Origin of the sequence: Methylobacterium fujisawaense (genome assembly GCF_039619325.1) — a bacterium.
Taxonomy (GTDB): Bacteria; Pseudomonadota; Alphaproteobacteria; order Rhizobiales; family Beijerinckiaceae; genus Methylobacterium; species Methylobacterium fujisawaense.
Genome location: NZ_CP155000.1, coordinates 869,265 through 1,315,688, shown reverse-complemented (window position 1 = coordinate 1,315,688; position 446,424 = coordinate 869,265). Strand labels below are relative to the sequence as shown.

Here is a 446,424-nt window from a genome sequence, read left to right as displayed (position 1 = left end):
GGCCAGCTTCTCGATATCAGCGCCTGAGGGCGGGCAGGGCGAGGCAGGCCAGGATCGCGGCCGCCGCGAACAGCAGCGCCACGCCGACGAGCCGATACGCGACCACACCCACCAAGCCGCCGCCCAGGAAGGCGCCGACGGTCAGCAGATACAGCCGCAGCCGCGCCGGATCATGCGGCTTCAGCCGATCGGACGCGGATGCGTCGCGGTCCAGCCAACGCGCGAGCTCGATCCCGATATCGGTGATCATGCCGGTCACGTGCGTGGTCCGCACCCGCGCCTCGGAGATCTTGGTCACCGCCGCATTCTGCAGGCCCAGGATGAAGCTCAGGCCGAGGACCAGGGTGTGGCTCCGGACCGGCTCGGCAAGCGGCAGGACGAGCAGGCCCACGGCGACGAGGAGGAGCGCCTCCGCGCAGACGCTGTAGGCATATGCGCCGGGACCGGCTTTCCGGCGGCGGCGCCGGATCATCAACGTCGAGGTCGTTGCCCCGAGCACGAACAGGACCACGAGCAGGCAGGCCTGCGCGGCGAGGACGAGATCGCCCGTGCCTGTGCGGTCGGAGATCGCCGAGACGTTCCCGGTCATGTTCGAGGCGTAGAGGCCGACCGCGTAGAACCCGGCGGTGTTCAGCGCGCCGGCCACCCCCGCGAGCGAAAGGGCGAGCGCCCTGTCGGCCGCCGGGCTGCGCGTCTCGCCTTCGTGGACCAGCATGGATGCGTCGGTTGAGTGTCGGAGGCCGAATCGGCCCGATGCCGCCGCCGTCTTAAGCCACGCGCCCGGGCGCCGTCACGGCACCCGGAGCGCCCCTGGGCTCACTAAAACTCACCAGCCGCGATAACCGTAGCCGCCATCCCAGTCACCGTGCCAGTGGCGGGCGGGGCCGTAGCCGACAGGAACCCGCTCGTACGTCACGGTCCGGCGTGTGGCGTAGACCGGCGCATCCTCCTCGTAGACGCGGTAGACCGGGGCCGGCCGTACCGCCACCGGGGCGGGGGCGTAGCCGTAATCGGCATAGCCATAGCCGTAACCAGGCGCCGCATGGGCCTGGGTTGCGGCGCCGATCAGCGCGCCGGCCGCGAGGCCGCCGATGATGCCCGCCGCGATGGCACCGCCGCCGCGGGCTTCGGCGGTCGTGGAGGCCAGGGAGCCCGCGCCGATCAGCGCGGCGGCCGAGAGCAGAGCGATGCGTGTCATGACCTGTCTCCAGAAAACCGGGGACCGCCTGCGGCGTCCCGGATCACGAGAGAGACAGTGCCAAACCCGCGCTGCACCGAAGCTGAAGCCGCCCTGCAGCAACTGTTCAGCTTGTCGGCGCGCCCTCCGGATCGGGGGCGGTCCGGATGTACCCGCGGGAGATCAGGCGGCTGCGCTCACGGGTGCGCCGCTCGGCCTCCATCAGGTCGGACAGAGCGTCGGCGATCGCGCAACGCAGGGCGATGCCGGCGTCGCCGCCGGCGAAGCCGAGATACGCGGTGCTGATCGCCTCGACGGGGCACACGTGATCATCGCGCTGGGCCAGGACCTGGGTCAGCATCGGGTTCTCCTTCGTTGCGTCCGGGAACGAAAAGAGAACAAGCCATAAGGGTTAACGTTCCGTCAACGTCGCCCCGGCCGTTCGCGCAACGCCCTTCGAACCCTGTGGAAAACACCGATTTCCCAGCTGACGGGCTGTGGATAAGCCGGCTCACTCGGGCAGGCGCGGCAGGGGCTTGCCGTCCGCGGGAATCGCATAGCGCGCCGCGTTCAGCTCCATGGCCAGAAACGTGTAGTAGCCCGAGATCGCCGCCAGATCGACGACACCGGGCTTGCCGAACCGGGCCTCGGCCCGCGCGAAGGTCGCGTCGGAGACGCGCTTGGTGTCCTGCAGTTCCGCGGTGAAGTCGTAGACGATGGTCTCGTCGTCGCTCATCTTCGCAGGCCGGCGGCCGTCGCGGATCGCCGCGATGATCTCGGGGGCGATACCGGCCTTCTCGGCGATCGGCGCGTGGACGTACCATTCGTAATCCTGCGTCCAGCGGCGGGCGGTCATCAGGATCACCAGTTCCGAGAGCGTGGTGCCGATCTTCGGCTTGAAGCGCAGGTAGTCGCCCATCGACCGGGCCAGCGTCATCACCTCCGGGGAATACATGAGCGGCTCGAACGGCCCGAAGGGCGGCTTGCCCCGGGCCTGCGCGAAGGCCTCGGCCGCCTGCTTCTGCTCGGGGCTGTAGTCCTTCGGCGGGATGGTCGGCAGCCGGTCCTGCGCCTGCGCGGCGGCCGTCGCCAGCGGCAGGGCCAGGGAGAGGGCGGCGAGCGTCAGCGCGCGGCGGAAGGGGTTCATCGGTTCTCTCATTCTGGGTGTTGAGCCGTCAGGCCGCACGATCGCGGCAGCGCCGTCCATATGCCAGGGTCCGCACGGCGAAGACCGTGTCGAAACCCGCGCGGCGTCACGGGCCCGCCAAGCCGGTTGCGCTCGACGCCGCGCCGCGCCATCAGCGGCCGCGATGGCCGGCTCCGCATCCATGCTGCCGATCGAGGCGGCGCTCCCCGATCTGCGTCGCGCGCTCGCCGCGCGGAATGCCGCCGTCCTGGTAGCCCCTCCCGGAGCCGGCAAGACGACCCGCGTGCCCCTGGACCTGCTGGGGGCGCCGTGGCTCGACGGGCGCAGGATCATCCTGCTCGAGCCGCGCCGCCTCGCCGCCCGGGCAGCGGCCGCCCGCATGGCGCAGACGCTCGGCGAGCCGGTCGGCGGGACCGTCGGCCTTCGGGTCCGCCTCGGCTCGAAGATCTCGGCGCGGACGCGGATCGAGGTGGTCACCGAGGGCGTCTTCACCCGCATGATCCTGGACGATCCGGAACTCTCCGGGATCGGCGCGGTCCTGTTCGACGAGTTCCACGAGCGCTCCCTGGACGCCGACCTGGGCCTCGCGCTGGCGCTCGACGCGCAGGGCGGCCTTCGGGAGGATCTGCGGATCCTCGTCATGTCGGCGACCCTCGACGGCGCCCGGGTCGCGCGGCTGCTGGACGACGCGCCCGTGGTCGCCTCCGAGGGGCGCGCCTTTCCGGTGGAGACCCGATACGCGGAGCGCGATCCGAACCGGCGGATCGAGGATTCGATCGCCGAGGTGACGCTGCGGGCCCTGCGGGCGGATCCCGGTTCGATCCTGGTGTTCCTGCCCGGACAGGCGGAGATCCGCCGGACCGTCGAACTGCTGGCCGAGAAGGTCGGACCGGACGTGCAGCTCGCCCCCCTCTACGGGGCGCTGACACCCGCCGAGCAGGACCGCGCCGTCGCCCCGGCGGCCGCCGGAACCCGGAAGGTCGTTCTCGCGACCAGTATCGCCGAGACCTCGCTGACCATCGAGGGCGTCCGGATCGTGGTCGATTCGGGACTGGCTCGGGTTCCGGTCTACGAGCCGGGCCTGGGCCTGACCCGTCTTGTCACGGCCCGTGCCTCCCGCGCCTCGGTGGACCAACGCCGCGGCCGCGCCGGCCGCACCGAGCCGGGCCTGTGCTGGCGCCTCTGGTCCGAGGCCGGCACCAACGCCCTCGAACCGTTCACGCGGCCGGAGATCCTGTCCGCCGACCTCGCCGGGCTGCTCCTCGACTGCGCCGCCTGGGGCGTGACCGATCCGGGCACGCTCGCCTTCCTCGACCCGCCCCCCGCGCCGGCCCTGACGGAGGCCCGCGCCCTGCTGACCGAACTGGGGGCGCTCGATGCCGATGGGCGCCTGACGCCGGTCGGCGCGCGCCTGCGAGCCCTGCCGCTTCCGCCGCGGCTCGCCCGTATGGTGACGGTCGCGGCCGGAAACGGCCACGCACGGGCCGCCGCCGACCTCGCCGCCGTGCTGGTGGAGCGCGGCCTCGGGGGGGACAGCCTCGACCTCGACGAGCGGGTCGAGCGGTTCCGCCGCGACCGCGGCGGACGCGCCGCCGACATGCGCCGGCTCGCCGACGGCTGGGCCCGGATCGCCGGGGCAGGCAATTCCGCGCTCCCGGATGCCGGCCCGGTCGCCGCCGGCCCGCTCCTGGCGCTCGCCTATCCCGACCGGGTGGCCCGGGCGCGCGGCCGCGACGGCGAGTTCGTGATGGCGAGCGGACGGGCCGGTCGCCTCGACCCGGCGAGCCCGCTCGCCCGCGAAACCTATCTGGTGATCGCCGATCTGGCGGGATCGGCCGCGAGCGCCCGGATCCTGGCTGCGGCGGCGATCGGGGCCGAGGCGATCGAGCGCCTCTTCGCCGACCGGATCGAGTCGCGCACCGAGATTGCCTTCGACCCGCAGGCCGCCGCCCTGCGGGCGCGGACGGTCCGGCGACTCGGCGCGGTCAGTCTCGGGTCACGGCCGCTGCCGGTGCCGTCCGATCCGGAGAGCGCCGAGATCCTGGCGCGGGGCATCGCCGATCTCGGGATCGAGCGACTGCCGTGGACGCCGGCCCTGGCGCAATGGCGCGCCCGGGTGATTTTCCTCCACGCCGCCGAGGGCGACACCTGGCCGGACCTGTCGGACGCGGTGCTGGCCGGAACCGCGGAGACGTGGCTGGCGCCGTCCCTCGTGGGGCGCGCCACCCTCGCGTCGGTCACCGCGGACGATCTCGCCGGCGCCCTCCAGAGCCTGGTGCCATGGGCGCTGCGCGCCCGGCTGGACGCGGAGGCGCCGACCCACGTGGAGGTCCCGACCGGCTCGCGCATCCCGGTGGATTACACGGCCGAGGAACCGGCCCTGGCCGTCCGGGTCCAGGAGCTCTTCGGCCTCGACCGGCATCCCCGCGCCGGTGGACGCCCGCTCGTCCTGCACCTGCTGTCGCCGGCCCAGCGGCCGATCCAGATCACCCGCGATCTGCCCGGATTCTGGCGCGGATCCTGGGCGGCGGTGCGGTCCGAGATGCGCGGCCGCTATCCGCGCCATCCCTGGCCGGAGGATCCGCTCAGCGAGGCGCCGACGCGCCGGGCCAAGCCGCGCGGAACCTGACGGCCGCAACGCCCTTCCTCCGGATCGACACCAACGGATCGGACGCGATGACCACGGACACGACCGCTTTCGACCCCGCAGCCGCCGGCTGGGCGCTGGTGGAGGACAAGGGCTTCATCGCCCATGTCGGTCCGCTTCATGTCCGCGGCACCGACGGCGCCTACGCGTTTCGGGCCGAGCAGAAGCACGCCAACCTGATCGGCGTGGTCCATGGCGGCATGCTCATGAGCTTCGCCGACCGCGCGCTGGGCGAGACCGCGATGCAGGCCGCGGGCGGCGCCAATTGCGTGACGATCCAGCTGGAAATGAAGTTCATCGATGTCGGCCGCCTCGGCGACTGGATCGAGATCCGGCCGCAGGTGGTCAAGCGCACCGGCTCCCTCGTGTTCATGCGTGGCGACGTCCGCGACGACACGCGCCTCCTGGCCTCGGCGGACGGCGTGTGGAAGATCCTGCGCCGCCGCCCTGATTGACCGTCTCAGGACATCTGTCCTAGCTTGCCGCCGCGCGTCACGGCGTTGCGACCGGATGCGCAATGGAGGATCGCATGCGATCGTCGCAGACCGATACATCCGGCGTCGAGGCGAAGCGCAGTCCGGCTCGACCCTCCCGACGCGCGATCCTCGCGGGCGTGGCGGCCTTCGCCGCAACGCCCGACGGAGCGGCGGCGCAACCTGAGCCGCCCAGCACGGTGACCAATCCGCCGCGCGACTTCCGGCCCGGCGCGGCCCCCACCACCTACTTCACCGATCCGGACATCGTCGCGGTCGACCCGGCCTTCGAACCCTACATCGTGCCGAACAGCGCCATCCGCCGGCTCTGGACCGGCGCCCTCTGGGCGGAGGGGCCGGCCTGGAACGCCGTCGGCCGCTACCTCGTCTGGAGCGACATCCCCAACAACCGGCAGATGCGCTGGCTGGAGGAGGACGGGCACGTCTCCGTCTTCCGGATGCCGAGCAACAATTCGAACGGCAACAGCTTCGATCATCAGGGGCGGCAGATCAGCTGCGAGCACGCCACCGGTCGGGTCGTGCGCTACGAACTCGACGGGGCGGCGACGATCCTGGCCGATGCGTTCGACGGCAAGCCGCTCAACTCGCCCAACGATGTGGTCCAGCATCCGGACGGCGCCTACTGGTTCACCGATCCGCCCTACGGCGCGCTGCTCTACGAGGGACTGCCGGACGCGGCGGGCGGCCCGAGCAATCCGCAGGGCCATCTCGACCCGCGGCTCGGCCAGCCGGCCGGGACAGCGCCCCGGCGGCGAGTGCTGCCCAACGCGGTCTACCGCATCGACCCGTCGGGGCGGATCGACCGGGTGATCACCGACGATGAGGTGCCCGATCCGAACGGCTTGTGCTTCTCGCCCGATCACCGGACGCTCTACGTCTGCTCCACGGGGAAGGGACCGGGGGATACGGGGCCCGGCGGCAAGGGCGAGATCTACGCCTTCGATGTCGGAGGCGGGGCCTTACTCTCGAACAAGCGCCTGTTCTCGGATTGCATCGTGGACGGCGTGAAATGCGGCCCCGACGGCCTGCGGGCCGATGTCGACGGCAATCTCTGGGTCTCGAGCAATGCCGGCCGGGCCGTAGGCTACAACGGCGTCACCGTCTGGTCGCCGAAGGGCAAGCTCATCGGACGGATCCGCCTGCCGGAGGTGTGCGGGAACCTCACCTTCGGCGGCCCGAAGCGCAACCGCCTGTTCATGGCGGCCAGCCAGTCGCTCTACGCGCTGACGGTGAACACGCAGGGTGCAGGGCCGGCCTGAGGATTCGGTCGCGCCCCGCAGCGCTCCTCCGCGGCAGCCGACCCACCGCCCACGCCCTCTCGCTGGGGTGCCCGCGGCAGTGGGCCTCGAACGAACAGCCCGCGTGTGATCCCAGAAGCCCTCCGTCGAGGCATCCCCGCCGGGGCCTCAGGACGAGGGCGCGGATCGGTGATCCGGCCTTCGCGCATGCGTGCGTCGGGCCGGACAACGCGGCCCTGCGATCGGGACCGGATCCGGCTGGATCCTTCGGCCGGCCATGGCTGACGGCGCACCGGCACGCTATCTGTCATGGGTATGAGCGTGGATCCCGCCCCCGACCCGACCTTGAGCCGCCTCAGCGCGGCCCTCGGGGACCTTCCCAGGCGCGGCCTGCCGCCCGTGGAACGCTGGGACCCGCCCTATTGCGGCGCCATCGACATCCGCATCGCCGCCGATGGGACGTGGCACCACAACGGTTCGCCGATCCGGCGGGACAAGCTGGTCAAGCTGTTCGCCAGCATCCTGCGGCGCGAGCCGGATGGCCGGACTGTCCTGGTCACGCCGGTGGAAAGCGTCGGGATCACCGTCGAGGATGCGGCCTTCGTGGCCGTCGAGATGGCCGTCGACGGCACGGGAGCGGACCGGCGCCTCTCCTTCCGCACCAATGTCGACGATCTGGTGAGCGTCGACGCGGAGCACGCCCTGCGCTTCGAGGAGGGGCCGGACGGGGCCCTGAAGCCCTACCTCCATGTCCGCCGCGGGCTGTGGGCGCTCGTGACCCGGGCGCTCACCTACGACCTCGTGGATCTCGCCGAGGAACGCCTCGTCGACGGGAGGCCCTGGCTCGGCCTGTGGGCCGGCGGCACCTTCCACACCATCGCACCGGTCGCCGCCGCGTGAGCGACCCGCTCGCCGAGTTTCTCGCCCGCGCTGCGGCCGGCCTGTCGCCGGATCCGCCGGGACCGGACGATCCGACCTCCAATCCCCGCGGCGACCACAGCCTCGATCCGGATGGCACGGCCGTGATGCCGCCGCCGCCCCATCGCCGGGCCGCAGTCCTCGTCCCGGTCGTGCGCCGCGCGGACGGTCCGAGCCTCATCCTCACCATGCGGGCGGCCAACCTGCGCGACCATTCCGGACAGGTCGCGCTGCCGGGGGGCAAGATCGATCCCACCGATCCCGGCCCCGCGGATGCGGCCCTGCGGGAGGCCTTCGAGGAGATCGGGCTGCTGCCCGCGGCCGTGCGGCTGCTCGGCTATCTCGACCCGTACCTCTCGGGCACCGGATTTCTCGTGACCCCGGTGATCGGCTTGGTCGATTCCGAGGTAACCCTGACGCCGAACCCTGCCGAAGTGGCCGACGTCTTCGAGGTGCCATTCCCGATTCTCATGGATCCGGAACGCTATCGCCTGCGCTCCCGCGCCTGGCAGGGCCGCGAGCGCTGGTTCTACGCCTTGACCTACGGCGAGCGGCTGATCTGGGGTGTCACCGCCGGGATCCTGAACAATCTCCGGGAACGGCTCTATCCGGAAACGGAGTCGGGCGACGTCGGTCGCCCGGCGCGATAGGCTGCCAAGCATGCTGCGCCGCGTCCTCGAAGAGTTTGGCCTCTTCCTCGTCCCCTTCGCCCTCTTCCTGGTCTACCTGCTGCTGTCCGGCCGCAACCCTCTGCGCCGGGTGCACTGGGACCCGCACCTGTTCCGCCTCGTCCTGGCCGGGCTGGCGGTGGTGATCGGCACGCTCGTCTACGAGGGGTTGTTCTCCGAGCGTCGCCCGGCGGGCTACGTGCCCACCCACATGGAGAACGGCCGCCTCGTGCCCGGTGGATTCCGGTGAACCGCGCGCTCGACCGAGCCGGTCTCATGGCCCTGCTCGACCGCCCGGGCGTGCGCCGCGTGCTCGCGGCCCTGGATGCCCCCGGTGCCGAGACCCGCCTGGTCGGCGGCTGCGTGCGAGACGCGCTGCTCGGCGTGCAGACCGCCGACATCGATATGGCGACCACCCTGCTGCCCGAGGCGGTGATGCATGCGGCGCAGCGGACGCGCGGCCTCAAGGCGGTGCCGACCGGGATCGAGCACGGGACGATCACCCTGGTGACCGAAGATGGGCCCATCGAGGTCACAACCCTGCGCGAGGACGTCGAGACCGACGGACGGTACGCCGTCGTCCGCTTCGGCACGGACTTCCTCCGCGATGCCGAGCGCCGGGACTTCACGATCAACGCGCTCTCGCTCGGTGCGGACGGAACGCCGCACGATCCGGTGGGCGGGCTGCCCGATCTCGAAGCCGGGTGGGTGCGCTTCATCGGCGATCCGGCGACCCGCATTCGCGAGGACGCCCTGCGGATCCTGCGCTTCTTCCGGTTCCAGGCGCGTTTCGGCGCCGGGGCGCCCGATGCGGCGGCGCTCGCCGCCTGTGTGGCCGCGCGGGACAGTCTGGACCGGCTCTCCCGCGAGCGCGTGCGCGCGGAGTTCCTGAAGCTGCTGGCGGCCTCCGGCGGTCCGGCCATGGTGGCGACGCTGAGTGCGACCGGCCTGCTGCAGCGGATCACCGGCGGCGTCGGTGAACTCGGGCGGCTGGAGCGCGCCGCCGCTGCGGGATTGTCTCCGGTGGTGCGCCTCGCGGCCCTCTCGGTCGGGGCTCGGCACGACGCGGATCGGCTGCGCGAGCGGTTGCGTCTCTCGAAGAGCGAGCACGGACAGCTCATCGGCTACGCGGAAGCGCTGGCTGATCTCCACGGACGTGCGGTGCTGGATGGGGTCGCGGCGCGGGCGCTTGCGGCCGGGCACGGCCTGTCGCGGCTGGCAGACGTGCTGGCGATCCTGGCGGGAGAGCCGAGGCCTGCCGTAACGGAGACGGCGATCAGCGCCTTTGAAACCCTCAAGGGGGAGGGGGCGTCGCCGGCCTTTCCCCTGGCGGGGGCGGATCTGGTCGCGGCCGGTGTGGCGCCGGGTCCCGGGATCGGGCGTGGGCTGGCCACCGCGCGGAAAGTCTGGCTCGAGTTGGGCTGCCCGACGGATGCCGAGGCGCGGGCCGACCTCCTGGCGCGGGCGCTGGAGGGCGCCCGCTGAACGAGGCTCAGAGCTTCAGGAGCGCCTTGGTCTCCTGGAGCTGGACGATCTGGCCGTTCAGCTCCTCGCGCTTCTGCAGGTCCTCGGTGGCGTCACGCTGCATCTCGATGGCCTCGATGTCGCGGTCGAGGGATTCGTGCGTCAGCTCCTCGATCGGCGCAGCACGCTCGGCGAGCACGGTCACGGCCGTCGGGCCGATATCGGCGAAGCCGCCGCGAACGTAGATCCGCTTGCCGCTGCCCTGGCTCTCGGTGACCACGATGACGCCGACCCGCAGGGAGGTCAGCACGGGCGCGTGGCCCGGCAGCACCGTCATCTCGCCCTCGACGCCGGGCAACTGTACGGCGCTCACCTCGCCGGAATACAGCGTCCGCTCGGGGCCGACGAAATCGAAGTGGAAGGTGGCCATCTCAGGACGATCCCGGATCCGCAACAAGCTCTCCTCCCCGTACGGGGAGGAGTTGGAGGTGGGGGTGGTTCAGGATGGAGCGCAGCGGCTTCGCCTGCACCATCCCCACCCCCAAACCCTCCCCGCGAGGGGGAGGGGAGGGCGTCGTCTTACGCGGCCTTCATCTTCTTGGCCTTCTCCTGGGCCTCCTCGATGGTGCCGACCATGTAGAAGGCCGCCTCCGGGAGGTCGTCGTAGTCGCCGTTCACAAGGCCCTTGAAGCCCTTGATGGTGTCCTCGAGGGCGACCTGCTTGCCCGGCGAGCCGGTGAACACCTCGGCCACCGAGAAGGGCTGCGAGAAGAAGCGCTCGATCTTGCGGGCGCGGGCCACGGTCAGCTTGTCCTCCTCGGACAGCTCGTCCATGCCCAGGATCGCGATGATGTCCTGGAGGGCCTTGTAGCGCTGCAGGGTCTGCTGCACCCGGCGGGCGACGTCATAATGCTCCTCGCCGAGGATGGTCGGCGACAGCATGCGCGAGGTCGAGTCCAGCGGGTCCACCGCCGGATAGATGCCCTTCTCGGCGATCGAGCGCGACAGCACGGTCGTGGCGTCGAGGTGGGCGAACGAGGCGGCCGGCGCCGGGTCGGTCAGATCGTCGGCCGGCACGTAGATGGCCTGCACCGAGGTGATCGAGCCCTTGGTCGTGGTGGTGATGCGCTCCTGCAGGGCGCCCATGTCGGTGGCCAGCGTCGGCTGGTAGCCCACCGCCGACGGGATGCGGCCGAGAAGCGCCGACACCTCGGAGCCCGCCTGCGTGAAGCGGAAGATGTTGTCGACGAAGAACAGCACGTCCTGGCCGTCGTCGCGGAACTGCTCGGCGATGGTCAGGCCGGTCAGGGCGACGCGCGACCGGGCGCCGGGCGACTCGTTCATCTGGCCATAGACCAGGGCGCACTTGGAGCCCTCGGCGGAGCCATGCTCCTTCGGGTCCACGTTCACCTTGGACTCGATCATCTCGTGATAGAGATCGTTGCCCTCGCGGGTGCGCTCACCCACGCCGGCGAACACCGAGTAGCCCGAGTGCACCTTGGCGATGTTGTTGATCAGCTCCATGATCAGCACGGTCTTGCCGACGCCGGCGCCGCCGAACAGGCCGATCTTGCCGCCCTTCGCGTAGGGGGCGAGCAGGTCCACCACCTTGATGCCGGTGACGAGGATCTGCGCCTCGGTCGACTGCTCGGCATAGGAGGGGGCCGGCTGGTGGATGGCGCGGTAGGTGTCGGCCTGGACCGGACCGGCCTCGTCGATCGGCTCGCCGATGACGTTCATGATGCGGCCGAGCGTGTTCATGCCCACCGGAACCTTAATCGGCTCGCCGGTGTCCGTGCATTCCTGACCGCGGGTCAGGCCCTCGGACGTGTCCATGGCGATGCAGCGGACAGTGTGCTCGCCGAGCTGCTGGGCGACCTCGAGGACGAGGCGGGCGCCGTTGTTCTTGGTCTCCAGCGCGTTCAGGATCTCGGGCAGGTGGCCCTCGAACTGCACGTCGACCACGGGGCCGATAACCTGGGTGATCTTGCCGACCTTGTTGGAGCCGGCGCCGGGGAGTGCGGTGTTCGCCATCGTTAACCTACCCTTCAAGCTGTGCGTTCAGGTGGCGGCGCCTCAGAGGGCTTCCGCACCCGAGATGATCTCGATGAGTTCCTTGGTGATCATGGCCTGACGCGTCCGGTTGTAGATCAGCGTCTGCTTCTTGATCATCTCGCCCGCGTTGCGGGTGGCCGAATCCATGGCGCTCATGCGCGCGCCCTGCTCGGAGGCGGCGTTCTCCAGGAGCGCCCGGTAGATCTGCACCGTCAGGTTCTTCGGCAGCAGCGTCTCGAGGATCGCCTCCTCGGAGGGCTCGAATTCCAGCGCGGCGTTGCCGCCCGCCGCCTTCGCGGTCGTGTCGACCGCGGGCAGCTCCGCGGGGATCAGGCGCTGCGCGGTCGGGATCTGCGAGATGACCGAGCGGAACTCGGAGTAGAACAGGGTCGCGACGTCGAACTCGCCGTTCTCGAAGCGGGTCAGGATCTTGTCGGCGATCCCGGCCGCGAACTCGTAATCCACCGGGCGGTTGCCGCGGATGTCCATGCTCTCGACGATCTGGTCGCGGTACTGCCGCCGCAGCGCGTCGAGGCCCTTCTTGCCGACCGTCATAATCTTGACGGTCTTGCCCTCGGCGGCGAGCTTCTGCGCGTATTCGCGCACCGCGAGGCGGACGATCGACGAGTTGAAGGCGCCGGCGAGGCCGCGGTCGCCCGTGCACACGACGAGCAGGTGCGTCTGCTCGGAGCCGGTCCCGGACAGGAGCCGCGGGGCGCCGACGCCGCCGACGAGATTACCCGCGAGATTGCCGAGCACGGCCGACATCTTCTCGGCATAGGGACGGCCCGCCTCGGCGGCCATCTGCGCACGGCGCAGCTTGGCGGCGGCGACCATCTGCATGGCCTTGGTGATCTTCTGCGTCGCCTTCACCGAGGTGATGCGGTTGCGCAGGTCCTTCAAACTCGCCATCGGGTGAGGTCCAGGTCCGTTCTATGGGCCTCTCCTTCCCTCGGCGGGAAGGAGCCGGAAGTTCGGGCGGTGCAGCGCGGATCGCAATCCCCCTGCACCACCCAAGATCCCTCCCCGCGGGGAGGGGCCTCACATCAGCCGATCGACTTGGCGACGCTCTCGACGACGCTCTTCAGCTTGCCGGCGTTCTCGTCCGACAGGTCCTTGGAGGCGGCGATCGAATCCAGCAGGTCCTTGTGCTTCGAGCGGAGCGTGCTGAGCAGCGCGTCCTCGAACGGGCGGACCTTGCTGACCGGCATCTTGTCCAGGTAGCCGTTCACGCCGGCGTAGATCACCGCGACCTGCTCTTCCATCTTCAGCGGCGAGAACTGCGGCTGCTTCAGGAGCTCGGTGAGCCGCGAGCCGCGGTTCAGGAGCGCCTGGGTGGACGCGTCGAGATCCGAGCCGAACTGCGCGAAGGCAGCCATCTCGCGGTACTGCGCGAGCTCGCCCTTGATCTTGCCGGCGACCTTCTTCATCGCCTTGGTCTGAGCCGAGGAGCCCACCCGCGACACCGAGAGGCCCACGTTCACCGCCGGGCGGATGCCCTGGTAGAACAGGTCGGTCTCGAGGAAGATCTGGCCGTCGGTGATCGAGATCACGTTGGTCGGGATGTAGGCCGACACGTCGTTGGCCTGGGTCTCGATGACCGGCAGCGCGGTCAGCGAGCCGTTGCCGGCGGCGTCGCCCATCTTGGCGGCGCGCTCCAGCAGGCGGCTGTGGAGGTAGAACACGTCGCCCGGATAGGCCTCGCGGCCCGGCGGGCGGCGGAGCAGCAGCGACATCTGGCGGTAGGCCACGGCCTGCTTGGAGAGATCGTCATACACGATCACGGCGTGCATGCCGTTGTCGCGGAAGTACTCGCCCATGGCGCAGCCGGCGAACGGCGCGATGAACTGCATCGGGGCCGCATCGGACGCCGTGGCTGCGATGACGATGGAGTATTCCAGGGCACCCTGGTCCTCCAGCACCTTCACGAACTGGGCCACCGTCGAGCGCTTCTGGCCGATGGCGACGTAGATGCAGAAGAGCTTGGCCTTCTCGTCGCCGCCGGCGGCATGGCCGGGCTTCTGGTTCAGGATCGTGTCCAGGGCGATGGCGGTCTTGCCGGTCTGGCGGTCGCCGATGATCAGCTCGCGCTGGCCGCGGCCCACCGGGATCAGGGCGTCGATCGCCTTCAGGCCCGTGGCCATCGGCTCGTGCACCGACTTGCGCGGGATGATGCCCGGAGCCTTCACGTCCACGCGGCGACGCTCGGTGGAGACGATCGGGCCCTTGCCGTCGATCGGGTTACCGAGGGCGTCGACCACTCGGCCGAGCAGGCCCTTGCCCACCGGCACGTCCACGATGGCGCCAGTCCGCTTGACGGTCTGGCCTTCCTTGATCTCGCGGTCGGAGCCGAAGATCACGATGCCGACGTTGTCCTGCTCGAGGTTCAGGGCCATGCCGCGCACGCCCGACTCGAACTCGACCATCTCGCCGGCCTGGACGTTGTCGAGACCGTAGGCGCGGGCGATGCCGTCGCCGACGGACAGGACCTGCCCGACCTCGGAGACCTCGGCTTCCTCGCCGAAGTTCTTGATCTGCTCTTTCAGGATCGCGGAGATCTCGGCGGCGCGGATGTCCATACTCGGGCCTCTGTCGCTGATGCGTCTATGCGTGTTCGGATCGGATGGGGGCGCTTAGCGCGCGGCCCGCATCGCGAGGCGGATACCGTTGAGCTTGGTCTTGAGGGAGGCGTCGACCATGCGCGAGCCCATCTTCACGACGAGGCCGCCGATCAGGCTGGGATCGACCACGAGATCGACGTCGACGTCGGCCTTCGCGATGTCGCGCAGCGACGCCTTGATCTCCTCGATCACCGCGTCGGAGGGCTTCTCGGCCACCCGCACCTGAGCGCGGACGATCCCCTTCGAATCCTGAACCAGGCTCCGGAAGGCGCTGATCATGTCCGGGAGGGCGAAGAGCCGCCGGTTCGCGGCCGCGAGGCGGATGAAGTTGCCGGCGAGACCGCCGATTTCCGCCTTTTCGAGCACGGCGCCGATGGCGGCTGCCTGCTCCTCGGCGCTGAAGACCGGGCTGCGGATGAGGCGGCGGAGATCCGCGCTCTCCTTCAGCAGCGTGTCGAATTGATTGAGGGATTGGGCGACCGCGTCGACCTGGCGCTCGTCGCGCGCGAGTTCGAACAGGGCGGAAGCGTACCGGCCCGCCACGCCTGCGACCAGGGGACCAGCCTCGGAACCGTTCTGCGCCACCCGTCGCTCTCTTCTCTGGTTGCCCGCCCGCTCCGCGCGCTCCGGCAGGAGCGCGGTGCGTGACCGTTCGGGACGTGGGATCGTGCCGGCAACGGACAGGGTCAAGACCTGTCCTCGCGGCGCGGCGACCGCCTAGCATGCCAGCATGGCCGCACGCAACACGGCAGGCGCACCGCGCAGCGCGTGACGACGGCGGAAGTGTGACGCCGGAGCTGCCTCAGCAGGCAAGCCGGTCGCAGCGCCGGACGCTCGCGATCATCTGCGCCATGGCGCGCGCGCCCGGATGGCCGAGGATGCCGTTGTTACCGAGCACGTAGGAGGGCGTCGCGTAGAGGCCGAGATCCGCCGCCATGCGCATCTGGCTCTTGAGCGCCGCGCGCACCTCCTCGCTGTCGGCGATCGCCTCGACCTCCGCCTGCGGGATCCCCAGCGCGGCCGCGGCGGCGAGCGCCCCGGGCCCGTCGATGCGGCCGGGCTTGCCGAGCAGCGTCTGATAGAAGCGCCAGGCGGCGTCCGAGCCGAGCTTGCGCTGCACGGCCAGCATCACCTTGGCGGCCTGAGCCGATTGCGGCGACAGGATCGGGTTGTGGACAAGCCCGATGCGCAGGTCCGCGTCGCCGGCATGCAGAGCGACCACGTCGGCGGCGGCCTTCCGGCAATACGGGCAGTTGAAGTCGAAGAATTCGTAGAGCGTGGTCGCGGCGTCCCGCGGTCCGACATAGGTGACCCCGCGCAAGGCCGGAATCTGCCCGGTGATCTCGCCCGGCAGGATCGAGTTCGCCACCGCCTTGCCGTCATCGCCCGTGACCGCGACGCGCTGGCCATAGGATTGCGCAGCCGCCCGTCCGAAACCCGAACCCAGCAGGATGCCGGCAGCGGCGAGGATCAGGCGACGGGAAACAGGCATGGGACACGTCCAGTGCATCGGGGTTCCGCTCCGGTCGCGCCGAAGCGGAGCCGGACCAGAACCAGGGAGGCGAGTCGGTTTGATGGCGTATCGGCGTGACGGTGGCGCTACCGCAGCCCCTTCGGCCGGTCGCCGGTCGCCCAGGCCAGCGCCTGCTCCAGGCGGTCATTGCCCCAGAACAACTCGCCATCATCGGCCAGGAACGTGGGCGCCCCGTAGATCCCACGGGACCGCGCCTCCTCGACGCTGACCCGCAGCTTCGTCTTGTTGGCCTCCGCGGCAGCGGCGCGCACGGTCTGGGTCCCGTCGAGCCCGAGCGAATCGACGATCTGGGCCACGGCCGCGGGCTCCGCGATCGAGCGGCCCTCGGCGAAACTCGCGGTGAACACCGCCTTCGAGAACGGCACGAGCCAGTCCTGGTCCTGGCCCAGGATCGCCACCCGCACGGCACTGAGGCTGTTCTGCGGAAACTGCGCGGGGCGCGTCACCGGCGGCAGGCCGAGCCGTGCAGCTTCGCGCTCGACGTCCCGCCACATGTTCTTGCCCTTGGCCGGGTAGAGATTGAAGGGCGAGGTCGTCCAGCCCTGCGCCGCGAAGAGCGGCCCGACCAGGAACGGGCGCCACCGGATCGCCACGCCCGCCTCGGACGCCGCCGCCTCGACGCGCATCGCGGCGAGGTAGGAGTAGGTGGAGGCGAATTCGTACCAGAACTCCAAAATTGGCTGGCGCGCCATAGACTTCGCTTCTCCGATGCACTCTTGCGGCGATGACGACTGGCAACGCCCGCGCCATTTTTCGCACGGCCGCAAGGCCACCGTGAGGCGAAACGCGGCCGATCTCTCGCCATCAGAGCTACGCGCGAGACGGCGCGCCGGTTGCAGGCCGGTGACACCCGCGATAAGCCGCTGACGCCCCGCCTCAGTCCCGGAAGTCGCATGTCCGTTCCCGCGAAGAGCCCCGTGAAGAAGGTCGTGCTGGCCTATTCCGGCGGCCTCGACACATCGATCATCCTGAAGTGGCTGCAGACCACCTACGGCTGCGAGGTCGTGACCTTCACGGCCGATCTCGGCCAGGGGGAGGAGCTGGAGCCGGCCCGCCGCAAGGCGGAGCTGCTGGGCATCAAGCCCGAGAACATCTTCATCGAGGATCTGCGCGAGGAGTTCGTCCGCGATTACGTCTTCCCGATGTTCCGGGCGAACGCCGTCTACGAGGGCGTCTACCTGCTCGGCACTTCGATCGCCCGGCCGCTGATCGCCAAGAAGCAGATCGAGATCGCCGAGAGGGTCGGGGCCGACGCGGTCTGCCACGGAGCGACCGGGAAGGGGAACGATCAGGTCCGCTTCGAACTCGGCTATTACGCCCTGAAGCCGGATGTCACGGTGATCGCGCCCTGGCGCGAGTGGGACCTGCGCTCCCGTGAGCAGCTCATCGCTTTCGCCGAGCAGCACCAGATCCCGATTGCCAAGGACAAGCGCGGCGAGAGCCCCTTCTCGGTGGACGCGAACCTCCTGCACGCCTCATCCGAAGGCAAGGTGCTGGAGGATCCGGCGATCGAGGTGCCGGACTACGTCTACTCGCGCACTCTCTCCCCCGAGGAGGCCCCCGACCAGCCGACCGTCGTCACGATCGGCTTCGAGCGCGGCGACGCGGTCTCGATCGACGGGGAGGCGCTGTCGCCCGCGAACCTGCTGGCGAAGCTCAACGAACTCGGCCGCGCCAACGGCATCGGCCGGCTCGACCTCGTGGAGAACCGCTTCGTCGGCATGAAGAGCCGCGGCATGTACGAGACACCGGGCGGTACGATCCTGCTGCCGGCGCACCGCGCCATCGAATCGATCACCCTCGATCGCGGCGCCGCGCACCTGAAGGACCAGCTCATGCCGCAATACGCGGAGCTGATCTACAACGGCTTCTGGTTCTCGCCGGAGCGCGAGATGCTCCAGGCGCTGATCGACAAGAGCCAGGAGAAGGTCACCGGTACGGTGCGGCTGAAGCTCTACAAGGGCGGCGTCCACGTGATCGGCCGCGAGAGCCCGCACTCGCTCTACGACCAGGATCTCGTGACCTTCGAGGAAGGCGCCGTCGCCTACGACCACCGCGACGCGGCGGGCTTCATCAAGCTCAACGCGCTCCGGCTGCGCACCCTGGCACAGCGCAAGAAGCGCGAGGGCTGAGGCTCGCCGGGGCCCGCCGACGCCGCAGCGCGTCAGGCGGGCTGCCAGCCCGCAGCCGACCGCCGGAAGGCGCCGGGCCCGAGATCGGCGTAGCGCAGGAAGATCTGCAGGGCCGGCTGCAGCTCGCGATGGAGGCGCACCAGCCGCGCCTCCGAATCATCGTCGTCGTTCGCGGCCGCCCCGGGCACCGCGGCGAGATGGCGTGTCATGGCGGCGGTGTAGGAGGCGTCTTCGCCGTAGGGCCGCTGCGGGTCGACGTGCGGAACACCCTGCGCCGCGTTCCAGCCGACGTTGAGCCGGGGGATCAAGGCCAGGTGCTCCGGAGTCACCGCGAAGGTGATGACGTCCGGCGTCTCGCCGGTCGCCGCATCCCGGAAGACGTCGCCGACCGCGCCCGGATCGAGCTTCGCCAAGCCATTGTGGTACTGGTATCGACCCGGCTTCAGCTGCGCGTTCTGAACGAAGACGGAGAGGCCGTCCTCGAGCGACCGGTGCTCCTCTTCGGCGCCCTCGTCGTCCCCGGTGACGTTGGCGATGTCGCCGTCGCGATCCAGGCTGCCGTAGGGCGCTGCAGGGTGAATGGTCGGCGCCCCTGGCTCGGCGCCATCCCAGGCAACGACCATCCGGCGGATCAGGGCGATGCGCTCCAGGCTCAGGTCGTAAACGGCATCGCTCATCGTGGGTCGGTCCCGGGTCTCACGCTTTGAAGGCCCGTCTTACAGACGCGAACCGCCCCCTGCTACCGCCTCAGGCAGCCCGTCAGCCCGTCGATCTGACCCATCATGGCCTGGATCCGCGCGGCGCGGCGGCGCACGCCCGGAGAGGGGCGACCGGCGCTGCGGGCGATCGGATTGGGCAGGACGGCGGCGAGGAGAGCGGCCTCGTTCCGGGTCAGCCGGCTCGCGTCCTTGCCGAACCAGTGCCGGCTCGCCGCCTGCACCCCGTAGATACCGTCGCCCCACTCGGCGACGTTGAGGTAGATCTCCATCATCCTGCGCTTGCCCCAGAGCGTGTCGAGCGCCAGCGCCAGCGGGATCTCGACCGCCTTGCGGATGTAGGACCGGCCCGGCCACAGGAAGACGTTCTTGACCGTCTGCATGGCGATGGTCGAGGCGCCGCGGCTCGGCGAATCCTCATCGTCGACCACGTCGCGGATCGCCCCGAAATCGACGCCATGATCGAGGCAGAAGCGCTGATCCTCGGAGGCGATCACCGCCAACGGCAGGACGGGCGCGATGCCCGAGAGCGGGACCGGATCGCGGCTCACCGGTTGAAGCGTCAACCACCGCCCGAGCATCAGGGTCGACGGCGGCATCACCGCGCTATAGACGAGCGCCAACGTCAGCGTGAGGACGAATCCGATCGCGGGGAGCAGGAGCAGCATCCCGACGATCCGGCGGACCGGGCGGGAGCGCCGCGGGCGCGCGAGCGGAAGGTCACGACCTGCCGCCTCTCGCCTGCGTCCCGCCCCATCCACCGTGAGTTCGTTCCCGCTCAACTGACGCTCGATTGGTTTCTAAGGCCAGGACCGGACGTAGCGCCCGATGACCCCGACCCCCTCAACGCAGGCACCGACCGGTTCGGTCAAGGCAGGCACGCCAGCCGTCGATTTTACCCACAGGTTGACGGAGGTCGCCGGGAAGGTCGAGACCTTCCTGGTCGAGCGCCTCGGACCGGACGTCGGCCCCGGCGAGATCGCACGGCCGTCCCGCCTGATGGAGGCCATGCGCCACGCGGTGCTCGGCGGCGGCAAGCGGCTGCGGCCGTTCCTCGCCATCGAGACGGCGCGGATGCTGGGCGGATCCGAAGCTGCGGCCCTCGCCGCCGGTGCGGGGGTCGAGCTGATCCATTGCTACAGCCTCGTCCACGACGATCTGCCGGCCATGGACGATGACGACATGCGCCGCGGTAAACCGACGGTGCACAAGGCCTATGACGAAGCCACCGCCATCCTGGTCGGCGACGCTCTGCAGACTTTGGCCTTCGAGATCGTGGCCGATCCGACCTGGCAGCCGGAGGCGCGGATCCGCGCCGACCTCGTCCTCGGACTTGCCCGTGCCTCGGGCCTGGGCGGCATGGTCGGCGGCCAGCTTCTCGACCTCACCGCCGAGGGCCGGTTCGGCGTTGCCAACATGGACGTGGACGACACCCTGCGGATGCAGGCGATGAAGACCGGGGCGATCCTGGCCTTCTCGGTCGAGGCCGGCGCAATCGTCGGCGGCGCCGACGAGAGCCAGCGGGCCGCCCTGCTGCGCTACGGCCTCGCCCTGGGCCAGGCCTTCCAGATCGCCGACGACATCCTCGACCGAGAGGCCTCGCCGGAGGCCATGGGCAAGGCCACCGGCAAGGACAAGGATGCCGGCAAGGCGACGCTGGTCGATCGTCTCGGCATCGACGGCGCGCGCGCCGAATGCGACCGCCTCGTCGGTGTCTGCGAGGACGCTGTCTCATCCTGGGGCGAGGGCGCGCGCATCCTGCGGGACGCCGCTCGCTTCACGGTGGCGCGCAAGACCTGAGCGTTTCGGCAGGGCCGCCCCCTGTCGGTGTCGATCCGGTAGGGGGCCGAGCAAGGCCGGACGGGTGAAGCCCCCCCGGCTCAGGCTCGGCGGCTTCGTGGGTCCGGTGCGCCGCCGCGAGAGCTGCAGGGCGGCGCTGGCCTGCGGGACATGGGCGCCCGCGGGGCTGCGGGCCTTGCGCCTGCAGCGCGCCGGCACAGATCGGCACCGTTCCATTCGGATCCGGGGGAAGCGGACCCGCGCGGGCTGATCGCCGCTTGCGCGGACGTGGTCCGGTCTCGGTCTGGCACGGCGCGGACCGGCTGTTCAGAGCCGGTTGTTCTTGTTGTGGACATCCAGGCACACGGCGGCGAGCAGTACGACGCCCTTGATCACCTGCTGCCAGTCGACGCCGATTCCCAGGATCGACATGCCGTTGTTCATGATGCCGATGATGAACGCGCCGATCACCACGCCCGACACCTTGCCGATGCCGCCGGCCGCGGAGGCGCCGCCGATGAAGCAAGCCGCGATCACGTCGAGCTCCAAGCCGACGCCGGCCTTCGAGTTCGCGGTGTTGAGCCGGGCGACGAAGATCATGCCGGCGAGGCCGGCGAGCGCACCCATATTGGCAAAGGTCAGGAAGGTGAGGCGCTCGGTCTTGATGCCGGAGAGGCGGGCCGCCTTGATATTGCCGCCCAGCGCATAGATCCGGCGCCCGATCGTCGTCCGCGTGGTGACGAAGCCGTAGAGCATCACCAGCGCCAGCAGGACGAGCAGGACGTTGGGCAGGCCCCGATAGGCACTCATCTGCCACGCGAAGGCAAGGATGAGGACAGCGGTGACACCGTTGCGGCCGATGAAGCTCGCCACGCTCTGGGCCGCCTCTCCGGTCCTCATCTGCGCCTGCCGCCGCCGCCAGTTCAAACCGACCAGCGAGGCGACGAAGACAAGCGCGATCAGAAGAGACGTCGAGGGTCCGGCGAAGTTGGAGAGGAAGCCCTTGGCCAGCAGCTGGAACACTTCCGGGAAGGGGCCGATGGAGGTGCCCTGCAGCAGCACCTGGGTCAGGCCTCGAAACACCATCATTCCGGACAGGGTGACGATGAAGCTCGGTATGGCGAGATAGGCCACGAAGTAGCCCTGCAATCCGCCGATGACCGCGCCGACCGCGAGGCACAGCACGGAGGCGGAGAGCGGGTCGAAACCGAAGCGGACCATCAGCAGCGCCGCGAGCGCGCCGACGAAGCCGACCACGGATCCGATCGACAGATCGATGTGGCCGGCCACGATGACGAGCAGCATCCCGAGCGCCATCACGACGACGTAGCTGTTCTGCAGGATGAGGTTGGTCAGGTTCAGCGGCTGGAACAGGACGCCGCCGGTGGCGACTTCGAAGAACACCGTGATCGCCGCCAGCGCGAACAGCAGCCCGTAGGTCCGCAACTGCGCCATCGGCAGCCGGCCGCGTCGGCCCCGCGGCTCGCTTGCGGCCGTGTCGCCGCCAACGTCGCCGCCGGGAAGCATGGACTTGCTCATCGTGATTTGGGTCATCCGTTCAGGCCCTTGGAGCGCATGATCGCGCGCATGATCGCTTCCTGGCTGGCCTCGGCGCGCGAGAACTCGGCGACGAAGCGTCCCTCGTTCATGACGTAGATGCGGTCGCAGAGGCCGAGCAGCTCCGGCATCTCCGAAGAGATCATCAGGACACCGCGCCCGTCTTCGGCCAGTTCGTTGATGATGCTGTAGATTTCGTACTTGGCACCGACATCGATGCCCCGGGTCGGCTCGTCGAGGATCAGCACCTTGGGCTGGGTGAACAGCCACTTGCTCAGCACGACCTTCTGCTGGTTGCCGCCGGACAGATTGACGGTCTGCTGCGTCACCCCGAAGGAGCGGATGCGCATCTTGGTGCGATAGCCGCCGGCGACCCGCTGCTCGGCCTCCTCGTCGATCACCGTCGCGGTGGAGATTCCCGGAAGGTTCGCCAAGGTCGTGTTCCGGGCGATGTCCTCGCCCAGCACGAGCCCGAGCTGCTTGCGGTCCTCGGTCACGTAGGCGATGCCCGCAGCGATCGCCCGGTCGATCGTCGAGACGTCGACTTCGGCGCCGTCGATCCGGACGGTACCGCGGACGCCCTGACCGTAGGACCGGCCGAAGAGGCTCATGGCGAGTTCCGTTCGGCCTGCGCCCATCAGGCCGGCGATCCCGACGATCTCGCCCCTGCGCAGGGTCAGGCTGACGTCGCGCACCACCGCGCGATCGCCGTGAAGCGGGTGGTGAACGGTCCAGCCGCAGACCTCCATCAGAAGGTCGCCGATCCGCGGCGTCCGCACCGGATAGCGGTTCTCCAGCGTGCGACCGACCATGGCCCGGATGATGCGGTCCTCGTCGACCGCGCCGCTGCGGCAGTCGAGAGTCTCGACGGTGGTGCCGTCGCGCAGGACGGTAATCCGGTCGGCCACCTTCGCGATCTCGTTGAGCTTGTGGGAGATCAGGATCGAGGCGATGCCCTGCGCCTTGAAGCGCAGCAGAAGCTGCAGCAGGGCTTCGCTGTCCGTCTCGCTGAGGCTCGCGGTCGGCTCATCGAGGATCAGCAGCTTGACCTCCTTGGAGAGCGCCTTGGCGATCTCCACGAGTTGCTGCTTGCCGACACCGAGATGGGTGACGAGGGTGTCGGGGCTCTCATCGAGGCCCACCATCGCCATCAGCTCACGCGCCCGGGCGGAAACCCGGCCCCGGTCGATGATCCCGAAGCGGGCCGGCTCGTTGCCGAGGAAGATGTTCTCGGCGATCGACAGATAGGGGACCAGGGCCAGTTCCTGGTGGATGATGACGATTCCGAGGCGCTCGCTGTCGGAGATGTTCCGGAACTGGCCGGGCCGGCCCTCATAGGTGATGCAGCCCGCGTAGGATCCGTGGGGATAGACGCCGCTCAGAACCTTCATCAGCGTCGATTTCCCGGCACCGTTCTCGCCGACGAGGGCGAGGATCTCGGCGGGCTCGACGGTGAGGTTGACGTCGTCGAGGGCCTTCACGCCGGGGAAGGTCTTGGAGATCCCCCGCATTTCGAGGACGGGCTGCATGCGACGCCTACCAGCTCGGACTGCACCTTCGGCCCCCGCGCCGGCTCGTGCGGCGCGAGGATGGGAATCGCCGGAGCCGGCGGGCTCCGGCCAGGCTTCGATCACTTGAGCTGGTCGAGGGTGTAGTAGCCCGTATCGACGAGGGCCGATTTCCAGTTGGCCTTGGTGACGATCACCGGCGTCAGCAGGTGGGACGGGACGATCTTCTTGCCGTTGTTGTAGGTCTTCACGTCGTTGACCTCGGGCTGCTGGCCAGCCTCGATGGCGTCGATCATCGCCACCGTCACTTTCGCCAGATCCCGGGTGTCCTTGAAGATCGTGGCCGTCTGTTCGCCCGCGATGATCGACTTGACCGATTGCAGCTCGGCATCCTGGCCGCTGACCACCGGCAACGTCACACCGCCGGTCCCGTAGCCCACGCTCTTCACCGAGGAGAGGATGGCCGTGGAGATGCCGTCATAGGGCGACAGCACGGCATCGAGATGCGCGGTGCCGTAATAGGCCGAGAGCAGGTTATCCATCCGGGCCTGGGCAGTCGCCGGATCCCACCGGAGGATCGAGACCTTGTCCATTCCGAACTGGCCCGAGCGGACCACGAGCTTCTTCGAATCCAGGTAGGGTTTCAGCACCGACAGGGCGCCGTCGTAGAAAAAGTATGCGTTATTGTCGTCGGGCGAACCGCCGAACAGCTCGATGTTGAAGGGCCCCTTGCCCTCCCTCAGCCCGAGGGCGTCGACAATCGACGTGGCCTGCTGAACGCCTACCTTATAGTTGTCGAAAGTCGCATAGTAATCAACGTTCGGCGTTCCCTTGATCAGCCGGTCATAGGCGATGACCTTGACACCCCGTTCATGCGCCTTGGTCAGGACATCACTCAGGGTCGTGCCGTCGATGGAGGCGATTACCAAGATCTTTGCCCCCTTGGTGAGCATGTTCTCGATCTGGGCGAGCTGCGTCGGGATGTCGTCGTCCGCGTATTGCAGGTCTGGTTTGTAGCCTTTGGACTTCAGCAATCGAACGATGTTGTTGCCGTCGTCGATCCAGCGCTGGGAGGATTTCGTCGGCATGGCGACACCGATGGGATCGCTGCCCGCGGCCTGTGTTGATGTCACGGCGAGCGCCCCCAGAAGCGCAGCACTCAGGATTGACGGTCCGGAGCGCAATTTCTTCTTCGCTATCCCGGAAATCCACTGCTTGACGATCATGATTTTCCCCCTTCTTATCGTTATATTTATCCGATCAAATTGACGATCTCGCTTTTCCGAGATCGCGAAATACAAACTCAACGAACCGTTTTATTGGTACAAACGCCGATTTAACCGGACGTCCACTGAGATACAGCCGAGATGTGGCGCGAGAAAAGGCCGCACATATCTATTCGCCGGGCCCATTGAGACTTTCCAACTGGACATCGGGCTCTTCAAAAGGTCGCCTCCCGGAACCGCCGACGTCAGCGCGCAAGACGCGCGATCTCCTCTCCTATGGGGTTGGCTGCACCCAACCCGTTTTTCGCGACCGATTTGTATGAGTTATGAATTAGGCCGTCAATCGGCCCGCCTGGCCTTGCGCGTCAAAAATACGTGGCTGTGCCGGGCGCGAGAGCCTTGCGCGGCAGGTCGAGTATCAGGGCGCTGACGGCCGCCTCTCGGCCACGATCGGGCGACCATCGGACACGACGAGGTCGCCTGTCGGGGTCACCGCTTCGCTGTCGCCGTGCTGGGCGGCATCCCGACCGGACAGGGCGAAGATTGCGACGACGTGATCGGCGCGGCCGCCTCGCCGGATCGATTCAGGGTTCGCCTTTATGCGCAACGCGCTGTGCGTGCTTCGCGTGATCAGCGAAGTTCCGGCGGCCGCGATCGCGATCCGCCCCTGGAACGAGGCTCGACCATGGGGCCGCGGAGCGACCGGCGCGACCATGTCGGGTCGGTTCTGGGCGTAGCGCTGCAAACGCACCGCAGGAGGCGTACCTGGACAACACCGGGCTGACCCCGGGGGCCGCCCTTCGACGGCGGCCGACCGTCGCGAATCCGGGGCGGCTCAGCCGCGCCCGACGAACGGCATCTTGGTGGCCATGATCGTCATGAACTGCACGTTCGCCTCCAGCGGCAGGCTCGCCATCGAGAGCACCGCCTGACCCACATGGTCGGGATCCATCACCGCCTCGGCACGCAGGGAGCCGTCCGCCTGCGGGACACCGGCCTTCATCTTTCCGCCCATGGGCGTGTCGGCATTGCCGATGTCGATCTGTCCGCAGGCGATGTCATAGGCGCGCCCATCGAGGGAAGTCGCCTTGGTCAGCCCCGTCACGGCGTGCTTGGTCGCCGTGTAGGCGATGGAATTCGGCCGGGGCGCGTGCGCCGAGATCGAGCCGTTGTTGATGATCCGGCCGCCCCGGGGATTCTGATCGCGCATGATCCGAAAGGCATGCTGCGTGCACAGGAACAGGGCGGTGAGGTTGGTATCGACCACCTGCCGCCAAGTCTCGAGCGGCAGATCCTCCAACGGAACCGCCGGGGCGCCGATGCCGGCATTGTTGAACAGCAGGTCGAGGCGGCCGAATTCCGCCCGCGTGCGTGCGAACAGGGCGGCGATCGAGTCGGGATCGGTCACGTCGGTGGGCACCGCGAGAGCCCCGTCGCCGATCTGCGCCGCTACGTCGTCCAGGGGCTCCCGACGCCGCCCCGAAAGCACGACGCGCCATCCGGCGCCAGCGAGGGCCAGGGCGGCAGCCTTGCCGACCCCCGTCCCAGCCCCGGTCACGATCGCGATTCGCTCAGCCGTCGACATGCGTTCCTCCCGGTTCCGGCGTTGCTCCGCCTGTAGCGGATGGCCGGCGCGGCGCGAAGAGATCAGCGTTTCAGATGCGCGCCGCGGTCACGGTGCGGAGCGACGGGACGCCTGCTCTATGGTGGCGCGTCGCGCGCCGGACGGGGAGGGGGACGGAACGATGGGGCTTAGTGTGTCGCCAGGGCTGCGCCAGACGATCGCCGCGGCGGTGGCAGGGTGAGCGCCCCCGAGATCCCGTTCCTGGCCGGGCTCGACGCGGCGGCGGTCGCGGCCGTTCGGGCCCGCATGGTGCCGGTGGCGGTACCGGGTGGCCGGATCCTGTTCGAGCAGGGCGAGACCGGAAACGCCCTCTACACGCTCGTCTCCGGCGTGGTCGGCGTCTCCACCCGCGACCACGCCGGTCGGCCGACCCGGATCGCGCGCCTGCGCCCACCCGAAACCTTCGGCGAGATGGCCCTGCTGTCGGACGCTCCGCGGGCGGCCACCGTGGTGGCCCTGCGCGATTCGCACCTCCTGCGTCTCACCCGGGATGCCTTCGAGGCGGTCATCGCCGAGCATCCGCACACGCTCCTCTACTTCGCCCGGATGCTCGCCGACCGCCTGCGGGCGATCTACGACGGCCATTCGGTCCACCATGCGCCGCGAATCTTCACGATCCTGGCCGTGACGGAGGGGCCCGATCCGGCTCATGTTGCGCGGCAACTCGCCGGCGCCTTCGACGCCCTGCTGCCCGGCGCAACCGGCTGTCTCACCGACTGGCCGGAGGGGGCTGACGAGGCCTGGTTCCAGGCCTTCGAGGGCGGCCATGCGCGCACGATCTTCGCAGCGCACGACATCGACTGCCCCTGGTGCCGGCAGAGCCAGCGGCGCGGCGACCACGTCCTGCTCCTGGCCGAGCCCGGCGCGCCGCCGCGGCCCGGCGCGGCAGCCTATCTCGACCGGGTCCGCTCCGATTGGATCCGGATGGATCTCGTCGTCCGCCAGGATCCGGCGGCCCAGCGCCCGAAGCCCCTGCATCCGGAGGTCGCCGCCCTGCCTGCGGCGATGCGAATCCAGCTTCGAGACGGCAATCGGGGCGATCTGCATCGCCTCGCCCGGCTCGCCAGCGGCGCCGCACGGGGCCTCGTCCTCGGCGGGGGCGGAGCGCGCGGGCTGGCCCATCTCGGGGTGCTGAAGGCCCTCGACGAGGTCGGCTGCACGCCGGATTTCGTCGGCGGGACCAGCATGGGCGCGATCATCGCGGCGAGCCTCGCCATGGGCTGGAACGTCGCGGAGATCCAGGCGCAGATCGAGGCGTTCTTCGCCACCAGCAATCCGATCAACGACTACACGCTGCCGCTGCACGCCCTGACCCGCGGCGCCAAGGTCGATACCGGTCTCGCGGCGCGTTACGGAGGGGTGTGCATCGAGGATCTCTGGCTGCCGTTCTTCTGCGTCTCGTCGAACCTGACCACCGGCAGCACCATGGTGCATCGCTCGGGCGACCTGCCGAAAGCCCTGCGGGCCAGCATCGCGATTCCCGGCCTCCTGCCGCCGGTGCTCTGCGACGAGGGCGTCCTGGTCGATGGCGGCATGATGAACAACCTGCCGGCGGATGTCGCCGCCGGGCTGGAGCGCGGACCGGTTCTGGCCGTCGATGTCGGGACCGACCGGGCGTTCCAGGACATGCCGCAGCGCGGCTGGAGCGGCCGGCTCGTACGCAAGCTGATCGGCTCGCCGCTGGCGATGCCGGGTCTGGCACCGCTGCTGCTGCGCGCCGCCACCGTGTCGAGCGACGCCCAGAGCCTGATGGCGGCGGCGCACGCGACCGCCGTGCTCAAGCCCCAGCTCTCCGGCATCGATCTGCGCGCCTGGTCGCGCTTCCGCGAATCGGCGGAACTCGGCTACCGGGAAACCCGCGCCGGCCTTGCGACCGGGAGGCTCGCGCGCTGGCTGGACCCGGTGCGCTGAGATGTCCGCGTGCGGCGGCGCACGCGCGGGCCCCTCGGCCCTGTAACTCCGGGCATTCGGTGACGATGTCTCCTGCAGGATGTCCTTTGGAGATCAGAGCCATGCCCCACACTGCGACGCCTCCGACCGACACCGTGACCGGTTCCGAGCGGGACCGGACCGCTCCGGACGATCGCTCCGCACCGCACGCCCTGCTGCACGGGGCCGCCTTCGTTCTCCTGTGCCTCTGGACCCGGACTGCGCCGGAGCGCCTGCGCGACCAGCTCTCGCCGGAGGCGGAAACCTGCGGCGCGCTCGGCTTCTGAGCGGATCGGATCTGGACGCGGAGGCGTTTTCCGCCGCCGGGAAGGCGGGCAGGACGGAGCGCACGAGAACATGACCGTCGCGGGTGTGAGGTTGCGCCGGGTCGAGTTGCCGGAGGTGGGCCTGAACGTGGCCGAGGCGGGTCCCGAGACAGGACCGCCGACCATCCTGCTGCACGGTTTTCCCGAATTCTGGTTCGGCTGGCGCCATCAGATCGGGCCTCTCGCCGAGGCGGGTCTTCGGGTGATCGCGCCGGACCAGCGCGGCTACGGCCTCAGCGACAAGCCTGCGGGGATCGCCGCCTATCACCTGGATCGTCTGGCAGGCGACGTCCTGGCCCTGGCTGACGCCTATGGTGCTCCCACGGTCCGCCTGGTCGGCCATGATTGGGGCGGCCTCGTCGCGTGGTGGGTGGCGAGCCGCCATCCCGAGCGGATCGACCGGCTGGCGATCCTCAACGCGCCGCATCCCGCCGTGGTCGGCACCTACATGCGGCGCCATCCGGGCCAATGGCTGCGCAGCACCTATGTCGGCCTGTTCCAGATCCCGCACCTGCCCGAACGGCTGCTCACGGCCGATCGCTGCCGGGCCCTGCGCCGCGCGCTGACGACCACAAGCCGCCCCGGCGCCTTCGCGCAGGCCGACCTCGACCGCTACGTCGAGGCGTGGCTGCAGCCGGACGCGATGACCGGCATGCTGAACTGGTACCGGGCCCTGGTGCGACTTCCCCGGGAGCGGCCGCCCCGGGTCCGCGTCCCGGCGTTGATCCTCTGGGGGCGACGGGACACCGCGCTGCAATCCGGCTTGGCGGAAGCCAGTCTCGCTCTCTGCGACGCGGGGCGCATCCAATGGTACGCGCAGGCCAGCCACTGGCTGGCGCATGAGGAACCCGCTTCGGTCAGCGCCGACCTCCGCACCTTCCTGTGCTGAACCCCTGTGCTGAACCCGTGTTCTGAACCACCGAGCGAACACGGCTTCTCGCCCGCCGCCCGGGCTGAGGTGAGAGCCGAAATCAATGCACGGACGGGTATCGCCGATCCCGGCACCGTCCCGCCCGGAGACGCGACGGCTGCCGCATCGGTCCGCACGCCGTCCAAAGAACGGGTATTATTTTTAATGCCGTGATCCGGAACATTACGATCACTTGTTTCTTAGCTGGTGGCTCATAGAAGCTGATCGGAGCTACTCCACGATGTCTATTCGTTCTTTTCTAACCGCGGGTGTGGTCTTCGGTGGCCTTCTGGCCGGAACCGTCGCGTCCCAGGCCGCGCCGGCGATGGCGCAGCCCAGTCTGGCGGGATCCGATATGGTCGAGACCGTTGCGATGCATCGGCATTACCGCATGCACCGCCATCACTCGGCCCGGCACCACCGCCGGATGCGGCGCATGAACACGATGCGCCACGGCGATCCGAACGCCCGCAATCCGTCGCGCCCCGGCTACCAGCAGCAGCTCGGCAACACCACGGGCGGCCCGCGCTACTGAGTTTTTAACCGCGCTCGGACCCGCGCTGCGTGCGTCGGATCCGGGCGCCATCCACCGGGGATACGCCTTCTCCCCAGCTGCGTCGGCCTGGCGGCCTGATTCGCCGTCGACGCTCTGCTAAGAGGCGGCATGGCCCGAACCGCCGTCCGCCCCGCCGCCGATACGACGCCCACGCCCGGTCTGGACCCGGCCGGCGCCACGCCGATGATGGCGCAATACATCGAGATCAAGGCTGCGAATCCGGACTGTCTCCTGTTCTACAGGATGGGCGACTTCTACGAGCTTTTCTTCGAGGATGCGGAGATCGCGTCCCGGGCGCTCGGCATCGTCCTGACCAAGCGCGGCAAGCACGCGGGCAGCGAGATCCCGATGTGCGGCGTGCCGGTCGACCGGTCCGACGACTATCTGAATCGCCTCATCGCCCTCGGTCACCGGGTGGCAGTCTGCGAGCAGACCGAGGATCCGGCCGAGGCCAAGAGGCGCGGGCCGAAATCCGTGGTTCGCCGGGAGGTCGTGCGGCTCGTCACCCCCGGCACGATCACCGAGGATCGACTCCTCGATCCGGCCCGGGCGAACCTGCTCCTGGCGATCGGCCGCCGGAAGACCGGGGAGGGTGCCGTCGCCTACGGCCTCGCCGCGGTGGACATCTCCACCGGCCGCTTCTCCCTGAGCGAGGTCGCGGGCGGCGACCTGTCCGGGGCCATCGCCCGGCACGACCCGCGGGAGATCGTCCTGTCGGAGGCGATCCACGCCGATCCCGCTCTCGCGCGAATCTGGCAGGAGAGCCGCGCCGCGATCGTGCCCCTGGCCCAGGCCGAGCTTGAGCCCGCGGCCGCCGAGCGGCGCCTGCGCGAGCAGTACGGGGTCTCGACCCTGGAAGGGTTCGGCCAGTTCACCCGGGCCGAGATCGCCGCGGCCGGGGCCGCGCTGCTCTACATCGCCCGCACGCAGCTCGCCGCGCGACCACCGCTCACGGTTCCGACCCGCGAGGATGGCGGCGCGACCCTGGCGATCGATGCGGCGACGCGCGCCAATCTCGAACTCACCCGCACCCTGTCGGGCGAGCGGACGGGAAGCCTGCTCGCCACGATCGACCGGACCGTGACGGCAAATGGTGCCCGGCTGCTGGCCGAGCACTTGGCCGGCCCGCTCACCCATCTCGACGCCATTGCCCGGCGGCACGCGGCGGTGGCCCATCTGGTGGAGGACGGCCGCCTGCGCGGCAGCCTGCGCGACGCCCTTGCGCGGGCCCCCGACCTCGCCCGGGCGCTGTCGCGAACCGGCCTCGGCCGTGCGGGACCGCGCGACCTCGCGGCCATCCGCGACGGCCTCGCCGTGGCGGCGGATCTCGGCGCCCGACTCGCTGCGATTCCCGACCTCCCGGAGGATCTCGCCCGGCTGGCCGAGCATTTGGCGGAGGCCAACCCGGACCTCATCGCCACCCTGGCGGCGGCGCTGGCCGACGATCTGCCGCTGAGCCGGCGCGACGGCGGCTTCGTGCGGGCGGGGTATCATCCGGAGATCGACGAGGCGCGGACCCTGGGTCAGGATTCCCGCAAGGTGATCGCCGCCTTGCAGGCGCGCTACGCCGAGCAGACCGGCTGCCGCACCCTGCGGATCAAGCACAACAACCTCCTGGGCTTTTTCATCGAGGTTCCGCAATCCGTCGGCGAGGCCTGCCTGAAGGGTCTCCAGAGCGAGTTCGTCCACCGCCAGACCATGGTGGACGCCATGCGCTTCACCAGCGTCGAACTGGGCGAACTCGAGTCGAAGATCTCGGGCGCCTCCGACCGAGCGCTCGCCCTGGAAGCGGCCGTCTTCGACGACCTCGCGGCCCGCGTCTTGGCTCAGGCCGAGGCCATCGCCGAGGTGGCCGAGGCCCTCGCGGGTCTCGATGTGGCGGCGAGCCAAGCCGAACTCGCCGTCGAACTCGACTGGCGCCGGCCCGTCGTCGACGAGTCCTTGAGCTTCGTCGTGGTCGGCGGGCGCCATCCGGTGGTCGAGGCGGCTCTACGCCGGGCGGGCGAGCCGTTCATCGCCAATGATTGCGACCTGTCGGGCGATACCCGCGGGCGGATCCGCCTGATCACCGGCCCGAACATGGGCGGCAAATCGACCTTCCTGCGCCAAAACGCGCTGATCGCCGTGCTCGCCCAGATGGGCGCCTTCGTGCCGGCTGCGGACGCGCGCATCGGCCGGGTCGACCGGCTGTTCTCCCGGGTCGGCGCCGCGGACGACCTCGCCCGTGGCCAGTCGACGTTCATGGTCGAGATGGTCGAGACCGCCGCGATCCTGAATCAGGCGACCCGGCGCTCCCTGGTGATCCTGGACGAGATCGGCCGCGGCACCGCGACCTTCGACGGGCTGTCGATCGCCTGGGCGTGCCTGGAGCATCTCCACGAGGTGAATGCCTGTCGGGCGCTCTTCGCGACGCATTTCCACGAGTTGACCGCCCTCGGTGACCGGTTGGCGCGGCTGGACAATGCGACCTTGAAGGTGGCCGAGCATCGGGACGGCGTCGTGTTTCTGCACGAGGTCGTGCCCGGCGTCGCCGAGCGCAGCTACGGCCTGCAGGTGGCGCGGCTCGCAGGTCTGCCCGGCAGCGTCGTGACCCGGGCCGGGGCGATCCTCAAGAGTCTCGAGAAGGCCGAGATGGGCCGCCCCGCCCGCGCGCGGATCGACGACCTGCCGCTCTTTGCCGCCCTCGCGCCACCACCGCCGCCGGAGCCGCCGCAGGAGGACCCGCTGGGTGCGCTCCTCGACGCCATCGACCCGGACGCCCTGACGCCGCGGGAAGCGCTGGATGCGCTCTACCGGTTGAAGCGCGAGCGAGCGACGCGAAGCTGAGACGGCGAAGCCCCGCAGCGACGCGCCTCGACGCGCGTCAGACGGGCGCGGGCGAGAACCCGTCCGGACAGGCCGGCCCGTGGCGACCGGCCCGGCGATCGGCCACGTAGTCGAGGGTGCTGGCCACGACGCGCTCGGAATAGGGTTTCGCGATCACGCCGATCGCCCCGGCGAAATCCGCCGGAATGCGCTTGGCGTTGGCGGTCATGAACACCACCGTGGTGCGTCGGTCGGCCGAGAGCGCCCTGGCGACGTCGATTCCGGTCGGACCGTCGACGAGGTGGATGTCCACGAGCGCAACGTCGGGCGCGGTGGAGCGGCCCATGGCGATCGCCTCGGTGGCGTTGCCTGCGACACCGACCGTGACATGCCCGAGATCGTCCAGCAGGCATTCCAGCTCGAGGGCGATCAGGGCCTCGTCCTCCACCACGAGGATGCGGAGCGCGGCGGCGTTCCCGGTCCCCATGCGTTCATCGTCCTCCGGCCCCGTGGCCGCCGAGCTTGAAGCCTGCACGTCGATTTCTCAAGCCGGCTGCTGGAGCGGGATATCGATGTCGACGGTCGTGCCCGGACCGGCATCCGCCCAGGCGATGGTCCCGCGCATCTGCCGGACCACCATCTCCACCAGATTGCGCCCGAAGCCGGCCGGATTCGGAGCCGCCGCGGCGACACCGACGCCGTCGTCGCGGATCGTCATATGCATCCCTCTCTCGGTGCGGCGGGCGACGATCGACACACGTCCCTCCCGCTCGCCCGGGAAGGCGTGGCGCAGGGCGTTTGCCGTGAGTTCGTGGATCATCAGGGCCAGGGGCGCCGCCATCGCGGCGGCCACGGCGATCGACTCGACGTCGGCCTCGACCCGGCGCCGCTCCGGATCCAGGCCGGCATTCATGTCGGCCAGGAACTCGGCCGCGAAGTCGCCGAGGTTGAAATGCGTGCAGTCGCCCTCGGAATACAGCATCCGATGGGCTGTCGAGAGCGCGCCGATCCGCTCGGCCATGCCCTGGAGCGCGTCCCGCGCCTCGCCCTCGGGCGTTCGCCGGGCCTTCAGCAGCATCAGCGACGAAATCACCTGAAGATTGTTCTTAACCCGGTGATCAACCTCGTGCAGCAGGGCCGTCTTCTGCTCCAGGGCGGTGGTCAGATCCTGGGTCCGCGCGTTGACGAGGCGCTCCAGCTCGTCGTTGGTGCCGCGCATCGACACTTCCATCTGGTGGACATAGGTCATGTCCGCCTGGGCGGCATAGAAGAAGGCGAGACCCTCGGCGTCGTTCACCGGCGTGATGGTCATCGCGTTCCAGAAGGTCGTCCCGTCCTTCCGGTAGTTGAGCAGCTCGACGGAGATCGGCTCCGCGGCCTGTACGGCCGAGCGGATTCGCTCGACCGTGAACCGGTCGGTGGCCGGCCCCTGCAGCATCCGGCAGTTGCGCCCGACGATCTCGTCAGCGGTGTAGCCTGTCACCTGCAGGAACGCGTCGTTCGCCCAGGCGATCGGGTTGTCCGGAGCGCGGGCATCGGTGATCACCATGGGCGACGGACTGCGCGCGAACGCGTCGACGAGCGTCGCCAACGGCGGAGCGGACTCGGATCGGAGACTCAACGCATCATTCCACGATTGGGCGGCGTGCCCGTTCGTCCGGCGGCGCCTCCAACACGCCGCGATCCGTGGGACGTGGACACCGCGTTAAGCAAGCTTCTACCAAGGTTGGGGCGCAACACATCACGATCCAGCGAAAACCGGTGCGGCGTAAGGCTGCCACGATTTCGCGAGATCAAGGCCACGAAGGCTCAGGAGTTCCATGCCATGGCGAACCAGCCACAGGCGATGCGTCGCTTCCGGCTCCGCGACATCGTCGAGGACCGGCGGATCGTGCTCATGCTGGCGCTCGGATTCTCCTCGGGCCTGCCGCTGCTCCTGGTCCTCGGCACCTTCACGCTCCGCCTCGCCTTCTCGGACATCGACGTGCGGGCGATCGGCCTGTTCAGCTACGTGGCGCTGCCTTACTCGCTGAAGTTCCTCTGGGCGCCCGCGATCGACAGGCTGAACGTTCCGGTGCTGAGCGCCCGCCTCGGGCGCCGCCGAGCCTGGATGGTGACCACGCAGGCCGCGGTCGCCCTGTGCCTGACCCTGATGGCCTTCTCGGATCCGAAGACCAACCTCGCGCTCCTGGGACTCGGGGCCTTCCTGGTGGCCTTCTGCGCGGCGAGCCAGGATGTGGTGATCGACGGCTGGCGCATCGACGCCGCCGGCAGCGACTTCCAGGGTATCCTGGCGGCGACCTCGAACCTCGGTTACCGCCTCGGCTTGATCACCGCCGGCGCGGGCGCGCTGTTCATCGCCTCGGCGGGGGGCTGGACGCTGGCCTACCTGATCATGGCGGCGCTCATGCTGGTCGGGATGATCGCTGCCCTGCTGGCCCCGGCCTTCGACAGGCCTCGCACGGTTCAGGCGGAGACGCCCGGCCGCTCCCGGTTCTGGTCGATGCGCCGCGCCGTGCTGGAGCCGCTCACCGAGCTGCACGGCCGGTTCGGCGGCGCGCTCTGGGGCATCCTCCTGCTGGTGGCCTTGTTCCGGCTCCCCGATTTCCTGTCCGGCGTGATGGCGAGCCCGCTCTACCGGACGCTGGGCTTCGACCTGAAGGAGATCGCCACCGTCACCAAGCTCTACGGCATCTGGGTCGGCATCGCGGGCGGGTTCGCGGGCGGATGGGCCCTGGCCCGGCTCGGCCTGTTCCCCACGCTGCTGCTGGGCGCATTCCTGGCCGCGTCCTCGCACCTCGCCTTCGCGTGGCTGGCGGCCGGCGCGCCCGAGATCTGGCGCCTGACGGTCGCCATCTCGATCGAGAATTTCTGCGGCTCCTTCGCCGGCATCGTGCTCATCGCCTACATGTCGAGCCTCACCAGCCCGGCCTACGCGGCGACACAGTATGCGCTGTTCTCCTCGCTCTACGCGCTGCCAGGCAAGCTGATCGCGGGCTCGTCGGGTTTCGTGGTCGCGGCGATCGGCTATCCGGCCTTCTTCGTCATGACCTCCCTCGTGGGTATCCCGGTCCTGGTGCTCTGCGTCGCGGTCGGGCGTAGGACCGGGCAGGCGGAGGCCGCGGCGGCACCGGCGCGGGATGCGCAGGAGGCGGGGAACCGCATCCCGGGGCCCGAGCTTCCTACCACGGCGCGCGCGCCAGGGGCGGCGTGAGCACGACAGATCCAGGGATTCACGGATGAGCACGAGCGACCTCACCTTAGCCGGCGAGACGCTGCCGGCGGCGACTCCAGAAAAGACGCTGAGCGACGCGGACCTCGCCGCCCTGCGCCGCGCCGTGCAGGTGCTGGAGCGTCCGAGCCTCGCGGGGCGGCTCTCCGCGGCGGCCGGCGCGCCCCTCGACATCATCGGCCGATCGTTGCCGGCTCCGGTCACCGAAGCCGTCAGCCGCAGCACCGAAGCGGCCATGCGGGGGGCGCTGCGCGTCGCCCTGGCGACGCTGCCGCGCCGGGAACTCGTTCCGGCCGAAGGGGAGGGCCTCGCTTCCGTCGCCGCCAAGGCCGAGAGCCGGTTCGCGCAGCTCCTCGGCTCGGGCGACGCCAAGCACAAGGCGATGGCGGCACTGTCCGGCGCGGTCGGAGGCGCGTTCGGCCTCGCGACGCTGGCCGTCGAGCTTCCGGTCTCGACCACGCTGATGCTGCGCTCCATCGCCGAGATCGCCCGGGAGGAAGGCGAGGATCTCGAGACCCCCGAGGGGGCGCTCGCCTGCGTCCAGGTCTTCGCCCTCGGCGGTCGGGCCACGGCCGAGACCGAGGCGGGCGCGGCGCTCACCGAGAGCGGCTATTTCGCCGTCCGCGCGGCCCTGGCCAAGACGCTGTCGGAGGCGGCCCGCTATGCCGGCAGCAAGACGCTCCTCGACCAGTCGGCCCCGGCGCTGATCCGCTTCACCGCACAGATCGCCGCGCGCTTCGGTCTGGTCGTGTCCCAGAAGGTCGCCGCGCAGGCGGTGCCGATCCTCGGCGCCTTCGGCGGGGCGGCGGTCAACACGGCCTTCATGAACCATTTCCAGTCGACCGCCCGCGCGCATTTCACGGTGCGGCGCCTGGAGCGGTCCTACGGGGCGGCCACGGTGCGGGCCGCTTACGAAGTCGAGAAGGCGGCCCTCGGGATCGCTTGATCCGCCCACGGCAAAGCCGCAAGGATCCGCGCCATCCACACGGGGCGGAGAAACGGAGGCGGCTCTGATCGGCAACGGCGAGATGGTGGCCCGGCTGGCGCTGGCGGCCCTGTTCGGCAGCGTGACCGGCCTGGAGCGCGAGCGCCTGCTCTGGGCCGCAGGCCTGCGGACCCACATGCTGGTCTGCGTCGGCTCCTGCCTGATCATGCTGGTCTCGGCCTTCGGATTCGCCGACGTGCTGGGCACCGCCCACGTGGTGCTCGACCCCTCCCGAATCGCCGCGCAGGTGGTCTCCGGCATCGGCTTCCTCGGAGCGGGGACGATCCTGCTGCGCGGCGAGGTGGTGAAGGGTCTCACCACGGCGGCCAGTCTCTGGGGCGTGGCGGCGATCGGGCTGGCGATCGGCAGCGGCCTCTACGTGCCGGCCCTGGCCGCGACGGCGCTCATCGTCGGCATCCTGGCGGGTGTGAAGCCCTTCGAGCAGCGCTGGCGCGACCGGATGCGCGCCCAGACCCTTCGGCTGACCGCCCGAAAAGGCGCGATGTCGCTCGACACCGTTCAGGCGGCGACGGGCGAGCGGGCCTCACGGGTCCGGACCTTCACGGTCCATCCGGGTCCTGATTCGGACCACGAGGAGGTGACGATCACGTTCGTGCGTCTGTCCCGGACGAGCTTCGAGGCCATCGCGGCAAAGCTTCGGGCGATGCCCGATGTCGCCTCGGTGGAGGTGGCCGAGGACTGACCGCGCCCGACGCTGCCCCTCGATCATGAGAACAGCGACGTGACTCGAAGGAGCGCGACGAGAGCCCCCAGGGACAGCCTGGGCTGAGGGGGCTCAGGCCGCCCCGGCGCCCTCGCCGTCGAGGAACAGGCGGTAGGCCGGGTTCTCGGTCTCGTCGGTGGCCGGGTAACCGAGGGCGTCGATGGCGGCGTCGAACCGGGCGCGCTCGGGCGGCGGCACTGCGATCCCGGCGAGCACCCGGCCGTAATCGGCGCCGTGGTTGCGGTAGTGGAACAGCGTGATGTCGAAATCCGGCCCGAGGGCGTCGAGGAACTTCATCAGCGCACCCGGCCGCTCCGGGAATTGGAAGCGGAACAGCCGCTCGTGCGCGACCCCGACGGCACGGCCGCCGACCATGTAGCGGACATGGACCTTGGCCATCTCGTTGTCGCTCATGTCGAGGACGCGATAGCCGGCCTCGCGCAGCGAAGCGATCAGCGCCTGCTTCTCGCGCTTGCCGCCGCTGACGTTGATGCCGACGAAGATCTGCGCCTCCGAGCCCGGCGCATGGCGATAGTTGAATTCCGTGATCGCCCGCGGTCCGAGGGCGTTGATGAAGGCGCGGTAGGCGCCGGGGCGCTCGGGGATCGTCACGCCGATCAGGACCTCGCGCTGCTCGCCGATCTCGGCGCGCTCGGCGATGTGGCGCAGGCGGTCGAAATTCAGGTTCGCCCCCGAGGAGATGGCGATCAGCGTGCCGTCACCGCCCTCGCGCTCGGCATACAGCTTGGCGCCGGCGAGGCTCAGCGCCCCGGAGGGTTCAGACACCGCGCGGGTGTCGTCGAAGATGTCCTTGATCGCCGCGCACATGGCGTCGGTGTCGACGGTGATGACCTCGTCGAGATGCGCGCGGCAGAGCCGGAAGGTCTCCTCGCCGGCCTGACGCACGGCGACGCCGTCGGCGAACAGGCCGACACTGGGCAGGCTGACCCGCGTGTCGGCCGCCAGTGCCGCGGCCATGCAGGCGGCGTCCTCCGGCTCGACACCGATCACCTTGGTGCCCGGCCGCAGATACTTCACGAAGGTGGCGACGCCGGCAGCGAGCCCGCCGCCGCCCACCGGCACGAAGATCGCCTCGATCGCGCCGGTATGCTGCTCCAGGATCTCCTTGCCGATAGTGCCCTGGCCGGCGATCACGTCGGGATCGTCGAAGGGGTGCAGGAAGGTCAGGCCCTGCTCGGCCTCGAGGGTCTTGGCCTGCGCGAGCGCCTCGTCGAAGGCGTCGCCGTGCAGCACGACCTCGGCCCCCCGGGCCCGGCAGGCATCGACCTTGATCGACGGGGTGGTGCGCGGCATCACGATCACGGCGCGCGCGCCGAGCTTGGCGGCGGCCAGCGCCACGCCCTGCGCGTGGTTGCCCGCCGAGGCGCAGACGACGCCGCGGGCGATCTGGTCCGGACTGAGGCCGGACATCTTGTTGTAGGCGCCGCGCAGCTTGAACGAGAAGACCGGCTGGAGATCCTCGCGCTTCAGCAGGACCGGCCGCCCGAGCCGCTGCGTCAGCCGGGGCATCGGGTCGAGTGGGCTCTCGATCGCCACGTCGTAGACGCGGGCGGTGAGGATCTTGCGGATGTAGTCCGTCACGGTGTGGAGTCTCGGCCGATGCGCGGGGCTGTGCCGGCCAGATAGACCCTCCGGCCCGCGGATGCGAGCGCGCCCACGCGCGGCAGGTCAGCCCAGCCGCTCGACCAGCGCCGCCACCCACACGAGCAGCGCCGCCATCTGGGCCATGAAGGTGCCGGCGGAGGCGAGGTCCTTCACCGTGCCGATCATCGGGTGATGCCCCGGATGGACGTGGTCGCAGAGCTTCTCGACGGCGGTGTTGAGGAATTCGGCGGCCAGCATCAGCAGCAGGCTGACCATCAGGGCGACCCGCACCCAGAGTGTCGCGCCGAGGAACAGGGCGACCGGCACGCCGAGAGCCAGGAGCAGGAGTTCCTGCCGCACGGCCCGCTCGGTGCGCGCGCCGTGGCGCAGGCCGCGCCAGGAATTCAGAAAGGCGAGAACCAGGGCATTCATCGGATGGCGGTCTCCGGCACGGACCGGCTGATCCACTTGGCGAGCAGCGGACCGGTGAGCAGCACCACGAACAGGCGCAGGGTCTGGACCGCCAGCACGAAGGAGACGTCCGCCTTCGAGCCGACGGCGATGATCGCCACCGAATCGAGGCCGCCGGGACTCGTGGCGAGGACTGCGGTGAGCAGGTCGATGGGCAGCAGCAGCGTCAGCCCCCAGCCCCAGGCCGCGCAGAGGGCGATGACCGAGAAGGTCGCCGCCAAGATGCCGGGCAGGGCGGTGAATGTCAGGCGCAGCGTCTCCCGGGTGAAGCGCAGGCCGACATAGATGCCGATGCAGGCATAGGCGAGTTCGAGGAGGGGCACCGGCAGCGCCATGCGCACGAGCCCGGTGGCGTGGAGGAGGCTGCCGAGCACCATCGGGCCGATCTGCGCGCCGGCCGGCACCCGCAGGGCGAGCGCCGCGCCCGCGCCCACGATGGCGACGGCCAGCGTCGCGAAGACGGAGAGTGGCCCGGTCACCTCGGCGACGCCAGCCGAGGCCCCGGGAACCGGCGTCTCCATCAGGAAGCGGGCGGCCAGCGAGGCCGAGAACACCACGGCGGCGACGCGCACGTATTGCATGAAGGCCACGAGGCGCGGATCGGCACCGAAATCCTCGGCCATGGCGACCATGGCGGAAGCGCCGCCGGGGGACGATCCCCAAGCCGCGGTGGTCCCGGGCAGCACGCGCAGGCGGGTCAGGATCCAGCCGACCAAGCCGCTGACCGCGACGGTGACCAGCACGACCGCGACGATGAGCGGCCCGTCCTCCACCAGGGTCTGGGCGATCTGCCCGGTGACCGCATGCGCCACGAGGCAGCCGATCGCCGCCTGGGAGGCCTGGAAGGCGGCCCGGGGTACGCGGAGGCGCGAACCGCCGACCCCGAACGCGATGGCCGCGATCATCGGCCCTAGCAGCAACGCGGCCGGGAACTGCGCCTGCATCAGGCCGTATGAGACGGCCGCGGACGCGGCGGCGAGGGCGGCCCAGAGGCCGAGGATGCGGAGAGAAAGCAAGGCGACCGATCGGGAGAGGCCCGCTTCAGACGGCAGGCGTCAGGCGCGCGCTATAGCGCAATATTGGCCCTGTCACGGCAGAGTTTCGACACAGCCGCCCCGCGCAATCGTCAGGGCTCGTGGGTCAGGGCGGCGAAGGCAGTGTCGAGGCGTGCCCGGGCGTCGGCCAGGCCCTTGCGGCGGTCATCGCGCCATGCCCGATCGGCCTCAAGCCGCTCCCGGGCGCGGGCCAGCATGCGCCGGACCTCCGCGGGCTGCGGGCCGCCGAGGCCCGCAGCCGCGTCGATCATGCCCCGGGCCGACAAGGCCGCCCGGAAACGCGCCTCGTCGAGGGGCAGGTCCGGCTTCAGGCCCGTCCCGGCGGCGGCCTCGGCGTAGATCCGCCGCACCTCCGCGAACGGGAGATCGGCGGGCCGCAGATCGTGGCTGCGGCCGTAGCTCACCAGCTCGGAGGCGAAGTGGTGGCCGAGCCGGAACGGCACGTCCGCCTCGCGCTGAAGCGTGTCGGCGAGTTCCGTGGTGGTCGAATAGTCGGCGGCGACCTCGTCGGCGGCCCGCGCCCGGTCCACGACCAGCCCGTCGAGCACGCGGGTCCAGCGCCGGCACATCTCGGCGGCCTCGGCGAGCGTCCGGCCCGGCGGCTCGGCCTGGTTGCGCTTGTAGTCCGGCATCCCGGAATCGACGTTGTGCGCCATGATGACGAAGGCCTGCGCGGCCCCGACCACGTCGCTCGCCTTCATGCGCAGGCCGTAGAGGGCGACGGGATTGCGCTTCTGCGGCATGATGCTGCTCGGCCCGGTCAGCGCCCCCTCCCGCAGCAGGATCCACGGCCGGGTCTGGTGATACTGGGCGTAGAGGTCCTGCGCGAAGCTGCCGGCCGTGGTGGCGAGTGTCGCGGAAAGCCCGGTCAATTCCAGGCCCATATCCATCGGCGCGAGCTGACCGGCATCGTAGCTGTTCTCCACGGGTGCATCGAACCCGAGCAGCTTGGCCAGGCGCTTGCGGTCCACCGGGAAGCTCGACGTCCCGAGGGCGGCCGCGCCCAGGGGCGATAGGTTGAGCCGCGCCCAGGCCTCGCGGAGGCGCTGCGCATCGCGGGCAAGGACGGCCGCGTAGCCGAGATAGAGGTGGCCGAGCGTCGTCGGCTGGGCCTGCACGCCGTTTGTATAGGCCGGGACGATCGTGTCGGCCTCGCGGTCGGCCACGGCCAGCAGGGCCCCCCGGGTCTCGTCCAGGGCTTGGGCGAGGGCGAGGAGGCGGTCGCGCTGCTCAAGCTTCAGCACCGTCGGGATGATGTCCTGGCGGCTGCGCCCCGAATGCATCCGGGTGGCCTCCGGGCCGGCAATGGCGGTGATCAGCGGCTCGATCCGGAGATAGTCGTCCGGCCGTTCCGCACCGGGCTTGGCGGCGTCGGCGGCGACCTGATCGAGCGCGCGGGCGATGGTCGCGGCCAGGGGGCGCGGGACGATACCGGTCTCGGCTGTCATCACCAGGGAGGCCCGGTTGATCTGATCGATCCGGGCGAAGCTGTCAGTCGGCGCGGCGTGGGCGCCGAGGGGGGCGAGCAGCGCCAGAATTGCCCCGATCATCCTGCGCCGCATCGGCCCGTTCCCCATGCCCTGATCAGTCCTGATAGACGCGCCAAGCGCGACCGTCTTCATCACCGCGGGGCCAGCTGCCCGCGACACCGCCGCTCACGCCACCGCGTCGTCGCCCCGGCAGGCCGCGGTTCCGGGCGGCGCGTGCGCCCGGAAGAAGGCGGCGAGGTTCGCCAGTCCCGCGGCGCGGGGATCGCTCGCCCGCCAGACCAGCGCGATGGTCCGGCCGGGACCGTCGACATCGAAGGCCCGGGTGACCGTCAAGCCGCTGGGATCGGGGCTGGCGGGCACCGCGAGGGCCGGAAGCAGCGTGTAGCCGGCGCCGGCGGCCACCATCGAGCGAAGCGTCTCCAGGCTGGTGGCATGGCGGCCGACCGACGAGCCCGCGCCGCAGGCCGCGATCGTCTGGTCGCGCAGGCAGTTGCCCTCATCGAGCAGCAGCAGGTCCGGCCCTGCGATCTCGGTCGCCGAGAGCGCGCCGCCCCGGGCCAGGGCGTGCTCGGCCGGGCAGGCGAGCCAGAACGGCTCGACGAACAGCGGCGAGACCGCGAGACCGTTGGAGGGTAGCGGAAGCGAGACCAGGGCCGCGTCGATGCGGCCGTCGCGCAGGCCCTCGACGATGTCGGCGGTCCGCGATTCCGAAAGAGAGAGCGTCAGCAGCGGGTACTGCTCGCGCAGCGGTCGCAGCACCAGCGGGAAGAAATAGGGACCGAGCGTCTGGATCGCCGCCAGGATGAGGCGCCCGGTGAGCGGCGAGCCGCGGCCCTCCCTGGCGAGCGCCAGCAGCCGCTGCGCCTCCGCCAGGACGACGCGTGCCTGCCGGATGATGGCTTGGCCCGCTTCGGTCAGCAGGATCCGCCGGTTCGACCGCTCGAACAAAGTCAGGCCGAGCGCGGTTTCCAGCTTGCGGACCTGCACGCTCAGCGTCGGCTGGCTGACATTGCAGCGTTCGGCGGCCCGGCCGAAATGCCCCTCGTCGGCCACCGCGACGACATATTCGAGATCCCGGAGGGAGAGGCCAGACAGATTCATAGGCTGTATCTATCAGAACCTTTGTGACGATGCATTTGCCTCGGGGTCACGCCGGGGTCATAACCTTTTTCCAGAACGGTTCCAGGCTGGCCTCGGCCCTCGAGAGCCTTCGCTGAACGGAGAGACGATACGCATGAGCGATCAACGCCCGATCCTGACCACCCGCCAGGGCCATCCGGTCCGGGACAACCAGAGCACCCGGACGGTCGGTGAGCGCGGCCCGGCGACGCTCGAGAACTACCAGTTCATCGAGAAGATCACGCACTTCGACCGCGAGCGTATCCCCGAGCGCGTCGTCCACGCCCGCGGCGCCGGCGCCCACGGCTGGTTCGAGGCCTACGGCAAGATCGGCGACGAGCCGGCCTCCAAGTACACCCGCGCCCGCGTGCTCACCGAGACCGGCGTGAAGACGCCGATGTTCGTGCGCTTCTCCACCGTCGCCGGCGCCAAGGAGAGCCCGGAGACCGAGCGCGACCCGCGCGGCTTCGCGGTGAAGTTCAAGACCGTCGACGGCAACTGGGACCTCGTGGGCAACAACCTCAAGGTCTTCTTCATCCGCGACGCGATCAAGTTCCCCGACATGATCCACGCGTTCAAGCCGGATCCGGTGACGAACCGCCAGGAGGCGTGGCGCTTCTTCGACTTCGTGGCCCAGCACCCCGAGTCGATCCACATGGTGACGCACCTGAAGTCGCCCTGGGGCATCCCGGCCAATTACCGCGAGATGGAAGGCTCGGGCGTCAACACCTACAAGCTGGTCAACGACCAGGGCGAGGCGGTGCTCTGCAAGTTCCACTGGATCCCCAAGCAGGGCGTCCGGAACCTGACCTCGCAGCAGGCCTCCGAGATCCAGGCCAAGGATGTCGGCCACGCGACCCGCGACCTGTACGACAACATCAAGGCCGGCAACTTCCCGGAGTGGGAATTCGCCGTGCAGATCATGCCGGACGGCCCGAACGACCACCTGTCGTTCGACCCGCTGGACGACACGAAGCTGTGGCCGGTGGACCAGTTCCCGCTGCTGCCCTGCGGCCGGATGGTGCTCGACCGCGTGCCGGACAACTTCTTCGCTGAGGTCGAGCAGTCCGCCTTCGGCACCGGCGTTCTCGTCGACGGCGTCGACTTCTCGGACGACAAGATGCTGCAGGGCCGGACGCTGTCCTACTCCGACACGCAGCGCTACCGAGTCGGGGCCAACTACCTCCAGTTGCCGATCAACGCGCCGCAGCCCGGCGTGAAGGTCTACTCGAACCAGCGCGACGGCCAGATGGCCTACACGGTGGACGGGACGGGCCCGAACAAGCACATCAACTACGAGCCCTCGACCCTGGCCGAGGGCCTGCGCGAGGCGCCGAAGCCCGCGAAGGACTATCACCAGCCGGTCCAGGGCAATCTCGGCCGCTACCAGACCTCGCGCACAGAGGACGACTACACGCAGGCCGGCGTGCGCTACCGCTCCTTCGCGGATTGGGAGCGCGACGACCTGATCGCCAACCTCGTCGCCGACATGAAGCAGTGCCCGGAGCCGATCCAGCTGCGGATGGTCTGGCACTTCTGGCACGCCGACGAGGATTACGGCCGCCGCGTCGCCGAGGGCGCCGGGATCGACCTGGAGAAGGCCAAGGCGCTTCCGCCGCTGCCGGGGCGTGCTGCTCCCGGCAAGCGCCTGCAGTCCGAGACCTACACGGACGGGTCGCAGGCCCACCGGGTCGCCGCGGAGTAAGCGTCGCGGGTCCGCCGCCCATCGAAGCCCCGCGCGGTCATCCGGCCGCGCGGGGTTCTTGTTTGAACCTCCGGCGGGGACGGCGATGGCGAGTGTCGTGCACCGAGGGCTTGGCCCGAACGCCGTCATCGGCGGCATGCGGATCTTCTATCTGGCGCGCAGCGACGAGACGGCCGACGCCATGGGTGTCTATCGGGTCGAGATGGATCCACGGACGCCGGGAGCCGGGCTGCACCGCCACGCCCGGTTGACCGAGACCTTCTCGGTCGAGGCGGGCCGGCTCGCCCTTCATGTCGACGGCGCGGATCACGACCTCGGGCCGGGCGACTTCGCGCTGATCCCGCCCGGCATTGCCCACGCCTTCGCCAATCGCAGCGACCGACCGGTGCGCTTCACGCTGAGCTTCGCGCCGGCGCTGGGCCGCGAAGGCTTCTTCGAGGGGCTGGCCCGGCTGGCCGCGGCGGGGCGTCTCTCGGATCGGGCGGCAATGGCCGACCTGATGGCGCGCTACGATCAGGAACCGCTGGCCGGTTTCGCGGCCTGGAGCGAGGTCAGCGGCTGAGCCGCAATGTTCCGCGCCTGGGGTTCGCCCGCGCAGACCTTGCGGTCGCGGCCGGCGGCTTGACCGATCAGGATCGCCGCGACGGCGATGGCGACGAACAGGGCACCCGGCACGCCCCAGCCGCCCGTGGCCTCATGGGCCAGGCCGAAGACCAGCGGCCCCAGGCAGGCGCCCGTATAGCCGATGCCCTGCGCCATGGCCGAGAGTCCTGCGGCGCTCGCCGCGTCGGCGGCGCGCAGGACGATCAGGGTGAGACCCAGGCCGAAGCAGCCCCCGATCCCGAAGCCGAGTGCGCCGGCGGCGGGAATGCGCAAGGATTCCGCGCCGAAGGCCAAGACCAGGAACGCCACGACGGTGAGGCCCGGGATGGCGACGATCCAGGCCCGCTGATCGCGGGCGCGGGCGGCCAGCATGGCGGTCAGGAGAGCGCCGGGCGCCTGAACCAAGGTTGTCAGCGAGGCGTAAAGCCCTGCATCCAGCGGCGTGAGACCACGGCCCTGCAGCAGCAGCGGCAGCCAGCCGAACAGGATGTAGGCGAGCGACGATTGCAGGCCCATGAAGCCCGTCACCCACCAAGCCAGCGGGTCGCGGAGCAACCGCCCGGCGGAGGGCGCGGCGGTCGAGGTCGTCCGGCGGGCGAAGGGGATCCACACGAAGGCGGCAGCGAGCGCCGGCAGGGACCAGATCGCCAGGGCGGAAGGCCAGCCGCCCCCGAGGGCGTGCTCCACCGGCACCGCCGCCCCGGCGCCCGCGGCCGCGCCGAGGCACAGGGTCATCGTGTAGAGGCCGGTCATCAGGCCACCGCTGGCAGCGAAATCACGCTTCACCAGGGCCGGCAGCAGGACGTTGTCGAGGCCGATCCCGATGGCGGCCAGCGCCGTTCCGGCGAAGAGCGGCACGAGACCGCCAAGGCCGCGAAGCGCCAAGCCGGCGACCAGGATCGTCGAGCCCGCGAGCACGGCGAGGTCGGGCCCGATCCGGCGGATCAGCGGCGCGGCCAGCGCACAGGCGATGCCCAGGCACAGGACCGGCAGCGTGGTGAGGATGGCGGCGCCCCCGGCACCGAGGCCCGTCCCGTCCCGGATCGTCGCCAGCAGGGGGCCGACCGTGCTGAGCGCCGGACGCAGGTTGAACGCCACCAGCATCAGCGCGAGACCGAGCAGGAACCGGTTCGCGGTGGCGCGCTCCGCGCTCACGGCCGCCGCCGCGCGACCACGGCACCGCCGAGGCAGGCGGCGAGCATCAGCGCGAAGGCGGCATCGCCGAACCGACCGTAGAGCGTGCCGCCGACGATGCGGGCGGGCAGATCTGCGTCGAGCCACGTCTCCTCGTCCAGCCGGGTGCGGGCGACGATGCGGCCATGCGGATCGATCACGGCGGAAATCCCAGTGTTGGCATCCCGCACGAGGGGCATTCCCTCCTCGACGGCGCGCAGGCGCGCCTGGGCGAGGTGCTGGCGCGGACCGGGCGTGTCGCCGAACCACGCGTCGTTGGTGACGTTCAGGATCAGCCCCGGCGGCTGCGGCGACGGCGCAGCACGCCCGGCCGGTAGGATCGCGCCCGGGAAGATCGCTTCGTAGCAGATGGTCGCCGCCACCGGCGGCAGACCCGGAACCGTCAGGATGCGCTGCCCGGCGAGCGTCCCGGCCGAGAACCCGCCGGGTATCGCCACGAACTGGCGCAACCCCACGGCCCGCAGGGCGGCGTCGAGGGGCGCCGGAAGGTACTCACCGAAGGGGACGAGGTGGACCTTGTCGTAGCTGTCGGAGATCTTGCCGTCGGAGCCGATCACCATGACGGCGTTGAAGTAGCGCAGGCGCTCGCCCGGCAGCGGCTCCTCGGCGCGGGCCGCGCCGGTGATCAGCTCCTGCCCAGGCTTCAGCCCCGCCGCGACCTTGGCCAGGGCGTCGGGATCGCGCTGGATGAGGAACGGGAAGGCGGATTCCGGCCAGACGATGTGGGTCGGCTCCGGCGCTCCGGCCTCCGTCGGCCGCTGGCTCAGCTCGATGTAGCGGTCGACGATGTCGGTCCGGTTCTCCGGCCTGAACTTGGCATCCTGGGGCAGGTTGGGCTGGACGAGTCGCAGTCGGACACCGGCCACCACCGGATCGGGCGGGCCGAGTCGCTCGGCCCCGTAGAGCGCCAGGCCGGCGAGCAGGACGGCGGCCACGGCGCTCGGCCCCAACCGGCCGCGGAGCCCCCCGCCGTTGGCAAGGGTCGCGGGTGCGGCGCAGACGAGCACGGCCAGGATGCACAGGCCGTAGAGCCCGATCACGGCGGCCCATTGCATCAGCCAGAGATTCTGGGCCAGCGCCATCCCGAGGGTGTTCCAGGGAAAGCCCGTGAACACGTGGCCGCGCAGCCAGTCGGCGGCGCCGAGCCCGAAGGCGAGGGCGGCGATCCGCGCCGCGCCCCGGCTCCACAGCAGGCCCGCGGCGCCGAACCCGGCGCCGTAGAACAGGCCGAGGGCGAAGGGCAGACCGACAACGCCCAAGGGCAGGGCCCAGAGGAACTCGTCGGCCTCCACCAGGAAGGCCTGGCCCAGCCACCAGAGTCCGGCGGTGAGGTAGCCGAAGCCCCAGGCCCATCCGACCAGGAAGCAGGGCCAGAACCGCCGGAGGGTGGTCCGCCCGGAGGCGGCCCCGTCCTGCAGCCAGACCGCGACCGTCAGGGACAGGGCAAGGGCCGGCAGGATCCCGTAGGGCGGCATGGCCAGCGCGCCGAGCGCGCCCGCGAACCACGCCAGCCCGAGGCGGCGCCAGCCGGTCAGATGCGTGATCGCCAGCACGGCGCCCGGCACATGTGCGCGCTCCGGATCGGGCAGGGGATCCCGCATCGGCCCGCGCATGGATGCACCGGCCGCTGCAGGCGACCGGGCGAAACCGTCCGCCAGACCCGTCACGCCACGACCGTCACGGGTGCGGCGTCTCGGCGACCGGGGGGCTCGATGGCGGGGGCAGGGCGAGCGGGACGACGGTCCCGATCCGCGCCGCGCCCTTGTGGAACCGCAGGCGCTTCAGACGCCGCGGATCGGCGTCGAGCACCTCGAATTCGAGATCGCCCGGACCGGCGATCAGCTCGCCCCGCGACGGGACGCGGCCCGCCAGCGTCACGATCATGCCGCCCAGCGTATCGATCTCCTCGGCCATCTCGCCGACCGCCGCCACGAGGTCGACGCCCGTCACCTCGGAGACCTCGGCCAGCGGCGTGCGCGCGTCGGCCACGAAGACCTCGCCCTCGCCGTCGACGCGCTGGACGAAACTGTCCTCCGCGACGTCGTGCTCGTCCTCGATGTCGCCGACCACGACCTCGATCAGGTCCTCGATGGAGATCAGCCCGTCGGTGCCGCCATACTCGTCGATGACGAGCGCCATGTGGGTGCGGGTCGCCTGCATGCGCACCAGCAGGTCGATCGCCGGCATGGAGGGCGGGACGAACAGGACCGGCCGCTGGATGCGCGTCGCCGCCAGGGTCGTCGTCAGGTCGACCTTTCCGAGGTCCAGGCCCCGCGGCACCCGCGGAGCCGGCCGGCGCGGCCGCGGTGCGGCCGCCGCATCAGCGGCACCGTCGACCACGGTCTCCGCGGGCTTCACGACAGCGGCGGCACTGCGCCGGGCCGGCTCGGCCTTGGCGGCGATGTGATCGACGAGATCGCGGATGTGGACCATGCCGCGGGGGTCGTCGAGGGTCTCGCCATAGACCGGCAGCCGGGAATGACCGGCCGTGCGGAACAGTTTGAGCAAGTCGCCGAGACTCGTGTCGTTCGACACGGCGACGATGTCGGCCCGGGGGACCATCACGTCGTCGACGCGCACCTTATGCAGGCCGAGGACATTCTTGAGCATGACACGCTCAAGCGGCGTGAGGCCGCTCTCGCCGGCATCCGGCTCCGCCAGCGCCTCCTCAAGACCCTCGCGCAGCGAATCGCGCGGCTTGAGATGAAGTGCCTGGAGCAGGCGGTCGTACCAGGGCTCCCGATGCGGGGATTCACCCTCGGTGGAACTGGGCGCGGCCAGGGCCGCGCCGCGACTTCGATCGTTGCTCATGTCTCTCGGGTCTGGGGTCGATCGGGCGTCGCGCGCTCAGGCATAGGGATCCGGGATGCCCAGCGTCGCGAGAGCCGCGACCTCGAGGGCTTCCATGGCATCGGCCTCGGCCTCGCCGATCTCGTGGTCCTGACCGAGACAATGCAGGATGCCATGGACGAGCAGATGGGCGAGGTGATTCTGGAGCGGCTTCGACTGCTCCGCACTTTCGCGCACCAGGGTCTCGTAAGCAAGGACCACGTCGCCGAGGGGCGTCGGAACGCCGGGATGCACCGGCTGCGGGGCGGCGGGGAAGGACAGGACGTTGGTCGGCTTGTCCTTGCCGCGCCAGGTCCGGTTGATGTCCTGCACCGCGGCATCGTCGGCCAGCAGGATGCTGACCTCGACAGGTCCGTCCGGCCGGTCGGGGGCGATGGCGAGGCCGGCTTCCACGGCGCGCGTGACCCGGGCTTCGAGGTCCGGGATCGCCGTCTCCCAGCGCGCGTCCTCGACGGCGAGATCGATCGCGTGCGGCATGCTCACGCCAGCGGCCGTCGGCGGGGATTGGGATTGCGGTCGGCCTCGGCGCTGCCGTGGGCGGCGCGCTCGTAGGCGGTGACGATCCGGCGCACGAGGTCGTGGCGGACCACGTCGACGTCCTTAAACCGCACGCGCCCGATCCCCTCGACGCCGTCCAGGACGCCGACCGCTTCCACGAGGCCGGATTTCTGGCCCGGCGGCAAGTCGATCTGGCTGGGATCGCCCGTGATGATCATGCGGGACCCCTCGCCCAGGCGGGTGAGGAACATCTTCATCTGCATGGAGGTCGTGTTCTGCGCCTCGTCGAGGAGCACCACGGCGTTGGTGAGGGTGCGGCCACGCATGAAGGCCAGCGGCGCGATCTCGATCGTGCCGGTCTGCAGGCCGCGGTCGACGTGACGCGCCTCCATGAAGTCGTAGAGGGCGTCATAGATCGGCCGCAGGTAGGGATCGACCTTCTCGCGCATGTCGCCGGGCAGGAAGCCCAGGCGCTCCCCGGCCTCGACCGCCGGACGCGACAGGATCAGCCGCTCGGCATGGCCCTGCTCCAGGAGCGATACGGCGTGGCCGACCGCGAGCCAGGTCTTGCCGGTCCCGGCGGGCCCCTCGGCGAAGACCAGCTCATTGGTGCGCAGGAGCTTGATGTACTCGTCCTGTGCAGGATTGCGGGCCCGCACGGCGCCGCGCTTGCGGGTTGCGATCTGCTCGAAATGCGGCGTGTCGGCCTCGGCGGCGATCGCCGCCGCCGGGAACAGGGTCGCCTGGGCGGTGGCTTCGCGGATGGCGCCGTCGACGTCGCCGAGGCTGAGGGTGCTGCCGCCGGTCCGCACCCGGGCGTAGAGTTTCTGGAAAACCCGCCGCGCCGTCTCGACGGCGTCTGCGGGGCCCTTGATGACGAGATGGTTGCCGAGCGCCGTGGCGGTCACATCCAGCCGGCGCTCGATATGGGCGACGTTCTGATCGTATTGGCCGAAGACGAGGCTCGCGAGGCGGTTGTCGTCGAAAGTCAGCGGCACCTCGACCGCCTCGTCCGATCCGGCCGGCAGCGCCGCCGGGCCGCGACCCCGGAGCGCGCCGCGCGCGCCCCCACCGTCCGACGCGCTCAATCCGTCATCCTCGCCATCCGTCCGACCGTTCCGATCCTCACGCCGCCGCAGCCTCCGAGACGAGTTCCCCGAACAGGCTGTTGGCGCCCGCCTCGGTGATCCGCACCGGCACCACCTGTCCGATATGGTGCGGCGCGGCGTCGAACTGGACGGCCAGCAGGTGCGGCGTCTTGCCCGCGACCTGACCCGGGTGACGTCCCGGCTTCTCCACCAGCACGTCGAAGACCCGGCCCTCGGCCGCCCGCTGATAGGCGTGCCGCTGGCTGTCGAGGAGCGCCTGCAGCTCGGCGAGCCGCGCGGCCATCACGGCCTCAGACACCTGATCGGTGCGGTCTGCGGCCGGCGTCCCGGGACGGGGGCTGTACTTGAACGAGAATGCGCTCTCGAACCCGACGTCGCGCACGAGCCGCAAAGTCTCGGCGAAATCCGCATCGGTCTCGCCGGGGAAGCCGACGATGAAATCGGAGGACAGGGCGATGTCCGGCCGCACGGTCCGGATCCGGTCGATCAACCGGCGATAAGCATCGCCGGTGTGCTTCCGGTTCATGGCGGCGAGGATCCGGTCCGACCCCGACTGCACCGGCAGGTGCAGGTAGGGCATCAGGGCCGGCACCTCGGCATGGGCCCGGATCAGGGCCTCGTCGAAGTCGTTCGGATGGCTCGTCGTGTAGCGGATCCGCGCGATGCCGGGGATGCTGGCCACCGCCCGCACCAGCGCGGCAAGACCCACGGGCGCGCCGTCGGGCCCGTCGCCGTGATAGGCGTTGACGTTCTGACCGATGAGGGTGATCTCGCGCACGCCCCCTTCGGCGAGCTTCTCGGCCTCGGCGAGCACGGCCGCCACGGACCGCGAGACCTCCGCACCCCGGGTGTAGGGCACCACGCAGAAAGCGCAGAATTTGTCGCAGCCCTCCTGCACGGTCAGGAAGGCCGAGGCCCCGAGGGTCCGCCGGCGGGGCAGGTGGTCGAACTTGTCCTCGACGGGAAATTCGGTGTCGACGACGCGGCGCTCGCGGGACCGTGTCAGGAGATCGGGCAGGCGGTGATAGCTCTGTGGCCCGACCACCACGTCGACAGCGGGCTGCCGCGCCTGGATCTCGGCGCCCTCGGCCTGGGCGACGCAGCCGGCTACGACGATGCGGGTGTCGAGGCCTTTCGCCTTCCGTTCACCCTTCAGGACGCGCAGCCGCCCGAGTTCGGAATAGACCTTCTCGGCAGCCTTCTCGCGGATATGGCAGGTGTTGAGGACCACGACATCGGCGTCCTCGACCGAGTCGGTCGCCGTGTAGCCCTCGGCGCCCAGGACGTCGGCCATGCGGGCCGCATCGTAGGCGTTCATCTGGCAACCGTAGGATTTGACGTAGGCCTTCTTCAACGCGCGCCGTCCTGAACCAATCCGCTTCAATCCCCACGCCCGTCCCGCGACGCGGGCCGGCGCGTGGCCTGTAGCACGGATCGCGCGGCCCGTCGCGGCGCCAAAACGCGACCGGCCGCCCGAAGGCGGCCGGTGCAACGGTGCGGCGGAGGATTCTTCCGCCGGCCTCAGTGGGCCGCCGGCGCGGCGGCGGGCAGGTCGATGACCATCTGCTGGAAGAAGGGCACGTAGGCCTGCAGCATCACGAACAGGCCGACCAGGCAGGCGAGCGCGATCGAGTGCCAGAACACGAAGCGCAGGATCTTGCCTTCCTGGCCGAAATAGCCCGTGGCCGTGGAGGCGACGACGATCGACTGGGCGTCGATCATCTTGCCCATGACGCCGCCGGACGAGTTCGCCGCCGCCATCAGCACGCCGGACAGGCCGAGCTGCTCGGCCGTGATCCTCTGGAGGCCGCCGAACAGCACGTTCGAGGCCGTGTCCGACCCGGTGAGCGCCACGCCGAGCCAGCCGAGGAGCGTCCCGAAGAACGGGTAGAGGATGCCGGTTCCGGCGAAAGCGAGGCCGAGGGTCGCATCGACGCCCGCGTAGCGGGTGAGGACGCCGAGCGCGAGCATCGCCGAGATCGTGATCAGCGAGTACCGCAAGGCCCAGATGGTCTCGAAATACGCCGTCACGAGGCGCACCGGCGAGAACCGCATGATCAGGCCGGAGATGATCGCGGCGATCAGCACGCCCGTGCCGGTGTAGGACATGTAGGTGAACAGGAAGACCGCGCCCTCGGGCACCGGCTTGGCCACCACCGGGGGCACCTTCATGATCACGTTGTGCAGGCCCGGCACCTCGTACTTCCAGGTGAAGATCGGGTTGACGATGCCCTTGAACCAGCCGGTTCCCCAGATGGCGACGACCACGGACAGGATGACCCACGGAACCCAGGCCCAGAGGATATCGCCCTGAGAAGCCGTGCGTGCGCCGATATGGACCGGGGGCGTGCCGGGCACGCCGGCGCCGAGCGCCACGGGGCGCGGACCGGCCACGGCGAGCGACGGATCGTGCCCGCGCAGCGCCGGCGACGTCCAGATCTCGCGGGGCTGCCAGACCTTCAGGAACAGGACCAGGGCCAGCATCGAGGCGATCGAGGCGCCGATATCGACGATCCAGGGATTAACGTAGTTCGAGATCAGGAACTGCGCGACCGCGAAGGAGGCGCCGCAGACCAGGATCGGCGGCCACACCCGGATCATGCCGCGGAAGCCCGCGAACACCCAGATCAGCCAGAACGGCACGATCAGCGAGAACAGCGGCAGCTGCCGGCCGATCATCGCGCCGAGGATTTCCGGCGGGTAGCCGGTCACCGAGGCGAGTCCCTGGATCGGCGCGCCGAGCGCCCCGAAGGCCACCGGCGCGGTGTTGGCGATGAGCGACAGGCCCGAAGCGGCGAGCGGCGAGAAGCCGAGGCCGATCAGGATCGCGCCGGTGACGGCGACCGGGGTGCCGAAGCCGCCCGCGCCCTCGAAGAAGGCGCCGAACGCGAAGGCCACCAGCAAGAGCTGCAGGCGCCGGTCGGCCGTGATGCCGGCCACCGATTGCTGCAGGATCGCGAACCAGCCCTTCTCCACCGTCAGGCGGTAGAGGAAGATGACGTTGAGGATGATCCAGCCGATCGGGAAGAAGCCCGTGACCATCCCGAGGATGGCCGCCCGGCTGGCGAGATCGGTCGGCATGCCGAAGCCGACGATGGCCACCAGCATGGCGAGGCCGAGGGCGATGACGGCCGCGATATGGGCCTTCACGCGCCCGCTGGCGATCATGGCGAGCAGTGCGATGACCGGCACTGAAGCGGCGAGCGTCGAGAGCCAAGCGCTCCCGAACGGATCGTAAACCTGATTCCAGGTTTGCAACGGGCGTCCTCCACAAATCCCGACTGTTCCGGGTTGCGGCCTAGCTAGCAGACGGGTTCGACCCGCTCAATGCGCTGCATCATGTATTCCAGGGTCGTGCCTCTCGATCTTCGGAGATCTGCGGCCCCAAGATCTCGCATCCAGCCTGACGTCGGCGCGCGTCCGACGCCGGAACGGGCCTGTTCGGGCGCTAACACACTCGCTCGACGAACGTTTTCTGCAGGCCCGTAACCGCGGGCCGAAGACGGCCGAACGTCCGGATGTGCTGCACGATCAGCACAGTTCGCGAGGTTTCGACATGCGCAACGGGTTACAGCTCTCCGCCGCCTTCTTCGCCGCCGCACTGGCCGCGGCTCCGGCCGTAGCGGAGACCATGAACAAGGATGCGATGAGCAAGAATTCCACGGCCAAGGACAGCATGGCCAAGGACAGCATGGCCAAGGACTCCATGCATAAGGGAGCCATGGAAAAGTCGGCTCCCATGGGAAAGACCGATGCCATGGACAAGGGTCCGATGAGCCGGGGTGACGCACCGAAGCGGTAGAGCACGGCAGACGCGCGGCGGAGACCGGCCGGGATCGGCAGATCCGTCGCGCGTCTCGAACCGCGCTGTCCGCGACCGCGGCGCCGGGGACCACCTGCCGAGCCCGCGGTCGAACGGCTCCGCTCAGACCGTCGCAATCTCCTGACCCTGGAGGCCGAGGTCGCTGGCCGCTGGCCGGACATTCGGCGCGGGCGCGACCCCGTCGCCGCCCGCGCCGATGCCCCGCAGGGCCGCGCGCACCTCGGCCTCCGCGGCGGCCGTGGCGGCCTTCCGGTCGGTTGTCGCCTCGAAGACGATCGGCGCCCCCCAGACGACGTGCACGTCGATGGGGCCGCTCTGCACAAAGGCGGCGAGGTGGGGGGCCAACTCCATGTCCCCGTACCAGGCGATCTCAGCGCGCTCGGCCCGCGTCACCGGCAGGCCGTTGCGACGGGGATAGGTGATGGCCAGCGGCTGGAGGCGCACCCGGCCGCGCCCGGCCTCGGCTTGCAATGCCGCCCGGGCTGCGCCGACCAGGGAGGAGCGGAACGGCAGGAGCCGGGTTCCGTCGCCGGTGGTCCCCTCCGCGAACAGAACGACGAGCTCACCTTCGGCCAGCCGATGACCCATGGCGGTGCTGACGGTGGCGGTTGCCCCGCGCCGCTGCCGGTCGATGTAGATCGTCCGCTGCAGCCCCGCGAGGGCGCCGATCAGCGGCCAGCCGGCGATCTCGGACTTCGCCACGAAGGAGAGCGGCCGCAGCGAGCCCACCGCGATGATATCCAGCCACGAGACGTGATTGGCGAGCACCAGGGCCGCCTCGCCGGGGGCAGGGGGTGTTCCGCTCTGCATGACCCGCACCCCGAACAGGCGCAGGAAAGCGCGGTGGAACAGGACCGGCGCCAGGGCCGCGCGGCGACGCAGCAGCCGCAGGGCGATCCAGTGCGGCGGCCCCAGCACCGCGAAGGCGAGGCCGAGAGCCGCGACGCGCCAAGCGATACCGAGGCGGCTCACGGCGTCACAGATCGGCGCTCATCGTCAGCGCAGTCGCACGGCTGCCGTCGGCCTTGAGATAGTAGCCGGTGCGCGAGCCCACCTGTCGGAAGCCGTGGCGCGCGTAGAGCCGCAGGGCGGGGGCGTTGCCCTCGTCGACCTCCAGATGCACCCGGGCGACCCCGGCGAGGGCGAGGCTCGACAGGTGCTCGCGGAGCAGCTTGCGGCTGTGGCCGCCGCCGCGCAGCGCCGGGGACAGGACCACCGTCAGGATCTCCGCCTCGTCGGCCGCCCGGCGCGAGAGCACGAAGCCGTGGAGCGTGCCCGCACGCCACAGGGCGTGCGCCTGGGTCGAACGCTCGCAGAGCATGCGCTCGAATTCGTGGGCCTCCCAGGGGCGCGCGAAGGCGGTCGCGTGGAGCCGGGCGAGGGCAGGGGCCTGCGCCGCGTCGCGGAGCGGGGCGACGTAAGGCTCCGGGGTCAGCGCGTCCCACCACGCGAACCACCAGTCGAAGGGCCAGAAAGGCAGCGGGCGGGTCATCGCCGTGCGATCCGCGCATGATCCTGCGGCCGGGCATCCGGCCCGCGCAGGTAGAGAGGCCGTGCCAGCGCCTGCGCCGGGTCTGCGACGAGACCGAGGGAGGCTACCGACGCGATATCAGGGCCGGATACGTTGGCGACGCGCGCCGCGACGCCGCGTTCGGCGAGCGCCGTGGCCAGCATCGGTGCACCGGAGCCCGTGAGCACCACCGGGCCGGAACCCAGCTGCTCGGCCGCCGCCTCGACGGCGAGGTGCGCGGGGGCGAGGCCGTCGCCGGGACCGAGGGCCTGGACGTAGACGGCGCCGTGGCGGGCATCGATCACCGCCGCGATCGTGCCCTCGACGGTCTCCGCCAGGAGGGGAGCGAGGAGAGCCGAGAGGGTGCCGACGCCGACGACCGGCTTTCCGGTGGCGAGTCCGATGGCCCGGGCCGCCGACAGGCCGACCCGCAGCCCGGTGTAGCTGCCCGGCCCGACCGTCACGGCGACGCGGTCGATCGCCTCAAATCCGCCCTCGACCCGGGCGATTACCCGCTCGATCAGCGGCAGCAGGGATTCCGCGTGGCCGCGCGCCATCGGCAGCGCCTCGGCGGCGAGGGGCGCCTCGGACTCCTCCGCCATGACGCAGGCGGCGCAGGTGTCCAGCGCTGTGTCGATGGCCAGGATACGCACGCTCACTCCCACAGGACGGTCCGAACCGGCCGCTTCCTCCTGCGTCACGACGGACGCGAAGAGTCTCAAGCGTTAGAGCAAAACCGCCGCTTCGTCAGCGGCGGGGGAGACCGAGCCGGCTCTTCGGCGGTCGAGTGTTGCCGGCTTGCGCCGCTCGGCCTGCACACTGGGAGGCCCCGAGGCCGCACCAAGGTCGGACGCCTTCGCTCGGTGCGCGGCCGCGGCAGGGATCACGCCCTCTGGCGCCGGCGACGACGCGCGTCACCCGCTTGAAACGCGGCGTCGACGGCCTTGGGAAAGCTCGAGGGCGATGCCGGCCGGCAGGATCCTCGAGCTATACCGCGGAAACGGATCGTCAGATCGCCTGGACTTCGCGGATCTCCGGCAGGAAGTGCCGGAACAGGTTCTGCACGCCGTGCCGCAGGGTCGCCGTGGAGGACGGACAGCCCGAGCAGGCGCCCTTCATTTCCAAGTAGACCACGCCCTCCTTGTAGCCGCGGAAGGTGATGTCGCCGCCGTCGCCCGCCACCGCCGGGCGCACCCGGGTCTCGAGCAGGTCCTTGATGGTCACGACGGTGTCGTGGTCGGCCTCGTCGTAGAACTCGTCGCTGGGCTCGATCTCGCCGTGGCTGCCCTCGGCCATCACGGGCACGCCGGACTGGAAGTGCTCCATGATCGCACCGAGCACCGCCGGCTTCACCTGCGCCCATTCCGAGCCGTCCTCGGCCTTGGTCACGGAGATGAAGTCGTGCCCGAAATAGACGCCCGCCACACCCGGGACGGTGAACAGCGCCGCAGCCAGGGGCGACCGGGCGGCGGCCTCGGGATCCCGCGCCTCGAAGGTCGATTCCGGAAGGACGACACGGCCGGGCAGGAACTTCAGGGTGGCCGGGTTCGGCGTGGCTTCGGTCTGGATGAACATGGTGGGATCACTCCGCTGCGCCGGTTCAAGGCCGGCCGGGACAGGCGCCGCGAGGCACCGCCTCCCATGTGGACCGGCAAGCGGATTTTCTCAACCGGTCGTGGTGTCCGCGCCCATCGACGAGAGTGGACATTCCTGCTGCGGCGCGACAGGACGGGCGGAATCGGGATGCCAGAGGAGCCGGCAGTGGACGTGACCGCGGACCAGACCCTCGCGCAGGAATTGCTGAAGGATCTGCGCGAGACACAGATCAAGCTGGAAGCCGCGCGGACGGAGGCGGCGTCGCTCAAGGTGCTGCTCGCGTTGCGCACCCATCAGCACGACCAGGCCTGGCAGGACGGGCGGCGCCTGGCGGCCGCGCTCGAAGACGCGGAGGCGCGCACGAAGGCGGCCACCGAGCACGACGCGGCGCGGGAGAACACCGCGTCGGCCGAAGCCGTGGCGATGGCCGACGAGCGCACCGAGGCGGTCCGGACCGTGCTGTCGGCCGTCCTCGCGAGCATCGGCCAGCGCGCCCTCGACCGGCGCCGGTTCCAGGAGATGATCGCCCGGGCCGGACGCGAGGCGCCGGATCAGGGACCGGGTGCGGCTCGCCACGCGGTACTCCTGACCGAGGCGCGGCGGGTGCTCGGGATCGCCGAATAGGCCGCGCGCACGTTCGCTCGGAGCGGGCCGCGTCCGGCTCCCGGCCCCGGCGGGCAGGGTTAACCGACGCTTAACCCGGCTCTCCCATCGTCGATCCCGGGACGGACAGGAGATCGACTGCATGCTGATCAGCGAGCACCAGGTGCGCGAATGCGCCTACTACATCTGGGAGAACGAGGGCCGGATTCACGGCCATGCGGCCGCCCACTGGATCCGCGCCGAAGCCGAGCTGCGCGCCAACGCGATGCTGGCGGCCGGCGTCGCCTCCAAGACGGTCGAAGCTCCGAAGGCCACCAAGGCCGCCGCTGCGAAGACCGCTTCAGCCAAGCCCGCGGCCGCCAAGTCTGCGGACGCCAAGTCTGCGACCACGAAGTCGGCCTCCGCTAAGCCGACCGCCGCCAAGCCGACCGCTGCCAAGCCCGCGGCCGTGAAGGCCGCCGCGAAGCCGGTGGCCCCGAAGACCGTTCGCGCGTCCAAGGCGGCGGTGACCGCGGGCCTCGCCGCCAAGGCGAAGCCTGCCCGGACCGCAGCCTCGATGCACTGACTGGCCGGCGCCGCCGCGCCGATGACGTTTCAGGAGCCCGCTTCCCGAGGGGAGGCGGGCTTCCGTCGTTCCAGCATCGGGGTCCGCGGGTCCGGTCTCAAGGAACAGGCTGGCCTCGGCCCGGTTGTCCGGCCGAACGCGGGCGCCGGGCACCGCGAGGGGGCTCGCGATGCGCGCGGCGATTTTCGACATCGACGGAACGCTGCTCGACAGCGTCGATCTGCATGCCCGCGCCTGGGTCGAGGCCTTCGCGCATTTCGGCGTGACGACAGACCCGGCGGAAGTGCGCCGACAGATCGGCAAGGGCGGCGACGAGTTGATGCCCGTCTTCCTGTCGCAAGAGCGGATCAAGCGAGAGGGCGAAGCGATCGAGGCGTACCGCTCGGACCTGTTCAAGCGGCGCTACCTGCCGGATGTGCGGCCCTTCCCCGGTGTCCGCCAGCTGTTCGAGCGCATCCACGAGGCTGGCCTGACCATCGCCCTGGCCTCGTCCGGCAAGCGTACCGAGGTGGATCGCTACACCGAGATCCTCGGGATCGGCGATCTCGTGGACGTCGCCACCAGTGCGGACGATGCCGACCGCTCGAAGCCGCATCCTGACATCTTCCAGGCCGCCTTGCGGAAGCTCGACGGCGTGGCGCCGGACGCGGCGCACGTCGTCGGCGACACGCCCTACGATGCCGAGGCCGCTGCAAAGGCGGGACTGCCCACGATCGGCCTGCTTTGCGGCGGCTTCCCGGAAGCGGATCTGACCGCTGCGGGCTGCGTGGCGATCTATCGAGATCCCCAGGACCTGCTCGCCGGGTTCGCGTCCTCGCCGCTGGCCGGCACCTGAAATCGCGATCGGGCAAGCCGATTCGGACTCTCAGCCCGAGTCGTCCACACTTTACCGCCGCGCTGTTGCCCCACGGTGACGGAGACTGATGCCGGCTACGTAATCGCGCGAAAGGGGCTGGTGTCCGTCGATCGAAAGGCGTAGCGACCCGCCCGCCAATCTGGACTCTTTCGAAGGACGAGCGCCTCGCATGCCCCAGACTCATCAGGCCGGCCCGGCACCGCGCTACGTTCCGGCCGCCAAGTCCCTGCCGGAGCAGATCGCCGACGCCGTCGCGTGTCGTTCGACCCCGCTCAGCCAATTGCTGCGCCTGATGGCCGCGCTCGATGCCGAGGGTGGCAACGAAGCCCTGCGTCTCCGCCTCCGCGCGCGGATCGGCGCGCCGCTCGACGCCTGACCGCAGCACCGCCGCTCAGCGGCGTCGGCTGCGATGCCGCCGACCACCGCGCCGGGCCGCCGGCGCGGTCACCTGTGCGACGCGCTTCATGCAGGCGAAATAGATTCGCCGCCCGATCTCCTCGAGTTCCAAACCCTGAGGGTTCGGCGTGGAGAACACCTTGGCGCGGGCCTCAAGGCGGCATGCCGCATCCTCGGGGCTCCGAATCGGAGGCTCTGCGCGGGCCGTTCCACAGCTCAGCGCCGATGCGATCCAGACCGCGGCGAGTATCGACACGCGGGTGCTTTCGAGGATACGCGGCATACTGATGTTCAGGGCTCACACGCTCAAGACGTGAGAAATAGCGCGTCTTGCTGAGCCGTGAAGCTTCGTCAGAGTGCTGGCCTGACCGAAAAACGAGGGTGTGCCCGGCTTACGGGACAACCCAGAGACACCGCCCCGTATCGGCAACACTCATGCACTCGTAAGGCGCCCCGCCGATCAAGGCCCGTTGCTCGACGGCGCCGATGGCGCTGCGGGGGATGCGGCGGCAACCGGTCTCCCCAAGCGCTTGACGCTCGGTACCCGCGGCAGCATCGATCCGGCGTGCGGAGATCAGCGTCTCGCAGGCGGTCACCGTCTCCGAATCCTGCGCGTGGGCCTGTTCGGCGGCGAGGAGGATCGGCAGAGCGCCGACGATGAGGGCCAGTCTCGTCCAGGATTGCATCGCGACCTCGGCTGCGCCCGCCGAGCGAGGACGTCGCGGGTTCGACCGGCCCCAACGCGCGGGCACACGCAGCGGTTGCCGAGCGGGCATGACCCAAAACGCGAAGACGCCCGCCTGGCGGGCGGACGTCTTCGGTTTCCGTGGCGTGAAGGAGCCGTCGGTGCGCGTTCAGCGCTTGGTCTTGACCTTTGCCTTGCGGGCCGCGTAGCGCGCATCGCGCTGGGCCTTCTTGGCAGCCAGTTCGGCCGACTTGCGCTCCTGCGCCGCGGCCAACTCGGCGGCCTCGCGGGCGAGCTGGGCGGCGAGTTCCGCCTCCTCCCGCTGACGCTTCTCTTCGGCGGCCTGCCGCTCGGCGGCGATCCGGGCCGCCTCGCGCTCGCGGGAACGCTCCTCGCGGGCCTTGGCGATCTCCGCGCGGGCCTTCGCCTTGGCGATCACCTCCGGATCATCGGCCGGCGGACGGGCCTTGAACTTGGCCAGCAAGGCGGCCTTGGCGTTCTGGGAGTTCTGACGACGGTCGTCGAAATTCCTGTAGTCGAATGCGCTCATCTGACCTTTCTCAGTTGGGTACGTCTCGCGTGTCGCGGGGACATCCGGCGGGGCCGGGCACGTACGGAGTCTGCCGGTTCCAACGCCGTCCCCGCGCCCCGGAACCGCACCGATCCATCGGCTGTACCGATGGTCCGACCCGAACGCTCGGCCTGCGTCTGAACGCTCGGGTCGGACCATTGTTTCGAAGATCGCAGAGCCCTTAACCAGAGCTCCCCACACGATGCAATCGTCGGAACCTGCGCAGGCGGGCGACAAAGCGACAATCCACGCCGTCTCTGTAAGAGTTTCGTCCGGCGATGCGGAAAAACCTCAAGCCGAGGGCCGAGCCGCAAGGTCGGCACGCCCGCGTGCGGCTCCCGTCGTCCTGCAGGTCTGACTGTGCGTGATGTAGGTAGGTCGCGTGCGCGCTGAGAACAAGGATTGAACGTTCGCAATCCACCGACACATGGACAGCCGGGCCAAGGCGACGCCGTCTCAGGCTATACGTGCGCGGTCTTGCTTCCGAACGGAGCATTCTTCGATCGCAAAGCAGACCTGCAAAATCGGCAGTCTATAGGAGGTCTTGGCTAGCCGGGCACGTGCAACGGCCACCGAAGCCACCTCGACCGGAAACCGGGCTCGCCAGATCCCGGTCCTGCTTACAACGCGGCGCCCAAAGCGCGGGCAACTGACCGCGCCGCCCGCGGATGCCGCGTCACGTTCGTCGATATGCTTAAAATTTAGGCACAATCGGATGCCGATCGGCAGATCTGCCGCGGCCTGCGCGGCACAAGGCCTGCTTCCCTCGCGAGACCTGCCTGAATCGACATCACACCGAAAGCAGCGATGCCCGAGACCTGCCCGCCCTTCGATCCCGAGACCTATGCCGCCGTCACGGCAGCGCTGCTCGGCCTCCCGCTCGATCCCGCCTGGATGGGGCCGATCACGGCCAATCTCCGTGTCCTGGCCGCGGCGGCCGCGTTGGTGGAAGCGTTCCCCCTCGCCGACGAGATCGATGCGGCGCCGAGGTTCGAAGCGTGAGCGCATACGAGCTTTCGACGGCCGTCGCGGTCGCCGCGGCCATCACCGACGGCCATACGACCGCGCGGCAGGTCGTCACCGCGGCTCTGGACCGGATCGAGCGGCTGGACGGCCGGGTCGGCGCCTTCACCGACGTGGTGGCTGCCCGCGCCCTGGCCAAGGCCGACGCCCAGGATGCCGCGCTGAGTGGCGGAGCGAAGCCGGGACCGCTGACCGGCGTTCCGTTCGCGGTGAAGAACCTGATCGACATCGCGGGCCTGCCCACCCGCGCCGGATCGAAGATCAATCGCGAGCGGCCTCCGGCCGAGCGGGACGGTGCCCTGGTGCGGCGCCTGGAGGCGGCGGGAGCCATCCTGGTGGGCGCCCTCAACATGGGCGAATACGCCTACGACTTCACGGGCGAGAACGTCCACGACGGCGACGCCCACAATCCGCACGCCCTCGATCACATGACCGGCGGCTCGTCCGGCGGCTCAGGCGCGGCCCTCGCCGCCGGCATGGTGCCCCTGACGCTGGGCTCGGACACCAACGGATCGATCCGCGTCCCCGCCGCCTTCTGCGGCTGCTTCGGCCTCAAGTCGACCTACGGCCGGCTGACCCGCGCGGGCAGCTTCCCCTTCGTGGGGAGCCTCGATCATCTCGGGCCCCTGGCCCGGAGCGTGACCGACCTCGCGCTCGCCTATGACGTGATGCAGGGCCCCGATCCGGACGATCCGGTGGCGACGCTCCGGCCGGCGGAGCCGGTCCTTCCGCATCTCGATGCGGGGATCGATGGCCTGCGCATCGCGGTGGCCGGCGGCCATTTCGCGCGCGGCGGCGACCGGGACGCCTTCGCGGCGGTGGCGCGCGCCGCCGAGGTCCTGGGTGCGCGCGGCACGGTCGAGTTGCCGGAAGCGCACCGCGCCCGCGCGGCCGCCTACCTGATCACCGCCGCGGAGGGCGCGACGCTGCACCTCGACCGCCTGCGGACGCGCCCGCAGGATTTCGATCCGGCGGTGCGGGACCGGTTGATCGCCGGGGCCATGATCCCGGCCCCCCATGTGGAGCGGGCGCAGCGATTCCGCCGCTGGTACCGGGCGCGGGTGCTGGAGCTGTTCGAGACCGTCGACGTGATCCTGGCCCCGGCCACGCCCTGCCGGGCGCCGAAGGGCGGACAGACGCACTTCGTCCTCGACGGCGTCACGCTGCCGGTGCGTGCCAATATCGGCGTGTTCACGCAGCCGATCTCGTTCATCGGCCTGCCGGTGGTGGCGGCACCGATCCGGCTGGACGCCGGATTGCCCCTGGGGGTCCAGGTGATCGCCGCGCCCTGGCGCGAGGATCTCGTCCTGCGCGTGGCGCGTCACCTCGAACGAACCGGCGTCAGCACGGCGCCGATCGCGGAGCTTGCCTGATGATCATCGACGATCCCGCCGTGAAAGCCGAGGTCGAGGCCGCGTTCCGGGCCTACGAGACGGCACTGACGACCAACGACGTCCCGACCCTCGAGGCCCTGTTCCGGGACGATCCGCTGACCATCCGCTACGGCATCGGCGAGAATCTCTACGGCATGGACGCAATCCGCGCCTTCCGCCGGGCCCGCTCGCCGGTGGGCCTGGAGCGCACCCTGGCGCAGACGCAGATCACCACCTACGGGCGCGACTTCGCCACCGCGATGACGCTGTTCGCCCGCGCAAGCGCGCCGGGCAAGATCGGCCGCCAGAGCCAGACCTGGGCGCGCTTCCCCGAAGGCTGGCGGGTGGTCGCCGCCCATGTGAGCCTGATCGACGCTCAATAGTCACGACACGCTCCCTGCATGCAGGACGATCCGTCTGGCCGCAGGCTTGCATAAGGTCGAGCGTATCCCGGGCCCTCAGGCTCGGGCCAACGTGAGTACCCGACGCAAGATGCTGTCCCGTCTGAGAAAACTCGGCGCCCGTGCGGCGCTGGCCGGCGCCCTGGCGCTCTCCGCGAGCACCGCTGCCCTCGCGCAGGGGACGCTGCGGATCGGCATGACCGCCTCCGACATCCCGCTGACCACCGGCCAGACCGACAATGGCGGCGAGGGCATGCGGTTCATGGGCTACACGGTCTATGACGGCCTGATCAATTGGGACCTGTCGAGCGCCGAACTGGCCTCCGACCTCGTGCCGGGCCTCGCCACCAGCTGGGGCGTCGACGCCACCGACAAGACCAAGTGGACCTTCAAGCTCCGGCCGGGCGTGAAATTCCACGACGGCTCGGACTTCACCGCCGACGCGGTGGTCTGGAACCTCGACAAGCTCCTGAAGGCCGACGCGCCGCAATACGACCCGCGCCAATCCGCCCAGGGCAAGACCCGCATCCCGGCGGTGGCGAGCTACCGAGTAGTCGACCCGCTGACCGTCGAGATCACCACCAAGGCCCCCGACGCGACGCTGCCCTACCAGATCGCCTGGATCATGATGTCCTCGCCCGCCCAGTGGGAGAAGCTCGGCAAGTCCTGGGACGCCTTCGCCAAGCAGCCCTCGGGCACCGGCCCGTGGAAGCTGACCCTGTTCGCCCCGCGCGAGCGCGCCGAGATGGTGCCGTTCAAGGAATACTGGGACGCGAACCGCGTCCCGAAGCTCGACAAGCTCGTGCTGATCCCGCTGCCGGAGGCCAATGCCCGGACCGCAGCGCTCCGCTCCGGTCAGGTGGACTGGATCGAGGCGCCCGCTCCGGACTCGGTGGCGTCGCTGAAGAGCGCCGGCTTCACCGTCGTCACCAACGCCTACCCGCATAACTGGACGTGGCACCTCTCGCGCGTCGAGGGCTCGCCCTGGAACGACATCCGCGTGCGCAAGGCGGCGAATCTCGCCATCGATCGCGACGGCCTGAAGGAACTGCTCGGCGGCCTCGCGATCCCCGCCAAGGGCTTCATGCCGCCTGGCCATCAATGGTTCGGCCATCCGACCTTCGACGTGAAATATGACCCCGACGCCGCCAAGAAGCTGCTCGCCGAAGCCGGCTACAGCCCCGCGAAGCCGCTGAAGCTGAAGGTGGCGATCTCGGCCTCGGGCTCGGGCCAGATGCAGCCGCTGCCGATGAACGAATTCGTCCAGCAGAACCTCGCCGACGTGGGCATCCAGGTCGATTACGAGGTGGTCGAGTGGAACACGCTCATCAACATCTGGCGGGCCGGCGCCAAGGCCGACATCTCCCGCGGCGTCTCGGCGATCAACTACTCGTACTTCATCCAGGACCCGTTCACCGGGTTCATCCGCCACCTGCAGTGCAACTTCGCCCCGCCGAACGGCACGAACTGGGGCTACTACTGCGACCCCGCGATGGACAAGCTGTTCGATCAGGTCCGCAACACCTTCGACAAGGCCGAGCAGACCAAGGTCCTGGAGAAGATCCACGAGAAGTATGTCGACGACGCGCTGTTCATCATGATCACGCACGACGTCAATCCGCGGGCGATGAGTCCGAAGGTCAAGGGCTTCGTCCAGGCGCAGAACTGGTTCCAGGACTTCTCGAAGATTACGATGGCGACGGCGGGGCGGTAGCGCCGCCGTCGCGCCTGCGAGCTATCGGAGGCACGGAGCGGGTTTCCAAGGAGGGGCGGGTTCCCTCTCCTCTGCGGGAGAGGGACAGGGTGCGGGGTGCGACCTCTCCGGCTGGACCTGATCCCTCACCCCAACCCTCTCCCGCACGGGAGAGGGGGGATTGTCGCGCCTCGCAAGGACCGAAGCGTGATCTTCGAAGGCTCTCCACGGCGGGGGCGACCGGACGGCGACAAAATATCGGTGGGCCAAAAGGCGAATAATGCTGCTCTACATCCTCAAACGGCTGGTCTACGTGACGCCCGTGGCGTTCGGGGTCAGCGTCGTCTGCTTCCTCCTCGTCCATCTCGCGCCGGGCGATCCCCTGAGCGCGGTCCTGCCCGCCGACGCCACCCAGGCGACCATCGACGAGATGCGGGCCGCCTACGGGTTCGATAAGCCCCTGCCGGTCCAGTACCTGATCTGGCTTTGGCACGTGCTGCACGGCGATCTCGGCACCTCCATCGCCACGGGCCGGCCGGTGCTCGGCGAGGTCAGCCGCGCCGTGGTGAACTCGCTGATCCTCGCCTCCGTGGCGACCGTGATCGGGTTCACCTTCGGCACCCTGTTCGGCTTCGTGGCGGGCTACCACCGCAACTCGCTGGCCGACCGGGCCGCCTCCGCCGTCTCGGTCTTCGGCGTGAGCGTGCCGCATTACTGGCTCGGCATGGTCCTGGTGATCGTGTTCTCGGCCAATCTCGGCTGGCTGCCGCCCACCGGAGCCGGGCCCGACGGCTCCGGCAACTGGCGGCCCGACTTCGAGCACCTGCGCTACCTGATCCTGCCGGCGATCACGATGTCGGTGATCCCGATGGGGATCATCGCCCGCACGGTCCGGGCGCTGGTGGCCGACATCCTGTCCCAGGACTTCGTCGAGGCCCTGCGCGCCAAGGGCATGGATGAGCGCGGCGTGTTCCGGCACGTGGTGCGCAACGCCGCCCCGACGGCGCTGGCCATCATGGGCCTGCAGCTCGGCTACCTGCTGGGCGGCTCGATCCTGGTCGAGACCGTGTTCGCGTGGCCGGGCACCGGCTTCCTCCTGAACGCCGCGATCTTCCAGCGCGACCTGCCCCTGCTGCAGGGCTCGATCCTCGTGCTGGCGATGTTCTTCGTGGCCCTCAACCTGCTGGTGGACGTGATGCAGACCGCCCTCGACCCGCGCATCGAGCGCGCCTGACCCGGAGCCCGATGATGACTGCTCCCGTCACCGCGGCCTCCGTGGCCCTCGACGGCGGCGTGCTTGCCGCCGAGGACGTGACCCACGGGCCGGAGGCCGCCTTCGCCCCGTCGCGGGGCTTCTGGGGCCATGTCGGCCACCGTCTGGTGCGCGACCCCGTCGCCATGGGCGCCGGCGCCGTGATCCTGATCGTCGTGCTCATCGCGATCCTCTCTCCGTGGATCACCCCGATGGATCCCTACAAGGGCTCCATGCTGCGCCGCCTGAAGCATGTCGGCGACGCCACCTACTGGCTGGGCTCGGACGAGCTCGGCCGCGACATGATCAGCCGGCTGATGCTGGGCTCGCGGCTGTCGCTGTTCATCGGCGTCACCCCGGTGCTGATCGCCTTCGTGATCGGCTCGGGCATCGGGATCCTGGCGGGCTATGTCGGCGGCTGGACCAACACGATCCTGATGCGCACCATCGACGTCTTCTTCGCGTTTCCGTCCGTGCTCCTCGCGATCGCGCTGTCCGGGGCGCTCGGCGCCGGCATCTTCAACTCGATCGTCTCGCTGACCTGCGTTTTCGTGCCCCAGATCGCCCGGGTGGCGGAGAGCGTCACCACGGGCATCCGCAAGCGCGATTACATCGACGCCGCCAAGCTGTCGGGCGCCTCGGCCCTGACGATCATGCGCGTGCAGGTGCTGGGCAACGTCGTCGGGCCGATCTTCGTCTACGCGACCAGCCTGATCTCGGTCTCGATGATCCTGGCCTCCGGCCTGTCGTTCCTCGGCCTCGGCGTGCGCCCGCCCGAGCCCGAATGGGGCCTGATGCTGAACACCCTGCGCACCGCGATCTACGTCAACCCGGTCGTGGCCGCCCTCCCGGGCGTCTGCATCTTCATCGTCTCGATCGCCTTCAACCTGTTCTCGGACGGGCTCCGGTCCGCCATGGAGATTCGCCAGTGAGCGTCATCCCGGACGCACCCGACCCGTTCGCCCGCGACCGCGGCGGACCCGCCCAGCCGCTCCTGTCGGTCTCGGGCCTCATCAAACACTTCCCGGTCCGCAAGGCCGGCGGAAAGAAGCAGGTGGTCCGCGCCGTCGACGGCGTCGATTTCGACGTGCTCAAGGGCGAGACGCTGGGCATCGTCGGCGAATCCGGCTGCGGCAAGTCGACGACCGCCAAGCTGCTGATGGGCCTGATCGAGCGCGATTCCGGCCAGATGTTGTACGACGGTCAGGCCATCGGCGAGCGCGCCATGCCGTGGCGGGCCTACCGCCGTCAGGTCCAGATGGTCTTCCAGGACAGCTACGCCTCGCTCAATCCGCGCATGACCGTGGAGCAGTCGATCGCCTTCGGCCCGAAGGTGAACGGCGTGCCCGGCCGGGAGGCGGTGGAGCGCGCCCGCGCGCTGCTCGCCCGGGTCGGCCTGGAGCCGAAGCGCTTCGCCGGGCGCTACCCGCACGAGATCTCCGGCGGCCAGCGCCAGCGGGTCAACATCGCCCGCTCCCTCGCCCTGGAGCCGCGGCTCGTGCTGCTCGACGAGGCGGTCTCGGCGCTCGACAAGTCCGTGGAGGCGCAGGTCCTGAACCTGCTCCTCGACCTCAAGGCCGAGTTCGGCCTGACCTACATCTTCATCAGCCACGACCTGAACGTCGTGCGCTTCATCTCCGACCGGGTGATGGTGATGTATCTCGGCCGGGTTGCGGAGATCGGGCCGTCCGACACGGTGCTCGACGCGCCGGCGCATCCCTACACCGAGGCGCTGCTCGCCTCGATGCCGTCGCTCGATCCCGACAACCGCACCCAGGCCGCGTTGCTGGCCGGCGACCCGCCGAACCCGATCGACCCGCCCCCGGGCTGCCGCTTCCACCCGCGCTGCGCCCTGGCGGAGGGCGTGTGCAGCCAGAAGGAACCGCCCCTCGACGCGATCCGGCCCCTGCACCGTGTCGCCTGCCTCGCCCGTCAGCCCGGCTCGGGCCATTCCGCGGCCCGCGCAGACGCGCTCGCCGCATGAGCACGCCGATGAGCACGCCGATATCTTCCTCAGAACCCGCAGTCGTCCTCAAGGACCTGCGCGTCGCCTTCGGCAAGGTTCAGGTGGTCGACGGCGTCGACCTCACCGTGGAGCGCGGTCAGGCGATGGCGCTGATCGGCGAATCCGGTTCCGGCAAGAGCGTCACGCTCCGCGCGATCCTGCGCCTGTTCCCGGAAGGGCGCAGCCGCATCGAGGGCCGGATCCTGGCCGCCGGCAGGGACGTACAGGCGCTCACCAAGCGTCAGCTCGCCGATTTCCGCGGCGGCGACGTCTCGATGATCTTCCAGGAGCCGCTGCTCGCCTTCGACCCGGTCTACACCGTGGGCCGGCAGATCACCGAGGCGATCCTGCGCCACGAAACGATCTCCAAGGACGAAGCCCGGAAGCGGGCGCTGGCCCTGTTCGAGCGGGTGCGGATTCCGAGCCCGGAGCGGCGGCTCGACAACTACCCGCACGAGATGTCGGGCGGCATGCGCCAGAGAGCGATGATCGCGCTGGCGCTGGCCTGCCGGCCGCAGGTGCTGCTCGCCGACGAGCCGACCACGGCGCTGGACGCCACGGTGCAGATCCAGGTGCTGCTGCTCCTGCGCGAACTCCAGCGCGACCTCGGCCTGTCGATCATCATCGTCACCCACGATCTCGGCGCGGCCGTGGAAGTCGCCGACCGGATTGCCGTGATGTACGCGGGCAAGATCGTCGAGACGGGCACCGCGCATCAGGTGGTCCTGGACCCGCACCACCCCTACACGATCGGCCTTCTGCGCAGCCGGGCGGAAGGGGCGCTGGCCAAGGGCTCCCGGCTCGAGACCATCCCGGGCAGCCCGCCCGACCTCGCGAACCGCCCGCCGGGCTGCCCCTTCGCGCCGCGCTGCTTCCTGGCCGAGGAGCGCTGCCGCCGGGAGATGCCGCCAGTCGCCGAGATCGCCCCCGGCCACCGCGTCGCCTGCTGGCGGACCGAGGAGGCCTCGGCGGCCTACCGGGCCGGCCCGACGCCCGTGCGCGCCGCCGAGCCGGTCCCGGCCTGACCTCGACGCCCCCGCGCCGAGGCTTTATCCGGCTCGGCGCGGTCCCGCGGTGGCGGACCGCGTCCGATCCGGCCGCGCGGGCGTCACGATGAGCCAAGTCCTCTCCGAGCCAGTCTCGTCCGAGATCCTGCTCGTTCCCCGGGGCGAGGCCGGGCACTTCCTGACGGCGGCCCTCGGCTGGCTGGGCAAGCGGATCACCGTCACGGCCCAGCCCGGCACGGCGAATCACGTCCTCTGCCTCCCCGTCCTCGATTTCGTGCGCCTCGGCTTTCCGGAGGCGAACGGCCGCCTCGACCTCCTCGAACCGGGAGACGCCGAGAACCTCCGCGCCGGGCGCGCCGCGCTCCTCCTCGATCTCTCCAACGAGGGGCCGGGCCTGCACGCGCCGACCTTCGAGGCGCTTCACCGCAACCTCGCGGGGCTCGGCATCCCGCGCGATCGGGTGATCCTGGTCACGCAGAACCGGCTGCTGCGGCTCGATTACGAGCGGCTCTACGGCGAGGGCCTGCGGTTCTGGACCTTCGAGTTCTTCCCGCTCCAGGTTGCCCTCTGGCTGGACGCCGAGGCGGGTCCGCGGCTCTTCCCCCAGCATGCCCTCGATCGCACCGGCTACACGCCCTTCGCCCGCGCCTCCGGCCCGGCCCGCTTCCTCTGCCAGAACGCGGCTTTGCGCTGGCACCGGGTGCTGCTCTACCGGTGGTTCCAGCTCAACGGGCTGGACAGGGACGGGCTGATCTCCTTCCACGGCATCGGCGAGGACAACCCGAAAGCGGGCGGCATCAACGTCTTCCACGCCCCGCCGGAGATCGAGGCGGCTTTCGGCCCCCTGCTCGCCGATGTCGGCAGCTGGATCCCGCGCCGGGCGCGGCGGATCGATGCCGATCAGGGCACCGACATGGTCATGACCCTCGACACGGGCGCCTACGCGGAGTGCGACCTGACCGTCATCTCGGAGACCGACTTCTTCGAGCTGGGTGTCGAGCGCATCACCGAGAAATCCATCAAGGCGGCGGCGACGGGCCTGCCCTTCGTGATGGTGGGCGCGCCGCGCGCCGTCGAGCGGCTGTCCGAACTCGGCTTCCAGACCTTCGGCGGCCTGATCGACCACCAGTACGATTTCGCGGCCGACCCGGCCGAGCGCCTGCCGCTCGTGTTCCGGTCGATCGAGCGGGCCTGGGCGACGTGTCGGGGCGACCGGGCGCGCTGGCATCGTCTGGCCCGGGAGCAGGCTGAAGCCAATGTCGCCCATGCCCGAACCGGATTGCTGCCGCAGCTCGACCGGGTGATGGTCGCCCCGCTGATCGTGCGCCTGGCCCGGTTCATGGAAACGGGCGCGATCGTGCACTGACGGCACTCCGACCGTGACCGCAGCCCCTCTGTCGCCGGACCGCCATTGCACCACCTGCGGGCGCGGCCACTACATCGCCGTCCGGTTCTGCCCCTTCTGCGGCGCCGCCCAGGAGCTGCCGAGTTCTGGCCCGGATGACGGGCCCGTCCCCGCGGTCCACGTCCTGCTGGTGCCGTCACCGGAATTGGACCGACCCGCGCGCGCGACGGCGCCGTCCGCCCCGGAAGCCCTGCTTCCCCCAGCGCCTCCATTGCATCGACCGCCGCGTGCGGCGGCCCCGCCGGGTCGTGCTGGCGCTCTTCACCATCGGCGCGCTCGCGTGGCTCGCGCAGGGCAGGCGGGCGGGGCGTCCCGCGCCGGTCCGGATCACGGCTCAGGCCGGCTGGACGCCTGTGACCCTCGCGCCCTTCCGGGGCGCAAAGCTGCTGCGGGTCACGGGGGAGACCGCCTTCAGCCTGCGCATCGACGGGGAACGCATCGTGCGCGTCGCACCGGACCGCGGCGCGACCGTCCGGATGAAGGCCCTGCGGAGCCTGGACGTGCGGGCCGACCAGGGGCGCACCGTCGTCACGCTGACACCGCGACCGGAGTGATCGGGACGGCGCGCAGGGTCTCCGCCAGGCGCAGCACGGCCGGGTCGATCGCCCGCTCCGGCACAGCGGCATAGCCGAGCAGCAAGCCCGGCTCCGCCGGCCCGGCATGATAGGCCGAGAGCGCGACCGCGGAGATTCCCGCCCGGCCGAGTGCGGCTGCGGCGGCCACGTCGGTGAGGGCTGCGGCCCAGGCTGGCCCCGGCCGGGCGATGACGTGCATCCCGCCCTCCATGGGGGCGATTGCGGCGACATCCCCGGCATGGCGGCGCGCGGCCTCGATCAGCGCCTCCTGGCGCAGGGCGTAGAGGCGTCGCGTCCGGCGGAGATGGCCGGCGAGGTGTCCGTCCTCGATGAACCGGGCCAGCGCCCACTGACCGATCCCGGGCGGGGCGGGCCCCGTCTCCGCGAGGGCCTGATTCACCGGCGCCACGAGCCCGCGCGGCAGCACGAGATAGCTCAAGCCCAGTGCGGGGAGCAGCAGCTTGGAGAAGCTGCCGACATAAATCACCCGTCCACCGCGATCGAGGGCGCGCAGGGGCGCCAGCGGACGCCCGGCATAGCGATAGGCTCCGTCGTAGTCGTCCTCGACGATCCAGCCCGAGACCGCGTCGGCCCAGGCCAGGAGGTCGAGGCGGTTCTCCAGGCTCATGGCGTACCCGAGGGGGTAATGGTGGGCCGGCGTCACCACCGCGAGCCGCGCCTCCGCCGCCGGCGCGGCGGCCAGGGCCACCGACAGGCCGCCGGGACCGACCGGGACGGGCATCGGGCGCAGGCCGGCGCCGGCGAGGGCCTGCGCGATGCCGGGGAAACCCGGCTCCTCGACCAGGGCGGTCTCGCCGGGATCGAGCAGCAGCTCGGCGAGCAGGCGCAGGCTCTGGCGGATGCCCGCCGTGACGATGACGTCCTCGGGCTCGCAGGCGACGCCGCGGGCCTGCGCCAGATAGGCGGCGATGGCGCCGCGCAGGGCCGGCGATCCGCGCGGGTCGGGCTTCTCCGTCGGACCGTGGCGCCACTCGGCCTGGAGCAGGCGAGCCCAAACCTCGAACGGGAAGGCGTCCTGCGCAGGCCGGCCGAGGGCGAAGGCGTCGGGCACGCCCGGCCCCGCCATGTAGCGCCGTGCCGGAGCGGAGACGAGGCGGGCGCCCCGGCGCGACAGGTTCGGCGCCGGCTCGACGCCCGGTCGCCGGATCGGGCCTGGCGCGGGGAGCGCGTCGTCGGGAAGGGTCGCGGCGACGCGGGTCGCCGAGCCCGGCCGCGCCGTCAGGTAGCCCTCGGCGGTCAGCTGCTCCAGCGCCAGGACCACGGTTCCGCGCGCGCAGCCGAGATCGGCCGCCAGGACCCGCGAGGCCGGAAGCCGGGCCCCGCGCGGCAGGCGGCGGTCGAGGATCGCGGCGCGCAGGCCCTCCCGGAGCTGCGCGTGCAGCGGCGTCGAGACAGCGGCATCCAAGGCCAGCGTCAGCGGCAGGGGGCTTCGGGACATGGCGCAAACTGGTCCAGTCGCAGTTCGAGAATTGGACCTTTCGCCTGGACCGCCGAACGGTCAAGCACGCGTGGGCATCACCGCCGCAGGACGGACCCATGTACCAGCCGCCTCACTTCCGGGACGATTCGCGCGCCGCTCAGCACGCGCTGATCCGCGCCTATCCCCTCGGCCTGCTGATCACGGCCGGCTCGGGCGGCCTGACGGCGACCCCGATCCCGTTCCTGCTGGATGAGGCCGGGCCGCACGGCGTGCTGAGGGCGCATATCGCCCGCGCCAACCCGCAGGGCCTGGATCTCGCCGCGGTGGAGGAATGCCTGATCGTGTTCCAGGGGCCGCAGGGCTACGTCACCCCGAGCTGGTACGCGAGCAAGCGCGAGCACGGCCGCGTCGTCCCGACCTGGAACTACGCCACCGTCCATGCCTGGGGCCGGCCGCAGGTGATCGAGGATGTGGAGTGGCTCGGGCGCCAGATCGCCGACCTCACCGCCCTGCGCGAGTTGCCGCGGGCCGAGCCGTGGGCGGTGGCCGACGCGCCGGAGCCCTTCGTGGCCGCCCAGGTCCGGGGAATCATCGGCATCGAGATTCCGATCACGCGGATCGAGGGGAAGTGGAAGATGAGCCAGAACAGGCCCGAGGCCGACCGACACGGGGTCATCGCGGGGTTGCGCGCCGAGGGCGAGGCGGGTCTCGCCGGGCTGGTCGCCGAGCGGAGCGGCCTGTGAGCGCGCGCCTCAACGCCTTCGGCCAACCCATCGGCCCGGCGCTGCCGGACTGGAGCCCGCGTCCGCGCCCGCCGCGGACGCCGATGGAGGGCCGCACCTGCCGGCTCGTCCCGCTCGACGCCGCCGCCCATGGTGAGGCCCTGTTCGAGACCTACAGCGCTGCCCCCGACACGCGCGGCTGGACCTACCTCGGCGACGAGATGCCAGAGAGCGCGGCGGCCTACCGGGCGCGGCTGGAAACCCAGCAGACAAGCGAGGATCCGCTGTTCTACGCGATCCTCGATCCCGCGCGCGGCGACGCGCGCGGGATCGCCTCGTATCTCCGGATCGATCCGGGTAACGGCGTGATCGAGGTCGGCCATCTCCATTTCGGGCCGCGTCTGCAGCGCTCGCCCGCCGCCACGGAGGCGATGGCGTTGATGATGACCCGGGCCTTCGACGAACTCGGCTACCGGCGCTACGAGTGGAAGTGCGACAGCCTCAACGCCCCGTCCCGGGCGGCGGCACTGCGGCTGGGCTTCACCTTCGAGGGCATCTTCCGCAACGCCGTCGTGGTGAAGGGCCGCTCCCGCGACACGGCGTGGTTCTCGATCACCGCCGCGGAGTGGCCGCGGGTCCGCGCCGGCTTCGCCGCATGGCTGGACCCGTCGAATTTCGACGGGGAGGGCCGGCAGCGGCACGGGCTCGCGGACCTGCGCGCCGCTTCGGGCTGAGGCATCCTCAGGCCCGACCGGCCAGGAACGCCTCCGCACTGCGCAGGCTGAGCGCCATGATGGTCAGCGCCGGGTTCGCCGCGAGCGAACTCGGGAAGGTCGAGCCGTCGCAGATCCACAGGTTGTCGATGTCGAAGCTGCGGCCGTGCGGATCGACGACGGCGCTCGACCCGTCGCGGCCCATCCGGCAGGTCCCGAGCGTGTGGGCGACGCGCTCCAGCACCCAGATGTCCTCGGCCCCCGCCTCCTCCCAGAGCCCGCGCATGACCTTCGTGGCATGCGCGTTGAGGCGGTCCTCGTTGGTGCCGTAGCCGAAGCTGATATGGGCCTTGCGCATCCCGTGCGCGTCGGTCTCATCGGCGAGGGTCAGCACGTTGGCGTCGCAGGGCAGGGTCTCGCCGTTGATGCCGATGCCGGCGAGGCGGTTGTAGCGGTCGAGGTAGTCGAGGAGCGGCTTCCCCCACAGGCCGCGCCCCCGCGCTACCGCATTGCCGAAGGTCACCGGCACCACGCCGAGGCTCTGGATGAGGTAACCGCCGGCGAAGTCGGCGCCGGCGCGGATGAAATCCTCGGTGATCAGCGAGGACGGATAGCCCCGGTTCATCCGGACCTCGTTGTCGAAGGTGCCCCAGACCTGGGTCGCCACGTGCCCCATGTAGTTGCGCCCGATCTGGCCGCTGGAATTGGCGAGCCCGAGATTGAGCAGCAGGCGCGGAGTCTCGACGGCCCCGGCACAGAGGAAAACGGCGCCGCACCGCTGCCGGCGATCCTCGCCATCCTGGCGGTAGACCACGCCGGTGACCCGGCCGTCGGCAGCGCGCTCCAGGCCGTGGACGAAGGCCTCGGCCCGGATCTCGGCACCGTGGGCCACCGCGTACGGCAGGTAGGTCACGTCCATGCTCGCCTTGGCGCCCGTGCGGCAGCCCTGGTGGCAGAAGCCGCAATTGATGCAGGCGTTGCGGCGGGGTCCGTCCTCGGACTGGAAATCCTGGGAGACCACGGCGGCGGGCGCGTCCGCCCACCGGATGCCGCGGGCCTCGCAGGCCCGCGCCATGATGTCGGCCGGGCCATTCCGCGGGACCGGGGGCAAGGGATAGCGCCGGCCGGCATCCCACGGATAGCTCGGCGCGCCCGACACGCCGAGAAACCGCTCCACCCGCTCGTAGAACGGAAGCAGGTCCTCGTAGGTCATCGGCCAGTTGACGCCTTCGCCGGTCTCCGTGTGGAGCCTGAGGTCGCGGGCATCGGCCCGGGGCACGAAGGCGCCCCAGTGCAGCGTCGAGCCGCCGACACCCGTGCCGCTGTTGTTCGCCCCGAAGGCCTCCGGGGTCGCGCCGCCGCTCAGCCGCTCCTCGGTCCAGTAGATCTCGTCCGCCAGCGTCTCGTCGAAGGCGAAGCGCTCCGGCGTGAAGTTCGGTCCGGCCTCCAGAGCCACGACCCTGAGGCCCGCGGCGGCGAGGCGCGCGAGGAGCGGCGCGCCGCCCGCGCCGGTCCCCACCACGACCGCATCGACGACGTCGTCCGCGCGGTAGGTCCGCATGCCCGCGAGATTCATCGTCCTGCCTCCGTCTGCAGCGCTTGGGGCTCCCAGGGTTCCGGCGCGTCGAGCCCGACCGCGTGGAAGCCCGGCAGGCCGTCGGCGATTTCTCCCGGCCGGTCGCCGCCGGCACCGATGCCCGAGAAGCCGATCCGCGCCAGCGCCGCCGGGTGGCCGAGCCAGAGCCGCACCGCGTCGGCCCGGAGATCCTCGAACCAGAACCGCATCCGGTCGGCGTCGAGCCGGCCTCCGAGGGCGTCCGGGACGGTCAGGTCCCCACGCTGGCAGAGGGTGAGCAGCGCGTCCTGCCCTGGCGCGTCGAGGGTTGTGAACGGGCGGCCCTGCGCGGCCCGGGCTGCGGCATCCAGGGTGCGCAGGGCGGCACGGTAGGCGTCCGCGTCCGGCGGCAGGGCCGAGAAGCGCCAGCCGTCGCCGGCACCCGACGCCAGCCGCCGATCGAGGCGGGCCGCGAGATCGAGATGCGGCACCGGCATCACCCGGGCGAGGGCGGCCCGCAGGATCGCGAGTTCCACAGGGTCGAGGGCCACCGGTCGATAGGCGGGGTCGTCCGGCGCGGCGCGCTCCGCGAGCGCCTGGCGCAGGCGGCCGTTGACCCGCTCGGAGGCGATCAGCGCCGCGTAGTCCGGCGCCACCGTCGGGGCCGCCTCAACCGGTCGGCGGGGCCGGTCGTCGAAATGGGCGCGCAGCCCGTCGGCCAGGGCGGCCGGCCGCTCCAGCGGCAGGAGATGGCCGACGCCGTCGACCGTCACGAGGCGATGATGTGCGAGGTGGGGCGCCGTCAGGGCCTGCTGCGCGTCGGGTCCGAGGTCGGCGTCCTCGGATCCGGCCAGAATCAGCGCCGGGGTGCGCAGGACGCCGACGCGGCGGCACCAATCCTCGTTGGCGCCCGCCTCGAGCCAAGCCGTCCAGGCGGCCGGCGCGGCCCGCAGGACGTCGGCCACCGCCCGCTCCTCGGTCTCAGGATCCAGCCGGTCGCCGACATTCGCGCGTACGAAGGCCTGAGCCTCGCGCCGCCGCGTCTCGGGATCCGCATCGATCCAGGCGAGCATCTTGGCGCGCCGGTCCTCCGGGATCGGCTCCGGGCTCGGCGGCGAGCCGGAGACCAGGATGAGATCGGTGAGGCCGGTCAGACCCGCTTCGCCATCCTCGGCCCGGCGCGCCAAGGCCAAGGCGACCTTGGCCCCCATGCTGTGACCGGCGATCCCGAACCGGGCCGGAGCCCGCGCGCGGATGGCTTCGGCCACATGATCGGCCATCGCGGCGACGGAATAGCCCGGCGTGCCGGCGGCATCGCCGAAGCCCGGCAAATCGACCGGCACACATGTCAGCGGCGTCCCCGCGAGGGCACGCGCCAAAGGCTCCCAGCTTCGGGCGCTGCCCCCCAGGAAGTGAAGGCAGAACAGGACTTCAGGTTCGGACATTGCGGAGACATCGCGCGGTGCCAGAGTGCTTCAAGCGTACGCGACGCCGCATGGCCGACGTTTTGCCCCGGCCCGATCGGTCAAGCCGGGACGGCGTGCGATCAGGGCATACGGAGGAGACCGTGGTGACGGATCTTGAACAGGCCTGGCGCGTGGAAGAAGCCTGCCTCAACGCCTGGCCGAGCCCGCGCGAACTCCTGATCCACGGCTACCTGCTGCGCGCCGCGGGCGGGCGTTCGAAGCGGCAGAATTCCGTGACGCCCATGCGGGGGAGCGGTGCGCCCGGACCGGCCATCGAGGCCGCGCGCGCCATCTACGGGCGTCTGGGGCGGCGCGCGATCTTCCGGATTCCGGCGATCGCCCCGCTGATGGAGCCGCTCCTGTCCCGCGCGGACTTCGCCGTCGTGGACGAGACCTGCACGCTGCTCCGCGCGCTCGATGACCTGCCGGCGGCGCCTGAGCCGGCAGCTACGGTCGCCGCCGTCCCCGGTGAGGACTGGCTGGCGGTGCGCGATGCCGTGAACCACGCGGACGCCGCAGCCGCGCAGGTCTTCCGCGACACCGTCGCCGCCCTGTCCCTGCCGCGGGCCTTCGCAGCGGCCGCGGCCGAGGGCGGGATCGGCGCGATCGCCTTCGGGGTGCTCGACGGTGGTTGTCTGGTCATCGAGGCGGTGGCCACGCCCGAACCCCTGCGCGGCCGCGGCCATGCCCGGCGCGCCGTGGCCGCGCTGCTGCGCTGGGGGAGGGCGGAGGGCGCCCGGGCGGCCTGCCTGCAGGTCGTCGCGGCGAACACGCCGGCGCGGGCGCTCTACCGCGCCCTCGGCTTCGAGCGCGAACTGTACCGCTATCACTATCGGGTCGGTCCGGAGCCCGGCTGAGACGCGAGCCGGATCGCGGCCCAGTCCCGCACCCGCTCCGGCCGTCGTCTCAGGCGTCGAACAGCGAGCCCTGCCGCGTCGGGGCAGGGCGCGTACCGGTCCGCCTGCCCGACGTTGCCGGCGAGGCCGCGCCGCCGCGACGCGGGGGCTTCGCCGACGGGGATGGATCGGACGTCCCGGACGGATCGGCCGTCCCGTCGGGCACGGCCGTCACGGTCCCGTCGGCGAATTGCAGACTGAGGCGGGTGGCCGCCGCCGCATCCGCGGCGCGGCGCATCGGCAGCCCCGCGGCATCGCGCACCAGCACGTAGCCGCGGTCGAGCACGGCGCGGTAGCTGAGCGAACCGAGCAGGCCCGCCAGCCCGTCCAGACGGTCGCGGCGGCGCTCGATGTTGCGCGCCCCGGCTTGGGCGAGGCGCTCCGACAGCGCGTGCAGGCGGTCGGTATGGCGCGCCTGCAGCGCCCGGGCCCGTTCCAGGCCGGCCTCCCGCGCGACGACGAGGCGCCGCCCGAGTTGGATCAGGGCTTCGCCCTTGCGCTGGACGTCGTTGCGCAGGGCATTGAGCGGCCGGTGGTCGATCCGCGCCAGCCGCGCGCGGGCGTTGGCGAGGACCACGTCGGGCGAGCGCCGGGCCATCCGGTCGAGGAGGAGCTGGAGCCGCGCGCGATGGCGGCTGGCGCCCGCCGCCAGGGCCGGGGCGAGGCGCGCCTCGGCAAGGTCGAGCCGCTGGCGCTTGGCCGCCAGCAGGGCGTCGGCGCTGGGCAGAGCGCGCCCGAGGGCGCGCAGATCCGACCGGTCGCGGTCGATCCGGCGCCCGACCGCTCCTCTGCCGCGGGCGGAGAGGTCCGCCACCGTGGCGATCAGGTCGGCGCGGACCGGCACCGCCATCTCGGCGGCGCCCGTCGGGGTCGGCGCCCGGCGGTCGGACACGTAGTCGATCAGCGTGGTGTCGGTCTCGTGCCCGACCGCCGAGATCAGCGGGATCGCGCTCTCGAAGGCGGCGCGGACGACGCATTCCTCGTTGAAGGCCCAGAGATCCTCGATGGAGCCGCCGCCGCGGGCGACGATCAGCACGTCCGGGCGCGGGATCGCGCCGCCCGCCGGAAGCGCATTGAAGCCGCGGATCGCGGCCGCGACCTCCTCGGCCGCGCCGTCGCCCTGGACCCGCACCGGCCAGACCAGGACCGGCCGCGGGAACCGGTCCTCCAGCCTGTGGAGGATGTCGCGGATCACCGCGCCGGTCGGCGAAGTGACGACGCCGACGACCTGCGGCAGGTAGGGGATGGGCCGCTTGTGCTCGGGGGCGAACAGCCCCTCGGCGGCGAGCAGCTTCTTGCGCTCCTCCAGAAGAGCCATCCAGGCCCCGAGACCCGCCGGCTCCAGGTTCTCGATGACGATCTGATAGGAAGACTTCCCGGGAAAGGTGGTGATGCGACCGGTGGCGACGACCTCCAGCCCCTCCTGGGGGCGCTGGCGCAGGCGGCCGAACACACCCTTCCAGACCACCGCGTCGATCCGCGCCTGCCCGTCCTTCAGGGAGAAATAGGCGTGGCCCGAGCCGTGCTGGCCGCGATAGCCCGAGATCTCGCCGCGCAGGCGGACATGGCCGAAGGCGTCCTCCAGCGTGCGTTTCAGGGCACCGGCCAGTTCGCCCACCGACCATTCGGGCTGGTTGGCATTGAGCACGCGGGTCGGCGGGATATCCGCCGCGGGCTGGGCTGCGGGGCGCGGGGGCGGCACGAGGGGCATGGCCGGACGCTAGGGGGCTCCGGCAGGACAGTCAAAGGTCCGCTGTGGAGATGCGGTCGTTCGGCCGGAGCGCTGCGCCTCTACTCCACGGCGAGTTCGCGCGGACGGTCCGAGATCGCCACCCGCGGAACGAGGAGCGACAGGAGCAGCGTCAGCACCGCCACGACGAAAACCGTCCAGAACGTGCCGTGCAGCGCGTGCTGCAGCCCGTGCCGGATGGCTTCGCCGCCGGCGCCGAGGCTGCCGGGATCGTCGAGCAGGCGGCGGAGCTGGTCGGAATTCACCGCCGGGCCGCTCGACGGGTGCGCCAGCCGGTAGTTCAGCACGGCGCCCAGCACGGTGGCGCCGAGGGTCGAGCCGAGATTGCGCGAGAAGATGTTCGAGGCCGTCGCCGCCCCGCGCTGCGCCCAGGCGACGCTGTCCTGGATGATCACGATGGCGGCGGTGGACAGGAAGCCCATGCCGAGCCCCATCACCACGGAGCCGCAGGCCGCCACCACGGGGGATGTGTCCGGCCCGAGCGCCACGAAGGCGATCGCGCCGAGGGGCAGGAGGGTCGCGCCGACCAGTAGGATCGGGCGCAGGCCGAACCGCACGAAGCTGCGCGCCGCCGTGGTGGCGCCGATCGGCCAGCCGAGGACCATCAGGGTCAGCGTCAGGCCGGCGATCAGGGGCGATTGCCGCAGCACGCCCTGAACGTACATCGGCAGGAACGCCGTGAGCCCGATCACCGTCATGCCGGAGAGCAGCGTCGCGGTGTTGGCCGTCGCGATGGGGCGCTGCATCCACAGGCGGATGTCGAGCATCGGGTCCGGGGCGCGCCGCTCCTGGACGACGAACAGGATCGCGGCCACCACGAAGGCCAGCGCCGGCCACAGGGCCGCTTCGGCCGATTCGCCGGCCTCGGTCAGCGCGAGCATCAGCGCCGCGATGGCCGCGGTGAACAGGGCCGCGCCGATCACGTCGATCTGGCGGCTGCGGCGCTCGACGCCCTCGTGGAGGAAGCGCAGGAACAGGCCGGCCGCGATCACGCCGATCGGCAGGTTGATCCAGAAGATCCACGGCCAGCTCAGATGGCCGATGATCAGGCCGCCGACCAGCGGCCCGGCCACCGACGAGATCCCCCAGACACTGGCGAGGAAGCCTTGGACCCGGCCGCGCTCGCGGGCCGAATACAGGTCGCCGACGACGGTCAGGCTCACCGGCTGGATCGCCCCCGCGCCGACGCCCTGCACGAGGCGGAACAGGATCAGCGATGGCATCGACCATGCGAGCCCGCACAGCAGGGAGCCCGCGAGGAACACCGCGATGCCGAACAGCAGCACCGGCCGGCGCCCGTAGAGGTCCGACAGCTTGCCGAACACCACCGTGGTGGCCGTCTGAGTCAGCAGGAAGGAGGCGAACACCCAGGCGTAGAGGTGGAGGTCGCCGAGCTGTCCGGCGATCTGCGGCATCGCCGTCGAGACGATCGTTGCCTCGATGGCGATCATGAACATCGCCGCCATCACCGCGGCGAGGACCAGCGGGCGGCGCGTCTCGGAAGGCTTCGGCATGGCGCCGGTCTAGGCCCCACGAGCGTGCCGACCTAGCCTCGAAACCGGCGACCGGTTCTCGGGCCGCGAGAGCCGTGCGCGAGCGCACATACACCGGCACCTGGCTCCGCGGCCCATGCATGGGCATGGCGCCGCGATGCTCAGGGCGCATGCGGCCGGTCTGTTCAGGCCTCCGCGTCGGCGTCGAGGTCCCGCCCGCGCGTCTCCGGCAGCAGGAAGGCGGCAACGGTCCCGACGAGGCTGAACGCGGCGAGATAGTAGGCCGGCGCGAGCCGGTCGCCGGTCGTGGCGATCAACCAGTTCACCACGTAATTGGTGCTGCCGCCGAACACCGAGACCGAGACCGCGTAGACGATCGACAGCCCGGCGCTGCGGACGGCCCGCGGCAGCGCCTCCGGAATGCCGACGATCACCGCGGCGGCGTTGATGGAAGACAGCGCCGAGAGCAGGAAGGTGACCGCGTAGACGCTGGCGGCGCTCGGCGCCTGCACGACCCAGGCGAAGGCCGGAACCGCCAGGATCAGGATCAGCGCGCGCGGCCAGATCATCACCGGCCGCCGGCCGACCCGGTCGGCGAGCCAGCCGCCGAGCAGCGGGAAGATCACGGAGGCGAGCCCGAGCGCGATCGGCACCGCCGTGGCGGCCGTCTCGCTCAGGCCGAGCGTCGCGCCGGCGAAGACCGGCATGTTGGTGCCGACCGCGTTCGACACGGTGGAGGCGGCGATGACCAGGAAGGTCAGGCCCAGCAGCCGGCCATGCTCCCGCAGCAATCGGCCGACCACCGCCAGGGTCGAGGCGGCCGCGTCCGGATCCTCCTCGGCGCCGGCCGTCTCCGGCAGATGACTGCGGATGACGAGGCCGACCGGCACCACGCACAGGCCGAGGGCGAACATCAGCCGCCAGCCCCATTGCGCCATGGCCTGGTCGCCGAGGACGAGCGCCAGGGCGGTCGCGAAGATCCCTGCGAACAGGGCCGCACAGCCCTGGCTGGCGATCTGCCAACTCGTCACGAAGCCGCGCTTCTCCGGCGGCGCCGCCTCCAGCAGGAAGGCAGTGGACGGGCCGACCTCGCCGCCGAGGGCGAGCCCCTGCACGAGCCGTCCGGCGATGACGATCACCTGCGCCCAGCCGCCGATCGTCGCGTAGGCGGGGCAGGCGGCCAGCATCAGCATGCCGACCGCCATCAGCGCGATGGTGATCAGCATCGCGGGCTTGCGGCCGGCACGGTCCGCGAAGGCGCCGATCAGCACGCCGCCGATGGGCCGCATGACGTAGCCGATGCCGAACAGGGCCAGCGACGCCAGCAGGCTGTGGGTCGGATCGTTTGCCGGGAAGAAGGCCTCGCCGATCGGCTTGGCGAAGAAGGCGTAGACCGTGAAATCGTAGAATTCGAGAGCATTGCCCAGGACGACGGCCCCGACCGACTTGCGGTCGAGCGTAGGATGATGTGCGCCGGGATGCGGTGCGGTCCGGGCGTCCATCAGCGGGCCGACCCGTCGACCGGATGCTTGGAGAGACCGCCGGTTACGGATTCTGCGCCATCCGCCAGGGCTTCGTCATGACCGGACAGCCGGAGCGCGGGCGCTTCCGTCCCCTCCGCGCAGGCGCGGGCTTTCGCGGCCAAGCCCTTGGCGGATGCGGCTCGGCCGAGCGCGCGGGCATCGAGATCGTTCGGGGGCGAATCCATTCGGGCGCAGCTCCGTATCGGTAGGCTGCGCCGCGATGTAGGGCGCGGATCGCGCGCGTCGTCGCTCTCAGTGACGCGTCGGATCCTCCGACGGCGGAAGCACGACGGCCTCGCTGAACGGGAATTCCAGCACGACCTCGCCGTCATCGTCCATGACCACGAGGCATGCGGTCATCAGCCGGGCCTGGTTCTGCGGATTGCGCAGGGCGGCGCGGATCGTCTCCTGGGCCATCTCCCACGCCGCGTCCGGATCGCGCAGCTCGGTCCCGGTCGGGTCGGAGACGACATCCGCGCCGATATGCGTATGGAAGAAGTACCGCGGCATGGCTTTTACCGGCTCGGAGGCGTCCGCCAGGGCGGAGCGATCCGCCCTAGGTGGGGATCGCCGGTCCTTGGACCAAACCGCAGCGCAGGCCGCCCAGCCGCGCCCGTCCTCAGCCGTTCGCGGCGCGTCTGTCCGGTGCGGACGGGACCGGGCGGAGGGCCCGCACTTGGCCGGTGACGCCGGCTGCGCGGTGCTGCTTCTCCATGGCCATAAGCGGACGCAGTTCCGGCTCGGCGAAGTCGAGGAGCTTGGCGTTGCGCCAGCGCGGCTTACCGGAGCCGCGGCCGAACCAGCGGGGACGCTCTTCCTCGACCAGCAACACCAGTCGCCCCGTCCAGGTCTTTCGGAACCAGAAACGCCCCGTCAGAGACATCGCTCAATCCTTGCAGCAGAGCCGCCCCCGTCTTGGTGCCTCAATAGCGAACTCGGCGGTTCGCGTACGGTTAGAAGAAGCAGAAGGCCCGACGAAATCCCGCTATCCACAGCAGCCGGCGCAGCGGCACGGCGGGGAGCGCCTACCGCGCGATGTGCCGGAGGGAGAGTGCCAGGACGACGAGCCAGACGCCCCCCGAAACGGCGAACACGAACCCGCGGAGGATCGCTGTCTCCAGCGCCGCGTGCGCCGAGCGCCGATCCGGTGTTCGTGACACGCCGCCCCTGCGCGAAGGCTCGGGACGCGCTCCGACCGGCCGCTGCTCCGGCACGGCGAGCAGGCGCGTCAGGCTGTCCGGGAGCGGTCGCGGGTTTGTCTGCACGGCACCCGCGAACCTACAGGGCTCAGAGCCGGGGCGACAAGCCGTGCAGGGGCATCCCGGCTCGCCGCTCCCGGCGCCCGCTGCGATCCGATTTGTCGGCTTCCGGCTCCATGCTACAGCGCGCGTTCGGCGGGCTTGTCCGCCCGTCGGTCCGCGGATGTCACAGCCCCCTGTCTTGATCACCGGCGTCGCCGGCTTCATCGGGAACCAGCTCGCTTTGCGTCTCCTCGAGTGCGGCCGCCAGGTCGTCGGACTCGACAGCGTCAACGCCTATTACGACGTGCGGCTCAAGGAGGCCCGGCTTTCCCGTCTCGCGGGCTTCGAGGCCCACAGCTTCACGCGGCTCGACCTCGCGGACCGGGACGGCCTCGACGCGCTGTTCCGCCGGCACGACTTCCGGACGGTGATCCACCTCGCAGCCCAGGCGGGCGTGCGTCACTCGCTCACCGATCCCCATGCCTATGCGGCGAGCAACCTCGTCGGCTTCCTGAACATTCTGGAGGCCTGCCGCCACGGGGGTGTGGAGCATCTGCTCTACGCCTCATCGAGTTCCGTCTACGGCGGCGGCACGACCATGCCGTTCTCGGTGCATCAGAACGTCGACCATCCGCTCAGCCTCTACGCCGCGACCAAGAAGGCGAACGAGCTGATGGCGCACAGCTACAGCCATCTCTACGGGCTGCCGACCACCGGCCTGCGGTTCTTCACCGTCTACGGCCCCTGGGGGCGGCCGGACATGGCCCTGTATCTGTTCACCCGCGCCATCCTGGCGGGCGAGCCGATCCGGGTGTTCAACGAAGGGCAAATGCTCCGTGACTTCACCTACATCGACGACATCGTCGCGGGGATTCAGGCTCTGACGGAACGGCCGGCCACGCCAAACCCCGCCTGGAGCGCTGCCGAGCCGGATCCGGGGACCAGCGCCGCCCCCTACCGGATCTACAACATCGGCAACAACGAGCCGGTGGCGCTTCTGGAGATGATTGCACTCCTTGAGGCGGCCCTGGGCCGCAAGGCGGAGAAGATCCTGCTGCCTATGCAGCCGGGCGATGTTCCGGCGACCTACGCCGACATCGACGATCTCGTGCATGAGACCGGATTCCGCCCCGCCACGCCGTTGAAGACGGGCATCGGGCACTTCGTCGATTGGTATCGGACCTACCACGGCGTCTGAGACAGGCGCGGTGAGCGCGCGACCGGCCGCCGGCGGCCGGACGGGGCTTCCGGCCATCCGGGGAGCCAAACCGGCCGCACCGTGTTGAGGCAGGCGGCGCGCCGGGTCGGCCGCCGATCTGAACACGGGCGACGGCTTTGCCAGACTAGGCCGTTGCGCCCGCCGGGCAGATTCATTTAGAGCTATTCCAGGCAGGCAAGCTCTGCCCGCATCGCTGCCGCAACGGTGGCCAACAGGAGGAAATCCATGCGTTCACTCGTTTTCGGCGCCGTCCTTGCCGTTGTCATGCCGCTCGCGGCACAGGCCCAGGAGGCCGGGGATGCGGCCGCCGGCGAGAAGGCGTTCGCTCCCTGCAAGGCGTGCCACAATTTCCAGAAGAACGGCGTGGGCCCTGATCTGAAGGGTGTCGTCGGCCGCAAGGCGGGCACCTACGAGGGTTACAACTACTCCGCCGCCCTGAAGAACTCGGGCATCACCTGGGACGAGGCCAACCTGCACGAGTGGCTGAAGAACCCGAAGGCAAAGGTCCCGGGCACCAAGATGATCTTCCAGGGCTATCCCGACGACAAGAAGATCAATGACGTCATCGCCTACCTCAAGACGCAGTCCTGAGACGCGAATCCGCGCAAGCCAGAACCGGGAGCGACCGCGCGGTCGCTCCCGGGCCGGGTGCGGTCCCTAGTCGGACGCGAGACCTGCCTGAAGGCTCAACCTGAGGGTAACGAGATCGTGAAGGAGATCCTTGCGACCCTGGATGTCGAAGCCGGTCAGGCCGCCCGCCTCGTCGGGTATGCAGGCCAGTTCGTCGCGCAGGGCGAGGCCGGCCGGGGTGAGGAAGATGCTGACCTGACGCTCGTCGACCCGGTCGCGGGCACGGCGAACCCGGCCTGAGGCCTCGAGGCGCTTCAGGAGCGGCGTCAGCGTTCCTGAATCCAGGAACAGACGATTTCCGATCTCCTTCACCGAAAGGCCGTCCTGCTCCCAGAGCACCAGCAGGACGATGTATTGCGGATAGGTCAGCTCATAGCGCCCGAGAAGGTTTCTGTAGGCGCGACCGAAGGCGTGCGCGGCGGCGTAGACCGCGAAGCACAGCTGATTGTCGAGGCGCTGCCGCTCCTGCTGCGAAGGCTGATCGGCACGCGTGTGCCCCGCCTGATCCAGCTCAGCGCCGATCTGCGAGGCCGAAGGGCCTGACATAGGAAAACTCTCTCTGGTAAAGGCTGGCTCGCGTACCGGTATGGCGAAAGGCCCCTCTTAGGCATTTCGCATAACCTATACAATTGGGGCGATCGACCAGGATTGCCACGCGTTCTGTGCGGCGATCCTCAGCCATCCATCAACGGATGCAGATCGCGGACCATCGCCTTCAGGCGTTCATCGAGCACGTGCGTGTAGATCTGCGTTGTCGAGATGTCGGCATGACCGAGCAGCTCTTGGACGATGCGCAGGTCGGCCCCGTTCTGCAGGAGATGGCTGGCGAAGGCGTGACGGAGCACGTGGGGGCTGACGCGGTCCGGATGCAGGCCGGCCGCCGCGGCGAGCGTCTTCAGGTCGCGGGCGAAGGCCTGCCGGGTGAGATAGCCGCTGTCGCTGTCGGCGGGGAACAGCCACGCGGAGTCCTCCGGCACCGCCGGAAGATGGGCCGACATGGCGGCGCAGGCCGCCTCGGTCAGGGGGACCAAGCGCTCGCGGCCGCCCTTGCCCTTGATGAAGAGGTAGCGCTCGCGGCTCACGCCCGCCGCGCGCGGCAGCGCGACCAGCTCGGAGACGCGCAGGCCCGTGGCGTAGAGCAACTCGAGCAGGCACACCATCCGGAGGGCCCGGCGGGCCGGCCCCGCCGGCTGCTCGGCGGCAGCGGCCGCCTGCGCGGTGGCGAGCAACCGGTCGACCTCCGCGATGGAGAGCACCTTGGGCAGCGACCGTCCCCGGCGCGGTCCGGAGACCGCGACGCTGGGATCGCTCTCGGCGCCCCCCTCGGCGTACAGGAACTTGTGGAAACCGCGCACGCAGGACAGGCGCCGCGCCGCCGAGGAGGCCTTGAGGCCGCGGGTCTCGAGATCGATCAGGAAGGCCCGGAGCGTGCCGGCATCCACGGCGTCGAGCGCGGTCCCCGACCGGGCGAGGTAACCGAAATAATCCTCCAGATCGCGCCGGTAGGCGGTCAGGGTGTTGAGGCCGGCACCGCGCTCGGCGGCCAGCATGTCGAGATAGTCGGCGGCCTCGGGGCAAAGCGCCCGGCCGGCATCGCCGGAGACGTCCGACCCGCTCAACGGTTGCCGGGCTGGAGCTTCGAGGCGGGGATGGAAACAGTCATCTCCCGCGGCGTCGGCTGGACGAAATTCGCCAAGGCGAACATCGCCGCGAAAACCAGACCCGCCAGGATCGCGAGGGTGGCGAAGAAACGGAATAGGGTCGGCACGTCGGTCGAACCTCGGGCAGACGGGCGCTGGCGGCAGGAAGGGGGACGGGCGAGGGCTGTCTCCGAGCCGCCGCGGGTGCTCGGGTTCGACCACGCGAACGCGGCGCTGACAAGGCCCACAACGACACAGCGATGCGTTTCGCAGCCCGCTTGAATCGCGCTAAGAGCCTGCCGCAGGATGGAGGCAGCCCGGCGACAGGCGCTCGGGGGCCGGTGAGGAGGCGGGGACGCCACACGGATGCGATGCAGGAGTCGATGCAGGAGGCCATAAGCGAGGAGGCGGCGGGTGAACCGATCGAGGCGCGTCTGCGCCGCGCGCTCGGCCTGCGCTCGATCGTGCTCGTCGGCCTCATGGGGGCGGGCAAGAGCACCGTCGGCCGGCGCCTGGCGAGTCGCCTCGGGCTGATCTTCAAGGATGCCGACATCGAGATCGAAGCGGCGGCCGGCCTGACGATCCCCGACATCTTCGCCATCTATGGCGAGCCGAGCTTCCGCGACGGCGAGGAGCGGGTGATCTCGCGGCTGCTCCGGGCCGGCCCGCTGGTCCTGGCGACCGGCGGCGGCGCCTACCTTCGCGAGGCGACGCGCGCCCGCATCGCCGAATCCGCGGTCTCGGTGTGGCTGAAGGCCGATCTGGACGTGCTGATGCGGCGCGTGCGCAAGCGCGGCAACCGTCCGCTGCTGCAGACCGAGGACCCGGAGGCGACGATGCGGGACCTGATGGCCGTGCGCCACCCGGTCTACGCCGCCGCCGACGTGATGGTCATCTCCCGGGAGGTGTCGCACGACCGGGTCGTCCAGGACGTGCTGGAAGCGCTGGACGCCCATCTCAGCGGCGAAGGCTCCGTCCCCGTTGCCGCCCAGTGAGACCCGAGCGAACCGCCCCATGACCGAGCCGACGCCCCGTCAGGACCTCCTGACCGTCCACGTGCCCCTCGACGCCGGCCGCGCCTACGACATCCTGATCGGCCGCGGGCTGATCGACACGGCCGGCGCCGCCGTGGCCGCGCTCGGGGGACGCCGCGCCGCCATCGTGACGGACGCCACCGTCGGCGCTCTATACGCCGCGCGGCTTCGCACCAGCCTGGAGCGCGCCGGCCTTCAGGCGGGCGTGGTGACGGTGGCACCGGGCGAGGCGTCGAAGTCCTATGCGGGCTTTGCGGAAGTCTGCGACGGTCTGCTCGCCCTCAAGGTCGAGCGCGGCGACCTTGTCGTGGCCCTGGGCGGCGGCGTGGTCGGTGACCTCGCCGGCTTCGCGGCCGCCACCCTGCGGCGGGGCGTGCGCTTCGTGCAGGTGCCGACCAGCCTCCTTGCCCAGGTCGATTCCTCGGTGGGCGGCAAGACCGGCATCAATGCGCCGCTGGGCAAGAACCTGATCGGCGCCTTCCACCAGCCGCGTCTCGTCCTGGCCGATACGGCCGCCCTCGACACCCTCTCCGAGCGCGAGATGCGCGCCGGCTATGCCGAGGTCGCCAAGTACGGGCTGATCGCCGATCCGGGCTTCTTCGACTGGTGCGAGGCGAACTGGCGCGGGATCTTCTCCGGCGGCCCGGAGCGCGAGCAGGCGGTCGCCTCCTGCTGCCGGGCCAAGGCCGCGGTGGTCACCCGGGACGAGCGGGAGGACGGGGAGCGGGCGCTGCTCAATCTCGGCCACACCTTCGGCCACGCCCTGGAGCGCCTGACGGGCTACGATTCCGCCCGGCTGGTGCATGGCGAGGGCGTGGCGATCGGGATGGCGCTCGCCTTCCGCTTCTCGGCCCGGCTCGGGCTCTGCGGCGGGCAGGATGCCGGCCGCGTCGCCAACCATCTCGCCCTCGCCGGGCTGCCGACCCGTCTGCAGGCGGTCCCGGGCGGATGCGGCACCGTCGAGTCGATTCTCGACGCGATGACGCAGGACAAGAAAGTCCGCGACGGCGCGCTGACCTTTATCCTGGCCCGCGGGATCGGCCAGAGCTTCATCGCCCCGGGCATTGACCGGGCGGCGGTGGCGGCCTTCCTGGAAGACGAACTGGCGTCGCATCGAGACCTCTGAAGTGCTCGATAGTCGGCGGTGGCCTTGCCTAACGCAGGCCGTGCCGCTATGAGCCTGCCACGTCCGGCGCCTCACACTGCGTGCGTCGGTCACGGTTCCTTGGGACCAGGGCCGCAATAGCTCAGCTGGTAGAGCACCTCATTCGTAATGAGGGGGTCGGGGGTTCGAATCCCTCTTGCGGCACCACCACTTAGCCCTGCGCTTGCTGACCGAATGACCGGCCCGGCATGCATATGGCAAGCAGCATGGCGAACAACTCGACCATCTCAGAGCTGCGCTAGGCCGCCGTTGTCAGCGGCCAGGACATCGACGCCGCCGTCGATGCGGTGCCGGCCGAACTTGCCACCGAATCGTATTCGCTCGCGAAGGCTGGGCGCCGATCTCGTCGAGCCCCTCCGCACGCACACCTGGGCGATCAGCGAGAAGCAGCGGACCGCGATCCCGCGGCGCTTCGCGAGGGCCGCTCCCGCCTCTCGATGATGCGAGCCCCGCGACCGCATCAGGCAAGGCCGCTTTCGACCCGCTTCGGTGACATGCGGGAGAATATCAACGCTCCGCGGGCGGCAGTTGAATGGACGCCTCGCGTCACAGCGCGACCGGCGGCCGCGTAGTCGCACTCTCGCGACCGGCCGGCATCGTCGTGTCCTGGGCCAGCGCTTCTCAATGACTGGATCTGGCCACTGCAGACCGCGGTGATCTCGTCAAATTCCCGGGGATAGTTATCGAAATTTATCTCTATCCACCGCGAGCGATCGGGAAATACATGACCCGCAGCAGATGGCAGGCCGGCAGCACTACGAGAATATGAAATGGATCAACTTAAAGTAGAAAATGCGGTGCCGGATCATTCTCGAAAAATCGACACTTTAAGAAAGTTTACTGATATTTTATTGGTTTATGAAAGAATTGGCATAGAAACGTCGATATTAAAAGCAGGTTAAGATGCTGTCTCTCCGCCCCAGCCATCACGCGAAATTGAATGCGCTCGACAGCTCCCACGCACTGATCGAATTCGATCTCGACGGAAAGGTCGTCACCGCCAACGCCAACTTCCTGTCGATCCTCGGCTACCGACTGGACGACATCAAGGGGCGGCATCACTCCATCTTCGTCGACCCGGACGAGCGCGAGACCGCAGCCTACAAGGCGTTCTGGGACGCTCTGCGCAGCGGTGTACATCAGACATCTGAGTACAAGCGCATCGGCAAGGGCGGCCGCGAAGTCTGGATTCAGGGGAGCTATACCCCGCTCATCGGGCGCAACGGCAAACCCTACGGCGTCTTCAAATGTGCCACGGACATCACAGCGCAGAAATTGCGCAACGCCGATTTCGAGAGCAAGCTGAACGCCCTCGACCGCTCGCAAGGGATCATCGAATTCAACCTCGACGGGACGATCATCACCGCCAATGAGAACTTCCTCGCGGTGGTCGGCTACAGCCTCGACGAGGTGAAGGGCAAGCACCACGCGATGTTCGTCGATGCGGCAGACCGCGATACCGCGGCCTACCGGGCCTTCTGGGACCGGCTCCGGAGCGGCGAGTATCAGCAGGCGGAGTACAAGCGCATCGGCAAAGGCGGCCGCGAGGCCTGGATCCAGGCCACCTACAACCCGGTCCGCGACGCCGCGGGCCGCCTCGTGAAAGTGGTGAAGTTCGCCACCGACATCACCGAGGCCGTGGCCGAGCGGCTGCGACGGGCCGAAATCCACCGGGGCGTCGACCGCGACCTCGACGTCATCAGCGGCTCGATCTCTCATGCATCGCAGCAGGCGGTGAGCGCGGCAAGCGCGGCCGCCCAGGCCTCAGGCAACACCCAGAGTGTCGCCGCCGGGTCCGAGGAGCTTGCCGCCTCGGTCGGCGAGATCAGCGCGCAGGTGAACCGCGCGCTGCAGGTCACGGGGCGGGCCGTCGAGCAGGCGGTCGCCACCTCGACAGTGGTCGCCGGCCTCGCCTCCGCCGCCCAGCGCATCGGCGAGGTGGTCGAGATGATCAACACGATCGCAGGGCAGACAAACCTGCTGGCGCTGAACGCGACGATCGAGGCCGCCCGGGCCGGCGAGGCCGGCAAGGGTTTCGCCGTGGTGGCCACCGAGGTGAAATCCCTCGCGGCCCAGACCGCGAAGGCGACCGAGAGCATCAGCAGCCAGATCGCGCAGACGCAGGACGCTGCGAATCAGGCCGCCACCGCCATCGCGGGCATCGGGCAGACGATCGGAGAGGTCAACGAGATCTCCTCGGCCATCTCGACCGCCGTCGAGCAGCAGGCTGCGGTCGCCCAGGAGATGTCCATCAACATGCAGGCCATGACCCAGGCCGTAGGGGAGATCAGCCGCAATGTGAGCGTGATCGCCGCCTCGACCCAGGAGGTCGACTCCTCAACGCGACTGGTGCGCGAGGCGTCACGGGCCATGGTGTCATAACACCGCCCGTCGCTGCCGCTTCTGCCTTTGCGGTCGTCCGCTCCAGCGCGGGCCGCCGTAAGGCCGTCCGTCGCGGAGCGCGCGAGTCGGTTCGACCGCGGGATCGGGAGGCTCAAGACGGTGAGGCGCCGTCGACCCGTGGCGGCACCTCACGCTTCCGCACGATCCGGGCCCGGTCCCGCAGCGTGACCTCATGGGTCGGCCATTCGCGGCAGGCAGCCTCGAACGCGGCGAGCGCCATCGACAGCGGATAGATGGTGGCGAGGTGCAGCGCGACGTTGCCGCCGGCGTCGCGCCAGACCTCGATCGTGTAGGGCACCCCAGGCGGCACCGGCGGGATCTGCCTCGCCGGCGGCGGCAGCGTGATCGCGGCGAGGCAGAGGCGCTCGTATTTCCGCGCGGGTGTCGCCCCGGGCCGGCGCTGGTAGCGGCACGACGCCGTCAGGTGGCGGAGCAGATCCACCGTCGGGACGTCGGCGCCGTAGCGATCGATCAGACTGGCCACGGTGTAGCGTCCCGAGCGCTTGCAGGGCGCGCAGTCGACGTAGACCCGACCAGGCTGGACGTTGCCCAGGCGCCCCATTCTGGTGCTCCTCCGCTTGCGAACGAACGCAGAACAAGCCTGAGGCGGAGGTAAGCTTCAAGGCGTCCGCGCCTCTGATCTTCGCAACCGGTGGACGAATGTGAATGGCGGCCGATTTCGTTTGTCTCCGCATCGGCTTATGAGAGAACCGCGCTCGGATGATATCGGCCCGCGCCCAGGCCATCGCCTGTCTCGGCCTGAGGACCGCCACGAAGAAGCAGCACATGGCCGAGGATGCCGCCGACCGGCGGTCCGGCGGCCGGGGGCTCGGGGACTCTCACAGGCCAGTGCGTCCGAGAACGATGCCGCCCCTCGGTCGAAGGCAGCATCCGAGCCAGGAAACTCCATGAGGCGGGCTGCTAGCGATGAACGGCTCTCCCTCGACGCCGTGTCGGTCGAGGACCTGAACGCCGCCCTCCGCGTGGTCCGGCGGCTGCCCCTGGAACTGCTGGGCTTCCTCATCCTGTTGCCGATCGTCGGCATCGGCCTATCCTGGCTCAGTACGGCCCTCGCACCTCCCTATGGCCTCTCCATCTTCGGGCAAGGCCTCGTGACCTGGGGCCTGCTTCTGATGCTCGCCCTACTGTTCGGGCTGTTCTGGTGGCGGGGACGACAGGTCGGGCTCCTCCTGCAAGACCCGGCCATCCTGGCGTCGCCGGTGATGAGCCTGATGTCGGTGCCCGTCGTGTTGGCCGCGCGAGCGCAGGCCCTGGGCCTGGAATGGAGCGGGTTCTACGGGCCGCTCCGCCCGCGCCGGAAGTGAATCCGCGTCTAGATCAGGCCGCCTGACGATCCCGCGGTCAGCGTCTGGCCAGCCCGGTTCACGAGCTTCGCGAAGGCCAGCGCGGCCGCCGAGGCCTGGGTCTCGGACGGAAAAGTGCGGTCCGATTCCAGGACCGTCATCTGCGTTTTCAAGCGACAACCGGAACTGACCCCTTCGCGTCACGAGGATCTGACCCCCATGCCGGTTTCCTCGCCTAGACGGGCGTGGGGTTGGGGACGATAGCGGCCCTCTGTAGAAGTCCGCTGCGACGCTTCTCGCGCAGGCGGTAGCTGTCACCGCGGATGGTGACGACGTGGCTATGGTGCAGCAGCCGGTCGAGGATGGCGGTGGCCACCACCGCGTCCCCGAACACGCTGCCCCACTCGCCCACCGCCCGGTTCGAGGTCACCAGCATCGCGCCGCGCTCGTAGCGGCGACTGACGAGCTGGAAGAACAGGTGCGCGGCATCCGGCTCGAACGGCAGGTAGCCGAGCTCATCGATGATCAGCAGCTTCGGCTTGGCATAGTGCGTCAGCCGCTCCTCCAGCCGCCCCTCGGCGTGCGCCTTGGCCAACTGCGCCACGAGCGTCGTGGCTGGGGTGAACAACACGCCGTAGCCGGCCACGATCGCCGCACGCCCGATCGCCACCGCCAGATGCGTCTTGCCCACCCCGGGTGGTCCGAGGAGCAGCACCGCCTCACCGTTGGCGATGAAGCGGCCGGTGGCGATCTCGCGGATCTGCGCCTTGTCCAACGAGGGCTGTGCGCCGAAGTCGAAGCCGGTCAGGTCGCGCACGAACGGGAAGCGGGCCAGCCCGAAGGCCATGTCGATGCGCCGCTGATCGCGCCGGGCGATCTCCCGCTCGCAGAACAGCGTCAGCGCCTCGCGGATCGTCAGTTCGCCCCGGCCGGCCTCGTCGATCAGGCTGTCGAGTTGGTCACGCATGGCCGTCAGCTTCAGGCGGTCGAGCAGTACGGTGAGGTGATCGTGTTCCTCGCTCATCAGAAGCCTCCCCCGGCGACAGCCTCGTACTCGGCGAGCGGACGCAGCAGTTCCGGCGTCGCCACGAGAGGAGGCGGGTCGCGCCGATGAGCCGGTCGCTCACGGCTACCCACGAGCCCGGCCAGATGAGCGTCGTCGACCGCACGGCCGTGACGTCCCTTCAGTTCGGCATGCGCGGCGACCTCCCGTCCGCCGTGGTGGACGCGCACCACCGCTCCGCTCACGGTGACCCGCACCCGCTCACCGATCAGCCGCCAGGGTACCGAGTAAGCGTTGCCGTCGACCGCAACCGCGCAGTCCGCTCCGACCCGGCGCACGAGATCGCGCGCGGCGGAAAACGGCGGCACGCCCGCGAGCGGCCGTAGCGCCCGAGCCTCGTCGCGGGCGAACCGCTCGCCCGGCGCCTCGCCGGTCGTGCCGTGCACGCGCCGGTCGGCGACGTCCCGCGTCCAGGCATCGAGATGCGCCTCCAGGGCTGCGAAGCTCGCGAAGCGGCGGCCGGCCACGGCATTGTTCTTGACGTAGCCGACGCCGCGCTCGTCCTTGCCCTTCGTGCGCGCCCGGTACGGGGCGCAGGCCCGCACCCGGAAGCCCCAGTGGCGGGAGAAGGCGTGCAGGCGCGGGTGCAGGACGACCTCGCGGCTCACAGGGTCGTGGTGCAAGACCAGGGCGCGAGCGTTGTCGAGCAACACCTCGTGTGGCACGCCGCCGAAAGCCCGGAAAGCGCTCTCCAGCCCGGCGAACCAGTCCTCCTGCCGTTCGTGGCCGAAGGCACGCACGTGCAGGCGGCGCGAGTAGCCGAGCGTCGCTACGAACAGGGAGACCCGAGTCGGCACGCCGCCGATCTCGACGCGCCGTTCGCCAAAGTCGATTTGCATCTGCTCGCCCGGCCGCGTCTCGAACCGCACGCTCGCCCGCGCGGCGATCACCAGATCCCGCCGCAACGGCGCGACCGCCCGCTCCACCGTGCGCAGGCTGACGTGGATGCCCTTCTCGGTCGCCAGATCCTGGCGCACGACGTCGGCGTTGCCCGCATGCTGCCGGAAGCGTTCGACCAGCCAGTCCGCCAAGCCGTCGAGCTGCTTCGAGCGCGAGGGCGTCGCGCAGGGGCGCCAATCCCCCCGTCGCAGCCACTGCTTCACCGTGTTCTTCGAACAGCCAAGCTCGGCTGCGATCCGCTTCGCGCCCCAGCCGAGCGCCTGCAGCCGCATCATCGCCGACACGTCGTCCGGCGTCTTCATCTCGGCCCTCCACGGATCGTCCATCCGCGTCAGAGCCTGAGCCTCGTTCCTGATCATCTCGACCTCCTCGCTCATCGAGGGGGTCAGATCCTCATGGCGTCAGGGGGTCAGTTTGCCGTGTCGCCTGACATGCGTCGCGTCGAGCAACACCCAGGTCCAGAGGTGGCGGCCGGTGGCGCGGATCTCGAAGTGCATGGCAGGCTCGTGGCGCAATGGGACATGCCCGCACCATGCGCCGCGAAAAGGCCTGACGCGTTAATGGCTTGGCCGGCGCAACAACCTGCGTCGGCTAACCGCGCGGTTGCCCCCGACATCCTCGCAGATCACAGGCGGGATCAGCCGCGCCCCTTGGCCGCGAACTCCCAGACCGGCGGCCCCCAGGTCTGACCCGGCTTGGTCCGGTAGCCGGAGAAGCGGTCGAAGACGACCCGGTCGGGCTCGACGCCGGTGACCCGGCTGTCGTTGACCATCAGGGCGCCGGCATATTCCACGCGCAGGAATCCGTGCTCCGGATGGACCCCGAACAATTGCGGCGCGGTCCAGCCGAGCCGATGCGCCTCGGCGCCGAACTGGTCGAGGAAGGCCAGCGCGCTCGCCCGCATCGCCGCCCACTTTGCCGGCAGGAGATACCGGCACGGCGAGGCGTGCTCGGACAGGCGCTCGATCTGGTCGCGCCAGGAGGCGACGGCGGGCGGGAGGTCGGACATGACGGCCGGGGTAGAGCCGAATGGTTGCTGAACCGCAAAGATTTTGGGCTTACGCTAACCAACCTGGGGGAGCTTGCAGTGCTGTATGATCTTATGCGCCAGAAGCACGAATTTCATCGTGTATGTCTCGATAATATTTAGGCTATTATTTAGATCTCTCAAATCTCCATTTAAAAACTCCATCATGGGCTCGCCATTTATTTCGACGTATCCCTCGAACGAAATCTGATGTTTTCCGGTTTCTTGCTTCCTATCGATTAGCATGCCATGAGCCATGAAGTGGCGGATCTTTTCGAGCTGCAGAATGCCATCGACTGCAGCGTGCAGTTCTTGTCGAAATTGTTCGATCGGTCCGGGCAAATCTGCAATTGATTTCAACCTCTTGAGCTTCGTCTCAAGCTTATATGGAAATTGTCCGGAAGATGGCTGTATTCCTGCAGATGTCGTGCCCTAAAATATAGATCCGCCAGCAAAAATTCGACCTGAGAGTACGCCGTAATGATGGCACCACGGAGCAGATGAATGGCGCGGATGTCCGCTTCTTCTCGATCAGAAGCGGTCAGCGTCAGATCATACTCTTCCATAGGGTCCCCATGCGTGGTCATAGCTCAGCATAGGACGGCGCTCGACGAAGGCATACTCAGGCTCTCAAAGCCAACCTGTCATCGGTGTGCTGTAAATTCGTGAGCCATCGCATCCGCGCGGCCCCGCCTCGATCTGCTCACGGGGCGGGCGAGCGTCCGATCTCACCAGCGATGAGCCATGCCCATACGCCGAGCAGCTCGAGGCCAAGACGCTGACACCCGAGTTACAGCGCCGCCGGTGCATCGAAGCCGCGCGTGACGCTGGCGCCGGCGAGGATCAGACCGACTTCGATGCCGCCGTGGGACAGATCAGGACGCCGGTGAAGGCCAAGGGCCGAGCGAACTCGCGGCGTCGTTGAGCCGGACTCCCGCGAAGGTGAGCGTCGCCGTGTAGACGACGGTTCCAGCGTCATCGCGGACCAGGATAACGAAGGCTTGGTTATCCCCGTCGCCCGGGATCGCGAACCGCGCAATCTCGGGCAGGCTTCGCATCGCGAGAGCGCGGGCCGCCTCAAAATTAGCGCAGTCGCTGCCTTCCTCGTCGCGATGGAAGCTTCGGTTGCTGATGTCGAAGAAGTACCGCGGCATCTGGCGCTCCACAGTAAAGGGGCGGGAGCACGCTCTACTCTCGGCCACTGACGCCCGAATCAGTCTGCCAGCGATAGGCGCACCTTTACACGGTTGTCCGTGGTCGGGTTTGATCTGGATCGTCGAACACCGCCGATCTATGATGGCCACACGGCATCATCGCTGACGAATGAGCCCGCACCGGCGGACCGGGCGGCCCTTCCGGGATCCGCGCCCTGGGGGATGAAAAGCCGGGTCCGCGGGGCGAAGCGGTCGTTGCCCTGTGCCTCGGCGCAAGGTTGATCGCGTTCAGCGGCTGGAGCGCTGCCGTGAGGGCCTGCTCGATCTCGGCGATGCTCCGGATCGGCGCGGCGATACCGGCCCCGGGCCCGCGCCGCCCGTCCGGACGCCGCCGATGATGGATCGGATGTGGCGCACAGCGCGTCGATCACGGCGCTGGCTCCGATGCCCTCGGACGGTCTCCGGCGGAGACACCTGACGGTCCGATCGGTTCGTCCTGAACCGCCCGACGGCGCCAAGCCGTGAGCAGAGCGGCGAGGGCGTCGGGGTCCAATCCGTAGCTGTCCGGCAGCCCGGCTCCACGCCCGGTGAGCTGGCGGTTCAGGGCGACGAGGCGGCCTTCTCCGACGCGCGCATCGTCGAACACGACCATCCGCTGCATCGTGCCCTTCACGGTCACCACTGTGAAGCCGCTGACGTCGTGCCAGGACATGCGCCGCGACCGGCCGGCCTGCACGATCGCCAAGCCCGTCCCGTCGAGATGCAGCGACGAACCCCGGATCGCCACGAGGATCAGGACCGGCAGGCCGCCCAGGAACAGCACGACGCCCGGCCAGAGCAGCACCTGCATCGTCACCGACGGCGCCTCGTGCATCAGCATCCAGACCATGACCCCGCCGAAGACGGCCGACAGGGTGGCGAGAAATAGGATCTTCTTCACCGAGGCCCGTAGAACCACCGGACCGGGATAATGCGCGAGCACGGTCTCCGCCGAGCGGGTCTCCGATTCCAGCAACCCGGGCCGCATGTGCCAGACGGAGACCGCCGCACAGACCCCGAAGAACGCTGTCGTCGCGACGCCACCGTCCGCCCCCGTGACGATCATTCCGACGCCGCCGACGACGAGAACGAGGCTGAGGCCGAGCAGCAGCGCGTATCGGAAACGGGAACCGCTCGCTTGGTTCGACACGGACGACCTACCCCTGATGGGCGCGGCCGATCAGGTTCGTCCGCGTCCGGTTGCGCATGGTCACGCCAAGGCCAGCACGCCCGCGACCACCGCCACGCCGACCCCGAGCCACGCCACATAGTCGCCGATCAGGCCGCTGTGCAGCACCTCCAGCGCACGGGTCGGCGCCGATTGCGTCGCGCTCACCGGCCGGACCACCAGCGCCGGCAGGCGTCTCCGGAACAGCCCGTAGCCGGCACCCGCCAGCGCGGCGACCACGGAAGCCCATGGCAACCAGCCCGGTCCCTCCGCCAGGGTCTCCACCGCCGGCCGGTGCAGGAAGGCCGACGCCGCCCGCGGAAGGGCGTGCTCGATCAGGCCCGCCGGCACACCGACGTCGAGGGCGAGCAGAACGCAACAGGGCGCCAGCATCAGCCAGAGCGGCCGATTGGCCTTCTCGCGCTCGTCCTCGCTCGGTGCCCCGGCCTCGTCGCCGGGATCGGGCCCCAGACCCAGGAAGATGCGTCCTGCCGCCCGGAGCACCGCCGCCCCCGTCAGGGCCGCGCCGATAGCGCCGGCCGCCAGCGCGATCCCGTGCCCCTGCTGTGCCAGCGCGCCCTGGACCAGGCGCGTGCCCTGGTCGAGCACGCCGAGCGGGAGGCCGCAGAGCAGCAGCCCGGCCAGACCCATGGCGATCCCGGCGGGCCAGATTCCCCGTCCGAGACCCCGCAGGGCGATCTCGTCGATGCTGGCCTGGGTCGCGAGCAGGATGCCGGCGATCATGAACAGGGCCCCCTTCACCAGCCCGTGGCCCACCACGTAGACCAGCATCCCGCCGGTCCCGTCCACCGAGAGGGCCCCGAGGCCGGTGAGCATGATCCCGGCATGCGAGATCGTCGAGAAGGCGAGCATCCGCTTCAGGTGGCGCTGCAGCAGGGCCATCCAGCCGCCCAACAGGGCCGTGAAGCTGCCCAGGCCGATGAGGAGCGCCGGCAAGGCGTGCCGAACCTGATCGGAGCCGCCGAACACGACGGCGCTCACCTTCGCGAGGCCGAACAGCCCGAGCGCGACCATCGCCCCCGAGAAGATCACCGAGACCGGGCTCGGCGCCACCGCGTGGGCGTCGGCGAGCCAGAACTGGAACGGCACGATCGCGCCCTTGATCATCAGGGCGGACGCCACGAGGCAGAAGGCCCCGGCCACCACCGGATCCCGGCCGCCTCGCGCCACGGCGGCCGCGATGCCCTCGAAATCGAGCGTGCCGGTCTGGGCGTAGATCAGCCCGATGCCCCCGAGCATCAAGAAGCCCGCGAGGCTGTTGACCACGGTGAAGTTGATGGCACCCGCCAGCGACGATTCCGCCAAGTGGTAGGCCGTCAGCGCGAAGGCCGCGACGCTCATTACTTCGAACCACACGAACAGGTTGAACATATCGCGGGTGAAGCAGAACCCGACCATGGCGGCCAGGAACAGCAGCATCAGGATGTGGAAGTGGCCGTGGGTGCGATCGAAGAAGCCCCAGGCGAACACGAAGGTCAGGGCGTAGAGGAGGCCGATGAAGGCCGCGACCCAGCCGCTGGCCTCGTCCACCGAGAAGCCGATGCCGAGATGGACGCCGTCGCGCGGCTCCCAGCCGCCGAACCAGTAGACCAGGGGCCCGTCGGCGGCATGCACGGCGATGACGCCGCACAGCACCGCGACGCTCAAGGCCGCCAGCGTCGCCAGGATGTCGGGGAGGCGGCCTGGCAGGAAATGGGCGGTCGCCAGCATCGCCGCGCAGATCACGAGCGGGATGGCGACCGGTAGCGGGAGGAGGGCGGCGGGAAAAGCGGTCACGAGGCTTTCCGCTCCCCATCGCCCACACGGTTCGATCCCCGATCGCGCCCGGACTGGCCGCCCGCGCGCATCGGCCGGAGCTTCTCAGGGTCCAGGCTGCCGCCGCGCTTGTAGGCCTGGATCGTCAGGACGAGGAGAAGCGCGGTGAGCGTTGCGCCGACCACGATGTCGGTGAGCACCAGCGCCTGCATCACCGGGTCGACGGCGGGCGTTCCCGGCGGGTGGTCGTAGAAGATCGGCGCGATGCTGCCCCAGCGATAGCCGAGGCCGAGCAGGAGCACGTAGGTCGCCGATTGGCAGACGCCGAGGCAGCCCACGAGGTGGATGAAGTTGCGGCTCGTGGCGATGCCGTAGAGACCGATCCCGAACAGCCACGCGGCAACCGCGTAGGGGAGAACACTCACGCGGATTCCTCCCCCGGTTCCTCGGGCTCGCGCGCCTCGCGGGTCTCCTCCATGAATTCCAGGAAGAGCTGCGTGAAGCCGCCCGTCACCGCCAGGGCGACGCCGAGGTTCTCGACGAGCATCAGGCCGCCCGAGAACAGGTCGCGGAAGGTGCCGAGCGGCAGGATGTTCTGCATGAAGGCGGCGCCGGTGAGCATCGGCGCCAGCCCGCACAGGGCGAAGAGCAGCGCGCCCCCGCCCTCCAGAGCGTCGAGCCAGTGGCTGCGGATGGCGTCGCGCCAGCCGGCATAGCCCTCGCCGAGATAGATCAGCAGGGTCCCGGAGGCGAGGATGACGCCGCCCTGGAAGCCGCCGCCCGGCGTCACGGTCGCGTGCAGCACGACGTAGAGGCCGAACAGCGCGGTGAGCGGGCCGGCGATCCGGCAGGCGAGCACGACGGCCTCCGAGCGCGGGATCACGGCGCGGCCGGGCCGGCGCATGGCGCGCTCGGTGTTGCCCTCGCCGCGCCGCCCGCGCAGCAGCACCACCGTGCCGGTGATCGCCGCGAGCAGCATGAACTCCTCGCCGAGGGTGTCGAGGCCGCGCAGGTCGAAGTTGATGGCGCTGACCATGTTGGCGACGTGCCGCGCCTCGGGGGCGACCGCGTTGATGCGTTCGCCATACTGCGCGATCGTCGATCCGAAGGGCGGCAAGCCGGCGATCACCGCCGCCGCGCCGGGGAGCAGGACGAGGCCCGCGAGGGCCAAAAGGACGATCCGGGCGTTCGGGCTCACGAATCCTCCTCGGGCGGCTGGGTCTTCACCGCCATGAGCGCCACGAGGAAGAGGAGCGGGACGGCCGCGGTGCCCACCGCCAGTTCGGACAGGGCGACGTCGGGCGCCTGAAGGGCGTCGAACAGGATCGCCAGGACGAGCCCGTTGACCGCGATGGCGAAGACCTGCCGGGCGGGATCGCGCACGAGGACCACGGCTGTGCCCGAGATCGCGGCGAACAGGAACAGCAGCGGCAGGATCGCCGTCATGCCGAGCGCCCCTCGCGCATCAGCACGGCCCGGCCGGAGACGTGCGACAGCACCGCCGCCCAGGCGAGGAACACCACCATCATCACCAGGATCTTGAGCGAGCGCCCGGAGATGCCGTCGGCGAGGAACGCCGCCATGGTGACGAGGACTGAGGCCGCGACGTTGAGGAAGGCCAGCGCGTGCAGCCGGTCGAGGGCCCGCGGCAGGCGCCACAGGGCGAGCGCGGCGAGCCACGTCACCGCCACCGCGAGGGCCAGCAGGACACCGATGACGACGCTCATATCCAGCGCTCCAGGAAGACGGCGAGCAGCATCGTGCCGGGCAGGTTGAGCAGAACCAGGGTGAGGGCGAGGTCGGTGATCGAAGCCTGGTCCGTGGCGAAGGCCATGAGCGTCAGGATCAGGACCGTGACGCTGCCGGCGAGCTGGTAGGCGGCGAAGCGCTGGCCGGGCCGGCCCCGCCACGCCAAAGCCGCCGCGACGGCGAGCGGCGGCAGCAGCGCCAGGATGGCGGCCGTCCAGACGGTCATCGCGCTTCCTCCAGCCCGTGCGTCACCACCGTTCCGTGATCGCGGTCGAGGGTGAGGACGTAGCTGTCGGGAGCGAGCGAGGCGGCGAGCAGTCCGACGGCCCGCGCGGCCGGCGCCGTCGCACCGTCGGGCGTCGCCCAGGCGAAGTCGGAGGCGCTCCGCTCGCGGGTCGTCCCGCCGCCGGCGCCGCCGCGCAGGGCCCTCACCAGCTGGCCGCCCACCTGAACGGTCTCGCGGGGCAAGCCGCGCAGGGCCCGCCAGATCGGCCGCAACGTCCCCCGGTCGAAGCGGAACCGCACGCCGCCGCGCCGGCCGACGCCCCACCACCACAGCGTCCCGAGGCTGGCGCAGACGAGGGCGGCGAGTCCCTCGTTCACGCTCACCGAGCCGGCAAAGACCATGTAGGTCAGTGCTAGGGCGACCCAGATCGCGAGGCCATCACGCCCCGAGCGCCTTCTGAGTCCGCTGATCGGTCCTGCCCGCATCGATCCTGACCGGAGCGCGCCCCGCGGAAGCGTGGCCATGCGCATGCCCGACCGAACGTCACGGCGGGCGCCCGCGTTCCCGGAACCCGAAGACACGCTTCCGTGTAGGGCGATCAGAGATGGGAGTGCGCATGAAGGCCGAGATCCTGAACATCCGCTTCCTCCACGAGGGCTGGAGCCGGTTCGGCATCGCGCAGGTGCGCCTCGCCGACGGCGCCGTGGTCGAGCGGGAAATCGAAGATCACGGCAACTCGGTGGGGATCCTGCCCTACGACCCGGAGCGGCGGGTCGCGACGCTCGTGCGCGAGTTGCGGGTCCCGCCGCTGTTCGCGGCCGGCGAGCAGGTCCAGCTGGAAGCCCCGGCCGGCCTGATCGATGACGGCAGCCCTGAGGAGAATGCCCGCCGGGAGGCGATGGAGGAGGTGGGCCTGCGCCTGCACGCCCTGGAATTCGTCGGCGCCACCTATTCCTGCGCGAGCCTCACCACCGAGAAGATCCACCTGTACCTCGCGATCTACGGCTTGGCGGATCGGGCCGAGCCGGGCGGCGGGGCCGAGGGCGAGCACGAGAACATCCGGGTCGTCGAGATCCCGCTGGCCGAGCTCGCCGCCCGGGCCGACCGCGCCGAGATCACCGACCTGAAAACGCTCACCCTGATCCTCGCGCTCCGGGCACGCCATCCGGAGCTGTTCCACCGGTGAGGAACCGCCAGCGCGCATTCGCCCAGGGTCTGCTGACCGCGCTGGTGCTGGCCGGGGTCGCGTGGATCGCGTTCCACCTGCGCTGAAAGCGACCTGCGTGAAGGACACTCATGCGGGCAGTAAGCTCCGAAGAGCCGTCGGCACGTCTTGATCGCCGGCCACGGCGGGCCCATCGTCCGCGCAAGACTCGGGAGGTCACCGGATGACGCGCGCCTGCATCGTGGGCTGGGCCCACACACCCTTCGGCAAGCTGGAGGAGCCGGATGTCGAAGGGCTGATCGCCCGGGTCTCGGGCGAGGCGCTGGCCCATGCCGGCGTCGAGGAATCCCAGGTCGACGGCATCTATGTGGGCTCGATGAACACCGGCTTCTCGAAGCAGGGCTTCGAGGGCGCGCTGGTGGCGGTGAATCGGCCCGGCCTCGCCCACGCCCCGGCGACCCATCTGGAGAACGCCTGCGCCACCGGGTCGGCGGCCCTCTACGCGGCCCTCGACTTCGTCGACAGCGGCCGCGGCCGCGTGGCCCTTGTGATCGGCGCCGAGAAGATGACGGCCAAGACCGTCGCCGAGACCGGCGACATCCTTCTGGGCGCCTCCTACCGGAAGGAGGAGGCCGACATCGAGGGCGGCTTCGCCGGCGTGTTCGGGCGCATCGCGGCGGGCTATTTCCAGCGCTACGGCGACCGCAGCGAGGAGCTGGCCCGGATCGCCGCTAAGAACCACCGCAACGGCGTCGGCAATCCCTACGCGCAGCTGCGCAAGGATCTCGGCTTCGACTTCTGCAACCGGGTCTCGGAGAAGAACCCCTACGTGGCCGCACCCCTGCGGCGCACCGACTGCTCGCTGATCTCGGACGGCGCGGCGGCCCTGGTGGTGGCGGATGCCGAGACGGCGGAGGGTCTGGAGCGGGCGATCGGCTTCCGCGCCCGGGCCCACGTCAACGACATCCTGCCGCTGTCCCGCCGCGACCCGGCGGAGTTCAAGGGCGCGCGGATGGCCTGGGAGAAGGCCCGCGCGCAGGCCGGGATCGCCAACGAGGACCTCTCCTTCGTGGAGACCCACGATTGCTTCACCATCGCCGAGCTGATCGAGTACGAGGCGATGGGCCTCGCAGCCCCCGGCGAGGGCTACCGCGTGGTGCGCGAGGGCCTGGCCGAGAAGGGCGGGCGGCTGCCGATCAACCCGTCCGGCGGCCTGAAGGCCAAGGGCCATCCGGTCGGCGCAACCGGCGTGTCGATGCACGTGATGGCCTGCCTCCAGCTCATGGGCGAGGCCGGCGAGATGCAGGTGACCGGTGCGGAACTCGCCGGGATCTTCAACATGGGCGGCGCGGCGGTCGCCAACTACGTGTCGATCCTGGAACGGCGGCGCTGAGCGGAGGCTCGACGGCCCGGCGACGATCCAGAGGGGCGGGCTTCCTCTCTGGACCGGACGAGGATCGAACGCGAGAGGTCAGGTCCTTCGGGAGGTCTCGCCGTCGCCGTCTTCGCGACCGGAGCGCGGCAATCCAGCAGGGCGATGACGGCCAGCGCGCATTGCCGTGGTTCGCTGCGGTCGCGGCGGATGAGAAGAGGGGCAGCACGCCCCTCGGACGCGAGCGTCTCGCTCAGCCCAGCCGGTCCAAGGCCTGCGTGAGATCGGCGATCAGGTCGGCCTCGTCCTCAAGTCCGATGGAGAGGCGAACGGTTTCGGGCCCGACCTGCGCGGCGGCCTTCTCGTGTTCCGGCAACTGCCGGTGGGTGGTCGAGGACGGGTGGATCGCCAGCGACTTGATCTCGCCGATGTTCACGAGGTGCGAGATCAGCTCCAGGGCGGCGATGAACGTCAGGGCCGCCGGCTCGCCGCCCTTCAGGGCGAAGGTAAAGATCGAGCCCGGCCCGTTCGGCGTGTAGCGCCGGGCGAGGTCCTCCCCGGGCTGTCCCGGCAGCATCGGATAGCTCACCCAATCCACCGCCGGATGGTCCTTGAGGAAGGCCGCGACCGCCCGCGCATTGGCGCAGTGCCGCTCCATGCGCAACGGCAGGGTCTCGATGCCCATGAGCGTCAGGAACGCGTTCATCGGCGACAGGCCGGGCCCGAGGTCGCGCAGGCCGAAGAACCGGCAGGCGGCCGCGAACGGGGTTTCGGGGAAGGCCTTGGTCAGGACGAGGCCGTCATAGTCCGGCCAGGGCTCGGTGATCAGGTTGTAGCCGCCGGCCTTTTCCCAGTCGAAGCGGCCGGCGTCGCAGATCACGCCGCCGATGGTCTGGCCGGAGCCGCTCAGGAACTTCGAGGTCGAGTGCCAGACGATGTCGGCGCCGTGCTCGATCGGTCGGATCAGGGCCGGCGAGGCCAGGGTATTGTCCACGACGAGCGGGAGATTGTGGCGCCGCGCCACCGCGGCGATCCCATCGAGGTCCACCACCGACGCGCAGGGATTCACGATCGATTCGCAGAAGATGGCCCGGCAGTCCGGGGTGATGGCCGCCTCGAAATCCTCCGGGGCCATGCCGCGTGCGAAGCGGGGCTTCAGGTCGTAGCGCCCATCGAGGCGGCGCATCAGACCGAGTGACCCGCCGAACAGGCGCGGCGATGCGACATAGGCGTCGCCGCTCTTCATCAGCGTCATCAGGACCAGCTGCATGGCGGACTGTCCTGAAGACACCGCCACGCCGGCCTTCGCGCCCTCGAGATCGGCGATGCGACGTTCCAGCGCGGCGACGGTGGGGTTCGAGCCGCGGGAATACGAAAAGCCGGTCCGCCGGCCGGCGAAGATGTCCGCCGCCTGCTCGGTCGAGTCGAACACGAAGCCGTTGGTGAAGTAGATCGGCTGGACCCGCGCGCCCGTGGCGGGGTCCGGCGCCGCGCCGGCATGGATGGCCCGGGTCGCGAAACGGTGCGGTCGGTTCTGATCCGTCATGGCTCTCGGTCGGGTGTTCGATGCCCGGACCGGGGCGTCAGCCCGAGCGGATCCGTGCGTCACGCCGCGCGGCGGAGGAAGGCCTGCAGGGTTCGGACCAGGGTGGTCGGCTCGTAGGGCTTCGGAATGAACCGAGCGCCCTCCGGCATGTCGTTGGGACCGGGCGTGCCCATGCCCGAAACCACCAGAACGGGGATCGACGGCCAGCGATACGCCACGAGGCGGGCGAGGGCGAAACCGTCCATCGAGCCCTGCGGCATGTCGACGTCGGTCATCAGGACGCCGACATCGTCACGGTTCTCCAGGACCTTCAGCGCCTTGTCGGCGTGCGTCGCCTCGACGACGGTGAAGCCCGCATCCGCAAGGGTGTCAGAGGCCTCCATCAGCAGGAGGCCGTCATCCTCCACCAGGAGCACCACGGGTTGATCGGACGGGCTATCTGACATCAGACCTGCGAAGGTGAGTCTCAATTCCGAAGTCCGCGCCCTATTCCTCCGGGGCTCCCCCCGTCAAGGCGCGGGACCGGTTCGGTCAGGCCGCCTCCTCGCGCTTGCCCAGGCGCTTGTCGAGATAGGTGTCCACCGTCTGTGTCAGTTCCTCGACCTTGCCGTCGAAGAAGTGGTTCGCGCCATCGACCATCTGGTGCTCGATGATGACGCCCTTCTGGGTCTTCACCTTCTCGATCACCGGCATGACCTCGCGGGCGGGCGCCACCCGGTCCTCGGAGCCGTGCACGAACAGGCCGGAGGAGGGGCAGGGGGCCAGGAAGGTGAAGTCGTAGCGGTTCGCCATCGCGGCGATGGAGATGAAGCCCTCGATCTCGGGGCGGCGCATCAGGAGCTGCATGCCGATCCACGAGCCAAACGACACGCCGGCGATCCAGCAGGACTTCGCCTCGGGGTTGACCGACTGCACCCAGTCGAGGGCGGCGGCGGCATCCGACAGCTCGCCCGAGCCGTGATCGAAGGAGCCCTGGCTGCGGCCGACCCCACGGAAATTGAAACGCAGGGCTGCGAAACCGCGATTGGCGAAGGTGTAAAAAAGGTTGTACACAATTTGATTGTTCATCGTACCCCCGAACTGGGGGTGCGGGTGCAGGATGATGGCGATCGGCGCACCGCGCTTCTTGGGGGCTTGATAACGGCCTTCCAGGCGGCCGGCCGGGCCGGTGAAGATGACTTCGGGCATCGCTCGTCTCTCACTCTCGAGATCGCCCGCCGGGCGATCGGCACAGCGACGCGGCAGCCTTGACTCGTCGCGCGCGCCCCATAAAAGCAGTCTTAGAATGGTTCTAGATGATTAGAACTATTCTAAAGAAGCCGCCTGAAGCTTCGCGCCGGCTGCCACGCCGACCGGATTGGGGCGGCGGGATCTCATTCTCTCGGCGCGCCTTAGCACGGCGAGCCGGTGCGCGGGCAAGGAATTGTGACGCGCCGCAGCAGGGGACTTAACGGAACGCGGATGAGCCGGGGACGCGCCTATCTCGACTACAATGCGACAGCTCCGGTCCGTCCGGCCGTCGCCGAGGCGGTGGCGCGCGCGCTGATGCTCCCCGGTAACCCGTCCTCGATCCACGCGGAGGGTCGGGCCGCCCGGGCCGCTCTTGAAGCGGCCCGCGCCGAAGTCGCGGCCCTGGTGACGGCACGGCCCGAACAGGTCGTCTTCACCAGCGGCGGCACCGAAGCCGCCAACGCCGCCCTGTCGGGCGCCCTGCGTCGCCGCAGCACGCCGGCTCCGACCCGGCTCCTCTACTCGGCGACGGAGCACCCCTGCGTCGCGGCGGGTCACCGGTTCCCGGAAACGGCCGCGGAGGCGCTGCCGGTCACGGCCGACGGCGTGGTCGACCTCGCCGCCCTGGGGACACGGCTCGCCGCGCTGTCCGACGAGTCCGTGCTCGTCTCGGTCCATGCCGCCAACAACGAGACCGGCGCCGTGCAGCCGCTGGCCGACATCGTCGGGTTGGCTCGCGAGCACGGCCGGACCTTGGTCCACAGCGACGCGGTGCAGGCGGCCGGGAAGATCCCCCTCGACATGCCTGGCCTCGGCCTCGACGCGCTGACCCTATCGGGCCACAAGTTCGCGGCGCCGAAGGGTGTCGGCGCGCTGGTGCTGGCCGACGGCGTCACCCTGGAGACCGCCTTTTTGCGGGGCGGCGGGCAGGAGCGCCGGCAGCGCTGCGGCACCGAGTGCCTGCCGGCCATCGTCGGCATGGGCGAGGCCGCCCGGATCGCCCGCGAGTCGCTCGACCGGGAGAGCGCGCGCCTCGGGGCGCTGCGCGACCGGATCGAGGCTGGCATCCGGGCCCTCGCGCCCGACGCGGTGGTGTTCGCCGCCGGGGCCCAGCGCCTGCCCAACACCCTCAGTTTCTCGGTCCCGGGCCTCGATGCGCCCTCGGCCCTGATTGCCCTCGACCTCGCCGGCGTGGCGGTGTCGTCGGGCTCGGCCTGCTCTTCGGGCAAGGTCGCGCGCTCGGCGACGCTCGCCGCGATGGGCGTCGGTCCTGACCTCGCCGGGGGGGCGCTGCGCGTCAGCCTCGGCTGGAACACGGTGGACGAGGAGGTGGCATGCTTCCTCGACGCCTTCGAACGGGCCTTGCAGCCCCTATATAGACGGCGAGGACAGGCGGCCTGAGGGCCGCGCCCCCGCTATCCGACAGACGCTTCCCGGCCCTTGACGCCGGAGATGCCCAGGAGACGCTGATGCCTGCCGTGCAGGAAACCATCGACCGGGTCCGCTCGATCGACCTCGACCAGTACAAGTACGGGTTTGAGACCACCATCGAGATGGAGAAGTCCGCGAAGGGCATCTCCGAGGACGTCGTGCGCTTCATCTCGGCCAAGAAGAACGAGCCCGCGTGGCTGCTGGAGTGGCGCCTCGACGCCTACAAGCGCTGGCTGACCATGAAGGAGCCGGAGTGGGCGCGGGTCTCCTACGACAAGGTCGATTACAACGACATCTACTACTATGCGGCGCCCAAGCGTCCGGCAGCGATGTCGCTCGACGAGATCGATCCTGAGATCCTGAAGACCTACGAGAAGCTCGGCATCCCGCTCCGCGAGGTCGAGGTGCTGGAGGGCATCGCGCCGGAGCGCCGCGTCGCAGTCGACGCCGTGTTCGACTCGGTCTCGGTGGCCACCACCTTCAAGAAGGAGCTGGAGAAGGCCGGCGTGATCTTCATGCCGATCTCCGAGGCCGTGCGCGAGCATCCCGAGCTGGTGAAGAAGTACCTCGGCTCGGTCGTGCCGGTGACCGACAACTTCTTCGCCACGCTCAACTCGGCCGTGTTCTCGGACGGGTCGTTCGTCTACATTCCGCCGGGCGTGCGCTGCCCGATGGAGCTGTCGACCTATTTCCGCATCAACGAGCGCGACACCGGCCAGTTCGAGCGCACGCTGATCATCGCCGACAAGGGCTCCTACGTCTCGTATCTCGAGGGCTGCACCGCCCCGAAGCGCGACGACAACCAGCTCCACGCCGCGGTGGTCGAGCTCGTCGCCCTGGACGATGCCGAGATCAAGTACTCGACGGTCCAGAACTGGTACCCGGGTGACAACGAGGGCAAGGGCGGCATCTACAACTTCGTGACCAAGCGCGGCGATTGCCGTGGCGCCCGCTCGAAGATCTCGTGGACGCAGGTCGAGACCGGCTCGGCGATCACCTGGAAGTACCCGTCCTGCATCCTGCGCGGCGACGATTCCCGCGGCGAGTTCTACTCGATCGCGGTGTCGAACGGCATGCAGCAGGTCGATTCCGGCACCAAGATGATCCATCTCGGCAAGAACACGACGAGCCGGATCATCTCGAAGGGCATCTCGGCCGGCCGGTCGCAGAACACCTACCGGGGGCTCGTCTCGGCCCACAGGAAGGCTTCCAACGCCCGGAACTTCACGAACTGCGACTCCCTGCTGATCGGCGACCAGTGCGGCGCGCACACCGTGCCCTATATCGAGTCGAAGAACGCCTCGGCGGTGTTCGAACACGAGGCGACAACCTCGAAGATCTCCGAGGACCAGAAGTTCTACTGCCAGCAGCGCGGCCTCTCCGAGGAGGAGGCGACCGCACTCATCGTCAACGGCTTCGTCCGGGACGTGCTGCAGCAGCTGCCGATGGAGTTCGCCGTCGAGGCGCAGAAGCTGATCTCGATCAGCCTGGAAGGCTCGGTGGGCTGACCGCCTGGGCGGTTTCGACGACGACGTGCTGCGGGCCGCGCATCGGCACAGCGCGCGGCACGCCGACGAGGTCAGGAGCAGCGTCCTGTGCGGATGCTTCTTCTGCCTCGAAATTTTCGCGCCGGACGAGATCGCGGGGTGGATCGCCGATGATGGCACCGCCCTCTGTCCCCGGTGTGGCATCGACGCGGTGATCGGCGATCTCTCCGGCTACCCGGCCGGGAACCTCGCGTTTCTGCGGGCGATGCGAGACGAATGGTTTTGAAGGACTTGGACTGACATGCTGGAAATCAAGAACCTCGTCGTGCAGATCGAGGACAACCGCATCCTGAACGGCCTGAACCTGACCGTGAACGACGGCGAGGTCGCGGCGATCATGGGGCCGAACGGCTCGGGCAAGTCGACCCTGTCGTACGTCATCGCCGGCAAGGAGGACTACGAGGTCCTCGACGGTGAGATCCTGCTCGACGGGCAGAACGTGCTGGAGATGGCCGCCGACGAGCGCGCCGCGGCCGGTATCTTCCTGGCCTTCCAGTACCCGCTGGAGATCCCCGGCGTCGGCACTATGACCTTCCTCAAGGCCTGCCTCAACGCGCAGCGCAAGGCGCGCGGCGAGGCGGAGCTGTCGACCCCCGACTTCATCCGGGCGGTGAACGGCGCCGCCGACAAGCTCGAGATCAACAAGGAGATGCTCAAGCGCGCCCTCAACGTCGGTTTCTCCGGCGGCGAGAAGAAGCGCATGGAGATCCTCCAGATGGCGCTGCTGCAGCCGAAGTTCTGCGTGCTCGACGAGACCGATTCAGGCCTCGACATCGACGCCCTGCGCATCGTGTCCGAGGGCGTGAACGCGCTGCGCGACAAGAACCGCTCGTTCCTGGTCATCACTCACTACCAGCGGCTGCTCAACCACATCGTGCCCGACACCGTGCACGTCATGTCGAAGGGTCAGATCGTGAAGACCGGCGGCAAGGAGCTCGCCCTCGAACTCGAGGCCTCCGGCTACGCCGAGTATCGCACCAACGAGGCGGCCTGAACCATGGCCGGCGTCACCAACCTCCGCTCCCCCGCCGAGGCCGGCCTGTCGAAGCTGTTCGAATCGGCCCGCCAGAGCTTCGCCAGCGAGACGGCGATCGCCCGCGAGGAGGCGTTCCGCTTCTTCGAGGCGACCGGCCTGCCCAGCCGCCGGGTCGAGGCCTTCAAGTACACGGATCTGCGCGCCGCCATCACCGAGGCCGCGCCGCCGGCCGATGCGCCGAGCCTCGAGGTCGCCAAGGCGGCCGTCGCGCAGGCGAAGGGCTTCTCCGGCATCGAGGCCGCGCGCCTGACCTTCGTGAACGGGCACCTCATCGGCGAACTGTCGGATCTCGATGCGATCCCCGAGGGTGTCACGGTCGTGCCGATGTCGGAGGCCCTCGCCCAGGGCCATGCCGGCCTGAAGCAGCTCGCCCCGGTCGCACAGGCCCGGGAGAACCCGGTCTACCAGCTCAACACCGCCTTCCTGGCCGATGGCGCGGTGATCACGGTCGCTGCCGGTGCGAAGCCGGTGCGGCCGCTGCATCTCCGCTTCGTGGGCACCGGCGACGCGCCGTTCTCCACGGCGACCCGCGTGCTCGTCCAGCTGGGCGAGGGCGCGGAGTTCAGCCTGCTGGAGAGCCATGAGGGAACGGACGGCCTCACCTGCCAGCCGAACGACGCCCTCGACGTGGTGGTCGGCCCGAAGGCTGCCTTCCGGCACACCCGCCTGAACATCGAGGGCGATGCCACCATCGCGCTTTCGACCCTGTCGTTGAAGGTCGAGGCCGAGGGGCAGGTGGAAACCGTGAACCTCGTGACCGGAGCAGTGCTGTCGCGCCACCAGATCTTCGTCCACATCGCGGGCGAGGACACGAACGTGGTCGTCAACGGCGCGGCCATGCTGCGCAGGGGACAGCTCGCCGACTCGACGCTGCTCGCCGACCATGCCGCCGTGGGCGGTGTCGGCCGCGAGCAGTTCAAGTGGATCATCGACGGTGACGCCACCGGCGTGTTCCAGGGCAAGATCATCGTCCGTCAGGCCGCCCAGAAGACCGACGGCAAGATGAAGTCCGACTGCCTCCTCCTCACGGACGAGGGGCAGATGATGAACAAGCCGGAGCTGGAGATCTTCGCCGACGACGTCGCCTGCGGCCACGGGGCCACCTGCGGTGCGCCGGACGACGATCTGCTGTTCTACCTGATGGCCCGCGGCCTGCCGCGCGCGATCGCCGAGAGCCTGCTCGTGCAGGCCTTCGTGGGCGAGGCGGTCGAAGCGGTCACGCACGAGGGCGCCCGCGCGGCGCTGGTCGGCGAGATCGAGGCCTGGCTGAAGGCACGGGTGTAGCATCCGCAATCCGCTCCGTCCTGCACGCGATGCGCTCTCCTCCCCCATGCGGGGAGGAGCCTGAGGTGGGAGCGGCGCCGGTCGAAGCTGGGCGGCGCCTCATGACCCACCCGCACCCCTACCCCTCCCCGCATGGGGGAGGGGGCCCGTCCTCTTCGAAGGGTGGGCGCTCAGTGAGTGAGAAGCGATGAACGCACCCGTCCTCACCCCCGCCTACGACGTCGAGGCGATCCGCAAGGATTTCCCGATCCTAGGCCAGCAGGTCTACGGCAAGAAGCTGGTCTACCTCGACAACGCCGCTTCGGCGCAGAAGCCCCGTCAGGTGATCGACGCGATGGTCTCCTGCATGGAGACCGGCTACGCCAACGTCCACCGCGGCCTGCACTACATGGCGAACGCCGCCACGGAGGGCTTCGAGGGCGCCCGTGAGACCACGCGGCAGTTCCTCAACGCCGCCTCCACGGACGAGATCATCTTCACCCGCAACGCCACCGAGGCCTACAACCTCGTGGCCTCGTCGATGGGCTGGTCCGGCCTGATCGGGGAGGGGGACGAGATCATCCTCTCGATCATGGAGCACCACTCCAACATCGTGCCCTGGCACTTCCTGCGCGAGCGCCGGGGCGCCGTGATCAAGTGGGCACCGGTGGACGACCAGGGCAACTTCCTGGTGGAGGAATACGAGAAGCTGTTCTCGCCCCGCACCAAGATGGTGGCGATCACCCACATGTCGAACGTGCTGGGCACGGTGACGCCCGCCGCGGAGATCGTGCGGATCGCCCACGCCCACGGCGTCCCGGTCCTGCTCGACGGCGCACAGAGCGCGGTCCATCAGCCCGTCGATGTGCAGGCGCTCGATTGCGACTTCTTCGTCTTCACCGGCCACAAGGTCTACGGGCCGACCGGGATCGGCGTGCTCTACGGCAAGAAGGAATGGCTGGAGCGCCTGCCGCCCTACCAGGGCGGCGGCGAGATGATCCGGACGGTGAGCGAGGACGCGGTCACCTACAACGAGCCGCCGCACAAATTCGAGGCGGGCACCCCGGCCATCATCGAGGCTGTCGGCCTCGGCGCGGCGCTGGAATACATGATGACGCTGGGACGCGACGCGATCGCCGCCCACGAGGCGAAGCTGACGGCTTACGCGCAGGAGCGGCTCGGCGCGATGAACGCCCTGCGCCTGATCGGCACGGCTGCCGGCAAGGGCGGTGTGATCGCCTTCGAGATGAAGGGCGCTCATGCCCACGATATCGCCACGGTCATCGACCGCCAGGGCGTGGCGGTCCGGGCCGGAACCCACTGCGCCATGCCGCTGCTCCAGCGGTTCGGCGTGACCTCGACCTGCCGCGCGTCCTTCGGGCTCTACAACACGACCGCCGAGATCGATGCCCTTGCCGAAGCCCTCGGCAGGGCGGAGATGCTGTTTACCTGATATCTGGATCCGAGGCTGGTCCCGTCCGCGCGGGTCCGGGGAGAGTGAAGCGATGACCACCGACGCCACCATCACGGGGGGCATGAACGCCCCCGCCGTCGAAGGCGATTCCGCGATCCCGCAGGCGGAGCTCGATCGCCTGACCGACGACATCGTCGCGGCCCTGAAGACCGTCTACGATCCCGAGATTCCGGCCGACATCTACGAACTCGGCCTGATCTACAAGGTCGATATCGGCGACGATCGGAAGGTCGCCATCGACATGACGTTGACCGCCCCGGGCTGCCCGGTGGCCGGTGAGATGCCGGGCTGGGTGGAGAATGCGGTGAGCGCCGTGCCGGGCGTCCAGTCCTGTTCGGTGACCATGGTGTTCGATCCGCCGTGGGATCAGAGCCGCATGTCGGACGAGGCGCGCGTCGCCCTCGACATGTGGTAGGGCGGACCGGCGTTCACAGGCTCCTGAACACGCATGGGCGCGTGCCGCCAGGCGCGTGACCGTGCTGGAGTTTCGCTGCTGCGACAAGGGCATAAGCCGAAACGTTGGCGTTGCGAAGGACTGGACGGCACCGGCGAACCTGCGGCGATCTACGTAGCCGTTAAGGTCTCGCTAACCATCGCGGCGCAGAGCGGAGACGGCCGCAGCAACAGCGGCAACTCCCTCGATACGGTTGGTGGAAACGGATGGCTTCGGGCTACGTGGTCGCGGCGTTCCTGGAGGCGGCCGGGCTGGTCGGCCTCGTGATCGCGGTGCTCCGGATACGGACGGAACGCCAGGCAAAGGCCGCCGAATTGCGGAGCTTTCTCCGCTCCGGGCAGATCCCGTCCGCCACCGCCGGAACGCCCCGCCGCGTGGACTTCGCGTCGCACGCGGTCGCCGTCCCGTTCACACCGGGACGCGGCAGCGGATTGCAGGGCCGCCCTTCGGCAGCCCGCTCGGCGCTCGGACGCGCCATCGTGCGCGGCGGCCCGGCCCTGCCGGCCCACCTGACCGGTGCCATCAGCGCAGGATGATGTCGAAGCCGCTGCCGAACAGAACGACGGCGCTGAGCGTCAGCATGAACTTCAGATCTTCCAGGCGCGCGCTCATGATCGATCCTCGTTGTTCGGCTGACGGGACGCCGCTGCGATGTCCGATCATCATCCAAAGCGTGGGATTCTCGCGAGTCCTTTCAGGTTCCGTTAGGGATTTACCGGCGGTTTCTGTTTACTAACGTTACCGCTGCGTTAATTCGGGATCCGCAGGCGGCGGTTCATCTTGGTCCGATCCGATGCGGCGCTACGCACCTGCTGGAAGCAGGAAGGTTCGAGCCATGGTCCCATCACCGCCCACGACCGTCCGGCGGGCGCTCGATTGGCTGTTCCGCGACAGGAACACCGGCGCCATGACGGTGGCCCAGTGGCCCAATCTGCCGCTCTGGCTGTTTGCTGGCTTCACTCTGGCCGCTTGGTCGGCGCAGGAGCACGGGCCGCTCGCATCCTGGCTGTCCCTTGGGGCGGATCTTGCGCTGGCTTGGTGGGCTGCCGATGAGCTGCTGCGCGGCGTGAATCCCTGGCGTCGATTTCTCGGCGGTGCGACGATCCTGGGATTGGCCGCGCTGTTCACCCTGCGCCACGCGGCCTAGGGCGGCATTGCCGCCACCTATAGTTGTATTTTTTGATGATGTTCCAGCGTGGAGGTTGCTTCACGCTTGCCGAATTTGGAGGCAGGCCCGCCGATCTGCCTCTACGTGCCAGCCATCCGGCCTTAAGTCGCAGCCCTCTTCCGAGGTAGAGCCATAACGGTAGGTTGCACCCGCCGCGAGAGTGTGAATGGTAGAGCCGCGCCGCGCGAACGGCGCGTGTGTGGGACCCCGTGCATTCGCGCTCGGCTGAAGGATTGGTTTCGAAGAGATCATGACGGACGCGGGCGGATTCGATCTCGACGGCGCGGCCCAGTCGGCTCGTGAGCGGGACAAGCTGCTTCGAGACATCGCCCGCATGTTGAACGTTCCGGAATCCACATTCCGGAGGCCGCCAGCCTCCGGGGGAACCCGCGGCCCGAGCGCCGCGGAATGTGCCGCGCTGCTGACGGCCTTCTCGCGCATCGAAGACCCGGATCTCCGGAAGGAGTGCGTGGCGCTGGCGGAGCGCTACGGCCGCACGTGAGGGACGCGGCGTCCTCGCGGTGCGGTGGCACACACGGGGTCTGTCAGCACCGTGATTGCCGCGTGCTATAGGGGCGCCCGCTACCGAAGACGGTCCGATCGGTCGGCCCACCGCGTTTCCGGTGCCGGCCTCATGGCTGCCGGCACCGCGCATGCCCCAGCTCGTTCCAGGCCCCGATGCCGATCATCTCCATCTCGAAGCTGTCTAAGACCTACACGTCCGGCTTCACCGCCCTGCGCGACATCGACCTCGCCATCGAGCGGGGGGAGATCTTCGCGTTGCTGGGTCCGAACGGTGCCGGCAAGTCGACGCTCATCAACATCGTCTGCGGCATCGTCACCGCCAGTTCGGGAAGCGTTCTGGTCGACGGCCACGACATCGTGGCGGATTACCGCGCCGCGCGCCGGGCGATCGGCCTCGTGCCGCAGGAACTGACCACCGACGCCTTCGAGACGGTGCTGAACACCGTGAGCTTCTCCCGCGGCCTGTTCGGGATGAAGCCCGATGCCGGGCATATCGAGCGGATCTTGCGGGCGCTGTCCCTCTGGGACAAGCGCGACAGCCGGCTGATGACCCTGTCGGGCGGGATGAAGCGGCGGGTGCTCATCGCCAAGGCGCTGTCGCACGAGCCCCGGGTGCTGTTCCTCGACGAGCCCACCGCAGGCGTCGACGTGGAGCTGCGCCAGGATATGTGGCGCCTCGTGCGCGACCTGCGCCAGCAGGGCGTCACCGTCATTCTCACCACCCATTACATCGAAGAGGCCGAGGAGATGGCCGACCGCATCGGCGTGATCCGCCGGGGCGAGATCATCCTGGTCGAGGAGAAGGCCGCGCTGATGCACAAGCTCGGGCGCAAGCGGCTGACCCTGCATCTCCAGCAGCCGATCACCGCGGTGCCGCCGGAACTCGCCGATTACGGCCTGGCGCTCTCCGGGGAGGGGAGCGAGCTGGTCTATACCTATGACACCCGCGCCGAGCGGACCGGCATCACGGGGCTTCTCACCGGCCTGGCGGCGGCGGGAATCCGCTTCAAGGACCTTCACACCGAACAGAGTTCGCTGGAGGACATCTTCGTGGGCCTCGTGCGCGAGGAGAGGGCACAGGCATGAGCGCGGCGTTCACCCTGAACTGGCCGGCGGTCCGGGCCATCTACCGGTTCGAGATGGGCCGCTTCTGGCGCACCGCCGGGCAGAGCATCCTGGCTCCGGTCATCTCGACCACCCTGTACTTCGTGGTCTTCGGCGCCGCGATCGGCTCCCGGGTTTCGGCGGTCGACGGCGTGCCCTACGGGCTGTTCATCGTGCCCGGCCTGATCATGCTCTCGCTGCTCACGCAGAGCATCTCGAACGCCTCCTTCGGCATCTACTTCCCGCGCTTCGCCGGTACGATCTACGAGATCCTGTCGGCGCCGATCTCGCCGCTCGAGGTGGTGCTGGGCTTCGTCGGCGCGGCGGCCTCCAAATCGATCCTGATCGGGCTGATCATCCTGGCGACGTCGGCCCTGTTCGTGCCGCTGCGGATCGATCACCCGCTCTGGATGCTCGGCTTCCTGCTCCTCACCGCGGTGACCTTCAGCCTGTTCGGCTTCGTCATCGGCCTGTGGGCGGACGGCTTCGAGAAGCTGCAGCTGGTGCCGCTCCTCGTCGTGACCCCGCTCACCTTCCTGGGCGGCAGCTTCTACGCGATCTCCATGCTGCCGCCCTTCTGGCACGCCGTGAGCCTGCTCAACCCGGTCGTGTACCTGATCAGCGGTTTCCGCTGGGCGTTCTTCGGCAAGGCGGACGTGAACATCGCGATCAGCCTCGGCATGACCGCTCTGTTCCTGGTGATCTGCCTCGGCCTCGTCACCTACATCTTCCGGACGGGCTACCGGCTGAAGAGCTGAGGCTTCAGGGCTGCGCGGCCAGGAAGGCCAGCACCCCGTCCCGGTGCGGCTTGGCACCGACCGCGGTGGAGTGGTCCTTGCCCTCGATCTCGAGGGCCCGGGCGTCCGGGATCAGGGCGGCGAGCCCCGGGCCGGAGCCCGCGACCGTATCGAGGGTCCCGACCGAGACCAGAACCGGGACCTCGATCTGCGCGAGTTCCCCCCGGCTCAGCGTCTGACGTGAGCCGCGCATGCACGCGGCCAGCGCCCGCAGGTCGCTGCGGGTCTGCTCGGCGAAGGTGCGGAAGGCTGCGGCCGTCGGGTTGGGCGCCGGCGTCCCGGCGGGCGCCTCCAGGGCCTCGGCGATCCCCGAGGGCAAACCCTTGCCTTCGATGAGGTGCATTCCGAGGCCGCCGATCAGGGCCGAGCGAACCCGGTCCGCATGGTCCAGGGCAATATGGGCGGTGATCCGCCCGCCCATCGAGTAGCCCATGACGTGAGCGCGCTCGATGCCGAGATGGTCGAGAAGCCGGATCGCGTCGTTGGCCATCGCGTCGGAGCTGTAGGCGGCCGGATCGTAGAGCTTCTCGCTCTCGCCGTGACCGCGGTTGTCGAGCGCGATCGCGCGGTAGCCGGCCTGGGTCAGGGCGCGCACCCACTGGGTGTTGACCCAATTGACCGCATGGTTTGACGCGAAACCATGGATCAGAAGGATCGGCTTCCCGGCCCCGTCCGCGGGCGGGACGTCGATATAGGCGATCCGCACGCCGTCGGAATTGAAGGACTCCATGCCGCGCAACCCGTGTTCATCAAGCTCGGCCACGGCTTAGACCACCGGAGCGCGCCGGAGCAACGTGGATCGATCCGCTTGCGGCTCGGGGCGCCGGCTGGCAAACCGCCCCGGTCATGACCGACATCCAGCCCTACGGCACCTATGAACCGTCCGGTCTCGTCGCGGCGATCACCCGCCGCACGAACCGGATCCCGGCCGAATCCTGGTACGGGCGGCGCCTCGCGCTGTTCCTGCGCCGGATCGCCATCGCGCGGCTCGGGGGCAAGCCCCTCGACGTGACCCGCTACGGCGCGCGGATGCGGCTGCACCCCTACAACAACAACTGCGAGAAGAAGGTGCTCTTCACCCCGCAGTTCTTCGATCCGGAGGAGCGCGCGCTGCTCCAGGAGCACTTGCCGAGGGACTGTGTGTTCCTCGACATCGGAGCCAATGTCGGCGCCTACGCCCTGTGCGTGGCCGCCTTCTCGGGCCCGGGCGCACGGATCGTCGCGGTCGAACCGCAGCCCGACGTGTTCGACCGCCTGACCTACAACATCGCCCAGAACCCGTTCCACACCGTGAAGGCGGTCGCCTGCGCGGTAGCCGACAAGGCGGGCGAGCTGACCCTGTTCATCGATCCGCGCAACCGCGGCGAGTCGAGCCTGCGCATCGTCGGCACCAACGAGGGTGCGCGGATCACCGTCCCGGCGGTGACCCTCCTCGATCTCCTGCGGAGCGAGGGCCTCACCCGGGTCGATGCGGTCAAGCTCGACGTCGAGGGCGCCGAGGACCTCATCCTGGAGCCGTTCCTGCGCGAGGCGCCGGACGCGCTCCTGCCGCGGATCCTGCTGATCGAGAACGGCACCGGTCAGTGGCAGCTCGACCTGCTGCAGCATCTGGCGCGCTACGGCTATCGCGAGATCGCCCGCTCCCGGCTGAACCTGATGTTCGAGCGCAGCACCGTCAGGGCGGCGTGACCACCGGAATCTCCCCGGCGAGGACGACGCCCTCCGGCCCGACGGCGCATCGGTAGGCCCGGACCGCCACACCCGCCGCTCGCGCCTCCCGGAACGCCCGGTCGAAGGTGGGGTCGATGTCCCGGGCGACGTCGAACGCCTCGGCCTTCATCTGCACGACGATGATCACCAGCGCCCGGCCCCCCTCGGCCACGACCTGAGCCAGGTCGCGCATGTGCCGGGCGCTGCGGGCGGCTTTGCAATCCGGGAATTCCGCGAGGCCCGCCCGACGCATCATGTGACAGTTCTTCACCTCGACGTGGCAGGAGCCGGCCACCGCGCCGCTCGCCAGGAAATCGACCCGGCTGGCCTCGGCATAGCGGACCTCCGGCTTCAGCGTGTCGTGGCCGGCGAGCGCCGTGATCGCGCCGGCGCGAAAGGCCTCGGCCACGAGGGCGTTCGGGCGCAGGGTGTTGATGCCGACCCATTGCAGCCCCCCGGGCAGGTCGGCCTCCACCAGCTCCCAGGTCAGCGGCAGCTTGCGTGCCGGATTGGTCGAGCGCGACAGCAGCACCCGGGCGCCGGGCGTGTTCAGCCCGAGCATCGCTCCGGGATTGGGACAGTGCACCGTGACCCGTCCCTCATCGGTATCGATGTCGGCCAGGAAGCGCTTGTAGCGTTGCACGAGCCGTCCCGGCACGAGCGGCGCGGCGAACTGCATCGGATCCTCGGGGTTCACGTAGTCGCGGGCAGCGGTTGCGCTATCTGCCTGCAGGCCCCGCCCGACGCCAGAGTTCCATGCCCCAGCCTTCCGAATCCGTCACCGCCGCGATCCTCGTCATCGGCGATGAGATCCTCTCGGGTCGCACCAAGGACAAGAACATCGGCACGATCGCCGACTTCCTCACCGCCGCCGGCATCGACCTGCGCGAGGTGCGGATCGTGCCTGACGAGGCCGCCATGATCGTCGAGGCGGTCAACGCCCTGCGTGCCCGCTACACCTATCTGTTCACCACCGGCGGGATCGGCCCGACCCACGACGACATCACCGCCGATTGCGTGGCCGAGGCCTTCGGGGTCGGCATCGATGTCGATGAGCGGGCGCGTGCGATGCTGCTGGAGCGGCACAAGCCCGAGGACCTGAACGCGGCGCGCCTGCGCATGGCGCGGATTCCGTTCGGAGCCGACCTGATCGCCAACCCGGTCTCGAAGGCGCCGGGCTTCCGCCTCGGCAATGTCCACGTGATGGCCGGCGTGCCCGGCATCATGCAGGCCATGCTGGATTCGATCGCCCCGACGCTGACAGGCGGCGCCGCGATGCTGTCCGAGACGATCGAGGCGGCCGGCCTGCCGGAGGGCAACTACGCGGGCGACCTCGGCGAGATCGCCAAGGCGCGGCCGGCCGTCTCCATCGGCTCGTATCCCGCGATGACTCCGGACGGTTTTCGCAACCGGATCGTCGTGCGCAGCCGGGACGCGCAGGCGCTCGCGGAGGCGCGGAGCGCGGTCGAGGCGCTGGTGGCGCGTCTCTCGGCCTGACGGACTATCCTGCATCCGATCGGATCGAGTTGCGTTGCGGAGCTGGGCGGATGGTTCGGGACAAGAATAAGCGCGGCGATCCGGAGGCTCGGCGCGACGCGTTGCTGAAGGAGGTCTCCGAGATCGTCCGGCCCGATGCCTACGTCCTGCACGAGGTCATCCGGCTCGGCGGCGACGAGGAGCTGCGGCGCCACGGCCTCGCCCTGTTCCTCTCGGCCTTCGCCGCCGGCCTGAGCATCGCGCTGTCCCTGATCGTGCCGGGGGTCCTGCGGAGCCACCTGCCCGAGACCGATTGGGCCAAGATCGTGAGTTCGATGGGCTATGCGGTGGGATTTCTGGTCGTCGTCCTCGGGCGCCAGCAGCTCTTCACCGAGAACACGATCACGCCGATCCTGCCGCTGCTGCACGACCGCTCGGTGAAGACGGGCCTCCGGGTCATCCGGCTCTGGACCATCGTGCTGTCGGGCAACATCCTGGGAACGCTGGCGATCGCGACGCTGCTCGCCCATTCGGGCGCCTTCGAGCCGCCGGTCCTCAAGGCTTTCGCGGAGATCAGCCACGATGCCATAGCGCACGGCTTCTGGGCGACGTTCATCAAGGCGGTCTTCGCCGGCTGGATGATCGCCCTGATGGTCTGGTTCCTCCCCGCCACGGCCAGCGCGGCGCCGTTCGTGATCCTGCTGATGACGTGGCTCGTGGCGCTCTGCAGCCTCGCCCACATCGTCGCCGGCTCCGTGGAGGCCTTCTACCTGGTCGTTACGGGGGCGGCCTCAATGGGCGATTACGGGCTGAAGTTCTTTCTCCCCACGCTCCTCGGCAACACCTTCGGCGGCGTGGCGCTGGTGGCGGTGCTGAATTACGGGCAGGTCGCCCCGGAGGTGGAGGAGACCAAGGCCGTCGAGGGCGAGCGGGCGGATTAGACCCGGACGCCCGGTCCAGAACCGGTCCTGCCACCGCGCGGATCGAGCGCGGTCCGCCCCAACGCGGCCCTGAGCCGATGCGGCGACGGCCGGACGGCTGGCGCCGACCGAGACGACGCCCGGCGTCGCCGTGCAGAGGCCTCGCAGTTCCCGAAACGAAAAAAGCCGCCCGAAGGCGGCTTCTCCCTGCGGCGATGCCGGTGCGGTCAGGACCGCATGCGGGTCCGGACCTCGCCGAGGCTCGCACGGATCAGGCCCTGCGCCGCCTCGCCCTGCATCCGCTCGCGCAGGATGGTCTCCGATACCTTCACCGCAGCCTCCGCGGCAGCGGCGCGGACCTGGGCCTCGGCCTGCGCCTCGGCCTGGGCGATCTTCGTCTCGGCAGCCTTGGTGCGGCGGGCAAGGAAGTCATCGAGCTTGCGGTGACCCTCCTCGGCGGCGCGCGCGGCCTCCTCGCGGGCACCGGCGACGATCGACTCGGCCTCCTTCTCGGCCTCGGCGCGACGGCGCTTATAGTCGGCGAGTACGGCGGCCGCCTCCTCGCGCAGGCGCTTGGCCTCGTCGAGTTCGTGGCGGACGCGGTTGGCGCGGCCGTCCAGACCCTTGGTCATCGTCGAGAAGGCACCGGCCTTCCAGGCGATGCCCATGAAGATGACGAACGCGACGGCGACCCAGAATTCGGCTTCGAGCAGCATCGTGGGATCCCGTTCAGTGTGCGGTGGCGTCGAGGGCGCGGTCGAGGGTGGCCCGGTCGGGGGCCTGACCCGTCAGACGCTCGACGATCGCCGAAGCGGCCTCGCCCGCGATGGAGCGGACATTGCCCATGGCGGCTTCAGTCCGCGTGCGGATCGTCGCCTCGGCAGCGACGAGCTTGGCGTTCAGCTCCGCCTCCAGCGTCTTTCGCTTGGTCTCGGCCTCGGCGGCCAGCGTGTTCCGGGTGGTCTGCGCGATGTCGCGCGCCTTGCCCTGGGCATCCCGGAGGGCGGTCTCGAAGGCCACGCCGGCGGCATCCGCCTCGGCCTTCATCGCCTGCGCCTGGTCCAGGTCGGCACGCAGGCGCTCGGCGCGGGCGTGCAGGATCGACTGGATCCGCGGCAGCGCGATCTTGTCCATCAGGTAGTAGAGGAGCCCGAAGGCCAGGGCGAGCCAGATCAGCTGCGCCAGGAAGCCCGACGTCTCGAAGGGCGGGAAGGCGCCCGAATGCGCTTCCGTATGCTCGACATGGCCCGGCACGAGCTTCGTGTCGGCGCCCGGGGGCGGCGTGGTGAGGGGATTGGGCTGCGCCATGAGACCGCTACACTGACACCGTTCGGTGAGGCCACCGCCGGCGCGGTGACGGACGAAGGCGGACGCCCCGTCGCGGGAGCGTCCACCCGTTCATCGGGCCGGAGCCCGGGAGGAGACCGCGGGGACCGCGGCCTCCGGGACGCCGATCAGACGGCGAAGAGCAGCAGCAGGGCGATCAGCAGCGAGAAGATGCCGAGCGCCTCGGTGAGGGCGAAGCCCAGGAGCAGGGTGGCGCGCTGGCCGTCGGCCGCAGACGGGTTGCGAAGGGCGCCGGCGAGGAACTGACCGAACAGGTTGCCGAGGCCGATGCCCGCACCCGCCATGCCGAGGCAGGCGAGGCCGGCGCCGATGTACTTCGCAGCGACGGGATCCATGGTAACTCCTGAGGTCTCTTCAGATCGAAACGTGCAGTGACGTTTGCGGCGGGTGGAGCCGGCCAGGTCTGACGACTAGTGGCCGGGGTGAAGGGCGTCGTTGAGGTAGATCGCCGTCAGCGTCGCGAAGACGTATGCCTGAAGCGCCGCAACGAGGAACTCGAGAGCGGTCAGCGCGATCGTCAGGAACAGCGGGAGCGGCGATAGCACGCTCCAGGCGCCTGCGAGAAGAAGCTGGACCACGAAGAAGGCGAAGATCTTCATCGCGATGTGGCCGGCCAGCATGTTGGCGAACAGACGGACCGACAGGCTGATCGGGCGCGAGATGAACGAGATCACCTCGATCGGCACCAGGATCGCGAGAAGCGGCTTCGGCACGCCCGACGGCACGAACAGGCCGAAGAAATGGGTGCCGTGCTTCATCACACCGAAGATCACCACGGTGGAGATCACCAGCGCCGCGAGGCCGAAGGTGATGATCAGGTGGCTGGTCACCGCGAAGGCGTAGGGGATCATCCCGAAGAGGTTCAGGACGAGCACGAACATGAACAGCGAGAACACCAGCGGCAGGAACCGCTTGCCGCCGTCGCCGGTCGCCTGATGCACGGTATCGGCGATGAATTCGTAGAAGATCTCGGCCAGCGCCTGCATGCGGCCCGGCACGACCGAGCGCGACGCCGTCGCCACGATGGTGATCAGCGCGATCACCCCGACAGCCGCGAACATGTAGAGGGCGGACTGTGTGAACGCGAGCTGCTGATGGCCGATATGGCCCAGCGAAACGAGCGGCTTCAGCTCGAACTGATGAATCGGGTCGATCGTGACCGCCATTCCCGCTTCCGCCCTTCTTGTCCGGCGCGCCGACGGGTGTCGGCCGCCCCACATTCCCTACCGATCGGCGCGCCTTATGGCTCCTGCCGATCGCGCCGTCCCGGACGCGCGCCGGCGAAACCCGACACCCGCATCACGTTGTAGATCCCCGCGACGAACCCCAGCATCAGGAGGACGATCAGGCCCCAGGGCTTCGTCCCGAAGACATGATCGACGATCCAGCCGAGTATGCCCCCTGCGATCACGCCCGCGACGAACTCCGTGGAGATCGTCATGGCCTGGCCCAGCGAGGATGGCCCGCCGTTCCGAGGGCGCGTCGATGGATCGGGAGCAGCCTGCGGCCGCTTCCGTTCGATCTGCGTCTCGAGACGTCTGAGCCTCGCGGAGAGTTCGCTGTCCGTCGGCGTCTGCTGGGTCCCTTTCCCGTCCCTCTGGTCGTCGCCGTTCACGGCTCAAAACTCATCGGGCAGGAGGATCTGGAACCCGCTGGACACCCCCAGCAAGCGGGGCGCACCATAGTTTCGCCTATCTTGAGTGTCAAGGCGAACCCCATACACAGTAAGTCTTTGATTTTGAGTTGGAATTCCAGCTTCAAGCGACGCGCCGGAGCCGCGTTGCGCACAAGGCTCCGGCAGGGCTCTCAGGCCCCGATCAGCGGCTTGATCACCTTCTCCATCCCCTCGACGGTCATCTCGCCGGTATAGCGCTCGCCGTTGATGAAGAAGGTCGGGGTCGAATCGACCTTGAACACGTCGAGGCCGCGCTGCTTCACGGCGTTGACCGCACTGTAGATCTTCTGGTCCTTCAGGCAGGCCTCGAAGGTCTGCTTGTTGTAGCCGGCCTGCCGGAGCATTTGCTCCAGGGCGTCCACAGGCTTGGGCGTGAAGGCCCAGGCCGGCTGCTGGTCGAACAGCAGGTCGGTGATCGGGTAATACTTGGAATCGCCCTGGCAGCGCGCCAGCATGAAAGCCGCCGTCGCCAGCGGGTCGAGGGGGAACTCACGGAGCGTGAACCGCACCTTGCCGGTGTCGATGTAGCGCTCCTTGAGGGTCGGCCAGGTGTTCCGGTGGAAGGCCGCGCAGTGCGAGCAGGTCATCGACGCGTATTCGATGATCGTGCACTTGGCGTCCGCCGGGCCGAGCCAGACATCGCCGAGGGGACCCGGCTGCAGCAGCGCGGCCATCTCGGAATTCTGTGCCCGGGCGGGCCGCGCGAGGTAGGGCAGGGCGAGACCGGCGCCGAGGGCGAGGCCGGAGAATTTGAGAGCGTCGCGTCGCGTCGTCATCGGGCAGGCTCCGCCGGATTGAACAGTCGTGGCGTTCCGAAGCCGGTACTCGGGCGCGACCGTCCTGGCAAGGTGACCGAATCGACCGCTCACCGGTCCGGGCGCGTCGCCACCGCGGCGATGCCGAGGCGATCGAGGGCGGCGCGCAGGCCGTCATCGGCGATCCCCGCTACGGCGCGCTGCACCTCAACGGCGGCGGCCGGATCGATGCGGGCGGGGGAGGGCGCTCGGGCGCCGCGCCCGACCCGGTCCTGCTGCAGAACGATCCGCGAGACGCAGGCCCAGCCGTAATGGGCGTTGATCCGCTGGATCACCACCGGCGCGAGATGCTGCAGCTCGAGGGCGAAGACGCCCTCGACGCGCACCACCAGCGTCCCGGATTCGGGCGTGCCGGCATCCTTCCGGCGACGCTTGGGCCATTCGAGCTTGGAAGGCCGGCAATATCGCGCGAGCCGTTCGCCGACGATCTCCGGCCAGGCGGCCAGGATGTCGGTCGACGCGAAGCCCTGCGCCGCGAAGGCAGGTCCGATGCAGCTCTCGATCAGCTCGGCCAGCGGTTTGACGCGCGCCATGGTGGTTCCGGCCCTGTGGATCCGCGAAGGTTAGCGCAGGATGGTTGACGAAGGGAGCACGGGGCCGCGCTGTCATCGCCCTATGATCGCCGCCGACCTGCGGCTATGCAGCCTGAACGCATGCCGACCCGCACCGCCACGGATCCCAAGCCCGGCCCCGAACCGCGCGCCGACGAGCTGCTCGCCTGGTACGACCGGCATCGGCGGGTGCTGCCCTGGCGGGCGCTCGCCGGCGAGGTGCCCGATCCCTACCGGGTCTGGCTCTCCGAGGTGATGCTGCAGCAGACCACGATCGCGGCGGTCCGGCCGTATTTCGAGCGGTTCCTCACCCGCTTCCCCGACGTGTTCGCCCTGGCCGACGCCCCCGAGGAGGCGGTGATGTCGGCCTGGGCCGGGCTCGGCTACTATTCCCGCGCGCGCAACCTGCACGCCTGCGCGAAGGCGGTCGCGGCGGCCGGCGGGCGCTTCCCCGACACGGCCGAGGGCCTGCGCAAGCTCCCGGGGATCGGCGCCTATACGGCGGGCGCGATCGCGGCGATCGCCTTCGACCGGCCGGAGGCCGCCGTCGACGGCAATGTCGAGCGGGTCCTGAGCCGGGCCTACGCGGTGGAGACGCCACTGCCGGGCAGCCGGCCGGAGATCCGCCGCCTGACGCAGGCGCTGGTCCCGGAGGACCGGCCCGGCGACTTCGCCCAGGCGCTCATGGATCTCGGCGCGACGATCTGCACGCCCAAGCGCCCCGCCTGCGCCCTCTGCCCGTGGATGCTGCCCTGCCGCGCCCGGTCGCTCGGCACCCAGCAGACGTTCCCGCGCAAGATCAAGGTCGCCAAGGGCGCGCTCCGCCGCGGTGCGGCCTTCGTGGTCATCCGCAGCGGCGACGAGGCGGTGCTGCTGCGGACGCGCGCGCCGGAGGGGCTGCTCGGCAACATGGCCGAGCCGCCGGGCAGCGCCTGGGAGCCGGACTACGACGTCGCCGCCGCCCTCCTGGACGCGCCGCTGGATGCCCGGTGGAAGCGGCTTCCGGGGCTCGTGCGCCACGGCTTTACGCATTTTCCCCTGGAGCTGACGGTCTTCGTGGCCCGTGTCGCGCTCGCGACACCGGTTCCGGCCGGCATGCGCTTCACCCCGCGCAGCGCCCTCGACGACGAGCCGCTCCCCGGCCTGATGCGCAAGGTCCTGGCCCACGCCTTCGATCCGAAGCCGGAGCCCGAGGCGAAGCCGCGCGGACGCCCCCGGAAGGAGCCGCCGCCGATGCCGCTCCTCGCGGCGATGGAGGCGCCGGTATCAATGCCGGATCCGGACCCGCGCCCGCGCGTGCGGGCCGTTCCGAAGCCCCAGCCGAGGCCGGCGCCCGCGCCACCGCCCGAAACGGACGATCTGCATGAGGGCGAGGTGGAGCCGCCCGCGACACCGACCTCGCCGCGGCGCCGGGGTCCGGCCCGAAGACGGCCCTGACCCGGTCGCACCGCACGTCCGGGGCTGCCAGCAGGCGCGAGCCCCGGAATCCAGCGACCCTGCCGGTCCGGGACGGTGCGTTCAAGCTCAGTGCCGGCGCGGTTCCGGATTCCGGGCGCAGCGACGGGGCCCAGAGCAGGGCGACATCCGACAGCGTCATGCCAGCCTGGATGGCGTCGCTCCGCCCGCGTGGACGGCCGCGACGTTCGTCAGCCGTTCGCCATCGCCTGCCGCAGGCCCGCCCGGTAGGTGTCGATCACCACCGGCTTGCCGCCGCGCTCCACGTGCCAGAAGGTCCAGCCATTGCAGGCCGGCAGGCCCTGGACCAGGGCGCCGATCTTATGGATCGAGCCGATGACGAGGCCGTTGTCGAGCTGGCCGTCGGGGCGGACCGTGGCGCGGAAGCGGCGGCGCTCGTCCGTGACGGTCTCGCCGGGGCGGATATGGCCCGCCTCGATCACCGACAGGAACGGCACCCGCGGCTCGGCGCGCTTGGTCGGCGCCACCATGAGGGCGGCCTTCGACAGGGTCTCGACGGCGGCGATCCGCTCACGGGCGGCCGCCGCGTAGGTCTCCTCGCGCTCGATGCCGATGAAGCGGCGGCCGAGGCGCTTGGCGACGGCGCCGGTGGTGCCGGTGCCGAAGAACGGGTCGAGGACCACGTCGCCGGGATTGGTCGCCGCCAACAGCGTCCGGGCGAGCAGGGCCTCGGGCTTCTGGGTCGGATGAACCTTGCGCCCGTCCGCATCCTTCAGCCGCTCCTCGCCGGTGCAGAGGGGGATGAACCAGTCGGAGCGCATCTGGAGGTCCTCGTTGCCTCCTTTCAGCGCCTCGTAGTGGAAGGTGTAGCCCTTCGAGTCCGCCGAGCGCGAGGCCCAGATCAGGGTCTCGTGCGCATTGGTGAAGCGCTTGCCGCGGAAGTTCGGCATCGGGTTGGCCTTGCGCCAGACGATGTCGTTGAGGATCCAGTAACCGAGATCCTGCAACGCGCTCCCGACCCGGAAGATGTTGTGGTACGAACCGATCACCCAGAGGGTCGCGTTCGGCTTCATCACGCGGCGGCAGGCGGCGAGCCAGTCCCGGGTGAAGGCGTCGTAGGCCTCGAAGGTGGCGAACTTGTCCCAATCGTCGTCGACGGCGTCGACGCGGCTCTGGTCCGGACGCAGCAGCCCGGCCTCGCCGAGCTGGAGGTTGTAGGGCGGATCGGCGAACACGCAGTCGACGCTGGACGCCGGCAGAGCGTTCATGGCCGCGATACAATCCCCGACGAGAACTTGGTCGAGGGGTAGGGAACGCTGGGCGGGTACGAGACCCATCCGTGGCGCCGACGCGGGCCGCCCGGCACGCGAGACCTGTTTCCGGGCGACGGCGTCGGCAGCCACGGTACGCGGGGAAGCCATGGCAAACACCGGTTACGCGACTGACCGGCAGACCATGCCTCCGGTACGGTAAAGGTCACGTTGTCGAATTCGGCGGCGCCGCGTCCCGTTCTGGGGCTGCAGATTTTGCCGACCCCGCTCTCGGACAATCCTGCGACAGATTAAGCAATGGTTACCCGGCATTCGCGGGCGCCGTTTACGCCGCGATGACCCGTCACATCTGCGGGCGTCCGGCCCAAGCGCAAGGCCTGGACTGTCCGAACCGCCGGGCATGCCGGGCGGCCGCCATGAGGTCTGGATGAGGTCTGGTTTCCGCGTCCGCTTCCAGCTCAGCGGGATGCAGGGTCACAGCCGATGCAGGGCTTAGGAAAATCAGCCCATTTCGGCGCGCCGCAGGGTGACCTGGACAGTACTCTCCGAATACACGAAAGATCCAAACAATGCATTCTCCGCGAAACAAACGGAAACAAACCGTAATAAACCTCCATGTAATAATCATGATCAGGACGAAATCGGCCAAAATGTGACAGAATCGGTCCGCAAATGCCTGCCATAATCCGGCCGATTTCGGACACGACTGGCGCCGCCCCGACAACAACAAAGGGAATGCGTCGAGAATGTCGTTTGGTTTCGGTAAGCTCGTTGTCTCACTTGGAATGCTGTCCACCGTCGTCGGAACAAGCCTCCCGGCCGCCGCGCAGAGCGGAGCGGCCTCCTGGTATGGAAGCGGCCATCGCACCGCGAACGGCGAGCGTTTCAACCCCAACGGACTGACCGCCGCCCATCGCAGCCTGCCGTTCGGCACCCGGGTCCGCGTCGAGAACAGGCGGACCGGCCGCTCGGTGGTCGTTCGCATCAACGATCGCGGTCCCTTCGTGCGCGGCCGCATCATCGATCTGTCGCGTGGCTCCGCCCGCGCTCTGGGCATGGGCGGCACGACCTACGTGTCGCTGCAAGTCGTGCACTGATCCCTCACGGGCGCCGCACGCGCCGGGCCGCCGCCCGTCCGAGAGGGCGGGGCGGCTCCCCGGGCGTTGTCTGCCGCGCCCGGACGCCCCATCTGCAGCCGGGTTCAGCTCGGATCAGTGCCCATGCCCAAGCCCCTCATCGTCGACATCCCGCACGACCTCGGCCGCGATGAGGCCAAGCGTCGCCTGGAGCACGGCACGGATCAGGCGCGGGCCTTCCTGGCCAAGAGCGGCATCACCGTGGATCAGCTCGCCTGGACGGGGGACCGACTCGATTTCGGCGTGTCGGCGATGACCCAGAAAGTCGCCGGGACGATCGACGTGGGCGCCGAGAGCGTCCGCCTGGAGGTGAAGCTGCCGTTCCTGCTCGCCCTGTTCGCCGAGAAGATCCAGAAGGTCGCGAGCAAGGAGGGCAATCTCCTGCTGACGAAGAAGTAGCGCTCCGGAACCGGATCGGCCGGTCTCTGTTTCCGCGGGACCGGTGCCGAAGTGCGCCGTCGGTCTCGTGGAGGATTACGGTGCCCGATTACACCCTCGCCGATCCGGGGCAGGTCCCCGAGGTCCCGCCGCAGCCGGCTCCGGTGCCGGACCGGCCCTACGATCCGCCGCAGGCCCCGACGCAGCCGCCCGGACCGGAGATCCCGGGGAACACCCCGGCCGAGGCGCCGGGCGTCCATCCGCCGGAGATCCCGGTCAACGATCCGGGCGCGCCCGAGATCAGCCCGCCGACGGGACCGGCCAATCCAATCGCCTGACCGGCCGACGAGGTCGCGGGGCGGCGCCGTTTGAACAGGCCGCCCCACACTGCCATAAGCCGGCCCATGGCCGCTCCCCCGCTCCTCACCCTCCAGGACGTCGCCCTGACTTTCGGCGGCACGCCCCTGATCACCCGTGCCGACATCGCCATCGCGCCGGGTGAGCGCACCTGCCTCGTCGGTCGGAACGGGTCGGGCAAGTCGACGCTCATGAAGATCGCCGCGGGACTCGTCGATCCCGACAAGGGGCGCCGTTTCGTCCAACCCGGCACGACGATCCGCTACCTCGCCCAGGAACCCGACTTCACGGGCTTCGACACCACCCTCGATTTCGTCGAGGCCGGGCTGCCGCCTGGCGAATCGACCCACCGCGCCCGTTACCTGCTGGAGAGCCTCGGCCTCACGGGTGCCGAGGATCCCACCAAGCTCTCCGGCGGCGAGGGGCGGCGCACCGCACTGGCGCAGGCGCTCGCCCCCGAGCCCGACGTGCTGCTTCTCGACGAGCCCACCAACCACCTCGACCTGCCGGCGATCGAGTGGCTCGAGGCCGAGCTGAAGGGCACCCGCGCGGCCCTCGTGCTGATCAGCCACGACCGGCGCTTCCTCTCGGCCCTGTCGCGGGCCACGATCTGGCTCGACCGGGGCGAGACGCGCCGAATCGACCAGGGCTTCTCCAGCTTCGAGGCGTGGCGCGACGCCTTCTTCGAGGAGGAGGAGCGGGACCAGCACAAGCTCGACCGCAAGATCGCCGCCGAGGAGCACTGGCTGCGCTACGGGGTCACCGCCCGGCGCAAGCGCAACGTCCGCCGCCTCGGCAACCTGCACGAGCTGCGCCAGAACCGGCGCGAGGTGCGCCGCCCGGTGGGCAGCGTCAGCATGCAGGCCTCCGACGCGGAATCCTCGGGGAGCCTCGTGGTCGAGGCCCGCGACATCGCCAAGAGCTACGGGGAGCGCAAGATCGTCGACGGGCTGTCCCTTCGGGTGATGCGCGGGGACCGGCTCGGCATCGTCGGGGCGAACGGCGCCGGCAAGAGTACCCTGATCAACCTGCTCATGGGCCGGCTCGCGCCGGATTCCGGGCAGGTCGTCCTCGGGACCAACCTGCTGCCGGTGGTGCTCGATCAGGCCCGCGCCGTGCTGGAGCCCGGGATGACCGTCACCGACGTGCTCACCGGCGGCCGCGGCGACAGCGTCGTGGTGAACGGCCAGAGCCGCCACGTGATCGGCTACCTGAAGGACTTCCTGTTCACCCCCGAGCAGGCCCGCACGCCCGTTTCGGTCCTGTCTGGCGGCGAGCGCAACCGCTTGCTGATCGCCCGGGCCCTGGCCCAGCCGGCGAATCTCCTCGTCCTCGATGAGCCCACGAACGACCTCGACCTCGAGACCCTCGACCTGCTCCAGGAGATGCTGGGCGACTACCAGGGGACGCTGATCCTGGTGAGCCACGACCGCGACTTCCTCGACCGCGTGGCGGGCAGCGTGCTGGTGTCCGAGGGCGCCGGCCGCTGGGTCGAGTATGCCGGCGGCTACAGCGACATGCTGGTCCAGCGGGGCCAGGGCGTCGAGGCGCGGACCGTCGCGCCGAAGGCGAAGGAGCCGCGCGAGCGCAACGCCGCACCGGCGGCCCAGCCCGCGGGCAAGCCCAAGCTCGGCTTCAAGGACCAGCACGAGTTGAAGACGCTGCCGGCCCGCATCGAAAAGCTGGAGGCGGCGATCGCCCAGCTCAAGACGATCCTGGCCGACCCCGAACTCTACGCCCGCGATCCGGCCCGGTTCGACAAGGCTTCGACCATGCTGGCGCAGGCCGAGACCGAGCTGTCGCAGGCGGAGGATCGCTGGCTGGAGCTGGAGATGCTTCAGGCGGGGTGACCACCGCAGCATCAGGCCGCGAGACGTACCGGACCGGAGACCGCATGACCGCCTACCAGATTCTCGAACAGCGCTTCGCCCGGCTCGCGGCCCTCGAGGGCGCGGCCGGGATCCTCGGCTGGGACGCGCAGACCCTGATGCCGGACGGCGCCGCCGAGGCCCGCGGGGACCAGCTCGCGATTCTGCGCGGGCTCGCCCACGGGATGCTCACCGCTCCCGAGGCCGCCGAGGAACTGGCGGCGGCCGAGCAGGGCGGCGACCTCGAACCCTGGGCCGCCGCCAACCTGCGGGAGATGCGCCGCACCCAGGCCCATGCCACGGCCGTCCCCCGCGACCTCGTCGAGGCCAGCTCCCGCGCCGTGTCCCGCTCGGAGATGGTGTGGCGCGAGGCGCGGCGCGACGCCGACTTCGCCCGCCTCGAGCCCCACCTCGCCGAGGTGCTGCGGCTCCAGCGGGAGATCGGCCAGGCGAAGGGCGCGGCCCTCGGGCTCGACCCCTACGACGCGCTCCTCGACGGCTACGATCCCGGCATGCGCCGGGCGACGATCGATCCGCTCTTCGCGGATCTGACCGGCTGGCTGCCGGACCTGATCGCCCGCGCGCGCGAGATCCAGGCGTCCCGTCCGGCGCCGCTCCCGCTCGCCGGCCCGTTCGACGTGGCGGTGCAGCGCGATCTCGGCCTCAGGCTGATGGAGGCGGTGGGATTCGACTTCACCCGCGGCCGGCTCGACATCAGTCTGCATCCGTTCTGCGGCGGCGCCACCGACGACGTCCGGATCACCACCCGCTACGACGCGGCCGATTTCGGGCGGGCCCTGATGGGCGTTCTCCACGAGACCGGACACGCCCTCTACGAGCAGGGCCGGCCGGCCGCGTGGCGGAACCAGCCGGTGGGCGCGGCGCGGGGGATGAGCCTGCACGAGAGCCAGTCGCTCATCGTCGAGATGCAGGCCTGCCGGAGCCGGGACTTCTTCACCTTCCTGGCGCCGCTCCTGCAGGCGGCCTTCGGGCGCTCCGGACCGGAATGGTCGCCGGAGAACCTGCACGCGCTCAACATCCGGGTGGCGCCGGGCTTCATCCGGGTGGATGCCGACGAGGCGACCTACCCGGCCCATATCCTCCTGCGCTACCGTCTGGAGACCGCGATGATCGCGGGCGACCTCGCGGTGCGCGATCTGCCGGGGGCGTTCAACGACGGCCTGCGCGATCTCCTCGGCCTCACCGTGCCGGACGACCGGGTCGGTTGCCTCCAGGATATCCACTGGCCGAGTGGCGCCTTCGGCTATTTCCCGACCTACACCCTTGGCGCCCTGGCCGCCGCGCAGCTGTTCCGCGCCGCCCGGTCGGCCGAGCCGGCCTTACCGGACCGCCTCGCGCAGGGCGATTTCGGCCCCTTGCGGGACTGGCTCCGGACGAACGTCCATGCGGTCGGAAGCCTGCTGGACACCGACGCGCTGCTCACCCGCGCCACCGGGACGCCACTCGGCACGGAAGCGTTCCGGGCGCATCTGGAGGCACGCTATCTCGGGGGCTCGGGCGCCTGAGAAGGGCCGCGCGCCGGAACGGGGCGCTTCCAGCCCCTTCTACAGCGCCACCACGTCCACCGCTTCGCCGAGCCTGTCACGGGCGATGTCCGCCACGTGGCGGTGGTGCGTGAACAGGATCGGCTGGACCCGTTCCCCGATCGCCGCCAGGGCGTCCAGACCGTAGCCGGTCCGGGTCTCGTCGAAGGTCGAGAACAGGTCGTCGCCGATGAAGGGCGCCGGCTCGGCGCGTTCGGCGTAGTCTTCCAGGTAGGCCAGCCGCAGGCCGAGGTAGAGCTGGTCGCGGGTGCCCTCGCTCATGCCCTCGATCGCCACCGTGCCGCCCCCGGCGCGCTGCCCCGCGAGCTTCGGGGTGTCGGCCTCGTCGTAGATCTGGGCAAGGCCGGAGAACGCGCCGCCGGTGAGGGCCCGGAACAGCGCGCCCGCCCGGGCGACGAGGGGATCCTGCTGCCCCGCGCGATGGCGGGCCACCGCCTGCCCCAGCATCAGACCGGCGAGCCGCAGCACGGCCCAGGAGCGCGCCGCCGCCTGGAGATCCGCCTCCGCCGCCTTGCGCTCGGCGAGGGCCAGTTCGGCGCCGGTGCCGCCCTCCAGTTCCGCCCGGCGCCGCTCGGCGCGGTCGCGGTCGGCGAAGATCACCTGCCCGCGTTCGGCCTGCTCTTCGGCCTCGAGCGCCAGACGTGCCAGTTCGGCCTCGATGGCCTCTGGGGGCAGGGTCTCGAGACCGGCGCGCAGCTCGGCCTCGGGAAGCCCGTCGGCTGCGCCCGCGAGGCTGCCGCGGAGCCGCAGACGCTCGGCGCGCAGCAGCTCCCGGGCACTCAAGCGGCCGAACAGACGATCGATCTCCGCAGTCGGGGCCGCGGCGAGGTCCGGCATCGCCTCGGCCACCAGCCGGACGAGGGTCGCCCGGGCCGCCTCGTGCGATTCCGCGGCGTTGCGATGCGCCAATTCGGCCTCCTCCCGGCGGCGGTCGAGCTCGGCACGCCGCGCTTCCCGGGCCTGTGCGGCGACGAGGCGGCTGTGGAGGGTCCGGATCGCACCGGCGGGCGGCGCCTGCGCGAGATCGGGCGCCAGGGCCTCGACCAGGGTGGCCACCGTGACCCGGAACGCCTCCATGTCCCGCCGGATGCCGGTGGACCGGCGCTGCAGGGCGGCCCGCTCCGCCAACCGGTCCGGCACGCTCCGCCATGCCTCCAGCGCGCCCTCGGCCTCTTCGGGCCCAGCCGCACCGTCGAGCCCGAGGGGCAGCAATGCCGCCGCCCAATCGGCCTGCCACGCGGCGCGCCGAGCGGCGGTCTCGGCGAGGGCCCGCTCCAGCCGCTCAACCGAAAGTCCGGCGGCGCGCACCAGACCGGCAGTCTGAAGATTGGCTTCCCAGCGGCTTGCCAGGGTGGCGACCCGCGCTTCCAGACCGTCCAGCGCGGCAGCGATCTCGAGGTCCGGTGCGGCGTCGAGCCCGGCGCGGTTGCGCAGATCGGTCAGCGGCGCCCGGGCGGCCTCGATCCGCACCCGGAGGCGATCCGCCTCGATCCGCTGCGCGGCGAGCCGCTGCTCCGCTTCGATCAGGCTCTCCACCTCGGCGAGCCACGCCGCCATCTCGGCCGGCGGGCCGGGCACGAGGGCGGCGGGCCGCCAGGCCTCCTGCCAGGTCGCCTCGCCCGCGGCGAGCTCGGCGGCGAGGGCGGCGAGGACCTCATCGGCCTGCGTGGCCTCCGCCTCCTCGGTGGCGAGGCGCTCCAGGTCGGCGGCGTGGGCCGCGACCCGGGCCGCATCGGAGGCCCGCTCGTCGGCGACGCGGTCGGCCGACAGGAGCGCGCGCTCGAAGGCTGCGATCTCGGCGATCCCGGCCGGGCGCCCTTCCGCCAGGGCATCGCGGAGAAACGCGAAGGCGGCATCGCGGGTCGCCCGCAGCGCGTCGAGCCGCTCCCGGGTGGCGACGGGCCGGCCGGCCTCGCGCTCACGCAGCCGCGCCTGGGTGGCGGCGACCTGCCGGCGGGCGGTGTCGCGACGGTCGGCGGCCCGCTCGTGCTCGCGGGTCTTGGTCTCCAGACGCTGACGGTAGCGCGCCACCGTATCGGGAGCGGGCAGAGGCGTCCGGACGAGGACGGCGAGGTCGGCCACCGGAGGCGACAGCCGCCCCGCCTGGTTGTGCAGCAGCGCCGCCTCTCGGCAAATGGCGGCGTCGAGGGTCTCGCGGGCGGCGATCCATTCGTGCAGGCGGGCGAGGGGCTTCAACGCCTCCCGCAGGGGGGTCGGATCCCGGGCCGCATCCGCCGCCTCCATCTCCCGGGCGAGGCGCTCCCGCTCGGCGCGGGCGGCGGCGAGGTCACGGGCGAGTTGATCCTCCGCGGCCGCGAAGGTCCGGCCCTCGCGGATCAGGCGCTCGATGCGCGCGCGCGCGGCGTCCGGAGGCTGCCCAGCCTCGAGCGCGGCGAGATCGGGGGCGCCGATCCGGCCGCGCAGCCGCTCAAGCTCCAGCCCGACCTTGTAGGCGTCGCCCTCGATCCGGGGCAGGTCGGTGCCGCCCTTCTCGAACTCCTTGGTGCCGCTGAACGCCGCCAGGATCTCGTCGGCCCGGTGGGTCAGCGCCGGCTCGACCGGTACCGCCTCGGCCTCGCTCCGGGCCCGGTCGCGCGTGGCTTCGGCCCGCACCGCCTCGGCTTCCGCGGCGCGGCACGCGTCAAGGGCGGCCCCGAAACGGGCGATCCAGGCGGGATCCGCATCGGCGAGGTCGGTCTCGGCGGCGATGCGCTCCTCCAGCGCGTCGATCTCGGCGATGATCGGCCGGACGCGCTTGAGCCGCTCCAGCCGGGCGCGCGCCACCGCGATGGCCTTCTGCTCAGCCCGCAACGCCTCGAGCTGCGCGGCCGCCGCCGCGATCTCGTCGTTCAGCGCCCGCCAGTCGCCGGCGCGCAGGCCCCGCTCGCGGATCGCCCGCCGTGCCGTCTCGTGACGCTCCAGGGCTTGGTAGAAGGTCCGGTGCTTGGCTTGGCGCGGGGCGAAGATGGCGTCGGCCTCCGCGTCGAGTGTCGTCTGCAGCTCCGTGAGTCCGCGCAGGCCCGAACCCGCCGCGAACAGGCTTGCGCCAACCTCGCCCTCCACGTCGACCATCTCGCGCCCGCCGGCCCGGAGGCTCGCCGCGTCGAGGCCGAAGGCCCGGCAGAAGACCGGCCGGGACAGTCCGCCGAGGAACGGCGCCAGCGCGTCGTCGGGGAGCGGCGCCTCGGCGGCGTCGATGAGGGTCCGGCTGTTGCCCTTCCGGCGCCGGAAGGACAGACGGCGGCCGTCGGCGGCGGCGATCTCCGCGCCGAGGCGCAGCTGCGGCATGTCGTGCAGGAAGGCGTAGGGGGTGGATTTCCCGAAGCCGAACAGCAGGTCGGTGACCGCCGCCAGCGCGGTGCTCTTGCCGGCCTCATTGGCGCCCAGCACCACGTGAAGGCGCGCATCCGGCCGGAATTCGACCGTGCGGTCCGTGAAGGCGCCGTAGCGCTCCAGGGCGAGGCGGATCAGGCGCATCGGGCCTCCATGGGCGATCGCCTCAGCAGTGCCGGCCGCCGAGGCGCCCGAGGACCAGCGCCTCCGCCTCGGCACAGAGGGCGTCGAATTCCGCGTCGAAGTCGGCTTCCGCTGCGGCGGTCACCGGGATCCGGCCACCGATCTCGGCCAGGGCCGCCTTGGCCTTTGTGCGGAAATCGGGGTCGCGGTCGAGCTCGGCCAGCAGCGCGGCGGGGTCGATGGCGGCACCGGAGGGCTCCACCGCGGCGCGCGGGCGGCACGTCTCGATCTTCAGGCGCTCCAGCCAGATATCTTCGTGCAGCCGGTGCGCGGCCGCCTGGATCTCGGCCGTCAGGGTCTCCCGGTCGGCCGCCAGGGCGTCGTGGGCGCGGGTGGTGCCGACGAGGTGGACGCGGACCAGGAGCAGCCGGCGGGCCGCGACGGCGGCGAGCGGCCTCAGGGCCGCCTCGACGGCCTCCACGGCGCCGCGCGGGTCGGCCGCCGCCGCGAGGTCGACCGCGATCCGCTCGAACCGGGCCCGGTCGAGGGGCAGGCGGCTGACGCCCGTCACCCGCCCGTCGGCGACGTCCACCACGACCGCCCCCTTCTCGCCGCACTCGCGCACGCTCCGGCCCTGAAGATTGCCGGGGAACACGATCCAGGGATCCCGGGACAGCTCCGCGTATTCGTGGATGTGGCCGAGCGCCCAGTACTCGTAGCCCCGGGCCGCGAGGTCGGCGACCGAGCAGGGGGCATAGGTTTCGTGGGCGGCGTGGCCGGTGCAGGAGGTGTGCAGGACCCCGAGATTGAACCAGCCCGGCACAGCCGCCGGATAGGTGAGCGACAGATTCTCTTCGACGGCCCGACCCTGGAAGCTGCGGCCGTGGATCGCGACCCGCAGCGCGTCGAGGCGCAGGGTGCCGGCGCGGGCCGCCGGGAACACATGCACGGAGTCCGGCAGCGTGATCGAGCGCGTGATGACGCTCTCGGCGTCGTGGTTGCCGCGCACCAGGATCGTCGGGATGCCGGCACGGTCGAGGCGCGCCACCTGCCGGGCGAAGAACAGGCCGATCGTGGTGTCGGCCCAGTCGCCGTCGTAGACGTCGCCGGCCACCACCACGAAGGCGACCGACCGCTCGATCGCTTGGCTCACCAGGTCCTCGAAGGCCTGCCGCCCGGCCGAGGCGAGGCGTCGGGCGAGATCCGCGTCACGCGTGGCGAGGCCCGAGAGCGGGCTGCCGAGATGCAGATCCGCCGCGTGGATGAAGCTGAACGCGGTCATCGGTCTCCGGGAGGGATCGGTGGCGAGCCGGGGCGCGCGATCGCGCGCAGCCGTCGGCATCACAATGCGGGCTCTTAGGCCGCCGACAGGGGTCGCCTCAAGCGGCGGCATGCGACGAGCTGTGGGGCACGTCGCCGGGGACGGCCTCTGTTGCTCGTCGATCGGGCCCTTCCGCGGCGTCGGTGCGAATCCGGTCGAACGTCCCGGCCCCGGGCGCGTTAGAGCGTGGCGGTGACGGGAGAGCCGCGCGATGAGGTACGAGACCGGCCCGATGAATCCTGCTGCACGCCCGGCCCGCCTCACCGCCGCACCGTCGCACGCCCTGCCGATTTACCCCGCCGATCGGCCGCATCAGCCCTTCAAGATCGTGAGCTGGAACCTGCTGCGGCGCACCGGCGCGGCGGTTGACGACGTGGCCGCCCTCGTCGCCCAGGAGAAGCCCGACCTGCTGCTGATGCAGGAGGCGACTCGGGCCATCGGCTTCCTGCTGGACCGGATCGGCGGCCACTACGCCTGGGCACCCCTGCCGGGCCGGATCCACGGGCTGGCCATGTGGAGCCCCAGGCCCTGGCCGGCGCCGCCCCGGGTCATCGCGCTGCCCTCGGGGGCGCTGGTGCACCGGGTCTGCCAGATCCTGGACCTCGGCGAGTTCGGCGTGGCCAACGTCCACCTGTCGCATGGGCAGATGCTCAACCGCCGCCAGCTGCGCCGCATCGTCAGCGAGCTGCCGCCCCGGGCCGCGGTTCTCGGCGATTACAACATCGTCGGCCCCGCGATGATCCCGGGTTTTCGCGACGTCGGACCGCGTCAGTCGACGCACGCGATGGTCGAGGTGCTGCCCCTGCGGCTCGACCGCTGCCTCGCCCGCGGCCTCGTCTGCCACGCCCATGCGGTGCTGCCGCGGGGGCCCTCCGATCACCGGCCGATCATCGTCCATCTCGGCCCGGCCCCCGAGGCGCATGCCCCGGGACGCTTCAAAGGTATGGCAGCAGCAGTCGCACGCCTGCGTCGCGCAAACGGACCGGCAGGCCGCGCGCGGCGAGATCCTCCCGCCTGAGCTGCGTCTCCATCTTGCCGCGCATGAACCGGTCGAGCGCGGCCGCGCAATCCGCGTCGATGATCTCGACGTTCAGCTCGAAGTTGAGCCGGAAGCTGCGCATGTCCCAGTTGGCGCTGCCGACGAAGCACCAGATGTCGTCAACCACCATCGCCTTGGAATGGTCGAAGGGCGGCTCGTCGAGCCACACCTGCACCCCGGCCCGCAGCAGCGGCTCGAGATGCGCCCGGGTCGCCCAGTCGATGAACGGATGGTCGCTGACCCGCGGGATGATCACGTCGACGGTGATGCCCCGCATCGCGGCCTGCGCCAGAGCGCCGGTCACCAGTTCGTCGGGCAGGAAGTAAGGCGTTACGAACCGGACCTTCCGGCGCGCGCAGGCGAGCGTCTGAAGGATGACCTGCTCGATCTTCTCGACGTCCGCATCCGGGCCGGAGGTGACGGCCCGGGCGACGCTGGGCCCGCACGGCGCGAGATCGACGAACCACGGTTCGCCGTCGAGGATCTCGCCGTCCACGAAGGCCCAATCCGCCGCGAAGGCGGCGGCGAGTTGCTCGACCACGGGCCCGGTCATACGGAAATGCGTGTCCCGGATCGGATGCTCGGGCTTCAGCGCGACGCGATTCGCGTGCGAGATGTTGAGACCGCCCGTGAAGGCGATGCGCCCGTCGAGGATCAGCAGCTTCTTGTGGGAGCGCAGGTTGAGGAACGGCATCCGCCAGGGAAGGGCCGAGTGCATGAACAGGGCCACCGGCACCCCGGCCGCCGTCAGCCGGCGGTAGACGGGCGTCCGGAAGTAGCCGCCGCCGATCCCGTCGATGATGACGCGCACCTTCACGCCGCGGTTCTGCGCCTCGACGAGGGCGTCGCAGAATTCGCGGCCGGTGGCATCGTCCCGGAAGATGTAGCTCGACAGGCCGATGCTGGCCTGCGCCTCGCGGATCGCCGCCAGCATCACCGGATAGGCCGCGTCGCCGTTTCGGAACATCTCCACCGCATTGCCCGCGAAGGCCGGCAGGCTGGTAATCCGCCGGATCGCCCGGTCGAGGGGCCAGAGCGTCTCCGGCACCACGGCGTCGTCGGTGTCGGGCAGTTGCGTCGCATCGGAGGGCTTGGTCCGCAGCCGCCGGGCGCGGCGCGAGACCCGGTTGATGCCGAAAGTCAGGTACAGGGCGGTCCCGAAGATCGGCGACAGCCACGCGAGACCAATCCAGCCGACCGCCACGCTCACCCGGCGCTTGCGCAGCAGGGCATGCAGGGTGACGCCGATCGCCAGCGCGACGCCGATCAAGGCCTCGACGTCCGCCCGCATCAATGCGGTCGACTGAACCCAGCGGAAGAGCGCGTTTTCCAAGGTCTCGGTATCCGGGTTCGCGTCGGGAGGCACCGGATTGGCCCAAGGCCCGTGCGGCGGGCGGGATTAATCCGCCGGCTTGGCCGGATGCGCAATGGCGGCGGTCCCGGCGGGCCGCTCGCAGCGATAGGGGCCGCTGCCGTCCAGCGCCCCATACAGGACCCGGCCGCCGGAGGCGATGCAGCGCGCCTTGGCTTCGGCGTAGGGCCGGTGGAAGCTCCAGATGGTGATCATGGGACCGATCGTGGCGAGGCAGATGCCCCCGAAGATCACGGCGGCGGCCCAGGTCGCGCCGTTGCGATCCGGCCGCGGCGGTCGCGGCGGCGGCATCGCCCCGTAGAAGGCCGCCGTCAGTCCGAACAGGTCGATGGTGCTCATCAGCCGTTCCGCGTTGCGGCGCCGCGTCCGACAGGATCGGGTGTGCCGACCCACCTAGGGCAGGGCGCGTCGTTACCTATAAGCGCGGCGCCGACCGGCCTGCGTCGTATCGCGCCACCGCGCGCGATCTCGCGGCCTCACGGCTCCCAGCGCGGCGGCCTCTTGCCCAGGAAGGCGTCGATGCCCTCCTGGGCGTCGGCCATCATCATGTTCCGCGTCATCACCTCGGCGGCGTAGCCGTAGGCGTCCTCGAGACCCATCTCGAGCTGGCGACCGAACGCCTCCTTGCCGATCGCCAGGACACGCCGGGCCTTCCCGGCGATCCGCGTCGCCAGGGCGCCGACCGCCGCGTCGAGTTCCGCCTCCGGGACCACCCGGTTGACGAGGCCGATCCGCAGGGCCTCCGCGGCGTCGATCGGCTCGCCCACCAGAAGCATCTCCAGCGCGGCCTTGCGCGAGACGGCGCGCGACAGGGCGACCATCGGGGTCGAGCAGAACAAGCCGATCTGCACCCCCGGCGTGGCGAAACGGGCCGTCTCGGTGCAGACGGCGAGGTCGCAGGTGGCGACGAGCTGGCAGCCGGCGGCGGTGGCGATCCCGTGAACCCGGGCGATCACCGGCTGCGGCAGGCGCGTCAGGCTCAGCATCAGCCGGGCGCAGGTGCGGAACACCGCCTCTGTCGCCGCGCGGGAGGGATCGGTCCGCATCTCCTTGAGATCGTGCCCGGCGCAGAAGGCGGGCCCCGCCCCCTGGAGAATCACGACCCGGACCGCCGGATCCGCGCGGATGGCGTCGAGCTGATCCTGGAGGGCGCCCATGAGGGCCATCGACAGGGCGTTGCGCGCCTGGGGCCGGTTGAGCGTCAGGGTCGCGACCCCGTCGGCGTCGCTGCGCAGCAGTACCGGCGCTTCCGGAGCTGTCGCGGCGTGGGCCGTGGCTGAGGTCATCGCGGCGTCTCCCGGTGCCGGCCTCCCTGGCACGGGGCCGATCTCGTCCACCGAGGTTAGCACGCCGGCTCCGGCTCCGCGATCCGGCGCGGCGAGCCGCGCCGTCGAATGTGCTTGAACCAAACCGGCGGCACGCGCGGGGACCGATCCCGGACCGGGTGGGCTGCCCGTCAGGCCTGCTCGGCGAGGGCGAGGTCGAGGCTGGCGTAGTCGGCGCCCGGGCCGTTCCACCAGACGGCGGGATAGCTGGCGAGCCGACCCATCAGCCCGGCATAGACATCGGCGAGGTTTGTATCGACGACGACCAGCGCGGCATCCGACTGGGACAGGCTATCGGCGAGGGCCTGGCCGCGGCCGGCGCAGTCCAGGCAAACCACGCGCAGTCCGAGGCGGACGAGGCCGAGCCGCATGGCCTCGGCCTGACCGAGATCCTGCACCAGGAGCGCCACGGTCTGACCGGCGCGCAGGCCCTCGCTCCAGGCCCAGCGGGAAAATCGGTGCGGGCAGATCGCGGCGGCGGGTCCGGACGGTGCCACGCGACGATCCGCGTTGGCCCCTCCCGCATCGCCTGTCCGGACGCGCCGGTCGGCGTCCCGCGCCGGGACTGGAAGGAATGCCGCAGGAGGATGGACGCCGTACATGCGATGCGGACCGCCTGAATCTGGACAAATTGCAGGCTCTGGCGTGACGCGAGCAGGTTAACACTCTCTCACGCGCCGGCGTTCCACCGAAAAACGACGCCGTTTTCGTCGGCGTGCCGGTCAGGGACTGCCCCTATGGCCAACAGGCCGTGAAAGCAGATGCGCGGATTGCCGGCAAATTCCGTCGCATTGGCGTGCGCACCGGACCGGCCTATGTCCCGGTGCCAGACGTGGCCCGCAAGAGGCCCCGCTCGATCGAGGAAACCGCCGCGCATGCGCCCGACCACGACCCGGATCGCCCTCCTCGCCGCCGCCGCGCTGACGGCATTGCCGGCACAGGCACAGATCCGCAACGCGCCGTCGCCGCGCGCCTTGGAATTCGCCTCCTACATCTTCGCCGCCTCCAATGTCTGCGGCTACCGGATCGGCAGCGCGCAGTTCGAGGCCCTCCTGGCGAAGCAGAATGTTCAGATCGCCGACGTTCAGCCGCGGGGGCCGTTCGGCAACCGTGTGCAAACCATGTTCACGCTGATGTCGAACCAGATGGCGCAGAACCGCGACCAAGCCTGTCTCGCCGTCGCTGGCGAGTACGGGCCAGAGGGCACGGTGGCCAAGAACGTGCTCCTGCCGGCGGGCCAGGAGCCGGGCGCCCCGACCAAGACGCCTGCGGAGCCGGCCGAACCCGCCAAGCCGCAATAGGGATCGGCGACGGCGTCAGCCGAGGCGCCAGTCGATCGGGCGGCGCCCCTGCGCGGCGAGCCAGCGGTTGGCCCGGCCGAACGGGTCGGAACCGGGGAAGTCCCGGGCGCGGTTGAGCGGGGAGGGGTGACCGCTCTCGAACACGCCGTGGCGGTCCGCGTCGATCAGCGCGGCCCTGGCCCGCGCCTGCGCGCCCCAGAGCAGGAACACCGCCGGCTCCGGGCGGTCCGAGACGGCGCGCACCGCCTCGTCGGTGAGTGCGGCCCAGCCATAGCGCAGATGCGCTCCGGCCTTGCCGGCCTCGACGGTGAGGGCGCTGTTGAGCAGGAAGACGCCCTGCCGTGCCCAGGGCGTCAGGTCGCCGCCGGCGGCGCGGTCGGATCCGGCCTCCGCCAGGATCACCCGCAACGACGCGGGCAGGCGCCCCGCCCCGACGAACGAGAAGGCGAGGCCGTTGGCGTCGCCCGGGGTCGGGTAGGGATCCTGTCCGAGAATCACCGCCTTGACGTCCTGCAGCGGCGTCTCCTTCAAGGCGCGGAAGATCCGGTCCGGCGCCGGCAGCACCTGGGCCCCCGCGGCGATTCGTCCGTCGACACGGGCCGCCACGACGTCGGCCTGACCATCGGCGAAGAACGGCAGCGTCAGCCAAGACGAGCCGGAGGCGCGGAAGGCTTCGAGGGCATCGGCCACAGGCGTATCGGTCATGGTCTCTCGCGGGTCGGATCGGGGCCGAGATAGCGGGCAGCCGGGCGCCGTCATCCGGGCAGCGGTTGCGGCCCGAGGCCCCGCGTGTTTAGGGACATGGGTCGAGCGTGCCGCATATCGCGGTGCGGCATGTGGCGTCCGGTCTTCGCCGGGCGGCTTCGCACCCTACATGGAAGCACACCCCACGGGGAATTGAGCCCCCGGCCAGGTTCAGGCGTCCGCGCCGGCGGCCGGGTATCGGAAACCAGAAGAAGGATCTCGGCGCGCGGCGCCGGAACGCTGCCATGAACGAACGCGTCGAACCCGCCGCGCTGGCGAATGGCCGGCCCCTCGCACCGCTCAAGCCCGCGGCCGACACCCTGCCGGCGGATCACCCGAAGGTGGCCTGGGGTCGCGTGGGCGTGCTCCTGATGAATCTCGGGACGCCTGAGGGCACGTCCTACTGGCCGATGCGCCGGTACCTCAAGGAATTCCTGTCGGACCGGCGCGTGATCGAGGTGCCGCGGCTGATCTGGTGGCCGCTCCTCAACCTCATCATCCTGACGAAGCGCCCCGGGCCGAAGGGCCGCGACTATGCCAGCGTGTGGAACAACGCCCTGAACGAGGGGCCGTTGAAGACCATCACCCGCGGCCAGAGCGAGCGCCTCCAGGCCGCCATGGGCGAGTCGGTGGTGGTCGACTGGGCGATGCGCTACGGCAAGCCCGAGGTCGCCGGGCGGATCCAGGCGCTCCTCGACCAGGGCTGCGACCGCATCCTCCTGGTCCCGCTCTATCCGCAATACGCGGCGGCGACCTCGGCCACCGCCTGCGATCAGGCCTTCCGGGCGCTGATGGACATGCGCTGGCAGCCCACGGTGCGCGTCTCGCCGCCCTATCACGACGACCCGGTCTACATCGCCGCCATGGCCGATTCGATCCGCGAGGGCCTCGCGAAGCTCGATTTCGAACCGGAGGTGATCCTCACCTCGTTCCACGGGGTGCCGCGGAGCTACCTGCTCAAGGGCGACCCCTACCATTGCCAGTGCCACAAGACCGGGCGGCTGATCCGCGAGGCCCTGGGCCTGTCGCCGGACAAGATGCGCGTGACCTTCCAGTCGCGCTTCGGCAACGAGGAGTGGCTGAAGCCCTACACCGACGAGACGGTGATGGACCTCGCGAAGTCGGGCGTGAAGCGGATGGCGATCGTCGCCCCGGGCTTCACGGCGGACTGCCTCGAAACCCTCGAAGAGCTCGACGGCGAGAACCGCCATTACTTCGAAGAGAATGGCGGCGAGCGCTTCGCCTACATTCCCTGCCTGAACGACAGCGACCTCGGCATGCGGGTGATCGAGCACGTGGTACGCCGCGAGCTTCAGGGCTGGCTCTGAGATCGGCGCCGGGTTGCCGCTTGCGGCGCGGCCCGGCCCCCCTATTATTTTCCTAAGCTGAACGGGCGCATCGGTTCGGCACGGGAGGATCTCATGGCGTTCTTCATCGGCATCGCGTGTCCGTGGCTCCTGATCGCGGTGCTCGACAGGATCGCCGAGGGGCGCCGGAGCGCCGAACTCGCGGCCCTCGGGCTCACGCCACAGCCGGCCCCGGCTCAATCCAGCTACCTCGTCCCCGACCGGCCGTATTGAGGCCCGGCTGGGGCGTGAAGCAGCCGGAACCTCGCCCCACATCGGGCGGGCCCCGCATCGCCGTCACAGGCCGAGCGACGTGACCCAGGACAGCGCTGCTCTAGGACAGCGCGACGCCCGGAAGCGTGCCGTCACACGGATCGCTTCCTTGCAGTCGGAAAGACGGCGGCGTTTCCGGTCCGTAGAACCGGACGACCGTTTCGCTGCGGGCCCGGCGCCGCGCGGACCGACCCATCATCTCTTCAGAGGGCTGGACCGAATCAGAACCCGGCCCGGCCCTCTGTCGCATCCCGCTTACGGCTTCTTCGGCTCCGACTCCGGCTGAGCGGCCGGCGGCGCGTCGGTGCGCTCGATCTTGGCCTCCGAGCGGAGCTTCAGGATCATGTCCTGCTGCGCCTTGCGGATCAGGTGCTGGTCGATCTGCTCCTTCAGCTCGTCGAAGGTCGGCTGCGGCTTCGTCCGCTTCTCCTCCACCTTGATCACGTGCCAGCCGAACTGGGTCTTGATCGGGTCAGAGACCTGTCCGGGCTTCATCGCGAACGCGGCGTTGGCGAAATCCGGGACCATCCGTTCCTTCGTGAACCAGCCGAGATCGCCGCCCTCGGTCTTCGAGCCCGGATCCTTGGAGGCCTCGGCGGCGACCTTGGCGAAATCCTCGCCGCCCTTGATGCGCGCGGCGATCTTCTTGGCCTCGGCCTCGTTGTCCACGAGGATGTGGCGCGCGTGCACCTCCTCCTCGGGCTTCATCAGCTTGACGGTCTGGTCGTAGATCGCGTGCTCCGCCTCAGGCGTGACCGCGCGCTTGGCCTCCTGCTCCAGGTAGTCGTCGAGAAGCAGCTTGTCGCGGAAATAGGCGAGCTTGCGCTTGAATTCCGGCGTGTCGCCGATCTTGGCGGACTCGGCGGCCTGCGCACCGACGCGGAGATCGACCATGTAGTCGACGAGCAGGTTCTTCTTCTGCGCCTCGTCGACGCCCGGCAGCGACAGGGCGGGATCGTCCGCCGCGATGGCGAGGTCGCCCTGCGTGATCGGCTTGCCGTTCACGCTCGCCACGACCGAATCCGCGCTCGGCGCGGCGGCCGGCGCGGCGGCCGGCGTGTTAGCGGCCGGTGTGTTAGCCGCCGGTGTCGGAGCCTTCTGGGGGGCCTGGGCCAGCGCCAGTCCCGGCATCGCGATCATGACGGCGAGCGCGCTGGCGCGCCGGAGAAGGGCGGTGTTCGGCATACGGGCGAAGTCCTCGGCTCACATCTTGGCGCCGCACCGGATCGGCCGGGCGGCAGGCCGCGGCACAGGTGGGCCGCGTCGGGCGAGAAGGCAAGCGCGGCCATTTCACCGGTGCCGGAACCGTGACCGTACCGGCATGCGTTGAGGGCTGCCCCTTCCAGGTGCGCCGGGCGATGTTTACCTCTATAAGCCCGGCCAACTCCGTCCAGGCCGGCCCGCCACGCTCACCCGTGTGCGGGCTCGCGCGTCCGCAGGTCAACGATGCTCGGCTCCTTCGCCAAGAAGATTTTCGGCTCCTCGAACGACCGCCGCGTCAAGGGCTATCGCCCGCGCGTGGCACAGATCAATGCGCTGGAACCGGAGATCCAGGCCCTCTCCGACGAGGCCCTGCGCGCCCGCACCGATATGCTGAAGGCGGAACTCGCCAACGGCAAGAGCCTCGACGACATCCTCGTGCCGGCCTTCGCCACGGTGCGCGAGGCGGCCAAGCGCGTCTTCGGCCAGCGCCACTTCGACGTGCAGCTCATCGGCGGCATGGTGCTCCACGAGGGCGGCATCGCCGAGATGAAGACCGGCGAGGGCAAGACCCTGGTGGCGACGCTTCCGGTTTACCTGAACGCCCTGGAAGGCAAGGGCGTCCACGTCGTCACGGTGAACGACTACCTCGCCTCGCGCGATGCCGAGTGGATGGGGCAGGTCTACCGATTCCTGGGCCTCAGCGTCGGCACCATCGTGCACGGGCTCGACGATGCGCAGCGCAAGGAGGCGTATGCCTGCGACATCACCTACGGCACCAACAACGAGTACGGGTTTGACTACCTGCGCGACAACATGAAGTACGAGATGTCCCAGCTGGCGCAGCGGGGCCACAATTTCGCGATCGTCGACGAGGTGGATTCGATCCTGATCGACGAGGCGCGGACGCCGCTGATCATCTCGGGCCCGGTGGACGACCGTTCGGAACTCTACGTGGCGGTGGACACGCTGATGCCGCGCCTGCGCAAGGAGTTCTACGACCTCGACGAGAAGCAGCGCACCGTCTCGCTCACCGAGGAGGGGAACGAGTTCATCGAGGAGGCGATGCGGGAGGCGGGCCTCCTCAAGGAGGGCGACCTCTACGACGCCCACAACGTCACGCTGGTCCACCACGTGAACCAGGCCCTGCGCGCCCACACGCTGTTCACCCGCGACAAGGACTATATCGTCAAGAACGACGAGGTGGTGATCATCGACGAGTTCACCGGCCGCATGATGCAGGGCCGGCGCTACTCGGAGGGGCTCCACCAGGCGCTGGAGGCGAAGGAGCGGGTCACGATCCAGCCCGAGAACCAGACGCTGGCCTCGATCACCTTCCAGAACTACTTCCGCCTGTACAAGAAGCTCGCCGGCATGACCGGCACCGCCTCCACCGAGGCCGACGAGTTCGCCGAGATCTACAAGCTCGACGTGGTCGACATCCCGACCAACAAGGAGGTCGAGCGCGTCGACGAGGACGACGAAGTCTACCGCACCGTCGCCGAGAAGTACGAAGGCATCATCGCCGAGATCGACAAGGCGCATACCCGCCACCAGCCGATCCTGGTCGGCACCGGCTCGATCGAGAAGTCGGAGCACCTCGCCGAGATGCTCAAGAAGGCCGGCTACACCCTGCTCGACTATTCCGACCCGAACGCGCTCACCGACGTCTACGCCGCCGCCCGTGAGGGCCGGGTGACCAAGCGGTTTGCCGTGTTGAATGCCCGCTTCCACGAGCAGGAAGCCTACATCGTGGCCGAGGCGGGTGTCCCCGGCGCGATCACCATCGCCACCAACATGGCGGGCCGCGGCACCGACATCAAACTCGGCGGCAATCTCGAGATGCGCATCGAGAAGGAGCTGGGCCACCTCGCGGACGGTCCGGAACGCGCGTCCGCCATCGAGGCGATCAAGGCGGAGATCGCCGAGAACCGCGCCAAGGTGCTGGCCTCGGGCGAGCCGGCCGATCCCGCGGCAGGGCGCAAGAAGGACCTGCCGGGCGGCCTCTACATCATCGGCACCGAGCGCCACGAATCGCGGCGCATCGACAACCAGCTCCGCGGCCGCTCCGGCCGCCAGGGCGATCCCGGCCGCTCGAAGTTCTACCTGTCGCTTCAGGACGACCTGATGCGCATCTTCGGCTCCGACCGCATGGACGGGATGCTGCAGAAGCTCGGCCTGGAGCAGGGCGAGGCGATCATCCATCCCTGGATCAACAAGGCCATCGAGAAGGCGCAGCAGAAGGTCGAGGCGCGCAACTTCGACATGCGCAAGAACGTGCTCAAGTACGACAACGTCATGAACGACCAGCGCAAGGTCGTCTTCGAGCAGCGCCGCGACTTCATGGGGCAGGAGAGCGTCCGCGAGACCGTGGACGAGATGCGTGAGGGCGTGATCGACGACCTCGTCGCCCGCCACATCCCGGAAAACGCCTATGCCGAACAGTGGGACGTCGCCGGCCTGCGCGAGCAGGTGAAGGAGATCCTGAATCTCGACGTGCCGGTCGAGGACTGGGCCAAGGAAGAGGGCATCGCCGACGAGGAGATGCGCGAGCGGCTGATGAAGGCCGCCGAGACCGCCTATGCCGAGCGGACCGAGAAGAACGGCGCCGAGGTCACCGCCTATATCGAGAAGCAGGTCCTGCTCCAGACCCTGGACCACCTGTGGCGCGAGCACCTCGTGACCCTGGACCACCTCCGGCAGGTGATCGGCTGGCGCGGCTTCGCCCAGCGCGACCCGCTCAACGAATACAAGTCCGAGGCCTTCGATCTGTTCGGCGGTCTCGTGACCGCCCTCCGCGAGCAGGTGACCGCCCAGCTGTCGCGGGTGGAGATCATGTTCCAGGAACAGCAGGAGGGTGAATTCCCGACGGCGCCTCCGGAACTGCCGCCGATGTTCGCCCAGCATCTCGACCCGGTCACCGGCGAGAACGAGATGGACCATGCCGGCTTCGGCTCGGGCAGCGACGGCGGCGGGGGGCCGGCCTACGGCTACGCGGCGCAAGGCCTGGCGGCGGACGGAGCCGTGCTGGAGCGCGACCCGAACGACGCGAGCACCTGGGGCCGCGTCGGCCGCAACGAGCCCTGCCCCTGCGGTTCGGGCAAGAAATACAAACACTGCCACGGCAGCCTCCAGGCCTGAGGCCGGAATGCCCGCGCGGGCGCTCTTCATCGCCGGGGCCGGAACCGAGATCGGCAAGACCTACGTCACCGCCGCCCTGACCCGCCGCCTGCGGGCGCAGGGCCGGGCGGTGCGGACCGTGAAGCCGCTCGCGAGCGGCGTCCCGTCCCTCGGCGATCCCGGCTTCATCGAGAGCGACACCGCCCGTCTTCTGGACGCGCAAGGCATCGCCCTCGACGCGGAGGCCGTGGAGTCCTGCTCGCCCTGGCGGTTCTCGGCGCCGCTCTCGCCCGATCAGGCGGCCGTGCTGGAGGGGCGGTCCCTGGACCTCACCGACCTCGTCGGCTGGTGCCGCGCAGAGATCGCCCGCACGGAGGGCACGCTGCTCATCGAGGGCGTCGGCGGCCTCATGAGTCCGGTCACCGCGGTTGCCACCGGCCTCGACTGGCTCCGGGCGCTCGGCGTGCCGGCGCTGCTCGTCTCCGGGAGCTATCTCGGGGCGATCAGCCACGCGCTCACCGCCTGCGAGACCCTCCGCCTCCACGATGTGCCGTTGCGCGCCGTGGCGGTCAGCGAGAGCCCGGGTGCACCAGCCCCCGCCGCGACCGTCGCCGCCGCGATCGCCCGGCATGCCGGCGCCCCCGTGTTCTGCCTGCGCCGCGGCGAGACCTGCCCGGAGGATCTGGGCGGCCTGATCTGATCGCGGCCTGTCCGTTGCTGGACGGCGCGGCCGCAGCCGCTAGCTTTATCGTTGCGGCATCACACCCGGCGCCGGAACGCGATGTCCGGACGTCGAGACCGGGTAGCCCTCGGGGAATCCTGCATTGAGCCAGACCCTTGCCCCGGCGGCGAAGACCCGGCCCGAGACCGGCACGACCGACGCGGATGCGGCGCGCGGCCGGCTCCGACCCGCCCTCGTCCTGGGCGCGCTGGGCGTCGTGTACGGCGACATCGGCACGAGCCCGCTCTACGCGTTCAAGGAGGCCGTGAAGGCGGCGACCGCCGGCGGGGCCGCGGTGCCGGCGGCGGCCACGGGGGCGGTGTCGCTGATCCTGTGGTCGCTGATCCTGATCGTGTCGCTGAAATACGCGGTGCTGATCCTGCGCGCCGACAACCGCGGCGAGGGCGGCATCGTCGCCATGCTGGCGCTGCTCGGCGCCCGGCAGGCCCGGCCGGGCACGGGGAAGGCGCTGCTTCTGGTGGTCGGTCTGGTGGGGGCGGCGCTGCTCTACGGCGACGGCGCGATCACCCCGGCGATCTCGGTCCTGTCGGCGATCGAGGGCGTGAAGGTCGATGCGCCGGCGCTCGGCCCGTACGTCGTGCCGATCACGCTCGTCATCCTGGTCGGGCTGTTCCTGGTCCAGCACAAAGGCGTGGCCGCCATCGGCCGCGTGTTCGGGCCCGTGATGCTCGTCTGGTTCCTGGTGCTGGGGCTGCTCGGGATCGCCGGCATCATCGCCAAGCCCGAGATCCTGGCGGCAGCCAACCCGTTACGGGCGGTGGACTTCCTGGTCCATGCCGGCTGGCATGTCAGCTTCCTGATGCTGGGCGCGGCCTTCCTGGCGGTGACCGGCGGCGAGGCGATGTATGCCGATCTCGGCCATTTCGGCGCCCTGCCGATCCGCATCGCATGGTTCGCGCTGGTGCTCCCGGCGCTCATGCTCAATTACTTCGGCCAGGGCGCCCTGCTGATCGCCGCGCCCGACGCCCTTGAGAACCCGTTCTTCCGCCTCTGCCCGGATTGGGGACACCTGCCGCTGGTCGCCCTGGCCACGATGGCGACCATCATCGCCTCGCAGGCGATCATCTCGGGCGTGTTCTCGCTGACACAGCAATCGATCCAGCTCGGCTTCCTGCCGGCGATGCGCATCGTGCAGACGGCGCACGAGGAGCGCGGCCAGATCTACGTGCCGGCGGTGAACTGGCTCCTGGCCGCAGCGACCCTCACGGCGGTGGTGGTGTTCGGCTCCTCCGACGCCCTCGCCGGGGCCTACGGGATCGCGGTGTCGATGCTGATGGGCATCACCACGCTGCTCGCCGCGCTCATCGCGCTGCGCTGGGGCTACAATCCGATCCTGGTCTTCGCGGTCAACGGCGCCTTCCTCGCCCTCGACGCCGTGTTCTTCGCCGCCAACAGCGTGAAGCTGTTCGAGGGCGGCTGGTTTCCCCTCGTGCTCGCCGGTCTCGTCGCCCTGATGATGCTGACCTGGAAGAAGGGCAACGAGCTGGTCGAGGAGGCGCGGGCCGCCCTGCGCCTGCCGGAAGACGTATTCCTGACCGGCCTCCAGCACCGCGATCTTCTGCGCCTGCCGGGCACGGCCGCGTTCCTCTCGGCCGCGGAGCACGGGATCCCGCTGCACCTCTCGCGCTTCGTGGAGCGCAACCGCGCCCTGATGGAGCGGATCCTGATCATCACGGCGCTTTATGAGGAGACGCCCACCGTCCCACGGGATCAGCGGGCCCATGTGACGATCCTGGCGCCGGACTTCTACCGGGTGATCCTGCGCTACGGCTTCATGGAGGAGGCCTCGATCCCGGAAGGCCTCGCATGCGCAGTCGAATCCCGCCATCTGCCGCCGCACATCCTCGACGACATGACCATCTTCGTCGGACACGAGACGATCATCCCGCGGAACGACAAGCGGGGCATGGCGCCCTGGCGGGAGAACCTGTTCGCCTTCATGCAGCGCAATGCCGAGCGCACCGGCGCGTTCTTCGGCGTGCCGACCCGGCAGGTCGTGGAGGTCGGCACCGAGATCGAGATCTAGCCCGGCGCCCGAGACGTTCCCGCCGCCCGGACAGTCACCGGCGCGACGCGCGGCAGCAGAGGCCGAGTCGTACCGAGAGATCGACGGCCCGGCGGCCCGTCGATATCCACCGATCGGGCCCCGGGGATTGGCGCGACCGCCGTCCTGTGCTCCGCGCCGATCCGAACCTGCTTCCGGCGTGCGTGCGCCGAAGCACGGAAACTTGAAGCCGCTCCGCCCCACCGCGGGGAACCGGAGCCGTCCGCCGTCGTTCCGCCCCGACACAGGCGACGCGCCCCCTTTGGGCGCGCCCGATCGGAGAGACAGCATGAACAGGGATCATCTCGAAGGCGGCGTCCGCCATCTGCGCGGTCGGGTCAAGACGGCCGCGGGCGCGGTTCGCGGCCGGGCCGGCGACCAGTTCGAGGGCGCTTACGATCAGGCGGCCGGCGCCGCTCAGTACGCCTACGGCGAGGCCCGGGACACGGTGCGCGACCTGCGCCACGGGGGCGAGCACCTCGTCGAGGAGGGGCGCGCCCGGTTCCGTGAGGTCAGCGATCGCGGGCACGCCCTGGCCGACGAGGCGATCGAACGCGGTCATCACTACCGCGATCGCGCGGTGCACCACGGCCGCAGCCTCGCGGCGCGTGCGGACGAGAACCGCGGCGCGACCCTCGCCCTCGTGGCCGCCGTGGCTTTCGGCCTCGGATGGCTGGCGCGGCCGAGCCGCTGAGCGGCCGCATCGACCCTGATCCGGAGCGGGGCGGGCACACGCGTGGCCGCCCCGCTGATCAGAACGCATAAAGACATCTTTATGTCTTGATTGCTTCGTAGGTCGCGGGATGGTAGGGGATTGCCCCGACCCGCAACGCGAACACGGAGCCATCGACTCATGGCCAAGGATTACATCGTCAAGGATATCGGGCTGGCCGATTACGGCCGGAAGGAAATCTCGATCGCCGAGACGGAGATGCCGGGCCTGATGGCGGTCCGCGAGGAGTACGGCGCGGCGCAGCCCCTGAAGGGCGCGAAGATCGCCGGCTCGCTCCACATGACGATCCAGACCGCCGTGCTGATCGAGACCCTGAAGGCGCTCGGCGCCGACATCCGCTGGGTCTCCTGCAACATCTACTCGACCCAGGATCACGCCGCCGCCGCGATCGCCGCCGCCGGCATCCCGGTCTTCGCCGTCAAGGGCGAGACCCTGGAGGAGTACTGGGACTACACCTCGCGCCTGTTCGACTGGCATGACGGCGGCATGCCGAACATGATCCTCGATGACGGCGGCGACGCGACCATGTTCGTCCATCTCGGCCTGCGCGCCGAGAACGGCGATACCGCCTTCCTCGACAAGCCGGAGAGCGAGGAGGAGGAGGTCTTCTTCGCGCTCCTCAAGCGGAAGCTCGCCGAGAAGCCGAAGGGCTGGTTCGCGGGCCTCGCCGACAGCATCAAGGGCGTCTCCGAGGAGACCACCACGGGCGTGCATCGCCTCTACGTGCTCGCCAAGGAAGGCAAGCTGCTCTTCCCGGCGATCAACGTGAACGACTCGGTCACCAAGTCGAAGTTCGACAACCTCTACGGCTGCAAGGAGTCGCTGGTCGACGGCATCCGTCGCGGCACCGACGTGATGATGGCCGGCAAGGTGGCCATGGTCGCGGGCTTCGGCGACGTGGGCAAGGGCTCGGCCGCCTCCCTGCGCAACGCCGGCTGCCGCGTGCTCGTGTCGGAGATCGACCCGATCTGCGCGCTTCAGGCCGCCATGGAGGGCTACGAGGTCGTGACCATGGAGGATGCGGCCCCGCGCGCCGACATCTTCGTCACCGCCACGGGCAACAAGGACATCATCACCATCGAGCACATGCGGGCGATGAAGGACCGCGCCATCGTCTGCAACATCGGCCACTTCGACAATGAGATCCAGGTCGCCGGCCTGAAGAACCTCAAGTGGTCGAACATCAAGCCGCAGGTGGACGAGATCACCTTCGCGGACGGCCACCGCATCATCCTCCTGTCGGAGGGGCGCCTGGTGAACCTCGGCAACGCCACCGGTCACCCGTCCTTCGTGATGTCGGCCTCGTTCACCAACCAGACGCTGGCCCAGATCGAGCTGTGGTCCAACCCGGGCAAGTACCAGAAGCAGGTCTACACCCTGCCGAAGACGCTCGACGAGAAGGTGGCGGCCCTGCACCTGGAGAAGATCGGCGTGAAGCTCTCGAAGCTCCGCCCCGATCAGGCGGCCTATATCGGCGTCGCCGAGAACGGCCCCTTCAAGTCCGAGCACTACCGCTACTGAGCCCGGCGTTCCGGGCGGCGCGCACGGCCCCGATCGCGGGCCGAGCGGCGCGCCGTCCGGTCCCGGCACGCGGCCAGTTCGGCAGGAATCCTGGAGGCCCGGCGCGCTGCGCCGGGCCTTCTCGTTTGTCAAGCACTCGATGCCGATTCGAACTGTGTCTTCTGTGTGTCGTTAACGAGTGATTATGCCGACATCGTCAAAGGCCACGCTTCGTTCCCCTTCCGGGTCGAATCCGCCCCACTGTAGAGTGTGGGCGAATCTTAGATCGGCGGGGCTGCGGCGGTTCGGGAGAATCACTGCAGGAACGGTGCGTTCCGCGCCGCGCGGTGACGCGCGCCGGCCGGACCGCCATCGGGCGCGAGGGCGGGGCGAAGCATGGGTGTCGGTCGTGCGACGCACGTTCGGATCGGCGTGGGCGCACTTGCCCTGATGACGGCGAGCGCGGCGCTCGCCGAGCTGCCGGAGGCCGCCGCGGCGCATCCTGCGCGGGAGATCCACAGCGTGGCCGCCCTGGCGATCCTGGGCGGCCTCGTAGCCTTCGCGGTGATCCTGTCGCTCCTCCACCTGTACGAGCGCGGGCGGTGGACCCGTCGCGAGCGCGAACTCGCCGCGACCCTCGATGTCCTGCGCGGCGCCCACGACCGGGCCGAGATGCTCCTCAACGCCGAGCGCCAGATCATCGTGACCTGGGATCAGCGCAGCGAACCGGTGGTGGAGGGCGACATCAGCCTTGCGATCCACGGCGAACGGCCGGCCTCGGGCTATGCCCGCCGGGTGCTGGCCTTCGGGACCTGGCTCGTCGCCGCCGACGCGACCGCAGTCGAGGCCGCCGTGGAAACCCTGCGGACGCGGGGCACGAGCTTCGCGCTGAGCCTGCGCAGTCAGACCGGCCGGAACATCGAGGCTCACGGGCAGGCCGTGGCGGGACGGGCGCTCCTGCGCCTGCGCGAGACGAGCCAGGAGCGCTGCGAGATCGCCGACCTGCGGGCGACCCTGGACGAGACCCGCCGGGGGCTGTCGGCCCTGTCGGGTCTCCTCGACGCGATCCCGCAGCCGGTCTGGCGGCGCAACCGGGACGGCGGCCTGAGCTGGGTCAACGCCGCCTACGTGGCGGCGGTCGAGGCGGAGAGCCGCGAGGCGGCCCTCGATGCCGGCCTGGAGCTGTTCGACCGGCCGGCGCGGGAGACCATCGCCCGCGAGGAGGCGGCCCGGTTCGCCGGCCTGACCCGAAGCGTTCCGCGCCTCTCGGCCATCGTGGCCGGCAACCGGCGCATGCTCGACGTGTTCGAGACGGGCCTCGAGACCGGCCGGGTCGGCATCGCCATCGACGTGTCGGAACTCGAGAGCGTGCGCGCCGACCTGCAGCGGCAGATGAACGCCAACGTCCGCACCCTCGACCAGCTGCCGACCGCCGTGGCGATGTTCGACGTCTCGCAGCGCCTGATCTTCCACAACGCCGCCTACCGTCAGCTCTGGGGCCTCGATCAGGCCTTCCTGGACGGCCGCCCATCGGACGGCGAGATCCTCGATCACCTCAGGGCAGAGCGGAAGCTCGAAGAGCATGCGGATTTCCGCGGCTGGAAGCAGGGCGTGCTGTCCGCCTACCGGGCCGCGGAGGCGAACCAGACGTGGTGGTACCTGCCCGACGGCCGGACGCTGCGCGTCGTCGCAGATCCCAACCCGCAGGGCGGCCTGACCTACCTGTTCGACGACGTCTCGGATCGCCTGAACGCCGAGTCGCGCTACAACGCCCTCCGGCGGCTGCAGGCCGAGACCCTGGACACGCTGGCCGAGCCGGTGGCCGTGTTCGGCGCGGACGGGCGCCTGACCCTCGCCAACCGGGCCTTCTGCACCGTGTGGCGGCTCGACCCGGCCATGGTCGAGGACCGCCCGCACGTGGACGCCGTCATCGCCGCCTGCCGCACCCTGGCGCCCGCCGAGGAGCCGTGGCTCGATATCCGGGATGCGGTGGTCGGCCTCGAGTCGCGCACCGCCCGCGCGTGCCGGCTTGAGGTGGTGGACGGCACCGTCCTCGACTGCGCGGCGCAGCCGCTCCCGGAGGGCGCGACGCTCCTCACCCTGATCGACGTCACGGCGAGCGTGAACGTCGAGCGGGCCCTCACCGAGAAGAACGACGCCCTGGAGAAGGCCGCGCAGCTGCGCGACACCTTCGTGCACCACGTCTCCTACGAGTTGCGCTCGCCGCTCACCAACATCATCGGCTTCACCCAGCTCCTGGGCGACGAGACCGTGGGCGCGCTCAACGAGCGGCAGCGCGAATATGCCGACCACATCATGCGCTCCTCGGCGGCGCTGCTCGTCATCATCAACGACATCCTCGACCTCGCCTCGATCGATGCCGGCTCGCTGGAGCTGCAGCGGGAAGAGGTCGACGTCCAGGCGACGATCGAGGCCGCCGTGCGCGGCATCGAGGATCGGCTGGCGGAATCGCACATCACCCTGGCACTCGACGTGCCGGAGGATATCGGCAGCGTCCATGCGGACGGGAAGCGGGTCCGGCAGATCCTGTTCAACCTGCTGTCCAACGCCGTCGGCTTCTCGGATGCGGGCCAGCGCGTCGAGGTCCATGCCCGCCGCACCGCGCAGGAACTTCTCCTCAGCGTCCGGGACCACGGCCGCGGCATGCCGCCCGAGATCGCCGATTCGGTGTTCAACCGCTTCGAGAGCCACACCCTCGGCACCCGTCATCGCGGTGTCGGTCTCGGCCTGTCGATCGTCCGGTCCTTCGTCGAGCTGCATGGCGGCCGGGTCCTGCTGGAGACCGCTCCGGGGAACGGCACCCGCGTGACCTGCACCTTCCCCACCGATCTCGCGGGGCACCCCCGGCGCGAGCCGATCCCCGAATCGCGCCCCCCGGTCCCGCCACAGGCGCCGCCGCGCAAGCCCGGTCTGAGCGTGGCCTCGAGCCGGCTCGAGGCTGCGACATCCGACCGACGCACGTCGCCGTAGCGCTTGCTTCTTCCGGCGGTCCCGCGCAGCAGGAAGCATGTCCGCACACGATCGTTCCGGCTGGTCCGTCTTCGGCATCGGTGATTTCCGCCTGTTCGGCGCGGCCCGTTTCCTGACGGGCCTCGCCTATCAGATGCAGGCCGTGGCGATCGGCTGGTTCGTCTACGATGTGACCCATTCCGCCCTGGCGCTGGGCCTCGTGGGTCTCGCGGGTTTCCTTCCGGCGGTGCTCTGCGCGCTGATCACCGGCCATGTCGCGGATGCCTACGATCGCCGCCTCGTTGGCGCCGCCGCCTTCGCCCTCCAAAGTCTGGCGAGCTTCGGCCTTCTCGCCTGCGCTCTCTCAGGCGTGCACGCCATCTGGCCCATCTACGCCCTCGTCATCCTCGTGGGCACCGCCAGGGCCTTCGCCAACCCGGCCCTCCAGGCGCTGCTGCCGACCCTGGTGCCGGGACCGCTTTTCAGCTCGGCCATCGCGTGGAACGCGTCCCTGTGGCAGAGCGCCTCCGTGATGGGACCGGCGCTCGGCGGCTTCCTCTACGCCCTCGGGCCCGCCGTGGTGTTCGGCGGAGCCGGGGCCAGCTTTGCCGTGGCCAGCATCCTGATCCTGCTGATCCGCTTCCGGCCGGCGGCGGTGAGCGAGCGGCCACCGATCACCTGGGCGGCCCTCTCGGCCGGCATCGCCTACATCCGCTCGCAGCCCGTTGTGCTCGGGGCGATCAGCCTCGACCTGTTCACCGTGCTGCTCGGCGGCGCCACGGCGCTGCTGCCGATCTATGCCGACGAGGTGCTGCATGTCGGCCCACTCGGGCTCGGGGCGCTCCGGAGCATGCCGGCCTTCGGCGCGGTCGCCATGGCGGTGCTGCTGGCGAATTACCCCCTGCGGCGCCATGCCGGGCTGCGCATGCTCCGGGCCGCCGCCGTGTTCGGCGCCGCCACGGTCGCCTTCGGGCTCTCGACGTCGCTGCCGCTTTCGATGGCCTGCCTGTTCGTCACGGGCGCCGCCGACATGATCTCGGTCTACGTGCGCCAGACCTTCGTGCAGGGGGAGACGCCGGACGCCATGCGCGGCCGCGTCTCGGCGGTGAACACGGTCTTCATCGGGGCTTCGAACGAACTTGGCGAGTTCGAATCCGGGCTGCTGGCCGCCGCCATCGGGGCGGTCCCGGCGGTGGTGGTCGGGGGCGCCGCGACGATCGGCGTGGCGCTGCTCTGGGGCCGGCTGTTCCCGGCCCTCAAGGCGCGCGACCGGCTGATGGTGCAGGGGTGACGAGATCGGGACGCGGCCGGAGATGCCTCGGCGTCGTCCGCGATGGCCCGCGTCGCCGCCGTGTTCGCGCGCCGAGCGCAGCGATCCAGGCCGGCGCCACGCATGCGAACCTGACGCGGCCCTGGGTCACCGCACGGCACGCGCGATGACGGGCGGAGCCGCGGCGTCCGACAACACCGGACGCCGCGGATCGGGAGAGGTGGCTGCCGCTCAGCGGCCCGCCAGCAGCGGCGACCATGTGGGATCCGACGCGTAGGCGGGCGTCGGGACCGGCTGCTCGACCTTGCCGGTGATGTCGACCATGAACAGCTTGCCGCCGCCCTGACCGCCCGGATCGCGGAAGAACAGCACGTACTGGCCGTTCGGCGCGAAGGTCGGGCCCTCGTTGTGGAAGCCCTCGGTGAGGACGCGCTCGCCGGACCCGTCGGGCTTCGCCACGCAGATGGCGAACCCGCCGTTGCGCTGCCGGGTATAGGCGATCAGGTCGCCCCGGGGCGACCAGGCCGGCTGGGAGGCCGAGCCGGCGCCGAAGGTGATGCGGTGCGGGTTCGAGCCGTCCGCCCCCATCACGTAGACCTGCTGCGAGCCGCCGCGGTCGGACTCGAAGGCGATCTGCGCGCCATCCGGCGAGTAGGTCGGCGAGGTATCGATCGCCATGCCGTTGGTGATCGACCGCTGGGCCTTCGAGGCGATGTCCATGGTCACGATGTCGGCGTTGCCGCCCTGCTGGACGCTCATCACGATCTTGCGCCCGTCCGGGGAGAAGCGCGGGCTCGCGCTCATCGAGTCGACATTGCCGAGCGCCTGGCGCGATCCAGTCTCCAGGTTGATGACCTGGACCCGCGGCTGGTGGCCGGTGGCCTGCGCCATGAAGGCGATGTCCTGCGTGGCCGGCGAGTAGCGCGGCGCCACGATCGACATCTCGCCGGTGGTGATGGCCCGGACGTTGGCGCCGTCCTGGTCCATGACCATCAGGCGCTTCCGGCGGTTCTCCTTCGGACCGGTCTCGTCCACGAAGGCGATGCGGCTGTCGAACCAGGGGCCGAGGCCGGTGATCTTGGTGTAGACCGCATCGGAGATCAGGTGGCCGGTGCGCCGGACGTTGGCGGCGTCCGTGCCGTATTGCTGGCCGGTCATCTGCTGGCCGGAGGTCACGTCCCAGAGCCGGAACTCGACCTTGACCCGGCCGGCCTCTCGGACGACGCGGCCGGTGACGAGCCCCTGGACGCCGGTGGCGCGCCACTTCTCGAAATTCGGAGCGGCATCGAAGTTGGGCTGCTCCGGGAAGCGGGCGTGTTCGAGGGGCGTGAAATAGCCGGAGCGGCGCAGGTTGTTGGTGACCACGCCGGAGACGAGGCCGCCGAGGCTCGGGTCGCCGCCGAAATCCGCGATGGCGATGGGCATCGGCTGGAAGTTGCCGCCGCCGATGCGCAGCTGCAGCTGCGCCTGGGCGGGCCCCGCCAGGAAGCCCGTCAGCATCACGAGAAGCGCGATCAGGCGCGCGGCATAGGACGTCGGGAGACGCCCGACGAATGGGAGGTGCAGCATGATGGGTCGGATCCGAGTGACGATCAGACGAGGACGCGGGGACGGCGGTACGCGGGCTGGAAGACCTCAGGTCGCCGTGAACTCGAACTCCGCGTTGATGGCCTTCCAGTCGTTGTAATACGGCGCATAGGTGGCCGGAATGTTGTACGGCGCGCAACGGCGCACCGCCCGGAGCGCGGCCTGCGCGATCGACTGATCCACCGCGCTCGACCCGCCGCGCATGATCCGCGGCTCGGTGCTGAGCGAGCCGTTCGGGTTCAGGCGGATGTCGAGCACCGGCAGGACCACGCCCTGGGCCGCGCCGGGAGGCGCCGAGTAGCAGCGCTCGATCTGCTGCTGGAGCAGGCCGACCAGGGCGTCGCGCAGCGACGGCGACAGACGCTGCGCCGTGCCGGTCGCGGCGCCCAGCGCCGCCACCTTCTGGACCGTGTGACCGGTGGCGCCGGTGGATTGCGACGGCGCCTTCGAAGCCAGCATCGAACGGATATCGCCAGCATTGAACTTGTCGGCGAGTTCGGCCTGCTTGCGCGCCTTGGCCTCGGCGTCGGCCTTCGCCTTCGCATCCGCCATGGCCTTCGCCTTCGCTTTGGCAGCAGCCTCCGCCTTGGCCTTCGCGGCGGCTTCCGCCTTCTCGCGCTCCGCTTCGGCCTTGGCCTCGGCGATCTCCTTCTGGCGCTCGGCCTCCGCCTCGGCCTTCGCCTTGGCGTCCGCGGCCTTCTTGGCGGCTTCCTTCGCAGCTTCCTTCGCGGCTTCCTTGGCCGCTTCGGCCTTGGCGGCGGCCTCGGCCTTGGCCTTCGCGGCGGCCTTCTGCGCGGCGGCCTCGGCTTCGGCCTCCTGCTTCTCGATCAGCTTCTCGAGCTGTTCGCGCTTCTCGGCTTCGGCCTTGGCAGCGGCGGCCTCGGACTTGGCCTTCGCCTCGGCCTTGGCGGCCTTGTCGGCCGCAGCCTTCTCCGCGGCGGCCTTCTCCGCAGCCTTCTCCGCAGCCTTGGCGGCCGCCTTCTCGGCGTCGCGCTTCTCCTGCGCCGCCTTCGCGGCCTGAGCCGCCTCCTGCGGATCCGGCTCGCCGCGGAGCGGCATCTCCTCCGCGTTGGCGAGCTTCATCTCGGCGGTGCGGGTGGGGGCGGTGGGGGCGTCGGTCTTGGCGTTCTCGGGCTCGCGATCCTCGAACTTCTCGGCCTTGCGGTCCGCCCGCGACGTCGCGTTCGGCATCGGCTTGTCGGCCTGCCGCTCACCCTTGGTGATCTCGGAGAACTGGTTCTCGGTGATCACCTCGACGGGCACGCCCTCCTGGGCCTCCGGCAGGGCCGGGGCCGCAACGCTGACGAGCGCCAGCGCGAGCAGCGCGACATGGGTGCCGGCGGAGATCCAGACACCCGGTTCCTTGCGGTCGAAGCGGAACTCCACGGGACGGCCCTACTGATGCTCAGGCTCGGTGACGAGGGCGACCTTCTTGAAGCCGCCGCCGGTCACGATCGCCATCACCTGCGCCACGCGGCCGTAATCGACCCGCTTGTCGCCGCGCACGAAGACGCGCTCCTCGGTCCCGGTCTTGGCGGTCTCCATGAGCTTCGGCACGATCGTGTCGTCCGTCAGTTCGTCCTCGCCCAGGAAGACCTGGCCGGTCTGGCGGATCGACAGGGTGATCGGCTTCACGTCGGAATTCAGCGGGGAGGCCTTGGATTGTGGTAGATCCAGGGGAACGCCCACGGTCATCATCGGCGCCGCGACCATGAAGATGATCAGGAGAACGAGCACGACGTCGATGAACGGCGTCATGTTGATCTCGTTGATGGGACCGCCGCGGCGGCCCCGGCGCCGGCGGCGCTTGCCGCCCTGCGATGCGCCCGCTGCCATGCCCATGGATCATTCTCCTCTGGATCAGCCGGGTCAGGCGGCGAGCGGCAGCCGCTCGTCGATCTGGCGGGAGAGGATGGCGGAGAACTCGTCGGCGAAGCCCTCGAGGCGCGACTGCGCCTTGGTCACCTCGGCCTGGAGCTTGTTGTAGGCGAGCACCGCCGGGATCGCGGCGAACAGGCCGATGGCGGTGGCGAACAGCGCCTCGGCGATGCCGGGGGCGACGACCGCGAGCGACGTGTTCTTCGAGGCCGCGATCGACGTGAAGGCGGTCATGATGCCCCAGACCGTGCCGAACAGGCCGATATACGGGCCGGCCGAACCGATCGAAGCGAGGAACAGGAGCCGCGACTCAAGCCGCTCGACCTCGCGGTGGATGGTGACGTCGAGCTGCTTCTCGATGCGTTGCGAGAGCGACTGGATCTGCCGGCCGGATCCCTCGAAGGAGCGCTTCCACTCCCGCATGGCGGCGACGAAGACGGCGGCGAGGCCGGTGGCCGGACGGTCGTTGAACGAGCGGAACAGCTCCTCCAGGGAGCGGCCGGACCAGAACGCGTCCTCGAACGCGTCCATCTCGGCTTTCGTCCGGCGGAACAGAAGTGTCTTGTCGACGATGATCGACCAGCACCAGATCGAGGCGCTGAGCAGCCCGATCATCACGATCTTCACGACGAAGTGGGCCTGCAGGAACAGGCCGAGCAGCGTCATGTCGGCGACAGGCGCGGCCTGCATCGCGTCGGCTGGGTTCATCCGTCGAGATCTCCTGCTCCGGATCGCGATGCGCCGGGCGAGGCCCGCGTCCGTCGGATCCGTGAGCGATATCAACGCTGTCGCCCGCGAATCTGTCGAAAGTAAGGGCCGTCGGCGGCCCCGCGCCCCGCCGTGGCATCGCCTCCGTTAAGGGCGCGGCAGGGTTAAGGATCGGTTTCGATCCAGGCGATCCTGAGGCACCGGACGCGGGCTTCCGGGCCATTCGGGCTGGACCTGCCGAAAGAGCCTCCCGTATGGTCGCCGCCAGCGGCGCCGAGTCGAGAGCCCTGAGATCCACGCAGGACGCGCATGACCCTCCCCGTTCCCAGCTTGCCCGACCTTCTGCCCACCGGCCCGGCCCGGTTCCTGGGCTGGTCCATGATCGCGGACCCGATGGTGGCCGGCTTCCTGGCGCGCGCGGGTTTCGATGCCGTGCTCTTGGATCAACAGCACGGCACCCACGATTACAAATCTTGTTGTGCGGCGATCACGGAAGTGGCGCTGGCCGGCAAATCGACGCTGGTGCGGGTGCCGGTGGGCGACTTCGCCATGGTCTCGCGGATGCTCGACGCCGGCGCCGCCGGCGTCGTGGCGCCGATGATCAACACCGTGGCGGACGCCGAGGCGTTCGCCGCCGCCGCGAAATTCCCGCCGGTGGGCCAGCGGAGTTGGGGGCCGGACCGGGCCATGTGGCTGTCGGGGCTCCGGAACGGGGCGGATTACCTCGCAGGCGCCAACGACCGGGCCCTCACGATCGCCATGTGCGAGACCCAGGCGGCGATCGCCGACTTGGAGGCGATTCTCGCCGTACCGGGCATCGACGGGATCCTGGTCGGGCCCGCCGACCTGTCGATCGCCCTGTCGCAGGGGACCGTCATCGATCCCCTGGGATCGGCGGTGACGGCAGCCCTCAGCGAGATCGCGCGCAAGACCCGGGCGGCAGGCAAGATCCCCTGCGCCTTCGCGCCATCTCCTGCGCGGGCGCGGGAAATGGTCGGGATGGGCTACCAGCTGGTCTCGATCGAGTATGACGCGATGACCATCGTCAACGCCTTCGCCCGCGTGCTGTGCGAGGCCGATCCATCCCGGGCGGGCTGAGCTCCAGACAGGCTTGCATTGGCAAGCCGACGGATGATCCGCTCAAGTCGCTGGCTGATCCGGGTATCCGCCGCAGAGCCGGCGGTCGCTTTTGCAAAATCTGGTCAGGCGGCCTCTCCCGGCGCGAGACGCCGCCGGAGCGCGTCCGGGAGGCGCACGGCGCGCCCGTCTCGCACGCAAGCGACTGTCACATCCGCGGAAACCAGAACGGCATCGCCCCGCCGGACGTCCTGGGTCAGGTGCATCGATGCGCCGCGCAGGGCGCGGGTTCGGGTGACGACGGTCAGGAGATCATCCATCCGGGCCGGCCGAATGAAATCGAGGCTCATGCGCCGGACGACGAAGACGAGACCCCGGGCGTCGCGGTGCAGATCGGACTGATCGCCGGCGAGTTCCCGCAGGAGTTCCGTGCGGCCGCGCTCCAGGAAACGCAGATAGCTCGCATGATACACGAAGCCCGAGAAATCGGTGTCCTCGTAGTAGACCCGCACGCCAAGCCGGTGGCCCTGGCCATCGACCTCGGCCGTTTCGTGCATGGGGGGCTCGATCGCGCTCATGCGCTCCTTTAGCGACGGCCTGAGCGACGGCGCAACACGACGAGGGCCGCCCGGGGGCGGCCCTCGCTCAGAGCATCGATGACGCGCGGCTCAGCCGCCGATGCGGGCCGCGAGGCTCGCCGAATGGGCGTGCTCGTCGGCGATGTAGGGCAGCGCCTCAGTGGCGAACTTGCGGCCCTGGGCGTTGTCGCCGGACTTGGCGTAGGCGTCGTAGAGCGCCAGGGTGCGGGCGTCAGAGCGGGCCTGCTGGTCGATATAGGTCCGGTCGAAGGCCCGGCCGCTGCGCGCCGCCTGGAGCTGCGCCAGACGCGCCTGGCCGCGGTCACCGAGGGCCACGCGGCGGCCCGGCTCGGCCGGGTTGTTGTCGACGAGCCCGACCGCGCCGAGAGCGCCGCCGACGATGCCGGTGCCGATGTTGGCAGCCACCGTGACCGGGGCGAGCACGAGGCCGACCGGGTTGCTCAGATCGGTGCGGATACCCTGGTTATCGGACACGACCGAGCCGCTGCGCGACAGCGAGGTGTTCGGCGGCAGCAGCGCGTCGGTGGTCGCCTTGCGCTCGACGAGGACACGGTTGGCGTAGTTGCGGACCTGCGGGTTCCGCGACCGCTGAAGGGCCATGCGGCTCGCCTCGATGCTGGCGGCATCCGAGCGGAGCGCCTCGGCCCGGAAGGCGGGCGTCTCGGTCGCAGCGGCGCCGACGCCGTCCTGATTGGCGAAGGGCAGCACGCGGATCGGAAGGGCGTCCTGCGCAAGAGCCGGCGCAGAGATGGCGGCGACGGACAGGCCGAGCACGGCGAGCGTAAGCTTCTTCATGGCGGAAGTTTATCCCTGACGTTGTTTTTGAGATCTCGAAGATCTGTCGCGATCAGAGAGACAGGGCCTCGATCCCAACAGGCTTCCCGGCGCCCAGCAGACTGAGCGCGGTCGCCTCCACAACTGTCGCGTTTGGGCGCTGTTCCATGGGATCCGGCACTTTTTTCGTGCAGATCATCGTCCAAGCCAACAACTAAGCTTAGCAATATTGCTTGAGCGTCGTCATCAAAAGGGCTTTAATTGCAGCGCCTTACTAATGGTGCGCCGCAAAACCTCTTCGCGGGAGCCTCGGTTTTCGGGGCTACCGGTGCATGAGCGGCGGGAAATGCTGATCCGAACTCCATGCATGGGCAGGTCGGCGGCGGGCCTTATGGTGCTTCGTCTCCGAAGAAGCCGAACTGTCCCGGCGTCTCGCGCTTCGGCTCCGGCAGCTGCATGTGGCGGTAGGCGTGCCGGGTGAGGACGCGGCCGCGGGGGGTGCGCTGCACGAAGCCGCGCTGGATGAGATACGGCTCGATGATGTCCTCGATCGCGTCGCGCGGCTCCGACAGGGCCGCCCCGATCGTCTCGATCCCCACGGGGCCGCCCCCGAAGGAGCGCGCGATCAGGCTCAGGTACTTGCGGTCCATCACGTCGAGCCCGGCCGCGTCCACGTCGAGCAGCTGCAGCGCCCGGTCGGCGATCGCCCGCGTCACCGTCTCGGCCTCCGCCACCACGGCGAAGTCCCGCACCCGCCGCAGGAGACGCCCGGCGATCCGCGGCGTGCCCCGCGCCCGCCGGGCGATCTCGTTGGCTCCCTCCGCCGACATCCCCAGGCCCAGGACCCGCGCCCCGCGCGCCACGATCTGCTCCAGCTCGTCGATCTCGTAGAATTCCAGCCGGATCGGGATCCCGAACCGGTCTCGCAGCGGCGTGGTCAGCAGCCCCGCCCGGGTCGTGGCGCCCACCAGCGTGAACTTCGGCAGCTCGATCTTGACCGAGCGCGCCGCCGGGCCCTCGCCGATGATCAGGTCGAGCTGGTAATCCTCCATGGCCGGGTAGAGGATCTCCTCCACCGCCGGGTTGAGCCGGTGGATCTCGTCGATGAACAGGACGTCGCGCTCCTCCAGGTTGGTGAGCTGCGCGGCCAGGTCCCCGGCCTTGGCGATCACCGGGCCGGAGGTCGAGCGGAAGTTCACGCCGAGTTCGCGCGCCACGATCTGGGCGAGCGTCGTCTTGCCCAGGCCCGGCGGGCCGACGAACAGCACGTGGTCCAGCGCCTGGCCGGTCTTCCGCGCCGCCTCGATGAACACCTGCATGTTCGCCCGCGCCGCACGCTGCCCGATGAACTCGGACAGGCTCAGAGGGCGGATCGTCTGATCCACATCTTCGGCACGCTTCTCCGGCGTCAGGAGCGCGTTGGTCGGAGGCTTCGGCTTGCTCATGAACCCTTGCTTCGTGGACCGAGCCGCGCAGCCCGCGATCAGGGACCTCGCAGGACGTCAGGACACCGGCGCGTCCGGTTTTGTTCTTCCTTACTCGCGAATGCCGGGAAATCTAAGCGCCGCGGCCGCGGATGTGAGAGGGCGCACGGCTCACCGCAACGGATGCAACCGAACCGGCGGCCCGTGCATTCCTGAAGCGAATCCCCAAGCACGGCCGCAGAGCGCGTTTCCCGCCATGAAGATCCGTTTGATTGCCGCCGGCGCAGCCGGCGCCGCATTGTTCCTCATGCCGCTCGCGGCTCAGGCCGCACCCACCCCTGTCGAAACCAAGGTCGCCGAAGCCGATCCGCAGGTTCACGGCGCGACCGTGGAGCGGGACGACGACGTCACCTGCAGCCGGGCGCGTCGCCGCCTGTGGATCGAAGGGGAGGGCTGGGTGGTCCGGCGGATCACCACCTGCCGGTGAGTGTGCCGCATCCGAGCGTCGATCGTGCCGGGATGAGGGGTTATTCAGCACTCTCCGCGGCTGGAAACGCGGAACGGCGGATGATCCGGTCTGTTGGCCCCGCATCCGGCGCGGACCGAGCGCGCCGCCCCTCATCGGAGCCGGCCTCATGACAAACCGGATGGTCCTGACGCTGATCGCCCTGGCGGCGGCTGCGCCCGCGTCGGCGCAGACCTTCCGGAGCATCGAGCCCTACGCGCCGGTCTCGTACGGTTCGGGCTATGCCGGCGATCCGAGCTTCGCCGGCGAATTCGTGCGCGGAACCTATATCGGCGCTCCGCTGACCCGCGTGCCGCGCCCGAGCCAGATCGTGCCCGCCCCGTGGAGCTACGGCACTTACGGCATCCCGACGGTGACGGGGATTCCGGCCGCTCCGGCGGCCCAGCCGACCCTGACGGTGATCAACGCCGCGCCCAAGGCTCGGCGCCACGAGCGCGCGGTCGGCGCAGACCCGGTGGCCGGGGCACGGGTCATCGCGGTTCAGGTGCCCCGGCGGTGAGCGCCGCGAACCACGGCGCGTAGGGCGTGTTGCGGACGAGGTGCCGGTTCAGGTCTGGCGCGCCGTCCGTCCACCAGACCGGCCCGCGCTCGCCGAGGGCGATCTTGGCCGCGTCGACCGCGGCCCTGGCGGCCGTCAGCGCTTCCGCGGCCCCCGCTTCGCCGGCCCGCTCAGCCTGCTTGGCGTGTTTGACGTCCCGGCGCGCCGCCATCAGGCGCTTCACCAGCGCCTCTCTGCAGGCCTCTGACAAATCCGGGTTGGCGCAGCGCCACAGGCGTTCCCGAACAACGATATAGCGCCGATCCGGAGTGGTAATCGCCACGCTCATGCTGAAATCAGCTCCGTTGGGGGGGAGTTAAGCCTTCCAGCTTAAACCGCGGATCTCAGTTGCGGGTCACGCCATGCAGATTGTCATCGTCGACTCGAGCCGCGTCGTGCTGCAGATCATCACGTCGCTGATCGAGCCTCGGGGCCACGCGGTGCACGCCTTCACGGATTCCGAGCAGGCGCTGCAATTCCTGGCGGCGACGCCCGCGGTTCGCGTCCTGATCACCAGCCTGGAGGTCCGGCCGCTCTGTGGGCTGGAACTCTGCTGGTCGGCCCGGCTCCTCGCGGAATCCCGCGGGCCGCTGCACGTCATCACCATGTCGTCGGCGCGCAACGTCCGCAGCCTGGCCGAGGCCCTCGACAGTGGCGCCGACGACTTCATCGAGAAGCCGCCGAGCGCCGAGGAACTGAACGCGCGGCTGCGCGCGGCAGAGCGCCTGACGACCCTGCAAGAGGAATTGATCCGCCTCGCCGAAACGGACCCGTTGACCGGCTCCTACAACCGGCGCGCCTTCTTCAACCGGGCGCGCATCGCCGTGGAGCAGCACCGGACCCCGCCGGTGATCTCGGCGATCCTGCTCGACATCGACCATTTCAAACGCATCAACGACGAGCACGGTCACGATGTCGGCGACGTGGCGATCAAGGCCGTGGCCGAGACGATCTCCGGGGAGGGGATCGCCGGACGCCTCGGCGGGGAAGAATTCGCCGTGATCCTGCCGGGCTGCAGCCTCCTGAGGGCGGTGGCGCATGCCGAATATCTTCGTATCGGCGTCCAGGCCCTGAAGATCCGCGGGACCAAGGGGCCGGTGGGCTTGAGCTGCAGCTTCGGCGTCAGCACGTGGCGCGACGGCGACAGCCTCGAGGCTTTGGTCAAGCGGGCCGACATCGCCCTCTACGCCGCCAAGGGAAGCGGCCGGAACCGGGTGGTGCCGGACCGGGGCGAGGGGGCCCGGGCCGTCGCAGGTTGAGACTGCGGAGCAGGCCCAAATCGGCACAGTCTGTCGAACAGTGTTCGGACGTCGTCCCAGATCGGCGCATCGATCCGCCGAGTATCCGCCAGAGCGGCGCGATTCCGCCAATATAAAGCTTAATATTCATCAACCGTTATTGGAACGGATCTTGGAACTTCGCCTTCGATCCCGGCCGCCTGTATCAAGCTGGGAGAGCGAGGTGCGAGGTCATGAGTACGGCCGTTGGCGTCCTGATCCTGGATGAGCCGGAGGACCTGAGCGCGACGGTGCGCGCCACCCTGGAACACATGCCGGAGTTTCACACCGTTGGGGAAGCCGATCTGGACCGCGCTGACGCCGGCAGCATCGTCGCCCTGGTCTTCCTCGACGAGATCCGGCTGGCCGACGGCATTGCCCGCATCGTCGCGCTGAAGGAGCGGCAGCCGAACCTCCGCACGCTGGTCGCCTTCGGCGCCCTCACGGCGGACGACCTGCGAACCCTGCTGGCCGCGGGCGCAGACGCCTTCGTGGCGCGGTCCAAGTCGCCGCGGGAACTCGGCGCCGCGTTGCTCGCTCTCGCCGAGGGCTCCGATTGCCTTGTTCCCCCGGAGCAACCGGTGGCGCTGCCGGCCGAGGCGGGGGACGGCCTCGGGCTCACCCCCCGGGAGGCCGAGGTGCTGCGCTTCCTCAGCTCCGGGTTCAGCAACAAGGAGGTCGCGCGGCGGCTGGCGCTCAGCGTCCGCACCGTGGAAACGCACCGGCTCAACCTGCGGCGCAAGACCCAGACCGGACGGCTGAAGGATCTGGTCTCTCTCGCCCGGCAGCTCGGACTTGCGCCCGTCGTCGAGAGCGGGGAGCAGGTCCGGCGCGGGACCGACAGCCGGTCATCCGGCAACGACAACCAGTCCCGGCACTGAGCGGGACTCCGGGCGGTCCCGCCGGGACCGCCCCCCTAAGCAGCCGCAGCCTTCCTGCGGACCCGGGAGGCCCGTTTGGCCTTCGGCGCGGTCTCGGCCATGCCGGACGTCTTGGAACCGGTCGTCGGCGCCGCAACCTTATCCCGCGGCTTCTTAGAGCTCCGCATGCGCGTTCCCGCCGGCTTGACCCGCGCCCCGGCCCGGACGCTATCCCCGGCCGCGGACAGCCGCGCCTGGAGCAGCCCCAGCACCGCCGCCTCCTCCGGCCGCAGCCGCGAGAGATCCTCGCTCAGCTCGGACTCGACCGCGCCCTTCACCTGCAGGAGCAGGTCACCCTCCAGATAGCAGTCGAGGATCTGCGGGTGGATGTAGCACTTGCGGCAGATCGTCGGGGTGTTTCCGAGGCGGCCGGCGACGCTCTCGATGGCCGCGCGGATGTTGCGCTTGGCCCCCGCCTCGCTGTCGAAGCTTTCGAACTCGCGCAGCGCCAGCGCCGCCAGCACCGTACCGGCCCAGGTCCGGAAGTCCTTGGCGGTGAAGTCCTCGCCGGTGATCTCCCGCAGATACGCGTTCACGTCCGAGGAGGTGACGTCGCGCTGCGTGCCGTCCGGATCGAGGTACTGGAACAGCTCCTGTCCAGGCAGGTCCTGGCAGGCCTTCACGATCCGGGCGACGCGCCGGTCCTTCAGCGACACGTCCCAGATCTTGCCGCTCTTGCCCTTGAACCGGAACGACAGGGCCGAACCCGCGATCCGCACATGGGGATCGCGCAGGGTCGTCAGGCCGTAGCTCTTGTTGGTCCGCGCGTAATCGTCGTTGCCGACGCGGATCAGCGTGGTCTCGAGCAGGTGGACCACGGTGGCCAGCACCTTCTCGCGGGGCAGGCCCGGCCGCTTCATGTCGGCATCGACCCGCCGGCGGATGCCCGGCAGGGCGTCCGCGAAGGCCATGATCCGCGAGAACTTGTTGGCCTCTCGCGCCTGCCGGAAATCCGGGTGGTAGCGGTACTGCTTGCGGCCCTTGGCATCGCGGCCGGTCGCCTGGATGTGGCCGTTGCTGCGGGGGCAGATCCAGACATCCGTGTAGGCCGGAGGGATCGCCAGCGCGCGGATGCGGGCGAGCTTCGCCTTGTCGCGCACCGGGGCGCCCTTCGCGTCGAGGTAGCGGAAGCCGGAGCCGCTGCGGCGGCGCGACAGGCCCGGCCGGCCATCATCGACGTAGACGAGGCCGGCCTCCGCCGCCGCCGCACGGAGGTCTCCGCCGTTTTCCGCCGTCTCGACACCCACCATGCGCCACCCCTCCCATCTACGCCGCCCGGCTGACCGCCCGGCGGGAAGGCCTCGATCAACTGGCATCCCCGGATCGCCGTTCCGGGGCAGCACATCCGTCGCAGGACGATCCGCGCCGACGTGCTAGAGGGATCGGATGCAGTCCGAAGCCACCCCCGGGAACAGGCCCGTTCCGATGCGCCGTCTGGTCTTCGTGGTGACCGAGGACTGGTTCTTCGCCTCGCATTTCCTGCCGATGGCCCGCGCGGCGATCGCCATGGGCCTCGCGGTCGCGGTGGTGACGCGGGTCCGGGCCCATCGCGCCGTCATCGAGGCGACCGGCGCGCAGGTCGTGCCCCTGGAAGCCGAGCGGGCGAGCCTCAACCCGATGGCCGCGGGTTACGCGGCCGGGCAGCTCGCGGCCATCCTCAAGGCCCTCAAGGCCGACATCGTCCACTGCATCGCCCTCCGCGGGATCCTGGTCGGCGGCACCGCCGCCGCCATGGCGGGCATCCCGTCCCGGGTCTACGCGCTGACCGGCCTCGGCCTCGTCGGGGCCCGGGGCGACCGGCTGGGGCGGGCGGCCCGCTTGGCCCTGCGGACACTGATCCGCGGCCCACTGGCCTCGTCCCGAACCCGCTTCCTGTTCGAGAACCCGGACGATGCCCGGGCCCTGGGTCTCGATCCGCTGGAGCAGTCCGTGACCGTGGTGGGCGGCGCCGGCGTCGATCCGGCCGCGTTCGTCCCATGCCCGCTGCCGCCCATGCCGCCGCTCCGGGTGGCCGTGGTCGCCCGCATGCTCTGGTCGAAGGGGATCGACGTCGCCGTCGAGGCGGTCCGCCTCGCCCGGGCCCAGGGCGCGCCGGTCGAGCTGGCGCTGTATGGTGCGCCGGACCCATCGAACCGGCGGGCGATCGACGAGGGGACCCTGCGTGCGTGGAGCCGCGACGGCATCGTCTGGCACGGGCCGACGACCGACGTGGCGGCGGTCTGGGCCGGCCACCATGTCGCCTGCCTGCCGTCTCGCGGCGGCGAGGGCTTGCCGCGGACGCTGCTGGAAGCGGCCTCCTGCGGCCGGGCCATGGTCGCGTCCGACGTCCCGGGCTGCCGCAGCCTCGTGCGCGATGGCGTCGAGGGCCTGCTGGTTCCTCCGAACGACGCGCCGGCCCTGGCCGCCGCCCTCGCGCGCCTGAGCGGGGATGCCGGTCTCGTCGCCGGCCTGGGCGCGGCCGCTCGAACCCGGATCGAGACCGGGGGCTTCACCGAGGCTGCGGTGACCGACCATGTCCGCGCCATATGGCGCGACCTGCTGGAGGCCTGATCGTGCGCGCACCGGACGATCCCGCCGGATTCATCCGGGCCAACACCCGTCTGCTGCCCGTGCCCCATGCACCCGAGATCCGCCTGCACGTCGCCGACGAGGCGACGGACCTCTGGCAGCGGACCGAGGAGGAGTTGCAGGAGATCGGGCTGCCGCCGCCGTTCTGGGCCTTCGCCTGGGCCGGCGGGCAAGCGCTCGCCCGGTACGTCCTCGACCACCCCGACGTCGCGGACGGGGCCCGAGTCCTGGATTTCGCCTCGGGATCCGGGTTGGTGGCGATCGCCGCCGCGCTCGCCGGAGCGGACCACGTCGTGGCCAGCGACCTCGATCCTTTCGCCATGGCGGCGATCGGCCTGAACGCCGAGGCCAACGGGGTCGGCGGACGGATCACCCCGGTCTGCGACGACCTCCTCGGCCGCGATCCGCAGGTCGACCTCGTCCTGGCCGCCGACGTCTTCTACGAGCGCGACCTCGCCGGGGCCGTGACCGCCTGGCTCTCCGGTTTGCAGGCGCGGGGCGTCACGGTGCTGATCGGCGATCCGGGCCGCACGTACCTGCCGCGGGACCACCTCGATTGCCTCGCCACCTATGCGGTGCCGGTCTCGCGTTCGCTGGAGGATGCCGAGATCAAGCGCAGCCATGTCTGGCGGCTGCGCGGATGAGGGGCTGCCAGAGACGGTCGCGTCGGACCGCCGCCCATGCGGCCCCGCCGAGGGTTTATACCGCGCGGGAATGCGCTACCGTCAAAACCACTCGTGTCGCGTGCCGCGCATGCGCCAGAGTTTGCGAAGGCCCGGATCGGGGCATGCTGCGGCGGAAGGTTTCGTGGTGAGTGTCGAGTCGAGTGTGAAGCCCAGCGTTGCCCGCATCGTCGCCTTCTCGGGGAGCGCCAAGCGGCCCTCGCGCACCCGCATCCTGGTCGAGGCGCTCGGCGCAGAACTCGGACGCCTCCGCGGGATCGATCTCGCCGTCTACGACCTGATGGATGCCGGCCCGGGCCTCGGCGCCACGCAGCGGGACGCGCTGTCGGCACCGGCCCTGCGCCTGGTCGAGGCGATCGAAGGAGCGGACGCCCTCATCGTCGGGACGCCGGTCTATCAGGGCGGCTATGCCGGGCTGTTCAAGCACGTGTTCGACTTCGTCGATCCCGCCCGGATGATCGGCATGCCGGTGGCTCTCACCGCCACGGGCGGCGGCCTTCGCCACGCCCTGGTGGTCGAGCACGGGCTCCGGCCGCTGTTCGGCTTCTTTGCCGCGCATGTCGCGCCGACCTCCGTCTATGCCGGATCCGACGACCTGGTGGATGGCCGCATCGTCGACGAGACCGTGGCGGCCCGGATCCGCGCCGCGGCTGCGGAGCTTGCCGCCCTGCTCGACGTGGCGCGGACGGCCGCACCCGGCGCATCCGACTGACGCAAGACTCCCCCGGCCTGCCGCGGGCCCTAGATCGAAGGCGGACCACGCTCACCCGCGAGGGATCATGTCAGGTTCTCCGATCACGGCCGGCAAGGCGGCGACAGCGCTGCCCGCAACCTACGTCACGGCCTCCGGCCTGCCGCGCTACCATCCGGTGTCGCAGGCGCTGCACTGGCTGAGCGCGGCCCTGGTCCTGGCGGTCCTGCCGCTCGCCTGGGTCGCGATCAGCCTGCCGCCGACACCGGCCAAGGGCAGCATGTTCGTGCTGCACAAATCGGTCGGCCTCACGATCCTGGCGATCGTGGTCCTGCGGATCGTCTGGCGGATGATCCGGCCGGCGCCGCCGGATCCGCAGGCGCCCCGGCTCCTGACGCTGATCGGCCGCGTCAATCACTATCTCCTGTACGCGATCTTCCTGATCATGCCGATCAGCGGGTACCTGCTCAGCGCGCTGTCCGGTCGCGACACGCCGTATTTCTGGCTGTTCACGGTCCCGGGACTGCCGAAGGACGACGCGGCCCAGAAGATCTTCGAGGCGATCCACGTCTTCGGCCAGTGGCTCGTCTACGCCCTGGTCCTGCTGCATGTCGCCGGGACGGTGTGGCACCTGATCATCCGGCGGGACGGACTCCTGGAGCGGATGCTGCCGGTACAGGACGGTCGCGGGTCGTCCCGCTGACGGAAACCCCGCGGCGCGCTCAGTCGACGCGGCGCAGGACGAAGGCGGTGCCGACCTCCGGTTCGCGCCGCCAGCGTCCGTCGCCACTCGGCACGAGGTCGATGCTGTGGCCGCGCTTGGCGGTCAGCGTCATCCGCCCGTTCGCGTAGCGCCAGCGGACCGGATCGAACACCTCCAGGCCGCTGTCGTGGCAGCCCGGGACGATGTGCACGCCGCCGCCGGTGCCATCGAGGGTGATCCGGCAGGTGTCGCGCTGCTGGAACCGGTCGAGGGCATAGAGACCCGGTGCGGGGGCCGCCGAAGCGGTGGCCGCCGGCTGCAGTTCGGCCGGAGCCGGGGCGGCGGCCTGGAGTGGGGCGGGGTTCGGGCTGGCTGCCGCGGCCGGCTCGGACTCGGGCGAGCCTGCGGCGCCGGCCGGACGCATGGCCACGATGTCGAGGGGGACGAGGCTGTAGCGGTTACCGTCCTCGGCCAGCGCGACGAGGCTGCGCTGGTCCGGCCGCCGGGTGAATTCGAGGACGGGGCGGACATTGCGGTCCACGAAGCGGACGTTCCCTTCGACGAACAGCCAGCCGGCGACGCCGTTCAGGACGGGCAGGGCCCGGCGGCATCCGGCCGGGAAGCGCAACTTTTGGCCCGCATCGCCGCTGTCCAGCACCAGGGTCATGACGCAGCGGCGGTTGGTGCCGTCACGGGACAGGTCCCACGTCCCCGGCGCCTGACCGAGCCTTTCGGGCAGGCTGGGCGGCGCAGACGGGACGGGCGGCGCGGCGAGCGTCTCCGCGGCCGGCGGAGCTCCCGGTTCGACGGTCGCGGCCGGCACGTCCTGCGCGGCGGCAGGCCGGGCGACCGCGCCCATTGCGATGAGGGCGGATGCGGCCAGTCGGGCGGCCTGTGCCGGTGTCACGCGTTCGGTCTCCAGGGTGTCTCGGCGACGGGCGTCAGCGGGCCCCGTCCCTCGAACCACGAGACGACGTTGTCGACGACGAGCTGGGCCATCGCCGCGCGGGTGTGCTCGGAGGCCGACCCGACATGCGGCAGCAGGACCGTATTGTCGAGGGCGGCGAGGTCCGCCGGGACGTGCGGCTCGTTCTCGAACACGTCGAGGCCGGCGCCCAGGATCGTGCCCGCCGTCAGCGCTGCGGTCAGCGCCGCCTCGTCGACGAGCGTCCCCCGGGCGACGTTGATCAGGATGCCCTCAGGGCCGAGCGCCTCCAGGACGTCGGCGTTCACGAGATTGCGCGTCTCGGGCCCGCCGGGCGCGACCACGATCAGGATATGGACCGCGTGGGCGAGGCCGATCAGGGTGTCGTGATAGGTGTAGGGAACGTCCGCCCGTCGGCTGCGGCCGTGATAGTCGATCGCGACGCCGAAGCTCTCCAGGCGGTGGGCGATCGCCCGCCCGATCCGGCCGAGACCGAGGATGCCGACCCGCCGCCCGCGCAAGGAGGCCGTGAGCGGGAAGGGGGCCTTGGGCCAGTGGCCGGCGCGCAGGTAGCGGTCGGCCTGGGGGATCTTCCGCAGTGACGCGAGGACGAGGCCGAGGGCGAGGTCGGCGACCTCGTCGGTGAGAACGTCCGGCGTGTTGGTGACGATGATTCCGCGCCGATGCGCCGCCACGGCGTCGACGGCATCGTAGCCCACCCCGAAATTCGCGATGAGTTCCAGGTTCGGCAGCCGGTCCATCAGCGCCCCGTCCACGCTGACGTGACCGCCGACGCAGAGCGCGCGGACCCGCGGGCCGATCTCGGCCAGCAGGGCCTCGGGATCCGCGGCCTCCGACAGCCTGTGGACCCTGTGCCGCCCCTCGAAGGCCGCCTCGACGAGCGGATGCATCTTCCGGAGCAACAGGATCTCGACCGGGGCCTCAGCCATCGTTCACTCCCATGTTCGGCCGTTCGTCCGCGCCGGCCCCCGCCATCGTCCCGGCATAGAGCCTGTGCGGGGTCGCGCGCCAGCGCGTCGGGCCGCCCGCGGTGACAACCGCACGGATCAGCCGGGTGGCCAATCGACCGGGACAGGGCTCGCCTCTTTCGAAAACCGCGCGCGATGCCTACTAAGGACCACGCATCATCGCGAGAGTTCTGAACCGATCCCATCTCCGAAGACGAAGACCGATGACCAGCCCGCGCACCCTCTACGACAAGATCTGGGACGACCACGTCGTCGATGTTCAGCCGGACGGCTCCAGCCTCCTCTACATCGACCGTCACCTCGTTCACGAAGTGACGAGCCCGCAGGCGTTCGAGGGTCTCCGCGTGGCCGGCCGGAAGGTGCGCCACCCGGAAAAGACGCTCGCCGTGGTGGACCACAACGTCCAGACATCGGACCGCACGCAGGGCATCGACGACCCTGAGAGCCGCACGCAGCTCGAGGCGCTCGCCGAGAACGTCCGCGATTTCGGGATCGAGTTCTACGACGCCCTCGACCGGCGCCAGGGCATCGTCCACATCATCGGCCCCGAGCAGGGCTTCACGCTGCCCGGGCAGACGATCGTCTGCGGCGATTCGCACACCTCGACGCACGGGGCCTTCGGGGCGCTGGCCCACGGCATCGGCACCTCGGAGGTCGAGCACGTGCTGGCCACCCAGACGCTGGTGCAGCGCAAGGCCCGGAACATGCGCGTCTCCGTCGACGGGACGCTGCCGCCGGGCGTGACCGCGAAGGACATCATCCTGGCGATCATCGGCGAGATCGGGACGGCTGGCGGCACCGGCCACGTCATCGAGTATGCCGGCGAGGCGATCCGCGCCCTCTCGATGGAAGGCCGGATGACGATCTGCAACATGTCGATCGAGGGCGGTGCCCGCGCCGGCATGGTGGCTCCCGACGCGACGACCTTCGCGTACGTGAAGGACAGGCCGAAGGCACCCAAGGGAGCGGCCTTCGACGCGGCGCGGCGGTACTGGGAGAGCCTCGTCACGGACGACGGCGCCCATTTCGACCGCGAGATATGCCTCGACGCGGCCGCCCTCCCGCCGCTGGTGAGCTGGGGCACGAGCCCCGAGGACGTGATCTCGATCCAGGGCCGCGTGCCGGACCCGTCCGAGATCGTCGACGAGAACAAGCGGCAGTCGAAGGAGAAGGCGCTCGCCTATATGGGCCTGACGCCGGGCACCAAGATCACCGACATCACCCTGGACCGGATCTTCATCGGATCCTGCACGAACGGCCGCATCGAGGATCTGCGCGAGGTCGCGCGGGTCGTCGGCGACCGCAAGGTGCACGAGGGCGTTTCGGCGATGATCGTGCCGGGCTCTGGCCTCGTGAAGGCGCAGGCGGAGGCGGAAGGGCTCGACAAGATCCTCAAGGCCGCGGGCTTCGACTGGCGCGAGCCGGGTTGCTCCATGTGCCTCGGGATGAACCCGGACAAGCTGCGTCCGGGCGAGCGCTGCGCGTCGACGTCGAACCGCAACTTCGAGGGCCGCCAGGGTCCGCGCGGGCGGACGCACCTCGTGTCCCCGGCCATGGCGGCGGCCGCGGCGGTGGCCGGTCGCTTCGTCGACATCCGGGAATGGCCGCAGGGCTGAAATCCCGATTGACGGCGGCGGCTCGGTTGCCTAAACGGAGCCGTCGCCGGCCGATGGCCGACGGCAAGCCCAGGTGGCGGAATTGGTAGACGCGCTGGTTTCAGGTACCAGTCTCGCGAGAGGTGAAGGTTCGAGTCCTTTCCTGGGCACCACCGCCCGCTAAGTCGTTGACGTGTTAAGATCGTTGGGGTTTTCGGGGCCGACCGTGATACAAACACGGGATAAATCGGCCGATGCTTCTCTCGATGAAACGTCACGCGAAGCGGTCTGATTCCCGATACATCCAGTTCATGATGCGCGTGCCGGAAGCGGTGCGCGAACGCGTGTCCGGTCGGGTTCTCATCGTCGACATGCCTGCCCATGACGGCGACCCGGCGGCGGTGTTCGAAGCCAAACTCGGTCGATTCGTCCGGGGCTCACTCCACACCCGCAACACCGAAACCGCCGACGCCCGGCATCTCCTGATTCGCTCCGAGCTTGCGAAGCTGTACGCATCGGCCAAGGCCGGGCCGACGCGAATCACCCAACTCGATGTCGAGGCGCTGAGCGGCGAGGTCTACCGGTTGCTGATGCGCGAGCACGGCGACAACCCCGGCACGCCACGACAATGGGAGAGCTTCAAGGCGCTGACGCGTGCGGCGCTTGAGGGCCGATTACCGGGCGCGCCGCAGGTGACCGAACGCGGCCAGAGCGACGACGAGACCATGCGTGAGGTGCTGTTCGGCTCGATCGAGGGCGATGCGCTCACCGCTGCCATCGATGGGCTACCGGCGACGGCAGGCACACGGGTTCTAGAACAACGCGTTGGGCGGCTGGCGTACTGGACCCTGCAACGCGAAGGGATCGAGGTCGACGACGAGACCCGGTTCCGGTTGCTACAGCGGGTGGCGGTGGCCGCTCTCGATGCCGGTCTCGCCCTCAAGCGTCGCGCGGGTGGCGACTACCGTCCCGATCCAGCGGCCGAACGGTTTCCCCCTGTCCAGATAGGAAAGACGGCGGGCGGCATCAGCCTGAGCGACATCTTCGATAGGTGGCGGCATGAGACCAAGCCAGCGGGCAGCACCCTCACGACGTGGAAGGGGATCGTGGCCGACTTCAAACGGCATCTCGAACATGATGATGCGGCTAGGGTGACCGACCAAGACGTGGTGGCGTGGAAGGACTCCCGCATCGCGGCGGGGCGGTCGCTCAAGACGGTGGCCGACTCCGACTTGGCCTGCATCCGCCGGCTGTACGCCTTCGCCATGGGGAACAAGCTCGTCACCAAGAACCCGGCAGAGGGAATCAAGGTCGCGGTCAAGAAAAAGGCCGGCACGGGTCGGCTGCCCTACACCAATGACGACATCGCCCGGCTGCTCAAGCACGCAGAGGGGGAGGGGGCCGAGTATCGCAGATGGCTCCCGATCCTGTTGGCTACCACGGGCGCGCGCGTCGGCGAGTTGGCACAGCTATCGGCGGATAGGGTGCGGATCGAGGACGGAGTACCACGTCCTGCGCATCGAACCTGCGGCGGATGGCGGCTCGCTCAAGAATGAGGGCAGCGAGCGTACCGTGCCCATGCACCCGGCCTTGATCGAGAGCGGCTTCCTGGCGTTCGCCCGGTCGAAGAACGGCCCCTTGTTCTACGGGTCTCGGCCGAAGCGAGGAGCGCGCGGCGAAGGCGAGGGGCGGCACACGTCCAAATCCGTGGCGAACAGGTTAGCGGACTGGATACGGTCTCTTCCAGGGTTCGATGATCCCCGGAAAGCTCCGGCGCATAGCGGCAGGCATTGGTGGAAAACGACAGCGATCCGGGCCGGTCTCGCGGACTCGGTGGCCGACCACCTGCAAGGTCACGCACTTGTCGGGGTCTCAGGCGCGTACAAGCATCATCATGACGACCTTCGGTTCCTAGCGGGTGAGGTCGCCAAGATACCGATCCCTTCCTTGGCCAGGGGAGAGGACGATGGGGCGATGCCAGCCGAAATCGTCGTGGAGCTGTCGCGCCCCGATGCGCCCTATATTTAGGGCTGCGGGTCGAAGCCGGCCTCACTGCACCCTTTTCGATCCCCTGGGGACAACGGCTTGTAATTTGAGGTTTAACACCCCTACCTCAAGCATGAGCTTTTCACGGGGAACGCGCCGTGCGGGATCTGGTTACCTACGCCAACTTCATGGGATTGGCCTCGTTCGTGGCCTCCGCCCTCGGTATTTATTTAGCATTCATGAATTACAAAGGCGCCGCCGGGACCATGGCGGCGATATGCTTGGCCACCGGCCTGTTGAGTAAGCTCGAATACGTAAAATCTTTCGAGGCTTTCACTATCAAAGCTCAGTTGCAAGACCGGATAGATAAAGCTGACGAACTAATCGCGCAGCTTAGAGAATAAGCATTTTGGTTGCAAAAGCAGGGTACGGGTCGACGGGCATCTCGATGCTGGCGCTTGTAGGCATTCAACCATCCGAGATTTTGCTCACCAAGGACTTCGATACCCTCTTAGCACGCCTCAAGCTGTCAAAGGCCGAACTTCTCGATGCCCGACGCCCACTACTTCGAGTTGTCGGACTTAAGACAGCCTCTAATATGTCGAACATATCTTCGTCGCTCATGAACTCAAAGTCAGCAGGCGATCCGAGAAGTAAAGAGTTTGAAGCTCCAAATTTTGCGATGACTGCCGAAAACTTGGAGCATCAAATATTCACGATCGACTCTCCGGATCAGCTTCGTGCCGTACTTAAGAAAATAATTCCGACGGGCCTGGCAGCAAATCAACAATCTTCGGCTGAAACTTACATAAATAAGATGGTAAAAATATTTGAAGATTGCCAAGATAGTGGTGGTCTGACCCCTGAATTTCTGGCGTTAGACAAAGGAATCATCACTCAACAAGGCGTGCCCGAGGTTGTCGAAGGCATCTTGAGCGGCAAGACGCACGGGTAGATGCTATTCATTTAGACGCTAAGAACAGGCTGTCTATCGCGACGGCGTTCGATGCCCCACTCCATCGGCCGCAGCTCGGCAGCAAATCGTCAACTGGGTCGCAGGACGAAGGGCGAGGCAACGTCATGTTCGGCCAGGGCTTTCCAGGCGCTGTCCACAACCGTTCCCAGCCGGCATCGAAAAGCGCGGCTGGCCGGTTGAACCTTAAGTCGACCTCCGCTTTGTTCTCTTTCTGTTCCAGAACGGAGACGAAGCCGATGAGCGCAACACAGGCTTCCCTAGCTGCCGATGAGGTGGGTCTCGACGAGGCTGAGACGGTGGCGCTGGCCTACTTCCAGGCCGCCCAACGGAACGGATGGTCCGCGCTCGTCGCCCTGGCTGCGGATGCTCTCGCTGAACGTGATGATCTAGAGGACCGGCTGCGCCAGCGGGGTCGTCAGATCTCACACGGCTACGTGCGCGGCCGGATAGAAGGCGAACACGTGGATAAGCCTCTGGGTACCCAAGGGAGATAAAAATTTGCAAGCTTCAGGGTAGCCTAAGCTAGTGCGGCAACCGCACACCGCAACTGATTGTTCGCCGCTAAGAGAACAACATGATAATAGCCAAACTGCTCTTTGAACGCGGCGTCAATCAACAATCGACGACAAATAACCTCCACCAGATTTACATAGGCCAAATAATGCCAGTTCGATGCTCGGGCTCAGCTCGGATCCAACATAAAGCGACAAATACAATATATGAGATGGATAGCGACAATCTTGATTGGGACACTGAAAGTGATGATGATGCAAGGAGTATGGGAGGTGAGATCCGCCATGAAAGCATTATTGAGCATCCTGAACTTGGAATTCTAGCTTGGAGAATCTGGGAGTATCCGGAAGGCATAGAGAACACCCGGGACACTGATGTCGGGGGCCACAATCTAATATCAAATCTAACATTTGAACTGCGGCAGGATGAGCCCGAACCTGATGATTGGGCCGACTGGGAAGATTTCTCGGTACCTGACGATCCTAATTCGATATTTATGGAGTCTTATACGCAGTCCATGGCATTGCTAGCTGATCATGGGAGAGGTGACGGTACTTATCTTTTGAACCGACTGATATTCTCGCAACAGGTAACATCACTTGAAGTCTATCTTGGAGACACCATATTTAATGTAGTGACGAACAATTCTAAATCACTTCTTAAGTTGATTGAGGACGACGAAGATCTCAAGAAACAGAAATACACTCTTCCAGAGATTATCAAAAACAATGATATTGTTTATCAAAACGTCAAAAAATACTTACGCTCAATCACGTACCATAACATCGCAAAGATTGATGCCATCTACTTCATTGTATTCGGATTTAGAATTATCGATCCAGCTGCCGATCGGAAGAAGCTTTTCGATACAATTGCACTTCGCCATGACTGCGTGCATCGCAATGGTCACGACAAAGATGGCCAAAAACTGGATGTGTTCGATAAATCGTTTGTGGAGGAAACCGCTGATCTTGTACGGAACTTTGTCCAAAGTATTGAGGACAAGATACGCGACAAATATGTTGAAGAGCTTTAGCTCATGCGTCAACCGGTCTTGCCGAGTTTATCCCGACAAGACCGGGTTAAAATAACGAATAGCTGCGGCATGATAGCACTACCGACAGGTCAGCATGTCCAAATGCCTGCTATGCCCGGCGGAAATTACCACGGAGAACGACTCCAACGAGCACCTGATCCTCAATGCGATCGGTGGTCGGCGGATAGTTCGAGGCTTGGTTTGCAAGTCCTGCAATAACGCCACAGGGCATCAATGGGACACGGTTCTAAGCACTCAGCTCCTGCCGCTGATCCTGATGTTTCACGTCTTCCGGCAAAGGCGCTCTGCACCGCCAACTCTCCCCGTGACGACCACGGCAGGTGAACAGGTCACCATCAATCTCGATGGCCGTCTCACTCTCACCAAGCCGAAATTCGAGACCGCTCTCACGGAGGACGGGAAAACATCCTACCAACTGGCTGCACGGACGATGGCCGAAGCGCGTCAGATGGTGATGGGACTGAAACGAAAGCATCCCGAGATCGATGTCGATGCCATTCTCGCCCAGGCAACCCTCGGCGAGAGCTATCTTGAGGGCGCTGTGCATCACGACCTTGGCGTCGGTGGCGAGCTTGCCGGCCGATCCATGATCAAGAGCTGCGTCGCTATGGCGTTCGAAAGCGGGGTCCCTCTCGCGTTCTGCGGACTGGCCATCGGCTATCTTACCCGACCAGATGGGGAGCCGTGCTTCGGCTACTACCACGAACGCGATCTCATTTCGGACCGACCCACCGGCACACCGCTGCATTGCTTGGCCGTCCGCGCAGACCCTGAGTCCGGTCTCGTACTCGCCTACGCGGAGTACTTCGGGCTCCACCGCATCGTTGCATGCATCGGCGAGCGCTACAGCGGGCCGGTCATAGAGCAGGCTTACAGCATCGATCCGAGAGACGGTCGCACCCTATCCCTGGGGGTGAATCTCGCTTTCGACCGGACAGATATCCGGGACATCTACGATTACAAGCGGACCTCATCGGCAGGGTTGATCGAGGCAGGGGACGCCATTCTCGGCCCGGCCTTCGAGCAAGCGCGCCGGGCCGAGCAAGAACGTGTAGCGGAGCGCGCAGTGCGACGCGCATTCGATACCTGCGGTGCCGAACCCGGTGAGGTACTGACGGAAGAACACGCGAAGCGCATCGCGCGCACGATGGCAGAGGGCATAGCGCCTTACGTCCTACATCGGCTGAGGCCCATTCGACGATGAAATCCGCTGTGACGATGCGGCGACGTAGCCGGAAACCCGTCGCTCGATCGCGATAGAACCGCTACCTAGACGACTTCAGCGACATTCATCCGCGGTCGCGGCAACCTGACGGGTGAGGCCACGTCTCAATGGATCTAAGACCCGTGACCATCAGCGACACGCTCATCATCATCGTCACCTTCCTGGGCCCGATTGTAGCCGTGCAGCTGCGAAAGTTCATTGAGCGGAGGTCGGAGCGCAAGAACAACAGAGAATCGGTTTTTATAACTCTTATGGCCACTCGCGCTAATAGGGCGGGATCGGTGGATCATGTTCAAGCACTCAACATGATCGATCTTTATTTTTCGGGCAATTCGAGCCGAGACAAGGCTGTCATAAACGCATAGAAGATTTATTTCGATGCTCTTCAACAGCCGATTGACCCGAATTCACCAGAGGTCCATGGTAAATTGGATCGCAACGTTGATCTTTTAGTCGATCTGCTGCAAGCAATTTCAATTTTTCTGGGATATGATTTTGACAAAGTACACATCAAACGCGGAGCGTAATATCCACAATCTCATTTTGATGATGCTATTGCTCGCCAGATCATTAGAGACGGCATGGTTCGTGTTGCTCAAGGCCAAGCTGCCTTACCCATACTTTTTGTTCAGCCATCTACAGTCTCAGATACAAACAATATCAAAGGTAGACAGCAATGACGCCGCTCCAATTATTAAATCAGGCTAGAGACTGGTTTCATCAATATCGAGGCATGGATCATGATCGACGCGAAGACGAAATATATGGGCGTTGGGGAGCTTACGCCCATGTAATCAAGATCTACGCGCAGATGTTGACAGGCGCAACTATCTGCGTACTTTTGGTGACGAAAGCAATATCTTATCTGATTGGAGTGCCCCCATGTAGCGCGCACCTAGCGGCGACGAACGAAATTTTGAATCTCTCCTCGCAGCACGTGTCTGCGCAGCCGCTATGCGGTTTTTTCGGGACCCTGGTTCAGAGAAATACTCTCGCTCTCGTTGGTGATGGGCTGATGTACTCTGCCGGGTTTGAGCTTGCTTACATGCTCTTTACGCCGGGTCCGGACGAGGCGATCGAGCCTGTGATATTAGGCATGGCCGCAACCATTCTGATCATCATTTCCGACGAAAAGACCGACTGGTTTGACGCGGTCGTGCCAGCGGCATTGACCCTCTCCATCGGCTTTCTGTTCTACCTGAAGAAGGTTTTTCTTCCGAAGCACGAGGCGGGAGCGACGAACCATCGGCGCCCTATTATCGGGATTACCGTGCAGACGGAGACACAGCCGCACTCGGCCAACCCGCCGCCGTCTCACCCTCCGGGCCCCGTCATCTCAGGGTGAGGGAGCCGGCTGCTCGCTCCGAGGTTGTGGCGGCTTTCGAACGCGAAGATCGACGGGATCGTACGCCACAACTTTTGCGTCATAAATTTACCTATGGTTAAGCATACGGCCGATAGTCCTCATTCTGGCGATCCGGAGGGGAAAGTTGTCCGCCATAACGCTCAGCGCTCCCATGCGCGCCAGCCTTCTGGCTATTCAGGACACTTATTCCTCCCTCGCCGTCACGCAAAATCGTCTGGCGACTGGGCGTTCGGTTAATTCAGCGCTCGACAATCCGACCAATTTCTTCACAGCGTCGTCGCTGAACAGTCGATCCACTTCTCTCGCTTCTTTGGTAGACGGTGTCGCTAACGGCATCCAGGCGACAAATGCTGCTACGAAAGGCATTGACGCCATGAAGCAGCTTCTGCGCCTTGCCACGAGCATGATCGACCGCGCCGCGCGATCGCCAAGCGCAGTGCAGACTCCTGCTGCTGTGAGTTCGCTGGGCAACAATTACACAAGTGCCGATGTCGTCGGCGCACAGAACGCTACCGCACCGAGAACTTCTGCACCATCGGATCCAGCTGCAAGCTCGTCATACAATATGGGTCTTACCGGGCGGGCGAACAAAGACCTATTGGATTTTTCCTCGGCGACTCTTGTTCCGGGCGACACTATAACCGTCAGTCAAGGCGGAGCGCCGCAAACGTATACTTATCGGTCTACGGGCCCGAACGCTGGAACGAACTATTTCAGCGATCCATCAGAACTTATCTTGGCTGTCACAATGGATTTTGCCATCGTCAGTCCCGGCATTATTCAATCTGACAAGGTACAGCTAGTCACTGAGGACACTACACCACTTAGCATCACATCTTCGAATAGCAATGTTCAGGTTACAACCTTCCCATCATACGGCCCGAACACTTTTACTTATACGACAGCGGGTGGGACGCCGCAAACGTTCACGTTTCACAAGCCAGCAAACCCGGCGACGGATCCTGCTAACGGCTACTTCAGCGATCGCACCTCTCTGGTTGCGGCTATAAACGCCGTCAGCGGACCGGACGCGTTGATCGCATCCATCGATCCCGTGACCAATACGGTTCGACTAACGGCCCCGCGGAAGGACTTATCGTTCAGCTTGTCAGGCACGAACTTGGCATCGATGGGATATGGCGCGCAGCCGTATGAACCGGGCCCAAGTCTCGACGACACCCAGGTGACGTATAGCATCGGGAAGGGTTCAGAGCGGAAGAGCGTGACCATTTCTTATGGTTATGCCAGCAATGAGACCACGAGCCTTCAGCAACTCAATCAGCAACTCGCAACCGCTGACATGGTTGCGGTTTTGGATTCTGGCCCCTCTGGTAAGTTGGTGGTTAAACCGATCGCCGGACGCGAAGCAGATGAGATTGAACTTACGACTCCTGCCAGCTGGGTTCCGCCTTCACCGCAAGTGGCCAACGGTGTGACGACGCTCACAGGGTCTATATCTGGTCAATACGCGGTCAATCCAGTTCTATCTGAGCCCGGCGCCTCGATGCGGCGGCAGCTAGCTAAAGAATATACCGACCTTCGCACCCAGCTAACTGGCTTAGCCAGAGATAGCCATTACAATGGCCAAAATCTTCTTATGGGTGGTGACGTCAAATTCCAGTTCAATGACACAAATTCGAGTCAATATACGATCACGGGATCGGTCCTCGATGCCGATAGTATCGGCTTTCTCTCAGCCCTCGACGGAGAGTTTCTAGACAGCCAATCAACAGACCTGGCTGCCAAAAACGTAAAGTCTGCGTTGGTCGCGTTGAACGATTTCTCTAGCCGCTTTGTTGCTGGACTGACGACAGCTAATATTCGGCAGTCGTTCAACAAGAGCATTGGCAACATTCTCCAGACTGGCGCGGACAATCTGACTCTGGCAGACCTGAACAGAGAGTCAGTGAGCGTGAACAGCCTCAATGTGCGGAACCAGCTCACCACTTCAGCGCTCGGTCTCGCGGGCCAATCGCAGAAACAAATTCTCCAGCTTCTTCAGGCGTGAAGTGGCTTCAGCTGGGCGGCGAAGGGCGCGGTCGTCGTCTCGGCCATCGTTGAGGTGATGCGTGAGATCCGCGAGCGACGGCGGCGTCACGAATGGCGGCGGCGGTTGCATCTTGATGATCGTCAAGTCTCGGACGGCCCGGGCAATTGCACGGATTCGCGTATTTCCACCGGGGTTGGCGTCCGCAGGTCGTGGTCGTCGGCCTCAGTACCGGGAAATCTGGTAGTGACAAAAATGTCAGTACACGATTTTCGTGTCTTGAGACCCATCACGCGGTCGGGGTCAAACCCTTGGCGGTGTGCTCGGCAATGAACTCGGCGATGGCCTCCTCGTCCGTCATGAGAGCGAGAGCGAACAGGATGAGGTTTCGCACCATCGCAGACCGAGACAGGGGCCTCTCATCGTTCTCGGACACCCGAAAGACATCGATGGCGTCGAGCATGTCGGGATCGATGTAGATGGATGGGTTGCGGCAGCGCTTGGCGGGAAACGGGGCTGAGACGGTCATTACGGGATCGGGGTTGGCGGCGTAGGCGGGATTGCCCTTGCCAAGAGGAGGGGTGAGGGTGACGGCGGCAGCTGCGGTGCCCACGGCAACCCGAAATGCACCACGAATTTCAGGCGACTGAATTTTCAGTCGTTTGAAATCAATGACTTAACCGGAAAGAAGCTCTCACATTTCACCATGACCAAGGACGGTTTCACCTTCCTGGCCATGGGTGCGGACCGAAAGACGCCGATTCACATGTTTGCCGGTGCTGGCCGGAAATGCGCCCGTCAGGCGTATTTGCCGGGGCGGTTCGATAATGTGGGCATTGCCCATATTTGCCCTGCAATCGCCTAGGAAGGTCGCTGACGGATTTCTGACCTTCTGAGCATGGCGACACACACCGGATCTAGGCTCGACGGCCGTCCTGAGCTAATTCTGATCCTGGACGGGGCACTATGGGATTTTCCCACACTGCCGGGTGAGCGGCGGCCTGGGCAATGGTCAAAAATTCTGACGACAAGCCGGAACCCCAATAGGGGGCGCCCGTTATGTAGGTGTTCACGGCACCGCCGCAGGGCACCCTTTGCCATGGGCGAAACGGCCGGAAACTCGGGACCATCCACCCTACAAATGGTCATCCGACCGGGAGCCTTCGAATCGAAGTAAACCCTACTCGGTTCGCATCCATCTCGGCAGCGGCATCCGTTCCAACCGGCGAAGCTCGGCCAGGATCGCAGCGTCATCCGACGACATCCGCGCGTCTTCCTGGGCATCGAGCGCCGCATCCTTGGCGGCCTGAGCGCGGCCGAACAGGTCTGTCATGAAGTCTTGGCCGAACCGTTCATCACCGTCACCGGCTTCCAGTGTCAAACGGCATCGGAACGGGACCCCGGATCGGCTTCCAATCGGGACCCCATCGGGAGCGGGGCGTGACGCCCCTGGTCAGCCCGGCGGAGCGGGTCGGGGTGGCGCAGCCGGGCTGAGCAGGGATCCAGCAGGCGTGCCGAATGTGCGGGCCTCAGGCGCGGTTTTTGAAGCGCCAGCTCTCGTTGCCGGTCTCGACGATCTCGCAATGGTGGGTGAGGCGGTCGAGCAGCGCCGTGGTCATCTTGGCGTCGCCGGCGAACACGCTCGGCCATTCCCCGAAGGCGAGGTTCGTGGTGACCACGATCGAGGTCGTCTCGTAGAGGCGGCTGATCAGGTGGAACAGCAACTGCCCACCCGACTGCGCGAACGGCAGGTATCCGAGTTCGTCCAGCACCACGAGGTCGAGCCGAGCGAGATGGTCCGCGATGCGGCCCTGCCGGCCGGCACGCGCCTCGGCTTCGAGCCGATTGACGAGGTCGACCACGTTGTAGAACCGGGCCCGTGCCCCGTCCCGGATGCAGGCCCGGGCGATTGCGATGGCGAGGTGGGTCTTACCCGTGCCGGTGCCGCCGACCAGCACGACGTTGCGTTGGTGAGCGAGGAACTCGCCGCTGGCGAGGTCGCGCACCAGGATCTCGTTGATCGGCGTGCCACTGAAGTCGAACTCGGCGATGTCCTTGGCCAGGGGCAGTTTAGCGATCGTCATCTGGTAGCGGATCGAGCGTGCCTGCTTCTCGCTGATCTCGGCCTGGAGCAGGTCGCCGACGATCTGCTGCGGCTCATGCGTGCGCTTCACGGCGACCTTGATGATCTCGTCGTAGGCAGCCTTCATCCCGAACAACTTCAACTCGCCCATGGTGGCGAGGATCTGCTGACGTTCCATCATGGGGCTCTCCTCAGGCTGTCGTAGCGGGCGCAGTCGGCGACGGGCTCGTGGCGCAGCCGCAGACCCTCGGGCGTCAGGAGGGTGATGGGTGCGATCGGCTCGCGCTGGCGAGCCAGGATGTTGAGGATGACGTCGGCTGAGTGCACGCCCTCGCGCAGCGCCTCGGCGCAGGCGGCCTCCACCGCGGGCAGGCCATCGCCGAGCACGGCGGTCAGGATCTCGACCATCTGCCGGTCACCGTCAGGACAGCCGGCGAGCTTGCGCCGGACCCGGTCGAGGGCGGCGGGCAGGACCCAGTCCTTGAACGGTGCGCCGTTGCGCAGCGCGCCGGGCTTGCGGGCCAGCACTGGGACGTAGTACCAGGGATCGAACACCGTCTGGTTGCGGCCGAAGACACGGGCGTGCTCGGCGACGATGCGGCCGCCCTGGCGGATCTCGACGCGCTCGGCATAGGCTCGCACCTCGACCGGACGGCCGATGGCTGAGGCGGCCACCGAGTAGCGATTGTTGTCGAAGCGTACGAGGCAGGTCGAGGAGACGCTGGCCGGCACGGCGTGGAAGCCGTCGAAGCGGCCGGCATAGGGCACCAGCGCCGCCCGCTCGGCCTCGAACCGCTCCCAGACGGTGCGCTCCCGCTCCTCGGGATGAGGATGGGCCTTGGCGAAGGCGATCACCCCGTCGAGCAGCAGGGCGTTCAGTTCGTCGTAGCTCTTCACCCGGATGCGCGGCGTGAACAGGCGCTCGCGCACCAGCCCGACCTGGTTCTCGACCTGGCCCTTCTCCCACCCTGACGAGGGCGTGCAGGCCACCGGCTCGACGAGGTAGTGCGAGCACATCTGCAGAAAGCGGCGGTTGTAAGCGCGCTCGCGCCCGACAAAGATCGTCTCCACCGCGGTCTTCATGTTGTCGTAGATCCCGCGCTGGCAGGTGCCGCGGAAGAAGGCGAACGCCCGGTCGTGGGCGTCGAAGACCATCTCCTGGCTCTCGCGCGGGTAGGCCCGCACGAACAGCATGCGCGAGTGGCAGAGCCGGACGTGGGCGACCTTGACCGTCGTGGTCGTGCCGCCGATCAGCACGATCTCGTGGCTCCAGTCGAACTGGTAAGCCTCGCCCGGAGCGAAGACGAGCGGCACGAAGGCGGGGGCCGTCACAGCGGTGCGCGTGCGCCTCCACCCCTTGGCGTAGCGGCGCACCGCGTCGTAGCCGCCCTCGTAGCCGAGCCCGCGCAGGGCCTCGTAGACACGGATCAGGGTGAGCCGCTCGCGGGGAGCCTTGCCGGCGTTGGCCAGAAGCATCCCGTCGAGTGCCTCACGCCACGGCCCGAGTTTGGGCGCGGGCTGGCTGGTGCGGGTGTAACGGAAGGTGGTCGCCTCGGAACGGATCACCTTCCGCACGACCTTACGGGAGACCTTCAGCTCCCGGCAAATCTGCTTGATCGGCTTCTGCTGCACAAAAAAGGCGCGGCGGATCTTGGCGATCGTCTCCACGACAAACATCCCCCGCGCTCCTCCCGTTCGAACACGAGAGGCAGTCTGGATGAGTTGTCCTGGGGTCCCGTTTGGACGCCGATCACCCCAAAAACGGGGTTCTTATTCCACGCCGAAACACACTCCCAGGATCCACTCAGCCCCGCCGGCACCGCCGCGCGGGGCTTTTTCGAGCCCCCTTGGCTTCGTCAGTATCGAACTATCTCGCGCGCGAGCGCGTTTCTCAGCCTTCAGTGCAAAGGAAGGTTCTCATGCGCCATCGCGTTCTCGCAGCCGCTGCCGTCTTCAGCCTCCTCGCAGGCGGGGCCTCTGCGCAGGCTCCCGCGGCGTCTCCCGTGGCGCCCTCCGCTCCTGGCACTTCGGGCGTAGTTGCGCCGCAGAACAGCACGACCGGTAGCAATGGCGCCGTGACGACTTCGCCGACCGGGCAGCCGGCCGACACGATGTCGAACAGCTCATCCTCCGCCGGGAATGCCAATCAGCCTGAGCGCGCCGTTCCTCAGGGCGGCGGCGGTGGCGGCAGCAGCAGGTAGCCGCCTTTCAAGCGACAACCGGAACTGACCCCTTCGCGTCACGAGGATCTGACCCCCATGCCGGTTTCCTCGCCTAGACGGGCGTGGGGTTGGGGACGATAGCGGCCCTCTGTAGAAGTCCGCTGCGACGCTTCTCGCGCAGGCGGTAGCTGTCACCGCGGATGGTGACGACGTGGCTATGGTGCAGCAGCCGGTCGAGGATGGCGGTGGCCACCACCGCGTCCCCGAACACGCTGCCCCACTCGCCCACCGCCCGGTTCGAGGTCACCAGCATCGCGCCGCGCTCGTAGCGGCGACTGACGAGCTGGAAGAACAGGTGCGCGGCATCCGGCTCGAACGGCAGGTAGCCGAGCTCATCGATGATCAGCAGCTTCGGCTTGGCATAGTGCGTCAGCCGCTCCTCCAGCCGCCCCTCGGCGTGCGCCTTGGCCAACTGCGCCACGAGCGTCGTGGCTGGGGTGAACAACACGCCGTAGCCGGCCACGATCGCCGCACGCCCGATCGCCACCGCCAGATGCGTCTTGCCCACCCCGGGTGGTCCGAGGAGCAGCACCGCCTCACCGTTGGCGATGAAGCGGCCGGTGGCGATCTCGCGGATCTGCGCCTTGTCCAACGAGGGCTGTGCGCCGAAGTCGAAGCCGGTCAGGTCGCGCACGAACGGGAAGCGGGCCAGCCCGAAGGCCATGTCGATGCGCCGCTGATCGCGCCGGGCGATCTCCCGCTCGCAGAACAGCGTCAGCGCCTCGCGGATCGTCAGTTCGCCCCGGCCGGCCTCGTCGATCAGGCTGTCGAGTTGGTCACGCATGGCCGTCAGCTTCAGGCGGTCGAGCAGTACGGTGAGGTGATCGTGTTCCTCGCTCATCAGAAGCCTCCCCCGGCGACAGCCTCGTACTCGGCGAGCGGACGCAGCAGTTCCGGCGTCGCCACGAGAGGAGGCGGGTCGCGCCGATGAGCCGGTCGCTCACGGCTACCCACGAGCCCGGCCAGATGAGCGTCGTCGACCGCACGGCCGTGACGTCCCTTCAGTTCGGCATGCGCGGCGACCTCCCGTCCGCCGTGGTGGACGCGCACCACCGCTCCGCTCACGGTGACCCGCACCCGCTCACCGATCAGCCGCCAGGGTACCGAGTAAGCGTTGCCGTCGACCGCAACCGCGCAGTCCGCTCCGACCCGGCGCACGAGATCGCGCGCGGCGGAAAACGGCGGCACGCCCGCGAGCGGCCGTAGCGCCCGAGCCTCGTCGCGGGCGAACCGCTCGCCCGGCGCCTCGCCGGTCGTGCCGTGCACGCGCCGGTCGGCGACGTCCCGCGTCCAGGCATCGAGATGCGCCTCCAGGGCTGCGAAGCTCGCGAAGCGGCGGCCGGCCACGGCATTGTTCTTGACGTAGCCGACGCCGCGCTCGTCCTTGCCCTTCGTGCGCGCCCGGTACGGGGCGCAGGCCCGCACCCGGAAGCCCCAGTGGCGGGAGAAGGCGTGCAGGCGCGGGTGCAGGACGACCTCGCGGCTCACAGGGTCGTGGTGCAAGACCAGGGCGCGAGCGTTGTCGAGCAACACCTCGTGTGGCACGCCGCCGAAAGCCCGGAAAGCGCTCTCCAGCCCGGCGAACCAGTCCTCCTGCCGTTCGTGGCCGAAGGCACGCACGTGCAGGCGGCGCGAGTAGCCGAGCGTCGCTACGAACAGGGAGACCCGAGTCGGCACGCCGCCGATCTCGACGCGCCGTTCGCCAAAGTCGATTTGCATCTGCTCGCCCGGCCGCGTCTCGAACCGCACGCTCGCCCGCGCGGCGATCACCAGATCCCGCCGCAACGGCGCGACCGCCCGCTCCACCGTGCGCAGGCTGACGTGGATGCCCTTCTCGGTCGCCAGATCCTGGCGCACGACGTCGGCGTTGCCCGCATGCTGCCGGAAGCGTTCGACCAGCCAGTCCGCCAAGCCGTCGAGCTGCTTCGAGCGCGAGGGCGTCGCGCAGGGGCGCCAATCCCCCCGTCGCAGCCACTGCTTCACCGTGTTCTTCGAACAGCCAAGCTCGGCTGCGATCCGCTTCGCGCCCCAGCCGAGCGCCTGCAGCCGCATCATCGCCGACACGTCGTCCGGCGTCTTCATCTCGGCCCTCCACGGATCGTCCATCCGCGTCAGAGCCTGAGCCTCGTTCCTGATCATCTCGACCTCCTCGCTCATCGAGGGGGTCAGATCCTCATGGCGTCAGGGGGTCAGTTTGCCGTGTCGCCTGACACCGCCAAGCGCCATCATCTGCGTCTGCCTTCGTCAGCCCCGCCGGCATTGCCGCGCGGGGCTTTCTCGCATTCTGTTCTGCTCTTCGAATGCGCTCTAATTGCAGGTCAACTTCCGTCCTTCGGCCATCCCGACCTTGCGGTAGTGTTCCAGCCCCGACTTGATCGCTCGGCCAATGACCGCTCGGCGCACGTCCGGATTGCAGCGCAGATACTCTTCCTCGTTGAAAGCGTAGTCGCCACGCCCGCCCCGGGAGCCTCGGTCGTAATCCCGATCGTAATCGCGGCGGTCACGGTCGCCGTAGCCGCGATCTCCGTAGCCTCGGTCACGGGGGCCGTAGTCGCCGCGATCGTAGCCGTAGTCGCGTCCGCCGTATGGCTGTGCGAAGGCCGGAGCGGCTCCGCTGAGTAGCGCCAGGCCAAGGACGGTCGCTGAGATCACCTTCATGTCGTGCTCTCCGTTGTTGCGGGGCGTGAACGCTTTCAACGGTGGGTGGTTCGATTTGCCTGGGCGGATGCCGCTCCCTCGCTCTCCGACTCACTGCCGTCAGCGGAGCTTTTCTTTCCCTGCGTCCGGCCTACCCTCGGTGCCAGGTTTGGCTGAGCTTCCCCCTTTCGGTGCCCCACCTGAGAAGCCCGCCTGGGCCGTCGGCGCGGGCTTTTTCGTGCGCGGAATCCCGGCGCGGGATTGGTCGGCAGCCGGCACGAGCGCGGCTCGGTAACCGGTGCTCGCCATCTTACCGCCGAGCCGCGTTGCGTATCGGCTCGGGTCACACGCTGGTGAGATCGGACGCTCCCCCGCCCCGTGAGCAGATCGGGGCGGGGCCGAGCTAACTCCGAAGACACCGCTCCCTCGCTCAAGTTCACCTAGATTCCTTGGCTTCTGCCGGGGTGGCTTTCATCGTTTTAGCGACGCCGCCTCAGCGGCCTTGTCGTGCCCGGCATCCGCAGTCCCGGCTGTCTCCCTCGGATTCGCTCAAGCTCGCCGGCCCCGCACGGCAGAGCTTTTTTGGGGCAATTGTTCCGCTCGCACATATGTTCGCAAAAGCCTTCGACCCTGCTTAAGGACTCGTTTGAGGCATATCAAAGTAGCTTTAACCATAGTGAGTAGCTTGAATTATGCAACGCACTCTACGGCTGCACCCTTCTCGTCAGGCTCGCGAGCATTCTATGCCACGCTATTTCATAAATACAAAGAATAATATTGAGGCAATCGATAGTGAAGGCACTGAATTGCCCAATCTAAGTGCTTTGCGTAGCCTGATGCGCGCCGTGCTCATTGAAATCTTGCGCGACGAAGGCGAGGAAACTGGCATAAACGAATACACTGCGAAGGCGTATGATGTTGTTGGTCGCCATATGATGAGCGCGAAGATCAACTTCTATATCTTTGATCAATAAGGGAATCGCTTCCCCGCCTGCGGCTCCGCGATCCACTTCAATGTGGCGTCGAATTCGGCGTCATCCTGCCCATGAGACCAGACGCCCCCGCTGCAGTTCCGCGCCTCCAGCGGGTCAGTCAAACATATGTTATGTTGCAATTTTATCTAAGAGGAGCGGGCGCGGCATTGTTTTTTGGGTCGCCGGCTGGCTGGGTGAGTGGTTCTCAGAATTCTGCCGCACAATCCTTTTAGAGCCCAGATTAGATATCCTAAGTAAATATTTCCCAATTTTATCGCACGAAATCAATCAAATTATGGACGCATTGGTCTGAGGTAGCTGCGAGAGACTGATCTCGCGGTAGGCGGAGGAGTTGATGCGGTACGAGGTCGTGAATATCCCGGCGGTGTCAGCAGTACCCACAGATGTCGTCTCGACAGACGAGACTGTGATGCTGCGCGCGCATATCCGCCAGATCTTGCGCAAAATCTCTCGGCCGAAAGCCGGCATTCAGTACAGCTGAAGCGAGCGCAGCACGTCGCCATCAGCGTTGTGGATCTCAATGCGCCAGCATTCGTCAGAATCAGGCAGCTCGCTCCGCATCTGCATCTCGGAGATGATCTGCGTTGCCTCGGCTACGGCCGTTTCGATCGAGGTTGCCATGATGCCCTCGGTATCCTCAACGACCTCATTCGTCCCCCTCAGGCGGAAGTAATAGCGCTCTGCCATGTCGCTCCTGATCAGGCCATCGGCGCAGTCCGCCAACAGGGGTAACATCCAACGGATTGGCCTTACGGCCAAGCTGCCATGGCAGGTCGAGCAATACCGAAGTTGGGAAGCTTGTGACCAAAGCTGATAAGACGCTGGCCGCCGGGCCGGCGGGCGGCCTGCTCTCGTCGTTGCGCCGACTCTCAGCCGTCCTGCAGGCTCTCGGCGAAGTCGTCCGGCACCTCGCCCCACTGGCCGAGGATCGTGACGCCCTCCAGTTCGCCGGTCTCGTCGTCGGCCACCACCTTCAGCGCCTCCGCACCCGGCATCCGCCTGGCCAGGGTCTCGGCCTTCTTCAGCGCGCCGCTCTCCGTCTGCGCCGGCTCCTGGCGGGCCGGGCGCAGGCGCTTGCGGTGGATCTCGAACGGCTGCACCATGGAGCTGGTCGTCATCGCCATGGTGCCGCTCCCGCCCTTACGCCGACGTGCCGCCGACCCGTACCGCAGTGAACGCGCGGAGCAGCACGGGCCGGCCTGCGGCATCGCGCACGTCCACCGACCACACGGTCCAGTCCTGGCAGCCGACCCCGTCCATCAGGCCCAACGCCACCCGGTCCGCGTGCTGCCGGATCTCGCGGATGCTCGACAGCCACCGCCCCTGCAGGTCGAACACGGCATCACCACCTCCCAGGCAGTGGAAGCGATAAAGCCTCCGCGGCATTGGCGTTTTCCCGACCTCTCCACACGTGCCCACTGCGATCTCCGCGGGATCCGACACGGCCATTGAACCACGCCCCACCATCGGGTCTTGTTCCCGATACGTTCTAGTCGAGGTTGTGATCCGGATGCATGCCCAACGGCACGAACCGCCTGTGGAGATCCGTCTGTCCGAGGCCGAGGTGATCGCCTTGGCCTATCACCGGGCCGCCTCCGGCGATGCCTGGGCCGCCCTCGTTCGGGCGGTGGAGGATGCGCTCACCGACCTGCGAGACGCCGAAGCGCGCGTGCTCGCCCAGGGCCGGCTGATCTCCCGCGGATACGCACGATGCCGCGCCGGGATGGCCTGAGCCCCGTGCCGGTCCACCCGATCGACGCGCTGCTGGTCGGGAGTCCCGACGCCGTCCGCGTGCCGCTGATCGGGCAGGCCCTGTGCGCCGGCTTCCCGTCGCCCGCCGACGACTTCCTGGAGGGCGCGCCGGAGCTGCCGCGCTGGCTCGTGCCGAACCCGCCCGCCACCTTCCTGTGGCGGATCAGTGGCTCGTCCATGGAGGGCGCCGGCATCTACGACCGCGAGCTCGCGCCACTGTCGCACTCTCCGCGTGCGTCGGCGCGCTGGACCGGACACGGTCCGATGATGGCGGCTCTGGACGCCTACAACGCGCGCTGGGGCCGCGGCAGAATGGTGCCGGCGCGGGCGGAGCTAGAAAGCCGGCGCTGAGCACAACGTTCGGGATACGGACACCGGGCTACACGACGCAGGTGGATGGAGCTGCCGGTGGCGCACGCATCTGGTGCGTGCCGTCCGTCTTCACGACGGTTTGGAGTGGATTTCTGCCGGTCCGTTTTCGGGCGGTTTGGCGATGACGCAGACATCGCCGTCCCACCCGTCCTCGACCCAAAGCAAACCCTGGAACGGTCCGCTTTGCGGTGGTTGGCGAAGAGGTGACCTGGAAATTTGACGCGTATCCTCGCATCCCTTCGCCTCAAGCGAAAAGCTGGAAGAACCAACTTTTGATGGATGCTGACGATTGATCCCTCTTATTGCGATCGAAATCGATCTTCGGATTGATGCACCCAGAAATTGAGTGCACGATGCCAGGCTCCGCGCTGAAGTCATCCACGCGCGGGCATGCAGTGCAACTCGGAGCGCCCATGACCGACCGCCCTCACGCAGATCGGTACCTTGAGGTTGCCCGTGAGCTGCGTGCGGCAGCCGAGGAGACGCGGCGGACGCTCCAGGCTTCCCGCGATCTCGTGCGGCGGGCCCGCGAACAAGACACCGCTCGACCGCAGGCATCCAATGAGAGCGACCACCCAGGCCCCTCGAAACGGTTGGTAACAAGCCTGATCGATGCCTACGAGGCCGCGGAAGACGATACCGACACCCAGACCCGCCTGCTTCTCGGGCGTGTGCTCAATCATGTCGGGCGTCGCGTCGCTGGCGTGATTGGACCGCGGTCGGCCGGGATCGCTATGCATTGATCGACGCGACGCAGGGATCGGCGGATAGGTCATGATGAGCGGTGACGATCCGCAAGATGACGCCCGCGGCGCTCTATTCCGCATCGCCCAGACCCTGGGCGTCCCGGTCGCGACCTTTCTGACGCCCGATCCTGCCGATATTCCGGACATCGAAACTGTCGGTGAGGGCGCGAATCATCTTGCCGAAGCGGTGGCGCTGATGCGGTTGTTCGTGCGGCTGAAGAGCCCCGAGGCCCGGGCACGCTGCCTCGCCTACGTCGTGCAGGAAGCCACGCACCAAAGTTGATCCGCGCGGCCATCCTCGACGTTGGGCGAGAACGCATGATGCCGGGCCCCAACGAACGGCGCGGCCTCGATCCGAAGGTTCAGAACGCGGTGATAGATCAGGACCACTTTCCGATCGTCGGCATCGGCGCATCCGCGGGCGGCATCGAGGCGATGCGGGGCTTCTTCCGCGGAGTGCCGGAGACGCTCAGGGCCGCCTTCGTCGTCGTCACGCATCTCGGCCGGGAGCACAAGAGCCTGCTCCCGGACGTGCTGGCACGGCTCACGCCGCTCAAGGTCGAGGCCGCCGCCGACGGTGTGCCGGTCGAGCCGGGCACCGTCTACGTCATGCCGCCCGGTTGCGTCATGGGCATTGCGAACGGCCGGCTGACGTTGACACCGCTCGGGGCGGCCCGCGAGACCAAGCCGATCGACATTTTCCTAACCGCCCTGGCCCTCGACCAGGGCGAGCGCGCGGTCGGCGTGATCCTGTCCGGCGGCGACGGCGACGGCGCCATCGGCGTCAAGGCGATCAAGGAGCACGGAGGCCTGACCCTGGCCCAGATTGCGGATGGCTACGGCCCCGAGACCGCCGACATGCCGCTCAGCTCGCTGCGGACCGGCTTCGTCGATTTCGGCGAGATGGCCGAGCATATGGGCGACCGGATCGCCGCGCATGTCGCTGCGCACGTCGCCGCCGCGCCGGACGCGCAGGTCGACGCGGTCCCGCGGGAGCACGACACCGAGTTCCTCACCGAGATCTACACAATCCTCCGCCGGCAGGTCGGCCACGACTTCTCGGGGTACAAGCCCAGCACCTTCGTCCGGCGCCTGCAACGGCGCATCAGCGTCGTCGGCGCGGCCGGGCCGGACGGCTACCTCAAGCTGCTGCGTGCCGACCCGGCTGAGGTCGGGGTGCTGTTCCGGGACCTGCTGATCGGCGTGACGAACTTCTTCCGCGACACCGCTGCCTTCGAGGCCCTGACCACCCAGGTCATCCCAAAACTGCTCGACGCACGCGCGGCGACCGATGTCGTACGGATCTGGGTGCCGGCCTGCTCGACCGGCGAGGAGGTCTACTCCCTGGCCATCCTCCTGCGCGAGCACATGCTCACCCTGGCGGATCCGCCGCGCGTGCAGATCTTCGCCACCGACATCGACGAGCGCGCGCTCACAGTCGCGCGGACCGGCCGCTACCCGAGCGCCTACCTGTCCGCCGTCTCTTCCGAGCGGATCGCGCAGCACTTCGTCGTCGAAGGCGACAGCGCGGTCGTCGCGAAGGCCGTACGCGACCTGTGCACCTTCGCCCCTCACAGCGTGCTGCGGGACCCGCCGTTCTCACGCCTCGATCTCGTCTCCTGCCGCAACCTGATGATCTACCTCGGCATCGAGGCCCAGCAGCAGTTGTTGCCGGTGCTGCACTACGCCCTGCGTCCACGCGGCTACCTGTTCATCGGCATGTCCGAGAACGTGACGCGGTTCGAGGACCTGTTCGAGACGATCGACAAGCAGCACCGCATTTTCCAGGCTCGCGACGCGATCCCGCCCGTCCGGTTGCGGACGATGTCCGGGGCGGAACCGCCGATCTTTGGGAGTGCGGGCCAGGCGCAGCGGCGTAACGTGACGACGCACGCGGCCCTGCGGCACGCGGTCGAGACGCAGATGCTGTCCGAGTTCACGCCGCCCCACGCGGTCGTAACGCGGACGGGCGAGGCCGTGCACTATTCGTCGCGGATCGGCGATCACCTCGAGGTCGTGCCTGGCCAGCCGACCCGGGAGCTGGCCGCGATGGCGCGCAAGGGCCTGCGGCTGGATCTCCGGACGGCCCTGCGCGAGGCGATCGAGGGCAACACCCTGGTCGTGCGGGACGGCATAGGCGTCGAGCTGCCGGACGGCCGTTTCCAATCGATCACTCTGGTGGTCAAGCCGCTGAACACGCTTGGCGCAATCGAGCCGCTGTTCCTTGTCGTGTTCAAAGAGGCCGCCGTGCCCTTGGAGAAGGAACGCCAGCAGGCGCTAGAGGCGAACGAGCGGGACACGGCGCTCCAGGGCCTGGAGCGCGAGTTGAGCGCCACGCGCGAACGGCTTCAAGCTGTGATCGAAGAGTACGAGACCTCCCTCGAGGAGCTCAAATCCTCGAATGAGGAACTCCACTCCGTCAACGAGGAGATGCAGGCCGCCAACGAGGAGCTCGAGGCTTCGAAGGAGGAGACACAGTCTCTGAACGAGGAGCTTCAGACGGTGAATTTCGAGCTCTCGTCCAAGATCGAGGCCATCGACCAGTTGATCGACGATCAGGCTACGCTGTTCGAGGGCATGAACGTCGCGAGCGTGCTATTGACGTCGGATCTCCGCATTCGCATGTTCACCAGTGCAGCGGCGCAGATCTTTGGCTTGCAGCCGAGCGACGTCGGCCGGTCCCTGCGCAACTTCTCGGCGCCGATCCCGCTGACATGGCTGCTGGACGAGATCCCGGCGGTGTTGAGTGCAAACCGGCCCTTCGAGCGGATAGTCGAGGGGGCGGACGGGGCGCGCTACAGGGTCCGGTTGATTGCCTCGTCCCGCAAGGGCAGCCAGATGCCCGGGATTGTCGCCAGCTTCACCAACTTGCTGGAGCAGGAATAACCGGCCGGTCCGCACGCCGTGCCCAGTATGTTGGCTGCCAGCACGCCGGCGTGGCCGGATACGGTCGACCGAGTGATCGCGGAGAGGGTCGGCACGGCTTTGCAGGGGCCGGCCGCCTACGGTCTTTGAGAAGAGCGGACCGTATAGCCAACCTACGCCGGAGGTGGGTTGTCCGGTTCGAAGCGAAGCGCCGGGATCCGCTTGCCGCCCCGAGCGCGAGTTACCAGATCGCCGACGAATGACCGGTTGCGGAAAAGGCCGAGGGCGATCCGGGTGGCCGAGTTAGGTCGATAGCAGCCCGTCACCGAACCGGTTACCGATGAAGAATCCCAGGCAATACGCCAAAGTCGGCACGGGACGGATCGAAGAAAAAGTTTGCGCATCAGAATCTAGGCCTGTTTCACATCTAGCCACATGAGCCTTGTTTTTACTTAGTTATTTTATGTCTTCCCTGGACACCGAATATTTGACATTAGCCCGCCAAAGCATTGACGGGCCTTATTGTTTCCGAGATGCGCCGAGCCCGAGCGTCCCGCCCGAGATCCGATCTCGATCGGTCCTGCAGACATGGCGGAGGCGACCCGGCCGTCGGCCTCGCCCGCATACCCCCCGACCGCCGCACGCTATAAAGCCCCGCTTGGGTTTTCGGCGAGGGCGATTCGCGTGCGGTCCGGTTCAAGACTCTCCGAACGCTGGTTCACGCTGGCGCTCTGGCTCGTCGCGGTGGTCTTCGCGTGGTTTCTCATCGGGCTGGGATCGCTGGTCGTCGGCGATCTGCCGCAGGTCGAGCACCGCTATACCCTCGAGCAGTTCCTCGACACCGATCAGGCCAGAGCCTCGGCCGAGGCCCTGAAGCAGATCCGTCGGGAGCAGGACGACAACCGGCGGCAGGTCGAGCAGGATCGGCTCGCCCTCGAGGCGGCCCAGTCCGCCTCGGAGGGGGCGCGCGAGACCTTCGCCAACTGGCTGAAGACCCGGGACGCCACGCAGCGGGTCGACCAGGATCCCGGCCTGATCGCGCGCACGCAGCAACTCGACGCCCTCAAGGCCGCCGAGCGCACCATCGAGGAGCGCCTCGCGGCCCGGGCGCAGGCGGGACTCGACCAGTCCGAGCGGGAGGCGACGCGGCTGCGGATGGACGACGAGCTGCGCGCGGCGGCGCAGAAGCAGCTCGACGCGGCCGAGCGCGGCCAGGAGTTGCGCGTCTTCGCCTACCGCCTCGCCCTGACGCTGCCGCTGCTGGCCCTGGCCGGATGGCTCCTGCTCAAACGGCGGCATACCCGCAACTGGCCGTTCGTCTGGGGCTTCGCCCTGGCGGCGGCCTTCGCCTTCTTCGTCGAACTCGTGCCGTACCTGCCGAGCTACGGCGGCTACGTGCAGTACGGCGTCGGCGTGATCGTGACCCTGGTCGCGGGCCGCGCCGCGATCAATGCCCTGCACGCCTACCGCGCCCGACAGGCCGTCGTGGAAGCGCGACCGGACGCCGAGCGGCGGACCGAGATCGCCACCGACCAAGCCCTGGCCCGTCTCGCCAAGAAGGTCTGCCCCGGCTGCGAGCGGCCGCTCGCCCTCGACGATGCGAGCACGAATTATTGCCCCCATTGCGGGCTCGGCATCTTCGCACAGTGCCCGTCCTGCACGCATCGCAAGAGCACCTTCGAGCGCTTCTGCCGGGCCTGCGGCACCCCGAGCCCGGATCTCGCGACCCCGGTCCCGTAGCGGGCGCGCCGCCGCCCGCCCGGACCATCGCACCGCATCGCATCGCGGATCGACGCTATGCCGCCGGCTCGTCCCCGCAGGCGCGACGCGGAACGCGGCGATCCGGCCCGGCGCCCCTCAGGCGTTGTCGCCCCGGATCGCCGCGATGACCGCGTCGGTGACCTGTCGCGTCGTCGCCCGTCCACCCAGATCGGGGGTGTGCAGGCTCGGATCCGCGGTGACGCGCTCCACCGCGCGCATCAGCCGCTCGGCCGCCGGCTTCTCGCCGAGGTGCTCCAGCATCTGACACGCCGTCCAGAAGGTCGCGACCGGATTGGCAATTCCCTGGCCGGCAATGTCGAAGGCCGAGCCGTGGATCGGCTCGAACATGGACGGGAAAGTGCGCTCCGGGTTGATGTTGGCGGTCGGCGCGATGCCGAGGGACCCGGCGAGCGCCGCCGCGAGGTCCGACAGGATGTCGGCGTGCAGGTTCGTCGCCACGATCGTGTCGAGGGTCTCAGGCTTCATCACCATGCGCATCGTCATGGCGTCGACCAGCATCTTGTCCCAGGTGACGTCGGGAAAGTCCCGGGCGACCTCGGCGGCGATCTCGTCCCACATCACCATGGCGTGGCGCTGGGCGTTGGACTTGGTGACCACCGTGAGCCGCTTGCGCGGGCGGGAGCGGGCGAGTTCGAAGGCGTAGCGGATGATCCGGTCGACGCCCGAGCGGGTCATCATCGAGACATCGGTGGCGACCTCGTTGGGATGGCCCTGGTGGACCCGGCCGCCGACGCCCGCATACTCGCCCTCCGAGTTCTCCCGGACGATCACCCAGTCGAGCTCCGGCCCCGAGACGTGACGCAGCGGGCTGGTGATGCCCGGAAGGATCCGGGTCGGGCGAACATTGGCGTACTGGTCGAAGGGCTGGCAGATCGCGAGGCGCAGCCCCCACAGGCTGATGTGATCGGGCACGTCCGGCGCGCCCACCGCCCCGAAGAAGATCGCGTCGTGGTTCCGGATCTGCGCGCGGCCGTCGGCCGGCATCATCACGCCGTGCGCCTTGTAATAGTCCGAGCCCCAATCGAAGTGGTCGAAGCGGAACCGGAACGTTCCGGCCTTCTCGGCGAGGGCGTCGAGCACCGCGATGCCGGCGGCGATGACCTCCACGCCGATGCCGTCCGCAGGAATGGCGGCGATGGTGTAGGTCTTCATGAGGGATCTCCGAACGTATCGGGGAGATCTGGCGCCGCTTCCGATCCCGTCGAGACGAGGGACCGCAGTTCGGTGATCCGCCGGGTCCGTCGCATCCTCGCGACGCGCCCACACGCGCGGCGGCCGCACCGGTCGCGTCCAGCGCCCGGCGGGCAACGCCCGGAACGGCCCGGCCACTCCCGACGGCCCATGTAACGTTTTGTGACACCGTGCAGTTTCGCGTTGCCGTCCCGCCGGCCGTCCCTATGCTCGGCCCATGCACGAGGGCACCACCATCGCCATCGTCGAGGACGATCCCGACATCCGCGCCCTCCTCGCCGGCTACCTGGAGGGCGAGGGGTTCCGCGCCGTCGCCCTCGACGGCGGCACCGCACTCGACCGGCTGCTCGCATCTGGCCCGGCGCCGGACCTCATCGTCCTCGACTGGATGCTGCCGGGCGAGGACGGCCTGTCCATCTGCCGCCGCCTGCGCGAGGCGGATGGCCCGCCCATCGTCATGCTGACCGCGAAGGACGAGGATATCGACCGGGTCCTCGGCCTGGAGATGGGCGCCGACGACTACGTCTCGAAACCGTTCAACCCACGGGTCCTGCTCGCCCGGATCCGCGCCGTCCTGCGCCGGGCCAACGGCGCCGGCGCCCCGGCCCCCCAGGCCGCGCCCGAGCGGCTGAGCGTCGCCGACCTCGTCGTCGATCTCGCGGCCCGCACGGTGATGATCGGCGACCCGGCCTCCGAGGTCCCGCTGACCAGCGCCGAGTACGACCTGCTGCACTGCTTCGTCACCCGGCCGCAGCGGGTGCTCTCGCGCGACCAGCTTCTCGACTGGACCCGCGGCCGAACCGCCGATGCCTTCGACCGGACCATCGACGTTCAGGTCAGCCGCCTGCGGCACAAGCTCGACGCCGCCGGCAGCCAGGCCGCGGCCCTGCTCAAGACCGTGCGCAACGCCGGCTACATCCTGGCCGCCCCGGTCCGCTCCGGAACGCCGTGATGGGCCGCGTCGGCCTCCTCGGACGCATCATGCTGCTCCTGCTGGGCGCGCTCTCCCTGCTCGTCCTCGCCACGGTGGCCCTCGATCACTGGCAGCGCCGGCAGGAGCGGTGGCCCTACGCCACGCGGTTTCCGCGCGTCGATCAGGCCGCCGGCATCATGACGTTGCTGCGCGACGCCGATCCGGCCCAGAGGCCGGCCATCCTGAAGGCCGTGAGCGGCGAAGCGCTGCAAACGGAAATCGTCGATGCGCAACCCGATCGGGCCGACCTGATCCGCGAGCCCCGCCTCGAAGCCCGTCTGCGCCGGATGACGGCCGAATCCGCCGACCGCGTCCAGGCCTATACCGACACCGCCCTGCTGCGCCGCGGCGTCGATCCGGCCGATATCGACAAGGCAGAGCGGGCCGGACCGATCGGGCGCCTCGCGATGGCGACCTATCGGTTGCCCGATGGCCGCGTCGCGGTGATCCATGCCACCGAACGCCGCCGCTCGCTCATGCCGTGGCTGTTCGGCCAGCCCCTGAGCCTTTGGGTCGCGGTGCTGGGCGCGGCGGCGGCCGGTCTCGTCCTGGTCGGCACGCGGCACGAGCTCGCGCCGCTGCGGCGCCTGACGGACGCGGTCTCCCGCTTCGACGGCCGCGCCCCGGAACGGATGAGCGCGCCCACGTGCGCCCCCGAGATCCGGCGTCTCGCCCAGGCGGTGCAGGGCATGCAGGAGCGGATCGCCGCTCTCATGGCCGAGCGCTCCTTGCTGATCGGAGCCATCTCGCACGACCTCAAGACCTACCTGACGCGGCTGCGCCTGCGCGCCGAGGCGGTGGCCGAGCCGGCGCTCCGGGAGAAGCTGGTGGCCGATCTCGACGCCATGACCGCGCTGATTGAGGCGTCCCTGGGATTTGCCCGGGGCACCGCCGTCGAGGCGACCCGCGCGCCGGTGGATCTCGCCGATCTCGTCGCCGTCGAGGGTCGCCGAGCACGCGGCCCAGGGCGCGCCCATCAGCCTGACCGGCGAGGAGGTGCGGGACGCCATGGTGGCCGGCGATGCGGTCGCCCTGCGCCGCGTCGTGGCCAACCTGATCGGGAACGCCGTCAAGTTCGGGCGTTCGTCGGTGTCGGTGGCGGTGAGCCGGGCCGGGACGGTCTGCCGGATCGTTGTCGAGGATGACGGGCCGGGCATCCCCGAGGCGGAGCGGACGGCGGTGTTCAGCCCCTATTACCGGGTCGAGCGGTCGCGGAGCCGGCAGACCGGCGGGACAGGCCTCGGTCTCGCCATCAGCCGCCAGATCGCGGAGGCCCATGGCGGCACGGTGGTGGCGGAAGCCGGCGCCAACGGCGGCGCACGCCTCGTCGTGACCCTGCCGGGCCTGTCCTGAGCGGCACGCGGCAACGGCCGCGCAACCGGCGGTTACACAACGTTACAGGACGGCGCATCCCGGTCACATCCGGGAAGCGCGCAGGGACGAACCTTCGCTCATACGCCGCGGCCAATACCCCGCCCCGGCGCGGGCCGTCGGCCGAGAGGCCGCGCCAGCCCGATCGAGCAGAAGGAGATCATCGATGTTGAAGAGCCTCGCACCGGCCGCCTTCCTCGCCAGCCTCGCGGTGCCCGCCTCGGCGCTGCCCCTGGTCCAGGACGCGGTCGCCACCGGCTTCGACGGCGCCCGGATCATGCAGGTCTACGGCGGCTGCGGCCCCTACGGGCATCGCGGCCCCTACGGCGGCTGCCGGACCGGCGGGCAATGGGGCGGCTATGTCCGCGGCCGCTCCTGCCCGGCCGGTTTCCACATCGGTCCCTACGGCCGCCGCTGCTGGCCGAACTGAGCCGCCGCATCGCCTGATCGCACCCTGTCCCTCGTCCGGCCTCGGGGCCGGACGCCCATGGAGTGAGTCATGATCCGTACCCTCGTCATGCCCGTGGCGCTCGCCGCGGGAGTCCTGATGGCCGGTTCGAGCGCCGAGGCGCGCGACGGCTGCGGGCCCGGTTTTCACCGCAACATCTACGGCTGGTGCCGGCCGAACCTCGGCTACGGTCCGGTGGTCTACGTCCCGGCCTATCGGCGCGTCGGCTACCGGTGGCATTACGGCTACCGCTACGGCTGGCACCGCCGGTTCGCATTGCACGGCGGCTCCCGCTGGGGCGGCTTCCGCCGTGTCGGCTGGCATGGTGGCTGGCACGGCGGTTGGCACCGCGGCTGGCATCACAGCGGCTGGCATCACCGCTGGTGACCCCGCGCCGGATCCGGCCCCGCCCGTCGCAGGGCCGCGACCGGTTCGCAGGCTGTCTTACGGCAGCACGAGGCCCGATGCCGCGTAGGTTAGGGCCGCGACCAGGGCCGCGGCCGGCATCGTGATCACCCAGGCGATCACGATGCCCTGCGCCACGTTCCAGCGGACCGCCGAGACCCGGCGCGCAGCCCCGACGCCGACGATGGCGCCGGTGATCGTGTGGGTGGTCGAGACCGGGATGCCGAAGGCTGTTGCGGCGAACAGGGTCGCGGCGCCTCCGGTCTCGGCGCAGAAGCCCTGCAGGGGCGTCAGGCGCGTGATCTTCGAGCCCATCGTGTGGACGATGCGCCAGCCGCCCAGAAGGGTGCCGAGCGCCATGGCGCCCTGACAGGACAGCACGACCCAGAGTGGCACATGAAAGGCCCCGCTCTCGCCGTGGGCGTAGAGCAGGGCGGCGATGATGCCCATGGTCTTCTGGGCGTCGTTGCCGCCGTGGCCGAGGGAGTAGAGCGAGGCCGAGACGAATTGCAGGCCTCGGAACAGCCCGTCCACCGCGTGCGGCGTCGAGCGGATGAAGATCCATGAGACCGCCAGCATCAGCACCAGGCCGAGGGCGAAGCCGAGGGCCGGCGACAGGACGATGGCGGCGCTGGTGGCGATCACGCCGGGCCAGACGATCACGCCCAACCCCGCCTTGGCGATGCCGGCGCCGAGCAGGCCGCCGATCAGGGCGTGCGAGCTCGAGGACGGGATGCCGGCATACCATGTGATCAGGTTCCAGCTGATCGCCCCGCCGAGCGCGCCGAGAATCACCCGGTCGTCCACCGCCGCGACGTCGATGATGCCCGAACCCACGGTTCCGGCGACGTGGAGCCCGAAGACCAGGAAGGCCACGAAGTTGAAGAACGCCGCCCAGAACACGGCGTAGCGGGGCGCCAGCACCCGCGTCGACACGATGGTGGCGATGGAGTTCGCGGCATCGTGCAACCCGTTCAGGAAATCGAAGACCAGCGCGAGGGCGATGAGGACGATGAGGAATGTCACGCGGCGGCCTGCAGCTTAAACGTGTTCGACGACGATGCTGCTGATCTGGTTCGCCACGTCCTCGAACCGATCCATGACCTTCTCCAGGTGGCCGTAGAGTTCCGACCCGACGATGAAGGCCATGGGGTCCTGTCCCGACGCCTTGAACAGGGCCTTCAACCCGTCATTGTGCAGGTCGTCGGCCCGCCCCTCCAGCTCGATGACGCGCTCGGTCAGGCCGTTCAGCGCGGTGGCATTCTCGCCGAGCGCCCGCAGCTTCGGCAGGGCCTCGGCGGTGACCTGCGCGGCCTCCTGAATGACCGCCCCCATCTCGCGCATGGCCGGTTCGAAGGTGGTCACCTCGAAGAGCTGGACCGCCTTGGCGGTTTTGAGCATCTGGTCGATGGCGTCGTCGAGGGACCCGACCAGGGCCTGAATATCGCTGCGGTCGAAGGGCGTGATGAAGGTCCGGCGGACCGCCAGAAGCGCCTCCCGGGTGATCGCGTCCGCGGCATCCTCATGGGCCGCGATCGCCGCGTAGGCCGCCGGTACGGCTTGCGTGCCGTCGAGGAGCGACCGAAGCGCGGCGGCGCCGTCCGTGAGCGTCGCGGCATGACGCTCGAACAGGTCGAAGAACCGGTCCTCTCGCGGCATCAGGGCACGAAACCAAGCCAGCATGTCGTGTCCGGGTCGAGAGGTCGGCGGTAACCGCCGGGCGCGAAAACGCCCGGCAGGCACAACGGGCGAAAGCGCCGGCCGATCCGGCGGCCGGGATACAATCGACCGTTGCTGATCGCCCTCCGGCCGCCCGGCTCAGCAGGCTTGTCCCGTGGAGGCGTGAAGCCAGCCGAAATCCACCGGGTAACCGAGGCCATGCAGCATCTTCACCCGCTTCCAGGACGCCGACCGCGCCAAGGCTGCGTCCTGTCCGGCCTCGATCTCGGCGCTCTCCATTTCCTGAAGCTCGCGGCTCAGCGCCTCGCGCAGGCCCGCGTCCTTCATGTTGCCGAGGGCGGCAGTGAAGGCCTGCTCGGCGATCCGAACCTGATCACAAATCTGACGCACGCTCATCAGTCCCCAACCCTCCCGCGCGGCGTGAACACTGCGATCCCGCAGTCCATCAGAGATTATCATGCGCATGGTCGCCGGGAGATGTACGTCTTTGGTGCAGCGGCCCTCACCGCATCGGGAGCGGCCCGATGCGCCGTGCCACCCGCGGCGGACGCCGCCACCGGCGCTTGCGTCCGAAGGTCCGGCGCGGATCCGGCACGCGCGGATCCACCTCGTTCCTCCGGCTAAGGCCCGGCTGGAAGCTCGCCCCGATCGCCACGATCGCGGCCGACCCGATCAGCGCGACGAGCGCCGCGCCCCAAAACATGCTCTCGAACATCAGGCACTCCCGGAGCGGAGCCCCGCCGCAGGCCGCTCGGACCCGCGGGCGATCACGAATCAAGCTAAACCATACTCTCGAATGCGATCAACGCCCAGTATCGAGCTGTATTCAGCTTTCGACATCTGATCGAAGCCCGCCATTGGCCCAAATCGTCCCTGAACGTGTCGGCGCCGTCGGCGCGCTGCGGCCGACGGACCGGCTCCTCCGTCTGTGCGGTGACGCACCGCGCATGCGCCGCGGCCGTCCACCTGTCGCCCCATTCCGGTGCGACACGGCGATCATCCGCTTTCCGGTCGAACGCACCATCATCGTCTTCACGGCGAAGACGATTCTGACCCGCGCCCCGGACCCGGCTGACGCAGCCGGCCCCGGCCTTCGGCAACGGATCGGACGCGGCGATCGAAGGCGGAATTTACGGGTCGTTCATCCTCCGGGTGTCCGATCCGGATGGTCAGAGGCGGAGAAGCGGAAGCGATGCCGAGCGAAACCAACAGGCCGCACCAGGATGCGCCCGCTCAGGAGCCGATCCTCGAACTCTGGCGGATCATCGCCCTCGCGCTGATCGTCGCCGCCGGCATGCTGTTCGTCCACCTGATCGTTCCGACCGAAGCCGATGCGTCCGCAGCCCCGTCGACGACCATGCCGCGTGACGCCGGCCTCAGCGCCTCCTGAGGGGCGCGTGGGCCGGACACGGTACTGAGGGCCGGGCCGGCGGCGCTCACGCGAGGCGGCGGGCGGATGCGCATCCCAGGGCTCAGGCGCCCGTTGTGGCGCCCGGGATCGCCGTGCCCGTCTACTGCATCGGCAACGGGATCGACTCCACGCCGACCTCACCGATTCCGCGGGCCGCGAGGGCTGTGCGCAGGGCGTCGGTCAGGCAGCTTCCGGCCGTGAAGGCGCCGAGCGCGGAGCCGTGCCGGTCCGCCTCGCGCGGGAGCGGGCCGATCAGCTGCACGACGCGCCGGGCGATGGCGGGGGCCGGGTCGATCCAGGTCACCGGCCAGGGCGCCACGGCCTGCAGGCGCGGAAGTAGCAGGGGATAGTGGGTGCAGGCGAGGCAGATCACGTCGGTGCGCCGGCCGTCCGCCTCGGTGACGAAGCAGGGGGCGATCTCCGCGGCGAGGGCGGCATCGTCCACCGGCGCGCCGGCGAGCTCGGCTTCCGCGTAGCCGGCGAGATTCTGCGAGCCGATCCGCGTGACCGCGCAGGCGCCGGCATAGGTCGCGATCAGGTCGCTCGTGTAGGAGCGCGCCACCGTGCCGGGCGTCGCCAGCAGGGTTATCATCCGGGAGCGCGTCACCTCGGCCGCGGGCTTGATCGGCGGCACCACGCCCACGAAGGGCGTCGTGAAGCGCTGCCGGAGCGCCGGAAGCACCAGCGTCGAGGCGGTGTTGCAGGCGATCACGACGAGATCAGGCCTATGGGTCGCGACGAGCCGCTCCATCACGGTGAGGACGCGGGCGACGAGGGGCGCCTCCCCGAGCCGGCCATAGGGGAAGGCGGCATCGTCGCCGACATAGACGTAACGGGCATCCGGGCGGGCGCGCCGCACGGCGTCGAGGACGGTGAGGCCGCCGAGCCCGGAATCGAAGACCAGGATGGTCGGCTCGGCGGCACTGCGCAGCGCCGCGGCGGACAGGCTGGCCCCGGCCATCAGATCGATCCGCATGAGAACCCGGACTCCTCGAAGAGCGTCCCAAAATCTCGGCCGTGAGGGTTAAGGCGATCTCACTGCGGCGAGAGAAAGATCCGCGATCCCCAATCCGTTCCGTTAACCGCCACGCGTCCGCGGCGAAGTGCCCCCAGACCGGCTGCGCCGAGCCGATGCTCGTCGAAGAGGTTGTCGGACCGCAACCGGGACATATCTTCTGCCGGCCGGCCCGGAATCGAGGAAATGGTTCTCGGTGCGGCAGGATTAAGGGGATCATCGTCATGGCAGCGACGGCCGCACTGCGTCCGGACGAGACGCACGACCCCCGGGCACCGGCCTTTCCGCCGCCGCCCGTCACCGCACGACCGATCGATCGCGCCGCGTGGATCGCGGCCTTCCGGCAGGTCCGGAACGAGACCGAGCGCCGCGCCGCACCGCTCTCGCCCGAGGACCAGCAGGTCCAGTCCATGGCGGATGCGAGCCCGACCAAGTGGCACCGGGCGCATGTCACGTGGTTCTTCGAGCAGTTCCTGCTGCGGGAGCATCTGCCGGGCTACGCCATCTACGACGCGCGGCTACACTACCTCTTCAACTCGTACTACGTGGCGGCCGGCCCGCGGCAGCCGCGCATCCAGCGGGGCATGATCACCCGCCCGACCATGGCCGAGGTCGCTGCCTACCGGGCCCATATCGACCGCGCCGTCGAGACCCTGCTGAGCCAAGCCTCCGATCGCGGCCTGGAGATGGTGCTGCCGATCCTGGAGATCGGCCTCTATCACGAGCAGCAGCACCAGGAATTGCTCCTCACCGACATCCTCCACGCCTTCGCGCAGAATCCGCTCAATCCCGCCTACGATCCGGACTGGCGCTTCCCGGACGCAGACGCGCAGCGCGGTCAGGTCGAGCTCCGCCGGGAGATCGCCTGGATCGGCCACACGGGAGAGGGGTTCTCGTTCGACAACGAATCCCCCCGCCACGAGACGCTGATCCCGGCCGGCAGCATCGACCGGGCGCTGGTGACCAACCGCCAGTGGCTCGGCTTCATGGAGGACGGCGGCTATGCCAAGCCCGAGCTGTGGCTCTCGGACGGCTGGTATGCCGGTCCGGCGGAGGGCTGGGAGGCGCCCGGCTACTGGCACCGGGACGGGGAGGGGTGGGCGACCATGACCCTCGGCGGCCAGCGGCCTGTGGATCTCGACGCGCCCGTCACCCACATCAGCTACTACGAGGCCGACGCCTATGCCCGCTGGGCCGGCCGGTTCCTGCCGACCGAGTTCGAGTGGGAGGTCGCGGCCCGGGACGGCGGTCTGCCGGATGCCTTCGGCCTCGTCTGGCAATGGACCCGCAGTGCCTACATGCCCTACCCGGGCTACCGGCCGCTCCCGGGGGCCCTCGGCGAGTACAACGGCAAGTTCATGGCCAACCAGTTCGTGTTGCGCGGCTCGTCGGTGGCGACACCCGAGGGTCATGCCCGGCTGCCGTACCGCAATTTCTTCTATCCGCACCAGCGCTGGCAGTTCACGGGCCTGCGCCTGGCCGATGCCGCCTGACGCCCTCCGGAGCTGCCCTTGACCATCAAGCCCACCTTCCCCGACGCGACGCCGGTCACGCTGGACGCGGCGCCCCTGTCGTTCCTCGACGACGTCCGGACGGGCCTGTCGAAACCCCAGAAGGCGCTCTCGCCGAAGTATTTCTACGACGCGGCCGGATCCGCTCTGTTCGAAGAGATCACCCAGCTTCCGGAATATTATCCGACCCGTACGGAGATCGGCATCCTGGAGGCCAGCGGCCCGGAGATGGCGACACTGCTGCCCGCGCATGCGGCGCTGGTCGAGTTCGGCAGCGGCTCGACCGTCAAGCTCCGTCGCCTGCTCGGCCATCTCGACACGCTCGCGGCCTATGTGCCCGTGGACGTCTCGGGCGAGTTCCTGCGGGCGCAGGCCGAGGTGCTCCGGGGCGACTTTCCGCATCTGCGGGTCGAACCGGTGGTCGCTGACTTCACCCAGGACTTCAACCTGCCGGACAGTCTCGACGGCCTCCCGCGGGCCGGCTTCTTTCCGGGCTCGACCATCGGCAATTTCGATCCGCACGAGGCCGAGGGGTTGCTGCACCGCTTCGGACGGATCCTCGGCCCGGGCGCCCACATGATCGTCGGCGTCGACCTCGTGAAGGATGCCGCGGTTCTGGAGAATGCCTACGACGACGCCCAGGGCGTCACGGCGGCCTTCAACCTCAACCTCCTGACCCGGATCAACCGGGAACTCGCGGGTCGCTTCGAGCCGGACGCGTTCAGCCACCGGGCGGTGTTCAACCCCAACGCCTCGCGGATCGAGATGCACCTCGTGGCCCGTGACGCGCAGGCCGTGCGGGTCGGCAGCGACACCTTCGCCTTTGCGGCGGGCGAGACGATCCACACGGAAAGCAGCTACAAGTACACAGTGGCCACCTTCCGCGCCCTCACCGAGCGGGCCGGCTGGACATGGCTGAAGGTCTGGACGGATCCGGACCAGCTCTTCTCGGTCCACGCCCTCCGGCTGGACTGAGGACAAGGCCGGGGCCGCCCCATGCGTATCGGGCCGCCCTGGTTCCTCCTGGTGGCGCCTGGATTGGGGGCGCTCGCGGGGCTGCTCTACGGGACGCTCTTCGACGTCGGTCCCCTGACCGGCGCGGCGATCCGCGGCGCGATCATCGGCACGCCAATCCTGCTCTACGAGCGCAGGCTGCTGGCCCCGCGCCTGCGCGACCGCATCCGCGCCCTCGCGACGCCGCTGTTCCTGATCGCCACAGTGGCCCTCTATATCGGGCTGATCGTGATCGGGAATGCGGTCGCCAGCACCGTTCTGAACAAGCTGTTCCGCTTCATGTACAGCGCGCGGAACGCGATGCTGATGACCGATACGGGCCTCCTCTACGCGCTCGGCATCTCGGCCCTCGTGGTGTTCGTGTTCCGCGTCCGCGACCTGATCGGTCCCGGCGTGTTCGCCAACCTGCTGATCGGGCGCTATCACCGGCCGATCAGCGAGGAGCGCATCTTCCTGTTCCTCGACGTGACGGGCTCGACGCACTTCGCCGATCGCTACGGCGACCGGGAGGCCCAGGCCTTTCTCGGCCAAGTGTTCAACGCCCTGGCGCTGCCGGTGTCGCGCGCCCGCGGCTCCATCGACGATTACATCGGCGATCTGGCGCTGGTGACCTGGCCGCTGGACCGGGGATTGCGCGATGCGGCCTGCCTGCGCTGCGTCTTCGACTTCGAGGCGCGTCTGGCCGCGGAGGGCGCAAGCTGGCGCAGCCGCTTCGGCCAAGTCCCGCAATTCCGCGCCGCCCTGCATTGCGGTCCGGTGGTCACCGCCGAGATCGGGCTGGAGCGGCACAAGATCGCGTATTTCGGCGACGTCGTGAACACGACCGCGCGGCTCGAGGCCCTGTCGAAGACCCTCGGGGTGCACGTGCTGGTCTCCGCCGATCTCCTCGACCGGATCGGAGAACTGCCCGACGACCTGATTGCGGACGATCTCGGTGCCCATGCCCTGCGAGGGCGCGCCGAACCCCTCGCTGTGGCGGCGATCCGGCGACGGTCCTCCCGCGCGGCACCGGTCGTGCCGCTTTCGAGCCGCGCCGCGGCGGGCTGAGGCCGGGCGGTCCCGTCCGGCCTCCAGGGCAGAGACGGCGCGCGCGCCCTCTCAGGTCGACAGCGCCTTCAGAACGTCGCGGGCGGCGCGCGCGCCGTCCAGCGTGGCCCCGCCCACCGTCATGGCCCCGCCGCCGGCCAGCGCCTCTCCGGCGAAGAACACGCGTCCCCCCACCGGGTCACGCAGGCGGTCCCGGGCCTCCGCGTGGCCGGGGGCGACGATCGCGTACGATCCGAGGGCGTACGGATCCGTCCACCAGCCGGCGAGCCGCCCCGCCACGACCGCGTCCCGGGCGTCCGCGCCGAGGATCGCGACCAGGCGCTCTGTGGCCAGCGCCACGGCCGCCGCCTCGCCGGCGCGGCACAGGTCGCGGGCGAGATCGCCCCCGAGATTGGCCACCGTCAGGGACCGGCCGAACGGCTTCATCTCGAAGTAGATCGTCGGTCCGCCCTTTGCCAGCGACACCGCATCACCCACGGTCGCCGGATCGAGCTTCGCCGGGTCGAGGCGCAGACCGATCTTGGTGTAGGCGCCCATACGCAATCCATCGAGAGCCGCCTGCGTGCTGGCCGGCAGGGCCGGGGTGAAGGCCACGCGACCGGCCTTCAGCACGCCCACCGGCACCGTCACGATCACCGCGGCTGCCGTGAGGGTGCCACACCCCGTCTCGATGCGGACGTCCTGTGCGGACCAGTCGATCGCGTGAACCGGGCAGCTGAGCCGCACCGGCAGGTCGGCGAAATGGTGCGCCACCAGGGCGCCGTAGCCGTCGACCCAGAGGTCCGTGCCGGACCAGAGCCGGTCGTAATCCACGGCCGAGACGCGCTCGGGATCCTCGCCGAGCGAGAGCCGGCTGAGGCCGGCCGCGGCCTGCACGGCCATCGGGCCGCCGATTCCGGCCGCTTCCGCCAACGAGATGTCGGCTGCCTTCGGAACGAGGAGCGCGTCGAGCCCCGAGAAGCCGGCACGCCGGTTCGCCATCTCGGCTTCGGTGGCGGGGCGACCGTCGATCACGAGCTTGCGCGCCCAGCCTTCCTCGCCGGCGAAGCGGGCCTTGGCGGCCCGGGCGATGGGCGCCCAGGGATTGCGCTCGGCCCAGTGGATATACTCGGCGCCGGCATCGAACGGATACGCCGCACCGAGCGCCGTGTCGGTGAAGGCGCGCCCGCCGATCCGGTCCCGTGCCTCGACCAGGATGAAGCTACGTCCGGCGCTCCGCAGCGCCGATGCCGCCGCCAGCCCCGCCGCCCCGGCACCGACGATGACCACCGGGCCGGTGCGGGCCCAGGCGCGCAGTGCCGGGGCCGCTACGAAGGCGGAGGTGAGGACTGTGCGTCGGGTCGGTCTCATGGCGCACCCGCTCGGAGTCATCCAGGCTCCAGTCCACGGCGCGCGGACCGAGAGCGGTGCGCTAGCCGCGCGCCCCCGGGCTGCCCGAGCGCTTCTCCATCATGGCCTTGACCTGCATCAGCTGGTCCCAGACCTGGCCGGGCGATGTGCCGAAGAAGTCGAAACCGGCGCTGATGCCCAGGTAGATGCCGACGCAGATCAGCGGCACGAGCACCCAGGCGAGCACCTCCTCGCCGCGCCGACGCCGCTGACGACGCCGCCGCCGCTCCTCGCGCCGGGTCAGCTTCTTGGGGGGCGCCGGCTGCGCGACGGGGGACAGGGGTCCCTCGTGCAGGTTGTCTGTCATCGGGCGCCTCCTCGCCGCGGCGCTTTCGCGTCGCGGCGGTCATAGACCGGCGGCCCCTAGTCCGGAAGGCCGCCAGCCGGCATGCACACCATTAGGCGCGCACGAGTGGCACCTTCGGCACGGTCCGGACGCCGCCGCCCGAGCTGCCGCCGCCGCCCTTGTTGTCCTTCGGCGTCTTCTTGCGCGTCGCGGCGCGGGGCTTGGCCCGCTTGTGGCGCTTGGCGGCGTTGGTCACGTCCTTCTCGGGCTTGGGCGTGACGGGGCCGGCCGGGAAATCGAAGCCCAGGCTGTCCTTGGCGCCCGACTTGGCCTCGGCATCCTCCGGCTTGCGCACGACCACGCGGACCGCACCGCCATCCTTCAGCTTGCCGAACAGAACCTCGTCGGCGAGGGGCGTCTTGATGGTCGACTGGATCAGCCGGGCCATCGGGCGGGCGCCCATCGCGTCGTCGTAGCCATGCTCCACCAGCCAGTCGCGGGCCTCGTCCGAGAGCTCGATCGTGACGTTGCGGTCGGCGAGCTGCGCCTCGAGCTGGAGGACGAACTTGTCGACCACCTTGGCCACCACCTCCTTCGGCAGATGGCCGAACGAGATGATCGCGTCGAGGCGGTTGCGGAATTCCGGCGCGAACAGCCGGTTGATCGCCTCCACGTCGTCGCCGGAACGCTTCGACTGGGTGAAGCCGTAGGCCGCCTTCGCCAGATCCGAGGCGCCCGCATTCGACGTCATGATGATGATGACGTTGCGGAAATCGACCTGCTTGCCGTTGTGGTCGGTCAGCTTCCCGTGGTCCATGACCTGCAACAGGATGTTGAACAGGTCCGGGTGGGCCTTCTCGATCTCGTCGAGGAGCAGCACGCAATGCGGGTGCTGGTCGATCCCGTCGGTGAGCAGGCCGCCCTGGTCGAAGCCCACGTAGCCGGGGGGCGCGCCGATCAGGCGGCTCACCGTGTGGCGCTCCATGTATTCCGACATGTCGAAGCGCAGCATCTCGACGCCCAGCGACGCGGCGAGCTGCTTGGCGGCCTCGGTCTTGCCGACGCCGGTCGGGCCCGCGAACAGATACGAGCCGATCGGCTTGTCCGGGTCGCGCAGCCCGGCCCGGGCCAGCTTGATCGCCGAGGTCAGGGCCTCGATGGCGTTCGGCTGGCCGTAGACCACGCGCTTCAAATTCTCGGTCAGGTGCTGGAGTACCACCGCGTCATCCTTCGAGACGGTCTTCGGCGGGATGCGGGCCATCGTGGCGATGGTCGCCTCGATCTCCTTGATGCCGATGGTGCGCTTGCGGCGCGCCTCCGGCACGAGCATCTGCGAGGCGCCCGTCTCGTCGATCACGTCGATCGCCTTGTCGGGCAGCTTGCGGTCGTTGATGTAGCGCGCCGACAGCTCCACCGCGGCCTTCACGGCCTCGGTCGTGTACTTGAGCTTGTGGAACTCCTCGAAATACGGGCGCAGGCCCTTCACGATCTCGATCGTGTCGGGGATCGACGGCTCGTTGACGTCGATCTTCTGGAACCGGCGCACCAGGGCGCGATCCTTCTCGAAGTACTGGCGGTACTCCTTGTAGGTGGTCGAGCCGATGCAGCGCAGCGTGCCCGAGGCCAGCGCCGGCTTGAGCAGGTTCGACGCGTCCATGGCCCCGCCCGAGGTCGCACCGGCGCCGATCACCGTGTGGATCTCGTCGATGAACATGATGGCGTTCGGGTGCGCCTCGATCTCCTTCATCACCTGCTTGAGGCGCTCCTCGAAGTCGCCCCTGTAGCGGGTGCCGGCGAGCAGCGTGCCCATGTCGAGGGAGAAGACGGTCGCGTCGGCCAGGACCTCCGGCACCTCGTGCTGGATGATCTTGCGGGCCAGCCCCTCGGCGATGGCGGTCTTGCCGACGCCCGGGTCACCCACGAGCAGCGGGTTGTTCTTCTGCCGGCGGCACAGGACCTGGATGGTCCGCTGGACCTCGGTCTCGCGGCCGATCAGCGGGTCGATCTTGCCGTCGCGGGCCTTCTTGTTGAGGTTGACGCAGTAGGCGTCGAGCGCGTCGCCCTTCTTCTTCGCGCCGCCGCGGGGATCCCCCTCGTCGCTCGGGCGCTCGGCGGCACCCTCGTCCTCGGCACCGCGCACGGGCTTCGCCTCGGAGGCGCCCGGGCGCTTGGCGATGCCGTGGCTGATGTAGTTGACCGCGTCGTAGCGGGTCATGTCCTGCTCCTGCAGGAAGTAGGCGGCGTGGCTCTCGCGCTCGGCGAAGATCGCCACGAGCACGTTGGCGCCGGTCACCTCCTCGCGACCGGAGGACTGGACGTGGATCACCGCCCGCTGGATCACGCGTTGGAAGCCCGCCGTGGGCTTGGCGTCCTGCCGTCCGTCCCCGGTGAGGTTGGAGAGTTCCGTGTCGACGTAGTCGACCAGGCTGCGCTTGAGCGTGTCGATCTCGACGTTGCAGGCACGCATGACCGCGGCCGCATCCTGATCGTCCACGAGGGCGAGCAGGAGATGCTCCAGCGTCGCGTATTCGTGCCGGCGTTCTCCGGCCAGCGCCAGGGCGCGGTGGAGAGCTTGTTCTAGGCTGCGTGAGAAGCTTGGCAAAGCTGGCCTCTGTGTGGGTGCCTACCGCGAGCGGCGCCTATTTCTTTTCCATAACGCACTGGAGAGGATGTTGGTGTTTGCGCGCGAAGTCCATGACCTGCGTCACCTTGGTCTCCGCCACCTCGTAGGTGAAGACGCCGCACTCGCCGACCCCGTTCTGATGCACGTGCATCATGATGTGGTAGGCGTCCTCGTGGCTCTTGTTGAAGAACCGCTCGACCACCAGGACCACGAACTCCATCGGCGTATAGTCGTCGTTCAGAAGGAGTACCCGGTACAGGCTCGGCCGCTTGGTCCGCGGCTTGGTGCGGGTGATGATCGCCGTGTTGGACCGGTCGTCGCCGCCAGGGGCGCGCGAACCGGACGCCGTGACCGCGGTGCGCGCCGGCCAGTGAACCTTCGTCGAACTCGCGGTGCCCTGCATGGGGACCTGTGTCATGTGCGTCGAACCGATCCCTCGTTTGGAGCGGGCGCCGCCGGCCCTGACGGCCGATCCAGTCCTGGCCTGCCGGGAGCAGCGCTCGGCTCCACGGCCGTTAATCTACAGACGGTGAGCCGACTTCGCCAGACGCCTGTGCGCACTTGTCCGCCTCGCTGATCATGCGCCAGCGGCTCACGTCTGCGCCGATCCGGGACGGGGCGCGCCTTCGAGCGCTGCCTTCGGCCGCAGAAATGCGCCGGTGAGGCCGAGGATCATGTCGCCGGCCGCGGCGGAGCGGGCCGTGGCGCGCGCCGGCCCGGTTCAGATATGCGGCCTGAACCGCCACGAGTTCGGCCGGGCCGCGGGCCGCCGCCAGCGCCCGCGAGGTAGCCCCGAGATCGTCGAACGCCGTCTTGAACGAGTCGGCATACGTGATCCCGAGGGTCTGGGCCGCCCGACTCACGATCCCGAACCGATGAAGGGGCGTTCTGAAGCCGGAGACGACCGGGCTCAACGGAAGGGCAGGGGGCCTCTGCATCGCCGATCTCCAGACCGCCGCCGAACCTGCCGGCCACCCGTGACCGACCTCTTCGGATCGGCGCGAGAGTGTGCGGCGCGACAGCCAGCGTCAAGCTCGGGCGGGTAAGACCCGTCGGCCGCAACCGGCATGGGTTGGCAGGCCGGTGACGGTCCGCGAGCGATCGACCGTAAACGATGGCCGGAACGACACGATCCGGCATTCGCCGCGATCGCATTAACGGGCCTGTAACTGCACCTGCCTAACTCTCCACTGATGCAGCGGGGCCACGCGATCGGCGGGAGGCTCTGCAGGGGATACGACCGGCCAGATCCGGTCTCGCGAGGCAATCAGGCGTGATGCGTAGCGTAGTAGGCCGCTCCCGGACGATTCCAGCGCTCCCGGCCGCGATCCTGGCCGCCGCGGTCCTGACGGCCCTGGCCTCGCCGGCCGAGGCCCGGCGCGGCCGGCACCAACACCATGCCCGGGCCACCGGCGGCTACAACCCGCCCTACGCCGCGATGGTCGTGGACGTGAAGAGCGGCAAGACCCTGCACGCGGTCAACGAGGACGCCCTGCGACACCCGGCCTCGATCACCAAGGTGATGACGCTCTACATGCTGTTCGAGCAGATGGAGCGCGGCAAGTTCGCCCTCGATTCCGAACTGACCATCTCGACCCACGCCGCCGCACAGGCGCCGTCGAAGCTCGGCCTGCGGCCGGGCCAGACCATCACGGTCGAGGATGCCATCAAGGCGATCGTGACGAAGTCGGCGAACGACGTGGCCTGCGCCATCGGCGAGAACATCGCCGGCTCCGAGGAGCGCTTCGCCCAGATGATGACCGCCAAGGCCCATGCCCTGGGCATGAGCCGGACGCGCTATGCCAACGCCTCGGGCCTGCCCGACCCGGACCAGCTCACCACCGCCCGCGACCTGACCGTCCTCGCCCAGGCGATCCAGGACCGGTTTCCGCGCTATTACCGTTACTTCCAGACCCGGTCCTTCGCGTTCCGCGGCCGGGTGATCGGCAACCACAACCACCTGCTGGGCAACGTCCAGGGCGTCGACGGGATCAAGACCGGCTACACCCGGGATTCCGGCTTCAACCTGATGACCGCCGCGAAGTCCGACGGCCGCCAGATCGTGGCGATCGTGCTCGGCGGCAAGTCCGGCGCGAGCCGCGACCGGATCATGGCCGACCTCGTCCGGTCCAGCCTGCCGCGGGCCTATGCCGGCGCCCGGGTCGCGCCCGCCGTCACCGAAGTGGCCGAGCGCGCCCGCCCGGCAGTCGTCGCCGACGCGGTCTCGCGGACCCGCACGCAGGTCGCCTCCGCCGACGACGAGGATGTCGAGACCACCGGCACCACCGGCGAGCCCCTCGACCTGTCGCCCTCCAAGACGACGACGCCGGGCGGCACCTGGAAGCCCGGGCCGCAGGGAATCCCGAAGGCGGCCCAGGCCTATGCCGGCGGCGGCAATGCCCAGCCGCCCTTCCCGGGGGCGTCCAAATCCACGGCCCGGGTGGCCTCCCTCGAGCGCGACGAGCCGCCGAAGGCGGTCTCCGGCGCCCGCGTCGTCCCCACCGCCTGGGTGATCCAGCTCGGGGCCATGGACGACGAGGGCAAGGCCCGGTCGATGCTCTCTGAGGCGCGTGCCAAGGTGGGGGGCAGCCTCTCCAAGGCCGCACCCTACACCGTCAAGGTCGAGCACGGCGGCACCACGCTGTTCCGGGCCCGCTTCTCGGGCTTCGCCGAGCAGGATTCCGCCCAGGAGGCCTGCTCGGCCCTGAAGCGCAGCGGCTTCAGTTGCTTCGCCACCCGGAGCTGAGGCTCCGGAGACCGGCCGGCGCGCCCGCGCGCCGACACGGAACGGCCGCGACCGAGTTCGTCCGCGGCCGACGATCGGTATCTCTCTGACAACGCGCGTGGAGTTCAGCGATGTCGGTTCAGAAGCCTGTCCCGGGCCGCGTTGACGCGCGCCGCCCGCTCGGCGCTGCCTCCCTGGTCGGGGTGAGCCCGCTTCATGAGAGACCGGTGGGCCGACCGGATCTCCTCAGCGGTCGCCCCGCGCTGAAGCCCCAGGACTTGGTACGCCTCCTCCTGCGTCATCGTCCCTGGGTTCGCCGGACGGCGCGGCCGCGGGTCGCGATCGCGCTCAGCGTCTACACGCCATCCGGGCGCCCGGCGGTCGAGATACGGCTCTAGCAGGGCGGCGCCCGCGGCGTCGCGAAGGCGGCAGAGCCGGAGCAGATCGACCACGGCACCGGTTGGCATGGCATCGAGCCACGTGCCGGCGCTTGGCCCGGCGATGACGCGGCCGGTGCGCAGGCTGCCGTCCGGGCGCAGGAGCGCGTCGATCAGGGTCGTGCGGAAGCGGTGATCGTCAGGATCGCGGGGTCCCTGACCGGGGTCGGGCCGGATCAGGCGACGGAGCCGCGCGGTCATCGCGGCCTGCCCCTCGATCAACCAGACGCCGCTGAGCCCGAGAAGCGCCGCCAGGACGAAGTTCCCGCGCAGGAGCAGGAACCCGGCGGCGAGCAGCGCGAAGGCGCCGAAGGTCGGCAGCCGCATCCGTCCGAGGGCTGAGCCGAGGCCCGCCCCGAGGCCGCGCCTGATCCGTCGGCCGAGGCCGCCGTTCTTGGACAGCCACCACAGGGTCAGGCAGGCGAGCAGGCCGGCAAACAGCACCATCGCTCAGCGCCGCACGCCATAGGTGGCGGAGGCGCTCCCGCCGATCTGGATGCTGGTCCCGTCGCCCAGGTCGAAGAAGCCGGGACGGCGCGGCTTCGGCGGGCGGATGTCGGCGTCGCAGCCGGGCTGCGGCGGGAGACGCACGCCCTCGGGCAGATTCTCCGGGCAGAGGCGCGCGCGCGCCGGCGGCTCGCCGGCCTGCGCCGCACCGGCGAGGAGGATGACGGGGAGGGCGATGACGGGGAGGGCCAGGCGCAGGCGCGTCATTGCCGGTTCTCCGCAACGTCCGCCGTGGTGACGCGGACCTGCCGGATCCGGCCGTCGCGCACCACCTTCAGGGTCACGCCGGTGCCGAGGCCGGCTTCCTCGATGGCCGCCGTCAGGTCCGCGAGCCGATGGACTGGGCGGCCGTTGGCCTCGACGATCACGTCGCCGATATCCCCGGTCTGCGGGTCGACGCCGCGCAGCCCGGCCTGCGCGGCGGGGGAGCCGGGCAGCACCCGCACGATCACAACGCCGTCGATGCCGAGCCGCGCGGTGGCCGCCTCCTGGGCGGCGATGATGCCGATGCCGGGATTGCGCACCCGGCCGGCCTTGATCAGCTCCGGCACGATGCGGTTGACGACATCGACGGGGATCGCGAAGCCGATCCCGGCGCTGGCGCCGGACGGCGAGACGATGGCGGTGTTGACGCCGATCAGCCGGCCCGCGGAATCGAGGAGGGGCCCGCCGGAATTGCCGGGATTGATCGCCGCGTCCGTCTGGATCACGCCGGACAATTCGCGCCCCTCGCTGGTCGGCATGCGCCGCCGCACGGCGCTGATCACGCCGGTGGTCAGGGTGTGGTCGAGGCCGAACGGGTTGCCGATGGCGAAGGCCGATTGCCCGACCTTCAGATCCGCCGAGGTGCCGATCGCCAGCGGCGGCGGCATGTGCCGCACCCGCCCGAGCTGCAGGACGGCGAGGTCGTAGGACGGCGCCAGGCCGACGAGGGTCGCGGGGACCACCTCGCCGTCGCCGAGCCGGACGGAGACCGATCCGCCGCTCTGCGCGGCGTTCTGCACGACATGGGTGTTGGTGACGATGTGGCCGGCGCCGTCCCAGACGAAGCCGGTGCCGGTCTGCGTCCCGCCCTGGTCGCCACCCTGGTCGTCGAGGTCGAGCAGGTCTCGGTTCTGCGCCGCCCCCTGCGCGAAAACGTGAACGACGGACGGGCTCGCGCGCTCGAACAGCGCGACGGTCGAGGTCTCGGCCGGCGCCAGATCGCCGCGGGCCATCACCGCCCGCGGCGTGTCGGCGGAGTAGAGCAGCGGTTGCAGGTAGGGTTGGGCGACGTAGAGCGCCAGCAGGACCAGGACCGCGGCGAGGACGATGCGCACGGTACGATCCGGCACGGGTGTCTCCGAAAGAAGCGCGAAGGCAGGCCCTCGACGGGCGAAGCCTTAAGTGCGCGTTCAGGATCGGGGCGTCAACACGGAGAGGCGCCGCCGCCGACAGGCTCCTGACGTGTTCTGGCGCACGTCGGCGACCGGTGCAGACTGGCTAACGAAATGGTCACCATTCAGGAGCCACAATTCTCGCAAGTCCAGGGCAGCTCAGCTGTGCTCAATACGGACATGGAACACCGAACCCCGCCCACGCTCGTGCCTCGGCACCGGGTGCTGGCTTCGAAAACCGCCCGAATTGATCGCAAAGCTGCCGCAGAGATGCTTGCATTGACGCTCAGACCCTCGATCGCCACCGCTCCTCGGCCCAGTCCGGCGGCGGCGATCTGAACGGTCCAAAACGGTTCGGAAGGACGAGTACCCATGGAAACCGAAGCTCTGGAACGGCCCGCGGATCTGACGATCTGGCGCACGGCCCCGGCGAGCGCCCCGCTCGCGCAGCCCGAGCGCTACGACACCCTGCGCGAGGCGATCGCGGCCGCGGCCGGTGCCCTGGCCGACCCGGCCAAGCAGCCCTGGATCATCACCGAAGAGGGCGAGATCCTCTCGCCGAACTGGATCCGCACCTACCTGAACTGACGCCCGGCGCGACGAAGAACGGGGATACCGGGGATGGCGGCGCGAGCCCCGCCCCGGCCCTGCGCGGGCTCGGTGAGCCCTCCCGGTGATGGCGTCGGCGCGGCTGTCCTGGCGCGCGGCGCGCAGCAACCGCGAGCACCACGTTTCCGAACGTCCCGAAGGCAAGGGTCGTGACGCGCGTCACGACCGTGAGGGCTCTGATCGCCCGAAGGCGCCGACCCCGGCGCCGCTCACTCCGCCGCGTCCGGCTGGCGAAACCCCTCGATCCCGATCTGGTCGGGGTTGATCGCGTGCAGCGCCCGCCGGGCGGCCTCGAGGGGATGTTCGGCCTCGATCCGCACCGAGGTGAGATCCGGGCTCTTATAGACCGTCACGATCGTATCCATCACCTCGGTCAGCGTGGTGCGCTTGTCCTCGGGGGCGGCGATCAGGAGCTGCAGCCCCCAGGCCCGGTACAGATCGACCAGCGCCTGGCTGTTGCGCACGTCGAGCTTCGAGAAGGCCTCGTCGAGCAGGCATAAGCCCAGGCCCGGATTCTCGTCGCCCGGCCGGTCGCCCGGATAATAGGCGCTGGCCAGCGAGGCGGCGATCGCCACGTAGAACGGCGCCTGGGCCTCGCCGCCAGAGCCGCGCAGCGCCCGGGCCGACATCGTGGTGCGGTTGCCCGCCCGGTCGCGCATGCCGATCTCGTAGACGAAGTAGTTGCGGTAATCGGCGAGCCGCGCCGCATCCTCCTCGCCGGCGATCAGCGCGGTGATCTCCTCGAGCGCCGCCGCCATCTGCCCCTCCGCCTCGCCGGCGAGCAGCGCCTGCGCGGCCTCGGGTGAGCGGGCGGTCTCGGTGGCGAGCGCGTGCACGGCGGCGTAGCGGCGATCCACCGCCGCCTCGAACGCGTAGGTCTGGCCGGTGAAGCTGCGCGCGGAGAGCCGCTCGTTGAGGGCGGCGAGGCGGGCATGGACCCGCTCGAACCGGTCGGCGAGGCGCGTCAGCAGATCCTCGGTCATCAGGCGGCGCATCTCGACCTCGGCCCGCTCGGCCTGCGCCCTGTAGCGGCGGAGTTCGTGCCCCTCCACGGCCTCGTATTCCCGCCGCACCCAGGCGAAGCCGTCGATCGCCGGGGCGTCCCCGGAGGCGAGGGGGTTCTCCACCCGCCAGGCGGCGCAGGCCTCCGCCAGCTCCCGCTCGGCGATCCGCCCGTGGGAGCGGGCGGCCTCGGCGGACTCCCGGGCGAGGCCGCGCTCGGCGGTCACCCGGGATCCGGCCGCCTTGGCATCGAGGCCGGCCAGCGCCCGCCGCGCCTCGGCGACCACGCCGAGGTCGAAGGGCTCGCCGCGGGCGAGGCGCACCCGCGCGGCGTCGCCGGCACTGAGCTGGCGCAGGGCCGCGCGGCGGGCCGACAGAGCGGCGCGGACGGCTTCGCGCACCGGTCCCATCCGGGCGCGCAGCGCCGCCTCGTCGGCGAGCAGGCGGTCGAGCTTGGGCTCCAGCTCCTCCGACAATTCCCGCAGGTAGCCGACCCGCTCGGTGGTCAGCGCCGCGATCTCGGCGGCGAGCCCGGCGGTATCGCGCTTCTCGATACCCTCTCGCTCGGTCTGGAGCGTGCGCCGCCGCCCGTCGAGCCCGTCGAGCTCGGCCCGGAGCGCCTCCACGTCGTCGAGGCCCCGGGCGACGCGGGCCCGGATCGCGGCCGCCGTCCGGGCGGCCTCGCGCAGGACCGCGGCCTCGCCGCGCAGGCGCCGCGCCTCGGCGACGGCGATCTCGTGGGCGCGGCGGCTGTCGGCGGTGGGCCCGCGATGGCCGCGGGTCATCAGCAGGTCGACGCTGCGGGTGACCGAATAGGCCATCCCGGCCGTGGTCCGGCCGCTCGGGGCGACCGCCCGGGCGAGGCGGGCCAGTTCGGCGTCGTCCCGGGCGAGGTCGTAGCCGCCGAGCCGCACGCCGAGGAACGCCTCCGCGTGCGGGTCGCTGGTCTCGATCACGGTGAGCGGACCGTCGTCGTAGCGGCGGGACCGCTGCTTGGCGGTGTCGGTGGTCTTCACCAGGATGCAGCGGTGGAACCGGTCGCGGCCGGATTGCAGGACGCCGAGTGCCTCGTTCAGCCGGTCCGGGGGAACCACCAGGGCCTCGCGGGCGCGCCCCAGCAGGCCTTCGAGGGCCGGCCCCCAGGTGGGGTCGACGATCTCGGCCAGTTCGCAGATCGGCACCGCGTCGATGCCGCGGCGCTCCAGCTCGCCGCGGAACGCCACCGTGTCGGAGGACAGGCGCGCGGTCGGGCCGCCGCCGGTGCGCGGCGCCGTGCGCTCGGCCTCGCTCTCCTGGGCGCGGGCCTTCAGCGCCGCGTCCTCGGCGGCCCGCTCCAGCGCCTCGTCGAAATCGGGCAGGCGCACCAGCCCGTCGGCCAATTCGGCGAGCGGCCCCTCGGGGCGCAGGATCTCCTCGGGGGAGGATTCCCGACGCAGGCCCGCCCGGGCGCAGGCCTCGGCGAGGCGGGCCGCCTGCGGGCAGCTCTTGCGCAGGATCGGGGCCACCGGCTGGAGCTTGGCCATCTGCCCGACGAGGCCGACGAGATCGCCGATCCGGCCGATCAGCTCCTTCCGGTCGCGCTCCAGCATGGAGAGGCCCAGCGTCGAGGCGGCGAGCCGGCCCTCGGCGGCGCTCGCGGTGGCCAACGCCTTCTTCTCGGCGATCTCGCCGTCGATCTCGCGGACGTAGCCGCGGCTCGCCGCGACGCGCTCGCGGGCGATGCGCAGGGTGTCGGCGCCTTCCCGGAGCCGGGACCGGACGGCGATGAGGTCGAGGCTCCGGCGGCGCAGCTCGGCGCTCGCCGCGCGCAGCTCGTGCGTCGCGGCAGCGAGGACCGCCTCACCCCAGGCTTCGTAGCGGTCGCGCAGGCGCCGCAGGCGTCCGAGGCGGCTCTCCAGCTCGGCGATGGTCTCCAGAAGCCGACGCCAGTTGGCGATGGAGTGGCGCACGCGCTCGACGTCCAGGGGCTCCGGGTCGAGCACGAAGGCGCGGACGAAGGCGCTGGTGTCGAAGATCGGCTTGAACGCCACCGCGTTGGCGAAGCTGCGCAGGAAGTGGCGCGGCTCCGGCGACGGCGCCCCCTCGCGCAGGGTGGCGAGGACATCGGCCGTGAAGCGTTCGCCGGAGGTCCGGTACTCGGTGAAGCTCGCCGCGCGGGCCCGCAGGTCCGCGGCGATCTCGCTCCAGGGCGCCGTATAGGTGCCGCCGGGGGCGGTGCGGGCGTAGTCGGAGACCTCGAACCGGTGCCCGACCGCGATGAAGCGCGAGAGCACCGTCTCCTTGGGCTCCACGGCCCGAGCGGCCAGGGCGAGGCCGACCGAGACCACGCGGCCGGAATCGGGATTCTCGAAGACCAGGACCAGCACGGTCTCGCAGGATTCCCGGGTCGGGCGGCCGCCTTCCGCCGGGTCGCTGATCCAGCCCAAGCAATAGTCGCGCACGGTTCGGGCGCTGCGCCCGGAGGCCGAGGCGTTGAGGGCGAGGCGGCTGGCGTTGTTGCCGGCCAGCACCGTGCCGACCGCATCGAAGATCGTCGATTTCCCGGCCCCCGTCGGCCCGACCAGCGCGGCGGCACCGCGCAGCCGGATCTGCTCGCGGCGGATCAGGTACCAGTTGGAGATGGCGATGTCGGTGAGGACGTACACGATGTGGGTGGGTCGGGCCGGTGGCGAGGAATGTTCGGCCCAGTTGGCCGGACTCGGCCGCGTATGCAAGCCGACACGCGCGAACCTCTGAAGCCCGATCCTACCTCAGGTTATGACACTATTAGCACAACCTGTTCATGTCCTGCCGGTCTCGTCCGCACGACCGGAACCGACCGATGCGTCTCAGTCTCAAAGCAAAGCTCAGCGGCCTCTTCGCCCTCCTGCTCCTGGCGGCGCTGGTTCAGGGCGGCGTGACTCTCTACAAGATGCAGGCGGTCGACCAGCGGCTCGCGGAGCTGATCGACAACGCCGTGCCGTCGATCAACGAGGCCCAGGCGATCAACGCCCTCGTGATGCGCTCGCGACTGTGGCAGTTCCGCTACGTGACGGCGGATACCGAATCGGAGCGCGCGACCAGCCTGAAGAGCGCGGACGAGATGATGCGGAACCGCCAGGCGAAGGCCGAGGCCTACCGCACCCTGGTGGCGTCGAAGGAGGAGCAGGCGATCTACGACGACCTGCTCGCCAAGCTCGCGGTGCAGCAGGCCGACTGGACCCGTCTGCGCGCCTTCCCGGCCGATCAGCACGATCAGGCGCTCGCCTATTTCCGCGGGCCGATGAACGCCAACTATCTCGCGGCCTCGACCGCGACCCGCGCTCTGGCCGACCTGAACATCAGGAACGGCGAGGCGGCCGGGCGCACGGCCCGCGACAGCCAAGCGGACGCGGTCCGGACCACCATCGTGAGCCTGCTCGTCAGCTTCGTCATCGCGCTGGGCGCCATGCTGTACGCCTTCACGGGCGTGTCGCGGCCGCTCGCGGGGATGACGCTGTCCATGCGGCGCCTCGCCGACGGCGACACGCAGGCCGAGATCCCCTACGCGGCGCGGCGGGACGAGATCGGCGCCATGTCGGCGACCGTCGCGGTCTTCCGGGAGAACCTGCTGCACGCCCGCGCCCTCGAGGCCGAGACCGCGCAGGCCCGGGCCGGCGCCGAGGCCCAGCGCCGGCAGGCGACGCGCGAACTCGCCGACCGGTTCGAGTCGGCCATCGGCGGCATCGTCGGCTCGGTGACGTCCGCGGCGACTCAGCTCCAATCCACGGCCCAGAGCCTCACCGCGACGGCGACGCAGACGGCCGGCCAGTCGACCAGCGCGGCGGCCGCCGCCGAGGAGGCTTCCAGCAACGTGACCACGGTCGCGGCGGCCGCCGAGGAACTGGGCTCCTCGGTCAACGAGATCGGCCGTCAGGTCGGCGCCTCGGCGGATCTGGCGCAGGCCGCCGTCCGCGAGGCGGCCGCCACGGCCGATCTCGTCCAGGCCCTGAGCACCGGCGCGCGCCGGGTCGGGGAGGTGGTGGACCTGATCTCGGCCATCGCCAGCCAGACCAACCTGCTGGCGCTGAACGCCACGATCGAGGCCGCCCGGGCCGGCGCCGCGGGACGCGGCTTCGCGGTCGTCGCCACCGAGGTGAAGGCGCTGGCCGACCAGACCGCCAAGGCCACGGCCGAGATCTCAACCCAGATCGCACAGATCCAGGGCTCGACCGGCCAGGCCGTCCTGGCCATCGACGGCATCGCGGGCCGCATCCGCGAGATCAGCGGCATGGCGACGTCGATCGCCGCGGCGGTGGAGGAGCAGGGCGCGGCCACCCAGGAGATCGTCCGCAACGTCGCCGAGGCGGCGACCGGGACCGAATCCGTCACCGCCAATGTCAGCGGCGTCGCGGGCGCCGCCGAGGAGACCGGGGCGGCCGCCGCGCAGGTCCTGGCGTCGGCCTCCGAGATGGCCCGGCAGGCGGCCCATCTCGGCAGCGAGGTGGAGCACTTCCTGGCGACCGTCCGGGCGGCCTGACCGGATACCGGCCGGCCGGCGGCGTCCGGGCGATGAGGCCGGTCGCCGCCCGTCGTCACGGGCGCCACGCCTGACCCCGGTCAGCGGGACGTCGTCGAGCGGACCGCCGCCGGGGCGCTTCGCTCCGTTCGCGAAGACGATACCCCCTCAAGGACGCACGTCGGCCTCAGGCCTCCCCGGCCTCCGACCACGCCCGAAGGCGCTCCATCCAGGCGTCGGAAGCCAGCACCGTCAGCCCCGGCAGGAGCGAGAGCGGGGTGACCCGCTCGACCCGGTCGCGCTCGCCGAGGCGCAGGCCGCCGCGCTTCGCGTAGAGGCGCAGGATGTCGGCGAGCCGCCCCTCCTCGGGAGGCTCGTTGCGCGCCACGGTGCGGATCTTCTCGACGATCTCGTCGGTGGTGCAGTCGACGATCCCGTCAGTCCCGGCCCGGTGGTCGCGCAGGCCCTCCTCGTAGAGGAGCCGGAGCGCCAGGAGCACCAGCGTCTCGTCCTTGCGCAGGCGCTCCGAGACGATGTCGTGGCGGGGCGCGTCGGCGGCCGGGCTCAGCGAGACCATCTGGTCGCGATGCGAGACCGTGAGCGCGTAGCCGAGGCAGGCGAAGTAGTCGGTGAAGAACGGGGCGTAGTGCCGGGCGAGCTCGTAGGAGCGGCCGATCCCCTGGGTCTCGGCGTAGATCACCTGCCCCTTCAGAAGCACCTGGAGGGCACGGCTCAGCTCTTCGGCATCCGGCGCCCTTGCACCGGGCGGCGGCGGCTCGTCGCCGTCGATGATCGCGCGGAAGCCCTCAAGCATAGGGGCGGCGCTCCAGAAGGAAATCCGGGCAGTCGAGCCAGCCATTGGCCACCCGCTCGGGCAGCCGGGTGACGGCGTAGCGCTCGCCGAGCTTGGCGTCGAACAGCACGTCGATCTCGCGCAGGCGCTGGAACACGATGAAGTCGTCGACGCCCGCGATCACGATCTGCGACCCGCGCAGCCGCACCGCCTTTCCGAGTCGGGCCTCCACGAAGGCGCTCATGCTTTCGGGCGTCACGGTGGTGCGGCGCCGGAACTCCGCCTTGGCGGCCGCGAAGGCGTCGACCACCGGATCGTCCTCGATGTCGGGCAGGGGCTCCATGTCGATCGCGGCCTTGCGGGCCCGCGGCGCCTGGAGATGCGCGTGCCCGATGGGCGGCCGCAGCAGCGAGACGTCGCCCGGCACGTCGGGGGCGATCTCCGACCCGCCGACGGCGCGCAGCATCGCGGCCACGCGCTCGACGCCGCTCGGATCCGGGCGGTCCATCACGTGCAGGGCGGAGGCGATCCGGCGCTCCAGACGCGCCACCACGGCGTCGACGGCATCGAGATGGTTGTCGAGCCCCTCGAACACCGCGAGAATCTGGGCGAGATCCGTCCGGACGGCCCGCTGCGCCGCGTCGAGATCGGCGCTCCGCCCCTCCCGGATGAGGCCCTCGGCCAGGGCCCGGACGGTGAGGGCGTCGCGCAGCGCCCGGCCGGCCTCGCGCACCACGCTGGCGCGGAAGCGGAACGGGTTGAAGCGGGTGTGGAGCGTCCGGTAGTCGCTGATCAGGTGGCGCTCGACGAAATCCTCGAAGAACAGCCGGAAGGTCTTGGCGCGGTCGGGCTCGCGCAGGATGCGCTCCTCGACCTTGCGCATGCCGGCCGCGAGCCCGCGCACGTGCGACAGGAAGGCGGCCGCGCCCCGGGCGGCGTTGGAGAGGGCCTCGGAGCGGTTCGCCGGATCCGACAGGGCGCTCTCGAGGCCACCCAGAACCTCCAGCACGGCCCCGCCGTAGGAGCGGGTCTCGCCCCGTTCCAGCCGGGACAGCTCCTCCAGGAGGAGCCGCGCCTCGGGGTCGAACTCCGCGACCGGGACGTAGCGCTCGCGGCGCTCGATCAGCCAGCCGGTGTCGAGGAGGCGCCGGTAAAGCGCCGTGCGGCGCTCGGTCGGATCGGCGGAGATCGGCTCGTCGCCGCTGACCTCGGGATCGCTCCAGCCGGCGGCGAAGTCGCCGATCTCGGCCAGAAGCTCGGCCTTGCGCACCGGCTCGGCCCCGAGGACGCGCCGGTGCAGGTGCAGGAGCAGGGCCGCGTTGAAGCCGCGGCTCGGCGAAGCCAGCGGCTTGAACAGCTCGTCGGACAGCTGCGCGAACAGCATGGTTCTGGAAACTCTCGCCGTCGCGCAGCCGTGCCGCTTACTTCGCGCCGAGGAGTTCGACGTCGAAGATCAGGGTGGCGTTCGGCGGGATCACGCCGCCGGCGCCCCGGGCGCCGTAGCCGAGCTGCGGCGGGATGATCAGGGTGCGCTTGCCGCCGGTCTTCATGGTGGCGACGCCCTCGTCCCAGCCCTTGATCACCTGGCCGGCGCCGAGGGGGAAGCTGAAGGGCTGGTTGCGGTCGCGGGACGAATCGAACTTCTTGCCCTTCTTGCCGCCCTCGTCGAGCCAGCCGGTGTACTGGACGGTGACCTGCTGGCCGGCCTTCGGCTCAGGCCCGGTGCCGACGACCTCGTCCTGATACTTGAGGCCGGAGGGCGTGGTCACGGTCTCGGCAGTGGCGGCTGTGGTCATGGCGATCAACGCGGCTCCGAAGAGGGGGGACAGGCGAGGCATGGTTTCTCCCTGGAGCCGGCGCCGTGCGCGCCGGCCGTCGGGAGGCCTTCTATCGCCTCGGACCCGTCCAGGCCAGGGAGCCCGGTCGCCCGAGCCTCCGGGACCGTTCAGGCGGCGCGGACACTGACCAGGAACCGGTCGACCTCGGCGGTCAGATGCGCGGACTGGGCCGACAGGGCCGCGGCCGCGGCCAGAACTTCCCCCGCCGCCGCCTCGGTCGCGCTCGAGGCTTCGGCGACGCCGGCGATATGGCCGGTGACCGCGGCCGCGCCCTGCGCCGCCTGTCCGACGTTGCGGACGATCTCCTGAGTGGCCGCGCCCTGCTGCTCCACCGCGGCGGCGATCGAGGTCGCCACGCCGTCGATCTCGCGGATCCGGGCCGTGATTGTCCCGATCGCCGCGACGGCCTCGCCCGTCGAGGCCTGAACCCGCCCGATCTGGCCCGAGATCTCGTCCGTGGCGCGGGCGGTCTGAACGGCCAGCGCCTTCACTTCGGCGGCGACGACCGCGAAGCCGCGACCGGCGGCGCCCGCCCGCGCCGCCTCGATCGTGGCGTTCAACGCCAGCAGGTTCGTCTGGCCCGCGATGGTCGCGATCAGCCCGACGACGTCGCCGATCCGCGACACGGCCTCGCTCAGGTCCCGGACCAGCGCGCCGGTCTGATCGGCCTCCGCGACGGCCGCCCGCGCGAGATTGGCCGAGCCGTCGACCTGCCGGCCGATTTCCTGCACGGAGGTGGCGAGTTCCTCGGCAGCCGCCGCCACGGTGTTGACGTTGCTCGCCGCCCGCTCGGCGGCGGCGGCGACGGTTGTCGACTGCCCGGCACTCTCGGCCGCGGTCTCCGTCATGCTCCCGGCGGTGGCCTGCAGGGCTGTGGCCGAGGCCGAGACCTGGGCGATGACGCCGCCGACCACTCGCTCGAAACGCTCGGCCATCGCGCGCACTCCGCTGCGGCGCCGCGCCTCGGCGACCTGCCGGGCCTCTTCGGCCTCGGCTTCGAGGCGACGGGACCGGATCAGGTTGTCCTTGAAGACCTGCACGGCCCGGACCATGGCGCCGATCTCGTTGCGCCGGTCCAGGCTTGGGACCGCGACGTCGGCATCCCCGGCCGCCAGGACCTCCATCGTCGCGGTGATCGCCCGGATCGGCCGCAGCACCCCGCGGAAGAGCACGATCAGGGCGAGCGCGACGAGGAGCAGGGTTGCGAGCAGGGCCGCCCCGTCGCGCAGCAGGACGCTCCGGGCCGCGCCGGACAGGGTCTCGGCCCGCGCGATCATCTCGTCGAGGCAGACGAAGGCGAGGTCGACGAGGGTGACCTGCTCGGGCGTATCGAGCTTGCGCGCCTGCGCGAGCGTCAGACCCGGCGGCGTGCCGCGGCTCAGCGCGGTCGCCACTGCGGACCGGCGGGCCAGGGACGGGCCCTCGAAATTGTTCTCCCGGGCCCGGCGGAACGCCGCGCGAACCGTCTCGGACATCTCCGAAGCGGCCTCGATGGCCGATCTCCAGGCCGCGTCGAGACGTCCCCGCTCCTCGGCGGCCGCCACGGTCTCGTCCAGCGTCCAGGCCGTCCCGGCCGCCAGGGACGTCTGCACGCGCAGGGCGACGGCTCCGTTGGCCATGCGCGTCGACCAGGCCGCCCGCTTGAGGGCGAGGTCGCGTCGGAGGATGCCGTCGGACAGCGGGATCGCGGCATCCACGGCATCGCTCGTGGCGATCAGGGTATCGAGCATCTCCTGGAAGGCGGCTTTCGCCTCGGTCGTCACCGCGCCCTCCCGCTGGGATCCCGACAGCTTCAGGGCCGCGTCGACCCGCGGCCGGAGGCGTTCGACGCGTCCGCCGGCAGCCCGCAGGGGGCCGAGGGTCGCAGTCACGGCGGAGAGACCCAGCCCGTCGAGGAGGGGCTGTGCTTCGGCCAGCCCGGCGATCACCCGCTGCCGGTCCGCGTAGAGCGACGCGCGGGTCTCGGCCTCGACGGGCTCGGCGGCGGCGAGGAATTGCAGCGTCGCCCCCCGTTCGAACCGGGCCACGTTCACGGTCTGGAGAAGGGCGCGGCTCGCCCGCACCAGGGTGATGACCTGCTCGGCCTCCGCCGCCTGCTCCTGCGCCTCCCGCACGGCGCCCGTCGCGAAGGCCAGCATGATCGTCGCCATGGCGACGAGGACGAGACACATGGTCGTCCGGATCGACAGGTCCCGCACCCGCATCATGCTTCACCTCCGACGGCCCGACAGATCGAGCGTATCGCAGGATCATAACAAGTTTTTCTCAGGCACAATCAAAAAAGCTGATGTATTTCTATGGTCATTCGACCGCGTATAAGCTCATTAGAAATGTGATTTGAGGAAATTTCCGGCTTTTACGGAATGAAACCACGAATAATCGCGAAAATCACCTCTTCCAAAATACAAATATCTCAGGACCGTCTCTCACCCGTCTGCGCGCGATCGACGTCGCCGCCGGGGCGCGCGGGCCGACAAAGCACCTTCGAAGCACCTTCGCGGGGCAGGGAGGCGGGCTTGCAGCGGCCCCGTTGCGTCAGCCGGCCAGAAGCCCCGCGACATGGGCCACGAGCCGCCGGGCGACCTCGTCCTTGCCGAGGCGCGGCCAGGTTTCCACCGCACCGTCCCGTCGGATCAGGTGAACCGTGTTGTCGGCGCCGCCCATGACGCCGCCCTCGGCCGAGACGTCGTTGGCCACGATCAGGTCGCAGCCCTTCCGGGCAATCTTCGCCCGGGCGTGCTCGACGACCGTGTCGGTCTCGGCGGCGAACCCGACCACGAGGGGCGGGCGCCCCATTGGCAGGCGCGCGATCGTGGCGAGGATGTCGGGATTCTCCACCAGCGGCATCGGCGCCGGGCCGGTGCCGTCCTTCTTGATCTTCTTGCTGCCGGCCTCCTGCTCCGGACGCCAGTCGGCGACCGCGGCGGCGAAGACCGCGATGTCGGCTGGCAGCGCCGCCTCGACGGCTTCCAGCATCTGCCGGGCGGTCTCGACCCGGACGACGGCGACGCCCGGCGGATCGGGGAGCGCCACGGGCCCGGAGACCAGGGTCACGGTGGCACCGGCCGCAGCGGCGGCCGCCGCGATGGCGTGGCCCTGGCGGCCGGAGGAGCGATTGGCAATGTAGCGGACCGGATCGATCGGCTCGTGGGTCGGGCCGGAGGTCACGAGCACGCGCCGACCGGCCAGGGGCCTCTCCCCGGCCTGCTGGCCGAGCATCCGCTCCAGCGCATCGGCGATCTCGTTGGGCTCGGCCATGCGGCCGGGGCCGGATTCGGGCTCCGCCATCCGGCCGGCATTCGGCCCGACGATCCGGACGCCGTCGCCCTCCAGGACCGCGCGGTTCCGGCGGGTGGCCGGATGCGCCCACATCTGGACGTTCATGGCCGGCGCGATCAGGATCGGAAGGGTCGTCGCCAGCAGGACGGTGGTCGCGAGGTCGGCCGCGTGACCGCCGGCCATGCGGGCCATCAGGTTGGCGGTCGCGGGCGCCACCACCACGGCATCCGCCTGACGGGCGAGCTTGATGTGGCCGATCTCGGCCTCGGAAGCCCGGTCGAACAGGTCGGTATGGGCCCGCTCACCGGCGAGCGCGGCGGCGGCAAGGGGCGTCACGAATTCCTGCGCCCCCGCGGTCAGCACCGGGCAGACGCTGGCGCCGCGCTCGCGCAGGCGCCGGATCAGGTCGAGGGCCTTGTAGGCCGCGATGCCGCCGCCGATGACGAGGAGGACACGGCGCTGGGCGAGGGTCTCGGTCATGCCGACGACCCTCTGCGCGCCGGTGCGCGCCCGTCAAGCGGCCTCAGGCCGCGGCCGAGACTGCCGGAGCCTTCAGCCCGCCGAACCGGCGCTCGCGGCGGCCGAACTCGGCGACCGCCTCGGCCAGGTCCTCGGGACCGAACTCGGGCCACATCCGCTCTGTGAAGTGCAACTCGGCATAGGCCGCCTCCCACAGCATGAAGTCGGAGAGACGGCGCTCGCCGCCGGTGCGGATCAGCAGGTCGACATCGACGGGAGAGCCGTGCATCGGGCCGGCCACCAGCTCGCCGAAGCTCTCGCGCGTCGGATCTTCGCCCTGGAGGCGCTGCGCCGCAGCGATGATCGCGTCGCGGGCCGAGTAGTCGACGCAGATCCGGAGATGCAACCGGGTCCCCGCCGCCGTGGCGGCTTCCGCCGCGGCGATCGCCTCGGGGATGCCGTCCGGCAGACGGTCGCGCCGGCCGACGACGCTGAGGCGCGTGCCGGTCCGGGCGAGGCGCTGGGTCTCGTTGCGCAGGTAGGAGCGCAGGAGCCGCATCAGGCCGCCGACCTCTTCGGCGGGGCGCTGCCAGTTATCCGCCGAGAAGGCGTAGAGCGTGAGCGTGCCGATGCCGAGATCCGGACAGGCCTCGGCGGTGCGCCGGATCGACTCCACGCCGCGGTGGTGGCCGGCCAGCCGCGGCAGGCCGCGCTGCGTGGCCCAGCGCCCGTTACCGTCCATGATGATCGCGGCGTGCAGGGGACCCGGCACCGCTTCGCTTTGCATCGTAAAGTCTCCCGGCATGGGCGTGGCGTTCAGGTCTATCGAGACGGGATTAACATTCCCGGCGGGACGGGGCGGTCTCACGCCGTTTTCGTGGCCGGATCGAGGCCGCGGACACCGGATTCGGGGCCGCGCTCGGCGGCCTGCGCGGCGTCGCGCACCACCTGCTCGAGCACGCCGAGATAGCCGATGAAGCGCTGGCGCCCGGTGACGGTGAGGCGGCAGACTGTCTGCGACCGGTTGTGCGCGAAGCCCTTCTCGAGGCTCACCAGATCGGCCTCGCTCAGCACGGCGAGGTGGCGGCTCAGGTTGCCGTCGGTGAGCCCGCACAGGCGCTTGAGATCCGGGAAGGGCAGGCCCTTCGGATGCGCCACCAGGGAGGTCAGCACGCTGAGGCGCGCCCGCTCGTGGATGATCCTGTCGAGCCCCTCGTAGGAAAAGCGCCCGTCGGAACGGTCAGCGGTCGTCATCGAAGGCCCGGGCCGCGTGATGGATGATCCCGGCCAGCCACGCTTGACCGAGCAGGAAGGGCAGGCCCATCGTCCAGGGGGACAGGGCCCGGGTCCCGGCCGAGACCGCCAGCACGGCGAGCCCGGCGAGCAGGTACCAGGCGCCGACGCCCTGGACAGCCCGCGGCAGGATCCGGGACGAGGCGAACAGGCCGAGGCCGACCAGCACCTGCCAGAGACCCGGCAGCATCCAGACCTCGTCGGGTGCGAAGCGGGCGACGACCAGGGCGAGGCAGGCCCCCGCGCCCGCGGCCGGCAGGAACACTTCGATGGCGTTCCAAACCATGGCGTCGGCGAGGCCGGAATGCAGGCGCCGGCTGCGCCGGACCGCCTCGACGCCGATCATCATGAAAGCCGCGAGGGCGGCCGCGATCCAGAGGCCGAAGAACAGGCCCGGCCGCGCCGCGGGATCGCCAAGCCAAAGGGCCTGCCCCGCCGCGCAAGCCAGCGCGAGGAAGCCGGTGCCGGCGACCGTCGCCGCCCCCAAACCCCGGAACGCCGTGTCGCGGGCGATCTGCGAGCGGATCGCCACGATGTCGGCCAGCGCCTTGTCCAGGTCCTGCATGTGCCTCAAGCCCCCGGCTGCAGCATGCTTCGCACCGCGCTTTGCATCGCAAAGTATCGACAGGATGGGCTTTCCGCAAGCCGCCTGTCCCACTCCGCGGATGCGGATCTTCTCAGCATCCGAGCCCGAGGTCGAGATCGGCACCCCGTGAATTCTACTTAATGGCTGTATTCGCTACGCCTTCTCCAGTGGAAAGGGGTCTCGCCCACCCACCGGTCCGAGGCGCGGGCGGCCTCCCACGGAAGTTGTCAAACCGCACCCGTGCAGGGTTCCTCGGAGCGGGGTCCAGGCCCATATTGTTCTCATGCCAGCACCGAAGAAACCGCGCGCCGCTTCCGTTTCGGCGTCGTCCGCCAAGGCGTCGAAGCCCGAGCTCAAGCCGCTCGACACCTATCTGGCCGAGCTCCTGAACCCGGCGCTCAACCGGAACCGGCCGGCCGCCGTCGAGCCGCCCCCCGAGCCGCCCGCGCGGCCGGGCAAGCCGAAAGGACGAGCCGGCAAGGACGGCACCAAGGCCGCCGCGCGCCGGGGCGCGATCGCCCGCGACGGCTTCGCGGAGGCTCCGCAGGCCGGCTACGCCCTCGGCGATGCGGCCGATGTCGATCCGCGCCTCGCCCAGGCGCTCGGCCTGACGCCGCCGGAGGACGGTCCGGCGCCGGAGAGCGCCGACCTGCCGGATCCCGGCGGCGATGGCGGCGCCTCCGCGACGGTGTCGGCCCTGGAGCGGCTGCTCACCGAGGGCAACCCGCTGTTCAAGGACGGCCAGACCTGGGTCCCGCACCGCCCGGAGCGACCGAAGAAATCCGAGGGTGGCGTCCGGTTCACGCTGAAATCCGAGTTCAAGCCCGCCGGTGACCAGCCGAAAGCGATCGCCGAACTCGTCGGCGGCGTGCAAGGACTCGAGCGCGATCAGGTGCTGCTCGGCGTCACCGGCTCGGGCAAGACCTTCACGATGGCCAAGATCATCGAGGAGACCCAGCGCCCGGCCCTGATCCTGGCGCCCAACAAGACGCTGGCCGCGCAACTCTACGGGGAGTTCAAGGCGTTCTTCCCGGACAACGCCGTCGAGTACTTCGTCTCCTACTACGACTATTACCAGCCCGAGGCCTACGTCCCGCGCTCCGACACGTTCATCGAGAAGGAATCCTCGATCAACGAGCAGATCGACCGGATGCGCCACGCCGCCACCCGCGCCCTGCTGGAGCGCGACGACGTCATCATCGTCGCCTCGGTCTCGTGCATCTACGGCATCGGCTCGGTCGAGACCTACACGGCGATGTCCTTCACCGTGTCGCTCGGCGAGCGGATCGAGCAGCGCCAGCTCATCGCCGACCTCGTGGCCCTGCAGTACAAGCGGATCCAGTCGGATTTCGCCCGCGGCACCTTCCGGGTGCGCGGCGATTCCATCGAGCTGTGGCCCGCCCACTTGGAAGACCGCGGCTGGCGCATCGGCCTGTTCGGCGACGAGGTCGAGAGCATCGTCGAGTTCGATCCGCTCACCGGCAAGACGATCTCCGAACTGAAGTTCGTGAAGGTCTACGCCAACTCGCACTACGTGACGCCGCGCCCGACGCTGCAGCAGGCGATCAAGGGCATCAAGAACGAGCTGAACGGCCGGATCGAGGAGCTTACCAAGATGGGCCGCCTCATCGAGGCGCAGCGCATCGACCAGCGCTGCACCTTCGACATCGAGATGATCGAGGCCACCGGCGCCTGCAACGGCATCGAGAACTATTCCCGCTACCTCACCGGCCGGAAGCCCGGCGAGCCGCCGCCGACCCTGTTCGAGTACCTGCCCGACAACGCACTGGTCTTCACCGACGAGAGCCACGTCACGGTGCCGCAGATCGGCGGCATGTACCGGGGCGACTTCCGCCGGAAGGCGACGCTCGCCGAATACGGCTTCCGGCTGCCCTCCTGCCTCGACAACCGCCCCCTGCGCTTCGAGGAATGGGACGCGATGCGCCCGCAGACGGTCCACGTCTCGGCGACGCCGGGCAAGTGGGAGATGGAGCAGACGGGGGGCGTCTTCGCCGAGCAGGTGATCCGCCCGACGGGACTCGTGGATCCGGTGATCGAGATCCGCCCGGCCCGCAGCCAGGTGGACGACCTGCTGGGCGAGGTCCGGGAAGTCGCGCAGGCCGGCTACCGGACGCTCGTGACCACGCTCACCAAGCGCATGGCCGAGGACCTCACCGAGTATCTCCACGAGAACGGCGTCCGGGTGCGCTACATGCACTCCGACATCGACACGCTGGAGCGCATCGAGATCATCCGCGACCTGCGGCTCGGCGCCTTCGACGTGCTGATCGGCATCAACCTCCTGCGCGAGGGCCTCGACATCCCGGAATGCGCCCTGGTGGCGATCCTCGACGCCGACAAGGAGGGCTTCCTCCGCTCGGAGACCTCTCTGATCCAGACCATCGGCCGCGCCGCCCGCAACGCCGACGCGCGCTGCATCCTGTACGCGGACAACATCACCGGCTCGATGGAGCGGGCGATGGCCGAGACCGAGCGGCGCCGCACCAAGCAGCTCGCCTACAACGAAGAGCACGGGATCACGCCGCAGAGCGTGAAGCGCGGCATCGCCGACATCCTGAGCAGCGTGTTCGAGCGCGACCACGTCCAGGTCGATACCGGGCTGGCCAAGGACGCGATCACGGTGGGCCACAACCTCAAGGCCGTGATGGCGGATCTGGAGAAGCGCATGCGCGCCGCCGCCGCCGATCTCGACTTCGAGGAGGCAGCCCGCCTGCGCGACGAGCTGAAGCGGCTCCAGGCCACCGAGCTTCTGGTCTCGGACGACCCGATGGCACGACAGAGCGACGTGGAGCGCGAGGCCGGGAAGTTCGGCCGGAAGGCGCCGCGCGGGGCAGGGGGCGCAGGAGGAGGCGGCAGCCGCATCGCCAAGCCCGACCTCGACAATATGGGCCCCGGCACGGACCGGGAGCTTCCGGTGGGCGGCCTCGCGCCGGCCTGGCAGGAGCGGCCGAAGCCGCGCTCGACGCAGGGGCTCGGCGGGCAGAAGCCCAAATACAAGGGCGGCGGCGGACGGCGGCGGGGCTGACCGGCCGCCGTTGGCTCAGGCGGCCTCGTGATCCCGGCCGTGCGCCGTCGCGGCCTCGCCGGCATCGACGATGGCCTGGGCGATCCGGACGGCGAGGGCGTTGCAGGCCTCGTCGTAGGCGTGGGGATCGGCCTGTACGGCCGCCTGTGCGACCGCGCCTGCACGCTCCCGGACGATGTCGCGCGCGGCGCGCAAGGCGTCGGCGAAGGGCTCGAAGGGTCGGGGCATCGGCGCGCTCCGGAAGCGTCGGGCCTTTGGCCCGGATTGGCGGCTGGAACGAGCAGCGCCCCGAAACTGTTCCCGCCGCCGCTGGACGTGGACGCCGGACCGGCCCAGATCAGCGGCCAGAAGAGACGAGCACGCGATGGCCTCAGAGACGAACACGCCCCCGACCCTCGATGACGAGACCCTGGCCTTCGCCGCCCGCGTCTTTCAGTACGCGCGGATGGGCCATGCGGAGGATCTCGCCGACCTGTTCGGGCAGGGGCTGCCGGCGAACCTGCGCAACGACAAGGGCGACAGCCTGCTGATGCTGGCCGCCTATAACGGCCAGGCGGACGCCACGCGGGTGATCCTGGAGGCCGGCGGCGACCCGGAACTCGCCAATGACCGTGGCCAGACGCCCCTCGCCGGCGCGGCCTTCAAGAACGATCTCGCGATCGCGCAGCTCCTGCTCCAACACGGGGCCAGGGTGGACGGGACCGGCGACGGCACCCGCACGGCCCTGATGACGGCGGCAATGTTCGACCGCACCGAGATGGTCGACCTGCTCCTCCGCCACGGCGCCGACCCGGACCGGCGCGACGCCTCCGGACAGAGCGCCGCCGACATGGCCCGGGCAATGGGGGCCCAGGCGACGCCGGCGCAGCTCGACGGGGCGCCCCAGAGGCAGGCTTAGGCCCACTTTCAGAAACGGATCCAGGCGGGCGCGACTGTCGCCGCACAAGGGAGCACAGCTTTGGCGCGATGGATTGGGGCGGTCCTGCTGGCCTGCTTTGCGGGACCGGCGTCCCTCGGGTCGAGCTCCGCCGCTGAATCGCCCTGGCCGGCCTTCGGACACGATCCGAGCAACCGCAACTTCTCCGACCTGACCCAGATCGACCGCGACACTGTCGGTCGGCTGCGCCCCGCCTGGATCTTCCAGACCGGAATCACCGGATACTTCCAGGCCCAGCCCGTGATGGTGGACGGCACCCTCTTCGTCTCCACGACGCAGAACAACGTCGCGGCCCTCGACGCGAAGACCGGCAAGCCCGTCTGGACCTACACCCACAAGCCGCGCACCGAGAAGATCTTCGGACCGCCCTCGAACCGCGGGGTCGCGGTGTCGGGGGGTCTCGTCTTCGAGGCGACCATGGACGGGCGGCTGATCGCCCTCGACGCGAAGACCGGCAGGATCGTCTGGGACAAGGAGGCGGTCCGCCCCGAGGAGGGCGAGAGCGAGACCGCCTCGGGCCTCGCCGCGACGCTCGGCGGCAAGCCCGTCCAGGGCTCGAGCCGCCTCGGCTTCAAGATGCCGCCGCTGGTTGCCGACGGGCTCGTGATCGTCGGCGTCACCGGCGCCGGATACGGCCTCCACATCGAGGACGAGGCGGGCGGCCTCGACGGCGGCGCCGTCGTCGGCATCGAGGGCGGGTACGGGCGACGCGGCTGGCTCGCGGCCTACGACGCGAAGACCGGCGAGGAACGCTGGCGCTGGTACGTCACGCCGTCCGAGGGTTGGGAGGGGGGCTTCGTCGCCCAGACCGCCGACGGCACGCCGCTCCACCGGGACATCGCCGCCGAGAAGGCCGCCGCTCCGGCCAACCGCGACGCTTGGCGCGTCGGCGGCGGCTCCCTCTGGATGACGCCGGCCTATGATCCGGATCTCGGCCTGATCTTCCTCGGCACCGGCAACCCGGCCCCGCAGAATTTCGGCCTCTCGCGTCCGGGCGACAACCTCTACACGATGTGCCTCGTGGCCCTCGACGTGAAGACCGGCGCGCTGCGCTGGTACTACCAGCAGGTGCCGCACGACGAATGGGGCTACGACGTCGCCGCGCCGCCCTTCCTGCTCGACATGCCCGGTGGCGCGAAGGCGGTGGCTTCGGCAAGCAAGACCGGCTGGATCTACGTCCACGACCGCGCCAAGGGGACGCTCCTGGCGCGGTCCGCGCCGCTCGTCGATCAGAAGAACCTGTTCGCGCCGCCGACGCCGCAGGGCACCGTGGTGGCGCCCGGCCCCCTCGGCGCGGTCTCGTGGCCGCCCACCGCCTATGACGGCCGGCGCGCCTACGTTCAGGTCCGCCACGGGGCGACGACCTACACGGTGAAGACCGTTCCGGCAGCTGCCGGGCGTCCGGAGATCCGCTACACGGAGACGGGCGAGGCGAAGGGCGAGGCGTCCTTCAGCACGCTGACGGCGGTCGACCTCGTGGATGGCGGCAGGATCGCCTGGTCGGTCCGCAGCGGGAGCCGTCTCTCCGGAGGGACCCTGGCGACGGCCGGCGGCCTCGTCTTCTCGGGAGAGGAGGACGGCCATCTCGACGCCCACGATGCGAAGGACGGCCGGATTCTCTGGCGCTTCCAGTGCGGGGCCGGCATCAGCGGCCCGGCCATGACCTACGCGCTGGACGGCAAGCAATACCTCGCGGTGGCGGCGGGCGGCGCCTCCTTCACCAAGGCATCCGGGTTCGGCACCGGCGACGCATTGCTGGTCTTCGCGCTGCCCGATTGACCGCGACCGAGCTTGGCCGGATGTCTCCCGTCCGTTCGGGGGACGGATGGCCATGGCGGACCTGTGCGAGGACATCGGGGGCGGGGCGACGGTCCAGCCGACGGATCGCGGTCCGCCGGTCATCCGCACCATCGCGATGCCCGCCGACACCAACCCCGCCGGCGACATCTTCGGCGGCTGGCTCATGGCACAGATGGATCTCGCGGCCGGCAACGTCGCGGCCCGTCGGGCACGGGGCCGGTGCGCCACCCTCGCGGTCGACGCGATCACCTTCCACCACCCGGTCTTCGTGGGCGACGAGGTGAGCCTCTATGCGTGGCTCCTGAAGGTCGGGCGCTCCTCCCTGCGCATCCAGGTCGAGGTCTGGCGGCGCGAACGGGCGAGCGAGGTCACCATGAAGGTGACCGAGGCGACCTTCACCTTCGTGGCGATCGGCGAGGACCGGCGCCCACGGCCGGTGCCGCCGGCCGAATCCGGGCTCTGATCCGGTTTCGAGGACGGCATTCCGCGCGCGTCCCGCGTCCGGCGGCGATACGCGTGGGATGGCCAAGCGCCGAGGGTCGGGGACGATCGGGCGGCGGATCCGCCTCAGCGCGCCAGGACGGCGTAGCGGGTGCGCAGGCGCAGGCCGAACACCGCCATCATGAACATGCAGCAGGTGGCGTTGTTACCGTTGTAGAGCACCGTCTCGAAGGAGGCCGAGACCAGCCCGAGAAACCACAGCCGCAGGAACAGCATCATCTCCGCGTCGAGGCGCATTCCGCCGGCCACGCGCTGCAGGTCGCGCACCGGGGCGAGGACGAAGGCCACCACGGTGAGCGCGAGGAACGGCAGGCCGCCGATCAGCGCGGTGTCGAGATAGGCGTTGTGGGCATGGTCGACGGTGGTGACCCAGGTCAGCTCCTCGGAGCCGGCGTACATGGTGCGTTCGGTCATCCAGAAGGCGCCGATGCCCCAGCCGCGCCAGGGCCGGATCATGATGTTGTCGATGGCGAACTGCCAGATCTCGCTGCGGCCCGTGAAGGTCGCGTCGGTGAGCAGCGCCCCCACCGCATCCTGGATCGGCGGCGCGAGCACGGAGCCGATGGAGATCAGCGAGAACCCGATCACGGGGCCGAGGAGCAGCAGGCGCCGCAGGAACCCGCCGGTGAGGCCCTGGCACAGGCCGGTGACGGCGAGGATCACCGGAAGGAGCAGGATCGCGGTCTTCGATCCGCTCGCCACCAGGAAGCCGGCCGCCAGGATCACGATCGCCCAGCCGAGCAGACGGCTCGCGACGGTGGCGACGTAGAGGCCGACGATCACCAGGATCACCATGGCTGCCCCGGCCTCGTTCTTCTGCGGGAAGATTCCGCGCCAGAGACCGGGATGGCTGGGATCGGAATTGACGTCGAAGGCCGAGTGGATCGCGAGATTGGGCACGAGGGCGACCGCGAGGTAGGAACCGAGCACGATCACCAGGGCGGATCCAGCCATGGTCAGCGCCAACTGCCGGGGGGATCGGGCCACGATCAGCACGCCTGCCGAGAGCATCGCCGCGATGGCGAACAGGACGAGCCGCCGCAGCGACAGGCTGGGCTCGATCGACAGGAGCGCCGTCGCCCCGAGCCAGAGGGCGCAGAGGACGAGGGGGCGCGTCAGCAGCGGATGGAGGTGCCGGACGCCGATCCGGTGGATCGCCGCGGCCATGGCGGCACCGGCGCCGAGAAACAGGACCTGCGTCAGCAGGCTTCCATCCTCGGAGGCCGCGAGCATCGACCGATCCGACAGATCCTTCAGCCAGACGTGGTTCCAGAGCAGGACGAAGACAAACCCGTTCAGGAGCACGCGCAGCACGTCGGGCATGTCCCGGCCCGCGACGCCGCGCTGCCGCCCGTCGGCCGGGATCCCGATCGCCGCGTCCGCAGAAGCCATGCCGTCCCACCGCGAGGCCGCGCCGTGCGGCCGAGACCATTCTAGCGGCCCGCGGGTCCGGGGCGATGGAAAATCAGACGTTCCGGCCGACGATCGCGCGATAACCTTGACGTAAGCCCGAAGCGATCAGCGCCGCATCGTGTACTGCGAGCGGCCGGCGGATTGCCGCATCAGGAACGAGGCCATCTCGGCGAGTTCCGGGGCCTTGGAGCGGAAGGTGACGGACAGCGCCAGCAATGTGTCCTTGTGATCGAGCCCCGGATAGATCCGCTCCTGGACCGGGACGTGCTCGGCCCGCAGCTTGGCGGCGAGGCTGACCGTGTGCCGCGGCTTCACCACCGTGTCGGCGTCTCCGGTCGCCAGGAAGGCGGGGGGCGAGAGCGGGCCCGCGAAGGCCACCGGCTGCGTTGCCTCCGGATCGGGAGCCTTCCCGAACACCTTCACGGTGGTGTCCTGATCGAACGGCAGGAAATCGTAGGGTCCGGACAGGCCCGCGACCGCCTTGATGACCTTGGGATCGATTCCGGCCGCGATCACGTAGCGCGGGTCGAGGCCCAGCATCACCGCGTTGTAGGCCCCGGCCGAGTGGCCGGCGAGCACGATCCGGCGCGGATCGCCGCCATAGCCCGCGATGTTGTCGCGCACCCAGGCGATGGCCGCCGCGCCATCCTCCAGGAAGCCGGGAAACGGCGCCTCCGGGTAGAGCCGATAGTCGGGCAGCACCGTGACGAAGCCCTGCGCGGCGAGCGCGTGCCCGACGAAGGCGTAATCGTCCTTGGAGCCGCTCTGCCAGGAGCCGCCGTAGAAGAACACGAGGACCGGCGCATTCTCGGCGGCCGCCGTCGGGACGTAGACATCGAGGTGCCGCCGCGGCCCTTCGCCGAAGGGCTGGTCCTTCGCGGCGAGGCGCCCCCCCGGATCGCGCGGGCCGATCGCGTCGAACAGGGCGAGCGGCGAGGCAGCGGTGAAGCCGAACGCGGCGAGCCCGAGACAGAGGAGGCTAGCAAACGCGGTGAGGAGGCGTGTCATATCCCATCCGGTTATCCCGACCGGCTCATACCGCACCGCCCTCGGGGCGGATTGATGACGGTCCCGCGGCGGATCGTGAAAAATCAGGTCCGCAGGACGATGCAGGCGCCCCCGACCTTGCGGATGCGGCCGCACAGGTCGTCGGCCGCCTGCCGGCTCTGCGCCGGGATGCGGATCCGGTAGAAGGCGCGGGTGCCGCGGTTGCGCAGGCGTGTACCGATGATCATCGGCCGGACCTCGCCGATCACCCCTGCATAGGCGCTCCGCGCCCGGTTGAAGCTCTGGAGCGCCAGCGCCTTGGAGAAGTTGCCCGCGAGCTGGATCCCCCAGGGAGCGGCCGGCCCCTCGTTGAGGCCGAGGGCGAAGCGGTCGCCGCGGGACGGGACGCGCAGGCTGGCGGTCACCTGCAGGCAGGTCTGCGGTGCCTCCGGATGGGCGTCCTTCGCGTCCTTCGCGTCCTTGCCCTCGGGCTTGGCGGGTGCGCCGCCCTCCGGGTACTCGATCGCCTTGGCGGGCCCGGTCCGCCAATCGTCCACCGGCCGGCCCGTGATGACCGCCACGTAGGTCCGGGTCTCGGCGGGCAGGCCGCCATCGCCGGCGAGCCATTTGCTGACCCGCGCGGCGCCACCGTTATAGGCTGCGGCCGCGAGACCGAGATTGCCGAACTGGGACTTCAGATCGGACAGCAGATGGGCTGCGTGCGGGATCGCCTGCTCGGGATCGAACGGGTCGAGGAGGCCGCGCTCCCGTGCCGTTCCCGGCATGAATTGTGCGATGCCCTGCGCCCCGGCCGGGCTCACGACCCCCACGCGAAAGCTGCTCTCGCGCCAGATCAGGCGCGTCAGGAACGGCACCGGCAGGCCACGGGCCTTGGCGGATTCGTCGATCAGGCGGCACAGGGCCTGCTCGACGGTCTCGGTCGCCCCCTCGGACGGGGCGGCCGCAGCCGGATGCGCGCAGACGAAGGCGAGGAGCAGCGCGCCGAGGCGCAGGGGCGGGGCAATCACGCCGCGCATGTAGCGACCTGCGGGTACGGATCAATCCAGACCGTCAACCTTCCCGTGCGGTTCGGACGGTGCACCTTTGCGCTATGGCGCTTCCGGGCCGGTCCGTCGTAGCGTCCCGACATTCGAGCGCCCCACCAAGGCGGCGCCATGGGAGATGCGCCGATGTCCGATCTGGCAACCCTGCGCGGCCTGTCCGGCCTGAGCCCCGCGCCGGCCCCGCTCACGGGTTCCGCTCTGGTGATGATCGACCTGCAGCAGACCTATCGCGAGGGCGTCATGCGGCTCGAGGGCGTCGAGCCTGCGCTCCGCGAGGCCGCGGGCCTGCTGAAGCGGGCGCGCGACGCGGGGATCCCGGTGATCCATGTCCGCCACAATGCCGGGCCGGGAACGCCCTACGATGTGACCGCGCCAATCGGCCAGATCAGCCCGGAGGTGGCGCCGCAGGGCGACGAGCCGGTGATCACCAAGGCCTATCCGAGTTCCTTCGTGGGCACGGACCTGCAGGCACGCCTCCAGGAAGCCGGCGTACAGGACGTCATCCTGGCGGGATTCATGACGCATATGTGCGTCAATTCCACCGCCCGGAGCGCCTTCAACCTCGGGTTCCGTCCCACCGTCGTGGCCGCCGCCACGGCGACGCGGGATCTTCCCGGGCCGGACGGACACGTGGTGCCGGCAGCCCAGCTCCAGGCCGCGAGCCTCGCCGCCCTCGGCGATCTGTTCGCCGTGATCGCGCGCGGGCAGGGCGACATCCCGGACTGACGCTGTGGGAACAAGGCTCCCGCTCCGCAGAGCCCGCGCGGTATCCGCCTGAAGCGGCGGCACGGCCGAATCCGACGGGATCAGGACTGAAGCCGGTCGATTTCGTCGATCACCGCGTCGAGCGCCGGCCGCCCGTCGGGATCCGGCTGCATACAGGCCTGCGCCAGAGCCCGCAGAGTCTCCGGCGGCGTCGCGCAACGATCGAGCAGCTCATCGATCAGGATGCCGACGGCGCGCACCTCGACCCGCGCCAGCACCGCGCCGCCCCGTCCGTCCGGGAGCGCCGAGGCGGCACCAAAATCGCTGAGCACGGCGGCGCCGGTTGCGGCATCCCACAGGGTGTTATGGGCATACACGTCGCCGTGGAGCAGCCCGCGCCCGTGCAGATGGGCCACCGCCTCCGCGACCGAGCGAGCGATCCGCAGGGCCTTGGCCAGCTCCAGCCGCAGGCTCGGATCGTAGACGTCGCGGCTGCAACTCGCGAGGCTCGGCGGGCCGGCGAGCACCCGCCAGTGCGACGGGAGAAGCCGGAGCAGCAGCCCTTGGACGCCGGCGGGATGATCGTGGAGCCGGCCCAGCGCACCGGTAAGCGCCGGATGCGTGCCGGCAGCGAGACAGGCCTCCATCTCCCGCTCGGGCAGGCCGTCGCTGGTCATCGCGCCCTTGAACAGCTTCAGGGCGACATCCTGCGCGGCGATGGGACCGCGCCAAGCCGCGCGGAAGACGCGGCCCGACGCGCCCTCACCGAGCTGATCGCCGACGTCCAGGTCCGCCCACGGCACGCGCGGCGCGTCCGCGGGCTCGGAGGCCGGCTCGGCGGGATTGCCCGCGTAGGCCACCCAGGCGAGGCGCGGAAGGGTGCCGAGCCAGGGCGGCAGCGCTTCGAGCCGGTTGCAGGAGAGCCGGATCAGCTCGAGACGCGCCGCGCCCGCGAAGCTGTCCGGCAGCGCCGCGATCCGGTTCCCCGACAGCATCAGCTTCTGGAGCAGCGGCCGCTCGCCGAGGGCGGCGGGCAGCTCCGCGATCGCGTTGTCGGTCAGCGTCAGCCAGCGCAGGTCGCGCGGCAGCGACTCCGCCGGGACCTCGCGGATGCCGCAGCCGCGGAAGCCCAACTGGCTGAGCGCGGGGCAGGCGCCGAGCACCGGCGGCAGGCGCGGGAACGGATTGCCGGAGCAGAACAGCACGCGCAGGCGGTGGAGGCGGCCGAAATCGTCCGGCAGGTCGGCGAGGCTGCCCCGGCCGAGATCCAGCACCTCCAGCGTGTCGGCGAGGGCGAAAACCTCGCGCGGCACCGCCGTCAGCCCGTCGGGCAGCCGCAGCTCCCGCGCGCCGCCGAGATCGCCGCGCCGCAGGGCGGCGAGGGTTTCGCTCCGGTCCAAGCTTCAGCTCCGCTTGAAGAAAGCGTCGGCCGCGCCCTGCGCCGCCTGCTTGGCGGCCCGCGCCGCCTCGAGCCGGGCGATCTCGGCGCGCAGGAGCGCGACGCGCGCGTCGAGATCCCCGAGGGAGAGCGTGTCGAGGGGCTGCCCGATCTCGTGGGCAACGGCCTTGCGCGGCCGGTCGTCGTCGTCCCGCACGTCGTGTCCTCCCTAATCCAGGAACGAAGTTCCGGCCCCGTCCCAGGCCAGCCCGAGATGGGCCGCCACGGTGGCGCCGATATCCGCGAAGGTCTCCCGCCGGCCGATCGACCGGGCGGCCACGCCCGGGCCGAAGGCCAGGACCGGGACCTGCTCGCGGGTGTGGTCGGTCCCGGTCCAGGTCGGATCGTTGCCGTGGTCGGCGGTGATCACGGCGAGGTCGCCCGGCGCCAGCGCCGCCAGGATCTCGGGGATCCGGGCGTCGAAGGCCTCCAGCTCCGCGGCATAGCCCGGTACGTCGCGGCGGTGGCCGTGCTCCGTGTCGAAATCCACCAGGTTGACGAAGATCAGGCCGCCCGCCGGCAGGGTCGCCAGCGCGGCGAGTCCCGCCGTCACGCAGGCCGCATTCGGGCCTGGCTTGATCTCGCGGCCGGTGGCGCGGTGGGCGAAGATGTCGCCGATCTTGCCGACGCTCACCACCGCGCGGCCGGCCGCCTCGGCCCGGTCGAGCAGGGTGCGCCCAGGCGGCGCGACCGCGAAATCCTTGCGGTTGCCGGTTCGGCGGAAACCCGCCTCCGCCGAACCCACGAAGGGCCGGGCGATCACCCGGCAGACGCGGTAGGGGTCGCACAGCCGGCGCGCCACGCGGCACAGGTCGTAGAGCCGCTCCAGCCCGAACGCCTCCTCGTGGGCGGCGATCTGGAACACGCTGTCGGCCGAGGTGTAGCAGATCGGCTGGCCGGTCCGGACATGCGCGGCGCCCAGCGCGTCGATGATCGCGACGCCCGGCGCGTGGCAATCGCCCAGGATGCCCGGGATGCCGCCTTCCGTGATCAGCGCGCGGGTCAGCTCCGGCGGGAAGGCCGGCCGGGTGTCGGGGAAATGCCCCCAGGGCTCGGTCAGGGGCAGCCCGGCGATCTCCCAGTGACCGGAGGGCGTGTCCTTGCCGGCGGCCTTCTCCACCGCGTGGCCGTAGGCGCCCCGCGGCGGCCCGGCCGGCGCGAGGTTCGGCGGGATGCGGCCCGAGGCGCCGCCGGCCGCCAGTCCGAGCCCGAGTTCGGCGAGATGGGGCAGACGCAGCGGACCCGCGCGCAGCCCCGCCCGATCGCCGCTTCCCTCCGCGCAGCGCTCGGCGATATGCCCCAGCGTGTCGGAGCCGGCATCGCCGTAGCTCTCCGCATCCGGGGCCCCGCCCACGCCCACGGAGTCGAGGACGATGATGAGGGCGCGCGCCATGGTCAGGCGGATTCCAGCTCGGCGGGCGCGTCGCTCTCGAGGGCGAAGGCGGCCTTGAACAGGGCGCGGGTGTAGGGGGTCTGAGGATTCGCGAAGATCGACTCCGCAGGGCCTTCCTCGACCACGTGGCCGTTCTGCATGACGATCACGTAGTTGGCGAGGGCCCGCACCACCTTCAGGTCGTGGCTGATGAACAGGTAGGCGAGGCCGCGCTCGCGCTGGAGGTCGCGAAGCAGGGTCACGATCTGCGCCTGGACCGAGCGGTCGAGGGCCGAGGTCGGCTCGTCGAGGACGACGAAGCGGGGATTGAGGACCATGGCCCGCGCGATGGCGATGCGCTGGCGCTGGCCGCCGGAGAACTCGTGCGGGTAGCGGTCCATGGCGGCCGGGTCGAGCCCGACATCGGTCAGGGCCTTGGCGACCACGGCGCGGCGCTCCGCCCGGGAACGCGCCGCGCCCTGCACCACCAGCCCCTCGGCGACGATGTCGGCCACCGACATGCGCGGCGAGAGAGAGCCGTAGGGATCCTGGAAGACCACCTGCATGTCCTTCCGCAGCGGGCGCATCTGCGCCACGCCGAAGCCGTCGATCGCCTGTCCGAGGAAGACGATCGGCCCTTCCGAGCGCGTGAGCCGCAGAAGGGCGAGGCCGAGGGTCGTCTTGCCGGAGCCGGACTCGCCGACGACGCCGACGGTCTCGCCGGTCCGGACCCGCAGGGACACGCCGTCCACGGCCCTGACATGGCCGGTGACGCGCCGGAGCAGACCCGATTTCAGCGGGAACCAGACCTTCAGGGGCCCGGCCTCCAGCAGCGGCGCGGCATCGGCCGGGACGGGGTTGGCCCGGCCCTTCGGCTCGGAGGCGATCAGGCGGCGCGTGTACTCGTGCTGCGGATCCGCGAAGACGGTCTTGGTCGCACCGGCCTCCACGATGCGGCCCTTGAGCATCACGCAGACGCGGTCGGCGATCCGCTCGACGATGCCGAGATCGTGGGTGATGAACAGCATCGCCATGCCGAGGCGCTTCTGCAGGTCGGCGAGCAGAGCCAGGATCTGCGCCTGCACGGTCACGTCCAGGGCCGTGGTCGGCTCGTCGGCGACCAGAAGGTCCGGCTCGCAGGCGAGCGCCATGGCGATCATCACGCGCTGGCGCTGGCCGCCGGAGAGTTCGTGCGGGTAGGCGCCCATGCGCCGCTCCGCGTCGCGCAGGCCCACGAGGTCCAGAAGCTCCAGGATCCGCCGGCGGGCCGCCTTGCCGGAGAGTCCGCGATGCAGGCCGAGTACCTCACCGATCTGCCGCTCGATCGTGTGGAGCGGGTTCAGCGAGGTCATCGGCTCCTGGAACACCATGGTGATGTCGGCGCCGCGGACGTCGCGCATCGCCCGCTCGGGCAGCTGCGCGAGGTCGCGGTCCTTGAACAGGATCCGGCCGTCCTGCCGGGCCGATCCATCGAGGAGGCGCAGGATCGCCAGCGCCGTCACCGACTTGCCCGATCCCGATTCGCCCACGAGGGCGAGGGTCTCGCCCCGGCGGATGGCGAAGGAGACGCCGTCGACCGCCACGGTCTCGCCCTCCCGCGCGCGGAACGCCACGGACAGGTCCTCGACGGCGAGGAGCGGCTGGGGATCGGCCTCTGACATGAGCCCCTTATAGCGCGCCCGGCCCCGGACCCTAGCCCGTGCGGGTGCCGCATGACGCCGACCCGACATGTGCGACGGCAGGCTCCGGGAAGTCGCGCGGCCGCCCGCGCTGCGCCGCGTTCCTACCGCGCCGGCGCCCCGGGATCGATCGCCGGCAACTCGTTGGCGGGCAGCCCCATCCCGGCCTGGGCCTGCGGCCCTCCGGCGCCGCGGGCGCGGTTGGCGAGGGCCACGGTCAGGCGCTCGGCGGTCTCGGGCTGCATCACCGCCAGGACCTCGGACATCTTGCGGGGATTCATGGCCAGCACGATCGGGACCAGCACGTCGAGCCCGAGCCGGTCGAACACCCGGGCGGCGTCCTTGGGCTTCATCGCCTCGTACATCGTGACGATGTTCTTCAGGCCCTGCTTCTCGGCCTCCTCCTTCGCCTTCGCGACGGCGTCGACCTTGTCCTCGGCCTTCTTGAGGTCGCCGAGGCCGGTCTCGAGCTTGCGCTCGGCCTCCCCCAGCATCTTCTCGCGCAGCTCCAGCTCCTCGCTCTTCTGGCGCAGGGCGTCGCGCCGGGCGCCGAGCTTCTCCAGGAGCAGGCGCTCGGTGGGCGAGGCCGGGTTCCCGGCTGCGGGCGGTGCGGGCCGCGCCGGGGGCGGCTCCGGCGACTTCTCGGTCGCGGCGGCCGGCGCCTCCTTGGCGCCCACCGATCCAGTCGTCACCGGGTCGTAGGGCTCGTAGCCGGTGCGCGCCCGGGCGACCGCGCGCCCGTATTCCGGAAGCTCGGCGCTCTCCGGCAGGCCGGCCTGCAGCAGGCTGAGCAGCTTGAGCACGAGCAGCCCGCCCGCCGCGAGCGCCACGGCGTCGATGAGGCGCAGCCGGAACTGCCGGACGGGCTTCCGGCGCGCGCGCCGCTGCGGCGTCGCGGCGCGGCGTATCCGCTCCTCGGGATCCGGCTTCGGCGGCGGGATCTTCGGGGCCTTTACGCCGGTCACGCGGCGCGCGCCCGGACGCGGGCGAGGGCGCGCTCGCTCATGGCGAGGGCCGCCGCGGCCGCCACCCCGAGGCGCTCCCCGTTCGGACCGGCCTGCTCCGGCCTGCGCTCGGGCGGGATCTCCGGCGCGGGCCTCGGCTCAGGGGACGGCTCGGGACGGATCGGGACAGCGCGCATCTGCGCCACGATGGCGCCGATGCGCGTGATCACGCCCTCGCCGGCCTCGACCTGCAGCTTCAGCTCGGCGGCGCGGATGGTGGCGGTTTCCAGGCTGGCGTTCAGCGTGCGGTCGCCCTCGTCGATCGTCGCCCGCAGACCGGCGATGGCCCGCTCGGCCGTGCCGGTCGCCACCATCAGGTCGCCGATGGTCTGGCGCAGGGCGGCCTCGTCGCCCTTCATCTGGCCGATGCGGCGCGAGAGACGGAGGGACGTGACGATGGTCGCCGCCAGGAGGACGGCGACCAGGATGTCGGCGGCGAGGGTGACGAAGAGACTCATGTTGGGACCCTCATCGGCCCTAATTGTCCGACCGGTTGTTCATCGAGGCCTCGTAGGCCTGGATCGTCGTGCGCGAGCGGCGCAGGGGCCGCGTGACCTGGACGGCGATGTGCCCGTCGACGCGGCCCATCCGCCCCTGGGTAAGCGCCCAGTCGCCGCAGCGCACGGTGATGAGATCCGACGGCTTGGCGTCGAACATCAGCGTCTCGCCGACCTTCAGGCTCATGACCTGTTTGAGCGGCAGCATCATCTCGTGCAGCACCGCCTCCATGGTCACGTCGGCCTGCCAGATCTCGGTGGCGAGGTGGCCTTCCCAGACGTGATCGCGGCCGAGCTTCTCACCCATGAAGCTCTGGGTCAGGAGTTCCCGGATCGGCTCGATCGTCGCGTAGGGGAACAGGATCTGCAGCATGCCGCCGCGCCCGTCGACGTCCAGGCGCAGGCTGATCAGGATCGCGGCGTTGCCCGGCCGCGTGATCGTGGCGAAGCGCGGGTTGGTCTCGATCCGGTCGATGCCGAAGGTCACGGGCGACAGCGGCTGGAACGACAGCTCCAGATCGCCCAGCACGATCTCCACGAGGCGGCGCACCAGCGTCATCTCGATGGCGGTGAACGGGCGACCGTCCAGACGGCTCGACAAGCTGCCGCGCTTGCCGCCGAGCAGCAGGTCGAAGGTCGCGTAGGCGAGGTTCGAATCGACCGTGACGAGGCCGGAATTCTCCCATTGCTCGGCCCGGAACACGCCGAGCAGGGTCGGCAGCGGGATCGCGTTGAGATAGTCGCCGAAGCGCACCGAGGTGATGTTGTCCAGCGTCACCTCGACGTTATCCTGGAACAGGTTGCGCAGGGAGGTCGACAGCAACCGGATCATCCGGTCGAAGACGATCTCCAGCATCGGCAGGCGTTCGTACTGAACGACGCCCGAATCGACGATGGCCTGAACGCCCCCGGCCCCCGAGGCCGAGAGCTCGCGCATGGAGAAGCCGAGGACGCCGTCGATCTCGTCCTGGTTCAGCACCCGGTCGTTGCCGGCGAGTTCGGGGAGGTTGTCGCTCTCCCCGTCCTCGATCATCGTCGCCCATTCGGCGGCGACGTCGCTCGCGTTGCGCGTGGTGCCCTGCTCGGCGAGGGCCGCGCCCCATTCCTCGGCGAGGGACGAGTCGCCGCCCTCGGCGCCCTGCTCCAGAAGGGCTGCCGACCAATCGTCCTCGGGGAGTTCGTCCTCGGGTTCCATCAGGCGTGCTCGATCGGGGGCCGGCCCGGCGCGGGGTTGGAGGCGATGGGGGTGGTCGCAGGCGCGCTCATTGGACGATCACGTCCTTGAAGAGCACCGCATCGACCTTGGCGGGATACAGGGCGATGTTGACCCGCCGCAGCAATTCCTCGCGCAGCCGGAACAGGCCTACCGAGTTCGTGATGTCGCTGGCGCGCAGCTCGCGCATGTAGACCTGCAGCGCGTCCTCCACCCGCGGCATCAGCGGCTTGACCTCCTCCTCGGCCTTCGCGTCCTTCAGCTCCAGGGCGATCCGGACCTTCGCGTACCGGGCCTTGTCCTGCGGCTGGTCCGGACTGAGGTTGAGGAGCATCTCGCGCACGTCCACGAAGACCACGGGCTTCTTGCCGTCCGGGCCGACACCCTTGCCGTCTGCGCCGTGCCCTCCGCCGTGGCCGCCGTCCTGTGCGGCCTCCTTGCCGCCGCCGCCCATCATCAGGAAGGCGCCCGCGCCGCCGCCCACGAGCAGGACCGCGACGGCCACCATGATCATGAGCTTCTTCTTGCCCTTCGGGGCGCTTTCGGCTCCGGCCCCGCCTTCCTCGGCGGAGGCCTTCTTCGGCTTCTTGGCCATGGAATAATGCTCTCTCGCGGGAGACTGCGCGCCAGGTACACCCGGATATCGGAGCATCACGGTTAACGTGCCGTTAAGCAGGCAATTCCTGCCGGGCCAGGTTTGCCGCAACGCAGACCCGGCGCCGACGCGACGACCGCGCAATCCCCGTCAAGTCCTTGTCAGAACGATGGAATTTTCTTCCGTTGGGTTTGGCACAGCGGATGCTGAATGGATCGTTGCCGCCTCCGCGGCCCGCGAGTCCCAGAGTCCACGATGCAGAATGCCCTCTTCGTCGGCGTGTCGAGCCAGATGGCGCTCCAGCGCGAGCTGGACGTGATCGCCAACAACATGGCGAACGTCTCGACCACCGGGTTCAAGGCTCGCAACACCCGCTTCCAGGAATACCTGATGCCGGTGGCCAGCGCGGATTCGTTCGCCCGGCCCGACCGGCGTCTCTCCTACGTCATCGACCAGGGCACCACCCTCGATCTCGGGCAGGGCCCGGTCGAGCGGACCGGCAACCCGCTCAACGTGGCGATCAAGGGCGCGGCCTTCATCGCCGTGCAGTCCCCCCAGGGCGAGCGCTACACCCGAAACGGCGCCTTCGAGATCGACCCGCAGGGTGCGCTCGTCACCAGCGACGGCTACAAGGTGGCGGGCGAGGGCGGACCCATCACCATCAACCCGCAGGAGACCGGCCTCGCCATCGGCCCCGACGGTACCGTGTCGACCAATCTCGGCATCCGCGGGCGCATCAAGCTCGTCACCTTCGCCAACCCACAGCGGCTGACCAACGAGGGGGGCAACCTCTACGCCTCGCCGGAGCCGGCACGCCCCGCCGGCATCGACGGACGCCTGGAATCCGAAGCGCTGGAACGCTCGAACGTCCGCCCGGTGATCGAGATGACCCGGCTGATGGACGTGAACCGGTCCTACGCCATGGTGTCGAGCATGATCTCGCGCCTCGACGACCTGCGGGGCACGGCGATCCGCCGCCTCGCCGACGTCGCCTAAGGGGAGCTCGGCCGATGCGCGCCCTCTACTCCGCCGCCACCGGCATGGCGGCCCAGGAACTCAACGTCCAGGTCATCTCGAACAACATCGCGAACCTGCGCACCACCGGCTACAAGCGCCAGCAGGTGCACTTCCAGGATCTGCTCTACCAGAACCTGCGACGGGCCGGCGCCTCGACCTCGCAGCAGAACACCCAGCTTCCCGCCGGCCTCGCCCTCGGCTCGGGCGTGAAGACGACCTCGACAGCCCGCGTGATGTCACAGGGCACGCTCTCGTCCACCGAGAAGGATTACGACGTCGCGATCCGCGGCGAGGGGTTCTTCCGGGTGACGCTCCCGGACGGCCGCACCGCCTATTCCCGGGACGGCTCCTTCGACCTCTCGGCCTCGGGCCAGCTCGTCACCCGCGACGGCTACCTGCTCGATCCGGCGATCACCGTGCCGCAGAACGCGACGTCGGTGACGATCAGCGCGACGGGCGTCGTGCAGGCGAGCATTCCGGGCCAGACGGCGCCGCAGGCGCTCGGCCAGTTCCAGCTCTCGCGCTTCGTCAACAAGGTCGGCCTCGAATCGATCGGCGACAACCTGTTCGTCGAGACCGCGGCCTCCGGGCAGGCGATCAGCGGCCTGCCGGGCGCCGACGGCTTCGGCAACCTCCAGCAGAGCTACCTGGAAGAGGCGAACGTGAACGCCGTCACCGAGATCTCGTCCCTGATCGCCGCGCAGCGCGCCTACGAGATGAACTCGAAGGTCGTCACCGCGGCCGACCAGATGCTCTCCACCACCACGCAGATGTTCCGCAGCTAACCGCGCGACCCGCACCCGCTTCAGGTCCCTGAACATGTATGCCGGCATGCATCCCGCTCATCCCGCCCATCCCGATCCCGACTTCGAGACCCTCGATCTGCCCCGTATCGGCATGGCGGACGGAAGTGACATCAGCCCGATCATCCGCCGTCCCCGGCCGCGGGTCTCCCCCCTGGGCTCGGCCGTGATCCTGCGCGCGGTGCTGGCCTTCCTGACCTTCGCGGTCCTCGGCGCCCTGGCGATCCCCGCCATGGCCCAGGCTGAAGGTCTGCGGCTGCGCGGCGACGTCACAGCCCGCGGAGACATCCTGACGCTGGCCGACCTGGTCGAGGGCGTGCCGGAGCGCCTGGCCGCGCGTCCGCTGTTCCGCGCACCCACCCTGGGCGCCACCGGGACGATCCAGACCCGCCGCATCCTCGACGCGGCCGCCGCCCTGGGTCTCACCAACCTGGAGACCGGGGGCCGGCTGCAGATCGCCGTGCAGCGCGCCGCCCGCCGCCTCGGGCCGCCGGAGATCGAAGCCGCGCTCAAGCGCGGCCTCGAGACCAGCTACGGGCTCGACCCCCGCAGCGTCACGATCCGCTTCGACGGCGACGGCCCGACCCTGCTCGCTCCGGTGGACCTCGAAGGGCAGGCCGCGGCCCTCGACGTCACCTACGACCTGCGCTCCCGCCGCGTCGCGGGGCTGGTCAGCCTCGGCGAGCGGCAGGCCTCCCTGCGGGTATCCGGCGTGGTCGTCGAACTGCGCGAAGTGGCGGTGCTCACCCGGACGCTCAACCGCGGCGAACCGGTGAAGGAGGGCGACGTCGTGGCGGAGCGGCGTCCGCGCGAGACCGTCGCCTCCGACGCGCAGGGAAGCGCCACGGCCGTCATCGGCGAGGTCGCCCAGAACACGCTCACCGCCGGGACCGTGCTGCGGATGACCGACACCGCCCCGCCCGAACTGGTCGCGCGCGGCGAGAACGTGACCATCGTGTACGAGACGCCGAACGTCAGCCTGTCGATGCGCGGCCTGTCGAACGATTCCGGCCGCATGGGCGCCGTCGTCAACGTCGTCAACGTCGCCTCCAAGAAGATCCTGCAGGCCACCGTGATCGGCCCCGGCCGGGTCTCGGTGAGCCCCAGCCCCGCGGCTCAGCAGGCCGCCGGCGCCGCCCCCGTCCAGGCGACCGCCTCCCTGCGCTGACCGCCCGTCCTGCACGCGTCGAAGAGTGATTGCCCGATGGCCCGCCGCATCGTCCTGAACCCGCTCGCCGCCGCTCTGATCGCCGGCGCGCTCGGTGCCTGCAACACCGCCGACCGCCTCTCGCAGGTGGGCGCGACCCCGGCCTTGTCGGCGATCGAGGATCCCACCACCCAGCCGGGCTACAAGCCGGTGCGGATGCCGATGCCCGACGTCCAGCCGGTCTCGTACGCCCCGAACTCGCTGTGGCGGACGGGCTCCCGCGCCTTCTTCAAGGATCAGCGCGCCGCCCGGCTCGGCGACCTCCTGACCGTGAAGGTCAACGTCACCGATCAGGCCAACATCAGCAACGAGACCAAGCGCTCCCGGGCCAACACCGAGAGCTTCGGCCTGCCGAACGCTCTGGGACTGGAGAACAACGCGGTCGGCAAGTCCTTCGGCGTCGGCAGCACCGCGCTGCTGTCCGCCACCTCGGCCACCGCCAATGACGGTGCCGGCTCGGTCCAGCGCGCCGAGACCGTGACGACGAACGTCGCCGCGGTGGTCACCCAGGTTCTGCCCAACGGCAACCTCGTGGTCGAAGGCAAGCAGGAGATCCGCGTCAACTTCGAAGTGCGCGAGATGGTGGTCGCGGGCGTCGTCCGGCCGGAGGATATCGAGTCGGACAACACCATCGACTCGACCAAGATCGCCCAGGCCCGGATCGCCTATGGCGGGCGGGGCCAGATCACCGACGTGCAGCAGCCGCGCTACGGCCAGCAGATCGTCGACATCCTGCTGCCGTTCTAAGGCCCTTCAGCCCAGCTCCTCCGGCTCCGGCCCACGGGTGACGTCGAGGCCGGACCCGGCGCCGGGGGGCGGCCCGACCTTGACCGGAGCGCCGGTCCGCGCGGCCTCGTAGATCGCCTCCATCAGCACCTGATCCTGCAGCCCCTCCTCGCCGGGGGTGCGGGGACGCAGATCCTCCTGGATGCAGCGCGCGAAGTGGTCGAGTTCCAGGGCGAACTGGTTCTTGGGGCTCAGGACCTTCTCGTCCCGCGCGGCGTTCTTGCCGTCGCGGTGGCCGATGATGAGCCGCTGGCCCTGGTAGGCGAAGGCGTTCTGGAGGTCGATGGCGGCGGTTCCGGTGTGCAGGGTCAGGCTTCGCGCCTCGTAGACCCCGTAGCTCGACAGGCACTGGGCGATCACGCCGGACGGGAAGTGCAGGGTGAAGCTCGCCGTCTCCTCGACCTCGCGGTATTTGGGATCGTCCGGCGGCGAGTGGATCTGGGCCTGGATCAGGTTCGGCTCCTCGCCGAGGACCGCGCGGGTGGTGTTCAGGCAGTAGAGCCCGATATCCGGCAGCGACCCGCCTCCTGCCAGCGCCTTCCGCAGGCGCCACTGCTCCGGCAGTCCCGTGGTCTGACCGTTGAAGGCCTGGATCAGCCGGGGCCGGCCGAACTCGCCCGAACGGGCGAGCTTGATTACGGCCCGGTTGTGCGGCTCGTACTGGCACCGATAGGCGATCATCAGCTTGACGCCGGCCTTGGCGCAGGCCGCGATCATCTCGCGGCACTCGTCCGAGGAGACCGCCATCGGCTTCTCGCAGAGCACCTGCTTGCCCGCCGCCGCGGCCGCCACGACGTTGTCCCGGTGCACGCCGTTCGGCGTGACGATTTAGACCGCCTGGACGTTCGGGTTGGCCTTCAGCCGATCCCACGCGTCGTAGCCGTACACGGCATCGTCCGGCAGCCCGTATTGCCGGGCCACGAGCTTCGCCTTGTCGGGGGAGCCCGACATCACCGCCGCCAGGCGGGCGCGCTTGGCCTCGCCGAAAGCCGGGAGAATCTCGTCGAGGCTCAGGCGCCCCAGACCGACGACGCAGTAGCCGACCCGCTGGCCCGGCGGCTGAGGCGCCGGGCTCGGGGCGGGCGGCCTGTCGCCGGCACCGCGCCAGTTCGGGAACATCACCCGTCCGCCCTGCACGGCACCGGTATCGGCCGGAACCGAGGGGGCCGGTGGAGTGCCCGCCGGGGCGGCCTGGGCGCCGCCGCCCATCGCGGCGCCGGCCAGGGCGCCCCCGGCCGCGAGAAGATTGCGTCGTGAGAGCCGGGTGTCGTCTGCCATGGGCCTCGCCGTGTCGCCGGGACGGAATGGAGGCGCCTTGGGCGCCGCGTGGCGTGGAAGCCGCCGAGGGCGGGACCGCGCTCTCAGTGAACGCGACCCGGCGGCGTGCCGTTTCCGTCGAGAAGCGCGGCGCGCAGACGCGCCACCTCCGCCTCGCTGGCGGCGAGCCGGCGCGCGATCGCCGCCGGCTGCGTCGCGGCCCCCGTCTCGGCGAAACCGAGACCGACGCTCTCGCCCGCCCGCCAAGCTATGAAGGCCCGCCGGGTCTCGCCACGGCCGGGGATGAACAGCTCGATGCAATCGGGCAGCGTGGCGTCGGCAGGGACCCGGATCCGTGCCCCGTCCAGGGACACGTCGCGGACCGTGCAGTCGAGATCCGGCAGAAAGGCCGCGACGCGGAGTCGGCCGCCCAGGCAGACGCGGCGTCGGGCAGTACGGCGTCGGTCGACCACGAGCGCTTCATCCTGATGGGTGCGGATGTCGGGACAACCGCCATTGAGCCCGAAGCGGACCGGCCCGTCTTCTTTAACCGTCAGTTTACCTTAATGGCGGCCTCAGGCGGGCGGCGGCGGATCGGGCGCCTCGACCTCGCCGCGACGCTGCAGCTGCAGGGCGACGAACCAGCACAGGGATGCCCAGGCCGCGCCGATGCACCAGCCGGCCAGCACGTCGCTCGGCCAGTGCACGCCGAGATAGATGCGGCTGATGCCCACCAGCAACGTCACGCTGACTCCGAGGGCCAGGACCAGTGCCTTCGCGCGGCGGTTGCGCTCGACCCGGGCGATGAGGGTCGCCAGGGTCAGATAGGCGATGGCCGACATGGTGGCGTGGCCGCTCGGAAAACTCGCCGTGAACACTTCCATGCCGTGAGGGACGAGGTCCGGTCGCGGCCGGTGGTAGAGCATCTTCAGCAAGGTCGAGACCAGCTCGCCGCTGCCCACCGCGGCCAGGACGTAGAGGCCGATGCGCCGCCGCCCGGACACGGCGAGATAGCCCGCCACCGCGCAGGTGAGGAACAGCACCGTGAAGACGCTGCCGAGCCCGGTGATGTCGCGCATCGTCTCCTCGAGCCAGGGCGGCCCGATCGGATCGGCGAGATCGGCGGGGTTGCGCAGGGCGAGCAGGATCCGGCGGTCGAGGGCCGCGGTGGAGCCCTCGCCGACCTCGTGGGCGAGGTAGAAGAACCCATAGCCGAGGGTGCTCAGGCAGAGCAGGGCGACGAGGGGACCGACTTCGTTCAGGCGCAACCGCAGCCACACCGCCAGGGCGGGCTCGATCAGGCGATTGTTGCGGATCTGGCTCGGGGCCTTCATGCGGCGGGATCCGGGTCGGGGACGTGCGTCATCAGTCGTTCTCTCCGAAGGGCAGGCGGGCCACCGCATCCCAGGGACCGCCACGGTAGCGCCAGAGCAGCGTCGCCGGCGCGGCGAAGCGGAACGGCGCGAAACCGGCCGACAGGTCGGCGTGGAGCGCCCGCGCCTTGTCCGGGGCCACCTTGTTCTGGACCGTAACGTGGGGGCGCCAGCCCTGCCGATCCTGGGCGGTGAGATGAGGCGCGAAGCCCTGCGCAAGGCGGGCCCGGAAGTTCGACAGCGCATCGGATTCGAGCACGTAGGCGACGCCCCGGCCGGTGAAGCGCAGGCCCGTCACGGCGACCTCCGGCGTCGGAACGGTGCGGGCGAGGGCGGTGATGGCCTCGATCACGCCCCGCTCCCGGTCGCCCGGCAGGTGGTGGAACAGCGTCGCATGGGCGGGAATGTGATTCAGCGCTTCGGGGAAGTAGCGACGCCGCTCGCCGTCGAACCGGGCGAAGGTCGGCTCATCGAAGGCGAGCGTCAGGATCAGGGGGGCCGCGTCCATCATGCGGGCCAGATGGCGCCCGAAGCCGCTCAGGTCCAGTACAGAATCCGCGCCGTCGGCAGGTCTCGGGCGAGGCAATCGGTGAGGTGGCTGCGCATCGCCTGCATCAGGAGCTTCGGGAAGACATACTTCACGGAGCCGAACTTGGTGCGCTTCTCGACGCGCTCGGCCTCGTCGAGGGGCAGGTCCGAGCCGGGATACCAGCCGCGCAGCACCGCCTTCGAGCCGGGGGTGAAGCGATGGGTGATGAGTTCGGCGGTGAGGTCGAGATCCGGCACATCGGCGAGGGCGTCGGCGGCGGCGCGGATCAGCCCGGCATAGGCTGCCTCCCAGTCCGGGACCGGCAGGATCGGCGCGACGGTCAGGCCGACCGGATAACCGGCCCGGGCCACCTCGGCCATGGCGGCGAGCCGGGCGGGGAGGGGATCGGTGCCGCCCTCGTAACGCGCGGCGGCCCGCGGGTTGACCGAGAAGCGGATCCGCGTGCGCCGGTTGTGCGGCAGGTCGAGGAGCGGTGCCACCGCGGCGAACTTGGTGGTGAAGCGCAACTGAACCGGCGCGTCCCAGGCGCCGAAATGCCGGATCGCCGCCGAGAGCGAGCCGGTCAGGTGCTCGATGCCGAGGGGATCGGTGTAGCAGGACGCCTCGAAGGTGGTTCCCTCGTGCGCCCGCTCCCGGGACGCCGAGGTCACGGCCCCGCGCCCGGCATAGGCCGTGAGGTTGCCGAGGATCGCCTCGAGATTGGCATAGGCGCGCGTCACCGGCGGCCCGGCGAGCGAGCCGGCGAGGTAGCAGTACTGGCAATGGGCGGGGCAACCCTCGGCAAGGTCGAAGCGCCAATCGGCCGAGGGCGGGATCGGCTGCAGCCGCAGCTTGGTCGGCGGGGCGCTCGTCAGGACGAGGGTCGCCTTCGCGGCCGCGTAGGCCCGGCGGGGATCCGCCTCGCGCGGGCTCGGCAGGCGGTTGGACGGCAGGCGCTCCACCGGCAGGCCCAGGGCCTCGGCGCGGGCCTGCATGGCCCGGCCATGGGGATGCTCCAGAGCGGACGGCATCACCAGCACCCGGCGCGGGTGCCACGGGCGCCCCGGGCGGACGGGCTCCGGGCCATCGGGGGTCTGAACGGCCGGGAGGGACGAAGGCGGCATGCCTGAGGAACGCCTCGTCCCGGCACCGGGTCCGGCCTAGTCGCCAGCTCACGGTGCGGCTAAAGCACCGTCATGTCTTCAGGCAGGGAGAGCGTCCATGTCGGCCGCGACGGCTGGTTATTTCTCACCGGAGGAACCAACCGGGTCATGGACCGGTATCGCGGCGGTCTGCGGCACTGGCTGCTGCTGCGCGGCTGGACGCGGCTGATCAAGGCCCGTGCGCGGCGGGCCGAGGACCTCGGCATTCGCTGCCTCCACGTGATCGTGCCGGAGAAGCTGTCGGTCTACGACGACAAGACCGACGGCCTGCGCTACGCGCCGGCTAAGGCTTCGACCCGGCGACTGGCCCGACGCCTCGCGCGACACCCGGCCTATCTCGACCTTCTCGCGCCGCTTCGCGCTGCCCGCAACGGAGCGACGCCGCTCTACCTGCGCACCGACACCCACTGGACCGCGCAGGGGTGCCTGCTGGCCTATCGCGAGATCATGCGGGCGCTCGGGGCGGTTCCGCCCGCCGATATCGGCGGGCGTCCCGGTACCGTCTCGGAACAGATCATGGATCTCGGCGAGAAGCTGCCCGAGCGGCCGCGCGAGCGGCTGGAGCGGTTCACGCTGCAGCGCGATGCGATGCGGGTGGAGACCGGGCCGCTACTGGCCGCCTACGAGGCGCAGGGGCGCGACCGCGAGGTGCATGTCGGCGCTCATGTCGTCTATCGAAACCCGTCCCCGGGGGCCGATCCGCGACGGCTCGTCCTGTTCGGCGATTCCTGCGCCCATTTCGACCCGTTCCTGCTGACTGGGCTGCTCGCCGAGAGTTTCAGCGAGGTTCACTTCATCTGGTCTTCGAGCCTCGACTGGCCCTACATCGAGCGCGTGCGTCCGGACATCCTGCTGTTCGAGATCGCCGAGCGCTTCCTGGCCAAGCTGCCGAAGGACGATTTCGACGTGGCCGTCGCCGGTCAGCGCGGGACGGGCGGTCGCCTCGCGCGGCTCAGGAGCGACGGCCTGGGACGTGCCGTGGCGCCTCAGTAGATGGCCGGATCCAGGCGGGCGAAGTCGGTGACGCTGGCGGCCTGATACTTGGCGACGGATTCCGGCGCGCAGGCGATCCCGATCATCAGGACGAGGAGCGTCGCGAGGCACGCGAGCGTTGCCGTGACCACGTCGGCATGGCGCCGCAGAGCATGGATCACCAAGCATCCGAACGTGAACAGGGCCGCCTCGGCGACGGGCACCAGCGCGAACGACATCACTTCACCTCCATCGATCTCCCCACGCGATCGGGCCGCTGCGGCACGTGCGCGGCGACGGGTGGGTGCCCGAGAGATGGCTCAGTTTGCTGCACCGCAACAGAAGGATCGGCGCAGCCCTGCCTTGCGCAGAACTCGCGGGCCGGCGGGAACGGGCGCACCGGTCGCGCGGTCGGCGCTCCTCGGATGCAGACCGGCATCCGTCTTCACAGACGCCGCGCGAGGCCCATCTGGGTCGGATCGCTTATGGGACCGGAGACGACGATGGGCCTCCTCGTGGACGGCATCTGGCGCGACCAGTGGTACGACACCGCCGCGACGGGCGGCCGCTTCGAGCGCAAGGCCTCCGCCTTCCGCAACTGGGTGACCGCCGACGGATCACCGGGCCCCTCCGGATCGGGCGGCTTCCGGGCCGAGCCGGGCCGCTACCATCTCTACGTCTCCCTGGCCTGTCCCTGGGCGCACCGCACGCTGATCGGGCGCGCGCTCAAAGGGCTGGAAGACGCGATCTCCGTCTCGGTGGTCGATCCGCATATGGGCGCCGATGGCTGGGTGTTCGGTGACACGCCGGGCGCGACGCCGGACCCGATCCACGGCGCACGGCGCCTCTACGAGGTCTACCTGGCGGCCGACCCGTCCTACAGCGGCCGCGTCACCGTGCCGGTGCTGTGGGACCGGGAGCGCGGCACCATCGTGTCGAACGAATCCGCCGAGATCCTGCGGATGCTGAACGCCGCCTTCGGGGGTATGGGTCCGGATCTCTACCCGGCGGACCTGCGTCCCGAGATCGACGCGGTGAACGCTCGGGTCTACGACCGGGTGAACAACGGTGTCTACAAGGCGGGCTTCGCCACCACCCAGGACGCCTATGCCCAAGCCTTCGAGGCCCTGTTCGCCGAGCTCGATGCGCTCGAAGCGCGGCTCGACCGGAGCCGTTACCTCTGCGGCGACCGCGTGACCGAGGCGGATATCCGCCTGTTCACCACCCTGGTGCGGTTCGACGCGGTCTATGTCGGGCACTTCAAGTGCAACAGGCGCCGGATCGCCGACTATCCGAACCTCTCGAACTATCTCCGCGATCTCTATGCGATGCCCGGCATCGCGCCGACCGTCGATCTGACGCATATCAAGCGGCATTATTACGAGAGCCATCCGACCATCAATCCGACGGGGATCGTGCCCCTCGGACCCAACCTGGATTTCGCCGCCCCGAACGACCGTGCCCTGCGGTTTGCGGGCTAGCCGGCTGCGGCTGGGGTTCGGCCCGTGGTGAGCCCGACGCCGGCCCGTCCCGATGCCGCCCCCTCGACGGCGGGCGCCGTGCGCCTAGTTCGGCTCTCAACCGGAGGATGCCCGACCCGCCATGACCAATCGCCTGCGCCTCGCGCTGCTCTGCGCTCTCGTCAGCCTTCCCTCCGCGGCACGCGCCCAGGCCGCGTTGCGGCTGGACGGCACCTGCGAGAAGCTCGTGATCGGCACGCAGGATCTGAGCAGCTCCTGCAGCAACGTCCTGACGAACGCGGTGAGTCGCAATCGCACCAGCTTCGACTTCACCACCTCCGACGGTCAGGCGCTCAGCTTCAGCGGTAACGGCGCCCAGCAGGAAGCCACCGAGGAGACCGATCCGCTGCAGCCGATCAACGTGGTCACCACCGGAAAGGATGGCGCCCCGATCCTGGCGATCGGCGCTTGCCGCTTCTCCACCCCGGAACCGGGCCGCACCGCGATCACCTGCGAGGCCAGCACGGCCGACGGACGCCCGTTTGCCGGAACGTTCGTGACTGCGGCCAAGGCGCCTGCCGGTGCGCCGGCCGCCGCACCGGCCCGCTGAGCGTCCCTGTCTTTGGGCTGGTCAGATCATGGCGGAAGCCCCATTTAGGGAACTCCACGAAAAAGGTTCCGAAGCCAGACCGATGCTCAACGACACCCTCGCCGGGGGCGGTGCCCCGGCCGGCGACACCGGCACCCTCATCAAGGACACGACCACTGCGAGCTTCCGGCAGGACGTGCTCGCCGAGTCGATGCACCGGCCTGTGCTGGTCGACTTCTGGGCGCCCTGGTGCGGACCCTGCAAGCAGCTCACGCCGGTGCTGGAGAAGGTGGTCCGGGAGGCCGCCGGCGCGGTCGCCCTGGTGAAGATGAACATCGACGAGCATCCCTCGATCGCAGGTCAGCTCGGCATCCAGTCGATTCCGGCGGTCATCGTCTTCCAGAAGGGCCAGCCGGTCGACGGCTTCATGGGCGCGGTCCCCGAGAGCCAGATCAAGGAGCTGATCGGGCGCGTGGCCGGTCCTCAGCAAGATCCGCTCGAGGCCGCCCTGGCGGACGCCGCCGCCCTCATCGAGGAGGGCGACCTCGCCGGTGCCGCGGAAATCTACGCGGCGGTCCTGGAGCAGCAGCCCGACAACGTCACGGCACTGGCCGGCCTCGCCAAGATGCAGCTCGACGCAGGCGAGATCGAGAACGCCAAGCGGGTTCTGGCCATGGTGCCGGAGGCGAAGGCTGGCGATCCGGCGCTCGCCGGCATCCGCGCCGCCCTCGAACTCGCCGAGCAGGCCGCCTCGCTCGGCGATCTCGCGGGCGTGCAGCGGGAAGTGGAGGCCAACCCGGACGCCCATCAGGCGCGGTTCGACCTCGCGCTGGGCCTCGCCGCCCGGGGCGAGCGCGGCCAGGCGGTCGACCACCTGATCGAACTGCGCCGGCGCGACAAGGACTGGAACGACGACGGGGCGCGCAAGCAGCTGCTGCAGTTCTTCGAGGCCTGGGGCGTGATGGATCCGGATACGATCCGCGGACGGCGCAAGCTCTCGGCGCTTTTGTTCTCGTGAGGTTCCGGCTCGCGCTTCGGACCACCAATCGGCCCCCCCGGGAGGCGCCATGAGCACCCATGCGAGCTACAAGGGCCCGGCGGATTGTCCCGCGGTCATCCCGGTCTTCCCCCTCTCCGGGGCGCTGCTGCTGCCCCGCGGGCAGATGCCGCTGAACATCTTCGAGCCGCGCTATCTCGCCATGGTCGACGATGCCATGCGCACGGACCGGATCATCGGCATGATCCAGCCGGATCCGGAAGGATCGGGCGGGGCCAATCCGAAACTCTACCGCGTCGGCTGCGCGGGGCGGGTGACCCAGTACGCGGAGACCGGCGACGGACGATACCTGATCTCGCTCACCGGCATCACGCGCTTCCGGGTCGAGAGCGAATTGGCATCGATCGGCCCCTATCGCCGCTGCCACGTCTCCTATGACGACTTCGCTGTGGACTTCGAGCCCCGGGCGGGCGAGGAGCAGGTCGACCGCGCGGGCGTGCTCAAGGCGTTGCGCGACTTCGTGGAGTCGAACGACCTCAAGGTGGACTGGGCCGGAATCGACGAGGCGCCCGACGAGGCGCTGGTCAACGCCCTCTGCATGATGAGTCCGTTCGGTGTGCGCGAGAAACAGGCGATGCTCGAGGCCCCCGACCTGAAGACGCGGGCCGAGATCCTGATCGCGGTCACGCAGATGGAACTGGTTCGCGGCTCGGGCCCCGAGTCGACGATGCAATAGGCTGCACGAACGATGACCAACGACCTCACCGCCCCCGTCGAAGCGACCCGCGTGGACCCGAAGCTTCTGGAGATCCTAGTCTGCCCGCTGACCAAAGGGACGCTGGAATACGATTCCGTCCGCCAGGAGCTGATTAGCCGTTCCGCCAAGCTCGCATATCCGATCCGCGACGGGATCCCGATCATGCTGCCGGAAGAAGCCCGGCCGCTGACGGACTGATCGCCCGGGCCGCTCGTTTGCGCGGGGGGCAGCCCGCGTCGCTTCGCATCCCGAGCGCCCCGTGCTTACGGGACCCGCCCCCTCCGGTCGGGCTCGGCGCGCCCCGTGCCGGCCGCCCCCCCTGCCAAACCTCAGGATGTCGGCGAGACTTGGCATCAGGTCTTCCGATCGGAGAGCAGATTCGGATCTATCGAGCTTGACTATTACTTCGCCCTTCGCCGACCCTGCTCTATCTTGAGCTAACGCGTGGCGGCCATACTCTTGCCGCTTCGATCGTTCAGCGTCGAGTCATCCCCGATCGATGATTCTGACCGTGCATCCCGCCTCAGGCGGCATCCACTTCGCTGAGAGATCGCCCCGCATGATCAAGCTGACCGCCGTCGCGGCCCTCGCCGCCGGCCTGTTCCTTCCCCTTTGCGCGCCCGCCAGCGCGGAGCCCGGCACGCATAACGGACGGTGGTCGGTGGAACTGGTCACGGAAACCGGTCTGTGCAGCGCCCGCTACACCTACGCGCTCGCCATTCGCGAGGGTCACGTGCAGCTGATCTCCGGCGCCGCCGGCGCGCAGGTGAACGGGCATGTCGGGGCCGATGGCAGCGTCGGGCTCACCGTCAACAACGGCACCGCGAGCGGCACGGGAACGGGGCGGCTCCGGGCCGGGAGCGGCGCGGGGACCTGGAAGGTCTCGTCCCTCTGCTCCGGCCACTGGACCGCGCGGCGCAGCGATACCCGCACCGCGCAGGCCGACTGAGACCGCTCAGACGGCGGCTGCGAGCCAGGTGCGCGCCTCGTCGATGCGGGCCCGCTCGAACACCTTGATCTGGGTCGGCGAGACGAAATTGAAGGTTTCGGCCAGCGCCTTGAGCCAGGGCGCGTCCGTCACCAGGGCGACGTGGCTGACGCTCTTCATCATCGAGAAGCCGAAGCGCGGATCCTTGAAGAAGGCGGCCGGCTCCATGCCCTCGAAGGCGCGGATGTCCTCGAGCAGCTTGATCTTGCCGCCCTTGTCGAGGTCGGCCTTCATCGCCGTCATCATGGCGTTCATCTCTTCGTCGGTGATCTTCCCGTCGACCACGATCTCGGCGACGTTGGAATCCGGCGTCTTGGTATAAGTCAGCACTGATCGCTCCTCCGGGAACCGCATGCGTCCCGGCCAATCTCCGGCCGGGATCCGCCGCCCGTCGCCCGAGTGTCCTACAAAAAGCTCTGCGGGTCGACATCGATGGCGACCCGGACGTTGCCGCGCACCTTCGGACCCCGGGCGATCCAGGCGCGCAGGTAGGCCTGCAGATCGACGTTGCGCTCGGTCTTCACGAGCAGGCGGAAGCGGTATCGGCCGCGCACCAGGGCCAGCGGCGCCTCGGCGGGACCCAGCACCATCACGCCCTCCGGCGGCTCGGCCGCGCGGGCCAGCGCCTGGCCGTGGGCCTCCGCCACCTCGCGCTCGGTCGCCGAGACGATCAGCGCGGCGAGCCGCCCGAACGGCGGAAGGCCCGCCGCCTCGCGGGCCTGGATCTCCTCCGCGTAGAAGCGCTCGGCATCCCCCGACAGGAGGGCCGCGATCACGGGATGGTCCGGCTGGTAGGTCTGGACGAGGGCGCGGCCGGGCTTCTCACCGCGGCCGGCACGGCCGGTGACCTGCTGCAGCAGCTGGAACGTCCGTTCCGCGGCCCGCGGATCGCCCGAGGTCAGGCCGATATCGGCGTCGAGCACGCCGACCAGGGTCAGGAACGGGAAATTGTGGCCCTTCGCCACGAGTTGCGTCCCAATCACGATATCGCATTCGCCGGCTGCCACGGCATCGAGTTCCTGCCGCAGGCGCTCCGCGCCGCCGGGGAAGTCGCTCGACAGGACGACGACGCGCCGGTCCGGAAACAAGGCCGTGGCCTCCTCGGCGATCCGTTCGACGCCGGGGCCGCAGGCGGTGAGATTGTCGAATGTGCCGCACTCGGTGCAGGCCTCCGGCCGGCGCTCGGCATAGCCGCATTGATGGCAGACCAGCGCCCGGCGGAACCGATGCTCCACCAGCCAGGTCGAGCAGTTCTTGCACTGGTAGCGGTGGCCGCAGGCCCGGCAGAGGGTCAGGGGCGCGTAGCCCCGGCGGTTGAGGAACAGCAGCGCCTGCTCGCCGCGCTCCAGGGTGCTCTTCACGGCGTTGACCAGCGGCGGGCTCAGGAAGCGGCCGCGCTCGGGCTGGTCGAGGCGCATGTCGATGGCCGCGATGTCGGGCAGGCGCCGCCCGCCGAAGCGCTCGGGGAGCAGGATGTGCCGGTAGCGCCCCCTTGCGGCGTTGACGCGGGTCTCGATGGCGGGCGTCGCCGAGGTCAGCACCACCGGGCAGGACTCGAGACGGCCGCGCACCACCGCCATGTCGCGGGCATGGTAATGGACGCCGTCCTCCTGCTTGTAGGCGGTCTCGTGCTCCTCATCGACCACGATCAGCCCCAGCCGTGCGAAGGGCAGGAACAGGGCCGAGCGCGCGCCGACCACCACCAGCGCCTCGCCCTCGGCCACCGCGGCCCGCAGGCGCTCGCGACGCCTGCCGCCGATTCCGGAATGCCACGCCGCCGGCCGAACCCCGAACCGGGCGGCGAAGCGGTCAAGAAACTGGGCCGTCAGCGCGATTTCCGGCATCAGGATCAGTGCTTGGCGGCCCGCCCGGATGCAGGCGGCCACGGCCTCGAAATAGACCTCGGTCTTGCCCGAGCCGGTGACCCCCTCCAGCAGGACGGGCCTGAGATCGGCCGAATCCTCCGCCGGCGGCCGGTCCCACGGAAAAGGCGCGACCAGAGCCGCCACGGCCTCGGCCTGGGCGGGCGAGAGCGGCGAGCGCGGGAAGTCCGGATCGGGCCGCGGCGCGACCGGCTCGGGCGCGACCGCCACGGTCTCCAGGGCACCGTCGTCGATGAGCCCGTCGACCACCGAGAGCGAGACCCCGGCCTCCTTGGCCAGGGCGCTCTTGCCCCGCAGACCGCCGTCGGCGGCCGCGGCGAGGACCTTGGTGCGGGCCGGGGTCGGCCGGGCCGGGGGCTTGTCGGTGATGCGCACGGCGACCCGGGCGGTCTCGCCGGCCGCCGCCTCGTCGGGCAGGCGCAACACCATGGCCAGCGCCGAGCCTTTCGGCGCCAGCGTGTAGCGGGCGATCCAGTCGACGAGGCTGCGCAGCGGGTCCGACAGGGGCGGGAAAGGCAGGCGGTCGGTCACAGGCCGCAGGTTCGAGCCGCCGGGGCTCTCGGCCACGCCCCAGACGACCCCGACGATCTCGCGTGGTCCGAGGGGCACCTGCACCACGTCGCCGGCGGCGAGGTCGAGCCCGGCCGGCGCCACGTAGCTGTAGGGTGTATCGAGGGCCAGCGGGATCAGGATCTCGGCGACGACGGGCATGCTGGGCTTTTCGGGCGGGTCCGTTCCGGGTCCGTACCACAGGCCCGGGAAAAGAACCCGCCGCTTCAGCGGTCCCGCAGCCCCGGCACCAGCGGCAGGGCCGCGAGACTCAGGGCCGCCATCGCCCAGAAGGCGGAAGCCCCGAAGGACCCATAGAGCGCCCCGGCGGCCAGGGTCGCGGCGACGCCGGACAGGCCGAGGCCCAGGGTGCCGTAGAGGGCCAGCGCGGTCGTCCGGAGGTCGGCCGGCGTGGTGGCTTCGATGAGCCCGAGGCAGGCGAGGTGCAGGAGAGCGAAGCTCACCCCGTGCAGGGCCTCGACGGCGGCGAGCCACGGGATCGCGGTCGTGGAGCCCAGCACCGCCCAGCGGACGGCCCCCGCGCAGGCCGCGGCCGCGACGCCTGCCGCAGGGCCGATCCGCGCCAGCAGGGGCGGCCCGACCAGCAGGAAGACCAGAACCTCGGCGGCCACCGACACTGACCAGAGGAGGCCCGCGGTGGCCGGCGCGATCCCGGCGGAGCGCCACAGGATCATGGCGAAGCCGTCGTGCATCGCGTGGGCGCCGATCACCAGGGCGGCGACCAGCACCGTGCGGCGGAAGCGCGGCAGCGCGATCAGGGCAGCGAAACCGTGCCACGGCGCCCCGGCCCGGGTCGTTCGGGCTCGATCCGCCGGCAGCGCCAGGGCCGACGCACCGGCGGCGAGGAACAGGCCGCCGCTCGCGACGAGGGCGGCGGCGAGGCCGAAGATCCCGATCGACCAGCCCGCGGCGGCGGTGCCCGCGATGAAAGCGGCCGAGCCCGCGCCACGGATCCAGCCGTACTGGAACGCCGCCCCGCCCCGTGCGGCCGCCAGGGCCAGCGCGTCGGCGAGCGGCGCCGGGGCCGCGGTGCCCACCGCGTAGAGCAGAGCCGGCGCGATCAACTGCGCCAACCCGACGCCCGGCAGATGCGCCAGGGTGCTGAGCCCCGCCAGCGCGAGACTCGCCGCAAGAATGGATCTGCCGGCGCGATGGCGGTCGGCGAAGGCGCCGGCCAGCGGCCCGATCCCGAGGCGCAGCGCACCCGCGGCAGCGAGAAGAAGGCCGATCTCAGCCGGCGTCAGGCCACGGGCCGCCAGGAAGCCCGGCAGGATCGGCGACAGAACGCCATAGGCACCGTAGAGCGCCGCATACAGGACGAGGAACCGGGGGAGCCCGCCACGTCGTTCCGCCCCTGGCGCCCGCTTCTGCATGGGCGGAACGTAGTCCGGCAGGCCTCCCGAAGTCAGGTCAGCAGGGGCGACGGACGGCGTAGCGGTAGCGCCGCCCTTGCGCGTCGAGCAGCTCGCTGTCGGGACCTTCCTGCCAGACGACCTCGTCCTCGGGCCCCGCCGCGTTGGTCAGGGTCGCCCCACGGACGATGTCGAGGCTGAGGCCGAACCCGTAATTGGTGGCGGTCGCGTCGGTGATCGCGGCCGTGATGTCGGCCTCGTCGGGCAGGCAGGCGAACAGGACGCCGTCGGCGATGGCGAGGGTGTAGGTTTGCACGGATGGGCTCCAACAGGCTCGAAGAGCGTGGACCGGCACGGGAGCGCCCAAACCTAGGCATCGCCACCGGGATGTGAAGGCTTCCCACCGAAATGCTGCATTGCAGCATTTCGTGAGGACAAGCCCTGCGCAAGCCCGCCGCGCCGCGTCTCACCGCCCCAGATGGCTATCGAAGAACCGCGCCATCTCGCCGAACACCTCCTTGGTCTCCGGGGCGTCCGGGGTGAAGAGGTACTGGGCGTGGGACATGCCCTCGAACACCTGGAGGGACGCCTCGATCCCGGCGGCGCGCAGCTTCCGATGGGTGCGCACGGTGTTCGACAGGAACAGGTCGCGGGTGCCGGTGATCAGGATCGCGGGCGGCAGGCCGGCGAAATCGCCATAGATCGGCGAGAGCTGCGGGTCCTTCAGGTCCCGACCGGCGGCGTAGAGCTTGGCGGCCGGCGTCAGGTAGCCGGAATAGCTGACGAGGACGTTGTCCAGCCACTCGTTGGTCCGGTAGCTGTCGCCGGTCTCGGTCATGTCGGACCAGGGCGTGCCGAGGCCGATCGCCGCCGGCAGCGCGAGTCCCTCGGACTTGGCGCGGAGCATCAGAGCCAGGGTCATGCCGCCGCCCGTGGAGGTGCCGAACACCGCCATGTTCTGAGGCTTCTGCATGGTCAGCATGGCGCGCCACACGGCGGTCGCGTCGTCCATGGCGGCGGGGTAGGGGGCATCCGGCGGCATGCGGTAATCCACCGCGATGACCTTGTAGCCGCCGAGGCCGGCCATCAGGATCGCCTCCAGCGTGCCGGACTCGCCGGGATTGTAGACGTAGCCGCCCCCGTGGATGTGCAGGAGCAGGCGGTTGCGGTTGGCCTCGGGCATCTGCCGGGGCTGGATCACGAAGGCCTTCACGCCACCGATCACGGCGGCCTCGCTGGTGACGCCGAGCTTCTCACGCAGGGCGGGGAGGGCGGCGGCGCTGGCGGCGGCCAGCCGGTCGACCAGGGCCTTCCAGGCCGCGGCGTCCGGCGGGTTCGCGTTCCAGGCCGGCACGCGGTAGGGCGCCGCCACAGCCGTGCGGAATTGCGGACTCGTCGTGTCGGCGGGCACCGGCACGACCTTGGCCGGTACCGTCCGTGGCCCCGGCGCGGCATTGGCCGCTCCGATCTCGGCCTCGAGCTGCTCGAAACGGGGAACTGGCCTCTCGGCGGGTGCGGCCTGCCCGAGGGTGGCGTGGGTTCCGCAGGCGATCATCAGCAGCGCGGACAGGCTCAGGCGCATCTCGGTTCCTCCTGGGCAGCCCGGTCTGCGGACCCGTCTCGGCGGGGGCCGGCTGCGTGGATCCATGAAGTATCCGACGGGGCGGACCGCGACAGCGGCCCCGGTTACGATCACGGCCGTGCGTTCACGCTTCGAGGCGCGGCAGCGCAGCCGGGGTGGCCGGCTCGACCACCAGGGTCGCCGGCACGGCGCCGTCACCGGCCAGCGCCTCGGCGATCGCCTCGGGGGCGATCGGGTCCTCGGCGGCAGAACCGGCGAGATCCGGCGTGATCCGGGCGGTCTCCCGCCGTGTATCGGTCTCCGCCGCGGCGTGCTCGTCGGCGACGCCGGCCACCGCCTCGGGGGCGATCAACCCGATGGCCGCCGCATGCTCGGCCATGGCGACGCTGTCGCCGGCCAGCACCAGGCTCGATCCGGCCCGGGCGACGGCGCCGGCGAGGCGGACGATCTCCTCGACCCGGGCCGAGTCGCGGGACACGTTGCGGATGTAGACTGCCAGCACCCGCCCGGGATTCTCCTCGACGATCTGCGCGTAGACCTCCGGATCGTGCTGGCCGCTGTCGCCGATCAGCACGAAGGGCAGATCCCGGTAGAGGGCGAGCATGTGGCGGATCAGCGCCTGCTTGTGGTCGGTGGCCCGGCGCGGCAGCGGATGCGTCCAGGACAGGCCCCATTCCCTCAGGAACAGCACCGGCCCCGCCGGAATGCCGTGGCGCTGGAAGAATTCCGACAGCATTTCGTAGAGGCCCCAGGGGGCCCGGGAGACGTAGAGCATTGGGTTGCCCTCGCCGCCGCCGGCGCCCGCATGCAGGGCCCGGTAGAGGGCGGCGACACCCGGGAAGGCGACCCGGCTCTCGGCATCCTCCACGAACAGGCGCCAGAGCATCGTCAGCTTGTTGGCGACACCGGTGCGCATGACCGTGTCGTCGATGTCACTGACGACGACGACACGGCACTGGTCGGACGGGATGAACACCGCGCCCTCGGCGGGGATCGGCGGGTCGGCGTCGAGAAGGAGGTCGACCGCGTGCCACTCCCCCGGCGCAGCCGGTCGCGTGCGCGGGTGCAGGTGCAGACGGAAATAACCGTCGCGGTCGGTCTCGACCCGGACGGCGTCGTCGCCGAACCGGGCGGTCACGGCGGCTCCGGCAATCGCCCGCCGGGCGATGCGGCGCCGCAGGTCGCGCCATTGCGCCCGCAGGGAATCGGGATCCTCGCCGGGGATCCCGGGCGATTGCCGGAAGACGCGACCGATCAGGAATACCTCATCGCATGAGCCGTAGCCGCGGTACGGCTCGACCACGAGGCCACCCGGTCCCTTGCCGCCCCGGCCCTGCGCACGGCGGACCGGCCGGGTGAGGACCCGCAGCGCCTTGGTGGCGCCCCTGCGCACGCGTGAGGCCATGGACCGGCCGCTCCCGGGCGCTCAGGCCTGCGGCAGTTCGGGGCTGAGCCCCATCGCGTCGAGGCCCTCCTCCAGCAGATCCCCGGCGTCGGGCGAGCCCAGCAGCTCCCGCACGGCGCCCTCGCCAGCGGCCTCGCGCTCGCGGGCGAAGCGCACGGCCTCGCTCCACTCCTCGGGCTCCATGTCGCCGCGTCCGATATAGAGAAGGGCGAGCAGCTCGGCCCGGGAATCGTCGTCGAGCCCGGCGATCAGTCCCCGGACCTCGGATTCCGTGGCGTCGTCGGTGCCGGAGGTCAGGACGTCGGTGGACCCGTCGTCGATCGGGTTCGAGCCCGAATCCGGATCGGTGTTGCCCTCCTTCACCTCGATGGCGCGCAGCCGCATGACGATGTCGGTGACGGTTTCGACGGCGATATCCATGCGCTGATCTCCGAACGCTGACAGGAGCGGCCAAGCGGGGCCCTCAAGCCGCGACAACGGACGAGCGGGCCCGGGGTTCGCCCCATCCCCATCGAAGGCGCGGTGCGTGGTCCGCGCCACTTCCCGGTTCGACCACCGTAGGATAGAGCCTGCGAGACTATTTCGATAACCGGGTCAACATCGGCGATAGACGTGGTTTCTATAGAGTCTGCTGGAACATCCTTCGCCGATACCACCGTCTCCTGCGTACGCGACTCAAGGTCTCGGCGCTCGGCCGGGCGCCACAGGCACGTCGGCGCCCTCGCGGGGCTCTGGGGAGTGGCCGGATCCGTGCTGCTTGGACCGGTCCCCGCCGAGGCCAGGCCCGCGAGCTACGAGGGCAGCGCGCCGAGTTGCTTCCTCACGGGCGGCGGCGCCCTCGAGATCTGCCGGGATGGCTCGGAGGCCGAGGGCGTCCTGATCGCGCCGGCGCCCTGCGCATTCGTACGCGGCGTTCAGCTCCTGCGGCTTGCCCGTTCCGAGGCACCGGGCCCGATCCAGGCCCTGTTCCAGGGGCAGACCCCGGTGGCATCCCGACGGGACGAGCCCTGCCCGGAGCGCCGCGCCACGGACAGCCGGGATGGCGGCGCCCTGCGCACCGGGCGGACCTTCGAGGCCTTGGTCACGACGCTGCCGCCCACGGCCGACCGGTTCTGGGTCGACCTGCCAGAGCAGAGCACGCGGGCGCGCGGCTGGTCCGAACCGACACCGACGGCCGAGGGGATCGGCCCGCGCGACCCGATCGCGGTGACGGGCCGCACCTGGGCCGGGGAGGCCTACAGCTACGTCTTCCTGCTCGGGCAGGAGCGCGTGGGCGTCAGCGGCGGGGACGATGCCGAGACCGGGCGCCGGGGCCGCCGTCGGCGCCGGCGAGCGGAGCAGGACGCGCCGGCGTCCGGCCCGGCCGATGTCCGCCGCCGCGTGCAGATCGAGGCCCGGACCCTCGATTTCCAGACCTTCGAGATCCGCACCCGCACCGCGGACGGGTACGGCCTGGCCTGGACGCCGTTCGAGGCGGGCGCGGGCCGCGGGCGGCGCAGCGACCCGCCCGCCCCCGCCGCGGTGATCGACGAGGCGGGCAAGCCGGTGACCTCGGCCTGCACGGCCCCGGCCTTCGAGACCCACGGGCTCGCCGGTTCGATCAGCGTCGTGGATCGCACCTATCACTACGTCTACACCGACGTGCTGCCCGAGGATTGCGGCCTCGCCCCCGAGAAGCGCCGCACCGGGCTCTTCCTGCGCACCGCGCAGGACCTGTCCGGTGCGAAGGTCTGGTCGACGGCCCGCAAGCTCGCCGGGCCGCTGCCGCCCGGGTCCCTCGTGCGGGTGGCCCGGGCCAAGGGCTTGCAGCGCTGGGCGGTCTCCTACACGTGCCAGCGGCCCGCCAACGCGCCGGGCGGCCCCGTGGCGGACATCTGCCTCCAGTACACCGCCGACATGAACCTCGATGGCATCGGCGCCCTCAAGCTCTACGCCGATCCGGTCGAAGCCGGCCGCTCGCCGGCCTATCTCGGACTGCGCTCGGGGGGCGACGGCAGCGGCCGGTACGATCGGAGCGCGCATTTCTGGATGACGGACGCGGAAGGCAACCTCGACACGCCGGCGATCTATCCGAACAAGGCCGGGTTCCTGACCTGGCTCGACCGGCTCGCTCCGACCGCCTCCGGCCGCGACACGTCGAGCCTCTACGGAAGGCCCGTCTACTGGGCGACGTGGACGGTGCGCCAGATCGGCGCGCAATAAGTCGCGGGAGGCGCTATATGGGCGGCCGACAAGCCGCGCGCGGCGTGCCTGACGGACCCGATGGAAACCCATATCGACCTGTGGTTCGCCGCGAGCATCGTGGCGATCTCGTTGCTCCTCTCGGCTTTCTTCGCGGGCGCGGAGACGGCCTTCACGGCCGCGTCGCGGGCGCGGATGCACGCCCTCGAACAGGCGGGCGACCCGCGGGCCGCGATCGTCAACCGCATCCTGGCGATCCGCGAGCGCTTCATCGGCGCCATGCTGATCGGCTACAACATCGTGGCGATCGGCGCCTCGGCCTTCACCACCAGCGTGCTCACCGCGCTGTTCGGCAAGAGCGGCGTGATCTACGCCACGGTCGGCATGTCGGTGCTGGTCATCGTGTTCGCCGAGGTGCTGCCGAAGACCCTCGCCATCTCCAAGCCCGACAAGGCGGCGCTGCTCACCGCCCGGCCGGTGGCCTTCGCGGTGGCGCTGATGGGCCCGCTGGCCATCGCCATCGAGCACCTCGTGCGGCTCATGCTGAAGCCGTTCGGCGTCACCATCGGCGAGCACCAGTCGATCCTCACCGCCGCCGAGGAGCTGCGCGGGCAGGTGGCGCTGATGCACCGGGAGGGGGGCGTCGCCAAGGCCGAGCGCGACATGCTGGGCGGCCTCCTCGACCTCTCGGACCTGTCGGTGTCCGACGTCATGGTCCACCGCACCAAGATGCGGGCGATCGACGCCGACCAGCCCTCCGAGGACATCGTCCGCGCCGTCCTGTCCTCGCCCTATACGCGCATGCCCCTGTGGCGCGGCACGCCGGAGAACATCGTCGGCGTGCTCCACGCCAAGGACCTTCTGCGGGCGCTCGACGCGGCGGGGGGCGACGCCTCGGGCCTCAAGGTCGAGGCGCTCGCCCTGGAGACGTGGTTCGTGCCGGGCACCACGTCCCTGCGCGCCCAGCTCAAGGCCTTCCTCACCAAGAAGACCCACTTCGCCCTGGTGGTCGACGAGTACGGCGAGGTGATGGGCCTCGTGACCCTGGAAGACATCCTGGAGGAGATCGTCGGCGACATCGCCGACGAGCACGACGTCACGGTCTCGGGGGTGCGCCCGCAGGGGGACGGGTCGGTGAACGTCGATGGCGGCGTGCCGATCCGCGACCTGAATCGCGCGATGGACTGGAAACTCCCCGACGAGGAGGCGACCACGATCGCGGGCCTCGTCATCCACGAGGCCCGGACCATTCCGGATCAGGGAACGGCCTTCAACTTCCACGGCTTCCGCTTCCAGGTGCTGCGGAAGGCCAAGAACCGGATCACCACGCTGCGCATCACGCCGCTGACGGCGACCGGGCTCCAGGCCACCGCTCAGCCGGACGCGCAGCGCGACGCGGTGTGATGCCGCGTCCGGGCGGCGGCTTCGACGCCGCTGCGTCCGCGCGCCTCAGCCCGGCATCGCCTCCAGCCCCTCGGCGCGGATCCAGTCCCGGGTGCGGTCGAGCGCCCGGCCGAGCCGGTCGAACAGGGCATCGATCTCATCCGGCGCGATGATCAGCGGCGGGCAGACCGCGACGCGGTCGCCGGCAAGCGCCCGCACGATCAGACCTTCGCCCTGCGCGAAGGCGACGCAGCGCGCAGCGACGCCGGCCTTGGGGTCGTATTGCCGCTTGGTGGCCTTGTCGGCGACGATCTCCAGGCCGCCGATCAGCCCGATGCCCCCGGCCTCGCCCACGAGGTCGTGCCCGGCCAGCGCCGAAAGGCGACGCTGGAACTGCGGTGCCTTCTCGGCCGCCCCCTCGATGATGCGGTCGCGGCGATAGATCTCGATGGCCTTCAGCGCCACGGCCGCGGCCACCGGGTGTCCGGAATAGGTGGTGCCGTGGCCGAAGGTGCCGATCTTCTCGCTCTGGCCGACAAGCGCTTCGTAGAGCGGTTCGTCGATGCTCACGCCGCCGAGCGGCATGTAGGCCGAGGTCAGGGCCTTGGCGAAGGAGATCGAATCGGGCCGGGCACCCAGCGCCTCGCTGCCGAACCACGTGCCGAGCCGTCCGAAGCCGCAGATCACCTCATCGGCGATGAAGCGGACCTCGTATTTCGCCAGCACCGCCTGGATCGCAGAAAAATAGCCCCGCGGCGGCACGATCGCGCCGCCCGCGCCCATGACCGGCTCGGCGATGAAGGCCGCCACCGTGTCCGGCCCCTCCCGCAGGATAGTCTCCTCCAGTTCGGCGGCGAGGCGGGCGGAATAGGCCTCCTCGCTCTCGCCCGGCTCGGCGCCCCGGTAATGGTGGGCGGCGGAGACGTGCAGGAAGCCCGGAAGCGGCAGGTCCCAGTCGGCGTGATTCGCGGCGAGCCCGGTCATCGACGCACTGGCGACCGTCACGCCATGGTAGCCCTTCTGCCGGGCGATGATCTTCTTTTTATTCCGGCGCCCGAGGGCGTTGTTGTAATACCACGTGAGCTTGACCTGCGTGTCGTTGGCCTCGGATCCCGAAGAGGTGAAGAAGATCTTCGAGGTCGGAACCGGCATCAGCTCCTTGAGCGTCTCGGCGAGTTCGATACCCGGATCGTGGCTGCGGCCGGAGAACAGGTGCGTGAAGGGCAGGCGCGCCATCTGCGCCCGGGCCGCCTCCACCAGCTCGGCGTTGGAATAGCCCAAGGCCGTGCACCACAGGCCGGACATGCCCTCGATATAGGGACGCCCCTCGGTGTCGTAGACATGCACACCCTCGCCGCGCTCCAGAACCAGCGGACCGACCTGTCGGTGCGTCGACAGGTTGGTGTAGGGGTGGAGAACGGTTTCGACGTCGCGGGTCGCGAGATTCGAGAGCATGGTTCGCAAGGTCCTCGTGCGAGGGTCACCGCCGCCACACTACCGACCCGATGCCCCGGCAGGTAGCCCGAAGGACCCGCGGCCGGCCGTTACCGGACGCATGCCGCCCGCGACCGCCTCTGTTGACGCCCGACCGATGCTCAATCCGGAAACGTTCGTCGCACAACCCGCCCCCGGCCGCGCCTGCGGCGCCTGCACGCTCTGCTGCAAGGTCTACGACGTGCCCGCGGTGGAGAGCGTGGCCGGACAATGGTGCCGGCACACCAGGGCCGGCCAGGGCTGCGCCATTCACGCCACCCGGCCCGACCATTGCCGGGCATTCCACTGCCTCTGGATGACGGAAGGCTGGCTCGGACCGGAATGGAAGCCGGATCGCGCCAAGATGGTGCTGAGCCTTGACCCGCTCACCCGCAACATGAACGTCCAGGTCGATCCCGGCCAAGCGGGCGCGTGGCGGCGCGAACCCTATTACGGGCAGCTCAAACGCTGGGCCGTCGCCTCGGTGCCGCTGCGGCGGCACGTGCTGGTCCACGTCAACAAGAGCACCACCGTCGTCCTGCCGGACCGCGATGTCAGTCTCGGGGTGGTCGGCGCCGACGAGCGCATCGTCACCACCGACCGCATGACCCCGCAGGGCCCGAGCTTCGACGTCCGGAAAGTCCCGGCCTGAGCCCACAGGCCCGGACCGGAGGAGCCCACTCTCAGGGGCTCATGGACACGTGACCGCTCCGTTTCAGCGCTCCGGGCCGGACGCCCGTCAGCCGGGCGGATTGCCTGTCCGGCAGTCCGGTGCCCGGCGCCTCCGGCACCGTGGATGCGCCCCGGATGGGGACGCGACAGCGCGGCATCCCCACGCCGGACTCGGCGGGGAGGCGGGCCCGACGCGCCGCCGGCGCCGCCGCGGCGCGGTCGCGATGAGATGATGCGCGCGTCTTGCGGAACCGGCCGGTTTGCTCAAGTGATCGGGCATGACGACAGTTCACGATCTCAGCGTGTCCGCGGCCGACGGCACGCCTTACCCGCTCGCGCAGCATCGCGGACAGGTGCTGCTCATCGTCAACACGGCCTCCCGCTGCGGCTTCACCCCGCAATATGAGGGCCTGGAGGCGCTGTGGCGCCGATACCGGGAGGAAGGTCTGACGATCCTGGGCTTCCCCTGCAACCAGTTCGGCGCCCAGGAGCCGGGCGACGCCACCGAAATCGCGCAGTTCTGCTCGCTGCGCTACGACGTGAGTTTCCCGGTCCTCGCCAAGATCGCGGTGAACGGGCCGGATGCCGATCCGCTCTACGCCCATCTTACCCAGGCCCGACCGGGGCTGTTCGGCACGCGGGTGGTCAAGTGGAACTTCACCAAGTTTCTGGTGGGTCGTGACGGCCGGGTCATCGCCCGTTTCGCGCCCGGGACGAAGCCCGCGGCCCTGGAGGCGAAGATCCAGGCGGCCCTGGCCGCGCCAGCCTGAGCCGCGTCGGCGAGACCCGGGCGTCAGACCGCGTCGAGATCCGCCGCCTCGGAGGCGGGAACGCGGCGTCGATCGATCCGCTCGCGAGCCCGCAGCACCGTCCGCAGGGACGCGACCGGGAAGGGGCGCACCGACTCGCGCAGGATGCCCGTCAGGAAGCGGATCTCGGCGATCTTGCGCAAGGTCAGGTCGGGGGCACCGGCGCTCTTTGCCCTGCGTTCGAGGTCCGAAAGAGCGTCGAAGAGCGCGTATCGCGCGGGTAGATCCCGGAACGATTGCTTCGAGGCAATCAGCGTCGCCAGTTCGCCTTCAAATCTGCATCGGACAGGCTGATCGGAACGCATTGTCGTCTCGAACACAATGTGCGCCGACCGTAAAACAGTGTTCGCGGCTTGTCAGCCGCTGAAGCCGACCGGGCGCCGCGAATGCCGGATTGTTGCCCAATTGCATCTGCGCGACCGACCGGATTTCCGGTCTCGGCTCAGCCTTCGACACCGACGAACGCGGCTGCCGCCTCGAACTCGATCCGGCGCACCGCGAGGCGTACTTCCGCCTCCGCGTCGCGCCCCCAGACGGCAGCCTGGTAGGTCTCGTCGACGTGAGCGGCGTCCCAGGCTTCCGCCGGGGCCAGGCGACCACGCAGCACCGCCAGCGCGATCAGAAGGGAGCCGGTCAGGGTGGTCAGGGTGTGCAGTCCGGCCAACCGGAACGGATCCGTCACCGCATTCACCGCCGTGGAGAGGGTCTGGATCGTGTCGGCGGGCTGCTCGACATGCATGACGCCCTCGCTCAGGATCACCCGCGCACCGAACTCGTCCCGCGCCCAGGCGAGGATCGGGTCCCAGGCCGCCGCCTGCGCCGCCACGAGGCGCTCCGGGTCACCAGCGCGGTAGGCCACGAGATCGGTGCCGGCATAGGCGCAGAGATCGGCCGCCACCGCAGCCAAGCGGGGCGTGACGCCGTCGATCGCCGTGTTGGCGAGCCGCGTCAGCGGCATCTGTGCCGGGTCGATCGCAGTGTCCTGGGCCGCCCATTCCGCCGCGACCCGCTCGGCCAGGGCGCGGCTTGGGAGCCGCAGCGGGTTGCGGGCCGGCGTGTTGGCCGGACGTCCGTCCAGGGTCAGCCGGAATCCGTCGGCCTCTTCGGAGAAGCCGGCCTCCGTGTAGAACCGCCGGGGCAGGGCGGGCTTGGAATGGCCCCGGGCCGCACGGATCGGGTCGGGCCGCGCGCCGTCGCCCGGTTCGCCGAGCCAGTCTGTCGTCTGATCGCTCATGGACGCGAGATAGGCGTTTCCGGCCCGGCGCGCGAGCCTTTCACCGTCAGCCGCCCGTTGCGAGGCCCTCGAGAAGCCGCACCTCCAGCGCAGCGGCCGTCGGGACGACCGTCACGGCCCCGGCCCCGTAGAGCGCGTCCGGCGGATGATACCCCCAGGCGACCCCGATGGCCGTGGCACCGGCCGCCACGCCCATGGCGATGTCGAAGGTCGTGTCGCCCACCATCACGGTCGCCTCCGGCGCGCAACCGGCCTCGCTGATCGCCTGCCGCAGCATGGTCGGGTCCGGCTTGGACGGCGCGTCGTCGGCGCTCTGGGTCGTGGCGAACCACTCCGCCCAGCCGTGATGCGCGATCAGCCGGTCGACGCCGCGCCGCGACTTCCCCGTCGCGAGGCCGATCAGCACATCCCCACGGTCATGGAGCCGGGTCAGCAGGTCGGCCATCCCGGGGAACAGGGGTTCCTCGTGGGCCGGATCGAGCCGAAGGCGGTTGTAGGCCTGCTTGTAGCTCTCCGAGAGTTCCGCAACGGGGCCGTCCTCGCCGACCAGACGCCGGAAGGCCTGCGGCAGTGACAGGCCCACCACGGACAGCGCCTCGCGCCGACCCGGGGCCGGCAGGCCATTCTCCGCGAAGGCCACCTCCTGGGCCGCCACGATCAGGTGCTGGCTGTCGACGAGGGTGCCGTCGACGTCGAAGACGACGAGCCTCATCGCCGACGACGCGCCAAAGCCCGCCCCGACGGCGCGGATGGGCGGATGTCGGCCTCGGTCACGGCTTCCGGCCCGGCTGTGCCGGCGCGGCCGCGGCGGGCTGACCGCCGGGAACCCGGGTCCGCTCGTAGCCGAGCCGGCAGCGGATCAGGAAACGCCGGCGCTTGCCACCGCGCAGGCCGCGCTGGTGCGAGGCACGATTGCAGGCCGCATAGGAACGCCGGCGGCGCTCCGCGCGGGAACTCGGGGCCGGGCGCTGCGCGGCCTGTGTGGGCGCCGCATTCGCGGCGGGAGCGGCGGGCGGATGCGGCGACGCCGCCTCGGCCGGATGGGCGCCGTTCGCGGTCGGCGCCGCCTTGGCTGCCTCGCCCGGTGCGGCGTGCGCGATCGGCCCGGTGAGGCACAGGGCGGCGAGGCAGGCCAGCATCGCGAGCTTCATATGTCAGGGTCTCGAACCGCCGGAAACTGGCCCCGCAGCGGATCGGCGGGGCGCGGGCAGCATATGAGGCGGCACGGCCGATTGCCAAGGCATGCGCGGCACGGCCCACCCCGATGACGGGTCACTTTCACCGGGGATACCGCAGCGCACATCTCCCGCGACAATGATTTGGGGGATGGAAGGGGGATCCGGCGATCAGGCTCCTGCGGCTGCCCGCTTTGATGCGCGAAACCGACCTCTCACCGGAGACCGAGACCGCCTCACGGAGCGGTCCTCTGAGCGGGGATCCCGCCATCCGGCGCGTCGCGTCGCCGCAGTGGCACCTGGGCGATCGTTTGAAGCGAGCGCAGGCGCCCATCTTTGTTGCCCCCTGCGTGCCGGCACGGCGGCGCATGCGCGACGGACCGCCGGAGCCATCATCCCTATCCGCCAGCGAAGCTTGCAGGAGACTCGACCGGACGGGCGATCCTCTCGTCGTGCATCCGGGCCGAGGTGAAGATGCCGCCTTCGTGACGCGCATTCGGCCGATGCGCGACGGGCACGGCGAAGCGGTTCTCCTGCCCGACCCGGGTCGTGGCCGCAGCCCAGGAGGTCCGGCGCGGACTCGACCAGGCGCGGGACCGTCGCGACGGCATCCCGGACGCGGCCCCGACGGCGATCGGCGGGTCGCGCCACAGGCGGCGGGCGAAAGTCCCGGACACACTGACGGACCCGGCCGTGCCCTGGCTGCCCGCTCAGACTTCCGGGGCCTCGACGATCGGGTCGTAGCGGGTGGCATCGAAGCCCAGCAGGTTCCAGCTCTGCGCCATGTGGGGCGGTAGCGGCGCGCTCACGTCCACGGGCTTGCCGGTGCGCGGATGCGGGATGACGATCCGGCGGGCGAGCAGGTGCAGGCGGTTCTGGATGCCCCCCGGCAGCTCCCAATTCTCCACGGAGAAGTATTTCGGGTCGCCGACGATCGGATGGCCGATATGGGCCGCGTGGGCGCGCAGCTGGTGCGTCCGTCCGGTCACCGGCTTGAACGACAGCCAGGACAGCTTCTGGGCGGCCTGATCGACCATCGCGTAGTAGGTCAGCGCGTGGCTCGCCCCCTCGTCGCCGTGCTTGGCGACGCGCATCCGCGCGTCGGCGTCGGTGGGCTCCTCCTTGGCCAGGTAGGTCGAGACACGCCCCTGCCGGACCCGCGGCACGCCCGCGGTCAGCGCCCAGTAGATCTTCCGCGCGGCCCGGGACCGGAAGCTCTTGGCGAGCGTCGCGGCGGCGAGCCGGGTCTTGGCGACGATCAGGCAGCCGGCCGTATCCTTGTCGAGCCGGTGGACGAGGCGCGGCTTCTGGCCATCCGGGCCGGTGAGGGCGGCGAGCAGGCCGTCCACGTGCCGGACAGTCCCCGAACCGCCCTGGACCGCGAGGCCGAAGGGCTTGTTGAGGATCATCATGTCGGCATCCTCGTAGAGGATGAGCGACCGGATGAATTCGGCATCGTCCTGCTCGCGGGCGGCGTTGCGCGGTCGCTCGGAGGGCTGGTCGAGGCGCAGCGGCGGCACGCGCACGCTCATGCCCGGCTCCAGCCGATCGTTCGGCTTGGCGCGCTTGCCGTCGACGCGCAGTTCGCCCTTGCGGACGATGGTCTGCACGCGGGTGAAGGGCAGGAGCGGGAAACGCGCGGTGAGGAAGCGGTCGATCCGCATGCCGGCCTCGTCCGGCTCGACCATCAGGGTCTGCACCCCGGAGGCGAGGGTCGCGGAGGCGGCCGCGCGCTGCTCGCGGCGGGTCGGACCCGGTGTCGGCGCGGGGGAAGGGGCCGGGGCAGGCGCAGGGGCCTCCGAGCGCTTGGAAACGGGCCGGCTGCCGGGCTTCGCCGCCAGCGGACCGCGCGGCGCGGCTGTGTCGCGCCGCGGCTTCGCGGGCCGGGCCGGGGCTGCGGCTGCGGCGCCCTGCGCACCCCAGGGATCGCGCGCACCCGCATCGTCGCCGCGATTGCGGGCCGCGCGCTCTGCAGCGTCGCGGGCGCTGGTGCGCGGGCCCGTACGGGCACGGCCGTCGGCCTGGAACTTGCCGGGCTTGAACTTGCCCGCATCGAACTTGCCGGCCTGAGGCTTGCGCCCCTTCGGCCCGCCGCTTTTGGGAGGTCGTGTCGTCATGCTTCCGCCGGCACCCGTCTCCGCTTCGGACGGAGCGTCCGGGCGCATGGGCCGCGGCGTCGCGGACGTCCGGACCGATGGGATTGCACGGCTGTAGCATCGCCCGCGCGCAGCGGCAAAGGCGGCAGCGCGATCGCGCCCGTCAGGGCTCCGCGTCCCACGCCGCGCGGAGCCAGGCCTTCAGGCCGGTCGGGAAGAGTTCCGGCCCGCCCGGGACGTCGAGCCCGTCGAGATCGCACCACCGCGCCACGCAGGCGGTGCCGCAATCCTCGTGGAAGACGAAGCGCTCCTGTCCGTCGAACCGGCCGGGCGGCAGGGCGACCGGGAACAGGAACAGCACCTCGTGCCCGACCTGCCCCTCGTGCAGGAAGATGTTCTCCACGACGCGCGGGCCGCCGAGCACCGTGACGGTGATGCCGAGCTCCTCTTCGAACTCCCGGATCAGCGCGTCCTCGGCCCTCTCACCGAATGCGACGCTGCCACCGAGGGGCCGGACACCTGTCAGCCGCCCGTCATCCGCATGGATCTCCGCCACCAGCAGGCTATCGCCGCGCCGGGGGAGCCCCAAGGCCTTCACGCGGATCTCCGCAGGGGGACGCCAGACCGTCATGCCGAAACGGCTAGATCGTTCCCGACGGCGCCGCAACGAACCGGCGGGCCGCCGCATCGATCCACGACAACTCCCGGACGTGCGGTTGACGCCCGGACGCACGACGGCCAAGCTGTTCCTCGACGGTTCCCCTCGGGGATCAAAAGGGAACGCGATGAGGGGTCCGCCCCGAAGCCGCGGCTGCCCCCGCAACTGTAAGCGGCGAGCCCTTCACCACCACGTCACTGGGTCACCCCGGGAAGACGGTGCGAGGGCGGCGACCCGCGAGCCAGGAGACCTGCCGTCAGCCGTGGTCACACGCGAAACGCGCCGGGCGGGGTGTCCTGGCGGGTGTCGAGGCGCCGTCGATCCCGAGGGGAGACGGCCGCCGAGGCCTCGTTCGCGGTGACGTGCCACAGCAAGCGCGCCCGCGACGCCGTTCCCATGTCCGTCTCCACCGTTTCACGACCTGCGATCCCTGTTCCGGGAGGCCTCCGCGCACCCGTTCAGGCTCAGGTTTCCAGATGGTCGAGGCATTGTAATGTTATTACAATGCTTATAGGACGAAGGGGCCGGCGCGCGCCGTGTACGGACCGCTTCCCCCATGCTTCTCTCGATCCATCGCGCCCGCTCCGGCGGGCCGGCTCCCCTCTGCGGCGTTCTCCTCGCGCTCCTCGCCAGTCCGACCGCCGCCCAGGAGGCCGTCACCCTGGATGAACTCTCCGTGGCCGGCGCGGGCGGAGACCCGAACCGCGCTGCGCCGAACGGCCTCAATCTGCGCACCCCCGACCGGACCGCGAGTCGCCTCGGTCTGACGCCGCTGGAGACGCCGGCCAGCCTCGACATCGTGTCGGGCGAGACCGCGCGGCTGCGCGGCCAGGATACGATCGCCGAGGCCGTGACCCAGGACGCCACCGGCATCACCACGATCGCGGCACCCGGCAACGGCAACGGCGCCTTCACGTCCCGGGGCTTCGCCGGCCCGAACTCGATCCAGCAGCTCTACGACGGCACGCGCTTCTACGTCGGCGCCAACACGGTGACCTTCCCGTTCGACACGTGGAACGTCGAGCGGATCGAAGTGCTCCGCGGCCCGTCTTCGGTGCTCTACGGCGACGGCGCCATCGGCGGCGTGATCAACGTGGTGCCGAAGAAGCCGGTCTTCGTGCCGATCAACGCCGCCCGCGCCGTTGTCGGCACGGATGGCGTCGCGCGCCTTGCGTTCGATTCGGGCGGTGGAATCGGTCAAGCGGAGTTCGGCGACACCTTCGCGTATCGCCTCAACGTCAGCGGCAATCGCGCCGACGGCTGGATCCGGCCGGAGGGCGATTTCCGCAACCTCGCGGTCTCAGCCGCCCTGCTGTTCCGGCCGAGCGCCGATCTGGCGTTCAGCCTGAGCCACGATCTCGGCTACCAGGAGCCCGCCCGCTACTGGGGCACGCCGCTCGTCGAGGGACGGATCCCGGATCTCATCCGGTTCAACAACTACAACGTCCGGGACGCGAAGATCACCTGGGCCGACAACTGGACCCAGCTCAAGACCGAATGGTCGCCCTCGGCCGACATCACGATCCGCAACACCGCCTACCGGCTCACCAGCCGGCGCCACTGGCTCGACGTCGAGCAATATTCCTACAACCGCGGCACCGGGCTGGTGGACCGGGGCGATTATCTGGAAATCTACCACAGCCAGGAACAGGTCGGGGATCGGCTCGACGCGACGTTCCGTGGCAGCCTGTTCGGCTTGCCCAACCAGTTCGTGGCCGGGTTCGACGTGAACCACATCGACTTCCGGCACACCAACAACTTCTACTTCGACCAGACCACCAGCGTGCCGCTCGTCGGCTACGATCCGGGCCTCTTCCCGCAGAACGGGCGAGCCCGTCCGGCCTACGCCACGCAGACGAGCCAAGCCTCGGTCTTCGCGGAGGACCGTCTGATCCTGTCGGACAAGCTCTCGTTCCTCACCGGCGTGCGCCTCGACGTGCCGACGCTGAATCGGGAGGACCTGCAGACGGGATCGCGGTTCGAGAAGACCTACCGGGCGCTGGGCTACCGGTTCGGCCTCGTCTACAACCCGACGCCGGACAGCGCGCTCTACGCCCAGTACAGCTTCGCCACCGACCCGGTGAACAGCCTGATCACGCTGAACCAGTCGCTGGCGGGCTTCAAGCTCGCCACAGGCGATCAGGTCGAGATCGGCGCCAAGGGTCTTGCGTTCGACGGTGCCGTGGAATGGACCATCGCGGGCTACCGGATCGTCAAGGACAACCTGATCTCGGCAATCCCCGGCCAGCCGACGCTGTCCACGCAGGTGGGGAGCCAGTCCTCGCAGGGATTCGAGCTGGCCTTGGGCTGGCGCTTCGCTCCGGGCTGGCGGCTGGACGGCAACCTCGCGCTGCTGCACGCGCAGTACGACCGGTTCGACCAGACGGTGAACGGCGCCACAGTCTCGTATGCCGGCAATCAGCCCATCGACGTGCCCGAGCGCATGGCCAACCTCTGGCTGACCTGGGACGTCTACCGCGACTGGACCGCGCGGGTCGGGCTCCAGAACGTGGGGCAGGTCTACAGCGACTTCGGCAACACGGCGCGGCGCCCGGCCTACAACCTCGTCAACGTGGTCCTCGACCATCAGGTCACGGCGGAGTCGCGCCTGTCGCTGCGGGTCTACAACCTGTTCGACAAGGTCTACGCGATCAGCGGCAATGCCGTGAACGGGGTCGGGACCAACTGGCTGCTCGGGCGGCCGCGCTCGGTCGAGGTCGCCTACACGGTGACGTGGTGAGCCTGCCGCGGCGGCTCGGCAAGGCGGGGCGGCGCTGGCTGCTGCTGTTCCACCGCTGGGCCGGGATCGCCGCGGGGCTGTTCTTCGCCCTTTGGATCGGCTCCGGACTGGTGATGCTCTACGTGCCGTTCCCGGCGCTCACCGGGGCCGAGCGCCTGGACCGACTGGCACCGATCGCCTGGGAGCGCGTCGCGGTGGCGCCCGACGACGCGCTGCGGGCCGGCGGTCTTGCCGGCGTGCCGGCGGCCTTCGCCCTGGAGATGCGCGGTGCGGAACCGGTCTACCGGATCGCCGACCGCGAGGGGCGCCGGGCCACGGTCTCGGCGCGGACCGGGGAGCGGCTCGGCCCGCTGAGGCCCGAGGATGCGTTGCGTCTCGCGGCCGAGGGGATTCCGGGCGCACATGTCGATCCGGTCGAGCGGGACCAGTGGACCGTCACGGCCCGGTACGACCCGCTCCGGCCATTCCTGAAGGTCGTCCTCGACGATGCGGCCGGGACCGAGCTCTACGTGTCTCAGGTCACCGGCGAGGTCGCCCTCGACACGACCCGCTTCGAGCGCGGCTGGAACTGGGCCGGCGCCGTGGCGCACTGGATCTACCTGACGCCGCTGCGCGCCCGGGCCGATCTGTGGCGGACGGTCCTGCTGTGGCTGTCCGGCTTCGCCGCCCTCGGGGCGCTGAGCGGCCTCGCGATCGGGATCTGGCGCCTGCGCCTCCGCCGCCGCTACGCGGGCAGGGCCGTCACGCCCTATCGCGGTCTCGCCCGCTGGCACCACCTGTTCGGCCTCGCGGGCGGAATCGGACTCAGCACCTTCATCCTCAGCGGCTGGATTTCGATGAACCCGAACCGCTGGTTCTCGTCGAACGCTGCGCCCGCCGAGATCCGCGCCGCCTATGCCGGACAGCCCGCCCCCCTCGGCCTCGACGCCGGAGCCCTGCGGGGCTTCGCAGAGGCCGGAACCCGCGCGCTGCGCTTCGCCGCTATCGGCGGGTCTTGGTGGATCGTCGCCGACACACCGGCGGGAGCCCGGAGCCGCAGGGCGGATGACGGCACGCTCCTCGATGCCGCCGTGATCGCGCGGGCCGCCGGTCCGGCCCTGCCCGGCGGATTACGGACGGCAGAGACCCTGACCGCCTACGACCTGTACTGGTATCCGCACGGGATCGACCCACGGCCGCTTCCGGTGCTGCGCCTGCGCTTCGCTGATCCGGACGCCACGTGGCTCCACGTCGATCCCCGGGACGGGACCATCCTCCAGCGCCTGGATCGCTCCGGCCGCATCAACCGCTGGCTGTTCGACGCCGCGCACCGCCTCGATCTGCCGGGGCTCAGCGGCAACCGCTCGCTCCACGATGCCGCCCAATGGGTCCTGAACCTCCTGGCGGCGGGGATCGCGGTCACCGGTCTGGTCGCGGGCTGGCGCCGCCTGCGCCGCGTTCTGTCGGCCTAGGGGGCCGGCCGAGGCTCCCGGTGCCCGACGCGGCCGAGCACGCCCGCTTGGTCGTCACGCCGAAAGCGCAGTGACCCGGTGCCCGCCGACAGCGCGACGTCCGGCGCAGCCCTGAATGGCTTCGCCGCGCGCGCAAGGACGGCGCCGCGGCGGCCGCAGCGTTCAGAACCGCGCCGTCAGGAACAGCCGCACGTTCCGCCCCGGCAGCAGGATCTCGTCCTTCTTGAACGAGGTCGAGTTGCGGATGTCGTCGTTCAGGAGGTTGCGGCCCTGGACGCCGAGGGTGATCGCGCTCGCCCCGTAGACCGCGGGATCGACCGCCTTGGTGTAGCTCAGCTCGGCCCGCAGGTCGTCGTAGCCGGGCGTGGGCGTCTCGTAGACCGCCGTGGCGTCGTGGCTGAAGGCGTGGATGAGGTTCACCCGCGCGAACCATCCGTCGGCCCGCAGGTAGACGCCGCCGCCGAGCCGGTAGGGTGGGATGCGCGGCACGTTGGTGCCGTTGTCGAACTGAGCGCGGACGAAATCGAACTGCCCCTCGATGCCGGCGAAGCCGTTGCCCACCGGCAGGAGGTCGTACTGGCCGATGATCTCGGCGCCGTAGAAGGTCGCGTTCTGCTGCTGATAGACGATCTGCCGGTTGTCGGTGCCGACACCGCAGGAGGCGAAGTCGTCGTCGCAGGTCAGCCCCGTGTAGTTGCGGTAGATGAAGCCGGTATAGCGCGTGAAGTAGCCGGTGGCGTCGAGGCGGAAGGGTCCCTCGGCCCGCCGGATGCTGGCCTCGACGGTCCGGGCGCGCTCCTTCTTGAGGTTCGGGTTGCCGATCTCGAAGGTAGCGGTGGCGTCGTGGGGCCCCTGCGAGAACAGCTCGTAGCCGGTGGGTCCGCGCTCGACATAGGAGCCGGTGAGGCTCGCCACGAAGCCGTAGGGCAGATCCTGCAGGGCGCCGATACTGGCGCTCTTCGGCGCGAAGCGGCGGGTCCGGGCGTACTGGAACGGCTCCTGCCCGTCGACCGGCACGTAATCGCTGGGGAACTGCGCGGCCGTACTCGACAGCCGATCGACCTCGTAGCGCCCGGCCGCCTGCAGACGCGTGCCCGGACGCAGCTCCAGCTCTTCGAACAGGTAGACCGCGTTGGCACGGGACTCGGTCTTGGGCAGGAACGATTCGAGCTGCGTGTTGATCACACGCCGGTCCGACTGGAAGCCGAGCGCGCCGGTGAGCTTGCCGAGATCCGTGAAGACCGGGACGTGCTGGAGTTCCAGGCGCCCTTCGGCCTCCCGGTTCTTGAAGATCGCCTGGACGCCCTCGATCCCGTCCTCGCCGATGCCGACCTCGTTGTGGCGGTAGACCGAGTAGCCCGCCCAGTAGCGGATCACCTCGAACGGACCGTCGAGGGGCCGGTACTCGCCCCGCGACAGGACGCGGTCCTGGTTTGGGGTCAGCCGGGTCCGGTCCTGCTCCGCCACGCCGCCGGGGATCGCATAGATGGCGTCGTAGTGGCTGAAGGAGATGCCGACGAAACCGCGGTCGCCGATCGCCGAGATGCCGACCGCGCCGCCCTGCGACTCGTTGTAGGAATTGCGCTGGATCCCGCCGGGGATCGCGTAGCTGTCGTTGGCCGTCTTGAAGCCGTCGGCGTGGACCGCGATGCCATCGCCGCCGGCATCCACCGTGGCGGCCCCGAGCCGACCGTTGTCCACGCTGGAGAAGCCGGTGGTCACCTGCCCCTGCACCCCGTTCGCCGGAATGAAGGTCGGCACCCGGTTGTTGTCCGCCGAGACCACGCCGCCGATGGCGCCGGAGCCGTAGCGCAAGGTCGCGGGGCCGCGGATCACCTCGATCCGGTCGGCCACCAGCGGATTCACCGGCACGGCGTGGTCCTCGCCGAGGTCGGACACGCCGCCGTTGACGATGCCGTTCTCCTGGATGCGCACCCGGGCGTTGTCGAGACCGCGGATGATCGGCCGTGAGGCCGCGCCCGGGGCGTAGGACGTGCCGGAGATGCCCGGCCTGTCGAACAGGGCGTCGCCCAAGGTCCGGGGCTGATCGCGCGCGATCTGCTCCTGGGTGACCACGGTGACGGGGGAGAAGGTGTTGGTCGCCACCGGCAGCACGCCGATCGGGACCGCCGCGTCGGCGATCGGCGTGGTGCGCGGTGCCTGGATCGGGCTCGGACTGGTGACGCTGATCTCGTCGAGGGTGACGGCCTGCTGGGCCCGGGCAACGGAGGGAGCCAGCATGCCGGTGCAGACGGTCGAGGACAGCATTGTGCCGGCAAGGAAGCGGAGGCAACGCGGGCGGGACATGGAGACTCACATAGTGTTATACTGTTTCAATGTCGCGGACCTCGGGTCCGGTGCAAGGTATAATCCCGCGCCATCCCGACACGCTTCAGAAACGTTACATCGTTGCAACAGCTTCGCCGGGTCCCGCCGCTGCGGCGCGTTTCACAGCCTTGACTTTGAAATGTTATAACATTTTGATTGCGACATGACACAGCCCGATTGCCGCCTGCCCGTCACCGTCCTGTCCGGCTTTCTCGGAGCCGGCAAAACGACGCTGCTCAATCATGTTCTGAACAACCGCGACGGCCGCCGGGTGGCGGTGATCGTGAACGACATGAGCGAGGTCAACATCGATGCCGACCTCGTTCGCGCGGGCGGAGCCGACCTGTCCCGGACGGACGAGACCCTCGTCGAGATGACCAACGGCTGCATCTGCTGCACCCTGCGCGACGATCTGCTCGCCGAGGTCCGCCGCCTGTCGGAGACCGGGCGGTTCGATTACCTGCTGATCGAGGGCACCGGCATCGCCGAACCGCTGCCGATCGCGTCGACCTTCTCGTTCCGGGACGAGGCGGGCCGCTCCCTGTCGGATCTGGCCCGGCTCGACACGATGGTGACCGTGGTCGACGCGGTGAACCTGCTGAAGGATTACGGCTCGACCGCGTTCCTGCGTGAGCGCGGCGAGACCGCGGGCGCCGAGGATACGCGCACGCTCGTGGACCTGCTCGTGGAGCAGATCGAGTTCGCCGACGTGGTGGTGATCAACAAGGCGCACGACGTCTCACCCGAGCATCTCGCGCTGGTCCGCTCGGTGGTGCGCGGCCTGAACGCCGACGCCCGCATCCTCGAGACCGATCACGGACGTGCGCCGCTCGCGGAAATCCTCGACACCGGCCTGTTCGACGAGGAGAAGGCGCAGCAACACCCGCTCTGGTTCAAGGAACTCTACAGCGCCCACGCGCACGTACCGGAGACCGAGGAGTACGGCATCGCCTCCTTCGTCTACCGGGCCCGGCGCCCCTTCGACCCCGAGCGCTTCAACGCCTTCGTCAACGCCACCTGGCCGGGCCTGATCCGGGCGAAGGGCCATTTCTGGCTGGCGACGCGACCGGATTGGGTCGGCGAGTTCTCCCTGGCGGGGGCCGTGGCCAGGGTCTCCGCGATGGGGTTCTGGTGGTCGGCGGTGCCGCGGCGGCGCTGGCCGGAGGCGCCCGAGTTCCGGGAGCGCCTGCATACGGTCTGGAGCGAGGTCTGGGGCGACCGCCGCCAGGAACTGGTCTTCATCGGATCCGGGATGGACCGCGCCGCGCTCGTCGCCGCGCTCGATGCCTGCCTCGTGGACACCGGCCCGGATCGCGCACCTTTCGATCCCGCGCCCTACCGCGAACTGCCGGATCCGTTCCCGGCTTGGCGCCGGGCCGCGGCCTGAGCCCCGCCGGTCAGGCCGGCAGGCCCTCCGTCTCGTCCTCGGCCTCGATCTCGGCATCGGCCTCCGTCACCTGACCGGAGGCACCGGCTGCCTCGGCGAGGCCGCGGGCGGCCTTGCGCAGGAGCTTGCGCAGGCGTCGGCGGTCGGTCTTGTCGAGGTGGTCGAGCAACTCGGCCTCGACCTCTTCCTGGATCCGCTCGATCGCCTCGGCCTTGGCCATGCCGGCTTCCGTGAGCTGAACCCGGACCACGCGGCCATCGCCCGACTCGGCCCGGCGCTCGACGATGCCGAGGGCCGCGAGCCGCGTCACGGTCTTGGACGCGGTGGGCGGCCGCACCCGCAGCAGCGCCGCGAGATCACCCATGGTCATGGTGCCGGCCGCGGCCAGCGCCTGCACCACCTGCTCCTGGCCGGCGAAAAGCCCCAGCTTGGCCAGCCGGTCGCCGGTGCGGGCGCGGTGCAGGCGCGCCGCCTGCACCAGCGCCCAACCGACGCTGCGGACGCCGGGCGGCCGCATCTTCTTGGACGTGTGGCCGAGCACGGCCGCAGCTTCGTCCTGATGATCGCGCTTCTGCTTGTCGCCCACCGGAGCGCCCGAATTAATGCCGGCGGCCGCCAGACGATCCTGAAACTGCACCGTCCACCCCCGTCACGCGGCCGATCCAGTCCGTGTGGCGCTGGCCGGTGACGGTGCGATGACGGGGCCGACGTGAAGGTCGGATCAGCAGTGCATGAGGCGCTGAAGACGGTCCAAGATATCCTCGCCGGTGCAGGGCCGGGCGATGAACTCGGCATGCTCGGGCATGCGGGCCGGATCCGGGGCCGCGCGCCCGGAGACGATCAGGATCGGCAGTTGCGGCCGCGCCTCGGCCACGGAACTCGCCAGATCGAACCCGTCGGTCTTTCCCGACAGCTGCACGTCCGTGACCAGGCCGCAGATGTCCGGGCGCGCCTGCAGGATGCTCAGCGCGCGCTCGGCCGAGGCGCACTGAACGGTGTCGTAGCCGCCTTCCTCCAGCACGTCCCCGAGGTCCATGATCGTCAGCGCCTCGTCCTCGACGAGGAGAATTACCGGCCGATCGCCGCTCGAACCCGTCTGCTCGCTCGCCACTGTGTACTCCCTTTGGCAGCGTCCGGCCGCGCGGGCCGCCGCACGCGTCTCCAGCCGTAGGCCCAACGGCAGAAACGGTCACGGGTTGCAGGCGCCCGCGGAGACGGATCACGGGAATGTGGAACGCCCGGTCGTCATGCCGATCCCGGCGCCAGCTCGGTCACCACCGCGGCGACCGCCTCGATCAGCAGGTCGAGATCCGCTGCATCGATCGTGAGGGCGGGGGTCAGATAGACGATGTCGCCGAACGGCCGGACCCAGACGCCGCGGGCGAGCAATCGCGCCTTGAGGACGGTCAAGTCGGGCGCACGGGCGAACTGCACCGCTCCGATAGCACCGAGTACCCGGACATCCGCCACGCCGCGCACCCGCCGCAGGGGTTCCAGCCCCTCGGCGAGACGGGCCGCGATGGCGCGGGCCTGGATCAGCCGTGGCTCCGCCTCGAACAGATCGAGGCTGGCATTGGCCGCTGCGCAGGCCAGGGGATTGGCCATGAAGGTCGGGCCGTGCATCAGCGCGGCCGCGGGGTCTTCGGACCAGAACGCCGCGAACACCTCCGTGCGGGCGACCGTGGCGGCGAGCGCCATCGTGCCGCCCGTAAGGGCCTTCGACAGGCAGACGATGTCGGGCACGATTCCCGACTGCTCGCAGGCGAACAGGCTGCCGGTGCGCCCGAAGCCGGTGAAGATCTCGTCGGCGATGAGCGGCAGTCCGTGCCGGCGCGCCAGCCCGGCGATCGCCGCGAGCACCTCAGGCCGGTGCATCCGCATCCCGCCCGCACCCTGGACCAGCGGCTCGACGATCACCGCCGCCAGGGTGTCGCGATGAGACGCGAGGGCCGCGTCGAGCGCCGCGGTCTCGGCCGCGCTTCGCGGCAGGTCGCAGAAGATCTGGCTCGGCAGGTAGGCACCGAAGCGGCGATGCATGCCCTCCTCGGGGTCGCAGACCGACATCGCCCCCATCGTGTCGCCGTGATAGCCGCCCCGGAACGCCAGGACCTTCGTCCGGCCGCCCACCCCGCGGTTGATCCACATCTGCGCCGCCATCTTGAGCGCGACCTCCACGGCGACCGAGCCCGAATCGCTGAGGAAGACGTGGTCGAGATCGCCCGGCAGCAGGGCGGCGAGCCGGCGCGCCAGCGTTTCCGCCGGCGCATGGGTGAGGCCGCCGAACATCACGTGGGGCATGCGCGCGAGCTGGTCGGCGACAGCGCCCGCTATGTGCGGGTGATTGTAGCCGTGCACCGCGGTCCACCAGGAGGCGATGCCATCCACGAGTTCGCGGCCGTCGGCGAGGCGGATGCGGGTGCCATGCGTCGCGACCGCCTCCAGCGGCGGCGGGGCGAGGCGCATCTGCGTGTAGGGCCGCCAGAGATGGCCTGCGGGCGTTTCGAGGGTCATGCGTCCGGCATGGAAGCCCCTCGGACGGGGGTCAAGAGTCCGGCACCCGCCGCTTGACTTTGCCGCCGCGGCATCGCCCATCCCCATCCCCATGGACAGCCTCGACGCCTTCGCCACCGGGAAACTCGAAGCCCTCGAGGCCGGTCGCCTGCGCCGCACGCTGGTGCCGACGGAGCGCGGCTCCGGCGCCGCGGCGGCACGACGGGGCCGGACGCTCGTCTCCTTTTCCTGCAACGATTACCTCGGCCTCTCGCATCACCCGCGGGTGATCGCCGCGGCTCAGGCGGCCGTCGCGAGCCACGGCGCGGGGTCGGGCGGGTCGCGGCTCGTGACCGGCGACCATCCGTATCTCGGCGCGCTGGAGGACGGCCTCGCGCGCCACAAGGGCACGGAGGCCGCCCTGGTCTTCGGCAGCGGCTACCTCGCCAATCTCGGCATCACCCCGGCGCTAGCCGGGCGGGGCGACCTCGTCCTGCTGGACGCGCTGTCCCATGCCTGCATGTGGGCCGGCGCGCGGCTGTCGGGCGCGCGGGTCCTGACGTTCCGCCACAACGATCCCGGCGACCTCGCGGCCCAGCTCGCGGAGCACCGCCCCCATTACGGGCGCGCCCTGGTGCTCACCGAGCGGGTCTTCAGCATGGATGGCGACCGGGCGCCGCTCGGCGACATCCTGGGCATCGCGGAGACCTTCGACGCCTGGACGCTGGTGGACGACGCCCACGGCATCGGCGTGGTCGAGGACGGGCCGCGGGCGCCGCTGGAAATGGGCACCCTGTCGAAGGCGCTCGGCTCGTATGGCGGCTATCTCTGCGCCTCGCGCCCGGTCATCGACCTGATGACGAGCCGCGCCCGCAGCTTCGTCTACACCACCGGCCTGCCTCCGGCCTCGGCCGCCGCCGCCCTGGAGGCGCTGACGATCCTGGAGGCGGAACCCGACCGGCGTGCCCGACCGCTGACCCTCGCCCGGCGCTTCACCGCCCGTCTGGGCCTGCCGGAGGCCGAGAGCGCCGTCGTGCCGGTCCTGGTCGGCGAGGCGCAGGCGGCGCTCGACATCTCGGCCGCGCTGGAGGCCTCGGGATTCCTGGTGGTGGCGATCCGCCCGCCGACCGTGCCGGCCGGGACCGCGCGGCTGCGGGTGGCCTTCTCGGCCGCCCACGACGAGGCCCAGGTCGACGCCCTCGCGGAAGCGGTGGCGGTCCTCACCGGGCGCGCCTGAGAACCGCTTCCCGTCCGCGTGGCGCGCACCTATACCGGGCGCCTGACGGAGCCGGAACGCTCCGGCCGGCCCGCCGCCGAGAAGCGGGTCAGATCCGGAATCGAGAGGACGACGCCATGGACGCCACCACGCTGCGAGCCCTCCAGGCTCCGATCAAGGACAAGTACCGCACCGCACCGGACGTGGCGGTCATCACCCTGAAGGCCAGGGGCACGCTGGACGACACCAAGATCGCCTGCAAGGTCGAGACGGGCCGCGCCATCGCGGAAGCCGGGCTCCATCCGGCGACGGGCGGCTCGGGGGCGGAGCTGTGCTCGGGCGACATGCTGCTGGAGGCGCTGGTCGCCTGCGCGGGGGTGACGCTCAAGGCGGTGGCCACGGCCCTGGAGATCCCGCTGCGCGCCGGCACGGTCAGCGCCGAGGGCGACCTCGATTTCCGCGGCACCCTCGGGGTCGACAAGGAGGCGCCGGTGGGCTTCCGCAGCATCCGCCTGTTCTTCGAACTCGATACCGACGCGCCGGAGGACAAGCTGGCGCAGCTCCTGAAGCTGACCGAGCGCTACTGCGTGGTGTTCCAGACCCTGAACCACAAGCCCGAGCTGTCCGTGGCCACGACCACGGTCTGACGGAGGGAGCATGGCGGGCGGCATCACCCAGACCGAATACTGGAACGGCGAGGTCGGCACGCGCTGGGCGCGCAATCAGGCCGTCCTCGACGCGATGTTCCTCCCGCTGACGGAGGCGCTGTTCGCCCGCACGCCCCTCGCTCCCGGCGACACGGTGCTCGATATCGGCTGTGGTGCGGGGGCCACGACCCTGGAGGCCGCCCGTCGGGTCGGGCCCGGCGGCACCGTCACGGGGGCCGACATCTCGGCGCCGCTGCTCGCCGTGGCGCGGGACCGCGCCGCCGCGGAGGTTGCACGCACCGCCCCGATCCGGTTCGTGGAGGCGGATGTCGGGACGGCCGATCTCGGTCCTTTCGACGGGATCCTGTCGCGCTTCGGCGTGATGTTCTTCCCGGATTCCGCCGGCGCTTTCGCCAACATTCGCCGGATGCTCAAGCCGGGCGGCCGGCTGACCTTCCTGTGCTGGCGGACCTTGCCCGAGAATCACTGGGTGAGCGTGCCGCGCGAGGCGGTGCTGCCGCTCCTGCCGGAGCCCCCGCCTCCGCCGCAGCCCGACACGCCAGGGCCCTTCCGCTTCGCCGACCCCGACCCGCTGGTCGCGCTCCTGCGCGCCGCCGGGTTCGCCGGCGTGACCTGCGACGCGCTCGACCGGGACATCGTCGTCGGTCAGGGCGAGACCGACACGGCGGCGACCGCGGCGGCCACCCACGTCTCCCTGAACCTCGGTCCCAGCTCCCACCTCGTCCGCGAGGCCGCACCGGATCTCCGGGCGCGGGCCGAGGCGGCCGTGGCGGCGGCCCTCGCGCGGCACGCGGCGGGTGGCGCCGTGCGCCTGCGCGCCGCCTGCTGGCTCGTTCAGGCGGGCTGAGCCGGCATCCCGCGCCGCCGGGCGGGCGGCGCGTTCTCTCAGAGTCCCAGGGCGCCGCCGTCCGAGCGCGGGTCGTGGGTCGCCTCGATCCGACCGTTCCGGGGATGGCGGACCAGCATGCCCGCGTGCCCGAGCGAGTCGATGTAGGGTCCGCCCAGTTCCTCGATCTCGTGGCCGAGTCGGCCGAGGGCCGCGATGCAGGCCGGATCGAACCGGTCCTCCACCTTCACGCTGAGCGAGGGCGCCCCCCAGGTGCGCCCGTAGAGCAGGCGCGGCGCGTCGACGGCATCGGCCACCGACATCCCGTAATCGGCGTAGCGGGTGAAGATCTGGGCCTGGAATTGCGGCTGCCCGTCGCCGCCCATGCTGCCGTAGCTCATCACACGGCCGTCATCGAAGGCGGCGAGCGCCGGGATCAGCGTGTGGAAGGGGCGCCGCCCCGGCTCCAGGGGATTCACGGCCTTCGGGTCGAGGGAGAACGACATGCCCCGGTTCTGCCAGCAGATGCCGGTGGCGGGCAGCACCGTGCCGGAGCCGTACTCCCAGTAGACCGACTGGATGTAGGAGACGGCAAGCCCGTCCTTGTCGATCGCGCCCATCCAGACCGTGTCGCCGTGACCCGGATCGGGCAGGGGCACCCGGGCTGCGCGACCCATGTCGATCAGCGCGGCCTCGCGGGCCAGCCGTTCCGGGGTCAGGAAGGCAGCGGGGTCGTGCCGCAGGCGGGTGAAATCGGTGACCACCCGGTCACGGATCGCGAAGGCCCGCTTCGTCGCCTCGATCAGCCCGTGATAATGGGCCGTGCGTTCGGGCTCAGCGACGTTCAGCCGGTCGAAGATCCCGAGGATCAGCAGGGCGGCGAGCCCCTGGGTCGGCGGCGGGAAGTTGTAGAGCGTCGCGTCGCGGCGCCGGATCGACAGGGGCGCCCGCTCCACCGCCGCGAAGGCCTCCAGATCCGCCCGGGTGACCGGCGCACCGAGGCGCTCCAGGTCGGCGGCGATCTCCCGGCCGATATCGCCGCGATAGAAGTCGCCGAGCCCCGCATGAGCGAGCTGCTCCAGGGTATCGGCGAGGCGGGGCAGCGCGCGGGTCTCTCCGGCGGGATAGGGCTTGCCGTCCTTCAAGAAGGTGGCCGCAAAGTTTGGCGCGTCGTGGAGCGTGTCGAGTTCCTGGGGCACGTAGCGTGCCTCCGAGGGCGAGACCGCCACGCCGGCTCGGGCCTGACCGATCGCGTCGGCGAAGAGCGTCTCCAGGGGCAGGCGGCCGCCGAGCGCCCGCGCCAGCTCCAGGGCGAGGCGCCAGCCGCCCACCGCGCCCGCCACCGTGACCATGGCGTCGGGTCCCCGCGCGGGGATCGCGTCGTAGCCCTTCTCGCGGTAGCGGGGGATCGTGGCGAGACGCCCGGCCGGGCCGCAGGCCTCGATGCCCCGCACCCGGCCGCCCCGCTCGCGCACCAGCCAGAACCCGTCGCCGCCGATGCCGTTCATGTGCGGATAGACCACCGCGATGGAGGCGGCCATCGCCACCATCGCCTCGATGGCGTTGCCCCCCTGGGCGAGGACGGTCTGGCCGGCCTGGGCGGCGAGGCTGTGGGGTGCGGCGACGGCGGCGGACGTGAAGACGGGGGTCTCGGGCATCGACGGTCCTGTGGTGTACCGGCCGCAGGGTTAGGCGAGGCGACGCCTCCTGCAAAGACCAAGCGCATACGGGCGGCGGGCCATGCTATGCTGCGCGTGTGCTGTCGCCCAGAAGCGGCCGATGTCCTGCAAACTCATTTCCTGGCTGGCCCTCGGCCTGTCGACCCTTCCCGCTGCGGCCCAGACGCGGACCGTGTACGAGGGCGCGGGCGCCGATCCGCGCATCTCGGTCTCGCAGCCGGAGACCACCAGCCAGGCCTCCGGCGGCTATGTCCGCTCGGTGGAGCCCTCTCTCGGCCCGCTCGGCGACCCGCTCGGGATCCGCCCGGTCCTGAAGGAACGGGGCATCGCGTACAGCCTGACCTACATCGCCGACGTGCTCGGCAATCCAGTCGGCGGCCTTCGACAGGGTGCGATCGTCGAGGATCGCCTCAACCTGCGCCTCAACCTCGACCTCGACCGGCTGGCGGGCTGGCAAGGCGCCACGGTCCATGCCAACGCCTACTTCATCCACGGCACCGGCCTGTCGCGCTACTATGTCGGCAACCTGCTGACCACGAGCGTCATCGAGGCGCTGCCGTCCACGCGGCTCTACGTGCTCTGGTTCGACCAGAGCCTGATGGATGGCCAGCTCGGGATCCGGATCGGGCAGCAGGCTGCCGACACCGAGTTCTTCGTCAGCCAGACCGCGACGCTGTTCGTGAACTCGACCTTCGGCTGGCCGGTCATCACCGGGCTCGACCTGCCGAGCGGCGGGCCGGCCTACCCGCTCGCGGCCCCGGCGATCCGGGCCAAATACGTGCCGGGCAACGGCTTCTCCCTGCAGGTCGGGCTCTACGACGGTGATCCTGCCGGTGCGAACCGTCCGGGTGACGATCCGGAGGCGCAGCGCCTCGACCGGACGGGCACCAATTTCCGCCTGCGCGATCCGGCCCTGATCATCGCCGAGGCCACCTACGCGTACAACATCGCGCCCGGTTCCCGGGGCCTGCCCGGCGACATCACCCTGGGCGGCTGGCAGCATTTCGGCCGGTTCGACAGCCTGCGCTTCGACATCACCGGCGTGCCGCTCGCCGACCCGAACGCCACCGGGATCGGCCGGCCGGTGCGCGGCAATGCCGGCCTCTACGCGATCTACGACCAGACCCTCTACCGGGAATCCGGCAAGGACGACGAGGGCCTCGGCTTCTTCGTGCGTGCCGCGTGGTCGCCCACCCGCTCCAGCCTGATCGACGCCTACCTGGATACCGGGCTGGCCTACAAGGGCCTGTTCGACGGGCGCGACGACGACACGATCGGCCTCAGCGTCGCCTACGCGCGCATCAGCGACGAGGCCCAGCGGGCCGACCGGGACACGATCCTCTACTCGGGCATGCCGATGCCCCGCCGCCGCGCCGAGGCGGTGATCGAGGCGACCTATCAGGCCGTGGTCGTGCCGGGCTTCACGGTTCAGCCCGACGCGCAATACGTCATCCGGCCGGGCGCCGGCATCGCCGGTCCGGACGGCCGCCGGCTGCGCAACGCGGCGGTGCTTGGGGTACGCGCCACCGTGCAGTACTGAGCCGGCCTGCGACCGTGGGCCCCGGAACGGTCCCGGGGCTCCGCCTCTTTCAGCAGCATGTTAGTCTTCGAGTGGGTCGTCGGCGTCCTGTTCGGCGCCGTCCTCCTGGCCGGTGTCGCACGTCGGCTCGGGGCGCCATATCCGGCCTTCCTGGCGCTGGGCGGTGTCGGTCTCGCCTTCGTCCCCGGCGTCCCGAACCTGCGGCTCGATCCCGAACTGGCGCTCGCGCTGTTCCTGGCTCCGGTCCTGCTCGATGCCGGCTTCGACGCCTCCGTGCGGGATCTGAAGGAGAACTGGCGCGCGGTGGCCGGGCTCGCGGTCGGAGCGGTGGCGGTGACCACGCTCGCCGTCGCGGTCGTGGCGCGGCTCGTCGTCCCGGACATGCCGCTCTCCGCCTGCATCGTGCTCGGTGCCGTGGTCGCGCCGCCCGACGCCGTGGCGGCACTGGCGGTGCTCAAGCACGCGCCGATGCCGCACCGGCTCGCCACGATCCTGCGTGGCGAGAGCCTGCTCAACGACGCGGCCTCGCTGCTGATCTACCGGCTCGGCGTGACGGCCGCGATGGCCGGCACCTTCCACCCGGCGGAGGTGGCGCCGGCGTTCCTCCTGGGCGTCGTCGCGAGCCTCGTCGTCGGCCCCTGCCTCGGCCTGCTGTTCGTGGCCGTGACCCGGCGCGTGACCGACCCGGCGAGCGCGATCGTGATGCAGTTCGTCGCCGCCTTCGGGATCTGGCTCGCCGCGGAGCGGCTCGAGCTGTCGGGGGTCCTGACCATCGTGACCTTCGCGGTGACGGTCGCCCGCCGGGCCCCCGGCGTCACCGCGCCCCGAGCCCGGGTGATCTCCTACGCCGTCTGGGATACGGCGGTGTTCGTGCTCAACGTCCTGGCCTTCGTGCTGATCGGCATCCAGATCGACCCGATCCGGGAGCGGCTGAGCGGCGCGGATGCGTGGCAGGCCCTAATCCTCGCGGGCGCGACCTTCGCCACCGTGGTGGTGACCCGCCTCGCCTGGGTCCTGCCCACCACCGGGATCCGCGAATTCGGCCTTCGCCAAGCCGGAGTTCCGGCGCGGCTGGGGCCGGGCATCGCCCTGTCCTGGGCGGGCATGCGCGGGATCGTCACCGTGGCGGCCGCCCTGGCGCTGCCTGCCCAGTTCCCGCACCGGGATCTCGTGGTCGTCGCCGCCTTCGTCACGGTGCTCGGAACCCTGATCGTTCAGGGCCACCCTGCGGCCGCTGCTCGCCCATCTGCGGCTCGAGGACGACGACCCCGTGGGGCGTGAGACGGGCCGGGCCCGGGCGGCGGCCTACAAGGCCGCCCTCGACAGCCTCGCGGATGCGGAGGACGCGCCGGCGACCGACGCGCTGCGCGCCGAGTTCCGCGCGGCCCTCGCGGAGGCGGAGGCGCACGATGAGGGCTTGGCGCCGGAGAGCCTGCCGGCGGACGCCGCCCGGCGCCAAGCCGTCGAGGCCGCCCGCGACGCGGTGCTCGCCCTGCGCCGCCAGGGCCGGATCGGCGACGACGCCTATTTCCTGCTGGAGGAAGAGTTCGACTGGGCCGAACTCAGCGCGACGCCGCGCGCGGAGACCTGAGGCCGCGCGCCGTCACACGCCCTTGCGTGCCGCGATCCGGGCCTCGATCGCATCCCAGACGGCGACGGACAGGTCGGGGCCCCCGAGCCGCTGGATCGCCCGGATGCCGGTGGGCGAGGTGACGTTGATCTCGGTGAGGTGCCCGTCGATCACGTCGATCCCCACCAGGATCAGGCCCCGCCGCGCCAGCTCGGGCCCGATCGTGGCGCAGATCTCGCGCTCGCGGTCGGTCAGCTCGGAGGCGGAGGCGGCCCCGCCGCGGACCATGTTGGAGCGGATGTCGTTGGCCGCCGGGACGCGGTTGACCGCGCCCATGGGGACGCCGTCGACCAGGATGATGCGCTTGTCACCCTCCGTGACCCGGTCGAGGTAACGCTGCACCACCCAGGCCTCCCGGAAGGTCGTGGCGAACAGGTCGAACATCGAGCCGAAATTCGGATCGTTCTCGGTGACCTTGAACACGGCCGCGCCGCCATGCCCGTGCAGCGGCTTCATCGCCACCGTCCCGTGCTCCAGCCGGAAGGCCTCGATCTCCGCCTTGTCGCGGCTGATCAGGGTCGGCGGCATCAATTCGGGAAAATCGAGGACGAACAGCTTCTCGGGCGCGTTGCGCACCTCGAAGGGATCGTTGACCACGAGGGTCTCCGGATGGATCCGCTCGAGCATGTGGGTGGCCGTAATGTAGGCCATGTCGAAGGGCGGATCCTGCCGCATCAGCACCACGTCCGCCTCGGCCAAGTCGAGCCGCTCCGGTGGCGCCAAGGTGTAATGCGCGCCTTCGACGTCCTGCACGCTCAGACGTTCGACCCGCGCGGTCACGCGCCGGCCCTGCATCGAGAGCCGGTCCGGCGTGTAGTAGACGAGCGTATGCCCCCGCCGCTGGGCCTCCAGCAGCAGGGCAAAGGTCGTGTCACCCGCGATCCGGATATTCTGGATCGGGTCCATCTGAACCGCGACGGTCAGGCTCATACCAAACGCCCCTCGCCAACGGCGGACATCACAACCGGATGCAGCAAGCTCAATCGTCGGACAGAGACTTGCTGCCCGTGCGCTTGTCGTAGTCGCCGATCGCCGACCGGCATTCGGGAGACAGGCGCTTGCGGTTGCGCATCATGCAGCGATCCGCGTCCTGGCTGTTCGGGTCGACGCCCGCGCAGAGGCGGAAATAGTCGTTCGCGCAGCCAAGCTGCAGGCCTTGGTCCTCGCGCTGGGCATAGGCGGGGCCAGCCGTCAGCGCGAACAGCGCCAGCGCCGCAGTAGCCAACCCGCGGCGGCGGGCGGCGCGCAGGGATCGTTCCGGAACCAGTCGCATTCAGCGGTGTCCTCAATCTCGCTCGGGCGGAGAACCGACGCGGCGGTCCCGCAATCGCCCGCGTCCGGCATATCGGTCGGGCCGGGCGGTAGGCAAGCGTTGGAGGTCCCGAGGGGTTCCGCGCAGGAACGTCGCGACCACGCTTCGCCGCGGTGTGGCACGCGGGTCGCACGGCGGCGCCGTCCGACAAGACACGACGCTCCACATAAGAAGGCCCCGTCCGGGATCGGACGGGGCCTCAAGTCGAAGGGAGGAAACGCCCGCCATGGGCACGGAACGCAACGCAAGTCGCGCGCCAACTCCCATCAAAGCCCTCTCCGGGCGCCGATGCCTGGAAAGACTCCGTTAACCACGTCGTGCTGGATTGTTTCGGTAGCCCTTGCCGACGCCCTCCGAAGGGCCCGGGCCAGATGCTCGGACCGCCGACAGGAGCCGGAGACCATGACCCTTTTCAAGCCGCAGGAGACCGGCGAAATCCGCTCGTCGAAGTCGGCCGCCGATCTGTCCCGCAGAGTTGCGCCGGCCGCGTCCGCGGACCTGATTCCCTTTCCGGGCGCCGAGGCGCGTCGGAGTTCCCGCATTCCGCGCTCCGGCGAGCGACGCGGCGAGATCCTCCTGTTCCTCGGCGTGCGCTACGAGCGCCTCGCGTCCTGAGGACGTCGCGGTCCATGTCACATCGGCCGCGCGCCGCCACCGACGGTTCTCCCATGTCAGCCCCGGATCGCCGGCCGTTCGACCGCGCACGCCGAGCGATGCGCCTCGGCCCCGTCGGCGCTGCACTGGCCGTGCTCGCAGCCTGCACCCAGAGCGGCGATTTCGGCCGACCGCGTACGGGGGTCTGGAACGGGCTCATCGATACGACAGGCAGCTTCAGCACCCGAGACCGCGGGCGCCTGCTGCTCGAATCCGGCCTCACCGACGACGAGCAGGCCCTGCGCGACCGCGCTTGGCGATTCGTCCAGCCCGCCAGCAGCTTCACCGCCTTTCAGGACGCGGTGCTGGGCCTCGCCAGCGCCCACGTGCTCCCGCCGACCTGGCGCTACGAGGAAGTCGGTTCCTATTACGAGGCCCTCACGGCGGAGCCGTCCCGCTCCCCGGTCTCCCGCTACCGGAAGCTCGGCGACGACGCCACGGCCGATGCCCGGCTGATCCCGATCTTCGTGGCGCTGGCCGCCCGCGTCATCGACGCCGATGCCGCGCGTCTGCGCAGCCTGCCCTTCGCCAAGACCCTCGACAACGCCGACGTGCTGGAGGCCGCCCAGCGGGTCGCCGAGAATCGCTGCCTGATCGCCTGGGTGCGCTTCGAGGCCGGCCTGCGGCTCGCGCGCTACCGCTTCGCCCTGGAACACCTGTTCGCCGCGGCGCCGGCACCGGAATCGGTCTCGGCCGAGCGGTCCATCATGATGCTGGCCGCCCGCCGCAACCTGCTCGACCCGCTCCTCCCGCCGGATGCCGCGGCCCGCTGTGGCCTCGGACCGGCTCCGCTGCCGCCCCCGGTGCCGGTCGCGCAGGCGGAGCCGCTGGTGGTCAAGTATTGAACGGCCGAGACTGCGGTCGCGCCCCACCCTGACGACGACAGCGCCCGTGCTGCCGCGACATCGGCCGCGTGGCCGACCTGCAGGCCCGCGCGTGTCCGGATCGTGGGTCAGGGCGATGGGCAGGCCCATCCGGCCGACCGCACAGCGCTGGAGACGCGGACGGTTCGCGGATCCCCGAACGGACGAAGGTGGCTGAGGGCCGCCGCACGTCGATCGACGCAGCCAGCCCGTTCGACGGTCCCGCTAGCGTCCCGTCCCCTTGCCGGGCCCATCCTTGCCGGGCGCGTCCTTGACGGCCGCGTCCTTGCCCGTCGGCGCATCGTCCGTCGACGTGTCGGTGGTGCAGGAGACGGCCTGGACCGCGGCATTCGCGGCGGGACGCTGGCTCGGGAGACCGGCGATCACCCGCACCACCACGAAGCCGCGCGTGTCGGGCGCGACGATGCGCACGTCGCGGCTCGGATCGTTCTCGTCGTCGTCTGCGAGCGCCTCGTCGTACTGGGCGCGGGTCAGGATGACGAGGTCGAGGGCGCCACGGACCGCGGCCTGGTCGGTCACCGCGTAGAAGGCCCCGCGGCGGGCATGCGCGGCGAGCGACAGGGACAAGGGACCGGTGCGGGCGGAGACGCGCATGGGCCCGTCCGCGAGGTTGTAGGCGCAGACGCCCACCGCCACCGCCGGATCCGGGATCGGCAGCCATGCCTCGGGCGGGGAGGGATCGTCACCGGTGGCGACCGTGTAGATCGACTGCGGATGGTCCAGGTTCTCGCTGGTGCGGGCGCGCGAGACGGCGTCGGCTTCCGAGAGGGCAGGGATCGCCAGGACCGCCGCGATGTGGACGATCCCGGCGAGCACGAGGCCGATCAGCGTGGCGTAGACGAAGCGCAGGCTCACGAGGCGCATCCGAGGCGAGTGACGGCCGGCACGGAACTCCGGTCGAGGGACCCGACGCTGGCGGCCACCGGCGTATCGTAGAGGCGCAGCGCCAGCCGGACCGGACCGCTCGCCCGCGGGCTCGGGAGCCAGTTCCCAGGCTGCACATCCGGCGCGAGCACGATCGAGAACCACCCGTCGGGCGCGCGCAGCACCTCGGTGGAGGTGAAGCCCTCGCGCAGGGGCGCACGGCCGGGATCGCGCGGGCCGCGGCCGGCCACCGTGATCGTCCAGGCGCGGGCGGGCGGCGTCGCGCCGCCGATCCGGTAGGTGCAGGTGGCGTCGAGCGCCTGTCCGGCATCGTCGACCGCCGCCGTCAGGAGCAGGCCCTCACCGACCGCCAGAGGGATCTCTCCCCGGCGGGCATTGACGGCGCGGGTGTAAGGATCCGCATTCGCCGCGCCGGCCCGCGGCCAAGCGGTCCAGGCACCGACCTGAACGCCCCCGAACGGATAGCCGCCGCTCGTCGCCCAGTCGGCGCTGGCGAGGCCCAGAAGGGCGCCCAGCGCCAGGGCGTAGACGGCAAGGCCGGCGATCGAAGTCTTGCGCCACAGCCGTCGGACGAACCGGACCGCGCGGCTGCGCGGGGCGGCGGCGGACATGGAGACGCGGCCGAACGCGTCGGGAATCGTGAGCTTCATGCGCTCACCGAACCTCGGTGAAGCCGCCGACCGGGCGGCTGCCCTCGGCAAGTTCGCGCAGCTGGCCTGACGGCGGCACCGCGGCCCGGTCGCCGGGCTTCCTGCCGGTCTTGCGCGGCTCTCCGGTTCCGGTGGGTGCGTCCGGAGCCGGTTCTGCGGGGGCGCGCTCGACCGTGCGGAACAGGCCGTTCAGGCCGCTGATCACCTCGAAGGAGCGGCGCGAGAGCTTGCCGTAGGCGCTGGCATTGGGGTCGATCGGGGCGGTCGGGCCCCCGGAAGCCTGCTGCTGGGCGGCGCGCGGGCTGTCCTTCAGGCCGGGCAGACCCTTGATCTCGATGCCCTGATGGGCCGGCTCCATGATGTCGTGCCAGGTCTGGGCCGGAAGCGAGCCGCCGGTCAGCTTGTTGGTGGAGGTGTGATCGTCGTTCCCGAACCAGACGGCGCCGACGTAATTGCCCGTGTAGCCGACGAACCACGCGTCCCGGTAGGCGTTCGTGGTGCCCGACTTGCCGGCCACCTTCACGCCCTCGAGCTGAGCCCGCTTGCCTGTGCCCTCCTCGACCACCTTGTTCAGCATGAAGTTCATGTCGGCCACGACCTGCGGCGAGAGCACCCGCTCGGGCGCCTCGTCGGCGTGGCGGTAGATCACCTCGCCGGACGAGTTCTTCACCTCGATGGCCGCGTAGGGCTTGGCGCGGAAACCGCCGTTGGCGAAGACCGCATAGCCCGCCGCCTGGTCGATCACCGTCACCTCGTCCGAGCCGATCGGCATCGACACCGTGTCGATCAGGTTCGAGGTGATGCCCATTTTGTGGGCAAGTTCGGTGATCTTTGCGCGGCCCGCCTTGGCGGCCCGGGCCTCGTGACTGATGCCCATGGCCTTGCCGAGGGAAATCGAGATCTTGATCGGGATCGTGTTGATCGACTTCGCCACCGCGAGCCACATCGGCACCCGGCCGGCATAGGAGCGGCCGTAATTCTGCGGGCACCAGTTGCCGATGCAGACCGGGCTGTCGACCACCGTCGTGTCGGGCTTGAACAGGCCGGAGGCGAGCGCGGCCGAATAGACGTAGGGCTTGAACGACGAGCCGGGCTGGCGCAGGGCGTCGGTGGCGCGGTTGAACTGGCTCTCGCCGTAATCGGCGCCGCCCACCATGGCGCGCAGCGCCCCGTCCGGGTCGAGGATCACCATCGCGGCCTCGTCGACGTCGTAGGCGTCGCCGGACTTGCGCAGGATGTCGGCCACGACCTCGTCGGCCCGCTTCTGGATGGCGAGGTCGAGGGGCGTCTTCACGGTCAGCACACGGTCGCTGCGCAGCTTGCCTGCGTCGGCCATGGCCTTGATCTCGCCGAAGGCCCAATCGAGGTAATAGTCGGCGGTGATGTCGCGGGTGCGGGTCACCGGGGTCGCCGGGTTGCGAAGCGCCGTCTGGATCTGGCCCTCGGTGACGAAGCCCGCCTCCACCATATTGTGCAGCACGTCCGCCGCCCGGGCGCGCGCCGCCGGCAGGTTGACGTGCGGGGCGTACTTGGTGGGCGCCTTGAACAGGCCCGCCAGCATGGCGGCCTCGGCGAGGCTGATGTCCTTGAGCGGCTTGCCGAAATAATAGTCCGCCGCCGCCACGGCGCCGAAGGTGCCGCCGCCCATATAGGCGCGATCGAGGTAGAGCTTCAGGATCTCGTTCTTGGTGAGGTGGCTCTCCAGCCACAGGGCCAGGAACGCCTCGTTGATCTTGCGCTCCAGGGAGCGCTCGTTCGTCAGGAACAGGTTCTTGGCGAGCTGCTGGGTGATCGAGGAGCCGCCCTGCGTGCCGCCGCCGCCGCGCGAGTTGTTGACCAGCGCCCGGAGGGTGCCGATCGGGTCGATGCCCCAATGCTCGTAGAAGCGCCGGTCCTCCGTGGAGACCAGCGCCTTGATCATGATGTCGGGAAAGTCATCGAGCTTGAGCGAATCGTCATGCTTGATGCCGCGGCGGCCGACCTCGGTGCCGTAGCGGTCGAGGAAGGTGACGGCGAGGTCCTGCTGCTTGAGCCAGTTCTCGCTCGTCAGCTGGAAGGCGGGCTGAGCCAGGGCGAGCATCAGGACAGCGCCCCCGGTCCCGATGGTGACGCCCTCGCTCGTCAGGTCCAGGGCGACGCGCTTCCAGCCGCGCACGGCGAACCGGCTCATGACGCGCTGGAAGCGCTCGTAGGCTTCGCCCGTGGACTGGCCGCCATCGTACAGGCTGGCATTGACCCAGGCGTCGAAGGCGAGCGCGGCGCGTTCGAGGCGGACCTTGATCTCGGTGAGCGTCGGCAGGCGCACGATGTCGAACCCGGCTTGTCGAGCGCCTCTGCGGCGGATCCTGGCGGCGGATGGTCGAGGGCCCGCGCCGCGGACACGAACCCTGCGCCTGCGCCACCGCACGGCATCCGAGGTCCATAGCAGGATCCGGAACCGTCGGCGAGGCTCTGCGCAGTCTCGCGAATCGCCGCGGACGAGCTTGGGCGTAACGCACGACGGTGCGATCCGGTCGCATGGAGGTCGTCGGCGGCCACGCTTGCAGCGGTGCCCGGGCTCGGGCAGAGAGGCGGCTTCCCATCCGAGAGAATTTCCCGATGCCCAAGCCCGAGGCGCCGCGCCGCGGGGCGGTCGAGCCGTTCTGGCGGACCAAGACGCTCGAAGCCATGACCCCGTCCGAGTGGGAGAGCCTGTGCGACGGCTGCGGCCGATGCTGCCTGATGAAGCTCGAGGACGAGGATACCGGCGAGGTCCATCACACCGATATCGGCTGCACGTTGCTAGACGGCCTCACCTGCCGGTGCCGCGACTACGCGCGGCGCCAGAAGCGGGTGCCCGACTGCGTGCGCCTGACGCCGGAAGCGGTGCGGTCGATCGCCTGGCTGCCGCCGACCTGCGCGTACCGGCTCGTGCGCGACGGGCAGCCGCTCTACCCGTGGCATCCCCTGATCTCCGGCCGGGCCGCGAGCGTGCACGAGGCGGGCATCTCGGTCCGCGGCCGGCTCGCCGGCAACGAGGAGGAATTCTCCGAGGACGAGTTGCCGGACCGGATCGTGGACTGGCCGGGCCTCGATCCCAGCGCCGTCTGAGGCGAGCGCGACGGACGCCGGCGCCCGCAGACCGGCTGACGCCGCGTGGTCGCGGCCCGGCGCCTCGACCGGTACGCCCTAGCCGGTCCCGGAGTGCCGGCCGAGCAGCCGGCCGCCCGCCAGGCCGTTCGCCGCGATGACGATGGTCACCGCCGCCGCGTGGAACAGGAGATCCGTGGCGGTGGCGTCGTGGGGGTGGACGGGCATGAGCAGCGCCGCCGCCGCCGCCGCCACCGCCAGCCCCCCGAGGGCGGCGGTGAGGTTCGGCCGCAGCGGGCAGGCGCGCCGCAGCATCACGACGATCAGCACCGACAACGGCACCGAGACGCAGATCAGGAAGCTGAAGCAGCCCGCGATCGTGTGCTCGCCGGGCACGTCGGCCCCCGGCGCGATCCAGTCGCGCAGGCAGCCCAGCCCGCTCGCGCCGACCCAGAGGGCGAGGGGCGGAAGCGGCAAAAGCGCCCAGCGGCTGGACCGTCCCGGCACGCTCGTGGCGAAGGCCGCGAAGGCGGCCGTGATCGCCGTCAGCACGGCGCCGACCGCCGCGAGGGCCAGATCCGGCACATGCATGCGCAGCATGAAGCCGCCGGTTCCGATCCAGGCCGCGAGGACGACGCCGACCACCAGCGTCACGCCGAGCCAGAGCGCCGCGCGGGCCTCCGGGGTCGGCAGCGGCCGCACGGGTTCGAGGCCGCCTGCGAGTTCCTCGACGAGTCGGTCGTAACGGGACAGGTCCCCGCCGGCCCGATTGCTCCCCTCTCCGGGCATCACTCCCGCTCCTGCGTCAGACTGGCCCGGAGCGCCTTCAGCGCCCGGTGCAGGTTCACCTTGAGGGCTCCCTTGCTGCGACCGGTGAGGGCCGCGGTCTCGTCGAGCGACAGCTCGCGCAGGCCCAGGTGCTCCACGGCCTGCCGCTGGCCGTCGGGCAGGGCCGCCACCGCCCTGGCCAGGGCGGCCGCCCGATCCCGCGCCTCCAGCCTATGGCCGGGGATCGGGCCCGGATCGACCTCGGCCTCGTAGGCCAGGGGGTCGTTGACCTCCCGCGGGCGCCGCCCGGCGCGGCGCAGCCGGTCGATCGCCCGCCGCTGGGTGATGGCGCGCAGCCAGGGCAGGAAGGGACGGGCCGGATCGTAGCTCGCCCGGGCCCGGTGGACGGTCATCAGCGCGTCCTGCACGACATCGTCCACCGCCTCGCCGCGCACGCCCTGTGCCCGGGCGATCGCCGAGACCACGGGCAGACACGCCTTCAGCAGCGAGCGGTAGGCGGCCGCGTCGCCGCCCTGCGCCGCCGCCATCAGGGTCGCCAGTTCCTCTTCGAGCGCCATCCGGGCTCCGCCGTCGTTCCGCCCCCCGGCCCGCGTCGTGTCTACCCCGCGGTGTGATCCCGACGCCAGCGCCCAAGCGCGCGCGGGCATCCCGCCCGAAACGGCGAGCATCATCGTACGGCCTCCCGTCCCGTCCCGGCGGGGGCCGCGGCGAGTCGCGCCGCGCCGAGGATGCGCCCGTCATCGGCCTGAAGCAGCAGGGCCGCCGTCTCGCCCTCGGGGCGGGTCGCCGTGAAGGTCGCGGCGGTACCGGACCAGCGCCCGAGATCCTGCAGCGAGCGGACGACGTTGGCCTGATCGAGGGTCCGCCCGGCATTCTCGCCGCGCAGCACCCGCGTGGTGTGGCTCGGATCGTACCCAATCAGCAGGACACGGCCGGAGGCCCCTCCGGCGTCGCGTGCGGCCCCGATCTGCGCCACGACGCGCCCGCCGTCGCGGGCCAGGGTCGCCGGGATGCCGGGGCCGGCCTCCCGGGCGCGGGCGATGGCAGCGCGCAGCCCGACCTCGTCCGAGCCGACCAGCCCGGTCTGCCCGTCGATCACGGCCTGCGGCGTGTAGGCGGGCCCGCCGAGGCGGGCCGCGTAGGATTCCTGGCGGGCGGTGGCGGCCGGCAGGGCGTAGGGGTCGCGCCAGTTCAGGTGGTTCCAATAGGTGACGTGGAACGCGAGCGGCAGGACGTCGCCCTGCGCACCCGCTGGCTCATGGACGAGGCGGCCGATCAGCGCCTCCGCGGGCGGGCAGGAGGAGCAGCTCTGCGAGGTGAACAATTCGACGACGACGGGGCGCGCCGCCGCCTCGGCCGAAGGGAGGACGGCACACGACAGGACGGCGGCGATCAAGAGGGCAGGGCGCATGGCCGGAACTCCCGCACGCCGGCGGTTCGGACCCGGCGTACCGGCTCCTTCGGCGCTGCCGCGGCGGCGGTTACACGTCCGGGTCGAGTTCGAAGGCGTCGACGTCGCGCAGGAGGGCGAGGAAGGCCCGGGCGCCGTAGTCCAGCGCCGCACGGCCCGCCTCGGCGGTTCCGAGACGCGCATCGCCCATGGCGCCCGAAGGATGGAGGTCGCCGGCCTTCCACGCGAAGGCGGCGGGGCGGCCGGCACGCAGGTGAGTGAACTCGCGGGCCATCACCCGTGTCCGCGGCGGGAAGTCGGCGATCCGGTCGGCCCGGACGAGGTCAGGCCGCAGGGCCAGCATCAGCGCCGTCTCGATCCCGCCGGCATGGATGCCGTGGGCGATCTCGTCGGCGGGGAACAGGCCCTCGGGATAGCCGAGTCGCGCCCAGGACGTCGTGACCGCCACCATGCGGAACCGAGCGCGCAGCTCGGCCGCCACGAGATCGATGAGCCCGCTGTTGCCGCCGTGACTCGTGACGAGCACCAGCTTTCGGCAGCCGGCGCGGTGGACGGCCGCGCCGATTCCCGTCCAGGCGGCGAGCGCCGTCCCGGTGTCCAGGGAGAGCGTACCCGGGAAGGAATCGTGCTCGTCCGACTTCCCCACAGGCTGGACTGGCAGCAGCAGCACGTCGAGATCGGGCGGCGCGTGGTCGCGCACCCGGGCGAGGTAGCCCTCGGCGATGAGGGTGTCGGTGGCGAGCGGCAGGTGCGGGCCGTGTTGCTCGATGGCGGCCACCGGCAGAACCGCGATCGCCCGCTTCATATCGCGACGCGCCAAGTCTTCGGTGGTCAATTCGGACCAGAACCGCGCCGTCATTCCTGCCGAGGCCTCCTTCCGGCGCCGCCGGGCGGCAGCGGGTTCGGGAGGCGATCTAACCGGCAGGTCGCCGCCGAGTCGACTAGCGCGTCGGCGGTCGACGCCTCGCCGGCAGGGTTCGCCTCAGGCGAACAGCGCGTCGATGTCGTCCTGGGAGGGCGTGGCGTCCACAGCCTGCGGACCGTTCAGCAGGAGATCCTCCGCCCGGGCCCGCCGGGCGCGCTCGGCGGGATCCATGGAGGACGCGTCGCGGGCCTTCACGGCCCCCACGAACCGCGCCAGGCGCTGCTCGAACAGGCGCAGCGATTCGACCACCTTGGCGATCCGCTGGCCGGTGATGTCCTGGAACGCGCAGGCTTCGAAGATCGTGTTGATGCGCTCCTCGACGGCCTCGCGGTAACCCGGTCCGTCGGGCAGGCCGAGCATCGCCTCGGCGGCCTCCATGATCGTGTTGGTGGCGCCTGCCGTCGCCGCGACAACGCTGCCGAGTTCCTCGTGCGCCATGGGGATGCGGTCACGGCTCATCTCGTTCGCGCGCAGCGCCCCGATCTCCTCACGGAGATGGGCGATGTAATCCGCGATCTCGATCAGCTCGGCGATCACGGTCTGCGGTTCACGAAACCGCAGATCGGCCTGCCGTGAGGCGGCTGACGACATGCTCTTCTCCTCGGATCTGTGGCCGTCCTGACCGGCCACGCCACGTCTCGGCGCCCGGCGGCGCAGGAGCGAACCGCCCGGACGGCGAGGGGACGAAGAAGGGGAGCCGGTCAGCTTCCGCAGACCGCCTCGATCTTCGACTTCAGCGTGGCCGCGTTGAAGGGCTTGACGATGTAATTGTTCACGCCGGCCTTCTTGGCCGCGATCACGTTCTCGGTCTTCGATTCGGCCGTCACCATGATGAACGGCGTCGTCCGAAGATTTTCGTCGGCGCGCACGTGCCGCAGCAGCTCGTAGCCCGTCATCGGCTCCATGTTCCAGTCGGAGATGACGAGCCCGTACTTGCGGCCCTTCAGTCGCGCCAGCGCCTCGGTCCCATCGGACGCGTCATCAACCTCTTCGAAGCCGAGCTGCTTCAGTAGATTGCGAATAATGCGGACCATCGTCTGGTAATCGTCGACAACGAGGATCGGCATGCTCAGGTCGAGAGCCATCGAACAACTGCTCCGTATTGCCCGGCGGGAAGCCGCGGCGGCTCCCGGATAGATTAACGCTTCGCTAACGCTGCGTTTTAGCTGCGCTGCACAGCATTGAAAATAGGGCACGCGCATTGCGAAGCGGTTAATCGGGACGGCCGGGGCGAGGCCGTGCGCCCCGAGGGCAGCCCGGCGCCCTCGGAATGCCTCGCTTGACCCTCCGGGCGCCTTTGGGCAGGGTCCGGCCGCGTCGGGCCCCTCGCGGACATGTCAGGCGATCCCATCCGACCCTTCCGAGCATTCGACCCCGAACCGATGGCCCCAGGCGACGACACGGCCGCGCGGCCCTTCACGATCTGCCGCGCCGATGCGCCCGTCCCACCCGCCCTGGCCGGGGCCGTGGCGGCGATCGGCAATTTCGATGGCGTCCATCTCGGTCATCGGGTGCTCGTCGAGGGCGTGCGCGCCGAGGCCCGTGCGGCCGGCCGACCGGCCGTGATCCTGACCTTCGAGCCGCATCCGCGGGCCTATTTCACGCCCGACGCGCCGATGTTCCGGCTGACCGGCCTCGCCGCCAAGGAGATCGTGTTCGCGCATCTGGGCCTCGACGGCCTGATCGTGCGCCGCTTCGACGGGGCTCTGGCTGCCACGGGCGCCCGTGCCTTCGTGCTCGACTTCCTGAAGGGGGCGCTCGGCCTGTCCGGCGTTGTCGTCGGGCACGATTTCCATTTCGGCCGCGGCCGCGAGGGTACCCCCGCGATCCTCGCCGAACTCTGCCGTGAAGCCGGGATGCGCTGCCGGATCGTGGCGCCGGTCGCCCTCGGCGGCGAGACCGAGCCGGTCTCGTCGAGCGCGATCCGCGCCGCCCTCGCGGCCGGCGACATCGTCCGCGCCAACGCGCTTCTCGGCTATCGCTGGTTCGTCCTCGGCGCGGTGCGCCACGGCGACAAGCGCGGGCGGCAGCTCGGCTTTCCCACCGCCAACATGATGCTGCCCGATTGCGGGCTGGCACACGGCATCTACGCGGTGCGGGTCCGCCTGGCGTCGGGGGACTTCCGCGACGGCGTGGCGAGCTACGGGCGCCGTCCGACCTTCGATGACGGCGCGCCGCTGCTGGAGACTTATCTCTTCGATTTCTCCGACGATCTCTACGGGCAGGACATCGCCGTGGAGTTCGTCGGACACATTCGCGGCGAGGAGCGGTTCGCCAGCGCCGACGCGCTGGTCGAACGCATGCATGTCGATGCGGCGATGGCGCGGGCCCTGCTGGCGCGCGATGAAACCCCGTCGATGCTGACCTGAACCTCGCGGGCATCGCGGGGCGTGCAGATCGTGTAGAAGGCGCCATCGAGCAGGAGGCGGACGTGCTGGGTCGTTACGAGCGCGCGAACAACGGCGAAGCGGTCGTCGAGTACGGCGACGGCACCATGCGGGTGGTCAAGCCCGGCAGCTTCGTGCGCTGCGCGGTGACCGGCGAGCCGATCCCCCTCGACGGGCTGCGCTACTGGAGCGCCGCCCGCCAGGAGGCCTACGCCTCCCCCGAGGCGATTCTGCAGCGGCTCAAGGAAACCGGCCGTCCCTGAGGGTCACGGCGCGCGGAGCGCGTCGCGGATCTGCCGGCGCAGGGCGTCCACGTCGTCGAGTACGAGGCGGACGCGCAGGACGCGCACGTCTGCCGAGAAGGCCGGCGGCAGGCGCACGGCGTCCTTCTCGGTGGTGACGAGGTCTGCACCGAGGCGCCGGGCCGACTCGGCCAGGACAGCCAGTTCTCCCGGCCGGTAGGGATGATGATCCGGGAACGGACGCGTCCCGGCGATCACCGCGCCCGCCGTCGCCAGGGTCGCGAAGAACTTTTCGGGTCGGCCGATGCCCGCGAAGGCGAGGCAGCGCCGGCCCGCCAGATCATCCGCCTCCCGCACGAGTCGCGCCCGGTGGACGGGCAGGCCGCGCCGCTCGGCCGCCCGGGCGACCGCGTCGCCGCCGGCGCCATCACCGATCACGATCAGCCCACCGACATGCGGCCATTGCCGGGCGAGGGGCGCGCGCAGCGGCCCCGCCGGGAACGGCAATCCGTTGCCGAGGCCGGCGGGACCATCGACCACCGCGAAGCTGAGATCCTTGACGAGGCTCGGATTCTGCAGGCCGTCATCCATGACGATGACGTCGGCGCCAAGCTGCCGGCAGAGGGCAGCGCCCGCCGGCCGGTCCCGGGAGACGATCGCGGGCGCCCTGCGGGCGAGGAGCAGCGGCTCGTCGCCGACCTCCGCGGCGGCGTGGCGGTCGGGATCGACCCGTACCGGGCCCGCGTTCCGGCCCCCGTAGCCGCGGGACAGGAAGGCCGGCCTGCGGCCGAGCTCGGCGAGGACGGCCGCGACCGCCAGGGCGGCCGGCGTCTTGCCGGCACCGCCGAGGGTGAAATTGCCCAGGCACAGGACCGGGCAGCCGGCCGGGGCGCCGGGACGATCCATGCGCCGGGCCACCAATGCCCCGTAGAGCGCCGCGAAGGGGGCGAGGCCGCGCGCGGCCGGGTGATCCGGCCCCGCCGCCCAGAAGGCCGGGGGCCGCATCAGGCCCGCACGAGCGGTCGCGCGCGGCTACCCCGGTCGAGGCGCTGGAGCTTCATCTGCGCCACGAAGGGATCGAGCACGGCGAGCGTGCGCGCCACCGCCCCCTCGAAGGGCTCCAGGGCACGCTGCCCCGCACGGGCCATGTCGGCGAGCCGGCTCCGATCGCCGAGGAGCTCCGCGGCGATCGCCGCCAGTTCGACGCCGTCGCGCATGGGCAGGGCGCCCCCGGCCCGGTCGAGGGCCTGATAGACCACGCTGAAATTCTCGATGTGGGGCCCGTGCAGCACCGCAGAGCCGAGGCGCAGCGGCTCGATCGGGTTCTGTCCGCCCCGCGGCACCAGGGAACCGCCGAGAAACACCAGGGGACTCAGGCGGTAGAACAGGCCCAGCTCACCGATCGTATCCGCGACGTAGACCTCGATGGACGGGTGAGGCCGCCCGCCGGTGGAGCGCCGGGCGCTGCGCAGGCCGACGGCGTCGGCGCACGCCACCACCTCGCCCCCCCGGGCCGGATGCCGCGGGGCGATGATGGTCAGGAGCTGGGGGAACTGCACCTTCAGCATCGCGTGCGCATAGGCGACCATGGTCTCCTCGCCGGCATGCGTGCTCGCGGCGACCCAAACCGGCCGGCCGGCCATCATGGCCCCGAGATAGGCAAGCTGCTGCGCGTCGGCCGGGGGCACCGACGCGTCGAACTTCAGATTCCCCGCGATGCTCACCCGCGGCGCGCCGAGCTTGGCGAAGCGCTCGCCGTCCTCCTGGGTCTGCGCGAGGCAGATCGCGATCCGCGTCAGCAGAGCCTTGGCGGTGCGCGGGCAGCGCTCCCAGCCTCGGAACGAGCGCTCCGACATGCGGCCGTTGACCAGGATCAGCGGGATTTCGCGCTCGTCCAGCGCCAGGATCGTGTTCGGCCAGATCTCCGATTCGGCGATGACCGCGAGGTCCGGCTGCCAATGCTCTAGGAACCGTCCGATCCAGCGGGGCGCGTCGAGCGGCATGTACTGATGCACCGCGCCGGGCGGCAGCCGCACGCCGACGAGTTCGGCCGCCGCGCGTGTGCCCGTGGTCACGAGCACCGAGAAGCCGCGGGCGATCATGCCCTCGACGAGCCCGATCAGCGACAGGGCTTCGCCGACGCTCGCGCCGTGCATCCAGGCCAGCGGCCCGACCGGCCGGGCCCGCCCCGGCAGACCGCGGCGCTCCGGAAGCCGACGCGGATCCTCCTTGCCGCGCTGCGCACGCCACGCGAGCAGGCCGGTCAGCGCCGGCTCACCGATGCGCAGGCCGGCCCGGTAGGCCTGCAGTGGCAGGGTTACGGAGGGACGCCTCACGCGAGGTCTCCCACCGGCGCGTCTCTGAGTTCGGGAAGCGGGTCGCGGTAGAGCGCCGCCCGGTCGGCGCGCCCAACGAGCGCGTAGGCGCGGGCATGCACCCGATTCATCTCGACCTCGACGAAGCGGCGCAGCGTCTCGAACGCCTCGCCGTCGCTGTCCCGCGGAACATAGATCGGGTCGCCCAGCACGATCGCGCCGCGGCCGAAGGGCAGGCCCAGGCAGGCCCGGTCCCACGAGTTGAAGCGCAGATGCCGGCTCGTCACCACGGCCGCCGGGACGATCGGCCGCCCGGAGAAGCGCGCCAGGGTCAGGATCCCGGCATCGCACCGGCGCGAGACCTTGGGAACGTCGGCGCTGAAGGCCACCGATTCGCCGCCCTTCAGGGCCCGCAGCATGGCCCGCAATCCTTCGGCTCCGCCCTTGGCGCGCAGATCGGTGGCGCGGCTGCGGCCGCGGGCGCCGGAGGCCCGCATCACACGGACGCCGAAGCGTTCCAGCGCGATGGTGTTGATGTTCCCATCCGGATTCCGCGAGATGATCGTGGCCACGCGGTCGCCTGGGCGACGCATGAGCGGCATCATGATGTGCTGGCCGTGCCACATGCCGATGATCAGCGGCTTGCGCGCGTCGATCCAGCCGTCCGCGGCCCCCGGGGACGCATCGCCCGCATGGATCTCGAAGCGGTTGGTGAGTCGCACGAACCGCAGATAGCCGGCCGCGAAATGGCCGAGGAGGCCCTGCACGGACGGATGGCGGATAAGACGCTTGCCGAGGTTCATGTCACGCGTGGGGCGGCTGGACGGCCGCCCGATCAGTTCCGGATCGAATTCGACCGGGCATGGTCTAGCCCCCGCCCCCGAGACGAGACAATCGGCCCCGCCCACAACCACACGTTTGAGCCACCGGTGTCGACCGGCCTGCCGGCGTCGCGGATGCTCCCGCGGAGCGGCGAAAACACGGCAAGCACCCTTGTTTGGATTGATTCCAGACTGTAGATTGGAATTGATCCAAACAAGGAGATTCGCATGGCCGCCGCCCTCGAAAGTGCCGTCGCATTGGACGCGGAAGCGCGCCGCGCCTTCGTTTTGCGCTACGTGCAGCCCGGCCTTGCGGGCCTGATCGACGGCTCGGTCTCGACCCTCGCGCCGATCTTCGCGGCGGCTTTCGCCACGGGGCATAACGGCGCGACCTTCCTGGTGGGGCTCGCGGCGTCGGTCGGGGCCGGCATCAGCATGGGCTTCACCGAGGCGCTCTCGGACGACGGCCAGGTCACGGGCCGCGGCGACCCCTGGCTGCGCGGCCTGGTCTGCGGGGCCATGACCACGCTGGGCGGCCTCGGCCACACGCTGCCCTACGCGATTCCCGACACGCTCCCGCCCGGCTGGCCGAACCCGTTCGTGCTCGCCACGAGCCTCGCCGTCCTGGTCGTGGTGGTGGAACTCGCGGTCATCGCGGCGATCCGCACGCGCTTCATGGCGACGCCCTTCTGGCGCGCGGCCCTGCAGGTCATGCTCGGCGGGGCGCTGGTGCTGGTGGTCGGGATGCTGATCGGAAGCGCTTGACGCGAGGCGCCGCGCCCGCGATGCGGGGCGCCTCCCGTCCCCGTGTCGAGGGTGACCACCGGCGTTGACCTTCCGCCTCGCCCATCTCAGCGATCCGCATGTCGGCCCCCTCGGCCGGGTGCGTCTCCACCAGCTCATCGGCAAGCGCGCCACCGGCTACGCCAATTGGCGGCGCGGGCGCTCGCGCAGCCACGACATGACCGTGCTGGAGGCGCTGGTCACCGATCTGAAGGCGCAGGGCGCCGGACACATCGCCTGTACGGGCGACCTGTGCAACATCGGCCTGCCGAGCGAATGGGAGACGGCGCGTACCTTCCTGGAGGCACTGGGCTCGCCCGAAGCGGTGAGCTTCGTGCCGGGCAACCACGATGCCTATGTCCGCGGCTCCCTGGAAGGCCTGCTCGCCGCCTGCGGCCGCTACACGGGCGACGATTCCGGCTCGTGGGGCCGCTTTCCCTATCTGCGGCGGCGTGGGCCCCTGGCCCTGGTCGGCCTGTCCAGCGCGATCCCGACCAAACCCTTCGTGGCGACGGGCCGCCTCGGTGCGCCGCAGCTGGCCGCGGCCGAAGCCCTGCTCCGCGCCCTGGCCACGGAGCCGGGCCGCCCGTTCCGCGTGGTGATGATCCACCATCCGCCGCAGCCCGGGGGCGCCTCGCCCGGCCGCGAGCTGAAGGATGCCGCAGCGTTCAGCGCGATGATCGCACGGGCCGGGGCGGACCTGATCCTGCACGGTCACAACCACGTCACCAGCGCCGCCCGGATCCCGGGGCCGGACGGCCGGGCCGTCCCGGTGGTGGGTGCCCCCTCCGCATCGGCGCGCCCGCACGGACACGGGGCGATGGCGTCGCGCCGGGCCTCCTACCTGCTGTTCGAGATCGACCGGTCGGACCAGAGGGTCTCGATCACGGCCCGGCGACGGGGCCTCGATGCGTCAGGCGCCATCAGCGATCTCGGCGCCCTGGACCTCGACGCGTCAAACCTCGCCTGACGAGTCGGGCCGGCCGGCCCGTGAGGGGGGCGCCGGCCCGGGATCGGGATGCGGGTCAGATGCCGACGACTGCCAAGTCGGTGCGCTGCTGTCGGCTGAGGCTCGCTTCGTAGCGCTCGGCCTGGAGGCGGGTAAGACCGCAGATCAACGCGAGTGTCCCGCGATACACAGTGTAGGTGCCGTCGTGTGTCGGCCTGACGCGAATCACCTCTGCCATGGAAGCCTGCCTTCTGCTGGAGGTTGCCTGCCCTCGTCTAAGAAAGTCGTTCCTTCTCGCTGAATTGGCCGGTCGAACGCGCGAACGGGGGGAGGTTATCAGTCGTTCCAAAGGTAGCAAGAGCCGCATACGTCGGAATGCTTAGGTCTTTTCTGCTGCATTGCGGCAAAGCCTTGCCGGCGTTGGCGATCCGCGGAAGCGGAAAAAAGCGGCCGTCGGCTTGCATATTGAATATGCTGCGCGGGCCGGCCGGGAGCCGCTCGGGCGGTGCGAATCGTAGGATGGACCCCGCCCGTCCGGGCGCGCGAAAGGAACCCCCATGCAGCTCTGGCGTCTGACGGCGACCGACCTCGCGGCCCTGATCCGCACCGGCCAAGTTTCGGCCCGGGAGGTCGCGCGGGACGCCCTCGACCGGCTCGAGACGGTCAATGGGCGGATCAACGCCGTGGTCGAGCACCGCCCGGAGGATGTGCTGGCGCAGGCCGACACGGTGGACGCCGCCCGGGCTCGGGGTGAGGCGCCCGGCCCGCTCGCGGGTGTCCCGGTCACCATCAAGGTCAACGCCGACCAGCAGGGCTTCGCGACGACGAACGGGCTGCGTCTCCAGCGCGACCTCGTGGCGACGGACGACAATCCCGTGGTCGCCAATTTTCGCCGGGCCGGCGCGGTGCTGCTCGGTCGGACCAACACGCCCGCCTTCTCGCTGCGCTGGTTCACCACCAACCAGCTCCACGGCGACACCAAGAATCCGCGCGATCCGGCTCTGACGCCCGGCGGCTCGTCCGGGGGCGCGGGCGCGGCTGTGGCGGCCGGGATCGGCGCGATCGCCCACGGCACCGACATTGCCGGATCGGTGCGCTATCCAGCCTATGCCTGCGGCGTGCACGGGCTGCGTCCGAGCCTGGGCCGGATCCCCGCCTGGAATCCGTCCTCGCCCGAGCGGGGGATCGGTCCCCAACTCATGGCGGTCTCGGGGCCGATCGCCCGCAGCATCGCGGATCTTCGCCTCGGCCTCGAAGTCATGGCGGCCCCGGATCCGCGCGATCCATGGTGGGTGCCGGCGCCGCTGGAAGGGCCGTCCGTGCCGCGCCAGGTCGCCCTGTGCGTGCGGCCTGGGGGCCTCGCCACCGCCCCGGAGGTCGAAGCCGCCCTGCGCGAGGCCGCGCGCCGCCTGGCCGAGGCCGGATGGACGGTCACGGAGATCGCCGACACCCCGCCGATCCGGGAAGCCAGCGAACTCCAGCTCCAGCTCTGGCTCGGGGACGGCTACGCGGCGGTCCGGGCTGCGGCGGAGCGGGAAGGGGATCCGGCGGCCATCGGGCTCCTGGAAAGCTTCCGGTCGCGGGCCGAGGCGATGGCGCCCGACGCCATCGCCCGGGCGCTCACCCGGCGCGCGACGCTGGCGCGGGAATGGTCGCTGTTCCTTGCCGAGAACCCTGTGCTCCTGGTCCCGGTCTCGGGCGAGCTGCCCTTCCCCGACGGGCTCGACCGCACCGGGGATGCCGGCGTCGCCCGGGCCTTCGAGGCGAACCTGCTGCAGGTGGGACTGGCACCGATCGGGGTCCCGGCGCTCACCGTGACGACCGGCCTCGTCGGACGGACCCCTGTCGGGGTGCAACTGGTCGCCGCCCGCTACCGGGAAGACCTATGCCTCGCGGCCGGCGCGGCGATCGAGGCCGGAGGCGTGCCGGAGATGCCGGTCGACCCGGTCTGACGCCTGGCCGCCCCTGTCCGGACCCGAAAAGTGGCAGGCCTGCCGGTCCGACGATCGGCTGCAGGAGTCGCGACGGCTCGAGGATCGCCACAGGCGGGTGCGTGTGAAGCCCCTGACCGGTCTGCCGACCGCGCCGTCAGGTCCGCTCCCCGCCCTGGCGGGCTTCGTCCGCGGCGGCACGGCGGGAGGGCCTGCCGGGGGTGCCGTCGCGATCGCGGCCCTCGGCCGGGTCGGCATCTGACATCACGCCGGCCGGGCTTAGGACCGGCCTGCGGCTCCGAGGTTTGCCAGCAGGGCCGCGAACAGCCGCGCCCGCTGCGGCAAGGTCTCGATCAACACGTGCTCCTCCAGGGTGTGGTAGCCTTGGCCTAGCGGCCCGAGCCCGTCGAGTGTCGGGATACCGTTGGCGCCGGTGAAGTTGCCGTCCGAGCCGCCGCCGGCGCTGCGATGGGGCAGGGGCTGGCCGAGCGCCTCGCTCAGGGCACGCGCCTGCTCGTAGAGCGCCATGCAGCCCGCATCCGGCTCCCAGACCGGCCGGGTCACGCCCCGGGTGACGGTGAAGCGGACGCCGTCCTCCTCACCCGACAGCGCCAGCATCCGCTCGACGCCGCGGTCGAGGTCGGCCTGGCGCTTGGCCATGCTGAGCGCCTGCCCGCGGCAGACGGTCGGGACGCAGTTCACCCACTGCCCGCCCGAGACGATCCCGGTGGAGACGGTGCAGTCGGCATCCGAGAGCCCATCGATCGCGAGGATCTTGCGCGCCATCGCGCGGATCGCCGAGCGCCCCTCGTGGGGCGAGGCGCCGGCGTGGCTCGGACGGCCCAGGGCCTCGAGGTCGAATCGGGCGATGGCGTAGCGCCCGGTGACCACGCCGTTGTCGGGCTGGCCGGGTTCGGGCACCAGCACGACGACGTGGCGGGCCGCTTCAGCCTCGATCAGGTCGCGGGTCGAGGGGCTGCCGACCTCCTCGTCGCCGGTGAACAGGACGGTCACCGGCAGCGGCGTCTCGATCCCGGCCGCCGCCAGGGCGCGGATCGCCGCCAGGGCGATGACGTTGCCCCCCTTCATGTCGAGGATGCCCGGGCCGTAGGCGCGGTCGCCGTCGATCCGCCAGGGCAGGCTTCCGAGGGTGCCGACCGGATGCACCGTGTCGAGATGGCCGAGCACCAGAATGCCGGGCCGGTCGCGGTCCCGGTGCGGGAACCGCGCGCGGACGCAGTCGCTCAGGCCCATGCGGCCCGGGATCGTCTCGACGGTCGCCCCGAGGAGCGCGAGATCGCGGGCGGCGACGCTCATCATCCGATTGACCGCCGCCGCGTCGTGGGTGGGACTCTCGCACAGGACCCAGGGCTGCAGGGTCGCGAGGATGTCCTGAGCGTCGAAGCGCAGATCCGGAATCATCGGGCTTTCTCCTCGGCGAACGGATCGGCGACCCGCGGCCAGTAGAGGCCGGACCGCTTGGTGTAGGGGATCGCGCCGTAATCCGGCGGAACGGCTCCGGGGGCCGCGACGTAGCGGACCTCGCTCGCGATCGGCGCGAAGGCGGCGTAGAAATGCTGCATCGACTTCACCACGACCATCCGCTTGTCGTCGAGGGTGAGGCCGAGACCCGTGAACGCGTCGGGCGCGAAGGCCTGCTGGCGCTTGTGGGTCAGCACCATGTGGATCCCGTCCGCCTCCACCCAGGCCGCGGGGCCGAGATGGGCGCGGCCGCCGCTGAGGCCGGTCTGGCTGTGGTTGTCGGACAGGCCGCGCACCGTGACGCGCAGGTCCACCGGGTTCCCGGAAGTCACGCCGCACTTGCCGCCGATCCGCAGCGTGAAAGACGCCCCGAGCCCGGCCTCGTGGCAGATGCCGACCGCCCCGGGATCCCAGATCAGGCCGAGGGCCACGTCCTTGACGCCCCGCTCTGCGAGGCGGGCGAGGATCGCGGTGTTGTCCGAAGGCGCGCCCGCGCCGGCATTGTCGGCGAAGTCGGCGAGGACCATCGGGCGCGGGTCGGCGGAGGCGAGGGCGAAATCGATGGCCGCGTCGATCGTATCGCAGCGGCTCGCGGCCTCTTCCCGCATCGCCCAGACCGCGCCGGCCAGCTCATCGGCCAGCGCCTGCGCCTTGCCGGCATCACCGTCGGCGACGACCAGCATCTTGGCACCGACATCCGCCACGTCGCCCCAGGGGAAGCCGTGCCCGAAGGAGACCGACAGGATGCCGTCGCGCCCCTCCAGGGACTCCATCCGGCGCACGAAGCCCGCGACCGGCTCGCGGCTGGTGCGCCACATGTTGACGATCCGGCAATCGGCGTAGGCCATCACCGGCCGGATGTCCTTCGACACCGTCTTGACGACCAACGGATACAGGTCGCGAGCGCGGTCGACGATGTCGGTGTGCGGGTATTCCTTGTAGATCACGATGACGTCGGAGTTGGTCCGCATCGTCTCGGTGAGATGGCAGTGGAGGTCGAGCTCGACGCCGATCGTGGCGTCCGGCCCGACGATAGCGCGGACCCGCTCCAGGATGTCGCCCTCGCAGTCGTCATAGCCCTCCGCCACCATGGCGCCGTGCATGAACAGCAGCACCGCATCGACCGGCATCGCCGCCTTCAGGTCCTCCAGCAGGGTGTCGCGCAGCGCCTCGTAGACGGCCCGCAGGGTGATGCCGCCGGGCTGCGCGAAGGTCGAGAGGCTCTCGACCACCGCATGCCCGTCCGCCTCGGCCATCGCGCGCCAGGCCTTGAGGCCGATATTGCTCAGGCTCGGCGGGTTCCGGCTGCCGTCGCGGCGGGCGTAGTCGGCGTGAAACGCCGCTTGTCCGGTGGGCAAGGGCGCGAAGGTGTTGGTCTCTGTGGCGAGACCCGCGATGAAGATCTTCAAGGTCCTGTCCCAATCCGTCCCGGCCGCCGGGTCAGGCGGGGCTCGGGGTCAGCGTGATCACCGTCTCGGTGGCCGCGTCCACGGCCGCGCGGCCGTAGAGCATCGGCACATAGTCCTGGCGCCCCCAGACCGGGGCCAGATCGGCGTAGTGCGGGCTTGCCGGGTCCCCCGACTGGCCCGGCACGTTGATGAAGACCGAACGGTCCCAGTCCCCCACATCCACGACCATGCGGAACGAGGCGCCGTGGGTGAGCCGGAACGTGTCGGTCCGGTACTCCGCGTGCATGACCGATGCCGCGGCTCCGCCCACGGGGAGCGGACCGATATCCCAGCGGGAATCGGGCCTCAGGGCGGTCAGCGGATGCGCGAACAGCGCGTGGTGCAGGCGGCCCCAGGACCAGCCCGCGGGGTCGGCGCCCATCCGCTCCCGGCAGGTGCGGTAGGCGGCGGCGAGGGCGTCGGTGAGCAGCGCCGCGCACGCCGCCGGGTCGAGACCGGTCTCCAGCCGCTCGATCAGGCTCTGCGTGTCGCCGGGCGGCAGCAGGCGCCGCGTCCCGGCATCGGGCACCAGCGCCGCGAGCAGGGCCGGGCGGAGGTGCCGGACCCAGACCACCTCGATCAGGGCCGCCGCCGCGGAGCCGTGGTGCAGGGCGCCGTGGAACGACGCCAGCAGAGCCTGGGCCGCGGCGACATCGGGATCGCCCGCCGCCGGCAGGGCCCGCACCAGATCGGCCAGCCGCCGGGCCGGCTCGGAGACGACATCCCCCTGGAGCGCCTGCGAGTCGGCGAGACTGTGCCGGTCCGGCCCGCCGAGCACCGCCCGGATACGGCCGGCGCGCCAGGGCTCGGCCCATTCGAACCCGACCTTCCGATCCTCCGCGGGGTAGTCCGGCGGCAGGTTCATCTCGTTGGCGGTGGCGAGCCAGCCCGAGGCCGGATCGACGCTCCGGGGCAGGGCGCCGGGATCGTGGAAGCCGGCCCAATCGTAGCGACCATCGCCCGGCACCGGCAGCAATCCGTCATGGCCGGGCCGGACCGGCGCCTTGCCGGCCATGAACCACGCGATGTGCCCCGCGGTGTCGGCGTAGAGCTGGTTCACCGAGGGCGCCGACCAATGGCGCAGGGCCTCGCCGAAGGCCTCGGGCGTCGTGGCGCCGAGATAGGCGAGGCTGCCGAGATAGGCGGCAGCGCCGGGCTCCGACCAGACGGTCCGCAGCGCGAAGGCGCGGCCGCGGTCCTCGCGAAGCACAGGCCCGTGCCGGGTGAAGCCGAGGATGAGGGTCTCGTCCGGTCCGCCGCGCACCGGGATCCGCTCCGTGATGCGCGTGATCGGCGCCCAACCGTCGCCGGAGCGGTAGCGGTCGGGATCGGCCGGGTCGGTCTCGCAGACGAAGAGATCCTCCTGGTCCATCGGCGCGATGGTGAGGCTGAAGGCGGCCTGGCCGTTATGGCCGATGGAGATGCCGGGCAGGGCCGGCTCGCCGGCCCCGATCACGTCGAGCCCCGGGGCGGTCAGGTGCACGGCGTAGCGCAGCGAGGGCTGCAGGTAGACCCGGTGCGGATCGCTCGCCAGGATCGGCCGTCCGGTGGCGGTGCGGGACGGCGCCACCGCCCAGTTGTTCGAGCCCTCGGCCGGCTCCTTCGGCGCGCTGCGGGGGCCGCGCGTGACGGCTCCGTGCGCGTCGACCTTGGACCAGTCCCAGGCCTCCGCGCGGGACGCCGCCATCCGGTCCGGGCTGAACCCCACCGTCGCCGTGGCCAGTCTGAAGTCGTCGAGGAGATCGTCCGGCCAGTCGACGGCGTCGAAACCGTCCGGGACGATGGGTTCGTGGGGCGGGCTGATCCGCTTGCGCAGGTCGTCCGCGTCGAGCCCGTCCGCCCGGCTCTCCGCACGGGCGAGCACCCGTGCGCGGGCGACCTCGGACAGGACGTTGCGGATCAGCCCGTGGCTGCGGATGCGCACCACGTCCTCCGGCTGCCATAGGGCCGGGCGCGTGTCCGTCACGGCGAATTCCGGCGGGCGCAGCTCGGGACGCGCCTCGGTCAGGGCCACGTAGGCGTTGATCCCCGCCACGAACGCCGTGACGATGGCCCGCGTGTCCTGCGGCCCGTAGGCCGCCCACTCGGCCGCCATGTCACCGCGGTAGAGGAACAGCCGGGCGGCCCGGTCCTGGGCGAGGTAGCCGGGCCCGAAATCCGCCGCCAGCAGGCCGAGGCCGCGCTTGCGCCAGAGGTCGAGCTGCCAGAGCCGGTCCCGGGCCGCGTTGAACCCCTGCGCCCGGAAGGCGTCGAGCGCCGTGCCGGCGCGGATATGCGCCAGCCCCCAGCGGTCGAGGCGGATCTCCACCGGCGCGTCGAGGCCGGGGAGGGGATAGGTCGCGCCGCTCACAGAGCCACTTCGATGAGGTGCGGACCCGGATTGGCCAGCGCGTGCTCGAACGCCGCGATGAAGTCGGGCAGGGTCTCGACCCGCCGCCCCGCGACCCCGAATCCTCGGGCGAGGCTCACCCAATCCACGGCCGGATCGTCGAGGCTCAGCATGCCGAGCGCCTTCGGGCCGGGATTGAGCGCGCCGACATTGGCGAGCTCCGCCCGCAGGATCGCGTAGGAGCGGTTCGACCAGACGAGCGTCACCACGTCGAGGCGCTCGCGGGCCTGGGTCCAGAGCGCCTGCACCGTGTAGAGACCGCTGCCGTCCGCCTGCAGGTTGATGACCTTGCGGTCAGGGCAGGCCACGGCCGCGCCGGTCGCCATCGGGATGCCGAGGCCGATCGACCCGCCGCTGAGCTGGAGCCAGGTATGGGGCGCGGCATCCCGGGTCAGGGCGAAGAAGTTGCGCCCCGTCGTGATCGACTCGTCGCAGATCACCGCGCCCTCGGGGATCAGCGCGCCGAGCACCTGCCCGATCGTGTCCTGGTCCAGCGGACCCGAGGTCGGGAGCTTCGGCCGCGGGCCGACGGCGACCGGTTCGGCGGGCGGGGCCGCGACGGCCTCGGCGAGCCGCTCGAGGGCGTCGATCTGGTCCTCCTCGGGCGTCGCCAGCGTGATCGTGGTGCTGCCTTCCGGCGCCAGCAGGCTCGGCTTGCCCGGATAGGCGAAGAAGCCCACCGGCGGGGTCGCGCCGATCAGGATGATGTGGCGGAAGTCCTTCAGGGCCGCGATGCCCTGGTCGATCGGGTAGGGCAGGCGCTCGATCGGCACGGTGCCGGCGCCGCGGTCGATCCGGGCATTCGACGTCATGGCCATCAGCTGCGCGCCGGTCTTGCGGGCGATCCGGTCGGCGATCACCCGGCCCTCGTTCCGGACCGCCCGGTCGCCGAGATGCAGGAGCACCGGCTCGCCGCTCCGGAGCGCCTCCACGGCCGCCGCGATCGCGTCGTCGCTCGCCCGCGCACGCTCGGGGATCGGCGGCACGGGCGCGGGTCCGGTGCCGGGATCCCAGGCGGTGTTGGCCGGGAGGATCAGCGTCGCGACCTGACCCGGGGCGGTACGGGCGGCCGCGATGGCGGCGGCGCCGTCGGAGCCGATCTCGGTCGCGCTCATCCCGGTCCGCACCCAGGACGACATCGGATGGGCCAGCCCCTCGATGTCGGAGGTGAGCGGGGCGTTGTATTCCCGATGGTAGGTCGCGTGCTCGCCGACGATGTTGACGACGGGGGTGCGTGCCTTCTTGGCGTTGTGGAGGTTGGCCAATCCGTTGGCGAGGCCCGGCCCGAGATGGAGCAGGGTCGAGGCCGGCTTGTCGGCCATGCGGGCGTAACCGTCGGCGGCACCCGTCGCCCCGCCCTCGAACAGGAACAGGACGCAGCGCATCCCCTCGACCCGATCGAGGGCGGCGACGAAATGCATCTCGGACGTGCCGGGATTGGTGAAGCACACCTCGACCCCGCCCTCGACAAGGGTCCGGACCAAGCTCTCGGCCCCGTTGATGGCGCGCGGCGTCTCGTCGGTCACGGGTGTCTCCCTCGCGGTGCCGCCGAGTTGGCCGGCGAATCGCATTTTTTATTATCGTGACGCGGCTGACGCCACGCGCAAGAGGCGAAGTCCGGCATCTTCTGTTCGCCGAACGCAGGACCTAAACTTGAGCGTGGCGCGGGAATTGCGCTTGGCGCGCCGCAACTACGACGATTGGGATCCGGATGACATTTCGCCGCCTGATTGCCGCCGCCCTGGCGGGTTCCGTGGCCCTGACGGGATCGGCCAGCGCCGAGAGCGTCCTGCGCATCGCCATGACGGCGAGCGACATCCCCACCACGACGGGCATGCCCAACAACGGCTTCGAGGGGATGCGCTTCCTCGGCTACCCGATCTTCGAGGGGCTGGTGCAGTGGGATCTCAAGAGCACCACCAAGCTCGCCGGGCTCATCCCGGCTTTGGCCGAGCGCTGGGAGCAGGATCCGAACGACAAGGCGGTCTGGACTTTCCACCTGCGCCAGGGCGTGAAGTTCCATGACGGGACGCCGTTCAACGCCGACGCGGTGATCTGGAATCTCGACCGCTACTTCAAGAACGACAGCCCGCAATTCGAGGCCCAGGGCGCCGGCATCACACGGGCGCGGGCGCCGCTCGTCGGGAGCTACAGGAAGATCGACGATTCGACCGTGCAGATCACCACCACGCAGGTCGCCTCGTACTTCCCCTACATGGTGGTCTACGTGCTCTTCACCTCGCCCAACTCCTTCGAGAAGGCGGGGCGCGACTGGAGCAAGGTCGCGGCGCTGCCGGCAGCCGGCACGGGCCCGTTCAGGATCACCCGCGTGGCCCCGCGGGAGGCGGTCGATCTCGCCAAGTTCGACGGCTACTGGGACCCGGACCGGATGGCCAAGGTCGACAAGGTCCGGCTGCTGCCGATCCCGGAGGCGAATGCCCGGGTCGCGGCCCTCCGGGCCGGCCAGGTCGACTGGATCGAGGTACCGGCGCCCGACGCGATCCCGTCGCTGAAACAGGCGGGCTTCACGATCACCACGGGCTCATACCCGCATGTCTGGCCCTACCTCTTCAACATCGGCGCCAAGGACAGCCCGCTGAAGGATGTGCGCGTCCGGCAGGGCCTGAACTACTGCATCGACCGGGCGGGCATCGTCGAACTCCTCAACGGGACCGCAGAGCCGGCGACGGGGTGGCTGAACGACAAGGATCCGAATTTCGGCAACCCGAAGAACCGCTACACCTTCGACGCCGCCAAGGGGAAGGCGCTGCTGGCCGAGGCCGGCTTCACCGACAAGAAGCCGCTCAGCCTCAAGGTGATGATCTCCTCCTCCGGCTCGGGCCAGATGCTGCCGATGCCGATGAACGAGTACCTGCAGGAGAACCTGAAGCAGGCCTGCAACGTCGATCTGACCTTCAACGTCGTCGAATGGCAGGTGCTGCTGAACGCCGCCCGGGCGCTCCCCGACGCGCCGAACCTTCAGGGGGCGATGGCGCTCAATGTCTCCTCGCCCTCGTCGGATCCCGCCGTCATGGCCCGCTACTTCGCGGGCGACCGGTTCCCGCCCAACGGCTTCAACTTCCCCAACTGGAAGGATGACCCGTTCGACACGGCCCTGAAGGCGCTTGCCGAGACCACCGACGCCAAGGTGATCGACGCGCAGACCAAGACCGCCCACGAGCGCCTGGTGGACAACCCGCCCTGGCTGTTCGTCGTCCACGACCTCAATCCCCGCGGGATGTCCAAGAAGATCCACGGTTTCGTCTCGCCGCAATCCTGGTTCGTCGATCTCACCCTCGTCAGCGTGCAGTAGAACCCATGTCCGACATCGATCCCGTACACGCCTCCGCGGCCGAACTCGCCCGGGCGATCCAGGGGCGGACGCTCTCGCCGGTCGAGGCCGTCGATGCCCTTCTCGGGCGGATCGACCGGCTGGAGCCCAAGCTCCAGGCCTTCACGGAGGTCTTCGCCGCCGATGCCCGCCTCGCCGCCGAGGGCGCCGACCGGGCGATCCGGTCGGGCCATGCCGTGGGGCCGCTCCATGGCGTCCCCGTCGTGCTCAAGGACCTGATCGACCTGGAGGGCCGGATCACCATGGGCGGCTCGGCCGCCCACCGGGCCCGGCGGGCGGAGCGCACCGCGACGATCGCCAAGCGCCTCATCGGCCAGGGCATGATCGTGCTCGGCAAGACCCACACGGTGGAGTTCGCCTATGGCGGCTGGGGCACGAACCAGCATCTCGGCACACCGTGGAATCCCTGGGACACCGAGACGCCGCGCACCCCCGGCGGCTCGAGCAGCGGCACCGGCGTTTCGGTGGCAGCCCGGATGGCCCCCTGGGGCATCGGCACCGACACCGGCGGATCGGTGCGCCTGCCGGCCGCCTTCTGCGGGCTGACGGGACTCAAGGTGACGGTCGGGCGCGTCTCGACCTGGGGGATCGTGCCGCTGTCTATGACCCTCGATACGCCCGGACCGCTGGCCCGCACCGTGGAGGATGCCGCGCTTCTCTACGAGGCGATCTCCGGCCCCGATCCCCGCGATCCGACCACCCGCGGGATCCAGCCGGAGGCCCCCTGGTCCACGCTCAACCGCGGCGTCCGCGGTCTGCGCCTCGGCCGGATGCCGGCCTCGGAACGGGACGGGGTCGCCCCCGACATGCTGGCCGCCTACGACGCGGCCCTGGACCTCCTGGCCGGGCAGGGGGCGGAGATCGTGGATGTCGATCTGCCGTTCCGGTTCAGCGACTGCATGGCGCTGACCGAGATCACCAACGCGGAGGCCTACTTCGTCAATGGGAGCCTGGCGGAGGACCCGTCCGCGCAACTCGGCGACGCCGTGCGGGGGCGGATCCTGGCCGGCGCGACGGTCTCGGCCCAGGCGTACCTCGGCACGCTTCACCGGCGGGCCGCGATGAAAGAGCAATACGCTGCCGCCCTCGAGGGGATCGACGCCCTGCTGACGCCGACCACCGAGAGCGCGGCCGTGGCCCTCGCCGCCGTCGACGAGGCGCACCTGCCGTCGCGCTTCACCCGCTTCGGCAACCTGCTCGACCTCTGTGCCCTGGCTCTGCCGAACGGCTTCACCGGCTCCGGCCTGCCGCTCTCGCTGCAGATCGTCTGCCGGGGATACGAAGAGGCAACGGCTCTGCGGATCGGACAGGCCTACCAGCGGGCGACCGACTGGCACCTGCGCCGGCCGCCGATGTGAGGGGCGTTCGGACGCGTGCCGCCGGCTCCATCACCGGCTCACAGGACGGCGCGGCGAAAGGAACACGTCCGCCGCGCCGCCCTGCACCGGGCATCAGCGGGCGAAGAGAGTCCAGATCCAGACGACGAGCGCCCAGAACGCCTTCAGGTTCAAGATCAGCGCTCTGAACCAGACCGACAGAAAGCTGAGAAAGACGACGGCACAGAGGAACGCGCTCATCCAGGCGGAATCCTCGGTGACGAGACCGAGCCGCCAGATGGCCCAGGAGAAAGCGAGTCCGAGGAGGCAAAGACCGAAGGCGATGACCACCGGGTGCGCCAGCCCCCGGTGCGCGGCGCTTGAGCCGTCTTGAGACGAAGCGTCCATGCGCGCGGCCCGTCGCGGAGATCGCCAGGAGCCTACGCGGCCACGGCTTACGATCGCCTTAGCGCCGAAGACCAATCAGCCGGACCGGCATGCCGCCGAGCCGCCGGCTCAGACAGCCGGTGCCTGGCCCGAGACCACGACGCCGAGGGTATCGAGCAGCGACGACCGGGCCCGGCTCACCCGGCTCTTGACGGTCCCGACCTGACAGCCGAGCTTCAGGGCGGCCTCCTCGTAGGTGTGGCCCTCCGCCCCCACCAGCAGCAGCGCCTGCCGCTGCGCCGAGGGCAGGTCGCCGAGACGTTCCCAGACGACCTTGAGGGTGCTGGCATCCTCCTGGTCGGAGGGACTGCTCATCTGACCCGCATGCGTCCCGTCCACATCCTCCACCTCCCGCCGCGTCTTGCGCAGGTCCGTGTAGAACTGGTTGCGCAGGATGGTGAACAGCCAAGCGGTGAAGTTCGTGCCCGGCCGGAACTTCTGCTGGTTCGCCCAGGCCTTCACGAAGGTCTCCTGCACCAGATCGTCGGCGCGGCTCACATCGCCGACGAGCGACAGCGCGAAGGTGCGCAGAGCCGGCAAGGCCTTGATGATGTCGCCGCGGAAGTCGAAGGGCACCGTGTCGCCATGCGCCTTGATCGCCACCTCGAACCGGGTGACCAAGGCGGCGAGCTGCGCCGGCAGCGGCTCCTGCTCGACGACCCGGAAATACTCGCGGATCGGCAGGACGAGGTGCTGGCCGATGGCTGCGGCGTAGCTGTCATCCCGGGCACGTACGACGGCGTCGGGCAGGTCCGCAGCAGCATCAGTCATGAATCTTTCCGCCTCCAACACCGATTTACTGGAATCGCTCTAACGTCGGTAGCGGTAAAATTCTGAACCTATGCCAAACGCTCCCGAACGTGACAGGGAATTTAGGCAGAGCGCCCGGCAAGACGGACGGATCGGATCCGCGCAGCCGGACTGGCGCCGCCCCCTCGGGGGATGCACACTGCGCGCAGCCAGGAGAGCGGGATGAGCCACGATCACGCCGATCATGAGCATGATCACCACGATCATCAGCACGATCATCACCATGGCAGCGCCTTGTCGCCGGTGGAGGCCCGGGTGCGCGCCCTCGAATCCCTGCTCACCGAGAAGGGCTATGTCGACCCGGCGGCGCTCGATGCCCTGGTCGAACTCTACGAGACCAAGGTCGGCCCGCATGCGGGCGCCCGGGTCGTGGCACGGGCCTGGACCGATCCCGCATACCGGGCGCGGCTCCTGGCCGACGCCACGCCGGCCATCGCCGAACTGGGGATCGGCGGCCGCGGCGGCGAACACATGGTGGTGGTCGAGAACACGCCGGAGACGCACAACCTCGTCGTCTGCACCCTGTGCTCCTGCTACCCGTGGCCGGTGCTCGGCCTGCCCCCGGTCTGGTACAAGGCGCCGCCCTACCGGGCCCGGGCGGTGATCGACCCGCGCGGCGTTCTCGCCGAGTTCGGGGTGACGCTGCCGGAAACCACCCGCATCACCGTCTGGGACTCGACGGCCGAGACCCGCTACATGGTCCTGCCCATGCGGCCTGCCGAGACGGAGGGCTTTTCCGAGGAGTCGCTGGCCGCCCTCGTGACCCGCGATTCCATGATCGGCACGGGCCTGCCCAAGGGCATACCGGCCTCGCCCGTGGAGATGCCGGTATGAACGGCGCCCAGGATCTCGGCGGCTGCCACGGCTTCGGGCCGGTGACGCCGGAGCCGGACGAGCCGGTCTTCCACGCCCCTTGGGAGCGCCGCGTCTTCGCGATGGCGATGGCCATGGGCTACACGGGTGCGTGGAACCTCGACGGCAGCCGCGCCAATCGGGAATCCTTGCCGCCCGCGGAGTACCTTGCGGCGAGCTACTACGAGATCTGGCTGAAGGCCCTGGAGAAGCAGGTCGCCGCCACCGGATTGGCGACGCAGGCCGAGATCGAGGCCGGCAAGTCCGCGGCCCCGGCCGAGCCTGTCGCGCGCGTCCTGCACCGCGAGGGACTGGAAGAGCGCTTCCGGGCCGGCTTCCCGAGCAGCCGCAACGCCGCTGCCGCGGCCCGTTTCGCGGTGGGCGACGCGATCCGGGCGCACAATGATCACCCAACCGGCCATACGCGGCTGCCGCGCTACGTCCGGGGCAGGCACGGCCGGATCGTGCGCGTCGACGGTGTCTTCGTCTTCCCCGACACCAACGCCTACGGGGCGGGCGAGAACCCGACATGGCTCTACACGGTGGCCTTCACCGCGCAGGAGTTGTGGGGCGAGAGCGGCGATCCGGGCGGCATCGTCACGGTGGCGGCCTTCGAACCCTATCTGGAGCCCGCGTGACCGATCCGTCGCCGAACGCCTTCGCGGCGCCCTGGGAGGCGCAGGTCTTCGCCCTGGTGGTCTCCCTGCGGGAAGCTGGAGTGTTCACGTGGTCGGAATGGGCCGCGCGCCTCGGGCGGGAGATCCGCCCGGCGGGCGCGCCGGAGCAGGCGGCCGATTACGGCGCGTGGCTCGCGACGCTGGAGGCGCTCCTAGCCGAGCGCGGCGTGGCCGGACCCGAGACCGTCGCGGCGCGGACCGCGGCCTTCCTGCGGGCCGCGGAGGCCACACCCCACGGCCAGCCGATCCGCCTGGAGAACGATCCGCTCTACCGGCCCTGAGGCCGGAGCCCGTCGAGCGGCACCGGAGCCGCGTGAGACCGGCCGCTCATCAGCTGGTCGAGCAAGGCCAGGACCTCAGGCCGCCCGCAATTGCGCGCGGGCTCGAACGGCGTCCAGGTCTGGACGAAGTCGAGGCGCTCGAACACGTCGCGGTACCGGCGCAGTTCGCTCGGCGTGAGCGGTACCCCGCGGACGAAGGCCTTGTGGGCCGAGATCGTCGTGGCGCGGCGAAAATCGTCTGGGTCGAGTTCGAATTTCAGCGCGTCGCCGCAGAAGCAGATCTTCCGCGACCGGTCGTACAGGACCGCGTGGCCATCGAAATGGCCGGCGGTCCGGTGCAGTTCCAAGCCGGGCAGGGGCTCGAGGAAATCGTCGTAGGGCCAGCTCACCTGGAGCGCGGCGCTCCAGGTGAAGTCGGCGGCCGGCAGGCATAGCTCCGGGTCGAACCGGTCCTGGAGCTGCGGCAGCGCCCCGTAGGAATGCGGGTGCGAGGCCGAGAGGACCGCCATGCCGCCGAGCCGGGCGATCTGGTCGAGGGCGGCCTCGCTGAAGACCGGGCAGCCCTCGAAGCCCATATTCCCGTGCTCGGTCTGGATCAGGTAGGCGGAGGGCCCGATGCCGGAGACCGGCTCGTTCCAGAAGCGCCAGACGCCCGGCTCCAGCTCCTGCCAGTGACAGGGGAAGGCCTCCTGCGCCTCGCGGGCGGTGCGGAAGCGCCAGCCATCCTGCGGCACCACGTGGCGGGCGTCGAGGCACATCGGGCAGGCGGCCGGCGTCTCGAAATGCCGCTGCCAGAAGCCGCAATTGTCGCAGGTATAGGCGGGCAGCTTCAGGGCGCCCGCGAAGGGCAGGTAGCCGGGCATCGTGGTGGACCTTCCTCGAGGCGGATCGTGTAACAGGCGGCGCGCTCGGACGCAGCCGTCAGGTCCTCTGAGGCAGCCGGCGCGCCGAACGGGCGGCATGGACGGTGCCGGCGAGCCCGACGAGCGCCAGCCCGGCGAGGCCGGCGACCAGGAGATCGCGGGTGCGGCTCGTGGCGAACTCGGTCCGGCTCGCCTTGGTCCTGTCGGAGAATCGGCCGTCGATCCCGACGGAACCAGGCACGGGCTCGTAGAGGTTGCCCGCCATGGCGGGGATGGTCTCGTCGGAGAGCTGCGCCGACCACATGGATGCAGCCTTGCGGTCGGCGAGCGCCGGCGCCAGCGCCTGCGCTGCGGCCATCATCATCGACGAGCGCCCGACCCAGACCTCCCGGCGCGGATGCTCGACCGCGTACAGGATCGCCTCGGCGCAGAGCCGCGGGTCGAAGACCGGATCCGGCGCGAATTGGCGGTGCCCGGTGCGGTTGCGCGCCCAGTTGAACTGGGGCGTGTTGACCGCCGGCAGGTAGATCACGCTGAGGCTGACATTGACCCGGTCGTGCAGCAGCTCGCAGCGCAGGGCGTCGGTGAAGCCCGAGACCGCGAACTTCGCCGCGCAATAGGGCGCCTGCAGCGGCGCCGCCCGGATCGCCAGACCGGACGAGACCTGGATGATCGCGCCGCGATCGCGTCGCTTCATGTAGCGCAGGGCGGCGAGCGTCCCGTAGACCTGGCTGAGATAGGTCGTCTCGGTGACCCGCCGGTATTCGTCCGGCGTGATCCGATCGGCCGGGCTCACAACGGTCGACATGGCGTTATTGACCCAGGCGCGGATCGGGCCGAGTTCGCGCTCCACCCGTTCCGTGGCCCCGTCCACGGCCTGCGAATCGGCCACGTCGGCCCCGATCGCCAGGACCGGCTGGCCGTAGGCGGCCAGCGCCCGCTCCACCGCGGCGAGACGACCCGGATCCCGTGCGATCACCGCCACCGACCAGCCGCGCGCAGCGAATTCATGGGCCGTGGCGAGCCCGATCCCGGCCGTGCCCCCAGTGACGACCGCAACCCGTGCCATACCCACCTCACCGTCGACAGATCGAACCGGCAACACGGATCGGCGCCCTCGGTTGCGTCGTCGGACCGGGCCGCATCGTCACGGGGCGGCCGAATTCCGTTCCGGCGACGCAACGTCCGACGGCCACAGCTGTTGACTGCCTGTACCGCGTCATGCCGAACCATCGAGGGTCGCAGCCATGCGCACCGGACGACGCTTCTCCCTGCCGATCGATCCCTGGCCGCAGGCCTCTCTGGCCGAGCGGACCGCCGTCGGGATGGTGCTGACGTTCCTGCTGCTGCTGCCGGCCTGTGCGGCCGGGGCCGCGCTCTTCGTGATCACGACGCTCGCGGCCCACATGTACTGGTCCTACGACCTCGGCGCCTCGCTGCACGCCCTCATCGCCCGGCACGTCGGGCGGAAGGAGCGCCTGGCTCCGAAGACCTGACGCGGCCTGCCGGCCGATCCGCCACGGGCGGTGCCGGTTCACACGGTCCGACACCGCGACGGCCGTGATCCCTGTGCGTTCGCATCGCTCCGATTTGACCTGACCGTCTCTCCTAGGCCAGTCAGGGTCGGAACCGAGAGAATGCCATGTTCCGTACCCTGATGACTGCGCGGCGGTTCGCGCCGCTGTTCTGGTGCCAGTTCTTCTCGGCGTTCAACGACAATTTCCTCAAGAACGCGCTGGCCTTCCTGATCCTGTTCGGCATCGGCGGCCAGGCGGATGCCCATGCCGGCGTCCTGGTGACCCTGGCGAGCGCCGTCTTCATCGGGCCGTTTTTCATCCTGTCAGGGCTCGGCGGCCAGTGGGCCGACCGGTACGACAAGGCCCTGATGGCCCGGCGGCTCAAGTTCGCCGAGATCTTCGCGGCCGGCGCCGCCGTGCTCGGCTTCCTGCTGCATTCCGTGCCGATCCTGTTCGTCGCGCTCGGCCTGTTCGGGACGATCGCGGCCCTGTTCGGCCCGATCAAGTACGGGATCCTTCCGGACCATCTCCGGCGCGAGGAGCTGCCCGCCGGCAACGCCCTGGTGGAGGCGGCGACCTTCCTGGCGATTCTGCTGGGGACGATCGCGGCGGGCGCGGCCTCGGCGATGGGCGGGTCCGGAATCGTGTTCGGCGCCCTGGTGATGGGCTTCGCCGTCCTGTGCTGGCTCTCAGCCCGGATGATCCCGGCGACCGGGGAGGGGGCGCCGGACCTGCGCGTCGACCCGAACGTCGCCCGCTCCACCTACGCGCTGCTGCGCGACCTCTGGGCCGACACGCGCCTGTGGCGCGGCTCGCTCACCGTGAGCTGGTTCTGGCTCGTCGGCGTGGTGGTGCTGTCGCTGTTGCCCGTCCTGGTCCGCGGCGCCTTCAACGGCACCGAGACGGTGATCACGCTGCTCCTGGCGCTCTTCTCCATCGGCATCGCATTGGGCTCCGGCCTAGCCTCGTGGCTCGCCAGCGGCCGGATCGTGCTGCTGCCGACGCCGGTGGGCGCGGTTCTGATGGGGCTGTTCGGCCTCGATCTCGCCTGGACGGTCGGCCATCTCCCGGCGCCCCCCGCGGAGCCGATCGGGCCCCTCGCGTTCCTGCAGACCGGCCACGGCCTGCGCGCCGGGATCGACTTCCTCGGACTCGCGACCTCGGGCGGCCTCTACATCGTCCCGTCCTTCGCGGCCGTGCAGGCCTGGGCCGAGAAGGCGATGCGGGCGCGAATCATCGGCGCGGTCAACGTCATGACGGCGGCCTTCATGGTGGCCGGCACCCTGGCGCTCGCGGGTCTGCAGGGCGCGGGCCTGTCGATCGCGAGCCTTCTCGCCGTGGTGGCGGTGCTGAACGTCCTCGTCGGCGCGATCGTGTTCGCGACCCTGCCGACCAGCCCGTTCCGCGACGCCCTGTCGATCCTGTTCCGGGCTTTCTATCGCCTGGAAGTCCGGGGCTTCGACAACCTCGCTGCGGCCGGGCCGAACGCCATCGTGGCGCTCAACCACGTCTCGTTCCTCGACGCGCCGCTGGCCCTGTCGCTCCTCGAGCAGGAGCCGGTCTTCGCCATCGACAGCGGGATCGCGCAGCGCTGGTGGGTGCGGCCGTTCCTGCGCGTCACCAAGGCGATGCCCCTGGACCCGACCCGGCCGCTCGCCACCCGGACGCTGATCAATGCGGTCAAGGGCGGCGAGACCCTGATCATCTTCCCCGAGGGTCGGCTCACCGTCACCGGCAGCCTGATGAAGGTCTATGACGGCGCCGGGCTCATCGCCGACAAGTCCGACGCGATGGTGGTGCCCGTGAAGATCGACGGGCTGGAGCGCACCGCCTTCTCGCGCCTCTCCCGCCGGCAGGTCAGCCGCCGCTGGTGGCCCAAAGTCGTCGTGACGGTGATGCCGCCGGTGCGCCTGACGGTGGACCCGGCCCTCAAGGGCAAGGCGCGGCGGCAGGCGGCCGGTGCGGCCCTCTACGGCATCATGTCGGACCTCGTCTTCCGCACCACCGACATCGACCGCGGATTGATGGCGGCTTTGATCGAGGCGGGCGAGCTTCACGGCTGGCGCCGCAACGCCCTGGAGGACCCGGTCGGCGGAAAGCTCAGTTACGGCCGGCTCGTGATGGGCGCCAACATCCTCGGCCGCAAGCTGATGCCCCTCGCGCCCCTCGGCGGGCGGATCGGCGTCATGCTGCCGAACGCCAACGGCGCCGCCGTGACGCTCTTCGCGCTGGCTTCCGCGGGCCGGGTCCCGGCGATGATCAATTTCTCGGCCGGCCCCGCCAACGTCCTCTCCGCCTGCCGGGCGGCCGAGGTGAGCAGGATCCTCACCTCCCGGGCCTTCATCGAGAAGGGGCGGCTCGGACCGCTCGTGGAGGCGATCCGCGACTCGGTGGAGCTCGTCTACCTGGAGGACGTGCGGGCCGGCATCACCACCGGGGACAAGATCCGGGGCTTTCTCGCGCCCCGGCGCCCCCTCGTGGCCCGCCGCGGCGAGGATCCGGGGGCGGTGCTGTTCACCTCGGGCAGCGAGGGCACGCCGAAGGGTGTGGTGCTCGCCAACCGCTGCATGCTCGCCAACGTGGCGCAGGTGGCGGCCCGGATCGATTTCGGGCCGATGGACAAGGTGTTCAACGTCCTGCCCGTGTTCCACGCCTTCGGCCTGACGGCCGGGCTGATCCTGCCCTTGGTCTCGGGCGTCCCGGTCTACCTCTACCCGTCGCCGCTGCACTACCGGATCGTCCCGGAGCTGATCTACGGCTCGAACAGCACCGTTCTGTTCGGGACCGACACGTTCCTCACGGGCTATGCCCGGGCCGCCCATTCCTACGACCTGCGCTCGCTGCGCTACGTCGTCGCCGGCGCCGAGGCCGTGAAGGAGACGACCCGGAGGACCTATGCGGAGAAGTTCGGGCTGCGCATCCTGGAGGGCTACGGCGTCACCGAATGCGGACCGGTCGTGGCGCTCAACACGCCGATGTTCAACCGCTTCGGCACGGTCGGGCGGATCCTGCCCGGTATCGAGACCCGCCTGGACCCGGTGCCGGGGATCGACGAGGGCGGCCGCCTGTCGCTACGCGGCCCCAACATCATGCTGGGCTATCTGCGCGCCGAGAAGCCGGGCGTCCTGGAGCCGCCGCCGGGGGGCTGGCACGACACCGGTGACATCGTGGCGATCGACCCGATGGGCTTCGTGACGATCAAGGGCCGGGCGAAGCGCTTCGCCAAGGTCGCGGGGGAGATGGTCTCGCTCGCCGGCGTCGAGGCGTTGGCCGCCGAACTGTGGCCCGATCGTCCGAGCGCCGTGGCGGCGCTGCCGGACCCGCGCAAGGGCGAGCGGCTGGTCCTGTTCACGCAGGAGACGAGCGCGACCCGGGCGGCCTATCAGAGCTTCGCCAAGAGCCGTGGCGCCTCGGACGTGGCGATCCCGGCCGAGGTCGTGGTGCTGGAGGCGATCCCGATGCTCGGCACCGGCAAGATCGATCAAGTGGCCGTCACCAAGCTGGCCCTGGAGCGCGCGAAAGAGACGGCGGCCGCCTGACCGGAGGCCCCCACGCCCCGCGTCACCCAAACGGGGGATGCGGGGTGCCCCGGGATCCGATGGTATCGCGCATACAGCCGCGATTCGAGACGCTCGGCGCGTACGGGGCGCGTGTCTGAGGGGGACGCGGGTCGGTTCGACGAGGGGCAGATCATGCAGAAGGGCAGGCCTATTCCCGCTTGGCTGGCGAGGCGGACCTATTTCAAGCGGATCGGGCGCTGGACGAAGCCCGGCAAGGCGGCGGCGCCCTCCGGGCCGGTGGCCGCCCCGATCCCCTCCAACGTCGTGCCCTTCCCGGTCCGGATGAACCGCCCGGATCGCCCCGTCCTCGAGGACCTGCGCGTGGTCGGCACGGCGTAGGGTGGGGCCTCGCCCGGACCGGACTGTCGCGCGCGGTCGGCGCCCGGGATCGCCGGGGGACTTGTCGGCCGCGCCGGAACGGTAAATCCTGCGCCGTCGGAGCCGGAACCGGGGGGATGCGTGCCGCACGACGGGTCCGATCCGAGCAGGCCGGCGCCCCCGCGGGCGCGGCGCATCGGTTCGCGGCTGGCTTTCGGAGCCGCCGCGCTCGGTCTGAGCCTTCTTGGGGCCGGCGTCGGCGCGCTCTGGCGTTTCGCCGACGCGCTTCCCCCCCTCGACCTCAGCCCCGCAGAGGCGCGCTCGACGGTGGTGCTGGATCGGGCCGGCACGCTGCTGCGCCCTTTCGCGACGGCGGACGGGCGCTGGCGCCTGCCGGTCACCGCGGAGACGGTCGATCCACGCTATCGGGCCATGCTGCTCGCCTTCGAAGATCGCCGTTTCGCCGATCATAAAGGAATCGATCCGGCCGCGGTGTTGCGCGCCGCCCTCCAGTGGCTTGTCCGGGGCCACATCGTGTCGGGTGCCTCGACCCTGTCGATGCAGGTGGCCCGCCTGGTCGAGCCGCGACGGGAGCGCTCCCTCGCGGCCAAGCTCCGCCAGATGGTGCGCGCGGTCGCGCTGGAGCGACGTCTCGGGAAGTCCGGGCTCCTCGATCTCTATCTGGCGCTGGCCCCCTATGGCGGTCCGCTGGAGGGCGTCCGGGCCGCGAGCATCGCGTATTTCGGGCGGGAGCCGGTGCGGCTGACCGCGGCGCAGGCGGCTCTCCTCGTCGCCCTGCCGCAATCGCCCGAGACCCGCCGCCCGGACCGGTTCGCGGAGCGCGCCCGCGCCGCCCGCGATCGGGTCCTGGCCGTCGCGCAGGCCCGCGGCATCCTCACCGCGGCCGAGGCCGAGGCCGCCCGGGCCGAGCCGGTGCCGACGGCGCGCCGGCCGTTCCCGATGCTCGCGGCGCATGCCGCCGAGGAGGCGGTCGCGGCCGACCCGGAGGCTGCAACGATCCGCCTTGCCATCGACGGCCGCCTGCAGGAGAGACTGGAAGCGCTGGCGGCCGAGCGCGCAACCGCCGCCGGGCCGGACCTCTCGGCCGCGATCCTCGTCCTCGACAATCGTGACGGGCGGGTGCTCGCCCAGGTGGGCAGCGCCGGCTACCTCGACCCGTCCCGGCGCGGCGCCATCGATATGACCCTGGCGGTGCGCTCCCCCGGCTCGGCGCTGAAGCCGTTCGTCTACGCCATGGCCTTCGCGGACGGCCTCGCGCATCCCGAGACTCTGCTGGAAGACCGGCCCGCCCGCTTCTCGGCAAGCTACGCCCCGGAGAATTTCGACCTGACCTTCCAGGGCACGGTGACGGCCCGCCGGGCCCTGCAGCTCTCGCTCAACGTGCCGGCGGTCGAATTGATGGACGCGGTGGGGCCCGCCCGCTTCATCGCCCGGCTGCGCGCCGCCGGGGCCGGGATCCAGCTCCCCCGAGAGGCCGCGCCGGGGTTGCCGGTCGCACTGGGCGGGCTTGGCATCACGCTCACCGATCTGGCCCGTCTCTATGCCGGGCTCGCCCGCGGCGGCGCGGTTCCAGACCTGCTGCGCCGCGCCGACGGGGTCGCGGCCGAATCCCGGCACCGCGTCGCGGAGCCCGTGGCCGCCTGGTACGTCGCCGACATCCTGCGCGGGACACCGCCGCCGGAGAACGCCCTGCCCAATCGCATCGCCTACAAGACCGGCACCTCCTACGGGTACCGCGACGCCTGGGCCGCGGGCTTCGACCGTCACGTCACGGTCGTCGTCTGGGCCGGTCGGCCGGACGGCGCCGCGGTGCCGGGGCTCGTGGGCCGGACGGTCGCGGCGCCGCTCCTGTTCGACGCCTTCGCGCGCCTCGGGATCGAGCCCGAGCCGGTCCCGCAGCCGCGGGATGCGCTGGTCGTGGGGACGGGGCGCCTGCCGCCGCCGCTGCAGCACCTGCGCCGCGAGGCGGCCGAGACGGCGGGCCCGGCGCTGCGGATCGCGTATCCGCCGGACGGGGCGCGGATCGATCTCGGCCTCGGCGCGGACGCCCACGGCGCGGCGGATGGCGGTCCGGGCCTCGCCTTGAAGGCTCTGGGCGGGGTGCCGCCGCTCACCTGGCTGGTCGATGGTCAGCCGGTCATTCAGACGCCGCGACGGCGGGCAGAATGGGTGCCGGGGGGCGCAGGCTTCGCCCGGATCTCCGTCCTGGATGCGACCGGCGCCAGCGACAGCGTGTCTGTCCGGCTCGAATAGGCCCACGCATTCCTGGCTGCCGGCACAGCACCGGGCGCCGCAGTGGAATCCGGATGCGTCTGGATCAGCGGCCGATCCCGAACCCGCGCGGTGTGTCGGCGGCGCCGCGCTGCCCGCAGGCCTCCAGCGCGGCGGCGATCCGCGTCGCGCTGGCCGCGGACCCGTGCGACAGGCTGAGGACGGTGCCGAGGATCCCAGCGCTCACGAGGACGCCGAGGGCTGCCACACCGAGCAGCACGTAGCTCATCAATCTGTTGCGGCGCAGGTCGGCCGTCAGCGCCCGGATCAGATCCTGATTGTCTTCGGCCAGACGATTCCGCGCCGCCACCAGCTCGTTGTACATGTTGGTGATGGCGTTGGTGGACATGTACACGAGCAGCAGATGGACGACGAAGTCGTCGTCCGTCGTGGTGTTGAGGGCGGCCGCGATCCGCACGGCGAGCTGGCGCTCCCAGGGCTGCAGATCGCGGCCATGGACCGACCGGTAGAACCGCTCGAGATTGGTCACGGCCGAAGGGCATCCCGCCACGCCGTGTGGAAGTTGCGCCGCAGGCGGCGGCCCTCGACCCGAAGGCGCATCGGCGCGCTGTTCGCCAGGGCCTGCCAGGTCATGTGCTGGACCCGCAGGGCCTCGATCAGCCGCTCGCCGATCCGCTCCACCTCGATGACGCGGAAGTTCGACTGCTTGCGCAGGGAGCGCACGAGATCGGACGATTCGAGATAATCGAAATTCGTCGCCTGGGCGGTGTTCTTGGCCAGGATCGCCCGATCGCACTCGATCAGCATGGGCCGGAGTTCCCTGAGGACCTCCAGGGCAGTGGGATCGACCGCGCCGGCCGCGACGACCACGGCGAGGCGGATATTCGCCTCCCGGCAGCTCTCCACGATGATCTCGGCACAGCGGCGCGTCGTCTCGGTATCGCCGGCCGGGAAGTCGACCACGATGAAGCGTTCGGGGGTCTCGATGACCCGTTCGATCAGGTCTTGGCACAGGGTCGGGTCGACGCGCCCCGTGCTGTCTTCGGCACGCAGGCGCTGCCGGAAGCCGGTGATTCCGGACCTGCGCGCCACGAAATTGTCGCTGCCGGGGTTGGTCTCCTGCATGAGCGCGGTGTGGAAATGCCGGTTGGCCGGATCGGTGTCGATCGCCAGCACCGGACCCGCCTCCGCACAGAGATCGGCCACCTGAAGGGCGATGGTGGTCTTGCCGACGCCGCCCTTGCCGCCGAGGCAGAGGACGAGAACCTTCGCGGCAGAGCCCAGAAGATCGCGCTGGATGTCCTGGATCTCGTCCGGGCTGTACCAGGCCGGAACTTTACTCTGGGACGTGTCGGTCATGCGCTGTCTCCTCGCTGATTCATGCAGGACGGCCTCGGCACGCGCGGCACCGGGCCTGCGAACATTCGGGGGTCACGGGACCAGCCCGCACGGGCGGTCCGGGGACGCGGTGCGGGCTCCCGACGGCGCGATCGCGCAAAGGGCTCTCGGGCCTTCGCGAGGGAAGGATCCGATCATGCCGGGGCCGACGGGGGCGGGGAGACCCACCGGTGACGCTGACCTGGGCCGAGCGCGATCGCGTGCGCCGTCCCTTCGCGTCCCCCCGGCGATAGGCGTCTCGGATTGGCGTCCGTCGCCACGGTAGGCACTCCGTTCCTGGATCTCTTTCTTCGACGGTTGGACCCAGAAGCTTTCGCTTCGCTGCAGCCGAGTTCTGTGAAGATCTTGCGGACCACAGGAAACGACGCAAGCCGTGTCTTATCAGTTTTCCTCTCAAATCTCCGTCTAACGCGCGATCATTAAAAAAGTTTTATACTTTATTACAACGCAATAATCGTCGATTATATGAGTTATTATCCTACACTTATCGATATACGGCAGACATAATCGTCAATTCGGCAGATTCGTCCGGACGGATAGCGAGCCCCTCCGCATATCCGGCATGTGACGGGAAAGGCCCGTCGAAACGATCCGATCCGGAGCGGCCCTCAGCACTTCGCGAATGACGGGTGCGCGCGCGGACGTCAGCGGGCCGCAGCGAGGGGGGCGAACACGTCCAGGAGGCCGTTCACCAGGATCTGCGTGCCGACGCACAGCAGCAGGAAGGCGAAGAGGCGGCCCATCACCCGGGCGCGGGCCGGGCCTATGAACGCCACCACCCGGTCGGCGGAGGCGTAGAGCACGGCGACCGTGGCGGCGACCGCGAGGGCTGCCAGCGTAACGCCGATGTAGAAGCTGAACCGCTCCGCATAAGCCGTCGGCCGGTTCGCCCCCAGGGTGATGGCAACCGCGATCGTCCCCGGTCCCGTGGTGAACGGCAGCGTCAGGGGGAAGAAGGCGATGTCGGAGAGGGGGCCCGGCGCCGGATCGCCCTGTGGCTCTGCCGAGACCGCGCCGCGGCCCGCCGAGCCCGAGGCCTCGGCCTGCTTGCGCGCCTCCCGCGCCTCCGGCCGGTTCAGCTGCGTCCAGGCCGACGACATGACCACGAGGCCGCCGGCGATGCGCAGCGCCCCCAGCGTCACGCCGAAGAAATTGAGGATCGGCGTGCCCGCCCAGAGGGCGCCGAGCATCACCAGGGCGGCGTAACCGCCGATCCGCCGCGACAGCAGAACGCGCTCGGCGTGGCTGAAGGCGCTCGTCACCTGCGCGAAGATGAACGCACCCCCGATCGGGTTCACGATCGAGAACAGGGCCGACAGGGCGAGCAGGAACTGCTGGGTGGTGAGGTCGAGGCTCATCGGGTCCAACCGGATCGCACGCTGTCCTGGACCATCGACCGCCGTGGATGGGGATCGCGCATCCGGATCAGCCCGGGGAGGGGGCCGGCACCAGCACACGGGCCGGCGCGAGACGGCGGGCGCGCCGCACCTGCTGCACGGCGACGGGCCGGTACAGCTGCTTCGTCGCGTCGACCACGTGCAGGCCCGCGAAGGGCAGGGACAGGCTGGTGCCGAGCCACTCCCAGGCGGGTCCGGTGCGCAGCATCAGGCGCGAGCGTGCCGGCGGCATGTACAGGGTCTCGGCCCAGCTCACCGGCGAGAACAGCGTATCCCGCATCAGCCGTCCGAGCTGCGAGCGGCTGTAGGGCTGGCCGTGACCGAAGGGCGTCGCCTCCCGGCACGCCCAGACGCCCCGGCGGTTGGGCACCACCAGGATCATGCGGCCGCCCGGGGTGAGGGTCCGCCAGACCTCCTGCAGCAGCTCTGTCGGGCTCTCCACCGATTCGAGGGCGTGGACGAGGATGACCCGGTCGATGGCGGCCTCGGGCAGCGGCATCATGGTGGGATCGGCCAAAGCCGCGCAGGAACGCCCGGTGCTCGGCCAGTTCACCACGCCCTGCGTGGCCGGCATGAAGGCGAGCGTGCGCTCGGCGATATAGTGGACCGGCCCGAGATAGGGCGTCGCGTAGCCGATCCCGAGGACGCGCAGCCCCGAGACCGAGCCGAGGAAATCGTGGAGCGCGCGGCCGACCACACGATGCGTCGTGCGGCCCAGAGGGCTGGCGTAGAAGGCCCGCAAGCCGTTGACGTCGAGACGCATGGGAACAGAAGATCGCGATCGGAACGGTCGTTGTACTCAATGGTGAGCCGCGCGCCGCGCGGCAAGCGTCCGAGGAACCCGGCGGGACCATCTCCTGTTCACGGCAACAGATTTCGCGCCCCTTCGCGTTTCTGGGAGACCCCGTCCGATGGCCGCCGAGACCGAGATTCGCACCTTCCTCTGCCGCAGCGACAATATCGGCGTGCTCATCCGCGATCCGGCGACCGGCGCCTGCGCGGCGATCGACGTCCCGGAGGCCGGGCCGGTCCTGAAGGCCCTCGACGAGACCGGCTGGCGGCTGACCGACATCCTCGTCACGCACCGGCACGGCGACCATGTCGAGGGCATCCCGGCGGTGAAGCAGGCGACCGGAGCCCGGGTGGTCGCCCCCGCCAAGGCCGGCGACGCGGTCCCGCAGGTGGACGTGACGGTGCGAGAGGGCGACACCGTCGCGATCGGCCGCCTGGAGGCCCAGGTCTGGGAGACGCCGGGACACTGCGCCGACCACGTGACCTATTGGTTCGCCCAGGCCGGCCTCGTCTGCGCCGGGGACACCCTGTTCACCCTCGGCTGCGGGCGGGTGATGGAGAGCCCGCCCGAGACCCTGTACCGCTCCCTGCGGCGCTTCGACGATCTGCCCGACGCGACGCAGGTGTTCAGCGGCCACGACTACGTACTCTCCAACGCACGCTTCGCCCTGGCTGCCGATCCGGACAATCCGGACCTGAAGGCGCGCTTCGCCGAGGCCGAGCGCGCCAAGGCGGAAGGCCGCTTCCTAATCCCCTCGACCATGGGCGCGGAACGGGCGACCAACCCGTTCCTGCGCAGTGGACAGCCGGCCCTGGCCCGGTCCGTCGACCTACCGCCGGAAAGCGATCCCGAGGCGGTGTTCGTCGCCTTGCGAGCGTGGAAGAACCGCTTTTAACGCAGGTGATAACGAGAAAAATTTGTTGCCTTCTCAAGGCAAACTGACACATAGGGATGTTTAAGCGGTCCTAATCCGCTCAGGTAACCGGGCTCCCGGGGGGAAGCCGTAACGTCAACGCGAAGCGCCGGGACGCTTCAGCCGGTATGATGGGGGTCCGTCTCGCCCTACCACCTGTCCACTTCCCGCCTGCCGCTGCCTTTCCTCAAGCCAGAGTCCGACGGGTCCAAGGAGGAGGCGCTCAGCGCCAAGCCCAAGATTTCCGTCGCCGACGCACTCCGCGAAAATGGTGACGCGGCCAGTCCTGCGCGCCCGCGGGCGCCGGTTGCGGCCGACGTCCGGCTGCTCGGCATCGCCACCGAGCATCTGTCGCGGCTCGGCCCCAAGCGCGTGACGGTCGTGGCCGTTGCCGCCGAGGCCGGCATGACGCACGCCAACGTGTACCGCTACTTCCCGTCGAAGGACGCGCTCCTCGACGCGGTGGCGGGGCGCTGGCTGCGCGAGGTCGAAGCCCGGCTCGCCGGCATCGCCGACGCGCCCGATCCCGCTGACGACAAGATCGAGCGCCTGCTGACAGCCCTCGCGACGGTCCAGCGGGACGCCCTGTTCGACGAACCGAACCTGTTCGCGGTCCATCTCGACGCCACCGTGTCGGCACGGCCGATCGCCCGGCGGCATCGCGTCCGCCTGCGCAGTCTCGTGGAGCGGGTGGTCGAAGAGGGGATCACGTCCGGGATCTTCTCGGCTCGCGATCGGGAGCGGGCGATCGCCTACATCTTCGACGCGAGCTACCGCTTCACGCATCCCCTGGCGATCCAGCACGATGCCGAAGTGCCCCGCGACCTGATCGAGGCCCGTTTCGGAGCCGTCATCCACGCGATCCAGCGGGTGCTCCGCTCCGGCATCCTCTGATCCACCGCTTTCGCGAACGCCGCTCGCCGGGCCCGGACTCCCCTGTCCGGGCCCTTGTCGTTTCCGCGCTGCGGGCCGATCCGAGCGCCGCCCCCAACCGAAATGACAGGTTTCAGAATCTGTCATCGAGACTTCGGAGCGCGTGCGGAGCCGGGTGCACTGCACCTAAAACCTTCGCGACGTTGACGTTTCGGCACACCCCTCGCCTCGTTGAGAGGCCGCCGGATGCCTCGGACGCGCCGGCCGCGCACCCTGCATCGGGTTGAAGCCACGGTGCTTTTCGGCCACACAGCCGCGCAGATTTCAGAGTGACGAATCCGGTCTCGGACCCTGGCGGCCGAGCACGGCCGGCCTCGCGCACCGCATCACCGAAGTCGAACGCAGCGGAGACGAATCCGACATGGCTCGCAACAAGATCGCGCTCATCGGTGCCGGCCAGATCGGCGGCACCCTGGCACTTCTCGCTGGCCTCAAGGATCTCGGGGACGTGGTGCTGTTCGACATCGTCGACGGCGTGCCGCAGGGCAAGGCGCTCGACATCGCCGAGGCCGCCCCGGTGGAGGGCTTCGACGCGACCTACGCGGGCGCGAGCGACTACGCCGCCATCAAGGGGGCCGACGTCGTGATCGTCACCGCCGGCGTGCCGCGCAAGCCCGGCATGAGCCGCGACGACCTGATCGGCATCAATCTCAAGGTGATGCAGGCGGTGGGCGAGGGCATCAAGACCCACGCGCCGGACGCCTTCGTGATCTGCATCACCAACCCGCTCGACGCGATGGTCTGGGCGCTCCAGAAGTTCTCCGGTCTGCCCACCAACAAGATCGTCGGCATGGCCGGCGTTCTCGACTCGGCCCGCTTCCGCCACTTCCTGGCCGAGGAGTTCAAGGTCTCGGTGGAGGACGTCACCGCCTTCGTCCTCGGCGGCCACGGCGACGACATGGTGCCGCTGACCCGCTACTCGACGGTGGCGGGCGTGCCGCTGACCGACCTCGTCAAGCTCGGCTGGACCACCCAGGAGAAGCTCGACGCCATGGTCGAGCGCACCCGCAAGGGCGGCGGCGAGATCGTCAACCTGCTCAAGACCGGCTCGGCCTTCTACGCGCCCGCCGCCTCCGCCATCGCCATGGCCGAGAGCTACCTGCGCGACAAGAAGCGGGTCCTGCCCTGCGCCGCCTATCTCGACGGCCAGTACGGCGTCTCCGGCATGTTCATCGGCGTGCCGATCGTGATCGGCGCGAACGGCGTGGAGCGCGTGCTCGAGGTGACCTTCGACGCGGCCGAGAAGACGATGTTCGACAAGTCGGTCGCCTCGGTGGCGGGCCTGATCGAGGCCTGCAAAGGCGTCGACAGCAACCTCGCCTGACCGGTAAGCGGATACCGGGCTGCGCGCAGCGTTCGGGGATTCGAATCCCAGTCGCTCCGCGCTGTTCGTTGCCACCTATTCGCTCCTCCCTACGAGGCTCCGATGAACATCCACGAATACCAGGCCAAGGCCGTGCTGAAGGAGTTCGGCCTGCCCGTCTCCCGCGGCGTGGCCATCTTCAACCCGTCGGAGGCTGAGGCCGCCGCCAAGGAGCTCGGCGGCCCGGTCTGGGTCGTGAAGAGCCAGATCCACGCGGGCGGCCGCGGCAAGGGCACCTTCAAGGGTGCACCCGAGGGCGCCAAGGGCGGCGTGCGCGTCACCAAGTCGATCGACGAGGTGAAGCAGTATGCGGGCGAGATGCTCGGCCAGACGCTGGTGACGATCCAGACCGGCCCGGCCGGCAAGCAGGTCAATCGCCTTTACATCGAGGAAGGCGCGCAGATCGCCGAGGAATTCTACCTCTCGATGCTGGTGGACCGCGCCACGGGCGGCGTCGCCTTCGTGGTCTCCACCGAGGGCGGGATGGACATCGAGGCGGTGGCCCACGACACGCCCGAGAAGATCCACACGATCGCGGTCGATCCGGCCACGGGCGTCATGCCCCATCACGGCCGCGCCGTCGCCAAGGCGCTCGGGCTGTCCGGCGCCCAGGCCAAGGAAGCCGGCGCGCTCACCGAGAAGCTCTACGCGGCCTTCGTCGCCAAGGACATGAGCCTCCTCGAGATCAACCCGCTGGTGCTCACCGCGGACGGGCATCTCAAGTGCCTCGACGCCAAGATGGCCTTCGATTCGAACGCCCTCTACCGGCACCCGGACATCGTGGCGCTCCGCGACGAGACCGAGGAGGACGCCAAGGAGATCGAGGCGTCCAAGTACGACCTCGCCTACATCGCGCTCGACGGCACGATCGGCTGCATGGTGAACGGCGCCGGCCTCGCCATGGCGACCCTCGACATCATCAAGCTCTACGGCGAGGAGCCGGCGAACTTCCTCGATGTCGGCGGCGGCGCCTCGGAGGAGAAGGTCACGGCGGCGTTCAAGATCATCACCGCCGATCCGAACGTGAAGGGGATCCTCGTCAACATCTTCGGCGGGATCATGAAGTGCGACGTGATCGCCAACGGCGTCATCGCGGCCGTGAAGGCGGTGGGCCTGCAGGTGCCGCTGGTTGTGCGCCTCGAGGGCACGAACGTCGAGGAGGGCAAGGCGATCATCCGGAATTCCGGTCTCAACGTGATCCCGGCGGACGACCTCGACGACGCCGCCCAGAAGATCGTCGCCGCCGTGAAGGGAGCCTGATCATGTCGGTGATGATCGACGCCAACACCAAGGTCATCTGCCAGGGTTTCACCGGCAAGAACGGGACCTTCCACTCCGAGCAGGCCATCGCCTACGGCACCAAGATGGTCGGCGGCACGAGCCCCGGTAAGGGCGGCTCGACGCATCTCGGCCTGCCGGTGTTCGACACGGTGGCCGAGGCCCGCGAAGCCACGGGCGCCGACGCCTCGGTGGTCTACGTGCCCCCGCCCGGCGCCGCCGACGCGATCTGCGAGGCGATCGCCGCCGAGATCCCGCTGATCGTCTGCATAACCGAGGGCATTCCGGTGCTCGATATGGTCAAGGTGAAGCGGGCGCTCACCGGCTCGAAGTCGCGTCTGGTCGGGCCGAACTGCCCGGGCATCGTCACGGCGGGCGAATCGAAGATCGGCATCATGCCGGCCAACATCTTCCGGCAAGGCTCGGTCGGTATCGTCTCGCGCTCCGGCACGCTGACCTACGAGGCGGTGTTCCAGACCTCCAATGCCGGCCTCGGCCAGACCACCGCGGTGGGCATCGGCGGCGACCCGGTGAAGGGCACCGAATTCATCGACGTGCTGGAGCTGTTCCTCGCCGATCCGAAGACCGAGTCGATCGTGATGATCGGCGAGATCGGCGGCTCGGCCGAGGAGGAGGCTGCGCAGTTCCTGAAGGACGAGGCCAAGCGCGGGCGCAAGAAGCCGATGGTCGGCTTCATCGCCGGCCGCACAGCGCCTCCGGGCCGCCGCATGGGCCATGCCGGCGCGATCATCTCGGGCGGCAAGGGCGGCGCCGAGGACAAGATCGCCGCCATGGAGGCCGCGGGCATCCGCGTGTCGCCGTCGCCGGCCCGGCTGGGCTCGACGCTCGTCGAGGTCCTGAAGGGCTGAGGGCAAGCGCGCCTGCGTTGCGGCCATCGCAGGGCCGCAACGCCCATATCGGGCGTGCAGACGATTTCAGCGGGGCGGTCAGCCGCCCCGTTTCGGTTTGAGGGCGATCCGCCGCGCTGACGGGGAGCCCGAAGGGCAGGGGAGCCTGCCCGCGCGACAGGATGGACGCACCATGGCACGCCAGGACGTGAACGAAGCGCTCCTCGAAACCTCGTTCCTCTACGGCGCGAACGCCGCCTACATCGAGGAATTGCAGGCGGCCTACGCCCGCAACCCGTCCTCGGTGGATCCGGAGTGGCAGACCTTCTTCAAGGGGCTCGGCGAGGACGAGACCCTGGTCGAGAAGAACGCCGCCGGCGCCTCTTGGGAGAAGCCCAACTGGCCGGTGCCGCTGAACGGCGAGCTGGTCTCGGCGCTCGACGGCAACTGGGGTGCCCTGGAGAAGGCGGTCGGCGACCGCATCGTCGCCCGGGACGGCAAGGACGCCAAGGACGCGAAGCCCGGCAAGCCGCAGGACAGCGTCACGGCGACCACCGGCGTGTCTGTGGAGCAGGCGACGAAGGATTCGGTGCGGGCGATCATGCTGATCCGCTCCTACCGCATGCGCGGCCACCTACACGCCAAGCTCGACCCGCTCGGGCTCGCCCCCCGCGGTGACCACGAGGAGCTGCACCCGCAGCATTACGGCTTCACCGAGGAATCCGACTGGGACCGCCCGATCTTCCTCGACAACGTGCTCGGCCTCCAGTTCGGCACGATCCGCGAGATCGTCGATATCCTGGAGCGGACCTACTGCCAGACGCTCGGCGTCGAGTTCATGCACATCTCAGACCCCGCCGAGAAGGCGTGGATCCAGGAGCGCATCGAGGGCAAGGACAAGGAGATCTCCTTCACGCCCGAGGGCCGCCGCGCGATCCTCAACAAGCTGATCGAGGCCGAGGGCTTCGAGAAGTTCCTGGACCTGAAGTACACCGGCACGAAGCGCTTCGGCCTCGATGGCGGCGAGTCGATGATCCCGGCGCTGGAGCAGATCATCAAGCGCGGCGGCGCGCTCGGCGTGCGCGAGATCGTTCTGGGCATGGCCCATCGCGGCCGGCTCAACGTGCTCACCAACGTGATGGCGAAGCCCTTCCGGGCGGTGTTCCACGAGTTCAAGGGCGGCTCGGCTTCCCCGGCCGAGGTCGAGGGCTCGGGCGACGTGAAGTACCATCTGGGCGCGTCCTCGGACCGCGCCTTCGACGGCAACAACGTCCACCTGTCGCTCACCGCCAACCCCTCGCATCTCGAGATCGTCGATCCGGTGGTGCTCGGGAAGGTCCGCGCCAAGCAGGACCAGTGGGCCAAACCCAACATCGAGCGCCGCACGGTGCTGCCGCTGCTGATCCACGGCGACGCCGCCTTCGCGGGCCAGGGCGTGGTGGCCGAGTGCTTCGGCCTGTCGGGCCTGAAGGGCCACCGCACCGGCGGCTCGATCCACTTCATCATCAACAACCAGATCGGCTTCACCACCGATCCGCGCTTCTCGCGCTCCTCGCCCTACCCGTCCGACGTCGCCAAGATGGTCGAGGCGCCGATCTTCCACTGCAACGGCGACGATCCGGAGGCCGTCACCTTCGCGGCCAAGGTGGCGGTCGAGTACCGGCAGAAGTTCGGCAAGCCGGTCGTGATCGACATGCTCTGCTACCGCCGCTTCGGCCACAACGAGGGCGATGAGCCGGCCTTCACCCAGCCGAAGATGTACCAGCGGATCCGCAAGCATCCCTCGGTGCTGGAGAATTACGGCCGCAAGCTCGTCGAGAACAGCTCCGTGACCCAGGAGGCGCTCGACGCCCGCAAGGCCGAGTTCCGCGGGATGCTCGACACCGAGCTCGACGTCGCCAACACCTACAAGGCCAACAAGGCCGACTGGCTCGACGGCCGCTGGTCCGGCGTGAAGGCGGTCCACGAGGACGTGGACGATCCGCGCCGGGGCCGCACCGCCGTGCCGGCCGAGACCCTGCAGGAGATCGGGCGCAAGATCACCCAGGCGCCGCCCGGCTTCCACCTGCACCGCACGATCCAGCGGTTCATGGACAACCGCGCCAAGGCGGTGGAGACGGGTGTCGGCATCGACTGGGCGACCGCCGAGGCGCTGGCCTTCGGGGCGACCCTGCTCGACGGCAACCGGGTCCGGCTCTCCGGCCAGGATGTCGAGCGCGGCACCTTCTCGCAGCGCCACGCGGTGGTGATCGATCAGGAGAACGAGCAGCGCTACACGCCGCTCAACGCCATCCGCGAGGGCCAGGCCTCCATCGAGATCATCAACTCGATGCTCTCCGAGGAAGCGGTGCTCGGCTTCGAGTACGGCTACTCCCTGGCCGAGCCGAACGCCCTGGTCCTCTGGGAGGCGCAGTTCGGCGATTTCGCCAACGGCGCCCAGGTGGTGATCGACCAGTTCATCGCGTCCGGCGAGCGCAAGTGGCTGCGCATGTCCGGCCTCGTGCTGCTGCTGCCGCACGGCTACGAGGGGCAGGGGCCGGAGCACTCCTCCGCCCGGCTGGAGCGCTACCTCCAGGCCTGCGCCGAGGACAACATGCAGGTCGCCAACGTCACGACGCCGGCGAACTACTTCCACATCCTGCGCCGGCAGCTGAAGCGCGACTTCCGCAAGCCGCTGGTGCTGATGACGCCGAAGTCGCTGCTGCGCCACAAGCGTGCCGTCTCCAGCCTCGACGCGCTGGCCGAGGGCTCGACCTTCCACCGCGTCCTCTGGGACGACGCGGAGGAGGAAGGCGCGCCGAACAAGCTCGTGCGCGACGACAAGATCCGCCGCGTCGTCCTGTGTTCCGGCAAGGTCTACTACGACCTGCTGGAGGAGCGGGAGAAGCGCGGGCTCAACGACATCTACCTGATGCGCGTCGAGCAGCTCTACCCGTTCCCGCTCAAGGCCCTGGCCAACGAGATGGCCCGCTTCCGCAACGCCGACGTGATCTGGTGCCAGGAGGAGCCCAAGAACATGGGCGCCTGGTCCTTCGTCGAGCCCTACCTCGAGTGGGTGCTCGGCCAGGCCGGCTCCGCGGTGAAGCGCGCCCGGTACGTCGGCCGTCCGGCCTCCGCCTCCACGGCGGTCGGCCAGATGTCGAAGCACCAGGCGCAGCTCCAGGCCTTCCTCAACGAGGCCCTGGCGGTCTGATCATCCGGCCATGGCCTATTTCCTGCTCCGTCTGGAACCGCCCCGCCCGAGCTTCCCGTTCGACGCGACGGAGGCCGAGAAGGCGCTGTTCTCGGCCCATTCGGGCTACTGGATGGAGCAGGCGGCCGCAGGGGCCGCCATCGCGGTCGGGCCCGTCTTCGAGTCCGGCGGCACCTGGGGCCTAGCCCTGGTCGAGGCCGACGACGCGGCCCAGGCCGAGGCGCTCGGTGAAGCAGATCCCGTCCTGATGGCGCAGGCAGGCTTCCGGTACACCGTCTCGCCCGTTCCATCCCTGATCCTGCGGCGCTGACGTCGCGGCCCGACATCCAGAGGAGGCCCCCCGCGGGGCAGAAGAGAGCATGGCAACCGACATCCTCGTCCCGACCCTCGGCGAATCCGTGAGCGAGGCCACGATCGGCCGCTGGTTCAAGAAGCCCGGCGACACGGTCGCGGCCGACGAGCCGATCGTCGAGCTCGAGACCGACAAGGTCACCCTGGAGGTCAACGCCCCGGCGGCCGGCGAGCTCGGCGAGATCCTGGTCAAGGATGGGGAGACCGTGGAGCCCGGCGCCCTGCTCGGCTCGATCGTCGAGGCCGGCGCGGCCGGCAGCAGCAAGAAGGCCGCCCCCAAGGAGGCCCCGAAGGAGGCCGCCGAGATCAAAGCCGAGAGCCGGAGCGAGGCCCCGAAGGCCGCCGCCCCCGCGAAGGCCGAAGCGCCCGCCCAGGAATCCTCTGCCGGCTACGGCAACCACGGCGACGGCGCCGCTCCGGCGGCAGCCCAGCAGCGCCCGGTGGGCGACAACGGCCCGGCGGTGGCGAAGCTCGCCCGGGAATCCGGCGTCGACCCGTCGGCGGTCAGTGGCTCCGGCAAGGACGGCCGCGTCACCAAGGGCGACATGCTCGGCGCCATCGCAAAGGGCCCGTCGGCCGCGCCCGCCAAGGAGGCCCGACCGACCCTGCCGCGCGCGCCTTCGGCGCCGGACGACGCCGCGCGCGAGGAACGCGTGCGGATGACGAAGCTGCGCCAGACCATCGCGCGCCGCCTCAAGGACGCGCAGGACACGGCGGCGATGCTGACGACGTTCAACGACGTCGACATGTCGGCCGTGATGGCGATGCGCAGCCAGTACAAGGATATCTTCGAGAAGAAGCACGGCACGAAGCTCGGCTTCATGGGCTTCTTCACCAAGGCGGTGATCGGCGCCCTCAAGGACGTGCCGGCGGTGAACGCCGAGATCGACGGGCAGGACCTCGTCTACAAGAACTACTACCACATCGGCATCGCGGTCGGGACCGATAAGGGGCTCGTCGTGCCGGTGGTGCGCGACGCCGACGACCTGTCGATCGCCGGCATCGAGAAGAAGATCGCGGGCTTCGGCAAGAAGGCCCGCGACGGCAAGCTCTCCATCGAGGAGATGCAGGGCGGCACCTTCACGATCACCAACGGCGGCATCTACGGCTCGCTGATGTCGACGCCGATCCTCAACGCGCCGCAATCGGGCATCCTCGGCATGCACCGCATCGAGGAGCGCCCGGTGGTCCGGGCCGGCAAGATCGAGGCCCGGCCAATGATGTACCTCGCGCTGTCGTACGATCATCGCATCGTCGACGGTAAGGAGGCCGTGACCTTCCTGGTGCGGGTGAAGGAGGCGCTGGAGGATCCGGCGCGGCTCGTGCTGGACCTCTGAGGTCGTCATGTCGGGCGCTGAGAACAGGGTTGCGATCGTCACCGGCGGCAGCCGCGGCATCGGCCGGGCCGTGTCGCTGCTTCTCGCGGAGCGCGGCTACGCGGTCTGCCTGAGCTACGTGTCGGACGCCGCCGCAGCCAAGACCGTGGTGGACGCGATCACCGCCAAGGGCGGCAAGGCGCTCGCCGTGAAGGGCGATGTCGGCAGCGAGGCCGACGTCATCGCGCTGTTCAGGGCGGCCGACGGGCTCGGGCGCCTCGCGGCTTTGGTCAACAATGCCGGCGTCGTCGACGTGAAGTCCGACGTCGCCGACATGACCGAGGGCCGGCTTCGGCGGATGATGACAACCAACGTGGTCGGCAGCTTCCTGTGCGCCCGCGAGGCGGTCCGGCGGATGTCGACCAAGCGCGGCGGGGCAGGGGGCTCCATCGTCAACCTGTCCTCGGTGGCGGCGCGGCTGGGCGGCCCCGGTCAGTTCGTGGATTACGCCGCCTCGAAGGGGGCCATCGACGCGCTGACGATCGGGCTCGCCCGGGAGGTGGCCGCCGAAGGCATCCGGGTCAACGCGGTGGCGCCCGGCATCATCGCCACCGAGATCCATGCCAGCGGCGGCGAGCCGGACCGGGTGGAGCGCCTCGGCCCGGGCGTCCCGATGAAGCGGGCCGGCACCGCCGAGGAGGTGGCCGCACCGATCGTGTGGCTGCTCTCGGAGGAGGCCTCCTACACCACGGGCGCCATCCTCGACGTCGGCGGCGGCCGCTGAGCCTCAGCCCGACCTGACATTCCCTGCCCGTCTCACACGCGGCACGACCGAGCGGAAGCGAAGCCTCATGTCCTACGATCTCGTCGTCATCGGCACCGGTCCCGGCGGCTACGTGTGCGCCATCCGCGCGGCGCAGCTCGGCCTGCGGACCGCCGTGGTCGAGAAGCGCGCGACCCATGGCGGCACCTGCCTCAATGTCGGCTGCATCCCGTCCAAGGCCCTGCTGCACGCCTCCGAGGCGTTCGAGGAGGCCAACACGCATTTCGCCGATCTCGGCATCGATGTCGGCACGCCGAAGCTCGACCTGAAGAAGATGATGGCCTTCAAGGCCGAGGGCGTGGCGGGCAACACCAAGGGCGTCGAGTTCCTGCTCAAGAAGAACAAGGTCGAGACCTTCCACGGCACCGGCCGGATCGCGGGTGCCGGCCGGGTCGAGGTCGTGTCCGAGGATGGCGGCAACCAGATGCTCGAGACCAAGAGCATCGTCATCGCCACCGGCTCGGACGTGGCACGGCTGCCCGGCGTCACCATCGACGAGAAGGTGGTGGTCTCCTCGACCGGCGCCCTGGAGCTCGACCGGGTGCCGAAGAAGCTCCTGGTCATCGGCGCCGGCGTGATCGGGCTGGAGCTGGGCTCCGTCTGGCGCCGGCTCGGCTCCGAGGTCACCGTGGTCGAGTATCTCGACCGGGTGCTGCCCGGCATGGACGGAGAGGTCGGCAAGCAGTTCCAGCGGATCCTGACCAAGCAGGGCATCGCCTTCAAGCTGTCCACCAAGGTGACCGGCGTCGAGGTCGGCAAGAAGGGCGGCGCGACCGTCACCGTGGAGCCGGCCGCGGGCGGCGCGGCGGAAACGCTCCAGGCGGACGCGGTCCTCGTCTGCATCGGCCGGGTCCCCTACACGGAGGGCCTGGGCCTCGACACGGTGGGCGTCCAGCGGGACGACAAGGGCCGGATCCTCACGGACTCGCACTACGCCACCAACGTCACCGGCATCTACGCCATCGGTGACGTGATTGCCGGCCCGATGCTGGCCCACAAGGCCGAGGACGAGGGCGTCGCGGTGGCCGAGATGCTGGCCGGCCAGTCCGGCCACGTGAACTACGGCGTGATCCCGAACGTGGTCTACACGTTCCCGGAGGTCGCCTCGGTGGGCAAGACCGAGGAGGAGTTGAAGAAGGACGGCGTCGCCTACAACGCCGGCAAGTTCCCCTTCACGGCCAACGGCCGGGCCAAGGCGAACGGCACCACGGACGGCTTCGTGAAGGTGCTGGCCGACGCCCAGACCGACCGGGTGCTGGGCGTGCACATCGTCGGCGCGGATGCCGGCAACCTGATCGCCGAGGCGGCGGTGGCGATGGAGTTCGGTGCCTCCTCGGAGGACATCGCCCGGACCTGCCACGCGCATCCGACGCTGACCGAGGCCGTCAAGGAAGCCGCCCTGGCGGTGAGCAAGCGCGCGATCCACGTCTGAGTGGCGGGCGGACGCACGAGCGTCCATCCGCAGGGGCGCTGGGACAAAAGGCGGCTGACCGAACTGCCCCTTGTCCTGAGTCGCCGGAGCGCAGCGCAGACCATGCGGGAGGGCGCCGGAGACCGTCGCGCTCCCCGAAGCCCTCCTTCGAGGCCCGCTTCGCGGGCACCTCAGAAAGAGGCTGGGAGATCGCGGCCGCCTGCCGGCGGCGGGATCAGGCGATCTTGCGCCGGGAGTTCGGCAGGTCGGCGATCCGCAGGAGGGCACTCGGTGCGGGCGGCGCCGTCAGGGCGTTGAGCAGGTAGGGCCTGCGCAGGCCCAGGGCGTTGTGCAAGGCGAGGTCGATGTCGCGGGCGTAGAACGGCATTCGCAGGACCGCATCGACGCCGAAGTAGCGGCCGGCCTGGGCGACGGGCTCCAGCTCGGACGTCGTCAACAGTGTGATCCGGGTCGGAAGGCTGAGGGGCTGGATCTGGCAGGCCAGTTCGAGTCCGTCGATGCCACCGAGCTTCACGTCGATGAAGGCGAAGTCGTAGGCGGCAAACTTCAGCTGCCTGAGGGCGTGGCGTCCGTCATCCGTCTCGTCGAGGTCGATGGCGAAGCCGCTGCGCGCCACGACGCGGCTGATGGCCGAGCGCCCCGCCGGGGTCGAGCAGGCGAGCAGAGCCCGGGTCGGGGCGCGGCGCCGGGCATCGGCGTGGAGCAGCTGCTCGATATGGCCTGGATCGAGGGGGGTCTTCAGGACCTCGTAAGCCCCGAGGCTGGTGGCGATCTCCTGCCAGTGCGGCAGGACGCGGGTGGCGACCAGAACCAGACAGGGCGGCTCCGCACCCGCGCGACGCGCCACGGCGACGGCTTCGGGCCCGCTCAGGTCGTCAAGCTGAAGCCCGACGAAGGCCAGAGTCGGGCGGTGACGCAGCAGGATGTCGCAGAGCGCCTGACCGGAGGTCGCCTCGTCGATCACGGCGCGTGGATCGAAGCGCAGGACGATCTCTCGCAGGGAGAGGCGCCGGCCCGGATCGCAATCCGCGATCACGACACGTGCCGGCGCCCCTCCGTCCTCAAGCTCCATGACGCCCGCCCAAGCCGATCCGAATGTTGATGCTCATAGTGGCTGAAGATCGTGACGAAGCTCTTAAAAAGTGCGGTTGTGCAATGAGCCGATCGGATGACGCGTCTATAGATGATGTTGAACAGCCCCGAAGTCGAAACTTCCAGCACTCTTGATCAGCGACCCGCCCGGGGATGGGCCGCCGCGTAGGCGCTCATGAGACGGGCGGCATCGACCTGGGTGTAGAGCTGAGTGGTGGACAGGGAGGCGTGGCCGAGGAGTTCCTGGATCGCGCGCAATTCACCCTGGCGGGCCAGCAGATGGGTGGCGAAGGAGTGCCGCAGGGCGTGCGGCGTGGCGCTGTCGGGCAGGCCGAGGGCTCCCCGCGCGCGGGCCACCGTATACTGGATGATCCGCGGCGACAGGGCCCCCCCGCGCGCGCCGACGAAGAGCGGCCCCTCCGGCGGCAGCGGCAGCGGGCAGGCGGCGAGGTAGTCGGCCACGGCCTGCGCCACCACGGGCAGGATCGGCACCATGCGCTGCTTGCCGCCCTTGCCGAGCACGGTGACCTGGTCGACCCCGGGCAGGGGCGCGTCGCGGCGAGTCAGTCCGAGGGCCTCGGAGATGCGCAGGCCTGCGCCGTAGAGCAGCGCCAGCACGGCGGCATCCCGGGCGAGAACCCAGGGCGCGCGTTCCTCGCCGGCGCGAATCGCCGTGTCGGTCAACGCCACGGCGGCGCTGACGGGCAGGGGTCGCGGAAGCCGCCGCGGAACCTTGGGCGAGCGCACGCCGCCCAGGGCCGAGACGGTGCCGAAGCCCTCGCGTTCGAGGAAGCGTGCGAAGGAGCGCAGGCCCGCGAGCATGCGCATCAGCGAGCGCCCGGAGACATCCTCGGCCCGGCGCGCCGCCATGAAGGCGCGGATGTCCCGCACCTTCAAGCCGACGAGCATCGGGATGGTCGGCGTGCTCTGTCGCGACGCGAGGTGGTGGAGAAACTGACGGAGGTCGCGCCCGTAGGCCTCGACGGTGTTGGGCGACATTCGCCGCTCGCGCGCCAGCCCCTCGATCCAGGCCTGGACGGCCGCGCGGAGACGGGCATCGCCCGGAAACAGCAGCCGATCGCCTTCGGTTTCGTGCGCGCTCATGGTGTTACTCCACCGGATCATCCTTGCTGGGAGCTTAAGACCGTACCTTGGTGAAACCGGGCGTTCACGATACGTACGGCAGCCTCGGGCCGTTCACCGAGCCGTGGAGCCCCATGACAACCCCCATCCGCATCCTCGGCATCGATCCCGGCCTGCGCCGCACCGGCTGGGGCCTGATCACCGCGCAGGGCACGAAGCTCACCTACGGCGATTGCGGCGTCGTGACCTCGGACGGCGACCTGCCGCTGGCCCTGCGCCTGCGCGAGCTGTTCGAGGGGATCAGCCGCATCGTCGAGACCGTGCGGCCCGACGAGGTCGCCGTGGAGGAGACCTTCGTCAACAAGGACGCGCAGGCGACGCTCAAGCTGGGTCACGCCCGGGCGATGGCGCTGGTGGTGCCGGCCCTCGCCGGCCTGCCCGTGTTCGAATACGCCGCGAACCTGATCAAGAAGACCGTGGCGGGCTCCGGTCACGCCGAGAAGGTGCAGATCCAGGCGATGGTGCGCTTCCTCCTGCCGAAGGCCGAGTTCCGCGTGGCGGACGCCGCCGACGCGCTGGCCATCGCGATCACCCATGCCAGCCATCGGGACGCCCACGCCCTTCGGCAGGCGCATCTGCCGAAGGGCAAGCGCCGCACGCTCACCGGCCAGGCGGCCGCGGGACAGGGGCTCGAAGGGAAGGGATTCTCCGCCGCCGCAGCCGCGCGCATCGAGGCCGCATTGGCGAAACAGGGCTGACGGGATCGGGAAGGACTTGGTGGGGGAAGTAGGACTCGAACCTACGAAGCTTACGCAGCGGATTTACAGTCCGCCCCCTTTGCCGCTCGGGACATTCCCCCAAGGCAGGTTTCTTACCCGCGGCGCCCTTATGGTGAGGGGGCGGCCGGGTGTCAACGCTTATGGTGAGCTGATCCGCGTTGGCGCGTGCAGCAACCGTGGAGAGCGGTGCGGTTTCGATCGATCGCACCGCGCGAGCGCCTCCCTGTCCGCCCCTCGGGGAGGGGGACGAAAACGCGAACGTTCCGCGACTCCAGGGATTCACAAAGGATTCCGGATCGGCCACGGTGCGCGGATGTCATCCTGCTTCGCCGGCCCTTGACCCGCCCCGCCCCGTCTCTGCGGTCCCACCAGCGCACGCTGATGGCCCTGGTCGCGGCCATGGCGCGCGGCGAGGCGGCCCATGTCCGGAAGATCCTGGCCGCGGTGACGCCGGGCGGCGGCAAGTCGCTGCTGCCGGTGATCGCCGCGCACGGGCTGATCGCCGCCGGGCTCGTCGAACGCGTGGTCTGGGTGGTGCCGCGGGATTCCCTGCGATTGCAGGCGGAGGAGGCTTTCGCCGACCCACTCTGGCGCGCCGCGTTCGGGCACGCCCTCAGCGTGCGGGCGGCGGACAACGAGCGCGACCCGGCGCGGGGTCTGGCCGGCTACGTCACCACCTATCAGGCGGTCGCCGCCGCCCCGGCGCTCCACCTCGCGGAAGCCCGGGCGCACCGGACCCTGCTGGTCGTCGATGAGGTCCATCACCTGCCGGTGCCCGGACGGCCCGGCGCCGATGAGAACGCCGCCGAGGACGCGGAAGCGGGGGCGTGGTCCCGAGCGATGCTGCCCGTCATGGAGGCAGCGGCCATTCGCCTCTATCTGTCCGGGACGCTGGAGCGCGCGGACGGGCGACGCATCCTCGGCCTGCCCTATCAGCCCGCTGCGCCCGGCCGCGGGCCGGATCTCGACCTCGACGCGCCCGGCCTCGCGGTGATCGGCTATTCGCGGGCGCAGGCGCTGGCCGAGCGGGCGGTGCTGCCGGTGACCTTCGGCGCCATCGACGGCGAGGCCAGCTGGCTGGAGGGCGGCCGGATCGCCGGCGACAGTCCGCGGGTCGGCCCGCACCGGCTGGGTGCGGGCTCGGTCCGGATCACCACCCGGCCGGCCCTGTTCACCGCCCTGCGGACCGGCTTCGCCCGCGACCTGCTGAGCGAGGCCTTCTTCGCCACGAAGCGCCTGCGTGCCCGGCGCCGGGCCGAGCGGGATCTCCAGCCCGGCGAGCCGGCCCGGGGGCTCGGCAAGCTCCTCGTGGTGGCGCCCGATCAGGCGAGCGCGCGGGCCTACCTCGCCACCCTGCGGGACTGGATGCCGGCCGGGCAGGGCGAGCGCGACGTCCGGCTCGCGACCTCCGGCCAGGGCGACGCCCACGCGGCGCTCGCCGCGTTCCGGCTCACGCCGGAACCGGCCGTGCTGGTGACGGTGGCCATGGCGTATGAGGGCCTCGACGCCCCCGAGGTCGCGGTGGTCGCAGCGCTGACCCATATCCGCTCGCGGCCCTGGCTGGAGCAAATGCTCGCCCGGGCCACCCGGGTCGATCCGCATGCGGGCCCCTACGACGGGCAGCAGGCCCTGATCTTCCACCCCGACGACCCGCTCTTCGCCCGGTTCCGCCTGGAACTGGAGACCGAGCAGGGCAGCAGCGTGCGGCCGCCCCGCGAGCGGCCGGCGAGCGCCATCGTGCCCGAGCGGACCCGCTGGCGCGACGACGAGCCGGCCGGGATCACGCCCCTGGAGAGCAACGCGATCGGGCTGCGCTACGCCCTGCTGCGCCCCCGCCTGCCCGAGCCTGTCCCCACGACACCCGCGCCCGAACCGCCGTCGATCACCGAGCGGACCCTGCGCCAGCGGCTCGCCGCCGCGGTGGCGGCCCAGGCGGTCGAGGACGAGACGTCCCTGCGGGTGCCCCGCGGCGGCAACCTCGCCCACCGGTACAACGCCGTGCTCAAGCGCGTCCTCGGCAAGGGTCGTGCGACCATGACCCTGCCCGAGCTGGAGGCGGCCTTGTCCTGGCTTGAACGCAACCGCCTCGCCGACCATCTCGACTGCCTCGACGGCGATGCCCGCTACGCGTGGTCCGCCCGCCAGCGCCGCGGCCGCTGGCAGCCGGAGCGCGCCGCCGGTCGCTGAACCGGCGCGGGAGGGAGAGAGCCGTGACCGAGAGCCTGCCCGCCGCCTTCACCGCGACACTCTCGGCGCCCGAGCCGCCGCCCGGCTGGCCCGCACCGCTCGCCGCGCTCTGGTGGCTCGCCCACGATCCGTCCGGACCCGCCTCCGCCGCCTGGGACCGGGCCCACCGCCTCGTTCAGGACGCCGCCGGGCCCGATGCCGCCTGGGTGCACGCCCATCTCCACCGGATCGAGGGCGATGACGGCAATGCGCGCTACTGGTACGGCCGCGCCGGCCAACCGGGCCCGCACGGCACGCTCGCGCAGGAGCGGGCCGCGCTCGTCGGCGCCCTCTTTAAGCCGATCTGATCGCCCGGCCCCCGCCGAGTCTCGGAACGCCCGGCCTCACAGCCAGTTGAATGGCCGCCCGGTGCGGAGATCGGGCCTCGATCATCGGAGCGGATCCATGAGCCTTCTCGGCAGCATCGTCAGCAAAATCCTCCATCCGTTCGGCGGGGGTAGCGCGGACGCGGCCCCCGCCCCCTCCGGCGGCACGACCGGCACGAGCGCCCCGTCCACCCCGTCGGCCCCCGGCACCGCCGGCGGCGAACCCGTGGACGTCGCGGCGGTCCTCACCGGCCTCGCCGAGAAGAACCCGCAGAACCTCGACTGGCGCCACTCGATCGTCGACCTGATGAAGCTGCTGGGCCTCGATTCCGGTCTCGCCTCGCGCAAGCAGCTCGCCGACGAGCTGCACTACACCGGCGACAAGGACGATTCGGCCAGCATGAACATCTGGCTGCACAAGCAGGTCATGCAGAAGCTCGCCGAGAACGGCGGCAAGGTTCCGGACGATCTGAAGCACTAGATCGCCCGTTTCATCTTACCTGAGCATCGCCGCGGGCGGCCTGTGACGGCCGCCCGCGGCACTGTCCCGGACGATGCGGGCGGGAGAGGCGAGGCTGCCGAGCGCCTGCGCTTGTCCCCGGCAGCGGGCCTTGCAGGGGCCCTGTCCTTTCCGATCACATGGACCGCATCACACAGCGCCGAATCACGGGGCGCCGGGGAGCGATCGGTCATGTCCATACCGATGGGGCATCACAGGGACCCGTTCCGAGGGCTGCACCTCGCGCCCATCGCCGCCGCCGTCGCCCGCGGCGATCTCGCCGGCATCGCCGCGCTGGCCCCGGGCGTGAACCTGTCCGACCGCGGCGACCAGAACATGACCCTCCTCGAATGGGCAATCTGGAACGGGCAGCCGCGCGCATTGTCCGCGCTTCTCGAGGCCGGCGCCGACCCGTCCGAACCGGGCCTCGACCAAGAGACCGTCATGCACATGGCGGCGATGGTCGAGGATCCGCACTATCTGGAGATCCTGCTGCGGCACGGCGCGCCGGTCGATCCTGTGAGCGTGCCCCGTCACTGGACGCCCCTGTTCCGTGCAGTCCAGAATCGCCGGGAGGCACAGATTGCGTCGCTGCTGCAGGCCGGCGCGGATCCGAACCGGGTCGATGACACCGGCAATTCCCTGCTCCATCTGGCAGCGCAGGTCGGTGCGGCCAATCCGTGGGTGCTGAGGCTGCTTCAGGCCGGCCTCGACCCGACGCTGCGCAATGCACAGCAGAAGACATTCCAGCCGTATTTCTTCACGACGCCCGATCATCTGCTGAACGATGCCGCGCGGCAGACCCGCTCCGCCGTCCGCACCTGGCTGATCAATCACGACATCCCGCTGGACGAGGCGCGCTGACGGGGCATCCACAGGGTCCGACGCGTCAGCGCGGCCAAGGCATGCCCGGGCCGGCCACGCCCCATCCGTCCGATCCGCCGCGAAGCCCCCGCGGAACATCGCATCGGCGGGGAGCCGACAGGCACACGCCCCCCCGGCTCTCGCCCGTCAGCGCCCGGTGCGGACCCGGGTCCAGAGCCGGGTGACGAAGCGCTGGGTGCGGTCGTCCCAGGCGGTGTTGATCGACAGGCGCTGCATCGTCGCCTCGTCCGGGTAGATGCCGGTATTGTTCAGGATCTCGGGCTTCACGAATTTCTTCGCCGCGAGGTTGCCGCTGGCATAGGACACGAAGTTGGTGTTGGCCGCCGCCACATCGGGCCGCATCATGTAGTCGATGAAGGCCAGGGCCTCGGCCGGGTGGGCGGCATCCTTCGGGATCGCGAAGGTGTCGAACCACATCAGTGCGCCCTCTTTCGGCACCACGTAGGCGATGTCGATCCCGTTCTTGGCCTCCTCGGCCCGGCGCTTGGCCTGCATGATGTCGCCGGAATAGCCCACCGCCAGGCAGATATCGCCGTTGGCCAGCGCCTGGATGTATTCCGACGAGTGGAACTTCCGCACGGCGCCGCGCACCTTGTAGAGGGCGTCGGTCACCAGGGTCAGGTCGTCCCAGCGCTTCGAATCCGCCTTGGCCCCGAAGACCGGGAGCAGGCTGGGGATCAGATCCTCGGGGCTGTCGAGCATCATGATCCCGCACTCCTTCAGCTTGTTCGCCGAAGCGGGATTGAGGACGACGCTCCAAGAGTTCAGCGGCGCATTGGGACCCAGCCGCTCGCGGACGGCGGCGACGTTGTAGCCGATGCCGGTCGTGCCCCACATGTAGTCGACGGCATAGGTGTTGCCGGGGTCGTAGGCCGCCAGCCGGCTGGTGACCTCCGGCCAGAGATTGCCGAGGTTCTTGAGCTTGGACTTGTCCAGCGGCAGGAAGGCGCCGGCCCGGATCAGCCGCTGCAGGTAGGGCCCCGACGGCACGACGATGTCGTAGCCGGACCGGCCGGCGAGCAGCTTGGTCTCCAGGATCTCGTTGTTGTCGTAGGTGTCGTAGACGACCTTGATGCCGGTCTCGCGGGTGAAGGCCTCGAGCACCTTCGGGTCGATGTAATCCGACCAATTGTAGATGTTGACGACCCGCTCCTCGGCGGCCTGGGCGGGCCGCACGAGGGGCAGGGCCGCCAGGACGCCTCCCAGCAGGGCGGCCGCGGCGGCCGCCAGCACCGAGCGACGGCGGCCGCTCATCGGCTCTTCGCGGCCACGATCACGATCTCCACGAGGTACTCGGGCGCCGCGAGCTTGGCCTCGACGGTGGCGCGCGCCGGCGGGTTCTCCGGGGAGACCCAGGCATCCCACGCGGCGTTCATCTCCGCGAAGGTGGCGATGTCGGCGAGGTAGATCGTGGCCGCGAGGATGCGCGCCTTGTCGCTGCCGGCGGCGGCCAGGAGACGGTCGATCTCCGACAGGATCTGCTGGGTCTGGATCGTCACCCCGGTGCCGACCGTGTCGGACGCGACCTGACCGGCGAGATAGACCATGTCGCCGAAGACGACGGCCTGCGACATCCGCTTGCCCGGCTCGATCCGCTGAATGTCCATACCCGCCTCCACAACCTTGAGAACCGGCGTATCTGCCGTCGCACCTACCCGGCCGTAAAGGGCCACACACGCACGCACCGCTGGAACACGCGGAAAATCGTCACCGCGGGGCAGGGTGCGGGCAACCGTCGCGGGTCTCGAAGCGTTCTGCCGCCATCGACAGTCATGCTTTGGGGTTTGTTATGGGTATCCTCTGGACCATCATCATCGGTTTCCTCGCGGGCGTCATCGCCAAGTTTCTCATGCCGGGACCGAATGAGCCGGCGGGCTTCATCCTGACGACGATCCTCGGCATCGTCGGCGCCTTCGTGGCGACGTTCCTCGGCCAGGCCGTGGGCTGGTACGGGCCGAACCAGGGAGCGGGCTTCATCGGCGCCATCGTGGGCGCCGTGGTGGTTCTGTTCATCTACGGCATGATCGCCGGCCGCCGCACCACCACCTACTGATCCTTCCGGCCGACCCGGAAACGATGAGGGGCGCCCCGCGGGGCGCCCCTTTTCTTTGTCGTCCGATCGGCCTGCCCGCTCAGAAATGCTCGGAGGCGGCCTTCACGGCGCAGTGACCGGTCGCGCCACGCACCGCCAGGCCGACGCCGACGACGAGCGCCAGCAGGCTCAGAAGCTTGTTGGGCCGGGGCTGCGCGGCCACGGCCGCGATCCCGAGCCCGAGAGCCACCGAGACAGCGCGCTCGGTGGTGGAGATGTTCGGCTCCCCGCTGAAGATGTCGTGCATCATGTCGTTGGCCATGGACGGATCCCTGTTGTGAAGGTCGCCGGTCGAACGCGGGCGCGCCGGCTGCGTTCCCTTCGCCGTCGGACGGGGCGGCCGCGGATGCCGCCGGACCCGTCGCGCAGGGTGTCGGACGCGGCGGCGATCCTGGTCCTCGCTTACGCTCCCGGTGTTCCAGCGCGGCGCCCTAGCGCTACGCCGGCCCGTGCCCCGCCGAGGCGAGGCTGCGGGTGCTCGACGACGCCGTGGACGCGCCGCCGGGCCGGAGACTCCGCGGGCCGTGCTGCGGCACCTCGCGGAGGCCGCGCATGCGTGTCCTCCGGACTGGGTGATCGCCCTCGCGGATCACCGGTCGCCGTCGATCAGGCCTCTTACACATCGAAGGCGCAGGGCCTGTATCCGCCGTTTGGTCTTCGGCTGGCGCCCTTGTCCGCGTGGATCGCGCAGACGCGCGATGTCCTGAAACCCGGAACGGCTTGGGCCGTCGCCCCACTCGCGAGATGACGAGCGACGGGCGCTGATCGCCAAGACGGGTCATGCCCAGGCGTGGCAGCGACTCCGCTTGGGTGCGTGTGCAGCCGGGACGTGAACCGTCGCGAAGCCACTCATCGCAGCCCCCATGCGGTCGAACCGGGCAGGCTCCATTCAAGTGCGCGTCGCCGCGCCCGCGATGAGGGAGGGGGCACCGCTCCGGGCGGAGGCGGGGCGATGCGCCATGAAAAAGGGCGCGGCCCCGAAGGACCGCGCCCATCTGAACCATCCCGCGCCGGCCGAAGCCCGCACGGGGTGCGTGCGTGCGCTTACTCGCCCGCCTCGCGGCGGCGCTCGCCGCGGTGGCGGCCGCCCTCGCGGGGCTCGCGGGACTCGCCGTCCCGCTCGCCGCGGCTGGAATCGCGCTCGGCCTTCACCTTCTCGGTAATGTCCTCGCCGGTCTGCTGATCGACGACCTTCATGGACAGGCGGATCTTGCCGCGGTCGTCCTGACCGAGGAACTTCACCTTGACCTTGTCGCCCTCCTTGACGACGTCCTGCACCTTGGCGACCCGCTGGGCGGCGAGTTCCGAGATGTGGACGAGGCCGTCCTTGGCGCCGAAGAAGTTCACGAAGGCACCGAACTCCATGCACTTCACGATCGTGCCGTCGTAGATCACGCCGACCTCCGGCTCCGCCACGATCGAGCGGATCCAGTTGTAGGCCGCCTTGATCGCCTTGCCGTCGGCCGAGGCGATCTTGACGATGCCGGTATCCTCGATGTTGATCTTGGCGCCGGTCTTCTCGACGATCTCGCGGATCACCTTGCCGCCGGTGCCGATCACGTCACGGATCTTGTCGGTCGGGATCTGCATCGTCTCGATGCGCGGCGCGTACTCGCCGAGCTCCGGACGGGCAGCGGTCAACGCCTTGGCCATCTCGGCGAGGATGTGGGCGCGCCCGTCCTTCGCCTGGTCGAGGGCGACCCGCATGATCTCCTCGGTGATGCCGGCGATCTTGATGTCCATCTGGAGCGAGGTCACGCCCTCGTCCGTGCCGGCCACCTTGAAGTCCATGTCGCCGAGATGATCCTCGTCGCCCAGGATGTCGGACAGGACCGCGAAGCGCTCACCCTCGAGGATGAGGCCCATGGCGATGCCGGCCACGGGACGGCGCAGGGGCACGCCCGCATCCATCAGCGACAGCGAGCCGCCGCAGACCGAGGCCATCGAGGACGAGCCGTTCGACTCGGTGATCTCCGACACGACGCGGATCGTGTAGGGGAACTCGTGGGCCGGCGGCAGGACCGGGCGGATCGCCCGCCACGCCAGCTTGCCGTGGCCGATCTCGCGACGGCCGGGGGAGCCCATCCGGCCGGTCTCGCCGACGGAATAGGGAGGGAAGTTGTAGTGAAGCAGGAAGCGCTCCTTGTAGGTGCCTTCCAGCGAGTCGATGAACTGCTCGTCCTCACCGGTGCCGAGCGTGGCGACCACGAGGGCCTGGGTCTCGCCGCGGGTGAACAGCGACGAGCCGTGGGCGCGGGGCAGGACGCCGACCTCGGAGACGATCGGGCGGACCGTCTTCAGGTCACGGCCGTCGATGCGCGAGCCGGTGTCGAGCACGTTCCAGCGCACGACCTTCGACTGGGCTTCCTTGAAGGCGGCCTTGACCTTCTCGGCCGGGAACTTCTCGGCACCCTCGGGGCAGAGGGCGGCCATCACCTTCGCCTTCACGGCGTCGACGGCGGCGTAGCGCTCCTGCTTGACGGTCTTGGTGTAGGCGGCGCGCAGCTCCGTCTCGCAGATCTCCAGGACCGCCTTCTCGACGTCGGCGTTCTCGGGAGCCTTGAAGTCGCGCGGCTCCTTGGCGGCCTTCTCGGCCAGGCGGATGATCGCCTCGATCACCGGCTGGAAATGCTTGTGGCCGAACATCACGGCGCCGAGCATCACGTCCTCGGAGAGCTCACGCGCCTCAGACTCGACCATCAGCACCGCGTCCTGCGTGCCGGCGACGACGAGATCGAGGCTGGATTCCTCCTTGGTCTCGGTGACCAGCGGGTTCAGCCGGTAGCCGCCGTTGATGTAGCCGACGCGGGCGCCGCCGATCGGGCCCATGAACGGGACGCCCGACAGGGTCAGGGCCGCGGAGGCCGCCACCATGGCGACGATGTCGGGATCGTTCTCGAGGTCGTGGGTCAGGACGGTGACGACGACCTGCGTGTCGTTGCGCCAGCCCTCGACGAAGAGCGGACGGATCGGGCGGTCGATCAGGCGGGAGACCAGGGTCTCCTTCTCGGAGGGACGGCCCTCGCGCTTGAAGTAGCCGCCGGGGATGCGGCCGGCCGCGTAGGCCCGCTCCTGGTAGTTCACGGTGAGCGGCATGAAGTCGATGCCGGGCTTGGGCTCCTTCGTGGCGACCACGGTGGCGAGCACCGAGGTCTCGCCGTAGGTGGCGACCACGGCGCCGTCGGCCTGACGGGCGACCTTGCCGGTCTCGAGGACGAGCTTGCGGTCGCCCCACATCAGCTCTTCGCGTTGAACGTCGAACATTCTTGATCTCTTCCTTGCCTGCGACGAGCCTGGCCCGGCGCCGCCCGGGGGCAAGACGGCGCGACACTTCCCGCTGAAGTGTCGTGCGATCCTGCCCCGATGCCGGCGCCTCGAAGCGGCCCGTTTGTCGGGAGGCCGGACCCATTCCGGCAGCCCGCGATGGTGAAACGCGGCCCCGGGCCGGGCCCGGAACCGCGCGAAACGCGCCTTAGCGGCGGATGCCGAGACGCTCGATGAGGGCGCGGTAGCGGGCCTCGTCCTTGCGCTTGACGTAGTCGAGCAGCGAGCGGCGCTGCGAGACCAGCTTCAGGAGGCCGCGGCGGGAATGGTTGTCCTTGCCGTGGGTCTTGAAGTGGCCGGTCAGGTTGGTGATCCGCTCGGTGAGGATCGCCACCTGGACCTCGGGGGACCCGGTGTCCTTGGCGTCCTTGCGGTGTTCCTTGATGAGCGCGGTCTTGCGCTCTGCCGTGATCGACATCGCATGCCTTTCGGGTTGTGCTGGTCGGATGCGGCGCCCCGTTCGGGCGCGCGCGGGCTCAGCGTTCGGCCGGTGCCGGGATGTCGTCCAGCACGGTCACAGCGCCAAGCGGCTCAAGCCCCGCCCGGTAACCCGGGTCGAGGCCGCGCGATCCATACACGAAATCGGCAATTATGCCAGCCCTGGGCGAAGCGGTCGCGACTGGACCGTTCTCGCGGCGAACCGCTTGCCGGCCCCGCCGGGCCGGGGCGGGTCGTGCCAAGCCGCGGCCCGCTGGCGCAGCACCCGTCTGGGAACGGGCGTCGCGCGAGCGACGCCCTCGCGCGCCCGGCCGGGACAGGCGGAACGCTCGTGGAACCGGCCCCGATCCCGCGCCAGGACAGGGCGCGAAGCGACCGCACCAAGAGGCCCCGGATTTCCCAAGGGAACGGTTAACGCGTGCGTGGTAGCTGAGCCGGAGCACGAAACGCGGCCCGGCGATGAACGGCACCCTCTCGGATGCGTGCGGCGTCGTGGTGGCGACGCTGCTCGGCATCCCCCTCGTCCTCCTGCCGGGCTACGCCCTGGGCAGGCTGACCGGCATCCTGGGCTTCCGTGCGCTCGCGGCCGGCGACCGCCTGCTGTGCGGGGCGCTCCTCGGGATCGGGCTCCTGCCCGCCGTCGACAGCCTGGTGATCCAGGCAGCGGGCGTCCCGGCTGCGGCATTGGCGAATGGCGCGTTGGGACTCGCCGCGCTGCTTCCGGCCCTGCGAAGCCTGCGGACGTCCATCAACCGGGCGGTCCTGGCGCTCGCCGCACTCTGGCTCGGCGTCGTGGCCTATGCGCTGATCGACATCGACACCGGCACCGCCCTCTATCAGCCCGTGACGGTCATCGACCTCGTCAAGCACGCGGCCCTCACACGGGCGATCGTCGCGCATGGGCTTCCGCCCGTGGATCCCTTCTTCGCCCGGCCCGATCGGGCGGGCTACTACTATGAGTTCTATACGCTCACCGCGCTGGTCGACGGGGTCGGAGGGCGCCTCGTCGACGGGCGCACCGCCTTCGCGGGGCTGGCCTTCTGGACCGGTCTCGCGCTCCTCGGCCTGCTGGACCGGCTCCTGGCCGCGACCGGCCTCCTGGGAGACGCCGCGCCCCGGCTCGTCCGCCGCGCTGTGCTGATTCTGCTGCCGGCGGGCGGCCTCGACATCCTGCTGGTCCTCGCCGATCGGGCCGCGTCCGGGAGCTGGCTGCCGATTCCGGAATGGGTGAACGAGCAGGTCCTCAACTGGCCCGCCTCCCTGGTCTGGGTGCCGCACCACGTGGCCGGCGCCCTGGCCGGATGGCTCGGCCTCCTGGCCCTGGCCGAGGTGGCCGACCGCACGCAGCCGAGCCGGCATACGGAAACCGTGGCGATCGGTGTCGCGGGCCTGGCCTTCGCGGCCTGCGCGGGCCTGTCGGTCTGGGTCTGTCTCGGCACGGCGACCGCCGCGGGGATCTGGCTGGTGCTGCTGGGCCTGGAGCGCCGCTGGCGCGCCGCGGCCCGGTTGGCGGTCGCCGGCCTGCTCAGCGCCGCGCTGGCCGCACCCTGCCTGCTGAGCATCCTGGCCAACCGGACCGATGGTGGCTCGCCGATCCGACTCGCGATCCGGCGATTCGGGCCCCTCGACGGACTCGTCGACGAGCCCGCCCTGAGCGCGCTCCGGATCGTCCTGCTGCCGCTGAACTACTACGTGGCGCTGGGTGTCTTCGCCGCCGGGACGCTGCTGTTCTGGCGGCTCGTCCCGCGCCGTGAAGCGCATGCCCGGGAGGCGGGACGGTTGCTCACCCTCTGCGCAGCGGCCAGCCTGCTCCTCGGCGGCTTCCTCCGCTCGGCGATCCTCAACAACGACCTCGGCGCCCGCGTGGTCCTGCTGGCGCAGGTCGCGGCCCTCGTCTGGACCGTCGTGGCCCTGAGCCGCCTGGTCGAGGCGCGGCGGCTCCGGTTCCCCGGCCTGCTCGCCACGCTGTTGATCCTCGGATACGCGACGACCCTCTACGGCTTCGCCGGGATGCGCGCCTATTCCGCCTCCGACCGGCCCGCCTTCGCCCACTTGGCCGGCCGTCCCGACATCGACCGGGCGCTGCGCGCTGCCTATGCCTGGGCCGGCCTGCACCTGCCCCGGGATCTGGTGCTGCAGCAATCACCGGTGCCGCGGCGGGTGTTCGATTTCGGCCTCTACGGGCTCCAGCCGACGGGAGTGGCCGACGCAGAGGCGCGGCTGTTCGGCGCCCCGCCCGAGGCCGTGGCATCCCGGCTCGCCGATGTCGCGCCGATCTTCCGCGACCGCCTGGACGGTCGCGAGGTGCGCCGCCGGGCCGAAACGGCCGGGATCGGCGCCCTGGTCGTCACCGCGCAGGATACCCCCTGGAGCAGCCCGGATTCCTGGGTCTGGCGTCACCAAGCGGTCTATGCCGATCCACTCGTCCGGATCCTGCGGGTCGAGGATCTTCATGACTGACGCCGGCTCCAGGCCCCCCGCAGGCCGGCGCGCCGGACAGGTCGTGCGCTGGCTCTGCGCCCAGGCGCTGCTTCAGGCCGGCGCCGTCGCCCTCGGCCTCGGCTGCTTCGTGGTGCTGTTCCAGACGGATCTCTGGTCTGGCGTGACCATCCTGTTCTACCGCGGCCTGATCCTGCTGGGCGTGGCCTTCCTGCTGACCCTGGCGGCGACGGCTGCGCTGGCCGGCCTCGGCCGGGCCTGGGGGCTGCGCCGCCGGGACGCCCTCGGCGCCTGCGTCCTGTCGCTGGCCCTCAACCTGAGCGCCTTCGTGATCCTGCCGGTGACGGTCGACCGCTCGATCAGCGTGTTCCTGCTCGGCCAGATGGCGGCCCATCCCGAGGAGCGCTTCACCCCGGAGCAGGCGCGGACGGTGTTCGAGACGGTCTATCTCGGTGCCTTCCGGCAGATGGAGCGGCGCCTGTCCGAGCAGCAGGCCTCGGGGAACGTCGCGCAGACGGCCGATGGCTACGTCATCACCCCCCAGGGCCGCGCCTTCATCCGCTTCTGCGGCCTCGTGGCCCGGGCATTCCGGACCGACACCCGGATGATCGACGCCGCAACGTCCGCCCCGTCTGCCGTCCGCGATCCGGGAGCGCCCGACGGGTCCGCGGGCGTGGTGCCGCGATAGGCTGGTCCGCCAACGACAGGACTTGGACCGGACCGGATTTGGTCACGCCTCCGGGGAGGCCGGCATCCCGGCATGGACTGTGCCAGATGACCATCCGGGCGAGGGAGAAGGGACGCGATGGCGGATCCCGCGATGACCAAGAATGAGTGCGCGGATGCCGGGGAGGGGCGTGGGCTCGCCCGGAGCCTCACCGCTCCGGGCCTCGTCGCCATCGGCCTCGGCGCCACGATCGGCGCCGGCATCTTCGTGCTGACCGGAACGGCGGCGGCGCAGTATGCGGGTCCCGCGCTCAGCCTCTCCTTCGTGATCGGCGGCATCGCCTGCGGCTTGGTCGGCCTGTGCTACGCCGAATTGGCCGCCATGATCCCGGAGGCGGGATCCACCTACACCTACACCCGCGCCAGCCTCGGCCACCTCCCGGCCTGGATCATCGGCTGGGACCTCGTCCTCGAATTCGCCGTGGCGGCGGCGACCGTGGCGGTCGGCTGGTCCGGCTACGCGCAATCCCTCGCGGCGGAGTTCGGTCTGCATCTGCCGCCGGCTTTGGCCAGGGCCCCCGGCGATGGCGGCCTCGTCAACCTGCCGGCCGTCGGCATCGTGCTGCTGCTCAGCGCGCTCCTGATGCGCGCAACGAAGCAGGCTTCCCTGGTCAACGGGCTGCTGGTCGCCTGCAAGGTCGCGATCATCCTGGCCTTCGTGGGCGTCGGAGCCGCCCATCTCCGGCCCGAACTCTGGCACCCCTTCGTGCCCGAGAATACCGGCGCCTTCGGCGCCTATGGCTGGAGCGGCGTGTTCCGCGGCGCCGCGGTGGTGTTCTTCGCCTTCGTGGGCTTCGAGACCGTGGCGACGGCCGCGGGCGAGTGCCGGGCGCCGCAGCGCGACGCGCCGGTCGGCCTGATCGGATCGCTCCTGATCACCACGATCCTGTACGTGGCCATGGCGGCCGTCCTCACCGGCCTCGTGCCCTATCGCGATCTGAACGTTGCCGACCCGGTGGCGAAGGCGGTGGACGTGATCGGCCTGTCGGGGTTCTCGACCGTGATCAAGGTCGGCGCCCTGATCGGCCTGACCACCTCGGCGCTGACCGCCCTCTACGGACAGAGCCGGATCTTCTTCGCCATCGCCCGGGACGGACTCCTCCCGGAGATCTTCTGCCGGGTCCACCCGGTCACGCGGGTGCCCGTGGCGAGCCAGCTCGTCATCGGCGTGTTCACCGCTGGTGTCGCGGGGCTCGTGCCCATCGACGTGCTCGGCGAGATCGTCAGCATCGGCACGCTCCTGGCCTTCTGCCTCGTCTGCGCCACGGTGCTGATCCTGCGCCGCACCGCCCCGGACCGGGCGCGTCCGTTCCGCGTGCCGGCGGTGACGCTCACGGCGGGGCTCGGGATCCTGTCCTGCGTGACGCTGATGGCCGCCCTTCCGGCCGACACCTGGATCCGCCTCGCGATCTGGCTGGCGATCGGCCTCGCGATCTACGCCGGCTACGGCCGGCGGCACGCCCGATTCAGCCGATCAGGTTGATCGTGGCCTGCGTGAGCGTTTTGATCGACGACGAGGCGTTGAGGCTAAGCTCGTAGTTCCGGATCACCCGCTGCAGGTCGGCCGATTCCACCGCGATGTTGACGTTCGGCAGGCGGACATAGCCCTGGAGGTCGGCACCGGGATTGGTCGGGTCGTAGCGGCTGCGGAAGCCGGTGGTGTCGCGGACGATCCGGCCGATCGGGTCTCCGGGGGCGTCGGCGACCACGGGGGTGAACACCGCGATCTTGCGCGCATAGGGGGCGCCGCCGGGGGTGGTCGGGACCGAATCGGCGTTGGCGAGGTTCTCGGAGATCGCGCGGATCCGCCCGCTCTGCACCTGCCGGCCGGCGGCCAGCGCGCTGGAGGCCGAGTGGAGGGCGCTGGAATCCGGCATGCGCGGGCCCTGTCGACGGCGAGGATCTGACCGAAACCTTGCCGAACAGCCTTAACCCGCGGTTAAGACGCCCAGGCGGAGAGGCTCAGCGCCTCGCGGAGATCCTGCCCATCCGTCAGACGCAGCCCGCGGCGGCGCAGGGAGGCCAGCATCGCGCGGTCCGGGAATGGGCAGTAGGGCAGCACCGGCTCGGTCCGCCCCTCGGGCAGGCTACCGGTCCGGTCGATCGTGTCGAGCAGCCCGTCCAGCATTCCGCGCCCGTGGGCATGCAGCGCCACGGCGGCCCGGGTGGCGGTGGTGCCGGCAGGCAGCGGCACGGCTTCCTGGGCGAGGATCGCCCCGGTATCGATCGCGGCCGCCAGCCGGTGCAGGGTCATGCCGAAGCTGCCGGGGCCCTCGGCGAGGGCGTGGATCGTCGGCACCGGACCGCGGTGGCGCGGCAGCAGGCCGGGATGTCCGTTGATGCCGCCGAGCCGCGCCAGCCCGATCGTCTCGGGCTTGAGGATCTGGTCGAAATGGTAGGTGAGGATCAGATCCGGCGCCGTGTCCCGCAGGGTCCGCGCGACCTCGGGACCGTTGACGTCGTCGACCGTCACGGTCGGGATGCCCAGCCGGCGGCACAGGGTCTTGAGCGGTGTCGCCTCCGGCGCATCGCCGCTTCCGGACGCCGCCTGGGTCAGGGGCGCCAGGGGGCGCAGCAGGTCCGGCAGGCCGAAATTGACCGCCAGATACGGCAGGATCCCGGTGCCCGAGCGCGCGAGATGTCGCCGGATCTGGCCGGTGAGGCCGCCGCTCGAGGGCCGCTCGGCATTGGAGAGGCCCACGAACGCGATGTCGGCCCGGTAATCGGCGACGAGCCGGCGCACCACGCGGGCGTTCGGCAGCGCCTCCAGGACGAACAGCGCGATCCGGGGCCGCGCCATCAGCGCCGCTTCCGGCGCTGGAATCGGAAGGCGTAGAGGCCGGCCTTGCGGACGTTCTCCGGCAGGAGCAGCACGGTGCGGGCGAGCGCCGTGAGGATGAAGGGGAAGGCGATCACGTCGCGGTTGGCCGCGATGCCCTTGGCGATGCGCACGGCGGCCGCCTCGGCACTGATCTCGAGGGGGCGCCAGCCCTTCAACTCGCCGCCCATCGGCGTCTTCACGTAGCCGGGCGTGACGACGTTGACCTTCACGCCCCGGGGCGCGACCTTCTGGCGCAGGGCGAGGCCGTGAGCGACGAGCGCCGCCTTGGCGCCGCTATAGGCCGGCGCGTCCTGAAGCGGCGCGTAGGCCGCCAGCGACGACAGCAGCACGATCTGACCGCGCCCGCGCTCCAGCATCCGCGTCAGGGCTGGCAGCATCACGTTGAGCGAGCCGGTGTAGTTGATGTCCGCGGTCTCGAAGGCGACGTCCTCGGCCTCCACCTGGCCCTCTTGATTGCCGCCGTTCACCGCCGCATTGGCGATGACGAGGTCGAGGGGCGCCTCCGTGTCCGCCTGCCGCACGAGCGCCACCGTGGCGGCCCGGTCGCGGGTGTCGAGGCGGGCGGTCTCGGCGGTGGCGCCGCTGGCACGGCAGTCGCGGGCGACCGCCTCCAGGCGTTCGGCGTTGCGTCCGACGAGGACGAGGCTCACGCCGGGTTGCGCGTAGTGGCGTGCCAGCGCGGCGCCGATGCCGCTCGACGCGCCGGTGATCAGAATGCGGGGCATGGGGCGGGTTACGCCGCCGCGCATGGAAAGATCAAGGTCGCGAAAGACTCACCGGCGGCGAAAGCCGCATCAAAGGCCGCCGAATGAAGACGTGTCGGCGGCCGGCCGGTCAGTAGACCGGCGCGAGTTCGCCGTCCCGCTCGGCCGCCTCGACGACCGCCCGCGCCGCCGCCAGCATCGAATCGGGCAGGGCCGATTCCATCCGTGGAACCGAGCCGGCCACGGCCCGGTCGATCGCTTCCTTGGAAAAGAAGCCGCCATTGACCTGGGTCCGGTGCAGGACGACGCGGCGGAAATCCGCCATCAGGTCCATTTCCGGCGGCGTCGGGCTCTTCCAGAAGCTGTCGAGATCGCCCTGATGGGTCAGGCCGGCCATGTTGTAGATCGCGGTGCCGACCGCGTGGGTCGGACAGCCCATCTCCAGGGACAGCATCCCCACCGTCGAGTTGACGATGACCACGCCGCGGGCGCTCTTGATCAGGGCCGGGAGGTCGCCGCCGTCGATGAAGTCGAGCCGATCGCTGACGCCGTGGCGGCGGGCCGAAGCGCGGGCGAACTTGCGCCAGTTGATCAGGCCGCTGTCGAGCGGGTGCAGCTTCACCAGGAGCCGGGTCGGCGCCGAGGAGCCGTCGGCGAAAGACTTGATCACCCGGTCCATGAAGCCCTCGACGCCGAGGAACGGCGAGTGGACCCGGATCTGGTAGTCGCTGTCGAGCTGGAGCGGCAGCAGGAAGTAGTCGCAGCCGACCGCGCGGTAGATCTCGTCGCAGCGCGCCGCCTCGCGGCGGGTATGGGCGCGGCGGGCGAACTTCTTGACCCAGCCGGCATACTCGGCGGCGATATGGGTCGGCCGGTGGCTGCGGAAATGCGGGAAGAGGTACGGGAACAGGACGTTGGCGAGGTTGTAACCGACGTCCCAGACGCTGCGGCGGGCCATGTCGCCGGTCGAGGGCATCGCCCGGCCGGGCTGCGGCAGGCGCCGCGCCAGAGCCCGGATCTCGGCGGCCGTCCGGGGGAGGGACGAGAAGCCGTTCACGCCGCCGAGTTCGCAGGTGATCCAGTTCGGCCGGATATAGCCTTCCTCGAACACATGCACCCGCAGACCGCGATACTCGGCGATCATGCGGGCGGCCTTGTGGAACGGCCGGCAATCGCCGAACAGAACGATGTCGGTCACGGTTTCGCGGTCGAGATAGGCCTCGAGATACTCGCCCCAGGCCTCGCGGCGACCGCGGTAATTGTCGGCGTCGCCGCTCCAGAACAGCCAGTCGCCGGGGCAGAGATTGATGCGCCGGACAGTGTGTCCCCGTGCGCGCAGCGCCTTTCCGAGGTCGGAGAAGAACGGCGTCGCGATGCCCTGCAGGAAGAGGAAGGTCGCGGGGCGGTCGCGAGGGACGTCGAGGGCGGGCTGTTGCATTCCGCGGCGCTTCTGTCCTTGACCCAGGGCCGGATGAACCGAACCGACGAGAGACTCTTGAGGTGGCACGGCGCCCGGCGGGCCCGCAATCCGAAGCCATGCCGCGGCATGGCATTTCCGCGCCTGCGTGGCCCGTCTGCAACGGTCGCACGCCTGCGGCTCAGCCTTCGGATTAGGCGGGCAATCGCGGCGACGATATGTCCAAATCCTTTCCAGGACGTGGCGACGGCGACGCGCGCTCAGGTTGTCCCCGCCTTGCACCACATCCCAGGCCGACGAAAATGCGCTACAGGCGGGCCCAGCACCTCACCCGACCGGAGCCGGACGCACCGACCATGCCCCCTGACCCGACCTCGTCGCTCTACGCGACCGGCCGCACGATCCGCCGCCTGCGGGCGGAAATCGAGGCCGCGACGGGCCTCGCCTTCGGGGCGGCGCGTCCGGGCGCGATCGGCGCGGTCTGGGGCGCGGGAAGCTTGGCCGCGCGGATTCTGGCGCTGACGGGCCGGCGCCGCCTCGTGGCCGCCCCCGGGCCGCTCCTGAGCCCGTACGACTCGTCGGAGACCGGCTTCGCATCCCTGCGGATCAGCCTCGACGGGGCGCCGGTCGGCGGGGAGGGGGGCGTCCACTACCTCGACCCCTGGACCCGGCTGCCGATCGACCGCGCGGCGTGCGCCGAGCGGGTGGCATGGCTCGCCGCGCGCTTCGCCGAGAACGACCGGCGGGTGGTCTATGTAGGGATGTCCCGCTGGAAGCGGCCCGCCTTGGACGTCCTCGGCGCCGGGCCCGCCGGCCGGCCGATCCACACCATGACCACCGAGGCCGCGATCGCGGCGGGGCGACGCCATGACGGCCGCCTCCTCGCCTGGGCGACGCGGGCCCCGGGCCAGCTCGAGGAGGCCTGCGCGCGAGCCGGCCTGCCCCTCGCCCGGGTGGAGGACGGGTTCCTGCGCTCGGTGGGCCTCGGCGCCAGCCTTCAGCCCGGCGCCTCCGTGGTGGTGGACGACCTCGGCATCTACTACGACCCGCGCCGGGAGAGCCGCCTGCAGCGCCTGCTGGCCGAGGCCGACTTCACCCCGGACCTCGTCGCCCGGGCGCGGCGCCTGCGCGAGGAGGTCGTGGCGCGCCGGCTCAGCAAGTACAATGTCGGCCTCGACGCCGCGGCCCTCGACTGGCCCGCCGGACGGCGGATCGTGCTGGTGCCGGGACAGGTGGAGGACGATGCCTCAGTGCGTCACGGTTCGCCGCTGGTCCGCTCGAACCGGGCCTTGCTGGAGGCGGCGCGGCGGCGGAATCCGGACGCGTTCCTGCTCTACAAGCCGCATCCCGACGTGGAGGCCGGGTTCCGTCCCGGCATAATCCCGGAAGCGGAGGCCCTGACCCTGGCCGACCGGATCGTCGCGGGCATCAGCATCGTCGATCTCCTCGACCGGGTGCATCACGTCGAGACCATGACGTCATTGGCCGGATTCGAGGCCCTGATCCGCGGACTCAGCGTGGCGACGCACGGCCGGCCGTTCTACTCGGGCTGGGGCCTGTCGGAGGATCTCGCGCCGGGCGCCGATCGCGGCCGCCGGCTGAGCCTCGACGAGTTGGTGGCGGGCGCCATGATCCTCTATTCGCGCTACCTCGACCCCGTGGCGATGAAGCCGTGCAGCCCGGAGCAGCTCCTCGACCGCTTGAGCGCGGCCCGCGCGGCGGCGCCGCGCAACGCCCTCTCCCTCGGCCGGACGGCCCATTTGGTGATGCGCGTGCGCTACGGCCTCCTCAATCCGGTGGTCCGGGCCCTGCGCCTCCGGCGCGGCGTCGGCCGCGAGGCCGGAGGCGGCCCGCGCTAGACCGGGGCCGTCGCGCCGAATCCGGTTTCACGAGACTCTGATGTGACACCAAAGCGATAGCGCGCGCTGCTAGAGTCAGACCTCAGCAGCCCGCCCCGGGGCCGGTCCCGATCATTCCGGATCAGGAACGGCTCGCAACTCCTTGCTCCCGCGCGCTGTTTCCCGCCGGACCGGATTCCGGCGGAGAGCAGGCCCGCCCCACGCCGAGTGTCCGAGTCTTGACGACGTTCCTCATCGCCACCGGTCTCGCGCTCGCCGTCTGCCTCGCCCTGGAGGTTTTGGCGGGCGACTCGCTCAGCCAGGCGAGCCTCGCGCCGCGGGATCTCGGCCTGCGGCTGCTCGGCTACCTGCTGATCCTGCTGTTCTGGTTCGCATTCTCCTGGCGCCCCTGGCTCGCCGGGCTGACCTGCGTGATCACGGTGGCGATCCTCATCGTCGTCAGCCGCGCCAAGCGCTCGGTGATCGGCGAGCCGCTGCTGTTCAGCGATTTCGCCCTGCTGCCCCAGGTGCCGCGGCATCCGCAGCTCTACTACATCCCGCCCCTGTGGGATCCGCGCATCGCGGGTCCGGTCCTGCTTACCCTGGCGGTGACCGTGTTGTGGTACCGGACCGAGCCGAGCGTGCTGCCCGCCGCCACGCTGCCGCGCGCCCTGGCCCTGCTCGGCCTGCCGCTCGCGCTCTGGCTGCTGGTCAAGGCCGCGCCGCGCCCGCCGCTCGCAGGGCTGATCGCCCGGTGGTTCCCCCAGCCCGACCTGGAGGCGGACGTGACCCGGGTCGGCCTGCCGGCGAGCCTTCTGGGCTACACCGCCCGGGCGATGGCGGGCGGCGAGCCCGTGCCCGAGGCGCCGGCGCTGCCGCACGGGCCGGGCGACGACGTCGTGGTGGTGATCCAGCTGGAATCCTTCGTCGATCCGGAGCGGCTGGGCGGCGCGAAGCTGCCGGTGATGGACCTGTTCCGCACCCGGGCCGCCCAGTACGGGCGCCTTCGGGTCCCGGCGCATGGTGCCTACACGATGCGCAGCGAGCACGCGGTGCTCACCGGCCGGCCCTCCGACAGCCTCGGCTTCGGCCGGTACGACCCCTACACGTCCCGGAGCGGGGACGAGCCGACGAGCCTCGCCCGGCTCGCCCGCGGACGGGGCTACGGAACGCTGTTCCTGCACCCGTTCCACAGGGACTTCTTCCGCCGGGCACGGGTGATGGAGGCCTTCGGCTTCGCCGACCTCGTGATGGGCGAAGCCTTCACGGAGACGCCGCGAGTCGGCCCCTATGTCGGAGACATCGCCCTCGGCGACCGCCTCCTCGCGGAGGTCCGGGCCCGGCAGACGCCGCTGTTCCTGTTCTGCGTGACCATGGAGAACCACGGCCCCTGGAAGCCGGGGCGGCTGCCGGGCATCGATGACCCGCAGGCCCAGTATCTCCACCACGTCGCCAATACCGGACAGATGGTGGAGGACATCGTGGCGGGCCTCGACGTCATCGCCCGCGAGCGCCACCAGACCATCACGCTCTGCGTGTTTGGTGACCACGCACCGTCGCTGCCGAGTTGCAAGCCGGGCTTTGGAGGCCGGACCACCGACTACGCCCTGTTCCGCTTCGGCCAACCGCAGGGCGCTCCGGCTCAGGTCGACATCGCCGCCGACGAGCTCGGGCGGGCGCTACGGGGGATTCTCGCGAGCGCACCGGCGGACATGGCTGCTGGGACATGATAAGGTTAAGCTTGCGCGCCATAAGCGTGGCCGTGCCACGCTGGTGACGCATTGCCCACGGATAGCGCGACCGTCCGCGAGGCGGCCGCCGGTTCGGCGCGGCCGTTAAAGCGATCGCAGCGTTTGGCGGTCAAACTGGATGTCCCGGCCCGGGCCAGCGATGGCGCGGGGTCGGCGAGGAGAAGTCTCTGTGATGCTGCGTAAGACGGCGCGCACCGCCCTGATGGCCGCCCTGGCGGCGGGATCTGCAGGGGGCTGCACCTACCTGCCTGCGGCGGGTCCGACGGCGAGCGCGATCCAGGCGGGGGCGGAGGTGGCCACCGCCGACGGCGGCCTGCTCGCCCGCTACGAGATCATCGACGTCACGCCCTCGGTGGTCGAGGCCCTGCGCGGCCGGCCGCTGGACAGCCTGCTCGCCTCCTTCGGCGACCACCGTCCCTCCTCGGAGCCGGTGATCGGCGTCGGCGACATGGTCTCGGTCTCGATCTGGGAAGCCGGGTCGGGCGGCCTGTTCTCCGGGCCGCTGGTGGCCGACCGCTTCTCGGCGGGCTCCAAGTCCGCCCTCATCCCCGAGCAGCCCGTCGGGCGCGACGGCGCCATCTCGGTGCCCTATGCCGGCCGCATCAAGGTCGCCGGCCGCCGCACCCAGGACGTCCAGGCGCTCATCGAGAACGAACTCGCCGGCAAGGCCATCCAGCCGCAGGTGCTGGTTTCGGTCACCCGGCCGATCAGCCAGGCGGTGACCGTCACCGGCGAGGGCGCCGCCGGCGCCCGCCTGCCGCTCTCGGGCCACGGCGACCGCATCCTCGACGTCATCGCCGCCGCCGGCGGCAACCGCGCGCCGGTCAACGAGACCTTCGTGCGGCTCTCGCGCGGCCCGGTGACCGCGACCGTGCCGCTGACCACGGTGGTGTCGAACCCCAAGGAGAACATCTACCTGCGACCCAACGACGTGCTCACCCTGGTGCGCGACCCGCAGACCTTCATCGCGGTGGGCGCGCTGGGCAACAGCACCGAGCTGCCGTTCCAAGCCGACGGCATCACCCTGGCCCAGGCGCTGGCGAAGGCGCGCGGCCTGTCGGACTTCGCCGCCGACCCGGCCGGGACGTTCATCTTCCGGTTCGAGCCGGCCAGCGTCGTGCGGCGCCTCAGCCCCAGCTCGCGGCTGCTTGGCACGCCGCTGGTGCCGGTGGTCTACCGGATCGACATGCGCGATCCCAACAGCCTGTTCGTCTCCCAGGCGTTCCGCATGCGCAACCGCGATCTGATCTACGTGTCGAACGCGCCGTTCACCGAGGTCCAGAAGGTGCTCACCGCCTTCAGCGGCGTCACCGGACCAGTCTCCTCCGCCGCCTTGGCCTACTCCTACGCCAAGTAGGGAGCGGCCCGCATACGGGACGATCGGGATCGCGGCGCCGCCTGTGCGCGCGATCCTGGATCCCGGCCCTTCCTTATCGAGCCTGCGGACACCCTGGATTCAAAGCGAAACGGGGCGCGGATGACATCCGCGCCCCGTTTCCAGTCATAACGCTCGTCGTGGATCCGGGGCCCACGGCCCCGGACGGGCTCAGACCCGCTTGGCCAGCAGCTGCTCGATCAGCGAGCCGCCCTTGTCGATGGCCGCCAGTTCCTCGGCCACCGCGTTCACGGTGTCGCGGATCTGGTCGGGGGTGTGCTCGGAGGTCAGGAAGAAACGCAGGCGCGAGGCCCGCTCCGGCACCGCCGGGTGGATGATCGGCTGGACGTTGATGCCCCGGCGGAACAGCCGGTCCGACAGGGTGACGGCTTTCAGCGAGTCACCGACGATGATCGGCACGACCGCGAGGCCCAGGCTGAAGCCGGTGTCGAGGCCCAGCTTCTTGGCGGTCGCCAGGAACAGGGTGCCGTTCTGACGCAGGCGCTCGACCCGCTCCGGCTCGGCATGCATCACCGCGAGGGCCACCTCGGCAGCGGCGGCGAGCGGCGGCGACATGCCGACGCTGTACACGAATCCGCCCGCCGTGTGCTTGAGGTACTCGATCAGGGCAATCGGCCCGCAGATGTAGCCGCCGCAGGTGGACAGGGTCTTCGACAGCGTGCCCATCCAGATGTCGACCTCCTTCGGGTCGACACCACAATGTTCGAACAGGCCCGCGCCGGTGCGGCCGGTGACGCCGAGACCATGGGCCTCGTCGACCATCAGCCAGGCGTCGTAGCGCTTCTTGAGGGCCACGAGCCCGGCGAGGTCCGGCGCATCGCCGTCCATGCTGTAGAGGCCCTCGACCACGATCAGCGCCCGGCGGTGCTCGTGGCGGGTCGACTGGAGCAGGGTCTCCAGGGCATCGAGGTCGTTATGCGCGAAGGAGCGCCGCTGCGCCCCCGAGAGTTGCGCGCCCGTGACGATGCTGTTGTGGGAGAGGGCGTCGTGGAAGATGACGTCGCCGGATTCCAGCAGGGCGCCGATCGTCGTGACGTTGGTGGCGTGCCCGCTCACCATCACGACGCAGCCCTCGGACTGATAGTGCTTGGCCAAAGCCTGTTCGAGGCTGATATGGCCCGGCCGCTCCCCCGCCACGACACGGCTCGCCGACGAGGAGGTGCCGTAGGCATCGATCGCCTCGCGGGCGGCGTTGCTCACCCGCGGATGGCCGTTCAGACCAAGATAGTCATACGACGAGAAGTTGGTGAAGGCCTTCTGGTCGATCCGGGTGGTTGCTCCGGCCTTGGCGTCGTGGACGCGGAAGAACGGGTTGCCCAGGCCGATCAGCTCCGCCGCCTGCCGCTGAAGCTTCAGCTCCCGGTAGCCCGGCAGGTTCTCGAAGTTCTGCGCCGCCGACTTCCCAGCCGGCGAGGCCGCTTTGACGGGGGCCGGGCGCGGCGTGGCGCGCCCGAGCCGGTTGGTCACGAAGCCGGCGAGCGCCGCCCGCCCGCCGTCCGGCCGTGCCGTGTCGGTCATGAGTTGGTCTCTTTGATCCCGCTGGACGTCTGCTCGATGAGTTCCTTGAGAGGCGCGATCATCTGCGCATCGACCTCACCGCCGACATGCTTCGCCACGAGGCTCATCGCGACGCCGGCGGTCTCATCCATGGGCGCGGAAACCGCCTGAATTAAGGACTCCGACAGTTCGGTGACGGTCATGCCCGAGGACAGGCCCGCGGGCGGCGCGTCGAGGGCGAAGCGCTCCTGCAGGCTGGCGCCGAGTTCGACGCCCATCAGCGAGTCGAGGCCGATCTCCGAGAGCTGGCGGACGCGGCTGATGTCGTCCTTCGGCAGGCGCAGGATCCGGGCGATGTCCTCGACGATCGCATCCGACACGGTCTTGCGGACCGCGTCGAGGTCGCCCCCCTTGAGGAGCGCCCCGATGTTGATCGCTTGGACGCCGCCGGCCTCGACCTGCTGGTCCGACCCGAGTTCGGCGTAGCTCGGCGAGCGCATGGTGGCGAGCCGCTCGCGCGCCTTGCCCCAATGCATCGCCGCGATGGCGATCACCGCCTCGTCGGGGGACGTCCCCTGGCATTCCAGCGCCTCGGCCATCAGGTCGAGGCAGCGGCGGGCCTCCATCGGCGTGACGCCGACGCGGCCGGCCAGTCCTTCCATGACCGCCCTGTTGCGGGCAAGCATGCCGACATCGCCGATGGCCCCCCAGGCCACCGCCAGGGCGGGCAGACCGCGGCGGCGGCGCTGACGCGCCAAGCCCTCCATGAAGCCGTTGGCGGCCACGTAGGAGCCCTGACCGGGATTGCCGATGAAGGTCGTCGCCGAGGAGAACAGGACGAAGTAGTCGAGGCTCCGGTCGCGGGTCGCGGCGTCCAGGTGCTGGGCGCCGATCACCTTCGGGCCGATCACCGCGTCGAGCGCAGCCGCGTCGATGTTGGAGATCAGGCCGTCCTGGAGCACCGCCGCGGCGTGGAGCACGCCCGCGAGCTTCTTGCCCTTCTGCTCGATCTCGGCGAGCAGACGGTCCACCGAGGCGCGGCTGGTGATGTCGACGGCCTTCGCCTCGACGGTCACACCCTGGGCCGACAGCTCGGCGACGATCGCCTTGGCCTCATCGGTGGCCGCCCCCTTGCGGCCGGCCAGCACGAGGTGCTTGGCACCCCGGTCGATCAGCCACCGCGCCGCCTCAAGGCCGAAGCCGCCGAGGCCGCCGGTCAGCAGGTGGACGCCCGTCTCCGAGACCGTGAACGGCTTCGCCGTGTCCTTCATGATCGTGCCGGCCTTGGGCGGGCTGATCACGATCTTCCCGATGTGACCCGACTGCTGCATCAGCCGGAACGCGTCCGAGGTCTCGGCCGCCGTGAAGGGCTGGTAGGGCAGGGGCTTCAGGCCGCCGTCGTTGAACAGCGCCATCACCTCGCGGAACATCCGCGCGCCGTCATCGCCCTGGTGCTGGATCACCTGATCCAGGTCGACGCCGAAGTAGCTGAGGTTCCGCCGGAACGGGCGCAAGCCGATATGGGTGTTGGCGACGTAGTCGCGCTTGCCCAGCTCGACGAAGCGGCCGAAGGGCCGCAGCGCGTTGAGCGAACGCTCCATCGCCTCGCCGAACAGGCTGTTCAGCACGATGTCGACACCGTCGCCGGTGATCGCCCGGACCTCGTCCACGAAGGCGAGCGAGCGGGAATCGAGCACATGCTCGGCGCCCAGCGCCTTCACGAGGGCCCGCTTCTCGCGGGAGCCGGCGGTGGCGATGACCCGCGCACCCTTCAGCTTGGCGATCTGCAGGGCCGCGAGGCCGACGCCACCCGCGCCGCCATGGACCAGCACCCACTCGCCGCGCCGCATCCGGGCGCAGGAAACGAGGCCGTAATAGGCAGTGAGGAAGGCCACCGGCACGGTGGCGGCCGCCATCGGGTCGAGGCCCTGCGGCATCGGCGCGACGACGAGGTCGGGCACCACGATATGCGTGGCGAAGCCCGACTGGGCGAAGGCGACGACCGGATCGCCGACCTTGAAGCCCTTCACGCCCGGGCCGACGGCCGTGACGCGGCCGGCGCATTCGAGGCCGAGGCGCGGGCCGGCGAAGCCGTCCTCAAGGATCTCCTCGGGCAGCATCGAGAGCGCCCAGAGCACGTCGCGGAAGTTGAGGCCGGTGGCCTCGACCGCGATCTCCATCTCGCCCTTGCCGGGGGCGCGGCGCTCGGCCGGACCCCAGACCATCTCGCTGAGGCCGCCGGTGTTGCTGCGCTCCAGACGCGCGGCCTCGGCCGGAACCAGATCCGTCGCGTCGCGGTGCTGCGGCCGGCCGGCGTGGAAGCGCACGACCTGGGTCCGCTCGTCGTCCAGCACGATCTCGGTCTCCGGCGTGCCGGAGAGGATCAGGTCGCGCAGGCGCTCCGAGGCGCGCTTCGACGACATCTCGGGGGAGAGGTCGATGCGGCGGACGTCGAGGTTCGGAGCCTCGTTGGCGAGGGTGCGGGAGAAGGCCCACACGCCGGCCTCGATGTTGGTGGTCTGGCCGCCGCGGTCGCGGGTGGCCCCCGGCGCCACGACCCACAGCCGGGTCTGGCGGGCGCCGAGATGCTCCGTGCAGCGCTTCAGGCTGAGGCAGCGGTCGCGCAGCCGCTCGGCCGCCTCGCCGCCGCGGGTGAAGGCGCCGGCCAGGAACACCACCGTGTCGGGGGTCTCCTTCTCCAGCTCCATCAGGGAGGTCTCGGAGTCGAGGATGATCGAGACATGCACGCCGCCCGCGACCAGCAGGGTCGCCAGGGACGAGGCGGTCTCGGCCGCGAACTCGTCGTCGGAGCCGATGATGAAGGCGAAGCTCTGTGCCGGGGCCGGGCCCGGACGCACCGGCGCCTCGGCCGTCAGCAGGAGGTCGTCGCCGTTGGCGGAGGCCGCCCGCTCGACCTCGACCTTGACGAGGCCGTGGGCGCTCAGCGTGCGCTGCCAGCCCTCGATGTCCTCGAGCCGGCCCACAGGCATGCCGCCCACGGCCTCCTCGAACCAGCCGGCCGTGAGACCGAACACGAGGTCGCGGAACAGGGACGCTCCCGGCTCGACCGCCACCAGCAGGCCGCCGGTGGCGAGCGCCCCGGCGAGCTGGCCCGGAAGGGACCGGTCGCCCCGGTGGAGACTGCCGGCCGCCAGGATCAGGTCGAAGCTGCCGGGAGCGAGCTCCTCGGCGGTCTCGACCACGGCGGCGGCGCGTCCCAGGGACAGGCGGGCGCGCTCGGCGAGCCGGCGATCGGTCTCGAAGACGGTGAGCCGGGCCTCGGCGGCGGCCGCGAAGGTCGCGGTTTGCGCCGAGAGCGGGCCGAAGCCGACTTGGAGGACTCGCAGCGCCCGCTCCTTCGGGAGCTGGGCTCGGCTCCGCTCGATCAGGCTGGCGACCACGTCGGCGCCGTGGCGCGCGGTGGCCGAGCGCAGCACGAAGGCGTCGATCGCCCCCTGCGGCAGGGCGGGCGCGTCACTCAGCTTCCCGGCGAGCAGCCGGTCGACCAGGGCGCCGACATCGGCGATCAGCACCAGTTCGGCCGAGAGATCCGGATGATCACCGGCGATCCAGCGCATGATCTCGTCGGGCGCCGGCAACGCGGAGCCGTCGCCCAGCGTCCAGTTCTGGCCCGCACGCTCGGCGAGGCCGCTGCTTTCCAGGGCGTAGAGGGCGTTCAGCAGCCAGGGGCGCAGGGCCTCGGGCACGCGGCTGTCGGTGACAGAGACGGTCGCACCCTGGGCCAGACCGGAGGCGAGGCGGTAGGCGAGCGAGGTCGCCCAGCCTTCCAGCAGGAGGTGCCCCGGAGACAGGGCGGCGTCGGCCGGCCCCTTCGCCTCGGCGGCCAGCGGGCGCAGCCGCGCGGCCACGCTCGGACGGCGTTCCATGGGGATCGCGGTCGGCTCGGTGGCGAGTTCCGGCACCTGCGAGATCGCGAAGGCCGCGAGGTCACCACCGCTCTTGGCGCGCAGGGCCTGGAATCGGCCCTCGCGGATCGTGGCGACCACCGCCCCCTCGGCATCGAGGAGGGTGAAATCCGCCAGGATCGAACGCTCGTTGCAGCGGCGCGTCCGGATGATCGAACGGGTGATCACCGCGCCGGGGCGCAGCAGGCGCACCTCTCCGAAGCGGACCGGGATGTAGGCCTTGCCGCCATTCTCGCCGAGGAGATCGGCGAAGAGCAGGATCAGCCCGTGAAAACAGGCATCGAGCCGGTTCGGCACCAGGGCGTAGCGGCTGTCGGGCTCGGCCGGCAGCAGGTCGGATACGATGGTGGCGTCGTCCAGCCGGGCGCTCATCGCCACCTGCTGGAAGCTCGGGCCGAAGGCCAGACCCGAGGCGAGGGCCTTGGCGTAGAGCGCGTCGCCGGTGAGCACGTGCTCGCCGGCGGTCTCGAAGCTGAAGCCGTTCAGATCGGGGGCCTTCGGCGACGAGAAGGTGCCCTCGACGATCTTCGCCTGGGCGTGGAGTTGCCAGGGCGTCTGCGTCAGGCGCGGACGGCTCAGCACCTGGATGCCGTTGCCGGAGCCCGAGAGGCGCACCGCGACCTCACGCAGGGCCTCCTCGGCGAACACCATCGGCGCCACGATCTCGAAATCAGCCAGCACGACCTCGTCGTCGCGCAGGGCCTCGCGGACGCAGGCCAGGGCCATCTCGACGAAGCCGGCGCCGGGCATAATCACCTGGCCGTCGACCTTGTGGTCCTCCAGCTCCGGCACGGTGACCGGATCGACGAAACCGTTCCATTCCAGTCCGTCGAAGGTCGTGCGTGACCCGATCAGCGGATGGTAGGGGCGGGGGCTCATCGCGCCGACGCCTTCGGTGGTGTCGGCGAGACGGAACGGCCGGCGCTGCCACGGATAGGTCGGCAGGCGGACATCGCCCTTGGGCGCGTCGCCGAACAGCAGGGTCTCGTCGACCTGCGCGCCCTGGACCAGCGCGGCGCTGACCGCCTTGGCGATCGGATCGCCACCGGAGGCCTTGCGGTGCATCACGCCGACCGTGGCGGTCTCGATGCCCAGCGGCTCGACCGCGTCGCCGACATGGGACATGAGGGTCGCGCGCGGGCCGACTTCGACGAAGACGCGGGCGCCGCGGCGGGTCGCGTCCTGCACGGCTTCGCAGAAGCGCACCGGCTCGCGGATGTTGCGCCACCAGTAGCCGGCGCCGAAATGGCTGCCGTCCAGCACGCTGCCGGTGACGGTGGAGACCATCGCGGTGGTGCCGGCCTTGGCCTTCAGCCCGGCGAGATCGCGCAGGAGCGGCTTCTCGGTCGGGTCCATCAGCCGGCCATGGAAGGCGTAGGCGAGGTCGAGCTTGCGGCCGCGGCGGCGCTTGCGCGACAGCGCCTTGAGGGCGGCATCGATATCGGCCACCGGCCCGGCGACCGTGACGGCCTTCGGGCTGTTGTAGGCGGCGATGTCGAGGGACGGGTAGTCCTTCAGGAAGGCCTCGACCTCCTCGGACGGCATCAGCAGCACCGCCATGGTGCCCTGGCCGTGCGTCGTCTCCTGATGGTGGCTGCGGTAGTAGATGACCCGGACCGCGTCCTCCAGGCTCAGGATGCCGGCGGCCTCGGCGGCCGCGATCTCGCCCACGCTGTGGCCGAGGACATAGGACGGGATCAGACCCTTGGCCTTGAGGGCGGCCGTGGAGGCGCTCTCGATGGCGAAGATCAGCGGCTGCGAGACGCTGGTGAGCACGAGGCGCTCGTCCAGGTCGTCGGCGTAGAGGGCGTCCTTGAGCGACCAGTCGGAGTAGCCCTGGAACAGGATGTCGATCCGATCGAAGGCGGCGCGGAAGGCGGGGTTCTCCTCGTAGGCCTCGCGGCCCATGCCGGCCCACTGGCTGCCGTTGCCCGAATAGACGAAGGCCACCTCGGCGACGCGGTCGACGGCGGTGCCGGTGAAGGCGTCCTGCGTGTCCTCGCCCTCGCCGACGGCGCGCAGGGCGGCAACCACGTCGGCCTTGCCGTCGAGGGCGATGGCGAGGCGGGCCGACATGCGCTCGCGGCGGTGGGCGACGGCGGCCGCGATGGTCGGAACCTGGGCGGGCTCGGCCTCCAGGCGCTCGGCGTAATCGAGGGCCAACTCGTTCAGTGCGGCCCGGCTCTGGGCCGAGAGCAGCAGCACCTGGGCTTCCGGCGCCGGGGCCGACTCGGCGGCCCTGGACCAGGCCGGGGCGTCGGTGATGACGACATGGGCGTTGGTGCCGCCGAACCCGAAGGAGTTCACGCCCGCGAAACGCTCGCGCGCGCCGCGGGTGATCGGCAGGGCCTTCCGCACCACGTGCAGGTTGAGGTCGTCGAAGGGGATCTCGGGATTCAGCTCAGCCGCATGCAGCGACGGTGGCACGAGGTCGTGCTCCAGCGCCAGCGTCGCCTTCATCAGGCCGGCAAGGCCCGAGACAGGCTCGGTGTGGCCGATATTGGTCTTGATCGAGCCGATCGGCAGCGGCGCCTGCCGGCCGCGGCCGAGCTTCGAGCCGATGGCCGAGGCCTCGATCGGATCGCCCACCGGCGTGCCGGTGCCGTGCGCCTCCATGAAGGCGAGGTCGTCGAGACCGATCTCGGCCTCGCGGTAGACCTTCTCCAAGAGGGCGCCCTGGGCGTAGCCCGAGGGCAGCGAGATGCCGGTGGTGCGCCCGTCGGAATTGATGCCCGAAGCCGCCACCACGGCGCGGACCGTGGCGCCGTTGCGCCGCGCGGCCTCGGCCGATTGCAGCACGAACACCACGCCGCCCTCCGAGCGCACGTAGCCGTCGGCGTTCTTCGAGAACGCCTGGCACAGGCCGGTGCGCGAGAGCATCTGCGCGGTGGAGAAGCAGATGAAGTTGAACGGGCTCGCCAGCACGTTGACGCCCGCGACGACGGCGGTGTCGACGCGGCCCGACCGGATCGCCTGGACGGCGTTGTCGAAGGCGACGAGGGAGGACGAGCAGGCCGTGTCGACCGTGAAGCTCGGGCCCTTCAGGTCGAAGATGTAGGAGATGCGGTTCGAGATGATCGAGAGCGTGTTGCCGGTGGCCGCATAGGCGTCGCCCGACGGCGCGTCGAGGATGCGCAGGTTGCCGTAATCGAGCGACGAGGCGCCGACGAACACGCCGATATTGCTGCCGGCCACGCTGGACGGGCGCAGGCCCGCATCCTCAAGAGCCTCCCAGGTCAGTTCCAGCAGCATCCGCTGCTGCGGATCCATCTGCTCCGCCTCGCGGGGCGAGATGCCGAACACCGCAGGGTCGAACGACCACACGTCGTCGATGACACCGGCGGCCCAGGTGTAGCTCTTGCCGCGCTCATGGGCGCGCGGATGGGCGAACCGCTCCAGGGAGAACCGGTCGGCCGGCACCTTGCTGACGGCGCAGCGCCCCTCGGACAGGAGTGACCACAGCCCGTCGACGCTGGGGGCTCCGGGCAGTCGGCATGCGCGTCCGACGATCGCAATGTCTGTACGTTGTGTCACGTTCGGTTCGCACACGCTCGTTATCGGAAGTCGGCTCGGCTCTCGACGAGTGAGTACCCTCTCACCCCTTACTGTGGCACCATTGCGGTGTCCAACCAGCCCCAACGCGAGGTCATCCCTCTGCGGCGAAATTGCCAGAGGCTGTGACATGTATTCATCAGCGGCTTATCCAATCCCTGCGCCCAAAACGCCAAGATTGAACCGCTGGACCGCCTGTCGAGACGCGAACTCGACCACGAGAAAGCCACAGTTGCCCCTCGGGGGCGGCAGCCCGTCTAGCGGCATCGGGCCCGATTCCGGAAGAAATCTTCGCGCGCCGGCGCAGATCCCGCACAGGAATTCAGGCCCGTCGGTCTCCACCACGATGATCAAGACCCGTTCCGCGCGACGCTCTCCTTGGTTCGTCCGACGCCGCAATAGGTGAAACCGTGGCGCGCCGCGCTCGCGGGGTCGTAGATGTTGCGCAGGTCGATCAGCACGGGGGCCGATCCGTCGGAGGACATGATCTGACGCAGCCGGTCGAGGTCCAGCGCCCGGAACGCGTTCCACTCGGTGACGATCACCAGGGCGTCCGCACCCTCCGCGCAGGCATAGGCGTTCTCGGCGTAATCCACAGCCGGCATCAGGATCCGGGCCTGCTCCATGCCCTCCGGATCGTAGGCGCGCACCTTCGCCCCCGCATCCTGAAGCCCGGCGATGATCGCCAGCGAGGGCGCATCGCGCATGTCGTCGGTGTTCGGCTTGAAGGTCAGGCCGAGCAGCGCCACCGTCTTGCCCCTTACGCTGCCGCCGCAGGCCTTGATCACCTTGCGGGCCATGGCGCGCTTGCGCTGGTCGTTGACCGCCACCACCGTCTCGACCATCCGCAGCGGGGTGCCGGCATCCTGGGCGGTCTTGACCAGCGCCAGCGTGTCCTTGGGAAAGCACGAGCCGCCGTAGCCCGGCCCGGCATGCAGGAACTTCGACCCGATCCGGTTGTCCAACCCGATGCCGCGGGCCACCGCCTGAACGTCGGCGCCGACCGCCTCGCACAGATCCGCGATCTCGTTGATGAAGGTGATCTTGGCCGCCAGGAACGCGTTCGCCGCGTATTTGGTCAATTCGGCGGTGCGCCGCGCGGTGACCATGATCGGGGCCTGATTGAGATAGAGCGGCCGGTAGACCTCGCGCATCACGGCCTCGGCCCGCGCCTCCTCGGCGCCGACCACGATGCGGTCGGGACGCTTGAAGTCGGCGATGGCCGCGCCCTCGCGCAGGAACTCGGGATTGGACACCACCGCGACGTCCGCGTCGGCATTGGTCTCGCGGATGATGCGCTCGACCTCGTCGCCGGTGCCCACCGGCACGGTCGACTTCGTCACCACCACGGTGAAGCCCGAGAGCGCCCCGGCGATCTCCCGGGCGGCATCGAACACGAAGCTCAGGTCGGCGAAACCGTCGCCGCGGCGGGACGGCGTGCCCACCGCGATGAACACCGCGTCGGCCTCGGCCACGGCCTCCCGCATCGATGAGCTGAATGCGAGCCGTCCCTGGCGGACGTTCTCGGTCACCAGCGCGTCGAGGCCGGGCTCGTAGATCGGCATGCGGCCGGCATTCAGGCTCGCGATCTTGTCGGGATCCCGGTCGATGCAGACGACCGCGTGGCCGAAATCGGCGAGGCATGCTCCGGAGACCAGGCCGACATACCCGGCCCCAATCATCGCAATCCGCATCGGGCCCTCCCGGCAGCTCGCCCAGCGGCTTGCTGCGATGCAACATGATCCCGGCCGCCAGACGATGCAAGCCGGGCCAGCCTGGATCCGGTCCAGTCTGTCACGGGAATGCAACACCCGCGAAGGATGACTGTAGTTTGACAACCAACGGGGCGCCGTGCGCCGGCGGCCGGGCCGCGCGCCGCCGATCCGCGAATGGAGGCGGGGCGGCTTCGCAGCGCGGACGGCTTCCTGTAGAAGCGCCACCGCCCGAAGGGGAGGCCGCAGATCCGCCCCCGAGGACCCGACCCAAGGATCGGCGAAGGACCGCGATGACCGAATTGCCCAACGTGCACGTGCGTGCCGAGGTCCTGGCTCAGGCGCTGCCCCACATGCAGCGCTACGACCAGGAGATCGTGGTCATCAAGTACGGCGGCCACGCCATGGGCGACCGGGCCGCGGCCGAGGATTTCGCCGAGGACATCGTCCTCCTGGAACAGTCCGGGCTGAAGCCGATCGTCGTGCACGGCGGCGGGCCGCAGATCGGCAAGATGCTCGACCGGCTCGGCATCCAGTCTGAGTTCCGCGGCGGCCTGCGCGTCACCGACGAGGCCACCGTCGAGGTGGTCGAGATGGTCCTGGCGGGCCTGATCAACAAGCAGATCGTCGGCTGGATCTCCGCCGAGGGCGGCCGGGCGGTCGGCCTGTGCGGCAAGGACGGCAACATGGTCCGGGCCAAGCGGGCCATGAAGACCGTCGTCGATCCCGAGAGCCACGTGGAGCAGACCGTCGATCTGGGCCTCGTCGGCGAGCCGGATCACGTCGAGCGCGGCGTCCTCGACGCGGTGTTGAAGGCCGAGCTGATCCCGGTCCTGGCGCCCGTCGCCTACGGCGCTGACGGCCAGACCTACAACGTCAACGCCGACACCTTCGCGGGGGCGATCGCCGGGGCGCTTCGGGCCAAGCGCCTGCTGCTGCTCACGGACGTGCCGGGCGTGCTCGACAAGGACAAGAAGCTGATCCCGGAACTCACCGTGGAGGATTGCCGGCGCCTGATCGCGGACGGCACCATCACGGGCGGGATGATCCCGAAGATCGAGACCTGCATGTATGCGCTCGAGCGCGGTGTCGAGGCGGTGGTCATCCTCGACGGCAAGGTCAACCATGCGGTGCTCCTCGAGCTGTTCACCGATTACGGCGCCGGCACCCTGATCCGTCGGGGCTGAGAATCGGACCGACCCGCACCGCGCCGCCTCCCGGCGCGGTGCCGCCCGCATCGGTGGCGGCAACATCTGCGCCCGCCGCGCATTGTCGTACCCCGCCCACCAGACCAGCCCCGGACAAGCATCAAACTTGCGAGCTTGACCGTTCCGGTCCACAGATTCCGTGGGTATCAGCAACCTGAGGGGTTCCGGTGCACCACCCCGGCAAGGCCCAGTTCACCACCCCCGCGGCGCGCGGCTTCGCCGACGTCGACACCTGGGTGTTCGACCTCGACAATACCCTTTACCCGAGCGATGCCGCGGTCTGGCCGAAGGTCGACGAGCGCATCACCCTGTACGTGATGCAGCTCTACGGACTCGACGGGATCTCGGCGCGCGCGCTGCAGAAGCATTTCTATCACCGCTACGGCACGACGCTGTCGGCGCTGATGGTCGAGGCGGGCGTCGATCCCCACGATTTCCTCGACTTCGCCCACGACATCGACCACTCGTCGATCAAGCTCGACAAGAGCCTCGGCGACGCGATCGAGCGGCTGCCCGGGCGGAAGCTGATCCTGACCAACGGGTCGCGCCGGCACGCCGAGACCGTCGCCGCCAAGCTCGGCATCCTCGATCATTTCGAGGACGTGTTCGACATCGCCGCCGCCGACTTCGTCCCGAAGCCAGAACGCACGACTTACGAGCGGTTCCTGGAGAAGCACGCCGTCGAGCCGACCCGCGCGGCCCTGTTCGAGGACATCGCCCGGAACCTCGCGGTGCCGCACGACCTCGGCATGGCCACCGTGCTGGTGGTGCCGAGGGTCACCGATCCCTACCGCGAGGCCTTCGAGCAGGAGGCCGTGCGCGAGCCGCATATCGATCACATCACGGACGACCTCGCCGCCTTCCTGGCCGCCTGCGTGCTGCCCGAGGCCAAGGCGGAGCGAGAGCCGGTCGACCGGGACCGTCGCTGAACCGCGTCCAACGGCAATCGACAAGCCGGCAACGATCCTGTAGAGAGCCGCCCAACTCACAACAGGATCGCCGAAATCCTGGCGCCGATCGCCCATGAGGGGCGAAGCGGCGCGACGGCCGGAGCTATGCCATGAACATCATCGAGCAGCTGGAGCGCGAGGAAGTCGCGCGCCTCGCCAAGACCATCCCGGATTTCGAGCCGGGCGATACGCTGATCGTCAACGTCCGCGTGAAGGAAGGCGAGCGCACCCGCGTTCAGGCCTACGAGGGCGTCTGCATCGCCCGCTCGGGCGGCGGCCTCAACGAGAGCTTCACGGTCCGCAAGATCTCCTACGGCGAGGGCGTGGAGCGCGTCTTCCCGGTGCACTCGCCGATGATCGATTCGATCAAGGTGGCCCGTCGCGGCAAGGTGCGTCGCGCCAAGCTGTACTACCTGCGCGACCGCCGCGGGAAGTCGGCCCGCATCGTCGAGCGCACCGACCGCTACAAGACCAAGGACGCCCCGGCCGCCGCGCCCACCGCCGCCGAGTAAGCTGTCCGAATCGCTCCGCAGGCCGGAGCGATCGCCCGGTTTCAGACCGGCCCGGCTCAGCCGGGCCGGTTTTTTCTTGGCTGGCCGCCCCGTCCCGGCCGCCGATACGATCCGCTCAGGCGGCCCGGATCCCGTCCAGGAACCGGCGGATCTCGGCGGCGAGTTGCTCGGACCTGCGCGACATGTCGATCGCGGCGTCGAGAACGCGCTCGGCCGCCCCGCCCGTTTCCTCGGCGCTCTGCGAGACGTCGGCGATGTTGCCGGTGACCGCCTCGGTGGCCGCCGCGGCGCGCCCGACGCTGCGCACGATCTCTTCGGTTGTCGCGCCCTGCTGCTCGATCGCCGCAGCGACCGTGGCGGCGAGGGTGCTGACCTCCCCCATGGTGCGGCCGATCCCCTGGATCGCCTCCACGGCCTGGCAGGTCGACGCCTGGACCGCGCCGATCCTTAGGGCGATCTCCTCGGTGGCGGTGGCGGTCTGCTGGGCCAGCGCCTTGACCTCGGCCGCCACGACGGCGAAGCCCCGGCCCGCCTCGCCGGCCCGGGCCGCCTCGATCGTGGCGTTGAGGGCCAGGAGGTTGGTCTGACGGGCGATGCCGGCGATCATGCTGGCGACGGCACCGATCTGCTCGGCCCCGTTCGCGAGGTCGCCCACGAGGGCGTCGGTGCGCTGCGCCTCGGTCGCGGCCTGCGCCGTCTTGGCCGAGGATTGCGCCATCTGTCCGGAGATGTCCTGGATGGTGACCGCCATCTCCTCGGTGGCGGCGGCGACGCTCTGCACGCTCCCGGCGGTCTCCTGCGCGGCCCCCGCCACATGCGTGGCCCGGACACTCGTGCGGGAGGCCCGCCGTGCCATGGCCTCGGCGGTCGCCTGCATCTGCGCAGCGGCCGCTGAGACGCTCGTCATGAGGGCCCCGGCATCGGCCTCGAACGCCCGGGTGAGCACGTCGAGCCTCTGCACGTGCTGGGCCTTGGCCGCCGCTTCCTGCGCCGCCGTCCGATCCATCTCGGCCTTTGCGATCAGCGCTTGGCGGAAGACCTCCACGGTTCGGGCCATCTGCCCGATCTCATCCGTCCGATCGAGCCCGGGAATCGGGCCCGTCCCGTCGCCCTGGGCGAGGGCCTGCATCCGGCGGCCGAGCCGATCGAGCGGACGCGTGATGCCGCGCCCGATCAGGACCGAGCCGAGCACGCCGAGGGCGCCGACCCCGAGAAGCAGGCCGCTTGTCGCCAGAGCGAGCGACAGGAAAGCGTCCTTGATGTCGTCGCTATAGGTCCCGGCCGCGATCATGATGTTCCAGGGCGTGAACCTGACGGCGCGTGTGGTCTTCAGGTACAGGCCCTCGCGGCCGGGTCGCGGATACTGATACGTCGTCAGGGCCGTGTCGGAGGTCTTCAGCAGATCGATCAGCGTCCCGGCCACGCGCACCCCGTTGACCCGGGCGTCCAGCTGGTTGCTGCCGACAAGCCTGCGGTCGGGAACCGCCAGAGCCGTACCGTCCATCGCGTAGATGGCGACGTAGTTCGTGCCGTTGTCGAAGCGCATAGCCATGGCCGTCTCGGCAAGTTCCGCCAGGGCGGCTTCGCGGGTCAGGGCGCCGCTTCTGACCCGGGACTCAAGGTTTTGTGCGTAGGTGGTGAACAGCTCCGTGATCGCGCGCAGAGATTGAAGCCGCTCGGACAGCATTTCCTCGTAATACAATCGCAATCCGCCAGCGCCAATGGCTGAAACGATCAATACGGTGAGTACAATTTGCGCCATCATACGACGAAACAGACTTACGCTGAAAAATCGAATGCGCATAATAAATTCCCGCCGATCGCCAAATCCAGCGATACGGCGGCATGATCTGATAAATTCGATTGCTCATGTCAACAGAAGCGCGCAGATCAAGATCATGACCTACAAGTTGAACGACCGAGATCTGCAGATGAGGCGACGATGCCGTTGCTTTTGACATGGCGCATGCCGGCCGCACGGATGGGCTGCCGCCAGCGACGACAGAACCTGAGATCGCCCCGGCGAACCGCACCTGCACCGCAGCAATGGACGGGTCGAATGCCCCCGGCACACGGCACGGGCGCGGCCGCAATGCGGGCGCGACGGAGATGATCGGGTCGGAGGATCGGATGGCGCTGCGGCCCGGCGGAACGGCATGCGGGGGCCGCTCGCCGTCGCCGGCGCGATCGGGGCGCCGCTACCGGGTCCGCGCGGTGACCTCGATCTCGACGCGCATCTCGGGGCGTAGAAGACCCGCCACGACCAGGATCGTGGCGGCCGGCCGGACATCGGCCAGCACCCGGCCGCAGACCGCCAGCACGGCCTCGGCGTCGTCCCGGTCGATGACGTAATAGGTGGCGCGCACGATGCCGGCGAGATCTGTTCCGGCCTCCGCGAGCACCGAGCGGATCGTGCGCCAGCAGGCCTCGGCCTGCGCGGCGGCCCCCTCGGGCATGGTCATCGTGGCGTAGTCGTAGCCGGTCGTCCCGGACAGGTAGACGGTGTCCCCGTCGACCACCGCCCGGGAGTAGCCGTAGTCCCGCTCGAACGGGGAGCCCGACGTGATCAGCCGCCGTCTCACCCGCCGCGCAGCGCCTCCAGCACCTTGCCGCCGGGACGGCCCGTGGGCGTCATCCCGAGCCGGCGCTCCACGTCCTTGATGGCATCGCGCGTCTTCTGGCCGACCTTGCCGTCCGGCTCACCGACATCGTAGCCGCGGGCGGCCAGCCGGGTCTGGAGATCGCGCCGCTCTGCCCGGGACAGGGGCGGGTCGTCGGTCGGCCAGGCGGCCTGGACGCCGGGCTTGCCGCGCAGCCGGTCGGAGAGGACCGCGATGGCGAGACCGTACGACTCGGCGGCGTTGTAGGAGTAGATCGCGTCGAAGTTCTTGGTCACCAGGAAGGCCGGGCCGTCGATGCCGGCGGGTGCGATGATCCCGGCCGGGCCCTCGCCCGAGAGCGGGCGCCCGTCCACGCGGGTCACGCCGAGCGAGGCCCAGTGGGCGACCGGCTTCTTGTTCTTGCGTCCGGCGGCTCCGACGTTGAAGCCCCGGGGCAGCTTCACCTCGTAACCCCAGACCTGGCCGTTCTGCCACTTGGCGACGTGCAGGAAGTTGGCGGTGGACCCGACGGCGTCGGCCACCGAATCGACCACGTCGCGCCGTCCGTCGCCATCGCCGTCCACGGCGAGGCGGTGATAGGTGGTCGGCATGAACTGGGTCTGGCCGAAGGCGCCCGCCCAGGAGCCGGTGAGCCGCTCCGGCGCGATGTCGCCGCGCTCGATGATCCGGAGCGTGGCGATCAGCTCGCCGCGGAAGAAGTCCCGGCGGCGGTTGTTCGAGCAGGCCAGCGTCGCCAGCGACTGGACCAGCGGCATCTTGCCGAGGTTCTTGCCGAAATTCGACTCGACGCCCCAGACGGCCGCGATCGTGTAGCGGTCCACCCCGTAGCGCGCCTCGGCCTGGGCCAGGGCCGCCGCGTGCTGGCGCATGGCCGCCCGCCCGTCCTCGACCCGCTCGTCGTCGACCAGCGCCGCCATGTAGTCCCAGATCGGCGTCTTGAACTCGGGCTGCGCCTGAGACAGCTCGATCACCTTGTCGTCGTAACTGATGCCGCTCGTGGCGGACCGGAAGGTCTGCGCCGAGACGCCCGCCGCGGCGGCCTGCCCTTGGATGCCGGCAAGGCAGCTGTCGAAATCGGCCCGTGCGGGCAGGACTGCCAGCGGCACGACCGCGATCCCGGCGAGCAGCCCGAGCGCGCGCGCTTTCCTCGGTCCCGTCGGGTGCTTCGGCATGCTGGCGATCCTCACGATGCGGGGCGGAGTCTGGGCGCGGATTCAGGCGACATGTGGGTTAACGAAGGGTGAGGAAATCCGCGTCGTCTTGACCACCGCGCCTACCAATCGATAGGTTGGCTCGGAGCCCGCCAGCGAGCGGCGGGCCCTCCAAGGCGGGAGACGAAACGCATGATGAAGGATTGGAATCAGTACGGCGCCGAGCTGGTGAGCACGCTTGGGCGCATCGGCGCGGTGAGCCCGGACCTGCTCAAGGCTCATGACCAGCTCGCCGCGGCGGCGCCGACCGAGCGCAAGCTCGACGCGAAGACCCGCGAGCTGATCGCCCTCGCGGTGGCGGTGACGACCCGGTGCGACGGCTGTATCGCCGTCCATTCCGAGGCCGCCCGCAAGGCCGGGGCGAGCAAGGAGGAGGTCGTGGAGGCGCTGGGCGTCGCGGTGGCGCTGAATGCCGGTGCCGCCCTGGTCTACACCGCCCGGGCTTTCGAGGCCTTCACCGGCGAGAACGGCTGAGGCGGCGAACCGCGTCGATCCCGGGCCCTCGCGCGGACCCGGTGCCGGCTTCAAGACGAGGCGCCCGCCCGGCCCAGGCTCCGCAGGCGGTCCAGGTAGGCGCACAGCATGTCGGCCAGCGCGCCGGCGGAGGCCTCCACGGCGGCCTGCGTCCGCGCCGCCTCCGAGATGCGCTCGCCGACCTCGCCGAGGGTCATCGCGATGATCGCGCCCGCGACCTGCAGATCCGCCTCGGGAACCGCCGGAAGCGCCTCGCGCAGGAAGTCGCGAAACGCCTGCGTGCCGGCTATCTGCGGCTCCGCGGCCTCGGGCGCATCGCGATAGGCCGGGGCGGCTGCGTCGAGGGCCCGTCGCATCGCCGCCTCCACGCATTCCGAGCGCACGAAGGCGTGGACCGCGGCGCGCAGCCGATCGCCCGGCATCATCGTGCGATCCTGCAAAATGCCGGCGAGGAGAGCCGTCGTGTCCCGCCATTCGTCGCTCTGCAGCTGGAACAGGATCGCCGCCTTGTTGGGGAAGTACTGGTAGAGCGAGCCGATGCTGACGCCGGCGCGCTCGGCGACCCGCGCCGTCGTGAACCGCTCCGCCCCGACCTCCGCCAGAACCTGAGTGGCCGCCTCCAAGATGGCTGCGACGAGGTCGCTGGAGCGCGCCTGCCGAGGCTGCTTTCGCTTGGAAATTCCGAGACTTGGCCGATCGGGCATGACGTGTGACTCGGAACGCGAATAGGCGCGGGCAGGGGGCGCCGGTATTCTGCGTCGTGTTCAGTCGAGCACGCAAGACGGAAAGCAAATCGCCATGTCACGCTCAGCTTCTACTCTCGCCGAGCCACGTATCGCGTCCTTGTTGGACAGTCTCTTCATGCAATCAGAGGCCTCCTCACCCGTGAGCGCCATCGGCGATCTCTCGGCGGACGAGCGGACGCGCCTCATGGGCAGCAGAACCGGCTACCGAGACTTCTACAGCCGGCTCAAGGACATGCCCCTCGCGGTCTCACGGGAGACCGGCCGGCTGCTCTACATGCTCGCCCGGACCCGCCGTGCGCGGACGATCGTCGAGTTCGGCACCTCCTTCGGCCTCTCGACCCTGCACCTCGCCGCGGCCCTGCGCGACAATGGCGGCGGCCGGCTGATCACCTGCGAGTTCGAGCCGTCCAAGGTGGTGCGGGCGCGGGCGAACCTGATGGAGGCCGGGCTGGCGGATCTCGTGGAGTTCCGCGAGGGCGATGCCCTGCAGACCCTCGGCCTCGACCTGCCCGACTCGGTCGACCTGCTGCTCCTCGACGGGGCGAAGGGGCTCTATCCGGAGGTTCTCAGCCTCGTGGAGAGCCGCCTCGGCCCGGGCGCCCTGGTGGTCGCCGACAACGCGGACCACAGTCCGGACTACCTGGCGCGCGTGCGCGCGCCGAGCCGCGGCTACCTGTCGGTGCCGTTCGCCGAGGACGTCGAGCTGTCGATGCGGCTCGGGTGAGGCAGGGCCCAGTATCCGGGCCGGACCGGCGGCCGCCTCAGCGCGACCGCCGTCGGGACACTCAGCGGGCCGCTCAGGCCCATTCGCGCTGGGCGAGCTTCTGCTCGTAGGCATCGATCGACGCGGCTCGCGCCAGCGTCAGGCCGATCTCGTCGAGGCCGTTCAGCAGGTTGTGCTTGCGGCCCTCGTCGATGTCGAAATGCAGGGTGCCGCCATCCGGCCCCCGGATGGTCTGCGCCGCCAGATCGATCGACAGGGTGGCGTTCGCGCCGCGCTCGGCATCCTCGAACAGCTTCTCCAGGTCCTCGGGGGACACGACGATCGCCAGGATGCCGTTCTTGGCGCAGTTGTTGAAGAAGATGTCCGCGAAGCTCGTGGAGATCACGCAGCGGATGCCGAAATCGGCCAGCGCCCAGGGCGCGTGCTCCCGGGACGAGCCGCAGCCGAAATTGTCCCCGCACACCAGGATCTTGCTGTTCCGGTAGGCGGGCTGGTTGAGGATGAAGTCCGGGTTCTCGGAGCCGTCCTCACGGTAGCGCATCTCGGCGAACAGGCTCTTGCCGAGCCCGGTCCGCCGGATCGTCTTCAGGTACTTGGCCGGGATGATCCGGTCGGTATCGACGTTGATCGTCCGCAGGGGCGCCGCGACGCCCTCCAGGGTCGTGAACTTTTCCATCGTCTGACGGCTCGTGTCGGTGGTCTCTCTGTCGCGCGGTTTAGCAGCCGCAGGCCCGGGCCGGAAGCATCACGCGAGGTCGGGTGCCGTCGCCCGGGACAGGGTGCCGTCGTGGAGGGCGGAGGCGACCAAAGCCCCGGCGATCCCGGCCGCCCGCAGCGCCCGCAGGTCGTCCGGGCCGCGCACGCCGCCCGCCGCGTAGAGGCGGCGATCCGGCGCCCGCACCCGCAGGGCCCCCAGGGCCGCCAGGTCCGGGCCGGCCCCGGCCCCGACCTGCGCCAGCGTCATGGCGATCACCTCCGGCGGCCAGAGCGACGGATCGTCGTGGAGCGCCGCCGGGCCGAGCCGCTCCGCCCCGCGGGTGTCGAGGGAGAACACCGCCCGGTCGCCGAGCCGCGTCACGAGGCCGGCATTTGCCTGGCTCTCGCTGCCGATCACCGGGCGCCCGAGGCCGGCGGCCAGGAACACCGCGACGCCCGCAGGCTCGGCGAAGCCGGCATCGACCCACAGGGCGATTCCCGGGCAGGCACGGGCGATCGCCTCCAGGGCGCGGAGGTCGGGCGCGGCGCGATCGATGATCGCGTCGAGGTCGGCGACGTAGAGGTTCCCGGCGGGCCACGCATCGACCAGACCGCGGGCCACCGCGTCCGGCGCCGAGCCCTTTGCCAAGGGCGTCTCGATCGGGGCATAGGAGGAGCGCTCACCCCGGCGAGCCCGCACCACGCGGCCGCCCCGGAGATCGAGCACCGGGATCACCGCGAAGCCGGGGCGCCCGATCCTGTGGTCCATCGAGGCGCTCATCGCGGTCCCATGCGCTCATCAAACCCAATGACGATCGGGTGGGACCTCGGCGGGGTCCACGTCAAGGTCGCCCTGGTGGAAGACGGCCGCGTCGTGGCCGCCGCCCAGGTGCCGTGCCCGCTCTGGCAGGGCCTGCCGGCCCTCGACCGGGCGCTGGAGGCCGCCCCCGACTGGGCCCGCGGCGCGGCCCTGCACGCCGTGACCATGACGGGCGAACTGACCGACTGCTTCGCCGACCGGCGCGACGGCGTCGCGGCCCTGTCCGGATGGGCCGAATCGCACCTTGCCGGAACCGTGCGGATCTATGCCGGCCGCTCCGGCTTCGTCGCCCCGGAGGCGGCCGCCTCCCTGTCGGCGGACGTGGCTTCGGCCAACTGGCACGCCACCGCGGCCCTCGCCGGCCGGGTCGTCCCGGACGCGCTCCTGATCGATATCGGCTCGACCACCGCCGACCTGATTCCCATCGCGGGGGGGCGGCCGGCCGCGACCGGCTACAGCGATGCCGAGCGGCTGGAGACCGGCGAGCTCGTCTATACCGGCGCGGTACGCACGCCGGTGATCGCGCTGTCCAGCCACGCCCCCTTCGCGGGCCGCCGGACCCGGCTGATGACCGAGACCTTCGCCCACATGGCGGACGTCTACCGCATCCTCGGCCTGCTCCCTGAAGGCGCCGACCAGCAGCCGAGCGGCGACCGCAAGGGCAAGACGGTCGCCGAGAGCGAGACCCGGCTCGCCCGGATCGTCGGGCGCGACCGGGCGGAGGCGCCCGCCTCGGCCTGGACGGCGCTCGCCGCCCACTTCGCCGAGGCGCAGCTGCGCCTGCTCTACGACGCGGCGGCGGAGCTCCTCAGCCGGCCCGATCTCGGCGCGGACGCGCCCCTCGTCCTGTGCGGCGCCGGCGCCTTCGTGGGCGCCCGCCTCGCGGAGCGGCTCGGCCGGCCGGCGACGCCGCTGGTGGCGCTGCTGGCGGACCGGATCGCCGGTGCCCGCGACGGGATCTCGACCTGTGGACCGGCGGTGGCGGTCGGCCTCATCGCCGCGGAGGAGGCAGTCGCATGAGTGCAATCAAGATCCTGGCCCGGATCCTGACGGCCCGGGTGGGGCCGCATATCGAATTGGCCGTGGAGACGGAATCCGGGGAGGTTCTGAAGGTGCTCGCCACCGAGGACCAGATCGACCGGCTGGTCGACGAGCTGGACGACATCCTCAACTCGCCGGCCGACCCGGAGGATGACGGGCCGCCCCAGGCGGCCTGACGCCGCGGGCCGCTCGGATCGCCATGAGCCTGATCGCCGCCAAGATCATCGTCACGCCGACGCTGATGTGGGCCGTCTCGGCCGCGGCGCGGCGGTGGGGCAGCCTCGTCGGCGGCTTGCTCTCGGGGCTACCGCTCACCTCGGCGCCGATCTCGATCTACCTCGCCGCCGAGCAGGGCGAGCGTTTCGCCGCCGACGCGGCGATCGGCTCGGTGGAGGGGCTGGGCGCGGTCACGGCCAGCTATCTCGCCTACGCCGTCTCCGCGCCACGGATGGGGATCCTCGCCGCCATCCTCCTCGCTCTGGCGGCCTTCATCCTCGGCGGCGCCCTGCTGCACGGACTCCTCCAGCCCGGCCTGTGGCTCGCCACGGCGATCGACCTGCCGGCGATGGCGCTGGTGGTCGCCCTGTGCCGGCCGCGCGTGGGGACCGAGGCGCCGGTCCGCCGGTCGCGCCCGCCGCGCTGGGACATGCCGGCCCGGCTCGCCGCCGCCACGGCCCTTGTCCTGCTGGTCTCGACGCTGGCGCCGCATCTCGGCTCCGGCCTGAGCGGCGTCCTGGCGCCGATCCCGATCATCTCCTGGCCGCTGATCGTCTTCGCCCGGGTTCAGGACGGTGTCGGCGCCGCCCTAGACGTGGTGCGCGGCAGCGCCCAGGGCGCGTTCGGCGTGCTCGCCTTCTATGTCTGCGTGCACCTGCTGCTCGGGCGAATCGACCCGGTCGCGGCCTACGCCGTGTCCATCGCGGTCTCGGCGCTCTGCGTGCTGCCGTGGCTCGTCGCGCGGCGCCGCCCACGGGCCGCGTGACCGAGCCGCGCCGACGCGACAGCGGAGGAGATTCATGCTGCCGGATACGGGGATCCCGACCCTCACCCCGGGCTACGCGGCGGTGCCGCCGGGCCATCTCGCCACCATCGTCACCAGCCTGGAGATGCTCCGCCCGCCGCCCCCGCGTCCCGGACGGCCGTTCCCGCCGGGGCTCGCCCTCGAGCCCCTGGCGCGCACCGACCCGGAGACCTACCGGACCCTGTTCCGGGAGGTCGGCGCCGAATGGCTCTGGTTCTCGCGGCTCACACTGGCGGACGGGGCGCTGGCGGCGATCCTGGCCGACGGGGACGTCGAGATCTTCGCGCTCCGGCGGGACGGGCGGAACGTCGGCATGCTGGAACTCGATTTCCGCAGGCCCGGCACCTGCGAGCTGGTCTTTCTCGGACTGACCGGGGACGCGGTCGGAACCGGGATCGGCCGCACGCTGATGAACGCGGCGATCGGCCGGGCCTGGGCGCGTCCGATCACGCGGTTCTGGGTGCATACCTGCACCCTGGACCATCCCGGCGCGCTCGCCTTCTACCGGCGCTCCGGCTTCGTCCCCTTCGCGGTCCATGTCGAGGTCGCGCCCGATCCGCGGCTCGACGGGACCCTGCCGCGCGCCTGCGCCCCGCACGTGCCGCGGCTCGGCTGACGGGACACGGAGATGCGGACACCAAAAGACCCGCGGCTTCGCGGCCGCGGGTCTCGTGTCGTCAATCGTTCGGGCCGGTCAGGCGGCGGTGCGCTTGCGGGCTTCCTGCTTCGTGTCGACGCCGGCCGCTTTGATCTCGGACAGCTTCTGCGCGACGTTGCGCGAGAACACGAACTCGGCCGGGCGCTGGTTCTCCAGGCTGACCTCGGGGGCCATCGCGCCGTCGGTCTTGATGCCGCGGATCGCGTGCACCAGCGGCTTCCAGGGCTTGCGGACCGAATCGACCACCGAAGAGGCCTCGTAGCCCGAGTGGACCATGCAGTCGGCGCACTTCTCGTAGTTGCCGGTGCCGTAGGAATCCCAGTCGGTGGTCTCCATCAGCTCCTTGAAGGTCGCCGCGTAACCCTCGCCGAGCAGGTAGCAGGGCTTCTGCCAGCCGAACACGGTGCGGGTCGGGTTGCCCCACGGGGTGCAATGGTAGGTCTGGTTGCCGGCCAGGAAGTCGAGGAACAGGCCCGACTGCTGGAAGGTCCACTTCTCGCGGCCCTTCTCCTTGCCGTGCCGGAACACGCCGCGGAACAGGTCCTTCGTCGCCTTGCGGTTCAGGAAGTGCTTCTGGTCGGGGGCGCGCTCGTAAGCGTAGCCGGGGGAGACGGTGATGCCGTCAATGCCCATCCGGGTCACGCTGTCGAAGAAGTCGGCGATCTTCTCCGGCTGGGAATTGTTGAAGAAGGTGCAGTTGATGGTGACGCGGAAGCCCATCTCCTTGGCCTTCGCGATCGCCGCCACGGCCTTGTCGTAGACGCCGCGCTGGCACACCGACTGGTCGTGCATCTCCTTGTCGCCGTCCAGATGGATCGACCATGTGAAGTACGGGCTCGGCTTGTACTCCTTGATCTTCTTCTCGAGGAGCAGCGCGTTCGTGCAGACGATCGCGAACTTCTTCTGGGCGATGATGCCCTCGACGATCTGCGGCAGATCCTTGTGCAGGAGCGGCTCGCCGCCGGCGATCACCACCACCGGAGCGCCACACTCGCGCACCGATTCGAGGGCGTCGGCGACCGGCAGGCGCTTGTTCAGGATCTCGTCCGGATAGTCGATCTTGCCGCAGCCGGCGCAGGCCAGGTTACAGCGGAACAGCGGTTCCATCATCATCACAAGCGGGTAGCGCTTGCGGCCCGTGAGGTGCTGCTTCAGGATGTAGCCGCCGATCTTCGCGACGTACCGGAGGGGGATACCCAAGATTGCGGCTCCTTACTTCGTCGACCCCGGGGCATTGGGGTGCTTAACGCGAAAAAATCTCGAATTCCAGCGATCTAGCTTGGAACTAATCTGAAACGACCCCGTTTCGGCGAGGTCATGACATCTTATCCTGCTCCTGACGCAACGGCGCCACACGCACCGCTCCCGCGGGATCCGTGGGCGGAGACGTCCGATCGTTGAGGACAGCACGTGCATTGCGTCGGCAATACGACCGGAATCCCAAGATTCTGGTGGCCGCGCCAGGATCGCCGTGCGCTAGCGCACACGGACAGGCGCGGGATGCGCGCCACAGCGGCCGCGTTGCAATCTGGCATCGCCCTCTTTACTGAGCCTCGTGGCCGCGATGCAAGTCCCGGCCCGCGGCGGGTGACCCGACCGCGGACCGCATCATCGGGCGGAGTCGGGTCCTGGACGCGCACGGCGTGGCCAGAACGGGCAGTGCGGCGTTCCTCGAACCCGATGCGCACCCGACCGGATCGCGGCGCGATCGGCCGGCGGAGCCCGGGGCCCGTCCGTGTCGGTGGGCGGGGTCTGGACCGGACGAATGACAGGAGCCGGTCGCGCATGGGGCGCGTCCGATGCGAACAGGCAGAGTGCTCGTGATCGAAAGTCTCGTCGCGTTCTCGGTGCGGTATCGGTGGATCGTGATCGCCTTCACGGCGTTCGTCACGGTCGCGAGCCTCGGGGTCGCGGCGCACCTGTTCCGAATCAACACGGATGTCGAGCGGCTGATCGACCCGAAGGAGCCGTGGCGGCAGGACGAGATCAATTTCGAGAAGGCGTTCCCGCAGCGCAGCAACACGATCGTCGCGGTGATCAACGGCGAAACGCCCGAGGAGACCGAGGAGGCGGCCGCCAACCTCGCCAAGGCGCTGACCGCCCACAAGAACCTGATCGAGACGGTCTACCGGCCCGATGGCGGCCCGTTCTTCAACAAGAACGGCCTGCTGCTGATGTCGCAGGCGGACCTCGATAAGACCCTCGAAGCGCTGACCCAGCAGCAGGGCCTGCTCGGGCCGCTCGCCGCCGATCCGTCCCTGCGGGGCGTGATGCGGGTGCTGACGCTGGGCGCCCGCGGCGTGAAGACCGGCGACGCCAAGCTCGAGGATCTCGAGAAGCCCATGGGGCAGATCGACGACACGCTGCAGAAGGTGCTGGCCGGCAAGCCGGCGCGGATGTCGTGGCAGGAGCTGCTATCGGGGGGCCAGACCAGCGTCACCGACAAGATGAAGTTCGTGGTGATCCAGCCGGTCCTCGACTTCAACGCCCTGGAGCCCGGCTACCAGGCGACCAAGCTGATCCGCAACGTCGCGAAGGATCTCGGGATCGACGGGCAGAACGGCCTGCGCATGCGCCTGACCGGCACGGTAGCGGTGGCGGACGAGGAGTTCGCGACGCTGTCGGAGGATGCGGGCCTCAACAACAGCATCATCGTCGGCGCGATCGTGCTGTTCCTGTGGCTGGCCCTGCGCTCGGGCAAGCTCGTCGGCGCGGTGATCATCACCACCTTCGCGGGTCTCGTGGTCACGGCCGCCCTGGGCCTCGTCATGGTCAAGGAGCTGAACCCGATCTCGGTGGCCTTCGCGGCCCTGTTCGTCGGACTCGGCATCGATTTCGGCATCCAGTTCTCGGTCCGCTACCGGGCGGACCGCTACGAGCAGCCGACCCTGGAGAGCGCGATCCGCGCCGCCGCCCGCGGTGTCGGCTGGTCTCTGACGCTCGCCGCGGTGTCGCTGGTCGCGGGCTTCTTCGCCTTCCTGCCCACGGCCTTCCGGGGCGTGTCGGAGCTCGGCCTGATCGCCGGCGTCGGCATGGTCGTGGCCTTCCTGTTCTCCCTGACACTGCTGCCCGCGCTGATCGCGGTGTTCAAGCCCGTGGGCGAGAAGGCGGCGGTGCAGACCAACTGGCTCGTCGGCGTCGATCCGTGGATCATCCAGCACCGCAAGCCGATCCTGATCGGCGTCGGCCTCGTGACCCTGGCCGGGGCGCCGCTGCTCTGGCACCTGCCGTTCGACTCGAACCCGATGCACCTGCGCAGCCCCAAGACGCAGTCCATCGCGACCTATCTGGACCTCATCAAGAATCCCGAGACCAGCCCGAACTTCATCGACGTGCTGGCGCCGAGCGTCGACGCAGTCCCGGCGCTGTCGAAGACGCTTCTGGCCCTTCCGGTCACCGCCTCGGTCAACAGCATCGACACGTTCGTCCCGCGCGACCAGGACAAGAAGCTGGCCCAGGTCGCCGATACGGCCCAGCTCCTCGACCCGGTGCTCAATCCCGGCCGCCGGCCGCCGCCGCCGACCGACGCCGACAACGTCAAGGCACTCAAGGACGCCGCCGCGGCGCTCAACGGCCTCTCGACCGACGCCAAGGGCGACGCGAAGGGCGCCCAGGAGGCCAAGCGCCTCGCCGGCACCCTCGACAAGCTCGCCGCCGGCCCGGTGCAGATGCGCGAAGCGGCTTCGGTGGCGCTGACCAAGGACCTCGTGCCGCTGCTGGCGCGCCTACGCGACCTGCTGCATCCCGAGAAGATCACGCTGGAGAACCTGCCGCCGCAGCTCAAGGCCGACTGGGTGGCGGCGGACGGGCGTGCGCGCATCGAGGTCCACCCCAAGGGTGATTCGAACGACGACACGGTGCTGCGCCGCTTCTCGGACGAGGTCCTGAAGGTCGCCCCGCACGCCACCGGTGCGCCCGTGGCCACGACGCAGTCGAGCTACACGATCCTGGGCGCCTTCGTGCAGGCGGCGGTGACGGCCTTCGTGCTGATCTTCGTCATCCTGTCGGTCGCCCTGCGGAAACCCTGGGACGTGGCGATGACCCTCGGCCCGCTGGTGATCGCGACCCTCTGGACGCTCATGGCGATGCGCATCGTCGGCATGCCGCTGAACTTCGCCAACATCATCGCCCTGCCGCTGATGCTCGCGGTCGGCGTGGCGTTCCACATCTACTACGTGATCGCGTGGCGGGCGGGCGTGACCGACATGCTCGCCTCCAGCCTGACCCGGGCGATCTTCTTCTCCGCGCTGACCACCGGCAGCGCCTTCGGATCGCTGGTCCTGTCGAGCCATCCGGGCACGGCGAGCATGGGTAAGCTGCTAGCGCTGTCGCTGTTCTTCACCCTAGTGGCGGCGTTCTTCGTCGTGCCGGCAACCCTCGGTGAGCCGCCGGCGCAGCCCGACGATGACCGTCCGGAAGCCGAGAAGGCGGCCGGCGCGGCCCTGCGCAAGACCGCCCCGCACCAGGATCCGGTGCCGGCCAAATAGGACGGGCCGAGTCGCGCCGGCCGGTCGCGGCCGGCGCTACGGAAGGCCTCAGAGGGCCTTCTCGAAGAAATGGTCCGGGTAGGGGTCGTCGTTGAACCGGTCGATCTCCACCCAGCCCGATCGCCGGTAGAGCGTCAGGGCCTCGGGGAGGGCACTGTTGGTGTCGAGCCGCAGCGTCCGGATCCCGAGGTCGCTGGCGGCCACCTCGGCCGCCTGCATCAACCGCTTGGCAAGGCCCAGCCCGCGGGCCGCGGGATCGATCCAGAGCCGCTTGATCTCCGCGACCGCGCCGCCGCTCCCCTTGAGCCCGACGCATCCGACCGGCAGGCCGTCGCCGCTCGCGAGCAGGAATACGCCGCGTGGGCGCATCATGGCGGCAACCTCGGGATCGCACGACCGCGCGACGTCGAACCCGCCGGCGAATCGGCTGGCCAGCTCGGCGTAGTAGGCGTCGAGGCAGGCGCGGGACGCTGCGCCGGTCGGATCAGTCTCCGTGATGGCGATGGCGTCGTGGCCGAGAACCAGGGCGACCCGGTCCATGGCGTGCAGGAGCGCGTCCATCTGCGGCGCACGCTCCAGCAGGGCGACGGCGCGGGCATCCGACAGCGCCTCGTAGGCCGCGAACTCGCTCCGCCCGGCCTCGGTCAGCGACGCGATCCGGCGACGGGCATCCGCGGGATGCGGCGCCGTCGCGACCAGTCCCTCCTCCTCCAGGTCCCGCAGGAGACGGCTCATCAGGCCGGAATCGAGGCCGAGATAGGTGCGGATCGCGCCGACCTCCGTGCGCCCGGCCCCGATCGCGTTCAGGACGCGCGCGGCCCCCAGGGGACGGCCCCGGCCGAGGAACGAGGAATCGAGCGCCCCGACCTCGGCGGTGACGGCACGGGCGAACCGGCGGACACGGGCGATCTCGGCGGACGTCATTTTATCTGACTAAAGTCAGATATCGGCGCTGGTCAAGTGAGGAAGTCGGAGAAGCCGCCGCGGATCGCGCCCGAGGCTTCGGCTGCCGCGCGGGAGTCGGGGGCGGTCAGCGCATCGCGCTCGTCGGCATAGCGGTAGCCCGGCGCCTCGCCCGGGAAGCCGCCGCCGGTGGCCGGATGGGTGTAGAGTTCGGTCAGGCCGTCGGGGAGCTGGGCCAGCAGCGCCGCGACACGCACCGGCGTCATGGCGCCGGACCAGGCCAGGCCGAGGGTGCGGTCGGGGATCAGCAGCCCGGCCTGACGGGCGCGCACGGCGAGCAGCGCCGCCCAGGGGGCGATGTCGAGGGCGGCCCGCGGCCGCGCTCCGGGCTCGGCGCGGCGCAGGATCTCCCGCGGCTCCCGGGGCACCCGCAGGGCGCGCATGCCGAAGTCGCGGCCGATGCGCAGCACCGCGCCCGCGATCAGCGGATGGACGTGGAAATGCTTGTGGGCGTTGACATGGTCGAGTGGCAGGCCGGTCGCCCGGTAGGCCTCGAACTGGGCGCGGATCTCGGCCGCGAGCTGCCGCCGGGCGGCGGGCTTGCGGGCGAAGTCGAGGCCGAGGCGCCCCATGTCGGCGCGCATCAGACCGGCCGCGTCGGTCAGGTCGGGCAGGTCCGCGGCGGGGAGGGTGGGCCACGCCTCGACGAGGACGAGGTGCAGCCCGACCCGCAGGGACGGCATCCGCCGGGCCCGCGCCACCGCGTCGGCGGCGGCCGGCGCCGAGACCATCAGGCTCGCCGCCGTGAGGATCCCGTCGCGATGGGCCTGCTCGACGGCCTCGTTGACCTCGGGGCTCAGCCCGAAATCGTCCGCGGTGACGACCAGACGCTTCACGCAAACCTCGTAACGGGTGTCGAGAGGGCGTGCCCTCTCGCGGGTCCAGGGCGGAGCCCTGGGTAGGGGGCGAGGCTCTGCCCCGCTCCCCGCCGGGGCCGAAGGCCCCGGACCCATGACTTACGCCGCCTTGGCGGTGCCCTGACGCTCCTTGAGGAAGCGGTAGAACTCGACGCCCTCGCGCAGGCGGCGCTTCATCATGTCGGGCGAGCGCACCATCTCGCTCACGATCGAGGCGATCTTCGGCGCCCGGAAGTAGAACTTCTTGTAGAACTCCTCGACCGAGGTGAAGATCTCGGTGTGCGAGAGGTGCGGGTAGTGCAGCGGCGCGACCTGCACGCCGTTCTCGTCGACGAGTTCGGCGTTCTCGATGTCGAGCCAGCCGTTCTCCACCGCCTGCTTGTACAGGAACGTGCCCGGGTAGGGCGCGGCCAGGGAGACCTGGATCGTGTGCGGGTTGATCCGCTTGGCGAAGGCGATCGTCTCCTGGATCGTCTCCTTGGTCTCGCCCGGCAGGCCGAGGATGAAGGTGCCGTGGATGGCGATGCCCAGGTCGTGGCAATCCTTGGTGAACTTCTCGGCGACCTCGACCCGCATGCCCTTCTTGATGTTGTGCAGGATGGTCTGGTTGCCGGACTCGTAGCCGACCAGCAGCAGGCGCAGGCCGTTCTCCTTGAGCACCTTCAGGGTCTCGCGCGGCACGTTCGCCTTGGCGTTGCACGACCACGTGACGCCGAGCTTGCCGAGCTCGCGGGCGATCTCCTCGGCGCGCGGGAGGTTGTCGGTGAAGGTGTCGTCGTCGAAGAAGAACTCCTTGGTCTGCGGGAACTCCTTCAGGCAGTACTTGATCTCTTCGATCACGTGGGCGACCGAGCGGGTGCGGTAGGTGTGGCCGCCGACCGTCTGCGGCCAGAGGCAGAAGGTGCAGCGGCTCTTGCAGCCCCGGCCGGAGTAGAACGAGATGTAGGGGTGCTTCAGGTAGCCGATGAAGTACTTTTCCATCTCCAGGTCGCGCTTGTAGACGCTGGTGACGAAGGGCAGCTGGTCCATGTCGGTCATGATCTCGCGGTCCTCGTTATGGACCACGACACCGTTGGCGTCGCGATAGGACAGGCCCTTGATCTCCGACATCGGGACGCCCTCGGCGACTTCCTTGACGGTGAAGTCGAACTCGTTGCGGGCGCAGAAATCGACCACCGGGGCCTGGGCCATGGCGCCGGCGGCGTCGACCGCGACCTTGGCGCCGATCAGGCCGGCGATCAGCTTCGGGTTGGCGGCCTTCAGCGCCTCGATCGTCTTCACGTCGGACTTGAACGACGGCACCGAGGTGTGGAGCACGACGAGGTCGAAGTCGTTGGCCTGGGCCACGATCTCGGGAAGCTTGATGTTGTGCGGCGGCGCGTCGATCAGCTTCGAGTTCGGCACCAGGGCGGCCGGCTGGGCCAGCCAGGTCGGGTACCAGAACGACTTGATCTCGCGCTTGGCTTGATAGCGGGAGCCGGCACCGCCGTCGAAACCGTCGAAGGTGGGGGCCTGGAGGAAGAGCGTGCGCATGGGGTTCAAGGCCTCAGGGCAATGCCGGGGGGAGGGGGAAGGAAGCGAGAGCCGGGATCAGCGGGTGGGCGCGCCGGCATCGCGGCCGAGTTCGGCGTCCGGGATCAGGGTGCCATCCGCAACCACGTGATAATCGTGACCTTTCCATGTCACCGCCCCCGACACGAAGGCCCAGGAGAAGTTCAGGAAGGAGAGGATGTCGCGGATCGGCAACAGTCCGTAGGGGTGCGGAGCCAAGCCGAAGGCACGCTCCAGTTGCCGACAGAGCAGGACCCGACTCGCCAGCGCCGCAGCGGCGACCCAGAGCGCGCCGGTGCCGGCGCCGGGCAGGAGGGCGCCCAGCAGGGCGAGGGGGAAGGCGTGGGTGACGATCGAGCCGGCATAGCCGGCCGGATCGACGGTGCGGATGGTGCGGTTCCAGCGCAGCTCGTGCCGCCACAGGCCGGCGAGGTCGGTGTCGACGCTGGTATGGCCGATGGTGAAGCTGGGGATCACCACACGGCCCCCGAGGCCGCGCAGGGCGGCGCCGATGGCGTAATCGTCCGCGAGATCGTTGCGGAAGGTGCGGAAGCCCCCCACCGCCTCAAGGCTCGCCCGGGTGAAGGCCACGGTGGAGCCGAAGCAGGGCTTCGCCAATCCGAGGCTCAGGCCCATCACCACGTTGGGCAGGAACTGCGTGTCGATCGCGAGCGTCGAGAGCTGGTCGTAGAGGCCGCGATAAGCGGGCACGCCGTGATACAGGCAGGTGACGCCGGTGACGCCGTCCTGCGACAGCTCCGCCACGAGGCGCTCCAGATAGTCGGGGCCGACCACCATGTCGCTGTCGGCCAACACCACCACGTCGTGGGCGATGGCCTCGGCCATGTTGATCAGGTTCGAGACCTTCCGGTTCGAGCCGTGCTGGCGGCTGTCGATCACGAGGTCGATGCGGGCATCGGGATAGGCCTGCTGCAGCCGCTCCACCACGCCGATCGCCGGATCGGTGGTCCTCTGGACGCCGAACAGGATCTGGACCGGCCCGGCATAGTCCTGGCGCAGCACGGTCTCGAGATTCGCGTAGAGGTTCGGCTCGAGACCGCAGAGCGGCTTGAGGACGGTCACGGAAGGCCGGGCCGCGCCGCCGGCAAGCACCGGGGGGCGGCGCGCCGCGTAGCGGCCGGCGCAGACGGCGGCGGCCAAGCCGTAGACGCAGCCCGCCGCCGCCAGGATCAGGCAGAGCAGCGAAAGCCACGAGAGGCCGAGCAGCGCCAGCGAAGAGACATCCATCCAGTCGGATCCGTGCGGTCGTCCGGCCGCCTCAGGCGGCGAAGGCCGCGAACGGCCGGTTCAGGTCGGCACTGGCGGAGACGACGCTCACGGCGTCGGCTTCGCGGCGAGCATGCCGTCGGCCCGCGCCCGGAGGAACTTCACGACGCCGTCGGCCCCCCCGGATTTCAGCGGCGCCGACAGGGCGTTCCGCTGCGCGGCGATCTCGCTGACATCGCCGTTGAGCAGCACGTCCTGGATGCGGTTGTCGGCGTTGACCACGAAGTCCACGGCGGAATCGTCGCCATCCGCCGCGGTGACGCGGGTCGGCACCACGCGCTGGGCGCCGCGCTCCTCGATCTTCGGGGTCACCTCGAACTTGCCGCCGGCGGCGCGGGCCAGCCGGTTGGCGTAGGTGACGGTCAGGCTGCGCTTGAAGGCGTCGATCACCGCCGCCTGCTGCTCCGGGGTGAAGCTCGACCATTTCGAGCCTACGGCGATGCGGGTCATGGCGGGAAAATCGAATGCCTTCTCGATCGCCGGCCCGACGGCTTCGACCCGCGCCGGCAGGGGGCTCGGGCCATCCTTCAGCGCCGCCGCGAAGGCGGCGTAGAGGTCGCGCACGGTCTGAACGGCGGCCTCGTCGGCAGCCCAGGCGGGACCCGCGGCGAGCAGGGGCAGGGCCAAGGGAACGGTGATCGAGGGAACGGTGCTCAAGGGAGCGGCGACGAGGGCGGCCGCGAGCCGGCGGGTCAGGCGCACTTCTTCAACTCCTCGCCGTCACCGAGCCGCGATCCCATGCGCGGCGGGGCGTAGCTGTAGAACGGCCCCAGCGTCGCGGGCGGCGCGATCCTCTTGGCCTTGCGTCCGGCCTCCGGCACCGGCTCGCGCTCCTCCTCCTCGGGCGCCTCGGACCGGAGCTTGGACTCGATCCGGTGCCAGAGCAGGAGGCTCGGGAGCCCGACGCCGAGATCGGCGAAGCGCTTGACCAGGGAGAGGGCGAGCGCCGCCTCGGCCGGGATATCGAACAGGCCGCACAGGGCGATCAGGCCGCCCTCCTGCGCGCCGAGGGCACCGGGCACCGCGAAGGCCGCGCCGCGCACCGCCTGGGCGAGGCTCTCGATCATCAGCGCCTGCGCGAAATCGATGGGATAGCCCATGAAGCGCAGGCAGACGTAGACCTCCAGCGTTCCGATCACCCAGCCGGCGAGGTGCACCGCCAGAGCCAGCGCGAAACGCCCGTGGTTGCCGTAGAGCCGGCGCAGGCTGTCGTAGAGCTGGTCGATCGCGCCGAAGGCGCGCCATTCGCGTCCCGAGGCGAAGCGGCTGAGCAGCCCCTGGATCAGGCGGTGCCCGGCCCGCCGCTGGATCAGGTAGAAGGCGCCGAGGGCCGGGACCGCCAGGGCCAGGCCGCCCTCGACCGTGTGGGCGATCGGGCCGTCGCCGGAGATCAGGACCAGCAGGGCAAGGCCGATCACGGTGAACAGGAGCTGCGTCAGCGCCTGGGTCATCAGATCGACGAACATGCTGGCGCCCGCGAGCGCGCCGGGGACGTTGCGCTTCGACAGGAGGCGCGCGCCGACGAAGTCGCCGCCGACGGTGGCGACGGGCAACAGCGTGTTGATGCCCTCACGGACGAAGCGGAGGGACACGCAGTCGGCGAGCTTGGCCGCGGCCCGCGGAAAGACCACGTACCAGCCGAGCCCCGCCCAGGCGACGGCCACGATGCGGGCGAGCACCACCAGGGCGGCGCCCCAGCCGGCGCTCACGACGGCGGCCGACACATCCTCCAGTCCGGAGGACATGAACAGGCCGACGACCGTGCACAGACCGGCGATCGAGGCCAGGGTCGTGAGGCGCTTCATTGTCGTCTTTCAAGCTCGCAAAAGGCTTGATGCGGGAAATCGGTCACGGTCGCGGCAGAAATAGGTCCGTCGGCCCGGGAACGTTTCTGTCACGTTGCAGCACGGATTAGCGGTGTCTATCACCCGTTTGACACACCGGGTGCCAAAGCGGCGCGGGGCTTGAGCGCCTACGCAGAAGGCCGCGGCACGTCGCAGAAGGGGCACACGTCATGGAGCGCGAATCACCGATCACGGCCCTCGAGGCCGTGACCGACGAAACGCATGCCGGCGGCCTTACGGGCAGAATGGAACCGGGTGTCCCGGCCCCCCAGTCCCCGGTTATGGCCTGGAACGAGTGGGATCCGCTGGAGGAGGTGATCGTCGGCTCCCTCGACGGCGCCACGATCCCGACCCATCACCTCACGGTGATCTTCAACCTGCCGCGCGCCGCGCAGCCGTTCTACCGGCTGGCCAGCGGGTGGAAGTATCCGAAGTTCATGAAGAAGCTCGCCCAGGCCGAGCTCGACAACTTCATCACTATCCTGGCCGGCGAGGGCGTGAAGGTCCGCCGCCCGGACGCGGTGGACTTCTCCAAGAAGTTCAAGGCCCCGCGCTGGTCCTCCCGGGGCTTCTGCGTGGCCTGCCCGCGCGACCCGTATCTCGTCATCGGCGACGAGATCATCGAGAGCCCGATGTGCTGGCGCTCGCGCTACTTCGAGGGCGACGCCTACCGGTCGCTGTTCAAGGAATACTTCCGCGCCGGCGCCCGCTGGACCTCGGCCCCGCGGCCGCAGCTCACGGACGACCTCTACAACTACGATTACCGGGTGCCGAACCTGAAGGCCGGCGAGCCCATGCAGTTCACGGTGAACGAGTTCGAGCCGGTCTTCGACGCCGCCGACTTCGTGCGCTGCGGCCGCGACCTGTTCGTCACCCGCTCCAACGTGACGAACCTGATGGGCATCGAGTGGCTGCGCCGCCACCTCGGCCCGGGCTTCCGCATCCACGAGATCGAGAGCCGCTGCCCGCAGCCGATGCACATCGACTCGTCGTTCATGCCGCTGGCCCCCGGCAAGGTGCTGGTGAACCCGGACTACGTCGACGTCGAGAAGCTGCCGGCGGTCCTCAAGAAGTGGGACGTGCTGATCGCCCCGCGCCCCGACCCAGTCGAGGGCTTCATGAGCAAGATCTCGATGTGCTCGCCCTGGACCTCGATCAACGTCCTGGCAATCACCGAGAAGAAGATCGTCGTCGACCAGAGCCAGCCGACGCTGATCAAGGCTCTGAAGGATTGGGGCTTCGACCCGATCCCGGCGCCGTTCCTCAGCTACGGCCCGTTCGGCGGCTCGTTCCACTGCGCGACCCTCGACGTCCGCCGCCGCGGCGTGCTGAAGTCGTACTTCTAGGACCGGTCCGCGCCGACGACCGTCATCGCCGGTCGTCGGCGATCGCCGGAGATCCGAACCACGCCCCGCATCCTGAGGCGGCGGGCGATCAACGATCGCTCGGCACCCCAGGATGAGATCGAGGACGGGATGGGCCGGTCGAGCACGCCGTCAGATGCATCCGCGCCGGCACGCAGACGACCGGACTTTCACGGCGCGGACATCCCCTTGATCAGCGCCGAGTTGAATCCCTCGGGGTCGGACATCTGCGGCGCGTGGCCCAGGGCCGGGAACTCCACGAGCCTGGCCCCCGGGATCGCCTGGGCGGCCGCCTTGCCGAGCTCCGGGTAGTTCCCGAGCCTGCCCCGCACCTCCGGTGGGGCGAGGTCCTTGCCGATCGCCGTGTTGTCCTTCTGGCCGATCATCAGCAGGGTCGGAACCGCGATCTGCGGGAACCGGTAGACCACCGGCTCGGTGACGATCATGTCGTAGAGGAGCGCCGAGTCCCAGGCGACCGCCTCCTTGCCGGGGCCGCCGTTGAGACCCGCCAGCATCGTCACCCAGGGCTCGTAGCGGGGCTCCCACTGGCCGGCATAGTAGGTCGCCGTCTCGTAGGCCCGGATCGACTCCGCCGTCACTTTCAGCTCGCGCTCGTACCAGTGCTCCACCGAGGTCGGCGGCACGCCCTTGGCGGCCCAGTCCTCCAGGCCGATCGGGTTGACCAGCACGAGCTGCTCCACCGCCTTGGGGTAGAGCAGGGCGTAATGGGCGGCCAGCATGCCGCCCGTGGAATGGCCGACCAGGACCGGGCGCTCGATCCCGAGCTTGGCCAGGAGGGCGTGGGTGTTCTCGGCGAGCTGCCGGAAGGTGAACTGGTAGGCCGCCGGCTTGCTCGACTTGCAGAAGCCGATCTGGTCCGGCGCGATCACCCGGTACCCGGCGGCGCTGAGCGCGCGAATCTGGCTCTCCCAGGTGGCGGCGCAGAAGTTCTTGCCGTGCAGCAGCAGGGCGGTGCGGCCGTTCGGCGTCGCCGGTCGGACGTCGAGATAGGCCATCTGCAGCGGCTGGCGCTGCGAGGTGAACAGGAACCGCTCCACCGGGAACGGGTAGGCGAAGCCCTCGAGTTCCGGCCCGTAGGTCGGCTGCGGTTGCGGCTCCGCGGAGACGCCGCCGGGCAGCGCCAGGGCCAGGAGGGCGGAGGCGAGGACGGTTCGAAGCATGGCCGCGACGGAGCCTGATCTGCGAGCGGCGTGCGGCGCCGCGCCGCCCGCTCAGATCGGGCATCCGGGATGCCCTGTCCATGCGCAGTCGGCATTTGTCGCGCCGCGGCTACGCGGCTCGGGCAACCCGCGCTATCTGGTGCAAGCCGATCTGTCCTGCCGCGGATTTCCCCATGCTGCGCCTCTCCGCTCTGACTGTCCTCGTCGGCGTGTTCAGTCTCGGATCCGCACCAGCCCGCGCCGCCGACGCCTGCGACACGCTCGCCGCGACGGTGATCCGCGCGACCGGAGCCTCCCTGGCCGGTCGGACGGGCCCCGTCGCGGTATTCCGGGCGCAGGATGCCGAGCGGATGAGCCTCGATTGCCGCGCCCCCGCCCGGCTCACCGTGGCGTCCCTCGATCGCGAGCCGTCCCCGGGCTACTTCATGCTGATCGGCCGCGCGGCGCGGGCGCTGGCCGGGGCTGACGCCGCCTCGGCCGAGGTTCTGGCGCTCAACCTCCACCAGGCCAGCCTTCTGGCGCAGGCCCCGCGCCGGGGCGGCATCGGCCCGATCCTGATGCTGTGCGAGACCGGGCCCCGGACCGATGGCCTGAGGGACGACCTCACCGTCTGCCGGCTGGCCCACAGGCCCGGGCTTTCGCGGATCCGCCGCGCGGGCTAGACCGGCCCGCATGTCGCAGATCGAGACACCCGGCCCCGTCGTCCAAGTCGGCGGCGTCCGCTTCGCCAACCACCTGCCGCTGACGCTGATCGCCGGCCCATGCCAGCTCGAAGGGCGCCAGCACGCCCTGGAGATCGCCGCCGCCCTCAAGGAGATGGCCGCGGGCCTCGGCGTCGGTCTCGTGTTCAAGACCTCCTTCGACAAGGCCAACCGCACCTCCGGCAGCGCCGCCCGGGGCATCGGCCTCGACGGGGCGCTCCCGGTCTTCGCCGAGATCCGCGAAACCCTCGGGCTGCCGGTGCTGACCGACGTGCACGCCGCCGAGCAATGCGCCCCCGCCGCCGAGGCGGTGGACGTGCTCCAGATCCCCGCCTTCCTGTGCCGCCAGACCGACCTGCTGCTGGCCGCGGCCGCGACCGGCCGGGCGGTCAACATCAAGAAGGGTCAGTTCCTGGCGCCCTGGGACATGAAGCACGTCGCCGCCAAGGTGACGGAGGCCGGCAATCCCAACGTCATCGTCACCGAGCGCGGCGCCTCCTTCGGCTACAACACCCTGGTCTCGGACATGCGCAGCCTGCCGATCATGGCGCAGGTCACGCAGGGCGCGCCGGTGGTGTTCGACGCCACCCACTCGGTGCAGCAGCCCGGCGGCCAGGGGGCGAGTTCCGGCGGCCAGCGGGAATTCGTCGCCGTCCTCGCCCGCGCCGCCGTGGCGGTGGGCGTGGCGGGCGTGTTCATCGAGACGCATCCCGACCCGGACCGGGCCCCCTCGGACGGCCCCAACATGGTGGCGCTGAAGGACCTGCCGGCGCTGCTCGAGGAACTCCTCGCCTTCGACCGCCTCGCCAAGCGCCGGACCGCCTGAGCGGCTCAGGCAGCCTCCGGCTCCAGCACGTGGATCCGCAGGGGCTGGACGAGGCCGAACCGCCCGTCCGCCTCGCGCGCGGCCGCCTTGTGGAAAGCCTCCGCGATCACGGGGCGCCGGTCCCGAATGGTCGCCGCGCGGGCCGGGTCCACGGCGCTGACGCGGGCGAGGAAGGCGTCGAGGGAGTCGAAGTGCTCCCGCCGCTCGACGGTCACGTCGCGGCGGCACGCGTAGGCGCGGCGAGCCAGGGCGTCGGCGATGGCCGCCTGGGCCGCGGCCCGGACCGCCGTCTCGTCCTCGATCGGCCGCAGGGCGTCGAAGAAGCTGCCCTCCACCAGGGGCTCCACCACGACGAGCCGGCCGCCCGGGACCAGCACGCGCGCCGCCTCGGCGAGGGCGGCCGCCGGGTCCGGCACGTGGTGCAGGGCGTTCAGCATCACGGCGCCGTCGAAGCCGGCATCGGGGAAGGGCAGGGCCTCGCCGGTCGCGGATTCGAAGCGCGCCTCCGGCACGGTCTCCCGCGCCCGGGCGAGCGCCGCCCCACCGGGGTCGATGCCGGTGACCGCCGCGCCGGCGTCAGCCAGCCGGCGCGCGAGCGCCCCGGGCCCGCAGCCGATGTCGAGGATCCGCTTGCCGGGCAGGGGCGCGAAGCTGTCGCGGATCAGGGTCCAGGCATCCATCGTCGGTCCTCCGGACGGAGCCGTAGCACGACCGCCCCGGAGGAGGGCGGATTTCCGCCGCCGGGCCCGGCCGATCGCCAATGCGCCGCCCTAGGGCCCCGGCCGCCACCGTCGCCGGCCGCGGCCGCGCCAGGCTCTTCGCAAGAGTTCGGGCGTGCTCCACAGGCGAACGCTCAAGCTTGACCGCAATCACGGCGGCGCGAGCGCCGATGAACAACGGTTCAGGATCCCGACTGTGTGCGCATACGCACCAAAACTCCGGGCGAGATCTGGAACGGTATCGGGGCGACAACGTTATCGGGCATGTTCGATCGAGGATCGAGAAGGAACACTATGCGCAAGATCGGTATCATCGCCACCGCCGCCGCCATGGCCATTGGCAGCGTCGCCGCCACGACGGGCGCCGAGGCGCGTCCGTGGGGCTACCACGGCGGTTACGGCGGCTACGGCCACGGCTACTACCGCGGCCGCCGCGGCATCGGCACCGGTGCCGCCATCGGCCTCGGCATCGCCGGCCTCGCCGCCGGTGCGATCGCCGCGGGCGCGGCCCGCGACAGCTACTACGGCGGTGGCTACGGCTACGCCCCGTCCTACGGCTACGGCTACGCCCCGGTCTACGGCGGCTACGGCTACGCGGCTCCGGGCTACGGCTACTACGGCTACGGCTACTGAGATCAGAGATCCGGATGGATCGGGGGCGACCGGCGCGAGCCGGTCGCCCTTTTCGTTTGGCCGGCTCTTCGTTTGGCCGGTCAGCGTCCGCGGTAGGGCGGTACGCCGGGATCCGGCAGCCACGTGTTCTTCGGCAGCTCGCCCGTCTGCCAGAACACGTCGATCGGGATGCCGCCGCGGGGATACCAGAAGCCGCCGATGCGCAGGTAGCGCGGCTCCAGGAGGTCGCGCAGCCGCTTGCCGATCGCCACGGTGCAATCCTCGTGGAACGCGCCGTGGTTGCGGAATGAGCCGAGGTAGAGCTTCAGCGACTTCGACTCCACGAGCCAGTCGCCGGGCACGTAGTCGATCACCAGGATCGCGAAATCCGGCTGCCCGGTGACCGGGCAGATCGAGGTGAATTCGGGCGCGGTGAACCGGGCGACGTAGTCGGTGTCCGCGTGCGGGTTCGGGACCCGGTCGAGTCGCGCCTCCTCGGGGGAGGTGGGGAAGGGCGTCGGCTGGCCGAGCTGGAGGTCGTTGGCGGAGGTCATGGCGGGCATATAAAGCCTGTCGGCGCCGCGCGCATCTGTCTGATCCGCGGCGCTTTCCCGGGTGGACCGGGCTGTGCGCCGCCCGTCCCGACGCTTGCCGCCGGCCGCCGCTTGACGGATAAGCCGCCGCGATGCGCCGCACCCTCTGATTTGGGCACGGCCACCGACCCGCGGCCCCCGCGAGAGGACGTTCCATGACCGCGATCACCAATATCAGCGCCCGCGAGATTCTCGACAGCCGCGGCAACCCCACGGTCGAAGTCGACGTCATCCTGGAGGACGGCTCCTTCGGCCGCGCCGCGGTGCCGTCGGGCGCCTCCACCGGCGCCCACGAGGCCGTGGAGCTGCGCGACGGCGACAAGAATCGGTTCCTCGGCAAGGGCGTCCTCAAGGCGGTCGAGGCGGCCCAGACCGAGATCCTCGACGCGATCGGCGGCATGGAGGCCGAGGATCAGGTCGCGGTCGACGAGGCGATGATCGAGCTCGACGGCACGCCCAACAAGGCGCGGCTCGGCGCCAACGCGATCCTGGGCGTCTCGCTGGCGGTGGCAAAGGCCGCGGCCGAGGCGTCCGGCCTGCCGCTCTACCGCTACGTCGGCGGCGTGCAGGGCCGGGTGCTGCCGGTGCCGATGATGAACATCATCAACGGCGGGGCGCATGCCGACAACCCGATCGACTTCCAGGAATTCATGATCATGCCGGTGGGCGCCGATTCGCTCGCCGAGGCCGTGCGCATGGGCTCCGAGGTGTTCCACACCCTCAAGGGCAAGCTGAAGAAGGCCGGCCACAACACCAATGTCGGCGACGAAGGCGGCTTCGCCCCGAACCTGCCGTCCGCCGAGGCAGCTCTCGACTTCGTGATGGAGGCGATCAGCGCCGCCGGCTTCAAGCCCGGCCAGGACATGGCCCTGGCGCTCGACTGCGCCGCCACCGAGTTCTTCAAGGACGGCGCCTACGCCTACGAGGGCGAGGGGAAGACCCGCACCATCGAGGCGCAGGTCGATTACCTCGCGCAGCTCGTCGCCACCTACCCGATCGTCTCCATCGAGGACGGCATGTCGGAGGACGACTGGGCCGGCTGGAAGCTCCTGACCGACAAGATCGGCGCGCAGTGCCAGCTCGTGGGCGACGACCTGTTCGTCACCAACGTCGAGCGCCTGTCCCGCGGCATCGCGGAGGGCACGGCCAACTCGATCCTGATCAAGGTCAACCAGATCGGCTCGCTCACCGAGACCCTGGCGGCGGTCGATATGGCCCAGCGCGCCGGCTACACCGCGGTGATGTCGCACCGTTCCGGCGAGACCGAGGATTCGACCATCGCCGACCTCGCGGTCGCCACCAATTGCGGGCAGATCAAGACCGGCTCGCTCGCCCGCTCGGACAGACTGGCCAAGTACAACCAGCTGATCCGCATCGAGGAAGGCCTGGGCCCGCAGGCGCTCTATGCCGGCCCGGCGGCGCTCAAGCAGCTCGCCCGGCGCTGATCCGGCGGATCCTGCTGACCGGCCTGCTCGCCCTCGGAGCGGCCGGCCCAGCCTGTGCTGACCCGCTCTGCGACGGCGCACGTCCGACGCTCAGCGCACAACTGCTGTTCGGCCTGTCGCGGCCGGACGGCGGCCGCATCCCGCAGCGGGCCTTCGACCGGTTCCTGGCCGAGCGGATCACCCCCCGCTTCCCGGACGGGCTGACGGTGTTCTCCGGTCGGGGCCAGTGGCGCGGGCCGGACGGACGGCGCGTGCATGAGGCTGCCCGCATCGTCCTCATCGTCACCGGGGCGACCCCCGAGGCGGTCGCGGCCCTGCGCAGCATCCGGGACGAGTACCGGGAGCACTTCGCCCAGGGCGCCGTCGGGCTGGTGCTGCAGCGGGGCTGTGCGCTGTTCTGAGGGCGTCGGCGGGACGGGAGGCCGGTCTTCCAGGCCCCGCAGCCTGCGCCGCCTCAGGCCGACGCGGCATCGGACGGCTCCGCCGGCACGGTCCAGACCCGCATCGGCCGCGACAGGCCCCGCAACTCGATCGTCCCGACCGGCTCCAGCCGCCGGGCGCACCGCTCGGCGAAGGAATCCGAGACCAGGAGCGCATGGCCGAGGGCCGCGCACTGGCTCTCGATCCGGCTGGCCTCGTTGACCGCCCGCCCGATGATGGTGAAGTCGAGGCGCCGCTCGGTCCCGACATTGCCGTAGATGACCGTCCCGAAATGCACGACGCACTCGGCCGGCAGCTCCGGCAGACCCGCGGCGCGGCGGCGGTCGTTGAGCGCCGCGTTGGCGGCGAGCCCCTCGGTCGCGGCGTCCAGGGCGCCGCCGCAGACCGGGCAGGGGAGGGTGTCGGCGTCCGGCACCGGGAAGATGGCCAGGAACCCGTCGCCCAGGAATTTCAGGATCTCGCCGCCGTGCCGCGCCACCGGGTCGCCCAGCGCGTCGAAATGCTCGTTGAGCCACGTGACCATGTCGGCCGGATCGACCCGGTCGGCCAGCGCCGTGAAGCCGCGCAGGTCCGTCAGCAGGATGGCGGCCGGAATGGCCCGCCCCTCGCCCCGCCGGATCTGGCCGTCGAGCACCCGCTCGGCGGTGGAACGGCCGAGATAGGTCGCCGACACCTCGCGGAACGTGTGGGCCAAGCTCATCTTGGCGATCGCCAGCGTTAGGAACGGCAGGACGTCGGCGATGGCCGACAGGTGCGCCTCGGTGAAGCCGCCGGCGCCGCGGGTGCAGAACGAGACCGCGATGCCGCGCAGCGCGGTGCCGGGCGCAAACTCGACGATGTGCAGCACGTAATCGACGCCGCCCTGTGCCCCGAGGGCCTTCAGGACCGGAAAGTCCGTCTCCAGCTCGGGCGCGTCGAGGCGCCAGCGGCCGAAGGTCTCGCCCTTCTCCACCAGCGCGTAGACGGGGCTCAGGAGCCAGTCGCTCTCCTCGTCGGCACCGTGGGCGTTGGCCACGAAGGACAGCCCCTCGCCCGCGTGCCAGTTCAGGCTGACGCCGCGCAGGGTCGGATCGAGGGCCGGGGCCATGACGCTGACCCGCCAGACGGGGATGCCCGCGCCGACCAGCGCCTCGCAGAATCCGGAGAGCAGGCTGTCGTGGTCGTCGGTCGCCGTTGCGTGCGCGGCGACCCAGCGTCCCAGATGCGTCAGGTCCATCCCTCAGCCTCGCCCCTGTCCGTGCCGATCACGCCCCGAACCTGTCGCGGCACGATCGCAAAGAACCGTTAACCTTTCCGCGCGAGGGTCGCGCCATGGTCGTGCGCCGCCGAGTCAGAATGGTTGTGTTGCCGCTGGGTCTCTGGACCCTGTCGGCGCTCGTGGTCGGCTATTTCGTATGGCAGGCCGAGAGCGGCAACCGCGGACTCGAAGCCAAGAAGGCGCTGAAAATCCGCGCCTACGGCCTCAATCAGGAACTCGCCGCCGTGCGGGCCGAGCGCGCCACCTGGGAGCACCGGGTCGCGCTGCTGAAGAGCGACCAGATCGACCGCGACCTCCTGGAGGAACGGGCGCGGATCGTGCTCGGCCGGGTCCACGCCAACGACGTCGTCATCATCACGCCCTGATCGCCGCCGGCCCCCGTGAGTCCGCCCCGAAAGTCCTCTGACAAGAGCGGCTTCCTGTCAGAGCGGCAGCCCTCGCTTTCCAATCCTTGCTGTCCTACACCCCCACCACGTCGCGTGGAATCACGGGGAGAGCGCCGATGGACGCCGCCAAGGAGCCTGCCAAGGACGCTTCGTCCTCCCAATCGCAGGCCGCGAGCCCTCAGGCGGCCGAGGCGCACAAGCCGGCGCCCAACATGCCGCAATTCACCCGGGACGAGGATCTCCACGCCTACCACGAGATGCTGCTCATCCGGCGCTTCGAGGAGAAGGCCGGCCAGCTCTACGGCATGGGCCTGATCGGCGGCTTCTGCCACCTCTATATCGGCCAGGAGGCCGTGGTGATCGGCATGCAGATGGCCTCGGTCGACGGCGACCAGGTCATCACCGGCTACCGCGACCACGGCCACATGCTGGCCTGCGGCATGGACCCGAAGGGCGTCATGGCCGAGCTGACCGGCCGCCGCGGCGGCTACAGCCGCGGCAAGGGCGGCTCGATGCACATGTTCAGCCGCGAGAAGCAGTTCTTCGGCGGCCACGGGATCGTCGGCGCACAGGTCTCGCTGGGCACGGGCCTCGCCTTCGCCGACCATTACCGGGAGAACGGCAAGGTCAGCCTGACCTATATGGGCGACGGCGCGGCCAACCAGGGCCAGGTCTACGAGAGCTTCAACATGGCGGCGCTCTGGAAGCTGCCGGTCGTCTACGTCATCGAGAACAACCGCTACGCCATGGGCACCTCGGTGGCCCGGGCCTCGGCACAGACCGACTTCTCGAAGCGCGGCCTCTCCTTCGGCATCCCCGGCGAGCAGGTCGACGGCATGGACGTGCGCACCGTCCGCGAGGCCGCCACCCGGGCGATCGAGCACGCCCGCAGCGGCCAAGGTCCCTACATCCTGGAGATGCAGACCTACCGCTATCGCGGCCACTCCATGTCCGATCCGGCCAAGTACCGGACCAAGGACGAGGTCTCGAAGATGCGCGACGAGCACGACCCGATCGAGATGGTGCGCAAGCGCCTGCTCGAGCTGCACGGCGTGCCCGAAGCCGAGCTCAAGGCCACCGACGCCAAGGTCCGCGAGACGGTGAACGCTTCGGCCGAGTTCGCCACCAACGATCCCGAGCCGGATCCGTCCGAGCTGTGGACCGACATCCTGCTGGACGCGCACGCCTGAGCGCGTCGCCGACGACGCTGGCCGCCCCCCAAACGAGACGACGACCGCAGAGCTGAGCATGGCGACCGACATCCTGATGCCCGCCCTCTCGCCCACCATGGAGGAGGGCAAGCTCGCCAAGTGGCTGAAGAAGGAGGGCGACCCGATCAAGTCCGGCGACGTGCTGGCCGAGATCGAGACCGACAAGGCCACCATGGAGGTGGAGGCGATCGACGAGGGCGTGCTCGCCAAGATCCTGATCGCGGAGGGCACCGAGGGCGTCGCGGTCAACACGCCGATCGCCGTCATCGCCGGCGAGGGCGAGGATCCGGCGAGCGTCCAGTCCGGCGGCGGGGCGAAGCCCAACGGCGCCGGCGGCCATCCGGCGCCGACGCCCGACATGCAGGCCGAGGGCATGGCCGACAAGCCCGCGCCCGCCGCCAAGACCGGCGACGACGCCCCGAAGGCGCCGGCGGCACCCGCCGTCATCACCAACAAGGCCCGAGAGCCGGTGATGGAGGAGTTCCCGGCCGACACGCCGATGGTCACCCAGACGGTCCGCGAGGCCCTGCGCGACGCCATGGCCGAGGAGATGCGCCGCGACGGCGACGTCTTCGTCATGGGCGAGGAGGTCGCCGAGTATCAGGGCGCCTACAAGGTCACCCAGAACCTGCTGCAGGAATTCGGACCGAAGCGCGTGGTCGACACCCCGATCACCGAGCACGGCTTCGCCGGCATCGGCGTCGGCGCGGCGCTCGCCGGGCTGAAGCCGATCGTGGAGTTCATGACCTTCAACTTCGCCATGCAGGCGATCGACCAGATCATCAACTCGGCGGCCAAGACCCTGTACATGTCCGGCGGCCAGCTCGGCTGCCCGATCGTGTTCCGCGGCCCGAACGGCGCGGCCGCCCGCGTCGCCGCCCAGCACAGCCACGACTATGCCGCGTGGTACTCCAACGTGCCGGGCCTCAAGGTGATCGCGCCCTACACGGCCTCCGACGCCAAGGGCCTGCTCAAGGCCGCGATCCGCGACCCGAACCCGGTGATCTTCCTCGAGAACGAGATCCTGTACGGGCAGTCCTTCCCGGTGCCGCAGCTCGACGACTTCGTGCTGCCGATCGGCAAGGCGCGGATCCACCGCACCGGCAGCGACGTGACCATCGTGTCCTTCGCGATCGGCATGACCTACGCCCTCAAGGCCGCGCAGGCCCTGGCCGAGCAGGGCATCGAGGCGGAGGTGATCGACCTGCGCACGATCCGCCCGATGGACACCGAGACGGTGGTGGAATCGGTGAAGAAGACCGGCCGCTGCATCACCGTCGAGGAGGGCTTCCCGCAATCCGGCGTCGGCGCCGAGATCGTGGCGCGCCTGATGGTCGACGCCTTCGATTTCCTGGACGCGCCGGTCCTGCGCATCACCGGCAAGGACGTGCCGATGCCCTACGCGGCCAATCTGGAGAAGCTGGCGCTGCCGAATGTGGCGGAGGTGGTCGAGGCCGCCAAGAGCGTCTGCTACAAGTGACGGGCGCGCGGGCGGGGCGCATGTCCCCGCCTCCGTCCCGGCAGGGGGCCCAAGGAACAGCCGGCGCGCCATGAGCCAAGATTCCAGCAGCGACTTCGCCGAACTCGCCATCCCGCCCGACGCCCTCGAACAGGGCGGCATCGAGGTGCTGCGCGCCGCCGTGGTCGACGGCGCGGTCAGCGTGGCCCTCCGCCGCTCCTTCGACGACCCGGCCACCTGGGGCCGGCTCCTGGCCGATCTCGCCCGGCAGGCAGCCCGCGCCTACGCGCTGGAGACCGACATGTCGGAGGAGGAGGCGGTCGAGCGCATCCGCGCGGGCTGGGAGGCCGAGGGGCTCGACCCCGGCGGCCTCAACTAGCGATGGCTGCCGACCATGGCTGAGGCGGCTGTCCGGCAGGCGACCTACGCGGATCTGGAGGCGGTCCCGGATCATCTCGTCGCCGAAATCATCGACGGGGTGCTGGAGACGCATCCGCGGCCGAGACCGCGGCACGGCATCGCCGCGGCCCGCTTGTCGGGAGAACTGGATCGGCCGTTCGCACGCGGCCGTGGTGGTCCCGGCGGATGGGTCTTCATCATCGAGCCTGAGCTTCACCTTGGAACCCAGGTGGTCGTGCCCGATCTTGCGGGCTGGCGCCGCGAGCGCATGCCGACCGAACCCGAGGATGCCTTCATCGAGACGCCTCCGGATTGGGTCTGCGAGATCCTCTCGCCGTCAACGACTCGCCTCGATCGCGGGCCGAAGCGCCGGATCTACGCCGGGTCCGGCGTCGACCATCTCTGGCTGCTGGACCCGGCCGCGGGCGTTCTGGAAGGCTTCGCCCTCGCGGACGGGCGCTGGGTGCTCCTCGCCACGATCCAGCGCGGCGAGACCGTGGCGCTGCCGCCCTTCGACGCCGTCCCGTTCCCCCTCGACGACCTCTTTCCCTTCGACGATCCGGCCGCCCCGGCCTTGCCCGAGACCTGATGCCATGCCGATCAACGTGCTGATGCCCGCGCTCTCCCCGACCATGGAGAAGGGCAACCTCGCCAAGTGGCTCAAGAAGGAGGGCGACGCGGTCAAGTCCGGCGACGTGCTGGCCGAGATCGAGACCGACAAGGCCACCATGGAGGTGGAGGCCATCGACGAGGGCGTGCTCGCCAAGATCCTCGTGCCCGAGGGCACCGCGGACGTGCCGGTCAACGACCTGATCGCCATCATCGCCGCCGAGGGCGAGGACGTCTCGACGGCCGCCGGCGGGGCGCCGAAGGCGGCCTCCAACGGAGCAGCCAAGCCTGACGCCAAGCCTGACGCCAAGCCTGAGCCGAAGGCCGATGCCTCGGCGGCTAACCAGAACATCACGCCCGGCGGCGGCCACATGGGGTACGAGCGGGTGAACGCGGCGCCGGAAGGCGCGCAGCCCGGCGGGGCGCCGCAGGCCAGCACGGGCGGACGGGTCTTCGCTTCACCGCTCGCCCGGCGGATCGCCAAGCAGGAGGGTGTCGATCTCGGCGCCGTCCAGGGCAGCGGCCCGCACGGCCGCATCATCGCCCGGGACGTCCAGGCCGCGAAGGCCTCCGGCGCCACCCAGGCGCCCGCCGCCGCCCCCCAGGCCGCCGAGGCGCCGAAGGCGGCCACCCCGGCCCCGAAGGCCGCCGCCGCGGGCGGCGCTCCGGCCGGCCTCACGACCGATCAGGTCAAGGGCTTCTACGCCAAGGATGCCTATGAGGAGGTGCCCCTCGACGGCATGCGCAAGACCATCGCCAAGCGCCTCACTGAGGCGATGCAGGTCGCCCCGCACTTCTACCTGACGGTGGATTGCGAGCTCGACGCGCTGATGAAGCTGCGGGAGACGCTCAACGGCTCCGCGGCCAAGGACAAGGACGGGAAGCCTGCCTTCAAGCTCTCGGTGAACGACTTCGTCATCAAGGCGATGGGCCTCGCGCTCACCCGCGTGCCGGCCGCCAACGCGGTCTGGGCCGAGGACCGGATCCTGCGCTTCAAGCACGCCGAGGTCGGCGTCGCGGTCGCCATCGACGGCGGGCTGTTCACCCCGGTGATCCGCCGGGCGGACGAGAAGACGCTCTCGACCATCTCCAACGAGATGAAGGACTTCGCCGCCCGCGCCCGCGCCAAGAAGCTGAAGCCCGAGGAGTACCAGGGCGGCGTCACCTCGGTGTCGAACCTCGGCATGTTCGGCATCAAGCACTTCACCGCGGTGATCAACCCGCCGCAATCGAGCATCCTGGCGGTGGGCGCCGGCGAGAAGCGCGTCGTCGTGAAGGACGGGGCGCCGGCCGTGGTCCAGGTCATGACCTGCACCCTGTCCTGCGACCACCGCGTCCTCGACGGCGCGCTCGGCGCGGAGCTGGTCTCGGCCTTCAAGGGGCTGATCGAGAACCCGATGGGCATGCTGGTCTGAGCCGGAGCATACGATGTCCGACACCTACGACGTCCTCATCATCGGCGCCGGGCCCGGCGGCTACGTCACGGCGATCCGCGCGGCGCAGCTCGGGTTCAAGACCGCCGTGGTCGACCGCGAGCATCTCGGCGGCATCTGCCTGAACTGGGGCTGCATCCCCACCAAGGCGCTGCTGCGCTCGGCTGAGATCTACCACTATTTCCAGCACGCCGGCGATTACGGGCTGACGGCGGAAAAGGTCGGGTTCGACACCGCCGCCATCGTGAAGCGCTCCCGCGGCGTCTCGGGCCGGCTCAACGGCGGCGTCGGCATGCTGCTCAAGAAGAACAAGGTCGACGTGATCTGGGGCGAGGCCTCGGTCGACAGCGTCGCGACGGGCAACCAGCCCGGTCAGGTCACCGTGACGGAGACCAAGCGCGCCGAGGCGCCGAAGGGCGCCAAGGGGGCCGGCACCTACAAAGCCAAGCACATCATCGTGGCGACCGGCGCGCGTCCGCGCGCGATACCCGGCATCGAGCCCGACAAGAAGCTGATCTGGACCTATTACGAGGCCATGGTCCCCGAGACGATGCCCAAGAGCCTGCTGGTGATGGGCTCGGGCGCCATCGGCATCGAGTTCGCCTCGTTCTACCGGACCATGGGCGCCGAGGTGACCGTGGTGGAGCTGCTGCCGCAGATCCTCCCCGTGGAGGATGCCGAGATCGCAGGCCTCGCCCGCAAGCGCTTCGAGAAGCAGGGGATCAAGATCCTCACCGGCGCCAAGGTCACGAAGGTCGAGAAGGGCGCCGATTCCATCACGGCGACCATCGAGGGCGGCGACGGGAAGTCACAAACGATCACGGCTGAAAAACTGATCTCGGCGGTGGGCGTCGTCGGCAACATCGAGAAGATCGGCCTCGAGAAGCTCGGGGTGAAGATCGACCGCGGGATCGTGGTGACCGACGGGCTCGGCCGCACCAACGTGCCCGGCCTCTACGCGATCGGCGACGTCGCCGGCCCGCCGATGCTCGCCCACAAGGCGGAGCACGAGGGCGTCATCTGCATCGAGACGATCAAGGGCCTGCACACCCACCCGATGGACAAGGCCAAGATCCCGGGCTGCACCTATTGCCAGCCGCAGATCGCCAGCGTCGGCCTGACCGAGGCCAAGGCCAAGGAGCAGGGTTTTGCGGTGAAGGTTGGCCGGTTCCCCTTCGCGGGCAACGGCAAGGCGATCGCGCTGGGCGAGCCGGACGGGCTGATCAAGACCGTGTTCGACGCCAAGACCGGCCAGCTGCTCGGCGCCCACATGGTCGGCGCCGAGGTGACCGAGCTGATCCAGGGCTACGTGGTGGCGATGAACCTGGAGAGCACCGAGGAGGAGCTGATGCACACGGTGTTCCCGCACCCGACGCTCAGCGAGATGATGCACGAGAGCGTGCTCGACGCCTACGGCAAGGTGATTCACACCTGATCCGGCAATGGGAAGCCGGGCTCGGGTCGGGCTCCGGTCCGGCCCAGGCCGGGCCGGCACGGGCCCGTCAGTCCGAACCGGGCGCCGCCGCGCGCGTCAGGCTCACCAGCTGAAACAGGAGGATCACCGCGACCGTCGCCGTACTGCCGCCGACGGGGATCAGGAGCAGCGCCGCGATGGGATCGAGCCCCCGGACGAGCAGCAGCGTGATGCAACTGCCGAGCACGGACGCGAGGGTCATCCGGAAGATGCAGCATTCCGAAGGTTGCATGGTCCCTCCAGTCGAGCGTCCACGGGAATGTGGGAGCGCAGGGCGGTCCGGCAACCATAAATAGATAAAACTCAAAAACAAATGCTGAGGTTGCGCAAGGCGATGGCGATCCGCGCCGACACCGGAACGCCCGTCAGCGGCGCAGCCGATCCACCGGCTCTGCCTGATCCGGCGAGGGGACGTAAGCGCACCACTCGCAGATGCCGCGCTCGGCGCCGCGCTGTGCGTTGCGCTGCGAACAGAGCGGGCAGACGAGCAGGATCAGCCGCCGACCGGATTGCAGGGCCAGCCCCCGGCCCCGGAATGTGACCTCGGTCGCCGCATCGCCGGAGGCCTGATCCCGGGCGCTCATGACGCCACCCCGCCGACCGCCGGCCGGATCGCAGGTCTGCACATGGTCTCGATCCGCATGGCGCTGCCGCCCCCCAGCGTTCCTGCCAAGACGTCGCTGCGGGGATAAGCGGCGAAGGGCCGAATGGCTCCGCTTCCGCATGTGGACCGGGCCGGATGCGCACGGACCGAAACGGCCCTATGACGTCCGGCACGACCGGCGCAGGAGCGATGCGAAACGCGATGCAGGACACGATGCAGGGCGACCCCATCGACGCGGCCGGCGGCCTTCCCACCTTCGCCGACGTGGCCCGCGCCGCGGAGCGGATCGCCGGGGCCGCCCATCGCACACCGGTCCTGACCTCGCGCACCGCGGACGCGATGACCGGCGGCCGGCTGTTCTTCAAGGCGGAGAACCTGCAACGGGCCGGCGCCTTCAAGTTCCGCGGGGCCTACAACGCGATCAGCGCCCTTCCGGAGGCAGCCCGCGCCCGCGGGGTGATCACGTATTCCTCCGGCAACCACGCCCAGGCGATCGCGCTGGCGAGCCGGTTGCTCGGCGCCCCCGCCACCATCATCATGCCGGGCGACGCCCCCGCCGCGAAGATCGCCGCCACGCGCGGCTACGGCGCCGAGGTGGTCCTGTACGATCGCTACAGCCAGGATCGCGAGGCGCTCGGCCGGGAGATCGCGCAGGCCCGCGGCCTGACGCTGATCCCCCCCTTCAATCATCCCGACGTCATCGCCGGGCAGGGGACCCTGGCTCAGGAGCTGATCGAGACGGTCGGCTCCCTCGACATGCTGGTGGCCTGCCTGGGCGGCGGCGGCCAGCTCGCGGGCTGCGCGCTGGCCGCGGCGGAGCTGTCGCCGGGCTGCCGGGTGATCGGCGTCGAGCCGGAGGCGGGCAATGACGGACAG

430 protein-coding genes, 3 tRNA genes, 6 pseudogenes and 1 riboswitch (2 of these 440 running past the window's edge) are annotated in these 446,424 nt (G+C 70.1%); of the genes and pseudogenes, 212 read left to right on the top strand and 227 right to left on the bottom strand.

The features are described from left to right. On the top strand, positions 1-27 hold the 3' end of the coding sequence (locus tag ABC766_RS06300) for a flagellar protein (protein ID WP_345821539.1). 222 nt of this gene lie to the left of the window's left edge; 27 of the gene's 249 nt are visible here — the last part of the coding sequence; its start codon lies off the left edge, out of view; the stop codon is at positions 25-27. On the opposite strand, the gene ABC766_RS06295 is transcribed toward ABC766_RS06300, so the two are convergent. From ABC766_RS06295 to ABC766_RS06280, 4 genes are all read right to left on the bottom strand, one after another. Next, a complete protein-coding gene (locus ABC766_RS06295; protein WP_345821538.1) occupies positions 17-715 on the bottom strand; it encodes a YoaK family protein in 699 nt (232 codons plus the stop codon). The genes ABC766_RS06300 and ABC766_RS06295 overlap by 11 nt on opposite strands. A gap of 111 nt (positions 716-826) precedes the next feature. Further along, positions 827-1,198 (bottom strand): hypothetical protein, encoded by a 372-nt coding sequence (locus ABC766_RS06290; protein WP_043755691.1) that lies wholly within the window; start codon positions 1,196-1,198, stop codon positions 827-829. A gap of 106 nt (positions 1,199-1,304) precedes the next feature. After that, positions 1,305-1,538: a hypothetical protein gene (locus ABC766_RS06285; protein ID WP_043383304.1), complete on the bottom strand. Its 234-nt coding sequence runs from the start codon at positions 1,536-1,538 to the stop codon at positions 1,305-1,307. 150 nt (positions 1,539-1,688) lie between these two features. Beyond that, on the bottom strand, positions 1,689-2,324 hold the full coding sequence (locus tag ABC766_RS06280; RefSeq protein WP_051976090.1) for a carboxymuconolactone decarboxylase family protein: 636 nt from the start codon (positions 2,322-2,324) through the stop codon (positions 1,689-1,691). Positions 2,325-2,487: 163 nt separating this feature from the next. On the opposite strand from ABC766_RS06280, the gene hrpB reads away from it, so the two are divergent. The 7 genes from hrpB to ABC766_RS06245 all read left to right on the top strand — a co-directional run bounded on the left by hrpB (position 2,488) and on the right by ABC766_RS06245 (position 9,774). Continuing rightward, positions 2,488-4,953, top strand: a complete 2,466-nt coding sequence (hrpB, locus tag ABC766_RS06275) for an ATP-dependent helicase HrpB (RefSeq protein ID WP_345821537.1) — start codon at positions 2,488-2,490, stop codon at positions 4,951-4,953. A 47-nt stretch (positions 4,954-5,000) separates the two neighbouring features. Then, positions 5,001-5,426: a PaaI family thioesterase gene (locus ABC766_RS06270; RefSeq protein ID WP_043383310.1), complete on the top strand. Its 426-nt coding sequence runs from the start codon at positions 5,001-5,003 to the stop codon at positions 5,424-5,426. 74 nt (positions 5,427-5,500) lie between these two features. Further along, positions 5,501-6,724 carry an SMP-30/gluconolactonase/LRE family protein gene (locus tag ABC766_RS06265; RefSeq protein WP_345821536.1) on the top strand — a complete coding sequence of 408 codons (1,224 nt, stop codon included), beginning with the start codon at positions 5,501-5,503 and terminating at the stop codon, positions 6,722-6,724. A gap of 294 nt (positions 6,725-7,018) precedes the next feature. Then, the gene (locus ABC766_RS06260) at positions 7,019-7,603 is read left to right on the top strand and encodes a DUF1285 domain-containing protein (RefSeq protein ID WP_287090318.1); all 585 of its coding nucleotides are present in this window, start codon (positions 7,019-7,021) and stop codon (positions 7,601-7,603) included. Continuing rightward, on the top strand, positions 7,600-8,271 hold the full coding sequence (locus ABC766_RS06255) for a CoA pyrophosphatase (protein ID WP_043351712.1): 672 nt from the start codon (positions 7,600-7,602) through the stop codon (positions 8,269-8,271). Before ABC766_RS06260 ends, ABC766_RS06255 begins: the two co-directional genes overlap by 4 nt. Before the next feature lie 10 nt (positions 8,272-8,281). Continuing rightward, a complete protein-coding gene (locus tag ABC766_RS06250; RefSeq protein WP_043755696.1) occupies positions 8,282-8,539 on the top strand; it encodes a DUF6111 family protein in 258 nt (85 codons plus the stop codon). Continuing rightward, positions 8,536-9,774 (top strand): CCA tRNA nucleotidyltransferase, encoded by a 1,239-nt coding sequence (locus ABC766_RS06245; RefSeq protein ID WP_345821534.1) that lies wholly within the window; start codon positions 8,536-8,538, stop codon positions 9,772-9,774. Before ABC766_RS06250 ends, ABC766_RS06245 begins: the two co-directional genes overlap by 4 nt. A gap of 7 nt (positions 9,775-9,781) precedes the next feature. Here ABC766_RS06245 and ABC766_RS06240 read toward each other — a convergent pair whose 3' ends face one another. The 7 genes from ABC766_RS06240 to ABC766_RS06210 all read right to left on the bottom strand — a co-directional run bounded on the left by ABC766_RS06240 (position 9,782) and on the right by ABC766_RS06210 (position 16,655). Beyond that, positions 9,782-10,183 carry a F0F1 ATP synthase subunit epsilon gene (locus tag ABC766_RS06240; RefSeq protein ID WP_043383318.1) on the bottom strand — a complete coding sequence of 134 codons (402 nt, stop codon included), beginning with the start codon at positions 10,181-10,183 and terminating at the stop codon, positions 9,782-9,784. Between the two features lie 149 nt (positions 10,184-10,332). Next, positions 10,333-11,787, bottom strand: a complete 1,455-nt coding sequence (atpD, locus tag ABC766_RS06235; RefSeq protein WP_043383320.1) for a F0F1 ATP synthase subunit beta — start codon at positions 11,785-11,787, stop codon at positions 10,333-10,335. Positions 11,788-11,829: 42 nt separating this feature from the next. Then, positions 11,830-12,720: a F0F1 ATP synthase subunit gamma gene (locus ABC766_RS06230; protein ID WP_342140586.1), complete on the bottom strand. Its 891-nt coding sequence runs from the start codon at positions 12,718-12,720 to the stop codon at positions 11,830-11,832. A gap of 134 nt (positions 12,721-12,854) precedes the next feature. Beyond that, positions 12,855-14,387: a F0F1 ATP synthase subunit alpha gene (atpA, locus tag ABC766_RS06225; RefSeq protein ID WP_043383323.1), complete on the bottom strand. Its 1,533-nt coding sequence runs from the start codon at positions 14,385-14,387 to the stop codon at positions 12,855-12,857. A gap of 54 nt (positions 14,388-14,441) precedes the next feature. Beyond that, complete coding sequence (locus ABC766_RS06220; protein ID WP_342140614.1) at positions 14,442-15,014, bottom strand: F0F1 ATP synthase subunit delta; 573 nt, start codon at positions 15,012-15,014, stop codon at positions 14,442-14,444. 217 nt (positions 15,015-15,231) lie between these two features. Continuing rightward, positions 15,232-15,921: a DsbA family protein gene (locus ABC766_RS06215; protein WP_043356494.1), complete on the bottom strand. Its 690-nt coding sequence runs from the start codon at positions 15,919-15,921 to the stop codon at positions 15,232-15,234. A 107-nt stretch (positions 15,922-16,028) separates the two neighbouring features. After that, positions 16,029-16,655, bottom strand: coding sequence for a 2-hydroxychromene-2-carboxylate isomerase (locus ABC766_RS06210; RefSeq protein WP_043383327.1), 627 nt, complete (start codon positions 16,653-16,655; stop codon positions 16,029-16,031). Between the two features lie 201 nt (positions 16,656-16,856). Between ABC766_RS06210 and ABC766_RS06205 the strand changes: the two genes are divergently transcribed. Then, the gene (locus ABC766_RS06205) at positions 16,857-18,095 is read left to right on the top strand and encodes an argininosuccinate synthase (protein WP_043356498.1); all 1,239 of its coding nucleotides are present in this window, start codon (positions 16,857-16,859) and stop codon (positions 18,093-18,095) included. 32 nt (positions 18,096-18,127) lie between these two features. On the opposite strand, the gene ABC766_RS06200 is transcribed toward ABC766_RS06205, so the two are convergent. Together ABC766_RS06200 and mtgA are read right to left on the bottom strand one after the other, a co-directional pair. Further along, complete coding sequence (locus ABC766_RS06200; RefSeq protein WP_345821532.1) at positions 18,128-18,772, bottom strand: hypothetical protein; 645 nt, start codon at positions 18,770-18,772, stop codon at positions 18,128-18,130. Between the two features lie 62 nt (positions 18,773-18,834). Beyond that, positions 18,835-19,479, bottom strand: a complete 645-nt coding sequence (gene mtgA, locus ABC766_RS06195; RefSeq protein ID WP_345821531.1) for a monofunctional biosynthetic peptidoglycan transglycosylase — start codon at positions 19,477-19,479, stop codon at positions 18,835-18,837. A 160-nt stretch (positions 19,480-19,639) separates the two neighbouring features. Here mtgA and ABC766_RS06190 point away from each other — a divergent pair, with 160 nt between their 5' ends. Next, entirely contained in the window at positions 19,640-20,611 is a 972-nt protein-coding gene (locus tag ABC766_RS06190) for a polyprenyl synthetase family protein (protein ID WP_043356504.1), read from the top strand. Positions 20,612-20,917: 306 nt separating this feature from the next. On the opposite strand, the gene mmsB is transcribed toward ABC766_RS06190, so the two are convergent. The 5 genes from mmsB to ABC766_RS06165 all read right to left on the bottom strand — a co-directional run bounded on the left by mmsB (position 20,918) and on the right by ABC766_RS06165 (position 26,466). Further along, on the bottom strand, positions 20,918-22,144 hold the full coding sequence (mmsB, locus tag ABC766_RS06185) for a multiple monosaccharide ABC transporter permease (RefSeq protein WP_425287532.1): 1,227 nt from the start codon (positions 22,142-22,144) through the stop codon (positions 20,918-20,920). Beyond that, positions 22,141-23,676 carry a multiple monosaccharide ABC transporter ATP-binding protein gene (gene mmsA / locus ABC766_RS06180; protein ID WP_075379632.1) on the bottom strand — a complete coding sequence of 512 codons (1,536 nt, stop codon included), beginning with the start codon at positions 23,674-23,676 and terminating at the stop codon, positions 22,141-22,143. Before mmsA ends, mmsB begins: the two co-directional genes overlap by 4 nt. Positions 23,677-23,777: 101 nt before the next feature. Further along, complete coding sequence (chvE, locus tag ABC766_RS06175; RefSeq protein WP_345822683.1) at positions 23,778-24,839, bottom strand: multiple monosaccharide ABC transporter substrate-binding protein; 1,062 nt, start codon at positions 24,837-24,839, stop codon at positions 23,778-23,780. 460 nt (positions 24,840-25,299) lie between these two features. Beyond that, on the bottom strand, positions 25,300-25,596 hold the full coding sequence (locus tag ABC766_RS06170) for a hypothetical protein (RefSeq protein WP_342140580.1): 297 nt from the start codon (positions 25,594-25,596) through the stop codon (positions 25,300-25,302). Between the two features lie 120 nt (positions 25,597-25,716). Further along, entirely contained in the window at positions 25,717-26,466 is a 750-nt protein-coding gene (locus tag ABC766_RS06165; RefSeq protein ID WP_043356518.1) for an SDR family oxidoreductase, read from the bottom strand. Between the two features lie 216 nt (positions 26,467-26,682). Here ABC766_RS06165 and ABC766_RS06160 point away from each other — a divergent pair, with 216 nt between their 5' ends. The 5 genes from ABC766_RS06160 (at position 26,683) to mutS (ending at position 33,052) form a co-directional block, all read left to right on the top strand. Beyond that, the gene (locus ABC766_RS06160) at positions 26,683-28,416 is read left to right on the top strand and encodes a patatin-like phospholipase family protein (RefSeq protein WP_345821527.1); all 1,734 of its coding nucleotides are present in this window, start codon (positions 26,683-26,685) and stop codon (positions 28,414-28,416) included. Positions 28,417-28,517: 101 nt separating this feature from the next. Then, complete coding sequence (locus tag ABC766_RS06155) at positions 28,518-28,721, top strand: hypothetical protein (RefSeq protein ID WP_043356522.1); 204 nt, start codon at positions 28,518-28,520, stop codon at positions 28,719-28,721. Between the two features lie 70 nt (positions 28,722-28,791). Next, on the top strand, positions 28,792-29,649 hold the full coding sequence (locus ABC766_RS06150) for an alpha/beta hydrolase (RefSeq protein ID WP_345821525.1): 858 nt from the start codon (positions 28,792-28,794) through the stop codon (positions 29,647-29,649). A gap of 262 nt (positions 29,650-29,911) precedes the next feature. Continuing rightward, positions 29,912-30,205: a hypothetical protein gene (locus ABC766_RS06145; RefSeq protein WP_345821524.1), complete on the top strand. Its 294-nt coding sequence runs from the start codon at positions 29,912-29,914 to the stop codon at positions 30,203-30,205. 129 nt (positions 30,206-30,334) lie between these two features. Further along, a complete protein-coding gene (gene mutS, locus ABC766_RS06140) occupies positions 30,335-33,052 on the top strand; it encodes a DNA mismatch repair protein MutS (protein ID WP_345821523.1) in 2,718 nt (905 codons plus the stop codon). Between the two features lie 37 nt (positions 33,053-33,089). Here the strand turns inward: mutS and ABC766_RS06135 are convergent, their stop codons facing one another. Continuing rightward, positions 33,090-33,518, bottom strand: coding sequence for a response regulator (locus ABC766_RS06135; RefSeq protein WP_043356529.1), 429 nt, complete (start codon positions 33,516-33,518; stop codon positions 33,090-33,092). A 57-nt stretch (positions 33,519-33,575) separates the two neighbouring features. After that, positions 33,576-34,622, bottom strand: coding sequence for a histidine kinase dimerization/phosphoacceptor domain -containing protein (locus tag ABC766_RS06130; protein ID WP_043356531.1), 1,047 nt, complete (start codon positions 34,620-34,622; stop codon positions 33,576-33,578). Between the two features lie 234 nt (positions 34,623-34,856). Here ABC766_RS06130 and ABC766_RS06125 point away from each other — a divergent pair, with 234 nt between their 5' ends. From ABC766_RS06125 to ABC766_RS06115, 3 genes are all read left to right on the top strand, one after another. Further along, the gene (locus ABC766_RS06125) at positions 34,857-36,245 is read left to right on the top strand and encodes an AmpG family muropeptide MFS transporter (protein ID WP_043383348.1); all 1,389 of its coding nucleotides are present in this window, start codon (positions 34,857-34,859) and stop codon (positions 36,243-36,245) included. A gap of 25 nt (positions 36,246-36,270) precedes the next feature. Then, positions 36,271-37,209, top strand: a complete 939-nt coding sequence (locus ABC766_RS06120; RefSeq protein ID WP_345821521.1) for an EcsC family protein — start codon at positions 36,271-36,273, stop codon at positions 37,207-37,209. Positions 37,210-37,291: 82 nt separating this feature from the next. Then, complete coding sequence (locus ABC766_RS06115) at positions 37,292-37,951, top strand: MgtC/SapB family protein (RefSeq protein ID WP_345821519.1); 660 nt, start codon at positions 37,292-37,294, stop codon at positions 37,949-37,951. Between the two features lie 93 nt (positions 37,952-38,044). Here the strand turns inward: ABC766_RS06115 and ilvA are convergent, their stop codons facing one another. The 5 genes from ilvA to ABC766_RS06090 all read right to left on the bottom strand — a co-directional run bounded on the left by ilvA (position 38,045) and on the right by ABC766_RS06090 (position 43,694). Then, the gene (gene ilvA, locus ABC766_RS06110; RefSeq protein ID WP_075379635.1) at positions 38,045-39,637 is read right to left on the bottom strand and encodes a threonine ammonia-lyase, biosynthetic; all 1,593 of its coding nucleotides are present in this window, start codon (positions 39,635-39,637) and stop codon (positions 38,045-38,047) included. Positions 39,638-39,661: 24 nt separating this feature from the next. Continuing rightward, complete coding sequence (locus tag ABC766_RS06105) at positions 39,662-40,009, bottom strand: diacylglycerol kinase (protein WP_043356538.1); 348 nt, start codon at positions 40,007-40,009, stop codon at positions 39,662-39,664. Beyond that, positions 40,006-41,064 (bottom strand): AbrB family transcriptional regulator, encoded by a 1,059-nt coding sequence (locus ABC766_RS06100; protein ID WP_111474218.1) that lies wholly within the window; start codon positions 41,062-41,064, stop codon positions 40,006-40,008. Before ABC766_RS06100 ends, ABC766_RS06105 begins: the two co-directional genes overlap by 4 nt. 110 nt (positions 41,065-41,174) lie before the next feature. Next, complete coding sequence (locus ABC766_RS06095; RefSeq protein ID WP_345821517.1) at positions 41,175-42,665, bottom strand: argininosuccinate lyase; 1,491 nt, start codon at positions 42,663-42,665, stop codon at positions 41,175-41,177. Positions 42,666-42,758: 93 nt separating this feature from the next. Continuing rightward, a complete protein-coding gene (locus ABC766_RS06090; RefSeq protein ID WP_345821516.1) occupies positions 42,759-43,694 on the bottom strand; it encodes a LysR substrate-binding domain-containing protein in 936 nt (311 codons plus the stop codon). A gap of 133 nt (positions 43,695-43,827) precedes the next feature. Here ABC766_RS06090 and ABC766_RS06085 point away from each other — a divergent pair, with 133 nt between their 5' ends. Further along, the gene (locus ABC766_RS06085) at positions 43,828-45,417 is read left to right on the top strand and encodes a catalase (RefSeq protein ID WP_043356544.1); all 1,590 of its coding nucleotides are present in this window, start codon (positions 43,828-43,830) and stop codon (positions 45,415-45,417) included. A gap of 97 nt (positions 45,418-45,514) precedes the next feature. After that, entirely contained in the window at positions 45,515-45,979 is a 465-nt protein-coding gene (locus tag ABC766_RS06080; RefSeq protein ID WP_245282002.1) for a cupin domain-containing protein, read from the top strand. On the opposite strand, the gene ABC766_RS06075 is transcribed toward ABC766_RS06080, so the two are convergent. The 7 genes from ABC766_RS06075 to ABC766_RS06045 form a co-directional block, all read right to left on the bottom strand. Then, complete coding sequence (locus ABC766_RS06075; protein ID WP_075379636.1) at positions 45,931-47,175, bottom strand: MFS transporter; 1,245 nt, start codon at positions 47,173-47,175, stop codon at positions 45,931-45,933. The two genes, ABC766_RS06080 and ABC766_RS06075, sit on opposite strands and share 49 nt — an antisense overlap. Then, positions 47,172-48,827, bottom strand: coding sequence for an apolipoprotein N-acyltransferase (gene lnt / locus ABC766_RS06070; protein ID WP_345821515.1), 1,656 nt, complete (start codon positions 48,825-48,827; stop codon positions 47,172-47,174). Before lnt ends, ABC766_RS06075 begins: the two co-directional genes overlap by 4 nt. A gap of 64 nt (positions 48,828-48,891) precedes the next feature. After that, complete coding sequence (locus tag ABC766_RS06065) at positions 48,892-50,025, bottom strand: hemolysin family protein (protein WP_182591956.1); 1,134 nt, start codon at positions 50,023-50,025, stop codon at positions 48,892-48,894. A 36-nt stretch (positions 50,026-50,061) separates the two neighbouring features. Next, positions 50,062-50,541 (bottom strand): rRNA maturation RNase YbeY, encoded by a 480-nt coding sequence (gene ybeY / locus ABC766_RS06060; protein WP_342140611.1) that lies wholly within the window; start codon positions 50,539-50,541, stop codon positions 50,062-50,064. A 2-nt stretch (positions 50,542-50,543) separates the two neighbouring features. Continuing rightward, positions 50,544-51,650, bottom strand: coding sequence for a PhoH family protein (locus tag ABC766_RS06055; RefSeq protein WP_043345723.1), 1,107 nt, complete (start codon positions 51,648-51,650; stop codon positions 50,544-50,546). Positions 51,651-51,687: 37 nt separating this feature from the next. Further along, on the bottom strand, positions 51,688-53,025 hold the full coding sequence (gene miaB / locus ABC766_RS06050) for a tRNA (N6-isopentenyl adenosine(37)-C2)-methylthiotransferase MiaB (protein WP_075379638.1): 1,338 nt from the start codon (positions 53,023-53,025) through the stop codon (positions 51,688-51,690). Positions 53,026-53,192: 167 nt separating this feature from the next. Continuing rightward, a complete protein-coding gene (locus ABC766_RS06045; protein WP_075379639.1) occupies positions 53,193-54,929 on the bottom strand; it encodes an L-lactate permease in 1,737 nt (578 codons plus the stop codon). A gap of 262 nt (positions 54,930-55,191) precedes the next feature. On the opposite strand from ABC766_RS06045, the gene ABC766_RS06040 reads away from it, so the two are divergent. Continuing rightward, a complete protein-coding gene (locus ABC766_RS06040; protein ID WP_342140567.1) occupies positions 55,192-55,473 on the top strand; it encodes a pentapeptide MXKDX repeat protein in 282 nt (93 codons plus the stop codon). A 123-nt stretch (positions 55,474-55,596) separates the two neighbouring features. Here ABC766_RS06040 and ABC766_RS06035 read toward each other — a convergent pair whose 3' ends face one another. The 4 genes from ABC766_RS06035 to ABC766_RS06020 all read right to left on the bottom strand — a co-directional run bounded on the left by ABC766_RS06035 (position 55,597) and on the right by ABC766_RS06020 (position 58,579). After that, positions 55,597-56,466 (bottom strand): lysophospholipid acyltransferase family protein, encoded by an 870-nt coding sequence (locus ABC766_RS06035; protein WP_345821514.1) that lies wholly within the window; start codon positions 56,464-56,466, stop codon positions 55,597-55,599. Positions 56,467-56,470: 4 nt separating this feature from the next. After that, on the bottom strand, positions 56,471-56,986 hold the full coding sequence (locus ABC766_RS06030) for a GNAT family N-acetyltransferase (protein ID WP_043345740.1): 516 nt from the start codon (positions 56,984-56,986) through the stop codon (positions 56,471-56,473). Continuing rightward, the gene (tsaB, locus tag ABC766_RS06025) at positions 56,983-57,657 is read right to left on the bottom strand and encodes a tRNA (adenosine(37)-N6)-threonylcarbamoyltransferase complex dimerization subunit type 1 TsaB (RefSeq protein WP_043760775.1); all 675 of its coding nucleotides are present in this window, start codon (positions 57,655-57,657) and stop codon (positions 56,983-56,985) included. The genes ABC766_RS06030 and tsaB overlap by 4 nt, the downstream gene beginning before the upstream one ends. A 355-nt stretch (positions 57,658-58,012) precedes the next feature. After that, on the bottom strand, positions 58,013-58,579 hold the full coding sequence (locus ABC766_RS06020; RefSeq protein WP_043345741.1) for a NifU family protein: 567 nt from the start codon (positions 58,577-58,579) through the stop codon (positions 58,013-58,015). Between the two features lie 186 nt (positions 58,580-58,765). On the opposite strand from ABC766_RS06020, the gene ABC766_RS06015 reads away from it, so the two are divergent. The 4 genes from ABC766_RS06015 (at position 58,766) to ABC766_RS06000 (ending at position 61,000) form a co-directional block, all read left to right on the top strand. Then, positions 58,766-59,224 carry an atp-dependent helicase gene (locus ABC766_RS06015; protein WP_345821513.1) on the top strand — a complete coding sequence of 153 codons (459 nt, stop codon included), beginning with the start codon at positions 58,766-58,768 and terminating at the stop codon, positions 59,222-59,224. 121 nt (positions 59,225-59,345) lie between these two features. Continuing rightward, entirely contained in the window at positions 59,346-59,768 is a 423-nt protein-coding gene (locus ABC766_RS06010) for a DUF2934 domain-containing protein (RefSeq protein ID WP_345821510.1), read from the top strand. A 169-nt stretch (positions 59,769-59,937) separates the two neighbouring features. Then, on the top strand, positions 59,938-60,603 hold the full coding sequence (locus ABC766_RS06005; protein WP_345821509.1) for an HAD family hydrolase: 666 nt from the start codon (positions 59,938-59,940) through the stop codon (positions 60,601-60,603). Between the two features lie 190 nt (positions 60,604-60,793). Beyond that, positions 60,794-61,000 carry a hypothetical protein gene (locus ABC766_RS06000; RefSeq protein WP_345821508.1) on the top strand — a complete coding sequence of 69 codons (207 nt, stop codon included), beginning with the start codon at positions 60,794-60,796 and terminating at the stop codon, positions 60,998-61,000. Positions 61,001-61,015: 15 nt separating this feature from the next. On the opposite strand, the gene ABC766_RS05995 is transcribed toward ABC766_RS06000, so the two are convergent. The 3 genes from ABC766_RS05995 to ABC766_RS05985 all read right to left on the bottom strand — a co-directional run bounded on the left by ABC766_RS05995 (position 61,016) and on the right by ABC766_RS05985 (position 62,255). Further along, the gene (locus ABC766_RS05995) at positions 61,016-61,303 is read right to left on the bottom strand and encodes a hypothetical protein (protein WP_345821506.1); all 288 of its coding nucleotides are present in this window, start codon (positions 61,301-61,303) and stop codon (positions 61,016-61,018) included. Between the two features lie 109 nt (positions 61,304-61,412). Continuing rightward, entirely contained in the window at positions 61,413-61,706 is a 294-nt protein-coding gene (locus ABC766_RS05990) for a hypothetical protein (RefSeq protein ID WP_345821505.1), read from the bottom strand. A 168-nt stretch (positions 61,707-61,874) separates the two neighbouring features. Then, positions 61,875-62,255 (bottom strand): DUF6481 family protein, encoded by a 381-nt coding sequence (locus ABC766_RS05985; protein WP_043351405.1) that lies wholly within the window; start codon positions 62,253-62,255, stop codon positions 61,875-61,877. A gap of 828 nt (positions 62,256-63,083) precedes the next feature. On the opposite strand from ABC766_RS05985, the gene ABC766_RS05980 reads away from it, so the two are divergent. The 10 genes from ABC766_RS05980 to ABC766_RS05935 all read left to right on the top strand — a co-directional run bounded on the left by ABC766_RS05980 (position 63,084) and on the right by ABC766_RS05935 (position 72,989). Beyond that, a complete protein-coding gene (locus ABC766_RS05980; RefSeq protein WP_345821504.1) occupies positions 63,084-63,278 on the top strand; it encodes an AtzG-like protein in 195 nt (64 codons plus the stop codon). Next, entirely contained in the window at positions 63,275-64,672 is a 1,398-nt protein-coding gene (locus ABC766_RS05975; protein WP_345821502.1) for an AtzE family amidohydrolase, read from the top strand. Before ABC766_RS05980 ends, ABC766_RS05975 begins: the two co-directional genes overlap by 4 nt. Then, positions 64,672-65,055, top strand: a complete 384-nt coding sequence (gene hpxZ, locus ABC766_RS05970; protein ID WP_043351400.1) for an oxalurate catabolism protein HpxZ — start codon at positions 64,672-64,674, stop codon at positions 65,053-65,055. The genes ABC766_RS05975 and hpxZ overlap by 1 nt, the downstream gene beginning before the upstream one ends. A 109-nt stretch (positions 65,056-65,164) precedes the next feature. After that, on the top strand, positions 65,165-66,787 hold the full coding sequence (locus ABC766_RS05965; RefSeq protein WP_053609973.1) for an ABC transporter substrate-binding protein: 1,623 nt from the start codon (positions 65,165-65,167) through the stop codon (positions 66,785-66,787). A 259-nt stretch (positions 66,788-67,046) separates the two neighbouring features. Further along, positions 67,047-68,000: an ABC transporter permease gene (locus ABC766_RS05960; RefSeq protein WP_043383901.1), complete on the top strand. Its 954-nt coding sequence runs from the start codon at positions 67,047-67,049 to the stop codon at positions 67,998-68,000. Between the two features lie 14 nt (positions 68,001-68,014). Further along, positions 68,015-68,950 carry an ABC transporter permease gene (locus tag ABC766_RS05955; RefSeq protein WP_043351394.1) on the top strand — a complete coding sequence of 312 codons (936 nt, stop codon included), beginning with the start codon at positions 68,015-68,017 and terminating at the stop codon, positions 68,948-68,950. After that, positions 68,947-70,002 (top strand): ABC transporter ATP-binding protein, encoded by a 1,056-nt coding sequence (locus tag ABC766_RS05950; RefSeq protein WP_043755754.1) that lies wholly within the window; start codon positions 68,947-68,949, stop codon positions 70,000-70,002. Before ABC766_RS05955 ends, ABC766_RS05950 begins: the two co-directional genes overlap by 4 nt. A gap of 8 nt (positions 70,003-70,010) precedes the next feature. Next, entirely contained in the window at positions 70,011-71,048 is a 1,038-nt protein-coding gene (locus tag ABC766_RS05945; protein ID WP_043351393.1) for an ABC transporter ATP-binding protein, read from the top strand. An 88-nt stretch (positions 71,049-71,136) separates the two neighbouring features. Then, on the top strand, positions 71,137-72,396 hold the full coding sequence (locus ABC766_RS05940; protein WP_345821497.1) for a hypothetical protein: 1,260 nt from the start codon (positions 71,137-71,139) through the stop codon (positions 72,394-72,396). Positions 72,397-72,662: 266 nt separating this feature from the next. Further along, positions 72,663-72,989, top strand: a complete 327-nt coding sequence (locus ABC766_RS05935; protein ID WP_345821496.1) for a hypothetical protein — start codon at positions 72,663-72,665, stop codon at positions 72,987-72,989. Here ABC766_RS05935 and ABC766_RS05930 read toward each other — a convergent pair. Then, positions 72,964-74,469, bottom strand: a complete 1,506-nt coding sequence (locus tag ABC766_RS05930; RefSeq protein WP_345821495.1) for a PLP-dependent aminotransferase family protein — start codon at positions 74,467-74,469, stop codon at positions 72,964-72,966. The genes ABC766_RS05935 and ABC766_RS05930 overlap by 26 nt on opposite strands. A 98-nt stretch (positions 74,470-74,567) precedes the next feature. Here ABC766_RS05930 and ABC766_RS05925 point away from each other — a divergent pair, with 98 nt between their 5' ends. Together ABC766_RS05925 and ABC766_RS05920 are read left to right on the top strand one after the other, a co-directional pair. After that, the gene (locus ABC766_RS05925; RefSeq protein ID WP_345821493.1) at positions 74,568-75,194 is read left to right on the top strand and encodes an FMN-binding negative transcriptional regulator; all 627 of its coding nucleotides are present in this window, start codon (positions 74,568-74,570) and stop codon (positions 75,192-75,194) included. Next, positions 75,191-75,907: a GNAT family N-acetyltransferase gene (locus ABC766_RS05920; RefSeq protein ID WP_043351382.1), complete on the top strand. Its 717-nt coding sequence runs from the start codon at positions 75,191-75,193 to the stop codon at positions 75,905-75,907. Before ABC766_RS05925 ends, ABC766_RS05920 begins: the two co-directional genes overlap by 4 nt. A gap of 7 nt (positions 75,908-75,914) precedes the next feature. Here the strand turns inward: ABC766_RS05920 and ABC766_RS05915 are convergent, their stop codons facing one another. Both ABC766_RS05915 and ABC766_RS05910 read right to left on the bottom strand, forming a co-directional pair. Continuing rightward, positions 75,915-77,462, bottom strand: a complete 1,548-nt coding sequence (locus ABC766_RS05915; protein ID WP_345821492.1) for a GMC family oxidoreductase — start codon at positions 77,460-77,462, stop codon at positions 75,915-75,917. After that, a complete protein-coding gene (locus tag ABC766_RS05910) occupies positions 77,459-78,886 on the bottom strand; it encodes an alpha/beta hydrolase (RefSeq protein WP_345821491.1) in 1,428 nt (475 codons plus the stop codon). Before ABC766_RS05910 ends, ABC766_RS05915 begins: the two co-directional genes overlap by 4 nt. 125 nt (positions 78,887-79,011) lie before the next feature. Here ABC766_RS05910 and ABC766_RS05905 point away from each other — a divergent pair, with 125 nt between their 5' ends. Then, positions 79,012-79,764, top strand: a complete 753-nt coding sequence (locus ABC766_RS05905; protein ID WP_345821490.1) for a GNAT family N-acetyltransferase — start codon at positions 79,012-79,014, stop codon at positions 79,762-79,764. A 49-nt stretch (positions 79,765-79,813) separates the two neighbouring features. On the opposite strand, the gene xseA is transcribed toward ABC766_RS05905, so the two are convergent. From xseA to ABC766_RS05875, 6 genes are all read right to left on the bottom strand, one after another. Continuing rightward, positions 79,814-81,514, bottom strand: a complete 1,701-nt coding sequence (gene xseA / locus ABC766_RS05900) for an exodeoxyribonuclease VII large subunit (protein ID WP_345821489.1) — start codon at positions 81,512-81,514, stop codon at positions 79,814-79,816. A gap of 80 nt (positions 81,515-81,594) precedes the next feature. Then, positions 81,595-83,067: an MDR family MFS transporter gene (locus ABC766_RS05895; RefSeq protein ID WP_342145099.1), complete on the bottom strand. Its 1,473-nt coding sequence runs from the start codon at positions 83,065-83,067 to the stop codon at positions 81,595-81,597. Positions 83,068-83,231: 164 nt separating this feature from the next. Continuing rightward, positions 83,232-84,548, bottom strand: a complete 1,317-nt coding sequence (locus tag ABC766_RS05890; protein WP_043383873.1) for an MFS transporter — start codon at positions 84,546-84,548, stop codon at positions 83,232-83,234. Continuing rightward, entirely contained in the window at positions 84,548-84,754 is a 207-nt protein-coding gene (locus tag ABC766_RS05885) for a ribosome modulation factor (protein WP_342145102.1), read from the bottom strand. The genes ABC766_RS05890 and ABC766_RS05885 overlap by 1 nt, the downstream gene beginning before the upstream one ends. Positions 84,755-84,821: 67 nt before the next feature. Then, complete coding sequence (locus tag ABC766_RS05880) at positions 84,822-85,079, bottom strand: DUF6894 family protein (RefSeq protein WP_043351991.1); 258 nt, start codon at positions 85,077-85,079, stop codon at positions 84,822-84,824. Positions 85,080-85,188: 109 nt separating this feature from the next. Then, a complete protein-coding gene (locus ABC766_RS05875; RefSeq protein WP_043351989.1) occupies positions 85,189-85,452 on the bottom strand; it encodes a hypothetical protein in 264 nt (87 codons plus the stop codon). Positions 85,453-85,991: 539 nt separating this feature from the next. Between ABC766_RS05875 and ABC766_RS05870 the strand changes: the two genes are divergently transcribed. Continuing rightward, positions 85,992-87,008, top strand: a complete 1,017-nt coding sequence (locus ABC766_RS05870) for an NAD-dependent epimerase (protein ID WP_345821484.1) — start codon at positions 85,992-85,994, stop codon at positions 87,006-87,008. Between the two features lie 246 nt (positions 87,009-87,254). Further along, positions 87,255-87,620 (top strand): c-type cytochrome, encoded by a 366-nt coding sequence (locus ABC766_RS05865; protein WP_024831013.1) that lies wholly within the window; start codon positions 87,255-87,257, stop codon positions 87,618-87,620. A 66-nt stretch (positions 87,621-87,686) separates the two neighbouring features. On the opposite strand, the gene ABC766_RS05860 is transcribed toward ABC766_RS05865, so the two are convergent. From ABC766_RS05860 to ABC766_RS05850, 3 genes are all read right to left on the bottom strand, one after another. Next, positions 87,687-88,205 carry a MarR family winged helix-turn-helix transcriptional regulator gene (locus ABC766_RS05860; RefSeq protein ID WP_043383865.1) on the bottom strand — a complete coding sequence of 173 codons (519 nt, stop codon included), beginning with the start codon at positions 88,203-88,205 and terminating at the stop codon, positions 87,687-87,689. A 128-nt stretch (positions 88,206-88,333) separates the two neighbouring features. Then, positions 88,334-89,278 carry a site-specific tyrosine recombinase XerD gene (locus ABC766_RS05855; RefSeq protein ID WP_345821481.1) on the bottom strand — a complete coding sequence of 315 codons (945 nt, stop codon included), beginning with the start codon at positions 89,276-89,278 and terminating at the stop codon, positions 88,334-88,336. Continuing rightward, positions 89,275-89,427: a hypothetical protein gene (locus tag ABC766_RS05850; RefSeq protein ID WP_043351982.1), complete on the bottom strand. Its 153-nt coding sequence runs from the start codon at positions 89,425-89,427 to the stop codon at positions 89,275-89,277. The genes ABC766_RS05855 and ABC766_RS05850 overlap by 4 nt, the downstream gene beginning before the upstream one ends. Positions 89,428-89,682: 255 nt before the next feature. Between ABC766_RS05850 and ABC766_RS05845 the strand changes: the two genes are divergently transcribed. The 4 genes from ABC766_RS05845 to ABC766_RS05830 all read left to right on the top strand — a co-directional run bounded on the left by ABC766_RS05845 (position 89,683) and on the right by ABC766_RS05830 (position 93,880). After that, entirely contained in the window at positions 89,683-90,294 is a 612-nt protein-coding gene (locus ABC766_RS05845; protein ID WP_051044824.1) for a shikimate kinase, read from the top strand. Between the two features lie 19 nt (positions 90,295-90,313). Further along, a complete protein-coding gene (aroB, locus tag ABC766_RS05840) occupies positions 90,314-91,459 on the top strand; it encodes a 3-dehydroquinate synthase (protein WP_043755786.1) in 1,146 nt (381 codons plus the stop codon). 110 nt (positions 91,460-91,569) lie between these two features. Next, positions 91,570-91,645: transfer RNA gene (locus tag ABC766_RS05835), tRNA-Thr, on the top strand. Positions 91,646-92,401: 756 nt separating this feature from the next. Beyond that, a complete protein-coding gene (locus tag ABC766_RS05830; protein ID WP_345821480.1) occupies positions 92,402-93,880 on the top strand; it encodes a PAS domain-containing methyl-accepting chemotaxis protein in 1,479 nt (492 codons plus the stop codon). A 112-nt stretch (positions 93,881-93,992) separates the two neighbouring features. Here the strand turns inward: ABC766_RS05830 and ABC766_RS05825 are convergent, their stop codons facing one another. Beyond that, complete coding sequence (locus tag ABC766_RS05825; protein WP_345821479.1) at positions 93,993-94,463, bottom strand: hypothetical protein; 471 nt, start codon at positions 94,461-94,463, stop codon at positions 93,993-93,995. Between the two features lie 346 nt (positions 94,464-94,809). On the opposite strand from ABC766_RS05825, the gene ABC766_RS05820 reads away from it, so the two are divergent. Beyond that, complete coding sequence (locus ABC766_RS05820; protein WP_345821478.1) at positions 94,810-95,226, top strand: ABC transporter ATP-binding protein; 417 nt, start codon at positions 94,810-94,812, stop codon at positions 95,224-95,226. 8 nt (positions 95,227-95,234) lie between these two features. Here ABC766_RS05820 and ABC766_RS05815 read toward each other — a convergent pair whose 3' ends face one another. The 13 genes from ABC766_RS05815 to ABC766_RS05755 all read right to left on the bottom strand — a co-directional run bounded on the left by ABC766_RS05815 (position 95,235) and on the right by ABC766_RS05755 (position 104,792). Further along, complete coding sequence (locus ABC766_RS05815; RefSeq protein WP_345822867.1) at positions 95,235-95,366, bottom strand: hypothetical protein; 132 nt, start codon at positions 95,364-95,366, stop codon at positions 95,235-95,237. A gap of 74 nt (positions 95,367-95,440) precedes the next feature. Then, complete coding sequence (gene istB, locus ABC766_RS05810; RefSeq protein WP_127991182.1) at positions 95,441-96,229, bottom strand: IS21-like element helper ATPase IstB; 789 nt, start codon at positions 96,227-96,229, stop codon at positions 95,441-95,443. Then, on the bottom strand, positions 96,229-97,527 hold the full coding sequence (istA, locus tag ABC766_RS05805) for an IS21 family transposase (RefSeq protein WP_427902312.1): 1,299 nt from the start codon (positions 97,525-97,527) through the stop codon (positions 96,229-96,231). Before istA (ABC766_RS05805) ends, istB (ABC766_RS05810) begins: the two co-directional genes overlap by 1 nt. 278 nt (positions 97,528-97,805) lie before the next feature. Then, positions 97,806-98,177 carry a hypothetical protein gene (locus ABC766_RS05800; RefSeq protein WP_043351972.1) on the bottom strand — a complete coding sequence of 124 codons (372 nt, stop codon included), beginning with the start codon at positions 98,175-98,177 and terminating at the stop codon, positions 97,806-97,808. An 893-nt stretch (positions 98,178-99,070) separates the two neighbouring features. Then, on the bottom strand, positions 99,071-99,349 hold the full coding sequence (locus ABC766_RS05795) for a DUF6894 family protein (protein WP_043351966.1): 279 nt from the start codon (positions 99,347-99,349) through the stop codon (positions 99,071-99,073). A gap of 427 nt (positions 99,350-99,776) precedes the next feature. Further along, positions 99,777-100,538: a hypothetical protein gene (locus ABC766_RS05790; RefSeq protein ID WP_345821476.1), complete on the bottom strand. Its 762-nt coding sequence runs from the start codon at positions 100,536-100,538 to the stop codon at positions 99,777-99,779. Between the two features lie 60 nt (positions 100,539-100,598). Continuing rightward, entirely contained in the window at positions 100,599-102,353 is a 1,755-nt protein-coding gene (locus ABC766_RS05785; protein WP_345821474.1) for a complex I subunit 5 family protein, read from the bottom strand. Then, positions 102,350-102,757: a sodium:proton antiporter gene (locus ABC766_RS05780; RefSeq protein ID WP_043351959.1), complete on the bottom strand. Its 408-nt coding sequence runs from the start codon at positions 102,755-102,757 to the stop codon at positions 102,350-102,352. Before ABC766_RS05780 ends, ABC766_RS05785 begins: the two co-directional genes overlap by 4 nt. Further along, positions 102,754-103,530, bottom strand: coding sequence for an MnhB domain-containing protein (locus tag ABC766_RS05775; protein WP_075379665.1), 777 nt, complete (start codon positions 103,528-103,530; stop codon positions 102,754-102,756). Before ABC766_RS05775 ends, ABC766_RS05780 begins: the two co-directional genes overlap by 4 nt. Next, on the bottom strand, positions 103,527-103,778 hold the full coding sequence (locus tag ABC766_RS05770; RefSeq protein WP_043383840.1) for a Na(+)/H(+) antiporter subunit B: 252 nt from the start codon (positions 103,776-103,778) through the stop codon (positions 103,527-103,529). The genes ABC766_RS05775 and ABC766_RS05770 overlap by 4 nt, the downstream gene beginning before the upstream one ends. Further along, a complete protein-coding gene (locus ABC766_RS05765) occupies positions 103,775-104,059 on the bottom strand; it encodes a monovalent cation/H(+) antiporter subunit G (protein WP_345821473.1) in 285 nt (94 codons plus the stop codon). The genes ABC766_RS05770 and ABC766_RS05765 overlap by 4 nt, the downstream gene beginning before the upstream one ends. Continuing rightward, positions 104,056-104,307 (bottom strand): monovalent cation/H+ antiporter complex subunit F, encoded by a 252-nt coding sequence (locus tag ABC766_RS05760; RefSeq protein ID WP_043351953.1) that lies wholly within the window; start codon positions 104,305-104,307, stop codon positions 104,056-104,058. The genes ABC766_RS05765 and ABC766_RS05760 overlap by 4 nt, the downstream gene beginning before the upstream one ends. Beyond that, entirely contained in the window at positions 104,304-104,792 is a 489-nt protein-coding gene (locus tag ABC766_RS05755) for a hypothetical protein (protein ID WP_043383834.1), read from the bottom strand. Before ABC766_RS05755 ends, ABC766_RS05760 begins: the two co-directional genes overlap by 4 nt. Before the next feature lie 131 nt (positions 104,793-104,923). On the opposite strand from ABC766_RS05755, the gene ABC766_RS05750 reads away from it, so the two are divergent. Both ABC766_RS05750 and ABC766_RS05745 read left to right on the top strand, forming a co-directional pair. Then, a complete protein-coding gene (locus tag ABC766_RS05750; protein ID WP_043755804.1) occupies positions 104,924-105,493 on the top strand; it encodes an NUDIX domain-containing protein in 570 nt (189 codons plus the stop codon). A 202-nt stretch (positions 105,494-105,695) separates the two neighbouring features. Next, positions 105,696-106,865: an acetyl-CoA acetyltransferase gene (locus ABC766_RS05745; RefSeq protein WP_345821472.1), complete on the top strand. Its 1,170-nt coding sequence runs from the start codon at positions 105,696-105,698 to the stop codon at positions 106,863-106,865. A gap of 232 nt (positions 106,866-107,097) precedes the next feature. Here the strand turns inward: ABC766_RS05745 and ABC766_RS05740 are convergent, their stop codons facing one another. From ABC766_RS05740 to ABC766_RS05730, 3 genes are all read right to left on the bottom strand, one after another. Then, positions 107,098-108,390: an O-acetylhomoserine aminocarboxypropyltransferase/cysteine synthase family protein gene (locus tag ABC766_RS05740; protein WP_043383831.1), complete on the bottom strand. Its 1,293-nt coding sequence runs from the start codon at positions 108,388-108,390 to the stop codon at positions 107,098-107,100. A 59-nt stretch (positions 108,391-108,449) separates the two neighbouring features. Continuing rightward, positions 108,450-108,836, bottom strand: a complete 387-nt coding sequence (locus tag ABC766_RS05735; RefSeq protein ID WP_043351947.1) for a response regulator — start codon at positions 108,834-108,836, stop codon at positions 108,450-108,452. Between the two features lie 85 nt (positions 108,837-108,921). Beyond that, positions 108,922-109,578, bottom strand: coding sequence for an alpha/beta hydrolase (locus ABC766_RS05730; protein ID WP_043351944.1), 657 nt, complete (start codon positions 109,576-109,578; stop codon positions 108,922-108,924). 273 nt (positions 109,579-109,851) lie between these two features. Between ABC766_RS05730 and ABC766_RS05725 the strand changes: the two genes are divergently transcribed. From ABC766_RS05725 to ABC766_RS05670, 12 genes are all read left to right on the top strand, one after another. Next, on the top strand, positions 109,852-111,021 hold the full coding sequence (locus ABC766_RS05725; protein ID WP_345821470.1) for a cysteine desulfurase family protein: 1,170 nt from the start codon (positions 109,852-109,854) through the stop codon (positions 111,019-111,021). Positions 111,022-111,089: 68 nt separating this feature from the next. Continuing rightward, entirely contained in the window at positions 111,090-112,559 is a 1,470-nt protein-coding gene (gene sufB, locus ABC766_RS05720) for a Fe-S cluster assembly protein SufB (protein ID WP_043351940.1), read from the top strand. Positions 112,560-112,584: 25 nt separating this feature from the next. Continuing rightward, the gene (locus ABC766_RS05715) at positions 112,585-112,824 is read left to right on the top strand and encodes a cytoplasmic protein (protein ID WP_345821468.1); all 240 of its coding nucleotides are present in this window, start codon (positions 112,585-112,587) and stop codon (positions 112,822-112,824) included. Positions 112,825-112,839: 15 nt separating this feature from the next. Continuing rightward, entirely contained in the window at positions 112,840-113,592 is a 753-nt protein-coding gene (gene sufC, locus ABC766_RS05710; RefSeq protein WP_043351937.1) for a Fe-S cluster assembly ATPase SufC, read from the top strand. A 3-nt stretch (positions 113,593-113,595) separates the two neighbouring features. Then, positions 113,596-114,918, top strand: a complete 1,323-nt coding sequence (locus ABC766_RS05705) for a SufB/SufD family protein (protein ID WP_043351935.1) — start codon at positions 113,596-113,598, stop codon at positions 114,916-114,918. 187 nt (positions 114,919-115,105) lie between these two features. Then, the gene (locus ABC766_RS05700; protein ID WP_345821467.1) at positions 115,106-116,350 is read left to right on the top strand and encodes a cysteine desulfurase; all 1,245 of its coding nucleotides are present in this window, start codon (positions 115,106-115,108) and stop codon (positions 116,348-116,350) included. A gap of 52 nt (positions 116,351-116,402) precedes the next feature. Further along, the gene (locus ABC766_RS05695) at positions 116,403-116,786 is read left to right on the top strand and encodes an SUF system Fe-S cluster assembly protein (RefSeq protein ID WP_043351932.1); all 384 of its coding nucleotides are present in this window, start codon (positions 116,403-116,405) and stop codon (positions 116,784-116,786) included. 245 nt (positions 116,787-117,031) lie between these two features. Continuing rightward, a complete protein-coding gene (locus ABC766_RS05690; protein WP_043351931.1) occupies positions 117,032-117,361 on the top strand; it encodes a hypothetical protein in 330 nt (109 codons plus the stop codon). 299 nt (positions 117,362-117,660) lie between these two features. After that, positions 117,661-117,972, top strand: a complete 312-nt coding sequence (locus ABC766_RS05685; RefSeq protein WP_345821466.1) for a hypothetical protein — start codon at positions 117,661-117,663, stop codon at positions 117,970-117,972. A 271-nt stretch (positions 117,973-118,243) separates the two neighbouring features. Continuing rightward, positions 118,244-118,495 carry a hypothetical protein gene (locus ABC766_RS05680; protein WP_043351927.1) on the top strand — a complete coding sequence of 84 codons (252 nt, stop codon included), beginning with the start codon at positions 118,244-118,246 and terminating at the stop codon, positions 118,493-118,495. 176 nt (positions 118,496-118,671) lie between these two features. Then, a complete protein-coding gene (locus tag ABC766_RS05675; protein ID WP_043351926.1) occupies positions 118,672-119,604 on the top strand; it encodes an ABC transporter ATP-binding protein in 933 nt (310 codons plus the stop codon). Further along, complete coding sequence (locus ABC766_RS05670; RefSeq protein WP_043351924.1) at positions 119,601-120,380, top strand: ABC transporter permease; 780 nt, start codon at positions 119,601-119,603, stop codon at positions 120,378-120,380. The genes ABC766_RS05675 and ABC766_RS05670 overlap by 4 nt, the downstream gene beginning before the upstream one ends. A gap of 4 nt (positions 120,381-120,384) precedes the next feature. Here the strand turns inward: ABC766_RS05670 and ABC766_RS05665 are convergent, their stop codons facing one another. Beyond that, positions 120,385-121,149 (bottom strand): alpha/beta fold hydrolase, encoded by a 765-nt coding sequence (locus ABC766_RS05665; protein WP_043351922.1) that lies wholly within the window; start codon positions 121,147-121,149, stop codon positions 120,385-120,387. 116 nt (positions 121,150-121,265) lie between these two features. Here ABC766_RS05665 and ABC766_RS05660 point away from each other — a divergent pair, with 116 nt between their 5' ends. After that, complete coding sequence (locus ABC766_RS05660) at positions 121,266-122,108, top strand: FkbM family methyltransferase (protein WP_075379675.1); 843 nt, start codon at positions 121,266-121,268, stop codon at positions 122,106-122,108. On the opposite strand, the gene sfsA is transcribed toward ABC766_RS05660, so the two are convergent. Continuing rightward, positions 122,095-122,808 carry a DNA/RNA nuclease SfsA gene (gene sfsA, locus ABC766_RS05655; RefSeq protein WP_345821461.1) on the bottom strand — a complete coding sequence of 238 codons (714 nt, stop codon included), beginning with the start codon at positions 122,806-122,808 and terminating at the stop codon, positions 122,095-122,097. The two genes, ABC766_RS05660 and sfsA, sit on opposite strands and share 14 nt — an antisense overlap. Positions 122,809-122,885: 77 nt before the next feature. Between sfsA and ABC766_RS05650 the strand changes: the two genes are divergently transcribed. Together ABC766_RS05650 and ABC766_RS05645 are read left to right on the top strand one after the other, a co-directional pair. After that, entirely contained in the window at positions 122,886-123,626 is a 741-nt protein-coding gene (locus ABC766_RS05650; protein ID WP_043755823.1) for a competence/damage-inducible protein A, read from the top strand. A gap of 50 nt (positions 123,627-123,676) precedes the next feature. Next, entirely contained in the window at positions 123,677-124,546 is an 870-nt protein-coding gene (locus tag ABC766_RS05645) for a formate/nitrite transporter family protein (protein WP_043755825.1), read from the top strand. A gap of 206 nt (positions 124,547-124,752) precedes the next feature. On the opposite strand, the gene ABC766_RS05640 is transcribed toward ABC766_RS05645, so the two are convergent. From ABC766_RS05640 to ABC766_RS05610, 7 genes are all read right to left on the bottom strand, one after another. Beyond that, positions 124,753-125,238: an ATP F0F1 synthase subunit B gene (locus ABC766_RS05640; protein ID WP_170861837.1), complete on the bottom strand. Its 486-nt coding sequence runs from the start codon at positions 125,236-125,238 to the stop codon at positions 124,753-124,755. Between the two features lie 16 nt (positions 125,239-125,254). Further along, on the bottom strand, positions 125,255-125,833 hold the full coding sequence (locus tag ABC766_RS05635) for a F0F1 ATP synthase subunit B' (protein ID WP_345821459.1): 579 nt from the start codon (positions 125,831-125,833) through the stop codon (positions 125,255-125,257). A gap of 146 nt (positions 125,834-125,979) precedes the next feature. Next, entirely contained in the window at positions 125,980-126,207 is a 228-nt protein-coding gene (locus tag ABC766_RS05630; RefSeq protein WP_007566773.1) for a F0F1 ATP synthase subunit C, read from the bottom strand. A gap of 75 nt (positions 126,208-126,282) precedes the next feature. After that, complete coding sequence (locus ABC766_RS05625) at positions 126,283-127,038, bottom strand: F0F1 ATP synthase subunit A (protein WP_043351912.1); 756 nt, start codon at positions 127,036-127,038, stop codon at positions 126,283-126,285. 74 nt (positions 127,039-127,112) lie between these two features. Continuing rightward, positions 127,113-127,487: an AtpZ/AtpI family protein gene (locus tag ABC766_RS05620; protein ID WP_043351911.1), complete on the bottom strand. Its 375-nt coding sequence runs from the start codon at positions 127,485-127,487 to the stop codon at positions 127,113-127,115. 191 nt (positions 127,488-127,678) lie between these two features. Then, complete coding sequence (locus ABC766_RS05615; protein ID WP_043351909.1) at positions 127,679-128,323, bottom strand: DsbA family protein; 645 nt, start codon at positions 128,321-128,323, stop codon at positions 127,679-127,681. 89 nt (positions 128,324-128,412) lie between these two features. Then, positions 128,413-128,895 carry a DUF721 domain-containing protein gene (locus ABC766_RS05610; RefSeq protein WP_043383805.1) on the bottom strand — a complete coding sequence of 161 codons (483 nt, stop codon included), beginning with the start codon at positions 128,893-128,895 and terminating at the stop codon, positions 128,413-128,415. A 120-nt stretch (positions 128,896-129,015) separates the two neighbouring features. Here ABC766_RS05610 and mutY point away from each other — a divergent pair, with 120 nt between their 5' ends. Further along, positions 129,016-130,350 (top strand): A/G-specific adenine glycosylase, encoded by a 1,335-nt coding sequence (gene mutY / locus ABC766_RS05605; protein WP_345821446.1) that lies wholly within the window; start codon positions 129,016-129,018, stop codon positions 130,348-130,350. Positions 130,351-130,559: 209 nt separating this feature from the next. Here the strand turns inward: mutY and ABC766_RS05600 are convergent, their stop codons facing one another. After that, positions 130,560-131,750 carry a site-specific DNA-methyltransferase gene (locus tag ABC766_RS05600; protein ID WP_269466602.1) on the bottom strand — a complete coding sequence of 397 codons (1,191 nt, stop codon included), beginning with the start codon at positions 131,748-131,750 and terminating at the stop codon, positions 130,560-130,562. A 596-nt stretch (positions 131,751-132,346) separates the two neighbouring features. Here ABC766_RS05600 and ABC766_RS05595 point away from each other — a divergent pair. From ABC766_RS05595 to ABC766_RS05575, 5 genes are all read left to right on the top strand, one after another. Further along, entirely contained in the window at positions 132,347-132,697 is a 351-nt protein-coding gene (locus tag ABC766_RS05595) for a septal ring lytic transglycosylase RlpA family protein (protein WP_051044822.1), read from the top strand. 123 nt (positions 132,698-132,820) lie between these two features. Beyond that, positions 132,821-133,135: a polyhydroxyalkanoic acid system family protein gene (locus ABC766_RS05590; protein WP_043351901.1), complete on the top strand. Its 315-nt coding sequence runs from the start codon at positions 132,821-132,823 to the stop codon at positions 133,133-133,135. 80 nt (positions 133,136-133,215) lie between these two features. Further along, on the top strand, positions 133,216-133,452 hold the full coding sequence (locus ABC766_RS05585; RefSeq protein WP_043351899.1) for a hypothetical protein: 237 nt from the start codon (positions 133,216-133,218) through the stop codon (positions 133,450-133,452). 66 nt (positions 133,453-133,518) lie between these two features. Beyond that, a complete protein-coding gene (locus ABC766_RS05580) occupies positions 133,519-135,321 on the top strand; it encodes an ATP-binding cassette domain-containing protein (RefSeq protein WP_043351897.1) in 1,803 nt (600 codons plus the stop codon). 44 nt (positions 135,322-135,365) lie between these two features. Continuing rightward, positions 135,366-136,865: a carboxypeptidase M32 gene (locus tag ABC766_RS05575; protein WP_075379681.1), complete on the top strand. Its 1,500-nt coding sequence runs from the start codon at positions 135,366-135,368 to the stop codon at positions 136,863-136,865. Positions 136,866-136,904: 39 nt separating this feature from the next. Here the strand turns inward: ABC766_RS05575 and ABC766_RS05570 are convergent, their stop codons facing one another. Both ABC766_RS05570 and ABC766_RS05565 read right to left on the bottom strand, forming a co-directional pair. Then, positions 136,905-140,381 carry an ATP-binding protein gene (locus ABC766_RS05570; RefSeq protein WP_345821445.1) on the bottom strand — a complete coding sequence of 1,159 codons (3,477 nt, stop codon included), beginning with the start codon at positions 140,379-140,381 and terminating at the stop codon, positions 136,905-136,907. A gap of 22 nt (positions 140,382-140,403) precedes the next feature. Continuing rightward, complete coding sequence (locus ABC766_RS05565; protein ID WP_342141697.1) at positions 140,404-141,642, bottom strand: DNA repair exonuclease; 1,239 nt, start codon at positions 141,640-141,642, stop codon at positions 140,404-140,406. 271 nt (positions 141,643-141,913) lie between these two features. Between ABC766_RS05565 and ABC766_RS05560 the strand changes: the two genes are divergently transcribed. Next, complete coding sequence (locus tag ABC766_RS05560) at positions 141,914-142,699, top strand: endonuclease/exonuclease/phosphatase family protein (protein WP_246410666.1); 786 nt, start codon at positions 141,914-141,916, stop codon at positions 142,697-142,699. Here the strand turns inward: ABC766_RS05560 and ABC766_RS05555 are convergent. The 4 genes from ABC766_RS05555 to ABC766_RS05540 form a co-directional block, all read right to left on the bottom strand. Continuing rightward, positions 142,617-144,053: a phospholipase D-like domain-containing protein gene (locus ABC766_RS05555; RefSeq protein WP_345821443.1), complete on the bottom strand. Its 1,437-nt coding sequence runs from the start codon at positions 144,051-144,053 to the stop codon at positions 142,617-142,619. The two genes, ABC766_RS05560 and ABC766_RS05555, sit on opposite strands and share 83 nt — an antisense overlap. A gap of 66 nt (positions 144,054-144,119) precedes the next feature. Then, positions 144,120-144,431, bottom strand: coding sequence for a hypothetical protein (locus ABC766_RS05550; RefSeq protein ID WP_345821442.1), 312 nt, complete (start codon positions 144,429-144,431; stop codon positions 144,120-144,122). Between the two features lie 137 nt (positions 144,432-144,568). Then, entirely contained in the window at positions 144,569-145,378 is an 810-nt protein-coding gene (locus ABC766_RS05545) for an enoyl-CoA hydratase (RefSeq protein WP_043383785.1), read from the bottom strand. A 170-nt stretch (positions 145,379-145,548) separates the two neighbouring features. Then, on the bottom strand, positions 145,549-145,914 hold the full coding sequence (locus tag ABC766_RS05540; protein ID WP_236952860.1) for an AMP-dependent synthetase: 366 nt from the start codon (positions 145,912-145,914) through the stop codon (positions 145,549-145,551). Between the two features lie 378 nt (positions 145,915-146,292). Between ABC766_RS05540 and ABC766_RS05535 the strand changes: the two genes are divergently transcribed. Then, positions 146,293-146,718 carry a hypothetical protein gene (locus ABC766_RS05535; protein ID WP_043353176.1) on the top strand — a complete coding sequence of 142 codons (426 nt, stop codon included), beginning with the start codon at positions 146,293-146,295 and terminating at the stop codon, positions 146,716-146,718. A gap of 15 nt (positions 146,719-146,733) precedes the next feature. Here the strand turns inward: ABC766_RS05535 and ABC766_RS05530 are convergent, their stop codons facing one another. Continuing rightward, entirely contained in the window at positions 146,734-147,423 is a 690-nt protein-coding gene (locus tag ABC766_RS05530; protein ID WP_345821441.1) for a uracil-DNA glycosylase, read from the bottom strand. A gap of 284 nt (positions 147,424-147,707) precedes the next feature. Here ABC766_RS05530 and hemH point away from each other — a divergent pair, with 284 nt between their 5' ends. Both hemH and ABC766_RS05520 read left to right on the top strand, forming a co-directional pair. Next, complete coding sequence (gene hemH, locus ABC766_RS05525) at positions 147,708-148,790, top strand: ferrochelatase (protein WP_342141700.1); 1,083 nt, start codon at positions 147,708-147,710, stop codon at positions 148,788-148,790. A gap of 93 nt (positions 148,791-148,883) precedes the next feature. Continuing rightward, on the top strand, positions 148,884-149,042 hold the full coding sequence (locus ABC766_RS05520; RefSeq protein ID WP_164706403.1) for a hypothetical protein: 159 nt from the start codon (positions 148,884-148,886) through the stop codon (positions 149,040-149,042). Between the two features lie 294 nt (positions 149,043-149,336). Here the strand turns inward: ABC766_RS05520 and ABC766_RS05515 are convergent, their stop codons facing one another. Beyond that, on the bottom strand, positions 149,337-150,266 hold the full coding sequence (locus ABC766_RS05515; protein WP_345821440.1) for a peptidylprolyl isomerase: 930 nt from the start codon (positions 150,264-150,266) through the stop codon (positions 149,337-149,339). A gap of 261 nt (positions 150,267-150,527) precedes the next feature. Between ABC766_RS05515 and secA the strand changes: the two genes are divergently transcribed. The 7 genes from secA (at position 150,528) to ABC766_RS05480 (ending at position 162,681) form a co-directional block, all read left to right on the top strand. Beyond that, a complete protein-coding gene (secA, locus tag ABC766_RS05510) occupies positions 150,528-153,422 on the top strand; it encodes a preprotein translocase subunit SecA (RefSeq protein WP_345821439.1) in 2,895 nt (964 codons plus the stop codon). 7 nt (positions 153,423-153,429) lie between these two features. After that, on the top strand, positions 153,430-154,101 hold the full coding sequence (gene bioD / locus ABC766_RS05505) for a dethiobiotin synthase (RefSeq protein WP_345821437.1): 672 nt from the start codon (positions 153,430-153,432) through the stop codon (positions 154,099-154,101). Positions 154,102-154,225: 124 nt separating this feature from the next. Next, the gene (locus ABC766_RS05500; RefSeq protein WP_345821436.1) at positions 154,226-156,169 is read left to right on the top strand and encodes a KUP/HAK/KT family potassium transporter; all 1,944 of its coding nucleotides are present in this window, start codon (positions 154,226-154,228) and stop codon (positions 156,167-156,169) included. Positions 156,170-156,476: 307 nt separating this feature from the next. Then, positions 156,477-156,881 carry a hypothetical protein gene (locus tag ABC766_RS05495; protein ID WP_043353166.1) on the top strand — a complete coding sequence of 135 codons (405 nt, stop codon included), beginning with the start codon at positions 156,477-156,479 and terminating at the stop codon, positions 156,879-156,881. Positions 156,882-157,040: 159 nt separating this feature from the next. Continuing rightward, positions 157,041-158,441 carry an adenosylhomocysteinase gene (ahcY, locus tag ABC766_RS05490; protein ID WP_043353165.1) on the top strand — a complete coding sequence of 467 codons (1,401 nt, stop codon included), beginning with the start codon at positions 157,041-157,043 and terminating at the stop codon, positions 158,439-158,441. A 375-nt stretch (positions 158,442-158,816) separates the two neighbouring features. Then, positions 158,817-161,411, top strand: a complete 2,595-nt coding sequence (locus ABC766_RS05485; protein ID WP_345821433.1) for a sensor histidine kinase — start codon at positions 158,817-158,819, stop codon at positions 161,409-161,411. 37 nt (positions 161,412-161,448) lie between these two features. Then, positions 161,449-162,681, top strand: coding sequence for an MFS transporter (locus tag ABC766_RS05480; RefSeq protein ID WP_345821431.1), 1,233 nt, complete (start codon positions 161,449-161,451; stop codon positions 162,679-162,681). A gap of 210 nt (positions 162,682-162,891) precedes the next feature. Here the strand turns inward: ABC766_RS05480 and tolB are convergent, their stop codons facing one another. From tolB to tolQ, 4 genes are all read right to left on the bottom strand, one after another. Further along, the gene (gene tolB, locus ABC766_RS05475; protein WP_043387949.1) at positions 162,892-164,229 is read right to left on the bottom strand and encodes a Tol-Pal system beta propeller repeat protein TolB; all 1,338 of its coding nucleotides are present in this window, start codon (positions 164,227-164,229) and stop codon (positions 162,892-162,894) included. Positions 164,230-164,295: 66 nt separating this feature from the next. Further along, positions 164,296-165,633, bottom strand: a complete 1,338-nt coding sequence (tolA, locus tag ABC766_RS05470) for a cell envelope integrity protein TolA (RefSeq protein WP_182591925.1) — start codon at positions 165,631-165,633, stop codon at positions 164,296-164,298. 9 nt (positions 165,634-165,642) lie between these two features. Further along, a complete protein-coding gene (locus ABC766_RS05465; protein WP_043349109.1) occupies positions 165,643-166,089 on the bottom strand; it encodes an ExbD/TolR family protein in 447 nt (148 codons plus the stop codon). Positions 166,090-166,116: 27 nt separating this feature from the next. Next, positions 166,117-166,833, bottom strand: coding sequence for a protein TolQ (gene tolQ, locus ABC766_RS05460; protein ID WP_043349106.1), 717 nt, complete (start codon positions 166,831-166,833; stop codon positions 166,117-166,119). A 309-nt stretch (positions 166,834-167,142) separates the two neighbouring features. Between tolQ and ABC766_RS05455 the strand changes: the two genes are divergently transcribed. Then, positions 167,143-167,931 (top strand): HpcH/HpaI aldolase family protein, encoded by a 789-nt coding sequence (locus ABC766_RS05455; RefSeq protein WP_043349105.1) that lies wholly within the window; start codon positions 167,143-167,145, stop codon positions 167,929-167,931. A 104-nt stretch (positions 167,932-168,035) separates the two neighbouring features. Here the strand turns inward: ABC766_RS05455 and ybgC are convergent, their stop codons facing one another. The 3 genes from ybgC to ruvB form a co-directional block, all read right to left on the bottom strand. Continuing rightward, a complete protein-coding gene (ybgC, locus tag ABC766_RS05450; RefSeq protein WP_170861898.1) occupies positions 168,036-168,488 on the bottom strand; it encodes a tol-pal system-associated acyl-CoA thioesterase in 453 nt (150 codons plus the stop codon). A 90-nt stretch (positions 168,489-168,578) separates the two neighbouring features. Then, the gene (locus ABC766_RS05445; RefSeq protein ID WP_345821428.1) at positions 168,579-169,304 is read right to left on the bottom strand and encodes a DUF4142 domain-containing protein; all 726 of its coding nucleotides are present in this window, start codon (positions 169,302-169,304) and stop codon (positions 168,579-168,581) included. 368 nt (positions 169,305-169,672) lie between these two features. Further along, positions 169,673-170,728: a Holliday junction branch migration DNA helicase RuvB gene (ruvB, locus tag ABC766_RS05440; protein ID WP_043755844.1), complete on the bottom strand. Its 1,056-nt coding sequence runs from the start codon at positions 170,726-170,728 to the stop codon at positions 169,673-169,675. Positions 170,729-170,963: 235 nt separating this feature from the next. On the opposite strand from ruvB, the gene ABC766_RS05435 reads away from it, so the two are divergent. Both ABC766_RS05435 and ABC766_RS05430 read left to right on the top strand, forming a co-directional pair. Then, the gene (locus ABC766_RS05435) at positions 170,964-171,194 is read left to right on the top strand and encodes a hypothetical protein (RefSeq protein ID WP_075379691.1); all 231 of its coding nucleotides are present in this window, start codon (positions 170,964-170,966) and stop codon (positions 171,192-171,194) included. Positions 171,195-171,342: 148 nt separating this feature from the next. After that, positions 171,343-171,732 (top strand): hypothetical protein, encoded by a 390-nt coding sequence (locus ABC766_RS05430; protein WP_345821426.1) that lies wholly within the window; start codon positions 171,343-171,345, stop codon positions 171,730-171,732. On the opposite strand, the gene ABC766_RS05425 is transcribed toward ABC766_RS05430, so the two are convergent. Next, positions 171,704-172,060: a hypothetical protein gene (locus tag ABC766_RS05425; RefSeq protein WP_345821425.1), complete on the bottom strand. Its 357-nt coding sequence runs from the start codon at positions 172,058-172,060 to the stop codon at positions 171,704-171,706. The genes ABC766_RS05430 and ABC766_RS05425 overlap by 29 nt on opposite strands. Before the next feature lie 73 nt (positions 172,061-172,133). On the opposite strand from ABC766_RS05425, the gene ABC766_RS05420 reads away from it, so the two are divergent. Together ABC766_RS05420 and ABC766_RS05415 are read left to right on the top strand one after the other, a co-directional pair. Then, complete coding sequence (locus ABC766_RS05420) at positions 172,134-173,030, top strand: diguanylate cyclase (protein WP_345821424.1); 897 nt, start codon at positions 172,134-172,136, stop codon at positions 173,028-173,030. A gap of 212 nt (positions 173,031-173,242) precedes the next feature. Continuing rightward, entirely contained in the window at positions 173,243-173,929 is a 687-nt protein-coding gene (locus ABC766_RS05415; RefSeq protein ID WP_345821423.1) for a response regulator transcription factor, read from the top strand. 35 nt (positions 173,930-173,964) lie between these two features. On the opposite strand, the gene ABC766_RS05410 is transcribed toward ABC766_RS05415, so the two are convergent. Next, a complete protein-coding gene (locus tag ABC766_RS05410) occupies positions 173,965-175,218 on the bottom strand; it encodes a DNA topoisomerase IB (RefSeq protein ID WP_345821422.1) in 1,254 nt (417 codons plus the stop codon). A gap of 136 nt (positions 175,219-175,354) precedes the next feature. Between ABC766_RS05410 and ABC766_RS05405 the strand changes: the two genes are divergently transcribed. The 4 genes from ABC766_RS05405 to ABC766_RS05390 all read left to right on the top strand — a co-directional run bounded on the left by ABC766_RS05405 (position 175,355) and on the right by ABC766_RS05390 (position 178,613). Beyond that, positions 175,355-176,518, top strand: coding sequence for a glycosyltransferase (locus tag ABC766_RS05405; protein ID WP_345821421.1), 1,164 nt, complete (start codon positions 175,355-175,357; stop codon positions 176,516-176,518). Beyond that, a complete protein-coding gene (locus tag ABC766_RS05400) occupies positions 176,494-177,180 on the top strand; it encodes a class I SAM-dependent methyltransferase (RefSeq protein ID WP_427902293.1) in 687 nt (228 codons plus the stop codon). Before ABC766_RS05405 ends, ABC766_RS05400 begins: the two co-directional genes overlap by 25 nt. A 184-nt stretch (positions 177,181-177,364) precedes the next feature. Next, on the top strand, positions 177,365-177,931 hold the full coding sequence (locus ABC766_RS05395) for an NAD(P)H-dependent oxidoreductase (protein WP_043755854.1): 567 nt from the start codon (positions 177,365-177,367) through the stop codon (positions 177,929-177,931). A gap of 67 nt (positions 177,932-177,998) precedes the next feature. Beyond that, positions 177,999-178,613, top strand: a complete 615-nt coding sequence (locus tag ABC766_RS05390) for a cytochrome b (RefSeq protein ID WP_043354496.1) — start codon at positions 177,999-178,001, stop codon at positions 178,611-178,613. Between the two features lie 19 nt (positions 178,614-178,632). On the opposite strand, the gene ABC766_RS05385 is transcribed toward ABC766_RS05390, so the two are convergent. Continuing rightward, complete coding sequence (locus ABC766_RS05385; protein WP_345821419.1) at positions 178,633-179,520, bottom strand: AprI/Inh family metalloprotease inhibitor; 888 nt, start codon at positions 179,518-179,520, stop codon at positions 178,633-178,635. Next, a complete protein-coding gene (locus ABC766_RS05380) occupies positions 179,517-180,488 on the bottom strand; it encodes a 2-hydroxyacid dehydrogenase (protein ID WP_345821418.1) in 972 nt (323 codons plus the stop codon). The genes ABC766_RS05385 and ABC766_RS05380 overlap by 4 nt, the downstream gene beginning before the upstream one ends. 242 nt (positions 180,489-180,730) lie before the next feature. Between ABC766_RS05380 and leuC the strand changes: the two genes are divergently transcribed. The 11 genes and pseudogenes from leuC (at position 180,731) to ABC766_RS05325 (ending at position 191,253) form a co-directional block, all read left to right on the top strand. Further along, complete coding sequence (leuC, locus tag ABC766_RS05375; RefSeq protein WP_345821417.1) at positions 180,731-182,143, top strand: 3-isopropylmalate dehydratase large subunit; 1,413 nt, start codon at positions 180,731-180,733, stop codon at positions 182,141-182,143. Positions 182,144-182,210: 67 nt separating this feature from the next. Next, a tRNA-Leu gene (locus ABC766_RS05370) sits at positions 182,211-182,295 on the top strand. 81 nt (positions 182,296-182,376) lie between these two features. Continuing rightward, the gene (locus tag ABC766_RS05365; RefSeq protein WP_345821416.1) at positions 182,377-183,678 is read left to right on the top strand and encodes a hypothetical protein; all 1,302 of its coding nucleotides are present in this window, start codon (positions 182,377-182,379) and stop codon (positions 183,676-183,678) included. Between the two features lie 588 nt (positions 183,679-184,266). After that, positions 184,267-184,512 (top strand): hypothetical protein, encoded by a 246-nt coding sequence (locus ABC766_RS05360; RefSeq protein WP_345821415.1) that lies wholly within the window; start codon positions 184,267-184,269, stop codon positions 184,510-184,512. 44 nt (positions 184,513-184,556) lie between these two features. Beyond that, on the top strand, positions 184,557-185,063 hold the full coding sequence (locus tag ABC766_RS05355) for a hypothetical protein (protein ID WP_345821414.1): 507 nt from the start codon (positions 184,557-184,559) through the stop codon (positions 185,061-185,063). A 257-nt stretch (positions 185,064-185,320) separates the two neighbouring features. Beyond that, entirely contained in the window at positions 185,321-185,578 is a 258-nt protein-coding gene (locus ABC766_RS05350) for a hypothetical protein (protein WP_345821413.1), read from the top strand. Between the two features lie 230 nt (positions 185,579-185,808). After that, on the top strand, positions 185,809-186,633 hold the full coding sequence (locus tag ABC766_RS05345) for a hypothetical protein (RefSeq protein WP_345821412.1): 825 nt from the start codon (positions 185,809-185,811) through the stop codon (positions 186,631-186,633). Between the two features lie 94 nt (positions 186,634-186,727). Next, positions 186,728-187,858: an HNH endonuclease gene (locus ABC766_RS05340; protein ID WP_345821411.1), complete on the top strand. Its 1,131-nt coding sequence runs from the start codon at positions 186,728-186,730 to the stop codon at positions 187,856-187,858. A 128-nt stretch (positions 187,859-187,986) separates the two neighbouring features. Next, a pseudogene (locus ABC766_RS05335) lies at positions 187,987-188,406 on the top strand (DUF6680 family protein). A gap of 149 nt (positions 188,407-188,555) precedes the next feature. Then, positions 188,556-189,224: a hypothetical protein gene (locus ABC766_RS05330; protein ID WP_345821410.1), complete on the top strand. Its 669-nt coding sequence runs from the start codon at positions 188,556-188,558 to the stop codon at positions 189,222-189,224. 145 nt (positions 189,225-189,369) lie between these two features. Further along, entirely contained in the window at positions 189,370-191,253 is a 1,884-nt protein-coding gene (locus tag ABC766_RS05325; protein ID WP_345821409.1) for a hypothetical protein, read from the top strand. A gap of 268 nt (positions 191,254-191,521) precedes the next feature. Here the strand turns inward: ABC766_RS05325 and ABC766_RS05320 are convergent, their stop codons facing one another. Then, complete coding sequence (locus ABC766_RS05320; RefSeq protein ID WP_345821408.1) at positions 191,522-191,845, bottom strand: CopG family transcriptional regulator; 324 nt, start codon at positions 191,843-191,845, stop codon at positions 191,522-191,524. A gap of 93 nt (positions 191,846-191,938) precedes the next feature. Between ABC766_RS05320 and ABC766_RS05315 the strand changes: the two genes are divergently transcribed. Continuing rightward, complete coding sequence (locus ABC766_RS05315; protein ID WP_345821407.1) at positions 191,939-192,097, top strand: hypothetical protein; 159 nt, start codon at positions 191,939-191,941, stop codon at positions 192,095-192,097. Positions 192,098-192,412: 315 nt separating this feature from the next. Here ABC766_RS05315 and ABC766_RS05310 read toward each other — a convergent pair whose 3' ends face one another. The 6 genes and pseudogenes from ABC766_RS05310 to ABC766_RS05285 all read right to left on the bottom strand — a co-directional run bounded on the left by ABC766_RS05310 (position 192,413) and on the right by ABC766_RS05285 (position 198,195). Further along, on the bottom strand, positions 192,413-192,613 hold the full coding sequence (locus ABC766_RS05310; RefSeq protein ID WP_345821406.1) for a hypothetical protein: 201 nt from the start codon (positions 192,611-192,613) through the stop codon (positions 192,413-192,415). Between the two features lie 148 nt (positions 192,614-192,761). After that, positions 192,762-193,493: an IS21-like element helper ATPase IstB gene (gene istB / locus ABC766_RS05305; protein ID WP_345822675.1), complete on the bottom strand. Its 732-nt coding sequence runs from the start codon at positions 193,491-193,493 to the stop codon at positions 192,762-192,764. Continuing rightward, positions 193,390-194,992 (bottom strand): annotated as a pseudogene (gene istA / locus ABC766_RS05300) (IS21 family transposase). Before istA (ABC766_RS05300) ends, istB (ABC766_RS05305) begins: the two are co-directional and overlap by 104 nt. A gap of 597 nt (positions 194,993-195,589) precedes the next feature. Continuing rightward, positions 195,590-196,378: an IS21-like element helper ATPase IstB gene (istB, locus tag ABC766_RS05295; RefSeq protein WP_127991182.1), complete on the bottom strand. Its 789-nt coding sequence runs from the start codon at positions 196,376-196,378 to the stop codon at positions 195,590-195,592. Continuing rightward, a complete protein-coding gene (gene istA / locus ABC766_RS05290) occupies positions 196,378-197,676 on the bottom strand; it encodes an IS21 family transposase (protein WP_427902312.1) in 1,299 nt (432 codons plus the stop codon). Before istA (ABC766_RS05290) ends, istB (ABC766_RS05295) begins: the two co-directional genes overlap by 1 nt. Before the next feature lie 168 nt (positions 197,677-197,844). Continuing rightward, positions 197,845-198,195, bottom strand: a complete 351-nt coding sequence (locus tag ABC766_RS05285) for a hypothetical protein (protein ID WP_287090588.1) — start codon at positions 198,193-198,195, stop codon at positions 197,845-197,847. A 722-nt stretch (positions 198,196-198,917) separates the two neighbouring features. Here ABC766_RS05285 and ABC766_RS05280 point away from each other — a divergent pair. Together ABC766_RS05280 and ABC766_RS05275 are read left to right on the top strand one after the other, a co-directional pair. After that, complete coding sequence (locus ABC766_RS05280; protein WP_345821403.1) at positions 198,918-199,148, top strand: DUF6894 family protein; 231 nt, start codon at positions 198,918-198,920, stop codon at positions 199,146-199,148. A 355-nt stretch (positions 199,149-199,503) separates the two neighbouring features. Further along, complete coding sequence (locus tag ABC766_RS05275; RefSeq protein WP_345821402.1) at positions 199,504-199,650, top strand: hypothetical protein; 147 nt, start codon at positions 199,504-199,506, stop codon at positions 199,648-199,650. Here ABC766_RS05275 and ABC766_RS05270 read toward each other — a convergent pair. The 3 genes from ABC766_RS05270 to ABC766_RS05260 form a co-directional block, all read right to left on the bottom strand. After that, a complete protein-coding gene (locus ABC766_RS05270) occupies positions 199,638-199,856 on the bottom strand; it encodes a DUF6894 family protein (RefSeq protein ID WP_345821401.1) in 219 nt (72 codons plus the stop codon). The genes ABC766_RS05275 and ABC766_RS05270 overlap by 13 nt on opposite strands. A 182-nt stretch (positions 199,857-200,038) precedes the next feature. Beyond that, the gene (locus tag ABC766_RS05265) at positions 200,039-200,293 is read right to left on the bottom strand and encodes a hypothetical protein (protein WP_345821400.1); all 255 of its coding nucleotides are present in this window, start codon (positions 200,291-200,293) and stop codon (positions 200,039-200,041) included. A gap of 16 nt (positions 200,294-200,309) precedes the next feature. Beyond that, on the bottom strand, positions 200,310-200,555 hold the full coding sequence (locus tag ABC766_RS05260; RefSeq protein WP_427902292.1) for a DUF6894 family protein: 246 nt from the start codon (positions 200,553-200,555) through the stop codon (positions 200,310-200,312). Between the two features lie 151 nt (positions 200,556-200,706). Here ABC766_RS05260 and ABC766_RS05255 point away from each other — a divergent pair, with 151 nt between their 5' ends. The 6 genes and pseudogenes from ABC766_RS05255 (at position 200,707) to ABC766_RS05230 (ending at position 206,644) form a co-directional block, all read left to right on the top strand. Beyond that, positions 200,707-200,901, top strand: coding sequence for a hypothetical protein (locus ABC766_RS05255; protein ID WP_345821399.1), 195 nt, complete (start codon positions 200,707-200,709; stop codon positions 200,899-200,901). 5 nt (positions 200,902-200,906) lie between these two features. Beyond that, positions 200,907-201,197 (top strand): annotated as a pseudogene (locus ABC766_RS05250) (LexA family protein); the annotation flags it as partial. Between the two features lie 509 nt (positions 201,198-201,706). Continuing rightward, the gene (locus tag ABC766_RS05245) at positions 201,707-202,036 is read left to right on the top strand and encodes a hypothetical protein (protein ID WP_342143420.1); all 330 of its coding nucleotides are present in this window, start codon (positions 201,707-201,709) and stop codon (positions 202,034-202,036) included. 31 nt (positions 202,037-202,067) lie between these two features. Then, on the top strand, positions 202,068-202,322 hold the full coding sequence (locus ABC766_RS05240) for a hypothetical protein (protein WP_345821398.1): 255 nt from the start codon (positions 202,068-202,070) through the stop codon (positions 202,320-202,322). 35 nt (positions 202,323-202,357) lie between these two features. Continuing rightward, positions 202,358-204,925: a CheR family methyltransferase gene (locus ABC766_RS05235; RefSeq protein ID WP_345821397.1), complete on the top strand. Its 2,568-nt coding sequence runs from the start codon at positions 202,358-202,360 to the stop codon at positions 204,923-204,925. Between the two features lie 663 nt (positions 204,926-205,588). Then, entirely contained in the window at positions 205,589-206,644 is a 1,056-nt protein-coding gene (locus ABC766_RS05230; RefSeq protein ID WP_287089742.1) for a zinc ribbon domain-containing protein, read from the top strand. 117 nt (positions 206,645-206,761) lie between these two features. Here the strand turns inward: ABC766_RS05230 and ABC766_RS05225 are convergent, their stop codons facing one another. Beyond that, positions 206,762-207,838 (bottom strand): tartrate dehydrogenase, encoded by a 1,077-nt coding sequence (locus tag ABC766_RS05225; protein ID WP_287089741.1) that lies wholly within the window; start codon positions 207,836-207,838, stop codon positions 206,762-206,764. Positions 207,839-208,094: 256 nt separating this feature from the next. Between ABC766_RS05225 and ABC766_RS05220 the strand changes: the two genes are divergently transcribed. The 5 genes from ABC766_RS05220 (at position 208,095) to ABC766_RS05200 (ending at position 211,056) form a co-directional block, all read left to right on the top strand. After that, on the top strand, positions 208,095-208,829 hold the full coding sequence (locus ABC766_RS05220; RefSeq protein ID WP_342143414.1) for a response regulator: 735 nt from the start codon (positions 208,095-208,097) through the stop codon (positions 208,827-208,829). Continuing rightward, positions 208,829-209,995 carry a two-component sensor histidine kinase gene (locus tag ABC766_RS05215; RefSeq protein WP_345822866.1) on the top strand — a complete coding sequence of 389 codons (1,167 nt, stop codon included), beginning with the start codon at positions 208,829-208,831 and terminating at the stop codon, positions 209,993-209,995. The genes ABC766_RS05220 and ABC766_RS05215 overlap by 1 nt, the downstream gene beginning before the upstream one ends. Further along, a complete protein-coding gene (locus ABC766_RS05210) occupies positions 209,895-210,203 on the top strand; it encodes a sensor histidine kinase (RefSeq protein WP_345822674.1) in 309 nt (102 codons plus the stop codon). Before ABC766_RS05215 ends, ABC766_RS05210 begins: the two co-directional genes overlap by 101 nt. 184 nt (positions 210,204-210,387) lie before the next feature. Further along, positions 210,388-210,651 (top strand): GCG_CRPN prefix-to-repeats domain-containing protein, encoded by a 264-nt coding sequence (locus ABC766_RS05205; RefSeq protein ID WP_345821395.1) that lies wholly within the window; start codon positions 210,388-210,390, stop codon positions 210,649-210,651. A gap of 69 nt (positions 210,652-210,720) precedes the next feature. Beyond that, entirely contained in the window at positions 210,721-211,056 is a 336-nt protein-coding gene (locus tag ABC766_RS05200) for a GCG_CRPN prefix-to-repeats domain-containing protein (RefSeq protein WP_345821394.1), read from the top strand. A 57-nt stretch (positions 211,057-211,113) separates the two neighbouring features. Here ABC766_RS05200 and ABC766_RS05195 read toward each other — a convergent pair whose 3' ends face one another. The 4 genes from ABC766_RS05195 to ABC766_RS05180 all read right to left on the bottom strand — a co-directional run bounded on the left by ABC766_RS05195 (position 211,114) and on the right by ABC766_RS05180 (position 213,469). Continuing rightward, positions 211,114-212,100 (bottom strand): inorganic phosphate transporter, encoded by a 987-nt coding sequence (locus tag ABC766_RS05195; protein ID WP_043388636.1) that lies wholly within the window; start codon positions 212,098-212,100, stop codon positions 211,114-211,116. A gap of 15 nt (positions 212,101-212,115) precedes the next feature. Then, the gene (locus ABC766_RS05190; protein ID WP_053610957.1) at positions 212,116-212,757 is read right to left on the bottom strand and encodes a DUF47 domain-containing protein; all 642 of its coding nucleotides are present in this window, start codon (positions 212,755-212,757) and stop codon (positions 212,116-212,118) included. A 135-nt stretch (positions 212,758-212,892) separates the two neighbouring features. After that, positions 212,893-213,150, bottom strand: coding sequence for a hypothetical protein (locus ABC766_RS05185; RefSeq protein WP_043350773.1), 258 nt, complete (start codon positions 213,148-213,150; stop codon positions 212,893-212,895). Positions 213,151-213,256: 106 nt separating this feature from the next. Further along, positions 213,257-213,469, bottom strand: a complete 213-nt coding sequence (locus tag ABC766_RS05180) for a hypothetical protein (RefSeq protein WP_043350771.1) — start codon at positions 213,467-213,469, stop codon at positions 213,257-213,259. 477 nt (positions 213,470-213,946) lie between these two features. Here ABC766_RS05180 and ABC766_RS05175 point away from each other — a divergent pair, with 477 nt between their 5' ends. Further along, positions 213,947-214,144, top strand: coding sequence for a hypothetical protein (locus tag ABC766_RS05175; RefSeq protein ID WP_345821393.1), 198 nt, complete (start codon positions 213,947-213,949; stop codon positions 214,142-214,144). A gap of 121 nt (positions 214,145-214,265) precedes the next feature. Here the strand turns inward: ABC766_RS05175 and murI are convergent, their stop codons facing one another. Next, the gene (gene murI, locus ABC766_RS05170; RefSeq protein ID WP_043388640.1) at positions 214,266-215,141 is read right to left on the bottom strand and encodes a glutamate racemase; all 876 of its coding nucleotides are present in this window, start codon (positions 215,139-215,141) and stop codon (positions 214,266-214,268) included. A gap of 263 nt (positions 215,142-215,404) precedes the next feature. Between murI and egtB the strand changes: the two genes are divergently transcribed. The 3 genes from egtB to ABC766_RS05155 are packed head-to-tail and all read left to right on the top strand — an operon-like array spanning position 215,405 to position 218,752. Further along, complete coding sequence (gene egtB / locus ABC766_RS05165) at positions 215,405-216,673, top strand: ergothioneine biosynthesis protein EgtB (protein WP_345821392.1); 1,269 nt, start codon at positions 215,405-215,407, stop codon at positions 216,671-216,673. A gap of 18 nt (positions 216,674-216,691) precedes the next feature. Next, on the top strand, positions 216,692-217,666 hold the full coding sequence (gene egtD / locus ABC766_RS05160; RefSeq protein ID WP_345821391.1) for an L-histidine N(alpha)-methyltransferase: 975 nt from the start codon (positions 216,692-216,694) through the stop codon (positions 217,664-217,666). Between the two features lie 21 nt (positions 217,667-217,687). Further along, positions 217,688-218,752, top strand: coding sequence for an adenylate/guanylate cyclase domain-containing protein (locus tag ABC766_RS05155; RefSeq protein ID WP_345821390.1), 1,065 nt, complete (start codon positions 217,688-217,690; stop codon positions 218,750-218,752). A gap of 51 nt (positions 218,753-218,803) precedes the next feature. Here the strand turns inward: ABC766_RS05155 and ABC766_RS05150 are convergent, their stop codons facing one another. From ABC766_RS05150 to clpS, 4 genes are all read right to left on the bottom strand, one after another. Beyond that, complete coding sequence (locus ABC766_RS05150; RefSeq protein WP_345821389.1) at positions 218,804-220,102, bottom strand: flavin monoamine oxidase family protein; 1,299 nt, start codon at positions 220,100-220,102, stop codon at positions 218,804-218,806. A 61-nt stretch (positions 220,103-220,163) separates the two neighbouring features. Continuing rightward, positions 220,164-220,448, bottom strand: a complete 285-nt coding sequence (locus ABC766_RS05145; protein ID WP_043350748.1) for a hypothetical protein — start codon at positions 220,446-220,448, stop codon at positions 220,164-220,166. Positions 220,449-220,539: 91 nt separating this feature from the next. Then, positions 220,540-223,029, bottom strand: coding sequence for an ATP-dependent Clp protease ATP-binding subunit ClpA (clpA, locus tag ABC766_RS05140; protein ID WP_345821388.1), 2,490 nt, complete (start codon positions 223,027-223,029; stop codon positions 220,540-220,542). A gap of 37 nt (positions 223,030-223,066) precedes the next feature. Beyond that, positions 223,067-223,453, bottom strand: coding sequence for an ATP-dependent Clp protease adapter ClpS (clpS, locus tag ABC766_RS05135; protein ID WP_182592132.1), 387 nt, complete (start codon positions 223,451-223,453; stop codon positions 223,067-223,069). An 873-nt stretch (positions 223,454-224,326) separates the two neighbouring features. On the opposite strand from clpS, the gene ABC766_RS05130 reads away from it, so the two are divergent. After that, on the top strand, positions 224,327-225,796 hold the full coding sequence (locus ABC766_RS05130; RefSeq protein ID WP_345821387.1) for a D-alanyl-D-alanine carboxypeptidase: 1,470 nt from the start codon (positions 224,327-224,329) through the stop codon (positions 225,794-225,796). 104 nt (positions 225,797-225,900) lie between these two features. On the opposite strand, the gene ABC766_RS05125 is transcribed toward ABC766_RS05130, so the two are convergent. From ABC766_RS05125 to ABC766_RS05115, 3 genes are read right to left on the bottom strand one after another with little or no spacing between them, the layout of a single operon-like run. Beyond that, positions 225,901-226,659, bottom strand: coding sequence for a J domain-containing protein (locus ABC766_RS05125; protein WP_345821386.1), 759 nt, complete (start codon positions 226,657-226,659; stop codon positions 225,901-225,903). Positions 226,660-226,662: 3 nt separating this feature from the next. Beyond that, positions 226,663-226,926, bottom strand: a complete 264-nt coding sequence (locus ABC766_RS05120; protein ID WP_111474123.1) for a hypothetical protein — start codon at positions 226,924-226,926, stop codon at positions 226,663-226,665. After that, on the bottom strand, positions 226,923-228,053 hold the full coding sequence (locus ABC766_RS05115) for a S1C family serine protease (RefSeq protein ID WP_345821385.1): 1,131 nt from the start codon (positions 228,051-228,053) through the stop codon (positions 226,923-226,925). The genes ABC766_RS05120 and ABC766_RS05115 overlap by 4 nt, the downstream gene beginning before the upstream one ends. 414 nt (positions 228,054-228,467) lie before the next feature. On the opposite strand from ABC766_RS05115, the gene ABC766_RS05110 reads away from it, so the two are divergent. Continuing rightward, the gene (locus ABC766_RS05110; RefSeq protein ID WP_043352013.1) at positions 228,468-228,683 is read left to right on the top strand and encodes a hypothetical protein; all 216 of its coding nucleotides are present in this window, start codon (positions 228,468-228,470) and stop codon (positions 228,681-228,683) included. Between the two features lie 230 nt (positions 228,684-228,913). On the opposite strand, the gene ABC766_RS05105 is transcribed toward ABC766_RS05110, so the two are convergent. Beyond that, complete coding sequence (locus ABC766_RS05105; RefSeq protein ID WP_345821384.1) at positions 228,914-232,351, bottom strand: SbcC/MukB-like Walker B domain-containing protein; 3,438 nt, start codon at positions 232,349-232,351, stop codon at positions 228,914-228,916. A gap of 176 nt (positions 232,352-232,527) precedes the next feature. Between ABC766_RS05105 and ABC766_RS05100 the strand changes: the two genes are divergently transcribed. Further along, on the top strand, positions 232,528-234,204 hold the full coding sequence (locus tag ABC766_RS05100; RefSeq protein ID WP_345821383.1) for a methyl-accepting chemotaxis protein: 1,677 nt from the start codon (positions 232,528-232,530) through the stop codon (positions 234,202-234,204). 166 nt (positions 234,205-234,370) lie between these two features. On the opposite strand, the gene ABC766_RS05095 is transcribed toward ABC766_RS05100, so the two are convergent. The 8 genes from ABC766_RS05095 to ABC766_RS05060 form a co-directional block, all read right to left on the bottom strand. Then, complete coding sequence (locus ABC766_RS05095; RefSeq protein ID WP_043345479.1) at positions 234,371-234,997, bottom strand: DUF4194 domain-containing protein; 627 nt, start codon at positions 234,995-234,997, stop codon at positions 234,371-234,373. Beyond that, the gene (locus ABC766_RS05090; protein ID WP_345821382.1) at positions 234,990-236,360 is read right to left on the bottom strand and encodes a Wadjet anti-phage system protein JetA family protein; all 1,371 of its coding nucleotides are present in this window, start codon (positions 236,358-236,360) and stop codon (positions 234,990-234,992) included. Before ABC766_RS05090 ends, ABC766_RS05095 begins: the two co-directional genes overlap by 8 nt. 37 nt (positions 236,361-236,397) lie before the next feature. Continuing rightward, the gene (locus ABC766_RS05085; RefSeq protein ID WP_043345483.1) at positions 236,398-236,814 is read right to left on the bottom strand and encodes an FKBP-type peptidyl-prolyl cis-trans isomerase; all 417 of its coding nucleotides are present in this window, start codon (positions 236,812-236,814) and stop codon (positions 236,398-236,400) included. A 107-nt stretch (positions 236,815-236,921) separates the two neighbouring features. After that, entirely contained in the window at positions 236,922-239,018 is a 2,097-nt protein-coding gene (locus ABC766_RS05080; protein ID WP_345822672.1) for a HAMP domain-containing methyl-accepting chemotaxis protein, read from the bottom strand. Between the two features lie 331 nt (positions 239,019-239,349). Continuing rightward, the gene (coaBC, locus tag ABC766_RS05075; protein WP_345821380.1) at positions 239,350-240,573 is read right to left on the bottom strand and encodes a bifunctional phosphopantothenoylcysteine decarboxylase/phosphopantothenate--cysteine ligase CoaBC; all 1,224 of its coding nucleotides are present in this window, start codon (positions 240,571-240,573) and stop codon (positions 239,350-239,352) included. A gap of 43 nt (positions 240,574-240,616) precedes the next feature. Then, positions 240,617-241,339, bottom strand: coding sequence for a di-trans,poly-cis-decaprenylcistransferase (locus tag ABC766_RS05070; RefSeq protein WP_345821379.1), 723 nt, complete (start codon positions 241,337-241,339; stop codon positions 240,617-240,619). Positions 241,340-241,416: 77 nt separating this feature from the next. Continuing rightward, entirely contained in the window at positions 241,417-241,806 is a 390-nt protein-coding gene (locus ABC766_RS05065; protein WP_043345490.1) for a transcriptional regulator, read from the bottom strand. Further along, positions 241,793-242,410: a hypothetical protein gene (locus ABC766_RS05060; RefSeq protein WP_345821377.1), complete on the bottom strand. Its 618-nt coding sequence runs from the start codon at positions 242,408-242,410 to the stop codon at positions 241,793-241,795. The genes ABC766_RS05065 and ABC766_RS05060 overlap by 14 nt, the downstream gene beginning before the upstream one ends. A 304-nt stretch (positions 242,411-242,714) precedes the next feature. Here ABC766_RS05060 and uvrB point away from each other — a divergent pair, with 304 nt between their 5' ends. Next, positions 242,715-245,477 carry an excinuclease ABC subunit UvrB gene (gene uvrB / locus ABC766_RS05055; protein WP_345821376.1) on the top strand — a complete coding sequence of 921 codons (2,763 nt, stop codon included), beginning with the start codon at positions 242,715-242,717 and terminating at the stop codon, positions 245,475-245,477. Positions 245,478-245,492: 15 nt separating this feature from the next. Here the strand turns inward: uvrB and ABC766_RS05050 are convergent, their stop codons facing one another. Further along, positions 245,493-245,705, bottom strand: coding sequence for a hypothetical protein (locus ABC766_RS05050; protein WP_345821375.1), 213 nt, complete (start codon positions 245,703-245,705; stop codon positions 245,493-245,495). A 136-nt stretch (positions 245,706-245,841) separates the two neighbouring features. Between ABC766_RS05050 and ABC766_RS05045 the strand changes: the two genes are divergently transcribed. The 3 genes from ABC766_RS05045 to ABC766_RS05035 are packed head-to-tail and all read left to right on the top strand — an operon-like array spanning position 245,842 to position 248,677. Next, positions 245,842-246,375 (top strand): ankyrin repeat domain-containing protein, encoded by a 534-nt coding sequence (locus ABC766_RS05045; RefSeq protein WP_345821374.1) that lies wholly within the window; start codon positions 245,842-245,844, stop codon positions 246,373-246,375. 60 nt (positions 246,376-246,435) lie between these two features. Then, a complete protein-coding gene (locus tag ABC766_RS05040) occupies positions 246,436-248,193 on the top strand; it encodes a pyrroloquinoline quinone-dependent dehydrogenase (RefSeq protein ID WP_427902291.1) in 1,758 nt (585 codons plus the stop codon). A 52-nt stretch (positions 248,194-248,245) separates the two neighbouring features. Next, a complete protein-coding gene (locus ABC766_RS05035) occupies positions 248,246-248,677 on the top strand; it encodes an acyl-CoA thioesterase (RefSeq protein WP_051976355.1) in 432 nt (143 codons plus the stop codon). A 104-nt stretch (positions 248,678-248,781) separates the two neighbouring features. Here the strand turns inward: ABC766_RS05035 and ABC766_RS05030 are convergent, their stop codons facing one another. From ABC766_RS05030 to ABC766_RS05020, 3 genes are all read right to left on the bottom strand, one after another. Continuing rightward, positions 248,782-250,107 (bottom strand): O-antigen ligase, encoded by a 1,326-nt coding sequence (locus ABC766_RS05030; protein ID WP_345821373.1) that lies wholly within the window; start codon positions 250,105-250,107, stop codon positions 248,782-248,784. 126 nt (positions 250,108-250,233) lie between these two features. Continuing rightward, the gene (locus ABC766_RS05025; RefSeq protein WP_043388696.1) at positions 250,234-251,136 is read right to left on the bottom strand and encodes an alpha/beta hydrolase; all 903 of its coding nucleotides are present in this window, start codon (positions 251,134-251,136) and stop codon (positions 250,234-250,236) included. 83 nt (positions 251,137-251,219) lie between these two features. Continuing rightward, complete coding sequence (locus tag ABC766_RS05020; protein ID WP_345821372.1) at positions 251,220-252,152, bottom strand: lytic transglycosylase domain-containing protein; 933 nt, start codon at positions 252,150-252,152, stop codon at positions 251,220-251,222. 153 nt (positions 252,153-252,305) lie between these two features. Between ABC766_RS05020 and ABC766_RS05015 the strand changes: the two genes are divergently transcribed. Then, the gene (locus ABC766_RS05015; RefSeq protein WP_043388702.1) at positions 252,306-252,905 is read left to right on the top strand and encodes a cysteine hydrolase family protein; all 600 of its coding nucleotides are present in this window, start codon (positions 252,306-252,308) and stop codon (positions 252,903-252,905) included. Between the two features lie 80 nt (positions 252,906-252,985). Here the strand turns inward: ABC766_RS05015 and ABC766_RS05010 are convergent, their stop codons facing one another. The 8 genes from ABC766_RS05010 to fliL form a co-directional block, all read right to left on the bottom strand. After that, positions 252,986-254,284, bottom strand: a complete 1,299-nt coding sequence (locus ABC766_RS05010; protein WP_345821371.1) for a leucine-rich repeat-containing protein kinase family protein — start codon at positions 254,282-254,284, stop codon at positions 252,986-252,988. A gap of 3 nt (positions 254,285-254,287) precedes the next feature. Continuing rightward, positions 254,288-254,479 (bottom strand): DUF1192 domain-containing protein, encoded by a 192-nt coding sequence (locus ABC766_RS05005; protein WP_043388707.1) that lies wholly within the window; start codon positions 254,477-254,479, stop codon positions 254,288-254,290. 12 nt (positions 254,480-254,491) lie between these two features. Next, positions 254,492-255,715, bottom strand: a complete 1,224-nt coding sequence (locus ABC766_RS05000; RefSeq protein WP_345821366.1) for a phosphopentomutase — start codon at positions 255,713-255,715, stop codon at positions 254,492-254,494. Positions 255,716-255,717: 2 nt separating this feature from the next. Further along, entirely contained in the window at positions 255,718-257,355 is a 1,638-nt protein-coding gene (locus ABC766_RS04995; RefSeq protein ID WP_345821363.1) for an ABC transporter ATP-binding protein, read from the bottom strand. Between the two features lie 122 nt (positions 257,356-257,477). Continuing rightward, complete coding sequence (locus tag ABC766_RS04990) at positions 257,478-258,338, bottom strand: MotE family protein (RefSeq protein WP_427902290.1); 861 nt, start codon at positions 258,336-258,338, stop codon at positions 257,478-257,480. Next, a complete protein-coding gene (locus ABC766_RS04985; RefSeq protein ID WP_043352105.1) occupies positions 258,335-258,835 on the bottom strand; it encodes a DUF6468 domain-containing protein in 501 nt (166 codons plus the stop codon). Before ABC766_RS04985 ends, ABC766_RS04990 begins: the two co-directional genes overlap by 4 nt. A gap of 19 nt (positions 258,836-258,854) precedes the next feature. Continuing rightward, on the bottom strand, positions 258,855-260,072 hold the full coding sequence (gene fliM, locus ABC766_RS04980; RefSeq protein WP_345822668.1) for a flagellar motor switch protein FliM: 1,218 nt from the start codon (positions 260,070-260,072) through the stop codon (positions 258,855-258,857). Between the two features lie 64 nt (positions 260,073-260,136). Continuing rightward, on the bottom strand, positions 260,137-260,682 hold the full coding sequence (fliL, locus tag ABC766_RS04975) for a flagellar basal body-associated protein FliL (RefSeq protein WP_345821360.1): 546 nt from the start codon (positions 260,680-260,682) through the stop codon (positions 260,137-260,139). A 255-nt stretch (positions 260,683-260,937) separates the two neighbouring features. On the opposite strand from fliL, the gene flgF reads away from it, so the two are divergent. The 4 genes from flgF to flgH are packed head-to-tail and all read left to right on the top strand — an operon-like array spanning position 260,938 to position 264,456. After that, positions 260,938-261,678 (top strand): flagellar basal-body rod protein FlgF, encoded by a 741-nt coding sequence (gene flgF, locus ABC766_RS04970; protein WP_043388715.1) that lies wholly within the window; start codon positions 260,938-260,940, stop codon positions 261,676-261,678. A gap of 14 nt (positions 261,679-261,692) precedes the next feature. Further along, the gene (flgG, locus tag ABC766_RS04965) at positions 261,693-262,484 is read left to right on the top strand and encodes a flagellar basal-body rod protein FlgG (RefSeq protein ID WP_043388717.1); all 792 of its coding nucleotides are present in this window, start codon (positions 261,693-261,695) and stop codon (positions 262,482-262,484) included. A gap of 34 nt (positions 262,485-262,518) precedes the next feature. Then, positions 262,519-263,670: a flagellar basal body P-ring formation chaperone FlgA gene (gene flgA, locus ABC766_RS04960; RefSeq protein WP_179698313.1), complete on the top strand. Its 1,152-nt coding sequence runs from the start codon at positions 262,519-262,521 to the stop codon at positions 263,668-263,670. A 36-nt stretch (positions 263,671-263,706) separates the two neighbouring features. Beyond that, complete coding sequence (gene flgH, locus ABC766_RS04955) at positions 263,707-264,456, top strand: flagellar basal body L-ring protein FlgH (RefSeq protein ID WP_043352094.1); 750 nt, start codon at positions 263,707-263,709, stop codon at positions 264,454-264,456. A 6-nt stretch (positions 264,457-264,462) separates the two neighbouring features. Here flgH and ABC766_RS04950 read toward each other — a convergent pair. From ABC766_RS04950 to ABC766_RS04930, 5 genes and pseudogenes are all read right to left on the bottom strand, one after another. Further along, positions 264,463-265,773 (bottom strand): annotated as a pseudogene (locus ABC766_RS04950) (Gfo/Idh/MocA family protein). A gap of 83 nt (positions 265,774-265,856) precedes the next feature. Then, on the bottom strand, positions 265,857-266,225 hold the full coding sequence (locus tag ABC766_RS04945) for a PilZ domain-containing protein (RefSeq protein ID WP_345821358.1): 369 nt from the start codon (positions 266,223-266,225) through the stop codon (positions 265,857-265,859). A gap of 102 nt (positions 266,226-266,327) precedes the next feature. After that, a complete protein-coding gene (locus ABC766_RS04940) occupies positions 266,328-267,086 on the bottom strand; it encodes a phosphatase PAP2 family protein (protein ID WP_043356220.1) in 759 nt (252 codons plus the stop codon). 31 nt (positions 267,087-267,117) lie between these two features. Continuing rightward, on the bottom strand, positions 267,118-267,636 hold the full coding sequence (locus ABC766_RS04935) for a 2'-5' RNA ligase family protein (protein ID WP_345821356.1): 519 nt from the start codon (positions 267,634-267,636) through the stop codon (positions 267,118-267,120). Between the two features lie 26 nt (positions 267,637-267,662). Next, a complete protein-coding gene (locus tag ABC766_RS04930) occupies positions 267,663-268,778 on the bottom strand; it encodes an SPL family radical SAM protein (RefSeq protein ID WP_345821354.1) in 1,116 nt (371 codons plus the stop codon). Between the two features lie 72 nt (positions 268,779-268,850). Here ABC766_RS04930 and ABC766_RS04925 point away from each other — a divergent pair, with 72 nt between their 5' ends. Further along, positions 268,851-269,810 (top strand): alginate O-acetyltransferase AlgX-related protein, encoded by a 960-nt coding sequence (locus ABC766_RS04925; protein WP_345821351.1) that lies wholly within the window; start codon positions 268,851-268,853, stop codon positions 269,808-269,810. On the opposite strand, the gene ABC766_RS04920 is transcribed toward ABC766_RS04925, so the two are convergent. Next, positions 269,804-270,028, bottom strand: coding sequence for a hypothetical protein (locus tag ABC766_RS04920; RefSeq protein ID WP_043352033.1), 225 nt, complete (start codon positions 270,026-270,028; stop codon positions 269,804-269,806). The genes ABC766_RS04925 and ABC766_RS04920 overlap by 7 nt on opposite strands. 264 nt (positions 270,029-270,292) lie before the next feature. On the opposite strand from ABC766_RS04920, the gene ABC766_RS04915 reads away from it, so the two are divergent. From ABC766_RS04915 to ABC766_RS04890, 6 genes are all read left to right on the top strand, one after another. Beyond that, positions 270,293-271,270, top strand: a complete 978-nt coding sequence (locus ABC766_RS04915; protein WP_345821350.1) for a glutathione S-transferase family protein — start codon at positions 270,293-270,295, stop codon at positions 271,268-271,270. Between the two features lie 121 nt (positions 271,271-271,391). Beyond that, a complete protein-coding gene (locus ABC766_RS04910) occupies positions 271,392-271,859 on the top strand; it encodes a hypothetical protein (protein ID WP_043352034.1) in 468 nt (155 codons plus the stop codon). 82 nt (positions 271,860-271,941) lie between these two features. Next, a complete protein-coding gene (trxA, locus tag ABC766_RS04905) occupies positions 271,942-272,856 on the top strand; it encodes a thioredoxin (protein WP_043388738.1) in 915 nt (304 codons plus the stop codon). A gap of 49 nt (positions 272,857-272,905) precedes the next feature. Beyond that, a complete protein-coding gene (locus ABC766_RS04900; protein WP_043352038.1) occupies positions 272,906-273,571 on the top strand; it encodes an LON peptidase substrate-binding domain-containing protein in 666 nt (221 codons plus the stop codon). Between the two features lie 12 nt (positions 273,572-273,583). Beyond that, positions 273,584-273,790, top strand: coding sequence for a Trm112 family protein (locus tag ABC766_RS04895; RefSeq protein WP_043352039.1), 207 nt, complete (start codon positions 273,584-273,586; stop codon positions 273,788-273,790). A gap of 361 nt (positions 273,791-274,151) precedes the next feature. Continuing rightward, positions 274,152-274,541: a hypothetical protein gene (locus ABC766_RS04890; protein ID WP_043352078.1), complete on the top strand. Its 390-nt coding sequence runs from the start codon at positions 274,152-274,154 to the stop codon at positions 274,539-274,541. Positions 274,542-274,547: 6 nt separating this feature from the next. On the opposite strand, the gene ABC766_RS04885 is transcribed toward ABC766_RS04890, so the two are convergent. The 7 genes from ABC766_RS04885 to ABC766_RS04855 all read right to left on the bottom strand — a co-directional run bounded on the left by ABC766_RS04885 (position 274,548) and on the right by ABC766_RS04855 (position 281,792). Beyond that, the gene (locus ABC766_RS04885) at positions 274,548-274,910 is read right to left on the bottom strand and encodes an STAS/SEC14 domain-containing protein (protein ID WP_043352080.1); all 363 of its coding nucleotides are present in this window, start codon (positions 274,908-274,910) and stop codon (positions 274,548-274,550) included. A gap of 74 nt (positions 274,911-274,984) precedes the next feature. Next, entirely contained in the window at positions 274,985-277,174 is a 2,190-nt protein-coding gene (locus ABC766_RS04880; RefSeq protein ID WP_053610932.1) for a primosomal protein N', read from the bottom strand. 65 nt (positions 277,175-277,239) lie between these two features. Continuing rightward, positions 277,240-278,406 carry an MFS transporter gene (locus ABC766_RS04875; protein WP_345821345.1) on the bottom strand — a complete coding sequence of 389 codons (1,167 nt, stop codon included), beginning with the start codon at positions 278,404-278,406 and terminating at the stop codon, positions 277,240-277,242. A 37-nt stretch (positions 278,407-278,443) separates the two neighbouring features. Beyond that, positions 278,444-278,701, bottom strand: a complete 258-nt coding sequence (locus ABC766_RS04870) for a hypothetical protein (protein ID WP_043352044.1) — start codon at positions 278,699-278,701, stop codon at positions 278,444-278,446. Between the two features lie 150 nt (positions 278,702-278,851). Beyond that, positions 278,852-279,967: an alpha/beta hydrolase gene (locus ABC766_RS04865; RefSeq protein ID WP_345821341.1), complete on the bottom strand. Its 1,116-nt coding sequence runs from the start codon at positions 279,965-279,967 to the stop codon at positions 278,852-278,854. Positions 279,968-280,091: 124 nt separating this feature from the next. Beyond that, on the bottom strand, positions 280,092-281,372 hold the full coding sequence (locus tag ABC766_RS04860) for an App1 family protein (protein ID WP_345821338.1): 1,281 nt from the start codon (positions 281,370-281,372) through the stop codon (positions 280,092-280,094). 21 nt (positions 281,373-281,393) lie between these two features. Next, entirely contained in the window at positions 281,394-281,792 is a 399-nt protein-coding gene (locus ABC766_RS04855; protein ID WP_043352051.1) for a DUF3775 domain-containing protein, read from the bottom strand. A 330-nt stretch (positions 281,793-282,122) separates the two neighbouring features. Between ABC766_RS04855 and ABC766_RS04850 the strand changes: the two genes are divergently transcribed. Continuing rightward, complete coding sequence (locus ABC766_RS04850; protein ID WP_287090507.1) at positions 282,123-283,574, top strand: hypothetical protein; 1,452 nt, start codon at positions 282,123-282,125, stop codon at positions 283,572-283,574. Positions 283,575-283,634: 60 nt separating this feature from the next. Continuing rightward, positions 283,635-284,957, top strand: a complete 1,323-nt coding sequence (locus ABC766_RS04845; RefSeq protein ID WP_043388750.1) for an HlyC/CorC family transporter — start codon at positions 283,635-283,637, stop codon at positions 284,955-284,957. 45 nt (positions 284,958-285,002) lie between these two features. Here the strand turns inward: ABC766_RS04845 and ABC766_RS04840 are convergent, their stop codons facing one another. Further along, positions 285,003-286,391, bottom strand: coding sequence for an aminotransferase (locus tag ABC766_RS04840; RefSeq protein ID WP_345821334.1), 1,389 nt, complete (start codon positions 286,389-286,391; stop codon positions 285,003-285,005). A gap of 136 nt (positions 286,392-286,527) precedes the next feature. Between ABC766_RS04840 and ABC766_RS04835 the strand changes: the two genes are divergently transcribed. Together ABC766_RS04835 and ABC766_RS04830 are read left to right on the top strand one after the other, a co-directional pair. Next, entirely contained in the window at positions 286,528-287,061 is a 534-nt protein-coding gene (locus ABC766_RS04835) for a hypothetical protein (protein WP_043352059.1), read from the top strand. Between the two features lie 298 nt (positions 287,062-287,359). Then, positions 287,360-287,851 (top strand): glutathione peroxidase, encoded by a 492-nt coding sequence (locus ABC766_RS04830; protein ID WP_043755956.1) that lies wholly within the window; start codon positions 287,360-287,362, stop codon positions 287,849-287,851. A 23-nt stretch (positions 287,852-287,874) separates the two neighbouring features. Here ABC766_RS04830 and ABC766_RS04825 read toward each other — a convergent pair whose 3' ends face one another. The 6 genes from ABC766_RS04825 to ABC766_RS04800 form a co-directional block, all read right to left on the bottom strand. Beyond that, positions 287,875-288,033 (bottom strand): hypothetical protein, encoded by a 159-nt coding sequence (locus tag ABC766_RS04825; protein WP_342145431.1) that lies wholly within the window; start codon positions 288,031-288,033, stop codon positions 287,875-287,877. A gap of 299 nt (positions 288,034-288,332) precedes the next feature. Then, a complete protein-coding gene (locus tag ABC766_RS04820) occupies positions 288,333-289,124 on the bottom strand; it encodes an ATP12 family chaperone protein (RefSeq protein WP_345821331.1) in 792 nt (263 codons plus the stop codon). Positions 289,125-289,170: 46 nt separating this feature from the next. Next, positions 289,171-289,836 carry an HAD-IA family hydrolase gene (locus tag ABC766_RS04815; RefSeq protein WP_342145429.1) on the bottom strand — a complete coding sequence of 222 codons (666 nt, stop codon included), beginning with the start codon at positions 289,834-289,836 and terminating at the stop codon, positions 289,171-289,173. 58 nt (positions 289,837-289,894) lie between these two features. Next, entirely contained in the window at positions 289,895-290,275 is a 381-nt protein-coding gene (locus tag ABC766_RS04810; RefSeq protein ID WP_342145428.1) for a hypothetical protein, read from the bottom strand. 734 nt (positions 290,276-291,009) lie between these two features. After that, positions 291,010-292,416 carry an RluA family pseudouridine synthase gene (locus ABC766_RS04805; protein WP_345821328.1) on the bottom strand — a complete coding sequence of 469 codons (1,407 nt, stop codon included), beginning with the start codon at positions 292,414-292,416 and terminating at the stop codon, positions 291,010-291,012. 142 nt (positions 292,417-292,558) lie between these two features. Beyond that, complete coding sequence (locus ABC766_RS04800) at positions 292,559-292,993, bottom strand: NUDIX hydrolase (RefSeq protein ID WP_427902289.1); 435 nt, start codon at positions 292,991-292,993, stop codon at positions 292,559-292,561. Positions 292,994-293,132: 139 nt separating this feature from the next. Next, positions 293,133-293,325: riboswitch (cobalamin riboswitch) on the top strand. A gap of 284 nt (positions 293,326-293,609) precedes the next feature. Here ABC766_RS04800 and ABC766_RS04795 point away from each other — a divergent pair. Beyond that, complete coding sequence (locus ABC766_RS04795) at positions 293,610-295,793, top strand: TonB-dependent siderophore receptor (RefSeq protein ID WP_345821323.1); 2,184 nt, start codon at positions 293,610-293,612, stop codon at positions 295,791-295,793. Next, positions 295,787-297,244 carry a PepSY-associated TM helix domain-containing protein gene (locus ABC766_RS04790; protein WP_345821320.1) on the top strand — a complete coding sequence of 486 codons (1,458 nt, stop codon included), beginning with the start codon at positions 295,787-295,789 and terminating at the stop codon, positions 297,242-297,244. Before ABC766_RS04795 ends, ABC766_RS04790 begins: the two co-directional genes overlap by 7 nt. Positions 297,245-297,406: 162 nt before the next feature. Here ABC766_RS04790 and ABC766_RS04785 read toward each other — a convergent pair whose 3' ends face one another. Further along, entirely contained in the window at positions 297,407-299,485 is a 2,079-nt protein-coding gene (locus tag ABC766_RS04785; RefSeq protein ID WP_427902316.1) for a TonB-dependent receptor, read from the bottom strand. Positions 299,486-299,735: 250 nt separating this feature from the next. Here ABC766_RS04785 and ABC766_RS04780 point away from each other — a divergent pair, with 250 nt between their 5' ends. Further along, a complete protein-coding gene (locus tag ABC766_RS04780) occupies positions 299,736-300,959 on the top strand; it encodes a GTP-binding protein (protein ID WP_345821318.1) in 1,224 nt (407 codons plus the stop codon). Positions 300,960-300,969: 10 nt separating this feature from the next. Here ABC766_RS04780 and ABC766_RS04775 read toward each other — a convergent pair whose 3' ends face one another. The 3 genes from ABC766_RS04775 to ABC766_RS04765 all read right to left on the bottom strand — a co-directional run bounded on the left by ABC766_RS04775 (position 300,970) and on the right by ABC766_RS04765 (position 303,470). After that, a complete protein-coding gene (locus ABC766_RS04775) occupies positions 300,970-301,596 on the bottom strand; it encodes a MarR family winged helix-turn-helix transcriptional regulator (protein ID WP_427902288.1) in 627 nt (208 codons plus the stop codon). An 84-nt stretch (positions 301,597-301,680) separates the two neighbouring features. Next, positions 301,681-302,070: a response regulator gene (locus ABC766_RS04770; protein WP_020093672.1), complete on the bottom strand. Its 390-nt coding sequence runs from the start codon at positions 302,068-302,070 to the stop codon at positions 301,681-301,683. Between the two features lie 134 nt (positions 302,071-302,204). Next, positions 302,205-303,470, bottom strand: coding sequence for an adenosylmethionine--8-amino-7-oxononanoate transaminase (locus tag ABC766_RS04765; RefSeq protein ID WP_345821314.1), 1,266 nt, complete (start codon positions 303,468-303,470; stop codon positions 302,205-302,207). 91 nt (positions 303,471-303,561) lie between these two features. On the opposite strand from ABC766_RS04765, the gene ABC766_RS04760 reads away from it, so the two are divergent. The 3 genes from ABC766_RS04760 to ABC766_RS04750 all read left to right on the top strand — a co-directional run bounded on the left by ABC766_RS04760 (position 303,562) and on the right by ABC766_RS04750 (position 306,180). After that, positions 303,562-304,686, top strand: a complete 1,125-nt coding sequence (locus ABC766_RS04760; protein ID WP_287090516.1) for an aminotransferase class I/II-fold pyridoxal phosphate-dependent enzyme — start codon at positions 303,562-303,564, stop codon at positions 304,684-304,686. Between the two features lie 116 nt (positions 304,687-304,802). After that, positions 304,803-305,312: an OsmC family protein gene (locus tag ABC766_RS04755; protein ID WP_345821312.1), complete on the top strand. Its 510-nt coding sequence runs from the start codon at positions 304,803-304,805 to the stop codon at positions 305,310-305,312. Between the two features lie 10 nt (positions 305,313-305,322). Next, positions 305,323-306,180, top strand: a complete 858-nt coding sequence (locus tag ABC766_RS04750) for a class I SAM-dependent methyltransferase (RefSeq protein ID WP_345821311.1) — start codon at positions 305,323-305,325, stop codon at positions 306,178-306,180. A 38-nt stretch (positions 306,181-306,218) separates the two neighbouring features. Here the strand turns inward: ABC766_RS04750 and ABC766_RS04745 are convergent, their stop codons facing one another. Continuing rightward, the gene (locus tag ABC766_RS04745; protein WP_345821310.1) at positions 306,219-307,817 is read right to left on the bottom strand and encodes a gamma-glutamyltransferase family protein; all 1,599 of its coding nucleotides are present in this window, start codon (positions 307,815-307,817) and stop codon (positions 306,219-306,221) included. Between the two features lie 121 nt (positions 307,818-307,938). On the opposite strand from ABC766_RS04745, the gene ABC766_RS04740 reads away from it, so the two are divergent. Both ABC766_RS04740 and ABC766_RS04735 read left to right on the top strand, forming a co-directional pair. Continuing rightward, entirely contained in the window at positions 307,939-309,378 is a 1,440-nt protein-coding gene (locus tag ABC766_RS04740; protein ID WP_043388785.1) for a carbohydrate porin, read from the top strand. Between the two features lie 57 nt (positions 309,379-309,435). Then, positions 309,436-310,969: pseudogene (locus tag ABC766_RS04735) on the top strand (cation:proton antiporter). A gap of 12 nt (positions 310,970-310,981) precedes the next feature. Here ABC766_RS04735 and gshB read toward each other — a convergent pair. Together gshB and ABC766_RS04725 are read right to left on the bottom strand one after the other, a co-directional pair. Continuing rightward, entirely contained in the window at positions 310,982-311,938 is a 957-nt protein-coding gene (gene gshB, locus ABC766_RS04730) for a glutathione synthase (RefSeq protein WP_345821309.1), read from the bottom strand. A gap of 49 nt (positions 311,939-311,987) precedes the next feature. Beyond that, on the bottom strand, positions 311,988-312,281 hold the full coding sequence (locus ABC766_RS04725) for a hypothetical protein (RefSeq protein ID WP_043349730.1): 294 nt from the start codon (positions 312,279-312,281) through the stop codon (positions 311,988-311,990). 441 nt (positions 312,282-312,722) lie between these two features. Here ABC766_RS04725 and ABC766_RS04720 point away from each other — a divergent pair, with 441 nt between their 5' ends. Beyond that, positions 312,723-312,935 (top strand): hypothetical protein, encoded by a 213-nt coding sequence (locus ABC766_RS04720; RefSeq protein WP_043349728.1) that lies wholly within the window; start codon positions 312,723-312,725, stop codon positions 312,933-312,935. A gap of 98 nt (positions 312,936-313,033) precedes the next feature. Further along, positions 313,034-313,819 carry a hypothetical protein gene (locus ABC766_RS04715; protein ID WP_043349725.1) on the top strand — a complete coding sequence of 262 codons (786 nt, stop codon included), beginning with the start codon at positions 313,034-313,036 and terminating at the stop codon, positions 313,817-313,819. Between the two features lie 243 nt (positions 313,820-314,062). Here the strand turns inward: ABC766_RS04715 and ABC766_RS04710 are convergent, their stop codons facing one another. Genes ABC766_RS04710 through ABC766_RS04700 form a run of 3 tightly spaced genes read right to left on the bottom strand, consistent with a single transcriptional unit; the run spans position 314,063 to position 317,698 of the window. Then, positions 314,063-314,722, bottom strand: a complete 660-nt coding sequence (locus ABC766_RS04710) for a DUF1254 domain-containing protein (RefSeq protein ID WP_182591887.1) — start codon at positions 314,720-314,722, stop codon at positions 314,063-314,065. Next, entirely contained in the window at positions 314,710-315,393 is a 684-nt protein-coding gene (locus ABC766_RS04705) for a DUF1214 domain-containing protein (protein ID WP_345821307.1), read from the bottom strand. The genes ABC766_RS04710 and ABC766_RS04705 overlap by 13 nt, the downstream gene beginning before the upstream one ends. A 4-nt stretch (positions 315,394-315,397) precedes the next feature. Next, the gene (locus ABC766_RS04700; RefSeq protein ID WP_345821304.1) at positions 315,398-317,698 is read right to left on the bottom strand and encodes a PBP1A family penicillin-binding protein; all 2,301 of its coding nucleotides are present in this window, start codon (positions 317,696-317,698) and stop codon (positions 315,398-315,400) included. 293 nt (positions 317,699-317,991) lie between these two features. On the opposite strand from ABC766_RS04700, the gene ABC766_RS04695 reads away from it, so the two are divergent. Continuing rightward, on the top strand, positions 317,992-318,483 hold the full coding sequence (locus ABC766_RS04695) for a YcgN family cysteine cluster protein (RefSeq protein ID WP_043349710.1): 492 nt from the start codon (positions 317,992-317,994) through the stop codon (positions 318,481-318,483). 78 nt (positions 318,484-318,561) lie between these two features. On the opposite strand, the gene ABC766_RS04690 is transcribed toward ABC766_RS04695, so the two are convergent. The 6 genes from ABC766_RS04690 to ABC766_RS04665 form a co-directional block, all read right to left on the bottom strand. Then, positions 318,562-319,251, bottom strand: coding sequence for an NrsF family protein (locus ABC766_RS04690; RefSeq protein ID WP_051976350.1), 690 nt, complete (start codon positions 319,249-319,251; stop codon positions 318,562-318,564). Beyond that, complete coding sequence (locus ABC766_RS04685; RefSeq protein WP_345821301.1) at positions 319,251-319,808, bottom strand: RNA polymerase sigma factor; 558 nt, start codon at positions 319,806-319,808, stop codon at positions 319,251-319,253. The genes ABC766_RS04690 and ABC766_RS04685 overlap by 1 nt, the downstream gene beginning before the upstream one ends. Positions 319,809-319,918: 110 nt before the next feature. Further along, on the bottom strand, positions 319,919-320,662 hold the full coding sequence (locus tag ABC766_RS04680) for a DUF1223 domain-containing protein (RefSeq protein WP_345821299.1): 744 nt from the start codon (positions 320,660-320,662) through the stop codon (positions 319,919-319,921). A gap of 70 nt (positions 320,663-320,732) precedes the next feature. Then, entirely contained in the window at positions 320,733-321,521 is a 789-nt protein-coding gene (locus ABC766_RS04675) for a creatininase family protein (RefSeq protein ID WP_345821298.1), read from the bottom strand. A gap of 123 nt (positions 321,522-321,644) precedes the next feature. Next, on the bottom strand, positions 321,645-322,178 hold the full coding sequence (locus ABC766_RS04670) for a protein phosphatase CheZ (protein ID WP_051044744.1): 534 nt from the start codon (positions 322,176-322,178) through the stop codon (positions 321,645-321,647). Between the two features lie 110 nt (positions 322,179-322,288). Continuing rightward, positions 322,289-322,672 carry a response regulator gene (locus ABC766_RS04665; RefSeq protein WP_012317888.1) on the bottom strand — a complete coding sequence of 128 codons (384 nt, stop codon included), beginning with the start codon at positions 322,670-322,672 and terminating at the stop codon, positions 322,289-322,291. A 297-nt stretch (positions 322,673-322,969) separates the two neighbouring features. Between ABC766_RS04665 and ABC766_RS04660 the strand changes: the two genes are divergently transcribed. Both ABC766_RS04660 and ABC766_RS04655 read left to right on the top strand, forming a co-directional pair. After that, positions 322,970-323,956: a bifunctional riboflavin kinase/FAD synthetase gene (locus tag ABC766_RS04660; RefSeq protein WP_043349701.1), complete on the top strand. Its 987-nt coding sequence runs from the start codon at positions 322,970-322,972 to the stop codon at positions 323,954-323,956. 62 nt (positions 323,957-324,018) lie between these two features. Beyond that, a complete protein-coding gene (locus ABC766_RS04655) occupies positions 324,019-324,237 on the top strand; it encodes a DUF2093 domain-containing protein (protein WP_043349698.1) in 219 nt (72 codons plus the stop codon). 3 nt (positions 324,238-324,240) lie between these two features. Here the strand turns inward: ABC766_RS04655 and lpxK are convergent, their stop codons facing one another. From lpxK to ABC766_RS04640, 3 genes are read right to left on the bottom strand one after another with little or no spacing between them, the layout of a single operon-like run. Then, a complete protein-coding gene (gene lpxK, locus ABC766_RS04650) occupies positions 324,241-325,221 on the bottom strand; it encodes a tetraacyldisaccharide 4'-kinase (RefSeq protein ID WP_345821293.1) in 981 nt (326 codons plus the stop codon). After that, positions 325,221-326,552, bottom strand: a complete 1,332-nt coding sequence (locus ABC766_RS04645) for a 3-deoxy-D-manno-octulosonic acid transferase (protein ID WP_345821290.1) — start codon at positions 326,550-326,552, stop codon at positions 325,221-325,223. Before ABC766_RS04645 ends, lpxK begins: the two co-directional genes overlap by 1 nt. Continuing rightward, positions 326,549-327,334: a lysophospholipid acyltransferase family protein gene (locus ABC766_RS04640; RefSeq protein WP_345821289.1), complete on the bottom strand. Its 786-nt coding sequence runs from the start codon at positions 327,332-327,334 to the stop codon at positions 326,549-326,551. Before ABC766_RS04640 ends, ABC766_RS04645 begins: the two co-directional genes overlap by 4 nt. A gap of 279 nt (positions 327,335-327,613) precedes the next feature. On the opposite strand from ABC766_RS04640, the pseudogene ABC766_RS04635 reads away from it, so the two are divergent. Together ABC766_RS04635 and ABC766_RS04630 are read left to right on the top strand one after the other, a co-directional pair. After that, positions 327,614-328,117 (top strand): annotated as a pseudogene (locus tag ABC766_RS04635) (VIT1/CCC1 transporter family protein); the annotation flags it as partial. Between the two features lie 64 nt (positions 328,118-328,181). After that, positions 328,182-329,105, top strand: a complete 924-nt coding sequence (locus ABC766_RS04630; protein WP_345821287.1) for a metallophosphoesterase — start codon at positions 328,182-328,184, stop codon at positions 329,103-329,105. A gap of 55 nt (positions 329,106-329,160) precedes the next feature. Here ABC766_RS04630 and ABC766_RS04625 read toward each other — a convergent pair whose 3' ends face one another. Then, positions 329,161-329,322 carry a hypothetical protein gene (locus tag ABC766_RS04625; RefSeq protein WP_164706402.1) on the bottom strand — a complete coding sequence of 54 codons (162 nt, stop codon included), beginning with the start codon at positions 329,320-329,322 and terminating at the stop codon, positions 329,161-329,163. Between the two features lie 319 nt (positions 329,323-329,641). Between ABC766_RS04625 and ABC766_RS04620 the strand changes: the two genes are divergently transcribed. Next, the gene (locus tag ABC766_RS04620; RefSeq protein WP_345821285.1) at positions 329,642-331,036 is read left to right on the top strand and encodes an amidase family protein; all 1,395 of its coding nucleotides are present in this window, start codon (positions 329,642-329,644) and stop codon (positions 331,034-331,036) included. Positions 331,037-331,133: 97 nt separating this feature from the next. After that, on the top strand, positions 331,134-331,277 hold the full coding sequence (locus tag ABC766_RS04615; protein ID WP_345821283.1) for a hypothetical protein: 144 nt from the start codon (positions 331,134-331,136) through the stop codon (positions 331,275-331,277). Positions 331,278-331,294: 17 nt separating this feature from the next. Here the strand turns inward: ABC766_RS04615 and ABC766_RS04610 are convergent, their stop codons facing one another. The 4 genes from ABC766_RS04610 to ABC766_RS04595 are packed head-to-tail and all read right to left on the bottom strand — an operon-like array spanning position 331,295 to position 337,836. Beyond that, a complete protein-coding gene (locus ABC766_RS04610) occupies positions 331,295-332,437 on the bottom strand; it encodes a M20/M25/M40 family metallo-hydrolase (RefSeq protein WP_345821282.1) in 1,143 nt (380 codons plus the stop codon). After that, on the bottom strand, positions 332,434-333,906 hold the full coding sequence (locus tag ABC766_RS04605) for a M81 family metallopeptidase (RefSeq protein ID WP_345821281.1): 1,473 nt from the start codon (positions 333,904-333,906) through the stop codon (positions 332,434-332,436). The genes ABC766_RS04610 and ABC766_RS04605 overlap by 4 nt, the downstream gene beginning before the upstream one ends. 31 nt (positions 333,907-333,937) lie before the next feature. Then, positions 333,938-336,295: a penicillin acylase family protein gene (locus tag ABC766_RS04600; protein ID WP_345821279.1), complete on the bottom strand. Its 2,358-nt coding sequence runs from the start codon at positions 336,293-336,295 to the stop codon at positions 333,938-333,940. Beyond that, the gene (locus ABC766_RS04595) at positions 336,292-337,836 is read right to left on the bottom strand and encodes an acetolactate synthase large subunit (protein ID WP_053610972.1); all 1,545 of its coding nucleotides are present in this window, start codon (positions 337,834-337,836) and stop codon (positions 336,292-336,294) included. The genes ABC766_RS04600 and ABC766_RS04595 overlap by 4 nt, the downstream gene beginning before the upstream one ends. 209 nt (positions 337,837-338,045) lie before the next feature. Between ABC766_RS04595 and ABC766_RS04590 the strand changes: the two genes are divergently transcribed. Next, positions 338,046-339,647, top strand: a complete 1,602-nt coding sequence (locus tag ABC766_RS04590; protein ID WP_345821276.1) for an ABC transporter substrate-binding protein — start codon at positions 338,046-338,048, stop codon at positions 339,645-339,647. A gap of 5 nt (positions 339,648-339,652) precedes the next feature. Then, on the top strand, positions 339,653-341,044 hold the full coding sequence (locus ABC766_RS04585; protein ID WP_043388823.1) for an amidase: 1,392 nt from the start codon (positions 339,653-339,655) through the stop codon (positions 341,042-341,044). Between the two features lie 93 nt (positions 341,045-341,137). On the opposite strand, the gene ABC766_RS04580 is transcribed toward ABC766_RS04585, so the two are convergent. Further along, positions 341,138-341,410: a hypothetical protein gene (locus ABC766_RS04580; RefSeq protein WP_345821273.1), complete on the bottom strand. Its 273-nt coding sequence runs from the start codon at positions 341,408-341,410 to the stop codon at positions 341,138-341,140. 108 nt (positions 341,411-341,518) lie between these two features. Continuing rightward, the gene (locus ABC766_RS04575; protein WP_043358038.1) at positions 341,519-342,220 is read right to left on the bottom strand and encodes a sigma-70 family RNA polymerase sigma factor; all 702 of its coding nucleotides are present in this window, start codon (positions 342,218-342,220) and stop codon (positions 341,519-341,521) included. Between the two features lie 201 nt (positions 342,221-342,421). Here ABC766_RS04575 and nthA point away from each other — a divergent pair, with 201 nt between their 5' ends. The 3 genes from nthA to ABC766_RS04560 are packed head-to-tail and all read left to right on the top strand — an operon-like array spanning position 342,422 to position 344,069. Then, positions 342,422-343,093 carry a nitrile hydratase subunit alpha gene (gene nthA, locus ABC766_RS04570; protein WP_043388828.1) on the top strand — a complete coding sequence of 224 codons (672 nt, stop codon included), beginning with the start codon at positions 342,422-342,424 and terminating at the stop codon, positions 343,091-343,093. Continuing rightward, complete coding sequence (gene nthB / locus ABC766_RS04565) at positions 343,090-343,749, top strand: nitrile hydratase subunit beta (RefSeq protein ID WP_345821269.1); 660 nt, start codon at positions 343,090-343,092, stop codon at positions 343,747-343,749. Before nthA ends, nthB begins: the two co-directional genes overlap by 4 nt. Beyond that, positions 343,746-344,069 carry a nitrile hydratase accessory protein gene (locus tag ABC766_RS04560; RefSeq protein ID WP_345821267.1) on the top strand — a complete coding sequence of 108 codons (324 nt, stop codon included), beginning with the start codon at positions 343,746-343,748 and terminating at the stop codon, positions 344,067-344,069. Before nthB ends, ABC766_RS04560 begins: the two co-directional genes overlap by 4 nt. On the opposite strand, the gene ABC766_RS04555 is transcribed toward ABC766_RS04560, so the two are convergent. Both ABC766_RS04555 and ABC766_RS04550 read right to left on the bottom strand, forming a co-directional pair. Next, positions 344,057-344,932, bottom strand: a complete 876-nt coding sequence (locus ABC766_RS04555) for an MBL fold metallo-hydrolase (protein WP_043756023.1) — start codon at positions 344,930-344,932, stop codon at positions 344,057-344,059. The genes ABC766_RS04560 and ABC766_RS04555 overlap by 13 nt on opposite strands. A 58-nt stretch (positions 344,933-344,990) precedes the next feature. Beyond that, the gene (locus tag ABC766_RS04550; protein ID WP_345821262.1) at positions 344,991-346,001 is read right to left on the bottom strand and encodes an SDR family oxidoreductase; all 1,011 of its coding nucleotides are present in this window, start codon (positions 345,999-346,001) and stop codon (positions 344,991-344,993) included. Between the two features lie 178 nt (positions 346,002-346,179). On the opposite strand from ABC766_RS04550, the gene ABC766_RS04545 reads away from it, so the two are divergent. The 4 genes from ABC766_RS04545 (at position 346,180) to pbpC (ending at position 352,601) form a co-directional block, all read left to right on the top strand. Then, positions 346,180-346,428, top strand: coding sequence for a hypothetical protein (locus ABC766_RS04545; protein ID WP_043354976.1), 249 nt, complete (start codon positions 346,180-346,182; stop codon positions 346,426-346,428). A gap of 146 nt (positions 346,429-346,574) precedes the next feature. After that, the gene (locus tag ABC766_RS04540; RefSeq protein ID WP_345821259.1) at positions 346,575-349,988 is read left to right on the top strand and encodes an acyl-[ACP]--phospholipid O-acyltransferase; all 3,414 of its coding nucleotides are present in this window, start codon (positions 346,575-346,577) and stop codon (positions 349,986-349,988) included. 111 nt (positions 349,989-350,099) lie between these two features. Beyond that, positions 350,100-350,348, top strand: coding sequence for a hypothetical protein (locus tag ABC766_RS04535; protein ID WP_345821257.1), 249 nt, complete (start codon positions 350,100-350,102; stop codon positions 350,346-350,348). 120 nt (positions 350,349-350,468) lie between these two features. Further along, positions 350,469-352,601, top strand: a complete 2,133-nt coding sequence (gene pbpC, locus ABC766_RS04530) for a penicillin-binding protein 1C (protein WP_345821255.1) — start codon at positions 350,469-350,471, stop codon at positions 352,599-352,601. A 64-nt stretch (positions 352,602-352,665) separates the two neighbouring features. Here pbpC and ABC766_RS04525 read toward each other — a convergent pair whose 3' ends face one another. The 4 genes from ABC766_RS04525 to ABC766_RS04510 form a co-directional block, all read right to left on the bottom strand. Continuing rightward, positions 352,666-353,109 (bottom strand): hypothetical protein, encoded by a 444-nt coding sequence (locus ABC766_RS04525; RefSeq protein ID WP_043354970.1) that lies wholly within the window; start codon positions 353,107-353,109, stop codon positions 352,666-352,668. Next, positions 353,106-353,939: an ArsA-related P-loop ATPase gene (locus ABC766_RS04520; RefSeq protein WP_043354968.1), complete on the bottom strand. Its 834-nt coding sequence runs from the start codon at positions 353,937-353,939 to the stop codon at positions 353,106-353,108. The genes ABC766_RS04525 and ABC766_RS04520 overlap by 4 nt, the downstream gene beginning before the upstream one ends. Before the next feature lie 683 nt (positions 353,940-354,622). Then, positions 354,623-355,336: a MarC family protein gene (locus ABC766_RS04515; RefSeq protein ID WP_345821252.1), complete on the bottom strand. Its 714-nt coding sequence runs from the start codon at positions 355,334-355,336 to the stop codon at positions 354,623-354,625. A gap of 67 nt (positions 355,337-355,403) precedes the next feature. Beyond that, positions 355,404-356,138 carry a class I SAM-dependent methyltransferase gene (locus ABC766_RS04510; protein WP_345821251.1) on the bottom strand — a complete coding sequence of 245 codons (735 nt, stop codon included), beginning with the start codon at positions 356,136-356,138 and terminating at the stop codon, positions 355,404-355,406. Between the two features lie 148 nt (positions 356,139-356,286). On the opposite strand from ABC766_RS04510, the gene gloB reads away from it, so the two are divergent. From gloB to lpdA (ABC766_RS04460), 10 genes are all read left to right on the top strand, one after another. Further along, positions 356,287-357,063: a hydroxyacylglutathione hydrolase gene (gene gloB, locus ABC766_RS04505; protein WP_043354964.1), complete on the top strand. Its 777-nt coding sequence runs from the start codon at positions 356,287-356,289 to the stop codon at positions 357,061-357,063. Positions 357,064-357,405: 342 nt separating this feature from the next. Then, positions 357,406-357,975, top strand: coding sequence for a TetR family transcriptional regulator (locus tag ABC766_RS04500; RefSeq protein WP_007560094.1), 570 nt, complete (start codon positions 357,406-357,408; stop codon positions 357,973-357,975). 400 nt (positions 357,976-358,375) lie between these two features. Then, positions 358,376-359,338 (top strand): malate dehydrogenase, encoded by a 963-nt coding sequence (gene mdh, locus ABC766_RS04495; RefSeq protein WP_043354955.1) that lies wholly within the window; start codon positions 358,376-358,378, stop codon positions 359,336-359,338. Positions 359,339-359,440: 102 nt separating this feature from the next. Beyond that, a complete protein-coding gene (gene sucC / locus ABC766_RS04490) occupies positions 359,441-360,637 on the top strand; it encodes an ADP-forming succinate--CoA ligase subunit beta (protein WP_043354953.1) in 1,197 nt (398 codons plus the stop codon). A 2-nt stretch (positions 360,638-360,639) separates the two neighbouring features. Further along, positions 360,640-361,524, top strand: a complete 885-nt coding sequence (gene sucD, locus ABC766_RS04485) for a succinate--CoA ligase subunit alpha (RefSeq protein ID WP_043354951.1) — start codon at positions 360,640-360,642, stop codon at positions 361,522-361,524. Between the two features lie 172 nt (positions 361,525-361,696). After that, a complete protein-coding gene (locus ABC766_RS04480) occupies positions 361,697-364,696 on the top strand; it encodes a 2-oxoglutarate dehydrogenase E1 component (protein WP_043388850.1) in 3,000 nt (999 codons plus the stop codon). Between the two features lie 10 nt (positions 364,697-364,706). Beyond that, positions 364,707-365,006 carry a YciI family protein gene (locus ABC766_RS04475; protein WP_043388853.1) on the top strand — a complete coding sequence of 100 codons (300 nt, stop codon included), beginning with the start codon at positions 364,707-364,709 and terminating at the stop codon, positions 365,004-365,006. Between the two features lie 49 nt (positions 365,007-365,055). Continuing rightward, a complete protein-coding gene (gene odhB, locus ABC766_RS04470) occupies positions 365,056-366,384 on the top strand; it encodes a 2-oxoglutarate dehydrogenase complex dihydrolipoyllysine-residue succinyltransferase (protein WP_345821250.1) in 1,329 nt (442 codons plus the stop codon). A gap of 7 nt (positions 366,385-366,391) precedes the next feature. Then, positions 366,392-367,147 carry an SDR family oxidoreductase gene (locus ABC766_RS04465; protein WP_345821248.1) on the top strand — a complete coding sequence of 252 codons (756 nt, stop codon included), beginning with the start codon at positions 366,392-366,394 and terminating at the stop codon, positions 367,145-367,147. 67 nt (positions 367,148-367,214) lie between these two features. Next, entirely contained in the window at positions 367,215-368,618 is a 1,404-nt protein-coding gene (gene lpdA, locus ABC766_RS04460; RefSeq protein ID WP_043756043.1) for a dihydrolipoyl dehydrogenase, read from the top strand. 214 nt (positions 368,619-368,832) lie between these two features. Here lpdA (ABC766_RS04460) and ABC766_RS04455 read toward each other — a convergent pair whose 3' ends face one another. Both ABC766_RS04455 and ABC766_RS04450 read right to left on the bottom strand, forming a co-directional pair. Further along, positions 368,833-369,690: a response regulator gene (locus ABC766_RS04455; protein ID WP_043354938.1), complete on the bottom strand. Its 858-nt coding sequence runs from the start codon at positions 369,688-369,690 to the stop codon at positions 368,833-368,835. A 155-nt stretch (positions 369,691-369,845) separates the two neighbouring features. Further along, positions 369,846-370,814, bottom strand: coding sequence for a tyrosine recombinase XerC (locus tag ABC766_RS04450; RefSeq protein ID WP_345821247.1), 969 nt, complete (start codon positions 370,812-370,814; stop codon positions 369,846-369,848). Positions 370,815-370,927: 113 nt separating this feature from the next. Here ABC766_RS04450 and ruvC point away from each other — a divergent pair, with 113 nt between their 5' ends. Beyond that, the gene (gene ruvC, locus ABC766_RS04445) at positions 370,928-371,551 is read left to right on the top strand and encodes a crossover junction endodeoxyribonuclease RuvC (RefSeq protein WP_043388865.1); all 624 of its coding nucleotides are present in this window, start codon (positions 370,928-370,930) and stop codon (positions 371,549-371,551) included. Between the two features lie 17 nt (positions 371,552-371,568). Here ruvC and ABC766_RS04440 read toward each other — a convergent pair. Continuing rightward, a tRNA-Tyr gene (locus ABC766_RS04440) sits at positions 371,569-371,652 on the bottom strand. A 256-nt stretch (positions 371,653-371,908) separates the two neighbouring features. Here ABC766_RS04440 and ABC766_RS04435 point away from each other — a divergent pair. From ABC766_RS04435 to ABC766_RS04420, 4 genes are all read left to right on the top strand, one after another. Beyond that, positions 371,909-373,759 (top strand): DEAD/DEAH box helicase, encoded by a 1,851-nt coding sequence (locus ABC766_RS04435; protein WP_345821246.1) that lies wholly within the window; start codon positions 371,909-371,911, stop codon positions 373,757-373,759. Between the two features lie 23 nt (positions 373,760-373,782). Beyond that, positions 373,783-374,106 (top strand): hypothetical protein, encoded by a 324-nt coding sequence (locus tag ABC766_RS04430; protein ID WP_043388869.1) that lies wholly within the window; start codon positions 373,783-373,785, stop codon positions 374,104-374,106. Positions 374,107-374,203: 97 nt separating this feature from the next. Next, positions 374,204-374,605 carry a DUF3597 domain-containing protein gene (locus ABC766_RS04425; RefSeq protein ID WP_345821245.1) on the top strand — a complete coding sequence of 134 codons (402 nt, stop codon included), beginning with the start codon at positions 374,204-374,206 and terminating at the stop codon, positions 374,603-374,605. Positions 374,606-374,815: 210 nt separating this feature from the next. Further along, complete coding sequence (locus ABC766_RS04420; protein ID WP_345821244.1) at positions 374,816-375,487, top strand: ankyrin repeat domain-containing protein; 672 nt, start codon at positions 374,816-374,818, stop codon at positions 375,485-375,487. 147 nt (positions 375,488-375,634) lie between these two features. Here ABC766_RS04420 and ABC766_RS04415 read toward each other — a convergent pair whose 3' ends face one another. Together ABC766_RS04415 and ABC766_RS04410 are read right to left on the bottom strand one after the other, a co-directional pair. Continuing rightward, complete coding sequence (locus ABC766_RS04415; protein ID WP_345821243.1) at positions 375,635-376,762, bottom strand: polyamine ABC transporter substrate-binding protein; 1,128 nt, start codon at positions 376,760-376,762, stop codon at positions 375,635-375,637. Further along, the gene (locus ABC766_RS04410; protein WP_043354990.1) at positions 376,759-377,115 is read right to left on the bottom strand and encodes a RidA family protein; all 357 of its coding nucleotides are present in this window, start codon (positions 377,113-377,115) and stop codon (positions 376,759-376,761) included. The genes ABC766_RS04415 and ABC766_RS04410 overlap by 4 nt, the downstream gene beginning before the upstream one ends. 182 nt (positions 377,116-377,297) lie before the next feature. Here ABC766_RS04410 and ABC766_RS04405 point away from each other — a divergent pair, with 182 nt between their 5' ends. Beyond that, complete coding sequence (locus ABC766_RS04405) at positions 377,298-377,561, top strand: GlsB/YeaQ/YmgE family stress response membrane protein (RefSeq protein ID WP_043354988.1); 264 nt, start codon at positions 377,298-377,300, stop codon at positions 377,559-377,561. 79 nt (positions 377,562-377,640) lie between these two features. Here ABC766_RS04405 and ABC766_RS04400 read toward each other — a convergent pair whose 3' ends face one another. From ABC766_RS04400 to rpsO, 3 genes are all read right to left on the bottom strand, one after another. After that, positions 377,641-377,862, bottom strand: a complete 222-nt coding sequence (locus ABC766_RS04400; protein WP_043354986.1) for a YgaP family membrane protein — start codon at positions 377,860-377,862, stop codon at positions 377,641-377,643. A gap of 782 nt (positions 377,863-378,644) precedes the next feature. Beyond that, on the bottom strand, positions 378,645-380,864 hold the full coding sequence (gene pnp, locus ABC766_RS04395) for a polyribonucleotide nucleotidyltransferase (protein ID WP_345821242.1): 2,220 nt from the start codon (positions 380,862-380,864) through the stop codon (positions 378,645-378,647). A gap of 208 nt (positions 380,865-381,072) precedes the next feature. Next, positions 381,073-381,342 (bottom strand): 30S ribosomal protein S15, encoded by a 270-nt coding sequence (gene rpsO / locus ABC766_RS04390; RefSeq protein WP_012317943.1) that lies wholly within the window; start codon positions 381,340-381,342, stop codon positions 381,073-381,075. A 479-nt stretch (positions 381,343-381,821) separates the two neighbouring features. Here rpsO and ABC766_RS04385 point away from each other — a divergent pair, with 479 nt between their 5' ends. The 3 genes from ABC766_RS04385 (at position 381,822) to ABC766_RS04375 (ending at position 386,010) form a co-directional block, all read left to right on the top strand. Beyond that, complete coding sequence (locus ABC766_RS04385; protein ID WP_345821241.1) at positions 381,822-383,822, top strand: hypothetical protein; 2,001 nt, start codon at positions 381,822-381,824, stop codon at positions 383,820-383,822. After that, positions 383,815-384,489, top strand: a complete 675-nt coding sequence (locus ABC766_RS04380) for a hypothetical protein (protein WP_345821240.1) — start codon at positions 383,815-383,817, stop codon at positions 384,487-384,489. The genes ABC766_RS04385 and ABC766_RS04380 overlap by 8 nt, the downstream gene beginning before the upstream one ends. A 132-nt stretch (positions 384,490-384,621) precedes the next feature. Beyond that, the gene (locus ABC766_RS04375) at positions 384,622-386,010 is read left to right on the top strand and encodes an amino acid permease (RefSeq protein ID WP_345821239.1); all 1,389 of its coding nucleotides are present in this window, start codon (positions 384,622-384,624) and stop codon (positions 386,008-386,010) included. Here the strand turns inward: ABC766_RS04375 and ABC766_RS04370 are convergent. The 4 genes from ABC766_RS04370 to ABC766_RS04355 form a co-directional block, all read right to left on the bottom strand. Continuing rightward, entirely contained in the window at positions 385,994-386,404 is a 411-nt protein-coding gene (locus tag ABC766_RS04370; protein WP_345821238.1) for a flagellar basal body rod C-terminal domain-containing protein, read from the bottom strand. The genes ABC766_RS04375 and ABC766_RS04370 overlap by 17 nt on opposite strands. A gap of 62 nt (positions 386,405-386,466) precedes the next feature. Beyond that, complete coding sequence (locus tag ABC766_RS04365) at positions 386,467-387,327, bottom strand: formyltransferase family protein (protein WP_345821237.1); 861 nt, start codon at positions 387,325-387,327, stop codon at positions 386,467-386,469. Next, positions 387,327-388,094, bottom strand: coding sequence for an SDR family NAD(P)-dependent oxidoreductase (locus ABC766_RS04360; protein WP_345821236.1), 768 nt, complete (start codon positions 388,092-388,094; stop codon positions 387,327-387,329). The genes ABC766_RS04365 and ABC766_RS04360 overlap by 1 nt, the downstream gene beginning before the upstream one ends. A gap of 109 nt (positions 388,095-388,203) precedes the next feature. Then, positions 388,204-389,511: a capsule biosynthesis protein gene (locus ABC766_RS04355; protein ID WP_043348864.1), complete on the bottom strand. Its 1,308-nt coding sequence runs from the start codon at positions 389,509-389,511 to the stop codon at positions 388,204-388,206. Positions 389,512-389,846: 335 nt separating this feature from the next. Between ABC766_RS04355 and ABC766_RS04350 the strand changes: the two genes are divergently transcribed. The 3 genes from ABC766_RS04350 (at position 389,847) to ABC766_RS04340 (ending at position 394,436) form a co-directional block, all read left to right on the top strand. Next, positions 389,847-391,349: a capsular biosynthesis protein gene (locus tag ABC766_RS04350; RefSeq protein WP_345821234.1), complete on the top strand. Its 1,503-nt coding sequence runs from the start codon at positions 389,847-389,849 to the stop codon at positions 391,347-391,349. 218 nt (positions 391,350-391,567) lie between these two features. Then, positions 391,568-393,058 carry an LTA synthase family protein gene (locus ABC766_RS04345; RefSeq protein ID WP_345821233.1) on the top strand — a complete coding sequence of 497 codons (1,491 nt, stop codon included), beginning with the start codon at positions 391,568-391,570 and terminating at the stop codon, positions 393,056-393,058. A gap of 193 nt (positions 393,059-393,251) precedes the next feature. Next, positions 393,252-394,436 carry a polysaccharide biosynthesis/export family protein gene (locus tag ABC766_RS04340; RefSeq protein ID WP_083683321.1) on the top strand — a complete coding sequence of 395 codons (1,185 nt, stop codon included), beginning with the start codon at positions 393,252-393,254 and terminating at the stop codon, positions 394,434-394,436. A gap of 189 nt (positions 394,437-394,625) precedes the next feature. Here the strand turns inward: ABC766_RS04340 and ABC766_RS04335 are convergent, their stop codons facing one another. The 3 genes from ABC766_RS04335 to ABC766_RS04325 all read right to left on the bottom strand — a co-directional run bounded on the left by ABC766_RS04335 (position 394,626) and on the right by ABC766_RS04325 (position 405,144). Beyond that, complete coding sequence (locus ABC766_RS04335; RefSeq protein ID WP_043351049.1) at positions 394,626-395,993, bottom strand: aminotransferase class I/II-fold pyridoxal phosphate-dependent enzyme; 1,368 nt, start codon at positions 395,991-395,993, stop codon at positions 394,626-394,628. Continuing rightward, positions 395,990-403,432, bottom strand: coding sequence for an SDR family NAD(P)-dependent oxidoreductase (locus tag ABC766_RS04330; protein WP_345821231.1), 7,443 nt, complete (start codon positions 403,430-403,432; stop codon positions 395,990-395,992). Before ABC766_RS04330 ends, ABC766_RS04335 begins: the two co-directional genes overlap by 4 nt. Before the next feature lie 368 nt (positions 403,433-403,800). Continuing rightward, a complete protein-coding gene (locus tag ABC766_RS04325) occupies positions 403,801-405,144 on the bottom strand; it encodes a UDP-glucose/GDP-mannose dehydrogenase family protein (protein WP_345821229.1) in 1,344 nt (447 codons plus the stop codon). 311 nt (positions 405,145-405,455) lie between these two features. On the opposite strand from ABC766_RS04325, the gene argB reads away from it, so the two are divergent. The 3 genes from argB to rplS all read left to right on the top strand — a co-directional run bounded on the left by argB (position 405,456) and on the right by rplS (position 407,832). Beyond that, positions 405,456-406,349: an acetylglutamate kinase gene (gene argB, locus ABC766_RS04320; protein WP_043351054.1), complete on the top strand. Its 894-nt coding sequence runs from the start codon at positions 405,456-405,458 to the stop codon at positions 406,347-406,349. Positions 406,350-406,537: 188 nt separating this feature from the next. Beyond that, the gene (locus ABC766_RS04315) at positions 406,538-407,299 is read left to right on the top strand and encodes a pyrimidine 5'-nucleotidase (protein ID WP_043756067.1); all 762 of its coding nucleotides are present in this window, start codon (positions 406,538-406,540) and stop codon (positions 407,297-407,299) included. A 131-nt stretch (positions 407,300-407,430) separates the two neighbouring features. Then, on the top strand, positions 407,431-407,832 hold the full coding sequence (gene rplS, locus ABC766_RS04310) for a 50S ribosomal protein L19 (RefSeq protein WP_043351057.1): 402 nt from the start codon (positions 407,431-407,433) through the stop codon (positions 407,830-407,832). A 115-nt stretch (positions 407,833-407,947) separates the two neighbouring features. On the opposite strand, the gene ABC766_RS04305 is transcribed toward rplS, so the two are convergent. The 3 genes from ABC766_RS04305 to ABC766_RS04295 form a co-directional block, all read right to left on the bottom strand. Next, entirely contained in the window at positions 407,948-409,534 is a 1,587-nt protein-coding gene (locus tag ABC766_RS04305; RefSeq protein ID WP_345821228.1) for a methyl-accepting chemotaxis protein, read from the bottom strand. Positions 409,535-410,030: 496 nt separating this feature from the next. After that, positions 410,031-410,414: a RidA family protein gene (locus ABC766_RS04300; RefSeq protein ID WP_043353789.1), complete on the bottom strand. Its 384-nt coding sequence runs from the start codon at positions 410,412-410,414 to the stop codon at positions 410,031-410,033. Further along, positions 410,411-411,625: a lytic murein transglycosylase gene (locus ABC766_RS04295; protein WP_091955384.1), complete on the bottom strand. Its 1,215-nt coding sequence runs from the start codon at positions 411,623-411,625 to the stop codon at positions 410,411-410,413. The genes ABC766_RS04300 and ABC766_RS04295 overlap by 4 nt, the downstream gene beginning before the upstream one ends. Before the next feature lie 171 nt (positions 411,626-411,796). Here ABC766_RS04295 and ABC766_RS04290 point away from each other — a divergent pair, with 171 nt between their 5' ends. Further along, on the top strand, positions 411,797-412,138 hold the full coding sequence (locus ABC766_RS04290) for a carboxymuconolactone decarboxylase family protein (protein WP_078947260.1): 342 nt from the start codon (positions 411,797-411,799) through the stop codon (positions 412,136-412,138). Between the two features lie 50 nt (positions 412,139-412,188). Here ABC766_RS04290 and ABC766_RS04285 read toward each other — a convergent pair whose 3' ends face one another. Next, entirely contained in the window at positions 412,189-412,842 is a 654-nt protein-coding gene (locus ABC766_RS04285) for a TetR family transcriptional regulator (RefSeq protein WP_345821227.1), read from the bottom strand. Positions 412,843-412,936: 94 nt separating this feature from the next. Between ABC766_RS04285 and ABC766_RS04280 the strand changes: the two genes are divergently transcribed. After that, positions 412,937-413,608: an O-methyltransferase gene (locus tag ABC766_RS04280; protein WP_053610573.1), complete on the top strand. Its 672-nt coding sequence runs from the start codon at positions 412,937-412,939 to the stop codon at positions 413,606-413,608. 73 nt (positions 413,609-413,681) lie between these two features. Here ABC766_RS04280 and leuD read toward each other — a convergent pair whose 3' ends face one another. Together leuD and ABC766_RS04270 are read right to left on the bottom strand one after the other, a co-directional pair. Continuing rightward, a complete protein-coding gene (gene leuD / locus ABC766_RS04275; protein WP_043350546.1) occupies positions 413,682-414,284 on the bottom strand; it encodes a 3-isopropylmalate dehydratase small subunit in 603 nt (200 codons plus the stop codon). 69 nt (positions 414,285-414,353) lie between these two features. Next, positions 414,354-415,085 (bottom strand): HisA/HisF-related TIM barrel protein, encoded by a 732-nt coding sequence (locus tag ABC766_RS04270; protein ID WP_345821225.1) that lies wholly within the window; start codon positions 415,083-415,085, stop codon positions 414,354-414,356. A 9-nt stretch (positions 415,086-415,094) separates the two neighbouring features. Between ABC766_RS04270 and ABC766_RS04265 the strand changes: the two genes are divergently transcribed. Genes ABC766_RS04265 through ABC766_RS04250 form a run of 4 tightly spaced genes read left to right on the top strand, consistent with a single transcriptional unit; the run spans position 415,095 to position 417,802 of the window. Continuing rightward, positions 415,095-416,144, top strand: a complete 1,050-nt coding sequence (locus ABC766_RS04265; protein WP_345821224.1) for a hydantoinase/oxoprolinase family protein — start codon at positions 415,095-415,097, stop codon at positions 416,142-416,144. Further along, complete coding sequence (locus tag ABC766_RS04260; RefSeq protein ID WP_043350558.1) at positions 416,141-416,341, top strand: hypothetical protein; 201 nt, start codon at positions 416,141-416,143, stop codon at positions 416,339-416,341. Before ABC766_RS04265 ends, ABC766_RS04260 begins: the two co-directional genes overlap by 4 nt. A gap of 23 nt (positions 416,342-416,364) precedes the next feature. Continuing rightward, positions 416,365-417,147, top strand: a complete 783-nt coding sequence (locus ABC766_RS04255; RefSeq protein WP_345821223.1) for a hypothetical protein — start codon at positions 416,365-416,367, stop codon at positions 417,145-417,147. 34 nt (positions 417,148-417,181) lie between these two features. Next, the gene (locus ABC766_RS04250) at positions 417,182-417,802 is read left to right on the top strand and encodes a GNAT family N-acetyltransferase (RefSeq protein WP_345821222.1); all 621 of its coding nucleotides are present in this window, start codon (positions 417,182-417,184) and stop codon (positions 417,800-417,802) included. 78 nt (positions 417,803-417,880) lie between these two features. On the opposite strand, the gene hpnH is transcribed toward ABC766_RS04250, so the two are convergent. Next, complete coding sequence (hpnH, locus tag ABC766_RS04245) at positions 417,881-419,044, bottom strand: adenosyl-hopene transferase HpnH (protein ID WP_043386340.1); 1,164 nt, start codon at positions 419,042-419,044, stop codon at positions 417,881-417,883. Positions 419,045-419,664: 620 nt separating this feature from the next. Between hpnH and ABC766_RS04240 the strand changes: the two genes are divergently transcribed. Beyond that, positions 419,665-422,331: an MMPL family transporter gene (locus ABC766_RS04240; RefSeq protein WP_043386381.1), complete on the top strand. Its 2,667-nt coding sequence runs from the start codon at positions 419,665-419,667 to the stop codon at positions 422,329-422,331. A 48-nt stretch (positions 422,332-422,379) separates the two neighbouring features. On the opposite strand, the gene ABC766_RS04235 is transcribed toward ABC766_RS04240, so the two are convergent. The 6 genes from ABC766_RS04235 to ABC766_RS04210 form a co-directional block, all read right to left on the bottom strand. Continuing rightward, on the bottom strand, positions 422,380-423,255 hold the full coding sequence (locus tag ABC766_RS04235; RefSeq protein WP_345821221.1) for a bifunctional helix-turn-helix transcriptional regulator/GNAT family N-acetyltransferase: 876 nt from the start codon (positions 423,253-423,255) through the stop codon (positions 422,380-422,382). A gap of 32 nt (positions 423,256-423,287) precedes the next feature. After that, positions 423,288-424,130 carry a hopanoid biosynthesis-associated protein HpnK gene (hpnK, locus tag ABC766_RS04230; protein ID WP_345821220.1) on the bottom strand — a complete coding sequence of 281 codons (843 nt, stop codon included), beginning with the start codon at positions 424,128-424,130 and terminating at the stop codon, positions 423,288-423,290. A 120-nt stretch (positions 424,131-424,250) separates the two neighbouring features. Next, positions 424,251-425,684 (bottom strand): hopanoid biosynthesis associated radical SAM protein HpnJ, encoded by a 1,434-nt coding sequence (gene hpnJ / locus ABC766_RS04225; RefSeq protein WP_043386333.1) that lies wholly within the window; start codon positions 425,682-425,684, stop codon positions 424,251-424,253. Between the two features lie 57 nt (positions 425,685-425,741). Beyond that, a complete protein-coding gene (gene hpnI, locus ABC766_RS04220) occupies positions 425,742-426,950 on the bottom strand; it encodes a bacteriohopanetetrol glucosamine biosynthesis glycosyltransferase HpnI (protein WP_345821219.1) in 1,209 nt (402 codons plus the stop codon). A gap of 87 nt (positions 426,951-427,037) precedes the next feature. Further along, positions 427,038-427,691, bottom strand: a complete 654-nt coding sequence (locus ABC766_RS04215) for an MlaC/ttg2D family ABC transporter substrate-binding protein (RefSeq protein WP_043350575.1) — start codon at positions 427,689-427,691, stop codon at positions 427,038-427,040. After that, positions 427,682-428,794 carry a flippase-like domain-containing protein gene (locus tag ABC766_RS04210; RefSeq protein WP_043756089.1) on the bottom strand — a complete coding sequence of 371 codons (1,113 nt, stop codon included), beginning with the start codon at positions 428,792-428,794 and terminating at the stop codon, positions 427,682-427,684. Before ABC766_RS04210 ends, ABC766_RS04215 begins: the two co-directional genes overlap by 10 nt. A gap of 209 nt (positions 428,795-429,003) precedes the next feature. Between ABC766_RS04210 and ABC766_RS04205 the strand changes: the two genes are divergently transcribed. Next, positions 429,004-430,179: an amidinotransferase gene (locus ABC766_RS04205; RefSeq protein WP_043350578.1), complete on the top strand. Its 1,176-nt coding sequence runs from the start codon at positions 429,004-429,006 to the stop codon at positions 430,177-430,179. A gap of 188 nt (positions 430,180-430,367) precedes the next feature. Here the strand turns inward: ABC766_RS04205 and ABC766_RS04200 are convergent, their stop codons facing one another. Further along, complete coding sequence (locus tag ABC766_RS04200; RefSeq protein WP_345821217.1) at positions 430,368-431,378, bottom strand: alpha/beta hydrolase; 1,011 nt, start codon at positions 431,376-431,378, stop codon at positions 430,368-430,370. A 173-nt stretch (positions 431,379-431,551) separates the two neighbouring features. Here ABC766_RS04200 and ABC766_RS04195 point away from each other — a divergent pair, with 173 nt between their 5' ends. Next, positions 431,552-432,040, top strand: coding sequence for a hypothetical protein (locus ABC766_RS04195; protein WP_345821216.1), 489 nt, complete (start codon positions 431,552-431,554; stop codon positions 432,038-432,040). 10 nt (positions 432,041-432,050) lie between these two features. Further along, the gene (gene kdsA / locus ABC766_RS04190; RefSeq protein ID WP_043756093.1) at positions 432,051-432,905 is read left to right on the top strand and encodes a 3-deoxy-8-phosphooctulonate synthase; all 855 of its coding nucleotides are present in this window, start codon (positions 432,051-432,053) and stop codon (positions 432,903-432,905) included. Positions 432,906-432,910: 5 nt separating this feature from the next. On the opposite strand, the gene ABC766_RS04185 is transcribed toward kdsA, so the two are convergent. Further along, positions 432,911-433,585, bottom strand: coding sequence for a class I SAM-dependent methyltransferase (locus ABC766_RS04185; RefSeq protein ID WP_345821215.1), 675 nt, complete (start codon positions 433,583-433,585; stop codon positions 432,911-432,913). Positions 433,586-433,918: 333 nt separating this feature from the next. Between ABC766_RS04185 and ABC766_RS04180 the strand changes: the two genes are divergently transcribed. After that, positions 433,919-434,257 (top strand): hypothetical protein, encoded by a 339-nt coding sequence (locus tag ABC766_RS04180; protein ID WP_043756095.1) that lies wholly within the window; start codon positions 433,919-433,921, stop codon positions 434,255-434,257. Between the two features lie 80 nt (positions 434,258-434,337). On the opposite strand, the gene queF is transcribed toward ABC766_RS04180, so the two are convergent. After that, complete coding sequence (queF, locus tag ABC766_RS04175; protein ID WP_345822666.1) at positions 434,338-434,790, bottom strand: preQ(1) synthase; 453 nt, start codon at positions 434,788-434,790, stop codon at positions 434,338-434,340. 194 nt (positions 434,791-434,984) lie between these two features. Between queF and eno the strand changes: the two genes are divergently transcribed. Further along, positions 434,985-436,274, top strand: coding sequence for a phosphopyruvate hydratase (gene eno / locus ABC766_RS04170; RefSeq protein WP_043356273.1), 1,290 nt, complete (start codon positions 434,985-434,987; stop codon positions 436,272-436,274). Further along, entirely contained in the window at positions 436,271-436,675 is a 405-nt protein-coding gene (locus tag ABC766_RS04165; protein WP_345822665.1) for a DUF3574 domain-containing protein, read from the top strand. The genes eno and ABC766_RS04165 overlap by 4 nt, the downstream gene beginning before the upstream one ends. Before the next feature lie 53 nt (positions 436,676-436,728). On the opposite strand, the gene ABC766_RS04160 is transcribed toward ABC766_RS04165, so the two are convergent. Next, complete coding sequence (locus ABC766_RS04160; RefSeq protein WP_043756096.1) at positions 436,729-437,931, bottom strand: adenylate/guanylate cyclase domain-containing protein; 1,203 nt, start codon at positions 437,929-437,931, stop codon at positions 436,729-436,731. Between the two features lie 95 nt (positions 437,932-438,026). Here ABC766_RS04160 and ABC766_RS04155 point away from each other — a divergent pair, with 95 nt between their 5' ends. The 7 genes from ABC766_RS04155 to lpdA (ABC766_RS04125) all read left to right on the top strand — a co-directional run bounded on the left by ABC766_RS04155 (position 438,027) and on the right by lpdA (ABC766_RS04125) (position 444,905). After that, entirely contained in the window at positions 438,027-438,338 is a 312-nt protein-coding gene (locus tag ABC766_RS04155) for an FtsB family cell division protein (protein WP_043356265.1), read from the top strand. Positions 438,339-438,475: 137 nt separating this feature from the next. Beyond that, positions 438,476-439,549: a pyruvate dehydrogenase (acetyl-transferring) E1 component subunit alpha gene (gene pdhA / locus ABC766_RS04150; RefSeq protein ID WP_043386314.1), complete on the top strand. Its 1,074-nt coding sequence runs from the start codon at positions 438,476-438,478 to the stop codon at positions 439,547-439,549. Positions 439,550-439,607: 58 nt separating this feature from the next. After that, positions 439,608-441,050, top strand: coding sequence for a pyruvate dehydrogenase complex E1 component subunit beta (locus ABC766_RS04145; RefSeq protein WP_043356260.1), 1,443 nt, complete (start codon positions 439,608-439,610; stop codon positions 441,048-441,050). Between the two features lie 70 nt (positions 441,051-441,120). Then, positions 441,121-441,408, top strand: coding sequence for a DUF5076 domain-containing protein (locus ABC766_RS04140; protein ID WP_043356258.1), 288 nt, complete (start codon positions 441,121-441,123; stop codon positions 441,406-441,408). Between the two features lie 15 nt (positions 441,409-441,423). Then, entirely contained in the window at positions 441,424-442,017 is a 594-nt protein-coding gene (locus tag ABC766_RS04135; RefSeq protein WP_345821213.1) for a Uma2 family endonuclease, read from the top strand. Positions 442,018-442,021: 4 nt separating this feature from the next. Beyond that, positions 442,022-443,452 (top strand): pyruvate dehydrogenase complex dihydrolipoamide acetyltransferase, encoded by a 1,431-nt coding sequence (locus tag ABC766_RS04130; protein WP_345821212.1) that lies wholly within the window; start codon positions 442,022-442,024, stop codon positions 443,450-443,452. Between the two features lie 13 nt (positions 443,453-443,465). Further along, positions 443,466-444,905, top strand: a complete 1,440-nt coding sequence (gene lpdA / locus ABC766_RS04125; RefSeq protein WP_345821211.1) for a dihydrolipoyl dehydrogenase — start codon at positions 443,466-443,468, stop codon at positions 444,903-444,905. A gap of 67 nt (positions 444,906-444,972) precedes the next feature. Here lpdA (ABC766_RS04125) and ABC766_RS04120 read toward each other — a convergent pair whose 3' ends face one another. Further along, on the bottom strand, positions 444,973-445,146 hold the full coding sequence (locus tag ABC766_RS04120; RefSeq protein ID WP_345821210.1) for a hypothetical protein: 174 nt from the start codon (positions 445,144-445,146) through the stop codon (positions 444,973-444,975). Between the two features lie 163 nt (positions 445,147-445,309). Then, entirely contained in the window at positions 445,310-445,528 is a 219-nt protein-coding gene (locus ABC766_RS04115) for a hypothetical protein (protein WP_051045078.1), read from the bottom strand. 209 nt (positions 445,529-445,737) lie between these two features. Between ABC766_RS04115 and ABC766_RS04110 the strand changes: the two genes are divergently transcribed. Further along, positions 445,738-446,424, top strand: partial view of a threo-3-hydroxy-L-aspartate ammonia-lyase gene (locus tag ABC766_RS04110; protein WP_427902287.1) — the 5' portion only. 330 nt of this gene lie beyond the right edge of the window; only the first 687 of its 1,017 coding nucleotides appear in the window; the start codon lies at positions 445,738-445,740; its stop codon lies beyond the right edge, outside the window.

What these genes read in the sequence shown, in the direction of transcription:
- ABC766_RS06295 (WP_345821538.1), bottom strand. Translation starts at nt 715, where the DNA reads ATGCTGGTCCACGAAGGCGAGACGCGCAGCCCGGCGGCCGACAGGGCG.
- ABC766_RS06290 (WP_043755691.1), bottom strand. Translation starts at nt 1,198, where the DNA reads ATGACACGCATCGCTCTGCTCTCGGCCGCCGCGCTGATCGGCGCGGGC.
- ABC766_RS06285 (WP_043383304.1), bottom strand. Translation starts at nt 1,538, where the DNA reads ATGCTGACCCAGGTCCTGGCCCAGCGCGATGATCACGTGTGCCCCGTC.
- ABC766_RS06280 (WP_051976090.1), bottom strand. Translation starts at nt 2,324, where the DNA reads ATGAACCCCTTCCGCCGCGCGCTGACGCTCGCCGCCCTCTCCCTGGCC.
- hrpB (WP_345821537.1), top strand. Translation starts at nt 2,488, where the DNA reads ATGGCCGGCTCCGCATCCATGCTGCCGATCGAGGCGGCGCTCCCCGAT.
- ABC766_RS06270 (WP_043383310.1), top strand. Translation starts at nt 5,001, where the DNA reads ATGACCACGGACACGACCGCTTTCGACCCCGCAGCCGCCGGCTGGGCG.
- ABC766_RS06265 (WP_345821536.1), top strand. Translation starts at nt 5,501, where the DNA reads ATGCGATCGTCGCAGACCGATACATCCGGCGTCGAGGCGAAGCGCAGT.
- ABC766_RS06260 (WP_287090318.1), top strand. Translation starts at nt 7,019, where the DNA reads ATGAGCGTGGATCCCGCCCCCGACCCGACCTTGAGCCGCCTCAGCGCG.
- ABC766_RS06250 (WP_043755696.1), top strand. Translation starts at nt 8,282, where the DNA reads ATGCTGCGCCGCGTCCTCGAAGAGTTTGGCCTCTTCCTCGTCCCCTTC.
- ABC766_RS06240 (WP_043383318.1), bottom strand. Translation starts at nt 10,183, where the DNA reads ATGGCCACCTTCCACTTCGATTTCGTCGGCCCCGAGCGGACGCTGTAT.
- atpD (WP_043383320.1), bottom strand. Translation starts at nt 11,787, where the DNA reads ATGGCGAACACCGCACTCCCCGGCGCCGGCTCCAACAAGGTCGGCAAG.
- ABC766_RS06230 (WP_342140586.1), bottom strand. Translation starts at nt 12,720, where the DNA reads ATGGCGAGTTTGAAGGACCTGCGCAACCGCATCACCTCGGTGAAGGCG.
- atpA (WP_043383323.1), bottom strand. Translation starts at nt 14,387, where the DNA reads ATGGACATCCGCGCCGCCGAGATCTCCGCGATCCTGAAAGAGCAGATC.
- ABC766_RS06215 (WP_043356494.1), bottom strand. Translation starts at nt 15,921, where the DNA reads ATGCCTGTTTCCCGTCGCCTGATCCTCGCCGCTGCCGGCATCCTGCTG.
- ABC766_RS06210 (WP_043383327.1), bottom strand. Translation starts at nt 16,655, where the DNA reads ATGGCGCGCCAGCCAATTTTGGAGTTCTGGTACGAATTCGCCTCCACC.
- ABC766_RS06205 (WP_043356498.1), top strand. Translation starts at nt 16,857, where the DNA reads ATGTCCGTTCCCGCGAAGAGCCCCGTGAAGAAGGTCGTGCTGGCCTAT.
- ABC766_RS06200 (WP_345821532.1), bottom strand. Translation starts at nt 18,772, where the DNA reads ATGAGCGATGCCGTTTACGACCTGAGCCTGGAGCGCATCGCCCTGATC.
- mtgA (WP_345821531.1), bottom strand. Translation starts at nt 19,479, where the DNA reads ATGCTGCTCCTGCTCCCCGCGATCGGATTCGTCCTCACGCTGACGTTG.
- ABC766_RS06190 (WP_043356504.1), top strand. Translation starts at nt 19,640, where the DNA reads ATGACCCCGACCCCCTCAACGCAGGCACCGACCGGTTCGGTCAAGGCA.
- mmsB (WP_425287532.1), bottom strand. Translation starts at nt 22,144, where the DNA reads ATGACCCAAATCACGATGAGCAAGTCCATGCTTCCCGGCGGCGACGTT.
- mmsA (WP_075379632.1), bottom strand. Translation starts at nt 23,676, where the DNA reads ATGCAGCCCGTCCTCGAAATGCGGGGGATCTCCAAGACCTTCCCCGGC.
- ABC766_RS06170 (WP_342140580.1), bottom strand. Translation starts at nt 25,596, where the DNA reads ATGGTCGCGCCGGTCGCTCCGCGGCCCCATGGTCGAGCCTCGTTCCAG.
- ABC766_RS06165 (WP_043356518.1), bottom strand. Translation starts at nt 26,466, where the DNA reads ATGTCGACGGCTGAGCGAATCGCGATCGTGACCGGGGCTGGGACGGGG.
- ABC766_RS06155 (WP_043356522.1), top strand. Translation starts at nt 28,518, where the DNA reads ATGCCCCACACTGCGACGCCTCCGACCGACACCGTGACCGGTTCCGAG.
- ABC766_RS06150 (WP_345821525.1), top strand. Translation starts at nt 28,792, where the DNA reads ATGACCGTCGCGGGTGTGAGGTTGCGCCGGGTCGAGTTGCCGGAGGTG.
- ABC766_RS06145 (WP_345821524.1), top strand. Translation starts at nt 29,912, where the DNA reads ATGTCTATTCGTTCTTTTCTAACCGCGGGTGTGGTCTTCGGTGGCCTT.
- mutS (WP_345821523.1), top strand. Translation starts at nt 30,335, where the DNA reads ATGGCCCGAACCGCCGTCCGCCCCGCCGCCGATACGACGCCCACGCCC.
- ABC766_RS06135 (WP_043356529.1), bottom strand. Translation starts at nt 33,518, where the DNA reads ATGGGGACCGGGAACGCCGCCGCGCTCCGCATCCTCGTGGTGGAGGAC.
- ABC766_RS06125 (WP_043383348.1), top strand. Translation starts at nt 34,857, where the DNA reads ATGGCGAACCAGCCACAGGCGATGCGTCGCTTCCGGCTCCGCGACATC.
- ABC766_RS06120 (WP_345821521.1), top strand. Translation starts at nt 36,271, where the DNA reads ATGAGCACGAGCGACCTCACCTTAGCCGGCGAGACGCTGCCGGCGGCG.
- ABC766_RS06115 (WP_345821519.1), top strand. Translation starts at nt 37,292, where the DNA reads ATGGTGGCCCGGCTGGCGCTGGCGGCCCTGTTCGGCAGCGTGACCGGC.
- ABC766_RS06105 (WP_043356538.1), bottom strand. Translation starts at nt 40,009, where the DNA reads ATGAATGCCCTGGTTCTCGCCTTTCTGAATTCCTGGCGCGGCCTGCGC.
- ABC766_RS06095 (WP_345821517.1), bottom strand. Translation starts at nt 42,665, where the DNA reads ATGCGGCGCAGGATGATCGGGGCAATTCTGGCGCTGCTCGCCCCCCTC.
- ABC766_RS06090 (WP_345821516.1), bottom strand. Translation starts at nt 43,694, where the DNA reads ATGAATCTGTCTGGCCTCTCCCTCCGGGATCTCGAATATGTCGTCGCG.
- ABC766_RS06085 (WP_043356544.1), top strand. Translation starts at nt 43,828, where the DNA reads ATGAGCGATCAACGCCCGATCCTGACCACCCGCCAGGGCCATCCGGTC.
- lnt (WP_345821515.1), bottom strand. Translation starts at nt 48,827, where the DNA reads ATGCGCGGGCCGATGCGGGATCCCCTGCCCGATCCGGAGCGCGCACAT.
- ABC766_RS06065 (WP_182591956.1), bottom strand. Translation starts at nt 50,025, where the DNA reads ATGAGCAACGATCGAAGTCGCGGCGCGGCCCTGGCCGCGCCCAGTTCC.
- ybeY (WP_342140611.1), bottom strand. Translation starts at nt 50,541, where the DNA reads ATGCCGCACGCGATCGATCTCGCCGTCGAGGACGCGCGCTGGGAGACG.
- ABC766_RS06030 (WP_043345740.1), bottom strand. Translation starts at nt 56,986, where the DNA reads ATGACCCGCCCGCTGCCTTTCTGGCCCTTCGACTGGTGGTTCGCGTGG.
- ABC766_RS06020 (WP_043345741.1), bottom strand. Translation starts at nt 58,579, where the DNA reads ATGTTCATCCAGACCGAAGCCACGCCGAACCCGGCCACCCTGAAGTTC.
- ABC766_RS06010 (WP_345821510.1), top strand. Translation starts at nt 59,346, where the DNA reads ATGCTGATCAGCGAGCACCAGGTGCGCGAATGCGCCTACTACATCTGG.
- ABC766_RS06005 (WP_345821509.1), top strand. Translation starts at nt 59,938, where the DNA reads ATGCGCGCGGCGATTTTCGACATCGACGGAACGCTGCTCGACAGCGTC.
- ABC766_RS06000 (WP_345821508.1), top strand. Translation starts at nt 60,794, where the DNA reads ATGCCCCAGACTCATCAGGCCGGCCCGGCACCGCGCTACGTTCCGGCC.
- ABC766_RS05995 (WP_345821506.1), bottom strand. Translation starts at nt 61,303, where the DNA reads ATGCCGCGTATCCTCGAAAGCACCCGCGTGTCGATACTCGCCGCGGTC.
- ABC766_RS05990 (WP_345821505.1), bottom strand. Translation starts at nt 61,706, where the DNA reads ATGCAATCCTGGACGAGACTGGCCCTCATCGTCGGCGCTCTGCCGATC.
- ABC766_RS05985 (WP_043351405.1), bottom strand. Translation starts at nt 62,255, where the DNA reads ATGAGCGCATTCGACTACAGGAATTTCGACGACCGTCGTCAGAACTCC.
- ABC766_RS05980 (WP_345821504.1), top strand. Translation starts at nt 63,084, where the DNA reads ATGCCCGAGACCTGCCCGCCCTTCGATCCCGAGACCTATGCCGCCGTC.
- hpxZ (WP_043351400.1), top strand. Translation starts at nt 64,672, where the DNA reads ATGATCATCGACGATCCCGCCGTGAAAGCCGAGGTCGAGGCCGCGTTC.
- ABC766_RS05965 (WP_053609973.1), top strand. Translation starts at nt 65,165, where the DNA reads ATGCTGTCCCGTCTGAGAAAACTCGGCGCCCGTGCGGCGCTGGCCGGC.
- ABC766_RS05960 (WP_043383901.1), top strand. Translation starts at nt 67,047, where the DNA reads ATGCTGCTCTACATCCTCAAACGGCTGGTCTACGTGACGCCCGTGGCG.
- ABC766_RS05955 (WP_043351394.1), top strand. Translation starts at nt 68,015, where the DNA reads ATGACTGCTCCCGTCACCGCGGCCTCCGTGGCCCTCGACGGCGGCGTG.
- ABC766_RS05945 (WP_043351393.1), top strand. Translation starts at nt 70,011, where the DNA reads ATGAGCACGCCGATATCTTCCTCAGAACCCGCAGTCGTCCTCAAGGAC.
- ABC766_RS05940 (WP_345821497.1), top strand. Translation starts at nt 71,137, where the DNA reads ATGAGCCAAGTCCTCTCCGAGCCAGTCTCGTCCGAGATCCTGCTCGTT.
- ABC766_RS05930 (WP_345821495.1), bottom strand. Translation starts at nt 74,469, where the DNA reads ATGTCCCGAAGCCCCCTGCCGCTGACGCTGGCCTTGGATGCCGCTGTC.
- ABC766_RS05925 (WP_345821493.1), top strand. Translation starts at nt 74,568, where the DNA reads ATGTACCAGCCGCCTCACTTCCGGGACGATTCGCGCGCCGCTCAGCAC.
- ABC766_RS05915 (WP_345821492.1), bottom strand. Translation starts at nt 77,462, where the DNA reads ATGAATCTCGCGGGCATGCGGACCTACCGCGCGGACGACGTCGTCGAT.
- ABC766_RS05910 (WP_345821491.1), bottom strand. Translation starts at nt 78,886, where the DNA reads ATGTCCGAACCTGAAGTCCTGTTCTGCCTTCACTTCCTGGGGGGCAGC.
- xseA (WP_345821489.1), bottom strand. Translation starts at nt 81,514, where the DNA reads ATGCCCCTCGTGCCGCCCCCGCGCCCCGCAGCCCAGCCCGCGGCGGAT.
- ABC766_RS05895 (WP_342145099.1), bottom strand. Translation starts at nt 83,067, where the DNA reads ATGCCGAAGCCTTCCGAGACGCGCCGCCCGCTGGTCCTCGCCGCGGTG.
- ABC766_RS05890 (WP_043383873.1), bottom strand. Translation starts at nt 84,548, where the DNA reads ATGGACGCCCGGACCGCACCGCATCCCGGCGCACATCATCCTACGCTC.
- ABC766_RS05885 (WP_342145102.1), bottom strand. Translation starts at nt 84,754, where the DNA reads ATGGATTCGCCCCCGAACGATCTCGATGCCCGCGCGCTCGGCCGAGCC.
- ABC766_RS05880 (WP_043351991.1), bottom strand. Translation starts at nt 85,079, where the DNA reads ATGCCGCGGTACTTCTTCCATACGCATATCGGCGCGGATGTCGTCTCC.
- ABC766_RS05875 (WP_043351989.1), bottom strand. Translation starts at nt 85,452, where the DNA reads ATGTCTCTGACGGGGCGTTTCTGGTTCCGAAAGACCTGGACGGGGCGA.
- ABC766_RS05870 (WP_345821484.1), top strand. Translation starts at nt 85,992, where the DNA reads ATGTCACAGCCCCCTGTCTTGATCACCGGCGTCGCCGGCTTCATCGGG.
- ABC766_RS05865 (WP_024831013.1), top strand. Translation starts at nt 87,255, where the DNA reads ATGCGTTCACTCGTTTTCGGCGCCGTCCTTGCCGTTGTCATGCCGCTC.
- ABC766_RS05860 (WP_043383865.1), bottom strand. Translation starts at nt 88,205, where the DNA reads ATGTCAGGCCCTTCGGCCTCGCAGATCGGCGCTGAGCTGGATCAGGCG.
- ABC766_RS05845 (WP_051044824.1), top strand. Translation starts at nt 89,683, where the DNA reads ATGCAGGAGGCCATAAGCGAGGAGGCGGCGGGTGAACCGATCGAGGCG.
- aroB (WP_043755786.1), top strand. Translation starts at nt 90,314, where the DNA reads ATGACCGAGCCGACGCCCCGTCAGGACCTCCTGACCGTCCACGTGCCC.
- ABC766_RS05830 (WP_345821480.1), top strand. Translation starts at nt 92,402, where the DNA reads ATGCTGTCTCTCCGCCCCAGCCATCACGCGAAATTGAATGCGCTCGAC.
- ABC766_RS05825 (WP_345821479.1), bottom strand. Translation starts at nt 94,463, where the DNA reads ATGGGGCGCCTGGGCAACGTCCAGCCTGGTCGGGTCTACGTCGACTGC.
- ABC766_RS05820 (WP_345821478.1), top strand. Translation starts at nt 94,810, where the DNA reads ATGAGGCGGGCTGCTAGCGATGAACGGCTCTCCCTCGACGCCGTGTCG.
- ABC766_RS05815 (WP_345822867.1), bottom strand. Translation starts at nt 95,366, where the DNA reads ATGACGGTCCTGGAATCGGACCGCACTTTTCCGTCCGAGACCCAGGCC.
- istB (WP_127991182.1), bottom strand. Translation starts at nt 96,229, where the DNA reads ATGAGCGAGGAACACGATCACCTCACCGTACTGCTCGACCGCCTGAAG.
- istA (WP_427902312.1), bottom strand. Translation starts at nt 97,527, where the DNA reads ATGATCAGGAACGAGGCTCAGGCTCTGACGCGGATGGACGATCCGTGG.
- ABC766_RS05800 (WP_043351972.1), bottom strand. Translation starts at nt 98,177, where the DNA reads ATGTCCGACCTCCCGCCCGCCGTCGCCTCCTGGCGCGACCAGATCGAG.
- ABC766_RS05795 (WP_043351966.1), bottom strand. Translation starts at nt 99,349, where the DNA reads ATGCCGCGGTACTTCTTCGACATCAGCAACCGAAGCTTCCATCGCGAC.
- ABC766_RS05770 (WP_043383840.1), bottom strand. Translation starts at nt 103,778, where the DNA reads ATGACGGCGATCCTGCCGCTGCTGTTCCTGTTCGCCGCGATCTCGGGC.
- ABC766_RS05765 (WP_345821473.1), bottom strand. Translation starts at nt 104,059, where the DNA reads ATGAGCGTCGTCATCGGTGTCCTGCTGGCCCTCGCGGTGGCGGTGACG.
- ABC766_RS05760 (WP_043351953.1), bottom strand. Translation starts at nt 104,307, where the DNA reads ATGACCGTCTGGACGGCCGCCATCCTGGCGCTGCTGCCGCCGCTCGCC.
- ABC766_RS05755 (WP_043383834.1), bottom strand. Translation starts at nt 104,792, where the DNA reads ATGCGGGCAGGACCGATCAGCGGACTCAGAAGGCGCTCGGGGCGTGAT.
- ABC766_RS05750 (WP_043755804.1), top strand. Translation starts at nt 104,924, where the DNA reads ATGAAGGCCGAGATCCTGAACATCCGCTTCCTCCACGAGGGCTGGAGC.
- ABC766_RS05745 (WP_345821472.1), top strand. Translation starts at nt 105,696, where the DNA reads ATGACGCGCGCCTGCATCGTGGGCTGGGCCCACACACCCTTCGGCAAG.
- ABC766_RS05740 (WP_043383831.1), bottom strand. Translation starts at nt 108,390, where the DNA reads ATGACGGATCAGAACCGACCGCACCGTTTCGCGACCCGGGCCATCCAT.
- ABC766_RS05735 (WP_043351947.1), bottom strand. Translation starts at nt 108,836, where the DNA reads ATGTCAGATAGCCCGTCCGATCAACCCGTGGTGCTCCTGGTGGAGGAT.
- ABC766_RS05730 (WP_043351944.1), bottom strand. Translation starts at nt 109,578, where the DNA reads ATGCCCGAAGTCATCTTCACCGGCCCGGCCGGCCGCCTGGAAGGCCGT.
- ABC766_RS05725 (WP_345821470.1), top strand. Translation starts at nt 109,852, where the DNA reads ATGAGCCGGGGACGCGCCTATCTCGACTACAATGCGACAGCTCCGGTC.
- sufB (WP_043351940.1), top strand. Translation starts at nt 111,090, where the DNA reads ATGCCTGCCGTGCAGGAAACCATCGACCGGGTCCGCTCGATCGACCTC.
- sufC (WP_043351937.1), top strand. Translation starts at nt 112,840, where the DNA reads ATGCTGGAAATCAAGAACCTCGTCGTGCAGATCGAGGACAACCGCATC.
- ABC766_RS05705 (WP_043351935.1), top strand. Translation starts at nt 113,596, where the DNA reads ATGGCCGGCGTCACCAACCTCCGCTCCCCCGCCGAGGCCGGCCTGTCG.
- ABC766_RS05700 (WP_345821467.1), top strand. Translation starts at nt 115,106, where the DNA reads ATGAACGCACCCGTCCTCACCCCCGCCTACGACGTCGAGGCGATCCGC.
- ABC766_RS05695 (WP_043351932.1), top strand. Translation starts at nt 116,403, where the DNA reads ATGACCACCGACGCCACCATCACGGGGGGCATGAACGCCCCCGCCGTC.
- ABC766_RS05690 (WP_043351931.1), top strand. Translation starts at nt 117,032, where the DNA reads ATGGCTTCGGGCTACGTGGTCGCGGCGTTCCTGGAGGCGGCCGGGCTG.
- ABC766_RS05685 (WP_345821466.1), top strand. Translation starts at nt 117,661, where the DNA reads ATGGTCCCATCACCGCCCACGACCGTCCGGCGGGCGCTCGATTGGCTG.
- ABC766_RS05680 (WP_043351927.1), top strand. Translation starts at nt 118,244, where the DNA reads ATGACGGACGCGGGCGGATTCGATCTCGACGGCGCGGCCCAGTCGGCT.
- ABC766_RS05675 (WP_043351926.1), top strand. Translation starts at nt 118,672, where the DNA reads ATGCCGATCATCTCCATCTCGAAGCTGTCTAAGACCTACACGTCCGGC.
- ABC766_RS05670 (WP_043351924.1), top strand. Translation starts at nt 119,601, where the DNA reads ATGAGCGCGGCGTTCACCCTGAACTGGCCGGCGGTCCGGGCCATCTAC.
- ABC766_RS05665 (WP_043351922.1), bottom strand. Translation starts at nt 121,149, where the DNA reads ATGGAGTCCTTCAATTCCGACGGCGTGCGGATCGCCTATATCGACGTC.
- ABC766_RS05660 (WP_075379675.1), top strand. Translation starts at nt 121,266, where the DNA reads ATGACCGACATCCAGCCCTACGGCACCTATGAACCGTCCGGTCTCGTC.
- sfsA (WP_345821461.1), bottom strand. Translation starts at nt 122,808, where the DNA reads ATGCAGTTCGCCGCGCCGCTCGTGCCGGGACGGCTCGTGCAACGCTAC.
- ABC766_RS05650 (WP_043755823.1), top strand. Translation starts at nt 122,886, where the DNA reads ATGCCCCAGCCTTCCGAATCCGTCACCGCCGCGATCCTCGTCATCGGC.
- ABC766_RS05645 (WP_043755825.1), top strand. Translation starts at nt 123,677, where the DNA reads ATGGTTCGGGACAAGAATAAGCGCGGCGATCCGGAGGCTCGGCGCGAC.
- ABC766_RS05635 (WP_345821459.1), bottom strand. Translation starts at nt 125,833, where the DNA reads ATGGCGCAGCCCAATCCCCTCACCACGCCGCCCCCGGGCGCCGACACG.
- ABC766_RS05630 (WP_007566773.1), bottom strand. Translation starts at nt 126,207, where the DNA reads ATGGATCCCGTCGCTGCGAAGTACATCGGCGCCGGCCTCGCCTGCCTC.
- ABC766_RS05625 (WP_043351912.1), bottom strand. Translation starts at nt 127,038, where the DNA reads ATGGCGGTCACGATCGACCCGATTCATCAGTTCGAGCTGAAGCCGCTC.
- ABC766_RS05615 (WP_043351909.1), bottom strand. Translation starts at nt 128,323, where the DNA reads ATGACGACGCGACGCGACGCTCTCAAATTCTCCGGCCTCGCCCTCGGC.
- ABC766_RS05610 (WP_043383805.1), bottom strand. Translation starts at nt 128,895, where the DNA reads ATGGCGCGCGTCAAACCGCTGGCCGAGCTGATCGAGAGCTGCATCGGA.
- mutY (WP_345821446.1), top strand. Translation starts at nt 129,016, where the DNA reads ATGCCGACCCGCACCGCCACGGATCCCAAGCCCGGCCCCGAACCGCGC.
- ABC766_RS05600 (WP_269466602.1), bottom strand. Translation starts at nt 131,750, where the DNA reads ATGGCTTCCCCGCGTACCGTGGCTGCCGACGCCGTCGCCCGGAAACAG.
- ABC766_RS05595 (WP_051044822.1), top strand. Translation starts at nt 132,347, where the DNA reads ATGTCGTTTGGTTTCGGTAAGCTCGTTGTCTCACTTGGAATGCTGTCC.
- ABC766_RS05590 (WP_043351901.1), top strand. Translation starts at nt 132,821, where the DNA reads ATGCCCAAGCCCCTCATCGTCGACATCCCGCACGACCTCGGCCGCGAT.
- ABC766_RS05580 (WP_043351897.1), top strand. Translation starts at nt 133,519, where the DNA reads ATGGCCGCTCCCCCGCTCCTCACCCTCCAGGACGTCGCCCTGACTTTC.
- ABC766_RS05575 (WP_075379681.1), top strand. Translation starts at nt 135,366, where the DNA reads ATGACCGCCTACCAGATTCTCGAACAGCGCTTCGCCCGGCTCGCGGCC.
- ABC766_RS05570 (WP_345821445.1), bottom strand. Translation starts at nt 140,381, where the DNA reads ATGCGCCTGATCCGCCTCGCCCTGGAGCGCTACGGCGCCTTCACGGAC.
- ABC766_RS05565 (WP_342141697.1), bottom strand. Translation starts at nt 141,642, where the DNA reads ATGACCGCGTTCAGCTTCATCCACGCGGCGGATCTGCATCTCGGCAGC.
- ABC766_RS05560 (WP_246410666.1), top strand. Translation starts at nt 141,914, where the DNA reads ATGAATCCTGCTGCACGCCCGGCCCGCCTCACCGCCGCACCGTCGCAC.
- ABC766_RS05550 (WP_345821442.1), bottom strand. Translation starts at nt 144,431, where the DNA reads ATGAGCACCATCGACCTGTTCGGACTGACGGCGGCCTTCTACGGGGCG.
- ABC766_RS05545 (WP_043383785.1), bottom strand. Translation starts at nt 145,378, where the DNA reads ATGACCTCAGCCACGGCCCACGCCGCGACAGCTCCGGAAGCGCCGGTA.
- ABC766_RS05535 (WP_043353176.1), top strand. Translation starts at nt 146,293, where the DNA reads ATGCGCCCGACCACGACCCGGATCGCCCTCCTCGCCGCCGCCGCGCTG.
- ABC766_RS05530 (WP_345821441.1), bottom strand. Translation starts at nt 147,423, where the DNA reads ATGACCGATACGCCTGTGGCCGATGCCCTCGAAGCCTTCCGCGCCTCC.
- hemH (WP_342141700.1), top strand. Translation starts at nt 147,708, where the DNA reads ATGAACGAACGCGTCGAACCCGCCGCGCTGGCGAATGGCCGGCCCCTC.
- ABC766_RS05520 (WP_164706403.1), top strand. Translation starts at nt 148,884, where the DNA reads ATGGCGTTCTTCATCGGCATCGCGTGTCCGTGGCTCCTGATCGCGGTG.
- ABC766_RS05515 (WP_345821440.1), bottom strand. Translation starts at nt 150,266, where the DNA reads ATGCCGAACACCGCCCTTCTCCGGCGCGCCAGCGCGCTCGCCGTCATG.
- secA (WP_345821439.1), top strand. Translation starts at nt 150,528, where the DNA reads ATGCTCGGCTCCTTCGCCAAGAAGATTTTCGGCTCCTCGAACGACCGC.
- bioD (WP_345821437.1), top strand. Translation starts at nt 153,430, where the DNA reads ATGCCCGCGCGGGCGCTCTTCATCGCCGGGGCCGGAACCGAGATCGGC.
- ABC766_RS05495 (WP_043353166.1), top strand. Translation starts at nt 156,477, where the DNA reads ATGAACAGGGATCATCTCGAAGGCGGCGTCCGCCATCTGCGCGGTCGG.
- ahcY (WP_043353165.1), top strand. Translation starts at nt 157,041, where the DNA reads ATGGCCAAGGATTACATCGTCAAGGATATCGGGCTGGCCGATTACGGC.
- ABC766_RS05485 (WP_345821433.1), top strand. Translation starts at nt 158,817, where the DNA reads ATGGGTGTCGGTCGTGCGACGCACGTTCGGATCGGCGTGGGCGCACTT.
- ABC766_RS05480 (WP_345821431.1), top strand. Translation starts at nt 161,449, where the DNA reads ATGTCCGCACACGATCGTTCCGGCTGGTCCGTCTTCGGCATCGGTGAT.
- tolB (WP_043387949.1), bottom strand. Translation starts at nt 164,229, where the DNA reads ATGCTGCACCTCCCATTCGTCGGGCGTCTCCCGACGTCCTATGCCGCG.
- ABC766_RS05465 (WP_043349109.1), bottom strand. Translation starts at nt 166,089, where the DNA reads ATGGGCATGGCAGCGGGCGCATCGCAGGGCGGCAAGCGCCGCCGGCGC.
- tolQ (WP_043349106.1), bottom strand. Translation starts at nt 166,833, where the DNA reads ATGAACCCAGCCGACGCGATGCAGGCCGCGCCTGTCGCCGACATGACG.
- ABC766_RS05455 (WP_043349105.1), top strand. Translation starts at nt 167,143, where the DNA reads ATGACCCTCCCCGTTCCCAGCTTGCCCGACCTTCTGCCCACCGGCCCG.
- ybgC (WP_170861898.1), bottom strand. Translation starts at nt 168,488, where the DNA reads ATGAGCGCGATCGAGCCCCCCATGCACGAAACGGCCGAGGTCGATGGC.
- ABC766_RS05445 (WP_345821428.1), bottom strand. Translation starts at nt 169,304, where the DNA reads ATGAAGAAGCTTACGCTCGCCGTGCTCGGCCTGTCCGTCGCCGCCATC.
- ruvB (WP_043755844.1), bottom strand. Translation starts at nt 170,728, where the DNA reads ATGAGCAAGCCGAAGCCTCCGACCAACGCGCTCCTGACGCCGGAGAAG.
- ABC766_RS05435 (WP_075379691.1), top strand. Translation starts at nt 170,964, where the DNA reads ATGAAGATCCGTTTGATTGCCGCCGGCGCAGCCGGCGCCGCATTGTTC.
- ABC766_RS05430 (WP_345821426.1), top strand. Translation starts at nt 171,343, where the DNA reads ATGACAAACCGGATGGTCCTGACGCTGATCGCCCTGGCGGCGGCTGCG.
- ABC766_RS05425 (WP_345821425.1), bottom strand. Translation starts at nt 172,060, where the DNA reads ATGAGCGTGGCGATTACCACTCCGGATCGGCGCTATATCGTTGTTCGG.
- ABC766_RS05420 (WP_345821424.1), top strand. Translation starts at nt 172,134, where the DNA reads ATGCAGATTGTCATCGTCGACTCGAGCCGCGTCGTGCTGCAGATCATC.
- ABC766_RS05415 (WP_345821423.1), top strand. Translation starts at nt 173,243, where the DNA reads ATGAGTACGGCCGTTGGCGTCCTGATCCTGGATGAGCCGGAGGACCTG.
- ABC766_RS05410 (WP_345821422.1), bottom strand. Translation starts at nt 175,218, where the DNA reads ATGGTGGGTGTCGAGACGGCGGAAAACGGCGGAGACCTCCGTGCGGCG.
- ABC766_RS05405 (WP_345821421.1), top strand. Translation starts at nt 175,355, where the DNA reads ATGCAGTCCGAAGCCACCCCCGGGAACAGGCCCGTTCCGATGCGCCGT.
- ABC766_RS05400 (WP_427902293.1), top strand. Translation starts at nt 176,494, where the DNA reads ATGGCGCGACCTGCTGGAGGCCTGATCGTGCGCGCACCGGACGATCCC.
- ABC766_RS05390 (WP_043354496.1), top strand. Translation starts at nt 177,999, where the DNA reads ATGTCAGGTTCTCCGATCACGGCCGGCAAGGCGGCGACAGCGCTGCCC.
- ABC766_RS05380 (WP_345821418.1), bottom strand. Translation starts at nt 180,488, where the DNA reads ATGGCTGAGGCCCCGGTCGAGATCCTGTTGCTCCGGAAGATGCATCCG.
- leuC (WP_345821417.1), top strand. Translation starts at nt 180,731, where the DNA reads ATGACCAGCCCGCGCACCCTCTACGACAAGATCTGGGACGACCACGTC.
- ABC766_RS05365 (WP_345821416.1), top strand. Translation starts at nt 182,377, where the DNA reads ATGCTTCTCTCGATGAAACGTCACGCGAAGCGGTCTGATTCCCGATAC.
- ABC766_RS05355 (WP_345821414.1), top strand. Translation starts at nt 184,557, where the DNA reads ATGCTGGCGCTTGTAGGCATTCAACCATCCGAGATTTTGCTCACCAAG.
- ABC766_RS05350 (WP_345821413.1), top strand. Translation starts at nt 185,321, where the DNA reads ATGAGCGCAACACAGGCTTCCCTAGCTGCCGATGAGGTGGGTCTCGAC.
- ABC766_RS05345 (WP_345821412.1), top strand. Translation starts at nt 185,809, where the DNA reads ATGGATAGCGACAATCTTGATTGGGACACTGAAAGTGATGATGATGCA.
- ABC766_RS05340 (WP_345821411.1), top strand. Translation starts at nt 186,728, where the DNA reads ATGTCCAAATGCCTGCTATGCCCGGCGGAAATTACCACGGAGAACGAC.
- ABC766_RS05330 (WP_345821410.1), top strand. Translation starts at nt 188,556, where the DNA reads ATGACGCCGCTCCAATTATTAAATCAGGCTAGAGACTGGTTTCATCAA.
- ABC766_RS05315 (WP_345821407.1), top strand. Translation starts at nt 191,939, where the DNA reads ATGACCAAGGACGGTTTCACCTTCCTGGCCATGGGTGCGGACCGAAAG.
- istB (WP_345822675.1), bottom strand. Translation starts at nt 193,493, where the DNA reads ATGGAACGTCAGCAGATCCTCGCCACCATGGGCGAGTTGAAGTTGTTC.
- istB (WP_127991182.1), bottom strand. Translation starts at nt 196,378, where the DNA reads ATGAGCGAGGAACACGATCACCTCACCGTACTGCTCGACCGCCTGAAG.
- istA (WP_427902312.1), bottom strand. Translation starts at nt 197,676, where the DNA reads ATGATCAGGAACGAGGCTCAGGCTCTGACGCGGATGGACGATCCGTGG.
- ABC766_RS05285 (WP_287090588.1), bottom strand. Translation starts at nt 198,195, where the DNA reads ATGAAGGTGATCTCAGCGACCGTCCTTGGCCTGGCGCTACTCAGCGGA.
- ABC766_RS05280 (WP_345821403.1), top strand. Translation starts at nt 198,918, where the DNA reads ATGCCACGCTATTTCATAAATACAAAGAATAATATTGAGGCAATCGAT.
- ABC766_RS05275 (WP_345821402.1), top strand. Translation starts at nt 199,504, where the DNA reads ATGCGGTACGAGGTCGTGAATATCCCGGCGGTGTCAGCAGTACCCACA.
- ABC766_RS05270 (WP_345821401.1), bottom strand. Translation starts at nt 199,856, where the DNA reads ATGGCAGAGCGCTATTACTTCCGCCTGAGGGGGACGAATGAGGTCGTT.
- ABC766_RS05265 (WP_345821400.1), bottom strand. Translation starts at nt 200,293, where the DNA reads ATGGCGATGACGACCAGCTCCATGGTGCAGCCGTTCGAGATCCACCGC.
- ABC766_RS05260 (WP_427902292.1), bottom strand. Translation starts at nt 200,555, where the DNA reads ATGCCGCGGAGGCTTTATCGCTTCCACTGCCTGGGAGGTGGTGATGCC.
- ABC766_RS05245 (WP_342143420.1), top strand. Translation starts at nt 201,707, where the DNA reads ATGACCGACCGCCCTCACGCAGATCGGTACCTTGAGGTTGCCCGTGAG.
- ABC766_RS05240 (WP_345821398.1), top strand. Translation starts at nt 202,068, where the DNA reads ATGATGAGCGGTGACGATCCGCAAGATGACGCCCGCGGCGCTCTATTC.
- ABC766_RS05235 (WP_345821397.1), top strand. Translation starts at nt 202,358, where the DNA reads ATGATGCCGGGCCCCAACGAACGGCGCGGCCTCGATCCGAAGGTTCAG.
- ABC766_RS05225 (WP_287089741.1), bottom strand. Translation starts at nt 207,838, where the DNA reads ATGAAGACCTACACCATCGCCGCCATTCCTGCGGACGGCATCGGCGTG.
- ABC766_RS05220 (WP_342143414.1), top strand. Translation starts at nt 208,095, where the DNA reads ATGCACGAGGGCACCACCATCGCCATCGTCGAGGACGATCCCGACATC.
- ABC766_RS05215 (WP_345822866.1), top strand. Translation starts at nt 208,829, where the DNA reads ATGGGCCGCGTCGGCCTCCTCGGACGCATCATGCTGCTCCTGCTGGGC.
- ABC766_RS05205 (WP_345821395.1), top strand. Translation starts at nt 210,388, where the DNA reads ATGTTGAAGAGCCTCGCACCGGCCGCCTTCCTCGCCAGCCTCGCGGTG.
- ABC766_RS05200 (WP_345821394.1), top strand. Translation starts at nt 210,721, where the DNA reads ATGATCCGTACCCTCGTCATGCCCGTGGCGCTCGCCGCGGGAGTCCTG.
- ABC766_RS05190 (WP_053610957.1), bottom strand. Translation starts at nt 212,757, where the DNA reads ATGCTGGCTTGGTTTCGTGCCCTGATGCCGCGAGAGGACCGGTTCTTC.
- ABC766_RS05185 (WP_043350773.1), bottom strand. Translation starts at nt 213,150, where the DNA reads ATGAGCGTGCGTCAGATTTGTGATCAGGTTCGGATCGCCGAGCAGGCC.
- ABC766_RS05180 (WP_043350771.1), bottom strand. Translation starts at nt 213,469, where the DNA reads ATGTTCGAGAGCATGTTTTGGGGCGCGGCGCTCGTCGCGCTGATCGGG.
- ABC766_RS05175 (WP_345821393.1), top strand. Translation starts at nt 213,947, where the DNA reads ATGCCGAGCGAAACCAACAGGCCGCACCAGGATGCGCCCGCTCAGGAG.
- murI (WP_043388640.1), bottom strand. Translation starts at nt 215,141, where the DNA reads ATGCGGATCGATCTGATGGCCGGGGCCAGCCTGTCCGCCGCGGCGCTG.
- egtB (WP_345821392.1), top strand. Translation starts at nt 215,405, where the DNA reads ATGGCAGCGACGGCCGCACTGCGTCCGGACGAGACGCACGACCCCCGG.
- ABC766_RS05155 (WP_345821390.1), top strand. Translation starts at nt 217,688, where the DNA reads ATGCGTATCGGGCCGCCCTGGTTCCTCCTGGTGGCGCCTGGATTGGGG.
- ABC766_RS05150 (WP_345821389.1), bottom strand. Translation starts at nt 220,102, where the DNA reads ATGAGACCGACCCGACGCACAGTCCTCACCTCCGCCTTCGTAGCGGCC.
- ABC766_RS05145 (WP_043350748.1), bottom strand. Translation starts at nt 220,448, where the DNA reads ATGACAGACAACCTGCACGAGGGACCCCTGTCCCCCGTCGCGCAGCCG.
- clpS (WP_182592132.1), bottom strand. Translation starts at nt 223,453, where the DNA reads ATGCAGGGCACCGCGAGTTCGACGAAGGTTCACTGGCCGGCGCGCACC.
- ABC766_RS05130 (WP_345821387.1), top strand. Translation starts at nt 224,327, where the DNA reads ATGCGTAGCGTAGTAGGCCGCTCCCGGACGATTCCAGCGCTCCCGGCC.
- ABC766_RS05125 (WP_345821386.1), bottom strand. Translation starts at nt 226,659, where the DNA reads ATGGTGCTGTTTGCCGGCCTGCTCGCCTGCCTGACCCTGTGGTGGCTG.
- ABC766_RS05120 (WP_111474123.1), bottom strand. Translation starts at nt 226,926, where the DNA reads ATGACGCGCCTGCGCCTGGCCCTCCCCGTCATCGCCCTCCCCGTCATC.
- ABC766_RS05110 (WP_043352013.1), top strand. Translation starts at nt 228,468, where the DNA reads ATGGAAACCGAAGCTCTGGAACGGCCCGCGGATCTGACGATCTGGCGC.
- ABC766_RS05100 (WP_345821383.1), top strand. Translation starts at nt 232,528, where the DNA reads ATGCGTCTCAGTCTCAAAGCAAAGCTCAGCGGCCTCTTCGCCCTCCTG.
- ABC766_RS05095 (WP_043345479.1), bottom strand. Translation starts at nt 234,997, where the DNA reads ATGCTTGAGGGCTTCCGCGCGATCATCGACGGCGACGAGCCGCCGCCG.
- ABC766_RS05090 (WP_345821382.1), bottom strand. Translation starts at nt 236,360, where the DNA reads ATGCTGTTCGCGCAGCTGTCCGACGAGCTGTTCAAGCCGCTGGCTTCG.
- ABC766_RS05085 (WP_043345483.1), bottom strand. Translation starts at nt 236,814, where the DNA reads ATGCCTCGCCTGTCCCCCCTCTTCGGAGCCGCGTTGATCGCCATGACC.
- ABC766_RS05080 (WP_345822672.1), bottom strand. Translation starts at nt 239,018, where the DNA reads ATGCGGGTGCGGGACCTGTCGATCCGGACGACCATGTGTCTCGTCCTC.
- coaBC (WP_345821380.1), bottom strand. Translation starts at nt 240,573, where the DNA reads ATGACCGAGACCCTCGCCCAGCGCCGTGTCCTCCTCGTCATCGGCGGC.
- ABC766_RS05070 (WP_345821379.1), bottom strand. Translation starts at nt 241,339, where the DNA reads ATGCAAAGCGAAGCGGTGCCGGGTCCCCTGCACGCCGCGATCATCATG.
- ABC766_RS05065 (WP_043345490.1), bottom strand. Translation starts at nt 241,806, where the DNA reads ATGACGACCGCTGACCGTTCCGACGGGCGCTTTTCCTACGAGGGGCTC.
- ABC766_RS05060 (WP_345821377.1), bottom strand. Translation starts at nt 242,410, where the DNA reads ATGCAGGACCTGGACAAGGCGCTGGCCGACATCGTGGCGATCCGCTCG.
- uvrB (WP_345821376.1), top strand. Translation starts at nt 242,715, where the DNA reads ATGCCAGCACCGAAGAAACCGCGCGCCGCTTCCGTTTCGGCGTCGTCC.
- ABC766_RS05050 (WP_345821375.1), bottom strand. Translation starts at nt 245,705, where the DNA reads ATGCCCCGACCCTTCGAGCCCTTCGCCGACGCCTTGCGCGCCGCGCGC.
- ABC766_RS05045 (WP_345821374.1), top strand. Translation starts at nt 245,842, where the DNA reads ATGGCCTCAGAGACGAACACGCCCCCGACCCTCGATGACGAGACCCTG.
- ABC766_RS05035 (WP_051976355.1), top strand. Translation starts at nt 248,246, where the DNA reads ATGGCGGACCTGTGCGAGGACATCGGGGGCGGGGCGACGGTCCAGCCG.
- ABC766_RS05030 (WP_345821373.1), bottom strand. Translation starts at nt 250,107, where the DNA reads ATGGCTTCTGCGGACGCGGCGATCGGGATCCCGGCCGACGGGCGGCAG.
- ABC766_RS05025 (WP_043388696.1), bottom strand. Translation starts at nt 251,136, where the DNA reads ATGACACGCCTCCTCACCGCGTTTGCTAGCCTCCTCTGTCTCGGGCTC.
- ABC766_RS05020 (WP_345821372.1), bottom strand. Translation starts at nt 252,152, where the DNA reads ATGCGCGGCGTGATTGCCCCGCCCCTGCGCCTCGGCGCGCTGCTCCTC.
- ABC766_RS05015 (WP_043388702.1), top strand. Translation starts at nt 252,306, where the DNA reads ATGTCCGATCTGGCAACCCTGCGCGGCCTGTCCGGCCTGAGCCCCGCG.
- ABC766_RS05000 (WP_345821366.1), bottom strand. Translation starts at nt 255,715, where the DNA reads ATGGCGCGCGCCCTCATCATCGTCCTCGACTCCGTGGGCGTGGGCGGG.
- ABC766_RS04995 (WP_345821363.1), bottom strand. Translation starts at nt 257,355, where the DNA reads ATGTCAGAGGCCGATCCCCAGCCGCTCCTCGCCGTCGAGGACCTGTCC.
- ABC766_RS04985 (WP_043352105.1), bottom strand. Translation starts at nt 258,835, where the DNA reads ATGAGTCTCTTCGTCACCCTCGCCGCCGACATCCTGGTCGCCGTCCTC.
- fliL (WP_345821360.1), bottom strand. Translation starts at nt 260,682, where the DNA reads ATGGCCAAGAAGCCGAAGAAGGCCTCCGCCGAGGAAGGCGGGGCCGGA.
- flgF (WP_043388715.1), top strand. Translation starts at nt 260,938, where the DNA reads ATGCAGAATGCCCTCTTCGTCGGCGTGTCGAGCCAGATGGCGCTCCAG.
- flgG (WP_043388717.1), top strand. Translation starts at nt 261,693, where the DNA reads ATGCGCGCCCTCTACTCCGCCGCCACCGGCATGGCGGCCCAGGAACTC.
- flgA (WP_179698313.1), top strand. Translation starts at nt 262,519, where the DNA reads ATGTATGCCGGCATGCATCCCGCTCATCCCGCCCATCCCGATCCCGAC.
- flgH (WP_043352094.1), top strand. Translation starts at nt 263,707, where the DNA reads ATGGCCCGCCGCATCGTCCTGAACCCGCTCGCCGCCGCTCTGATCGCC.
- ABC766_RS04940 (WP_043356220.1), bottom strand. Translation starts at nt 267,086, where the DNA reads ATGAAGGCCCCGAGCCAGATCCGCAACAATCGCCTGATCGAGCCCGCC.
- ABC766_RS04935 (WP_345821356.1), bottom strand. Translation starts at nt 267,636, where the DNA reads ATGATGGACGCGGCCCCCCTGATCCTGACGCTCGCCTTCGATGAGCCG.
- ABC766_RS04930 (WP_345821354.1), bottom strand. Translation starts at nt 268,778, where the DNA reads ATGCCGCCTTCGTCCCTCCCGGCCGTTCAGACCCCCGATGGCCCGGAG.
- ABC766_RS04925 (WP_345821351.1), top strand. Translation starts at nt 268,851, where the DNA reads ATGTCTTCAGGCAGGGAGAGCGTCCATGTCGGCCGCGACGGCTGGTTA.
- ABC766_RS04920 (WP_043352033.1), bottom strand. Translation starts at nt 270,028, where the DNA reads ATGTCGTTCGCGCTGGTGCCCGTCGCCGAGGCGGCCCTGTTCACGTTC.
- ABC766_RS04915 (WP_345821350.1), top strand. Translation starts at nt 270,293, where the DNA reads ATGGGCCTCCTCGTGGACGGCATCTGGCGCGACCAGTGGTACGACACC.
- ABC766_RS04910 (WP_043352034.1), top strand. Translation starts at nt 271,392, where the DNA reads ATGACCAATCGCCTGCGCCTCGCGCTGCTCTGCGCTCTCGTCAGCCTT.
- trxA (WP_043388738.1), top strand. Translation starts at nt 271,942, where the DNA reads ATGCTCAACGACACCCTCGCCGGGGGCGGTGCCCCGGCCGGCGACACC.
- ABC766_RS04900 (WP_043352038.1), top strand. Translation starts at nt 272,906, where the DNA reads ATGAGCACCCATGCGAGCTACAAGGGCCCGGCGGATTGTCCCGCGGTC.
- ABC766_RS04895 (WP_043352039.1), top strand. Translation starts at nt 273,584, where the DNA reads ATGACCAACGACCTCACCGCCCCCGTCGAAGCGACCCGCGTGGACCCG.
- ABC766_RS04890 (WP_043352078.1), top strand. Translation starts at nt 274,152, where the DNA reads ATGATCAAGCTGACCGCCGTCGCGGCCCTCGCCGCCGGCCTGTTCCTT.
- ABC766_RS04880 (WP_053610932.1), bottom strand. Translation starts at nt 277,174, where the DNA reads ATGCCCGTCGTCGCCGAGATCCTGATCCCGCTGGCCCTCGATACACCC.
- ABC766_RS04875 (WP_345821345.1), bottom strand. Translation starts at nt 278,406, where the DNA reads ATGCAGAAGCGGGCGCCAGGGGCGGAACGACGTGGCGGGCTCCCCCGG.
- ABC766_RS04865 (WP_345821341.1), bottom strand. Translation starts at nt 279,967, where the DNA reads ATGCGCCTGAGCCTGTCCGCGCTGCTGATGATCGCCTGCGGAACCCAC.
- ABC766_RS04860 (WP_345821338.1), bottom strand. Translation starts at nt 281,372, where the DNA reads ATGGCCTCACGCGTGCGCAGGGGCGCCACCAAGGCGCTGCGGGTCCTC.
- ABC766_RS04855 (WP_043352051.1), bottom strand. Translation starts at nt 281,792, where the DNA reads ATGGATATCGCCGTCGAAACCGTCACCGACATCGTCATGCGGCTGCGC.
- ABC766_RS04845 (WP_043388750.1), top strand. Translation starts at nt 283,635, where the DNA reads ATGGAAACCCATATCGACCTGTGGTTCGCCGCGAGCATCGTGGCGATC.
- ABC766_RS04840 (WP_345821334.1), bottom strand. Translation starts at nt 286,391, where the DNA reads ATGCTCTCGAATCTCGCGACCCGCGACGTCGAAACCGTTCTCCACCCC.
- ABC766_RS04835 (WP_043352059.1), top strand. Translation starts at nt 286,528, where the DNA reads ATGCTCAATCCGGAAACGTTCGTCGCACAACCCGCCCCCGGCCGCGCC.
- ABC766_RS04830 (WP_043755956.1), top strand. Translation starts at nt 287,360, where the DNA reads ATGACGACAGTTCACGATCTCAGCGTGTCCGCGGCCGACGGCACGCCT.
- ABC766_RS04820 (WP_345821331.1), bottom strand. Translation starts at nt 289,124, where the DNA reads ATGAGCGATCAGACGACAGACTGGCTCGGCGAACCGGGCGACGGCGCG.
- ABC766_RS04815 (WP_342145429.1), bottom strand. Translation starts at nt 289,836, where the DNA reads ATGAGGCTCGTCGTCTTCGACGTCGACGGCACCCTCGTCGACAGCCAG.
- ABC766_RS04810 (WP_342145428.1), bottom strand. Translation starts at nt 290,275, where the DNA reads ATGAAGCTCGCGATGCTGGCCTGCCTCGCCGCCCTGTGCCTCACCGGG.
- ABC766_RS04805 (WP_345821328.1), bottom strand. Translation starts at nt 292,416, where the DNA reads ATGACGACACGACCTCCCAAAAGCGGCGGGCCGAAGGGGCGCAAGCCT.
- ABC766_RS04795 (WP_345821323.1), top strand. Translation starts at nt 293,610, where the DNA reads ATGCTTCTCTCGATCCATCGCGCCCGCTCCGGCGGGCCGGCTCCCCTC.
- ABC766_RS04785 (WP_427902316.1), bottom strand. Translation starts at nt 299,485, where the DNA reads ATGCTGGCTCCCTCCGTTGCCCGGGCCCAGCAGGCCGTCACCCTCGAC.
- ABC766_RS04780 (WP_345821318.1), top strand. Translation starts at nt 299,736, where the DNA reads ATGACACAGCCCGATTGCCGCCTGCCCGTCACCGTCCTGTCCGGCTTT.
- ABC766_RS04765 (WP_345821314.1), bottom strand. Translation starts at nt 303,470, where the DNA reads ATGACCCTCGAAACGCCCGCAGGCCATCTCTGGCGGCCCTACACGCAG.
- ABC766_RS04760 (WP_287090516.1), top strand. Translation starts at nt 303,562, where the DNA reads ATGGACAGCCTCGACGCCTTCGCCACCGGGAAACTCGAAGCCCTCGAG.
- ABC766_RS04755 (WP_345821312.1), top strand. Translation starts at nt 304,803, where the DNA reads ATGGACGCCACCACGCTGCGAGCCCTCCAGGCTCCGATCAAGGACAAG.
- ABC766_RS04750 (WP_345821311.1), top strand. Translation starts at nt 305,323, where the DNA reads ATGGCGGGCGGCATCACCCAGACCGAATACTGGAACGGCGAGGTCGGC.
- ABC766_RS04745 (WP_345821310.1), bottom strand. Translation starts at nt 307,817, where the DNA reads ATGCCCGAGACCCCCGTCTTCACGTCCGCCGCCGTCGCCGCACCCCAC.
- ABC766_RS04740 (WP_043388785.1), top strand. Translation starts at nt 307,939, where the DNA reads ATGTCCTGCAAACTCATTTCCTGGCTGGCCCTCGGCCTGTCGACCCTT.
- gshB (WP_345821309.1), bottom strand. Translation starts at nt 311,938, where the DNA reads ATGAGCCTGACCGTCGCGGTTCAGATGGACCCGATCCAGAATATCCGG.
- ABC766_RS04725 (WP_043349730.1), bottom strand. Translation starts at nt 312,281, where the DNA reads ATGCGACTGGTTCCGGAACGATCCCTGCGCGCCGCCCGCCGCCGCGGG.
- ABC766_RS04720 (WP_043349728.1), top strand. Translation starts at nt 312,723, where the DNA reads ATGACCCTTTTCAAGCCGCAGGAGACCGGCGAAATCCGCTCGTCGAAG.
- ABC766_RS04715 (WP_043349725.1), top strand. Translation starts at nt 313,034, where the DNA reads ATGCGCCTCGGCCCCGTCGGCGCTGCACTGGCCGTGCTCGCAGCCTGC.
- ABC766_RS04710 (WP_182591887.1), bottom strand. Translation starts at nt 314,722, where the DNA reads ATGCGCCTCGTGAGCCTGCGCTTCGTCTACGCCACGCTGATCGGCCTC.
- ABC766_RS04705 (WP_345821307.1), bottom strand. Translation starts at nt 315,393, where the DNA reads ATGAAGCTCACGATTCCCGACGCGTTCGGCCGCGTCTCCATGTCCGCC.
- ABC766_RS04695 (WP_043349710.1), top strand. Translation starts at nt 317,992, where the DNA reads ATGCCCAAGCCCGAGGCGCCGCGCCGCGGGGCGGTCGAGCCGTTCTGG.
- ABC766_RS04690 (WP_051976350.1), bottom strand. Translation starts at nt 319,251, where the DNA reads ATGCCCGGAGAGGGGAGCAATCGGGCCGGCGGGGACCTGTCCCGTTAC.
- ABC766_RS04685 (WP_345821301.1), bottom strand. Translation starts at nt 319,808, where the DNA reads ATGGCGCTCGAAGAGGAACTGGCGACCCTGATGGCGGCGGCGCAGGGC.
- ABC766_RS04680 (WP_345821299.1), bottom strand. Translation starts at nt 320,662, where the DNA reads ATGCGCCCTGCCCTCTTGATCGCCGCCGTCCTGTCGTGTGCCGTCCTC.
- ABC766_RS04675 (WP_345821298.1), bottom strand. Translation starts at nt 321,521, where the DNA reads ATGACGGCGCGGTTCTGGTCCGAATTGACCACCGAAGACTTGGCGCGT.
- ABC766_RS04670 (WP_051044744.1), bottom strand. Translation starts at nt 322,178, where the DNA reads ATGTCGTCAGCCGCCTCACGGCAGGCCGATCTGCGGTTTCGTGAACCG.
- ABC766_RS04665 (WP_012317888.1), bottom strand. Translation starts at nt 322,672, where the DNA reads ATGGCTCTCGACCTGAGCATGCCGATCCTCGTTGTCGACGATTACCAG.
- ABC766_RS04660 (WP_043349701.1), top strand. Translation starts at nt 322,970, where the DNA reads ATGGCCCCAGGCGACGACACGGCCGCGCGGCCCTTCACGATCTGCCGC.
- lpxK (WP_345821293.1), bottom strand. Translation starts at nt 325,221, where the DNA reads ATGCGGCCCCCGGCCTTCTGGGCGGCGGGGCCGGATCACCCGGCCGCG.
- ABC766_RS04640 (WP_345821289.1), bottom strand. Translation starts at nt 327,334, where the DNA reads ATGAACCTCGGCAAGCGTCTTATCCGCCATCCGTCCGTGCAGGGCCTC.
- ABC766_RS04625 (WP_164706402.1), bottom strand. Translation starts at nt 329,322, where the DNA reads ATGGCAGAGGTGATTCGCGTCAGGCCGACACACGACGGCACCTACACT.
- ABC766_RS04620 (WP_345821285.1), top strand. Translation starts at nt 329,642, where the DNA reads ATGCAGCTCTGGCGTCTGACGGCGACCGACCTCGCGGCCCTGATCCGC.
- ABC766_RS04610 (WP_345821282.1), bottom strand. Translation starts at nt 332,437, where the DNA reads ATGATTCCGGATCTGCGCTTCGACGCTCAGGACATCCTCGCGACCCTG.
- ABC766_RS04590 (WP_345821276.1), top strand. Translation starts at nt 338,046, where the DNA reads ATGACATTTCGCCGCCTGATTGCCGCCGCCCTGGCGGGTTCCGTGGCC.
- ABC766_RS04585 (WP_043388823.1), top strand. Translation starts at nt 339,653, where the DNA reads ATGTCCGACATCGATCCCGTACACGCCTCCGCGGCCGAACTCGCCCGG.
- ABC766_RS04580 (WP_345821273.1), bottom strand. Translation starts at nt 341,410, where the DNA reads ATGGACGCTTCGTCTCAAGACGGCTCAAGCGCCGCGCACCGGGGGCTG.
- ABC766_RS04575 (WP_043358038.1), bottom strand. Translation starts at nt 342,220, where the DNA reads ATGACTGATGCTGCTGCGGACCTGCCCGACGCCGTCGTACGTGCCCGG.
- nthA (WP_043388828.1), top strand. Translation starts at nt 342,422, where the DNA reads ATGAGCCACGATCACGCCGATCATGAGCATGATCACCACGATCATCAG.
- nthB (WP_345821269.1), top strand. Translation starts at nt 343,090, where the DNA reads ATGAACGGCGCCCAGGATCTCGGCGGCTGCCACGGCTTCGGGCCGGTG.
- ABC766_RS04555 (WP_043756023.1), bottom strand. Translation starts at nt 344,932, where the DNA reads ATGCCCGGCTACCTGCCCTTCGCGGGCGCCCTGAAGCTGCCCGCCTAT.
- ABC766_RS04550 (WP_345821262.1), bottom strand. Translation starts at nt 346,001, where the DNA reads ATGGCACGGGTTGCGGTCGTCACTGGGGGCACGGCCGGGATCGGGCTC.
- ABC766_RS04545 (WP_043354976.1), top strand. Translation starts at nt 346,180, where the DNA reads ATGCGCACCGGACGACGCTTCTCCCTGCCGATCGATCCCTGGCCGCAG.
- ABC766_RS04540 (WP_345821259.1), top strand. Translation starts at nt 346,575, where the DNA reads ATGTTCCGTACCCTGATGACTGCGCGGCGGTTCGCGCCGCTGTTCTGG.
- ABC766_RS04520 (WP_043354968.1), bottom strand. Translation starts at nt 353,939, where the DNA reads ATGACCGACACGTCCCAGAGTAAAGTTCCGGCCTGGTACAGCCCGGAC.
- ABC766_RS04515 (WP_345821252.1), bottom strand. Translation starts at nt 355,336, where the DNA reads ATGAGCCTCGACCTCACCACCCAGCAGTTCCTGCTCGCCCTGTCGGCC.
- ABC766_RS04510 (WP_345821251.1), bottom strand. Translation starts at nt 356,138, where the DNA reads ATGCGTCTCGACGTCAACGGCTTGCGGGCCTTCTACGCCAGCCCTCTG.
- gloB (WP_043354964.1), top strand. Translation starts at nt 356,287, where the DNA reads ATGGCCGCCGAGACCGAGATTCGCACCTTCCTCTGCCGCAGCGACAAT.
- mdh (WP_043354955.1), top strand. Translation starts at nt 358,376, where the DNA reads ATGGCTCGCAACAAGATCGCGCTCATCGGTGCCGGCCAGATCGGCGGC.
- sucC (WP_043354953.1), top strand. Translation starts at nt 359,441, where the DNA reads ATGAACATCCACGAATACCAGGCCAAGGCCGTGCTGAAGGAGTTCGGC.
- sucD (WP_043354951.1), top strand. Translation starts at nt 360,640, where the DNA reads ATGTCGGTGATGATCGACGCCAACACCAAGGTCATCTGCCAGGGTTTC.
- ABC766_RS04480 (WP_043388850.1), top strand. Translation starts at nt 361,697, where the DNA reads ATGGCACGCCAGGACGTGAACGAAGCGCTCCTCGAAACCTCGTTCCTC.
- ABC766_RS04475 (WP_043388853.1), top strand. Translation starts at nt 364,707, where the DNA reads ATGGCCTATTTCCTGCTCCGTCTGGAACCGCCCCGCCCGAGCTTCCCG.
- odhB (WP_345821250.1), top strand. Translation starts at nt 365,056, where the DNA reads ATGGCAACCGACATCCTCGTCCCGACCCTCGGCGAATCCGTGAGCGAG.
- ABC766_RS04465 (WP_345821248.1), top strand. Translation starts at nt 366,392, where the DNA reads ATGTCGGGCGCTGAGAACAGGGTTGCGATCGTCACCGGCGGCAGCCGC.
- lpdA (WP_043756043.1), top strand. Translation starts at nt 367,215, where the DNA reads ATGTCCTACGATCTCGTCGTCATCGGCACCGGTCCCGGCGGCTACGTG.
- ABC766_RS04455 (WP_043354938.1), bottom strand. Translation starts at nt 369,690, where the DNA reads ATGGAGCTTGAGGACGGAGGGGCGCCGGCACGTGTCGTGATCGCGGAT.
- ABC766_RS04450 (WP_345821247.1), bottom strand. Translation starts at nt 370,814, where the DNA reads ATGAGCGCGCACGAAACCGAAGGCGATCGGCTGCTGTTTCCGGGCGAT.
- ruvC (WP_043388865.1), top strand. Translation starts at nt 370,928, where the DNA reads ATGACAACCCCCATCCGCATCCTCGGCATCGATCCCGGCCTGCGCCGC.
- ABC766_RS04425 (WP_345821245.1), top strand. Translation starts at nt 374,204, where the DNA reads ATGAGCCTTCTCGGCAGCATCGTCAGCAAAATCCTCCATCCGTTCGGC.
- ABC766_RS04420 (WP_345821244.1), top strand. Translation starts at nt 374,816, where the DNA reads ATGTCCATACCGATGGGGCATCACAGGGACCCGTTCCGAGGGCTGCAC.
- ABC766_RS04415 (WP_345821243.1), bottom strand. Translation starts at nt 376,762, where the DNA reads ATGAGCGGCCGCCGTCGCTCGGTGCTGGCGGCCGCCGCGGCCGCCCTG.
- ABC766_RS04410 (WP_043354990.1), bottom strand. Translation starts at nt 377,115, where the DNA reads ATGGACATTCAGCGGATCGAGCCGGGCAAGCGGATGTCGCAGGCCGTC.
- ABC766_RS04405 (WP_043354988.1), top strand. Translation starts at nt 377,298, where the DNA reads ATGGGTATCCTCTGGACCATCATCATCGGTTTCCTCGCGGGCGTCATC.
- ABC766_RS04400 (WP_043354986.1), bottom strand. Translation starts at nt 377,862, where the DNA reads ATGGCCAACGACATGATGCACGACATCTTCAGCGGGGAGCCGAACATC.
- pnp (WP_345821242.1), bottom strand. Translation starts at nt 380,864, where the DNA reads ATGTTCGACGTTCAACGCGAAGAGCTGATGTGGGGCGACCGCAAGCTC.
- rpsO (WP_012317943.1), bottom strand. Translation starts at nt 381,342, where the DNA reads ATGTCGATCACGGCAGAGCGCAAGACCGCGCTCATCAAGGAACACCGC.
- ABC766_RS04385 (WP_345821241.1), top strand. Translation starts at nt 381,822, where the DNA reads ATGAACGGCACCCTCTCGGATGCGTGCGGCGTCGTGGTGGCGACGCTG.
- ABC766_RS04380 (WP_345821240.1), top strand. Translation starts at nt 383,815, where the DNA reads ATGACTGACGCCGGCTCCAGGCCCCCCGCAGGCCGGCGCGCCGGACAG.
- ABC766_RS04375 (WP_345821239.1), top strand. Translation starts at nt 384,622, where the DNA reads ATGACCAAGAATGAGTGCGCGGATGCCGGGGAGGGGCGTGGGCTCGCC.
- ABC766_RS04370 (WP_345821238.1), bottom strand. Translation starts at nt 386,404, where the DNA reads ATGCCGGATTCCAGCGCCCTCCACTCGGCCTCCAGCGCGCTGGCCGCC.
- ABC766_RS04365 (WP_345821237.1), bottom strand. Translation starts at nt 387,327, where the DNA reads ATGGCGCGGCCCCGGATCGCGCTGTTCGTCCTGGAGGCGCTGCCGAAC.
- ABC766_RS04360 (WP_345821236.1), bottom strand. Translation starts at nt 388,094, where the DNA reads ATGCCCCGCATTCTGATCACCGGCGCGTCGAGCGGCATCGGCGCCGCG.
- ABC766_RS04355 (WP_043348864.1), bottom strand. Translation starts at nt 389,511, where the DNA reads ATGCAACAGCCCGCCCTCGACGTCCCTCGCGACCGCCCCGCGACCTTC.
- ABC766_RS04350 (WP_345821234.1), top strand. Translation starts at nt 389,847, where the DNA reads ATGCCCCCTGACCCGACCTCGTCGCTCTACGCGACCGGCCGCACGATC.
- ABC766_RS04340 (WP_083683321.1), top strand. Translation starts at nt 393,252, where the DNA reads ATGCTGCGTAAGACGGCGCGCACCGCCCTGATGGCCGCCCTGGCGGCG.
- ABC766_RS04335 (WP_043351049.1), bottom strand. Translation starts at nt 395,993, where the DNA reads ATGACCGACACGGCACGGCCGGACGGCGGGCGGGCGGCGCTCGCCGGC.
- ABC766_RS04325 (WP_345821229.1), bottom strand. Translation starts at nt 405,144, where the DNA reads ATGCGGATTGCGATGATTGGGGCCGGGTATGTCGGCCTGGTCTCCGGA.
- argB (WP_043351054.1), top strand. Translation starts at nt 405,456, where the DNA reads ATGACCGAATTGCCCAACGTGCACGTGCGTGCCGAGGTCCTGGCTCAG.
- rplS (WP_043351057.1), top strand. Translation starts at nt 407,431, where the DNA reads ATGAACATCATCGAGCAGCTGGAGCGCGAGGAAGTCGCGCGCCTCGCC.
- ABC766_RS04295 (WP_091955384.1), bottom strand. Translation starts at nt 411,625, where the DNA reads ATGCCGAAGCACCCGACGGGACCGAGGAAAGCGCGCGCGCTCGGGCTG.
- ABC766_RS04290 (WP_078947260.1), top strand. Translation starts at nt 411,797, where the DNA reads ATGATGAAGGATTGGAATCAGTACGGCGCCGAGCTGGTGAGCACGCTT.
- ABC766_RS04285 (WP_345821227.1), bottom strand. Translation starts at nt 412,842, where the DNA reads ATGCCCGATCGGCCAAGTCTCGGAATTTCCAAGCGAAAGCAGCCTCGG.
- ABC766_RS04280 (WP_053610573.1), top strand. Translation starts at nt 412,937, where the DNA reads ATGTCACGCTCAGCTTCTACTCTCGCCGAGCCACGTATCGCGTCCTTG.
- leuD (WP_043350546.1), bottom strand. Translation starts at nt 414,284, where the DNA reads ATGGAAAAGTTCACGACCCTGGAGGGCGTCGCGGCGCCCCTGCGGACG.
- ABC766_RS04270 (WP_345821225.1), bottom strand. Translation starts at nt 415,085, where the DNA reads ATGAGCGCCTCGATGGACCACAGGATCGGGCGCCCCGGCTTCGCGGTG.
- ABC766_RS04265 (WP_345821224.1), top strand. Translation starts at nt 415,095, where the DNA reads ATGCGCTCATCAAACCCAATGACGATCGGGTGGGACCTCGGCGGGGTC.
- ABC766_RS04260 (WP_043350558.1), top strand. Translation starts at nt 416,141, where the DNA reads ATGAGTGCAATCAAGATCCTGGCCCGGATCCTGACGGCCCGGGTGGGG.
- ABC766_RS04255 (WP_345821223.1), top strand. Translation starts at nt 416,365, where the DNA reads ATGAGCCTGATCGCCGCCAAGATCATCGTCACGCCGACGCTGATGTGG.
- ABC766_RS04250 (WP_345821222.1), top strand. Translation starts at nt 417,182, where the DNA reads ATGCTGCCGGATACGGGGATCCCGACCCTCACCCCGGGCTACGCGGCG.
- ABC766_RS04235 (WP_345821221.1), bottom strand. Translation starts at nt 423,255, where the DNA reads ATGACGTCCGCCGAGATCGCCCGTGTCCGCCGGTTCGCCCGTGCCGTC.
- hpnJ (WP_043386333.1), bottom strand. Translation starts at nt 425,684, where the DNA reads ATGCGCACGCTCTTCCTCCAGGCCCCCACCTTCGACGGTTTCGACGGC.
- hpnI (WP_345821219.1), bottom strand. Translation starts at nt 426,950, where the DNA reads ATGGATGTCTCTTCGCTGGCGCTGCTCGGCCTCTCGTGGCTTTCGCTG.
- ABC766_RS04210 (WP_043756089.1), bottom strand. Translation starts at nt 428,794, where the DNA reads ATGAAGCGCCTCACGACCCTGGCCTCGATCGCCGGTCTGTGCACGGTC.
- ABC766_RS04205 (WP_043350578.1), top strand. Translation starts at nt 429,004, where the DNA reads ATGGAGCGCGAATCACCGATCACGGCCCTCGAGGCCGTGACCGACGAA.
- ABC766_RS04200 (WP_345821217.1), bottom strand. Translation starts at nt 431,378, where the DNA reads ATGCTTCGAACCGTCCTCGCCTCCGCCCTCCTGGCCCTGGCGCTGCCC.
- ABC766_RS04195 (WP_345821216.1), top strand. Translation starts at nt 431,552, where the DNA reads ATGCTGCGCCTCTCCGCTCTGACTGTCCTCGTCGGCGTGTTCAGTCTC.
- kdsA (WP_043756093.1), top strand. Translation starts at nt 432,051, where the DNA reads ATGTCGCAGATCGAGACACCCGGCCCCGTCGTCCAAGTCGGCGGCGTC.
- ABC766_RS04185 (WP_345821215.1), bottom strand. Translation starts at nt 433,585, where the DNA reads ATGGATGCCTGGACCCTGATCCGCGACAGCTTCGCGCCCCTGCCCGGC.
- ABC766_RS04180 (WP_043756095.1), top strand. Translation starts at nt 433,919, where the DNA reads ATGCGCAAGATCGGTATCATCGCCACCGCCGCCGCCATGGCCATTGGC.
- queF (WP_345822666.1), bottom strand. Translation starts at nt 434,790, where the DNA reads ATGACCTCCGCCAACGACCTCCAGCTCGGCCAGCCGACGCCCTTCCCC.
- eno (WP_043356273.1), top strand. Translation starts at nt 434,985, where the DNA reads ATGACCGCGATCACCAATATCAGCGCCCGCGAGATTCTCGACAGCCGC.
- ABC766_RS04160 (WP_043756096.1), bottom strand. Translation starts at nt 437,931, where the DNA reads ATGGACCTGACGCATCTGGGACGCTGGGTCGCCGCGCACGCAACGGCG.
- ABC766_RS04155 (WP_043356265.1), top strand. Translation starts at nt 438,027, where the DNA reads ATGGTCGTGCGCCGCCGAGTCAGAATGGTTGTGTTGCCGCTGGGTCTC.
- pdhA (WP_043386314.1), top strand. Translation starts at nt 438,476, where the DNA reads ATGGACGCCGCCAAGGAGCCTGCCAAGGACGCTTCGTCCTCCCAATCG.
- ABC766_RS04145 (WP_043356260.1), top strand. Translation starts at nt 439,608, where the DNA reads ATGGCGACCGACATCCTGATGCCCGCCCTCTCGCCCACCATGGAGGAG.
- ABC766_RS04140 (WP_043356258.1), top strand. Translation starts at nt 441,121, where the DNA reads ATGAGCCAAGATTCCAGCAGCGACTTCGCCGAACTCGCCATCCCGCCC.
- ABC766_RS04135 (WP_345821213.1), top strand. Translation starts at nt 441,424, where the DNA reads ATGGCTGAGGCGGCTGTCCGGCAGGCGACCTACGCGGATCTGGAGGCG.
- ABC766_RS04130 (WP_345821212.1), top strand. Translation starts at nt 442,022, where the DNA reads ATGCCGATCAACGTGCTGATGCCCGCGCTCTCCCCGACCATGGAGAAG.
- lpdA (WP_345821211.1), top strand. Translation starts at nt 443,466, where the DNA reads ATGTCCGACACCTACGACGTCCTCATCATCGGCGCCGGGCCCGGCGGC.
- ABC766_RS04120 (WP_345821210.1), bottom strand. Translation starts at nt 445,146, where the DNA reads ATGACCCTCGCGTCCGTGCTCGGCAGTTGCATCACGCTGCTGCTCGTC.
- ABC766_RS04115 (WP_051045078.1), bottom strand. Translation starts at nt 445,528, where the DNA reads ATGAGCGCCCGGGATCAGGCCTCCGGCGATGCGGCGACCGAGGTCACA.